Annotated in this window: 446 protein-coding genes, 1 tRNA gene, 1 other RNA gene, 2 pseudogenes and 1 riboswitch (1 of these 451 running past the window's edge); of the genes and pseudogenes, 279 read left to right on the top strand and 171 right to left on the bottom strand. The window is 62.7% G+C overall.

The features are described 5' to 3' along the window. From PU133_RS18760 to PU133_RS18735, 6 genes are all read right to left on the bottom strand, one after another. Positions 1-1,087, bottom strand: the 5' portion of a protein-coding gene (locus PU133_RS18760) for an FAD/NAD(P)-binding protein (protein WP_404862912.1). It extends 299 nt beyond the left edge of the window; 1,087 of the gene's 1,386 nt are visible here — the first part of the coding sequence; the start codon lies at positions 1,085-1,087; its stop codon lies beyond the left edge, outside the window. Positions 1,088-1,091: 4 nt separating this feature from the next. Next, a complete protein-coding gene (locus tag PU133_RS18755; protein WP_404862911.1) occupies positions 1,092-2,150 on the bottom strand; it encodes a sulfate/molybdate ABC transporter ATP-binding protein in 1,059 nt (352 codons plus the stop codon). Positions 2,151-2,178: 28 nt separating this feature from the next. After that, complete coding sequence (cysW, locus tag PU133_RS18750) at positions 2,179-3,054, bottom strand: sulfate ABC transporter permease subunit CysW (RefSeq protein WP_126012059.1); 876 nt, start codon at positions 3,052-3,054, stop codon at positions 2,179-2,181. Next, entirely contained in the window at positions 3,044-3,904 is an 861-nt protein-coding gene (cysT, locus tag PU133_RS18745) for a sulfate ABC transporter permease subunit CysT (RefSeq protein ID WP_126012057.1), read from the bottom strand. The genes cysW and cysT overlap by 11 nt, the downstream gene beginning before the upstream one ends. 6 nt (positions 3,905-3,910) lie before the next feature. After that, positions 3,911-4,930 (bottom strand): sulfate ABC transporter substrate-binding protein, encoded by a 1,020-nt coding sequence (locus tag PU133_RS18740; protein ID WP_404862910.1) that lies wholly within the window; start codon positions 4,928-4,930, stop codon positions 3,911-3,913. A gap of 102 nt (positions 4,931-5,032) precedes the next feature. Continuing rightward, positions 5,033-5,479: an RrF2 family transcriptional regulator gene (locus PU133_RS18735; protein ID WP_404862909.1), complete on the bottom strand. Its 447-nt coding sequence runs from the start codon at positions 5,477-5,479 to the stop codon at positions 5,033-5,035. Between the two features lie 305 nt (positions 5,480-5,784). On the opposite strand from PU133_RS18735, the gene glf reads away from it, so the two are divergent. The 7 genes from glf to PU133_RS18700 all read left to right on the top strand — a co-directional run bounded on the left by glf (position 5,785) and on the right by PU133_RS18700 (position 12,895). Next, entirely contained in the window at positions 5,785-7,974 is a 2,190-nt protein-coding gene (glf, locus tag PU133_RS18730) for a UDP-galactopyranose mutase (protein ID WP_404864588.1), read from the top strand. Continuing rightward, on the top strand, positions 7,967-9,112 hold the full coding sequence (locus PU133_RS18725; protein WP_404862908.1) for a hypothetical protein: 1,146 nt from the start codon (positions 7,967-7,969) through the stop codon (positions 9,110-9,112). Before glf ends, PU133_RS18725 begins: the two co-directional genes overlap by 8 nt. Before the next feature lie 61 nt (positions 9,113-9,173). Then, on the top strand, positions 9,174-9,341 hold the full coding sequence (locus PU133_RS18720) for a hypothetical protein (protein ID WP_404862907.1): 168 nt from the start codon (positions 9,174-9,176) through the stop codon (positions 9,339-9,341). A 117-nt stretch (positions 9,342-9,458) separates the two neighbouring features. Next, positions 9,459-10,565 carry a glycosyltransferase gene (locus PU133_RS18715; protein WP_404862906.1) on the top strand — a complete coding sequence of 369 codons (1,107 nt, stop codon included), beginning with the start codon at positions 9,459-9,461 and terminating at the stop codon, positions 10,563-10,565. Continuing rightward, positions 10,555-11,610, top strand: a complete 1,056-nt coding sequence (locus PU133_RS18710) for an acyl-CoA dehydrogenase family protein (RefSeq protein WP_404862905.1) — start codon at positions 10,555-10,557, stop codon at positions 11,608-11,610. The genes PU133_RS18715 and PU133_RS18710 overlap by 11 nt, the downstream gene beginning before the upstream one ends. Then, positions 11,607-12,323: a PIG-L deacetylase family protein gene (locus PU133_RS18705; RefSeq protein WP_404862904.1), complete on the top strand. Its 717-nt coding sequence runs from the start codon at positions 11,607-11,609 to the stop codon at positions 12,321-12,323. The genes PU133_RS18710 and PU133_RS18705 overlap by 4 nt, the downstream gene beginning before the upstream one ends. Then, positions 12,308-12,895 carry a class I SAM-dependent DNA methyltransferase gene (locus PU133_RS18700; protein ID WP_404862903.1) on the top strand — a complete coding sequence of 196 codons (588 nt, stop codon included), beginning with the start codon at positions 12,308-12,310 and terminating at the stop codon, positions 12,893-12,895. The genes PU133_RS18705 and PU133_RS18700 overlap by 16 nt, the downstream gene beginning before the upstream one ends. Positions 12,896-12,954: 59 nt before the next feature. Here PU133_RS18700 and katG read toward each other — a convergent pair whose 3' ends face one another. Continuing rightward, a complete protein-coding gene (katG, locus tag PU133_RS18695) occupies positions 12,955-15,183 on the bottom strand; it encodes a catalase/peroxidase HPI (protein WP_404862902.1) in 2,229 nt (742 codons plus the stop codon). 201 nt (positions 15,184-15,384) lie between these two features. Here katG and PU133_RS18690 point away from each other — a divergent pair, with 201 nt between their 5' ends. Next, positions 15,385-16,290, top strand: a complete 906-nt coding sequence (locus PU133_RS18690; RefSeq protein ID WP_404862901.1) for a LysR substrate-binding domain-containing protein — start codon at positions 15,385-15,387, stop codon at positions 16,288-16,290. On the opposite strand, the gene PU133_RS18685 is transcribed toward PU133_RS18690, so the two are convergent. The 4 genes from PU133_RS18685 to PU133_RS18670 form a co-directional block, all read right to left on the bottom strand. After that, on the bottom strand, positions 16,287-16,553 hold the full coding sequence (locus PU133_RS18685) for a hypothetical protein (protein ID WP_126012037.1): 267 nt from the start codon (positions 16,551-16,553) through the stop codon (positions 16,287-16,289). The two genes, PU133_RS18690 and PU133_RS18685, sit on opposite strands and share 4 nt — an antisense overlap. A gap of 156 nt (positions 16,554-16,709) precedes the next feature. Beyond that, a complete protein-coding gene (locus PU133_RS18680) occupies positions 16,710-17,717 on the bottom strand; it encodes a DUF3618 domain-containing protein (RefSeq protein ID WP_404862900.1) in 1,008 nt (335 codons plus the stop codon). Next, positions 17,714-18,109, bottom strand: coding sequence for a phage holin family protein (locus tag PU133_RS18675; RefSeq protein WP_404862899.1), 396 nt, complete (start codon positions 18,107-18,109; stop codon positions 17,714-17,716). The genes PU133_RS18680 and PU133_RS18675 overlap by 4 nt, the downstream gene beginning before the upstream one ends. Beyond that, the gene (locus tag PU133_RS18670) at positions 18,106-18,672 is read right to left on the bottom strand and encodes a hypothetical protein (RefSeq protein WP_404862898.1); all 567 of its coding nucleotides are present in this window, start codon (positions 18,670-18,672) and stop codon (positions 18,106-18,108) included. The genes PU133_RS18675 and PU133_RS18670 overlap by 4 nt, the downstream gene beginning before the upstream one ends. Positions 18,673-18,908: 236 nt before the next feature. Here PU133_RS18670 and PU133_RS18665 point away from each other — a divergent pair, with 236 nt between their 5' ends. From PU133_RS18665 to PU133_RS18655, 3 genes are all read left to right on the top strand, one after another. Next, complete coding sequence (locus PU133_RS18665) at positions 18,909-19,223, top strand: hypothetical protein (protein WP_404862897.1); 315 nt, start codon at positions 18,909-18,911, stop codon at positions 19,221-19,223. Between the two features lie 105 nt (positions 19,224-19,328). After that, positions 19,329-19,880: a DUF3320 domain-containing protein gene (locus PU133_RS18660; RefSeq protein WP_404862896.1), complete on the top strand. Its 552-nt coding sequence runs from the start codon at positions 19,329-19,331 to the stop codon at positions 19,878-19,880. A 20-nt stretch (positions 19,881-19,900) separates the two neighbouring features. Then, entirely contained in the window at positions 19,901-20,128 is a 228-nt protein-coding gene (locus PU133_RS18655) for a hypothetical protein (RefSeq protein ID WP_404862895.1), read from the top strand. 4 nt (positions 20,129-20,132) lie between these two features. On the opposite strand, the gene PU133_RS18650 is transcribed toward PU133_RS18655, so the two are convergent. From PU133_RS18650 to PU133_RS18595, 12 genes are all read right to left on the bottom strand, one after another. Further along, a complete protein-coding gene (locus PU133_RS18650) occupies positions 20,133-20,912 on the bottom strand; it encodes an ABC transporter ATP-binding protein (RefSeq protein ID WP_404862894.1) in 780 nt (259 codons plus the stop codon). Beyond that, positions 20,909-21,910: a FecCD family ABC transporter permease gene (locus PU133_RS18645; RefSeq protein ID WP_404862893.1), complete on the bottom strand. Its 1,002-nt coding sequence runs from the start codon at positions 21,908-21,910 to the stop codon at positions 20,909-20,911. The genes PU133_RS18650 and PU133_RS18645 overlap by 4 nt, the downstream gene beginning before the upstream one ends. Next, the gene (locus tag PU133_RS18640) at positions 21,907-22,656 is read right to left on the bottom strand and encodes an ABC transporter substrate-binding protein (RefSeq protein ID WP_404862892.1); all 750 of its coding nucleotides are present in this window, start codon (positions 22,654-22,656) and stop codon (positions 21,907-21,909) included. The genes PU133_RS18645 and PU133_RS18640 overlap by 4 nt, the downstream gene beginning before the upstream one ends. A gap of 101 nt (positions 22,657-22,757) precedes the next feature. Next, on the bottom strand, positions 22,758-24,716 hold the full coding sequence (locus PU133_RS18635) for a TonB-dependent receptor plug domain-containing protein (RefSeq protein ID WP_404862891.1): 1,959 nt from the start codon (positions 24,714-24,716) through the stop codon (positions 22,758-22,760). A 187-nt stretch (positions 24,717-24,903) separates the two neighbouring features. Continuing rightward, a riboswitch (cobalamin riboswitch) is annotated at positions 24,904-25,110 on the bottom strand. Between the two features lie 69 nt (positions 25,111-25,179). Next, the gene (locus PU133_RS18630) at positions 25,180-26,733 is read right to left on the bottom strand and encodes an indolepyruvate oxidoreductase subunit beta family protein (RefSeq protein ID WP_404862890.1); all 1,554 of its coding nucleotides are present in this window, start codon (positions 26,731-26,733) and stop codon (positions 25,180-25,182) included. Position 26,734: 1 nt separating this feature from the next. Next, positions 26,735-28,888, bottom strand: coding sequence for a thiamine pyrophosphate-dependent enzyme (locus PU133_RS18625; RefSeq protein WP_404862889.1), 2,154 nt, complete (start codon positions 28,886-28,888; stop codon positions 26,735-26,737). Positions 28,889-28,984: 96 nt separating this feature from the next. Next, the gene (locus PU133_RS18620) at positions 28,985-29,443 is read right to left on the bottom strand and encodes a MarR family winged helix-turn-helix transcriptional regulator (protein ID WP_404864587.1); all 459 of its coding nucleotides are present in this window, start codon (positions 29,441-29,443) and stop codon (positions 28,985-28,987) included. A gap of 168 nt (positions 29,444-29,611) precedes the next feature. Beyond that, a complete protein-coding gene (gene ehuA, locus PU133_RS18615; protein ID WP_404862888.1) occupies positions 29,612-30,391 on the bottom strand; it encodes an ectoine/hydroxyectoine ABC transporter ATP-binding protein EhuA in 780 nt (259 codons plus the stop codon). Beyond that, positions 30,388-31,083: an ectoine/hydroxyectoine ABC transporter permease subunit EhuD gene (gene ehuD / locus PU133_RS18610; RefSeq protein WP_126012011.1), complete on the bottom strand. Its 696-nt coding sequence runs from the start codon at positions 31,081-31,083 to the stop codon at positions 30,388-30,390. The genes ehuA and ehuD overlap by 4 nt, the downstream gene beginning before the upstream one ends. A 3-nt stretch (positions 31,084-31,086) precedes the next feature. Then, positions 31,087-31,758: an ectoine/hydroxyectoine ABC transporter permease subunit EhuC gene (gene ehuC / locus PU133_RS18605; protein ID WP_404862887.1), complete on the bottom strand. Its 672-nt coding sequence runs from the start codon at positions 31,756-31,758 to the stop codon at positions 31,087-31,089. A 98-nt stretch (positions 31,759-31,856) separates the two neighbouring features. Further along, positions 31,857-32,723 (bottom strand): ectoine/hydroxyectoine ABC transporter substrate-binding protein EhuB, encoded by an 867-nt coding sequence (ehuB, locus tag PU133_RS18600; protein WP_404862886.1) that lies wholly within the window; start codon positions 32,721-32,723, stop codon positions 31,857-31,859. Between the two features lie 235 nt (positions 32,724-32,958). Then, positions 32,959-33,915: a putative zinc-binding metallopeptidase gene (locus PU133_RS18595; protein ID WP_404862885.1), complete on the bottom strand. Its 957-nt coding sequence runs from the start codon at positions 33,913-33,915 to the stop codon at positions 32,959-32,961. Between the two features lie 267 nt (positions 33,916-34,182). Between PU133_RS18595 and PU133_RS18590 the strand changes: the two genes are divergently transcribed. Genes PU133_RS18590 through xylA form a run of 3 tightly spaced genes read left to right on the top strand, consistent with a single transcriptional unit; the run spans position 34,183 to position 38,022 of the window. Further along, on the top strand, positions 34,183-35,208 hold the full coding sequence (locus PU133_RS18590) for a LacI family DNA-binding transcriptional regulator (protein WP_404862884.1): 1,026 nt from the start codon (positions 34,183-34,185) through the stop codon (positions 35,206-35,208). Positions 35,209-35,260: 52 nt separating this feature from the next. Then, positions 35,261-36,715 carry a xylulokinase gene (gene xylB / locus PU133_RS18585; protein ID WP_404862883.1) on the top strand — a complete coding sequence of 485 codons (1,455 nt, stop codon included), beginning with the start codon at positions 35,261-35,263 and terminating at the stop codon, positions 36,713-36,715. Then, complete coding sequence (gene xylA, locus PU133_RS18580) at positions 36,712-38,022, top strand: xylose isomerase (protein ID WP_404862882.1); 1,311 nt, start codon at positions 36,712-36,714, stop codon at positions 38,020-38,022. Before xylB ends, xylA begins: the two co-directional genes overlap by 4 nt. Before the next feature lie 31 nt (positions 38,023-38,053). Here the strand turns inward: xylA and PU133_RS18575 are convergent, their stop codons facing one another. Then, entirely contained in the window at positions 38,054-39,091 is a 1,038-nt protein-coding gene (locus PU133_RS18575) for a LacI family DNA-binding transcriptional regulator (protein ID WP_404862881.1), read from the bottom strand. Between the two features lie 215 nt (positions 39,092-39,306). Between PU133_RS18575 and PU133_RS18570 the strand changes: the two genes are divergently transcribed. From PU133_RS18570 to PU133_RS18535, 8 genes are all read left to right on the top strand, one after another. Further along, positions 39,307-40,362 (top strand): sugar phosphate isomerase/epimerase family protein, encoded by a 1,056-nt coding sequence (locus PU133_RS18570; RefSeq protein WP_404862880.1) that lies wholly within the window; start codon positions 39,307-39,309, stop codon positions 40,360-40,362. Between the two features lie 25 nt (positions 40,363-40,387). After that, entirely contained in the window at positions 40,388-41,566 is a 1,179-nt protein-coding gene (locus tag PU133_RS18565; protein WP_404862879.1) for a Gfo/Idh/MocA family protein, read from the top strand. Next, a complete protein-coding gene (locus PU133_RS18560; protein ID WP_404862878.1) occupies positions 41,563-43,116 on the top strand; it encodes a sugar ABC transporter ATP-binding protein in 1,554 nt (517 codons plus the stop codon). Before PU133_RS18565 ends, PU133_RS18560 begins: the two co-directional genes overlap by 4 nt. Further along, positions 43,109-44,119, top strand: a complete 1,011-nt coding sequence (locus PU133_RS18555) for an ABC transporter permease (protein ID WP_126011989.1) — start codon at positions 43,109-43,111, stop codon at positions 44,117-44,119. The genes PU133_RS18560 and PU133_RS18555 overlap by 8 nt, the downstream gene beginning before the upstream one ends. Positions 44,120-44,164: 45 nt before the next feature. Further along, positions 44,165-45,124: an ABC transporter substrate-binding protein gene (locus PU133_RS18550; protein ID WP_404862877.1), complete on the top strand. Its 960-nt coding sequence runs from the start codon at positions 44,165-44,167 to the stop codon at positions 45,122-45,124. 109 nt (positions 45,125-45,233) lie between these two features. Beyond that, positions 45,234-45,446: a type II toxin-antitoxin system VapB family antitoxin gene (locus PU133_RS18545; protein WP_404862876.1), complete on the top strand. Its 213-nt coding sequence runs from the start codon at positions 45,234-45,236 to the stop codon at positions 45,444-45,446. Then, positions 45,443-45,814, top strand: coding sequence for a type II toxin-antitoxin system VapC family toxin (locus PU133_RS18540; protein ID WP_404862875.1), 372 nt, complete (start codon positions 45,443-45,445; stop codon positions 45,812-45,814). Before PU133_RS18545 ends, PU133_RS18540 begins: the two co-directional genes overlap by 4 nt. A gap of 1 nt (position 45,815) precedes the next feature. Then, a complete protein-coding gene (locus PU133_RS18535) occupies positions 45,816-47,180 on the top strand; it encodes a GH1 family beta-glucosidase (protein WP_404862874.1) in 1,365 nt (454 codons plus the stop codon). Between the two features lie 9 nt (positions 47,181-47,189). On the opposite strand, the gene PU133_RS18530 is transcribed toward PU133_RS18535, so the two are convergent. Next, positions 47,190-48,143, bottom strand: a complete 954-nt coding sequence (locus PU133_RS18530) for a rhodanese-related sulfurtransferase (protein ID WP_404864586.1) — start codon at positions 48,141-48,143, stop codon at positions 47,190-47,192. A 129-nt stretch (positions 48,144-48,272) separates the two neighbouring features. Here PU133_RS18530 and PU133_RS18525 point away from each other — a divergent pair. From PU133_RS18525 to PU133_RS18510, 4 genes and pseudogenes are all read left to right on the top strand, one after another. After that, positions 48,273-48,787 (top strand): annotated as a pseudogene (locus PU133_RS18525) (N-acetylmuramidase domain-containing protein); the annotation flags it as partial. A gap of 36 nt (positions 48,788-48,823) precedes the next feature. Beyond that, a complete protein-coding gene (locus tag PU133_RS18520) occupies positions 48,824-49,174 on the top strand; it encodes a peptidoglycan-binding protein (protein WP_404864585.1) in 351 nt (116 codons plus the stop codon). A gap of 108 nt (positions 49,175-49,282) precedes the next feature. After that, positions 49,283-49,921 (top strand): 2-dehydro-3-deoxy-phosphogluconate aldolase, encoded by a 639-nt coding sequence (locus PU133_RS18515; protein ID WP_404862873.1) that lies wholly within the window; start codon positions 49,283-49,285, stop codon positions 49,919-49,921. Positions 49,922-50,006: 85 nt separating this feature from the next. Then, positions 50,007-50,798 (top strand): tellurite resistance TerB family protein, encoded by a 792-nt coding sequence (locus PU133_RS18510; RefSeq protein ID WP_404862872.1) that lies wholly within the window; start codon positions 50,007-50,009, stop codon positions 50,796-50,798. 18 nt (positions 50,799-50,816) lie between these two features. On the opposite strand, the gene PU133_RS18505 is transcribed toward PU133_RS18510, so the two are convergent. After that, complete coding sequence (locus PU133_RS18505) at positions 50,817-51,329, bottom strand: TetR-like C-terminal domain-containing protein (protein WP_404862871.1); 513 nt, start codon at positions 51,327-51,329, stop codon at positions 50,817-50,819. Here PU133_RS18505 and PU133_RS18500 point away from each other — a divergent pair. The 4 genes from PU133_RS18500 to PU133_RS18485 all read left to right on the top strand — a co-directional run bounded on the left by PU133_RS18500 (position 51,276) and on the right by PU133_RS18485 (position 54,723). Next, entirely contained in the window at positions 51,276-51,494 is a 219-nt protein-coding gene (locus tag PU133_RS18500; RefSeq protein ID WP_404864613.1) for a hypothetical protein, read from the top strand. The genes PU133_RS18505 and PU133_RS18500 overlap by 54 nt on opposite strands. 64 nt (positions 51,495-51,558) lie before the next feature. Beyond that, entirely contained in the window at positions 51,559-51,990 is a 432-nt protein-coding gene (locus tag PU133_RS18495) for an abscisic acid-deficient protein Aba4 family protein (protein ID WP_404862870.1), read from the top strand. Between the two features lie 10 nt (positions 51,991-52,000). After that, positions 52,001-52,849, top strand: coding sequence for a hypothetical protein (locus PU133_RS18490; protein WP_404862869.1), 849 nt, complete (start codon positions 52,001-52,003; stop codon positions 52,847-52,849). Between the two features lie 95 nt (positions 52,850-52,944). Next, the gene (locus tag PU133_RS18485) at positions 52,945-54,723 is read left to right on the top strand and encodes an SLC13 family permease (protein WP_404862868.1); all 1,779 of its coding nucleotides are present in this window, start codon (positions 52,945-52,947) and stop codon (positions 54,721-54,723) included. Here PU133_RS18485 and PU133_RS18480 read toward each other — a convergent pair whose 3' ends face one another. After that, positions 54,724-55,893: a pyridoxal phosphate-dependent aminotransferase gene (locus tag PU133_RS18480; protein WP_404862867.1), complete on the bottom strand. Its 1,170-nt coding sequence runs from the start codon at positions 55,891-55,893 to the stop codon at positions 54,724-54,726. 94 nt (positions 55,894-55,987) lie between these two features. Between PU133_RS18480 and PU133_RS18475 the strand changes: the two genes are divergently transcribed. Continuing rightward, entirely contained in the window at positions 55,988-56,686 is a 699-nt protein-coding gene (locus tag PU133_RS18475; RefSeq protein ID WP_404862866.1) for a GNAT family N-acetyltransferase, read from the top strand. Continuing rightward, positions 56,683-56,904 carry a hypothetical protein gene (locus tag PU133_RS18470; protein ID WP_404862865.1) on the top strand — a complete coding sequence of 74 codons (222 nt, stop codon included), beginning with the start codon at positions 56,683-56,685 and terminating at the stop codon, positions 56,902-56,904. Before PU133_RS18475 ends, PU133_RS18470 begins: the two co-directional genes overlap by 4 nt. A 39-nt stretch (positions 56,905-56,943) precedes the next feature. On the opposite strand, the gene PU133_RS18465 is transcribed toward PU133_RS18470, so the two are convergent. From PU133_RS18465 to PU133_RS18455, 3 genes are all read right to left on the bottom strand, one after another. After that, entirely contained in the window at positions 56,944-58,032 is a 1,089-nt protein-coding gene (locus tag PU133_RS18465) for a nickel/cobalt transporter (RefSeq protein WP_404862864.1), read from the bottom strand. Beyond that, a complete protein-coding gene (locus PU133_RS18460; RefSeq protein ID WP_404862863.1) occupies positions 58,026-58,685 on the bottom strand; it encodes a DUF1007 family protein in 660 nt (219 codons plus the stop codon). Before PU133_RS18460 ends, PU133_RS18465 begins: the two co-directional genes overlap by 7 nt. Before the next feature lie 102 nt (positions 58,686-58,787). Then, positions 58,788-59,687, bottom strand: coding sequence for a LysR family transcriptional regulator (locus PU133_RS18455; RefSeq protein WP_404862862.1), 900 nt, complete (start codon positions 59,685-59,687; stop codon positions 58,788-58,790). Positions 59,688-60,249: 562 nt separating this feature from the next. Between PU133_RS18455 and odc2 the strand changes: the two genes are divergently transcribed. After that, on the top strand, positions 60,250-61,383 hold the full coding sequence (gene odc2, locus PU133_RS18450) for an ornithine/lysine decarboxylase (RefSeq protein WP_126011957.1): 1,134 nt from the start codon (positions 60,250-60,252) through the stop codon (positions 61,381-61,383). A gap of 108 nt (positions 61,384-61,491) precedes the next feature. Beyond that, positions 61,492-62,067 carry a GNAT family N-acetyltransferase gene (locus PU133_RS18445; RefSeq protein WP_404862861.1) on the top strand — a complete coding sequence of 192 codons (576 nt, stop codon included), beginning with the start codon at positions 61,492-61,494 and terminating at the stop codon, positions 62,065-62,067. A 66-nt stretch (positions 62,068-62,133) separates the two neighbouring features. Here PU133_RS18445 and PU133_RS18440 read toward each other — a convergent pair whose 3' ends face one another. The 4 genes from PU133_RS18440 to PU133_RS18425 form a co-directional block, all read right to left on the bottom strand. Continuing rightward, positions 62,134-63,594, bottom strand: coding sequence for a UdgX family uracil-DNA binding protein (locus PU133_RS18440; protein WP_404862860.1), 1,461 nt, complete (start codon positions 63,592-63,594; stop codon positions 62,134-62,136). A gap of 2 nt (positions 63,595-63,596) precedes the next feature. Beyond that, a complete protein-coding gene (locus PU133_RS18435; protein ID WP_404862859.1) occupies positions 63,597-64,832 on the bottom strand; it encodes a putative DNA modification/repair radical SAM protein in 1,236 nt (411 codons plus the stop codon). Positions 64,833-65,075: 243 nt separating this feature from the next. Next, complete coding sequence (locus PU133_RS18430; RefSeq protein ID WP_404862858.1) at positions 65,076-66,050, bottom strand: WD40 repeat domain-containing protein; 975 nt, start codon at positions 66,048-66,050, stop codon at positions 65,076-65,078. 4 nt (positions 66,051-66,054) lie between these two features. After that, positions 66,055-67,212: a CobW family GTP-binding protein gene (locus PU133_RS18425; protein WP_404862857.1), complete on the bottom strand. Its 1,158-nt coding sequence runs from the start codon at positions 67,210-67,212 to the stop codon at positions 66,055-66,057. Positions 67,213-67,359: 147 nt separating this feature from the next. On the opposite strand from PU133_RS18425, the gene PU133_RS18420 reads away from it, so the two are divergent. Beyond that, a complete protein-coding gene (locus PU133_RS18420) occupies positions 67,360-68,565 on the top strand; it encodes an FAD-binding domain-containing protein (protein WP_404862856.1) in 1,206 nt (401 codons plus the stop codon). A 3-nt stretch (positions 68,566-68,568) separates the two neighbouring features. Here PU133_RS18420 and PU133_RS18415 read toward each other — a convergent pair whose 3' ends face one another. Then, positions 68,569-69,411, bottom strand: a complete 843-nt coding sequence (locus PU133_RS18415) for a creatininase family protein (RefSeq protein WP_404862855.1) — start codon at positions 69,409-69,411, stop codon at positions 68,569-68,571. 114 nt (positions 69,412-69,525) lie between these two features. Between PU133_RS18415 and PU133_RS18410 the strand changes: the two genes are divergently transcribed. The 3 genes from PU133_RS18410 (at position 69,526) to PU133_RS18400 (ending at position 72,130) form a co-directional block, all read left to right on the top strand. Next, complete coding sequence (locus PU133_RS18410; RefSeq protein ID WP_404862854.1) at positions 69,526-70,017, top strand: MarR family winged helix-turn-helix transcriptional regulator; 492 nt, start codon at positions 69,526-69,528, stop codon at positions 70,015-70,017. A gap of 87 nt (positions 70,018-70,104) precedes the next feature. Further along, positions 70,105-71,124 (top strand): LacI family DNA-binding transcriptional regulator, encoded by a 1,020-nt coding sequence (locus PU133_RS18405; RefSeq protein ID WP_404862853.1) that lies wholly within the window; start codon positions 70,105-70,107, stop codon positions 71,122-71,124. 25 nt (positions 71,125-71,149) lie between these two features. Then, complete coding sequence (locus PU133_RS18400; RefSeq protein ID WP_404862852.1) at positions 71,150-72,130, top strand: 2-hydroxyacid dehydrogenase; 981 nt, start codon at positions 71,150-71,152, stop codon at positions 72,128-72,130. Here PU133_RS18400 and PU133_RS18395 read toward each other — a convergent pair. Next, positions 72,127-72,894: a gamma-glutamyl-gamma-aminobutyrate hydrolase family protein gene (locus PU133_RS18395; protein WP_404862851.1), complete on the bottom strand. Its 768-nt coding sequence runs from the start codon at positions 72,892-72,894 to the stop codon at positions 72,127-72,129. The genes PU133_RS18400 and PU133_RS18395 overlap by 4 nt on opposite strands. A gap of 148 nt (positions 72,895-73,042) precedes the next feature. Here PU133_RS18395 and PU133_RS18390 point away from each other — a divergent pair, with 148 nt between their 5' ends. From PU133_RS18390 to PU133_RS18350, 9 genes are all read left to right on the top strand, one after another. Then, positions 73,043-74,128 carry a TRAP transporter substrate-binding protein gene (locus PU133_RS18390; protein WP_126011937.1) on the top strand — a complete coding sequence of 362 codons (1,086 nt, stop codon included), beginning with the start codon at positions 73,043-73,045 and terminating at the stop codon, positions 74,126-74,128. Further along, positions 74,128-74,928 (top strand): SDR family NAD(P)-dependent oxidoreductase, encoded by an 801-nt coding sequence (locus PU133_RS18385; RefSeq protein ID WP_126011935.1) that lies wholly within the window; start codon positions 74,128-74,130, stop codon positions 74,926-74,928. The genes PU133_RS18390 and PU133_RS18385 overlap by 1 nt, the downstream gene beginning before the upstream one ends. A 177-nt stretch (positions 74,929-75,105) precedes the next feature. Next, positions 75,106-78,576 carry an indolepyruvate ferredoxin oxidoreductase family protein gene (locus PU133_RS18380; RefSeq protein WP_404862850.1) on the top strand — a complete coding sequence of 1,157 codons (3,471 nt, stop codon included), beginning with the start codon at positions 75,106-75,108 and terminating at the stop codon, positions 78,574-78,576. A 113-nt stretch (positions 78,577-78,689) separates the two neighbouring features. Next, positions 78,690-81,047 carry a putative bifunctional diguanylate cyclase/phosphodiesterase gene (locus PU133_RS18375; RefSeq protein WP_404862849.1) on the top strand — a complete coding sequence of 786 codons (2,358 nt, stop codon included), beginning with the start codon at positions 78,690-78,692 and terminating at the stop codon, positions 81,045-81,047. 149 nt (positions 81,048-81,196) lie between these two features. After that, on the top strand, positions 81,197-81,940 hold the full coding sequence (locus PU133_RS18370; protein ID WP_404862848.1) for an N-acyl amino acid synthase FeeM domain-containing protein: 744 nt from the start codon (positions 81,197-81,199) through the stop codon (positions 81,938-81,940). 130 nt (positions 81,941-82,070) lie between these two features. Then, the gene (locus PU133_RS18365; RefSeq protein WP_126011927.1) at positions 82,071-82,295 is read left to right on the top strand and encodes an aa3-type cytochrome c oxidase subunit IV; all 225 of its coding nucleotides are present in this window, start codon (positions 82,071-82,073) and stop codon (positions 82,293-82,295) included. Positions 82,296-82,396: 101 nt separating this feature from the next. Beyond that, positions 82,397-83,596: a Re/Si-specific NAD(P)(+) transhydrogenase subunit alpha gene (locus tag PU133_RS18360; protein ID WP_404862847.1), complete on the top strand. Its 1,200-nt coding sequence runs from the start codon at positions 82,397-82,399 to the stop codon at positions 83,594-83,596. A 1-nt stretch (position 83,597) separates the two neighbouring features. Continuing rightward, positions 83,598-84,011 carry an NAD(P) transhydrogenase subunit alpha gene (locus PU133_RS18355; protein ID WP_126011923.1) on the top strand — a complete coding sequence of 138 codons (414 nt, stop codon included), beginning with the start codon at positions 83,598-83,600 and terminating at the stop codon, positions 84,009-84,011. Between the two features lie 11 nt (positions 84,012-84,022). Then, positions 84,023-85,423 carry an NAD(P)(+) transhydrogenase (Re/Si-specific) subunit beta gene (locus tag PU133_RS18350; protein WP_404862846.1) on the top strand — a complete coding sequence of 467 codons (1,401 nt, stop codon included), beginning with the start codon at positions 84,023-84,025 and terminating at the stop codon, positions 85,421-85,423. A gap of 97 nt (positions 85,424-85,520) precedes the next feature. Here PU133_RS18350 and PU133_RS18345 read toward each other — a convergent pair whose 3' ends face one another. After that, the gene (locus PU133_RS18345; protein WP_404864584.1) at positions 85,521-86,384 is read right to left on the bottom strand and encodes a tetratricopeptide repeat protein; all 864 of its coding nucleotides are present in this window, start codon (positions 86,382-86,384) and stop codon (positions 85,521-85,523) included. Between the two features lie 171 nt (positions 86,385-86,555). Further along, positions 86,556-86,846 carry a 30S ribosomal protein S21 gene (gene rpsU / locus PU133_RS18340; protein ID WP_404862845.1) on the bottom strand — a complete coding sequence of 97 codons (291 nt, stop codon included), beginning with the start codon at positions 86,844-86,846 and terminating at the stop codon, positions 86,556-86,558. Positions 86,847-87,118: 272 nt separating this feature from the next. On the opposite strand from rpsU, the gene PU133_RS18335 reads away from it, so the two are divergent. Genes PU133_RS18335 through PU133_RS18320 form a run of 4 tightly spaced genes read left to right on the top strand, consistent with a single transcriptional unit; the run spans position 87,119 to position 92,296 of the window. After that, entirely contained in the window at positions 87,119-88,372 is a 1,254-nt protein-coding gene (locus PU133_RS18335; RefSeq protein WP_404862844.1) for a sarcosine oxidase subunit beta family protein, read from the top strand. A 21-nt stretch (positions 88,373-88,393) separates the two neighbouring features. Beyond that, positions 88,394-88,717 carry a sarcosine oxidase subunit delta gene (locus tag PU133_RS18330; protein ID WP_404862843.1) on the top strand — a complete coding sequence of 108 codons (324 nt, stop codon included), beginning with the start codon at positions 88,394-88,396 and terminating at the stop codon, positions 88,715-88,717. Next, positions 88,714-91,731, top strand: coding sequence for a sarcosine oxidase subunit alpha (locus PU133_RS18325; RefSeq protein WP_404862842.1), 3,018 nt, complete (start codon positions 88,714-88,716; stop codon positions 91,729-91,731). Before PU133_RS18330 ends, PU133_RS18325 begins: the two co-directional genes overlap by 4 nt. After that, entirely contained in the window at positions 91,724-92,296 is a 573-nt protein-coding gene (locus PU133_RS18320) for a sarcosine oxidase subunit gamma (protein ID WP_404862841.1), read from the top strand. The genes PU133_RS18325 and PU133_RS18320 overlap by 8 nt, the downstream gene beginning before the upstream one ends. Positions 92,297-92,301: 5 nt before the next feature. On the opposite strand, the gene PU133_RS18315 is transcribed toward PU133_RS18320, so the two are convergent. Both PU133_RS18315 and PU133_RS18310 read right to left on the bottom strand, forming a co-directional pair. Next, positions 92,302-92,790, bottom strand: a complete 489-nt coding sequence (locus PU133_RS18315; protein ID WP_404864583.1) for a MaoC family dehydratase — start codon at positions 92,788-92,790, stop codon at positions 92,302-92,304. Between the two features lie 10 nt (positions 92,791-92,800). Then, on the bottom strand, positions 92,801-93,550 hold the full coding sequence (locus PU133_RS18310) for an IclR family transcriptional regulator (protein WP_404862840.1): 750 nt from the start codon (positions 93,548-93,550) through the stop codon (positions 92,801-92,803). Between the two features lie 141 nt (positions 93,551-93,691). On the opposite strand from PU133_RS18310, the gene PU133_RS18305 reads away from it, so the two are divergent. The 6 genes from PU133_RS18305 to PU133_RS18280 all read left to right on the top strand — a co-directional run bounded on the left by PU133_RS18305 (position 93,692) and on the right by PU133_RS18280 (position 98,941). Next, positions 93,692-94,447 carry an ABC transporter ATP-binding protein gene (locus PU133_RS18305; protein ID WP_126011907.1) on the top strand — a complete coding sequence of 252 codons (756 nt, stop codon included), beginning with the start codon at positions 93,692-93,694 and terminating at the stop codon, positions 94,445-94,447. Further along, complete coding sequence (locus tag PU133_RS18300; RefSeq protein WP_404862839.1) at positions 94,440-95,189, top strand: ABC transporter ATP-binding protein; 750 nt, start codon at positions 94,440-94,442, stop codon at positions 95,187-95,189. The genes PU133_RS18305 and PU133_RS18300 overlap by 8 nt, the downstream gene beginning before the upstream one ends. Before the next feature lie 46 nt (positions 95,190-95,235). Then, entirely contained in the window at positions 95,236-96,450 is a 1,215-nt protein-coding gene (locus PU133_RS18295) for an ABC transporter substrate-binding protein (protein ID WP_404862838.1), read from the top strand. A 140-nt stretch (positions 96,451-96,590) separates the two neighbouring features. Continuing rightward, the gene (locus tag PU133_RS18290) at positions 96,591-97,478 is read left to right on the top strand and encodes a branched-chain amino acid ABC transporter permease (protein ID WP_404862837.1); all 888 of its coding nucleotides are present in this window, start codon (positions 96,591-96,593) and stop codon (positions 97,476-97,478) included. 1 nt (position 97,479) lies between these two features. Next, on the top strand, positions 97,480-98,469 hold the full coding sequence (locus tag PU133_RS18285) for a branched-chain amino acid ABC transporter permease (RefSeq protein WP_404862836.1): 990 nt from the start codon (positions 97,480-97,482) through the stop codon (positions 98,467-98,469). A 241-nt stretch (positions 98,470-98,710) separates the two neighbouring features. After that, entirely contained in the window at positions 98,711-98,941 is a 231-nt protein-coding gene (locus tag PU133_RS18280; protein WP_404862835.1) for a hypothetical protein, read from the top strand. Positions 98,942-99,051: 110 nt separating this feature from the next. On the opposite strand, the gene PU133_RS18275 is transcribed toward PU133_RS18280, so the two are convergent. Both PU133_RS18275 and PU133_RS18270 read right to left on the bottom strand, forming a co-directional pair. Next, positions 99,052-99,330 (bottom strand): DUF982 domain-containing protein, encoded by a 279-nt coding sequence (locus PU133_RS18275; RefSeq protein WP_164527965.1) that lies wholly within the window; start codon positions 99,328-99,330, stop codon positions 99,052-99,054. Further along, positions 99,311-99,628 (bottom strand): DUF982 domain-containing protein, encoded by a 318-nt coding sequence (locus PU133_RS18270; protein WP_404862834.1) that lies wholly within the window; start codon positions 99,626-99,628, stop codon positions 99,311-99,313. Before PU133_RS18270 ends, PU133_RS18275 begins: the two co-directional genes overlap by 20 nt. Positions 99,629-99,860: 232 nt before the next feature. Here PU133_RS18270 and PU133_RS18265 point away from each other — a divergent pair, with 232 nt between their 5' ends. Further along, on the top strand, positions 99,861-100,232 hold the full coding sequence (locus tag PU133_RS18265) for a PRC-barrel domain-containing protein (RefSeq protein ID WP_126011895.1): 372 nt from the start codon (positions 99,861-99,863) through the stop codon (positions 100,230-100,232). Positions 100,233-100,800: 568 nt separating this feature from the next. On the opposite strand, the gene PU133_RS18260 is transcribed toward PU133_RS18265, so the two are convergent. Both PU133_RS18260 and cpdR read right to left on the bottom strand, forming a co-directional pair. Further along, positions 100,801-100,875: transfer RNA gene (locus tag PU133_RS18260), tRNA-Val, on the bottom strand. 93 nt (positions 100,876-100,968) lie between these two features. Then, a complete protein-coding gene (cpdR, locus tag PU133_RS18255; protein ID WP_126011893.1) occupies positions 100,969-101,328 on the bottom strand; it encodes a cell cycle two-component system response regulator CpdR in 360 nt (119 codons plus the stop codon). Positions 101,329-101,632: 304 nt separating this feature from the next. Between cpdR and PU133_RS18250 the strand changes: the two genes are divergently transcribed. Together PU133_RS18250 and hisN are read left to right on the top strand one after the other, a co-directional pair. Next, entirely contained in the window at positions 101,633-102,475 is an 843-nt protein-coding gene (locus PU133_RS18250; protein ID WP_404862833.1) for an N-formylglutamate amidohydrolase, read from the top strand. Positions 102,476-102,746: 271 nt separating this feature from the next. Next, entirely contained in the window at positions 102,747-103,526 is a 780-nt protein-coding gene (gene hisN, locus PU133_RS18245; protein WP_404862832.1) for a histidinol-phosphatase, read from the top strand. On the opposite strand, the gene PU133_RS18240 is transcribed toward hisN, so the two are convergent. Then, positions 103,516-104,502, bottom strand: coding sequence for an alpha/beta fold hydrolase (locus PU133_RS18240; RefSeq protein WP_404862831.1), 987 nt, complete (start codon positions 104,500-104,502; stop codon positions 103,516-103,518). The genes hisN and PU133_RS18240 overlap by 11 nt on opposite strands. A gap of 462 nt (positions 104,503-104,964) precedes the next feature. Between PU133_RS18240 and PU133_RS18235 the strand changes: the two genes are divergently transcribed. After that, positions 104,965-105,426: an Hsp20 family protein gene (locus PU133_RS18235; protein ID WP_404862830.1), complete on the top strand. Its 462-nt coding sequence runs from the start codon at positions 104,965-104,967 to the stop codon at positions 105,424-105,426. A 76-nt stretch (positions 105,427-105,502) separates the two neighbouring features. Here PU133_RS18235 and PU133_RS18230 read toward each other — a convergent pair whose 3' ends face one another. Together PU133_RS18230 and PU133_RS18225 are read right to left on the bottom strand one after the other, a co-directional pair. After that, complete coding sequence (locus PU133_RS18230) at positions 105,503-105,946, bottom strand: DoxX family protein (RefSeq protein ID WP_404862829.1); 444 nt, start codon at positions 105,944-105,946, stop codon at positions 105,503-105,505. Between the two features lie 101 nt (positions 105,947-106,047). Next, positions 106,048-107,097, bottom strand: a complete 1,050-nt coding sequence (locus PU133_RS18225) for a threonine aldolase family protein (protein ID WP_404862828.1) — start codon at positions 107,095-107,097, stop codon at positions 106,048-106,050. Positions 107,098-107,612: 515 nt separating this feature from the next. On the opposite strand from PU133_RS18225, the gene gltB reads away from it, so the two are divergent. Both gltB and PU133_RS18215 read left to right on the top strand, forming a co-directional pair. After that, entirely contained in the window at positions 107,613-112,355 is a 4,743-nt protein-coding gene (gene gltB / locus PU133_RS18220; RefSeq protein WP_404862827.1) for a glutamate synthase large subunit, read from the top strand. 79 nt (positions 112,356-112,434) lie between these two features. Beyond that, positions 112,435-113,889, top strand: coding sequence for a glutamate synthase subunit beta (locus tag PU133_RS18215; protein ID WP_404862826.1), 1,455 nt, complete (start codon positions 112,435-112,437; stop codon positions 113,887-113,889). A 66-nt stretch (positions 113,890-113,955) separates the two neighbouring features. Here PU133_RS18215 and PU133_RS18210 read toward each other — a convergent pair whose 3' ends face one another. After that, positions 113,956-115,326, bottom strand: a complete 1,371-nt coding sequence (locus tag PU133_RS18210; protein WP_404862825.1) for a DUF459 domain-containing protein — start codon at positions 115,324-115,326, stop codon at positions 113,956-113,958. A gap of 103 nt (positions 115,327-115,429) precedes the next feature. Further along, positions 115,430-116,644: a lytic murein transglycosylase gene (locus tag PU133_RS18205; protein WP_404862824.1), complete on the bottom strand. Its 1,215-nt coding sequence runs from the start codon at positions 116,642-116,644 to the stop codon at positions 115,430-115,432. 266 nt (positions 116,645-116,910) lie between these two features. Between PU133_RS18205 and galU the strand changes: the two genes are divergently transcribed. Next, on the top strand, positions 116,911-117,789 hold the full coding sequence (gene galU, locus PU133_RS18200; protein ID WP_126011873.1) for a UTP--glucose-1-phosphate uridylyltransferase GalU: 879 nt from the start codon (positions 116,911-116,913) through the stop codon (positions 117,787-117,789). 12 nt (positions 117,790-117,801) lie between these two features. On the opposite strand, the gene PU133_RS18195 is transcribed toward galU, so the two are convergent. Then, entirely contained in the window at positions 117,802-119,241 is a 1,440-nt protein-coding gene (locus tag PU133_RS18195; protein WP_404862823.1) for an outer membrane beta-barrel protein, read from the bottom strand. A 155-nt stretch (positions 119,242-119,396) separates the two neighbouring features. On the opposite strand from PU133_RS18195, the gene PU133_RS18190 reads away from it, so the two are divergent. Next, on the top strand, positions 119,397-120,392 hold the full coding sequence (locus tag PU133_RS18190) for an SIS domain-containing protein (protein ID WP_404862822.1): 996 nt from the start codon (positions 119,397-119,399) through the stop codon (positions 120,390-120,392). A 72-nt stretch (positions 120,393-120,464) separates the two neighbouring features. Here the strand turns inward: PU133_RS18190 and hemH are convergent, their stop codons facing one another. The 8 genes from hemH to PU133_RS18150 form a co-directional block, all read right to left on the bottom strand. Next, positions 120,465-121,484 carry a ferrochelatase gene (gene hemH / locus PU133_RS18185; RefSeq protein ID WP_404864582.1) on the bottom strand — a complete coding sequence of 340 codons (1,020 nt, stop codon included), beginning with the start codon at positions 121,482-121,484 and terminating at the stop codon, positions 120,465-120,467. Positions 121,485-121,695: 211 nt separating this feature from the next. Beyond that, on the bottom strand, positions 121,696-123,954 hold the full coding sequence (locus PU133_RS18180; protein ID WP_404862821.1) for a 5'-nucleotidase C-terminal domain-containing protein: 2,259 nt from the start codon (positions 123,952-123,954) through the stop codon (positions 121,696-121,698). A gap of 195 nt (positions 123,955-124,149) precedes the next feature. Then, the gene (gene omp10, locus PU133_RS18175; protein ID WP_404862820.1) at positions 124,150-124,533 is read right to left on the bottom strand and encodes an outer membrane lipoprotein Omp10; all 384 of its coding nucleotides are present in this window, start codon (positions 124,531-124,533) and stop codon (positions 124,150-124,152) included. A 194-nt stretch (positions 124,534-124,727) separates the two neighbouring features. Then, complete coding sequence (locus PU133_RS18170) at positions 124,728-126,173, bottom strand: homospermidine synthase (protein ID WP_404862819.1); 1,446 nt, start codon at positions 126,171-126,173, stop codon at positions 124,728-124,730. A gap of 107 nt (positions 126,174-126,280) precedes the next feature. After that, on the bottom strand, positions 126,281-127,183 hold the full coding sequence (locus tag PU133_RS18165; protein WP_404862818.1) for a heme-dependent oxidative N-demethylase family protein: 903 nt from the start codon (positions 127,181-127,183) through the stop codon (positions 126,281-126,283). Then, positions 127,180-127,467 (bottom strand): type II toxin-antitoxin system RelE/ParE family toxin, encoded by a 288-nt coding sequence (locus tag PU133_RS18160; protein WP_404862817.1) that lies wholly within the window; start codon positions 127,465-127,467, stop codon positions 127,180-127,182. The genes PU133_RS18165 and PU133_RS18160 overlap by 4 nt, the downstream gene beginning before the upstream one ends. 3 nt (positions 127,468-127,470) lie before the next feature. After that, the gene (locus tag PU133_RS18155; protein ID WP_404862816.1) at positions 127,471-127,761 is read right to left on the bottom strand and encodes a CopG family ribbon-helix-helix protein; all 291 of its coding nucleotides are present in this window, start codon (positions 127,759-127,761) and stop codon (positions 127,471-127,473) included. 52 nt (positions 127,762-127,813) lie between these two features. After that, positions 127,814-129,649: a M3 family oligoendopeptidase gene (locus tag PU133_RS18150; RefSeq protein ID WP_404864581.1), complete on the bottom strand. Its 1,836-nt coding sequence runs from the start codon at positions 129,647-129,649 to the stop codon at positions 127,814-127,816. 195 nt (positions 129,650-129,844) lie between these two features. Between PU133_RS18150 and PU133_RS18145 the strand changes: the two genes are divergently transcribed. From PU133_RS18145 to PU133_RS18135, 3 genes are all read left to right on the top strand, one after another. Beyond that, complete coding sequence (locus tag PU133_RS18145) at positions 129,845-131,407, top strand: sigma-54-dependent transcriptional regulator (protein ID WP_404862815.1); 1,563 nt, start codon at positions 129,845-129,847, stop codon at positions 131,405-131,407. 330 nt (positions 131,408-131,737) lie between these two features. Further along, positions 131,738-133,618, top strand: a complete 1,881-nt coding sequence (locus tag PU133_RS18140) for a DUF882 domain-containing protein (RefSeq protein WP_404862814.1) — start codon at positions 131,738-131,740, stop codon at positions 133,616-133,618. A gap of 189 nt (positions 133,619-133,807) precedes the next feature. Further along, positions 133,808-134,311 carry a TIGR00645 family protein gene (locus PU133_RS18135; RefSeq protein WP_404862813.1) on the top strand — a complete coding sequence of 168 codons (504 nt, stop codon included), beginning with the start codon at positions 133,808-133,810 and terminating at the stop codon, positions 134,309-134,311. Between the two features lie 99 nt (positions 134,312-134,410). Here the strand turns inward: PU133_RS18135 and PU133_RS18130 are convergent, their stop codons facing one another. Both PU133_RS18130 and PU133_RS18125 read right to left on the bottom strand, forming a co-directional pair. Next, positions 134,411-134,671, bottom strand: a complete 261-nt coding sequence (locus tag PU133_RS18130; RefSeq protein ID WP_126011847.1) for a DUF2312 domain-containing protein — start codon at positions 134,669-134,671, stop codon at positions 134,411-134,413. A gap of 128 nt (positions 134,672-134,799) precedes the next feature. Then, positions 134,800-135,123, bottom strand: coding sequence for a DUF1244 domain-containing protein (locus PU133_RS18125; RefSeq protein ID WP_404862812.1), 324 nt, complete (start codon positions 135,121-135,123; stop codon positions 134,800-134,802). A gap of 223 nt (positions 135,124-135,346) precedes the next feature. Here PU133_RS18125 and PU133_RS18120 point away from each other — a divergent pair, with 223 nt between their 5' ends. Next, positions 135,347-135,814 carry a DUF1036 domain-containing protein gene (locus PU133_RS18120; RefSeq protein ID WP_126013615.1) on the top strand — a complete coding sequence of 156 codons (468 nt, stop codon included), beginning with the start codon at positions 135,347-135,349 and terminating at the stop codon, positions 135,812-135,814. Beyond that, positions 135,811-137,250 (top strand): pyruvate kinase, encoded by a 1,440-nt coding sequence (gene pyk / locus PU133_RS18115; protein ID WP_126011843.1) that lies wholly within the window; start codon positions 135,811-135,813, stop codon positions 137,248-137,250. The genes PU133_RS18120 and pyk overlap by 4 nt, the downstream gene beginning before the upstream one ends. 103 nt (positions 137,251-137,353) lie before the next feature. Here the strand turns inward: pyk and PU133_RS18110 are convergent, their stop codons facing one another. Continuing rightward, positions 137,354-138,373, bottom strand: coding sequence for an alpha/beta fold hydrolase (locus tag PU133_RS18110; RefSeq protein WP_404862811.1), 1,020 nt, complete (start codon positions 138,371-138,373; stop codon positions 137,354-137,356). A 126-nt stretch (positions 138,374-138,499) separates the two neighbouring features. Beyond that, entirely contained in the window at positions 138,500-139,495 is a 996-nt protein-coding gene (locus PU133_RS18105) for an NAD(P)H-quinone oxidoreductase (protein ID WP_404862810.1), read from the bottom strand. A 108-nt stretch (positions 139,496-139,603) separates the two neighbouring features. Between PU133_RS18105 and PU133_RS18100 the strand changes: the two genes are divergently transcribed. Both PU133_RS18100 and PU133_RS18095 read left to right on the top strand, forming a co-directional pair. After that, positions 139,604-139,792, top strand: coding sequence for a DUF1192 domain-containing protein (locus tag PU133_RS18100; protein ID WP_404862809.1), 189 nt, complete (start codon positions 139,604-139,606; stop codon positions 139,790-139,792). Positions 139,793-140,238: 446 nt separating this feature from the next. Continuing rightward, positions 140,239-140,754, top strand: coding sequence for a DUF1465 family protein (locus PU133_RS18095; protein WP_126011837.1), 516 nt, complete (start codon positions 140,239-140,241; stop codon positions 140,752-140,754). Between the two features lie 128 nt (positions 140,755-140,882). On the opposite strand, the gene rpmE is transcribed toward PU133_RS18095, so the two are convergent. Further along, positions 140,883-141,104 (bottom strand): 50S ribosomal protein L31, encoded by a 222-nt coding sequence (gene rpmE, locus PU133_RS18090; RefSeq protein ID WP_404862808.1) that lies wholly within the window; start codon positions 141,102-141,104, stop codon positions 140,883-140,885. Between the two features lie 219 nt (positions 141,105-141,323). On the opposite strand from rpmE, the gene PU133_RS18085 reads away from it, so the two are divergent. Beyond that, complete coding sequence (locus tag PU133_RS18085; RefSeq protein WP_404862807.1) at positions 141,324-143,102, top strand: ABC transporter transmembrane domain-containing protein; 1,779 nt, start codon at positions 141,324-141,326, stop codon at positions 143,100-143,102. Positions 143,103-143,129: 27 nt separating this feature from the next. Here PU133_RS18085 and PU133_RS18080 read toward each other — a convergent pair whose 3' ends face one another. From PU133_RS18080 to PU133_RS18055, 6 genes are all read right to left on the bottom strand, one after another. Next, the gene (locus PU133_RS18080) at positions 143,130-144,161 is read right to left on the bottom strand and encodes a peptidoglycan -binding protein (RefSeq protein WP_404862806.1); all 1,032 of its coding nucleotides are present in this window, start codon (positions 144,159-144,161) and stop codon (positions 143,130-143,132) included. Between the two features lie 3 nt (positions 144,162-144,164). Then, positions 144,165-145,211 (bottom strand): flagellar motor protein MotA, encoded by a 1,047-nt coding sequence (locus PU133_RS18075; protein WP_404862805.1) that lies wholly within the window; start codon positions 145,209-145,211, stop codon positions 144,165-144,167. Between the two features lie 79 nt (positions 145,212-145,290). Beyond that, entirely contained in the window at positions 145,291-146,097 is an 807-nt protein-coding gene (locus tag PU133_RS18070; RefSeq protein ID WP_126011827.1) for an inositol monophosphatase family protein, read from the bottom strand. Positions 146,098-146,133: 36 nt separating this feature from the next. Next, on the bottom strand, positions 146,134-146,697 hold the full coding sequence (gene efp / locus PU133_RS18065; RefSeq protein ID WP_126011825.1) for an elongation factor P: 564 nt from the start codon (positions 146,695-146,697) through the stop codon (positions 146,134-146,136). Between the two features lie 158 nt (positions 146,698-146,855). Then, positions 146,856-148,007, bottom strand: coding sequence for a tetratricopeptide repeat protein (locus PU133_RS18060; RefSeq protein ID WP_404862804.1), 1,152 nt, complete (start codon positions 148,005-148,007; stop codon positions 146,856-146,858). Between the two features lie 8 nt (positions 148,008-148,015). Then, positions 148,016-148,675, bottom strand: coding sequence for a thiamine phosphate synthase (locus PU133_RS18055; protein WP_404862803.1), 660 nt, complete (start codon positions 148,673-148,675; stop codon positions 148,016-148,018). 99 nt (positions 148,676-148,774) lie between these two features. On the opposite strand from PU133_RS18055, the gene PU133_RS18050 reads away from it, so the two are divergent. The 3 genes from PU133_RS18050 (at position 148,775) to PU133_RS18040 (ending at position 151,630) form a co-directional block, all read left to right on the top strand. Further along, on the top strand, positions 148,775-149,548 hold the full coding sequence (locus PU133_RS18050; RefSeq protein ID WP_404864580.1) for a sulfite exporter TauE/SafE family protein: 774 nt from the start codon (positions 148,775-148,777) through the stop codon (positions 149,546-149,548). 72 nt (positions 149,549-149,620) lie between these two features. Next, the gene (locus tag PU133_RS18045) at positions 149,621-151,264 is read left to right on the top strand and encodes an acyl-CoA synthetase (protein ID WP_404862802.1); all 1,644 of its coding nucleotides are present in this window, start codon (positions 149,621-149,623) and stop codon (positions 151,262-151,264) included. A gap of 105 nt (positions 151,265-151,369) precedes the next feature. Beyond that, the gene (locus PU133_RS18040; protein ID WP_126011815.1) at positions 151,370-151,630 is read left to right on the top strand and encodes a helix-turn-helix transcriptional regulator; all 261 of its coding nucleotides are present in this window, start codon (positions 151,370-151,372) and stop codon (positions 151,628-151,630) included. Between the two features lie 39 nt (positions 151,631-151,669). Here the strand turns inward: PU133_RS18040 and PU133_RS18035 are convergent, their stop codons facing one another. Next, positions 151,670-151,846 carry a YdcH family protein gene (locus tag PU133_RS18035; RefSeq protein WP_126011813.1) on the bottom strand — a complete coding sequence of 59 codons (177 nt, stop codon included), beginning with the start codon at positions 151,844-151,846 and terminating at the stop codon, positions 151,670-151,672. Between the two features lie 218 nt (positions 151,847-152,064). On the opposite strand from PU133_RS18035, the gene PU133_RS18030 reads away from it, so the two are divergent. The 5 genes from PU133_RS18030 to PU133_RS18010 all read left to right on the top strand — a co-directional run bounded on the left by PU133_RS18030 (position 152,065) and on the right by PU133_RS18010 (position 154,943). Beyond that, entirely contained in the window at positions 152,065-152,268 is a 204-nt protein-coding gene (locus PU133_RS18030) for a YdcH family protein (protein WP_126011811.1), read from the top strand. Positions 152,269-152,278: 10 nt separating this feature from the next. Next, positions 152,279-152,803 carry a 5-(carboxyamino)imidazole ribonucleotide mutase gene (purE, locus tag PU133_RS18025; protein WP_126011809.1) on the top strand — a complete coding sequence of 175 codons (525 nt, stop codon included), beginning with the start codon at positions 152,279-152,281 and terminating at the stop codon, positions 152,801-152,803. Then, entirely contained in the window at positions 152,800-153,879 is a 1,080-nt protein-coding gene (locus PU133_RS18020; RefSeq protein WP_404862801.1) for a 5-(carboxyamino)imidazole ribonucleotide synthase, read from the top strand. The genes purE and PU133_RS18020 overlap by 4 nt, the downstream gene beginning before the upstream one ends. A 163-nt stretch (positions 153,880-154,042) precedes the next feature. After that, positions 154,043-154,168 (top strand): type B 50S ribosomal protein L36, encoded by a 126-nt coding sequence (gene ykgO / locus PU133_RS18015; protein WP_065998194.1) that lies wholly within the window; start codon positions 154,043-154,045, stop codon positions 154,166-154,168. 127 nt (positions 154,169-154,295) lie between these two features. After that, a complete protein-coding gene (locus PU133_RS18010; protein WP_404862800.1) occupies positions 154,296-154,943 on the top strand; it encodes a hypothetical protein in 648 nt (215 codons plus the stop codon). Positions 154,944-154,946: 3 nt separating this feature from the next. Here PU133_RS18010 and PU133_RS18005 read toward each other — a convergent pair whose 3' ends face one another. Continuing rightward, complete coding sequence (locus tag PU133_RS18005; RefSeq protein ID WP_404862799.1) at positions 154,947-156,230, bottom strand: MFS transporter; 1,284 nt, start codon at positions 156,228-156,230, stop codon at positions 154,947-154,949. 241 nt (positions 156,231-156,471) lie between these two features. Between PU133_RS18005 and PU133_RS18000 the strand changes: the two genes are divergently transcribed. Then, positions 156,472-156,630, top strand: coding sequence for a hypothetical protein (locus PU133_RS18000; RefSeq protein WP_164527963.1), 159 nt, complete (start codon positions 156,472-156,474; stop codon positions 156,628-156,630). A gap of 441 nt (positions 156,631-157,071) precedes the next feature. Here the strand turns inward: PU133_RS18000 and PU133_RS17995 are convergent, their stop codons facing one another. The 6 genes from PU133_RS17995 to tkt all read right to left on the bottom strand — a co-directional run bounded on the left by PU133_RS17995 (position 157,072) and on the right by tkt (position 165,744). After that, positions 157,072-157,866 carry an SGNH/GDSL hydrolase family protein gene (locus tag PU133_RS17995; RefSeq protein WP_404862798.1) on the bottom strand — a complete coding sequence of 265 codons (795 nt, stop codon included), beginning with the start codon at positions 157,864-157,866 and terminating at the stop codon, positions 157,072-157,074. 110 nt (positions 157,867-157,976) lie between these two features. Beyond that, positions 157,977-159,002, bottom strand: coding sequence for a class I fructose-bisphosphate aldolase (locus PU133_RS17990; protein ID WP_404862797.1), 1,026 nt, complete (start codon positions 159,000-159,002; stop codon positions 157,977-157,979). A 115-nt stretch (positions 159,003-159,117) separates the two neighbouring features. Next, positions 159,118-160,314 (bottom strand): phosphoglycerate kinase, encoded by a 1,197-nt coding sequence (locus PU133_RS17985; RefSeq protein WP_404862796.1) that lies wholly within the window; start codon positions 160,312-160,314, stop codon positions 159,118-159,120. A 79-nt stretch (positions 160,315-160,393) separates the two neighbouring features. Further along, a complete protein-coding gene (locus tag PU133_RS17980) occupies positions 160,394-162,307 on the bottom strand; it encodes a potassium/proton antiporter (RefSeq protein ID WP_404862795.1) in 1,914 nt (637 codons plus the stop codon). Between the two features lie 377 nt (positions 162,308-162,684). Next, complete coding sequence (gap, locus tag PU133_RS17975; protein ID WP_126011797.1) at positions 162,685-163,686, bottom strand: type I glyceraldehyde-3-phosphate dehydrogenase; 1,002 nt, start codon at positions 163,684-163,686, stop codon at positions 162,685-162,687. A gap of 66 nt (positions 163,687-163,752) precedes the next feature. Continuing rightward, positions 163,753-165,744, bottom strand: coding sequence for a transketolase (gene tkt, locus PU133_RS17970; protein WP_404862794.1), 1,992 nt, complete (start codon positions 165,742-165,744; stop codon positions 163,753-163,755). Between the two features lie 314 nt (positions 165,745-166,058). On the opposite strand from tkt, the gene PU133_RS17965 reads away from it, so the two are divergent. The 3 genes from PU133_RS17965 to ssrS all read left to right on the top strand — a co-directional run bounded on the left by PU133_RS17965 (position 166,059) and on the right by ssrS (position 166,985). After that, entirely contained in the window at positions 166,059-166,331 is a 273-nt protein-coding gene (locus PU133_RS17965; protein ID WP_126011793.1) for a DUF4164 domain-containing protein, read from the top strand. A gap of 64 nt (positions 166,332-166,395) precedes the next feature. Further along, a complete protein-coding gene (locus PU133_RS17960) occupies positions 166,396-166,755 on the top strand; it encodes a cell division protein ZapA (RefSeq protein WP_126011791.1) in 360 nt (119 codons plus the stop codon). A gap of 73 nt (positions 166,756-166,828) precedes the next feature. Beyond that, positions 166,829-166,985, top strand: a non-coding RNA gene (gene ssrS, locus PU133_RS17955) — 6S RNA. Between the two features lie 25 nt (positions 166,986-167,010). On the opposite strand, the gene PU133_RS17950 is transcribed toward ssrS, so the two are convergent. Next, positions 167,011-167,220, bottom strand: a complete 210-nt coding sequence (locus PU133_RS17950) for a hypothetical protein (RefSeq protein WP_404862793.1) — start codon at positions 167,218-167,220, stop codon at positions 167,011-167,013. 230 nt (positions 167,221-167,450) lie between these two features. Here PU133_RS17950 and PU133_RS17945 point away from each other — a divergent pair, with 230 nt between their 5' ends. The 3 genes from PU133_RS17945 to PU133_RS17935 all read left to right on the top strand — a co-directional run bounded on the left by PU133_RS17945 (position 167,451) and on the right by PU133_RS17935 (position 169,726). After that, positions 167,451-168,044 (top strand): 5-formyltetrahydrofolate cyclo-ligase, encoded by a 594-nt coding sequence (locus PU133_RS17945; RefSeq protein ID WP_404862792.1) that lies wholly within the window; start codon positions 167,451-167,453, stop codon positions 168,042-168,044. Positions 168,045-168,053: 9 nt separating this feature from the next. Beyond that, positions 168,054-168,881, top strand: a complete 828-nt coding sequence (locus tag PU133_RS17940; protein ID WP_126011787.1) for a TIGR00282 family metallophosphoesterase — start codon at positions 168,054-168,056, stop codon at positions 168,879-168,881. A gap of 83 nt (positions 168,882-168,964) precedes the next feature. After that, a complete protein-coding gene (locus PU133_RS17935; RefSeq protein WP_404862791.1) occupies positions 168,965-169,726 on the top strand; it encodes a TerC family protein in 762 nt (253 codons plus the stop codon). A 112-nt stretch (positions 169,727-169,838) separates the two neighbouring features. Here PU133_RS17935 and PU133_RS17930 read toward each other — a convergent pair whose 3' ends face one another. Together PU133_RS17930 and PU133_RS17925 are read right to left on the bottom strand one after the other, a co-directional pair. Next, positions 169,839-170,336, bottom strand: coding sequence for a pyridoxamine 5'-phosphate oxidase family protein (locus PU133_RS17930; RefSeq protein WP_404862790.1), 498 nt, complete (start codon positions 170,334-170,336; stop codon positions 169,839-169,841). A gap of 65 nt (positions 170,337-170,401) precedes the next feature. Then, positions 170,402-171,241: an MBL fold metallo-hydrolase gene (locus PU133_RS17925; RefSeq protein ID WP_404862789.1), complete on the bottom strand. Its 840-nt coding sequence runs from the start codon at positions 171,239-171,241 to the stop codon at positions 170,402-170,404. A gap of 219 nt (positions 171,242-171,460) precedes the next feature. Between PU133_RS17925 and PU133_RS17920 the strand changes: the two genes are divergently transcribed. Next, on the top strand, positions 171,461-172,207 hold the full coding sequence (locus tag PU133_RS17920; protein ID WP_404862788.1) for a YebC/PmpR family DNA-binding transcriptional regulator: 747 nt from the start codon (positions 171,461-171,463) through the stop codon (positions 172,205-172,207). Between the two features lie 78 nt (positions 172,208-172,285). Here PU133_RS17920 and PU133_RS17915 read toward each other — a convergent pair whose 3' ends face one another. Both PU133_RS17915 and PU133_RS17910 read right to left on the bottom strand, forming a co-directional pair. Beyond that, complete coding sequence (locus PU133_RS17915) at positions 172,286-172,966, bottom strand: SH3 domain-containing protein (RefSeq protein WP_404862787.1); 681 nt, start codon at positions 172,964-172,966, stop codon at positions 172,286-172,288. Positions 172,967-173,090: 124 nt separating this feature from the next. Further along, on the bottom strand, positions 173,091-174,095 hold the full coding sequence (locus PU133_RS17910) for an LLM class flavin-dependent oxidoreductase (protein ID WP_404862786.1): 1,005 nt from the start codon (positions 174,093-174,095) through the stop codon (positions 173,091-173,093). Positions 174,096-174,264: 169 nt separating this feature from the next. Here PU133_RS17910 and ruvC point away from each other — a divergent pair, with 169 nt between their 5' ends. The 4 genes from ruvC to PU133_RS17890 all read left to right on the top strand — a co-directional run bounded on the left by ruvC (position 174,265) and on the right by PU133_RS17890 (position 176,910). Next, complete coding sequence (ruvC, locus tag PU133_RS17905; protein WP_404862785.1) at positions 174,265-174,777, top strand: crossover junction endodeoxyribonuclease RuvC; 513 nt, start codon at positions 174,265-174,267, stop codon at positions 174,775-174,777. Positions 174,778-174,796: 19 nt separating this feature from the next. Then, a complete protein-coding gene (ruvA, locus tag PU133_RS17900) occupies positions 174,797-175,411 on the top strand; it encodes a Holliday junction branch migration protein RuvA (protein WP_404862784.1) in 615 nt (204 codons plus the stop codon). Between the two features lie 78 nt (positions 175,412-175,489). Continuing rightward, entirely contained in the window at positions 175,490-176,530 is a 1,041-nt protein-coding gene (gene ruvB / locus PU133_RS17895) for a Holliday junction branch migration DNA helicase RuvB (protein ID WP_404862783.1), read from the top strand. A gap of 59 nt (positions 176,531-176,589) precedes the next feature. Then, positions 176,590-176,910, top strand: coding sequence for a hypothetical protein (locus PU133_RS17890; protein WP_404862782.1), 321 nt, complete (start codon positions 176,590-176,592; stop codon positions 176,908-176,910). 15 nt (positions 176,911-176,925) lie between these two features. Here the strand turns inward: PU133_RS17890 and PU133_RS17885 are convergent, their stop codons facing one another. The 3 genes from PU133_RS17885 to PU133_RS17875 form a co-directional block, all read right to left on the bottom strand. Further along, a complete protein-coding gene (locus PU133_RS17885; RefSeq protein ID WP_404862781.1) occupies positions 176,926-177,822 on the bottom strand; it encodes an NAD-dependent epimerase/dehydratase family protein in 897 nt (298 codons plus the stop codon). A gap of 1 nt (position 177,823) precedes the next feature. Further along, positions 177,824-178,645 (bottom strand): glycosyltransferase, encoded by an 822-nt coding sequence (locus PU133_RS17880; RefSeq protein ID WP_404862780.1) that lies wholly within the window; start codon positions 178,643-178,645, stop codon positions 177,824-177,826. Between the two features lie 164 nt (positions 178,646-178,809). After that, complete coding sequence (locus tag PU133_RS17875) at positions 178,810-180,030, bottom strand: NAD-dependent epimerase/dehydratase family protein (RefSeq protein WP_404862779.1); 1,221 nt, start codon at positions 180,028-180,030, stop codon at positions 178,810-178,812. Between the two features lie 139 nt (positions 180,031-180,169). Between PU133_RS17875 and ybgC the strand changes: the two genes are divergently transcribed. Then, positions 180,170-180,619 (top strand): tol-pal system-associated acyl-CoA thioesterase, encoded by a 450-nt coding sequence (gene ybgC / locus PU133_RS17870; protein ID WP_404862778.1) that lies wholly within the window; start codon positions 180,170-180,172, stop codon positions 180,617-180,619. 16 nt (positions 180,620-180,635) lie between these two features. Here ybgC and PU133_RS17865 read toward each other — a convergent pair whose 3' ends face one another. Next, complete coding sequence (locus tag PU133_RS17865) at positions 180,636-182,090, bottom strand: TrkH family potassium uptake protein (protein ID WP_404862777.1); 1,455 nt, start codon at positions 182,088-182,090, stop codon at positions 180,636-180,638. 344 nt (positions 182,091-182,434) lie between these two features. Between PU133_RS17865 and tolQ the strand changes: the two genes are divergently transcribed. From tolQ to PU133_RS17810, 11 genes are all read left to right on the top strand, one after another. Next, positions 182,435-183,151 (top strand): protein TolQ, encoded by a 717-nt coding sequence (gene tolQ, locus PU133_RS17860; RefSeq protein ID WP_404862776.1) that lies wholly within the window; start codon positions 182,435-182,437, stop codon positions 183,149-183,151. Between the two features lie 25 nt (positions 183,152-183,176). Next, positions 183,177-183,626 carry a protein TolR gene (gene tolR / locus PU133_RS17855; RefSeq protein WP_126011758.1) on the top strand — a complete coding sequence of 150 codons (450 nt, stop codon included), beginning with the start codon at positions 183,177-183,179 and terminating at the stop codon, positions 183,624-183,626. Positions 183,627-183,636: 10 nt separating this feature from the next. After that, positions 183,637-184,752, top strand: coding sequence for a hypothetical protein (locus PU133_RS17850; RefSeq protein ID WP_404862775.1), 1,116 nt, complete (start codon positions 183,637-183,639; stop codon positions 184,750-184,752). Between the two features lie 21 nt (positions 184,753-184,773). Beyond that, the gene (tolB, locus tag PU133_RS17845; RefSeq protein ID WP_126011754.1) at positions 184,774-186,102 is read left to right on the top strand and encodes a Tol-Pal system beta propeller repeat protein TolB; all 1,329 of its coding nucleotides are present in this window, start codon (positions 184,774-184,776) and stop codon (positions 186,100-186,102) included. Between the two features lie 185 nt (positions 186,103-186,287). Next, positions 186,288-186,827 (top strand): peptidoglycan-associated lipoprotein Pal, encoded by a 540-nt coding sequence (gene pal / locus PU133_RS17840; protein ID WP_404862774.1) that lies wholly within the window; start codon positions 186,288-186,290, stop codon positions 186,825-186,827. Positions 186,828-186,989: 162 nt separating this feature from the next. Then, a complete protein-coding gene (gene ybgF, locus PU133_RS17835) occupies positions 186,990-187,979 on the top strand; it encodes a tol-pal system protein YbgF (protein ID WP_404862773.1) in 990 nt (329 codons plus the stop codon). A 107-nt stretch (positions 187,980-188,086) separates the two neighbouring features. Then, positions 188,087-189,355 (top strand): tRNA lysidine(34) synthetase TilS, encoded by a 1,269-nt coding sequence (gene tilS, locus PU133_RS17830; protein WP_404862772.1) that lies wholly within the window; start codon positions 188,087-188,089, stop codon positions 189,353-189,355. Positions 189,356-189,445: 90 nt separating this feature from the next. Continuing rightward, the gene (gene ftsH / locus PU133_RS17825) at positions 189,446-191,377 is read left to right on the top strand and encodes an ATP-dependent zinc metalloprotease FtsH (RefSeq protein ID WP_404862771.1); all 1,932 of its coding nucleotides are present in this window, start codon (positions 189,446-189,448) and stop codon (positions 191,375-191,377) included. A gap of 178 nt (positions 191,378-191,555) precedes the next feature. Then, positions 191,556-192,908 (top strand): phosphoglucosamine mutase, encoded by a 1,353-nt coding sequence (gene glmM / locus PU133_RS17820; RefSeq protein WP_404862770.1) that lies wholly within the window; start codon positions 191,556-191,558, stop codon positions 192,906-192,908. A gap of 201 nt (positions 192,909-193,109) precedes the next feature. Next, on the top strand, positions 193,110-193,892 hold the full coding sequence (locus PU133_RS17815; protein ID WP_404862769.1) for an outer membrane protein: 783 nt from the start codon (positions 193,110-193,112) through the stop codon (positions 193,890-193,892). A gap of 218 nt (positions 193,893-194,110) precedes the next feature. Beyond that, positions 194,111-194,809: an outer membrane protein gene (locus tag PU133_RS17810; RefSeq protein WP_404862768.1), complete on the top strand. Its 699-nt coding sequence runs from the start codon at positions 194,111-194,113 to the stop codon at positions 194,807-194,809. 79 nt (positions 194,810-194,888) lie between these two features. Here the strand turns inward: PU133_RS17810 and PU133_RS17805 are convergent, their stop codons facing one another. Continuing rightward, positions 194,889-195,116 (bottom strand): hypothetical protein, encoded by a 228-nt coding sequence (locus PU133_RS17805; protein WP_126011738.1) that lies wholly within the window; start codon positions 195,114-195,116, stop codon positions 194,889-194,891. Positions 195,117-195,357: 241 nt separating this feature from the next. Between PU133_RS17805 and PU133_RS17800 the strand changes: the two genes are divergently transcribed. The 8 genes from PU133_RS17800 (at position 195,358) to PU133_RS17765 (ending at position 200,558) form a co-directional block, all read left to right on the top strand. Then, the gene (locus tag PU133_RS17800) at positions 195,358-195,570 is read left to right on the top strand and encodes a hypothetical protein (RefSeq protein ID WP_404862767.1); all 213 of its coding nucleotides are present in this window, start codon (positions 195,358-195,360) and stop codon (positions 195,568-195,570) included. 178 nt (positions 195,571-195,748) lie between these two features. After that, on the top strand, positions 195,749-195,958 hold the full coding sequence (locus tag PU133_RS17795; RefSeq protein WP_404862766.1) for a hypothetical protein: 210 nt from the start codon (positions 195,749-195,751) through the stop codon (positions 195,956-195,958). 89 nt (positions 195,959-196,047) lie between these two features. Continuing rightward, positions 196,048-196,257 carry a hypothetical protein gene (locus tag PU133_RS17790; RefSeq protein WP_126011732.1) on the top strand — a complete coding sequence of 70 codons (210 nt, stop codon included), beginning with the start codon at positions 196,048-196,050 and terminating at the stop codon, positions 196,255-196,257. A gap of 84 nt (positions 196,258-196,341) precedes the next feature. After that, positions 196,342-196,551, top strand: a complete 210-nt coding sequence (locus PU133_RS17785) for a hypothetical protein (RefSeq protein ID WP_404862765.1) — start codon at positions 196,342-196,344, stop codon at positions 196,549-196,551. Positions 196,552-196,715: 164 nt separating this feature from the next. After that, positions 196,716-197,891: a phosphoserine transaminase gene (locus PU133_RS17780; protein ID WP_404862764.1), complete on the top strand. Its 1,176-nt coding sequence runs from the start codon at positions 196,716-196,718 to the stop codon at positions 197,889-197,891. Positions 197,892-197,976: 85 nt separating this feature from the next. Further along, positions 197,977-199,572 carry a phosphoglycerate dehydrogenase gene (gene serA, locus PU133_RS17775; RefSeq protein ID WP_404862763.1) on the top strand — a complete coding sequence of 532 codons (1,596 nt, stop codon included), beginning with the start codon at positions 197,977-197,979 and terminating at the stop codon, positions 199,570-199,572. Between the two features lie 213 nt (positions 199,573-199,785). Continuing rightward, complete coding sequence (locus PU133_RS17770; RefSeq protein WP_404862762.1) at positions 199,786-200,223, top strand: peptidylprolyl isomerase; 438 nt, start codon at positions 199,786-199,788, stop codon at positions 200,221-200,223. Positions 200,224-200,324: 101 nt separating this feature from the next. After that, entirely contained in the window at positions 200,325-200,558 is a 234-nt protein-coding gene (locus PU133_RS17765; RefSeq protein ID WP_126011722.1) for a DUF2945 domain-containing protein, read from the top strand. Between the two features lie 75 nt (positions 200,559-200,633). On the opposite strand, the gene PU133_RS17760 is transcribed toward PU133_RS17765, so the two are convergent. Then, a complete protein-coding gene (locus PU133_RS17760) occupies positions 200,634-202,610 on the bottom strand; it encodes a methyl-accepting chemotaxis protein (protein WP_404862761.1) in 1,977 nt (658 codons plus the stop codon). 282 nt (positions 202,611-202,892) lie between these two features. On the opposite strand from PU133_RS17760, the gene PU133_RS17755 reads away from it, so the two are divergent. Further along, a complete protein-coding gene (locus tag PU133_RS17755) occupies positions 202,893-203,390 on the top strand; it encodes a GNAT family N-acetyltransferase (protein WP_404862760.1) in 498 nt (165 codons plus the stop codon). A gap of 10 nt (positions 203,391-203,400) precedes the next feature. Here PU133_RS17755 and PU133_RS17750 read toward each other — a convergent pair whose 3' ends face one another. Continuing rightward, on the bottom strand, positions 203,401-204,288 hold the full coding sequence (locus PU133_RS17750; protein WP_404862759.1) for a DMT family transporter: 888 nt from the start codon (positions 204,286-204,288) through the stop codon (positions 203,401-203,403). A 214-nt stretch (positions 204,289-204,502) separates the two neighbouring features. Between PU133_RS17750 and PU133_RS17745 the strand changes: the two genes are divergently transcribed. From PU133_RS17745 to PU133_RS17730, 4 genes are all read left to right on the top strand, one after another. Next, complete coding sequence (locus tag PU133_RS17745) at positions 204,503-205,801, top strand: adenylosuccinate synthase (RefSeq protein WP_126011716.1); 1,299 nt, start codon at positions 204,503-204,505, stop codon at positions 205,799-205,801. Between the two features lie 69 nt (positions 205,802-205,870). After that, positions 205,871-208,285 carry a hypothetical protein gene (locus PU133_RS17740; RefSeq protein ID WP_404862758.1) on the top strand — a complete coding sequence of 805 codons (2,415 nt, stop codon included), beginning with the start codon at positions 205,871-205,873 and terminating at the stop codon, positions 208,283-208,285. A gap of 63 nt (positions 208,286-208,348) precedes the next feature. After that, positions 208,349-208,927 (top strand): cytochrome b, encoded by a 579-nt coding sequence (locus tag PU133_RS17735; protein ID WP_404862757.1) that lies wholly within the window; start codon positions 208,349-208,351, stop codon positions 208,925-208,927. A gap of 33 nt (positions 208,928-208,960) precedes the next feature. Then, a complete protein-coding gene (locus tag PU133_RS17730) occupies positions 208,961-209,548 on the top strand; it encodes a YceI family protein (RefSeq protein WP_126011712.1) in 588 nt (195 codons plus the stop codon). A 24-nt stretch (positions 209,549-209,572) separates the two neighbouring features. On the opposite strand, the gene rpoH is transcribed toward PU133_RS17730, so the two are convergent. Continuing rightward, complete coding sequence (gene rpoH / locus PU133_RS17725) at positions 209,573-210,478, bottom strand: RNA polymerase sigma factor RpoH (RefSeq protein ID WP_151984506.1); 906 nt, start codon at positions 210,476-210,478, stop codon at positions 209,573-209,575. A 200-nt stretch (positions 210,479-210,678) separates the two neighbouring features. Beyond that, the gene (locus PU133_RS17720) at positions 210,679-211,716 is read right to left on the bottom strand and encodes an RluA family pseudouridine synthase (protein WP_404862756.1); all 1,038 of its coding nucleotides are present in this window, start codon (positions 211,714-211,716) and stop codon (positions 210,679-210,681) included. A 42-nt stretch (positions 211,717-211,758) separates the two neighbouring features. Here PU133_RS17720 and PU133_RS17715 point away from each other — a divergent pair, with 42 nt between their 5' ends. Both PU133_RS17715 and PU133_RS17710 read left to right on the top strand, forming a co-directional pair. Beyond that, positions 211,759-212,151 carry a hypothetical protein gene (locus PU133_RS17715; RefSeq protein ID WP_126011706.1) on the top strand — a complete coding sequence of 131 codons (393 nt, stop codon included), beginning with the start codon at positions 211,759-211,761 and terminating at the stop codon, positions 212,149-212,151. Between the two features lie 8 nt (positions 212,152-212,159). Then, positions 212,160-212,990 (top strand): TrmH family RNA methyltransferase, encoded by an 831-nt coding sequence (locus PU133_RS17710; RefSeq protein ID WP_404864579.1) that lies wholly within the window; start codon positions 212,160-212,162, stop codon positions 212,988-212,990. A gap of 24 nt (positions 212,991-213,014) precedes the next feature. Here PU133_RS17710 and PU133_RS17705 read toward each other — a convergent pair whose 3' ends face one another. Continuing rightward, positions 213,015-214,211, bottom strand: coding sequence for a hypothetical protein (locus PU133_RS17705; RefSeq protein ID WP_404862755.1), 1,197 nt, complete (start codon positions 214,209-214,211; stop codon positions 213,015-213,017). Between the two features lie 250 nt (positions 214,212-214,461). Continuing rightward, entirely contained in the window at positions 214,462-215,004 is a 543-nt protein-coding gene (locus tag PU133_RS17700) for a DUF1134 domain-containing protein (protein WP_245451581.1), read from the bottom strand. 241 nt (positions 215,005-215,245) lie between these two features. On the opposite strand from PU133_RS17700, the gene chpT reads away from it, so the two are divergent. After that, the gene (gene chpT, locus PU133_RS17695) at positions 215,246-215,887 is read left to right on the top strand and encodes a histidine phosphotransferase ChpT (RefSeq protein ID WP_404862754.1); all 642 of its coding nucleotides are present in this window, start codon (positions 215,246-215,248) and stop codon (positions 215,885-215,887) included. 143 nt (positions 215,888-216,030) lie between these two features. Continuing rightward, on the top strand, positions 216,031-216,396 hold the full coding sequence (locus tag PU133_RS17690; protein ID WP_126011698.1) for a PleD family two-component system response regulator: 366 nt from the start codon (positions 216,031-216,033) through the stop codon (positions 216,394-216,396). A 64-nt stretch (positions 216,397-216,460) separates the two neighbouring features. Here the strand turns inward: PU133_RS17690 and ctrA are convergent, their stop codons facing one another. Next, complete coding sequence (ctrA, locus tag PU133_RS17685; protein WP_404862753.1) at positions 216,461-217,162, bottom strand: response regulator transcription factor CtrA; 702 nt, start codon at positions 217,160-217,162, stop codon at positions 216,461-216,463. A gap of 474 nt (positions 217,163-217,636) precedes the next feature. Here ctrA and PU133_RS17680 point away from each other — a divergent pair, with 474 nt between their 5' ends. Then, positions 217,637-217,993, top strand: coding sequence for a flagellar export protein FliJ (locus PU133_RS17680; protein ID WP_126011694.1), 357 nt, complete (start codon positions 217,637-217,639; stop codon positions 217,991-217,993). A gap of 99 nt (positions 217,994-218,092) precedes the next feature. On the opposite strand, the gene PU133_RS17675 is transcribed toward PU133_RS17680, so the two are convergent. After that, positions 218,093-218,683: a hypothetical protein gene (locus PU133_RS17675; RefSeq protein WP_404862752.1), complete on the bottom strand. Its 591-nt coding sequence runs from the start codon at positions 218,681-218,683 to the stop codon at positions 218,093-218,095. Positions 218,684-218,892: 209 nt separating this feature from the next. After that, the gene (locus PU133_RS17670; RefSeq protein WP_126011690.1) at positions 218,893-219,168 is read right to left on the bottom strand and encodes a DUF1153 domain-containing protein; all 276 of its coding nucleotides are present in this window, start codon (positions 219,166-219,168) and stop codon (positions 218,893-218,895) included. Positions 219,169-219,422: 254 nt separating this feature from the next. Here PU133_RS17670 and mnmA point away from each other — a divergent pair, with 254 nt between their 5' ends. Continuing rightward, on the top strand, positions 219,423-220,607 hold the full coding sequence (gene mnmA, locus PU133_RS17665; RefSeq protein ID WP_404862751.1) for a tRNA 2-thiouridine(34) synthase MnmA: 1,185 nt from the start codon (positions 219,423-219,425) through the stop codon (positions 220,605-220,607). Between the two features lie 152 nt (positions 220,608-220,759). On the opposite strand, the gene PU133_RS17660 is transcribed toward mnmA, so the two are convergent. Together PU133_RS17660 and PU133_RS17655 are read right to left on the bottom strand one after the other, a co-directional pair. Then, positions 220,760-221,458: a L,D-transpeptidase gene (locus PU133_RS17660; RefSeq protein WP_404862750.1), complete on the bottom strand. Its 699-nt coding sequence runs from the start codon at positions 221,456-221,458 to the stop codon at positions 220,760-220,762. Between the two features lie 102 nt (positions 221,459-221,560). After that, positions 221,561-222,331 carry a L,D-transpeptidase gene (locus PU133_RS17655; protein ID WP_126011685.1) on the bottom strand — a complete coding sequence of 257 codons (771 nt, stop codon included), beginning with the start codon at positions 222,329-222,331 and terminating at the stop codon, positions 221,561-221,563. Positions 222,332-222,507: 176 nt separating this feature from the next. On the opposite strand from PU133_RS17655, the gene PU133_RS17650 reads away from it, so the two are divergent. Beyond that, a complete protein-coding gene (locus tag PU133_RS17650; RefSeq protein ID WP_126011683.1) occupies positions 222,508-223,146 on the top strand; it encodes a DNA-3-methyladenine glycosylase I in 639 nt (212 codons plus the stop codon). A 7-nt stretch (positions 223,147-223,153) separates the two neighbouring features. Here PU133_RS17650 and PU133_RS17645 read toward each other — a convergent pair whose 3' ends face one another. Then, the gene (locus PU133_RS17645; RefSeq protein WP_126011681.1) at positions 223,154-223,639 is read right to left on the bottom strand and encodes a hypothetical protein; all 486 of its coding nucleotides are present in this window, start codon (positions 223,637-223,639) and stop codon (positions 223,154-223,156) included. A gap of 84 nt (positions 223,640-223,723) precedes the next feature. Further along, positions 223,724-224,047, bottom strand: a complete 324-nt coding sequence (locus tag PU133_RS17640; RefSeq protein ID WP_404862749.1) for an ArsR/SmtB family transcription factor — start codon at positions 224,045-224,047, stop codon at positions 223,724-223,726. A 63-nt stretch (positions 224,048-224,110) separates the two neighbouring features. On the opposite strand from PU133_RS17640, the gene PU133_RS17635 reads away from it, so the two are divergent. From PU133_RS17635 to hisG, 4 genes are all read left to right on the top strand, one after another. Beyond that, on the top strand, positions 224,111-224,569 hold the full coding sequence (locus tag PU133_RS17635) for an SRPBCC family protein (RefSeq protein WP_126011677.1): 459 nt from the start codon (positions 224,111-224,113) through the stop codon (positions 224,567-224,569). A 104-nt stretch (positions 224,570-224,673) separates the two neighbouring features. Beyond that, on the top strand, positions 224,674-226,224 hold the full coding sequence (gene hisS, locus PU133_RS17630) for a histidine--tRNA ligase (protein ID WP_404862748.1): 1,551 nt from the start codon (positions 224,674-224,676) through the stop codon (positions 226,222-226,224). 7 nt (positions 226,225-226,231) lie between these two features. After that, entirely contained in the window at positions 226,232-227,368 is a 1,137-nt protein-coding gene (locus PU133_RS17625; protein WP_404862747.1) for an ATP phosphoribosyltransferase regulatory subunit, read from the top strand. Then, entirely contained in the window at positions 227,365-228,054 is a 690-nt protein-coding gene (hisG, locus tag PU133_RS17620) for an ATP phosphoribosyltransferase (protein ID WP_404862746.1), read from the top strand. Before PU133_RS17625 ends, hisG begins: the two co-directional genes overlap by 4 nt. 183 nt (positions 228,055-228,237) lie before the next feature. Here hisG and PU133_RS17615 read toward each other — a convergent pair whose 3' ends face one another. The 3 genes from PU133_RS17615 to PU133_RS17605 form a co-directional block, all read right to left on the bottom strand. Beyond that, entirely contained in the window at positions 228,238-228,624 is a 387-nt protein-coding gene (locus PU133_RS17615; protein WP_404862745.1) for a DoxX family protein, read from the bottom strand. Positions 228,625-228,731: 107 nt separating this feature from the next. Then, positions 228,732-230,123 carry a class II fumarate hydratase gene (gene fumC / locus PU133_RS17610; protein WP_404862744.1) on the bottom strand — a complete coding sequence of 464 codons (1,392 nt, stop codon included), beginning with the start codon at positions 230,121-230,123 and terminating at the stop codon, positions 228,732-228,734. An 89-nt stretch (positions 230,124-230,212) separates the two neighbouring features. Then, complete coding sequence (locus PU133_RS17605; protein ID WP_404862743.1) at positions 230,213-230,989, bottom strand: sulfite exporter TauE/SafE family protein; 777 nt, start codon at positions 230,987-230,989, stop codon at positions 230,213-230,215. Positions 230,990-231,230: 241 nt separating this feature from the next. Here PU133_RS17605 and PU133_RS17600 point away from each other — a divergent pair, with 241 nt between their 5' ends. Continuing rightward, a complete protein-coding gene (locus tag PU133_RS17600) occupies positions 231,231-231,935 on the top strand; it encodes a glutathione binding-like protein (protein WP_404862742.1) in 705 nt (234 codons plus the stop codon). 129 nt (positions 231,936-232,064) lie between these two features. After that, complete coding sequence (locus tag PU133_RS17595; protein WP_404862741.1) at positions 232,065-233,210, top strand: GGDEF domain-containing protein; 1,146 nt, start codon at positions 232,065-232,067, stop codon at positions 233,208-233,210. A 7-nt stretch (positions 233,211-233,217) separates the two neighbouring features. Here the strand turns inward: PU133_RS17595 and PU133_RS17590 are convergent, their stop codons facing one another. Together PU133_RS17590 and PU133_RS17585 are read right to left on the bottom strand one after the other, a co-directional pair. Continuing rightward, positions 233,218-234,447 (bottom strand): NAD(P)/FAD-dependent oxidoreductase, encoded by a 1,230-nt coding sequence (locus PU133_RS17590; RefSeq protein ID WP_404862740.1) that lies wholly within the window; start codon positions 234,445-234,447, stop codon positions 233,218-233,220. A gap of 162 nt (positions 234,448-234,609) precedes the next feature. After that, positions 234,610-235,200 (bottom strand): NADPH-dependent FMN reductase, encoded by a 591-nt coding sequence (locus PU133_RS17585; protein WP_404862739.1) that lies wholly within the window; start codon positions 235,198-235,200, stop codon positions 234,610-234,612. Positions 235,201-235,286: 86 nt separating this feature from the next. Between PU133_RS17585 and PU133_RS17580 the strand changes: the two genes are divergently transcribed. After that, a complete protein-coding gene (locus PU133_RS17580; protein WP_126011655.1) occupies positions 235,287-235,712 on the top strand; it encodes a helix-turn-helix domain-containing protein in 426 nt (141 codons plus the stop codon). 85 nt (positions 235,713-235,797) lie between these two features. On the opposite strand, the gene groL is transcribed toward PU133_RS17580, so the two are convergent. Then, a complete protein-coding gene (gene groL, locus PU133_RS17575; protein WP_126011653.1) occupies positions 235,798-237,444 on the bottom strand; it encodes a chaperonin GroEL in 1,647 nt (548 codons plus the stop codon). A 61-nt stretch (positions 237,445-237,505) separates the two neighbouring features. Further along, on the bottom strand, positions 237,506-237,802 hold the full coding sequence (gene groES / locus PU133_RS17570; RefSeq protein WP_126011651.1) for a co-chaperone GroES: 297 nt from the start codon (positions 237,800-237,802) through the stop codon (positions 237,506-237,508). Between the two features lie 255 nt (positions 237,803-238,057). Between groES and PU133_RS17565 the strand changes: the two genes are divergently transcribed. The 4 genes from PU133_RS17565 (at position 238,058) to PU133_RS17550 (ending at position 244,011) form a co-directional block, all read left to right on the top strand. Further along, positions 238,058-238,906 (top strand): TIGR01459 family HAD-type hydrolase, encoded by an 849-nt coding sequence (locus PU133_RS17565; protein WP_404862738.1) that lies wholly within the window; start codon positions 238,058-238,060, stop codon positions 238,904-238,906. 10 nt (positions 238,907-238,916) lie between these two features. Beyond that, complete coding sequence (locus tag PU133_RS17560) at positions 238,917-239,921, top strand: bifunctional riboflavin kinase/FAD synthetase (protein WP_404862737.1); 1,005 nt, start codon at positions 238,917-238,919, stop codon at positions 239,919-239,921. A 282-nt stretch (positions 239,922-240,203) separates the two neighbouring features. Then, positions 240,204-243,221: an isoleucine--tRNA ligase gene (gene ileS, locus PU133_RS17555; protein WP_404864578.1), complete on the top strand. Its 3,018-nt coding sequence runs from the start codon at positions 240,204-240,206 to the stop codon at positions 243,219-243,221. Positions 243,222-243,381: 160 nt separating this feature from the next. Then, positions 243,382-244,011, top strand: a complete 630-nt coding sequence (locus PU133_RS17550) for a hypothetical protein (protein WP_404862736.1) — start codon at positions 243,382-243,384, stop codon at positions 244,009-244,011. Positions 244,012-244,026: 15 nt separating this feature from the next. On the opposite strand, the gene PU133_RS17545 is transcribed toward PU133_RS17550, so the two are convergent. Beyond that, positions 244,027-244,482, bottom strand: coding sequence for a nucleoside deaminase (locus tag PU133_RS17545; RefSeq protein ID WP_126011643.1), 456 nt, complete (start codon positions 244,480-244,482; stop codon positions 244,027-244,029). 63 nt (positions 244,483-244,545) lie between these two features. On the opposite strand from PU133_RS17545, the gene PU133_RS17540 reads away from it, so the two are divergent. The 3 genes from PU133_RS17540 to PU133_RS17530 are packed head-to-tail and all read left to right on the top strand — an operon-like array spanning position 244,546 to position 247,854. Continuing rightward, entirely contained in the window at positions 244,546-246,399 is a 1,854-nt protein-coding gene (locus tag PU133_RS17540) for a pseudouridine synthase (protein ID WP_404862735.1), read from the top strand. Further along, on the top strand, positions 246,380-246,952 hold the full coding sequence (gene rsmD / locus PU133_RS17535) for a 16S rRNA (guanine(966)-N(2))-methyltransferase RsmD (RefSeq protein WP_126011639.1): 573 nt from the start codon (positions 246,380-246,382) through the stop codon (positions 246,950-246,952). The genes PU133_RS17540 and rsmD overlap by 20 nt, the downstream gene beginning before the upstream one ends. Continuing rightward, the gene (locus PU133_RS17530) at positions 246,949-247,854 is read left to right on the top strand and encodes a patatin-like phospholipase family protein (protein WP_245451361.1); all 906 of its coding nucleotides are present in this window, start codon (positions 246,949-246,951) and stop codon (positions 247,852-247,854) included. Before rsmD ends, PU133_RS17530 begins: the two co-directional genes overlap by 4 nt. Positions 247,855-247,874: 20 nt before the next feature. Here PU133_RS17530 and PU133_RS17525 read toward each other — a convergent pair whose 3' ends face one another. Beyond that, on the bottom strand, positions 247,875-248,300 hold the full coding sequence (locus PU133_RS17525) for a VOC family protein (RefSeq protein ID WP_404862734.1): 426 nt from the start codon (positions 248,298-248,300) through the stop codon (positions 247,875-247,877). Positions 248,301-248,493: 193 nt separating this feature from the next. On the opposite strand from PU133_RS17525, the gene PU133_RS17520 reads away from it, so the two are divergent. The 6 genes from PU133_RS17520 to lpxK are packed head-to-tail and all read left to right on the top strand — an operon-like array spanning position 248,494 to position 254,125. Continuing rightward, on the top strand, positions 248,494-249,831 hold the full coding sequence (locus tag PU133_RS17520) for a TldD/PmbA family protein (RefSeq protein WP_404862733.1): 1,338 nt from the start codon (positions 248,494-248,496) through the stop codon (positions 249,829-249,831). Further along, positions 249,818-250,648, top strand: a complete 831-nt coding sequence (locus PU133_RS17515; RefSeq protein ID WP_404862732.1) for a 3'(2'),5'-bisphosphate nucleotidase CysQ — start codon at positions 249,818-249,820, stop codon at positions 250,646-250,648. The genes PU133_RS17520 and PU133_RS17515 overlap by 14 nt, the downstream gene beginning before the upstream one ends. A gap of 60 nt (positions 250,649-250,708) precedes the next feature. Then, entirely contained in the window at positions 250,709-250,969 is a 261-nt protein-coding gene (locus tag PU133_RS17510; RefSeq protein WP_126011633.1) for a DUF4170 domain-containing protein, read from the top strand. Positions 250,970-250,979: 10 nt separating this feature from the next. Continuing rightward, complete coding sequence (locus PU133_RS17505; RefSeq protein WP_404862731.1) at positions 250,980-251,759, top strand: lysophospholipid acyltransferase family protein; 780 nt, start codon at positions 250,980-250,982, stop codon at positions 251,757-251,759. Then, positions 251,756-253,081, top strand: coding sequence for a lipid IV(A) 3-deoxy-D-manno-octulosonic acid transferase (gene waaA / locus PU133_RS17500; RefSeq protein WP_404862730.1), 1,326 nt, complete (start codon positions 251,756-251,758; stop codon positions 253,079-253,081). Before PU133_RS17505 ends, waaA begins: the two co-directional genes overlap by 4 nt. 6 nt (positions 253,082-253,087) lie before the next feature. Next, complete coding sequence (lpxK, locus tag PU133_RS17495; protein ID WP_404862729.1) at positions 253,088-254,125, top strand: tetraacyldisaccharide 4'-kinase; 1,038 nt, start codon at positions 253,088-253,090, stop codon at positions 254,123-254,125. Positions 254,126-254,141: 16 nt separating this feature from the next. Here the strand turns inward: lpxK and PU133_RS17490 are convergent, their stop codons facing one another. Together PU133_RS17490 and mutL are read right to left on the bottom strand one after the other, a co-directional pair. Continuing rightward, positions 254,142-254,363, bottom strand: coding sequence for a DUF2093 domain-containing protein (locus PU133_RS17490; protein WP_404862728.1), 222 nt, complete (start codon positions 254,361-254,363; stop codon positions 254,142-254,144). A gap of 143 nt (positions 254,364-254,506) precedes the next feature. Continuing rightward, positions 254,507-256,342 carry a DNA mismatch repair endonuclease MutL gene (gene mutL, locus PU133_RS17485; protein WP_404862727.1) on the bottom strand — a complete coding sequence of 612 codons (1,836 nt, stop codon included), beginning with the start codon at positions 256,340-256,342 and terminating at the stop codon, positions 254,507-254,509. A 150-nt stretch (positions 256,343-256,492) separates the two neighbouring features. Here mutL and PU133_RS17480 point away from each other — a divergent pair, with 150 nt between their 5' ends. From PU133_RS17480 to PU133_RS17450, 7 genes are all read left to right on the top strand, one after another. After that, entirely contained in the window at positions 256,493-257,491 is a 999-nt protein-coding gene (locus tag PU133_RS17480; protein ID WP_404862726.1) for a metal ABC transporter solute-binding protein, Zn/Mn family, read from the top strand. Between the two features lie 21 nt (positions 257,492-257,512). After that, positions 257,513-258,292 carry a metal ABC transporter ATP-binding protein gene (locus PU133_RS17475; RefSeq protein ID WP_404862725.1) on the top strand — a complete coding sequence of 260 codons (780 nt, stop codon included), beginning with the start codon at positions 257,513-257,515 and terminating at the stop codon, positions 258,290-258,292. Positions 258,293-258,297: 5 nt separating this feature from the next. Continuing rightward, entirely contained in the window at positions 258,298-259,527 is a 1,230-nt protein-coding gene (locus PU133_RS17470; RefSeq protein ID WP_404862724.1) for a metal ABC transporter permease, read from the top strand. Continuing rightward, positions 259,527-260,438: a metal ABC transporter permease gene (locus PU133_RS17465; RefSeq protein WP_404862723.1), complete on the top strand. Its 912-nt coding sequence runs from the start codon at positions 259,527-259,529 to the stop codon at positions 260,436-260,438. Before PU133_RS17470 ends, PU133_RS17465 begins: the two co-directional genes overlap by 1 nt. Before the next feature lie 84 nt (positions 260,439-260,522). Next, positions 260,523-261,797, top strand: coding sequence for a glycerate kinase (locus PU133_RS17460; RefSeq protein ID WP_404864577.1), 1,275 nt, complete (start codon positions 260,523-260,525; stop codon positions 261,795-261,797). 106 nt (positions 261,798-261,903) lie between these two features. Continuing rightward, entirely contained in the window at positions 261,904-263,256 is a 1,353-nt protein-coding gene (locus PU133_RS17455; RefSeq protein ID WP_126011615.1) for a bifunctional diguanylate cyclase/phosphodiesterase, read from the top strand. A 100-nt stretch (positions 263,257-263,356) separates the two neighbouring features. Next, a complete protein-coding gene (locus PU133_RS17450) occupies positions 263,357-264,214 on the top strand; it encodes a DMT family transporter (protein WP_404862722.1) in 858 nt (285 codons plus the stop codon). Positions 264,215-264,223: 9 nt separating this feature from the next. Here the strand turns inward: PU133_RS17450 and PU133_RS17445 are convergent, their stop codons facing one another. After that, positions 264,224-265,852 carry a long-chain-fatty-acid--CoA ligase gene (locus tag PU133_RS17445; protein WP_404862721.1) on the bottom strand — a complete coding sequence of 543 codons (1,629 nt, stop codon included), beginning with the start codon at positions 265,850-265,852 and terminating at the stop codon, positions 264,224-264,226. Between the two features lie 225 nt (positions 265,853-266,077). Between PU133_RS17445 and PU133_RS17440 the strand changes: the two genes are divergently transcribed. After that, positions 266,078-266,809 (top strand): LuxR family transcriptional regulator, encoded by a 732-nt coding sequence (locus tag PU133_RS17440; protein WP_404862720.1) that lies wholly within the window; start codon positions 266,078-266,080, stop codon positions 266,807-266,809. On the opposite strand, the gene pcaQ is transcribed toward PU133_RS17440, so the two are convergent. Then, positions 266,806-267,726, bottom strand: a complete 921-nt coding sequence (pcaQ, locus tag PU133_RS17435) for a pca operon transcription factor PcaQ (protein ID WP_404862719.1) — start codon at positions 267,724-267,726, stop codon at positions 266,806-266,808. The genes PU133_RS17440 and pcaQ overlap by 4 nt on opposite strands. Positions 267,727-267,813: 87 nt before the next feature. On the opposite strand from pcaQ, the gene pcaD reads away from it, so the two are divergent. From pcaD to PU133_RS17380, 11 genes are all read left to right on the top strand, one after another. Then, a complete protein-coding gene (pcaD, locus tag PU133_RS17430; protein ID WP_404862718.1) occupies positions 267,814-268,617 on the top strand; it encodes a 3-oxoadipate enol-lactonase in 804 nt (267 codons plus the stop codon). Beyond that, the gene (gene pcaC, locus PU133_RS17425; RefSeq protein ID WP_404862717.1) at positions 268,614-269,015 is read left to right on the top strand and encodes a 4-carboxymuconolactone decarboxylase; all 402 of its coding nucleotides are present in this window, start codon (positions 268,614-268,616) and stop codon (positions 269,013-269,015) included. The genes pcaD and pcaC overlap by 4 nt, the downstream gene beginning before the upstream one ends. A gap of 9 nt (positions 269,016-269,024) precedes the next feature. Then, a complete protein-coding gene (gene pcaH / locus PU133_RS17420) occupies positions 269,025-269,765 on the top strand; it encodes a protocatechuate 3,4-dioxygenase subunit beta (protein ID WP_404862716.1) in 741 nt (246 codons plus the stop codon). Further along, positions 269,765-270,379 carry a protocatechuate 3,4-dioxygenase subunit alpha gene (gene pcaG, locus PU133_RS17415; RefSeq protein WP_404862715.1) on the top strand — a complete coding sequence of 205 codons (615 nt, stop codon included), beginning with the start codon at positions 269,765-269,767 and terminating at the stop codon, positions 270,377-270,379. Before pcaH ends, pcaG begins: the two co-directional genes overlap by 1 nt. A gap of 24 nt (positions 270,380-270,403) precedes the next feature. Beyond that, a complete protein-coding gene (locus tag PU133_RS17410) occupies positions 270,404-271,261 on the top strand; it encodes a CoA transferase subunit A (RefSeq protein ID WP_404862714.1) in 858 nt (285 codons plus the stop codon). Continuing rightward, entirely contained in the window at positions 271,258-272,073 is an 816-nt protein-coding gene (locus PU133_RS17405; RefSeq protein WP_404862713.1) for a CoA-transferase subunit beta, read from the top strand. Before PU133_RS17410 ends, PU133_RS17405 begins: the two co-directional genes overlap by 4 nt. Continuing rightward, complete coding sequence (gene pcaF, locus PU133_RS17400; RefSeq protein WP_404862712.1) at positions 272,066-273,271, top strand: 3-oxoadipyl-CoA thiolase; 1,206 nt, start codon at positions 272,066-272,068, stop codon at positions 273,269-273,271. The genes PU133_RS17405 and pcaF overlap by 8 nt, the downstream gene beginning before the upstream one ends. 85 nt (positions 273,272-273,356) lie before the next feature. Continuing rightward, complete coding sequence (locus PU133_RS17395; RefSeq protein WP_126011593.1) at positions 273,357-274,421, top strand: 3-carboxy-cis,cis-muconate cycloisomerase; 1,065 nt, start codon at positions 273,357-273,359, stop codon at positions 274,419-274,421. A 58-nt stretch (positions 274,422-274,479) separates the two neighbouring features. Beyond that, entirely contained in the window at positions 274,480-274,971 is a 492-nt protein-coding gene (locus PU133_RS17390; protein ID WP_126011591.1) for a hypothetical protein, read from the top strand. Between the two features lie 8 nt (positions 274,972-274,979). Beyond that, positions 274,980-275,462: a tRNA (N6-threonylcarbamoyladenosine(37)-N6)-methyltransferase TrmO gene (gene tsaA, locus PU133_RS17385; protein ID WP_404862711.1), complete on the top strand. Its 483-nt coding sequence runs from the start codon at positions 274,980-274,982 to the stop codon at positions 275,460-275,462. 99 nt (positions 275,463-275,561) lie between these two features. Further along, the gene (locus PU133_RS17380; protein ID WP_404862710.1) at positions 275,562-276,374 is read left to right on the top strand and encodes a methyltransferase; all 813 of its coding nucleotides are present in this window, start codon (positions 275,562-275,564) and stop codon (positions 276,372-276,374) included. 3 nt (positions 276,375-276,377) lie between these two features. On the opposite strand, the gene PU133_RS17375 is transcribed toward PU133_RS17380, so the two are convergent. Together PU133_RS17375 and PU133_RS17370 are read right to left on the bottom strand one after the other, a co-directional pair. Next, positions 276,378-277,145 (bottom strand): anti-sigma factor family protein, encoded by a 768-nt coding sequence (locus PU133_RS17375; protein WP_404862709.1) that lies wholly within the window; start codon positions 277,143-277,145, stop codon positions 276,378-276,380. Further along, positions 277,142-277,687, bottom strand: a complete 546-nt coding sequence (locus PU133_RS17370; protein ID WP_404862708.1) for an RNA polymerase sigma factor — start codon at positions 277,685-277,687, stop codon at positions 277,142-277,144. The genes PU133_RS17375 and PU133_RS17370 overlap by 4 nt, the downstream gene beginning before the upstream one ends. Positions 277,688-277,865: 178 nt before the next feature. On the opposite strand from PU133_RS17370, the gene PU133_RS17365 reads away from it, so the two are divergent. Further along, positions 277,866-279,452, top strand: coding sequence for a S8 family serine peptidase (locus tag PU133_RS17365; protein ID WP_404862707.1), 1,587 nt, complete (start codon positions 277,866-277,868; stop codon positions 279,450-279,452). Positions 279,453-279,473: 21 nt separating this feature from the next. On the opposite strand, the gene arsB is transcribed toward PU133_RS17365, so the two are convergent. From arsB to PU133_RS17350, 3 genes are read right to left on the bottom strand one after another with little or no spacing between them, the layout of a single operon-like run. Next, complete coding sequence (gene arsB, locus PU133_RS17360) at positions 279,474-280,553, bottom strand: ACR3 family arsenite efflux transporter (protein ID WP_404862706.1); 1,080 nt, start codon at positions 280,551-280,553, stop codon at positions 279,474-279,476. An 18-nt stretch (positions 280,554-280,571) separates the two neighbouring features. Then, complete coding sequence (locus PU133_RS17355; protein ID WP_404862705.1) at positions 280,572-281,093, bottom strand: arsenate reductase ArsC; 522 nt, start codon at positions 281,091-281,093, stop codon at positions 280,572-280,574. Positions 281,094-281,102: 9 nt separating this feature from the next. Beyond that, the gene (locus tag PU133_RS17350) at positions 281,103-281,435 is read right to left on the bottom strand and encodes a helix-turn-helix transcriptional regulator (RefSeq protein WP_126011579.1); all 333 of its coding nucleotides are present in this window, start codon (positions 281,433-281,435) and stop codon (positions 281,103-281,105) included. A gap of 175 nt (positions 281,436-281,610) precedes the next feature. Here PU133_RS17350 and PU133_RS17345 point away from each other — a divergent pair, with 175 nt between their 5' ends. From PU133_RS17345 to PU133_RS17310, 8 genes are all read left to right on the top strand, one after another. Then, positions 281,611-282,264 carry an ABC transporter ATP-binding protein gene (locus PU133_RS17345; protein ID WP_404862704.1) on the top strand — a complete coding sequence of 218 codons (654 nt, stop codon included), beginning with the start codon at positions 281,611-281,613 and terminating at the stop codon, positions 282,262-282,264. Beyond that, the gene (locus PU133_RS17340; protein WP_404862703.1) at positions 282,261-284,759 is read left to right on the top strand and encodes an FtsX-like permease family protein; all 2,499 of its coding nucleotides are present in this window, start codon (positions 282,261-282,263) and stop codon (positions 284,757-284,759) included. Before PU133_RS17345 ends, PU133_RS17340 begins: the two co-directional genes overlap by 4 nt. After that, positions 284,749-285,831 (top strand): lipocalin-like domain-containing protein, encoded by a 1,083-nt coding sequence (locus PU133_RS17335; protein WP_404862702.1) that lies wholly within the window; start codon positions 284,749-284,751, stop codon positions 285,829-285,831. The genes PU133_RS17340 and PU133_RS17335 overlap by 11 nt, the downstream gene beginning before the upstream one ends. Positions 285,832-286,014: 183 nt before the next feature. Beyond that, positions 286,015-287,106, top strand: a complete 1,092-nt coding sequence (locus PU133_RS17330) for a transferrin-binding protein-like solute binding protein (RefSeq protein ID WP_404862701.1) — start codon at positions 286,015-286,017, stop codon at positions 287,104-287,106. 87 nt (positions 287,107-287,193) lie between these two features. Then, positions 287,194-288,552, top strand: coding sequence for a surface lipoprotein assembly modifier (locus tag PU133_RS17325; RefSeq protein ID WP_404862700.1), 1,359 nt, complete (start codon positions 287,194-287,196; stop codon positions 288,550-288,552). 96 nt (positions 288,553-288,648) lie between these two features. After that, on the top strand, positions 288,649-290,820 hold the full coding sequence (locus PU133_RS17320; protein ID WP_404862699.1) for a hypothetical protein: 2,172 nt from the start codon (positions 288,649-288,651) through the stop codon (positions 290,818-290,820). Next, positions 290,817-291,500, top strand: a complete 684-nt coding sequence (locus PU133_RS17315; protein WP_404862698.1) for a response regulator — start codon at positions 290,817-290,819, stop codon at positions 291,498-291,500. The genes PU133_RS17320 and PU133_RS17315 overlap by 4 nt, the downstream gene beginning before the upstream one ends. 78 nt (positions 291,501-291,578) lie before the next feature. Beyond that, complete coding sequence (locus PU133_RS17310) at positions 291,579-292,844, top strand: c-type cytochrome (RefSeq protein WP_404862697.1); 1,266 nt, start codon at positions 291,579-291,581, stop codon at positions 292,842-292,844. A 4-nt stretch (positions 292,845-292,848) separates the two neighbouring features. On the opposite strand, the gene PU133_RS17305 is transcribed toward PU133_RS17310, so the two are convergent. After that, positions 292,849-294,897 (bottom strand): 4Fe-4S binding protein, encoded by a 2,049-nt coding sequence (locus PU133_RS17305; protein ID WP_404862696.1) that lies wholly within the window; start codon positions 294,895-294,897, stop codon positions 292,849-292,851. A gap of 119 nt (positions 294,898-295,016) precedes the next feature. On the opposite strand from PU133_RS17305, the gene PU133_RS17300 reads away from it, so the two are divergent. The 17 genes from PU133_RS17300 to PU133_RS17220 all read left to right on the top strand — a co-directional run bounded on the left by PU133_RS17300 (position 295,017) and on the right by PU133_RS17220 (position 310,933). Next, positions 295,017-295,751, top strand: coding sequence for a biotin/lipoate--protein ligase family protein (locus PU133_RS17300; protein WP_404862695.1), 735 nt, complete (start codon positions 295,017-295,019; stop codon positions 295,749-295,751). Beyond that, positions 295,748-296,317 carry a DUF6505 family protein gene (locus PU133_RS17295; RefSeq protein ID WP_404862694.1) on the top strand — a complete coding sequence of 190 codons (570 nt, stop codon included), beginning with the start codon at positions 295,748-295,750 and terminating at the stop codon, positions 296,315-296,317. Before PU133_RS17300 ends, PU133_RS17295 begins: the two co-directional genes overlap by 4 nt. A 5-nt stretch (positions 296,318-296,322) precedes the next feature. Continuing rightward, on the top strand, positions 296,323-297,327 hold the full coding sequence (locus tag PU133_RS17290) for a DUF6352 family protein (RefSeq protein WP_404862693.1): 1,005 nt from the start codon (positions 296,323-296,325) through the stop codon (positions 297,325-297,327). A gap of 40 nt (positions 297,328-297,367) precedes the next feature. After that, positions 297,368-297,871 carry a DUF3305 domain-containing protein gene (locus PU133_RS17285; protein ID WP_126011556.1) on the top strand — a complete coding sequence of 168 codons (504 nt, stop codon included), beginning with the start codon at positions 297,368-297,370 and terminating at the stop codon, positions 297,869-297,871. Between the two features lie 16 nt (positions 297,872-297,887). Next, a complete protein-coding gene (locus tag PU133_RS17280) occupies positions 297,888-298,607 on the top strand; it encodes a DUF3306 domain-containing protein (protein ID WP_404862692.1) in 720 nt (239 codons plus the stop codon). A 282-nt stretch (positions 298,608-298,889) separates the two neighbouring features. Then, the gene (locus tag PU133_RS17275) at positions 298,890-299,504 is read left to right on the top strand and encodes a molecular chaperone (RefSeq protein WP_404862691.1); all 615 of its coding nucleotides are present in this window, start codon (positions 298,890-298,892) and stop codon (positions 299,502-299,504) included. Positions 299,505-299,614: 110 nt separating this feature from the next. Next, positions 299,615-299,821 (top strand): hypothetical protein, encoded by a 207-nt coding sequence (locus PU133_RS17270; RefSeq protein ID WP_151984656.1) that lies wholly within the window; start codon positions 299,615-299,617, stop codon positions 299,819-299,821. A 12-nt stretch (positions 299,822-299,833) separates the two neighbouring features. After that, the gene (locus PU133_RS17265; RefSeq protein ID WP_404862690.1) at positions 299,834-302,785 is read left to right on the top strand and encodes a formate dehydrogenase subunit alpha; all 2,952 of its coding nucleotides are present in this window, start codon (positions 299,834-299,836) and stop codon (positions 302,783-302,785) included. A gap of 15 nt (positions 302,786-302,800) precedes the next feature. After that, positions 302,801-303,397, top strand: a complete 597-nt coding sequence (gene fdh3B, locus PU133_RS17260; RefSeq protein ID WP_126011546.1) for a formate dehydrogenase FDH3 subunit beta — start codon at positions 302,801-302,803, stop codon at positions 303,395-303,397. A 67-nt stretch (positions 303,398-303,464) separates the two neighbouring features. After that, positions 303,465-304,475 (top strand): formate dehydrogenase subunit gamma, encoded by a 1,011-nt coding sequence (locus PU133_RS17255; protein WP_404862689.1) that lies wholly within the window; start codon positions 303,465-303,467, stop codon positions 304,473-304,475. Positions 304,476-304,627: 152 nt separating this feature from the next. Next, positions 304,628-304,819: a hypothetical protein gene (locus PU133_RS17250; protein ID WP_404862688.1), complete on the top strand. Its 192-nt coding sequence runs from the start codon at positions 304,628-304,630 to the stop codon at positions 304,817-304,819. A gap of 366 nt (positions 304,820-305,185) precedes the next feature. Continuing rightward, positions 305,186-306,322, top strand: a complete 1,137-nt coding sequence (locus tag PU133_RS17245) for a TRAP transporter substrate-binding protein (protein ID WP_404862687.1) — start codon at positions 305,186-305,188, stop codon at positions 306,320-306,322. Between the two features lie 84 nt (positions 306,323-306,406). Further along, complete coding sequence (locus PU133_RS17240) at positions 306,407-307,024, top strand: TRAP transporter small permease subunit (RefSeq protein WP_404862686.1); 618 nt, start codon at positions 306,407-306,409, stop codon at positions 307,022-307,024. Then, on the top strand, positions 307,021-308,436 hold the full coding sequence (locus PU133_RS17235; protein ID WP_126011538.1) for a TRAP transporter large permease subunit: 1,416 nt from the start codon (positions 307,021-307,023) through the stop codon (positions 308,434-308,436). Before PU133_RS17240 ends, PU133_RS17235 begins: the two co-directional genes overlap by 4 nt. A gap of 31 nt (positions 308,437-308,467) precedes the next feature. Then, entirely contained in the window at positions 308,468-309,790 is a 1,323-nt protein-coding gene (locus PU133_RS17230) for an amidase (RefSeq protein WP_404862685.1), read from the top strand. Positions 309,791-309,815: 25 nt separating this feature from the next. Next, on the top strand, positions 309,816-309,974 hold the full coding sequence (locus tag PU133_RS17225; RefSeq protein WP_164527952.1) for a hypothetical protein: 159 nt from the start codon (positions 309,816-309,818) through the stop codon (positions 309,972-309,974). Further along, positions 309,971-310,933: a 2-hydroxyacid dehydrogenase gene (locus PU133_RS17220; protein WP_404862684.1), complete on the top strand. Its 963-nt coding sequence runs from the start codon at positions 309,971-309,973 to the stop codon at positions 310,931-310,933. Before PU133_RS17225 ends, PU133_RS17220 begins: the two co-directional genes overlap by 4 nt. A gap of 195 nt (positions 310,934-311,128) precedes the next feature. On the opposite strand, the gene PU133_RS17215 is transcribed toward PU133_RS17220, so the two are convergent. From PU133_RS17215 to PU133_RS17205, 3 genes are all read right to left on the bottom strand, one after another. Beyond that, positions 311,129-312,304 carry an acetyl-CoA C-acyltransferase gene (locus PU133_RS17215; RefSeq protein WP_404862683.1) on the bottom strand — a complete coding sequence of 392 codons (1,176 nt, stop codon included), beginning with the start codon at positions 312,302-312,304 and terminating at the stop codon, positions 311,129-311,131. A gap of 93 nt (positions 312,305-312,397) precedes the next feature. Further along, positions 312,398-313,375: an NAD(P)/FAD-dependent oxidoreductase gene (locus PU133_RS17210; protein WP_404862682.1), complete on the bottom strand. Its 978-nt coding sequence runs from the start codon at positions 313,373-313,375 to the stop codon at positions 312,398-312,400. After that, positions 313,372-313,824 (bottom strand): DUF3429 domain-containing protein, encoded by a 453-nt coding sequence (locus PU133_RS17205; RefSeq protein WP_404862681.1) that lies wholly within the window; start codon positions 313,822-313,824, stop codon positions 313,372-313,374. Before PU133_RS17205 ends, PU133_RS17210 begins: the two co-directional genes overlap by 4 nt. 182 nt (positions 313,825-314,006) lie before the next feature. Between PU133_RS17205 and PU133_RS17200 the strand changes: the two genes are divergently transcribed. Beyond that, positions 314,007-314,654 (top strand): BA14K family protein, encoded by a 648-nt coding sequence (locus PU133_RS17200; RefSeq protein WP_404862680.1) that lies wholly within the window; start codon positions 314,007-314,009, stop codon positions 314,652-314,654. Between the two features lie 37 nt (positions 314,655-314,691). Here PU133_RS17200 and PU133_RS17195 read toward each other — a convergent pair whose 3' ends face one another. Next, the gene (locus PU133_RS17195; RefSeq protein ID WP_404862679.1) at positions 314,692-315,642 is read right to left on the bottom strand and encodes a LysR family transcriptional regulator; all 951 of its coding nucleotides are present in this window, start codon (positions 315,640-315,642) and stop codon (positions 314,692-314,694) included. Between the two features lie 104 nt (positions 315,643-315,746). Between PU133_RS17195 and PU133_RS17190 the strand changes: the two genes are divergently transcribed. The 9 genes from PU133_RS17190 to PU133_RS17150 all read left to right on the top strand — a co-directional run bounded on the left by PU133_RS17190 (position 315,747) and on the right by PU133_RS17150 (position 324,539). Beyond that, positions 315,747-316,817 carry a maleylacetate reductase gene (locus tag PU133_RS17190; protein ID WP_404862678.1) on the top strand — a complete coding sequence of 357 codons (1,071 nt, stop codon included), beginning with the start codon at positions 315,747-315,749 and terminating at the stop codon, positions 316,815-316,817. 44 nt (positions 316,818-316,861) lie between these two features. After that, a complete protein-coding gene (locus tag PU133_RS17185) occupies positions 316,862-318,136 on the top strand; it encodes an ABC transporter substrate-binding protein (RefSeq protein ID WP_404862677.1) in 1,275 nt (424 codons plus the stop codon). Between the two features lie 53 nt (positions 318,137-318,189). Continuing rightward, a complete protein-coding gene (locus PU133_RS17180; RefSeq protein ID WP_404862676.1) occupies positions 318,190-318,909 on the top strand; it encodes an ABC transporter ATP-binding protein in 720 nt (239 codons plus the stop codon). Beyond that, complete coding sequence (locus PU133_RS17175) at positions 318,909-319,619, top strand: ABC transporter ATP-binding protein (protein WP_404862675.1); 711 nt, start codon at positions 318,909-318,911, stop codon at positions 319,617-319,619. Before PU133_RS17180 ends, PU133_RS17175 begins: the two co-directional genes overlap by 1 nt. Beyond that, positions 319,616-320,479, top strand: coding sequence for a branched-chain amino acid ABC transporter permease (locus PU133_RS17170; RefSeq protein WP_404862674.1), 864 nt, complete (start codon positions 319,616-319,618; stop codon positions 320,477-320,479). The genes PU133_RS17175 and PU133_RS17170 overlap by 4 nt, the downstream gene beginning before the upstream one ends. A gap of 10 nt (positions 320,480-320,489) precedes the next feature. Continuing rightward, complete coding sequence (locus PU133_RS17165; protein WP_404862673.1) at positions 320,490-321,578, top strand: branched-chain amino acid ABC transporter permease; 1,089 nt, start codon at positions 320,490-320,492, stop codon at positions 321,576-321,578. 2 nt (positions 321,579-321,580) lie between these two features. Then, the gene (locus PU133_RS17160) at positions 321,581-323,365 is read left to right on the top strand and encodes an FAD-dependent oxidoreductase (RefSeq protein ID WP_404862672.1); all 1,785 of its coding nucleotides are present in this window, start codon (positions 321,581-321,583) and stop codon (positions 323,363-323,365) included. Positions 323,366-323,370: 5 nt separating this feature from the next. Further along, positions 323,371-324,228, top strand: coding sequence for an intradiol ring-cleavage dioxygenase (locus PU133_RS17155; RefSeq protein WP_404862671.1), 858 nt, complete (start codon positions 323,371-323,373; stop codon positions 324,226-324,228). Between the two features lie 101 nt (positions 324,229-324,329). Further along, positions 324,330-324,539 (top strand): DUF2892 domain-containing protein, encoded by a 210-nt coding sequence (locus tag PU133_RS17150; RefSeq protein ID WP_404862670.1) that lies wholly within the window; start codon positions 324,330-324,332, stop codon positions 324,537-324,539. 81 nt (positions 324,540-324,620) lie between these two features. Here PU133_RS17150 and PU133_RS17145 read toward each other — a convergent pair whose 3' ends face one another. Then, a complete protein-coding gene (locus PU133_RS17145; protein WP_404862669.1) occupies positions 324,621-326,012 on the bottom strand; it encodes an NAD-dependent succinate-semialdehyde dehydrogenase in 1,392 nt (463 codons plus the stop codon). Positions 326,013-326,283: 271 nt separating this feature from the next. Continuing rightward, positions 326,284-327,045: an SDR family NAD(P)-dependent oxidoreductase gene (locus PU133_RS17140; protein ID WP_404864576.1), complete on the bottom strand. Its 762-nt coding sequence runs from the start codon at positions 327,043-327,045 to the stop codon at positions 326,284-326,286. A 360-nt stretch (positions 327,046-327,405) separates the two neighbouring features. Between PU133_RS17140 and PU133_RS17135 the strand changes: the two genes are divergently transcribed. The 8 genes from PU133_RS17135 (at position 327,406) to PU133_RS17100 (ending at position 335,048) form a co-directional block, all read left to right on the top strand. Further along, a complete protein-coding gene (locus PU133_RS17135; RefSeq protein ID WP_404862668.1) occupies positions 327,406-328,608 on the top strand; it encodes a transporter substrate-binding domain-containing protein in 1,203 nt (400 codons plus the stop codon). After that, positions 328,605-329,258 carry an ANTAR domain-containing response regulator gene (locus PU133_RS17130; RefSeq protein WP_404862667.1) on the top strand — a complete coding sequence of 218 codons (654 nt, stop codon included), beginning with the start codon at positions 328,605-328,607 and terminating at the stop codon, positions 329,256-329,258. The genes PU133_RS17135 and PU133_RS17130 overlap by 4 nt, the downstream gene beginning before the upstream one ends. Before the next feature lie 32 nt (positions 329,259-329,290). Beyond that, on the top strand, positions 329,291-330,535 hold the full coding sequence (locus PU133_RS17125) for an urea ABC transporter substrate-binding protein (protein WP_404862666.1): 1,245 nt from the start codon (positions 329,291-329,293) through the stop codon (positions 330,533-330,535). 74 nt (positions 330,536-330,609) lie between these two features. Then, entirely contained in the window at positions 330,610-331,482 is an 873-nt protein-coding gene (locus PU133_RS17120; protein ID WP_404862665.1) for an ABC transporter permease subunit, read from the top strand. Continuing rightward, positions 331,482-332,579, top strand: coding sequence for an ABC transporter permease subunit (locus PU133_RS17115; RefSeq protein ID WP_404862664.1), 1,098 nt, complete (start codon positions 331,482-331,484; stop codon positions 332,577-332,579). The genes PU133_RS17120 and PU133_RS17115 overlap by 1 nt, the downstream gene beginning before the upstream one ends. After that, entirely contained in the window at positions 332,579-333,298 is a 720-nt protein-coding gene (locus tag PU133_RS17110) for an ABC transporter ATP-binding protein (RefSeq protein WP_404862663.1), read from the top strand. The genes PU133_RS17115 and PU133_RS17110 overlap by 1 nt, the downstream gene beginning before the upstream one ends. Then, positions 333,291-334,007 carry an ABC transporter ATP-binding protein gene (locus PU133_RS17105; RefSeq protein WP_404862662.1) on the top strand — a complete coding sequence of 239 codons (717 nt, stop codon included), beginning with the start codon at positions 333,291-333,293 and terminating at the stop codon, positions 334,005-334,007. The genes PU133_RS17110 and PU133_RS17105 overlap by 8 nt, the downstream gene beginning before the upstream one ends. Before the next feature lie 39 nt (positions 334,008-334,046). Beyond that, positions 334,047-335,048 carry an acetamidase/formamidase family protein gene (locus tag PU133_RS17100; RefSeq protein WP_404862661.1) on the top strand — a complete coding sequence of 334 codons (1,002 nt, stop codon included), beginning with the start codon at positions 334,047-334,049 and terminating at the stop codon, positions 335,046-335,048. Between the two features lie 75 nt (positions 335,049-335,123). On the opposite strand, the gene PU133_RS17095 is transcribed toward PU133_RS17100, so the two are convergent. Beyond that, positions 335,124-335,594: a fasciclin domain-containing protein gene (locus PU133_RS17095; RefSeq protein ID WP_404862660.1), complete on the bottom strand. Its 471-nt coding sequence runs from the start codon at positions 335,592-335,594 to the stop codon at positions 335,124-335,126. A gap of 251 nt (positions 335,595-335,845) precedes the next feature. Between PU133_RS17095 and greA the strand changes: the two genes are divergently transcribed. From greA to PU133_RS17040, 11 genes are all read left to right on the top strand, one after another. After that, the gene (gene greA / locus PU133_RS17090) at positions 335,846-336,328 is read left to right on the top strand and encodes a transcription elongation factor GreA (RefSeq protein WP_404862659.1); all 483 of its coding nucleotides are present in this window, start codon (positions 335,846-335,848) and stop codon (positions 336,326-336,328) included. A gap of 55 nt (positions 336,329-336,383) precedes the next feature. Continuing rightward, positions 336,384-336,857, top strand: a complete 474-nt coding sequence (locus tag PU133_RS17085) for a DUF427 domain-containing protein (protein WP_404862658.1) — start codon at positions 336,384-336,386, stop codon at positions 336,855-336,857. Between the two features lie 227 nt (positions 336,858-337,084). Continuing rightward, the gene (locus PU133_RS17080; RefSeq protein WP_126011484.1) at positions 337,085-337,294 is read left to right on the top strand and encodes a cold-shock protein; all 210 of its coding nucleotides are present in this window, start codon (positions 337,085-337,087) and stop codon (positions 337,292-337,294) included. Positions 337,295-337,423: 129 nt separating this feature from the next. Then, entirely contained in the window at positions 337,424-337,648 is a 225-nt protein-coding gene (locus tag PU133_RS17075; RefSeq protein WP_404862657.1) for a hypothetical protein, read from the top strand. Positions 337,649-337,684: 36 nt separating this feature from the next. Further along, a complete protein-coding gene (locus PU133_RS17070) occupies positions 337,685-338,065 on the top strand; it encodes a DUF6481 family protein (RefSeq protein ID WP_404862656.1) in 381 nt (126 codons plus the stop codon). Positions 338,066-338,251: 186 nt separating this feature from the next. Further along, positions 338,252-338,671, top strand: coding sequence for a CopG family transcriptional regulator (locus tag PU133_RS17065; RefSeq protein ID WP_404862655.1), 420 nt, complete (start codon positions 338,252-338,254; stop codon positions 338,669-338,671). Positions 338,672-338,706: 35 nt separating this feature from the next. Further along, a complete protein-coding gene (locus tag PU133_RS17060; protein WP_404862654.1) occupies positions 338,707-339,993 on the top strand; it encodes an alpha/beta hydrolase family esterase in 1,287 nt (428 codons plus the stop codon). Positions 339,994-340,331: 338 nt separating this feature from the next. Further along, positions 340,332-340,592, top strand: a complete 261-nt coding sequence (locus tag PU133_RS17055) for a hypothetical protein (RefSeq protein WP_404862653.1) — start codon at positions 340,332-340,334, stop codon at positions 340,590-340,592. Continuing rightward, positions 340,589-340,885, top strand: a complete 297-nt coding sequence (locus PU133_RS17050) for a hypothetical protein (RefSeq protein WP_404862652.1) — start codon at positions 340,589-340,591, stop codon at positions 340,883-340,885. Before PU133_RS17055 ends, PU133_RS17050 begins: the two co-directional genes overlap by 4 nt. Next, a complete protein-coding gene (locus PU133_RS17045) occupies positions 340,878-341,024 on the top strand; it encodes a hypothetical protein (RefSeq protein ID WP_404862651.1) in 147 nt (48 codons plus the stop codon). The genes PU133_RS17050 and PU133_RS17045 overlap by 8 nt, the downstream gene beginning before the upstream one ends. A gap of 211 nt (positions 341,025-341,235) precedes the next feature. Next, positions 341,236-341,388: a hypothetical protein gene (locus PU133_RS17040; RefSeq protein WP_164527950.1), complete on the top strand. Its 153-nt coding sequence runs from the start codon at positions 341,236-341,238 to the stop codon at positions 341,386-341,388. Positions 341,389-341,490: 102 nt separating this feature from the next. On the opposite strand, the gene PU133_RS17035 is transcribed toward PU133_RS17040, so the two are convergent. After that, a complete protein-coding gene (locus PU133_RS17035) occupies positions 341,491-341,760 on the bottom strand; it encodes a DUF982 domain-containing protein (RefSeq protein WP_404862650.1) in 270 nt (89 codons plus the stop codon). A 296-nt stretch (positions 341,761-342,056) separates the two neighbouring features. Between PU133_RS17035 and PU133_RS17030 the strand changes: the two genes are divergently transcribed. Continuing rightward, positions 342,057-342,554 carry a twin-arginine translocation pathway signal gene (locus PU133_RS17030; protein ID WP_404862649.1) on the top strand — a complete coding sequence of 166 codons (498 nt, stop codon included), beginning with the start codon at positions 342,057-342,059 and terminating at the stop codon, positions 342,552-342,554. A gap of 5 nt (positions 342,555-342,559) precedes the next feature. Continuing rightward, entirely contained in the window at positions 342,560-343,171 is a 612-nt protein-coding gene (locus PU133_RS17025; protein WP_404862648.1) for a ferric reductase-like transmembrane domain-containing protein, read from the top strand. Here PU133_RS17025 and PU133_RS17020 read toward each other — a convergent pair whose 3' ends face one another. The 6 genes from PU133_RS17020 to PU133_RS16995 form a co-directional block, all read right to left on the bottom strand. Further along, entirely contained in the window at positions 343,172-344,143 is a 972-nt protein-coding gene (locus PU133_RS17020) for an NAD(P)H-binding protein (protein WP_404864575.1), read from the bottom strand. Positions 344,144-344,313: 170 nt separating this feature from the next. Next, entirely contained in the window at positions 344,314-344,760 is a 447-nt protein-coding gene (gene rpiB, locus PU133_RS17015; protein ID WP_404862647.1) for a ribose 5-phosphate isomerase B, read from the bottom strand. A gap of 21 nt (positions 344,761-344,781) precedes the next feature. Further along, entirely contained in the window at positions 344,782-346,059 is a 1,278-nt protein-coding gene (locus PU133_RS17010; RefSeq protein WP_404862646.1) for a TRAP transporter large permease, read from the bottom strand. 5 nt (positions 346,060-346,064) lie between these two features. Next, on the bottom strand, positions 346,065-346,532 hold the full coding sequence (locus tag PU133_RS17005) for a TRAP transporter small permease (RefSeq protein WP_126011458.1): 468 nt from the start codon (positions 346,530-346,532) through the stop codon (positions 346,065-346,067). A 73-nt stretch (positions 346,533-346,605) separates the two neighbouring features. Next, positions 346,606-347,595: a TRAP transporter substrate-binding protein gene (locus tag PU133_RS17000; RefSeq protein ID WP_404862645.1), complete on the bottom strand. Its 990-nt coding sequence runs from the start codon at positions 347,593-347,595 to the stop codon at positions 346,606-346,608. A 42-nt stretch (positions 347,596-347,637) separates the two neighbouring features. Next, a complete protein-coding gene (locus PU133_RS16995; protein WP_126011454.1) occupies positions 347,638-348,378 on the bottom strand; it encodes a FadR/GntR family transcriptional regulator in 741 nt (246 codons plus the stop codon). Positions 348,379-348,503: 125 nt separating this feature from the next. On the opposite strand from PU133_RS16995, the gene PU133_RS16990 reads away from it, so the two are divergent. The 11 genes from PU133_RS16990 (at position 348,504) to PU133_RS16940 (ending at position 360,067) form a co-directional block, all read left to right on the top strand. Then, positions 348,504-349,358 (top strand): DeoR/GlpR family DNA-binding transcription regulator, encoded by an 855-nt coding sequence (locus PU133_RS16990; RefSeq protein WP_404862644.1) that lies wholly within the window; start codon positions 348,504-348,506, stop codon positions 349,356-349,358. After that, positions 349,355-350,164, top strand: a complete 810-nt coding sequence (locus PU133_RS16985; RefSeq protein ID WP_404862643.1) for a BtpA/SgcQ family protein — start codon at positions 349,355-349,357, stop codon at positions 350,162-350,164. Before PU133_RS16990 ends, PU133_RS16985 begins: the two co-directional genes overlap by 4 nt. A gap of 4 nt (positions 350,165-350,168) precedes the next feature. Further along, complete coding sequence (locus PU133_RS16980) at positions 350,169-351,152, top strand: ABC transporter permease (protein WP_404862642.1); 984 nt, start codon at positions 350,169-350,171, stop codon at positions 351,150-351,152. Beyond that, positions 351,149-352,249: a M42 family metallopeptidase gene (locus PU133_RS16975; RefSeq protein WP_404862641.1), complete on the top strand. Its 1,101-nt coding sequence runs from the start codon at positions 351,149-351,151 to the stop codon at positions 352,247-352,249. The genes PU133_RS16980 and PU133_RS16975 overlap by 4 nt, the downstream gene beginning before the upstream one ends. Then, positions 352,246-353,748 (top strand): FGGY-family carbohydrate kinase, encoded by a 1,503-nt coding sequence (locus tag PU133_RS16970; protein ID WP_404862640.1) that lies wholly within the window; start codon positions 352,246-352,248, stop codon positions 353,746-353,748. The genes PU133_RS16975 and PU133_RS16970 overlap by 4 nt, the downstream gene beginning before the upstream one ends. Before the next feature lie 44 nt (positions 353,749-353,792). Beyond that, positions 353,793-354,788, top strand: a complete 996-nt coding sequence (locus tag PU133_RS16965; RefSeq protein WP_404862639.1) for an autoinducer 2 ABC transporter substrate-binding protein — start codon at positions 353,793-353,795, stop codon at positions 354,786-354,788. A 64-nt stretch (positions 354,789-354,852) separates the two neighbouring features. Then, complete coding sequence (locus tag PU133_RS16960) at positions 354,853-356,343, top strand: sugar ABC transporter ATP-binding protein (protein ID WP_404862638.1); 1,491 nt, start codon at positions 354,853-354,855, stop codon at positions 356,341-356,343. After that, a complete protein-coding gene (locus PU133_RS16955) occupies positions 356,340-357,353 on the top strand; it encodes an ABC transporter permease (RefSeq protein WP_404862637.1) in 1,014 nt (337 codons plus the stop codon). The genes PU133_RS16960 and PU133_RS16955 overlap by 4 nt, the downstream gene beginning before the upstream one ends. A 22-nt stretch (positions 357,354-357,375) precedes the next feature. Then, positions 357,376-358,374, top strand: coding sequence for a dihydroxyacetone kinase subunit DhaK (locus PU133_RS16950; protein ID WP_404862636.1), 999 nt, complete (start codon positions 357,376-357,378; stop codon positions 358,372-358,374). 11 nt (positions 358,375-358,385) lie between these two features. Then, the gene (locus tag PU133_RS16945) at positions 358,386-358,994 is read left to right on the top strand and encodes a DAK2 domain-containing protein (RefSeq protein ID WP_404862635.1); all 609 of its coding nucleotides are present in this window, start codon (positions 358,386-358,388) and stop codon (positions 358,992-358,994) included. 11 nt (positions 358,995-359,005) lie between these two features. Beyond that, entirely contained in the window at positions 359,006-360,067 is a 1,062-nt protein-coding gene (locus PU133_RS16940; RefSeq protein WP_404862634.1) for an aldo/keto reductase, read from the top strand. Positions 360,068-360,321: 254 nt separating this feature from the next. Here the strand turns inward: PU133_RS16940 and PU133_RS16935 are convergent, their stop codons facing one another. After that, positions 360,322-367,758: a peroxidase family protein gene (locus PU133_RS16935; protein ID WP_404862633.1), complete on the bottom strand. Its 7,437-nt coding sequence runs from the start codon at positions 367,756-367,758 to the stop codon at positions 360,322-360,324. A 403-nt stretch (positions 367,759-368,161) separates the two neighbouring features. On the opposite strand from PU133_RS16935, the gene PU133_RS16930 reads away from it, so the two are divergent. Together PU133_RS16930 and PU133_RS16925 are read left to right on the top strand one after the other, a co-directional pair. Further along, positions 368,162-369,523, top strand: a complete 1,362-nt coding sequence (locus PU133_RS16930; protein ID WP_404862632.1) for a histidine kinase — start codon at positions 368,162-368,164, stop codon at positions 369,521-369,523. Further along, positions 369,523-370,191 carry a response regulator gene (locus PU133_RS16925; protein WP_404862631.1) on the top strand — a complete coding sequence of 223 codons (669 nt, stop codon included), beginning with the start codon at positions 369,523-369,525 and terminating at the stop codon, positions 370,189-370,191. Before PU133_RS16930 ends, PU133_RS16925 begins: the two co-directional genes overlap by 1 nt. Before the next feature lie 22 nt (positions 370,192-370,213). Here the strand turns inward: PU133_RS16925 and PU133_RS16920 are convergent, their stop codons facing one another. Next, a complete protein-coding gene (locus PU133_RS16920) occupies positions 370,214-370,564 on the bottom strand; it encodes a DUF2200 domain-containing protein (protein ID WP_404864574.1) in 351 nt (116 codons plus the stop codon). 262 nt (positions 370,565-370,826) lie between these two features. Here PU133_RS16920 and PU133_RS16915 point away from each other — a divergent pair, with 262 nt between their 5' ends. Together PU133_RS16915 and xth are read left to right on the top strand one after the other, a co-directional pair. Next, the gene (locus PU133_RS16915; protein ID WP_404862630.1) at positions 370,827-371,462 is read left to right on the top strand and encodes an alpha/beta family hydrolase; all 636 of its coding nucleotides are present in this window, start codon (positions 370,827-370,829) and stop codon (positions 371,460-371,462) included. Beyond that, positions 371,459-372,235, top strand: coding sequence for an exodeoxyribonuclease III (gene xth / locus PU133_RS16910; RefSeq protein WP_404862629.1), 777 nt, complete (start codon positions 371,459-371,461; stop codon positions 372,233-372,235). The genes PU133_RS16915 and xth overlap by 4 nt, the downstream gene beginning before the upstream one ends. Before the next feature lie 180 nt (positions 372,236-372,415). Here xth and PU133_RS16905 read toward each other — a convergent pair whose 3' ends face one another. Both PU133_RS16905 and PU133_RS16900 read right to left on the bottom strand, forming a co-directional pair. Further along, entirely contained in the window at positions 372,416-372,889 is a 474-nt protein-coding gene (locus tag PU133_RS16905; protein WP_404862628.1) for a hypothetical protein, read from the bottom strand. 120 nt (positions 372,890-373,009) lie between these two features. Continuing rightward, entirely contained in the window at positions 373,010-373,249 is a 240-nt protein-coding gene (locus PU133_RS16900) for a hypothetical protein (protein ID WP_404862627.1), read from the bottom strand. A 156-nt stretch (positions 373,250-373,405) separates the two neighbouring features. Here PU133_RS16900 and PU133_RS16895 point away from each other — a divergent pair, with 156 nt between their 5' ends. Continuing rightward, positions 373,406-374,560 (top strand): helix-turn-helix transcriptional regulator, encoded by a 1,155-nt coding sequence (locus PU133_RS16895; protein WP_404862626.1) that lies wholly within the window; start codon positions 373,406-373,408, stop codon positions 374,558-374,560. 43 nt (positions 374,561-374,603) lie between these two features. Here the strand turns inward: PU133_RS16895 and PU133_RS16890 are convergent, their stop codons facing one another. From PU133_RS16890 to PU133_RS16880, 3 genes are read right to left on the bottom strand one after another with little or no spacing between them, the layout of a single operon-like run. After that, positions 374,604-375,335, bottom strand: a complete 732-nt coding sequence (locus PU133_RS16890; RefSeq protein WP_404862625.1) for an amino acid ABC transporter ATP-binding protein — start codon at positions 375,333-375,335, stop codon at positions 374,604-374,606. Continuing rightward, on the bottom strand, positions 375,332-376,006 hold the full coding sequence (locus PU133_RS16885; RefSeq protein ID WP_404862624.1) for an amino acid ABC transporter permease: 675 nt from the start codon (positions 376,004-376,006) through the stop codon (positions 375,332-375,334). The genes PU133_RS16890 and PU133_RS16885 overlap by 4 nt, the downstream gene beginning before the upstream one ends. Positions 376,007-376,013: 7 nt before the next feature. Further along, positions 376,014-376,778, bottom strand: coding sequence for an amino acid ABC transporter substrate-binding protein (locus PU133_RS16880; protein WP_404862623.1), 765 nt, complete (start codon positions 376,776-376,778; stop codon positions 376,014-376,016). Between the two features lie 369 nt (positions 376,779-377,147). Between PU133_RS16880 and PU133_RS16875 the strand changes: the two genes are divergently transcribed. Further along, positions 377,148-378,143 carry a murein L,D-transpeptidase family protein gene (locus tag PU133_RS16875; RefSeq protein WP_404862622.1) on the top strand — a complete coding sequence of 332 codons (996 nt, stop codon included), beginning with the start codon at positions 377,148-377,150 and terminating at the stop codon, positions 378,141-378,143. A gap of 88 nt (positions 378,144-378,231) precedes the next feature. Here the strand turns inward: PU133_RS16875 and PU133_RS16870 are convergent, their stop codons facing one another. Further along, entirely contained in the window at positions 378,232-379,194 is a 963-nt protein-coding gene (locus PU133_RS16870) for a helix-turn-helix domain-containing protein (protein WP_404862621.1), read from the bottom strand. Between the two features lie 664 nt (positions 379,195-379,858). Here PU133_RS16870 and PU133_RS16865 point away from each other — a divergent pair. Both PU133_RS16865 and PU133_RS16860 read left to right on the top strand, forming a co-directional pair. After that, positions 379,859-383,326 carry a S8 family peptidase gene (locus PU133_RS16865; protein ID WP_404862620.1) on the top strand — a complete coding sequence of 1,156 codons (3,468 nt, stop codon included), beginning with the start codon at positions 379,859-379,861 and terminating at the stop codon, positions 383,324-383,326. 89 nt (positions 383,327-383,415) lie between these two features. Then, positions 383,416-384,081, top strand: coding sequence for a hypothetical protein (locus PU133_RS16860; protein WP_404862619.1), 666 nt, complete (start codon positions 383,416-383,418; stop codon positions 384,079-384,081). A gap of 125 nt (positions 384,082-384,206) precedes the next feature. On the opposite strand, the gene PU133_RS16855 is transcribed toward PU133_RS16860, so the two are convergent. Then, positions 384,207-384,731, bottom strand: coding sequence for a SixA phosphatase family protein (locus PU133_RS16855; RefSeq protein ID WP_404864573.1), 525 nt, complete (start codon positions 384,729-384,731; stop codon positions 384,207-384,209). Between the two features lie 35 nt (positions 384,732-384,766). On the opposite strand from PU133_RS16855, the gene PU133_RS16850 reads away from it, so the two are divergent. Continuing rightward, positions 384,767-386,515 carry a CHAD domain-containing protein gene (locus PU133_RS16850; protein WP_404862618.1) on the top strand — a complete coding sequence of 583 codons (1,749 nt, stop codon included), beginning with the start codon at positions 384,767-384,769 and terminating at the stop codon, positions 386,513-386,515. Between the two features lie 114 nt (positions 386,516-386,629). On the opposite strand, the gene PU133_RS16845 is transcribed toward PU133_RS16850, so the two are convergent. Then, positions 386,630-388,003, bottom strand: a complete 1,374-nt coding sequence (locus PU133_RS16845; RefSeq protein WP_404862617.1) for a PLP-dependent aminotransferase family protein — start codon at positions 388,001-388,003, stop codon at positions 386,630-386,632. Between the two features lie 288 nt (positions 388,004-388,291). Between PU133_RS16845 and PU133_RS16840 the strand changes: the two genes are divergently transcribed. From PU133_RS16840 to PU133_RS16810, 7 genes are all read left to right on the top strand, one after another. After that, positions 388,292-388,774 carry an MSMEG_0572/Sll0783 family nitrogen starvation response protein gene (locus tag PU133_RS16840; protein WP_126011391.1) on the top strand — a complete coding sequence of 161 codons (483 nt, stop codon included), beginning with the start codon at positions 388,292-388,294 and terminating at the stop codon, positions 388,772-388,774. A gap of 84 nt (positions 388,775-388,858) precedes the next feature. Continuing rightward, a complete protein-coding gene (locus tag PU133_RS16835; RefSeq protein ID WP_404862616.1) occupies positions 388,859-389,863 on the top strand; it encodes a Nit6803 family nitrilase in 1,005 nt (334 codons plus the stop codon). Then, a complete protein-coding gene (locus PU133_RS16830) occupies positions 389,856-390,959 on the top strand; it encodes an MSMEG_0568 family radical SAM protein (protein WP_126011387.1) in 1,104 nt (367 codons plus the stop codon). The genes PU133_RS16835 and PU133_RS16830 overlap by 8 nt, the downstream gene beginning before the upstream one ends. Next, a complete protein-coding gene (locus tag PU133_RS16825) occupies positions 390,956-391,585 on the top strand; it encodes an MSMEG_0567/Sll0786 family nitrogen starvation N-acetyltransferase (protein ID WP_404862615.1) in 630 nt (209 codons plus the stop codon). The genes PU133_RS16830 and PU133_RS16825 overlap by 4 nt, the downstream gene beginning before the upstream one ends. Next, entirely contained in the window at positions 391,582-392,556 is a 975-nt protein-coding gene (locus PU133_RS16820) for a sll0787 family AIR synthase-like protein (RefSeq protein ID WP_404862614.1), read from the top strand. Before PU133_RS16825 ends, PU133_RS16820 begins: the two co-directional genes overlap by 4 nt. Further along, complete coding sequence (locus PU133_RS16815) at positions 392,549-392,836, top strand: MSMEG_0570 family nitrogen starvation response protein (protein WP_404862613.1); 288 nt, start codon at positions 392,549-392,551, stop codon at positions 392,834-392,836. Before PU133_RS16820 ends, PU133_RS16815 begins: the two co-directional genes overlap by 8 nt. Positions 392,837-392,840: 4 nt before the next feature. Continuing rightward, positions 392,841-394,151 carry an MSMEG_0569 family flavin-dependent oxidoreductase gene (locus tag PU133_RS16810; RefSeq protein WP_404862612.1) on the top strand — a complete coding sequence of 437 codons (1,311 nt, stop codon included), beginning with the start codon at positions 392,841-392,843 and terminating at the stop codon, positions 394,149-394,151. A 360-nt stretch (positions 394,152-394,511) separates the two neighbouring features. Here PU133_RS16810 and PU133_RS16805 read toward each other — a convergent pair whose 3' ends face one another. The 8 genes from PU133_RS16805 to PU133_RS16770 all read right to left on the bottom strand — a co-directional run bounded on the left by PU133_RS16805 (position 394,512) and on the right by PU133_RS16770 (position 402,524). Beyond that, a complete protein-coding gene (locus PU133_RS16805) occupies positions 394,512-395,537 on the bottom strand; it encodes an SIS domain-containing protein (RefSeq protein WP_404862611.1) in 1,026 nt (341 codons plus the stop codon). Beyond that, positions 395,534-396,508: a hypothetical protein gene (locus tag PU133_RS16800; protein WP_404862610.1), complete on the bottom strand. Its 975-nt coding sequence runs from the start codon at positions 396,506-396,508 to the stop codon at positions 395,534-395,536. The genes PU133_RS16805 and PU133_RS16800 overlap by 4 nt, the downstream gene beginning before the upstream one ends. Then, positions 396,501-397,463 (bottom strand): carbohydrate kinase family protein, encoded by a 963-nt coding sequence (locus tag PU133_RS16795; RefSeq protein ID WP_404862609.1) that lies wholly within the window; start codon positions 397,461-397,463, stop codon positions 396,501-396,503. Before PU133_RS16795 ends, PU133_RS16800 begins: the two co-directional genes overlap by 8 nt. Continuing rightward, positions 397,463-398,443 (bottom strand): ABC transporter permease, encoded by a 981-nt coding sequence (locus PU133_RS16790; RefSeq protein WP_404862608.1) that lies wholly within the window; start codon positions 398,441-398,443, stop codon positions 397,463-397,465. Before PU133_RS16790 ends, PU133_RS16795 begins: the two co-directional genes overlap by 1 nt. Then, positions 398,440-399,420 (bottom strand): ABC transporter permease, encoded by a 981-nt coding sequence (locus PU133_RS16785; RefSeq protein ID WP_404862607.1) that lies wholly within the window; start codon positions 399,418-399,420, stop codon positions 398,440-398,442. The genes PU133_RS16790 and PU133_RS16785 overlap by 4 nt, the downstream gene beginning before the upstream one ends. A 72-nt stretch (positions 399,421-399,492) precedes the next feature. Continuing rightward, positions 399,493-400,479, bottom strand: coding sequence for an autoinducer 2 ABC transporter substrate-binding protein (locus PU133_RS16780; protein WP_404862606.1), 987 nt, complete (start codon positions 400,477-400,479; stop codon positions 399,493-399,495). A 72-nt stretch (positions 400,480-400,551) separates the two neighbouring features. Beyond that, complete coding sequence (locus PU133_RS16775; RefSeq protein ID WP_404862605.1) at positions 400,552-401,292, bottom strand: ATP-binding cassette domain-containing protein; 741 nt, start codon at positions 401,290-401,292, stop codon at positions 400,552-400,554. A gap of 41 nt (positions 401,293-401,333) precedes the next feature. Continuing rightward, positions 401,334-402,524: a PfkB family carbohydrate kinase gene (locus tag PU133_RS16770; RefSeq protein ID WP_404862604.1), complete on the bottom strand. Its 1,191-nt coding sequence runs from the start codon at positions 402,522-402,524 to the stop codon at positions 401,334-401,336. Between the two features lie 276 nt (positions 402,525-402,800). Here PU133_RS16770 and PU133_RS16765 point away from each other — a divergent pair, with 276 nt between their 5' ends. The 7 genes from PU133_RS16765 to PU133_RS16735 all read left to right on the top strand — a co-directional run bounded on the left by PU133_RS16765 (position 402,801) and on the right by PU133_RS16735 (position 411,768). Next, entirely contained in the window at positions 402,801-403,667 is an 867-nt protein-coding gene (locus tag PU133_RS16765) for an AraC family transcriptional regulator (RefSeq protein WP_404862603.1), read from the top strand. 95 nt (positions 403,668-403,762) lie between these two features. Continuing rightward, positions 403,763-406,741, top strand: a complete 2,979-nt coding sequence (locus tag PU133_RS16760; RefSeq protein ID WP_404862602.1) for a molybdopterin cofactor-binding domain-containing protein — start codon at positions 403,763-403,765, stop codon at positions 406,739-406,741. Then, positions 406,738-407,565 (top strand): FAD binding domain-containing protein, encoded by an 828-nt coding sequence (locus PU133_RS16755; protein WP_404862601.1) that lies wholly within the window; start codon positions 406,738-406,740, stop codon positions 407,563-407,565. Before PU133_RS16760 ends, PU133_RS16755 begins: the two co-directional genes overlap by 4 nt. Next, complete coding sequence (locus tag PU133_RS16750) at positions 407,553-408,065, top strand: (2Fe-2S)-binding protein (protein WP_404862600.1); 513 nt, start codon at positions 407,553-407,555, stop codon at positions 408,063-408,065. The genes PU133_RS16755 and PU133_RS16750 overlap by 13 nt, the downstream gene beginning before the upstream one ends. Continuing rightward, entirely contained in the window at positions 408,058-409,578 is a 1,521-nt protein-coding gene (locus PU133_RS16745; protein WP_404862599.1) for an AMP-binding protein, read from the top strand. Before PU133_RS16750 ends, PU133_RS16745 begins: the two co-directional genes overlap by 8 nt. A gap of 33 nt (positions 409,579-409,611) precedes the next feature. Next, positions 409,612-410,418: an enoyl-CoA hydratase/isomerase family protein gene (locus PU133_RS16740; RefSeq protein ID WP_404862598.1), complete on the top strand. Its 807-nt coding sequence runs from the start codon at positions 409,612-409,614 to the stop codon at positions 410,416-410,418. 147 nt (positions 410,419-410,565) lie between these two features. Next, positions 410,566-411,768 carry a benzoate/H(+) symporter BenE family transporter gene (locus PU133_RS16735; protein ID WP_404862597.1) on the top strand — a complete coding sequence of 401 codons (1,203 nt, stop codon included), beginning with the start codon at positions 410,566-410,568 and terminating at the stop codon, positions 411,766-411,768. A gap of 309 nt (positions 411,769-412,077) precedes the next feature. Here the strand turns inward: PU133_RS16735 and PU133_RS16730 are convergent, their stop codons facing one another. The 6 genes from PU133_RS16730 to PU133_RS16705 form a co-directional block, all read right to left on the bottom strand. After that, positions 412,078-412,368 carry a DUF1003 domain-containing protein gene (locus PU133_RS16730; RefSeq protein ID WP_404862596.1) on the bottom strand — a complete coding sequence of 97 codons (291 nt, stop codon included), beginning with the start codon at positions 412,366-412,368 and terminating at the stop codon, positions 412,078-412,080. Between the two features lie 658 nt (positions 412,369-413,026). After that, positions 413,027-413,491, bottom strand: a complete 465-nt coding sequence (locus PU133_RS16725) for a DUF1348 family protein (RefSeq protein ID WP_404862595.1) — start codon at positions 413,489-413,491, stop codon at positions 413,027-413,029. Positions 413,492-413,568: 77 nt separating this feature from the next. Further along, the gene (cynS, locus tag PU133_RS16720) at positions 413,569-414,012 is read right to left on the bottom strand and encodes a cyanase (protein WP_286165545.1); all 444 of its coding nucleotides are present in this window, start codon (positions 414,010-414,012) and stop codon (positions 413,569-413,571) included. Between the two features lie 44 nt (positions 414,013-414,056). Next, on the bottom strand, positions 414,057-414,974 hold the full coding sequence (locus tag PU133_RS16715) for an ABC transporter ATP-binding protein (RefSeq protein WP_151986643.1): 918 nt from the start codon (positions 414,972-414,974) through the stop codon (positions 414,057-414,059). 9 nt (positions 414,975-414,983) lie between these two features. Continuing rightward, positions 414,984-415,820, bottom strand: a complete 837-nt coding sequence (gene ntrB, locus PU133_RS16710; RefSeq protein ID WP_404862594.1) for a nitrate ABC transporter permease — start codon at positions 415,818-415,820, stop codon at positions 414,984-414,986. A 1-nt stretch (position 415,821) separates the two neighbouring features. After that, a complete protein-coding gene (locus tag PU133_RS16705; RefSeq protein WP_404864572.1) occupies positions 415,822-417,219 on the bottom strand; it encodes a CmpA/NrtA family ABC transporter substrate-binding protein in 1,398 nt (465 codons plus the stop codon). A 224-nt stretch (positions 417,220-417,443) separates the two neighbouring features. On the opposite strand from PU133_RS16705, the gene PU133_RS16700 reads away from it, so the two are divergent. Continuing rightward, complete coding sequence (locus PU133_RS16700; protein WP_404862593.1) at positions 417,444-419,387, top strand: sigma 54-interacting transcriptional regulator; 1,944 nt, start codon at positions 417,444-417,446, stop codon at positions 419,385-419,387. 232 nt (positions 419,388-419,619) lie between these two features. Here PU133_RS16700 and PU133_RS16695 read toward each other — a convergent pair whose 3' ends face one another. Then, entirely contained in the window at positions 419,620-419,814 is a 195-nt protein-coding gene (locus PU133_RS16695; RefSeq protein ID WP_404862592.1) for a hypothetical protein, read from the bottom strand. A 62-nt stretch (positions 419,815-419,876) separates the two neighbouring features. Between PU133_RS16695 and PU133_RS16690 the strand changes: the two genes are divergently transcribed. Next, positions 419,877-420,194, top strand: coding sequence for a hypothetical protein (locus tag PU133_RS16690; RefSeq protein ID WP_404864612.1), 318 nt, complete (start codon positions 419,877-419,879; stop codon positions 420,192-420,194). Between the two features lie 172 nt (positions 420,195-420,366). Here the strand turns inward: PU133_RS16690 and PU133_RS16685 are convergent. The 3 genes and pseudogenes from PU133_RS16685 to PU133_RS16675 form a co-directional block, all read right to left on the bottom strand. Beyond that, positions 420,367-420,900, bottom strand: a pseudogene (locus tag PU133_RS16685) (glycosyltransferase); the annotation flags it as partial. Next, a complete protein-coding gene (locus PU133_RS16680; protein ID WP_404862591.1) occupies positions 420,845-421,093 on the bottom strand; it encodes a DUF6894 family protein in 249 nt (82 codons plus the stop codon). The gene PU133_RS16680 and the pseudogene PU133_RS16685, both read right to left, overlap by 56 nt. Before the next feature lie 103 nt (positions 421,094-421,196). After that, positions 421,197-421,958, bottom strand: a complete 762-nt coding sequence (locus PU133_RS16675) for a Crp/Fnr family transcriptional regulator (RefSeq protein WP_404862590.1) — start codon at positions 421,956-421,958, stop codon at positions 421,197-421,199. Between the two features lie 824 nt (positions 421,959-422,782). Between PU133_RS16675 and PU133_RS16670 the strand changes: the two genes are divergently transcribed. Genes PU133_RS16670 through PU133_RS16625 form a run of 10 tightly spaced genes read left to right on the top strand, consistent with a single transcriptional unit; the run spans position 422,783 to position 433,210 of the window. Continuing rightward, positions 422,783-424,336, top strand: coding sequence for an ABC transporter substrate-binding protein (locus PU133_RS16670; RefSeq protein ID WP_404862589.1), 1,554 nt, complete (start codon positions 422,783-422,785; stop codon positions 424,334-424,336). 5 nt (positions 424,337-424,341) lie between these two features. Further along, positions 424,342-425,109, top strand: a complete 768-nt coding sequence (locus tag PU133_RS16665; protein ID WP_404862588.1) for a creatininase family protein — start codon at positions 424,342-424,344, stop codon at positions 425,107-425,109. Between the two features lie 19 nt (positions 425,110-425,128). Then, positions 425,129-426,085, top strand: a complete 957-nt coding sequence (locus PU133_RS16660; RefSeq protein WP_404862587.1) for an amidohydrolase family protein — start codon at positions 425,129-425,131, stop codon at positions 426,083-426,085. After that, the gene (locus PU133_RS16655; protein WP_404862586.1) at positions 426,082-426,963 is read left to right on the top strand and encodes an ABC transporter permease; all 882 of its coding nucleotides are present in this window, start codon (positions 426,082-426,084) and stop codon (positions 426,961-426,963) included. The genes PU133_RS16660 and PU133_RS16655 overlap by 4 nt, the downstream gene beginning before the upstream one ends. After that, positions 426,963-427,949, top strand: a complete 987-nt coding sequence (locus PU133_RS16650; protein WP_404862585.1) for an ABC transporter ATP-binding protein — start codon at positions 426,963-426,965, stop codon at positions 427,947-427,949. Before PU133_RS16655 ends, PU133_RS16650 begins: the two co-directional genes overlap by 1 nt. Next, complete coding sequence (locus PU133_RS16645) at positions 427,933-428,934, top strand: ABC transporter ATP-binding protein (protein WP_164527938.1); 1,002 nt, start codon at positions 427,933-427,935, stop codon at positions 428,932-428,934. Before PU133_RS16650 ends, PU133_RS16645 begins: the two co-directional genes overlap by 17 nt. Next, the gene (locus PU133_RS16640; protein ID WP_126011324.1) at positions 428,934-429,878 is read left to right on the top strand and encodes an ABC transporter permease; all 945 of its coding nucleotides are present in this window, start codon (positions 428,934-428,936) and stop codon (positions 429,876-429,878) included. The genes PU133_RS16645 and PU133_RS16640 overlap by 1 nt, the downstream gene beginning before the upstream one ends. 58 nt (positions 429,879-429,936) lie before the next feature. Next, positions 429,937-430,941: an ornithine cyclodeaminase family protein gene (locus tag PU133_RS16635; RefSeq protein WP_404862584.1), complete on the top strand. Its 1,005-nt coding sequence runs from the start codon at positions 429,937-429,939 to the stop codon at positions 430,939-430,941. A 51-nt stretch (positions 430,942-430,992) separates the two neighbouring features. Beyond that, a complete protein-coding gene (locus PU133_RS16630; RefSeq protein ID WP_404862583.1) occupies positions 430,993-431,910 on the top strand; it encodes a LysR substrate-binding domain-containing protein in 918 nt (305 codons plus the stop codon). A 34-nt stretch (positions 431,911-431,944) separates the two neighbouring features. Beyond that, positions 431,945-433,210, top strand: coding sequence for a M20/M25/M40 family metallo-hydrolase (locus PU133_RS16625; protein ID WP_404862582.1), 1,266 nt, complete (start codon positions 431,945-431,947; stop codon positions 433,208-433,210). Between the two features lie 28 nt (positions 433,211-433,238). On the opposite strand, the gene PU133_RS16620 is transcribed toward PU133_RS16625, so the two are convergent. Then, positions 433,239-433,676 carry an Lrp/AsnC family transcriptional regulator gene (locus tag PU133_RS16620; RefSeq protein ID WP_126013539.1) on the bottom strand — a complete coding sequence of 146 codons (438 nt, stop codon included), beginning with the start codon at positions 433,674-433,676 and terminating at the stop codon, positions 433,239-433,241. Positions 433,677-433,799: 123 nt separating this feature from the next. Here PU133_RS16620 and rocF point away from each other — a divergent pair, with 123 nt between their 5' ends. Both rocF and PU133_RS16610 read left to right on the top strand, forming a co-directional pair. Beyond that, entirely contained in the window at positions 433,800-434,723 is a 924-nt protein-coding gene (gene rocF / locus PU133_RS16615; RefSeq protein WP_404862581.1) for an arginase, read from the top strand. Further along, positions 434,720-435,778 carry an ornithine cyclodeaminase gene (locus tag PU133_RS16610; RefSeq protein ID WP_404862580.1) on the top strand — a complete coding sequence of 353 codons (1,059 nt, stop codon included), beginning with the start codon at positions 434,720-434,722 and terminating at the stop codon, positions 435,776-435,778. The genes rocF and PU133_RS16610 overlap by 4 nt, the downstream gene beginning before the upstream one ends. 149 nt (positions 435,779-435,927) lie before the next feature. On the opposite strand, the gene PU133_RS16605 is transcribed toward PU133_RS16610, so the two are convergent. The 6 genes from PU133_RS16605 to kdpF are packed head-to-tail and all read right to left on the bottom strand — an operon-like array spanning position 435,928 to position 443,749. Further along, entirely contained in the window at positions 435,928-436,611 is a 684-nt protein-coding gene (locus PU133_RS16605; RefSeq protein WP_404862579.1) for a response regulator, read from the bottom strand. Next, a complete protein-coding gene (locus PU133_RS16600; protein WP_404862578.1) occupies positions 436,608-439,295 on the bottom strand; it encodes a DUF4118 domain-containing protein in 2,688 nt (895 codons plus the stop codon). Before PU133_RS16600 ends, PU133_RS16605 begins: the two co-directional genes overlap by 4 nt. Before the next feature lie 2 nt (positions 439,296-439,297). Beyond that, positions 439,298-439,876: a potassium-transporting ATPase subunit KdpC gene (gene kdpC / locus PU133_RS16595; RefSeq protein WP_404862577.1), complete on the bottom strand. Its 579-nt coding sequence runs from the start codon at positions 439,874-439,876 to the stop codon at positions 439,298-439,300. A 9-nt stretch (positions 439,877-439,885) separates the two neighbouring features. Continuing rightward, positions 439,886-441,922 carry a potassium-transporting ATPase subunit KdpB gene (gene kdpB, locus PU133_RS16590; protein WP_404862576.1) on the bottom strand — a complete coding sequence of 679 codons (2,037 nt, stop codon included), beginning with the start codon at positions 441,920-441,922 and terminating at the stop codon, positions 439,886-439,888. 9 nt (positions 441,923-441,931) lie between these two features. Next, positions 441,932-443,638, bottom strand: coding sequence for a potassium-transporting ATPase subunit KdpA (kdpA, locus tag PU133_RS16585; protein WP_404862575.1), 1,707 nt, complete (start codon positions 443,636-443,638; stop codon positions 441,932-441,934). Between the two features lie 21 nt (positions 443,639-443,659). Then, positions 443,660-443,749 carry a K(+)-transporting ATPase subunit F gene (gene kdpF, locus PU133_RS16580; RefSeq protein WP_126011302.1) on the bottom strand — a complete coding sequence of 30 codons (90 nt, stop codon included), beginning with the start codon at positions 443,747-443,749 and terminating at the stop codon, positions 443,660-443,662. 778 nt (positions 443,750-444,527) lie between these two features. On the opposite strand from kdpF, the gene PU133_RS16575 reads away from it, so the two are divergent. Next, on the top strand, positions 444,528-444,857 hold the full coding sequence (locus PU133_RS16575; RefSeq protein WP_404862574.1) for a hypothetical protein: 330 nt from the start codon (positions 444,528-444,530) through the stop codon (positions 444,855-444,857). Between the two features lie 54 nt (positions 444,858-444,911). After that, positions 444,912-445,808, top strand: coding sequence for a trypsin-like serine protease (locus PU133_RS16570; protein ID WP_404862573.1), 897 nt, complete (start codon positions 444,912-444,914; stop codon positions 445,806-445,808). Positions 445,809-446,031: 223 nt separating this feature from the next. Here PU133_RS16570 and PU133_RS16565 read toward each other — a convergent pair whose 3' ends face one another. The 3 genes from PU133_RS16565 to PU133_RS16555 all read right to left on the bottom strand — a co-directional run bounded on the left by PU133_RS16565 (position 446,032) and on the right by PU133_RS16555 (position 447,214). After that, a complete protein-coding gene (locus tag PU133_RS16565) occupies positions 446,032-446,436 on the bottom strand; it encodes a hypothetical protein (RefSeq protein ID WP_404862572.1) in 405 nt (134 codons plus the stop codon). Between the two features lie 125 nt (positions 446,437-446,561). Continuing rightward, on the bottom strand, positions 446,562-446,690 hold the full coding sequence (locus PU133_RS16560; protein ID WP_404862571.1) for a hypothetical protein: 129 nt from the start codon (positions 446,688-446,690) through the stop codon (positions 446,562-446,564). Positions 446,691-446,731: 41 nt separating this feature from the next. After that, complete coding sequence (locus tag PU133_RS16555) at positions 446,732-447,214, bottom strand: hypothetical protein (protein WP_404862570.1); 483 nt, start codon at positions 447,212-447,214, stop codon at positions 446,732-446,734. Between PU133_RS16555 and ccoN the strand changes: the two genes are divergently transcribed. The 8 genes from ccoN (at position 447,213) to ccoS (ending at position 455,197) form a co-directional block, all read left to right on the top strand. Beyond that, the gene (gene ccoN / locus PU133_RS16550; RefSeq protein WP_404862569.1) at positions 447,213-448,835 is read left to right on the top strand and encodes a cytochrome-c oxidase, cbb3-type subunit I; all 1,623 of its coding nucleotides are present in this window, start codon (positions 447,213-447,215) and stop codon (positions 448,833-448,835) included. The two genes, PU133_RS16555 and ccoN, sit on opposite strands and share 2 nt — an antisense overlap. Before the next feature lie 11 nt (positions 448,836-448,846). Next, on the top strand, positions 448,847-449,578 hold the full coding sequence (gene ccoO, locus PU133_RS16545) for a cytochrome-c oxidase, cbb3-type subunit II (protein ID WP_404862568.1): 732 nt from the start codon (positions 448,847-448,849) through the stop codon (positions 449,576-449,578). 10 nt (positions 449,579-449,588) lie between these two features. Then, positions 449,589-449,759: a cbb3-type cytochrome c oxidase subunit 3 gene (locus PU133_RS16540; RefSeq protein WP_404862567.1), complete on the top strand. Its 171-nt coding sequence runs from the start codon at positions 449,589-449,591 to the stop codon at positions 449,757-449,759. After that, positions 449,756-450,607, top strand: coding sequence for a cytochrome-c oxidase, cbb3-type subunit III (gene ccoP / locus PU133_RS16535; RefSeq protein WP_404862566.1), 852 nt, complete (start codon positions 449,756-449,758; stop codon positions 450,605-450,607). The genes PU133_RS16540 and ccoP overlap by 4 nt, the downstream gene beginning before the upstream one ends. A 153-nt stretch (positions 450,608-450,760) precedes the next feature. Continuing rightward, a complete protein-coding gene (ccoG, locus tag PU133_RS16530) occupies positions 450,761-452,332 on the top strand; it encodes a cytochrome c oxidase accessory protein CcoG (RefSeq protein WP_404862565.1) in 1,572 nt (523 codons plus the stop codon). Further along, positions 452,329-452,820 carry a FixH family protein gene (locus PU133_RS16525; protein WP_404862564.1) on the top strand — a complete coding sequence of 164 codons (492 nt, stop codon included), beginning with the start codon at positions 452,329-452,331 and terminating at the stop codon, positions 452,818-452,820. The genes ccoG and PU133_RS16525 overlap by 4 nt, the downstream gene beginning before the upstream one ends. After that, positions 452,817-455,045, top strand: coding sequence for a cation-translocating P-type ATPase (locus PU133_RS16520; protein WP_404862563.1), 2,229 nt, complete (start codon positions 452,817-452,819; stop codon positions 455,043-455,045). Before PU133_RS16525 ends, PU133_RS16520 begins: the two co-directional genes overlap by 4 nt. Continuing rightward, a complete protein-coding gene (gene ccoS / locus PU133_RS16515; protein ID WP_126011282.1) occupies positions 455,042-455,197 on the top strand; it encodes a cbb3-type cytochrome oxidase assembly protein CcoS in 156 nt (51 codons plus the stop codon). Before PU133_RS16520 ends, ccoS begins: the two co-directional genes overlap by 4 nt. The last annotated feature ends 292 nt before the right edge of the window (positions 455,198-455,489 follow it).

The raw sequence follows: 455,489 nt of genomic DNA, 5'->3' as shown, positions 1-455,489 counted from the left end.
TTACGCGCCGGCTAGTGCCCGTCCGTTGATCCGTCAGGACGACCAAGTCTTCTGCGACCTCCATCACCGCGGCGCGGCGAATGCGCGTGTCGTTCCGCGAAAGCTCCCGTTGCAGGCGTTCGGCCGAGGCTGGCGGAAGACGATGGCGATGGGAGAAATAGTAGGGCTTCAGGTGCCGGAGAAACGCGTTCTGCTCTGCCGTGCCGAGCGCTTGCCATGTCTGTCGTGCAATCGGGCGAAATCCATTCATCAGGCCTTGCCAGCTCTGACCTTGGGCAACGGCCTCGCGGGCTTGCCGGCGAAAGGCATGGAGGATGTCGCTCGGCCGATCGTCGTCGGCATCCGGCTTGAACGGGATGGCCTGAACAGCGCGCTCCGTGTGCGGCGCCGGCAGAATGCCGCGGCGAGACACGAGGTCGATCGTGCCTTGAAAGCCCATGTCGCGGAGCCGGAAGAGCATGTCCACCATGGTCAGGCCGGTCCCGACGAGCACGGCGTGACCGCCATGGTCGAGATCAGCACCGTCAAGCTTGGAAAAGGCGGCTCGACCAAAGCGTGCTTTCGGGCTGAAGACGCCATAGCCGGTCGCGATGACGATGGCGTCGACACCTAAGTGTTCGGAGCCGGCCGTCACGACGATGCGGCCATCCGCATTGCGTTCGACAGCCGTTGCCTGCGCCCGGATGAAGCGGCTCGCCAGCGGTGCGTGGCCGAGAGCCTCCATCGCCCGCTCCGAGACATAGTCGCCATAGGTCGCGCGGGGCATGAAGGTGTCGCCGAGCTGGTCCAGCGAAGGTGAGCCGACTGGATCGCGAGCACTGAGCCAGTTCAGAAAATCATCGGGTCGATCGGGAAAAAGGCTCGCATCGCGGCTGCGCACATTGAGCAACTCGCCGGCCCGCGCGCGGCCATAGGCCAATCCCTTCCCGAAACCAGGCGACGGATCGATCAGAAGCAACTCTGCCGGCGCATTGATCGCATCGGCAATCGCAACGGCGGCGGCAGCGCCGGTGAACCCCCCGCCGACGATCGCAACCCGGTAAGGGTGCGACGACGATCGGGGACCAGCTGCTGCGCCGCCGCTCATGCCGCTAATTGCCGCTTGCTCCAGCATTGCGGTAAAGCCGCCACCGCTTTGGCTTGAAGGCCACGCGGCCCGTCTCGCCGATCGGGTAATCTGCAGGCACCTCGATTTCGACGCGCGTCCGGTCGCCGCCGATCTCCAGTTCCAGATGGCGCGTTCCAGCGACGCGCCGCTGCGCCGCGACGGGGCCGGCAAGACCGCCGCCGGGGGTGTCTGTCAATATCTCGATGTCCTGCGGACGGAAATACAGGGTCGCCGGGCCCTCGGCTTCGCCGGATACGTCAATGCCGAGCGGCCGGTCTGCAAGCCATGCCTGTCCGGTTTCGATCCGGATCGGCAGCGCATTGGATTCGCCGATGAAGGAAAACACGAAAGGCGACGTCGGTCGGTCGTAAATGTCGTCGGCGGTTCCGACCTGTTCGATCCTGCCCTGGCTCATCACCACGACGCGGTCGGCAAGTTCCAACGCTTCTTCCTGATCGTGCGTGACGAACACAGTCGTATGTCCGGTCTTGTCGTGGATCTCGCGAAGCCATTTGCGCAGGCCCTTGCGCACCTGGGCGTCGAGCGCACCGAATGGCTCGTCAAGCAAAAGGACGCGGGGCTCGATGGCCAGCGCGCGCGCCAGTGCCACGCGCTGGCGCTGGCCGCCGGACAACTGGTTCGGATAGCGTTTCTCCAGTCCCGGCAGCTGGACGAGATCCAGGAGCTCGAGCACCCGCCGCTCGATCTCACGCTTGGGCGGGCGGATCGCTGCAGGGCGCACATTGAGCCCGAAGGCGATGTTGTCGAGCACCGTCATGTGCCGGAAGAGCGCGTAATGCTGGAAGACGAAGCCCACATTGCGGTCCTGCACGGACCGGTGCGAGGCATCCTCGTCGCCGAAGAAGATCGCGCCGTCCGTCGGCTGTTCCAGCCCGGCGATTAGACGCAGCAGGGTCGTCTTGCCTGATCCGGAGGGGCCGAGCAGTGCGATCAGTTCGCCGGATCGGATGTCGAGCGACGTTTCATGCAGTGCAGGAAAGCGGTCGAATTCCTTCCGGACCTTGTCAATTCTCAGTTCCATGAATGCTGTTCCTTGTCGCGATGAGGCGTCAGTGGCCGACGCTGTCGCGGCTGTATCGAAGTTCGAGAAGGGCCTTGAGGACGAGCGTTACCAGCGCGAGCAGCGCAAGCAGCGAAGCCACCGCAAAGGCGGCCGAGAAATTATACTCGTTGTAGAGGATCTCGACATGAAGCGGCATCGTGTTGGTCTGGCCGCGCAGGCGCCCGGAAATAACCGACACGGCGCCGAATTCGCCCATCGCGCGGGCGTTGCAGAGCAGAACGCCGTAGAGCAGGCCCCATTTGATGTTCGGCAGGGTCACCCGCCAGAAGGTCTGCCATCCATTGGCGCCAAGCGAGATCGCAGCCTCCTCCTCGCCCGTTCCCTGGTCCTGCATGAGCGGGATGAGCTCGCGCGCGACGAAGGGAAAGGTCACGAAGATCGTGGCCAGCACAATGCCGGGCACTGCAAAGAGGATCTGGACCCCGTAGGACTGAAGATAGGGGCCGAGAACGCTGCCCGCGCCGAACAGCAGGATGTAGATCAATCCGGCGATGACGGGTGAGACCGAGAAGGGCAGGTCGATCAGCGTGATGAGAAACGCCTTGCCCTTGAATTCGAACTTCGCGATTGCCCATGCTGCGGCGACGCCGAAGACGAGATTGAGGGGCACCGCAATGGCTGCGACAAGCAAGGTGAGCTTGATTGCCGCCAGCGCATCCGGCTCGCGAAGCGCCGCAAGCGCGGCACCGAGACCGTTGCGCAGCGCCTCGGTAAACACCGCGACCAGCGGGATCACCAAGACGAGCGCCAGGAAGCTGAGCGCGATCCCGATCAGGATTGCCCTGGCGATCGGCCGTTCCGCGACGGGATCGCTCCAGCCGCGGCGCCGATCTGCAGCGGCGGGGGTGATGTCAGTTGCCATAGCCAAACCGCCTCCTGCTCCAGGCTTGAATGAGATTGATCGCCAGAAGAACGGCAAAGGAGAAGATCAACATGATCAAGGCAATGGTGGTCGCACCGGCATAGTTGTATTCCTCCAGCCGGATCACGATCAGCAGCGGTGCGATTTCCGACACGTAGGGAATATTGCCCGCAATGAAGATGACCGAGCCATATTCGCCGACTGCCCGACCGAAGGCGAGCGCGAAGCCCGTCAGGATCGCGGGCGCGAGCCCAGGCAGGATGATGCGGCTGATCGTCTGGAAGCGGTTTGCGCCGAGCGTCGCGGCAGCCTCTTCGACTTCACGGCTGATTTCTTCCATCACCGGCTGAACGGTCCGCACCATGAAGGGCAGGCCGATAAAGATCAGCGCGATGACGATACCGGTCGGCGTGTAGGCCAGCCGGATGCCGTAGGGCGCAAGATACTGGCCGATCCATCCGTTGGGCGCATAGAGCGCTGTCAGCGCGATCCCCGCAACGGCCGTCGGCAGCGCAAAGGGCAGGTCGACGATCGCATCGAGGATGCGGCGGCCGGGGAAACGGTAGCGCACCAGAACCCATGCGACGATCACGCCGAAAACAGCGTTGACGAGGGCCGCAATGAGCGAGGTGCTGAAGCTGACCCGCAGCGCCTGAACGACGCGTGGATCGGTGGCGATGGTCCAGATACCCGACCAGCCAAGGGCCGCGGACCGAACGCCGAGGCCCGCAAGCGGGATGAGGACGATGAGGGTTAGGTAGGTCAGCGTGAAGCCGAGCGTCAGCCCAAATCCTGGGATGACGCTCGGCTGCTTGAACCTCCAACCGGATGCGGTTGCAGATAATGCCATCGTTGATTATTGGCCCGGACGATAGATTTCGTCGAAGACGCCGCCGTCACCGAAATAGAAGGGCTGCGCTTCACCCCAGCCGCCGAAATCCTCGATCGTGACCAGCTCGACGTCACCGAAGCGTTCGATGTCTTCGGCTGCTGCTGCCTCCGGACGGAAGGGGCGGTAGAAGTGCTTGGCGGCGAGCGCCTGGCCTTCGTCCGAATAGAGATAATCGAGATAGGCTTCTGCGAGTTCGCGGGTGCCTTTCTGGTCGACGTTGCCGTCGACGATCGCGACCGGTGGCTCGGCCAGGATGGAGATCGAAGGCGTCACTATATCGAAGGCGTCGGGGCCGAGTTCTTCGATCGCGAGATAAGCCTCGTTTTCCCAGGCGAGCAGAACGTCGCCGATCTGGCGCTGCACGAAGGTTGTCGTCGAACCGCGGGCACCGGTATCGAGAACAGGGACGTTGCGGTAGATCTGGCCGACAAACTCCTTTGCCTGGTCCTCATTGCCGAATTCGGCCCGCGCCCATGCCCAGGCCGCAAGGAAGTTCCAGCGCGCGCCGCCCGAGGTCTTCGGATTCGGGGTAATGACCTCGACGTCGTCGCGGATCAGATCGTCCCAGTCCTCGATGCCTTTCGGATTGCCCTTGCGCACGAGGAACACGATGGTCGACGTGTAGGGGGCATTGTTGTTTTCGAGCGTGCCGCGCCAATCGGCCGGGATCTTGCCGGATTCCTCGGCAATGGCGTTGATATCGGCTTCGAGCGCGAGCGTGACGACGTCGGCGGCCAGTCCGTCGATCACCGTGCGGGCCTGAGCGCCGGAGCCACCATGCGACATCTGGATGGTGACGTCGTTGCCCGTGTCAGCCTTCCACTTCGCCGCGAAGGCTTCGTTGAATTCACGGTAAAGTTCGCGGGTAGGATCGTAGGAGACGTTGATCAGGGTCTCCTGCGAAAACGCCATGCCCAGCGCTCCGAACTGGACGGTGCCGGCCAAAAGGGCGGCAGTGAAGATCTTAGAAAACCGAGTGCGCATAGGAACCTCCGAGTGGATTGCCTTTAAACTCTATCGGTTTGGTCGTGTATAAGAACGCAGTTTTCCACTGTTGGCAATCTGCTGCGAGAAACGCTTTGCCGTTCAGGCGAGCTTTCGCGCAATGAATGTTTCGGCAGGCGCGCCGAGGCTATCGGCGATAGTTGTGGTGTCCAGCACGCCACGGGTGGCGACCGCGACCTTCTCGAACACGCGCCGAACTTCGCAGGTCGCTTCGTCCGTGCAATCGTCACAACGCTGATAGGCGACGCGGCTCAGGCAGGGGAGCGGCGCCAGCGGTCCGTCGATGATGCGCAGGATCTCGCCAAACGAAATATCCGACGCCTCTCTCAGCAGCAAATACCCGCCCATCTTGCCGCGTCGGCTGACGACGATACCGTGGTGCTTGAGGTCGAGCAAAATCTGCTCCAGGAATTTCTTCGGGATGTCCTGTTCCTCGGCGATCTGTCCGATCATCACGGGCTCGTCTGGCGCGGCACGCGCCAGTGCCACCAGCGCCCGCAAAGCGTATTTGGATTTCTGAGAGATCATCGAAGGCCGCCTTTTGCCGTAGCTATAATGGATCGGCACCGTTCGGCAAAGTCTCGGTCTCGGTCGGGAGGGTTTCGTCGAAAGCAATACACAAAGGGAACATGACGACTGATTGCCGGTTCGGTGAGCCCCAGGCCGCGCCCGACCGGTGTCGGAGAGCCGACCACGATCAGTTGAAGGACCCGATCTTGAACATTGCAATCGATGGCGCTTCACCCGCCAAACCAGAGCAAGCGGTCAAAACGCCAATCTGTTGCTTCTCTCACCTGCGTTGGGATTTCGTCTTCCAGCGGCCGCAGCACATCATGACGCGGCTCGCAACGGAGCATCCGGTCTATTTCTTCGAAGAACCGATTGACTGCAAAGAAGGCGGCGACTTCCTGGAGTACCACCCCACGCGTTTCGACGGGGTCACGGTGATCCGTCCGCGCATCGCCGAAACACTGTCCGAGGACGAGCGCGACGAGCGACTGCAGATGCTGATCACGCGCTTCTGCAACGCGAGCGCCATTCGGAACCCGATCGTGTGGTTCTATACGCCGATGATGTTGCCATGGGTAAACGGCGTGAGCCCCAAGGCCGTCGTCTACGATTGCATGGACGAACTCTCCCAATTTCGCTTCGCCCCGCCGCGGCTCATCGAGCGCGAGCGCGAACTGCTCGAAAGAGCGGACCTGGTCTTTACCGGCGGTCACAGCCTCTACGAGGCAAAGCGCCATCTGCATGACGACATCCATCCCTTTCCGTCCGGTGTCGACGCCGAGCATTTTGGACAGGCACGACTGAGCCAGCGCCAAGCGCAGGAAGCGCCCGTCTTCGGCTTTTATGGTGTGTTGGACGAGCGGGTCGATCTGGACCTTATCGCAGAGATCGCGCGGTTGCGCCCCGCCTATCGTTTCGAAATGGTCGGCCCCGTGGCAAAGATCGATCCGGCGTCGCTGCCGCAAGCCGGCAACATCTCCTATCCCGGCGCGGTGTCTTACCGCGATCTGCCCGCCTGCCTTGCACGATGGAACGTCGCACTCATGCCCTTCGCGCTGAACGACGCGACGCGTTTCATCAGTCCCACAAAGACGCCGGAATACCTCAGTGGCGGAAGGCCTGTCGTTTCAACGCGCATTCGTGACGTCGAAAGACATTATGGTGATCTCGAAGGCGTTTGGATCGCCGACAGCGCTGCCGAGTTCGCCACAGCTTGCGACGAAGCGCTCGAGCTCGCCAGCCGAACCGAATGGCTCGGGCCCGTCGACCGACTGATTGCACAAGGGTCGTGGGACCGTATCGTATCGGAGATGACGGAGCATCTGGCGCGCGTCACCGAGCGCCCGACAGTCCAGTCGCAACCCTCATTCCCCACCCCTTACCGAAGCCGCCCTCCAGCCTTCGACTATCAGATCATCGGAGCCGGTTTCGCCGGCGCCGTGCTGGCCGAACGGCTCGCGAGAGGATCCGGCAAGAAGGTGATCATCTGCGACAAGCGGGAGCATATCGGCGGTAACGCCTACGACATGCATGATGCCGCCGGCGTTCTCATTCACCGCTACGGGCCGCATATCTTCCATACCAACAGCGCCGATATTTTCGACTATCTCTCCCGCTTCACCGAGTGGCGTCCCTACGAGCACCGCGTGCTGGCATCGGTTGGCGATAAGCTCTTGCCGATGCCGATCAACCGGCAGACGTTGAATGCGCTCTACGGCCTGAGGCTCGCCGGCGAAGAAGAAGCCGCCGCATTTCTGGCGAAGATCGCCGAGCCGGTGGATGTGATCCGCACGTCACGCGATGTCGTCATATCGCAGGTGGGCCGGGATCTTTATCGCAAGTTCTTCGAGGGCTACACCCGCAAGCAGTGGGGGCTCGATCCGAGCGAGCTCGACAAGTCGGTCACGTCCCGCGTTCCGACGCGAACATCGACGGATGATCGCTACTTCCTCGATCGTTACCAGACGATGCCGCTCAAGGGGTACACCCACATGTTCGGCAACATGCTGGACCATCCGAACATCACGATCGAACTCGGCGTCTCCTACGACGACCTCAGCAGCGAGAAGCTGGCCGCGCGCACGATCTATACCGGACCGATCGATCAGTTCTTCGATTTTCGCTATGGCGCTCTGCCCTATCGCAGTCTCGAATTCCGGCACGAGACGATCGACAGGATGCAGTTTCAGCCGGTGGCCGTGGTTAATTTTCCATCGGAAGACATCCCGCACACCCGCATTACCGAGTACAAGCATCTGACCGGCCAGAGCCACGCCAAGACGAGCATTTCCTACGAATATCCTTGCAGCGAAGGCGACCCCTATTATCCGATCCCACGCCCGGCCAACCAGGCGCTCTACAAGAAATATGAAGCGCTCGCGGCCACCCGCCACGATGTAAGCTTCATCGGTCGTCTCGGCACTTATCGCTACTACAATATGGATCAGGTCGTCGGCCAGGCACTTGCGACCTACCGCAAGCTCGAAGCAGTCAGGGAGATGGCCGTTGCGTGAGGCCGTCGCCCCAAGCCTCGACCGGGAGAGGGTGTTTGCGAGCTTTTTTCAGGCAGGCTTCGAATGCTCGACGCATCGTCGCGCCGATGGCAATCGGCTCGATCTCCTGCAGGCCACCGGTCATGCCGCGCATTGTCTTGCCGATTACAGGCAGGTGAAGTCGCTGGGCATGAAGACGGTGCGCGATGGCGTGCGGTGGCACCTCATCGAAGCGGCCGGCAGCACCAGCCGGACATGGGACAGCTTCCTGCCGATGCTGCGCGCATCGCGGGAAACCGGCATGGAGGTCATCTGGGACCTGATGCACTATGGCTGGCCGGATGACGTGGATATCTGGAAGCCTGACTTCGTCCGTCGGTTTGCGGCTTTCGCGGCCGCGACAGCGCGGCTTGTGAGGAGCGAGACCGATCGGGTCCCGTTCTATTGTCCCATCAACGAGATCTCGTTCTTCTCCTGGGCCGGTGGCGATCGCGCCTTTATGAACCCGATGGCGGAAGGCCGTAGCTTCGAGCTGAAGGTGCAGCTCGTGCGCGCCGCGCTGGAGGCGACCGAAGCGATCCGTGCGGTCGATCCCCGTGCGCGGTTTCTCTACTGCGATCCGGTCGTGCGGATATTTCCCAAGCCTGACCATCCGGACGATGTCCAACACGCGATCGGTTATGAAAACGCCCAGTACCAGGCCTGGGACATGCTTTCCGGCGCACTCTGGCCGCAGCTCGGCGGCGATCCCTCCATTCTTGATATCGTCGGCGTCAACTACTACCCGAACAACCAGTGGTACTACGAAGGCGAAGCGCTGCATCAGGGCCATCCCTTGCGTGTGCCGTTCAGCACCATCCTCGCCGACGTCGCCGCACGTTACGGCCGGCCCGTCGTCGTCTCCGAAACGGGCGCCGAGGCCGACCAGCGTGCCGGGTGGTTCACGATGATCGCGGACGAAGTCGAACGCGCGCTGTTCGATGGCATCGATGTGCAGGGCATCTGTCTCTACCCGATCATCGACCACGTGGGCTGGGACGACGAGCGCGCCTGCGAGAGCGGATTGCTCTCGATCGAGATGTCGGACGGGGCCCGCCGGACCCATGCGCCGCTCGAGCAGGTATTGCATGCGCAACGCCAGCGACTGCCGCTTTGGTGAGATGGAACATGCCGGTGCGCGGCTGGTTGGGCCAGGAGACATCCAAACAGGAGTTCCACTCATGACCTACCGTTCAGACACTCTCGTCGGCGACGATCTATCCAGACAAACGACGTCGCGCGTCGCCCACAGAAGCGGCCCGATTTTCGAGAGCCAGGATGTCGCCGGCGCGGCGATGGCGACGTTGATGATGCTTGGTCCGTTGTTCGCCTATTCCTTCGGCTTCTGATGCCTGAGCCGTTTCCATCGCAACGACGGTATTCGGCCTTTGCGTGGTACAAGGTGAAGGTCGAGAACGCTGCCAGCCGAGCAATCCGTGGCTTCAGCCCCAAGGATACCGTGACCCATGGGTAGACCGCTTGGCTCGTTTGACCCATGCTCGCCTCAGCTGAAGCCTGTCATCGCGATACCCGCCCGAAACGAAGAGGCGAGGCTGCCGCGCGTGCTCGATGCGCTGGAGCGACAGTGTCTGCCGACCGATGACCGGCTCCCCGTGTTTCTCCTGATCAATAATTCGAGCGACGGCTCCTTTCAGCTTGCGACGGAGCTCGGTGCCCGACTGGAGCAGGTCGCCCTGACCGTCCGAGCGGTTACCTTTGCGCCTGATGAGGCGACCGTGGGAATGGCGCGGCGCACTGCCATGGACCTTGCGCTTGCATTAGCGCCATTGGCCTCATCGACGCTGCTGCTGACCACGGATGCGGACGCGGAGCCAGATCAAGACTGGGTTGCCGCCAATCTGAAAGCAGCTCATGCGGGCGCTGATCTCGTAGCGGGGACGATCGTTGCGGATCCATCGGAGGAAGCGCTGCTCGGCATCGGGCTGATCAGGCGCAGCCGTTCCTTCGACGCCTACTGCCGCGCGCGCAGCCTTCTGGGCTCCCTATTGGATCCGATCGATCACGATCCCTGGCCAAAGCATCTCTTCGAGATGGCCGGCAGCTTGGCCGTTCGCGGCGATGTCTACGCTGCGGTCGGCGGGATCGACCCGCTGGCCTACCGCGAAGACCTGGCATTCGTCTCGAAGGTGAGGGCATCGGGGTATAGTGTGCGGCACAGCGTCGATGCGGTGGTGACCGTATCTGCGCGCACATGCGGCCGGGCACCGGAAGGGATGTCCCAGAGCCTGGCGCGCTGGAAGGTCGAGGCGGAACGCGGAGATCCGTTGCTCGTGGAGGATCCCGACAAGACCGTGGCGCGTTTCCTGTTGCGCCGAGAATTGCGCGCCGCGGACAGGTTCAAGCTCAACGCCTGCCTGCAGGCGGCGGGCGTGACCCATGTGACATTGCCCGCATACGAGCGCGCCGCAAGGGCCGCTGCCATCGAGCTACTCGCAAAGGACGATCTGGATGCATGCGAAGTCCCCGTTGAAGTCGCCCTTTCCGAATTCGAGCGGGTCATGCGCGGATATGTCGATTGCGCAGCCACCGAAGAGCTTGTGCATGCAGGTTGATTTGGCGGGCTTGGCCAACGCGATTGGCGCCGGTTCGGCTGAATGCGATGCACAGGGCAGCTTTCCCGAGGCGGCGTTTGCGGCACTGAAGGAAGCCGATCTTCTGGCTAGACCACCAGTGGATGCCGACGCGACGCCTGAACTGCTCAAGCTTCTGGCAGCTATTGGTCGCGGCGACCTGAGCACGGGCCGGCTTTACGAGGGGCATGTCAACGCGGTGATCCTCGCGCGCCAGTTTGCGCAGGGCGCCGCGCTGGACAGGGCCAATCGGCTGCTTGCTTCGGGAGGCATGTTCGGTGTGTGGAACACCGATGCGCCGCAGGACCCGTTGACGATTGAGAGCGGCGTTCTATCCGGCAAGAAGAATTTCGCCTCCGGCGTGGAGAGATTGAGCCATGCGATCGTCACCACCGGCAGCATGGCCGAACGCATGATGTGGCTGGTGCCCGTGGAAGATTTGCCGCTCGACCGTACGTGGTGGAAACCCATGGGCATGCGATCCTCAGGCAGCCACGTCGTCGACTTCAACGGACTGCGGGTTCAGGACGACTGGGCGGTCGGATCGCCTGGCGACTATACACGCGAACCCTGGATATCGGCCGGAGCGATCCGTTTTGTGGCGGTCCAGGTGGGCGGCATGCACGCGATTCTGGATGTCACGATCGACCACCTTCAGCGCTCGTCTAGATCCGAAGATCGCCTCCAGCAACAGCGGCTGGCGACGATGGCGACCGCTGTTGAGACCGGCTATCTGTGGCTCGATCGCGTAGGGCGCGAGTGGAGGCAGACAGGCTTTGCGGACACGGTAATCCCATCCACGGCGGCGGCGCGCGGTGCGGTCGAAAGCGCAGCCGTGCTCGTGCTCGATCTCGCTGAAAAATCTGTCGGCGCCGCGGGCATGATCACGCCTCACCCGCTGGAGCGGCTGGTTCGCGATCTGCGCACCTATCTGAGGCAACCGAACCCAGACGGGGCGGCCGACATCCTCGGCCAATCGGTCGCGGAACGGACGTGGGCGCCAGGACGCGGAGGTTTGGACCGATGAGTCGCTTTGCCGTGACCGATCTCGACGGGCCGATTCTCGTCGTTGCGCCTCATCCAGACGACGAAACGCTTGGCTGTGGCGGTCTGATCGCGCTGGCAACCAAAGCCGGAATTGAAGTGCACACGCTGTTCGTCACCGATGGCAGCGCGTCGCATCCCGCGTCGCAGACCCATCCACCGGATGTGATGGCCGAAATCCGTGCGGCGGAAGCAGAAGAGGCGCTCAAGCGGCTCGGCGCAGAGCACCAGCCGCGCTCATTCCTCAAACTGCGCGATGGGCGCATGCCCCCTCCTGGCAAGCATGCCTATCGCGATGCGTTGGATGTCGTTTCCGAACTCGTCTCGGGATCGAGGTTCAAAACCGTCGTGGTGCCATGGCGGCGCGACCCGCACACGGACCACCGCATCAGCTGGCGCATTGCGATGGATGCGGTTCGGGGCAATGGGATGCAGGTCACGCTGCTGGAATATCAGATCTGGCTCGCAGAAAACGGCCAGGCGGAAGACTGGCCGGGCGATGGAGAGGTTTCGGACGCATCACTCGACATTTCCATGGTGATGGAGCGCAAGCACCACGCGCTCAAAGCGCATCGGTCTCAATTGGGCCTGGTGGTCGATGACGACCCGAGCGGCTTTGCGTTGTCAGCAGAAACCATCGCGCGGCTCGTCGGCCAAACCGAGAACTATTGGGTCAGCCGATGGCCCGGTCCATAAACCTCGACGGCTTCGAGAACCTGTTCCAATGCGATCCGGATCCCTGGGACTACGAAACCTCGGCATTCGAGGCGCATAAGCGATCGGTGCTTTTGAGGCATGCCGGCCTCAGTCCACGCGGCCGCGTGCTCGAGCTGGCCTGCGCGAATGGTGTCACCACGCAAGCACTGATGAATGTGGGCTTGCGCGTCACGGCGTTGGACGGATCGCTAACCGCGATCTCCCAGGCGCAAGCGCGGCTGGGCAAGATCAGTCGTCTGCGGCTGCTGCATGCAAATCTGCCGGAAGGCATGCCGAAAGAGCGCTTCGACCTGATCGTCGTTTCCGAGATCGTCTATTATCTCGGCAGCATCGCTGCCCGGCAGCTGGCTAAAAGCGTGGCAAATCGCGTCTCACCCGGCGGGCGGGTGGTCGTGCTTCACCATCACGTCAATTTTCCAGATGCGTCGGTCAATCCGGAACACGCCCATCGGGATTTCGTCAGGCTGCTTCGAAAAAGGATGACGCTGGTCCGCTCGGCCCGCACCGGGCGCTTCTGCGTCGCGGCGCTGGTGGCCGGACATCGCCATTGAGCGAGCGTGCTTCGGCCCCAAAAGAAAAGGGCGGCATCTCTGCCGCCCTTTCGTGTGTCTTACGACTTGGACCAGTGGTCCCGCTTCAGGTCGAAGCGATCCGCGTTCATGACCTTCGTCCAGGCCTTCACGAAGTCACGCACGAACTGGTCCTGCGTGTCGTCCTGCGCATAGTGCTCGGCAAGCGCGCGCAGCTGCGAGTTCGAGCCGAAGACGAGATCCACGCGGGTGCCTGTCCACTTGACCTCGTTCGACTTGCGATCGCGACCTTCGAAGACGTCCTGCGCTTCCGAAACAGCCTTCCAGGCCGTGTTCATGTCGAGCAGGTTGACGAAGAAGTCGTTCGAGAGCGTGCCGACCCGATCGGTGAAGACACCGTGCCTGGAGTTGCCGTGGTTTGCGCCGAGAACGCGCAGGCCACCAACGAGCACCGTCATCTCGGGCGCCGTCAGCGTCAGAAGCTGCGCACGGTCGATCAGGAGTTCCTCGGTCGGGATAGAGAAGTCCACCTCGAGATAGTTGCGGAAGCCATCGGCCTTCGGTTCCATCGGCTCGAAGGACGCCGCATCGGTCTGTTCCTGCGATGCATCCATGCGGCCCGGGGTGAACGGCACGTCAACATCATGACCGCCGTCACGGGCTGCCTTCTCGACCGCTGCCACACCGGCGAGCACGATGAGGTCGGCCAGCGACACTTTCTTGCCACCCGTCTGCGACGCGTTGAACGACGACTGGATGCCTTCCAGCGCGCTCAGCACCTTGGCGAGCTGTTCCGGGTCGTTGACTTCCCAGTCCTTCTGCGGAGCAAGGCGAACGCGAGCGCCATTGGCGCCGCCGCGCTTGTCCGAGCCACGGAAGGTGGAGGCCGATGCCCAGGCGGTCGAGACCAGCTCGGAAACCGTAAAACCCGTAGCGAGGATCTTCGACTTCAGGTCCGCGATGTCCGCATCGTTGACCAGCTCATGGTCGACGTCTGGGATCGGATCCTGCCAGATCAGCACTTCCTGCGGCACTTCCTCGCCGAGGTAGCGCACGCGCGGACCCATGTCGCGGTGGGTGAGCTTGAACCAGGCACGCGCGAATGCGTCGGCGAACTGATCCGGGTTCTCGTGGAAGCGCTTGGAGATCGGGCCGTAGATCGGGTCCATCTTCATCGCCATGTCGGCGGTCGACATCACGAGCTTGACGCGGTTGCCTGAACCATCGACCTGCGGTGCGTGATCCTTTTCGGCAAGATCGCGGGCATGCCACTGCCAGGCACCGGCCGGGCTCTTGCTCAGTTCCCAGTCGTAGCCGAACAGAACGTCGAAATAGCCGTTGTCCCACTGGATCGGGTTGGCCGTCCACGGGCCCTCGAGGCCGCTGGTGATCGTGTGGATGCCACGGCCGCTCTCGAACGTGCTCGTCCAGCCGAGACCCTGATCGGCAATGTCGGAGCCTTCCGGATCCTTGCCCACCAGCGAGGCATCGCCGGCGCCGTGCATCTTGCCGAAGGTGTGGCCGCCTGCAACGAGTGCGACGGTCTCTTCGTCGTTCATGGCCATGCGGCCGAAGGTCTCGCGGATGTCCTTGGCGGAAGCCAGCGGATCGGGACGACCGTCCGGACCTTCCGGGTTCACGTAGATGAGGCCCATCTGAACGGCAGCCAGCGGGTTTGCCAGCTCGCGCTCACCCGAATAGCGGCTCTTGGCTGCATCCGAAGGTGCCAACCACTCTTCTTCCGTACCCCAGAAGATATCCTGCTCGGGCTCGAAGATGTCTTCGCGGCCACCCGCGAAACCAAACGTCTTGAAGCCCATGGATTCCAGGGCGACGTTGCCGGTCAGAATGAAGAGGTCGGCCCAGGAGATCTTGTTGCCGTATTTCTGCTTGATCGGCCACAGCAGGCGGCGTGCCTTGTCCAGATTGGCGTTGTCCGGCCAGCTGTTCAGCGGCGCGAAGCGCTGCGTGCCGGAAGACGAGCCGCCACGGCCGTCGCCCGTGCGGTATGTACCGGCGCTGTGCCATGCCATGCGGATGAAGAACGGGCCGTAATGGCCGTAATCGGCCGGCCACCAGTCCTGCGAGTCCGTCATCAGCGCGGTCAGATCCTGCTTCAGGGCCTTGTAGTCAAGCTTGTCGAACTTTTCGGCATAGTCGAACTTCTCGCCCATCGGATTTCCGAGCGGGGAGTTCTGGTGAAGGATGCTGAGGTTCAGCTGGTTCGGCCACCAGTCCCGAAGCGTCTTCGCCTGCGAGAGCGAGTGGATGACCGGGCATTTGCCGGCCTTATCGACTTTGGCGTCCATAGTGTGCGTCCTTCCCTGAATGGCGTGAGCGTCTCACGTCTTGCGTGACACCGCGTGTGAGCGGCGCTTAAGAGAGCGTTGCAGGACGTGCCCTGGAAATGTGAGGCGATGGGCACGGTCCTTTCTCTGGTGGCAGCGTGGTACCAGAGAAGGTCGATCAAATAAATTTGGAATTTCTGATTGTTGCGATAAGTTGGGGTTATGAAAAACCTCACTCTCAAGCAACTGCGTTATTTCGAGGCACTTGCCCGGCACGGGCATTTCGGCCGTGCTGCGGATGCCTGTTCGATTTCCCAGCCGGCGCTTTCGGTTCAGATCAAGGAGCTTGAAGAGGGTGTCGGCGCCGAGCTTTTCGACCGGACTGCCCGCCAGGTACGGCTGTCGCATGTCGGAAAGGCATTCGCGCTTCGTGTGCGCGACATTTTGCGGTCGGTGGATGAACTAGGCGACCTGGCGCGGGCATCCCAGGCGCAGCTGGTGGGACAATTGCGGATCGGCATCATCCCGACGGTCGCGCCTTATCTGCTGCCGTCGGTCATGGAGCGCCTGTCCAGGCTGCACGAGGGGCTCGACATCCATGTTCGGGAAACGCTGACCACGACGCTGGTGCAGGACCTCGAAAACGGCAGCCTCGACACAGCGATCGTCGCGCTGCCCGTGTCCGAGCCCTCGCTGACGGAGGTCGCGCTCTTTTCAGAGAATTTCGTGCTGGTTCGGCCGCGGGCGGACGCGGACAAGCCTGTTCCCGATCGCGATGCTCTGAAGGAGATGCGACTGCTTCTTCTGGAGGAGGGGCATTGCTTCAGGGACCAGGCGCTCTCTTTCTGCAATCTGCATGCAGCGCCGCCGCGTGAACTGCTCGAAGTCGGCTCGTTGTCGACCCTGGTGCAGATGGTAAGCGCCGGCATCGGGGTGACGCTAATTCCCGAAATGGCCGTTTCCGTCGAGACGCGGTCGGCCGATGTCGCGATCAACCGCTTCGAAGGCCCGCAGCCTTCTCGAACGATCGGCATGGTCTGGCGCAAAACGAGTCCGCTCGGACTTCAGCTGCAAAAGATCGCGGACATCGTGCGTCTGGCCGGCAGTGACATTCAGGCGCAAGCCTAGGTTTTATCCAGTTCGGCAAGGCGCTGCCGCACGGGCTCCAGAAGCAGTCTCATCTCCGCCGCATGCGCCGCGAAGTCGCCAAAAGCAGCTGTCGGTACCGCGCCCGGATCTTCCTGATGATCGACGGGGGGATAAGGCTCGTCCATCTCCCTGACGAGTTTTTCCAGTGCAGCGCGTTCGAAATCGAAATTCGCAAACAGCCACAGCAGAAGACGCCGTTGTGCCTCGATCCGACCCATCAATGCGTCATGTGTTTCGATCATCGCCACCGCCTCTCTTCCGTGATGGGAAGAGAACTGCATGCGTTCGCGAGGGTTCCGCGCAGCTTCTCATACGAAAAAATCCACCCGGCTGGCTGGCCGGGTGGATTTCGATCGAATGGCAGATCGCACCGTTCTCAGGGCGATCCGATGTCAAGATCAGTTGCCTGAGAGCGTGCGGGACGTCGGCGCGGGAGAGGGCGTCGACGATGTCGTCGATGTCACCTTCGGGCCGGACGTCTCATTGGATGCCTGAGGCGACGTCGTCGACGACGTGGCGGGCTTGTCATCAGACTTGGTGTCGACCTGCGACTTCACTTCCTCCTTTGCAGCCGAATAGGCATCGTCGGCAACGTGCTTCGCTTTTTCATAGCCTTCGCTCACCAGGTCCTTGGCGCGATCCTGCGCTTTCCGGCTCGCGTCGCCCAAGTACTGCTCCTCAGTGCGGGTCGTCGGCAACATTGCGGCGATCGCAGCACCGACGGCAAGGCCGATCGCGCCAAGCACGAGGGGCTCGCGGTCGAGGACGTCGACGACGTTGCGGCGCATGCGCATGCCAGCTTCGCCGACGCGGTCGGCAGCATGAGACAGGCTCTCGCCCGCATCGGATAGCCCGTGGCTTGCCGTATCGCGCACCGAGCCCCAGGCAGCCGAAGCGCTGTCGGCGGCGTCATGGGCCGTGCGCCTTGCTGCGTCGGCCGAGGAACCGAGTGCGCCTGATGCCTTGTCCAGAACACCCGACGAGGAGTGGGTGCTTGCAGACGAATGTGTGCCGGTGCGACCTGCTGTGGAACCGCCTGCCGTGGAGCCGCTGAGGGTGCTCCCCGAAGACGTGTCGTAATCGGTTGACGAGAAGCCGGTGGACGTTGGCCGGCCCGTGCCGCGGTAGCCCGTGTTGGACGATCGCGACAGCGACGGTGTGCCTGAACCCATCATGAGCCAGGCCAAGCCGCCGCCAATCAGCCCGAGGGCGAGGGGATTGTCGCGGACTTGGCGCTTAAGGTTGCCGACGAACACATTGGCGTCGCCTGCCTTGAAGTAGTCGACGACCTCATCCATCAGCTGGCCGGGCGATACCTTGGCCTTCAGATGCTCAGCGGTGTTGGCGATCTCGGCGCGAACGCGCTCGGCGTCACGCTCGATATCGGCGGGTGAATTGGTGTTCATCGTGCTTGCTCCTGCGCCAGATCGGCGTCTTTGCGCAATTGATGCGCGGTGCGATTGGGGGCGAGTTCTGACGGCGACATGTTGGTCGAACCGCGCTTGACGAGCATGGCGCCAATTGCTGCGACGAGAACGCCAACCAGAAGGGAAGCCCAGCCGACGCCGAGGCCGAGATTGGCCAGACCGACGATCAGCGCCTGCAGCAGCACGATCAGTGCAGCAAGCAGGAGGAGGGCACCTGCGGCGACTTCCATCGCGCCGTTGCCGACCTTGTGGGCGCTCTCGTTCAATTCGCTGCGCAGCAGCCGACCTTCGGTTTGAACGAGCGTCGAGAGTTGCTGCACGAGATCGGACACGAGCGTCGCGATCGAACGGTTGTCTCTATCGTCGATCATCGCTGGAACCTCTCGCTGCTGGTCGTTGACGTTATGCCGCCGGCCTGGCTGCCGTAACCCGTTGTCCGCGGATTGGAACCGGTGGTGTTGGTGTGGCTGTCGCTGGAGGGCGCGGCTGTGGCGAAGCGAACGAGCGCGAAGCCTGCGAGCATGGAACCAGCCAAAAAGCCGATCGGGTTTTCACGACCGAAGCGACGGACGGAATCGACCATCGCGCCGGTGGACTTGCCTTCAAGCGAGCGCGAAAGCTGCTCCAGGCCGGAAGTGGCATGGGACACCATCTCGGCGGCCGGTCCGGCCTGCTTGTCCTTCAGTGTTTCGCTTGCGCTTTTCAGAGCGTCCGCAAAACCGTGCATGTGCGATGCCGCGTCGCCTTTGATCGACTCGGCCTTGTCTTCGGCAAGCGCGCGCGCTTTGTCGCCGACGGATGTCGCTTCGTCCTTGATCGTGTCCGTGGCCGACTGCAGTGGCGACGGGGCCGCGGTTCCGTGTCTGCTTGGGTTCATTGTGTTGCTGGACAGGCTTGGCCCGGCATTGCCGGAAATCTTGTCATTATCGTCCATTGTCTGCTCCTGCTTCTGGGTCGTCACGGCCGGCGGTTCCGAACGTGTGCGTCCTTTTCAGTGCAGGGCGAAGCTCTGGAGGCCACGAATGTTCCGTGGCCGGCACCGAGTTTATTTTTGCGGATTCTTGGAACGCAATTCGATCGACAGAGGGGTGCGGAGGGAGGAAAAGGATCATGCACTGCCTTGGGAGGACCGAAATGAACGTGCTTATCCGCTGTCGAGTGGTCGGGTTGATGACTTTTCTTGGCCTCATGTCGGCTTCGACCGGAATGGCAATCGCCGACGGTGTTTCAAAGGATGGCGCCGAGCCCTATCCCTTCATCGGGCGATGGGACTGCGAGGTTGCTGTCATGAGTTTCACCGAAACGACCTACAACAATGGCTCTGAGGATCTGCCGATCATCGAGATCCAGGAGGGGACGGACGGGTCCTACGCGCTTTTCATCGAGGACGATTATTTCATCTCCCTCTCGGGCTTCACCGGCGAAAGCATGGGTTGGCTGTCCTCGGCGACCGGCGACAATTTCAACTGCGTGCGCATCGACTGACACTGCGACCAAAACCGCACCTTGTTACCTGTGCCTTGACCGTGCTGCTCACGGGCGCGAAAACGCGTCTCCAAGATGTGGACCAGCAGGGAAGGACTGCAGCGGATGACTATGGATAGCCTCGAGCTCAGTGGCGGCACTTCGCAATCGAACGGCGACCGCCCGCTTTTTCGACGCGCCGATCTATCCGTCTTCCAGCCGAAGCCCGACCGTTTCTACGATGTCGCCTATTCGCAGACCGTCCGCGGGATGGTGCAGGCCGTGCTCGAAGCGGAAGCACCGGTGCGCGACGACGTGCTTGCCCAGCGCATCGCACGTGCCCATGGCTGGCAGCGAACCGGAGCGGCGATCCGCAGCCATATCGAGCGCCACCTTAAGACTGTGGAATCCTCGACTGAAGAGGGTGGCCGCTTTCTGTGGCGTGATGGTCAACAGAACGAGCCGATCGCCTATCGTCACCACGCCACCGAGGACGACAGACGGTCCGTCGGCGACATTGCGCTCGTCGAGCTCGCAGCGTTGGTACGCGAGAACCCTAAGCTCGTCGAAGCCGAAGATCCGGCATTGGCATTTTCCCGGATGATCGGGTTGAGCCGGCTGACCGCACCGAGCCGTGCGCGACTGGACGCGGCCATCGAACAGGCGCAAAGTCGGTAATCAAGAGGATACCTATCGATATGCGCGCAGACGCTCGCCCGATCATCATCAACGCGCTGGACATTCAGGACAGGGGCAGAGAGATCGTGCTGTCTTGCGAGGCTGCGGATGGGCAGGACCTCGTGCTGCAACTGAACGACGAACTGGTGTCGAAGCTGGCTGCTGCCCTGGAGGCGCGGGACAGGGCGCGCGTTGCCGGGCAGGAATGCCTGCATCCCGGCGAACTCAACGCTTCGAACGACGATTGATCGCTCAAACGGTCTGAACGCGGCCAAGCGGCTGGATGATGGTCCGGCCGTCCACTTCGGCAATATGGGCGGTGATGCCATAGATGCTGCCGAGCATCTCGTGGCTCAGCACGTCTTCGGGCAGCCCGTCGGCCTTGATCGTTCCAGCGTCGACCAGAAGAATGCGGCTGCACCAGCGGGCGGCCAGCGCCAGATCGTGAATGCAGACGAGCACGGTCGTGCCGCCTGCGGTCAGATCGGTCAATACCTGCATGAGATCGATCTGATGCCCGGGATCGAGCCCGGCGGTCGGTTCGTCCACGAGGAGCAGCGGCGCTTCCTGCGCAAGCGCCCGGGCGATCAGCGCGCGGGCGCGCTCGCCGCCCGAAAGCTCGGTTGCCGGCACGGCGCGCAGATGTTCCACATCCATCCGTGCCATTGCGCGATCGATCGCCTCGAGATCCGCATGCGCAAGCGGTGCGAAGGGCTTGCGGTGGGGGGTGCGACCGAGCGCGACGAGATCTGCGACGGCGATGGGCCAGGCGATCTCATGCTCCTGCGGAAGATAGGCGATGCGCCGGGCGCGTTCGCCGACATTCATGCGCCGCAGATCGACGCCATCGACCTCCATGGTGCCATGGCTGGGCAACAGCCCGACAAGGGCACGCAGAAGCGTCGATTTCCCCGCGCCATTGACGCCGACAAGCCCGATCAACTCACCCTTCGCTGCAGTGAAGGACATGCCGTCCAGCACCGCACGCCGTCCGAGCCGCACCGACAGGTTCTGAATGACAAGCCCGCTCATGAAGCAGCCCTGCGATGCTTGATCACGAGCCAGAGGAAGAAGGGAGCACCGATGGCAGCGGTCAGCACACCGAGCTTCAGGTCGCGTTCCGGCGCGATTAGGCGCACGGCCACATCTGCCGCCAGAAGCAGGCATGCGCCGCCGAGCGCGCTGGCAGGCAGCAAGCGTGATGGCTGCGAACCGACGAGAGGGCGCAGAAGGTGCGGGACGATGAGTCCGACGAAGCCGATTGCTCCGGCAACGGCCGTGGCCGCGCCAACGCTCAGCGCCGTGCCGAAGGTCGCGAGCACGCCCAGCCGACGCATGCTTGTTCCCATGCTCGATGCCGTGTCCGGCCCAAGCGTCAGCGTGTCGAGCATGCGGCCAAGGCCCGCGAGCAAGGCCCAGCCGGCGAGCATGAAGGGCGCTGCCAGATAGACGTGGACCATGGAGCGATCAGCAAGCGAGCCCAGCATCCAGAAGACGATTTCGAGCGCGGCGAACGGATTGGACGAGAGGTTGAGCACCAGCGAGGTCATCGCTCCCGCAAGGCTCGAAAGCGCAACCCCCGCCAGGATGACGGTGAGCGCGCTGCCGGTCCTGCCGGCAAACAGATGCAGCGCGAGGACGGAGGCGAGCGCGCCTAAAAGCGCCATCAGCGGCAAGGCCAGCGCAAAGGCCGCTGCCAGGCCGCTATGGATCGCGATGACCGCACCGAGCGAAGCCGACGCGCTGACGCCGAGCAGCCCGGGTTCGGCCAGCGGATTGCGCAGATAACCCTGCAGCACCGCCCCGGAGAGCCCGAGCGATGCGCCGATCATCAGGCCGAGCAGCGCCCGTGGCAGGCGGATTTCCCACATGACCAGTGTCAGCGCGCTTTCGTCGGGCGAAACGAGCACGCGAAGGCTGTCGATGGGCGAAAGATCGGCCGGCCCTGTCAGAAGCGACAGGAAGAACAGCATGAGCGCGAGCAGAGAGAGCACGCCGAGCAGCACCTTGGTACCGGTAGCGCGTCTCATGGCCGGCCAACCTCAATGTCGGCGGCAGCATTCTGCAGGAGTTCGATCGCATCGAGGGTGAAGGGCCCGCCGCAGACCCAGTGCGGGCCGGGCAGGGAAAGCGTGCGGCTCGTCGCTGCAACGCGCCGAAAAGCGGGGTGGGCGAAATTTTCCTCTGCACGCACGCGCACTTGGTCGCTGTCGTCGGTCGTCACCAAAATGTCTGGCGCCTGCATGACCATGATCTCGAGCGGTACCCGCCCCATGCCTGTGACGCCGAGCGCATCGGCCACATTGGTGAGGCCGGCGGCCTCTACCACCGCATGCGCAAGCGTTCCGGGGCCGAGCGCATAGCTGTCGGGTTCGTAGATGGCGACATCGAGATCCGACCGGTCACCGGCCAGTCCGGCAAGCCGCGCATCGAATGCGGCGACAAGCTCTGCGGCTTCGTCTTCCCGTCCCAAAAGCGCGCCCATGCGCTGAAGGTTCGACCGGATGTCATCGAGCGACGTTTCTGGCGCGAATTCCTCGACGCGGATGCCGAGGCGGCGGAGCATCGCAACTGTGCTGCGGGTGGTGAACGTGCCAGCCAGCGCAAGATCCGGCTGCAGTTGATGGATTTCCTCGGCGCGCCCGTAATTGATCGGATAGGCTGCTGCATCTTCGGCCAGCATGGAATAATCGGCGTCACGGGCAAGGCTTGAAACCGAGATCAGCTGGCCGTCGGCGGCAAGCAGCATGGCAAGCTGATCGGTGCAGACATTCATTGACACCACGCGTTGCGGCATGGTCTCGGCGCTGGCTGTCGGCGCGGCGGCAACGGCCACCACGCCGACTAGGCTCAGCAGAAAGCTGCGCGCGCCAAGCGTCAGAACGATCCCCTCAATCCAACGAAGGCCGTCCGGCCTTGCGCGTTGTAGCCGAAGATTTCCTGGTAATCCTCGTCGAACAGGTTCTCCACCCGGCCATAGGCCTCGAACGTCTCGTTGAACCGGTAGCTGCCGCCGATATTGACCGTCTGGTAGGCGTCGAGCGTCACGCGGTTGGGCAGCGTCGGAACGAAAGCGACATCCTCCATCTCGCCGTTGAAGATCACTTCGCCGAAGAGCGACGCGCGCTCTTCCATGAAGCGATAGGTGAGGCCGAGCGATCCTGAGTGGCGGGGTCTGCGCACTTCGGCAAGGCGCGGTCCCCCGCTCTGGCTCTGCTCGCTGGCATCGAGATAGGTGTAGCTGCCCCTGGCCGAGAGCCCCGATCCGAGATCGAAGGTCGCAGCGATCTCGATGCCCTGACGACGGCTTTCGCCCAGGAGGTTGATCGGCGTCGACGCATAGGTCGGCGCCGGCCCGAACACCGTTGCGATCTCGTTCGTCAGGTCCTGGTTGAAATAGGTGAGATCGACGATGAGTGCCCCGCCGAGGAAGCCTTGCTCGATGCCGATATCGAACCCGATGCTTTCTTCCGGAATGAGATTGGGGTTTCCAACGAAGCTTTCCGGATCATAGCCGAATTGCTCGATGAAGGTGGGATTGGTGACGCCCGTGCCGATCGAGGAGTGCAGACGCGTGAGCGTGCCCGGAACGGCCCAGGCACCGCTGAGGCTGAACGTCGTGGAATCGGCGAAGCGGTCGTTCAGATCGTGACGGATCGCGCCATTCAGAAAGAACTGCCCGAGATACTCGCCGCGATATTCGGCAACGAACGAGTTCCCATCGCGGCTCTGGCGTTCGGTCAGGTGCGACGGCAGATAGGTTTCCCGCTCGAACTCGTACCCGCCTGTGATCTTGTGCGTGGCGTCGAGCAGGTTCGGCGTGTCGAACGCATAGGTCGCCTGATAGGACGCAGTGACGCGGTTGCCGTCGCTGGATGTTGCAAGCGCTCCATCGGTGAAGTTTTCACGGAACGTGTCGTTGCCGGAGATGCGCAGATTTTGCGTCCAGGCGCCATCGGCAGATTCATGCGTAAGCCCGAGCGAACCAACAAGCTCTTCTGTCGCCGTTTCCTCGTCGCCATCGACAACCAGGCCGACGAACGGGCCCGGCAGAAAGTCCGGCGGTCCGAGCGTCTCGAAATTCTGCGGATCGAGTTCGCTGCGGCGATTGACGTAGCGAAGCGTGCCGTCGAGCGTCAGCCCCGGCATCAGGTCATAGGCGAACCGGCCGTTGAGCGTGGCATTGCGGTCGCCGTCCTTCTCCGAGCCGAACGGCGAGACATTGTAGCCGTCGCTGCGTCGGAACGTGGCGCCAAGCGACAGATCGAAATCGTCGCGCCCGCCACTCAGCGTGACGCCGCCGAGCACAGTGCCGTCGGTTCCGGTCTCGCTCCGTACGTTCGTCCTGAAGCCGCCACGCTCGCCGCGCTTGGTGATGACGTTGATGACGCCCGAGAGCGCGTTGGAGCCGTAAAACGCGCTCTGCGGCCCGCGCAGGACTTCGATGCGTTCGATGTCGGACGTCATGAGGCTGCCGAAATCGAACTCGCCGGCTGCCGTGTCGCTGACGTCCACGCCGTCGATCATGACGATGACGTGGTTGGCTTCGGCGCCGCGCACCCGCACCTGCGTCTGTGCGCCGATCGATCCCATGCGGGAAACCGACAATCCGGGAACGGTGCGCAGGATATCGGCAACCGACGTCACCTGGCTTCGCTCGATATCCTCGGCGGTGATGACGGTGAAGGCACGGCCGGATTTTTCCTCTGCCACCGGCGTCAGTCCGTCGGTGACCAGCAGCCGGTCGAGAACGGTGGTGGTCTCGGATTCTTGAGCGCCGGCAACGCCGGCAGCCGCCAGCAGGATTAGCCCTGCTGGAATGAACGCTTTAAACAATGGGTCTGCCCTTCGGGTCGTGGAACGGCACGGTGGCACGCTCCCGGTTTCATCAGAAACCGCAGACGGACGGACGGCAGAGGCGATATGCACAAAGGCTCACCAAAGGTCGCACCCGGCGTGCGGCAACACTCTTTCAAATGTCACCGCCACGGACGACCGCGCATGGACCACACCCCGTGTCCACGCATGGGTGACTGGAACAGGCAGGTCTCCTGACTTCCGCGTCAACGCTTCGTCTTCCGCCTTCCCGAATGTGCGAACACACCCAGTGGCATCATGGAAGGAAGCTCGGCGGCTACAGTTGCGGGGGCAGTTGCGGAATTGGCCGAATGGCCGAACCGCATTCCCTTTTCATCCACCCGAAGGTGAAACCCGTTCCGAGCACACGTGTAGGGGTGGGCGTTCCGCGGGTCAATCCACAGGCTCGCCCATGCTGAGAAATCTTCTCTCCGAAAGATATTTAGAGCGTCTCTATGGTTTTCAGGGCGCCATCCAGCGCCTTGCCTTCCTCATCGAGAAGGGCGGCTTCGCGCAGGCGCCGCAGCCAGTCGGCCGCATCTTCCCGGTGGCGGATCATCGGCAGGCCGTCCATCACGCGTCGATATTTCGACAGGCCGCGCTCATGCGTGTCGGAATAGCCCTTGATCAGGCGCCGGCATTTCAGCACCTCGACAGCGAGATCGTAATTGATGTCGCGGACCGACAGCGCCGTTTCCAGCCACTGCGCCATGTGCTTCATCTCCACCTCGTGGCGGAGCAGGCGGCGTCGCGCAGGCTTCAGCGTCGCAATCCCGTAGAGCATGCCGAAGCCGACGATGCCGTCGGTGCGGATGCGTCGGCCGCGGTTGAACACCTTGTCGAGCGCGCCGAAGACCCGTGGGCTGCTTTCGATCCAGCGTCCGAGGCGGACGGGCAGCGTGCCACAGATTTCCTGCATGCGCGGATGGAAATACTCCGTCACATGGGCGATGGCGTCGCCGCCAATCCCTTGTTCGCGCCGCAGCCGCGCTTCACGGCTGGCGCGGGTCTTCAGGTCGGCTACGCGGATGATGTCGTCGTAGACGAGCGCATTGGCGATGTACTTGGCCGCCTCGATCGACAGCCGCCATTCATGCGCGGCATCGTCGATGGCGATGACCCTCTTCAGATGGTCGAGATAGTCGCGGCCGTAGGCGAGATCCTGGTAATCCACGACCTTGCGCAGACCACGGCCTGCCATGTCCTGCACGGGGGCAGGAAGATCGCCGATCATGCTGCGCAGTGCGCGCCATTCGGAAACGAGCGCTTCCGGGCCTTCCGGATCGCGCGCTTCGGCCTTGACCGCTTCGGGAACGGCAACAGCCGGCGTCTTTCCGCCCGCAAGGGCGAGGTCGCAGGCCGCATTGAACGCCCGCAAGCTCGCTTCGACGCCGCGGCCGGAGCGCCGGATGGTGGCCTCATAGGCTTCACGCTCGAAGGGCAGGGCGCCGCTGCCGGCCAGAGCCCCGAACAAGCTCGAGGAAATCACGCTGCCGGCATCCACGGCGACCTGCTCCATGTCGAAACAGACGAGGCGGTGTGCAGCGGCGGCAACGGCTTCCGTCACCCCGGGAGCATCGGCGCGGCCGTCGCCCGGTACGATCTTTTCCGACACCGCGAGCACACGGTGCGCGGAGGCAATCAGGGTCGTGCGATCCGGCGTCACGAAGCCGCGCATGACGGCCCGCCCGGCTTCCATCAGTTCCGCGGCAATGAGGATGTCGACGTCGCCGGGAGCCGGGCTCAGCGAGAAGACCGGATCGCGGCCGCCATCGGGGGTCATTTCGACATAGTAGATCGTCGCACCCGTACGCTGGGCAACGCCCGCGACAGATGTCGACTGCGCACGATAGCCCGCATGTTCGGCGAGATCGATCACCCAGTCGGTGAGCACGCCGCCGCCCTGGCCGCCAACGGCCAGGATCGCGATCTTGATGATCGACGTGGTGGCGTCGACGCCGTCGGTCGGAAGGTCGGGAAGGCGGTGAATGGTCATCTCAATTCTCCGCGAAAACGAGGCGGCTGCGTTCACGGCGGTTCTTGAGCCAACCGATGACCTTGCGCCGCAGACGGTCGGCAAACCGGTCGACACTTGTCGGGTTCTGGATCAGGTCAGCGCGGTAGAAGGACGGGCAAAGAACGGCCGCGTCGGCCACCTCGCCGCAATTGCCGCAACCCACACAGCTCTGGTCGATGCTGGCAACCGGATCGTCGCGCAGCGGATCGTCGAGTTGCTTGACCGAAAGCGAGGGGCAGCCCGAAAGCCGCATGCATGCATGGTCGCCCGTGCAGACATCTTCGTCGACCCCGAAACGCGGCCGCACCACCCGCTCGCCGGCCTTGAGCGCGGCCTGCTTGAGCGGCTTTTCCCGGCGCTGGCGGTTCAGCATGCATTCCGACGATGCGATGATGACCTTTGGCCCGCTTTCCTCGGTGGTCAGCGCTTCCTTCAGCGTGGCCTTGAGCTTGCCGACATCATAGGTGCGGTCGATCTGGCGCACCCATTCGACGCCCATGCCCTTCACGGCTTTGGCGATCGGGTGCTTCGTCGATTTGGAGCGGTTGTCAGCGCGCGACGACAGAACGTCCTGACCGCCGGTCGCCGCCGAATAATAGTTGTCGACGATGACGATGACGCCGTCATTGCGGTTGAAGACCGCGTTGCCGACCGAGGAGGTGAGGCCGTTGTGCCAGAAGCCGCCGTCACCCACGAACGAGATCGAGCGCCGTTCCGCGCTCTTGTCGTTGAAGGCGGAAGCCGACGCCGGACCAAGGCCGTAACCCATCGTCGTCGCGCCGAGCTCGAACGGCGCGTTGATCGAAAACAGATGGCAGCCTATGTCCGAGGCGATGTGGTGCTTGCCCAGTTCCTGCTCGACGAGCTTCGTCGCGGCGAAGATCGGACGTTCCGGACAACCGGTGCAGAAGCCCGGTGGCCGCATCGGCACTTTCGTCTGCAGTTGCTGGATGCTGTCGGTCGGGAGCGGCGTGTTCGGAGCGCGGCCCTTCGAAGGCAGGATGCCGCCGCCATGCTCGTCCAGGAAGGTGCGGATGCCGTCGAGCATGACCTGGCCGGTATATTCGCCCGCCATCGGGAAGGGGCCCTTGCCGATCAGCTTCGTCGTTCCGCCCGCCTTGTAGAGCATCGAACCGAAGGCCTGCTCGATATAGTCTGGCTGGCCTTCCTCCACGACGAGCACTGCGTCCTTGCCGGCACAGAAATCAAGGAACTCGTCGTTCAAAAGCGGATAGACGCAGTTCAAGACGTAAAGCGGAACCTTCGTCTCCCCGTAGATGTCCGCAAGGCCGATGCGCTGCAGGGCGCGGAGCACCGCGTTGTACATGCCGCCCTGCAGAACGATGCCGACCTTGGCTTCGTCTGGTCCGAAGAACTCGTTGACGTTGTGTCTGCGGATGTAGTCCATCGCCTGCGGCAGGCGCTTGTTGATCTTTTCCTGTTCGTGCAGGAACGATGCCGGCGGCAGCACGATGCGATTGGTGTCGCGACGCGGATTTTCCAGCGCATCGCGCACGCTCATGCCCGGGCGCTTGTTATCGGAGGCGGTGAAGCGTCCATGCACATGGCAGCCGCGAATGCGCACCTGCATCATGACCGGCGTGCTCGATGCCTCGGACAGTTCGAACCCGTGGCGGACCGTCTCAACAATGGATGGCAGGTTCGGGCGCGGGTCGAGCAGCCAGATCTGGCTCTTCATGGCAAAGGCGTGGCTGCGCTCCTGCATGATGGAGGAGCCTTCGCCGTAATCCTCGCCGACGATGACGAGCGCGCCGCCGGTGACGCCGCCGGATGCAAGGTTTGCCAGCGCATCCGAAGCGACGTTGGTGCCAACCGTCGACTTGAAGGTGACCGCGCCTCGGATCGGATAGTGCACCGATGCCGCCAGCATCGCAGCTGCCGTCGCCTCAGAAGCGCTTGCTTCGAAATGCACGCCGAGCTCGCCGAGAATGTCCTGAGCGTCGGCCAGCACGTCCATCAGGTGGCTAATCGGCGCGCCCTGGTAACCGCCGACATAGCCGACGCCATTTTCGAGAAGCGCCTTGGTGATGGCCAGAATGCCTTCGCCGTGGAACGTCTCGCCCGCACCCATGCGCAGCTTCTGCACTTCCTTGGCAAATGAACGCTCGGCCATTGAGGGTCAGTCCTTTTCGGCGTGGACAGCTGGAACAATAAAATATGCAAATGCATATTCATGCGCGCAGCCCATGCCGTCAAGGGCAGTCTCCGTTCAAAAGTCGTGGCGGCGAATGTTCCTCAGAATTTTGTGCAACGTGGCGATGAAGACTTCGCGCTCCGACGGATCGATGCCGACGAACATCGCTTCATAGGCAGCCAGCATCGTCGGCCAAACGCCTGAGAAACGCTGGCGCCCTTCTTCGGTGATAAAGATGTTGCGCACGCGGTTGTCGTCCGCCGCGTTTTCGCGACGAATGAGCCCTTCAGATTCCATCTGATCCAGCGCGCGGCTGAGCGTCGATTGTTCGACCACTGCATAGACCGCAAGTTCGTTGATCCGCAGGCCGTCATTGATGGAAAGCACCGCAAGTGCACGCATTTTCGGCGTGGTAATGTTCGCCGCCGTCAGCTCTTCCCGAAGCGCCTGGTTGTAGCGCCCCATGATACGGTTCATCAGGTAGGGCGCGAAGCGCTGCAGGCCGATTTCACCGAGCGTTCTGCCGGACTCCATGTGTTCCACGGCATCATCGCGATCTTCCACACGCTCCGGTGCTTCAGTCTGCTCCATGGTGCTTCCCGACCCTTGGCGTCGCCGTCCTGATGGTCGGCGCATCGTTTCGTTGCCGGGGCTTTCTAGTCAAGTTTGGAGCAGGCCGCTACTGCAACGATAGTTTCCAGTTCATGCATCCGGATCGAGGACGGCTTTCAGAAACTCGCGGGTCCGTTCGCGCTTGGGGTTGGTGAAGAGCTCATCCGGCGGCCCTTGCTCTTCGATCCGTCCCTTGTCGAAGAAACAGACACGGTCTGAGACTTGCCGCGCGAACTGCATTTCGTGCGTGACGAGCAGCATCGTCAGCTCGTGCTCGTTGGCCAGCTGGCGGATGACCTTGAGCACCTCGCCGACAAGCTCCGGATCAAGCGCGGAGGTCGGTTCGTCGAACAGCATGATCTTCGGCCGCATCGCAAGCGCTCTTGCGATGCCCACGCGCTGCTGCTGCCCGCCCGAAAGCTGATGCGGAAACTTGCTTGCCTGATCGGAAAGACCGACCCGCTCGAGCAGTTCCTCCGCACGCTCCGTCGCATCCTTCTTGGACAGGCCGAGCACCTGCCGCGGCGCTTCCGTCAGATTGCGCAGCACCGTCATGTGCGGGAAAAGGTTGAACTGCTGGAACACCATGCCGAGCTTTTCGCGCATCTTGCGCAGATGCTTTTCGGAAGCCGGAACGAGGTCGCCGTTCTTGCGCTGGTGCCACAGAGGCTCGCCCTCCACGGTCACGACGCCATCCTGGATCTGCTCCAGCGTCATCAGAATGCGCAACACGGTCGACTTCCCCGATCCGGACGGCCCGATGATCGTGACCATCTCGCCCGGGTTCACATCGAAATCGAGATGATCGAGTACGGTGTGGGACCCGAACCGTTTGACGACCTTGTCGAATTTGATGATCGGTTCGGTCATTTGAGCGCGATCCCTTTCTTGGGCAGGGTTTTGTCGAGATAGCGAACGCCGCCGGCGGCAATCAGCGTCATGATCAGGTAGATCAGTCCAACCAGCGACAGCGGCACGATGTAGTTGAAGGTGCGGTCGCCGATGATCTTGGCGACGTTCAGAAGCTCCATCACGGTGACGACCGACAGGATCGGCACATCCTTCATGATCGAAACGAGATAGTTTCCGAGCGCCGGGATGACCCGTGGGATCGCCTGCGGCAGGACGACATGGGTGAAGGTGCGCGCGGACGAAAGATTGAGCGCGCGCGCTGCTTCGCGTTGGCCGCGTGCCACCGCTTCGATGCCGCCGCGATACACCTCCGCCATATAGGCCGAGTACTGGATGCCGAGCGCGAGTGCCCCCGTCATGAACGCCGGCAGCACGAGCCCGTATTCGGGCAGCACGTAATAGAGGAAGAAAAGCTGTATCAGGAGCGGCGTGTCGCGCACGAACTCCGCCACCGCATGGGCCGGCCACGAGATCAGCCGCGAGGGCGCAGCCTTCAAGACAGCCAGCACGAGCCCGAGCACCAGCGCGATGCCGAAGCCGAGCACGGCCGCCTGGATCGTCACCAGAACGCCGGTGAGGAGGATCGGCAGGATCGACCAGGCGAAAACCAGCGGTCCGGCGCTCGTATCCCATTCATATCCGAACAGCATCGCCTACGCCCTCGCAGTCTTCCAGCGCCCGACCGAGCGCTCGAGAAGCTTCATGATGGCCGTCAGAACCAGCGCCATGCCGAAATACATGAAGAGCACGATGGTGAAGATGGTCGTGCTGTCCTGGGTGAAATTGCGCAGCTGCTCGGCGCGAAACGCCAGATCCTGCAGCGTGATCAGGGAGACGAGGGCTGTGTCCTTGAGGTTCTGGACGGCGAGATTGCCGAATGTCGGCATCATCTCGGGGATCGCCTGGGGCAGGGCGATACGCCACAGCGCCTGGCGCGGCGTGAAGTTCAGCGCCTTGGCCGCTTCGTACTGGTCGTGCGACACGGACTGGATGGCGCCGCGCACCACTTCCGCGCCGTAGGCGCCGATGTTGAGCGACAGTGCCAGCACGCCGGCGACCACGGGCGACATGCGCAGATCAACGCCGATCGCCTGCCCCGCGACCGGCAGCGCGAAGAAGAGCCAGAACAGCTGGACGAGAAGCGACGTGCCGCGGAAAATCTCGATGTAGACGACGGAGATCCAGCGGGCGAAGCCGTTGCCGGAAACCTTGCCGATGCCTGCAGCGAACGACAGGATCGCGCCGAAGATCGTTGACCAGACGGTGAGCTGGATCGTGACCCACGCGCCGCGCATGAGGGGCGCGAAATACTCAGTCCATTCCATACCTGTCCTTTCGGTCGCCCGTCGAGAAGTGTGGTGCGGATAGCGCTTGCCCCGCCCGGTTTATCGCCGGACGGGGCAGGACGATGGTTCAGTCTGGATTATTCAGCGGCGCAGAGTTCTTCCGTCGTCGCATTGAAGGAACCCTCGATGTCGGCTTCCGTGAAGCCGTAGCCCGAGAGGATCGCGCGCCACTCGTCGGTCTCCTTGAACGTCAACAGTGCTTCGTTCCAGGCGTCGCGCAGGCCTTCGTTGTTGGAAGCGAAGGTGAAGCCGCCCCAGGAACGGACTTCTTCGCCGTCGATGACCGGATCGACGAATTCTGCGGCTGCCTCGACCTGCTCGCTCTGGTTGTCGAGCTCGCCGACGGTCAGGCCGGTTGCGGCGTAGGCATCGGCACGGCCGGTGGAGACGGTGGAGATGGCATCGGAATTCGACTGGATCGTCACCATGCGGTCTTCTGGAACGCCAAGTGCCTGCAGCATCTCGAGCTGGTCGGCGCCGGCCATGATCGCGACGGTGATGTCGTCACGCTCGGCGAAATCGGCAAAGGAGTGCACGTCCGACGGGTTGCCGGCCGCGACCAGAAGGCCTTCGCCGTAAGAGGTGCTCGGCTCGGAATAAACCACCTGCTGGCAACGATCGGGCAGGATCGCCATTTCAGCGGCGACAACGTCGAACTGGTCTGCCTGAAGGCCAGGGATGAGGGAGGAGAACTGCGTCGTCACCCACTCGATGTTCTCGATGCCAAGTTCCTCGGCGATCTTCTTGGCAACGTCGGGGCCGGCGCCCATCGCCTCACCATTCGGGTCGACATAGCCGTAGGGGATTTCGTTCGCCACAGCGATGCGGATCGTCCCACTTGCCTGGATGTCTTCGAGCGATGCTGCCTGTGCGTTACCGGCTATTCCGAAAAGGGCGACGCCGGTGGCAAGCGTGGCGGCAAAGGCTTTGGAGAATGTCGACATGGATGTTGTCTCCCAACATGGTGTTTGGTGATGAGCCCGAAAGTCGGACGTGCGGGTGTGCTCCTGTCTGCGAAGCTGGTGAAAATGAAGCGGCTGATTTGCAGCTAATATGGCAAGAATATCGGCCCCTTAATGCCTAACCTAACGCCCTTCGCGCTGGCGGATCAAGAGATGAGGCGAAATTTTGGCAGTTCATCGGTCTGCTCCGGCCGACAAGACTCGCGAGCGGTGCGCATCAATTCGCACGTAATTTGCCCATCCACTGATCGATGAAGCGCATCTTGTCGGCAACGCTTTCGTTGACCACGAAGGGATAGTAATCCTGATGACCTAGACTGCGGTTCATCGCGTTCATCAACAGCGCGGTGGACATCCAGCGTTGGAGTGTCAGCGCGAAGACGTCGCGGGCATAAGGGTCGAAGGGCTCGTCATCTTTCGCCTGGCGATAGGCCTCGACGGTCTCCACGCCGTCGACGATGTGCATATAGTGCGCGAAGGTCTCGGCCCAGTCCTCCCAGGGATGTGCCGTGCAATAGGCGGAGATGTGTCTCTCCTGCCAGTCGGCCGGCGCGCCCTGGTCGTAATAGCGCTTCAATGCTTCGCCATAATCCTCCCGCTCATCTCCGAAGAGCGCGCGAAATTCCGTGTCGAAGCCCTCGATGAGCAGCAGTCTTTCCCAGAAATAGTGTCCGGACTCGTGGCGCATGTGGCCGAGCAGGGTTCGGTAGCGCTCGTCGAGTTCGGCACGCCGAAACTCGCGCAGATGCGCGTCGGCTTCCGTCGCGTCGATTGTGATCACGCCGTTCTGGTGCCCCATCGTCACATTTCCGGCGCCGCCATGTTCGGCATCGACGAGAATGCGGAACGACAGTCCCGTCGGGTCGTGGCGCTTGGGGTAGATCGGAATGTCCATGCGCATCACGCTGTAGAGAAAGCGCCGCTTCGACACCTCGACGTCTGCCCAGCGACGCCGCTGCTCCGGATCGTCGACCGGCGGGATCATCTCGTTAAGGTCGCAGGAAAGACAATAGCGCCCCGCGTCACGCACCGTCCAATTGCACCCCGAATGGATATGGTTGGCGCAGAAGGACAGGCTGTCATGGTCGGCATCGACGCAGACGAAGCGGTTTTCTTCCGCCTCATATCCGATCGTCGATCCGCAGGCGGTGCAAAGCGTGTTTTCGAAAAACACCTGAGTTTGGCATGTCGGGCAGGGGAAGGGGCGCATGAGGCACTTTGCGTAGGGCGACACGGCCGGCGATGGAGATCGGGAGCGGCAGTCGCGAAATAAGGAAATACGGGACGTCGATGCCCGCAAGGTCCCTAATGCTTGGCACCGCGTTTGGTTGCGCGATCATCGCCCCTGTCTTCGATCGCCATATCTATTTGCGCAGCGCAGCACATTTTTTGATTTACGTACATCAGAAATCTCGCTACGTCGATTTTGGGAGGAATTCGAATGCGGCCGACGGTCCACGACATCGCTGAAAAAGCGGGCGTCAGCCTTGCCACGGTTGATCGCGTGCTGAACCGCCGCAAGGGCGTGCGCGCCGAAACTGTCCTGCGCGTCGAGCAGGTGATCGCCTCTCTCGGCTACCAGCGCGATCTCGCCGCAGCCAACCTCGCCAAATCCCGTGTCTACCCGCTCGTCTTCGTGGTTCCGGAAGGCGAAAACAGCTTCATGCGCGGGCTGGAAATGGCGGTGCACGAAGCGCGACGGCGCTCGTCCGTCGAGCGCACGGACATCAAGCTTTTAACGGTGCCGCCGTTCGATGAAGGCGCGTTGGCGGGTGCGCTCGATGGTCTGAGCGTCGAGGGCCTCGCAGGCGTTGCGCTCGTAGCGACGGAATCGCCCGCAGTGCGCCGTTCCGTGGCGCGGCTTGCCGATGCCTGTGTGCCGGTCGTGACGCTGGTATCCGATCTTCCGAGCGCGCGACGACGCCATTATGTGGGCATTGACAACGTCGCTGCCGGTCGCACCGCAGCGAGCCTTCTCGGTCGTTTCCTGTCTCATCGGCCCGGCAAAGTCGCGGTTCTGGCCGGCTCGATGCTGGTCCGAGATCATGTGGAGCGTCGCCTTGGCTTCGATCAGGTGATGCGTGCGGAATTCACGAACCTCGAAGTCCTGCCTGTCATCGAGGGTCGAGACGAGGCCGAGACGGCGGAGCGGCTGGTCGGCGAAATGCTGGATCGCGAACGGGACGTCGTCGGCATCTACAGTCTCGGCGCCGGCAATCGCGGATTGATTTCAGCGCTGATGGCCCGGGGGCTCAACGGCAAGATCGAGGTCGTCGCGCACGAGCTGACCGACCACGCACGCCAGGCTTTGGCCGACGGCGTCTTCGCGGCCGTCATCAATCAGGATGCGGGCCATGAGGTGCGCAGCGCGATCCGCGTGATGAAGGCCTTGGCCGATGGCGTCGACCTGGTCGACGGACAGGAGCGCATCCGCATCGACATCTTTCTGCGGGACAATCTGCCGTGATCGATGGGCATCTCTCCGCACAAACTGCAATCGTTTTTGAGGTACGTAACGCATGTTTCTAGGGCTTGACCTCGGCACTTCGGGTGTAAAGGCGCTGCTGATCGACGGCGACCAGCGGGTCGTGGCGTCGGCCAACGCGTCGCTCGATGTATCGCGGCCCCATCCCGGTTGGTCGGAGCAGGATCCTGCCAATTGGGTCGAGGCGACCCGGATCGCGCTTCTAAGCCTGCGTGACAGCCATCCGGCGGAAATGGGCGCAGTTCGCGGCATCGGCCTGTCTGGCCAGATGCATGGCGCGACGCTCCTCGATAAGGCTGGCAAAGTTCTGCGCCCGGCGATCCTCTGGAACGACACGCGCAGCCACCGTGAAGCCGCTGCACTCGATGCCGATCCGCAGTTCCGGCAATTGACGGGCAACATCGTCTTCCCCGGTTTCACCGCACCAAAGCTGTTGTGGGTCCGCGAAAACGAGCCGGAAATATTCGCGGCAACGGCAAATATCCTGCTGCCGAAGGATTATCTGCGGTTCTGGCTGACGGGCGAATTCATCTCCGAAATGTCGGATGCGGCCGGCACCGCATGGCTCGACGTCGCACGGCGCGACTGGTCGGATGCGCTTCTCGCAGCATGCGGGCTCGACCGGTCGCACATGCCGGCGCTCGTCGAAGGTACCGCACCGGCCGGGCGGCTGCGGGGAGATCTCGCGGCAGAACTCGGTTTGCCGGTCGGCATCGTCGTGGCCGGAGGGGCAGGCGACAATGCGGCGTCCGCCTGCGGCATGGGCACGGTCGCCTCGGGCTCGGCCTTCCTGTCACTTGGAACGTCCGGTGTGCTGTTCGCGGCGACCGACAGCTACCGGCCGAATGCAGAGAGCGCGGTTCACACCTTCTGCCACGCGCTGCCGAACACTTGGCACCAGATGGGCGTCATCCTGTCCGCTACCGATGCGATGAACTGGCTGTCGTCGGTCGTTGGCGTCAAGCCTGCGGAGTTGACGGGGGCTGTTGGCGGCGCGCTTCAGGCGCCATCGTCGGTGCTCTTCCTGCCCTATCTCTCCGGCGAGCGCACGCCGCTGAACGATGCCGCGATCCGAGGCGCTTTCCTCGGGCTCGGCCATGAGAGCGATCGCGGCGTCATGACCCGCGCCGTCATGGAGGGTGTCGCCTACGCCTTCCGCGACAACCGGAATGCGCTGGAGGCCGCTGGCACCAAGCTTGATCGGGTGACCGCTATCGGCGGGGGATCGCGCTCCGACTACTGGCTGACGGTGCTCGCGACTGTACTCGGCGTTCCGGTCGATATCCCAGCCGATGGCGACTTCGGTGCGGCCTTCGGTGCTGCTCGTCTGGGCCTGATTGCGGCCGAGGGCGCCGACCCTGCATCCATCTGCCTGGCACCGGCGATCGCAAGGACGATCGAACCCGTCGCCAAGCTTCAATCCGCATTCGACGATGGCTTCGCGCGCTACCGCAAGGCCTATCCCGCGATCAAAGGAGTGTTTCAGTGAGTACAGGTTTCTTCGGCGCGATCGACAAGATCCCCTTCGAGGGCAAGGACAGCACCAATCCCCTTGCGTTCCGCTTCTATGATCCGAACGAAATGGTTCTCGGCAAGCGCATGGAAGACCATCTGCGCTTTGCGGTCTGCTACTGGCACTCCTTCGTCTGGCCGGGCGGCGATCCGTTCGGCGGCCAGACCTTCGAACGTCCGTGGTTCGGCGACACGATGGAACTCGCCAGGAAGAAGGCCGACGTCGCTTTCGAGATGTTTCAGGCGCTCGGCGTTCCCTATTTCACATTCCACGATGCCGATGTGCGCCCGGAAGCGGACACCTTCACCGAAAGCCGCGACCGGCTGAACGCGATCGCCGACTATTTTCAGGAGAAGATGGATGCGTCGGGCATCAAGCTGCTCTGGGGCACGGCCAATCTCTTCTCGCATCGCCGCTACATGGCCGGCGCTGCGACCAATCCCGACCCGGACGTTTTCGCCTATGCGGCAGCGACCGTGAAGAGCTGCATGGACGTGACCATGCGCCTTGGTGGCGAAAACTACGTGCTCTGGGGCGGGCGCGAAGGCTACGAGACGCTGCTTAACACCGACATGGGTCGCGAACTCGACCAGATGGGCCGTTTCCTTTCCATGGTGGTCGACTACAAGCACCGCATCGGCTTCAAGGGCACGATCCTGATCGAGCCGAAGCCGCAGGAGCCGACCAAGCACCAATACGACTACGATGTCGGCACGATCTATGGCTTCCTCAAGCGCTACGGCCTCGAAAACGAGGTGAAGACCAATATCGAGCAGGGCCACGCGATCCTCGCCGGCCACTCCTTCGAGCACGAACTTTCGCTTGCGGCAGCGCTCGGCATCTTCGGCTCCATCGACATGAACCGGAACGACTATCAGTCCGGCTGGGACACCGACCAGTTCCCCAACAACGTGCCGGAAATGGCGCTCGCCTATCTCGAAGTGCTGAAGGCTGGCGGCTTTACGACCGGCGGCACCAATTTCGACGCGAAGCTGCGCCGCCAGTCGCTCGATCCGGAAGACCTGCTGATCGCCCATATCGGCGGTATGGACTGCTGCGCCCGCGGCCTGAAGGCCGCTGCTCGAATGATCGAGGACAAGGCGCTCGCTGGGCCGCTTTCCGAACGCTACGCCGGCTGGGACAAGCCGCAAGCACAGTCGATGCTGGATGGATCGATGACGCTTGAATCCATCGAGAAGCGCGTGGTCGACGAGAAGATCGATCCGCAGCCGCGGTCCGGTCGCCAGGAATATCTGGAGAACCTGGTGAACCGCTATGTCTGAGAACGCGCTGCGCCTGTCGGCTGAGAACCCATCAGCGAATGGGAGGTGCGCCCGTACTGTCGCGGCGCACCAGTTCGACCGTCAGGCGCACGCTGTCGACATCATCGCTGTTCCCGGAAAGCCGGGCAAGCAGCATGCGCGCAGCGGCCTCGCCGATAGCGGTGCGCGGCTGGTGGATCGTCGTGAGCTTCGGAATGAAATGCTGCGCGATTTCGATGTCGTCGAAGCCGACCACGGACACGTCTTCGGGAACGCGGACGCCGTGACTGTGCAGCTCAGCCATGAAGCCGCAGGCCATGGCATCGGACGAACAGAAGACGCCGGTCGGACGGTCGGAGGTGGCGAGCCAGGCGCGCGCTGCGACGACGCCGGAAGCCAGAGAGAAATCGCCTTCGAAGAACCAGTCGGGATCGACGGGAAACCCGGCGCCCTCCAGCGCCGCGATCGTGCCCTCACGGCGCTTGATTGTCAGCACGTTGTCGAGCGGGCCGAGCACATGGCCGATCTTGTGGTGTCCAAGTTCGATCAGATGGTTGACGGCGAGCACCGCGCCCTCGGCGTTGTCGATCGTAACCGACGGTTCGCCGAACCCCTCTACCCATTCACAGGCGAAGACGACCGGCGGACGCGAGCGGGTGCGCCGGTAATCGGCAAACAGGCTTTCCGGGATCGCGCCATCGAGAAAGATCAGCCCATCGGCGCGGTTGTTGTGGAGATATTGTGCGATCTGAAGATCGGCACCCTTCGGCTGCTGCGTGTCGGCCACGAGCACGTTGAAACCCGCCTCCGACATGACGGCGGCGACACCCGACAGGATCTGCGAGAAGAACGGATTGGAGAGGTTCGGGACGAGCACGACGATGCCGCCCGTCTGCTGCCGGCGCAGGTTGCGGGCCGCGTGGTTCACGATGTAGCCGGTCTCGGCGATCGCCGCCATGACCGCCGCGCGCGTCGCTTCGGTGACCATGGCCGGGTTGGTGATGGCGCGGCTGACCGTCGCGGTCGACACGCCCGCTGCGCGCGCCACGTCGATGATCTTGGGGCTGAAGTTGGGGTCGTGGCGGTTCATGGATCTGTCGCGATTCCTGTCGTCCGTTCTCTGCGCGAATTTCTATCGAAGAGCAAACTTGACTCGCGTCGCGAGATCGGTGATCGTGCCTGTAATCGATTACATACGCGTTTGGATGCAATTGCAATCGATTACATGCGCAAGGAGCGGCATTCGCCAAAGGCGGGGTCGGCGCAGAGGAAATGGGGAGCTCCGGCTCCGGGAGGATCAGTCGCATGAAGACCATCAAGGGCCCCGCGCTCTTTCTTGCCCAATTCGCCGGTGACGAAGCACCGTTCGACTCATGGGAGTCCATCACCAAATGGGCCGCGGACTGCGGCTATAAGGGCGTGCAGGTTCCAAGTTGGGATGGCCGCCTCATCAACCTTGAGAAGGCCGCATCCTCCAAGGATTATTGCGACGAGTTCCAAGGCAAGGCGCGTGAAAACGGCGTCGAGGTCACCGAACTTTCAACCCACCTTCAAGGCCAGCTTGTCGCCGTTCACCCGGCTTTCGACGAGGGCTTCGATGGCTTTACGATCCCTGAGAAGCGCGGGAACCCCAAGGCGCGTCAGGAATGGGCCGTCGACCAGGTCAAGAAGGCTCTGACGGCGTCACACAATATGGGCCTGACGGCCATGGCGTCGTTCTCCGGCGCGCTTGCCTGGCCCTACATTTACCCGTGGCCGCAGCGTCCGGCGGGGCTGGTCGAAACGGCTTTCGACGAACTTGCCAAGCGCTGGAAGCCAATCCTCGACCATGCCGATGAATGCGGCGTCGACGTCTGCTACGAGATCCATCCGGGCGAAGACCTGCATGACGGGATCACCTACGAGATGTTCCTGGAGCGCGTCGGCAACCATGCCCGCGCCAACATGCTCTACGATCCGTCGCACTACGTGCTGCAGTGCCTCGATTACCTCGACAATATCGACATTTATGCCGACCGGATCCGCATGTTCCACGTCAAGGATGCGGAGTTCAATCCGACCGGCCGGCAGGGCGTCTATGGCGGCTACCAGAGCTGGGTGAACCGCGCCGGCCGCTTCCGTTCGCTGGGCGACGGCCAGGTCGATTTCGGAGCCGTCTTCTCCAAGCTCACCGCAAATGACTTCGATGGCTGGGCCGTCGTGGAATGGGAATGCGCCTTGAAGCATCCTGAGGACGGAGCCCGCGAAGGCGCGGAATTCGTCAAGCATCACATCATCCGCGTCACCGAAAAGGCCTTCGACGACTTCGCCGATGGCGGCACCGACGAGGCGGCGAACCGCCGCATGCTCGGGCTGGATTAAACCGCGAAGGGGAGGAGGGACGACAATGGTTTCGGGACGCAACGAAAAGATCGCCGGCAAGCTCAGGCTCGGCATGGTGGGCGGCGGCAAGGATGCCTTCATCGGCGGTGTCCACCGCATCGCCGCCCGCATCGACGGTGAATTCGAGCTCGTGGCGGGCGCGCTGTCGTCGACGCCGGAGCGCGCGCTGGAATCCGGCCGGGCACTCGGCCTCGACGAGAAGCGCATCTATGGCTCGTTCCAGGAAATGGCATCTCGCGAAGCGCGCCGGAAGGACGGCATCGATGCCGTCGCGATCGTCACGCCCAACCACATGCACTACCCGGCTGCGCGCGAGTTCCTGAAGCGCGGCATCCATGTGATCTGCGACAAGCCGCTGACCTCGACCATGGCGGATGCGAAGAAGCTGCAGAAGCTCGCCCATGACAGTGACGCGCTCTTCATCCTGACCCACAATTACACCGGCTATCCGATGATCCGGCAGGCGCGCGAGATGATCGCGCGCGGCGATCTCGGCACGATCCGTGTGATCCAGGCCGAATACGCGCAGGACTGGCTGACCGAGGCGGTCGAGGAGACGGGATCCAAGCAGGCCTCCTGGCGGACCGACCCGGCACAGTCTGGCGCCGGCGGTGCGCTCGGCGATATCGGCACGCATGCCTACAATCTCTTGAGCTTCGTCACCGGCCTCGAGCTGAGCGAGCTGTCGGCCGACCTGCAGAGCTTCGTCAAAGGGCGCCGCCTCGACGACAACGCCCATGTGATGATGCGCTTTTCGAGCGGGGCCCGCGGCATGCTCTGGGCGAGCCAGGTGTCGCCCGGCAACGAGAACGGCCTGCGCCTGCGCATCTACGGAGACAAGGGCGGTCTCGAATGGGGCCAGGAAGATCCGAACTATCTGTGGTTCACCCCCTTTGGCGAGCCCAAGCGCCTGATCACCCGCAACGGGGCGGGGGCCGGGGCCGCGGCGGGACGCGTCAGTCGCGTTCCGCCCGGTCACCCGGAAGGCTATCTTGAAGGCTTCGCGACGATTTACGCCGAAGCCGCCCGCGCGATCCGCGCAAAGCAGGACAAAAAGTCGGTCGACAAGGATGTCATCTTCCCGACCGTCGACGACGGCGTCGCCGGCATCGCTTTTGTCGAGGCGTGCGTGAAGTCCGCCAAGAAGAACGGCGCCTGGGTGAAACCCGAGGGCCGGCAATGAGCCAAGCTGCGCGCCGCATCGAGGAAACCGTGACCGTGCCGAAGGGCCAGACCGTGCTCGCCGCGCGTGCCGCGTCGCGGTCTTTCGGGCCGGTTCAGGTTCTCTTCGATGTGGATTTCGAGCTGAAGGCCGGCGAGGTTCATGCGCTGATCGGCGAAAACGGCGCCGGCAAGTCGACCCTGATGAAGATCCTCTCGGGCTATCTCGCGCCGACCGGCGGGCATATCGAGCTGGACGGCAGGCGCGTCGATTTCGCCTCCAGCGACGAGGCCGAAGACGCCGGCGTGATCCTGATCCACCAGGAGTTCAACCTCGCCGAACAGTTGAGCGTCGAGCAGAACGTCTTTCTCGGCCGCGAGATCCGCAAAGGCTTTTTCCTCGACCACAAGACGATGCGCGCGGAAACGCAGCGGCTTTTGGGCGAGCTGGAAACGAAGGTTTCGCCGACGGCAAAGATTTCCGAAATCTCCGTTTCCGACAAGCAGATGGTGGAGATCGCCAAGGCACTCTCGCGCAACGCCCGCGTGCTGATCATGGACGAGCCGACGGCGGTTCTGACCAACCGCGAGGCACAGATTCTCTTCCGCCAGATCGAACGCTTGAAGGCGAACGGCACGGCGATCCTCTACACCTCGCACAAGCTCGACGAGATCGCCCGCCTTGCCGACCACATCACGGTCCTGCGCGATGGTCACCGCGTCGCCAATGTCGAGGCCGGCACCATGAGCGAGGATCAGATGGCGCAGGCCATGGTCGGCCGCGAACTGTCGAACATTTTCCCGGCAAAGCATGAGGTCGGTGCAGCAGAAACCGTGCTGTCGGTGCGCAACCTCACCGTCGGCTCGATCGTTCACGACGCCTCCTTCGAATTGAAGCGCGGCGAAGTTCTGGGCTTCGCAGGTCTCGTCGGCTCCGGCCGGACGGAGCTGATGGAAGGTCTGATCGGCGTGCGCGACGCTGAGGGCACCGTCGAGATCGGCGGCAAGCCATTCCGTCTAGGGTCGGTGAAGGATGCGCGCCGTGCCGGCATCGTCTACCTGACCGAGGATCGCAAGGGCCGCGGCCTGATCCTGACGCAGGGCATGCGCCCGAACCTGACGCTTCTGGCGCTTGATCGCTTTGGCAAGACGATGATCGATGGGAAAGCGGAAGAGGCGGCCCTCGACAAGGCGATCAAAGACTTCGACGTGCGCGCACCGACGCGCTCCGTCCTCGTCGGCAATCTGTCGGGCGGCAATCAGCAGAAGCTGCTGCTCGCCAAGACGATGCTGGCGGAGCCGGAGATCGTCATCATCGATGAACCCACCCGCGGCATCGATATCGGCACCAAACAGCAGATCTATCAATTCATCCACGCTCTCGCCGGGCAAGGCAAAAGCGTCATCGTCATCTCATCGGAAATGGCCGAGATCATCGGTCTCGCCAACCGCGTTTACGTCATGCGCTCCGGCCGCATCACCGGCGAAGTCCAGGGCTCGGATGTGAACGAGGACGTGATCGTCCGCTACGCGATGGGCCTGGAAGGCAGAAAGTTCGACAGTCATGAGTGATCACGCCGCCACCCCCGCCAAGACGACGTCGTCGTCGGGCTTCAAGATCGATTTCCATATCTGGGGCCCGGTCATCGCCCTCGTCGTGCTCGTCGTCGCCGGGGCGATGATGAACCCGAATTTTCTGAGCTACGGCAACGTAACGAACGTGCTCGCCCGCTCGGCCTTCATCGGCATCATCGCGGTCGGCATGACCTTCGTCATCACGTCGGGCGGGCTCGATCTGTCGGTCGGCTCCATGGCCGCGTTCATCGCAGGCGTGATGATCCTCATCATGAATGCGCTTGTGCCGTCGATGGGCGTCGGCATCGGCATCGTTCTCGTCGGCATGGCGAGCGCGCTCGTGGTCGGGCTGGCGGCGGGCCTTGTGAACGGGCTCTTGATCACGCAGGCCCGCATCGAGGCCTTCATCGTCACGCTCGGCACGATGGGCATCTTCCGCTCGCTGATCACCTGGCTTGCCGATGGCGGCACGCTGTCGCTCGACTACACGGTGCGCGAACTCTATCGCCCCGTCTATTATTCGGGCCTCTTCGGCGTTGCATGGCCCATCATCGTTTTCGCCGTCATCGCGATCATCGGCGAAATCGTCATGCGCCATACCGCCTTCGGTCGCCATTGCGCCGCCATTGGCTCCAACGAACAGGTGGCGCGTTATTCGGCCGTCCATGTCGATCGCGTCCGTCTGATGACCTATGTGTTGCTTGGCATTCTCGTCGGTATCGCGACCATCATGTACGTGCCGCGTCTCGGCTCGGCTTCGAGCTCGACGGGCGTGCTTTGGGAACTGGAAGCCATCGCCGCGGTCATCATCGGCGGAACCATGCTGAAGGGCGGCTTCGGCCGCGTCTGGGGCACGGTCGTCGGCGTGCTGATCCTCAGTCTCATCGACAATCTTTTGAACCTCACGGATCTGGTGAGCCCGTACCTCAACGGTGCGATCCAGGGCGTGATCATCATTCTGGCCGTCGTGTTGCAGCGACAGAAAAAGGCTCAACGCTGACGGCCAGTCATCGCTCTAATGAGAGCTCAACACGGGAGAGAGACCATGAACTTGAAGCATTTCGCAGGAGCGCTCGCGCTCAGCACCATGATGATGATGCCGCTTGGCGCAAGCGCACAGGACGCGGAAACGGCCGTGATCGGCGTTTCCATTCCCGCCGCGACCCATGGCTGGGCAGGCGGCATGAACTTCCATGCACAGGCAACCATCGATGCCCTGGAAGAGCGTTACGAGAACCTCGATTTCGTTCTTTCGACGGCATCGGATCCGGGCCAGCAGGTCTCCGACATCGAAGACATGATGGCGACCCGCAACATCGACGCGCTCGTCGTCCTGCCGTTCGAGTCCGAGCCGCTGACGGGCCCGGTTTCTCGCGTCAAGGAAGCCGGTAAGTGGGTCACGGTCGTTGACCGCGGTCTCGCCCAGGAAAACATCGAAGACCTCTATGTTGCCGGTGACAATCCGGGCTTCGGTCGCGTCGCTGGCGAGTTCTTCGTCGAACGCATGCCGGAAGGCGGCAAGATCGTCGTCCTGCGCGGCATTCCGACCACGATCGACAATGAGCGCGTCGAAGCGTTCGAAGCAGCGATCGAAGGATCGGGCATCGAAATTCTCGGCATGGAACACGGCAACTGGAACCGTGATGACTCCTTCGAAGTCATGCAGGACTTCCTGTCGCGCTATCCGGAAATCGATGCCGTCTGGGCTTCCGACGACGACATGGCCGTCGGCGCGCTGGAAGCCATTGCCCAGTCCGGCCGCGAAGCGGACATGTGGGTGCTTGGCGGCGCCGGCATGAAGGAAATGATCCAGCGCGTGATGGAAGGCGATGAGCAGGTGCCGGCAAACGTCACCTATCCGCCTGCCATGATCGGCACCGCGATCGAACTGACGGCGTTGAACTTCGTCGGCAACGCACCGGTATCGGGCGATTTCATCATCGGCTCGGTCCTGATCACGCCGGAAAACGCCGAGCAGTACTACTACCCGGACAGCCCGTTCTGATCTGACGCAACGGCGGACCTGAACAGCCTGAGCGGCCCCGGAGACGGGGCCGCCTTGCGTTGAATGGCGCATCAGATGATGCTACTTTTGATGCCGAAGGAGATCCGCCATGCGCACGACGGTCACGATCGACGACGAGCTTCTCGAAAAGGCGCAGCGATATACGGGGATTACAGAAAAGTCGGCGCTTCTGCGCGAAGCGTTGAAGTCGCTGATCGCACGTGAAGCGGGGCGGAGACTGGCAGCTCTTGGGGGCAGCGATCCGACTGCCGAGGCTGCGCCACGGCGTCGCTTTCCGGAAGATGGCAGCGAGGAGGAATGATCCTCGTCGACAGCTCGATTTGGATTGATCACCTTCACGTGCGGGATGAGCGCATCGCAAGCTTGGCAGCTGCGGAAATGCTCCTGGTTCACCCCTTTGTCATCGGCGAAGTGCTACTGGGTAGTCTGCGCGAGCGAAAAACGGTTGTTGAATATCTGACAGGCCTTCCTGAGGCCGATCTTGCCGAAACATCTGAAGTCTTCGACTTCCTCGAACGTTTTCGATTGTTCGGCAGAGGCATCGGCTTTGTCGATTTGCATCTTCTGGTCTCGACGCGACTGACGCCGATGGCAAAGCTCTGGACCCGCGACAAGCGCCTTCTCGCGGCCGCCGAAGAACTCGGCATTTCCTATCGATCGGATCACTGAAATGACGCACTCCTCCAAAGACCTCGCTGCCCGTTTCCCGGAAGAATTCCTCTTCGGCGTGGCAACCGCAGCATTCCAGATCGAAGGGGCGGCAAAGGCCGATGGGCGGGGGCCGTCCATCTGGGATGCGTTCTCGAAAATGCCGGGCCGCACCTTCGGTCGACATGACGGGGATGTTGCCTGCGACCATTACAACCGCCTGGACGCCGATCTCGATCTCATCCGCGATCTCGGGGTCGACGCCTACCGCTTCTCCATCGCCTGGCCCCGGATCTTTCCGAGCGGCCGCGGCGAGGTGAACGAGAAGGGCCTCGAATTCTACGACCGTCTGGTCGATGGGCTGAAGGCGCGGGGCATCAAGGCCTTCGCGACGCTCTACCATTGGGATCTGCCCCTGGCACTGATGGGCGATGGCGGTTGGACGAGCCGGGACACGGCCTACGCTTTTGCCGATTATGCCGATGTCGTCGCCCGCCGCCTCGGTGACCGGTTTGACAGCGTCGCCACCTTCAACGAGCCCTGGTGTTCGGTGTGGCTGAGCCACCTTTACGGCGTCCATGCGCCGGGTGAGCGATCCATGGATGCGGCGCTTCATGCGCTGCACATGACCAACCTCGCGCACGGCTTTGGCGTTGCAGCCCTTCGTTCGGCAAGGCCCGATCTGCCCGTCGGCATCGTCATCAACGCCCATTCGACCTTGGCGCTGACGGACAGCGAAGTGGACCAGGAAGCCGCCGAGCGTGCCTTCTCGTTCCACAATGGCGTGTTTTTCGGCCCGCTCTTCGATGGCGCCTATCCGGACGATTTCATGGCGGCGCTCGGCGAAAGGATGCCGACGATTGAGCCAGGTGACATGGACGCAATCTCCGCGCCGCTCGATTTCTGGGGGCTCAACTACTACACGCCGATGCGCGTGAAGCACGACGCGTCGAAGGGCGCCGAATTCCCTGCCGCCATGTCTGTTGCGCCCGAGAACGTGTCGAAGACCGATATCGGCTGGGAAATCGATCCGTCAGCGCTCGCCTATATCATCCGCGAACTCAACAGGCGCTACGATCTCCCCGATCTCTACATCACCGAGAACGGCGCCTGCTACAATATGGGCGTCGAGAACGGCACGGTCGACGATCAGCCGCGCCTCGACTACATCGCGCGCCATTTGTCCGTGCTTGCCGATCTCATCGACGAAGGGTTCTCCATCAAGGGCTATTTCGCCTGGAGCCTGATGGACAATTTCGAGTGGGCGGAAGGCTACCGCATGCGCTTCGGTATCGTGCATGTGGATTACGAGACGCAAATCCGCACCGTGAAGGCATCAGGCCATTGGTATGCCGAACTTGCCACGGCCCATAGCGGGCGCAACTAGCCGCCTGGCTCACTCACCCAGATGCCGCTCGCCACGCTTTTTGGCGAGCGCGATCTGACGCTCCCGTTCGCGGAAGCGCGCGCGGTCTTCCTCGCTGCGCACATCGAAACATTGCGGGCAGGAAACGCCGGCCTCATAGCTCGGCGCGGCCAGGTCTTCGGGTGAAAGCGGATGCCGACAGGCGCGGCAAAGCTTCAGGTCGCCTTCGTCGAGCCCATGGCCGACCGATACGCGTTCGTCGAAGACGAAGCACTGACCTTCCCAAAGGCTCTGTTCTTCCGGCACATCCTCCAGATATTTCAGAATGCCGCCCTTCAGATGATAGACCTCGCCAAAGCCCTCCTTCTTCATGAAGGCCGATGCCTTTTCACAGCGGATCCCGCCGGTGCAGAACATGGCGATCTTAGTCTTGTCCTTCAGTTCCGGATGGGCGCGCACCCACTCCGGAAACTCGCGAAACGACTTGGTCTTCGGATCGATCGCCTCGCGGAACGTGCCGATGGCGACCTCGTAGTCGTTGCGCGTGTCGATCACGATCGTATCGGGATCCGAAATGAGGTCGTTCCATTCGGCCGGATCGACATAGGTCCCGGCGTCGCGCTGCGGATCGATGTCCGTCACGCCCATGGTGACGATCTCTTTCTTCAGCCGCACCTTGAGCCGCAGAAAGGGCTGGGCGCTCGCCCGGCTTTCCTTGTGGATCAGGCCTGAGAATTCCGGCTGCGCGCGCAGGTGATCAAGCACCGCGGCAATACCGGCATCGCTGCCGGCGATCGTGCCATTGATGCCCTCATGCGCCAGGAGCAACGTCCCGCGAATGCCGTTTTCGCGGCAGATCGCTTCCAGTGGCTCGCGAAAGCCCTCGAAACGGGGAAAATTCACGAAGTGATAGAGCGCGGCGACGAGAAACGGCTTCGAGGCTTCCTCGGCAGGGATCAGGTTTTCGGGGCTTTTCGTGCTCATGGCGGCCAGATAGCGCTTCACTGCCGCTTTCGCAATTATCCTGGCGCGGTTGAAATTCACGCGCAGCATACCCGCCATGAAAAACGGCCGCATCCTTGTCGGTTTGCTGATCGGTGATGGAGGGTTGGAATGCTCACACAATCCGAAAAGGATGTGGTGCAACGTGAGGCGGAGCGGCTGCGCGTGGAGACCGCCGCGTTGATGGCGATCATCGAGATCGAAAGCGGCGGCCGGACGCACGCGATCGTTTCCGGTCGCGCCGAGCCGCTCATCCGGTTCGAAGGTCACTATTTCGATCGGCTCGTGAGTCCGGGAAACAGGGCAAAAGCCAGGGCGGAAGGTCTCGCTTCGCCTCGGGCCGGCGCAGTTGCCAATCCGGCGTCGCAGGCCCCCAGATGGGCGCTGCTGAACCGCGCGATGAAAATCGATCGCGATGCGGCTTATGCCTCCACCTCCTGGGTCTCGGGCAGGTGATGGGCGAGCACTGGCGCTGGCTGGGTTACGCAAGCGTCGATGCGCTGGTCGCCGAAGCGCGCGCAGGCTTTGCAGGTCAATTGCGTCTCATGCTGCTTTATATCGAGAGGGCGGGCCTGACGGATGCCGTGCTGAGGCGCGACTGGACCGCCTTCGCCCGAGGCTATAACGGCCCTGCCTATGCCCGCCACGGCTATCATACGCGGTTGGCGGCTGCTTATGCACGGCTGGCAGGCTCGCCCGGTGAGGGATTGCCCTCTCCACGCCTGCTGAAGCTTGGCAAGTCCGGCGCCGATGTCGCGACGCTGCAGCGCCATTTGCTATCAACTTCGCCGGACCAGCATGACGCGATCACCGTGGACGGGATCTTCGGTCCGCAGACGCTCGCTGCCCTCAAGCGCTTCCAGCTGGAGGCTGGGCTGACACCCGACGGTATTGCGGGTCCGCTGACATGGGCTGCGCTTGAGCGTGTCGCTCAAGATCGGCCAACAGAGGATGCTGCGCAGCCCTGGTCCTGGCTGATGGCACTACTCAATCGATTGAACCCGTGGAATTGAAGCGTCAATGGACAAGGGGTGGCAAAATCGGTAAGCCCTGAAGCCATTCTCGGCGGCTTTTAAGACGCCGTGAGACAGCCGAAACATGATCAGGGAAGACCCGACGCGATGAACGACAAGACCGATCGCCTTTTGGCAACGCTGAAGCTGCAGCCCGTCGTTCCGGTGCTGGTCATCGACGATGCGCGCGCGGCGGTTCCCCTTGCCCGCGCGCTCGTAGCGGGTGGGCTGAAGGCGATCGAGATCACGTTGCGCACGCCTGCAGCGCTCGAGGCAATCCGTCTGGTCGCTCGGGAGGTCGAAGGCGCGGTGACCGGCGCAGGCACCATCCTCAACGCGCGCAATTACGATGAAGCCGTCGATGCCGGTGCTCAGTTCATCGTGTCGCCGGGCACGACGCAGGAGCTGCTGGATGCCGCGCGTTCCTCCTCCGTGCCGCTCCTGCCGGGGGCTGCCACGTCCAGCGAAGTGATGGCGCTGCGCGAAGAAGGCTATGACGTCCTGAAGTTCTTCCCCGCCGAACAGGCCGGCGGTGCCGCCTATCTGAAGGCGCTGTCGTCGCCGCTGGCCGGAACCCTGTTCTGCCCGACCGGAGGCGTTTCACCTGAGAATGCGCGGACCTATCTCTCGTTGCCGAACGTCGTCTGCGTCGGCGGCTCCTGGGTCGCGCCGAAAGCCATGGTCGAGGCCGGCGATTGGGATGGGATCACCCGTCTGGCATCCGAAGCGATGCTGCTCGCACAGTAGCGGCTGACGTCAAGCGGCATTTGAATTCGGGTTCCGCCGTCCTTATCTGCCGAGCAACGCATATGCTCCGCAGAAGGTAGACGCCATGCTCGACCCCAAAAAGCTTCTCGAACAGTTCCTCGGATCTTCCCGCGGGGGTTCGTCCTCCGGGTCCGACATTCTCGGCAAGCTCGGTGGGCTTGCGGGTCAGGGTGGCGCGCTCGGCAACCTCGGCGGTCTTGCCGGGCAGGGCGGCGGTGCTCTTTCGGGCAGGGCAGGCCAGGTGGCCGACATGGCCCGAAACAATCCCATGGCGGCAAGCGCGGTCATGGCGGCGCTTCTCGGCACCAAGACGGGTCGCAAGCTCGGCGGCTCGGCCTTGAAGGTTGGCGGCATGGCCGCGATCGCCGGCCTCGGCTATCTCGCCTATCGCAACTATCAAGCTGGAAAGGCTCCGACGACGATCGCCGGCCAGCCGCAGCAGGAAGTCTTGCCGCCGCCGGCCGGAAGCGGTTTCGATCTGGATCCGCAGCAGACCAGCGATGATTTCGCGCTCGCTATGGTGCGCGCCATGATCGCCGCCGCCAAGGCCGATGGCCATATCGATGCCACCGAACGGGCGGCCATTGTCGGCAAGCTTTCCGAAGACGGGCTCGACGCCGAGGAACTCGCATTCCTGCAGAAGGAACTGGACGGTCCCGTTGATGTCGACGCGATCGTCGCAGCCGCAAAGACCGAGGAGCAGAAGGTGGAGATCTACACCGCTTCGCGCCTCGCTATCGATCCGGACACGCGCGCCGAGCGTGGCTATCTGGATCTGCTCGCCGGCCGTCTCGGCCTGCCGGATGCGCTTGTGGATCACATCGAAGCGACCGTGTCCGGCGTCAAGACAGCCTGAGGCCTGAGCGTCCCTGCGTCATGGCCGAGCTTCGGGCATGACGCGGGCGATGATGCTTTCCAGCGCCGCGCGTCGTTCGGTCTCCGACAGCCCATCGAGCATGATCCGGCCGGAAATCATCAAATCCGATAGCCCGTGGACCATCGCCCAGGCGGCGATGACATCGACATCGTTCGGCCGCGGAGGCGCTTTCGCATCCCCCCGCACTGCAGCCACGTCGGCGGCAAGCTGCAGGTAAGCCGCCTGCGCGCACGCAGCGAGATGGGCGTCGCTGTCGTCGCGCCGCTCCGACGAAAACATCAGCCGAAACAGCGCCTGGTTCTCCCACGCAAATGTGAGATAGCCGATCCCGGCGGCCAGCAGATTGGCCCGCGCGTCGACAGGCTGTGCCGCTGCCTTCACCCGGTTTTGCGTCTCGATGAACCGCTCGAAGCCCTGTGCCGCGAGGGCAGTCAGCAAGCCGGCCGCATCGCCGAAATGGTGGGCTGGCGCAGCATGGGACACGCCTGCGCGTTTGGCGCAGCCGCGCAACGTGAAGCCTTCGATGCCTTTTTCGGCAAGCTCGAGTTCTGCCGCCTCCAGAAGCGCCGCGCGCAGATCGCCGTGGTGATAGGGTTTGGCGGGGATGGGTTTCTCGGAAACGACGGTTCTCCTTCAGTGAGCAAAGTGACGCCTATCTTTACGGCGTCAAAATAAACTTGACAACAGAAAGATGCATGCCATTCTTCAATCCTGACGCTGTCTAGATCAAAGGAGAGGCATGATGGTCGAGGGTGCGTTTTCAGCTGCCAGCACGTTGGCAATGATAGGGTGGTTGACGCTCGCCGCCTCTCATTTCGGCCGGCTGCGCTGGATCAGGCCCTATCCCGAGATTATCGTTCCGCTGCTTCTCTCGGCCGCCTACGCCGCGCTGATCCTGGCGTTCTGGACCAGCGCCGAGGGCGGCTTCTCGTCCCTGGCCGACGTCACGCTGCTTTTCCAGACCCCGGAAATACTGCTTGCCGGTTGGCTGCACTATCTCGCCTTCGACCTCCTGATCGGCGCCTGGATCGTGCGAGCCAATGAGGGCGAGGGCCTGCCCTTCGCACTGCTGTTGCCAATCCTCGCCCTGACCTTCCTGTTCGGGCCGGTCGGCTATCTCTTGTTCCAGTCGCTGCGCCTGGCGCGGTCCCACAAACTCAGTCTTGCTTGAGAGGTCTCAGATGAACGCGTCCGCACTCGATCCGCAAATGCCAATGACGTCGTGGACCCAGGTCGCTTCCCTGTCCCGGCTGCGCCGCGACGAGCCGCTGTTCACGGCCGCTGGTCTGTTCCTGCTCGCTCTCATGATCCCGACGGGCGCCGCGTTGCTGATCGACACGCGGGACTGGGCCGGCGTTCCGGGATGGATCAAGCCGCTCAAGTTCCAGTTCGCGCTCGGCGTCTACCTGCTGTCATTGGCATTCTTCGCGCGTTACCTGCCGGAAGGACTGACTGCGCGCCGCAGCTATCGCATCTATGCCGCAAGCATCGTCGCCGCGGTCATGGCGGAAATGGTCTGGGTGGGGGGAGCCGCAATGCTCGGCACGCGGTCCCATTTCCAGATCGAAGGCGTGGGCGGCATTCTCTACGGGCTCATGGGCTTCCTCGCCCTCTGGCTGACGGGCGCTTCCGCCTATTACGCCTGGCAGATCGCCCGTGGATCGGCGCTTGGCGGTAACCGTGTGCTGAAGGAGGGGATCGTGCTCGGTCTCGCTATGGTGATGCCTATGACAGCCATCACCGCCGGCTACATGAGCGGCACGGGTGGCCATTTCGTCGGCACGGCTACCGGCTCGATCAACCTTGCGGTCCTCGGATGGGCGCGCGACGGCGGTGACCTTCGGGTGCCGCACTTCTTCGCGACACATGCACTGCATCTCGTTCCGCTTGCCGGTCTTGCCATCTCTGCCTGGATAGGACCGAAAGCGATCTGGGCACTCCGCCTGTCGGCACTGGTCTATCTTGCCTTCGTTGTCTTCGTCTTCTGGCAGGCGCTCCAAGGCCGCCCCTTCCTGCCCTTCCTGGGTTAGCCTTCTGTCGCTCGGGAATGCTAAGCGACAAACGGGAGGCGCGGCGGAACAGAACCGCCGTGCTTCCGTTTGGCGGCGTTGCTTGAGGGGACTTCATGACCGCGTTCATCGTCGACTACCAGGCCTACATAGCGCTGGGCCTGCTTGCATGCATGTTTGTCGGCTTCTTCATGGAACGCTATCCCCCCGACGTGATCGCGGCTACGGGTGCGGTCGTCTTCGTCATCATCGGGTTCGTCTCGGCCGACGAGTTGCTGGATGTCTTCTCCAATCCTGCACCGCTGACGATCGCTGCGATGTTCATCCTGTCCGGGGCGCTCGTCCGCACCGGCGTTCTGGAAACGATCTCCAACAAGGTCATCGCGCTGTCGGGCAAACGGCCGCTGCTGGCGCTGCTGCTCCTCCTCGCAATCGTTTCGGTTTCCTCGGCGTTCGTGAACAACACGCCGGTCGTCCTTGTCACCATACCGATCATCATCAAGCTCGCCTCCGCCATGAAGATCGCATCCACGCGCCTTCTGATCCCGCTCTCCTACGCGGCGATCTTCGGTGGAACCGTGACCTTGATCGGCACCTCCACGAACCTGCTCGTTGATGGCGTCGCGCGCGAAAACGGACTGGCGCCGTTCTCGATCTTCGAAATTACGCCGGTCGGCATCGTCGTCGTCCTCGTAGGCTGGGCAGCGCTTCTCGTTCTCGGTCCCTGGCTTCTCCCGCATCGGGAAGGCAGCGGTGCCGAAACCGTCGAGTCGGCAGATCCGGTCTATCTGAGCGAAGTCATGATCACGGCCGCCGCCAAGATCGAGAACAAACCGCTCAAGGACATTGCTGCCCTCAACCGTGAGTCGATCCGGATCGTGTCTGTGATGCGCGGCGGGCAGAAGCTGAAGGACCTCGACGACGTCCTCCTGACGACAGGCGATCGCCTGGTCATTCAGGCCCCGGCCTCTGAGATTTTGACGCTGAACGAAGAGGATGGGTTCCGCGTTGGCCCCCGGCGCGGCATCCGCAAGCTGGAAGACGGCGTGGTCGTGGAGGCCTTCGTCGCGCCGCGTCGTCACAGCGTGGGCCGGACGCTCGCGGAAATGGGTCTCGGCAGTCACTTCGGAGCGCGCGTGCTCGGCATCCACCGGCCGAACCACAATGCCGGCGCCGATATGGCGAGCGTGCGGCTGCGCCCGGCAGACCGGCTGCTGATCGAAGGACAGGAGGAGGGGATTTCGCGTCTCGCGGAAGAGGCAAACCTCGTCTCCATCACCGCATCGGAAGAGCGGTCCTTCCGCCGCAGCAAAGCGCCAATCGCCATTGCCGCGTTGATGGCGGTCGTGGGTTTTGCCGCCTTCAACGTGATGCCGATCGAGGCCCTGGCCTTCATTGCCGTCGTTGCGATCCTGCTTTTGCGCTGCATCGATTCCGATGAGGCGTGGAGCGCTGTCGATGGTTCGATCCTGATCCTGATCTTCGCCATGCTGGCTATCGGCACGGGCCTTCAGAACACCGGCGCCATCGAGCTCGTCGTTTCGCTCATATCACCCTGGATCGCGCAGATGTCGCCCATCATCGCGCTTGTTGCCGTGTATGCACTGACCTCGTTCCTTACCGAAGTCGCCAGCAACAACGCGGTCGCCGTCATCATCACGCCGCTGGCCATGGGGCTGGCCGAAAGTCTCGGCATCGACCCTCGAGCTTTCGTCGTCGCAGTCATGTTTGCGGCAAGCGCCAGCTTCGCCACGCCGATCGGCTACCAGACAAACACGCTCGTCTACGGCGCAGGCAATTACACCTTCGCAGACTTCCTGAAGATCGGCGTGCCGATGAACATCATCATCGGCCTCGCCACCTGCGCTGCGATCGTCGTGTTTTTCGGTCTTTGATCAGCGGCTGAGGAAATGACCGATGCGCTCCAGCGCGCGTTCGATGTTCTCAGCCGAGTTGGCGTAGGAAAGGCGGATATAGCCCTCGCCCAGGATGCCGAAATCCGGTCCGCCGATAAGCGCGACACCGGCCTCGTCGAGAAGCGCTGCTGCCAGCTTCTTGGCAGGCCAACCCGTCTCCTTGACGTTCGGAAACGCGTAGAACGCACCCTTCGGCGTGGCGCAATCGATGCCGGGCAGGGCGCGCAAGCCATCCACCACGAGCTTGCGGCGCTGGTCGAAGGCGGCCATCATTTCGTCCACGGCGTCCTGCGGCCCATCGATTGCGGCGATGCCGGCAAACTGGCTCGGCGCATTGACGCAGGACCAGCAATTCACCGCGAGCTTGCGCACCTTGTCGTAGAGCCCATTTGGCCAGATCGACCAGCCCATGCGCCAGCCGGTCATCGCCCAGGTCTTCGACCAGCCATTGAGCACGATCAGACGATCGCGGATCTCGGGAAACTCCAGGAGCGAGGTGTGCTTTTCGCCGTCATAGGTCATCACGTCATAGATCTCGTCCGACATGATCGCCACATGCGGATGGTCGGCGAGACCCTTGACCAGCTTCTCGATCTCGGCGCGTGGCGTGATCCCGCCCGTCGGGTTGGCCGGTGAATTGAGGATGAGGAGCCGCGTCTTCGGCGTGATCAGCGACAGCGTCTCTTCCGCCGAAAATGCAAAGCCCGTTTCCTCGCGGATGGGAACCGGAATGGGCGTTGCGCCGGTGAACTCGATCATGGAGCGATAGATGGGGAAGCCTGGATCCGGGTAGAGGATCTCGCTGCCCGGCTCGCCGAACATGACGATCGCGGCGTACATGGTTGGCTTGCCGCCCGGCATGATCATGACATTCTCGGGCGACACCTCGACACCCGTCGTCGACAGCGTGCGGCGTGCAACCGCCTCGCGGGTCGCCAGCAACCCGGTCGCCGGCGTGTAGCCGTGATGACCGTCACGCAACGCCTTGATTGCCGCTTCGACGATGTGCTCGGGCGTCTTGAAGTCCGGTTGGCCGATCCCGAGATTGATGATGTCGCGTCCCTCATTGGCAAGCGCGGTTGCCCGCGCGAGCACGGCAAAGGCATTTTCCTCGCCCATCCTGTCGAATGCGGGCACCGTTGCGATCATCTCAGTCTCTCTCCCTGTCGGCGATCGTGTCGCGTTGTGTTTTGAGAGACGTTGATGTCTTATCCGGCTGCGAAGATCAATGAAGCGAAAGTTCATGCGCGATTTGGAGAACTGGACGGGCTGCAAGACCCCTGAAAACGTGCGGCTCAAGGGCCGGTTCGTGACGCTTGAGCCATTCAATGCGGCGTCCCATGGACAAGCGCTTTGGGATGCCTTGGGTGGTGCCGATGCGATCAACGATCGCCTCCACTACTTCCCGAACCCGGCCTATCATTCCGTCGCGGACTTCATCGGCTGGCTCGAAAGCGTGCAGGAAAACTGGCGCACGCTCGTGGCGGTCGATGCGGCGACGGTAAGCGTCCTCGGCATGGCAAGCTACATGCGCATCGATGCCGCGAACGGCTCGATCGAGGTGGGGGCAGTCGCCCACGGCGCTGCAATGGCGCGAACACCCGCAGCCACCGAACTGCACTATCTCATGGCGCGGCACGTCTTCGACGATCTTGGTTATCGGCGCTATGAATGGAAGTGCCACAATGACAATCAGCCCTCCAAGCGCGCGGCCAAGCGTCTCGGCTTCACATTCGAGGGCGTTTTTCGCCAGCACATGATCTCCAAGGACAGGAACCGCGACACCGCGTGGTATGCCATGATCGACAAGGATTGGCCGGTGATCCGTCAGGCTCTGGAAGCCTGGCTGAGCACTGACAACTTTGATCCAACCGGACATCAGCGGCAGACGCTGGAAGACATACGCGCCGCTCTCATAGCGGGCGAAAGGACAGAACCTTGAACAAGTCGGACCGCAATTCGGCACTTGCCGCTGCTGCTATCCTCGCATTCGTTGGCCTCGGCTTTTTCGTGATGCCGCCTTTGATGATCCAGTTGTCGGAAATCTCGACCTGGCTGGCCTATGGCGTGGCGATCGTGTTCGTCCTCGCCTTCTTTGCGATCTTCTGGCTGCGCGCTCGGCAGCAGCGCCGCAACGAGCGCTCGGGCCCAAGTCGCTAGACCGAGCCGTTAAGCCTCCGCTAGACCGAGCGGACGAAATCAGGCGGCAAGTGCGGCCGTGAGCAACAGCGCGCCGATGACGAATACGCAGAGCGCGCCGAAAATCTCGATGCCGTTCGTCACCCGCACGGCGCTGCCGCTGCCGGAATAGCGGATCGCGACGTCTTTCGCGCCGACCGCGAGGCACGCAAGCACCGAAACGGTGATGGCGGTTCCGATCGACATGGCGAAGACCGAGAGAATGCCGCCGAGATAGAGGCCGTTTAGAAGCGCAAACGTCAGGACGATCAGAGCGCCGGAGCAGGGCCGCAGACCGACGGCCAGCACGGCGGACCAGGCCTCGCGCGTGGAAAGGCGCTCCTTTGCAAGCAGCGCCGGATCCGGCGCATGGGAATGACCGCAGACCGAGCACGCGTCGCCGACGGCATGTGCATGATCGTGATAATGGCTATGCGAACCGTGATCATGATGGTGATGACCATCATGATGGTCGTGATGCCCATGATTATGGTGATGATGGTCATGCTGGTGATGGTCTTGGGCGGGTGCAACCGCTGCGGCCGACAGCGTCGCCGGGCGTCGGCGGGCGGGGGCGAGCTTGCGGTAGAGCAGCCACGCGCCGAAGGCAGTGATGACGGCAAAGCTTGCGATTTCGAGACTGCGGGTCGCGTCCGTCATGGAAATCGCCGTGCCGCGCAGCACGAGATAGGTGAGTCCCACCACCAGAACCGCCATGACGCCCTGAAGCAGAGCCGACGCGAAGGACAGGAAGATGCCGCGACGCAGCGCAACCTCGTTGGCGACCATGTAAGCGGAAATGACCGCCTTGCCGTGCCCCGGTCCGGCCGCGTGGAAGACGCCATAGGCAAACGACAGGCCGATCAGGCCGGAGAGCTTCCACGGATCTTCCCGCATGTCGCGCAGCGCGCTCGTCAGCGAGCGATAGAAATCCTGCTGCAGCGCGTTGATCCAGCCGAAGAAGCCGCTCATGAAACCGCCGGTGTTGATCGATGGTTCGGCGGTGCCGATACCGAGCGGCGATTGCGCGAGCGCCGGCGCGATCAGCAGGCCTGCAGCAATGCACGCGAGGCACACAGGCAAGGCAATTCTGGTCGAGACCTTCAGCATGTCACCTCCAGCCGTGTCGCGAAGAGCTGCGAGATGTCGTAGCCTTCGGGATCGTTGAAGAAGGCTTCCGTCAGGCTGCCCTGCATCTCGGCAAGCACCTGGTCGGGATCGGGCCGCACCACTGCGCTCTCGCATCCGCCGGCATTGCCCATGACGACCATGTCGCCGTCATTCACGAAGTCGATCGCGGCATACATGGTCGGATCGTAGACGCCGAAGGTCAGCTTGCCATCGAGCGGTGCGTCATCCTTGGGTTTGACCGCGAAGAACATCAGAAGCTGGCCGTTCTCGAAATTGGCGAAGATGCGATCGGGCGCCTGGACGCCGAGATCGACGCCGTTTCGGTGAATGGCGGTGTAATAGTCGAAATCGCCCAGCGACTGCTTCACGGTTTCGCCGATCGCCTCCAACTCCTCCTGCTCGAGTTCGAGGTTGGAGTTCGCATCGAATTCCAGCATCACGGTGGAGGAAAAGAACTCGTCGAAACGCCACACATGGCGAAGCTCTTCCACCTTGCCATCGTCGCCGAGCATCACCTCGAGCCGTGCTTCGGCGAAGATATGAGGATGAGCGCCGGCAGACGTCGGCAGGGCCAGCAGGCAGATCCCGGCGAACACCAGGCGCGCCAATCCGCTTTTCCGCGTCGTTTTCATCGATGCCCCTGACACTGTCCCGAATCCCGATAGCCACCGCTTGCCTTGAAAAGGCGGCTGAAATTCGACCGTGGCACCGCAAGCTTTCGCGAAACAGGCCTCTCAGCCCTGATGCAGCTTCCTGAACCATGCGGTCTGATGGTCGACGAAGGCGCGAACTTTGGCAGGCAGATAGCGGCGGTGGGGATAGATCGCGTAGATGCCGCGATCGTCGATACCGTTTTCCTCAAAGAGCGAGACGAGTTCGCCGCTGTCGAGCGCGGACTTCGCCACGAAGTCCGGCAGCATAGTCACGCCAAGCCCGCCGATCGCAGCGCGCATGGCCATCATCGGGCTGTTGACCTCCATGCGAACATTCACGTTGACCGTGAACTGGCTGCCATCGGCGCGCTGGAACCGCCAGTTGCTGAGCGAGCGACCATTGGTGTCGAGAATGCAGGGCAGGCGCGCGAGATCCGTCGGGTCGTTCAACGGTCCATGTTGCTCGATGAACGCGGGCGAGGCGCAAACGAGGATGCGGAAGGGCCCAAGCTTTCGGGCGATCAGCCCGGAGTCCTCAAGCCGCGTGATGCGGATCGCGATGTCGAAGCCTTCCTCCACCAGATCGACGAATCGGTCATCGGCGACGACATCGAGCGTCAGGTCGGGATGATCGACGGCGAAATCGACCAGCGATGCACCGATATCCGCGTCGGCGAAGGTGCGAGGGGCTGAAATCCGCAGTCGGCCTTTCAGATCGCTGTTGTTCTCGCGAACCAGGTCCGCGAGGCTGTCGATTTCCTTCAGGATTTCAGACGCGCTCTTGTAATAGGTGTGACCCGCTTCGGTGAGGGAGAATTGGCGCGTCGTGCGGTTCAAGAGAAGGGCGCCGAGCTCGTCTTCCAGCTCCCGGACATATTTTGAAAGCAGCGCCTTAGACCGGCCGATCTTGCGCGATGCTGCTGAAAAGCCCTCTGCCTCGACCACGTCTATGAAGGCTCGAATGCGCGTCAATGTATCCAATGTAAGGAGGTCCTTGCTTTAGTTCAGCCGCATATGTTGTCGGATACCGCGATCGCAAGGGGCAGAACGGCATTCTGGGGCCGAATGACGCTTACGTGTTCGACGCGACCCGATGAAAAACCTCTTGATTGTGACAGCGCGACTCACTATTTCCGGTGCTGCCCAAAGTCGCACGTGCCTGTGGGTGTCCGCCGAACCCTCGAATGGTGAGGAAATTCGGTAAGGTACCTGGAACTAACCCCTCCAGTCGCTTCTCCGGCCAACCGGAAAGAGCGAGGACATCTTGAAGCAACGACGGTGCGGGCCTTTCTGGTGTCTGCCGGCTGTCCAAATGCCGGGGTTACTGAAGAGGCACACCCTCATTGCCGAAAGTGCGGTTGGGTCACCCCCATCCAATCCAAGGCAGACAAAGCCCGAATCATCGCCCGGGCGGGCGCTGGTTCAGCCATTGCGTCGCAAGTCTTGCGGAACTGCGGTCCTCCATCGGCCGTCGTCCTTCGGGCTGGCGTCGTCCTTTGTCATCCGGTTTTTCAAGCCGGGCATGGAAATGGGAGCGACCCCGATGACCACTGACCGTATCCGCGATTTCCTCGCAACCCGACGTCCCGAAGGCCCTTGCCTCGTCGTCGATCTCGACATCGTGCGCGACAATTACCGCGCCTTCGAGAAGGCGTTGCCTGACAGCTCCATCTATTATGCCGTCAAGGCGAACCCCGCGCCCGAAATCCTGAAGCTTCTCGCTTCCATGGGCTCCAACTTCGATTGCGCCTCCGTGGCCGAAATCGAAATGGCCCTGGATGCTGGTGCAACAGCACGCCGCATCTCCTTCGGCAACACGATCAAGAAGGAGCGCGACGTGGCGCGTGCCCATGCGCTCGGCGTCAACCTCTTTGCCGTCGATAGCCATGAGGAAGTCGAGAAGGTCGCCCGTGCCGCTCCCGGCGCACGCGTGTTCTGCCGCGTCCTGACCGATGGCGAAGGTGCCGAATGGCCGCTGTCGCGCAAGTTCGGCTGCGTGCCGCAGATGGCCGTCGACGTGCTCGTCTACGCCCACCAGCTCGGTCTCGTCTCCTATGGCGTCTCGTTCCATGTCGGTTCGCAGATGACCAAGCTCGACGCCTGGGATGCAGCACTGTCGGACGCGCGCCGTGTCTTCGAAAAGCTTGCCCAGCAGGGCATCGAGCTCAAGATGGTCAATATGGGTGGCGGTTTCCCAACCAAGTACCTGAAGGACGTGCCGACGGCGGAAGCCTACGGCCAGGCGATCTTCGGTGCGCTGCGCAAGCATTTCGGCAACAACTTGCCGGAGACGATCATCGAGCCAGGCCGCGGCATGGTCGGCAGTGCCGGCGTGATCAAGGCTGAAGTCGTGCTCGTTTCCAAGAAGGCCGACACCGATCAGCTGCGCTGGGTCTTCCTCGACATCGGCAAGTTCGGCGGTCTCGCCGAGACGATGGATGAGGCGATCCGCTACCCGATCCGCACGGCCCGCGACGCGGACGACATGGAAAACTGCGTGATCGCCGGCCCGACCTGCGATAGCGCCGACGTGCTCTATGAAAAGGCGCCTTATCCGCTGCCCGTCTCTCTGACGATCGGCGACGAGGTTCTGATCGAAGGCACCGGCGCCTACACGACGACCTACGCGTCCGTGGCCTTCAACGGCTTCGAACCGCTCCGATCCTACGTTATCTGACCGCCGGGGGCTGCGTTCCAGCCCTCGACAGGTCTGCCGCTGGCTGCAGCGTTCGCTTGAGGTGGACGCGCGGCTGCGTGCTCTCCATTCGTCCCGAAAGTCATGCCCATGACCACGCTGTTCCACCAGATCGACACCGCCAAAGCCGGCCTTGCCGCTGAGGATCTGATCACAATCCGCGCGGAAGCTGCGTATGAAATCGACGAGCGCAATGCGTTGCTCGCACGCGCCATGGCGCCCGACTGGCGTACGAAGACGTCGGAGAAGCTGCGCCACGGCCGCCTGCCGGCCGCCGGCCTCGCATTCGTCGCCAAGAACCGTGCGGGCCACATCCTCGGCACGGTGCGGCTTTGGGACATCCATGCAGGCATCGACCGGGAAGGGCGAGACGTGCCGGCGCTTCTGCTTGGCCCGCTCGCTGTCGATCCCTCGGCCAAGGCAGCCGGCATCGGCACGGGCCTGATGTTGCGCGCGATCGAAAAGGCGCGGCGCTATGGCCATGGCGCGATTTTGCTCGTTGGCGACGCGCCCTATTACGAGCGCTTTGGCTTCACGGGCGAAAAGACGGCGACGCTGATGCTGCCTGGCCCGTTCGAGCGCGACCGCTTTCTCGCGCTGGAGCTCAAGCCCGGTCATCTGGACGGTGCTGCAGGCTTTGTCAGCGCTTCCGGCAGCAAGGCCTGACAAGATTTTCCAATCGATAATGCGTTGGGCCGCTTCATCCCGGAGCGGCCCTTTCGTTTTGGCGCCTCAGGCCGCGTTCATCAGGTCCCGCACGGCGGCAAGATCCTCCGCAAAGAGGCGGCGCTCGCGGGCAGCGGTCTCCTTATCCGGAATGCGCAGCAGGAAGGACGGGTGCACGGTGACGAACACGCGCAGCCCGCTCTCGGTCGTCACGATCTGCCGCCGGTTCTTCGTTACCGGCAACGTCTTGCCGGACAAGGCGGTGAGCGCTGTTGCGCCAAGCGCCACGGTGAGCTTCGGCTGGATCAGCGTCAGTTCCTGGTCGAGCCACCAGCGGCAGGCCTGCACTTCTCCGGAATTGGGCTTGGAGTGGATGCGCCGTTTGCCGCGCGGCTCGAACTTGAAGTGCTTCACCGCATTCGTGACATAGACGCGCTGACGATCGATTCCGACCTCTTCCAGCGTAGCGTTGAACATCTGTCCGGCTGGCCCGACGAAGGGTTTTCCCGCCAGATCCTCCTGGTCGCCCGGCTGCTCGCCGACAAAGACGACATCCGCATCGCGTGGCCCTTCGCCAAAGACGGTCTGCGTCGCATCTTTCCAGAGCGGACACCGCCGACAGCCTTCGGCCTGTTTCTCCAGCGCATCGAGCGTTTCGGCGATCTCTTCCTCGGCCATGCCGCCCATCTTCTTCGGCTCCCAATACTGTTCCTGGATGCGGGCATGGTGCGGCGCGGAAAGGGTGGGCGCGCGCGCCACCATCTCTTCCGCTGCCTTGCCGGCGCCGGCGATCATGCCAGGAATGAGCGGCGCCTCCGGCAGGTTCCGCCAGTATTTCTTCGGCATTTCGGCCTGCATGGCCTTCACCTTCAACCGGGCGGGATTGAAGATGGACGTGAAATAGGTGCGCCAGAGATCCTCGGCCGCATCGTCCGCGGGTGCATCTTCCTTGCTTGCGCCCGGCATCACCGTGATGTCCGCACCGTCCCAGGAGATCGAGCGCCAAGGCGTCAGGATCGTCCATTTCATGCCGGTGAAGCGCGCCCGAAAGAACCCTGCTTCGCGTTCCGCGATATAATGCTCCGGCTCGAACCAGGCGACGAACCATTCTTCGCCCACCACGTCGATCTTCCGGAATCGCACGAAGGCATGCATCTTGTGGGCATCGCGCCGGATCGATTTCTCCATCCGTTCAAGCCGCTGGATATCGGGATCGGACGCGATGCGGAGCAGGTTTTTCTCCTGCGAGACCCTCAGGAGAAGCCGGTACATGAAGGAAAATCGATCCGGATCGCGGTGATGGATCACCTGTTCCAGACGCTTGACCACCTCGCGTGGCACGGTGAATTCCGCACCGGTCGGCGGCTCCGGCAGAAGCGGTGAGGCATCTTCGAAAAGGTCTTCCGTCGTCTGGCCGACCACGCTGAACCGAATGTCGCCAGGCTCAACGCCGGCCAGCGCCAATTGCCGCGCCGCGTGGCGCCACCCATCGAAATCCGTCTGATCGGCGAGCGTGACGGCAAACATCGCTAAAACAACGACAGCTGCGCAGGTTGCGGCGTCATTCGGGCCTTGAGCGAGGGACTGTCCGTCAGCCCGCCCGGTTGCCAATCGAGCGCGGTGATGAACGGCCGCACCTTGTTGACCGACTGGCAAAGCCGGCCGACATCCTCGAGCCTGAGCGTCCGGTAGCGCCGCACCTGCAGGATCTTCGCCACGGCCTTGGTGCCGAGCCCCGGCACGCGCAGCAGCGATTCCCGATCGCCCCGGTTGACGTCGACTGGAAAACGCTGGCGATTGGCGAGCGCCCAGGCGAGCTTGGGGTCGACGGCGAGATCGAGCATCCCGTCGCTTTGGCCCGCCAGGATCTCGTTCTGCTCGAAGCCGTAGAAGCGCATCAGCCAGTCGGCCTGGTAGAGCCGATGTTCGCGCATAAGCGGCGGCTGGATGAGCGGCAGCGATGATTTCGCATCGGGGATCGGGCTGAAGGCGGAGTAATAGACGCGCTTCAGATGATAGCTCGAATAGAGCCGGGCGCTGGTTTTCAGGATCGTGTCGTCATTGGCGGGATCGGCGCCGATGATCATCTGCGTCGACTGCCCGCCCGGCGCGAAGCGTTCTTTTCTCTTGGTGCGCAGTGTCGGCTCGGATTTCTCCTCGATCTTCATCCGAAGATTGCCCATCGCCTTCCGGATTTCCGCGGGCCGCTTTTCCGGGGCGAGGCGCGAGACGCCATCATCGGTGGGCAATTCGACATTGATCGAGAGCCGGTCGGCGAATCGGCCCGCTTCCTCGAGCAGCAGCGGGTCGCAGTCGGGGATGGTCTTGAGGTGGATATAGCCGGCAAAGCGATGCGTGACGCGCAGCTGCCGGGCGACTTCCACCAACTGCCCCATCGTTTCATCCGGCGATCGGATAATGCCGGAGGAGAGGAAAAGCCCCTCGATGTAGTTCCGCTTGTAAAAGTCGAGCGTCAGATCGACGACTTCCTGCACGGTGAAGCGGGCGCGCCGGACATTCGACGACGATCGGTTGATGCAATAGGCGCAGTCATAGATGCAGAAATTCGTGAGCAGGATTTTCAGAAGCGAAATGCATCGCCCGTCCGGCGCATAGGAATGACAAATGCCGGCCCCGGTGGTCGACCCGATGCCACCCGTGCCGAGCGAGTTGCGCTTCGTCGATCCGGAGGACGCACACGAGGCGTCATATTTTGCAGCATCCGAAAGGATCGCCAGTTTTTCCAACGTCGATAGCTGAGCCATGCGTTCATGCTATGTTCGCAACACGCCGACGTCTATGTCTTTTATTGTAAAACTGGAAGGAGTTTTGGGAGCTGCCGATCGGTCTTCATCCGAAGGCGAGGGCGCGGCATGATCTCTCGCAGCCCTCATGGTGAGCCTGTCGAACCACGAGGCGTAGCAGAATGGGGCCACCTCGCCCTTCGACAGGCTCAGGATGAGGTGGAGCTGGCGTCGAGTGCGGAGCCGCCGCACTCGCTGCTGTCTTCAAGCGGTGATATCCACCACGCCGCAATCGCCGGCCTCGGAGCCGAAGACGAGCTGGTGACCATCGCGACTCCAGTCGAGCGAGGAGAGAGCGCCCTTGCCGGGGCGGCGCAAAAGCACTTCCTTGCCGTCTTCCATGCGTGCAGCAAGGATCATGCCGTCATTGAAACCGATGGCGACTACATCCTGTGCCGGGTGGCAGGCGACGATGGTGACAAGCGCGTCGCCCCGCGTGCCGAGCTCCAGCGGCGGCTTGCCCATCGGGCCATCCTTGCCGACGAAGGGCCACACGATCGCGGCCGGCGCGCCGGATGAGGCAAGCCATTTGCCTTTGAAGCTCCAGGACAGCGACTTCACCTTGGCCGGATAGCCAGACATCCGCATGTCATGCAGGTCGGACATGCGCCAGCCATGCAGCGCCTGTTCCTGCATCGTGGTGACGAGATACTTGCCGTCGGGCGAGAAGGTGATGCCCGTGTGGCTGCCCTTCCATTCAAGTTCCGCAGGCTTGGAATCCATGCCGGCCCAGACGAGGGTCACGCCGTTGTAGCGGGCAAGCGCCACCCTCAGGCCCTTCGGCGCGAAGGCTATGCCCTCGACCGTTCGCTCGCAGGCGATCTCCTTGAGCGTTCCGTCTGCCAGCCGCACATAGGCAGTGCGCCCGGAGGAAAAGCCGATCACCCCTTGAGGCCCGGACGCGATCTGGCCAATCCATTTGCGACCGATCTCGGCGAGCGTCTCGATCTCGCCCGTGGCTGAGATGCGGCTTACCTTGCCATCCTCGCCGCCCGTCAGAAGGGTCTTGCCGTCGCCAGACAGACTGGCCACCAGCAGCCCGTCATGCGCTTCCACGGTCTTGTGGCCATGATCGAGTCGATGGACCGTGCCGTCCGCCATGGCGAATGTCGGAATGCCGGAGACGAAGCGCGCCGCGACGCAATACCCGTCGAGGTCGAGAGGAGCGACTGTCGGCATCCGTTCAGCCGGCCTGGCAGGCGAGGAAGGTGCGTTCCAGCTTTTCGCGGTCGAGCTCGCGGCCGATGAAGACGATGCGGCTTTCCCGCTTTTCGCCGTCCTTCCAGGCCCGCTGGTGATCGCCTTCGATCAGCATGTGGATACCCTGGATGACATAGCGGTCCTCGTCGCCTTCGAAGGCGATAATGCCCTTGAGCCTAAGGATGTTCGGTCCATCCATCTGGGTGATCTTTTCGATCCACGGGAAGAACTTCTTCGGATCCATGGAGCCCGCGCGTAGCGACACCGACTGAACCGTCGCATCGTGGATGTCGGATGCTTCGCCATGGTGATGATGGTGGTCGTGCCCATGGTGGTCGTGCCCGTGATGATCATGTCCGTGGTGATCATGGTCATGATGGGCGTGATCGTGATGATCATGGTCGCAGTCCGGGCCGCAGACATGATCGTGGTCGTGATCATGGTCCTTTTGGTCGAGGAAATGCGGGTCGTTCTCCAGCGCGCGCTGCAGATCGAACGCGCCGCGGTTGAGCACCTGGGTCACATCGATCTTGGCGCGTTCGGCCCGATGGATGCGCGCGGATGGATTGATGGCCCGCACCGTCGCTTCGATCTTGCGCAGTTCGGCTTCGTCGACCAGGTCGGTCTTGTTGAGGATGACGACGTCGGCAAAGGCGATCTGGTCTTCGGCCTCGCGCGAATCCTTGAGCCTCAGCGGCAGGTGCTTGGCATCGACGAGCGCAATGACGGCATCGAGCTGCGTCTTGGAGCGCACGTCCTCGTCCATGAAGAAGGTCTGGGCGACAGGAGCCGGATCGGCAAGCCCGGTCGTTTCCACGATGATTGCGTCGAAGCGGCCGGGACGGCGCATCAGGCCTTCCACGACACGGATCAGGTCGCCGCGCACCGTGCAGCAGACGCAGCCATTGTTCATTTCGTAGATCTCTTCGTCGCTCTCGACGATGAGATCATTGTCGATGCCGATCTCGCCGAACTCGTTCACGATGACGGCGTATTTCTGGCCGTGGTTTTCGGACAGGATACGGTTGAGAAGCGTCGTCTTGCCGGCGCCGAGATAGCCCGTCAGCACAGTGACGGGGATCGGCTTGGCGTCGGTGGATGTGGCAGGGTTCGGGACGGATTGCGTCGCTGCGTCGCTCATGGCGGGAACCTTTCATTCGTTGCTCGGGATATAGGCCCTCCGAGCGGGCTCTGCCAAGGGTACCAGGACGGAAGTGCTGCCCCGGCGCCTTTCCTTTCTCGCCTTGCCATCTATCTCCCGCTCGTCTGGACAAGGGAGCACGACGAGATGGCGGCATTGGTGGCGACGAGAGAGGCAGGATTGCAGCGCCTGGCGGAATTCGTCGATGACGCCGGCGAACGCTACGCCCGCAACCGCAACACCGATTTCGGCGACCCTGCGCGCAATGCCGTTTCGATGCTGTCGCCCTATCTGCGTCACCGCCTTGTCTCGGAAGAGGAGGTCTTGACGGCAGTCCTTGAACGGCATTCTCCGCGCGATGCGGAGAAGTTCATCCAGGAGGTGTACTGGCGCACATACTTCAAGGGTTGGCTTGAGCAGCGCCCGCAGGTCTGGCGCGACTATGAGACGGCGCGCGACAGATCGCTCGCCGCGCTCTCGTCGAATAAGGGGCTTGCCACCGCTTACGATCAGGCCGTTGCGGGTACGACTGGGATCGATGCTTTCGATGCTTTTGCTCTGGAGCTGGTGGAAACCGGCTATCTCCACAACCACGCGCGCATGTGGTTCGCATCGATCTGGATTTTCACGCTCCGGCTGCCCTGGGAACTCGGTGCAGACTTCTTCATGCGCCATCTGATGGATGGCGACCCAGCCTCCAACACGCTCTCCTGGCGCTGGGTCGCCGGACTGCACACCCGCGGCAAGAATTACCTCGCCACGCGCGACAACATTCGCCGATATACGAATGGGCGTTTCAACCCCAAGGGTCTCAACGAAAACGCGCCGCCGCTCGATGGCCCGGAGCCGCCCCATCCCTTGAAACTGCCGGTTGGTGAAAATCCTGCGGCCGTTCCGAGCGTTCTTCTTCTCCACGACGACGATTGCATCGCGCCACCCTTTGACGCGCTGCTGTGCGAGATCGTCGATGTGGTGGCGCTCGATGCATCCGCCGGACGTTCGCCAGGCGAGAGGGGCAATTTGGCAGCGACATTCACGCGCGAAGCGCTTGTGGATTCCCTCGCTGCTCATGGCGCGGGGGGCGATAATTCGCCCGAGACGGATCCGGAGCGCATCGTCGCCCGCATCGTGCAGTCCGGTGCTCGCCAGGTCGTCGCGCCTCATGCTCCGGTCGGCCCGGTAAACGATGCCCTTAACCGCATCGCGAAAACGCTGCAAAGTCACGAGATCTCGATGGTCCGGCCGATCCGCGCCTATGACCGCGAAGCATGGCCGCATGCGACGAAGGGCTTCTTTGCGATGAAATCGGTCATCCCGGACATGCTGGCTTTGATGGCGGGGCGCAGCGCCTGATCCTTACGTCAGGCGGGCCGCGTCGAAGCGGTGGACGTCGTCCAGAAGCTCGATGAACTGCGCCGCTGCATGGTCGATGATGCGCTGACCCGTCTCGGCATCGGCGCTCGCAGCATCGCCCACCACGCCCTGGGGATTGAGATCGCTCGCCTTCCAGCCAAAGGCATGCGGGCCGTAGGCGCGCAGATGGCGCATACTTCCTGCTAGCTCGCGCTGGAAAGAGGGAAAGTTCTCCGCCCTTTTCATCTCAACCGTTTCGGGCTTCAGCGCCAGGATCATCGACGTTTCGATCAGCCCGCCATGGATATCGAAGGGCTTGTCGGCTGGCGAGATCACAGCCTCCGGCAGGGGAAACCGCGTCCAGCTTGTCGCCACGGCAAGCATGTTGAAGCGCACTCTGGCTTCGGTGGCGATCACTGTCATCAGCGGCGCGTTGCCGCCATGGGCATTGAGCATCACGAATTTGCGGATACCCGCAGCGTTGAGCTTGGCGGCGATGCCGAGCCATCGCTCGATGGCCTCCTGGTAACCGAGCGTGCGCGTACCCGCCACGTCCATGTGCTCGATCGAGTAACCGACCGGCTCCACCGGGAGCATGGTGACGGGAAGGTTATCCGGCAAAAGCGCCACGATGCGCTGCGCAAGCCCGTCCGCGATGATCGTATCCGTCTCGAACGGCAGATGCGGCCCATGCTGTTCATGCGCCCCAAGCGGCAGAACGGCAATCCAGTCCGCACGATCGGCCGGCTCCGTTGCGCGGCCTTCGATGTCACGCAGATCGGCGCTGAGGAAACGCTCGGGAATGGCCCGAGGCGTGTCCCCAGGAGTGGCCGGAGGAATGCCCATTGTCTCGCCTTCGCGCCTTGATAACATAAGCCGGCAAAAGAATGCCTGCTCGCTTGCCCTGCAATAAAGGGCCAAAGGGAGAGGATGCAAGCGGCTGAGGGGAGATCGCTGAAGATGGCGAAGAAGGACAAGCTCGAAAAGGGCAAGAAGAAGCGCGACCAGGAGACAGTGGCCGATGGCACGCTGTCGACAACATTGATCCAGACGGCCCGCGCCATGCGCACCCTGCTTGCCCGCGATCTCGTCGATCACGGCCTCTATGCGGGGCAGGAAATGGTGATCCTGTCGCTCGCGGAAGCCGACGGCAAATCGCCGGGCGTCATCGCTGCTGAACTCGGCGTGCGCGCACCGACCATCACCAAGACGGTCAATCGCCTGATGGCGCAGGGATTCGTGGAAAAGCGCGACAATGGAAGCGACGGCCGCCGCACCGAAATCGCCCTGACTGCGCGTGGCCAGGAAACGCTGGCCTCGATCAAGCAGGCCACGGCGGGTGTCGAGCAGGCGCTTTTGGCGGGCCTGAGCGGCAAGGAGACCCGCCAGCTCGCAAAGCTTTTGAAGAAGCTGGAGGAAAACGTCTCCGAGACCGCTGCGCCGCAGACCTGATCGCCTTGCGGATGCAGCGCCATTGTCGCCGCGCATTCAATCTGTTTATTTAAATCCTTTAAATCATGTCACAGGGGTGGAGACCGGTTGGCCCAGAAGATCAAACTCTCGACGATCGCTGAATCGCTGGGCGTATCGACGGCAACCGTTTCGCTTGCCTTGCGTGACAGTCCCCTGGTCGCCGACACGACGCGGGAGAAGATCAAGGATCAGGCACGCGCGCTCGGCTACATCTACAACCGCCGTGCGGCGAGCCTGCGCACGTCGCGCTCCGGGATCATCGGCGTCGTCGTCCACGACATCATGAACCCGTTCTACGCGGAAATCCTGCGCGCCATCGAAAGCGAGCTCGATCGCAACCGTCAGACCTTCATCCTGTCGAACCACTACGACTCGGTCGAGAAGCAGCGCACCTTCCTGGAAACGCTGCTGCAGCTCGGCAGCGATGGCGTGATCATGTCGCCCGCCATCGGCACGCCGCGTGACGATCTGCTGCTTGCGGAAAACAACGGCATGCCGACGATTCTCATTGCACGCTCGGTGCCGGATATCGACGTGCCGACCTTCCGCGGCGACGATGCCTACGGGATCGCGCTCGCCACGAACCATCTCATCGGCCTCGGCCATCGGGTCATTGCCATGATCGGCGGCACGGACCAGACCTCGACCGGTCGTGATCGCTATCAAGGCTATGTCGACGCGCTGAAGAAGGCCGGCATCGAGGTCGATCCGGCGCTCCGCATCCCCGGCCCGCGCACCAAGCAGGGCGGCTTCGAGGCGGCGGTCAATTTTCTCTCCATGGCGCAAAAACCCACCGCCGCCGTCTGCTGGAACGACCTCGTCGCGATAGGCCTCATGAACGGCATTCAGCGCGCTGGCCTCGTTCCGGGGCGCGATATCTCGGTCACCGGCTATGACGATCTCGAGGAAGCATCGATCGCAACGCCGGCGCTGACGACCGTCTGGAACGGCCAGTCCGAGGTTGGGCGCATGGCGGCGCGGGCACTGCTCGACAAGCTAGCCGGCAGCCATGCCGAAGATTACCTCCACCTCATCAAGCCGGAAATGCGCATCCGGCAATCGACCGCTCCTCTCCATCCACGCTGACATCAGACAAGAAGGAACCTGGTCCATGACACGGTCCCCCCATCGCATCCTCGTGCCCTCGCACATGCTCGATCACCTGAAGGCGCGCGTCTCAGAGCGGTTCGATGTCGTCTTTGCCGACAGGATCGACGGCATCTCGGACGAGGAAGCGGCAAGCCTTGACGGGTTCGCAGGCTGGGGCCGGATCGACCGCAAACTGATCGACCGGATGGCGAACTTGAAGATCATCGCATCCTACGGCGTCGGCTACGACACGATCGATGCCGCCTATGCCGCCGAGAAGGGGATCGTCGTCACCCACACACCGGATGTGCTGTCCGAAGAGGTGGCCGACGTGACGATCGGGCTTCTCCTGAACACGCTGCGCGAACTGCCGCGTGCAGAAGCCTATCTGCGCGAAGGCCGGTGGGCGAAGGAGGGTCCGTTCCACCTGTCACCGCTCACACTTCGCGGCCGTCATGTCGGCATCTATGGCCTCGGCCGTATCGGGCTCGAAATCGCCAAGCGTCTGGAAGGCTTCGGTGTCGAGATCAGCTATCACGCCCGCTCGCAAAAGACGGGTGTGCGCTACGGCTACGCACCGACGCTGAAGGTTCTGGCCGAAGCCGTCGACACGCTGGTGATCGCCGTGCCCGGCGGGCCGGAAACGGAGAAGTCGGTGGATGCGGAGATCCTCAAGGCTCTCGGCGCAAAGGGCGTCGTCATCAATATCGGCCGCGGCTCGGTGATTGACGAGGATGCGTTGATCGAAGCGCTTCAGAACAGGACGATCGCCGCCGCCGGTCTCGACGTCTTTGCCCATGAACCGAACGTGCCGGATGCGCTTCTTGCACTGCCGAACGTATCGGTGCTGCCGCACATCGCATCGGGCTCTGTCGCAACGCGCAACGCCATGGCCGATCTTGTCGCCGACAATCTCATTGCCTGGTTCGATGAGGGCAAGGCGCTGACGCCAGTGCCGGAATGCGCCGACGTTGCTGCCAGCGCGTCAGCGAAAAACGATTAAGCCGAAACCTTGAGCCGGTGCGCGCCGGAAAGCCGTGAGCGCACCGCCTCGCCGAATGCCCGGAAGATCGCACCGGAGGGCTGGTCCGTGCGGAACCAGTATTCCGGGTGCCATTGTACGCCGACCGCGAACGCCTTGGCATCGATGACCGAAACGGCCTCGATCGTTCCGTCGTCGGCCACCGCTTCGACCGTCAGCCGCGGCGCCAGCGCACTGATTGCCTGTCGGTGCAGCGAATTCACCGGAACCGCGCCGGCACCGACGATGCCGGCCAGGCACGAGCCTTCTTTCACTTGCACCGGGTGGCGCACCGCAAAGGCCTCGTCCGCGATCTCCGTTACCGGCTTGCGGTGGTCCATGCGCTCGGGAAGCGTCTGGATTTCGGTGGCAAGCGTTCCGCCGAGTGCGACGTTGAGCTCCTGAATGCCCCGGCAGATGGCGAGTAGCGGCAGGCCGCGCTCGATGGCACCACGAATAAGTCCCAGGCTCACCGTGTCACGTGCGGGATCGAAAGGCCCGTGCTCCGGCGTTTCCTTCTCGCCATAGAGGCTCGGATGCACATTGGTCCGCGAACCGGTGATCAGCACGCCGTCGACCCGGTCTAGCACCGTCTCCACATCGATATGGGCGTCGAGCGCGGGCACGATGAGGGGGATCACGCCGGCGCCTTCTGCCGCCGCCGATATGTACTGGTTCGGCGAGGCATGCCAGTCATAGCCTTCGAAATGGCGGTTGTCGGCCGGCACGGCAACGATGGGCATCATGGTGCGGATCTGTCTCGCTGAAATTCGGATGATCGACGATTGGCGCGAATTTTTCTTTGGCGCAAGAGCCTTGTCCGGGCAAGCATAACGGGTACAACGAAAGCCACGCGCGCAAGGCCGGTTTGGCCGTTTTGAGTACGGAGAAGACATGGAACGGCGCCGGTTCATCCAGATTGCAGCACTGACGGGCGGCGTGAGCCTGGCCGCGCCCTCGATCGCACAGACTGCGCCGCCGGTGCGCTGGCGCTGTGTGTCCGGGTTCCCGGCAACGCTCGAAACGCTGTTCGGTGCTGCACAGATGCTGGCCGATGCGGTAGCCGAAGCAACGGGCGGTCGTTTCGAAATCACCGTCGAAGAGGCCAGTTCGCCCGCACTCGAACAACTGGATGCGCTTTCGGCCGGCTCGGTCGAGATGCTCCACACCGCGCCCCATTATTTCTCGGAGCGCGATACGGCTTTTGCTTTCGGTTCGGGTCTGCCTTTCGGCCTCAACCAGCGCCTGACCAATGCCTGGCTGCTGGAAGGCGGCGGGCTCGACATCTTCAATGCCTATCTCGGTGGAAGGTCCATCTTGGCGTTTCCGGCCGGCAACACCGGCGCGCAGATGGGCGGCTGGTTCAATCGCGAGATCAATGCGCTGGCGGACCTCGCCGGTATCCGCTTCCGCATCGGTGGTTTCGGGCGTCGCATCGTCCAGGACATCGGCGTCATTCCGCAGGACACACCGCCGGAAGGACTAGTCGCGGCTTTCGAAGCCAATGAGATCGACGCCGCGGAATTTGCCGGTCCCGCCGAGGACACCGTGCTCGGCCTGCCGCGGGTGGCACGCTATCTCTATTATCCGGGATGGTGGGAAGGCGGCGTGGCGTTGATGGCGATGATCAATCTCGATGCTTTCAATGCCTTGCCGGCTGAATACCAAGTCGCTCTTCGCCACGCATCGGCGGTGGTGAACACGCGGATCATGGCCCGCTACGACATCCTCAACCCGCCGGCACTGGCGGCACTCGAGAATGCGGGCACCATCGTCCGGCCCTACAGCAACGACATCATGGACGCCTGCTTCTCGGCCGCCGAACAGGCTTACCGCACCTTTTCGCGCGAGAATGAAGCCTTCGCGGAGCTCTGGGAGAGCTATTCCGCTTATCGCCGCACTGCCTATTCCTGGATGCGCCGATCGGATTACGCGTTCGACACCTACATGATGATCCTCGACCGCGGCGGCCGCCTCTGATGGCCGACATCGACCTTTCAACCGCATCGCGCCTGAAGGCTGCGCAGCTGTTCGATCTCTCCGGCCGCGTCGCGATCGTGACCGGTGGCACGAGCGGGCTCGGGCGCGACATCGCAGCAGCGTTGCTTGCCAATGGCGCTCGCGTTCTCGTTGCAGGTCGTCATGCGGCGGAAGTGGACAGCGCGCCCTGCAGGCTGGGGGCCTGTCAGAGCGTTCTCGAAGTGGCGCGGGCAGACATCACGGACCCGCAAGATGTCACCGCGATGTTTGAGCGATGCGAGGCCCGCTTCGGCCCGGCCACCATCCTCGTCAATGCCGCCGGGATCGGCCTCCGCAAGCCGGCTCTGGAGACGGCAGCGTCGGAATGGGCCGATATCGCCGCCATCAACACGCAGGCTACCTTCGCGGTGAGCCAGGAGGCCGCGCGGCGCATGATCGATGCCGGCACCGGCGGTTCGATCATCGGCCTGTCGAGCTTCCTTGCCGACAAGGCGGTGCGCAACACGGTTGCCTATGCGGCGTCCAAGGCCGCGCTTGAACAGATGACCCGATGCCTGGCCTTGGAATGGGCGCGTCACGGCATCCGGGTGAATGCGATCGCACCCGGCTGGTTTCCAACGCCCATGACGGAGCCTTTCCTCGGCGGCCGTGCAGGTGCCGTGCTGGCGGAAACGAACCCCATGCGGCGGCTCGGGCGGGATACTGATCTCGCCGGTGCAGCGCTCCTTCTCGCTTCGGACGCTGGCAGCTACATCACCGGCACCACGATCACCGTCGATGGTGGCCAGTCGATCAGCTGAGCTTGATTGCGCCATAAGGCAATCAGGCGATGCTTCTTGTCGTTCAAAAGCGTATTGGCGACAGGAAGTTGCACCGCTGCAGCGCACAATCGAAAGCGTTTGACCCCAGACCTTCTAGCTTCACAATGCAAGACCAAGGCGCGCCGCAGGAGGGCGGCGTGCCGGGGGAGGATTTGAATGACGCTGCATGACGTGTCGCTCGACGACAAATACGACCTGACCAAATCGCGCATTTTCGTCACGGGAACCCAGGCGATCGTTCGGGTTCTTCTGACCCGAAAGGAGCTCGACCGGCGCGCCGGGCTGAACACGGGCGGCTTCGTCTCGGGCTATCGCGGATCGCCGCTCGGAGGGCTCGATCAGCAGCTTTTCGGCGCAAACCGCCTCCTGCAGGCAAACGACATCGTCTTTCAGCCGGGTCTCAACGAAGAGCTAGCCGCCACGGCAATCTGGGGCACGCAGCAGACTGAACTCGATGGGTTCGGCAAGCACAACGGCGTCTTCGCGCTCTGGTATGGCAAGGGTCCGGGCGTCGATCGTTCCGGCGACGTGTTCCGGCATGCCAATCTCGCCGGTTCGTCGCGCCATGGCGGCGTTCTGGCGCTGATGGGCGACGACCACACCGCCGAAAGCTCCACCAATGCGCACCAGACCGAATTCCAGTTCGTCGACACGATGATCCCGATCCTCAATCCCGCCGGCGTGCAGGAGATGATCGACTACGGCGTCATCGGCTACGAACTGTCACGCTTTGCCGGCACATGGACGGCGCTGAAATGCGTGAAGGACAATGTGGAATCCACCGCTTCCGTCGAAGCGGGGCTCGACCGCTTCCAGGTCGTGATCCCAGACTTCGACATGCCGCCCGGTGGCCTCAACATTCGCAGCAATGATCTCGACTTCCTCGGCCAGGAAGAGCGGATGCACCAGTACAAGCGTGCCGCCGCCGCAGCCTTCATCCGCGCCAACCGTCTCAACCGCGTCGTCTTCTCCGGCGGACGGGATGCCAGCCTCGGCATCGTGACGGTCGGCAAATCCTATCTCGATGTGCGCCAGGCGCTTGCCGATCTCGGCATCGACGAGCGGGAGTCGGCGCGGCTCGGCATCCGCCTCATGAAGGTCGCGGCACCCTGGCCCTTCGACCGCGAAGACATCGTCGATTTCGCCCAAGGGCTTAAAACGCTGATCGTGGTGGAAGAGAAGCGCTCGCTCATCGAGAGCCAAATTCGTGAAGCGCTCTATGGAACCGCGCACCAGCCGGTCATCGTCGGCAAGAGGGACGAGCGCGGCGACTGGCTTCTGCCAATAAAAGGCGCGCTCGATCCGAACGACATCGCGATTGCGATCGGTGAGCGCGTGCAGAGTACGATCGGCTTCAACGAGGCGGTTGCAGGGCGGCTGTCGCGGCTCAAACAGAGGCAGGCGATGCTCGCCGAAACCGGCGACGTTGCGGTGCGGCGTCCGCATTTCTGTTCCGGCTGTCCGCACAATTCCTCCACCAAAGTTCCCGAAGGCTCCGTTGCGGCTGCCGGGATCGGCTGCCACTTCATGGCGCTCTGGATGGACCGCGACACGGCAGGCTTCACGCAGATGGGCGGGGAGGGCGCGCAATGGGTAGGCCAGGCGCCGTTCACGAAGCGCGGCCATATCTTCCAGAATCTGGGGGATGGCACCTACAACCATTCCGGCGTGCTGGCGCTTCGCTTCGCCGTCGCGGCCAAGGCCAACATCACCTACAAGATCCTCTATAACGACGCCGTCGCGATGACCGGCGGCCAGTCGCATGAAGGTGGCCTGAGCGTCGATGCCATCGCGAGGCAAGTGCGCGCCGAAGGCGTCGAGCGCATCGCCGTCGTCACAGACGAGCCCTACAAATACCCGCCATCGGTGAAGTTTCCGGACGGCACCACGATCGATCATCGCGGCGATCTTGATCGCGTGCAGCGGGAACTCGCGGCCCTGCCGGGCGTGACGGTGCTCCTCTATGATCAAACGTGCGCTGCCGAGAAGCGCCGCCGCCGCAAGCGCGGGCTTTATCCCGATCCCGACAAGCGCGTGATCATCAACGAGCTGGTCTGCGAAGGCTGCGGCGATTGCGGCGTCAAGTCCAACTGCGTGTCCGTACAGCCGGTCGAGACGCCCTTCGGGCGCAAGCGGCGGATCGACCAGTCGAACTGCAACAAGGACTTCTCCTGCCTCGACGGCTTCTGCCCGTCCTTCGTCACCGTTCACGGCGCGAAGTTGAAGAAGGCCGAGGGCGGCGCCAAGGCGCTCGGCGATCCGCTGGCCAACGTTCCCGAGCCAAGCACCTTCGTGCTCGATGAGAATGGCTGGGCTGGCATCGTCACGGGTATCGGCGGAACCGGCGTCGTCACCATCGGCGCAATCCTCGGCATGGCAGCCCATCTGGAGGGCAGGGGCTGCGGCATGATCGACATGGCCGGCCTTGCGCAAAAGGGCGGTGCCGTTTTCAGCCATGTCCGCATCGCGCAATCGCCCGAAGCCATCTCGGCGATCCGGGTTTCGGCCGGCAAGGCCGACCTCGTTCTGGGCTGCGATTTGGTCGTGACCGGTTCGCGCAAGGTGCTCGCGGCAATCAGCGAGAACCGGACGCATGTCGTCGCCAACACCGCCGAGGTGATGCCGGGCGATTTCACCCGCGATGCCGACTTCAGCCTGCCGACGGAGCGGCTGAAGCGAGCGATCAGGCAGGCGGCCGGCGACGCAAAGACCGTTTTGGTCGATGCAACGTCCGCTGTAAACGCCCTGTTTGCCAACGGGCTTGCAACCAACATGCTGATGCTGGGCCTTGCCTACCAGCAAGGCGGTATCCCGCTTTCCGCGGACGCACTGGAACGAGCGATCCAGCTGAATGGTCAGGCCGTGGCCATGAACATCGCCGCGTTCCGCTGGGGCAGGGCACTCGCCCATGATCCTGCGCTGGCTGCACGCCTCAACACGGCCGCGAAACCAGAGACCGAGGATGATCTCGCCTCCGACATTTCGCGGCGGGAACGGTTTCTCGTCGATTATCAAGACCAGGCCTATGCGGCGCGCTTCCGCAAACGGATCGACCAGGTGGCGGCGGCGGAAGCCGCGATCGCGGGCGCGCCCGGCAACGTCACCCGCCAGGCGGCCGCGTCGCTCTTTCGCCTGATGGCGATCAAGGATGAGTATGAAGTCGCCCGTCTTTACACCGATAGAAGCTTCGAGCGGCAACTGGCCGGGCAATTCGCGAGCTTTGAGCGGCTGGAGTTTCATCTGGCGCCGCCGCTGATGCCCGGTCCGAAGTCCGGCGACGGCCATCCTGCCAAGCGCAGCTTCGGACCCTGGATGATGTCGGCGTTCAGGCTCCTTGCCTGGCTTCGCGGGTTGCGTGGTTCGGCCATCGATGTCTTCGGCTGGACGGAAGAACGCAAGCGCGAACGCAAGATGCTTGTCGACTTCGAGGCGGAAATCGACCACGTCGCGACGAAGCTGACCCAGTCGAACCTTGCGGCGGCGGCGGAACTTCTTGCCTGGCCGCAGGCTGTACGTGGCTACGGGCATGTCCGAGAGGAAAGCATCCGAAAGACTGCTCCACGTGCCGCTTCTTTGCGCACAGCTTTCGACAGAAAAGGGGAAGCATTCCCGATTGCCGCGGAGTAGAGATATGTCAGGCCCGCGCAAGGTGTCCTGCGCTATTGCTCGGGGTCATTAGCCCTCAATTCTCGCTGGGATTGCGCAAGCGTTCCTTAAGCCTTGGCTGCTAGAGATTGCGCATGTGGAACGCAGAACGGCCTGAAACGGCAAAGAGCGAAGAGCGGTTGCCCACGGACGTCTATCTCTCGTTCGTGCGTTCGCTATACGGAAATCGCTCGACCACCGTCGCCGGCATAGCAACGCATATCATCGTGTCGCTCGCGATCTATACCAAGGTCGGCGATCCGATGTTCATCGCCTTCGCGGCGATGTTCGCCGCGGTCGGTGCCGGCCGCGTGGCGCTGATGCGCGTCTTCGACACGGTCGATTTCACCGGCGCAGACCACGCTTTCATCTGGAAGTGGGAATTCCGCTACATTGTCGGCACCGCGATCGTGTCGCTCGTGCTCGGCTCGATGGCGGCATACAGCTCGTTTGCGGTACGGGAATATTTCGCCGAAATCGCCTCGATCGCGCTTGGTCTGGCGGCTATGATTTCCGTAGTTGGCCGCAATTACGGCTCGCGCATCACCGTCAACCTGATGTCGCTCCTGCTGTTCGGGCCGATCGCCGTTGGCCTGATCATGACAGGCGATCCCTATCGTGCACTTCTCGCCGTCCTCGTCATCCCGCTGGTGCTGACGACACGGTCCATGGCGAACGGCGTGCGCGACTTCCTCTACCAGACCGTTCTCGGCAAGCGCGCCGTTCTCGTCATGGCGGAGCGGCTCGACATGGCGCTCAACAACATGTCCCACGGCCTCGTCATGCTCGACGAGGACCGGCGCATTGTCCTGGCCAACCGCAAGGTCGCACGCCTTTTCAATCTCAAGGGCCCCGAAGTGGTCCATGACCGTAAGCTGTCGGTCGTCTTTCGCCATGCCGTCCGCAGCGGTGCGATCACGCGGGAACTGTCCAATCAGATCCTGAACAGCATCGACGAACTCTATGACGGCCACCGATCCCGCTGTCTGATCAAGGTTTCCGACGATCTCTATCTCGAATTCTCCGCCCGGCGCCGCTCCGGCGGCGATGGCGTCGTCCTGATCTTCGAAAACGTCACTGCCCGCATCAAGGCCGACGAGAAGATCAACTATCTGGCCCGCTACGACAGCCTCACCGGCCTTCCGAACCGTTACCATTTCGCCGACCTCGTGCGCGACCAGCTTGCCGGCATGGATGGCTCCGACATGGTGGCGCTGGTCGTTATCGACATCGATGACTTCAAGCACGTCAACGATACGCTCGGGCACGTCGCCGGTGACCGCCTGCTGTGCGAACTGTCCTCGCGGCTCAAGCTCGTCGAGCCGCATCGCATCATTTCCTCGCGCTTCGGCGGCGACGAATTCGTCCTCCTGATCCGAGATGCCGATACGGCGAGCGACGTGTCGCGTGTCATGGGCGCGATCTTCGATGCCCTGTCGGGTGTCTATATCGTCCAGGGCAACAAGCTGTTTGCCAGCGTCAGCGCCGGTCTCGTGCTCGCACGCCGGTCGGGCTTCGTGCTCGACGAACTGCAGATCAAGGCCGATCTGGCGCTGCATGAGTCGAAGAAGCGCGACAAGAACACCTGGACGGTCTTTGCCGAATCCATGGACGAGAAATATCGCCTGCGTCAGATCCTCAAGAAGGATCTGCGCCTGGCGATCGAGCAGCGCTCGCTGACGCTCGTCTACCAGCCGATGTTCAGCGCCGACGGTCTGCGCCTCGCCCGCTGCGAAGCATTGTCGCGCTGGCAGCATCCGACGCTCGGCGCCATCTCGCCAGGCGACTACATCCCGCTCGCCGAAGAAATGGGCATCGTTCCGCTCATCACCGATTTCATGCTGCAGACGGCCTGTCGCGATGCCGCAAGCTGGCCGGGCAATCTTGCCGTCTCGGTCAACCTGTCGGCGCTCGATCTGCGCAACCGCGATATCGTGCGTCTCGTCACCGATGCGCTCGGTTCATCCGGGCTTGCGCCGGAGCGGCTCGAGGTCGAAGTGACCGAAAGCGCCTTCGTGGAAGACGCCGTCGCCGCCCGCGACATCCTCAACGAGCTGCGGATGCTTGGCGTCACCATCGCCATCGACGATTTCGGCACCGGCTATTCGAACCTTTCCTACCTGAACAGCCTGCCGGTCACGAAGGTGAAGATCGATCGATCCTTCGTGCGCGACGTGACGAAGAGCTCGAAGAACTTCAAGCTCCTGAGCGGCATCGTCTATCTCGCCCGCGAGATGGATCTGGAAGTCACCGTCGAAGGCGTCGAGACCGAAGAGCAGTTGCGCATGGTCTGCGCAACGGGCCATGTCGACCTCATCCAAGGCTTCATTTTCGGCAAGCCGCTGCCCCAGAGCAGCATCCGTGAGCTTGCAGCAAAGTCCGTCGCGGACGCCAAGCCCGCTTCCACGGTTGTGCCGAAAGGCTCCACCTCGGCATCCCGCATTCGTCGCTGAGAAGATCGGTCACCGCCCGGCCTCTGTAGCCGCGTGATCCCACCCGTTAACCATAATCCTTAAGCCTAGGCCCCAAAGCACCACTTAGCGTTGCCAGTCCACGCATTTTGATTAAGATTTTATTTAAAGGCGGATCGTGCGAGGGCAACATGGTCGAAGATATCCAGACACGGATGCGGCTGGCGGAACAATACCTGCAGCTTATGGACGAGATCGAGTATCGCCGGGTTGATACGGCAGAAGATCTCGAAGATGTCGGGATGCTGCGCGCCAAAGCTTACCGCGCACACAAGGTGATGGACCGAAAAGGGCCGATCATCGATGAAATCGATCATCACAGCCATGCTCATGTCTTTGCGATTTACTATCGGGAGCAGATGATTTCGACAATTCGACTTCATCATGTGGTTTCGGAGCATCGCTACGGCACCTCGGTCGATATCTTTCCGGACATCCTAAACCCGCTGCTCGACCAGGGCATGTCCTTCATCGATCCGGTGCGCCATGCCAGTGATCCCGAGCTGATGGGCGAATTGCCACTGCCGTTCCTGACGCTGCGTCTTGGCGCGATGGCGACCGAGTACTTCAACACCAATTACTGCCTCGCACCCGTGAAACGGGCGCACTACGCCTTCTACCGACGCTATTTTGGCGCGACGCAGCTGGCTGAAGAGCGGATGCACGAAGGCATTCTCTATCCTGTCGGTTTGTTTGCCGGTCGCTTGGTCACCAGCAACACGCGTCTCATGGATCGCTATCCCTATTTCCGCTCGACGCCGCGCGAGCGGGAGCTGCTGTTCGCGCCTGCCGAGCAGCTCGGCGTAACGCCTCTGACGGTACGTCCGACCGCGCGGTTCGCGCTGGCCGAGGCGCGCAGAAGCGCCGCCGCCTGAGTTCATTTGCCGGATCATCGCATGCTCCTGCCCTGCTTGCCGAAGGCGGGGAAGGGGCCGCATGGCGCATTGCTCTTCGATCACGCATTGTGTATGCCGTGCCCAATAAGCCTGATGGAGAGTTATACCCATGTCCGAAGAAAAGTCCGGCCCGCTCGAAATGGGCGCCGAGATGGATTACTCCGAGCACGATCGCACCTATGCGTTTTTCCTGTCAGCCACCAAATGGGGCACCGTCTTCTGTGTGGCGCTTCTCATTGCCATGGCCTTCGGTTTCTTCACCACGGCCGGCTTCTTCTCAGCCACGATACTCTTCATCGTCCTGAACATCGGCGCGTTCTTCCTGCTGCGCTAGGTCGGGTCGCCATGGCCGCTCGTAAGGGCGGCGCTATTTGAGCATGCGAGCGCACCGGCGGGACCGTGGGTGCATCGTGCGCGGTCAAGAGGGAGGTTTGAGTGGCCAAGCTGCTGTTTATCGCGAAGGAAAAGGCACCCGGCGAAAGCCGCGTCGCCGGCTCGCCTGATACTGTTAAGAAACTGGTCGCCGCCGGCCTCGAAGTCGTTGTCGAAGCCGATGCCGGCAGCCAGTCGCGCATTCCAGACGCAGAGTTCGAAAAGGCTGGCGCCACGATCGGCACCGCTGCCGATGCCGCCCGCGCCGATGTCGTCCTCAAGGTGCGTCGCCCGGATGCCGAGGAAGCCGCTGGCTACAAGTCCGGCGCCATCGTCATCGCCATCATGGACCCTTATGGCCACAATGACCTGATCGCCGATCTCGGCTCCAAGGGCCTCACCACCTTCGCCATGGAACTGATGCCGCGCATCACCCGTGCGCAGTCGATGGACGTTCTGTCGTCGCAGGCGAACCTTGCCGGCTACCAGGCGGTCATCGATGCGGCTGCCGCCTTCGACCGCGCCATGCCGATGATGATGACCGCCGCCGGCACCGTTCCTGCCGCCAAGGTCTTCGTCATGGGGGCAGGGGTTGCCGGTCTTCAGGCGATCGCAACCGCCAAGCGCCTCGGAGCAGCCGTTTCGGCAACCGACGTGCGCCCGGCTTCCAAGGAGCAGGTCGCATCGCTCGGTGGCAAGTTCATCGCCGTCGAAGACGACGAGTTCAAGGCGGCGGAAACTGCCGGCGGCTACGCCAAGGAAATGTCCAAGGAGTACCAGGCGAAGCAGGCAGCGCTCGTCGCCGAGCATATCGCCAAACAGGACATCGTTATTACGACGGCGCTGATCCCGGGTCGTCCGGCGCCGCGCCTCGTGACCTCGGACATGATCGCTTCGATGCGGCCGGGTTCGATCCTGGTCGATCTCGCGGTCGAGCGCGGCGGCAACGTCGAGGGCGCGGTTGCAGGTGAAGTCGTCGACAAGAATGGCGTGCGGATCATCGGCTACAACAACGTGCCGGGCCGCATCGCAGCCAGCGCATCGCTTCTCTACGCTAAGAACCTTCTCACGTTCCTGCAGACGATGATCAAGGACGGCGACGTCTCGATCAACTTCGACGATGAACTCGTGAAGGCCACCGCGCTGACGCATGGTGGCAAGGTTATTCATCCGAATTTCGGTGGCGGCACGCCAGCGCCCACGCCGGCACCAGCACCGCAGGCAACCGAGGCGGTTGCCGCGACGAACAAGGGAGACGCTTGATATGGCCACTCCAGCACTCGAACAGGCGCTCGACGATCTCGACCGGGCCGCTCAGAGCGTGCGCGATGCGGCCGGCTCCGGCATCCTCGACGCTGCGGGCGCCGCAGCGCACGGTGCGACCGCCGGCGCGATCGATCCCTTCGTCTTCCAGCTCGCCGTTTTCCTTCTCGCGATCTTCGTCGGCTACTACGTCGTCTGGTCGGTGACGCCTGCGCTTCACACGCCCCTGATGTCCGTCACCAACGCGATCTCGTCGGTCATCGTCGTCGGTGCTTTGCTTGCCGTGGGCATTTCCACCAGCGGCATCGCGACGGGCTTTGGCTTCGTTGCGCTGATCCTGGCATCGGTCAACATCTTCGGCGGCTTCCTCGTCACCCAGCGCATGCTGGCCATGTACAAGAAAAAAGAGAAGTGAGGGGCTGATCCATGTCTGAGAGTTTCGCAGCCGTCCTCTATCTCGTGTCCGCAGTGCTGTTCATCCTGGCACTGCGCGGCCTTTCCCATCCGACGACCAGCCGCCAGGGCAACACATTCGGCATGGTGGGCATGGGTCTCGCCATCCTGACCACGCTCGTTCTAGCAGCGCCGTCCTTCGGTGGCTTCATGCTGATCGTGCTCGGCCTCGCCATCGGCGGTGGTGCCGGTGCCGTGATCGCCCAGCGCATTCCGATGACGGCGATGCCGCAGCTCGTGGCCGCCTTCCACTCGCTGGTCGGTCTCGCAGCCGTTCTCGTCGCTGCCGCAGCACTCTACGCGCCGGAATCCTTCGGCATCGGCCTCGTCGGCTCGATCGGTGCAACCGCGCTGATTGAAATGTCGCTCGGCGTCGCCATCGGTGCGATCACTTTCACCGGCTCGATCATCGCCTTCCTGAAGCTCGACGGCCGCATGTCCGGTAAGCCGATCATGCTGCCCGGGCGTCACGTCATCAATGCCGGTCTCGCCGCGACGATCCTGATCCTGATCGCGATCCTGGTCGGCACGGAAAGCCATTTCGTCTTCTGGCTGATCGTCATCGCGTCGCTGGCGCTCGGCGTGCTCATCATCATCCCGATCGGCGGCGCAGACATGCCCGTCGTCGTGTCGATGCTGAACTCCTATTCCGGCTGGGCCGCAGCGGGTATCGGCTTCACGCTCGGCAACCTCGCGCTCATCATCACCGGTGCGCTCGTCGGTTCGTCCGGTGCGATCCTGTCCTACATCATGTGTAAGGGCATGAACCGGTCCTTCATTTCGGTCATTCTCGGCGGCTTCGGCGGCGAGCAGGCTGCCGGCGGTGCCGACGACATCGACCGTACCATCAAGCAGGGCTCGGCGGACGACGCCGCGTTCCTCATGGCGAATGCAGGCAAGGTCATCATCGTGCCCGGCTATGGCATGGCGGTCGCCCAGGCTCAGCACGCGCTGCGCGAACTGGCCGACTCGCTGAAGGAAAAGGGCGTCGAGGTGAAGTACGCAATTCACCCGGTCGCCGGCCGCATGCCTGGTCACATGAACGTGCTCCTCGCCGAAGCGAACGTTCCCTATGATGAGGTCTTCGAACTCGAAGACATCAACTCGGAATTCGCCCAGGCTGATGTCGTCTACGTCATCGGCGCGAACGACGTGACCAACCCGGCTGCGCGTGACGACCCGTCCTCGCCGATCTTCGGCATGCCGATCCTCGACGTGGACAAGGCCAAGACCTGTCTTTTCGTCAAACGCTCGCTCGGCTCCGGCTATGCCGGCATCGACAACACGCTGTTCTACAAGGATGGCACGATGATGCTGCTGGCCGACGCCAAGAAGATGACGGAAGACATCGTCAAGGCACTGCACGACCACTGACAGGCGCTGTCAGTTCGCTGAATCAAAAAGGCCCGCCCGGGATATCCGGGCGGGCCTTTTTGTTGGACCGAAACGAAGCTGCCGTTCGAGGGCGGCGTCAGATACCCTGGGTCCGGCTGAGACCATCCTTCGCCGGCTGGTAGTTCGGATCGAGCTGCGCGGCGCGGGCATAGGACCGCCGAGCGCGTTCGTTCTCGCCACGCTGCTCGTAGATCAGCGCCTGGTTTGCCCAGGACTCCGCGACATTGTCGTCGAGCTGGATCGCCCGGTTGAAGTCCGTGAAGGCGTTGTCCTGGTCGCCGACCGCGAAATAGGACAGGCCGCGACCGTTATAGGGCTCCGGCGAGCGCGGCGAGATCGAGATGGATCGCGAGAAGTCCTCAATCGCTTCGACATGGTTGCCGCGGCGCTGCTGGATGAGTCCGCGATTGTGATAGGCGCGGGCGTCGGTGGAGTTGAGCTGAATGGCGCGGTTATAGTCCGCATAGGCTTCATTGAGCATGCCAGCCTGGCGGTAGATGTTGCCGCGCCCGACATAGGCGGCGTCGTAATTCGGGTTGATCTGGACCGCAGCATTGTAGTCGGCGATGGCCTGTTCGCGATTGCCGAGGTTGCGGTGGATGAGCGCCCGGTTGGCATAGGCCTGGTAGAAGCGCGGATTGAGTGCGAGCGCCTGGTCGAAATCTGCAATGGCCAATTCGAACTGCCCACCGCGGCCATAGGCGGAGCCGCGCACATTGTACGCTTCAGGATCGCGCGGATTGTTCTGGATGACCTGGGTGAGCGACGCGATGTTCTGCTCGCTGCCCTGGGCGGCGTCGAGCCGGATCATGTCCGCGTTCGGCATGCCGGCCGACTGGCAGCTTGCAAGGACGATTGCGCTGAGGAGCGTTCCGGCAAGCGCAGCCCGACGACGCGCGGTGCGGGATTGGAGCGAAAATGATGCGATGGCCAATGTCAGGATCCCTTGTCGATCGATAGAGCCGGCAATCGAATCGCCGCGTTCATCAGCTAGCGAAGAAGCCCGGCAACATTACGGTAGGCTGGCAAAAAGAAAAGGCGGGTGCGAAGTTTCGCGCCCGCCCATCAAAATCCCTATCCCGGCAAAAAGATCCGGGCGTGCCGAAGCACCTTATCCGCGTGTCGGAGCGGCGCGGCCGCCGAGCAGGCCTTCGCGCTGAGCGCGCTTGCGAGCAAGCTTGCGCACGCGGCGAACGGCTTCGGCCTTTTCGCGAGCACGCTTCTGCGACGGCTTCTCATAGAAGTCGCGCATCTTCATTTCACGGAAGATGCCTTCGCGCTGCATCTTCTTCTTCAGCGCTCGCAGCGCCTGATCAACATTGTTATCGCGGACAAGAACCTGCACGTTAATCCCGTTCCTTCGTTCCAAATCGGTGGCTGACGATACTGCACGTCGTCGCATGACATTTCGTTCGCGCAGCGAGCCACCGAACGATCGGCGTGGTAACTAGCAGAAAGGATTTCGGTCGTCCAGTTGGAAAAGCACCGAAATGCAGGCGTTCCGTCACTTTTCACGGAGCACGGCGCGGGCCATGCCTGCCATGAATTTGCACGATCGGCCATCTAGCTCTACGCGTCGTTGAAGGTCGCAAAACGACCATTGTCGACCTTTCCAATTTGACATGGCTTGGATAGGTCCAGTGCTTACGATGCGCCACGGGCCGGGGAGCATGCATGCGCAAATATTCCATCTTCGCGATCGCCCGAGAAGCCATGCGTGGCCACAAGGGTTGGGACAAGCAGTGGTCGTCGCCCGAGCCGCGTTCGTCCTATGACATCGTGATCGTGGGTGCCGGCGGGCATGGTCTGGGTACGGCCTATTACCTAGCCAAGGAACACGGCTTCAAGAACATCGCCGTGATCGAGAAGGGCTGGCTCGGCGGCGGCAATACCGGCCGCAACACCACCATCATCCGCTCCAACTATCTCTATGACGAAAGCGCGGGCCTCTATAACCATGCGCTGAACCTGTGGGAGAACCTGTCGCAGGAGCTGAACTACAACGTCATGTATTCTGCCCGCGGCGTCATGATGCTGCAGCACAATGTGCATGACGTGCAGTCGGCCAAGCGCCATATCCATGCCAACCGGCTGAACGGCATCGACAATGAATGGCTCGAGCCCGATGCGGCAAAGGCTTTCTGCCCTCCGCTCAATATCTCAAGCAATGCGCGCTATCCCGTCATGGGCGCCGCCCTGCAGCGCCGCGGCGGCGTTGCCCGGCACGATGCAGTCGCCTGGGGCTATGCGCGCGCCGCAGCCGATATGGGTGTCCACATCATCCAGAATTGCGAAGTGACGGGCATCCGTCGCGGCGCGAACGGAGACGTGACCGGCGTCGACACCGCGCGCGGCTTCATCGGTGCGAAGAAGGTCGGCGTCGTTGCCGCCGGCCATACCTCCGTCCTGATGGACATGGCTGGCATCCGCATGCCGCTCGAAAGCTTCCCGCTGCAGGCACTGGTGTCGGAACCGGTGAAGCCGATCTTCCCCTGCGTCGTCATGTCGAACACCGTGCATGCCTACATTTCCCAGTCCGACAAGGGCGAACTGGTGATCGGGGCGGGCACCGACCAGTACACATCCTATTCCCAGACGGGCGGTCTCCACATCATCCAGCACACGCTCGACGCGATCTGCGAGATGTTCCCGATCTTCAGCCGCATGAAGATGCTGCGCTCCTGGGGCGGTATCGTGGACGTGACGCCGGACCGGTCGCCGATCCTCGCCAAGACGCCGGTCAAGGGCCTCTACGTCAATTGCGGCTGGGGCACGGGTGGCTTCAAGGCTACGCCGGGCTCTGCCCATGTCTTCGCCCACACGATCGCCAACGATGCGCCGCACAAGATCAACGAGGGCTTCACGCTGGAGCGGTTCCGCACCGGCCGGCTGATCGACGAGGCCGCCGCGGCGGCTGTCGCGCACTGAGACGAGAGGTCTGAGACAGAAATGCTGCTGATCCGCTGCCCCTATTGCGACGAAGACCGCCCGGAAATCGAGTTCCGCCATGCCGGCGAGGCCCACATCGTGCGCTCGGACAAGATGGCCGACCTCACGCCTGACGAGTTCGAGCGCTATTTCTTCCTGCGCAATAACCGCAAAGGCGACGTCTATGAGCGTTGGCGCCACATTCATGGTTGCGGGCGCTTCTTCAATGCCGTGCGCAACACGGTGACCGATCGCTTCCTCATGACCTACAAGGCCGGCGAGCCGCGACCCGCGCTTCCCGATCCGCAGGCGCAAGCAGCAGCCACGGAAGGAAACGGCCAATGAGCGGCAACGCGTATCAGGGCGGTGCAAACCGTCTACCGGGGAAGGGCCGTTTGACGCCTGCCAAAACCGTGCGCTTTTCCTTCGATGGCCGCATGCTGACGGGGCTCGACGGCGACACGCTCGCTTCCGCACTCATCGCCAACGGCATCCACCTCATGGGCCGGTCGTTCAAGTATCACCGCCCGCGCGGCGTGCTCTCGGCCGGCGCCGAAGAGCCGAATGCGCTGATGCAGGTGTCGCGCGATTCGGCGCGCTATCAGCCGAATGTCCGTGCCTCGGTGCAGGAGATCTTCGACGGGCTCAGGGCTTCCTCGCAGAACCGCTATCCATCGCTCGCCTTCGATGTCGGCGCCGTCAACGACGCGCTGTCGCCGCTCTTTTCGGCGGGATTTTACTACAAGACCTTCATGTGGCCGCGCGCAGCCTGGAACAAGCTGTACGAGCCGGTCATCCGCCGGGCTGCTGGCCTCGGTGAAGCGCCGAAAGAGGCTGATCCCGACCATTACGCGCAGCGCTATGCCCATTGCGATGTCCTCGTCGTGGGCGGCGGCCTGGCAGGGCTGTCGGCAGCGCTTGCGGCGGCCGAGTCCGGCGCGAGCGTCATCATCTGCGACGAACAGCCCCAAATGGGCGGCGCCCTCCATTTCGACACCAGCATCGCCGTCAACGGCGAAACCGGATTCGACTGGGCGCAGAAAACCGCAGCCCGTCTCGCCTTCATGGAAAATGTCCGCGTTCTGACGCGCACGACGGCGTTCGGATACTACGCACAGAATTTCGTCGGCCTGGCCGAACGCGTGACCGACCATCTTGCTCTTCCTTCGCCGGACCAGCCGCGCGAGAGGCTATGGCAGGTCCGCGCCAAGCGCGTGGTGCTGGCGACGGGCGCTATCGAGCGGCACATAGTCTTTCCGGGCAACGATCGCCCGGGCATCATGCTGGCCTCGGCAGCGCGCATCTTCCTCAACCATTACGGCGTCGCCATCGGCGCGAAAGTGGCTGTCTACACGGCTTGCGACAGCGCCTATGAAGCGGCCTTCGACCTGCAGGATGCGGGCGTTCGCATCCCCGTGATCGTCGAAGCCCGCGACAGGCCGGGCGGAACGCTTCTCGAGGAGGCTCGCACGCGCGGCATCGAGGTTCTGACCCGCCATACCATTGCTTCAACCAAGGGCAGGTTGCGCGTTTCATCGATCGCGGTCGTCCCGGCCGGCGCATCGGGCAAGGGCCGCGATATCGAGGTGGACGCGCTGATGACGTCGGCCGGCTGGACGCCATCGGTGCATCTTTTCTCGCAGTCTCGCGGCAAGGTGGCCTGGGATGCGGAAAGCGGCCGGTTCCTGCCGGGCGTCAATGCGCAAGACTGCGTGTCGATCGGCGCCTGTGCCGGGACCGACGATCCCGTGGCACTCGTCGAACAGGCTGTCGAGGCCGGTCTTGATGCCGCCAACGGAGCCGGCTCGGAAATGTCGGGACGTCCGGTCATCGATATCGATCATGAAGGCAGCGATGCCGGCTCTTGGTCGGCAGGCCTTGTTGGCGCCGTCGGGGCGCCAGAGTCCGGCAAGGCCTTCGTCGATTTCCAGAACGACGTCACTGCCAAGGATATCCGGCTCGCGGTGCGTGAGGGCATGCATTCGATCGAGCACGTCAAGCGCTTCACCACCAACGGCATGGCGACCGACCAGGGCAAGACCTCCAACATGCACGGCCTGGCGATCGCCGCCGAAACGCTCGGCAAGCCGATCCCGCAAGTGGGCCTGACCACGTTTCGCGCGCCCTACACACCGGTGACGTTCGGAACCATTGTCGGCCAGAGCCGCGGCGTGCTGTTCGATCCAGCCCGCAAGACGCCGCTCCACGCATGCCTGGAAACGAATGGTGCCGTCTTCGAGGATGTCGGCCAGTGGAAGCGCGCCTGGTACTTTCCACGCGCGGGCGAAACCATGCATGCCGCCGTCTCGCGCGAATGCCGCACGGTGCGCGAAGTTGCCGGCCTCTTCGATGCGTCCACGCTCGGCAAGATCGAAGTGGTCGGACCCGATGCGGCAGCCTTCCTCAATCTTCTCTACACAAACGCCTGGGACAAGCTGGAGCCAGGCCGGTGCAAATACGGCATCATGCTGCGCGAAGACGGCTTCATCTACGATGACGGCGTGGTCGGACGGCTTGCTGCCGACCGCTTCCACGTCACGACGACCACGGGCGGCGCGCCGAGGGTCCTCCACCATATGGAAGACTATCTCCAGACGGAGTTCCCGCATCTCGATGTCTGGCTGACCTCCATTACCGAGCAATGGGCCGTCATCGCCGTGCAGGGGCCCCAGGCCCGCGACATCATCGCGCCGTTTGTTGACGGCATCGACATATCCGATGATGCCATGCCGCACATGTCGGTACGCGAGGGCAAAATCTGTGGCGTTCCGACCCGGCTCTTCCGCATGTCGTTTACCGGCGAGCGCGGCTTCGAAATCAACGTCCCTGCCGATTACGGCCAGTCGGTGTTCGAGGCCCTGTGGGAGCGCGCCGAGGCGATGGACGCCTGCCTCTACGGCACCGAGGCGATGCACGTGCTGCGCGCCGAAAAGGGCTACATCATCGTCGGCCAGGACACCGATGGCACCGTGACGCCGGACGATGCGGGTCTCAGCTGGGCGGTGGCGAAGAAGAAGCCCGATTTCGTCGGCATCGCCGGTCTGAAGCGTGCCGACCTGCAGCGGCCGGATCGCAAGCAACTGGTCGGGCTGAAGACGAAAGATCCAACCCTCGTGCTGGAGGAAGGCGCGCAGATCGTTGCCGATCCAAACGAGAAGATCCCGATGACGATGATCGGGCACGTCACCTCGTCCTACTGGTCGGAGAATTGCGGCCGGTCGATTGCCATGGCGGTCGTCGCCGGAGGCCGGAGCCGGATGGGCGAGACGCTCTATGTGCCGATGCCCGACAGGACGATCGAGGTTGAAGTCACCGACACCGTGTTCTTCGACAAGCAAGGAGAACGGCTCAATGGATAGCCCCGTCGGCGTCGAACGCCTCCATCCCTTGCACGGCCGGCGCGGCGGTGGAGCCGCCGTCGGATTGACACCGGCGCAAGCGGCGGTGCGGATTTCGCTGCGCGCCAAGCCGGACGCGGTCTCCGCACTGTCCGGCGGCCTCGGCCTCGACCTGCCGACGCGCCCGAAAACGGCGGTGGTCAACGCCGACGGCACGCGCTCGGCGCTATGGCTCGGCCCGGACGAATGGCTTGTCATAGACGACGGCGAAAATGGCGGCTCTGCCGATCTCGTGAAAGCGCTCGCCGATACCGGCGTTCTTCATTCCGCGGTCGATGTCTCCCACCGCCAGACCGCCATCATGGTCACCGGCGAGGCGGCCGCCGAAACACTCGCGGCCGGTTGCCCGCAGGACCTGTCGTTGAAGGCGTTCCCTGTGAATGCCTGCTCGCGCACCGTGCTCGGCAAGATCGAAATCGTGCTCTGGCGCATGGCCGACGACATGTTCCGCATCGAGTGCTGGCGTTCCTATTCCGACTACGCCTTCGCGTTCCTGAGTGAAGCTGCGCGGGACGCGAAGGCCTGAGCGATCTATTCGAGCGCGTCCAAGGCGGTCGGATCCATCTGAATGAGTGTTAGCCAGTCGGCGGTGAGCGCCGGCTTCATCTCGCCCTCGATCTCGACCGTCACCTGATAGCGCAACATCATCATCTGCTGGCCGCGCCGGCGTGCTTCGGACAGCACGAAGCGGCCGCGGATGCGCTTGCCGGCCTTCACCGGCGCCATGAAGCGAAGCTTCTCGAACCCGTAATTCACGCTGAGCTGCTGATCCTCGACGGCCGGAATGCAGTCGTAATTCATCGCCGAGAGCAGCGAGACGGTGAGAAAGCCATGCGCGATCGTCCCGCCGAAGGGGCCTTCCGCAGCCGCGCGCTCCGGATCCACATGGATGAACTGGTGGTCGTTCGTCGCTTCGGCGAAGCGGTCGATCATGGGCTGGTCGACCGTGATCCAGTCGGACAGTCCAATCTCGGTTCTGACCTGGGCGACGAGATCTTCGAGTGAAATCGTCGTGGCCAATTCGCTGGTGTCAGTGGTCGGCATTTTCCATGATCCGTTGCATGCGCTCGGCGGCAGCACGCAGTTTGGTCGCCAGTTCCTCGCGCTGATAATCCATGCGGTAGAGCGGCCCGGCGATCGCCAGGCCGAACCGCCGCGTTCCATGCACCAACGGCACGCCGATGCCCATAACGTCTGGTGTGAATTCTGCCCGGTCTTCGGTCCATCCGCGTGCCACTGCAGCGTCCAGCTCCTCCATCAGCTTGCCGGCATCGGTGAAGGTCGTGGCCTGATGGCGCACGAAATCGACCTGCTCCAGGATGCGCGCCCGCTCCTGCGGGTCGTAGGAGGTAAGGATCGCCTTGCCGGTGGAGGTCGTATAGAGCGGGCGCCGCTCGCCGCAGCGGGCGAAATAGCGGATGGGCGACGCCGCCTCGACCACGTCGATATAGAGCACTTCGGCTCCCTGCCGTGCGGCGAGCAACACCGTTTCGCCGGCCGAGCGCGCCAGATCCTCCATCTCGCCATGGATGCGCTGAAGGAAAACGTCGCCCTCCATGATCGATGTCGCGATTTCGTGGAGCCGTGGCGTCGGATAGTATCCACCGCGCTGCCGGGTCTCGTAAATCAGCCCGCGGGCGAGCAGCGTCTCTATCAGATTAAACACGCTGGATTTTGGCATGCCGAGCTCGTCGGCGATGATCGTCAGTGTCAGCGGACGCTTGTCGCGCGCGAAAAGCTCGAAAAGATCGAGTGCATTGTCCACCTGTCGCACACGCATGCGATCCCTCCCAAATCCCATCTTGTTCATATACGTGAACTTTCTTCTTGCCAATTGAAATCCGTTGACAGGGCGAATCCGCTTCAATAGCGTTGAAGTCGAGGGCAGGGAGGCTCTCGGCCGGAACCGTGTGGGAGGAACATGACGGAAGCCGCCATTCTGTCCGCGCGCGGACTCACCAAGGAATTCAAGGGATTCGTTGCGGTCAACAATGTCGACCTCGACGTGCGTCGCGGGTCGATCCATGCATTGATCGGGCCGAACGGAGCAGGCAAGACGACCTGCTTCAATCTGCTGACGAAATTCCTGCAGCCGACATCGGGCGCGATTACCTACAATGGTCGCGACATTACGGGCCTGTCCTCAGCCGATATTGCACGGCTCGGTCTGGTGCGTTCGTTCCAGATTTCAGCAGTGTTCCCGAACTTGACAGTTCTGGAAAATGTTCGCATCGCCCTGCAGCGGCGGCGCGGCGATTCCTACGATTTCTGGCGCTCCGAAACGGTGCTGCGCGAATATGACGACGAAGCGCGCTCGCACATCGCCGATGTGGGTCTGACCGCATTCACCGACGAACGCGCTGGCGAACTGTCCTACGGCCGCAAGCGCGCGCTCGAAATCGCGACGACGCTGGCGCTCAATCCAGAAATGCTGCTGCTCGACGAGCCGATGGCCGGCATGACGCAGGAAGACGTCGAGCGGATTTCGGCGCTGATCCGACGGATCGCCACGAACCGCACGATCCTGATGGTCGAGCACAATCTATCCGTCGTCGCCAATCTGTCGGATCACATCACGGTGCTGGCGCGTGGCGAGGTGCTGGCGCAGGGCGATTACGCCACGGTTTCGAAAGATCCAAAGGTCATCGACGCTTATATCGGAGCGGGACATGGTTGAGCCAACGACGATGGAGCGGCCGATTGCCGCCAAGGCTCCGGTCAAGGCGCTGCTCGAGGTCAAGAACCTGCAGGGCTGGTACGGCGAAAGCCACGTGCTCCACGGCATCAACTTTGCCGTTGGAGAGGGCGAGGTCATCACGCTGCTCGGCCGCAATGGCGCCGGCAAGACCACGACGATGAAAGCCGTGATGGGCATTCTGGCCAAGCGCACCGGGTCGGTGACGTTCGAAGGCAATGAACTGATCAAACTGCCGGCCCGCAAGATCGCCAAGGCAGGCATCGCCTATTGCCCGGAAGAGCGCGGCATCTTTTCGAGCCTCTCGGTGCAGGAAAACCTGATGCTGCCGCCGAAGGTGCGCGAGGGCGGTCTGTCGCTCGACACGATCTTCGAACTCTTCCCCAACCTGAAGGAACGTCTGTCCAGCCAGGGCACGAAGCTTTCGGGTGGGGAGCAGCAGATGCTCGCAATTGCGCGCATCCTGCGAACAGGTGCCAAGACGCTGCTTTTGGACGAGCCAACGGAGGGGCTCGCGCCGGTCATCGTGCAGCAGATCGGACGCACCATCGCAAAGCTGAAGAGCCAGGGCTTCACCATCGTTCTGGTGGAGCAGAATTTCCGGTTCGCCGCTTCGGTCGCGGACCGGCACTACATCGTCGAGCAGGGTCGTGTGGTGGACACGATCCAGAACGCCGAACTCGACGCCAACATCGACAAACTGCATCGCTATCTCGGCGTTTAGAATGCAATCGGCACGAAAACGTGCCTTTCTCGGGAGGAGAACTGCAATGATGAAGAAACTCGCACTGGCCACGTCGGCATTTGCCATGCTGGCCGCAGCGCCGGGCCTTGCCCAGGATGTGAGCGTCAAGCTTGGTGTCCTGAACGACCGCTCCGGCGTCTATGCCGACCTGTCGGGCGAAGGCTCGGTCATCGCCGCGCAGATGGCGGTCGAGGATTTCGGTGCCGAGGAGAAGGGCATCACGGTCGAGATCGTTTCGGCCGACCACCAGAACAAGCCGGACGTCGCATCCAACATTGCGCGCCAGTGGTACAGCGAAGAAGATGTCGACGCGATCTTCGACGTGCCGACCTCGTCGGCCGCGCTCGCCGTGCATGAGATCACCCGCGAGATGGACAAGATCTTCATGAACTCCGGCGCCGCCACGTCGGACCTGACCGGCTCTGCCTGCTCGCCGAACACCGTTCACTGGACCTATGACACCTGGGCGCTGGCCAACGGTACCGGCGGCGCGATGGTGGAGCAGGGCGGCGACAGCTGGTTCTTCATCACCGCGGACTACGCATTCGGCCATGCGCTCGAGCGTGACACGACGGCCTTCGTCGAGAAGTCCGGCGGCACGGTCGTCGGCTCGGTGCGTCACCCGTTCCCGGGCAGCGACTTCTCGTCGTTCCTGCTGCAGGCCCAGGCTTCCGGCGCCAAGGTCGTCGGCCTTGCCAATGCCGGCGGCGATACGATCAACGCCGTGAAGCAGGCGTCCGAGTTCGGCATCACCCAGGCTGGCCAGTCGCTTGCCGGTCTGCTCGTGTTCCTCACCGACGTGCATTCGCTCGGCCTGCAGACCGCCCAAGGCCTCGTCCTGACGGAAAGCTTCTACTGGGATCTGAACGACCAGACGCGCGAATGGTCGGCCCGCTTTGAGGAGCAGGCAGGCGACAAGCCGACGATGGTTCAGGCCGGCGTTTATGGCTCGGTGCTGCACTACCTCAAGGCTGTCGAAGCAACCGGCACGGATGAAACCGCAGCCGTCATGGAATGGATGAAGGCGAACCCGACCGATGACCCGCTCTTCGGTCAGGGCGAGATCCGCGAAGACGGTCGCAAGATCCACGACATGTATCTGTTCCGCGTCAAGGCGCCCGACCAGTCGGAAGGCCCGTGGGATTACTACGAGCTACTTGAGACCATCCCGGCCGACCAGGCATTCCGCCCACTCGCCGATGGCGGCTGCTCGCTCGTCGAGGAAGCTGCCGCGCAGTAACAGCGCTTAAGGCACGCCGCGTCGCCTTCGGGCGGCGCGGTTACCTTGAAGCGTTTCCAGGTGAAGCGGATACCGATTCACCGCTCGGAGACGCGCCAAATCTCAAGACCGACCGTCTTCATATCTGGAACCAGCCAGCCATGTTCGAGCTTTTGGGCATACCGCCGCAGGCACTTTTCGGGCAGCTTTTGCTCGGCCTGATCAACGGATCCTTCTACGCCATGCTGAGTCTTGGCCTGGCGGTGATCTTCGGCCTGTTGAACATCATCAATTTCACCCATGGCGCGCAGTACATGATGGGCGCCTTCGTGACCTGGATGCTGCTGACCTATTTCGGCATCAACTACTGGGCCGCCCTCATTTTGGTACCGCTGATCGTCGGCGCGACTGGCATCGTCATCGAACGGCTGATGATCTCGAGGCTCTACCATCTCGATCACCTCTACGGCCTGCTTCTGACTTTCGGCCTCGCGCTCATCATCCAGGGCCTTTTCCGCAATCAATACGGCGTGTCGGGCATACCCTATGCGGCGCCTGAGCTTCTGCAGGGCGGGCATAATCTTGGCTTCATGTATCTGCCGAATTCGCGCCTCTGGGTCATCGTCGCCTCTCTCGTCGTCTGCCTCGGCACCTGGTTCATGATCGAGAAGACAAAGCTCGGCGCTTATCTGCGCGCCGCGACAGAAAACCCGACGCTTGTCGGCGCGTTCGGCATCAACGTGCCGCGCATGATCACGCTTACCTATGGCTTCGGCGTCGGCCTTGCCGCGCTCGCCGGCGTGCTCGCCGCACCGATCTATTCGGTCAATCCGAACATGGGCGAGCAGCTGATCATCGTCGTTTTCGCCGTCGTCGTCATCGGCGGCATGGGCTCGATCCTCGGCGCTATCATCACGGGGTTTGGACTTGGGCTTGTGGAGGGTCTCACCCGAGTCTTCTACCCGGAAGGCTCCGCCGTCGTGATCTTCGTCATCATGGCCATCGTTCTGCTCGTTAAGCCGGCAGGCCTCTTCGGAAGGACCGCCTGACATGACCACGACCGATACGGATACCGTCAGCCACGTTTCGGCGCAGCCGCGAGACAAGGCCATGGGCATGCCACGCCATCACATGATGATCTTCATCGCGCTGTTCGCCGCGATGCTGGTGGCACCCTTCGTGCTCTACCCCGTCTTCCTCATGAAAGTGATGTGCTTCGCGCTCTTCGCCGCTGCCTTCAACCTGCTGCTGGGCTTTGGCGGGCTCCTGTCCTTCGGCCACGCCGCCTATTTCGGCATGGCAAGTTATGTCTCCGCCCACGCCGCAAAGGTCTGGGGTCTGACACCCGAGCTTGCGATCCTTTCGGGCACGCTGGTGGCAATGGTGCTGGGCGCTGCGATCGGCTCGCTCGCCATTCGCCGCCAGGGCATCTATTTCGCCATGGTCACACTCGCCTTCGCTCAGATGGTCTACTTCTTCGCCCTGCAGGCGCCGTTCACTGGGGGCGAGGATGGCATCCAGGCCGTGCCGCGCGGCGATCTCTTCGGCATTCTGAGCACGCGCCCCGACCGCACTTTCTATTATGTCGTTCTGGCCATCACCTTCGGCGGCGTGCTGGCGATCTATCGCATCATCCACTCGCCGTTCGGCCAGGTACTGAAGGCGATCCGCGAGAACGAGCCGCGCTCCATTTCGCTCGGCTATCACGTCAATCGCTACAAGCTCGCCGTGTTCGTCATCTCCGCTGCATTCGCGGGCATGGCGGGTGCCACCAAGGCGCTTGTGTTCCAGCTCGCTTCGCTGACCGATGTCTACTGGACGATGTCTGGCGAGGTCGTTCTGATGACGCTGCTCGGTGGGATGGGTACGGTCTTTGGGCCACTGCTCGGCGCCGGCATCATCGTTGCCATGCAGAACTACTTCGCTTCCTTCGGCGCCTGGGTGCTGATCATGCAGGGCATCATCTTCGTGCTGGCGGTGCTTCTGTTCCGAGAAGGAATCATTGGCGTGCTGGCACGCTGGATCAAGAAACCGCTCTGAACGAACCCTTCCATCCATCGCTTATCGTGTAACACCGGCGTCCCCATGGGCGCCGGTGTTACATTTCTGCGACATCGGTCTTGGATTGCAAAATTCCTCTCCCGAAATGCCGGGATGGTTGGAACCTCGTAACGATTTGATGGTTGAATTTCCGTGGCTGCGGCCACAGAAGCAAGTCCTGCCGCGAACCGGTTGGAGCGAAATTCCCCTTTTGCCGAGGCAGGCTCAGGGCAGGGTTTGCTTGATAAGCATCGTCCAGATCCCCGAGATCAACCACTCGAACGAGAACAACAAAATGTCCGCAAGCCACACCAGCGAAAACGTCGCTCAGAGCCTTCGTCCGGTCGTCATGGTCGTCGTCACTGCAAAGATCATCATCGCATCATTCCTTTTCGCCAATGTCGCAGGCGTGATCCCGACGCCGGCAACTGCCTACGAGAACACTGCAGTTCATCTCGTCGAACCGAACTGAACGGAACAGCCTCGGCTCCGATAGCCGGGATGATGAGAAGCTGAAGATGCGCCGGCCTGAAGTGATGCCGGCGCAAATATCTAAAGAGAGTTTCAGAACGATCCGACTCTTCAAGCCGCCGTCGTCAATTCATCGACCTGCGGCGAATTCTGCACCAGCAAGCCGGCATGCAGCATGAAGTCTTCGAAGGCAGCACGCGCGGCCGCCGTCTGGGCGCCACCACTCATCCCAGCCCGACATGCTTTATGCGCCGCCGTATGGCGCTTGTCTTTGCGCCAGCCCGGCATGGCCTCCAAATAGGAGAGTGCAGCTGCAGGGCTCTTGATGGCCTGGATAAAGCCAAGGCCGGCAAAGACGTGCACGGTGTGATCAAAGCTGGACGATGCCATCGAAGGCTCCTTTGGATGCGCGGGCTGCCGCCGCGATGTCGTGATGTTTGTCGGGTTTGGATGAGGTCGTGGCTCCGATGGTTCGCGCGGCATCAAGAAATGCCTCTCGCGCTTTCGTGGCGGGAACGAAGCCATCGATTGCATCGCGGCAGGCCTGAACCGCTCGGCGATAGGTCGAATTTGTCGTGATGGGCCAGCCGCCCATCAGGCATTCCAGCGCCTCGAAAGCGCTGTCGACGCGGCGTGGTGGCCGGCCGGGTAGGGTGACCCAAACGGGCGAAAACGGACGAGCACTCATTTCTCGTACAGCTCCTGTCAGATGGGTTGGGCGCCCTTGTTGCGCCCGCGGAGCTTTGAGAACGAGGAGCGGCCTGCAGTGTTCCACCGACCGATGACGTTTCCTGAGAACGCAGATGGCCACCAAATCAGCGTAAGCCGACCGGCACGGTGACCGTCACAATCGGGTGGAAGATGTGGAACCGATTTGCGCGGCGCGGGTTATTCGGCCAGTTCCAACACGGAGTACCATAATGAAAAAGACCGCTTCACTCGTCGCCCTCTCGATGTTCGGCTTTGTCGCCGCCGCTTCGGCTCAGGCTCCGGCCGGCTTGATCGAAATCGAATCCGATAGCCAGATGGTCAGCGAATTTAATCTGACGGTCGAGCAGCTGGAAGACATGAACATCCTGGACGCAGCTGGCGAGACGATCGGCGAAGTCGAAGAAGTGCTTGGCACCGATGACGGTACGCCGACGGCATTTTCGGCTGAAGTTGGCGGCTTCCTGGGCGTCGGTGACACCGATGTCGTCATCCCGTTCGATCAGGTCACGCTCAATGGCGACAACCTTCAGGTCGACATGACCCAGGAACAGGTTGAAGCTTTGGATCGTTGGGAAGACTAATCTTTCCACAGAGCGTCTGATTTCAGGCCCGTATCCGAAAGGATGCGGGCCTTTTTGTATGGGAAATAGGCCCGGAAATCCCGTGGGTCGCGGCTGTTGGGGCTGGGGGGCCTGAATAACGAACCGCGACCCTGGCCCCGGTTGAGACAAGGGGCCAACAGCCTTGTATCCAGCGCTGCGCTCCACCGCACCTATCAAATATCGCAGATTGCTCTTAACGCCGCGCCAACCACACGGCGCGATTCGACCGTTTGATCGGTGGAGCTGCGCGTGACCACCGGGGGCGGTTGGTCACGCGCAGCTCCCGTCCTCCCCAGAAGGACGTCAGGTCAACGTAAAGCACTGATCGGATGTTAGAAACGGACCTCAGTCCAAGCATCGACCGGCGAACGTCTACCTTTTCCGGCCCCAAGGAATGACCGGGCGGATTGACCCCAAACCCTTGGCAGTAGGCAGGGCTCTGGCGGTTCGCGACGACGACCAATGTCATGAGGCAGAAACAAGCAGCGCCCGAGGTCGGTGGACCGGTCGGGCGCTGCTTGAATTGAAGCTAAGTGCTTGAAAAGGATGGTGGGCGTGACAGGGATTGAACCTGTGACCCCTACGATGTCAACGTAGTGCTCTCCCGCTGAGCTACACGCCCATCCGTGGAGCGGCATAGACCATAAATGGCTTTGCCGCGTCAATAGTGTCGAAAGCGAAATTACCTGCTTTTCGAGAGGGCCTGGAACGGGCCTCAGGCAGCTTCGAGCATCTTGTGGATTTCATCCACCAGATCGCGCAGATGGAAGGGCTTGGAAAGAACCTTGGCATCTTTCGGTGCGTTGGAATCCGGGTTCAGCGCCACGGCGGCAAAGCCGGTGATGAACATGACCTTCAGGTCCGGGTCGAGTTCCGTCGCACGACGGGCGAGCTCGATGCCGTCCATCTCGGGCATCACGATGTCCGTCAAGAGCAGCGAAAACGGCTCTTCTCGCAACCGGTCATAGGCGCTGGCGCCATTGTCGAAGGCGCGGACCTCATAGCCGGCCTTTTCCAGCGCCTTCACCAGGAAGCGGCGCATGTCATTGTCGTCTTCGGCAAGAAGAATCTTCATTCTCTGTCGTCCTGAAATGTCGTCGTCGGCTGTCATAAAGCGCGCACCTCTCGCTGCCACAGAAACAACACTTGCGTAAACATCCGGTGAAAGCCGAATAAGGAGCGCGCTCGACTCAGGCAGGTACAAGCCTATTTTTATGGGCTATGGACACGGGTTGAGGCAACTGGCAACATGATTTGGGCCGTCGAATTCAAGGGATGCGGGGCTTTTTCGCATCGCTTCCACCATCTCGATCGACAAGCAACGGAGTGCAGGCGAATTGGCAGCGCTGGTGTTTGATTCTGAGCCATTCGAGGTCCGGATGGCGACCCGCCAGACAACGCCTCTCGTCTTCAACTCGCCCCACAGCGGGCGAATCTATCCCGCTTCCTTCCTTGCCCAGTCGCGGCTCGACGCGCGCCGCATCCGCAAATCAGAAGATTTCTACGTCGACGAATTGTTCGCCCATGCGGTCCAGGCCGGTGCGCCGATGCTGGTCGCCCACTTTCCGCGCGCCTATCTCGACGTCAATCGCGAACCTTACGAACTCGATCCGCGCATGTTCGAGGGAGCGTTGCCGCCCTTCGCCAATATCTCGTCGACGCGGGTTGCCGGCGGTCTCGGCACGATTCCTCGTTTGGTGGCCGAAAATGTCGAGATATACAGCCATCGTCTGCCGGTCGCCGAAGCGCTGGAGCGCATCGAGGGCATTTATCGCCCCTATCACGCGTGCCTGCGCCGGCTGATCGCGCGCACCCGCGTGACCTATGGCATGGCCGTTCTGGTGGATTGTCACTCGATGCCGGCGAGCGTGCGTTCTCCCGCTTCGCCGGTGAGGCCGGACTTTATCATCGGCGACCGCTACGGCACCAGCGCATCGCAGGACCTGACCCGCTCGGCCGCCCTGATCCTGCAGGAAATGGGTTATGCGGTGACCCGCAACAAACCCTATGCGGGCGGGTTCATCACCGAACATTACGGCCGGCCGGCCCATGGGCTTCATGCCTTGCAGATCGAAGTCAATCGTGGGCTCTATTTCGACGAGGAGCGGCTCGAGAAGAAGTCGGGATTCGACCGGCTGCGCGCCGATCTGACGGATTTCATCGATGCGCTGATCGCGCTCGTCGAAAGCGACATGGTGGAAGTGCCGCTCGCCGCCGAATAGCCTGGAGCGTTTCCAGGTGAAGTGGATAGCGGTTCACCGTTGGACAACGCGACAATTCAAAGCGCTGGAGCTATTGCTCCAGCCCATAAAAAAAACCGCGCCCGTTGGGACGCGGTAGAAGTCTAGGGAGGAAACGCCCAAATGGGCATTGCAGCGAACTGCACCTCGAAGCTATTGTTGCGCCGCACAAAAGTCAATCGATTAGATTTATGGGCCTTCGCAGTCGCAATAAATTCATGGGCAGTGTGGTCCGTCAGTGATAGTGGAATTCATGGCCTTACCCGATCTCGATTTCTTTCGCCGACTGGCAGCTGCGGCGGCTGAACAGACGCTTCCGCGGTTTCGCCAGAACGGAGCCGTCGAGACAAAGGGTGCCGGTCTGTTCGATCCAGTCACCGAGGCCGACAAGGCCGCCGAGACGGCGATCCGCGACCTGATCCTGCACGCCTATCCCGATCATGGCATTCTCGGCGAAGAGCACGGCGGTCATGGCACCGATCGGGAATATCTATGGGTCATCGACCCTATCGACGGCACCCGCGCGTTCATTTCAGGTCTTCCCGTCTGGGGGACGCTGATCGGCCTCTATCAGAACGGCCGCGCCGTGATGGGGCTGATGGACCAACCGTTCATCGGCGAAACCTTTGTCGCCGGTTACGGAGAATCCCGATATTTCGGTCGATCAGGAGGGCAGGAGGCACTCAAGGTGCGCGCTTGCGAAAAGCTCGCCGACGCCACGCTGTTCACGACGTCGCCGAAGATCTTCTCCGATGCCCATGTCGGCCGTTATGAGCGTGTGGAACAGTCCGTGCGCCTCGCCCGCTATGGCTGCGACTGCTACGCCTATGCGCTGTTGGCCAGTGGCCATGCGGATATCGTCGTCGAATCGGACCTCAAGCCCTACGATATCGCGGCGTTGATCCCGATCATCGAGAATGCCGGCGGTGTGATCACCACCTGGGATGGCGGTCGGCCCGAAGGCGGGGGCGACATCGTGGCCTGTGGCAGCAGGCGTGTGCACGAAGAGGCGCTTGCGCTCCTCAAGAACTGATCGACAGCGCGCTCTGTTCGCCTTCAGCATCTGCGCCCGGCAGAAAGGCCTTGATCGCGGCCAGTGTCGGTTCCCGGTAAATATCGCTTTCCTGAAACAGCTCGTGGCGCGCCTGGTCGATCGTGATTACCCGCCCGGCGCGAAACAGCGTTCCAAGCTCTTCGATGGCCCGCAGCGGAACGATCTGGTCACCGCCTGCAGCCAGGATCAATGTCGGTATCTGGATTGCCGCAAGATGGTCCTGATGTCGAACGACATCGATCCGGCCGAGCGCTTCGCTGATCCAGCGGGCCGTCGGGCTCGAGGGCGAGAGCAGAGGCGCCGAGCCGAAGATCGCCTGGTTGCGCCGGAAGCGCCGCTCGTCATGGGTAAGGCGGTTGTCCTCAAAGGGCTGATTGTGCCGGTTGCGGGCAACGATCGTGCGCTTGAGCCCAACCCGGCTCATGACATTCGTCAGAAGGCGCACCCCGCGCTGGCCCAGCCTCTGGCCGCCAAGCGCAATGAACGGCGCGCAGAGCACCATGCGCTCGATCCGTGTCGTTAGCCGCGGTGCGGCTGCAAGTGCGACGAGGGCACCGGCCGAATGCGCCACGAGAAAGAACGGCAGCCGCGCATCCGGCAGCACCACTTGGGTCAGGAAATCTTCAAGATCGTGTTCGTAGTCGACGAACCGCTCCACGTAGCCGGCGCTGTGGTTGGGCAAGAGCCGCTCGGAGCCGCCCTGGCCGCGCCAATCGAACGTCGCCACCCAGAGGCCGGTCTTCAGAAGGTCGGAGATCGTCTCGTAATATTTCTCGATGCACTCGTTGCGGCCATGGGCGAGCACGATCGTGCCCTTGGCGCGCGGGGCGTCGGATTTGAAGAGTGCGTAGCGCAAGGATTTGCCATCCCGCGTGCGGAAATGGCCGGCAACATGGCGGTTGCCGGTCGGATCGGGGAACGGGTTGTCTGGGGTCTGATAAAGAATATCTTGCATCACGCAGCGCCGGCTCAAAGCAGGCACTTAGCATCGAACGTGCCTGCTCACAAAGAACGGTGATGCGAAAAAAGAGACCGGAGGCGCGAGAGCGATATGTGGGTTTCGCGCGCCTCCGGCCGATGGCTGAAGGGAAGGGACGTTACACTCCAGCCAGTCAGGATTTCTTTGTCCCGACGCTGGCCAATATGGTCCAGTGCATCTGAACGCGATCCGAACCTGACATTCATCTCGCATTCATGTGCCTAACGACCGAGGGGCCGGTCTATTCCCTGCAGAGATGAGAACCGCATTCTGCGGGTGCGGGCACCTCTTGAACGGCGAATGCGCGTTTCCCATCTTCTTTTTGCGGACGCCAGAACGGGTCCGCTGGTCTCTTCAAGCCTTTCGCCGCCAAGCGGGAACAGGTGTGAGGCCAGACAATCGATCAGACGAACAAGTCGCTTCAAGGAGGACTTTAAAATGCGTCATGTAGACTTTTCCCCCCTCTATCGCTCGACCGTTGGCTTCGACCGCCTGTTCACCATGCTGGACAGCCTTGCGCAGCCGGACCAGGGCCAGACCTACCCGCCCTACAATATCGAGCGTACCGGCGATAACGCCTACCGCATCACCATGGCGGTCGCAGGCTTCAGTGAAGACGAACTGTCGATCGAAGCGCGCGAGCACACGCTGACCGTCAAGGGCGAAAAGGCCGATGATGCCAGCGATGCCGGCGAATTCCTCTATCGTGGCATTGCCAAGCGCGCCTTCGAGCGCCGCTTCCAGCTTGCCGATCACGTAGAGGTTCGTGGCGCCTCGCTGAAGAACGGCCTGCTGCACATCGATCTTCTGCGCGAGATCCCCGAGGCCATGAAGCCGCGTCGGATATCCATCCAGGCGAGCCCGGCCAGCGCAAAGCAGATCGAGGCGCAAACCGCCTAATTCGCTAGAGCCATTTGAGTGGCTCAATGAACGGCGCCCCTTGCGGGCGCCGTTTTTCGTTACAGATGCCTAATGCTTAGAACTGGCGGCCGATCTTCGCGTCGACAGACTGGGCGTTGCCGCCACGGATGACGAAGAAGAGCATCATCGCAGCCCAAAGGATCGACTTTTCCGCACCAGAATAGCCTTCAGCCTGCACAACCCAATGGAAGTAGGTCGTGACGCAGAGGACGATGAAGCAGCCAAATGCTGCCGGGCGCGTCAGAAGGCCGATGGTGAGCAGGATGCCGCCGAAAAATTCGGTGCCCGCCAGAAGCGGAGACCACAGCGCTCCCGGCACGAAGCCGAGGCTTTCCACCATTCCCACCGCGCCGAACGGATTGGTTATCTTGGGCCAGCCATGTGTCACCATCGCAAGGCCTGCGACGAGGCGCAGAACGGTTTCGGCAGTGGTGGAGAGGCCCGAATAGAGCGGACGCAGTGCGGGAATGATGAGGTTCTGTTGGTCTGGCTGAGCCATGCGATGTCGATCCTTGCCCTTGTCGTTATTAACCTCCCGCGCGGGAGATAGAGCAGGATCGCCAGATCGCAAACAGCGGGATCGCAAACAGCCAGAGAAGATCAGGCGACGAGTTCGAGGAAACCGTCCACGTCTTCCTCGCGCGTCGCAAAGCTCGTGACGAGGCGCGTCAGCACCTCGTCCTCCGCGATCATGCCGTTCAACGCGCGCGGCGGCGTCCAATCATAAAACGCGGCACCTTTTGCGCGTGCGGTCTCGGCATCCGCCTTGCGAACGATGGCGAAGACCTCGTTCGTCTGCGACGTCCAGCCCGGACGCGCGCGGTTCGATGATTTCAGCCCGTCTTGCAGGCGGGCGGCCATGGCATTCGAATGCCGCGCGAGATCGAGCCAGAGATCGTCCTCGAAATAGCCGTGGAACTGCGCCGCGATGAAGCGGCTCTTGGAAAAAAGCTGCGCTGCGCGCTTGCGGATAAAGGGCAGGTCGCGCGCCTTCTCGGGATCCATGAAAACGAGCGCCTCGGCGCACCAGCAACCGTTCTTCGTCGCGCCGAAGGAGAGGACGTCGACGCCGCGCTTCCAGGTCATTTCTGCCGGCGTGATGTCGAGTTCCACCAGCGCATTGGCAAACCGGGCGCCATCCATGTGCAAGGGCAGGGCGTGCGCTTTGGCGATCTCCGCGATCGCATCGATTTCATCGGCGGTATAAACCGTGCCGATCTCGGTGGCCTGCGTGATCGAAATCGCCATCGGCTGGCCGGCATGGACGAAGCCGGGTGGAAAGCGCTTCAACTCGGAGCGCAATTCGTCGGGGTCGATCTTGCCGTTCCCTCCATCGACCGGCACCAGCCGGGCGCCATGGGTGAAGAATTCGGGCGCCCCGCATTCGTCCTCGATCACATGCGCCTCGCGGTGGCAGAAGGAGACCCCGCCCGGCCGGTTGACGCTGGCCAGCGCCAGCGAATTGGCTGCTGTGCCCGTGCCGACGAAGAACACCGCCACTTCACGCTCGAACACTTCGTTGAACTTCGCCTCGATCTCCTTGTCGAGGTCGCTTGCCCCGTAGGATGCGGCAAAGCCGTTAGAGTGGCGGTGCAGAGCTTCAGCGATGCGCGGGTGGACACCCGCCCAGTTGTCGGAACTGAAAATCATGGGCTGAGCTACCTTTGCGGACAGTGACGATCATCTTGGCGAGCAGCCTTAAGGTGAGATGGCGAGTGCGGCAACACGGAGGCATGTAAAAGCGCTTTCTGTCCGCAAGCTGCGCCTGTGCGACATAAAGTTTCACTCAACTGCGCCGACTGGCAAGGAATTGTCGCCATGCGTCATTATTTCCCGCTGCGCAACTTGCGCCGCCCGGAGCTTTCTGGCATACACCGCTGCGATAGGACAGGTTTGCTGTCCTATTTTCGGCGCGGCCACACCTGCTCGAACCGAGGCCTGTCATGGCCCCGCGACAGCACTATAATGGCCGAGATGGCGGTGCCATGCAGCCGGCGCGGGGCAAACCGACGCACGGCCAGTTGGGCGCCCAGTCAGACGAATTGAAGTAGAGCAAACGGCATTTTCGGTTTCGCGAAAAAGCCCGTTCGATCGACGGCCCGGTGGTGAAAATCGGGCTGAGTTGCAAGGTCAGAGCGCCGCAGCTGCGGCAGGAGGAAGGCACGATGACGACGTTTTCGCCATCTGAAGACATGATCCCGACGAGCGCCGCAATGACGGCCGCAACCGAGACGTCTTCGTGTGCCAAAGACAAACCGGTCGCGCCGCGACGACTGCCGGCCGCGCAGGGTCTCTATAACCCGCACAACGAGCATGATGCCTGCGGCGTCGGCTTTATCGCCCACATGAAGGGCGAGAAGTCGCACCAGATCGTGTCCGACGGTCTCGCCATGCTCGAGAACCTGACGCACCGCGGCGCCGTCGGCGCCGATCCGCTGATGGGCGACGGTGCCGGCCTGCTCGTGCAGATCCCGGATCAACTCTTCCGTGAAGACATGGCCGCTCAGGGCGTCGTCCTGCCGGAAGTCGGCAACTATGCGGTCGGCTACGTCTTCATGCCGCAGGACGAGGCGCTGCGCGCTCACATCGAGGCGATCATCGCCGAAGTCGTCGAGGCTGAAGGCCAGCAACTGCTCGGCTTCCGCGACGTGCCGGTCGACAACTCCTCGCTGTCCAAGGCGCCGGATATCGCCGCGACCGAGCCGTGCCACCGCCAGGTCTTCATCGGCCGCAACCCCGAGCTTGTCTCTGTGGCAGAGTTCGAGCGCCGACTCTTCATTCTGCGCAAGGTCATTTCCAACCGCATCTATGCGGAGACGAACGGCGTCGACAACGGCTTCTATTTCGTGTCGCTGTCTTCGCGGACCATCGTCTACAAGGGCATGTTCCTCGCCTTCCAGGTGAAGGCCTATTACAAGGATCTGGCCGACGAGCGCTTTACCTCGGCGGTGGCTCTGGTGCACCAGCGCTTCTCGACCAACACCTTCCCGTCCTGGAAGCTCGCGCACCCTTACCGCATGGTGGCGCATAACGGCGAGATCAACACGCTGCGCGGCAACGTCAACTGGATGGCTGCCCGCCAGGCGTCGGTGTCCTCGCCTCTCTTTGGTAAGGACATCGAGAAGCTGTGGCCGATTTCCTATGAAGGTCAGTCGGACACTGCCTGCTTCGACAACGCGCTCGAATTCCTGGTCCAGGGCGGGTATTCGCTCGCCCATGCCGTGATGATGCTCATCCCGGAAGCCTGGGCCGGCAACCAGCTCATGACCGCCGAGCGCAAGGCGTTCTACGAATATCACGCCGCACTGATGGAGCCGTGGGATGGCCCGGCCGCCGTCGCCTTCACCGATGGCGTGCAGATCGGCGCGACGCTCGACCGCAACGGCCTGCGCCCGGCACGCTACATCGTGACGGACGACGACCGCATCATCATGGCCTCGGAAGCCGGTGTCATCACCGTGCCGGAAGAGAAGATCGTCAAGAAGTGGCGCCTCCAGCCGGGCCGCATGCTCCTGATCGACATGGAAAAGGGTCGCATTGTTTCCGACGACGAGATCAAGTCGGAAATCGCGACGATGCACCCCTACAAGGACTGGCTGAAGCGCACCCAGCTCATTCTGGAAGAGCTGAAGCCCGTCGAGCCGCGCGCGCTGCGCCGCGACGTGTCGCTGCTCGATCGCCAGCAGGCTTTCGGCTACACGCAGGAAGACACCAAGATTCTCCTGTCTCCCATGGCGACGACCGGCCAGGAAGCCATCGGCTCGATGGGAACGGACACGCCGATCTCGGCGATGTCGGACAAGTCGAAGCTGCTCTACACCTATTTCAAGCAGAACTTCGCGCAGGTCACGAACCCGCCGATCGACCCGATCCGCGAAGAACTCGTCATGAGCCTCGTATCCTTCATCGGTCCGCGGCCGAACATTCTCGACCACAAGGGCGCCTCGAAGAAGAAGCGTCTTGAAGTGCGTCAGCCGATCCTGACCAATGGCGATCTCGAAAAGATCCGCTCCATCGGCCATTCGGAAGATTTGTTCGACACCAAGACGCTCGATCTCACCTTCCCGGTGGATGAGCGCGCCGAGGGCATGAAGGCGGCGCTCGATCGTCTCTGCGAGCGTGCCGAAACGGCCGTCAATGGCGGCTACAACATCATCGTTCTTTCGGACCGTCAGCTCGGTCCGGACCGCATCGCTATCCCGGCGCTTTTGGCGACGGCAGCCGTGCACCATCACCTGATCCGCAAGGGCCTGCGCACCTCCGTCGGCCTCGTTGTGGAATCCGGCGAGCCGCGGGAAGTGCATCACTTCGCGTGCCTCGCGGGCTACGGCGCGGAAGCGATCAACCCCTATCTCGCCTTCGATACGCTGCTGGACATGCACAAGCGGGGCGAGTTCCCGCCGGAAGTGGAAAGCCACGAAGTCGTCTCGCGCTACATCAAGGCGATCGGCAAGGGCATCCTCAAGGTCATGTCCAAGATGGGCATCTCGACCTACCAGTCCTATTGTGGCGCGCAGATCTTCGATGCGGTCGGCCTGTCCAGCGGGTTCGTGAAGGATTACTTCACTGGCACCGCCACGACGATCGAAGGCGTCGGCCTGGCGGAAGTCGCCGAAGAGACGACCCGCCGCCACGATGCGGCATTCGGCGCCGATCCGGTCCTCGCCCATTCGCTCGAGATCGGCGGCGAATACATGTACCGCCTGCGCGGCGAAGGCCACGCCTGGACACCCGATGCGGTGGCCACGCTTCAGCATTCCGTGCGCGGCAATGCCCAGGATCAGTACCGCGCTTTCGCCAAGATGGTGAACGAGCGGGAATCGCGGATGAACACGATCCGCGGACTGTTCGCGATCAAGACTGCCGAGCAGGCGGGTCGCACGCCCGTGCCGATCGAGGAAGTCGAGCCCGCACAGGACTTGGTCAAGCGCTTCTCCACGGGCGCCATGTCCTTCGGCTCGATCAGCCGCGAGGCGCACACGACGCTGGCGCGCGCCATGAACCAAATCGGCGGCAAGTCCAACACCGGCGAGGGCGGCGAGGAAGCCGATCGCTATCTTCCGCTTCCCGGTGGCAAGGCCAATCCCGAGCGGTCGGCCATCAAGCAGGTCGCATCCGGCCGCTTCGGTGTGACGACGGAATATCTCGTCAATGCCGACATGATCCAGATCAAGGTCGCACAGGGCGCCAAGCCCGGTGAAGGCGGTCAGCTGCCCGGCCACAAGGTCGATGCGACGATCGCCAAGACCAGGCATTCCACGCCCGGCGTCGGCCTCATCTCACCGCCGCCGCACCATGACATCTATTCGATCGAGGATCTGGCACAGCTGATCTTCGACCTGAAGAACGTCAATCCGGAAGCGGACATCTCCGTCAAGCTCGTCTCCGAAGTTGGTGTGGGCACGGTTGCCGCAGGTGTGGCCAAGGCGCGCGCCGACCACATCACCATCGCCGGTTTCGATGGTGGCACCGGCGCTTCGCCGCTGACGTCGCTGAAACATGCCGGCAGCCCGTGGGAGATGGGTCTTGCCGAAACGCACCAGACGCTGGTGCTGAACGGCCTGCGCTCACGCATCGCCCTGCAAGTCGATGGTGGCCTGAAGACCGGCCGCGATGTTGTCATCGGGGCAATGCTCGGCGCCGACGAGTTCGGCTTCTCGACCGCGCCGCTCATCGCCGCCGGCTGCATCATGATGCGCAAGTGCCACCTGAACACCTGCCCCGTCGGCGTAGCGACGCAGGATCCGGTTCTGCGCAAGCGCTTCAAGGGCACGCCCGAGCATGTGATCAACTACTTCTTCTTCGTCGCCGAGGAGATCCGCGAGATCCTTGCTTCTCTCGGCGTGCGGAAGCTGGACGAGATCATCGGGCAGTCGGATCTGCTCTACAAGGACGACCTGATCGACCACTGGAAAGCCAAGGGTCTCGACTTCACCGGCGTGTTCTTCAAGCCGGACGCCCCGAAGTCGGCGATCCGCTGGACGGAACGCCAGGTCCATCCAATCGACGACGTGCTCGACCGCAACCTGATCGAACAGGCGATGCCTGCGCTTGAAACCCGCAAGCCGCTTCAGTTCGAGGTGCCGATCCGCAACGTCGACCGGTCGGTGGGTGCCATGCTCTCCGGCGAAGTCGCCAAGCGCTTCGGCCATCGCGGTCTGCCGGACGACACGATCGCAGTCACGCTGCGCGGCACGGCCGGCCAGTCCTTCGGCGCGTTCCTCGCCCATGGCATTTCGTTCGATCTCGTCGGCGACGGCAATGACTATGTCGGCAAGGGCCTGTCGGGTGGCCGCATCGTCGTCCGTCCGCCTGAAAACTCCCGCGTCGTGGCCGAAAAGTCGATCATCGTCGGCAATACGGTGCTCTATGGCGCGATCGAGGGCGAGTGCTATTTCCGCGGTGTCGCGGGTGAGCGCTTTGCCGTGCGCAACTCCGGTGCGGCAGCCGTCGTCGAAGGCGTCGGCGACCATGGCTGCGAGTACATGACCGGCGGCATCGTCGTCGTCATCGGCGAAACCGGCCGCAACTTCGCAGCCGGCATGTCGGGCGGCGTCGCCTATGTTCTGGACGAGGACAACACCTTTGCGTCCCGCTGCAACATGGCGATGGTCGAGCTGGAGCCCGTGCCGGAAGAAGACGACATCCTCGAGAAGCTGCACCACCACGGCGGCGATATCGCCCACAAGGGCCGCGTCGACGTGTCGGGAGACATGACCCGTCACGACGAGGAGCGGCTGGTGCAGCTCATCTCGAACCACATGCACTATACCGGTTCGACGCGGGCGAAGGAAATTCTCGACAACTGGGCGGACTTCCGGCCGAAATTCCGCAAGGTCATGCCCGTCGAATACCGCCGCGCGCTCGAAGACATGGAACGCATGCGAATGGGCGTCGCTGCCGAATAAGGCGCAGCAAAGAGCGAGGATCGGGCGCGCGAGATCGCGCCCATCTTCCCCTCATCGATCGAATTCAAGGATTTAAGCCGTGGGTAAGGTAACAGGTTTTCTCGAGATCGACCGGCAGGTGGCGAAGTATCAGCCGGCATCCGACCGCATTCGTCACTTCAAGGAATTCGTCATCCCGATGTCGGATTCGGAGATTTCCAAGCAGGCTGCGCGCTGCATGGATTGTGGCATTCCCTACTGCCATGGCCCGACAGGATGCCCGGTGCACAACCAGATCCCGGATTGGAACGACCTCGTCTATTCCGACAACTGGGACGAGGCGATCCGCAACCTGCATTCGACCAACAACTTCCCGGAATTCACCGGCCGCATCTGCCCCGCGCCCTGCGAGGAAGCGTGCACGCTGAACCTGGAAGATGCGCCGGTCGCCATCAAGACGATCGAACAGGCGATTGCCGACAAAGCCTACGAGCGCGGCTTCATCGTGCCACAGCCGGCAAGCCGCAAGACCGGCAAGAAGGTCGCCGTCATCGGTTCCGGCCCCGCAGGCCTGGCCGCTGCCCAGCAGCTTGGCCGCGCCGGCCACGAAGTCCATGTCTATGAGCGCGAGGACAAGCCCGGCGGGCTGCTGCGCTACGGCATTCCGGACTTCAAGATGGAGAAGCATTTCATCGACCGCCGCGTCGAGCAGATGACAGGCGAGGGCGTCACATTCTTCTGCGGCGTCAATGTCGGCGTCGACAAGAAGGTCGAGGAGCTACGCGCGGAGTACGATGCGGTGCTTTATGCGGGCGGTTCCGAAACACCCCGCGACGCTGGCATCCCGGGCGTCGAACTGCACGGCGTCCATGACGCGATGCCCTATCTCGTGCAGCAAAACAAGCGCGTCGCGCGCCGCAACATCGATAGTATCGGCTGGCCGTCCGAACCGATCGTCGCCGGCGCCAAGCACGTTGTGGTCGTCGGCGGCGGCGATACCGCATCCGACTGCGTCGGGACCGCTTTCCGCCAGGGTGCCGTGCGCGTCACGCAGCTCGACATTCGCCCACGGCCGCCGGAAAAGGAGGACAAGCTCGCCGTCTGGCCGTTCTGGGCAACGAAGATGCGGACATCTTCGAGCCAGGCTGAAGGTGCCGAGCGCGAGTTCCAGGTCGGCACGCTGGAGTTCGTCGGCGAGGACGGCAAGCTCACGGGCGTGAAGTGCTGCCAGGTCGATGAAAAGCGCAATCCGATTGCCGGTTCCGAATTCATCATCAAAGCCGACCTCGCCTTCATCGCGATCGGTTTCCGGGGCCCGTTCGAGGACAGCGTTGTCAGCGAGCTCGAGGGTCAGCTCAAGATTGGCAAGGACCGCCGTGGCGCCACCTTCGTCCAGGCGAACGATCAGGACTACCGCACGTCGGTCGACAAGGTCTGGGCAGCGGGCGATGTGCGCCGCGGCCAGTCGCTGGTCGTCTGGGCGATCCGCGAAGGCCGTCAGGCCGCACGCGCGATCGATCTGGAGCTGATGGGCGCGACCATCCTGCCGCGCTGAATTAGCTGCGCATTCGACCAACAAGAAAGCCGGCCTCCCCAGGGAGTGCCGGCTTTTCGCGTTTGATCAGTTGGCTGTGATCGTTTCGGGGAGGCTCGGTCCGATTTCGCTTGCGGCCGCGGCGCGCTGATCGCTTCGGGCGGCAGCGTCGACTGGTGTCGGGCGCGCATCCGCTCCTCGTGCCGCCGGCGGTGCCGATGGCGGCGGAACAGCACGGCGCGGCCAGCGGAAATCATCGGCGCGGCCGGCCGGTGGTGCCGCCGCCAAGCCTTCCTCAACCAGCCGGTCGCGCGGGCTGCGCAACTCCGGTTCCGCATAGGTCTCGCCATTGCCAAGAAGCGTGGTCGCACCATCGAGCGCCGGATCGGTGATGCTGATCGGTGCGGTGCGGGTGACGAGTTCGGGTATGCGCGGACGCTCGACTTCGCCGATCAGCGCATCGTCGGCGCGGATGATGTCCTCGACTGTGGCGCTGACGGTGCCCTCCAGCAGCCGGCGGAGGGGACGCTCGGCATAGAAGGCCAGCTTGCGCTTACCCGCGGCTGTCATGTTGATCCCGTCGGATCCGCGCAGGCGCACCTGTTGCCCCTGAATGTCGGAACCGGTCGTGATGAAAGCGCCGCCCTCGTCGACGAAGCCGTCCCAGATATCGACGAAATCGGCTTCTGCGGCTTCCATCTGGTCGCGGTAAATCTGGTTGATCGCCAGGATATCGGCCGACATGCGCGGTGACTGGAATGCCGGCGCGCCGACCCAGATGAGCGGCACTTCTGCGGTTTCGGCAATGGCGGCGAGCGCATCGACGCGCGCCGCATATTCCCGCTTCCACGCATCCGTCAAAAGATCGGCAGCGCCATTGGCCGTACGGAGCTGCTGCCGGTCGTTCGACCCCAGCATGACGACCAGCGCCGCCGGCTCGGTGTCCTCCAGGATCGTCGGAAGATTGGCCGGCCAGCTGTAGAAATCGTCCCGCACCAGACCCGACGAGCCGTTCGTGTTGGAGATGACGACCACATTGGCCGAGTTCGCAAAAGCCTCCTGCAGGCCTTCCGCCAGACCCGACGCCATGAAGTCGCCGATGACGAGGACTGTCCGCGCGTCCTCGGCCTTCTCGACGATCGGTGCGGCAGGCGTGGCCGCCTGGCGGGTCTGACTGCCACTCGGCGCCTGCGGCGATGCGCGTCTGCGTGCAGGCTGCTGCTGTTGCTGTGCCGGCTGCGCGCGCGGCGGTGGTGGCGGGGGGAATTCCTGCGAGCGCCGGGGGCCGAAGATCAGGTCGATCACCGACCGACGCTCATAGCGTTCCTGCGCCGATGAGCTCGAAACAGGCATCACCATGAAAAGTGCGGATGAGACTGCGGCAAGCAGGAGCAGGCCCGCGATGGAGCGCACGGGGCTATGCAAGGCCTGAACTATCCGGTCCCATCTGCCCGTCACGTGATCTCCTGGCCGATTTTCAACGACAAACGGGCGCCGAGTGATCGGCGCCCGGTCGATGGATAAATCCTAGGCCGGCTGCTGCGGCCTTGCAATCGACTTCCTACTGCCGCAGCCGCTGCAGCACGTTCGAAGACGGCTGGCCATCGGCATCGAGACCCATGCGGGACTGGAACTGCCGGATGGCTTCCTGCGATCCCGAGCCGAGATTGCCGTCGATCTCGCCGCCATAATAGCCAAGCGACTTCAGGCGCGTCTGCAACTCGAACTTTTCCTCCATCGACAGCGTGCCGGCCGGACGCGGCCAGCGCTGGCTCATGCCGCCATGGCCGGCGATCTGGTCGGCAAGGAGCCCGACGGCGAGCGCATAGGAGTCGGAATTGTTGTAGCGCTTGATGATGAAGAAGTTGCGGACCATCAGGAAGGCTGGGCCGTTGGTGCCTGCCGGCATCTTCAGCTCCGCGCGATCTTCGCCGCGAGGAAACCCCTGGCCGTTGGGCCGCCGGAAGCCAAGCCGTTCCCATTCGGCAAGCGTCTTCGTCTGTCCGTTGTAAGAACCGCCATTGCCGGGAGCGACAGCCTCATAGCCCCAGGTCTTGCCGGTCTGCCAGCCATTGGAGGACAACAGGTTCGCGGCCGTTGCCAGTGCGTCCGGAACGGAGGTCCAGATATCGCGGCGCCCATTGCCGTCGAAATCGACCGCGTAGGCCTGATAGCTCGTCGGGATGAACTGGGTGTGTCCCATGGCGCCGGCCCAGGAACCGCTCAGCTGTTCACGCCGGATATCGCCGGTCTCGAGAATCTTCAGCGCGGCCAGCAGCTGGGTGCGCCCGAATTTCGCGCGGCGGCTGTCCTTGTAGGCGAGCGTGGCGAGAGCCTGCGGCACATAATGCAGTCGCTCGGGACGCTCAAGAACGTCGCCATAGTTCGATTCCATCGACCAGATGGCCAGCAGTACCGAGCGGTCGATGCCAAAACGCTGCTCGATCCGGGCGAGCGTCTGGGCGTGGCGCTGGGCCATCTCCTGGCCTTTGCGCACCGTGAAGGGATTGACGCGGCTATCGAGGTAATCCCAGATTTCCGAGCGGAACTCGGGCTGATAGGCCGCTTTCTGCAGAACCTCCGGGTCCGGAATCGTCACGCCTTCGAACGCGTGGTCATAGGTGGCGCGGCTGACGCCGTTCTGCTGTGCCACGCTCGCGAAATCGCGAATCCATTGCTGGAAGCCAGCATCGGCGCGGGCTACTTCAGGGCTCATCACTCCAAGGGCGAGCGTCAGAGCCAGGCAGGCCGACGTCTGTCTCAAAATTCGCTTCATATCTCGTCCTCCTGAACCGTCGACTGCAACTCGCTGGCCTTTCGGCCGTTACCGCCTGATCCGTGTCTTCAAAGGCCGCGAACCGTATTGTTTGCGGCCGGTTTACATCCGAAGGCCGAATGCTACGTCGATGAAGTCAATAAAGTCTTTACCATGAAATCTTGACCGGTCATTTTCTGCCTCGCGCTGAAAGCGACGCGAAGCAACATTGTGGCGTTTGGTCTAAGGTATTTGTTAGGCAACCGATCGCGAGGGAACGAAAGTCCATGTCGACAGTCAAAAAGGTCAGAAAAGCCGTGCTTCCCGTTGCGGGTCTCGGCACACGTTTCCTGCCGGCCACCAAGGCCGTTCCCAAGGAAATGCTGACCATCGTCGATAAGCCCGTCGTGCAATATGTCGTCGAGGAAGCGGCTGCCGCCGGCATCGAGCACTTTGTGTTCGTCACCGGTCGCAACAAGGCTGTCATCGAAGATCATTTCGACATTCAGTTCGAGTTGAACGAGACGCTCGAAGCGCGCGGCAAGACGGCCGAGCTCGCCAACATCAAGGCGATGCTGCCGAAGGCCGGCTCCATGAGCTTCACCCGCCAGCAGGAACCGCTAGGCCTCGGCCACGCGGTGTGGTGCGCACGCGACATTATCGGGGACGAGCCCTTCGCGCTGCTCCTGCCCGATATGCTGATGCAGGACGCCCGGGGCTGCCTGAGCGGCATGATGAATCTCTACGCGCAGACCGGCGGCAACGTTGTTTCGGTCGAGGAGTGCCATCCCGATCTCGCGCACAAATACGGCATCGTCGGCATGGGCGACGAAGTCGGCGAAGGCTTCAAGATCACCGAAATGGTCGAGAAGCCGGCTAAGGGCACCGCGCCATCGAACTGGTTCATCAACGGCCGCTACATTCTGCAGCCGGAAATCTTCGACATTCTGGAGACGCAGGAGCGTGGCGCCGGCAATGAGATCCAACTGACCGACGGCATGCTGCGTCTTGCCGAAAGCCAGGAATTTGCCGGCTACCGCTTCCGCGGCAACACCTTCGATTGCGGTTCCAAGGACGGTTTCATCAAGGCGAACCTCGCCTTTGCGCTGGCCCGCGACGACATTCGCGCCCTGATCGAAGACGATCTCAGGGCGTTGATCGGCTGATCAACCCCCCGGTCAACGTCTCAGCGTCAGGCCGGCTCCGATCGTCACCGTGTCGTAGTCGGCCGTACCGCTCTGCGTCGTCCGCTCGTAGGCGATGTCGGCCTCGACATCTAGATGTCGGTTGAGCGACCAGACGAGGCCGGCCGACGCATCGTAGATGTACTGGTCCGCGATATCGAAGCCGTAATAGTCTCGCAGGGTGAGGCCGCCTCCAAGGCGCGCAAGCAGGTTATCGCGCACCACATGCGTCAGATTGATGTAGAAGCGTTGCGCGACCGATCCTGAGAGATCGGCGGTGGTGGAGCTTTCGATTTCCGTCAGCGCTCCGAACTGCACATCGGTCCCGCGCTTCGGCGACCAATTCAGCAAGCCGTCTAGCGTGAAGGTGTCGATGGACGCCAAACGCGCATCGTCGACATCGCGCATGGCATATCCGGCGGCGATCTCGCCAAACCATTTCTCTCCGAGATCGATCTCGAGTCCGGTGCGCAGGCCATAGGTCGTGGCGGACCGCTCGAAGCCGGAACGGTCGATCTCCTCGTCGAATTCCGTGCGTGTGACCTGGCTTTCGATGAACGGCGAGAGGATCGCCGAGGCCGCATAGGCAAGCCGGCTGCGCAGCGAGAAGCTGGTCTGGTCGCGGTCGTCCAGCGCGACATTCGACCCGTCGGCCAGCCGGGCGCTTCCGTAAAGCGATCGCACGGCGTCCACATCCACCGAGCCCCGGATCAGTCCGAACTCCCGGGCAATGCCGGCACCTGCGGAAAACTCGTGGATCGAAGCTTGCGTGTCGGCGCCGATCAAAGCGTTGGGATCGGTATCGTCCTCACGCTCGAAATCATAACCCGCGCGCAGCGTCGCCGTCGTCGGGCCGCCGAGATCGAGGCGCAGAACCGCATCAATTTCCGCGCTGGGATCGGTCGCGCCCCTACCGCTGAGATTTTCCTGGAAGACGCCGCCGCCGATGACCGAGAGTTGATGCCGCGACCAATCGGAGCGCAGGTCGAACCGGCCGTCGGTCTGGGTGAACACGCGGTCGTCACCGCTCGATTGCTGTTCGCTGACGATGCGTTGTGAAAGCGACGGCCGCAGAACGAATGTCCCAAGCCGGATGCCATCGGCTTCCGTCGGCTCCGGGCCCCGCCGGCGCAACTGGCCGCCCACCGTTTCGGCACGCGGGTTCTGCCGTCCATCGATGCGAACGGGCTCGGCCGGCTGCGATGGCCGCAATTCCTCCGCGATCAACGCCTCGATGGTCGGATCGTCGGTAACTGCATCGGCGGCTTCGGTCGTGAGTGGGCCTCCAAGTGCAGTGGCGGCGTCGGGTGTGTCTGATACCTGGGCCCAGGCGGGCCAGGCGAGCATCGTGCTGAGCAAAAGGGCGGCAAGCAGCGACGACCGGCGACCGATCGGTGCGCTCCGTTCTTCCGCCCTGATCGGGTGAGCCCGCATGAACCGCCTTGCATGGATCGAATGGATGACGGCGCATCGCGAACCGCCACTGTGATTGCCAAATCGTAAACGCTCGTGGTTAACGCTTTCTTGCGCGGCGCCCCCGGAAGGTCTTCGCATGGACACCCGGGCCCAAACGGTCTAACGGAAACGCCATGTCGATGACGAATACACAGGACGCGCCGAGCGAGATCACCGCTTCGGCACTACGAACTCTCGAGATCGAGCGTGCTGGCTTGGCCGCACTGCAGGCCGCGCTGGCCGACGGCCTCGGAGACCGGTTCCGCGAAGCCGTGGAGCGTGTGCGCGCGGCGACCGGACGCGTGATTGTCACCGGCGTCGGCAAGAGCGGACACATCGGCTCCAAGCTCGCGGCAACACTTGCTTCCACAGGCACGCCCGCCTTCTTCGTGCATCCCGTCGAAGCCAATCACGGCGATCTCGGCATGATCGCGCAGGACGACCTGATCATCGCCATGTCGTGGTCCGGTGAAACCGCCGAACTGCGTGGCATCATCGCTTATGCCAAGCGCTTCCGCATTCCGCTGATCGGCCTGACGTCGGGCGCTGAGTCCACGCTTGCCCAGGAAGCCGACGTGGCGCTGATCATGCCGAAGGAGCAGGAGGCCTGTCCGCACGGGCTGGCGCCGACGACCTCGACGATCATGCAGCTTGCGCTGGGCGACGCGCTCGCCATCGCGCTTCTGGAAACGCGCGGCTTCACGGCCAACGATTTTCGGGTTTTCCACCCGGGCGGCAAGCTCGGCTCGATGCTGACCCATGTATCGGACCTGATGCACAGCGGCGATCGCCTGCCGCTGGTGCCGATCGGCACCGGCGTTCCGGAGGCAGTCGCGAAGCTCTCTGAAAAGCGGTTCGGCTGCGTCGGCATCGTGGGCGAGGGCGGCGGGCTTGTCGGCATCATCACCGATGGCGACCTTGCACGAAACCTAGCGCGCGACCTGAGCGGCCTCCTCGTCGAGGAAATGATGACGGTCAATCCAAAGACGGTCGCGGGCTCGGTGCTTGCGGGAAGCGCGCTCGCGCTGCTCGAAGATCACAACATCAGTGCGCTCTTCGTGACGGACGAAAACCGTCGCCCTGTCGGTATCGTGCATTTCCACGATCTGCTGCGCGTCGGCGCGGCCTGAGCAACAAAAAACCGGCGCTGGGTTGAGCCCACCGCCGGTTCCTTTACTTTACTGATGAAGCCTGGTCTGCGTTTAGATCCAACCCTGGAGCTCGCGCCGAACGACGCTTTCGAGCACCCGCATGCCATCCGCCGAGTCGTTGAGGCAGGGGATGTGCGTGAACTTCTCGCCGCCATGCTCCTCGAAGATCTCGTGGGCCTCGCCCGCGATCTCCTCGAGCGTTTCCAGGCAATCCGAAACGAAACCTGGGTTGAGTACGGCGATGCGCTTCACGCCATCCTTGGCCAGCTGCTCGACCGTCTTGTCCGTATAAGGCTGCAGCCACTCTTCCGGCCCGAAACGTGACTGGAAGGTCGGCCGGAACCGCTCCTTCGTCCAGCCGAGCCGCTCGCGTACCAGACGTCCAGTCTTCAGGCACTGGCAGTGATAGGGATCGCCGCGCTTGAAATAGGACTGCGGAATGCCGTGGAAGGACGCGAGCACTACTTCCGGCTCCCAGTCGAGCGTCGCCAGATGCTTCTCGATCGAGGTCGCGATGGCGTCGATATAGACCGGATCATCGTGGTAGGATGGGACCGTGCGCAACGCCGGCTGCCAGCGCATGGCAAGCAGCGCTTCGAACACCTTGTCATTCACGGTTGCCGTCGTCGTCGCGGAATATTGCGGGTAGAGCGGGAACACCAGAATGCGATCGCAGCCTTCCGCCTTCAATGCATCCACGCGCTCAGCGATAGAAGGCTTGCCGTAGCGCATGGCCCAATCGACATGCACGTTCGGATGCATTGACAGGGACTGCGCAAGGCTTTCGGACTGATTGCGCGTGTAGGTCCTGAGATAGCTCTCGTCGAGATCCTTGTTCCAGATCTCTTCATAGGCCTTGCCGACGCGCTTCGGCCGCGTGTTGAGGACGATGCCGAACAGGATCGGGTACCAGAGCGCCTTAGGCCATTCGATGACGCGCTTGTCAGTCAGGAATTCCTTGAGGTAACGGCGCATGGACACGGGATCGGTCGCATCAGGCGTGCCGAGATTGACAAGCAACACCCCGACCTTACCGATCTTGACCGGCGGATGATCGGTCGGCAGCGCCATCTTGGGCGCGGCGACTTCGAAAACGGGATTGACGTGCTGGTTCATGGTTGGGGCGACCCTTGTCTCGGCATCCACCTGGAATGACCTCTCACATAAAGGCGACGCGCCAATTTTCAATCATTCCAATTTGTCGCACGAAACGACTGCATAACAAAAGCCCGGATACGAGGATCCGGGCTTTTGATGTTTGGAAGGCTATCGCGCCGGATGCTTACGGCCGAGCCGGGATGACCAGCTCGGTGCCGATGTCCAGATCCCGAGCTTCCTGCGAGGGGTTCGCATCCGCGATCACCTGCCACAGCGTGCCGTCGCCGTAATACTCTTCGGCGATATCCCAGAACGTATCGCCACGGGCGACCGTGTGGGTGCGCTCGCCGGCATCATCCGCGGCGGGAGCAGCTTCCTCGGTTGCCTCCGGTGCCATGGGCGCAGGTGTTGCAGCGGGTGCTTCCTCGGCTGTGTCGGCAGGCTCAGCCGGCTCTTCTGCCGGTGCCGCCGGGGCAGGAGCCGGAGCCGGAGCAGGCTCCGTTTCTGCAGCATCTTCCTCCGTGGCCGGCATTTCGGCCGGTATGTCAGCCGGTGTCTCGGAAGGCGCGGCCTCTTCGGTCATCGGTGCCTCCGCTGCCGGAGCCTCGGTCGCCGGAGCTTCCGGTGCAGTCGTCTCGGCAGCTTCAGGAGCTTCAGGCGCCGGTGTCTCGGCTTCCATTGCCTCTTCGGCTGCCGGTGCAGGCTCTTCGGTCGGCGCCTCGGCTTCCGTGGCGGGCTCTGCGGTCATCTCTTCGGCCGGAGCCGGAGCGACTGCCTCCTCTTCCACCGGAGCGGCCGTCTCTTCTGCAGGTGCAGCTTCGCCGGATGCATTGGCGTCGATGATGCGGCCTTCCAGCAAGGGCTCGTAGGGCTCGTTCTCGGCCAGATAGTCGGCGACCACCTGCTCGAGGCCCGGGCCGTAGTCATAGGCGTTCTCGCCCTCGGTCGCGAACATCTCGTAGCCGTCGCCGCCGCCGCGCATGTAGTTGTTGGTCGCGACAAGGTAGGTCGCTGCCTCGTCGATTGGCGCGAAGCCGCCATTGCCATCGGCGACTTCAACCGAAACGATGCGGCTTCCAGCCGGCTGCGTGGCATCGAAGGTGTAGCGCATGCCGGCAACCTGGGCGAAGCGGCCGGCCTGTTCTTCATACTGGCTGAGCCCGTTTTCCAGCGCGGCGACCACGCCGGCACCGGAAAGCTGGAACGTCGCCAGCGTATTCTGGAAGGGCAGCACGCCGAGCACATCGCCCATCGTGATCTCGCCTTCGTCGATCGATGCACGGAGGCCGCCGCCGTTCTGGATGACAAGCTGCACGCCCTGATCGGCCGTCTGCCAGAGCATCGCATCGGTGACGAGGTTGCCCATCTCGCACTCGCCCGCGCGACAGGTTTCGCGCGATCCATCGATCGCAGTCGTCGCTTCGGAAACGCGCTCCAGCATCAGGTCCTGGATCGGCTCGGCAAGCTCGGCGACGCGCGCGGCGATTTCCGCGTCAGGCTCGACGGAAGAATCGAGAAGGTGCGGATCACCGGATGCCGATGTGACATTGCCTTCGTCGTCGAATTCGACGCGCAGTTCGCCGAGATACTTTGAGTAGGCGTAGGCTTGAACGATCGGCACGTCCGTGCCCGACGGGTTGGCGACCATCGTCGGGTAGGCGCCGGCGGCACCTGCCTCGGTGTTGGACAGAAGCGTGTGCGAGTGCCCGCCGACGATCACATCGATGCCATCGACGGCGGCGGCGATTTCCTGATCGCGCACATAGCCGACATGCGACAGGAGGATGATCTTGTTGATGCCTTCGGCTTCAAGCTCGGCGACGGCGCCGGTCAGATACTCGATCTCGTCTTCGAACGAGATGTCGTCGCCAGGAGAAGACGTCTCGTCCGTGTCGGTGGCAAGAACGGAAACGATGCCGATGCGCTCGCCGCCAAGTTCCTTGATCAGATAAGGCTCGTACTTGCCGGCCAGCAGCGATCCTTCGGCAGCGACGGTGTTGCCTGAAAGCAGCGGTACGTCGACGAGGCCGATAAAGGCGTCTAGCGCTTCGGGGCCATCGTCGAATTCGTGGTTGCCGATCGCCATTGCGTCGAAGCCGATGGCGTTCATGAATTCGGCTTCGGCTTCGCCCTTGTAGGTCGTGTAGAACAGCGAGCCCTGGAACTGGTCACCCGCGTCCAGCACGAGCACATTGGCGCCTTCACCGGTCAGCGCGTCGCGCCGCTCGTCGATCTTTGTCTTCAGCCGCGCGACACCACCGAAACATTCATTGGCCTCGGCCTGCTCGGCAGAACACGTCGCGTCCGAGGAATTGATCGCCTCGATGCGGGAGTGCAGGTCGTTGATGTGCAGGATGTCGAGAGTGAAATCGGCATGGGCCGCGCCCGCGGAGAGGGCGAGCGCAGAGACCGAGATCGCCGCGCGGCGAAAGAATTTTGACATGAAAGAAAGCTCCCTGTGAATTCCGCTGCTTGCTGCCAGCTTGTTGCATAGCTTTTATGACAGCACGTCGGGCCAATGGTTTCATCATGGCCATGGGAGCGCAAGCGCAAAGAACAGGCGTTCCGGCCAAAATCCCGGCGAAGCCTCAGAGAGCGTTAACCGGCGCCGCTGGGGCGCCGGTTAGAAGGAATTTGATCAGCCGACGGCCTGACGGGCGAGCGAGAACTGTGCACCGGCATCCGAGGTGCAGTTCAGCTGCGTCGGGCTGACGATCGCGCAGTTGACCGTCGACGTCGTGCCGCGAACGCGCGACGTCAGCTGGATCTCGACCAGACGATCGGATCGATACTGGTAGTTGCCATCGGCCAGCAGGCTGTTGGTGTCCGTCGTGCGGGTCTCGAACCGGCCGTTGTTGAAGCTCGAAACGATGCCGTTCGGATCAACCCAGGTGCCCTGCAACTGGTCGCGCGGCTGCGGCGCCTCGCGCAGCACGGGAGCCGGGCTGTAATTGACTGCCTGACACGCTGCCAGAAGTGCAGCCAAGCCGGCGATGGATGAGATGCGGACGAGGCGGTTCATGTTATTGGTGTCTCCCGTTGATAGCGGGCTTGTCGTTAGCCCCCGCTGTGGCGAATGCGCATGCGCCATGTTGGTTCCTGCACCTCTGCAAGGCTTTGGCGCTGTGGCGCTTACGCCACAGTCGCTGCCGTGCTGAAGCTTGTCGAGGATGCAGCGCGCAATCGGCTTATGCAAGTGCGCGCCGCTGCGCCCGATCAGCGTACGAGGATATTGCGGAACTGCCAGGGATCGCTCTCGTCGAGGTCTTCCGGGAAGAGGCCCGGGCGGCCTTCGAGCGGCGTCCAGTCGGTGTAGTGGCCTTCCACCGGTCCGAGATAGGGCAGCTGCACTTCCAGGCAGCGCTTGTAATCCATCTCGTCGGCTTCGACGATGCCGGCTTCCGGGTTCTCCAGCGCCCAGACCATGCCTGCGAGCACGGCGGAGGTTACCTGCAGGCCTGTGGCGTTCTGGTAGGGCGCCAGTTCGCGCGTCTCTTCGAGCGACAGGCGCGAGCCGTACCAGTAGGCGTTCTTGTCGTGGCCGTAGAGCAGCACGCCGAGCTCGTCGACGCCGTCGACCAGTTCGTCCTCATCGAGCACGTGCAGCTTCGGCTGCTGGGTGCCGCCATTGCCGAACATTTCATGCAGCGAAAGAACGGCATCGTTGGCCGGATGATAGGCGTAATGGCAGGTCGGGCGGTAGGAAACCTCGCCCTTCTTGTCGCGCAGCGTGAAGAAATCCGCGATCGAGATCGATTCATTGTGCGTGACGAGGAAGCCGTACTGGGCGCCAGGCGTCGGGCACCATGTGCGCACGCGCGTGTTGGCGCCGGGCTGTTCCAGGTAAATCGCGGCCTTGCAGCCCGACTTGTGTTTCTTGGCGTTCTTCGGCTTCCACTTTTCGTGCGTGCCCCAGCCAAGTTCCGACGGCTGCAGACCTTCCGAAATGAAGCCTTCCGCCGACCAGGTGTTCCAGAAGACGTTCATCGGCTTCGGGTTCTTGGTGCGCTGGGTGTCGCGCTCGGCGATGTGGATGCCCTTGACGCCGACCTTCTTCATCAGCTTGGCCCAGCCGCGCTGGTCGGCCGCTTCCGGCTCATCGAACTCGACATTCAGTTCCTTGGCGAGATCGACGACGGCCTGCTTGACGAACCACGAAACCATGCCGGGGTTCGCGCCACAGCATGAAACGGCGGTGATGCCGCCTGGATTCTTGCGCTTTTCCTCGCGCACGGTTTCGCGAAGCGCGTAGTTCGTGCGTGTGGAATTGTCGGCGGTCTTGTCGAAATAGAAGCCGAGCCAGGGCTCGACGACGGTGTCGATGTAAAGCACGCCCAACTCGCGGCAGAGCTTGATGAGGTCCAGCGAGGAGGTGTCGACCGAAAGATTGACGCAGAAGCCACGGCCTTCGCCTTCCGTCAGCAGCGGCGACAGGAGCTCGCGGTAGTTTTCCTTGGTCACGGCCGACTGGATGAACTTGACGCCGTGCTTCTTGAGAATTTCGGCGTTGTCGTCGCGCGGATCGATGACGACCAGACGGTCCTTGTCGTATTTGAAGTGCCGCTCGATGAGAGGAAGCGTGCCCCGCCCGATCGATCCGAAACCGAGCATGACGATCGGTCCCGTGATTTCACCGTAAACGGGATAATCCTTGCCTGACATGGTGAGCTGCTCCTCAGCGCAATAGCGGGACGCGGCGTTCGCGTCCGTCTGTTCCTGTTGGACCGCGCTAAAGCATGTTTTCTCGTCACAATAAAGGGCGAGACGGTTTACGCCTTGGCGGTCTCCAGCTGCTGAAGCGCATCGACAAGCTCATCGCGCCGCAGCCGCAGGCCCTTGTAGTCGAGCTCGCTCCCCTGCAGCGCCTGCAGTTGACGCCGGAGCCCGGCAGCAAGACGGGGCCCATCGCCTTGGCGTTTCAAAGCCGCGAGAGCATCCACGAAGATGCGGATCGTGAAGATGATGCCGCCGGTTTCGGGCAGCTTGCGCAACGTCTGCCGTTCCACCCGGACAAATGCCGCGAAAGGATCGGCAAACGGCGCCCCGTCATAGGGCTGCGCGTGTGGATGATGCAGTTGGTCATCGCCATAGATCGACCAGTTGAGGCGCCAGACCGGCCGCTCGACCCGAAGATTGTCGAACATCCGAGCAATCAGTTCTGCATTGCGAGTGCCCGCCTGAAATCCCGGAACCGGCGCATGGATCTCGTCCATCGAGCGATTGAATTTCTCGGTAAGCGACCAGGACGAGGGAAAGGAAAGCGACGCGGCCGTCAGCCGCCACGCTCCATCGACCTTTTGCATGATGACGAGGTCTTCCTGCACGAGCCGCGCGGCCCGCTTCAATGGCGGCACGGATGTGTCGGTGACATCGACGACACGATCCGCGCCGATGCGCATCCCATTGCCATCGATGCGATAGATGTGCGGGAAGCAGTCGGGCAGATGCTGCGTCAGCATCGCCAGAACTTCGTCTTGAGCCTGCCGGGACTGGGGCGTCTCCACGAACACGCGAGACGGTCGCTCGCCTTCGAGCCGATCCTTTTCGGTCAGATACACATCGAGCCGATCATCCACTTCGATCCAGTCGGCAGGATCGAGCTGACGCAGGCCGATCGTGAAGGGCTCGGCGGAGCCGTCATAGGGGGTGTGGACGGGAGTGTGACCGGTCACAGCCAGTGATCCGGTCTTCTGCGCCTGACATGGAAGACACGCAGGATTTCGAGTTTATCTTTCGAAGCGTGATAGGGGATCACGTAGGGAAGTCCCGGGATAGACCATTCTCTCACATCGTCTCGATCGATCAGCCGTCCGATCCCAAGATTCTTGCTGATGATGTCGACTGCTTGCAGAATTCGCTCGCCAACGCGTCGCGCGGCCATCGGATCGTCGCCACGTATGTGCTGGCGAAGCGACTGGAGGTCGCGGATGGCCGCCTGAGTGAACTCGATCTTCACAGGCTAGCCGTCTCGATATGACGGCTCGCTTTCGGGCGTTGTGCTCTCCGCTTGGCTTCCCCAGCTTTGCAGCCAACTGGCGACGGAGCCACCATCGACCACCTTGCCCTGATCGACTTCGGCAAGAGCTTCATCGATGGCCGCGAAATAGGCCCTCTGCTCCTCGACATAGGCGTTGATCGCTTCCTTCACTACGAAGGAGCGCGATCGGTGCTGTTGTCGTGCAACGCGGTCTATCTCGTCTCGCAGATCATTTGGCAACCTGATCGAGAGCATCGAAGTGTCATCCGACATCACATCCTCCGTCCGACATTGTATGACAATGTAAGACCGATGAGGGCTGGCGTCAAAGCGCTTGCTCGTCCCTCTCCAATGCCTCGATCTCGTCGATCAAGCTCTCGATCATCGACAGGCCTTTGTCCCAGAAGGCGGGGTCGGATGCATCGAGGCCGAAGGGGGCGAGCAATTCGGAATGATGCTTGGTTCCGCCGGCCTTGAGCATCTCGAAATATTTCTCCTGGAAGCCCGTCTCCGCGTTCTGGTAGACGGCGTAAAGCGAGTTCACGAGGCAATCGCCGAACGCGTAGGCGTAGACGTAGAAAGGCGAATGGATGAAGTGCGGAATATAGGCCCAGTAGGTCTCGTATCCCTCAGAGATCCGGATCGCCGGTCCAAGGCTTTCGCTTTGCACCGACAGCCACAATTCGCCGAGTTGCTCGGCCGTCAGTTCGCCCTCGCGGCGCGCCGCGTGAACCTTGCGCTCGAATTGATAGAAGGCAATCTGGCGCACGACCGTATTGATCATGTCCTCCACCTTCTGGGCGAGCATCGCCTTGCGCTCGCGCTTGTCCTTCACCTTGTCGAGAAGCGCCCGGAAGGTAAGCATTTCGCCGAAGACCGATGCTGTCTCGGCAAGTGTCAGCGGCGTCGAGGCCATGAGCGCGCCTTGCCGGCCGGCCAGTACCTGGTGCACGCCGTGGCCGAGTTCGTGGGCAAGCGTCATCACGTCGCGCGGCTTGCCCATGTAGTTCACGAGCACGTAGGGGTGAGCGGATGGCACTGTCGGATGGGCAAACGCCCCTGGCGCCTTGCCTGGCCGCACTTCCGCATCGATCCAGTTGTCGTCGAAGAAGCGTTTGGCGATGTCCGCCATCTCAGGCGCAAAGCCGGCATAGGCTGAAAGCACGGTATCGCGGGCTTCCGACCAACCGATTGCTGTCTGTGGCGTATCCGGAAGCGGCGCGTTGCGGTCCCAGAACTCCATCTGTTCCATGCCGAGCCATTTTGCCTTCATGGCGTAGTAGCGGTGCGACAGCCGTGGATAGGCGCGCCGGACGGCTTCCACGAGCGCGTCCACCACTTCCCGCTCGACACGGTTGGCGAGATGGCGCTGGTCGGCGATGTCCTTGAACCCGCGCCAGCGATCGGAAATTTCCTTGTCCTTCGCCAGCGTATTGGTGATCAGCGAAAACGTGCGGAGATTGGCCCCCAGCGTCTCGGCAAGCGCCTTCGCCGCCGCTTCGCGTTTCGCCCGATCATGGTCCTGCAGAAGGTTGAGCGTCGGCTCGAGGCTTATCTCCTCGACATCAACCGTAAACCGCAGCGCCGACATGGTTTCGTCGAACAAGCGGTTCCAGGCGCCGGAAGCCGTCATGCTTTTCTCATGAAACAGCTGCTCGACCCGCTCTTCCAGCTGGTAAGGCTTGTCCTGCCTGAGATCGACGATCCATGGACGGTAGTGACCCGTCAGCTGGTCCCGATCCATGGCTGCGTCGACCCGCGCATCCTCGATCGCGTTCAGTTCGAGCGAGAAGAACAGGAGATGCGAGCCGGCATCCGTGAGTTTGGCCTGCATGTCGCCGTAGAACTTGGCGTTTGCCGGGTTGCTCGTGTCGGAAAAATACAGAAGCCCCGCATAGGAAATGATACGACCCAGCCGCTCTTCGATCGCTTCATAGGCGGCGATCGCAGCGCCAAGACCGTCGTCGCCGTCTTTGCCGGCCGCTTCGCTGAGCTTGCCCTTCCAGCGCGCGGCGAAGGTCTGTGCATCGGCAAGCCCTTGCGCCACATCGCTTTTCAACGCTTCACTGTCCGGGCTCGGATAAAGATCCGCAAGCTGCCAGGTCGGCAATGCGCCGAGATCGGCAGCAGGACGCCGCGCCGCTGCCGCTTCGCTCGCCATAGACACTTGTTTCGCCACGACATTCGTCATCGATAGATGTCCTCCAATGAAACGGTCCGACACCGTCGAACGCCGTTTGCGCCGTTCTGAAACGCGACCGTTAAAATGCGAGCCTTTCCGGCAAGCTGATCTTGAAGCTCCTGTGGGACTCTCCGGTCGAGCGTCCGATCCTTCAAGAGAAGAGTCCTAGCGAACATGGACCAGACAGCAAGCCCCAATGTCCTCGTCGTCGACGATGATCCCGTCCAGCGGCGCCTTTTGAAGGCCGCCGTCGAGCATATGGGCGGCAACGCCTTCATGGCCGAGGACGGCGACATCGCGCTGGAGTTCCTGACAACCACGCGTGATCCGATCGCCATTGTCGTCTTGGACCTCAAAATGCCGCGGATGGACGGGTTGGAGGTCATGCGGCGGATGACGCAATCCGGCATCGAAGTGCCGGTGATCGTGCAGACCGGTCATGGCGGCATCGAAACGGTCGTCGAAGCCATGCGGGCAGGGGCGTTCGATTTCGTGGTCAAGCCGGTGGCACCGGAGCGTCTGGCGGTTTCGATCCGCAACGCGCTCAAGGTCGACCAGAGCGAGGATCGCCACGCGGGCTTCCGCATGGATCCCGGCACCGGAATGGTTTCCGCAAGCCCCGCCATGGAGCGCGTCATGCATTTGGCGCAGCGCGCCGCGGCATCGTTGATCCCCGTCGTCATCGAAGGCGAATCGGGTGTCGGCAAGGAAAAGATCGCGCGCACCATCCAGCGCGCCAGCGATCGTCGCCACAAGCCCTTCGTCACCGTCAATTGCGGGGCCATCCCCGACAAGCTGGTGGAAAGCGTCCTCTTCGGCCATGAGCGCGGTGCATTCACCGGTGCAACGGAAAAGCACCGTGGCAAGTTCATGGAAGCAAATGGCGGCACGCTGTTCCTCGATGAGATCGGCGATCTGTCGCCCGATATCCAGGTCAAGCTGCTGCGCGCCGTCCAGGATGGCGAGATCGAAACCGTCGGTGCGCGCCAAAGCGCCAAGGTCGATGTGCGGCTGATCTCTGCCACCAACAAGAACCTGATCGAAGAGGTGAAGGCGGGCCGTTTCCGCGAAGACCTCTATTACCGGCTGAACGTGTTCCCGATCACGGTGCCGCCGCTGCGCAATCGCAAGGAAGATGTTCCAATGCTTGTGCGCAGCTTCGCCGACCGCTTTGGTCGCGAACACGGGCTTCGCGGGCCGGTGTCGATCAGCCCGGAAGTGCTTGCGATGCTGACGGCCTATGACTGGCCGGGCAATGTCAGGCAGCTCGAAAATGCCGTCTTCCGCGCGGTCGTGCTTTGCGACGATGGCCTGCTGACGCCCGATCTCTTCCCTCAGATCGCCGCGCAGCTGCCGGGCTACGATGTGCGCGAGGCCGGCGCGGGCCAACGGGTCGCGGTGTCCGACGCGCCGTCACTCTCCATGCCGGACGTCCCGTTGCAGCGTGGTTTTGCCGAAAGCCAGCAACGGGTCGTGAGCGGCCTGTCGCTCGGCGACCTCGGGGCAACGGCAAAGACGGGCAGTGCTGCCCGCGGCATGATCAATGCGATCGGCGATGACGGTGAATTGCGCACCCTCAACGAGGTCGAGGAAGAGGTCATCCGCTTCGCGCTGCAGTTCTATTCGGGACAGATGAGCGAGGTTGCACGCCGTCTCGGAATCGGTCGCTCGACGCTCTACCGCAAGATCAAGGACTATGGTATCGACGCCGGGAAGACGATCGAAATCGAGGCCTGAGCGGGGATTTTCGCAGCAAATTCAGTGCATGTTCGAGCTAGCCGCCGGATAAATCGGGGCGATCGCTTTGACTGTTTAGGTGTTGTTAGTTATTCATTCACTACATTGCACCCTTGGCCGGCCCTGTTGCCGGCGGGCCACGGTTGCAGCTTCGTTTGGGGCGGCCGGGGATCTGACTAAAAAACGAACCTGCTTGTGGGGATGATTTTGGCAGTCAATTCGGGGTGCATCGAAAGCGCAGCTGCTGCGCAGGGCCTACTTCGGTCCGTGACGAGCTGCTTCTCTCAATCCCTTCGCTGGGCGTTCGTCGCGGTTTTTGCCGTCGCGGTCATGTCGTTCGCCACAGCCGAAGCGTCTGCGCAAACGCGCAGCCTGAAGATCCATTTCACCCATACGAAAGAGCGCGCGGAGATCGTCTTCAAGCGCAATGGGCGTTACGATCAGGCAGGCCTGAACCAACTGAATCACATCCTCCGCGACTGGCGTCGCAACGAGCCGACCAAGATGGATCCGCGCTTGTTCGATCTGCTCTGGGAAGTCTACCAGGCATCGGGATCGCGTGAGTACATCCACGTCGTTTCGGCTTACCGTTCGCCCAACACCAACAACATGCTGCGTTCGCGCTCTTCGGGCGTGGCGAAGAACAGCCAGCACACGCTCGGCAAGGCGATGGACTTCTTCCTGCCTGACGTGCCGGTGAAGCGCGTCCGTGAAATCGGCATGCGCTTCCAGGTCGGCGGTGTCGGCTTCTATCCCAATTCCGGCTCGCCCTTCGTGCACCTCGATGTCGGCAGCGTTCGTGCCTGGCCGCGCATGAGCCGTCAGGAACTCCTCGCGCTGTTCCCCGATGGCAAGACGATCCACCTGCCGCCGGACGGGCGCAAGCTCGCCGGCTACGACCAGGCGCTCGCCGATTACCAGCGTCGCGTCGGCGCAACGGAAATTGCAGTTGCCGGCGGAGGCTCGCGCAACAGCGATGGCGCCAGGAGCGGCGGCGGCCGCCGGAACCTGATCGCAATGCTCTTCGGCAACAATGGTGACGAAGACGAAGATGCAGAAGCAATTGCAGCGCCTGCAGCTGCACCACAGCGCGGCGCACCGCCCGCAGCCGTGCCGCAGCAGGCAGCGCCTCAGGCCGCACCGCAGACGCAGATCGCAAGCGTTGCTCCGATCCGTGCACCCGTCCCGGTCGCCCGACCTGTCCTCGAAGCCGTGGCACAGCCCCAGATGGCTGCACTTGCACCGGCTCCGGCCGCTCCGGTTCCCGCAGCGCCTGTTCCAGCCGCGCCGCCTGCCGGCATGAGCATGGCGAACGCGACCTTGCCGGCCAATGCCGCCAACACGCCGCCGGCAGCCATTCCGCAGGTCGCAGCTGTCGAACCGCCATCGCCCACGGAAGCACCGGCCATGCCGGAAGTGCGTGAGTTCGCCGATCTCTCCGGCATGTCCGTGCCGGTTCCGGAATTCGTCGACCGTTCGGGTATCTCGGTCTTCGCAGCCAACGATGCGCCTGCTTTCGATGGCCAGGAAGTCACCGACATCCTGATGGCTGAGGCAACCCCTGAAGCGCCGAGTGCGGCATCGAGCGAGGCAGCGTCCTCCGCGCTGCAGACTGCGCTCGTGCCGGCACCGGTCGCGCGTCCTGAAATTGCGGCGATCGCTGCCGCGACCGGGCAGGGCACAGCCTCCGTCACGACGGGTACGACTGCCGCGGCAGAAGCGCCGGCCGCCGCTGCCGTTGCTGAAGTTCCGGCACCGATCGCAGCTCCCGATGAAATCCGGGTTGCCTCGCTCACGCCTTCGCCACGGGCGGCAAGCGACGCGTCTACCGGTTCCAGCACGTCCTCCGGCAACGATACCGCTGCGGGCGAGCCGGAAGGTCTGGCGAACCGCATGGCTGCATCCCTCGGCGCAACACCACTCAAGGGCGCCCGCCCGACGGAGCGCGAAGCGACCGGTACGGCCAAGCGGGCAATCCGCACGGAGCCGAAGCTCACCGATACGATGGTATCGAGCTGGGCGCTCGATCATACGCGCCTTGCCAGCGTCTCGCAGCCGGTGAAGTCGCCGCGCTTCGTGGACAAGCAGCTGCGTGCCGCCCCCGAGGTGGTCTACACCACCGGCTTCTCGGCCGAGACGGTTGAGGCCAACCGCTTCACCGGTGCCGCCGTGAACTTCCTGAGCGTCGCTCGCTTCGAGGCACAGCAGTAGGCCGCAGCATCCACCTGACATTATCGTGAAGGCCGCCGCTCGCTTCGATCGGCGGCCTTCTGCTTTTCACAGGACCCGCTATTCTGGGCCTATGCCAGCGCGATGCCGGATGCCCTACGTCCCTGGCATCTTGCGCAGTCGCAAAAGCGTATCTATCGACACGTCATCGTCCCCAAGGAACCTCGCCCCATGAAATCGATGGAACTGCTGATCGAGCGTGTCATTCTCTCGGCACGCTGGATCCTGGTCGTCTTCTATATGGGGCTCGCCGCGGCGCTGGCGATCTACGCGGTGTCGTTCATCTACAAGCTCGCCAAGGTGGCCGTGGATGTCTTCACCCTCGACGATTCCGACATGATCCTCGCGATGCTTGGCCTCATTGATGCGGCACTCGTCGCGAGCCTCATCGTCATGGTCATGATTTCCGGCTACGAGAACTTTGTCAGCCGCTTCGACAAGACCGATAACGACGAGATCTCATGGCTGGGCAAGCTCGATGCGGGCAGTCTCAAGATCAAGGTCGCGTCGTCCATCGTCGCGATCTCGTCGATCCATCTGCTCCAGATCTTCCTGAACATGCAGCAATATGACGGCACACGGTTGATGTGGGCGACGCTGATCCACCTCGCCTTCGTCGTCTCGGCGCTGCTGCTCGGCTTCCTGGAGCAGATCATGACCAAGCTGAAGGCTTGATTGCGCGGCTACAGACGAGAGGTTTCTCGACCCCAAACACGAAAAAACCGCCGGTCGTGCCGACCGACGGCCTTCTATGTCGAAATAGCTGGAGGAGGCTCACTCTTCCGGCGCAGGGCCCATACCGAGCGCGTGGAGATAGGTGTCCAGGATCGCTTCCTGTTCCATCCGCTCGTCCTTGTCGATCTTCCGGAGCGAGATCACGCGGCGAAGGGCCTTGGTGTCGAAGCCTGTGCCTTTTGCTTCCGCATAGACGTCCTTGATGTCGTCCGCGATGGTCTTTTTCTCTTCTTCGAGGCGTTCGATACGCTCGACGAATGCACGCAGTTGGTCGCGTGCGACGCCGCCTGTGTCGGACATCGCTTACTCCTGTTGTCTCGTTCCAAGAAGGTCGAATTTTAAGCGTGTCAGGTGCCGCGCGGCGCGGCCGACGTCAAGTCAAACCTTGCCGCCGCGACGCATTCCCTGCGTGATGCGCCGAATGCGCATCAGCCATGGGTCGCCTTGGTTGCGAATGAGGCTTTCTGCGCGTCGGTCGCCTCGGTCTGGTAGCGGTCCCGCCATACATCATAGGGCATGCCGTAGACGATCTCGCGTGATTCGTCCTTGGTGAGCGCGATGCCGTCCGCCTCGGCCGCATCCTTGTACCAGTTCGACAGGCAATTCCGGCAAAAGCCGGCGAGGTTCATCATGTCGATGTTCTGCACGTCGGTCCGTTCGCGCAGATGCGCGACCAGCCGGCGGAAAGCGGCTGCCTCGAGTGCGGTGCGCTGCTCGGCGCTGAGCTTCTGTTCGGGCGATGTCTGGTGCATGATTGGCCTCCTGAGGACTCGTCCCGGAAATGGTGATGGATGGTGGCCGATTCTAGGCGTCGCCGAAGCCATGGGTCAAGTTGACGGAAGAGATGCCACTAAAGGCTCAGCTTCGTTGACATTGTCGGGTTCGCATCGCACAACCGACGCAGTGATCAATGGAGAAACGATAGACACCGTGCCTGCGAAAAATCGCTTCACATCGCGTCTCTTGAGCCTCCAAATGCTGTTCCTGCTGGCGGGGTCCGCGGCCCTTTTCGGTGGCACCGAAACGGCGCGCGCCGATTTCCGCGTCTGCAACGGAACGCAGAACCTCGTTGGCGTCGCAATCGGCTATCGGGCTCAGGAAGGCTGGATATCCGAAGGGTGGTGGCAGATTCCCGCCACGTCCTGCGCCACGCTCATCGAAGGCCAGCTCCAGTCGCGCTTCTATTACCTCTACGCCGAGGATGCCGCCCGCGGTGGACGCTGGGCCGGCAACATCAACATGTGCGTCGCCGACAACGAGTTCAAAATCGTCGGCGTCAACGACTGCGTCGCACGCGGCTACCAGCGCATGGAATTCAAGGAATACGATACGGGACGACAGGGCAGCTGGATGGTTCAGCTTTCCGACACGCCAGCCCCGCCCGCATCGCCGACGACCGTACCCAACGCGACACCTGACAGCACGGAAGGCACCAGCCAATGAGACGCCAGCGCAAAGTCAAGATCCTGGCGACGCTCGGTCCGGCCTCCTCCGACGAGGCCATGATCCGCAAGCTTCATGAGGCGGGTGCAGACCTGTTCCGCATCAATATGAGCCATGCCAGCCACGAGATCATGCGCGATCTCATCGGCCGCATCCGCAACGTCGAAAAGGAAGTCGGTCGCCCGATCGGCATTCTTTGCGACATCCAGGGGCCCAAGCTGCGCGTTGGCAAGTTTGCCGAAGGCAAGGTTCAGCTGTCGGCCGGCGATACGTTCACCCTCGACGACAAGCCCGAGCCTGGCGACGCGACGCGGGTGCAACTGCCGCACAAGGAAATCCTGGAAGCCGTTCAGGTCGGGCACCGGCTCCTGATCGATGATGGCCGCCTGCAGCTCGAAGCGGTCAAGGTGGACGGCAAGTCTATCGTCACTAAGGTGATCTCTGGCACGCACATCTCGGACCGTAAGGGCGTCAGCCTGCCGGATACTACGCTCGCCACCGGTGCGCTCACGGAAAAGGACCGCAAGGATATCGATGCGGCGATCGCCACCGAAGAGGTGGACTGGATTGCGCTGTCCTTCATCCAGCGGCCGGAAGACGTCGCCGAAGTGCGCAAGATCGTGCGCGGCCGGGCAGGCCTCATGTCCAAGATCGAGAAGCCGCAGGCGCTGGAGCGGATCGACGAGATCATCGAACTCTCGGACGCCCTGATGGTGGCGCGTGGCGATCTCGGCGTCGAAATGCCGATCGAAGCCGTGCCCGGTATCCAGAAGCAGCTGACACGCGCCTGCCGCAAGGCCGGCAAGCCGGTCGTCGTCGCGACCCAGATGCTCGAATCGATGATTTCGGCTCCGGTGCCGACCCGCGCAGAAGTGTCGGACGTCGCAACCGCAGTCTTTGAAGGTGCCGATGCGGTGATGCTGTCGGCGGAATCGGCTGCCGGCGATTATCCGGTCGAAGCCGTGTCCACCATGGCCGCCATTGCCCGCAAGGTCGAAAAGGACCCGAACTATTCGGGCATCATCTACGCGCAGCGCCCGCAGCCCGAACCGACCGGCGCCGATGCAATCTCGCTTGCCGCGCGACAGATCGCCGAAACGCTGAACCTCGCTGCGATCGTCTGCTACACATCTTCTGGCACCACCGGGCTGCGCGCCTCCCGCGAGCGGCCGCAGACGCCGATCCTGGCGCTGTCACCGGTCATCCAGACCGCGCGTCGCCTGTCGGTCTGCTGGGGCCTGCACTGCGTGGTGACGGAAGATGCCCACGATCTAGACGACATGGTCGATCGTGCTTGCCGCATCACCCACAGGGAAGGCTTTGGCTCCGCGGGCGACCGCGTGATCGTGACCGCAGGCGTCCCGCTGGGCACACCCGGCGCGACCAACATGCTGCGCATCGCCTATATCTCGTCCGACGGGCAGTCGGCCGTTTGAACATGAACGTCGAAAGCAACTTCGCTTCGCTCAATTGCTTTCTAAGTTTCTGATTTGGCGCGTTTCCGAACGGTGAACCGATAGCCACTTCACCTGGAAACGCTTAGCCACAAACCTCCGCATCATCGGCGATGCGCCCTTCGAGGGCGCGCGCCATCGCCTGCAGGTCTGCCTGGCCGCCTGCCAGTTTCTCGATGGCTGCGATGGCGATGTCCCGGGCGACATAGTCTGGCTTGTGGCCGAGATTGTTGATCTCGACGAGTTCGGAGTTCGAAAGATCGCGCGCGAGCCCCTGCGAATGGATTTCCGGTAGAACGATCTCGTCACGATTGCCGGTGATGACGACGGCCGGCACAGTGATCTCCGGGTAGCGAGGCGAGATCCGCTCCACGTAGTCCTTCAGATTGGCGACATCGGTTGAATTGGCACGGAAAGCCTTCGGCCTCAGCACCAGTTGCGGCCCCGTCAACTCCACATAATCGGACGGCATGGGATTCGGGGCGAAGACGCAGGCGGCCGAGGACACGACGCGTGCCGATCCCACCGGCAGCGCAACGACATTGCTGAAAAGAGGGCCGATCACCGGTGCACGGGCGACCGAATAGAACCAGGCGACCCCGCCAGGCCAAGGATGGGTCGCGGGCGCGAGAAAGAGCAGGCCACCCGTGCGCTCCGGATATTGAAGCGCAAAGCTCGCCGCAATCGCCGAGCCGAAGGAATGGGCAACGATGAGGGCATTGTCGATGCCAAGCTTCGCCATCAGGCCGGCGACCATGTCCGCTTGACCATCGGGATTGGAATTGGAGGCAGTGCCGCGCTCCGAATAACCGTGGCCGGGCCGGTCGACGAACAGCATCTCGGCGCGGCCCTTCAGCGGGTCGCCGAAGGCAACCAACTGGTCACGCAGATTGCCGCTCGCGCCATGCAGGAAGACGAGAGGAGGGAGATCGGCCTGTGGCCCTGCGGGAATGTGAACCGCATGCAGCCGAACCCCGTCGACCTCGTGGAACGTCCCGATCGGCGGAAAGCGAGCCTCGATCTGGCGCGATTGGTAAGCCGTGTAGCCGGCCAGAAGAGCAAGCACGGCGGCAAGAACGAGAACGACGATGATCATGGGACGCATAAGCTGAGGGTTCGATTGGAATGAGCGGGAGGCGGGCGACAGTCGTCGATGACGGGCACTGGTGACGGCAGTAGACCTATACGTCCGCCGCGCCGGTTTGGTTGCGCCGCCCGCTCCCTCTCATCCTCAATCGCTGATTTTCAGCACGATCTTGCCGATATGGCTGCTGCCTTCCATGCGGCGATGGGCTTCCACCACATCGGCAAACGGAATGACGCTGTCCATCACCGGTGCAACGCGGCGGCTTGTCAGCAGCGGCCAGACTTTTTCCATGAGCTCCGCCGCAAGCTTCCCCTTGAAGCCGCTGTCGCGCGCGCGCAGCGTGGAGCCGGTATGGACCAGCCGCTTCATCATCAGCTTGGAGAAATCAGCCTCGGCTTTACGCCCATTGAGGAAAGCGATCTGCACCACGCGCCCCTCGATGGCCGCCGCGTCGTAGTTGCGGCCGATATAGTCGCCCCCGACCATGTCCAGGATCACGTTCACGCCTTCGCCATCGGTCAGGGTCTTGACCGCCTGCACGAAATCTTCCTCGCGGTAGTTGATGGCGTGGTCGGCGCCAAGCTCGAGACAGGCGCGGTATTTGTCGTCCGAGCCCGCGGTCGCGTAGACGGTCGCGCCGAACGCCTTGGCAAGCTGGATGGCGGTCGTGCCGATCCCGGACGTGCCGCCATGCACCAGAAAGGATTCCCCGGCCTGCAATCCCCCCCGTTGGAAGACATTGTGCCAGACGGTGAAATAGGTCTCGGGCAGGGCGGCTGCCTGTTCCATGGAAAAGCCGTCCGGCACGGGAAGCACGCTGTCCTGATGTGCCGCGCAACGTTCGGCATATCCGCCGCCTGTCACCAGAGCGCAAACCCGATCCCCGACCGACCAGCGCGTGACGGCGTCGCCGAGCGCGACGATCTCACCGGCGACCTCGAGCCCCGGAATATCGGAGGCGCCAGCCGGTGGTGGATAGGCGCCTTGCCGCTGCAGGCAGTCGGGCCGGTTGACGCCGGCGGCCTTGACGGCAATCAGCACCTCGTCGGGCTTCAGGGCCGGAACAGGGCGCTCGGCAAGCTTGAGAACTTCCGGACCGCCCGGCTGGCTGATCTCCACGGCGCGCATCGTCTCGGGCATGGCTTTTCCATTTCTGTTTTTCGTCACGGGGTTATACTGGCTCGGTCCGCCGAGGGCGAGCGATCCTCGCATTCGGTCCAAGCGTGAAGCGTAAGGAGTGATGAGCCGATGGCCATTTTCGATGACATGCCGCCGACGCGCAAACCCGTTCATGAGATCGGCGCCGATCTGGCGCTTCTTTCCGCCGACGAGCTGCGGCAACGCATCGATGCGCTGCGCAGCGAGATTGCGCGGCTGGAAGAGGAAATCGAGATGAAGACATCCAGCAAGGCGGCGGCAGAGCGGTTTTTTCGCTGATGGAGATCGCTCGGATTCTCGAAAAGAGGCAGGGGGCCCGGCCCATTAACCAGGCATTAACGGTTAATAGTGTTTAATGTTCATGTCCGGAGCTTCTGGACGATTGCAGACTGACTGCTGGTCACTCTGTTTGACGCCTCCCTGTTAAACTCTCGAGAGCCGCTTTTGCGGCTCTTTTTTTTCGTCGCAGGAAGGGACGGCGCATTTGCCGCACATGTGGACATTAACCCTTTCTTAAGAACGATCTTGCGCAAAGCCCTGTCGACGTACCATTCTGCGGGTAGAGATCGATCACCCCATGACGGCGGAACGGAACCTGATTCTGCCTGGAGTGTTACAGCATTCAAGAATGCGACGGCCATGATGTGCCGACGCGACACAGCCTGCAGGCGAGAACCGCAGAATGCGGCACGGCGGGTCAACTGATATCGAGGCGGAATTCGAACATGAGCGAAACGTCCAGCAACATGATCAGCTTTGCCGGTCACATGGCGACGTCCAACCCATTCAAGACACTGTATGCCGACGGCATGGGTCTGGTGGAAGAAACGGCAAGCTATCTCGATGGTCCGGGTCGCATTGCATCCAAGGACCTGCCGCGTCTTGCGTCCATACTCTACGCGGCGGAGTCCATGCGGCTGACAACGCGTTTGATGCAGCTTGCTTCGTGGCTTCTGCTGCAGCGCGCGGTCAACAACGGCGAGATGAGCCGCGACCAGGTTATGTCCGAGAAGAACAAGGTGCGGATCGACAGCTTCACCATCGATGCCAACGCGCCGGGCTGGGACGATCTTCCCGAGCAGTTCCGCGACCTCGTAGCTCGTTCGCTGCGTCTTCAGGCACGCGTTGCGCTGCTTGATCGCGAAATCTACCGGCCCGAAGTGATGCCGGCATTCGCCGATAACGAGAACAGCGTGAAGGCACAGCTTTCATTGCTGCAGACGGCATTCGGCCACCACTGACACGCCTCTTCGGAAGGAGAGAAACTGCCGTTCTCTCCTTCTCTTGACTGCGACTGCAACCACCGTCGAAACGAAAAAAGCCCGGTCTCGTGACCGGGCTTTTTGTTGATCTCCTGAGAAATCGAAACTTAGAGGCCGAGGCCTTCGAAGCGCTTCTTGAACTTGGAAAGACGGCCGCCGCGGTCCATGAGCTGCTGGCCACCACCGGTCCAGGCCGGGTGCGACTTCGGGTCGATCTCGAGGTTCATCGTATCGCCTTCCGAACCCCAGGTGGAGCGCGTCATGTATTCGGTGCCGTCCGTCATGACGACTTTGATGGTGTGGTAGTTGGGATGAATGTCGGCTTTCATCGTCCTGGCTTCCTGACTGCTTGGCGAGCCGCCGTGACGAAATAGGCGTTGCGTCAAATCGGCTCAAATGGGAAATGAAAGCGCCGCCATTAAGGCTCGCAGCTTCCTAATTTGTTGGCGAGCCTATACAGGAAGGGCAAATCGATAACAAGAGCCCCGGGGGAAAATGGGGCCGGGCGGGAGTAGGAGAGCTAAAGCGTGGCGGAAACGGCCCCTAGCGTGAACAAGAGGCGCTCGCTGCGACCGCTTGCGAGATTGCTGCCCTATGTGCTGGCCTATCGCGGGCTGGTCGCCGGCGCTTTGATCTTTCTCGTTCTCGCCGCGAGCATGACGCTGACCTTGCCGCTGGCTGTCCGTCGCATGATCGACCACGGCTTCTCCGAATCCGATGCCGGCTTCATCGAAACCTACTTCATCATGCTCCTGGTGATCGCGGTGCTGCTCGCGCTGGCGAGCGCCTTTCGCTACTATTTCGTCATCACCCTTGGCGAGCGGGTCGTCTCCGACCTTCGCCGCGATGTCTTTTCGCATGTGACGAGCCTCTCTGCCGGCTTCTACGACGTTAATCAGTCTGGCGAGATCGTTTCGCGCCTGACAGCGGACACCACACAGATCAAATCGACGGTCGGCGCGACGGCATCGCTGGCGCTCCGCAACATGATCCTGTGCATCGGTGCTATCGGCATGATGATCGTCACGAGCCCGGGCCTGTCGAGCCTGGTGCTGGCCGCAATTCCGCTGATCGTGTTCCCGATCGTGGCTTTCGGCCGCGCCGTGCGCCGCCGCTCGCGCGCTGCCCAGGATACGCTCGCTAACGCCATGGCCTATGCGAGCGAGACGATCGGCGCGACCCGCACCGTTCAGTCCTACAACAACGAACCGACCGCCAACGGCCTGTTTTCCCACGCGATCGAAACAGCTTTCACCGCAGCGCGCGACGCCGTGCGCGCGCGCGCCGTGCTGACCGGCTTTGCGATCTGCATGGCATTCGGGAGCGTCGTCGCCGTCTTGTGGTTCGGCGCGCAGCGCGTGCTCGACGGCACGATGTCGCCAGGCACGCTGAGCCAATTTCTTCTCTATTCGCTGTTTGCCGCTGGTGCGCTCGCAGCCTTGTCCGAGGTCTGGAGCGAGATCTCTCAAGCCGCCGGCGCCGCCGAGCGCCTGTCGGAACTGCTGGACGAGGTGCCCGAGATCCGGGCGCCGGCCAACCCCATCGTGATGCCGGTGCCCCCGGTGGGCGCCATCGAGTTCGATCACATCGCCTTCGCCTATCCCGCGCGCGACGACATGCCGGTGCTCGATGATTTCGATCTTCAGGTGAAACCCGGGGAGAGCGTTGCCGTCGTCGGCCCTTCAGGAGCGGGCAAGAGCACGCTTTTCGCGTTGCTGCTGCGCTTCTACGACCCGGTGTCGGGCACGGTGCGCATCGATGGCGTCGACATCGCCAAGGCCGACCCAGCCGAAGTCCGTGCGCGCATCGCGATCGTGCCGCAGGACGTGACGATCTTCCAGGGCACGGTGCGCGACAACATCGCGTTTGGCCGGCCGGGTGCCAGCGAGGGAGATATCCTGGCGGCGGCAAAGGCAGCGCACGCGGATATCTTCGTGGCCGCGCTGCCCGACGGCTACGACACGATGGTGGGCGAGCGCGGTATCACGCTCTCCGGTGGACAGCGCCAGCGCATCGCGATTGCCCGCGCCATTCTCAAGGATGCGCCGATCCTCATTCTCGACGAGGCCACCTCCGCGCTCGATGCCGAAAGCGAGCAACTGGTGCAACAGGCCTTGGAGCGGCTGATGAAGGGCCGCACGACGCTCGTCATCGCGCACCGGCTCGCCACCGTGCTTAAGGCGGATCGCATCGTCGTCATGGATCGCGGACGCATCGTGGAAGAGGGCACGCACCGCACTCTGGTGGAGCGCAACGGCGTCTATGCGCGGCTGGCGCGCCTGCAGTTCGATCACGGGCAGACCGAATTCATCCAGGCGGCGAAGTAAGCTCGCTCACATCGCAACGCTAGCTTATCAGCGCTCCGTCAGCTTCAGCTCGATGCGCCGGTTGGTGGCGCGCGCTTCCGGGCTGTCGCCTTCCGCGATCGGCTGGAATTCGCCGAAGCCCGCCGCAACCAGCCGCTCGGCTGGGACACCCTGCGAAATCAGGTATTTGACGACCGAGGTCGCGCGGGCCGACGAAAGCTCCCAATTGTCCACATACCGGCCGGTGCCGGATAAGGGCACATTGTCCGTGTGGCCATCGACGCGCAGCACCCAGTTGATGTCGGACGGGATCTCGCGTGCGAGCTCCAGCACGGCCGTCGCCAGTTCACCCATCTGATCGATGCCCTCCGGATTGAGTTCGGCACCACCGGAAGGGAACAGCACTTCCGACTGGAAAACGAAGCGGTCGCCGACAATCCGGATGTTTTCGCGGTCGGACAGGATCTCCCGCAGACGGCCGAAAAAGTCGGAGCGGTATCGGTTCAGCTCCTGCACACGCTGCGCAAGCGCAACGTTCAGGCGACGGCCGAGATCGGCAATCTGCGTCTGCGCTTCCGCGTCACGCGCTTCGGAAACGTCGAGCGCGCCTTCCAGAGCCGCGATCTGGCTGCGCAGGGCGGAAATCTGCTGGTTCAGCAGTTCGACTTGGTTCAGAGCGCGCTGGCTGACCTGCCGCTCGTCGGCGAGCGTGCCCTCCAGCATGCCGATTTGTGCTTCGGCTTCGGAGGAGACGCCCTGATTGCTGCTAAGCAGTTCGCGCAGACGTGATTGCTCCTGCTCGGATTGGGCAAGCGACGCACGCAGATTGGCGAGCGCATCCTCGGCGTCCTGACCGACGGCCTGTTCGAGCGCCAGCAACTGAGTGAGCTCGTTGATCTGGCTGTTCAGCCGGTTCAGAACCTCGTCCTGGCCTGAAATCTCGCGGCTGAGCAGAAACTGGGCCAGCACGAAGACGGACAGCAGGAACATGATGGCGAGCAGCAGGGTCGACAGGGCGTCGACGAAACCCGGCCAGTAATCGACGGACCGCTCCCGCCGCCTGTTGCGCGCCAAGGCCATGGATCAGCCTTCTTTCCGAGGGCGGTCGGGATCGATGCGCGTCGAGATCTGCTCCAGCGTCTCGCGCAGCGCGCGCGTTTCCCGCTGCTGTGCCTCAATCCAGTCGCGCAGCATCTGCTGCTCGGACCGCATGTTCTTCACCAGCCCCTGGATCCCTTCGGCCAGATTGGCCATGGCGGTGGTGGAGCGCTGCGACATGCCGTTTTCCTGCGACATGGCCTGCAGCCGTTCCGAGAGCAGCCGAAGCTCTTCCGTCGAACCCGTGCCGCGCCCAATCTCGTTGACGATCGTTTCGGAATCCATGTCCGTCACAGTCGAGAGCCAGTTTTCCAGCTCCGTGTAGAACCGGTTCTGCGCGCGCCCTGCCTGCAGGTCGAGGAAGCCGAGGATCAGCGAACCCGACAGGCCGAAGAGCGAGGACGAGAATGCCGTGCCCATGCCGCCGAGCGGAGCGCTGAGGCCTGCCTTCAGGGAAGCCAGAATATCATTCGTGTCGCCTGACCCAGGATCCAGCGACTGGATCGTGTTATTGATCGAGCCGATGGTGCCGAGAAGGCCCCAGAACGTACCGAGCAGGCCGAGAAAGACGAGAAGACCGATCAGATAGCGCGAGGTATCGCGGGATTCGTCGAGACGCGTTGCGATGGAATCGAGGATGGATCGCAGCGACGAGGTGGAAAGCGCCATCTCCTGGCGGCGCCCGATCAGCGCGCGCATCGGCGCAAGAAGCACCGGCTCACGGCCCGCCTTTTCGGCACTGCCGGCCGCACGGAACGAGTTCACCCAACGCACTTCGGGGCGAAGCCGCAGCACCTGGTTGAAGGCGAGCAGGACGCCGATCAGCAGCACGCCGAAGATCAGGCCATTGAGGCCGGGATTGGTCACGAAAGCCGATTGGATCTGCCGATAGAGGATCGCCGCCAGAAAACCGACGATGATCAGGAAGATCAGCATGCTCCAGAAGAAGACGAGCGGGCTCGATAATTTATGCGGATCGGCGCCGGTGCCGTCGTCGGAAATGCCCCAGCCCGAGAATTTCAATCCTGCCATGAAAAGCAGCTCCAATCGTCATAGTGTCGGACAGTAACCGAGAATCAAGACGGAAAGAAAGCCGCGGTGTGCCGGAAGATTAACCGCCGATTGCAGGAGCAGGGCGGTGCACCACGTCCTTCAGCGCCTTGTGGATGTACTCGTTGCCGGCGAGAACCGTTCCGCTCTCGAACATCCGGTTGCCGCCTTCGAGGTCGGTGACGTAGCCCCCGGCCTCGCGCACCAGAAGCATGCCGGCTGCGATGTCCCAGGCAGCGATGTTCTTTTCCCAATAGGCGTCGAACCGTCCTGCAGCCGTATAGGCAAGGTCGAGTGCTGCGGAGCCGGTGCGGCGAACGCCGGCGACTTCGCCCATGACATTGCGCAACTCCACGAGGAACTTGCCGTGGTGGCCGCGGCCGAGATGCGGAATGCCGGTCGCAACGACGGAATCCGACAGCTTCTTGCGGGCCGCAACGCGCAGGCGACGATCGTTGAGGAACGCGCCACCGCCGCGTTCTGCCGTGAAGAGCTCGTCCATCGCCGGGTTGAAGATCACGGCGCCGACGATCTCGCCATTGCGCTCCAGCGCAATCGAGACCGCGAAGAACGGAATTCCGTGCAGGAAGTTCGTCGTGCCATCCAGCGGATCGACGATCCAGCGATGCGCACCGTCGGTGCCCTTCGTCTCGCCGCCTTCCTCACCGAGGAAATCGTAGGTCGGGCGGGCACGCAGAAGCTCGGAGTGAATGATCTCTTCGGCCTTGCGGTCGGCCTGGCTGACATAGTCGCCCGGGCCTTTGAGCGAAACCTGCAGATTCTGCACTTCGCCGAAGTCTCGCGACAGAGACCGCCCGGCCTTCATTGCGGCCTGGACCATGACGTTCAAGAGGGCGGAGCGGGCCATCGGGAAAGCTTTCGGGAAGAGGAGTGGGCGGCCTGATCAGTCGGCGCGGCGGATATAAGTGATCTCGTTGGTATCGACCAGGATGCGCTCGCCGGACTCGATGAAGGGCGGCACCATGACGCGCACGCCGTTTTCCATGACGGCCGGCTTGTAGGACGACGCCGCCGTCTGGCCCTTCACGACCGGATCGGCCTCGACGATCGCCAAGACCACCTGATCCGGCAGCGAGATGCCGATCGGCTTGTCTTCGTACAGTTCGACGGTCACCATCATGCCGTCCTGCAGGAAGGCGGCGCGATCGCCGACGAAATCCTTCTGCAGTTCCAACTGCTCGTAGGTTTCGTTGTCCATGAACACGAGCATGTCGCCCTGCTCATAGAGGAACTGGAAGTCCTTCTGCTCCAGGCGCACGCGCTCGACCGTTTCGGAAGCGCGGAACCGCTCGTTGAGCTTGGTGCCGTCGAGGAGGTTCTTCAGTTCGACCTGGTTGAAGGCGCCGCCTTTGCCTGGCTTGACCGCGTTGGTCTTCACCGCGGCCCAGAGGCTGCCATTGTGCTCGATGACGTTACCGGGACGGATTTCGTTGCCGTTGATCTTCATGAGTCTTTTCCGTTGACATCTGGACGACCGGAAGACGTCGGATGGGTCCGATTGCGATCGCTCAGAGCGCGCTTTCCGGGATTGCGCGCCTCAAGACCACAAATGCGGCCGGCTTTCAAGCCCGTGCCGGTCGGAGCGCAGTCTCGGGGGCGGAGCGCTCAGCCCAGAAAGCGGTTTGCTGCTTCGATCGCCTGGCGCTGTTCCTCGTCGGTCAGGCCGCGAAAGAAGTCGTCGAGCACCGGATCGTTATAGCCCGCCCGCCGCGACAGCACGTACCAGCGACCGGCCGCGACCGGGTCGGGGCGGGTGCCGATCGCGTTGATGTAGAGATGCGCCAGGCGGTTCTGGGCAACCACATTACCGCGATTGGCTGCGATCTGCATCCAGCGGAACCCTTCCTCGTAATCGACATCGCCGCCGATACCGTCGATCAGCCAGATGGCGAGATCGAGCTGGGCGGTGTCGAAGCCGGAAGCGGCAGCGCGCGCCAGCCAGTCGCGGGCCGTATCACGCTGCGCTTCATCGAGATCCCGGGCATTCACATAGATCTGCGACAGCGCGTATTGCGCGTCTGCCACGCCCGCAGCCGCCGAGCGTTCGAAGTAGGGCATTGCCGCGATCAGTCCCGCCTGACCCCGCTGCTGATCGACGAGAAGCTGGCCGTAGTTGAACGATGCCATGGGATGCCCGGCGTCCGCCGCTTGCTTCATCAACTCCCGGCCGCGCTCGGGATCGGCTTCAGTGTGGCGCCCCGCCAGAAGCATCATCGCGTATTTGAACTGAGCTTCGCGATCGCCGCCGGCAGCAGCCTGCCCATACCAGAACGCAGCCTGTTCGAGATCGCGCGGGACGGCAAAGCCTTCGGAAAAGAGCTCCGCCACCAGCGTCTGCGCGGCCGCGTCGCCATCTCCGGCCAGCGGAAGCGCCATGTCCATGGCGGTCAGATAATAGCCCCGCTGAAAAGCGGCATAAGCCTTGGCGGGTGTCGGATCGGTCATAAAATCGGCCGGCAGGGCCGCGACGCTCGGTGCCGGCAGGATCGCGCCGCCGATAAGCCCGATGGGGCGCTGCTCGCCGGCAAGCCGTTCGATCAGGAAACCCGGTTCGCCGGGCTGGAGGTCGGTTTCGCCATTGCCGAGGAGACGGTCCGTGGTCGGCGCCGCCTGCGTGTCCTCAGCCGGCGGAGCCCCTTCGGCGTCTTGCGCCGATGCCTGTCCAAGGCCAAGGGCAGCAACCAGCGACAGGGCAACAAGCGCCGCAATCCCGCGTCGTTCGGCTCGATCGATCCTTGGCGTTCCGACATGCCCCATGAGCGGCATCAATCGCTGAACCGTGGCGCTTTTTCGGCGAGCAGCGCATTCACTTCCTGAACGGCGGCAGCGGGACCGGAAGGATGATCGAAGATCGCTTTGCCGAGAGCGACGAACTCGCCGCCGGCTTCCGCGACTTCCAGCGCGGAGGAGACGGCGGTGCCGCCCATGGCGATGCACGGGATCTCGATCATGGCCGACCACCATTCGGCAAGATCGAGAACTTTGGGATTGGCTTCCGGCTTGATGTCGCCATCGAGCTTGCCAAAGAAGATGTAGTCGGGCCGCAATTCGCCACGCTCCAGCGCGCCATGCCGGTCCTTGGCATTGCCGATGCCGACGATGAGCTTGGGTGAGAATTTCTCGATCGCTTCGGCCGCATCCGATGTGGCGCCTTCCACGTGAAGGCCATCGGCGCGGGCGCGCCCAGCCACGCGGCTGTCGCCTGCAATGATGACGGCGACGCCCTTGTCCTGTGCGATTGGAACGAGCTTTTCGGCGAGCGTCTGGAAGAGGTCATTGTCGCGGCCGGCCTGCGGGACGATCACCGTTGCAACGTCGCCGCTGGAAAGCGCTTGTGAGAGCGCCTCACCCTGCGCGTCGACGTCGTCGCCGGGTTGCGTCACCAAAACCAATCTGCATCTGTCTTCGAACTCTGCCTTGCTCACGCCTGGGCTCCTTGTGCGCGGGTGGGCCGTCTGGTCGCCGCTCGCAATCCCCGCCGATCTCGGATAGACGCGTGGCAACAAAGGTTCAACTGGTTGCCGATGCTTTCCGATCCCTGGTTCTACGCCGCCGCAATCCCGTCCGTCCTGTTGGTCGGCCTTTCCAAGGGTGGGCTTGGCGGCGCGATGGCATTGCTCGGCGTGCCCTTGATGTCGCTCGTCGTCCCGCCCGTCCAGGCGGCGGCGATCCTTCTGCCGATCCTGATCGTCATGGATATGGTGGGCCTGTGGTCGTGGCGCCATCACAGTGATCGCATGACCCTGAAGATCATGCTGCCCGGCGCAATGATCGGGATCGGCATCGCCTGGATGACCGCCGCTTTCGTTACCGATGCCATGATCAAGCTGCTGGTCGGCGTCGTGGCGCTCATCTTCGCCCTCGACTATGCGCGCCGTGCCTGGCAGCTGCGCGGCGGTGCGCCTTCGGGCGAGCGGCCGCACAATCGCGTCAAAGGTGCGTTCTGGGGCACGGTCTCGGGGTTCACCAGTTTCATCTCGCATGCCGGCGGCCCGCCCTATCAGGTCTACGCCCTGGCGCTGCGTCAGGAACCGCGCACCTATGTGGGCACTAGCGTGCGCTTCTTCGCCGTCGTCAATGCCGTCAAGGTTGTGCCTTATCTGGCCCTCGGGCAGTTCGATGCCTCCAATCTGCAGGCATCACTCGTGCTCCTGCCGCTCGCGCCAATCGCCACACTTGCCGGCGCCGCGATCGTGCGCCGCATCCGGGCCGAACGCTTCTACCCGTTCATGTACGGGATGGTCTTCCTGGCTGCGCTGAAACTGATCTGGGACGGCCTTGGCGGCCTCCTCGCTTGATCGCGGCGACAATCTCAATATCGTGTGCGTCAGCCGAGCGGGGAGCGCGGCCGAAGGGGAGGAAAGACGTCAATGAGCGGCAGTGCCTATGAGACCGATCTCGATCGCAACCCGGCCAATTATAAGCCACTGACGCCGATTGCGCATCTCGCGCGTGCCGCCTACGTCCATCCCGATCACATCGCCATCATCCATGGCGCCATGAAGATGGACTATCGGACCTTCTACGAGCGCTCCCGCAAGCTCGCCTCCGCGCTTCAGGCTGCCGGCATCAAGCGCTTCGATACGGTGTCGGTGATGCTGTCGAACACGCCGGCCATGCTGGAGGCTCATCACGGCGTGCCGATGTCCGGCGGCGTCCTGCATTCGATCAACACCCGGCTGGATGCGGCCATCGTCGCCTTTCAGCTCGATCATGCCGACAGCAAGGTGCTGATCGTCGACCGGGAATTTTCGGGTCTGGTCGCCGATGCCCTGAAGCTTGCCACCGTTAAACCGACGATCATCGATTATGACGACCCGAACTACCCCGATGATGCACCAGCGGCGAAAGGCGCGCGCCTCGGAACGATCGACTACGAGGAGTTCCTTCAATCCGGCGATCCCGACCATCACTGGTCGGGCCCCGAGGATGAGTGGGACTCGCTCTCGCTGAACTACACGTCCGGCACCACGGGAAACCCCAAGGGCGTCGTCTATCACCATCGCGGTGCCGCGCTGATGGGTTACTCCAACGTCGTCGCGTCCGGCATGGGCAAGCATCCCGTCTATCTCTGGACGCTGCCGATGTTCCACTGCAACGGCTGGTGCTTCCCCTGGACGCTGGGCGTGGTGGCCGGCACGCATGTCTGCCTGCGCTGGGTGCGGGCGAAGGCGATGTACGATGCGATTGCCGATCACGGCGTTACGCATCTTTGCGGCGCGCCGATCGTCATGTCGACGCTGATCAACGCGCCCGAGGAAGACAAACGCGATTTTCCGCAGACGGTTTCCTTCAACACGGCCGCTGCGCCACCGCCGGAGCAGGTTCTGTCCGGCATGGCGGATGCAGGCTTTGAGGTCGTGCATCTCTACGGACTGACGGAAACCTATGGTCCGGCGGTCGTCAACGAGTGGAAGGGCGACTGGAACGATCTGGACCCGAAGGCCCGCACCACGAAAAAGGCCCGCCAGGGCGTGCGCTACAACGCGCTCGAGGATCTGGCCGTCATCGATCCATCGACGATGGAACGCGTGCCGGCCGACGGCGAGACGCTTGGGGAGGTGATGTTTCGCGGAAACATCGTGATGAAAGGCTATCTCAAAAACCGCAAGGCAAGCGACGAAGCCTTTGCGGGCGGCTGGTTCCACTCCGGCGACCTCGGCGTCATGCATCCGGATGGCTACATCCAGCTGAAGGACCGGTCCAAGGACATCATCATTTCCGGCGGCGAAAACATCTCGTCGATCGAAGTCGAGGATGCGCTTTATCGGCATCCGGCTGTGCAGGCGGTGGCCGTCGTGGCGCGTCCGGATGACAAATGGGGCGAAACGCCTTGCGCATTCGTCGAATTGCGAGCAGGCCGCGCAGCAACGGAAGAAGAATTGATCGAACACTGCCGGCAGCATCTGGCACGCTTCAAGTGCCCGAAAAGCATCGTTTTCGGTGAGGTGCCGAAGACATCGACCGGCAAAATCCAGAAATTTGTTCTACGGGATCGCGCCAAAGCTCTTTAAGCTGCATATGCGCTCGAGCAGCGGGAAAGTATTTCGCACTGAACATCTTCGCTGCAGTGCACAAAATCGCTTGCCCGCAAATCGGCTTTGACTTACCGTCACGCCATGCCGACCCTGGATCCGTTTGCAGCCATTGCCGATCCGAATCGCCGCCATCTGCTGGAGGAGCTTCGTCGCGCGCCTCAAACGGTAAATGAGCTGGCGCAGGGGCTGCCAATCAGCCGGCCCGCCGTCTCGCAGCACCTCAAGGCGCTTTTGGACAGCGGACTGGTCGTCGTGAAGCCGCAGGGCACGCGGCGGATCTACGCGATCGACAATGCAGGCTTTATGCGCCTGAACATCTGGCTCGATCAATTCTGGGCTTGAACCCCTATCGCGTGATCCTTTGGAAAGCGGATGACGAGCCTAGTGGCTCATCTTTGCCTGTAACCGCTCGATCTCATCCTTGAGACGCAACTTCTGACGTTTGAGTTCGACAATCGTCTGATCTTTTCCGGAAGGTCTGGTCCTCTCGGCGTGAAGCTGTTCCTCCAGGGAGCCATGCTTCTGCTTCAGTGTTGCGAGATGAGCCTCAACGGTCATGTACAACTTCCTTCCTTCGGTTATCGACGCCCCGTCTGGGACGCGAGCGCCGGTTGCGGAAACAGGAAGTGTGCCATGGGAAATGTGGATTGTCGAAGGTGATTTCATGACCATTGATAACTTCCCGTTACGCCCGAATGTGTGGTACGAGCCTCCCCGAAAATGCACTGTGGCTGCTGCGCAAAGCGTGGCTTTTCCGGTGTCGAGTGGGGAAAGGCATGTCCGATCAGGATCAAAGTGAACTGCGCCTCATGGCGGCGCGGCTGCGGCAAGAGCACGAAGATTATGACGTCGCCATCAAGGCCATGATCCAGATCGGCTGCGAAGCGCTGCGCATCCAGCGTATGAAGAAGAAAAAGCTCATCATCAAGGACCGGATCTCGCAGATCGAGGACCAGATCATACCGGACATCATTGCGTGAGGAGCAGGCCATGAGCGCCGCAGGGACGCCCGTCGCCATCATCATGGGCAGCCAGTCTGACTGGGCAACCATGCGCCACGCGGCCGAAACGCTCGATGCCCTGGATGTCGCCTATGATTCGCGCATCGTTTCCGCGCATCGGACGCCCGATCGCCTCGTCGCCTTTGCCAAGGGTGCCCGCGATGCAGGCTTCAAGGTCGTGATTGCCGGTGCCGGCGGCGCGGCGCATCTGCCGGGCATGGCAGCTGCCATGACGCCGCTGCCCGTGTTCGGCGTGCCGGTCGAATCGAAAGCGCTGTCCGGCCAGGACAGCCTGCTCTCGATCGTTCAGATGCCGGCTGGCATACCGGTTGGAACGCTTGCCATCGGCCGGGCCGGCGCGGTCAACGCCGCCTTGATGGCAGCCGCCGTTCTTGCGCTTAACGATGCCGCCCTTGCCGACCGCCTCGACGCATGGCGCCGCAAACAAACCGAGGCCGTTGCCGAGCGCCCGGTCGACGATTCCCAGCCGGCCAGTGAAAGCAAGCATCCATGAGCACCGTCCATCTGCCGCTCGGCAGCACCATCGGCATCGTCGGCGGTGGTCAGCTTGGGCGCATGCTTGCCATGGCGGCAGCAAAGCTCGGCTATCGCACCGTGGTGCTGGAGCCGCAGGCCGATTGCCCGGCAGCCCAGGTCGCCAACCGCCAGATCATCGGCGCTTACGATAGCCTCGAATCGCTGGAAGAACTGGCGTCCTCTGCCCATGTGCTCACTTATGAGTTCGAGAATGTTCCTGTTGGCGGCTTGACGCATCTGTCGCGCTCCGTACCGGTCTTCCCGCCGGTGGGCGCCCTGGAAGTCTCGCAGGACCGGCTGGCCGAGAAGCGGTTCTTCGAAAAGGCGGGTATCGCCACTGCACCTTACCGCGTCGTCGACGACCAGCAGATGCTGGAAGCGGCTCTGGCGGAGTTTGAGGGTGAGGGCATCCTGAAGACGCGCCGCCTCGGCTATGATGGCAAAGGACAGCGCCGATTTTCCAAAGATGATGTCGCCGACGACGCTTTCGCCGATCTCGGTGCGGTGCCGGCAATCCTTGAAGCGGTCGTACCGTTCGAACGCGAAGTGTCGGTGATCGCCGTGCGCGCCCGCGATGGCGAGATGGTCTTCTACGATCCCGCTGAAAACGTGCATCGTGACGGTATTCTGGCCACGTCGACCGTTCCGGCTTCCATTTCCACAGCTACGGCAGACGCTGCGATCGCTGCCGCCTCTGCCGTGCTGGAAAGCATCAGCTATGTCGGTGTCATCGGCATCGAATTCTTCGTGCTCGCCGATGGCAGCCTCATTGCCAACGAGATGGCGCCGCGCGTCCACAATTCCGGCCACTGGACCGAGGCCGCCTGCCTGATCTCGCAATTCGAGAATCACATCCGCGCGGTTGCCGGCTTGCCGCTTGGCTCGACGGCGCGCCACAGCGACTGCGAGATGCACAATCTGCTCGGCCGCGAAGTTGCCGAGATTGCTCATCTCGCCGCCGAACCGGATGTTTCGCTTCATATCTATGGCAAGGGCGAAGCGCGGGCAGGCCGCAAGATGGGACATTATACGCGGGTGAAACCGCGTCTTTGATCCGGATTTTCCAGGATTACGTGGCTGCCATCGGTTGACACGTTCCGGGGGAGGATATACACCCCGCCCAACGTTTCCGGCGCGCCTCATTGGGCGCGTTTTGATTGTTTAAAGCCCGGTCTTGCCTCAGGCAGTCGAGCGGGCCTTTTGCGGACAGAGTAAGATGAAGATCAAGAATTCGCTCAAGTCGCTGAAGACCCGTCACCGCGAGAACCGCCTGGTTCGCCGCAAGGGCCGGGTCTACATCATCAACAAGCAGAACCCGCGCTTCAAGGCCCGTCAGGGCTGATTGCGCGTTGCCCTCTCGTGGGGCGATGTCATTGTTGTTGAAAGATCAGAGGGCTCGCAGCTGACGCTTGCGGGTCCTCACGATATTTTGCGATTGCAAATCGGAGGGTCTGTTCTACCCTCTTCCCATGCAACGCACCCTGTCCGCCCGAACCGCTCTGCTCGCCGCGACGCTGATCGTCGTGCCCTGCACGCTCGCGCATGCGCAGGCCGCCGGTCAGTCACCCGCCGACAGTCCCGCGGTTGCGCAGCCAACTTCCCCTCAGGCAGCCGCCTTGACCGGCGAAATCAGCGACGCCGATCCACTGGACGGGCTGTTCGCCAATCTCAAGCGCGTGAGCGACCCGGCCGAAGGCAGGCGCATCGTCAGGGAAATCTGGGCTGAATGGGGTGATTCCGGCAGCGCAACGGTCAACGTCCTGATGCAATGGGCGACCGAGGCGATGGAGGACGAGCGCTACGGCACTGCACTGGATCTGCTCGATCAGGTCACCGTGCTGAAGCCGGACTTTCCTGAAGGGTTCAACAAGCGTGCCACGCTGCATTTCATGATGGACGATCATGCCAAGTCGCTGGCCGACATCCACCGTGTGCTGTCGCTCGAGCCGCGCCATTTCGGCGCCCTGTCGGGCATGGCGGCGATCATGACCGAAGCGGGCAACGACCGGCTGGCGCTGCGTGCCTATGAGCGCGTTCTCGAAATTTATCCGTCCGACCGCAACGCACAGGGCAAAGTGGTCGAGATCGAAGACAAGATCGAAGGCGATCCTGTCTGATCTTCAAGCTGCGGAGGACTGTCGGTCGCTCGGTCCGGGCTCCGATGGGCTCTCCACATTCGCCCTTGGGTCGAGGTGAATGCCCTGCTGTGTCGCAACGCGCACCGAGGGGAGCGTCTTGAACGCCTCCTTGTCGGCGTCTGGTACTGCAGCACGGCGGCGCGATCTGAGGATGGCGTAGACCGCGATCGACAGATGCGAGACGAGGGTGACGGCGAAGATCGCATGCGGCCCTCCGGCATCCATCGCCGGGCCTCCGATCGTCGGCCCGACGATCGTTCCGATGCCGTAAAGCAGCAGCAGACCGCCCGATACCTTCACGAAATCCTCCGAACGGGCGAAGTCGTTCGCATGGGCGACGGCGATCGGGTAGAGCGTGTAGGAGGCGGCGCCATAAAGCGCGATCAGCACGAACAGCACGGTGAGATCAGTCGCGACGGTGACCATCATCAAAATGCCGACTGTGCCCGCAAGCGCAGCGACGGCAGCAAGCACGTAGCGGCGATCCACGCGGTCCGAGAGGCGCCCTGCCGGAAACTGGGCGACGGCACCCGCAAAGATCGTCACGCTCATCAGCGAGGCAACTGCGCCTTCCGCAAGGCCAACCTGTGCCGCAAACACCGGCCCCAGTGTGCCGAACGCACCATTGGCGACGCCGATCAGGAAGATCGAGACGCAGGCAACCGGCGAATTCCGATAGAGCCCCTTGAGATCGAGCCGCACTTCCCTGAGGGGGGAGGGACTGACGGCGCTCGAAACCGCAGTCGGCAGCAACGCCATGCAATAAAGTATGCCGGCGATCATGAAGAATGTCGGCGTCGAGATGTTGCCGGTGGCGATCGACATCTGCCCCGCGACGATCGCCACATAGGTGATCGTCATGTAGAGCGAAAACACCATGCCGCGGCTGTCATTGGTCGAACGCTCGTTGAGCCAGCTCTCGATGACCATGAAGACGGCGGCCATGGAAAAGCCCGTGAGCGCCCGAAGCACGATCCAGGCGATCGGGTCAACGAGAAGGCCGGTGAGCAAAGCGACGATCGCCGCACCGGCTGCAAAGGCGGAAAATGCCCGCACATGCCCGATTCGCTTCACGAGCCGCGGGGCGAGCAGGCAGCCGAGCACGAAGCCGCTGGCCCATGACGTGCCGAGAAGACCAAGGCTGGCGGAGGAAAAACCCTCCATCGAGCCCCGCATGGGCAGCAAAAGGCCGTGAAGACCATTGCCGGCAAGCAGGAAGGCCGTGCCCAGGAGAAGGGCGAAGATGGGTAGCAGGTTGCGGGCCATCACTCAGTCCGTCATCCATTCCGATAGTCGCCGGATACAGAACTTCACCGGTGAGGAAAACCCATGGCGTTCAAAAAGGCGACGCGGTTGACCCAGGCGGGTGCTGCTTTATGGCTGTGCCACGGCGTTGGCCCGGCAATGGGATTCGATTGTCGGAGATTCCGATGCTCGTTCTGAAATGAGTCGGAGCGGCTCGGAGCGCCCTGGCGGGCGTACGGCACTCTGATTGAGGAGACGATGCATGTCGAAGGCGATCTCGATTCTGCTCCTGCTGGCGATGATCGTTCACATCATTCGTCCACTCGGGCTCCCCGGCCTCAAACGCCGCAAGGATTTCTGGAAGATCGCAGTGGTGGCGCTCGCCGTCACGATGGCGACGGTGCTTATTCGCCCAACATAGCGATGTGAGTGGACCAGCAACCGCGAACCGTTCTGTGGCGCGATTCAGAAACACGGATCGCATAATACATAAATCCCGTATTCCGGATCTTGCAATAGCCACAGGGCATTGTAGAGCCAAGTGATCCCGATCGACGGTAGTATGAGAACAAGCGCAACAATCAGTAATGCGAAGCGGTACCGATGTCGGCTGCGATAGGTCAGCAGACAGGCTAAAATCGCCATGGTCCCCAGTAGGACGGGCAACCAATAAACTGCGAAATATATTTCCAATATAATATGGTCGGGCGTGCCTTCACGAAATTCCATCAACCGCTCTCAGAAAACAGAACTGTCAAAAAGCATTCAGCCATAAGCGATGCATGTTTTGGGACAATTTGGACGGCCGCATCTCTAGCGTATGCGATAACGCTAGAGCTGTGGGCACTTAGTTAATGTTCAGTTACGCTGAAATTTTCGGCTCCGGCGTCTCCGCTTCGACGTCGCGGACTGGAAAGAGGCCCTGGGAGCGGCGCGTTTCCGAATCGATGATCACGCCTGCCACCAGGTCCGCCCAATAGCCGTAGCCCTTGGCGCTCGCATGGAAGCCATCGATGGCGAAGCCTTCGCGATCATGGGCCGTCAGGCGGGGAGCGGCGATCGTGAAGCGTTCCCGGCAGAGTTGATGGCCGAGCTCGTTGATCATCGCAACGCGCAGCTCGAGGATCTGGCCGAGCAGTTTCGGCAAAGCCGGCACGGTGCGCATGTCGATGATCGGCGACCAGATAAGTGTTGCATCGGGCCATTTGGCGTGCAGCGCAAACAGCATCCCACCGAACCCGTCGTCGAACCGCCGCCGTGGTACGAAATCCTTCATGTCGTTGGTGCCGGCCAACACCAGAATGTGCGTGAAGGGCTCGCGCCGGATGTTCGGGATCACGTGATCGCGCAGTTCCTCGGTGGTGGCCGAATTCGCGCCGATCGTGCGCCATTTCACCGACGTGCCGAAATGCTCCGAAAGTCGTGCGGCAAGCTTGGGTGCCAGCGTCTCGTCCATGTGATCGGCACCGACGCCGGCCGCCGACGAATCGCCCATGACGAGAATGTGGAAGCGAGGCTCCGATTGCGACCCGACCTGACCGGCGGTGCGCCCAGGCGGCGGAGAAAGGCGCGGCGTGCGTCGACGAACGCCGAAGCCCTGCGCGAGGGCGATGGGCGAAAGCAGCCAGCTGAGGAGGCCGTTGTACCGATAACGCATTTCGATCCTGTCTCACAAAATGAAACCGCCCGCCACCCTCGGAAGGGGCGGCGGGCGGTCACATTTTGCAATGCACAATCAAACGCTTCGGCTAAGGACGGCCTAGAAGGTCAGGCCGCTGTTTCCAGCTCACGCTTCCAGTTGCCGATTGCGGCGAGACCGTTCATCTCTGCGCGGTGGCTGAAGGCGCGCTGACCGGCAGCGACGTTCTCCGAGCGTCCGCCCCAGGCCTTCAGCGCGGCCGCCTGCAGGGCGCGACCGTAGGAGAACGTGACCGGCCAAGGCAGATCGTTGGCGGCGTTCATGGCGGACAGATGCGCGGTTGCCTCTTCGTCCGACTGGCCGCCCGACAGGAAGGCAATGCCGGCAACGTCGCTCGGCACATTCGCCTTGAGGCACTTCACGGTCTTTTCGGCGACTTCCTCGACGGAAGCCTTGCGGGCGTTCTTGCCGTCGATGACCATGTTGGGCTTCAGCACCATGCCGTCGAGCGCGACGCGTGCGAGGTCGAGTTCCGCAAACACGGCTTTCAGCACCGCGTCGGTGACCTCGTAGCAGCGGTCGATAGAATGGTCGCCCGGCGTGCCGTCCATCAGGATTTCCGGCTCAACGATCGGCACGATGCCGGCTTCCTGGCAGAGCGCCGCATAGCGGGCGAGTGCATGAGCGTTGGCGTGGATAGCGCCTTTCGTCGGCAGATCGTTGGAGATCGAGATTACGCCGCGCCATTTGGCAAAGCGCGCGCCGAGTTCATAATATTCGGCGAGCCGCTCGCGCAGACCGTCGAGGCCTTCGGTGACCGTTTCGCCCGGATAGCCGGCCAGCGGCTTGGCACCCATGTCGACCTTGATGCCGGGCACCGCACCCGCATTGCGGATGAGCTCGACGAGCGGCGTGCCATCGGCAGCCTTCTGGCGCAGCGTCTCATCGTAGAGAATGACGCCGGAGATCCGCTGGCTCATCGCGGGCTCCGCGCGGAACAACATCTCGCGGTAATCGCGGCGCGCATCTTCAGTGGAGGTGAGGCCGATCGTGTCGAACCGCTTCTTGATGGTGCCCGACGACTCGTCCGCAGCAAGAATGCCCTTGCCCCGAGCCACCATTGCAGCCGCAATATCCTGAAGCTTTTCAACCATTCCAGACGTCTCCTGTTCGAATTGGCTAAGCCGTTAGCAGACTAGTTCCGACGAGGAAATGACACCCGAAACGCCTTAAACGATTGAAAAAATTTCAATCGTTTAAAAGTTGGCTTCAAACTTTGAGTGCAGAGACCCCTGGCAGGTCCTTCCCTTCCATCCACTCCAGAAAGGCGCCGCCGGCCGTCGACACATAGGTGAAGTCGGCGGTCGCGTCCGCTTGGTTCAGCGCCGCGACAGTATCGCCTCCGCCGGCGACGGACACCAGCTTGCCATCGCGCGTTTTCTCGGCGGCATGGCGTGCCGCGGCGACCGTCGCCTTGTGGAATGGCTCGATCTCGAACGCGCCGAGCGGGCCGTTCCAGACGAGCGTCTTCGCCCGGTCGATCCAGCCATTGATCGCCTCGACCGAGCGCGGGCCCACATCGAGGATCATTGCGTCGGCTGGCACATTGGCGATATCCACGGTCTCGCTTGTAGCGCCGGCCTTGAACTCGCGCGCAACCACGGCATCGACGGGCAGGACGATCGCGCAGCCGGCGGAAGCGGCCTCGATCATGATCTGCTTGGCCGTCGCCGCAAGATCGTGCTCACAGAGTGATTTGCCAACGTCGGTCCCGCGTGCCGCGAGGAACGTGTTGGCCATGCCGCCGCCGATGACAAGCGCGTCGACCTTTTTCACGAGGTTCATCAGGAGATCGAGCTTCGTCGACACCTTGGCGCCGCCGACGATCGCCACGACCGGCTTTTCCGGATTGCCGAGACCTTTTTCAAGCGCCTTCAGCTCCGCTTCCATCGTCCGTCCCGCATAGGCGGGCAGGCGCCGGGCAAGGCCCTCGGTGGACGCATGTGCCCGATGGGCAGCCGAGAAGGCGTCATTCACGTAGATGTCGCCGAGAGCGGCAAGTTCGTCCGTAAAAGCCGGATCATTGGCTTCTTCGCCGGCGTAGAAGCGGGTATTCTCCATCAGCATGATGTCGCCATTGGCCATCTTTGCGATGGCCTTCTGCATCGCGTCGCCGATGCAATCGGTGGCAAAGACCACGTCGTGGTCCAGAGCCTCTTCCAAAGCGCGGGCGACAGGGGCCAGGGACATGTCGTCCACCCGCTTGCCCTTCGGGCGGCCGAAATGCGCCAGCAGGATGACCTTGGCGCCTTTGCCGGACAGTTCCTCGATCGTCGGCAGCACCCGTTCGATGCGGGTCATGTCGCTGACATCGCCGTTTTCCATCGGCACGTTGAGATCAACCCGGACCAGAACGCGTTTGCCCGAAACATCGGTGAGATCGTCGAGAGTGCGGAAGGCCGGCATCGTGAATTCCCCTTATGTGGCGCGGGAGACAATACAAATGCCCTGCGCTGACGCAAGTCGGACCATGGGCCGCCCAATGCTAATCGCTTGCCGTATGCTTCTCGCTGGACGTCGACTGTGGCTGCTGGTCGTCCGTCGTGTTAGTCGCCGGCGTCAATGATGAGGGCGGCGGGCCGAGCGGTGTCTTGGCCGGCGGTTGCCTGCGCTTCACGCGCTGGCGCAACAGCGCCGCGATCTCTCGCGCGGAAAGAAAGACGGGGATGTTCGGCCGGCTTGCTTCCGGATCAAGCGAGAGGCCAGTGCTCGTGATCCGGCCCTGATCGTCCACATCGCGCACGATGATCTCGACATTCTTGAGCACCACACGGTCACCGAACTCGGCCTTGCCTCCAAGCCTTTTCGTCAGCAACGCATCGATGCTGAGATCCAACTCATCCTTCACAAGCCCGATGTCGTAAGCCGCATGCAGGTCCTTGGCGGGGCGCTGCGGATCGATCGAAAACTCGCCGAAGAATTCCGCATCGTCGGATTGCACCGGCAGTGGGCTGGCGAAAAGCCGGTCGAGCAGGCGGGGATAGCGCGACGAGATGAAGAGATAGACATAGTCGCCCGCCTGCAGGCGGCCGGCATATTGATAGCGCATGGACTTGCCATCGCGGATGACGAGCGACGGCCGTGCCCAGCGCGGTATGCGCTCGCCGGTCGCCACGGGGCTGTCCGGCACGACGCGGTAGGCGAGAAGCTCGTGAAGCGCGGTTCCCGGCAGCTCAAGTTCGACCTTGTCGACTGGACCGATCCGCGCCGGAACCACAAGCCCGAGCCGGCGGGCGAGGGGATTGATGGTCCAGCCTTGCACGATGAGCGACACCAGAACGATGATGAAGGCGGCGTTGAAGAAGGTCGTGGCATTCTCGAGATTGCCGAGCAGCGGCAGGATCGCGAGCAGGATGGAGACCGCGCCGCGCAGACCCACCCATGAGACGAATGCTGTCTCCTCCCGCTTGTAGTCGAAGGGCAGAAGCGTGAGCCACACCGCAAGCGGCCGGGCGATGAATATCAGGAAAACTGCCATGGCGATCGCCGGCACTGCGATGGCCGGAAACTGCGACGGCGTCGCCAGAAGTCCCAGAAGCAGGAACATGAGGATCTGCGCCAGCCACGTCATGCCGTCCTGGAAACGCTTCAACGTCGGTGCCGACCGGATCTGCCGATTGCCCGCATAGAGACCCGCCACATAGACGGCGAGGAAGCCCGAGCCGCCGGCAACGCCGGTTGCAGAAAAGACGAGCAGCGACAAGGCGATGACGAAGATTGGCGTCAGCCCTCGCTCCAGATTGAGGCGGTTGACCAGGCTGACGATGATCATGCCGCCGATGAAACCGGCAAGCAGCCCGACGCCCATCTGCAGGCCGAAGCTGATCAGCAGATCAACGCCCATTTCGCCGAGCGGCGTTCCGTTGGCGATCAGTTCGACCAGCGTGATCGTGAGGAAGATCGCCATCGGATCGTTGGAACTGGATTCGATCTCCAGCGTAGAGCGGACCTTGTCGCGGATATTGATGCCGCCGATGCGCAGCAGGAAGAAGACGGCGGCGGCGTCCGTCGAACCGACGATTGCGCCGAAGAGAAGCGCTTCCAGCCACGTGAAGTCAAAGACGAACCGGGCGGCAAGCGCAAACAACAGTGTCGTGAACACGACTCCGATGGTCGCCAGCGCGATCGCCGGCGCGGCCGCTTGCCTGAAGGACTGGATCGACGTTCCGAAACCCGAATCGAACAGGATGATCGCTAGCGCGAGCGAACCGATGAAATAGGCCGCAGATGCATTGCTGAAATTGATGCCGAGGCCGTCGACGCCCGCTGCTAGCCCGATGCAGAGGAAGAGCAACAGGAGCGGTGCGCCGAAGCGAAAGGCGAGAAGGCTCGAAAAGGCTGATATGAGAACCAGAAGCGTCCCGATAAGGATTACGAGATACATCGCTTCAAGCATCATGCGTTCGGGTCTCCAGCCTGGTCATCCAATCCATGGACCGGCCGGGAAACGACACTGGGCTCCGCTTGACGGGAAACGGTCCAGGGCCGTCAGCACGGCTCGGAACCACGTGAGGTCGACGCTGCATGGCAGCGCTTTGGATCGAAACGCTTTGTCTATCTTCGGAGCAGTCGTCTTGGCCGAGATTGCGGCTTGATGCTGTTGCCGAAGGCGTCGATTGCGATGCGACAGTCCCTCATATTGGTGGAAAGCGAGCCTGACTGAAGTGGCAGGTCACCCAACCAATCTAAGAACGCGAAGCGCCCGAGAAAAGGTCGGGCGCTTCGTTTTCTATAACTTTTGACATATCCGGCTCTGCCGGGCAGGCCCTGCTCAGGTCAGATGAGTTTGCCCATAGCAACGGCCGTGTCCGACATGCGGTTGGAGAAGCCCCACTCGTTGTCGTACCAGGTCAGGATGCGGCACATCGTGCCTTCCATGACCTTCGTCTGGTCCATGTGGAACACCGACGAATGCGGGTCGTGGTTAAAGTCGGTCGAAACGAGCGGCTCGTCGGTGTAGCCGAGAATGCCCTTCAGTTCGCCGTCGGCGGCGCTGCGGATCGCATCGTTGATTTCTTGAACCGACGTCGCGCGCTTGGCGATGAAGGTCAGGTCCACCACCGAGACGTTTGGCGTCGGCACGCGGATCGCAACGCCATCGAGCTTGCCGTTGAGTTCCGGCAGGACGAGGCCGACGGCCTTTGCGGCGCCGGTCGAGGTCGGGATCATCGAGAGCGCTGCCGCGCGGGCGCGGTAGAGATCCTTGTGCATGGTGTCGAGCGTCGGCTGATCCCCCGTATAGGAATGGATCGTGGTCATGAAGCCCTTCTCGATGCCGATGGCTTTGTCGAGCACGTAGGCAACCGGGGAGAGGCAGTTCGTCGTGCAGGATGCGTTGGAAACGACGAGGTCGTCCTTCGTCAGCGCATCATGGTTGACGCCGTAGACGATCGTCTTGTCGGCACCAGACGCCGGCGCGGAGACGAGCACGCGCTTCGATCCGTTCTGCAGATGCAGTGCCGCCTTGTCGCGATCGGTGAAAATGCCCGTGCACTCCAAGGCGATGTCGACATCGCCCCAGGGCAGGTCTTTCGGATCGCGGACCGCCGTTACCTTGATCGGGCCGCGGCCGACATCGATCGTGTCGCCATTGACCGTCACTTTTCCCGGGAAACGGCCGTGCACGCTGTCGTAGCGCACCAGATGCGCATTGGTCTCGACCGGGCCGAGATCGTTGATGGCAACGACTTCGATATCGGTGCGGCCCGACTCGACGATGGCCCGCAGAACGTTGCGGCCGATCCGTCCGAAACCGTTGATGGCGACTTTCACTGTCATGACATTTCCTCTTCCACTTGAAGCCCGATTGGAAACGGGCCTTCGTAACTGGCCGACGATGCTGGCTTACTGATCGCCGTGAAGCCGAGCTTCGGCCGCTGCGACGATCGCATCGGCCGTGATGCCGAAATGCTTGTAAAGTTCCTGGTAGGGACCCGAAGCACCGAAGCCATTCATCCCGATGAAGATGCCGTCGGAACCGATGAACGCATCCCAGCCCTGTCGAATGCCGGCTTCCACGGCGACTTTCACCTTGGAACGGCCGATGATCGCGGAGCGGTACTCTTCCGTCTGCTCTTCGAAGAGCTCGAAGCAGGGCACGGACACGACGCGCGTTGCGTGACCCATGCCGTCCAGCCGCGCCTTGGCTTCCAGCGCGATTTCGACTTCCGAGCCCGACGCGAAGATCGTCACGTCCGCATCCGATGCCGGAGCGAGGTCGTAGGCGCCGAACGAGCAGAGATTGTCCTCGACATGGTCGTTGCGAACCGTCGGCAGGTTCTGGCGGGTGAGCGCAAGGCCAGACGGCTTGTTCTCGCTTTCGAGCGCCAACTGCCAGCATTCCGCCGTCTCGACCGCATCGGCGGGGCGGAACATCTGGAAATTCGGGATCGCACGCAGTGCCGCGACATGCTCGACCGGCTGGTGGGTCGGGCCGTCTTCGCCAAGGCCGATCGAATCGTGGGTGAGCACATGGATGACGCGGATGCCCATAAGAGCCGCAAGGCGGATCGCCGGGCGCGAATAGTCGGAGAACACGAGGAACGTGCCGCCGTAAGGAATAAGGCCGCCATGCAGAGCGATGCCGTTCATGGTCGAAGCCATGCCGTGTTCGCGGATGCCGTAATGCAGATAGCGGCCGGAGAAGTCGTCCGGCGTGATCGGCTGGGTCTGGCTGGTCTTCGTGTTGTTCGAACCGGTGAGGTCGGCCGAACCACCAAGCGTTTCCGGCAGTGCACCGTTGATCACTTCCAGCACCATTTCGGATGCCTTGCGGGTCGCAACCTTCGGCTTGTCGGCGACGAGCTTCTTCTTGTAGGCCTCGATCGCCGGTTCGAACGCGCCCGCCAGCTCGCCGCGGAAACGGCGCTCGAAGGTGGAGCGGATCTCGGCGTCTTTTCCGGCAAGACGATCTTCCCATGCCTTGCGCTCCTTGTTGGACCGCAGGCCGGCGAGGCGCCAGGCGTCGAGGATTTCGGAGGGAACGACGAAGGGCTCGTCACTCCAGCCAAGCTGCGTGCGGGTCAGCGCGATCTCGTCTGCGCCGAGCGGCGAACCGTGCGCCTTTGAACTGCCGGCCTTGTTGGGCGAGCCGTACCCGATCGTCGTCTTGCAGGCGATGAAGGTCGGGCGTTCGCTCTTCTGCGCCTCTTCGATGGCACGGCCGATCGCTTCGGGATCATGACCGTCGACGGCAAGCGTGTGCCAGCCGGACGCAGCGAAGCGTTTGATCTGATCGGTGGAGTCGGAAATGCTGATCGCGCCGTCGATCGAGATGCCGTTGTCATCCCAAAGCACGATCAGCTTGTTCAGCTTGAGGTGACCGGCAAGCGAAATGGCTTCCTGGCTGATGCCTTCCATGAGGCAACCATCGCCGACCAGCGCATAGGTGTAGTGATCCTGAAGATCGGAGCCGAATTCGGCTTCCAGCTTGCGCTCGGCGATTGCCATGCCCACGGCATTGGCGAGACCCTGGCCGAGCGGCCCGGTCGTCGTCTCGATGCCAGCCGCATGGCCGTATTCCGGGTGGCCGGCAGTCGGCGAGCCCATCTGACGGAAATTCTCGATATCGGAGATGTCGATGTCTTCGTAGCCGGTCAGATAGAGCAGCGAATAAAGCAGCATCGAGCCGTGTCCGGCCGAAAGAACGAACCGGTCACGGTCGGGCCAGTTCGGGTTCTTCGGATCGAACGAGAGATAGCGGGTAAACAAAACCGTCGCGATATCGGCTGCGCCCATGGGCAATCCGGGGTGACCGGAATTGGCTTTCTCGACCGCATCGATCGAAAGAAAGCGGATCGCATTGGCCATGCTGTTGTGCTTGTCGCGTGAGGTCATTGGTTCTCTGCTTCGTTGACGAAAAAGCGGGCTCCCCCGAAGGCGCGTGACACATAGCAGTTGGCGGTCTTGAGTCAATCAAACTGCGGCCAGACAGCGGTCGGCGCCCATCCAACGATGCTTGTCGGTTGAGGGCGGAAAGGAAAGTCCGGAATGACAATGGGCGTGAATTGCGGTTAGAGGACTGGATTTGCGGGGGAGAACGTCTTTTCCCTTGATTGACGCTCGCTTGGCACGACGCCTAAACTCCAAGGCCTAAATGTCGGGAGCCGCTATGATTCGAAGCGTCCGGGCGTTGCGGAGTGTGGGGAGCCATGACGAGCGAGTCCGAGGTTGGTGCGGCGTTGGAACGACTGCGGCGGGCGCTGGCAGGTTTGGATGATGCCATCGAGCATCGTTTCGAACACGAACAGGATTTCGGCGCCGCCGAGGCGGAAGTTGCCCGCATGAACGCCGACCGGTCCCGTCTGGCGCAAGACCTCGACAAGGCCGAGGACCGCGCGAACCGGTTGGAAGAAGCCAATCGCGAAGTTTCCCGCCGTTTGGTCACATCGATGGAAACCATCCGGGCGGTTCTCGACCGATGAATGCGGTATTGGCCAGTCGCTTGCCCTTGTGTGGCGGCGACAGCCGGACGAAAGGGCCTCGGCAATGTCACAGGTGACGGTCAATATCGACGGCAAGGCCTATCGCATGGCGTGCGAGGAGGGCCAGGAAGAACACCTGACAACCCTCGCGACGCGGTTCGATCGCTACGTTTCGCACCTCAAGCACCAGTTCGGCGAAATCGGCGACCTGCGGCTCACCGTCATGTCGGCGATCATGGTGATGGACGAACTGTCCGAGAACGAGCGCACGATCCAATCCCTGCGCGGCGAGCTCGAAACCCTGCGCAAGACCCGCGACGCGGCACTCGCCCGGTCGGAAACCGCCGACCACCAGCTGGCGCTCGCCTTGAACGAAGTGACCGATCATGTCGAGAAGCTTTCGGAGCGCCTGACGGCCCGCTGAGGCAGGATATTTATGTGAGCTCGCGATGGTGAGAGCCACTGGCTAAAGGCACCGGCTCGACATATATTGAGAATGCGGTCTGCGCTTCTCGACAGGAACAACATTCCCCGGGGCCATACGCGATCCAAGGGAGCTGTCCCTGACTGGACCCGTGGGTTCGGTTATACGGCGCCCACCTACTTTGTAGGTACCCGGGATCGTAAAACTCCATCGGTCGCCGTGGATCGCACTTTTCTTTCCAGCACTGACGTTGCTTCAAGGAAGGCTGCTGTCATCCTTGAGTAGTCCCAGTCGGGCCGCCTTGGTCACGGCGTCCATCAGGTTCAGCGCACCCAGCTTCGTTTCCGCTGCACTCAGCGCATCCTGAACGACCTGCACCGATATCCCGTCTTCTGCGGCAATGTCCTCTGCCGTCTGGCCGCGCGCAATGCGGCTCAGATAGCCCGCTTCAATGTCCGAAAGCATTCCCTCACCAGTCTCCGCTGCCCCCGACGCCCCGGCAAGTGAAGATGCCGGAAGCGTCCGACGCGCATAAAAAGCGGCGTCGGCTGAAAATTGTGCTGCCCGACGGCGATCAATTTGCATTGTGTTTTAGCGATGTCGACTTATCAGAACGGAAAGTCTGGCCGGCCATCCCCCTATGGTTGCAAGATGACCCCGCATTGACGGGAAATAAGACGTGAGGATCAGGCGACATGGGCATGAACGCGGGCGCTGCGGACAAGGCTGATTTGCGACGACAGGCGCTGGCACGCCGGGATGCCATGTCGATCGAAGAACGCATCGAAGCCAGCATCGCGATCGCCGACCTCGGTCGGACTTTGATCGATCTGCCAAGCGGCGCAATCGTGTCGGGTTTTTCGCCCATTCGCTCTGAAGTCGACATTCGTCCACTCATGGCGGATCTGCGCGATCGCGGCGCACGCATTTGCGTGCCGGCCATCCTCAGCCGCGAGGAGATAGTGTTTCGCGAATTGCTGCGCCACGCGCCGCTGGTCGATACTGGGTTTGGCACCGTCGGCCCCGGCCCGGAAGCCGAAGTGCTCGATCCGAACGTCATGCTCGTGCCGCTGGCGGCGTTCGACGACAGGGGCCATCGACTTGGCTATGGGGCCGGTCATTACGACCGCGCGATTACGAGACTGCAGGAGAGGGGGCTCAAGCCTCGCCTCGTCGGTATCGCCTTCGACAGCCAGCGCGTCGACCGGGTGCCGGACGAGCCGCATGATGTTCCGCTCGATGCCATCCTCACCGAGACCGGCTTGCACGCCGCGAAGCCTCAGGTATAGAGGCGGTCCATGAGGCTTCTCTTCCTTGGCGACATGGTCGGGCGCAGCGGGCGCACGGCCGTCTATGATCGACTTCCCGCACTGATTTCGGATTTCCGGCTCGATTTCGTCATCGTCAACGGCGAGAACGCGGCCGGTGGCTTCGGCGTGACCGAGGAAATCCTTCTGCAGACGCTGCAGGCCGGAGCGGACGTCATGACGACCGGCAACCACGTCTGGGATCAGCGCGAAGCCATCGAATTTTGCGAGCGCCAGGAGCGGTTTCTACGGCCGGCCAATTTCCCCGCCGGAACGCCGGGCCGCGGCGCCAATCTCTACCGGGCCCGCAATGGAGCCCAGGTCCTCGTCTCCAACATCATGGGCCGCGTCTTCATGCATCCGGACCTGGACGACCCGTTCCAGGCAGCCGAGGCGATCCTGTCGGCATGTCCGCTCGGCGAGCAGGCCGACGCGGTCATTTTTGATTTCCACGCGGAAGCGACCAGCGAAAAGCAGTGCTTCGGCCATTTCGTCGACGGACGGGCAAGCCTCGTCGTCGGCACGCACACCCATGTGCCGACGGCCGATTGCCAGATCCTCAATGGCGGCACGGCCTATATGTCGGACGCCGGCATGTGCGGGGACTACGATTCCTCGCTTGGTATGGACAAGGAAGAGCCGCTCAACCGGTTCCTCTCCAAGATGCCCAAGGGTCGCTTCGAGGCTGCGGCAGGGGAGGCCACGATTTGCGGTGTGGCCGTGGACATTTCCGATCGCACCGGATTGGCCGAGAAAGTGGCGCCGCTGCGCCTAGGGCCGCGCTTGGCGGAATCCATTCCATCCTTTTGGAACGCATGAACGGGTCCCTCGTTCTTGGGCGTTGATTCAAGCACTAACTTCGACTTCTGTTTCTCACGCCATCATCAAGAACGGATATGCCAATGGCTGACTGGTTCTCTTTCATGAACGATCCTGCGGCATGGGTGGCGCTTGCGACGCTCCTTGTCATGGAAATCGTTCTCGGCATCGACAATCTCATTTTCATTTCCATCCTGTCCAACAAACTGCCCGAGGGCCAGCGCGAGCGGGCACGGCGCATCGGCATTCTCCTCGCGCTCGTCCTTCGTCTCGGCCTTTTGTCGCTCGTCAGCTTCATCGTGCAGTTGACCGAACCAGTATTCTCCGCCTTCGGCCAGGACTTCTCATGGCGTGACATCATCCTGCTCGTCGGCGGGCTTTTCCTGGTCTGGAAGGCGACCAAGGAAATCCATCACACGGTCGATGTGGAGGACTCCAAGGACAACATGATCGGCAAGGCCGCAACCGTGACCTTCTCCGGCGTGATCGTGCAGATCCTGCTGCTCGACCTCGTTTTCTCGGTCGACTCGATCATCACCGCAGTTGGCATGACCGATCACGTTCCGATCATGGTGATCGCCGTCGTCGGCGCGGTGACCGTCATGTTGCTGGCGGCCAACCCGCTGTCGCGCTTCATCGGCAACAACCCCACGATCGTCATGCTGGCACTGTCGTTCCTGCTGATGATCGGCATGACGCTGATTGCCGAAGGCCTCGGCTTCCATGTGCCCAAGGGCTACATCTACGCCGCCATGGCGTTTTCGGGCCTCGTCGAGGCGCTCAACATGCTGGCCCGCCGCGCCCGCCAGCGCAAGAACGCAGCCGGCGCACCGGCCGCTCATTGAAGCCTCGGCAGCGCCCGGGTCGGGGCGCTGCCAGTTCCAAGCACAAAAAAAGGGGCTGGTCCGTGGGCCAGCCCCTTTTGCATCGTGTGCTTCGTATCGAAGCCTCAGGCGATCAGAACCGAACGTCCTTCGTCACGCCCACATGCGGCATGTCGTCGGTGAGGTTCGCCTTGGCGATTTCCCAGCCGAACTTGATCTTGCTGTCGGTGGAAGCCCAGATCTTGCCGTCGACGAGCTTCATTTGCAGCATCGTCAGCTTCGGATCATCCTTGCCGCCATCGAACCAGGCTTCGACGACGCTGTTCCAGTATTCGTCACGCTTTGCCGGATCGAGATTGACGCTGATCGGCCCGGAAACGCAGGCGTGATAGTCGTGGTCCTTGCCGACAACGCAGAAATGCGCGTGGGCTCCGGCCGTGATCGCCTGCACCAGGTCCGTATCGCTCTTCGTGAAGAACCAGATCGAGTTGGTGTTGCGATCGAGCTGCGGAGCCATCGGCTGCATGTGCAAGCCCGACCCATCGACGCCCAGCATTCCGGCGTGAAGATCGTCGATTTCGTCGAAGAGCTGAGCCTTCGGATCGGTTTCTGCTTTCTTGAGATCGGCCATTAATTGCTCCGGCTTCTGTTGGTGGAATTACCCAAACAAACGCCGAGGTCGAAAACGGGTTCCGATCACATGCCTTGAAGGATCATCACGGTCGGCCGTTCCGGCAGGCTACGCAGCGAGACTGTGATGCCCGTTTCGGCGACATAGTCTCGTGCCCAGTCTTCTCCCATCAGTTCGATGAAGGCGCTGAGCGACGGTCCCATCCTGTGCATGGGCAGGACGAGAGATGAGCGCAGTCGCCGCACGACCTGGCTCATCTCCTCCGCACCCATGGTCAGTCCGCCATCGGTCGGCACCATCACGATGTCGAGCCGGCCAATTTCTCCGTAATGCTCGTCGGTGAGTGCGTGATGCAGGTGGCCGAGGTGGCCGATGCAAAGGCCGGCGACCTCAAAGATGAAGATCGAGTTGCCATCCGCCTCCATCCCCTCATAGCCCGCGCGGATGTCGGTGGTGACATTGCGGATATAGGTATCACCCACCACGATATCGTGGTCGGCCGCCCCGCCTTCCGGGTTCCAGCCCCGCAGGACATGCTCGATGGCAGGGTCGGGACTGGCGGTGTAGTGGCCGGAATGGGCCTTGTTCATCGTCACCACCGTCGGGGTTGCCGCCGCGCCCGTATAACCGTTGAAATCCGTGGCGATCGACACGCCGCCGGGCGTTTCGATCAGATAAGTGGAATGGGCAACGAAGGTGATCCGCACCTCCTCGGCAGACGACTGGGCAAGGGTGAGAAAACTGTCCGCACCATCGAGGCTGGTGAACTGCGCTGCTGGAAGCCGCGTCGCAACCGCCTGGCACTGGCTCACCGCCATTTGTTCCTGTGCGATGGCGGGCGAGATGAGGAACGCTGAGGCGAGAAGGCTCGCCACGACAGACATCGAAAGCACGTTCGTCATCATGACCTGCCCTCAGCTGAAATGCCTGGAGGACAAGACTACGGTCAAACGGACGAACGTCCACCGGCCATCGCAACGGTCACGGCATCGTGAATGCGATCGAAGACGAGACAACGCGATTGGAGGTTCTGGACGACGGGCAGCGCTTTTTCTATAAGCGCGGCAAAGCCCGATCCACGATGCCAGCGGCGGGGCGACAGACAAAGAACAAGGCGAGGCGACATGGCAGGCCATTCACAGTTCAAGAACATCATGCACCGCAAGGGCCGCCAGGACGCGGTGCGCTCCAAGATGTTCTCCAAGCTCGCGCGCGAAATCACCGTGGCGGCAAAGGGCGGTTTGCCGGATCCGGCCATGAACCCGCGCCTGCGGCTGGCGATCCAGAACGCCAAGGCGCAGTCCATGCCCAAGGACAACATTGAGCGTGCCATCAAGAAGGCATCCGGTGGCGACGCCGAGAACTACGAAGAAATTCGTTACGAAGGCTACGGCCCGGGCGGCGTCGCGCTGATCGTGGAAGCGCTGACCGACAACCGCAACCGCACCGCGTCGAATGTACGGGCGGCGTTCACCAAATCCGGTGGCGCGCTCGGCGAGACCGGCTCGGTGGCCTTCAGCTTCAACCGCGTTGGCGAAATCGTCTACAAGCCGGCGGCCGGCGATGCCGACGCGGTGATGGAAGCCGCGATCGAAGCGGGTGCCGAGGACGTCGTCTCCGACGAGAACGGCCACGTGGTGATCTGCGCCTTCGAGGACATCGGCGAAGTGTCGAAGGCGCTCGAAGAAAAGCTGGGTGAAGCCGAGTCCGTCAAGGCGATCTGGAAACCACAGACCTCGACGCCTGTCGACGAGGAAAAGGCCGTATCGGTGATGAAGCTCATCGATGTGCTCGACGATGACGATGACGTTCAAAACGTCTACGCTAACTTTGAAATTTCCGACGAGGTCATGGCGAAGCTCTCTGCCTGAACCGTCGCATTTTGATTGCAAAAGCCCGCATCGGTTCCCCGATGCGGGCTTTTTCATTTGATCTCTGTCATATGCCCATCAAAACTGCCGGAATTCGCGGCGCTCCTGGCGATCTTCACGACGCTCCTGTCGGAATTCCCGGCGATCCTCGCGCCGTTCCTGGCGGAACTCGCGGCGATCCTCGCGGGCATCCTGACGGAACTCGCGACGGTCTTCGCGGCGCTCGACCCGATCAGGGCGGCCTGGATTGCCAACGCCGGGGCGACCCGGGCGGTCAGGCTGCACGATGACGGGACGACCCGGGCGATCAGGCTGCACGATCACTGGGCGGCCCGGCCGATCGGGACGGACAACGACCGGACGGCCTTCGTAACGCCCGCGGTCACGGTAGAAACCTTGGCCGCGGTAGTGGCGGTCCCAGTAATTGCCGATGGAGAAGGTGACCGTCGGGATGCCGATGCGTGCGACATAGCTCGGCGCGCGGACGCGGCGATTGTCATAAGCGAGATCGAGGTAGCTGGCCGAAACCCAGCCGCGCACGCCACCGCCCTGCACATCGCACCAGCCGGGCCCAGCCGTGCAGCCGATGACGTCGACGCGGGCGCCGGCCGGAAAGACCGTGACGGCGGGATATTGCGTGCCGGGACCGGACCGCACATTCAGATTGGTCGTGACAAAGCCTGGCGCTGCGGACGCGATGCTCGGCAATGCGACCAGTGCGGCCAGCGACGCTGCTGCGGCGATTACGAACTTTTTCATCTCACTCTCCTTGCGGCCTTTTTCGGCTCTGCGATGCATTCAGGGGCGAAGCATGGAGAGAGATTTAACGGGCCCATCCTGAACCAAGGATGGACCGCCGGTTCATACGCCGTTCATCAGCATTTCAGGCGGCGTGCTTCGCCATCTGGTCGCGCATGCCGGCCAGGATTTCGACGCCGCGCAGCCGCTTGTCGAGATCGTAGATCGGCAAGGAAACGATCAGCTCGTCCACCTGGGTCAATTCAAGGAACCGATCGGTCTTTTCGCGCACTGTCTCGGGCGAACCGATGAGCGCATACTGGAAAGTGTGCTCGATGCCGATCTTTTCGTGCGCGGTCCAGACGTCGTCCATCGAGTGCACCGGCTTCGGTGTCCGTCCCGGCGTGCCGCGCCGCAGATTCACGAATTGCTGTTGCGCCGAGGTGAAGAGAAACGCGCCTTCCTCGTCGGTCTCGGCAGGTGCGGCCATGACGCCGGCCATGGCATAGGGCTTGTCGAGCACGGCGGAGGGCTGGAACTTCTCGCGGTAGATGGCAAGCGCCTGCATCAGCGAATCCGGCGCGAAATGCGACGCGAAGGCGAATGGCAGACCGAGCATGGCTGCGAGCTGCGCGGAATAGAGGCTGGAGCCCAAGAGCCAGATCGGCACGTTCGAGTTCTCTCCAGGCACCGCATGCACGCGCTGGCCGGGCTGCGCAGGGCCGAGCAACGTCATCAATTCCACCACGTCGTTCGGAAAATTCTCCGCACCGGCATCGAGGTTGCGGCGCAAGGCCCGCGCGGTCAGACCGTCGGTGCCGGGCGCACGGCCAAGCCCGAGATCGATGCGGCCGGGATAGAGGGCCTCCAGCGTGCCGAACTGTTCGGCGATCACGAGCGGGGCGTGGTTCGGCAGCATGACGCCGCCCGAGCCGACGCGGATCGTCTTCGTTCCACCGGCGACATGGCCGATCACGACGGCCGTCGCGGCAGACGCAATACCGTGCATGTTGTGATGCTCGGCAAGCCAGAAGCGATTGTAGCCAAGCGCCTCGGCTTTCTGGGCAAGCTTCAGGGAGCCTTTCAGCGCATCGGCCGGCGTCTGGTTTTCGGCGATGGGCGAAAGATCGAGAATGGAAAGGGGTACCATGACTGGTCCTTTGGCAGCGGAAGCGTGTGTGTGTTGAAGCGAATTTAGGTGCTGCGATCCGCCACCGCCACCATCGTCGATCGACGTCCGCGTTTCGATCCCCAGTTTGTTTCTCTTTTGTTCACGAGATACGTGGCAGAACAGGGCATCAGCAGCTAGGGTTTCGCGCATGCAACAGACGATTCGCATCATGGGTATCGATCCGGGCCTTCGCCGTACCGGCTGGGCGATGGTCGATGCGCTCGGCAACTCGCTGCGCTTCGTGGGATCGGGCACCATAAGGTCTGACGAGAAATGCGATCTGGCAACCCGTCTCAAGCAACTCCACCAAGGCCTCGCCGCCATTCTTCATGACATGAAGCCCGATGAAGCAGCCGTGGAACAGACCTTCGTCAATAAGGATGCCGTCGCGACACTCAAACTCGGCCAGGCGCGGGGCGTCGTCATGCTGGTGCCGGCGCTTGCCGGGCTGCCGGTCGCCGAATACGCGCCCAATGCGGTCAAGAAAACGGTGATCGGCGTCGGCCACGGCGACAAGGCGCAAATTCACATGATGGTGAAAGTGTTGCTGCCCAAGGCGACATTCGACACCGACGATGCCGCGGACGCGATTGCCATCGCCATCTGCCACGCCCACCATCGCCAGAGCGCAGCCGGCCGGTTGAGGCTCGCGAGCGCTTAGAGAACCGGATAGCTGTTCCATGATCGGAAAACTGAAAGGCACGGTGGACGAAATCGGCGAGGACCATGTCGTCGTCGACGTGCATGGCGTCGGCTACGTCGCCTACTGCTCCGGCCGCACATTGTCGAAACTGGCCGTCGGCGAAGCCGTGATCCTCCATATCGAGACCTATGTGCGCGAGGATGTGTTCCGGCTCTATGGTTTCCTGAGCACGCTGGAGCGCGAATGGTTCCGCCTGCTGCAAAGCGTGCAGGGCGTCGGCTCCAAGGTGGCGCTTGCTGTGTTGACCACGCTGACGGCATCCGAGCTCGCCAATGCCATTGCGCTGCAGGATAAAGCGACCGTGGCGCGCGCACCCGGCATCGGCCCCAAGGTCGCCTTGCGCATCGTCACGGAACTGAAAGCCAAGGCGCCGGCCTTCGCCGGCGATGCCGCGGGCGCGATCGGCTTCAAGCAGGAGCTCGGCGAAGGCGTCGCCTCCGCACCCATCTCGGATGCAGTCTCCGCGCTCACCAATCTCGGCTATTCGCGCGACCAGGCCGCCAGCGCCGTCGCCGCCGCGGTGAGGACTGCAGGCGAAGACGCCGACAGCGCCAAGCTCATCCGGCTGGGGCTGAAGGAACTGGCGCGGTGAGCTGCGGTGCGATTGCGGGCGCGGGGCGGCTGGACTACACCGACGGCATGACCCATTTACCGACCTTGGCCAACGCCCATGAGTGATCCCGCCCGTCTGATTGACCCGGAAAAGCGTGGCGAGGATACCGAGGCGTCGCTGCGGCCGCAGACGCTTGATGATTTCACCGGCCAGGCAGAAGCGCGCGCGAACCTCAAGATCTTCATCGAGGCTGCCAAGGCACGTGGCGAGGCGCTGGATCATGTGCTCTTCGTCGGCCCGCCCGGTCTCGGCAAGACGACGCTCGCGCAGATCATGGCGAAAGAACTCGGCGTCAATTTCCGCGCGACGTCTGGCCCCGTCATCGCCAAGGCCGGCGATCTCGCTGCTCTTCTGACCAATCTCGAAGAGCGCGACGTGCTCTTCATCGACGAAATCCATCGTTTGAGCCCGGCGGTGGAAGAAATTCTCTATCCGGCGATGGAGGACTTCCAGCTCGATCTCATCATCGGCGAAGGTCCAGCCGCTCGCTCGGTGAAGATCGATCTAGCGAAATTCACGCTTGTGGCGGCAACGACACGGCTTGGGCTTTTGACCACGCCGCTGCGCGACCGCTTCGGCATTCCGGTACGGCTCAACTTCTATACGGTGCCGGAACTCGAAAGCATCGTCCGGCGTGGCGCCCGCATCATGGGCTTGCCGATGACCGAGGATGGCGCGCTGGAAGTCGCCCGCCGCGCCCGTGGCACGCCGCGTATCGCCGGCAGGCTGCTGCGCCGCGTGCGCGATTTTGCCGAAGTCGCGCGCGCCGAAGCCGTAGACCGCAAGGTCGCCGACGAGGCGTTAACGCGGCTGGAAGTGGACGCGCTCGGCCTCGACCAGCTCGACCGGCGTTATCTCTTCATGATCGCCAAGAACTTCGGTGGCGGCCCGGTGGGCATCGAGACGATTGCCGCCGGCTTGTCCGAGCCCCGCGACGCGATCGAGGACATCATTGAGCCTTATCTGATCCAGCAGGGCTTCATCCAGCGCACGCCGCGTGGCCGTGTCCTGACCGCCAACGCCTGGAAGCACCTTGGTCTCAACGCGCCGAAAGACCTGGAGGCGACACAGTTCCGCATTCAGTTCGACGAGGACTGACGGAACGCTTTTTCGTACCTTTGAGTTGATGCTCCACGATTAGGATGAAGGAGCATCATATGGCGAAGACAACCGATCATGTACCGCCGAAGGCGGTGGCGGATGCAGCCGAAAAGGGTCTCGACCTTCGCGCAAAATTCAAGCGCGGCGGGACCGACGTCGGTGTTGCCCGCGCCCGCGACCTCAAGAACCGCAAGTCGCTTTCGGCCGACACCGTGAAGCGCATGGCCAGCTATTTCGCCCGCCACAAGGTGGATAAGCGCGCGAAGAATTTCGGCGATGACGACAACCCTTCGGCAGGCTACGTCGCCTGGCTTCTCTGGGGTGGCGAGGCCGGCAAGGACTGGGCGGAGAAGGAAAAGAAGGCGCTCGACGCCTGACAAGGGACCGCCGGTTCAGAGCGTCCGCACAAGGTCTGGAAGAACGGCATAGAGTTTCTCGAAGCCCCCCGGCCGCCATCCAAGCCCCTGGATTGCCGTGCAATCCATGACATCCACGCTTGCCGAATCGCCGGGCGGCGGCAATTGGACTGGAACATCGAGCAGCGAGGCCACGCGAGCGAGTAGATCGCGTTGGTCGAGAAGGATGTCCGACACATTGAAGGTCCGACCCGCGACGCTGCCGGCAGTTTCGTGCCGAAGAAGCAGCAGCGCCGCCTGAGCGACATCACCCCCGTGCACCTCGGTGGCAATGCGCGGCGCAATGTTGCGACCAGCGAGGAAATCCGCAAACAGCCTCTGCCACTTGTGGTCCCCACCAGCCCGGTGGGCGCCATAGACACCTGTTACCCTGAGGCTTGCTGCGACGAAGTCTTCCGAAGCGAGATCGGACAGCGCGCGCTCCACGTCGAGCTTCACCTGGCCATAGAGTGTATCGGGCTTGGCGGGAGTTTCTTCGGTCAGGACTGTTGGTCGGCCCTGTGGCCCGTAGACGGCGCGGCTCGAAAGAAAGAGGGCGCGGGGCAAGCCATGGGCCTTCGCCGCCTCGAAAAGCGCGATGCTGCCCTCCCGATTGAGCCGGATGAACCGTGCCGGATCATCGCCCTCGCCGCCCCGATACTTGCCCGCGACATGATCGAACGCCCCGTGCACCAGCCAGTCGACACCCTCGAGGAGGGCGGTCTGGTCAGTATCGGGATCGAGGTCGAGCGGCCGGAAGGCGACCGGCGTGGTGAATAGATCCGACCTGGGCGGTCGCCGGCCGGCAACGATGACTTCGAAGCTCTCTCGCAGCATCGCTTCGGCGATGAAGCGCCCGACATATCCCGTACCGCCGGTCACCAGCACGCGCATGTCAGGCGTCCGCAGGATTGGGTAGCGACGCAATATCCGGAATGTTCTCCCCCGTATAGTAAGCCTGCCAGAGGTCGATCAGCGGGCGCAACCGATGCGCCTTCGGATGGTCGGTCTCCCAAGGCTTTTCATACTGGTAATGGATCACCTTGACCGAGCTCCAATTCCACAGAGCAGGCATGCTGAACCACACATATTGCAGCATGTTCATCGTGACCGGCAGGCCGTGCCAGTCGGGAAAGAAGGTTTGAAGGAAGGTCTGGTCCGTGCGCGGCCAGTGCGCGTCGGGCTCATCCAACCGCGCAATCATTGCATCGAACGTCGCCTTTGAAGGTTTTGCCACGAACACGCCGGAGTTCAGCCGGTGAAAGTCGGCAACACTCTCATAGACATTCGGCGCGGCGGAGAATTCCGGATAGGCGAAGAGCTTTTCGATGTTGCGGACGACGATCGCATCGGCGTCGATGAACACGACACGCTCATACTGCGTCATCTGCCAGAGCCGCAGCTTGCAGAAATTGTCGAGCGGCGAATGAAAGGCCGGTTTGCGCCCCTTGGTAAAGGGCGCATCCGCATGGATTCGGGCTCGACTGTGCCGCTCGTTGAACGCGTCCGAACAATCGAGAAGCTCGGCTGGGTAGAGTTTCGCGCCAAGCTCGACGAGCGGCCCGAGCGCTTGCTGATCGACGCCACCCGTGTGCATGACCACAAGGTCGGCGGCCGTGCCGGTCAGCTTCAGCGACCGAACGAGCGCCGTCGCACCCATCGCGTAGTCCCGATTGGTGACCAGGGTGACGTAGGCGTAGGGGGAGGGAAGGGGCATCAGCTCTCTCGTGACACGGCTTACTGCTGCGACCGACACTTAACAGCCGTCACCCTGGGCTTGTCCCGAGGGTCTGCTGAACCGGCGCCATCGTAGAGGGTCGGGACAAGCCCGACCCTGACGTCTTAGGGCGGGCGACGCCACTCGCGACGGCGCTTTCTGCTCTAGGAAACGCTTTTCAGCTTCTTGCCTTCCGGGTCGCGGTTGAGCGTCGGGGCGATGTCCTTCGTCCAGGCGGAGACGGCCGGCACGCGGCTGCGGTCGACGCGGTAGGCGAATTTCTTCGCGACGTCGACGACTTCCGAAAGCAGCCCCTCGGTCAGGGTGGTCGGGTTGAGGCCAAGTGCGAGGAACTGCTCGTTCTTCACGATCAGCTCGTTTTCCGGGGCTTCCTTGCGCGGATTGGGCAGGTAGGCAATCTCGGAGCCCGTCATCTTGGCGATCATCTCGGCCAGATCCCGCACCCGGTGCGTCTCGGTCATCTGGTTGAAGATCTTGACCTTGTCGCCGCGCGACGGGCCGTTCTTCAGCGCGATTTCGATGCAGCGCACCGAATCCTGGATGTGGATGAAGGCGCGGGTCTGGCCACCGGTGCCATGGACCGTCAGCGGATAGCCGATCGCCGCCTGGATGAGGAAGCGGTTAAGCACCGTGCCGTAGTCGCCGTCATAGTCGAACCGGTTGATCAACTGGGCGTGGCGGCGCGTCTGGTCCGTGTGCGTGCCCCAAACGATGCCCTGGTGCAGGTCGGTGATCCGCAGGCCGTCATTCTTGGCGTAGAACTGGAACAGCAGCTGATCCAGGCATTTCGTCATGTGGTAGATCGAGCCGGGATTGGCCGGATAGAGAATGTCTTGGCTGACCGTTTCGCCGGACAGCGTTTCGATGCCGACTGGCAGGTAACCTTCCGGGATCGCCGCGCCAATGGTTGAATAGCCATAGACGCCCATCGTGCCGAGATGGACGAGGTGAGCGTCGATATCGGTCTCGACCAGCGCGTTCAGGAGGTTGTGCGTGGCGTTGACGTTGTTGTTGACCGTGTAGTTCTTGTGCCGGTCCGACTTCATGGAATAGGGCGCAGCGCGCTGTTCGGCGAAATGGATTACCGCCTCGGGCCGATGCTCGATCAGCCAGTGCTTGAAGACGTCGTAATCGCGCGCGATGTCGATCAGGTGGAAACGGATGCGATGACCGGTTTCCTGATGCCAGATGCGGGTGCGCTCCTGGATCGAATCCATCGGCGTCAGCGACTGGACGCCCAGTTCCGTGTCGATCCAGCGGCGCGACAGATTGTCGACGATGTGAACCTCATGGCCCTGTGCCGAGAGGTGAAGGCAAGTGGGCCAGCCGACGAAGCCATCGCCGCCAAGTACCGCAATCTTCATGCGAGAAAACTCCGTAATCGCTGTAATGCGTCGTCCGTTAGGCCAGGTCTGTGTCAGCACTATAACGGAGGTGGCCGTGCTTGTAAGGCTGAGCGCGTTGCTCCACAAGTCTCCACCAGACAGACGAGGATATTGCCGAATGGATGCGCATGACACGAGACTGCCGATGGTTTTGGCCGGGGAGTTGACCCCGTTCGGGCATCGGCTTCTTCAGCGCGTCTATTATGAGGACACTGATTTTTCCGGTGTCGTCTACCATGCGCGCTACCTGCATTTCATGGAGCGCGGACGCACGGACTATCTGCGCCTCCTTGGGATTGCACAGCGCGCCATGTCGGAGGCCGAACGCCTCGCCTTCGTCGTTCGCCGCATGGAGATCGATTTCAAGAAGCCGGCCCGTATGGACGATGTGCTGACCATCGATACGACAACCGTCGAGGCGCGTGGTGCACGGCTGACGCTCGCTCAGACGATCAATCGCGGCGGCACCGTGCTGATCGAGGCAAGGGTCGATGTGGCTGTCATCGACGGGCAGGGCAGGCCCCGTCGTCTGCCGGTCGATGTCGCGAAGGCTTTCGCTCCGCGCTGACTTCTCCAGCGATGTCTCAGAAGTTCTTCCAGAACGACGAGCTGAACAGGATCAGCACGGCAAGAATCTCCAGACGCCCAAGCAGCATGGCAACCGACAGGATCCATTTCGCGGTTTCGGAAACCGGCTGAAACGTGCCCGCAGGCCCGATGATGGAGCCGAATCCCGGCCCGACATTGGACAAAGCCGTGAGCGAGCCGGTGACGGCGGTGGTGAAGTCGAGGCCCGTTGCAGCGAGTGCGACGCTGAACGCGACGAAGATCGCGAAATAAACGCCGACGAAGACGGCGACCGACTGCACCACGCGCGGCGTGACGGGCTGGCGCCCGAACCGTACGGGACGAACCGCATTGGGTCGGATCATCTGCGCCAGGTTCACGCGAAGCGCATCGAAAAGGACCATCAGGCGATACGTCTTGATGCCGCCGGATGTGGAGCCGGAACAGCCGCCGAGGAAGGTCAGCAAGAAGATCAGCATGATCGCGAGCGGCCCCCACAGATCGTAATCGGCGGAGACGAAACCTGTCGTCGTGATGATCGACACGACATTGAAGGCGGCGTGGATGACGGTGGCCCAGCGCGGCCCGTCGACATATTCGAGCGCGAGGATCGTGATCATCGCGGTGGCGAGTCCGATGATGCCGAGCAGCACCGGCATCTGCGGGTCGAAGGCCTGCCTTGGGCTCTGCAGCACGATTGCCCGGATGAAGGCGGCAAAAGGCATCGCGCCGATCAGCATGAAGACCGTGCCGACGATGAGGGCGCCTTCGCCATAGTTTCGAAACGAAGCGTCGGTGGTCGCGAAGCCGCCCGTCGAAACGGTCGCCATGGCGTGATTGATGGCCTCAAAGGTCGTCATGCCGGTGGCGTTATAGGCGAGTGCGCAGGCGAGCGTGATCGAAACATAGAAGCCAATCAGCGCGATCGAAAACTGTCGGACGCGCGGAAAAGGGCTGTCGGTCGCGCCTGACGATTCCAGTTTGAAGATCTGCATCCCGCCGACATTCAGAAACGGAAGCAGAAGCAGGCCCATGGCCACGACGCCAATGCCGCCGACGAAATGCGTGATGGACCGCCACAGCAGGATGCCGGGGGGCATCGTATCGAGCCCGACCAGAACAGATGCGCCGGTCGTCGTCAGACCGGAAACCGACTCGAAGAATGCCTCTCCAAACGTCAGTCCAAGCGAGGAAAAATACAGCGGGACCGCCGCCACGACGGAGGTGGAGAGCCACAAGGTGTTCACAAGCAAAAAGCCGAAGCGCGGGGAGAACCGAACGCTTGCGCCCTGCGTCATGGCAATGACGGTCAGCGACAGGCCGCCCACGAGCACAGCCGATATGCCGAAGACCTGCCAGTCCTCATGGCCATCCACCAGGTCCGTCAGCATCGGCAACAGCATGAAAAGAGCGAGATACAGGCAGAAATAGCCTGCGATGTTGGCCGTTGCGGCAAGAGGGGAGTTGTTCAAGGCGGCTTGACCGGCTGTGGAGACCGCGACGTTCTACACCAGCACGGCGCCCTCGGGAATGCGCTGCACAAAGATATCCCGTGAGGCGCGGCCCACGCTAACGAAGGCTTAACCATAACGAATGCTTAATGGCGCACGAATGGATGAAACCATGCGCGGAACGCCTTCCTTTGACCAAATTTACTGGCAAGAAGGCAGGTTCAGGCGCACGGGGCTCTTCGGAAAGACCTTGTGATACAGCCGGGTCTTCTTTCGAGCATGAAATGTTGAAGTCGGCGCCGCCCGTACAAGCGTATCGTTCGTGAACATCGCTTGCGGGCTAGGTCAATTCGAGGGCGGTATTGATGGAACAGGTGGGTTTGGCGGCAACGAGCGACGTGACGCTATGGTCGCTGTTCATGGAAGCAGGCTTGGTCGTCAAGCTTGTGATGGTGGGGCTGGTTGCAGCCTCCATCTGGACCTGGGCCATCATCGTCGACAAGACCATGAGCTATGGCCGCGTTCGCCGGCGCCTCGATAATTTCGAAGAAATCTTCTGGTCCGGCCAGTCTCTCGAAGAGCTTTATCGCACCTTGTCCGAACAGAAGACCACCGGCATGGGCGCGATCTTCGTGGCCGCCATGCGCGAATGGAAGAAGTCTTTCGAGCGCGGCGCCCGTACGCCGATCGGTCTGCAGCAGCGCATCGAAAAGGCCATGGATGTGACGCTCGCCCGCGAATCGGAAGAGCTTGAGTCGCGTCTGGGCTCGCTCGCGACCATCGGTTCGGCAGCGCCCTTCATCGGGCTGTTCGGCACCGTCGTCGGCATCATGACATCGTTTCAGGCCATTGCCGGTTCGCAGTCGACCAACCTCGCCGTCGTCGCTCCCGGTATCGCGGAAGCGCTTCTCGCGACGGCCATCGGCCTTCTCGCCGCCATTCCAGCCGTTATCGGCTACAACAAGCTGAGCGGCGATGCCAATAAGATCACCTCGCGCATGGAAGCCTTCGCCGACGAGTTTTCCGCCATTCTTTCGCGTCAGATTGACGAAAAGCTTCAGCCGCGTCAGGCGGCCGAATAGGGCATTGGATTAAGGACCTCGATCCATGGGCATGTCGGTCGGAAATTCCGGTGGTGGCGGTTCGCGCAGAAGGCGCGGCGGCAAGCGTGCCCCGATGAGCGAAATCAACGTGACGCCGTTCGTCGACGTCATGCTTGTGCTGCTGATCATCTTCATGGTGGCCGCGCCGATGCTTACGGTTGGAGTCCCGATCGATCTTCCGGAGAGCCGCGCCAACGCACTGAACAGCGAAAGCCAGCCGATCACGGTTTCCATCAACGCCGAGGGCCAGGTTTTCATCCAGGAAACCGAAGTGACGATGGACGAGATCGTGCCGCGCCTCGAGGCGATCGCCGAGACTGGCTATGAAGAGCGCATCTACGTGCGCGGCGATCAAAGCGCCGATTACGGCGCCGTGATCCAGGTCATGGGCCGCATTTCCGCCGCCGGCTTCACCAATATGGGCCTCGTTTCGCTCCAGGAGCAGGTCAACTGACCGGACCGCGATGAAAAAGTCTCTCGCGACATCGACGACAGTCCACGTAGTGTTGCTGAGCTGGGGCCTCTTGTCCTTGAGCGGCCCCGAGCGCTTGGACGCGGGCATCATGGAGACGTTGCCGGTCGACATCGTGCCGATCTCCGAGCTGACCCAGATCCAGCAGGGCGAGCGCACCGCGCCAATCGCGGAAACCTCTGCGCCTGAGCCGGTCGAGACGGACGCACCCGAGCCGGACGCGCAGAACGTCGGCAACAACACTGTCGATCTCGACAGCGCCCCGACGCCGCAGGCCCGGCCCGAGACGGTCGAAGAGGCGGCAGCGCCTGCGCCGACACCGGAGCCTGTGCCTCAGCCGGAGCCAGTACCGGAACCCGAGCCCGAGCCGGAACCTGTAGAATCCCCCGAAGCCCCGCCGCCGCCCGAACCCGAAGCGCCGGAGCCCGAACCTGAAATCGCCGCTCTGCCCGAGCCGGCCGAAGCCGAAGCCCCGGAAGCCGAGCCGCTGCCGGAAGCTCCGGAGGCTGCTGCCCCCGCCGAGCCTGAAGTCGCGGCACTGCCCGAAAACATTCCGACGCCCATGTCGCGGCCCGAACCGCCGCGGCCACAGGTCGCCCAACAACCCGAGCCCGCCGAACGGCCTCAGGAAACGCCGCCTCAGCAGCCGCAGCAGGCCCAGCAGGAAACGACCGAGCGCGAAAGCGAATTCGACGCCGACCAGATCGCTGCCCTGCTGAACCAGCAGGCACCATCCGGCGGTGGCCAGCGTCAGGCCGAAAATCAGCAGGCAGCCCTCGGTGGCCAGCAGACGACCGGCGGCGAATCGCTGTCGCAGAGCGAGCTCGATGCCTTGCGCGGCCAGATCCAGCGGTGCTGGAACGTCGTGCCGGGCATGGCCGACGCGACCGATGTCCGCATCCGGGTGGGCATGCGGCTTGCGCCGGACGGCACTATTCAGGGGCAGCCGAGCGTGTCGGCAAGCGGTGGATCCGACATGGCGCAGCGCACGCTGTCCGGCAGCGCACTGCGCGCCGTGCTCCGCTGCGCGCCCTATTCGCTTCCGGCGGAAAAATACGAGACCTGGTCCGAAGTGGTCGTGAATTTCGATCCGAGCCAGATGTTCTGAGCTTTGAAAGGCTGAATGCGCATGAACACCATCTCATTGCCGCAAGGTGCAACGTTTCTCCGATCGTTCCTCTATACGCTCGCCGTACTCGTTGCGGTGATCGTCCCTGCAAGGGCGCAGGTCGAGATCGACATCAATCAGGGCAACATCGAGCCGCTGCCGATCGCGGTGACGCGTTTCCAGTCGACCGACGACCTCGGCCAGCAGGTGGCTGACGTCGTCACGGCCGATCTGCGCCGTTCGGGCCTGTTCAACCCGGTCAACCCGTCGGCTTTCATTCAGCAGATCACCGATCCGAACGCGACGCCGCGTTTTGAGGATTGGCGCGTAATCGGCGCGGACGCGATGGTCACGGGCGCGGTATCGCGCGAGCCGGATGGTCGCCTGAAAGCAGAGTTTCGTCTGTGGGATACGGTCGCCGGTCAGCAACTGGTGGGCGAGCAATTCTTCACGCAGCCGGAGAACTGGCGCCGTGTTGCACACATCATCGCCGATGCGATCTATGAGCGCCTGACGGGCGAGCAGGGCTATTTCGATACCCGCGTCGTCTTCGTCTCCGAAAGCGGTCCGAAGGATTCCCGCCAGAAGCGCCTCGCCATCATGGACCAGGACGGGGCGAATGTGCGCTTCCTAACCCAGGGCAACGAGCTTGTGCTGACGCCACGCTTCTCGCCGAGCCGCCAGGAAATCACCTACATGTCGTTCGAGGGCGGTCAGCCCCGCGTCTACCTGCTGCAACTGGAAACGGGTCAGCGCGAGATCGTCGGCAATTTCCCCGGCATGACGTTCTCGCCGCGCTTCTCGCCCGATGGTCAGCGCGTCATCATGAGCCTGCAGCAGGACGGCAACGCCAACATCTATGCGATGGACCTGCGCTCACGCCAGACGACACGGCTGACCTCGACGACCGCAATCGACACCTCGCCCTCCTATTCTCCGGACGGCAACCGCGTCGTGTTCGAGTCCGATCGCGGCGGTCGCCAGCAGCTTTACGTGATGAACGCCGATGGCTCCAACCAGCAGCGCATCTCGTTCGGTGATGGCTCCTATTCGACCCCGGTCTGGTCGCCGCGCGGTGATCTGATCGCCTTCACCAAGCAGTCGGGCGGCCGGTTCTCGATCGGCGTCATGCGTCCAGACGGCTCCGGCGAACGGATCTTGACATCAGGCTTCCATAACGAAGGTCCGACCTGGGCCCCCAATGGCCGCGTGCTCATGTTCTTCCGTCAGCCAGCCGGTTCTGGTGGCCCGCAACTCTATTCGATCGACCTGACGGGGTACAACGAACAGCCTGTCCAGACGCCGAACTACGGCTCGGATCCGGCCTGGTCGCCGCTGCTCGAAGGCTGAGGCAAAACGGGTGAGGCGGCATGATTTTGCCGCCTTCCCGCCGCATTGAGCCCCTAGCTGGAAACTGGGGCGGCAAACAGCGAATCACCGGACCGGTAATGGTCCGTTAACCAGCTCCATAGTAACCACATTTAGGGTTTTCGGTCATAATTCGGAAACCATGGAGACCTTCAAGGAGATCGGCCATGCGCCGTTTGGAATCGTTCGCTCGCTCGCCCGGCGCAATCGCTCTCGTCGCCATGCTGGTCCTTTCCGGCTGTGCATCCCGCAACAACATGCCCAACAGCTCTGCTGACCTCGGCCTTGGCGGCCCCGGTGGTGCAGGTGGCATTGGTGGCGTGGGCGGCGTCGCATCGCCAGGCTCGACCCAGGACTTCACAGTCAATGTCGGCGACCGCATCTTCTTCGAGACCGACTCGTCATCCATCACCCAGCAGGCCGGGCAGACGCTCGATCGCCAGGCGCAGTGGCTGGCACAGTATTCGAACTATTCGATCACGGTCGAAGGTCACGCCGACGAACGCGGAACGCGCGAGTACAACCTTGCGCTCGGCGCCCGCCGTGCCGCTGCCGCTCGCGACTATCTCGCTTCCCGCGGCGTACCGGCGAACCGTATCCAGACGATTTCCTACGGCAAGGAACGCCCGGTCGCGGTCTGCGACGACATTTCCTGCTGGTCCCAGAACCGCCGTGCGGTAACGGTGCTCGGCGGCGCCGGCAGCTAAGCGACGCTCCAGTCAAGTCGTTTCAGTCGGGCGGCCATTTCGGCCGCCCGATTTATTTGTGTTTCAAACTTTGGCCGAACTCTGCTTGCAATGCTGTGCGCCGGTTATACAAGGTGTTGGTCTCTCTCGACCAACGCGGCCCACAAAGCGGATTGACTGACAATGGCTGTCGTATCTCGTATTTCATTTCTGCGTGCTTCCGTCGTCGCGCTGACGGCGGTGATGGCGGCGTCCGCAGCACAGGCCGGACCGCTCGATTTTCTGATGCGGCCCGCGCCACCTGCACCTGTTGGAACCGCACCCGGCATGGACGGCGCACAGATCGTCCAGGTGCAGGGCGCTGACGCTCAGTACCAGATCGGTCAGCTCCAGGAAGAGATCCGCCGCCTGAACGGCCGCATCGAAGAGCTTGGCTTCCAGATGCTGCAGATCCAGGAGCAGATGCGCCAGGTGCAGGAAGACAACGAGTTCCGGTTCCAGGCGCTCGAGGGCGGGGCGCCGTCGGGCGACGCGACCCGGACCAACAGCATCACGAATGGAACGGGCGCATCGAGCAACGACGGTGCTTCTGCCGATCTTCCAGGCATCCAGCCGGATGTCGCCGCGGCGCCGACTCCGCCGACACAGCCGCCATCGCCGGTCGCGCCTGGTGAAACGCAGCTGGGCTCCTTGACCTTCGACGAGCAGGGCAATCTGTCCCGCACGCTCGACACGGCCACGAGCGGCAGCAATGCCGCCGGCACCGGGCAGATGGCATCGCTGTCGCTCGATGATCCCGATGCGCTCTACCGCGATGCATACAACCTCGTTCTCGCCGGCGATTACGCGGACGCCGAAGCGGCATTCCGCGACTATATCGATATTTTTCCGGATGGTGGACAGATCGCCGACGCGCATTTCTGGCTGGGCGAAAGCCAGTTCTCGCAGGGTAGCTTCAGCGATTCCGCGCGCACGTTTCTCAATGCGCACCAGACCTTTCCCCAGGCGGACAAGGCTCCGGAAATGCTGCTGAAGCTCGGCATGTCGCTGGCCGCGCTCGACAACCGGGACACGGCTTGTGCGACGTATCGCGAAGTGCTGTCGCGCTATCCGGATGCTCCGGCGACGGTCAAAGACAAAGTGACGCGCGAGCAGTCCAACGCCAGTTGCTGATGGCGGAGCGCGGCCCCGCACCTGAACTTGCCGCTGCGCATTGCCTCGAAAATTTGATCGAACCATCGCGCCCGCTGCTCTTGGCCGTTTCCGGCGGCAGCGATTCCATGGCGATGCTCCTCGCCTTTCACCGGACGGTGACGCGCGCGCATCCCAAGGTTTATATCTCAGCGGCCACGGTCGATCACGGCCTGCGTGCCGAAGCCGCAGATGAAGCTGCAACGGTCGCTGCATTTTGCGCAAGCCTGGGCATCGGTCATCGCATCCTGCCCTGGATCGGCGAAAAACCGTCAAGCGGCATCCAAGCCGCGGCGCGCCTGGCCCGCTACCATCTGCTTGCAGATGAATCAGGGCGCATCGGTGCGGGCGCAGTGTTGACGGCCCACACGCTCGACGACCAGTTCGAGACCATTCAGATGCGCGCCGCCCGACAAGGCGATACCCATGCATTCGGATCCGCCGGCATGGCACCACAGATGCTGTTCGAGAAGAAAACCTGGGTCGTCCGCCCGTTCCTGAACTGTCGGCGCGCGGACCTCCGGAATTATCTCAAGGCGCAGGGCGTGGACTGGATCGACGATCCAAGCAATGCAGACCACCGCTATGAACGCGTGCGGCAACGGAGCAAGGCACCGCTCAACAATACCGATGTGGGGGAGTTTCTGCGTCGGACCGAGACTGCCGCAACCATGCGCGGCGATCGCGCCGAGCTGGTTGCCGCTGCGATCGAGGCCCATGCCAGCCAGTGGCGCTGCGCCTTGTTCGTCATGCGTGACGACGGCACATTGAGCCGATCCCTATTCGCCGAGGTCGTGGCTGAACTAATCGCGCTCGCCGGTGGGCTTGTCTATCCTATTGCCGGCCCGAAGATAGTGAAGCTTCGGACATTTCTGGATGAGGCCAAACCGGGCAGCCGACTGGCGCTGGGCCGATGCATCGTCATGCGTCGCGCGGGCAATGTTCTCATCTGGCGCGAGGATCGGGGTTTTGCCGATCTGATCGTTGAGCCGCGGAGCGTCGGGTTGTGGGACGGGAGGTTTCGCGTCGAAAATCCAACAGACCGCCCAGTCCTGATCACCCGGATGGCGCCCATGACTGACAGCGAGGATTTGGACGTTCCCGATGCCGCGACGGCTTCCATCGCGGCAGCAGCCCGTTCAGCCCTGCCAAGGGCGCTCTTTACGTCGCCCGAACTTAGCGAGAGCCGGGGCAATGAGCCGGGCATCCAGCCAATTCCGGTGATCGCGCGCTACGACACCTTTCTGCCGGTATTCGAGCGGACAATTGGTCGTTCGCTGACGCGATTGCTGGGGTTGGAGCTTTATCCGGCGCCACCGCTTGGCACTGTGAAGCTTGATCGAATGATGCGACAATAGCCGCCTTGGCAAGGGGCTGCGCCAAACCTATGTTAGCTCTCGACGAGCAGTTCGATTGACCGGCGAGCCAATGCCGCCCTGGGGAGTTCAATGAACCCAAATTTCCGCAACTTCGCCCTATGGGCGATCATCGCGCTTTTGCTGATCGCGCTTTTCAACATGTTCCAGGAACCGACGGAACGGGCGAACGCGCGCGACATCAGCTACTCGCAGTTTCTGCAGGATGTGGACTCCGGCCGTATTCGTGAAGTGACGATCATGGGCGAGCGCATTTCGGGCGTCTATACCGAGAATGGCAGCGCTTTCCAGACCTACTCTCCGGGCGATACCGGGATGGTCCAGCGTCTCGAAAATGCAAATGTTGCCATCACGGCGCGCCCTGAAGTCGACAGCTCCAATACCCTTTTCGGTTATCTGATCTCCTGGCTGCCTATCCTGCTCATCCTCGGCGTTTGGATTTTCTTCATGCGCCAGATGCAGGGTGGCTCGCGCGGCGCGATGGGCTTCGGCAAGTCCAAGGCCAAGCTTCTCACCGAAGCGCATGGCCGCGTGACGTTCGAAGACGTCGCCGGCGTTGACGAAGCCAAGGAAGATCTCGAGGAAATCGTCGAATTCCTGCGCGACCCGCAGAAGTTCCAGCGCCTTGGCGGCCGCATTCCGCGTGGCGTGCTGCTTGTCGGCCCGCCCGGAACCGGCAAGACGCTTCTCGCCCGTTCGGTCGCCGGGGAAGCGAATGTGCCGTTCTTCACGATTTCCGGTTCGGACTTCGTCGAAATGTTCGTCGGCGTGGGCGCAAGCCGCGTGCGGGACATGTTCGAGCAAGCCAAGAAGAACGCGCCTTGCATCATCTTCATCGACGAAATCGACGCTGTCGGCCGCCACCGTGGCGCAGGCCTTGGCGGCGGCAATGACGAGCGCGAACAGACGCTCAACCAGCTGCTCGTCGAAATGGACGGCTTCGAGGCGAATGAGGGCATCATTCTCATCGCGGCGACGAACCGTCCCGACGTTCTCGATCCTGCCCTAATGCGTCCGGGCCGTTTCGACCGCCAGGTCGTTGTTCCGAACCCCGATGTTGCCGGTCGTGAGCGCATCCTGAAGGTCCATGTGCGCAACGTGCCGCTTGCACCGAACGTCGACCTGCGCACCCTCGCACGTGGCACACCGGGCTTCTCCGGTGCCGACCTGATGAACCTCGTGAACGAAGCTGCCTTGATGGCTGCCCGCCGTAACAAGCGGCTGGTCACCATGGCCGAGTTCGAGGATGCCAAGGACAAAGTCATGATGGGTGCGGAGCGCCGCTCCAACGCCATGACGCAGGAAGAAAAGAAGCTGACCGCCTACCACGAGGCCGGCCACGCGATCGTTGCCATGCAGGTGCCCGTCGCCGATCCGGTCCACAAGGCCACCATCGTACCTCGCGGCCGCGCGCTCGGCATGGTGATGCAGCTGCCGGAAGGCGACCGCTACTCCATGAGCTACAAGTGGATGGTCTCGCGCCTTGCCATCATGATGGGCGGACGTGTTGCCGAGGAAATCACCTTCGGCAAAGAGAACATCACCTCCGGCGCGTCATCCGACATCGAGCAGGCCACCAAGCTTGCCCGCGCGATGGTCACGCAATGGGGCTTCTCCGACAAGCTTGGCCACGTCGCCTATGGCGAAAACCAGCAGGAAGTCTTCCTCGGCCACTCGGTTTCGCAGCAGAAGAACGTGTCGGAATCGACCGCACAGACGATCGACAGCGAGATCCGCCGTCTGATCGACGCGGCCTACACCGAGGCAAAGGACATTCTGACGAACAGCCACGAAGCGTTCGTCGCTATCGCCGAGGGTCTGCTGGAATACGAAACGCTGACGGGCGAAGAGATCAAGGCGATCATCCGCGGCGAAAAGCCGGCACGCGATATCGGCGACGACACACCGCCCACCCGCGGCTCGTCGGTTCCCAAGGCCGGCCCGAAAAAAGAGCCGAAGACGGGTGGTGAGCCCGAGGGCGGCCTGGAGCCGCAGCCGCAATAACGGCGCTCGCTGCCCGCACTTCTTTTACCACAACTGTGGAAAGGCCGCCCTCACGGGCGGCCTTTTGACTTCAATCAACCTATTATGACCACAACTGCGCATAATCTGATGCGAAGAGCGCCGCTCAGCCGGCTTCTCGGGGATGGCAAAGCAGTAGTCTAGAAAAAGCGGGACATTCATGACGCGTCGTTACTTTGGCACCGATGGCATCAGGGGCACCTCCAACACCGGCAACATGACACCCGACATCGCGATGCGCGTCGGTTTGGCTGTCGGCACGCTGTTTCGCCGTGGCGACCACCGCCATCGTGTCGTTATCGGCAAAGACACGCGACTGTCGGGCTACATGCTGGAAAACGCACTGGTGGCGGGCTTCACGGCCGCCGGGCTCGATGTCTTCCTGCTGGGCCCGATCCCGACGCCCGCCGTTGCGATGCTCACGCGCTCGATGCGCTGCGACATCGGCGTGATGATCTCCGCCTCGCATAATCCCTATCAGGACAACGGCATCAAGCTCTTCGGCCCGGACGGGTACAAGCTGTCCGACGATGTCGAGGCGACGATCGAAAGCCTGATCGACGACGACATGGCGAAGCTGCTGGCACCAGCCGACAAGATCGGACGGGCCAAGCGCGTCGATGGCGACATCTATCGCTACATCGAGTTCGTGAAGCGCACATTGCCGCGCGACGTGACCTTGAACGGGTTGCGCATTGCGATCGACTGCGCCAACGGCGCTGCCTACAAGGTGGCACCGGCAGCACTCTGGGAACTGGGCGCCGAAGTCGTTCCGCTCGGCGTCGAACCCAATGGCCGCAACATCAATCTCGATTGCGGGTCGACAAGCCCGGTGGCGCTCGCCAAGAAAGTTCACGAAGTTCGTGCCGATATCGGCATTGCGCTCGATGGTGACGCAGACCGCGTGCTGATCGTCGACGAGAACGGCACGGTGGTGGATGGCGACCAGCTGATGGCCGTGATCGCCGAATCCTGGGCAGCCGATGAGCGACTCGTCGGCGGCGGCGTCGTTGCCACCGTCATGTCGAACCTCGGCCTGGAGCGCTTCCTCGGTGACAAGGGCCTGTCGCTCCAGCGCACCAAGGTGGGGGACCGCTACGTGGTCGAGCATATGCGCAGCCACAATTTCAATGTCGGCGGCGAGCAGTCCGGCCATATCGTGCTGTCCGATTTCGCAACCACCGGCGATGGCCTCGTCGCCGCGCTGCAGGTGCTGGCCTGCGTCAAGCGCATGAACAAGCCGGTGAGCGAAGTCTGCCGTCGCTTCGAGCCCGTCCCGCAATTGCTGCGGAACGTACGTGTCACCGGCGGGAAGCCGCTCGAGGACAAGTCCGTCCAGGAGGCGATCGCCGATGCCACGGCGGCGCTCGACAATTCCGGCCGGCTCGTCATCCGTGCGTCCGGCACCGAACCCCTGATCCGGGTGATGGCGGAAGGCGACGACCGCGCTCAGATCGAAAAGATCGTCGATGATCTCGTCGGGGTCATCGCAGGTGTGCGGCAGGCCGCCTAACTTCTTAACGATCAATCAAGCATCGAATTGCCCAAGGCCCTCGATCCATTCCAGGTCGGGGGCCTTGTCTTTGTCATGGTGAGAAAACTGATAATAATCCTGGTAAACAGACGTGGTTAAATCCAATTTAACCATTCGAATTCATGATCCATTCCGAGACAGCGACCGGCCGCGCCGGTTTATTTGTGAAGGATGGATAAAATGCTGCGATGGGCAACGGCGACCGCGGTCGTAACTTTGTTTGCCGGCGTCAGCCTGCCTGCGCAGGCGGCCGATATCTATGTTCCGCCGGTCTATGAACCGGCTCCCAAGATCGAACTCGGCGGGTTCTACCTCAAGGGTTATCTGGGAATGAGCAACCAGCGCGTTGGCTCGCTCTACAACGTGCTCTTCGATACGACCGCCGATCTCGTCATCCGCGACAAGAACTTCGAAGCCGGTGTACTGGGTGGCGGCGGCGTCGGGTATGCCGTCAACAACTGGCTGCGTCTCGACGCAACGGCCGAATATCGCGGCGAGGCAGGCTTCCATGGCCTCGATACCTTCACCGACGCTGGAGGTAATGCCCGGTTCAACAACTACACAGCCAAGAAGTCGGAGTGGCTGTTCCTCGCCAACCTCTACGCCGATCTCGGCAACTTCAACGGCATCGTGCCCTACGTCGGCGCGGGTATCGGTGCTTCGCGCAACTCGATCCACTCCTTCCGCGACGCTGGCATCGACCCGGCAACAGGTTCGCCCACGCTCGCCTACGCCGATTCCGACAGCAAGTGGGACCTTGCCTGGGCGCTGCACGCCGGTGTCGGCTATGAAGTCACCGACCAACTGACGGTCGATTTCGGCTATTCCTATGTCCATCTGGGCGATGGCCAGAGCGGCGACATCACGACCTTCGATGGCACGAACAACATCGTCAACCCGATGGAATTCCGCGACATCAGCTCGCATGACTTCAAGGTCGGCGTCCGTTACGCATTCCACTGATCCGATCCACTGCTGTCAGGGCAGGGCACAATCAAACCCCGTCTCGCACCGAGGCGGGGTTTTTGCTGTCCGCTCACAAGCCCTGGCGGTTAAAAAACATGCTTAATGAACATGCTTAACCGGGACTTAACCACTCTCCACTCATGATTGCACCATCAAGCCCGAGACCGGCAAAGGCCACCGGCTTTCCTGTGAGCGGCTATTTTGAGAGGCAATCCATGGTCAAGCACATCATCTCTTCTCTGGTCGTATCCGCAGCGGTGATCGCTGGTTTTTCCGGTACGAGCGCGGCAGCCGATCTGGACAGGATCATCTATTCCCCGGAAATCGATCGCACCCGCCCTGTCGAAATCGGCAACGGCTGGTACTTGCGTGGCGACATCGGCTATGCGGTTGACGATGAGACCGGCAATGGCGATTTCGACAGTTTCCGCATGAAGTCAGAAGTATCCGGCGGGTTGGGCGTCGGGTATCAGTGGACCGATCTCATCCGCACCGATCTGACGGCGGACTACATGAAGGGTGATGCCGAAGGTGTGGTGGCCGGTGGCTTCTGCAACGTCCCTCAGCCCTGCGGCTACGATGCCTTTGCGCTGCTGGCCAACGCCTATGTTGACCTCGGCACAATCGCCGGCTTCACGCCTTACGTCGGCGCCGGCGCCGGCTACACCTATGCTGGCTTCGACGACGTGGACGTTGGCCTTGCCCGCTTCGGCGGCGGAGACGACTGGCGCTTCACCTACGCCCTGATGGCCGGCGTGTCCTACGACGTCTCGAAAAGCCTGAAGGTCGATTTCGGCTATCGCTATATGGATGTCGATGGGGGCGCCGTGGTCGATACGCTTGCGGGGACCCTCGACGACGATGGGTTCACACGTCACGAAGTTCGCGCAGGTCTGCGCTACTCTCTCTGGTAGCCGGACCCACGCATTAAACAGAAAGGCGGCGAGGATACCTCAGCCGCCTTTTTTATTGGCCTGGTGGGCCAGGTAACGCTTACTTGCCGAAAAGAATTCCAGTGCCGCCCGTGTCGACGATACGTCCACGGTTCGTACTGCTGCGCTGCCGCGCTTCTGCCTGCTCTTGGCGGATCTCGAGCTCCGTCTTGACGGGGGCAACACGATATTCGGTGTAGCCGGCATAGCCGCCACCGCTGCTGCAGCCGGCTGCAAGACCTGTCAGAACGATGAGCCCGGCGAGCCGGGGTAAGAATGATGGCCGCATATGGCTGCTCCCTGTGCTTCTCACCGCGCTTTTTGCGCGTTCGTTGCCTGCAAGGCAAGGTGTCTCGCCGCGCGTTTCCTCTCAGAGCGATCACGGGAATGTTTTCGCAGGCGCTGTCACACAGCGTTCACAAAATCGGCTCTTACGAATCGGTCCTCAGCGAACCAAATGTACCCCAACAGCGACAGGCGCCTGCGCGTGCTCGGCTGTCAAAAACAAGAAAATTCCAAGGACCATTCTTATGAAAAACTCTGTGTTTGCGGTTGTCGCCGCCTTGCTGGCAGCCGCGCTGTCGCATCAGTCAGCATCGGCCCAAGGCCTTCTCTGCGCCCCTCGCGGTACATTTGCCGACAATCACGCGAGCTATGCCGCGCCGACGCGAATGGAAGCCGACTACGGCAATTTTAACGATGCGCCGCGCTTCTATCAGACGTCCGGTGCGGTCGGCCGCTGATCTGCGCACAACGTGCTCTCAAAAAAGTTTCAAAGGAAAGTCGTCACACAGCGTTCACAGTTTGCGCACTGACAATCTTCCCCGAGGCGCACCAAGTTACAGTCATGGAGCAGGGCAGAAGCTTGAAGCGCTCTGTCACACTCACTGTTCAAAGAAGAAGAATAGAAAGGCGAATGAAATGAAAAACTCTGTGTTTGCACTTGCCGCAGCCGTTATCGCAGCTTCCGCATCGGTCGCCGTTGCTCAGACTCCAATTTCGGATTTCCGCGGACCTGTTGCAGCTGATGCAACGAGCTATTCGGCCGGCCCGAGCGTCGACGGTTCCTACAGCGCCTTCAGCGATGAAAACCGTTTCAACGATTTCTCTGGTCCTGTCGTCCGTCAGTAAGACGCTCGCTCAGACGACCATCCTCGGCGGAGGGCGGTGAACCGTCCTCCGGCCGAGCGACAACAACGTAAGAAAAAAGGAAAACGATCATGAAAAATTCTGTGTTTGCACTTGCCGCCGCCATCATCGCAACGACCGCAACGGTTGCTGCCGCTCAGACCCCGATTTCTGAATTCCGCGGCCCGCTCGCCAACGATTACACCACCTCTTCGGGCGCCATCGGCATGGATGCTCCTGCCTCGATCATGTCCGATGAAGGTCGTTTCAACGATTTCTCCGGCCCTGTCGTTCGCCAGTAATCGCCCAATCCCGCTCATGGCCGCGATGGGTTGAGCAACTCCCCGTCGCCGGCTTCGCGCTAGAACAATCGCAGGAATATGACCATGAAGAACTCAGCACTCGTACTTGCAGCCGCCATCGTCGCCACCACAGCTTCGGTTGCCGCCGCGCAGTCGTCGATCTCCGATTTCCGCGGCCCGGTTGCCCCCGACTACAATGCCTCTTCCGGCGTCGTGACGATGAACGCACCGGCAAGCTATGCAACGGATGAAGCCCGTTTCAACGACTTCTCCGGTCCGGTCGTCCGCCAGTAATCAATGGCGTCCGCATACGTCTGACTTCCAAAGGCCGTCGCTCTCCCTGGAGCGGCGGCTTTTCTTTTTAGCGGCCTCTTGCAGAGTGATGCGCTCTGCAGTAATTCCCGTCGCGGGCCACCTCTCCCCACCGAGAGGCTTACTATCTGGAAGGATAGACCGCGATGAGCACTTTTCCGACGCCCGAGTTGCGTCCGCAAAACCCCAATTTTTCCTCAGGCCCTTGCGCCAAGCGCCCCGGATGGTCGCTGGACCAGTTGTCCACGGACACGCTCGGCCGCTCCCACCGTTCCAAGATCGGCAAGACGCGCCTCGCCGAGGCGATCGACCTGACGCGCGAAGTGCTGCAGGTGCCGGCCGATTACCGCATCGGCATCGTTCCGGCCTCCGATACGGGCGCTGTCGAAATGGCCATGTGGTCGTTGCTCGGCGAGCGCGGTGTCGACATGGTCGCCTGGGAAAGCTTCGGCGCCGGCTGGGTGACGGATGCCGTCAAGCAGCTGAGGATCGCCGACACCCGCAAGATCGAAGCTGCCTATGGCGAGCTGCCGGATCTGGCGTCCATCGATTTCGATCGCGACGTCGTGTTCACCTGGAACGGCACGACCTCCGGCGTACGCGTGCCGAACGCCGATTTCATCCCCGCCGACCGCCAGGGCCTGACGATCTGCGACGCGACCTCCGCGGCATTCGCCCAGAAGCTCGATTTCGCGAAGCTGGATGTCGTCACCTTCTCCTGGCAGAAGGTTCTGGGCGGCGAGGGCGGTCATGGTGTCCTGATCCTCAGCCCCCGCGCTGTCGCACGGCTCGAGAGCTACCAGCCCACCTGGCCGCTGCCGAAGATCTTCCGCATGACGAAGGGCGGCAAGCTCATCGAAGGCATCTTCAAGGGTGAAACGATCAACACCCCGTCGATGCTCTGCGTCGAGGATTATGTCGATGCGCTGAAATGGGCGAAGTCTCTCGATGGTCTCGATTCGCTTGTGGCGCGCGCCGACGCCAACGCCAAGGTGATCTTCGATTTCGTCGCCAAGACCCCGTGGATCGCAAACCTGGCCAAGGTCGACGAGACCCGGTCGAACACCTCCGTCTGCCTGACGATCGCCGACCCGGATGTCACCGCGCTCTCCGACGACGACCAGGCTGCCTTCGCAAAGGGCATCGTCACCGCTCTCGACAAGCAGGGCGTTGCCTATGACATCGGCGCGTATCGCGATGCGCCGGCCGGTCTTCGCATCTGGTGCGGCGCGACCGTCGAGACGTCCGATCTCGAAGCGCTGATGCCGTGGCTCGACTGGGCTTTCCAGGCTCAGAAGGCGACGCTCAAGGCTGCCGCCTGATCGCTTGATCGATACGGCCAGCGTCCCCAAGCGCTGGCCGATCCGCACACATCCAAAAATTCGTTCTCAATTCAGGAGGCCAGACATGGCACCGCGCGTACTCGTATCCGACGCCCTCTCCGAAACCGCCGTCCAGATCTTCAAGGATCGGGGCATCGACGTCGATTTCCAGCCGAAGCTCGGCAAGGACAAGGAAACGCTGCTCGAGATCATCGGCAACTATGACGGCCTCGCCATCCGTTCGGCCACCAAGGTGACCGAAAAGATCATCGAAGCCGCCGGCAGCCTCAAGGTCATCGGCCGCGCCGGCATCGGCGTCGACAACGTCGATATCCCGGCGGCAAGCCGCAAGGGCATCATCGTGATGAACACGCCCTTCGGCAATTCGATCACGACGGCCGAGCACGCCATCGCGCTCATGTTCGCCGTCGCCCGCCAGCTGCCCGCGGCCGACGTTTCCACCCAGGCCGGCAAGTGGGAAAAGAACCGCTTCATGGGCGTGGAAATCACCGGCAAGACGCTCGGCGTCATCGGCTGCGGCAATATCGGTTCGATCGTCGCGACCCGCGCCATCGGCCTCAAGATGCACGTCGTCGCCTTCGATCCGTTCCTGTCGCCCGAGCGTGCGGACCAGCTGGGCGTCGAGAAGGTCGATCTGGACACGCTGTTTGCCCGCGCCGACTTCATCACCATGCACGTGCCGCTGACCGACAAGACCCGCAACATCATCAATGCGGCGGCCATCGCCAAGATGAAGGACGGCGTGCGCATCATCAACTGCGCCCGTGGCGGTCTCGTCGTTGAAGCCGATCTCGCCGAAGCGCTGAAATCCGGCAAGGTGGCCGGAGCCGGCTTCGACGTGTTCGAGACCGAGCCAGCGACGGAAAGCCCGCTCTTCGGCCTCGAAAACGTGGTGTGCACGCCGCATCTCGGCGCCTCTACGACCGAAGCGCAGGAAAATGTCGCGCTGCAGGTGGCCGAGCAGATGGCCGATTATCTCCTGAAGGGCGCCGTCACCAACGCCATCAACATGCCGTCGATCTCGGCGGAAGAAGCGCCGCGCCTCAAGCCGTTCGTCAAGCTCGCCGATATGCTCGGTGCCTTTGTGGGGCAGGCGACCGAGACTTCCATCCAGGAGGTCGAGGTTCTCTATGACGGCGTCACGGCCGAACTCAACACCAAGGCCCTGTCGTCCGCCGTACTCGCCGGTCTGATCCGGGCGCAGGTCGCCGACGTCAACATGGTTTCGGCGCCGATCATGGCCAAGGAACGCGGCATTCTCTTCTCCGAGGTGAAGCGCGACAAGTCGGGAATCTTCGACGGCTACATTCGTCTCACCGTCAAGACGGAGAACCAGACGCGCTCGATCGCCGGAACTGTCTTCTCCGACGGCAAGCCGCGTTTCATCCAGATCAAGGGCATCAATCTCGATGCGGAGATCGGGCGCCACATGGTCTACACCACGAACGAGGACAAGCCGGGCTTCATCGGCCTTCTTGGCACCATCTTCGGCAAGGCCGGCGTCAACATCGCAAACTTCCAGCTGGGCCGCGATGTCGCCGGCGGCAACGCGATTGCGCTCCTCTATGTCGACGGACCCGTGGACGAGAGCGTTTTGGATGAGCTGCGCAGCCATCCGCAGGTTCAGTCCGCCAAGGCCCTGCAGTTCAACGTCGATTGATCTTTACCCACGGTCGCCGGCGGTCCAGCTGCCGGCGACCGAAATGCCCCTTCTGCGCGGTTCGTGACGGCCCGTTGTCCGATTTTATCGCGCGAAATGTTTCAATCTGCGCATGAATGCCTATCTTGTGGGTTCGAATTCACACGAAACAACGCGGTGATCGTTCTCAAGCGCGATCTCCCGAGCCGCGTTCCGCAAGAGAAAGGTCTGCGCATGGCACAGGCAAAAACCGGCGATCTCGTCCGCATCCACTACACGGGTACCCTGACCGACGGCACCCAGTTCGACAGCTCTGAAGGTCGCGATCCGCTGGAATTCACGGTGGGTTCCGGCCAGATCATTCCCGGCCTCGATCAGGAAGTGCAGGGCATGGCAGTCGGTGAAAAGGCGACGGTCACGATCCCCGCCGAGCAAGCCTATGGCCCGCACGATCCGCAGAGCATCCAGCAGGTGCCGCGCGATGCGATCCCGGCCGAAGTAAACATTCAGCCCGGCGCGCAGCTTCAGGCTCAGACGCAGAGCGGCCAGACCGTTCAGCTGACGGTGGTCGAAGTCGACGAGGACAGCGTGACGGTGGATGGAAACCATCCGCTCGCCGGCCGCGATCTCGTCTTCGCGGTCGAGCTGGTGGAGATCGTCAAGGCCGCGTGACCTGGTCTGACGTCGCGCTTTTCAGAAGGTCGGCTCTGCCGGCCTTTTTTGTTGGATGGGAACCACGACCATGACCTCACGTTGATCGCCACGATCAAGTCATGGAGACAAGTGACGTGGAAAAATACCGCAAGGGCACCAAGGTCGAGTGGAAGTGGGGCAACGGCAAGGGCACGGGCAAGGTCGCCGAAAGCTTCACCGAAAAAGTCACGCGCACGATCAAGGGGGAGAAGATCACCCGCGATGCGTCCAAGGACGATCCGGCTTACCTTATCGAACAGGAAGACGGCGATCGCGTGCTGAAAGGCCATAGCGAGCTAAAGAAGGCCTCCTGATGCAAAACGGCGCGCCCCATGAGGAGTGCGCCGTCTATATTCACTCGTTGATCGGTTTAGCCGAGGCAGCGCTTCTCAGAACTCTTCCCAGTTCTCCTCGCTCGGACGAGCCGCAGCTGCCGTCGCTGCGCCACCGCCAAACGCTCCGGCAAGGCGCCGTCCAAGCGCACGGGCCGGCGAAGGGCGCGATTGCGTGCTGGCGCTCACCTGCGCAGGTCCACTGGCTTTGGCGGCCCGCGACGGTGCGGATTGGCTCGGAGCACGCTTGGATGCAGCGTCGTCCCCCATCCTGAACTGTGAAAGCAGCGCGTTCAGCTCGGCCGCTTCCCGGGCGAGATTATGGCTTGCAGCCGTCGACTGCTCCACCATCGCAGCGTTCTGCTGCGTGCCCTGATCCATCGTGTTCACGGCGCTGTTGATCTCGCCGAGCCCGATCGATTGTTCCTTGGCGCTCTCCGCGATCGCGGCAACATGTGCGTTGATCTCCTGAACCTCGGTCACGATTGCCTGCAGCGCATCGCCGGTACGGCCGACGAGATCGACGCCCTGCTTGACCTGATCGCCGGACGAACTGATCAGCGTCTTGATCTCGCGGGCCGCCGAAGCGGAGCGCTGGGCGAGCTCACGAACCTCCTGGGCGACGACGGCAAAGCCCTTGCCGGCATCGCCGGCGCGGGCCGCTTCCACACCGGCATTCAGTGCAAGCAGGTTGGTCTGGAACGCGATGTCGTCGATCAGGCCGATGATGTTGGCGATCTCGACCGATGAGTTCTCGATCTTTTCCATCGCGTGCACGGCATCGCGCACGATGGCGCCCGAGCGTTCAGCACCTTCCTTGGTGCGCGCCACCAGTTGGCGTGCCTCTTCGGCGCGGCGCGCGCTGTCCTTGACGGTCGTGGTGATCTCTTCCAGAGCCGCTGCCGTTTCTTCGACCGAGGCTGCCTGCTGCTCCGTGCGGCGCGACAGATCGTCGGCCGCCGACTGGATTTCGCGCGATCCGGCATCGATGCCGCGCGCATTCTCGCCAACCGCCCGCATCGCGTCATCGAGCTTGGCGACCGAGTGGTTGAAGTTCTCGCGCAGCACATCGAGCTGGCCGCTGAACCGGGTGTCGATGCGATAGAGCAGATTGCCATCGGCAAGTTCGCTCAGCGCCTGACCGATGCCGTCGATGGCGAGTTGGAGTTCCAGCGCCTCCCGTTGCATTTGCGCTTCTCGTTCGGCGCGCTCCTGTTCAATTGCGCCACGCTGCCGGCCAGCATCGGCCTCCAACTGACCCTTCTCGATCGCGGCGATGCGAAACGCTTCGACTGACTTGGTAATAGCGCCGACTTCATCTCTTCGATTGATCGAAGGCACAGTGACTGCATCATCGCCAGATGCCAAGCGACCCATAACGCCGGTCAAAGCGACCAGCGGCGCGACCACGCTTTTGTGGAAAACATATCCACCAACCAGTGCAACGACGGCGCCAAACACCAGGACGAGCCCGAAAATCGCAGCGCTTTGCCAGAACATGGCGGCAATATCGTCAGCATAGACACCCGTGCCGATCGCCCAGTTCCAAGGCTCGAACTTTCGTACGTGTGAGAATTTGAGATATTGCTCTTCACTACCCGCCCGCGGCGAATAGTACTCGACAATCCCTTGCCCCTCGGTTTGCGCAAGCCGCACAAAATCCCGGTAGAGATAACTTCCACTCGCATCCTGATAATCTGTCATGTCCTGTCCGACAGCGCGCGTCGGATGCATGACAATGCGATGCTCCATGTCGAACCCGAAGAAATATTCTCCGTTGAGATAGCGTGCAGATCCGATCGCGGCAGCGGCCTGTGCTTGAGCTTCGGCGCGAGACAGAACACCCTGCTGCTCTAGCGCATGATAGTGCGCAAGCATTGTAGTTGCGCTCTCGGTCATCGCCTCGAGCATGGCAGTTCGCTCTTCGACCGTCCGGGTGTGCTGTTGATAGAGACCGAAGGCGGCCGCCCCCGCGACGATCGCGAGCATGAGGCCGATCAGGATATAAAGCCTGCCGGATAGGTTGATAGACATGAAAATTGGTCCTGGAGAATTCGAAACGCAGCATTGGCATTCGCCGAAATCGGTCATCGATTCCGCGGGATCGGCTTGATGCCTCGGCACTGAGCGACCGCGGAAACCACGTCCGAAGCTGTCGCCGAGTTGCGAACCTGTAGTCGAGATAGCGAGCCCCACACCCTTAATGCACCTTCGATGCAAAGGGTTAAGCAAAGCTTAGCTCGCATTCCTGAAGGTTGCCGCGATCATCTTCGCGCGATAAGCAGCTCAACTGATATAGACTTGGAGCCACCTGAAATGCCCAACTATCAGTGGCGCCGCGCCGTGCCCGATGACGTCCCGCACATCGCCGAAATTTCGTCCATCGCGCTTGCAGGATATCCGGAGGAACCGGCGATTTTCCACGAGCTTCTCGCGCTGGCGCCCGATGGTTGCTTTGTGATGGAAATGGATGGAGTGATCGTCGGTTATCTGGTCGGGCACCCATGGATGAAGGGCCGCCCGCCGGCGCTGAACCAGACGATCGGCACGCTGCCGGAACGTCCGGATTGCTGGTACCTCCATGATCTCAGTCTGCTGGAAGAGGCACGCGGCTTTGGCGCGGCACGCGAAGCCGTGCGGCTTGCGGCAGAAGCGGCGCGGGCAGCAGGCCTGCACGACGTGGCGCTGGTGGCGGTCAATGGCGCAGGCGGTTTCTGGCGCGCCCAGGGCTTTGAGCCGTTGGAGCCGCAAGCGGGGCCTGACGGCATCGCAAGCTATGGCGACGATGCGATCTACATGGAACGCCGAGCCTGATCTTCAGGCCTTACACGACTTTGGGCTTGCCCTTTTCTGCGATGGCAATGCCGCCGAGAACGAGCCCCAGCCCGACCAGGTGGAACGGATAAAGCTGTTCACCGACGACGGCGACCGCGAGCACCGTTCCGAAGATCGGCACCAGGTTGACGAACAGGCCGGCGCGGTTGGCGCCGATGATCTCGTTTCCGCGGATGTAGAGCGCCTGAGCCACGAGTGAGGGCAGGATCGCCGTGAACAGAATGATCGCCCAACCGGTCGCATCCGGTGTGATCATGCTGTCGGTCGCCGCTTCCGCGATGGCGAGCGGCAGGGCACCAAGAGCTGCTCCGAGGCACAGAACCGCCATCAGGCTCAGCCAGTGTATCGGCGGCTTCCAGCGAAGGGCAACCGTGTAGCCGCCGTAGAAGACGATGGCGACCAGCATCAACGCGTCACCCCGGTTGAGCTGCAGCGCAAGAAGAGTGTTGAAGTCGCCACCCGACACGGTCACGGCGACACCGACGAGCGTCAGGGCAAAACCGATGATCTGCAGGCTGCTGACCGCGATGCGCAGCAGGATGAAGTTCGCGGCGAAGATGATGAGCGGCATACCGGCCTGCTCGATCACCGCGTTGATGGTGCTGGTGTAGTTGAGCGCGAGGTAGAGCGTGGCATTGAAGCCCGTGAAGCCTGCGCCGCCAAGCAGCATCAGATAGGTTAGGTTCGCGCGGATGACTGGCAGATCGCGCCTGATGTGCGGCCAGGCGAAGGGCAGAACCGCCAGAAGCGCAAACAGCCATCTGAAAAGCGTGAGGAGCAGCGGGCTCACATGGCCAACGGCAAGTTTGCCGGCGACGGCATTTGCGCCCCAGATCAATGCGGTCAATGTCAAAAGGATATAAGCGCGACGCTGCACGGGTGGCTGTCCTTGGACGCGGTCATCGAAACCGCACTGTGTGGGCGTCTTCTAGACGCTTCAGTGCCCCTGAGGGAAGGGCAGATGTCCAACACGGTTGCAATCCGGGAGAGCCTGCCGCATGGGGTCGCTTTCCCGTATCCGAGTGACTATAGATGCGGCGATTTGGCTGCGGCGAGGATTCTCAGCCGCCAGTACCGCTGAAAGGGTTCCGATGGCGAATGTGGTTGTGGTCGGCTCGCAATGGGGCGACGAGGGCAAAGGCAAGATCGTGGACTGGCTCTCCGAGAGAGCTGATATCGTCGTGCGGTTTCAGGGCGGGCACAATGCCGGCCATACGCTCGTCATCGACGGAAAGGTCTACAAGCTGTCGCTTCTGCCCTCCGGCGTCGTGCGCCAGGGCAAGCTTGCCGTCATCGGCAACGGCGTCGTCATCGATCCTCATGCTTTGCTGAGCGAGATGGACAAGCTGGCCGGCCAGGGCCTGACGATTACGCCTGAGAACCTGCGCATCGCCGAGAACGCGACGCTCATCCTGTCGCTGCACCGCGAACTGGATGGTCTGCGCGAGGACGCGGCCAACGACACCGGTACCAAGATCGGCACGACGCGCCGCGGCATTGGCCCGGCCTATGAAGACAAGGTTGGCCGCCGCGCAATCCGCGTGCTGGATCTGGCAGATCTCGAAAGCCTGCCCGGCAAGGTCGATCGTCTGCTGACGCACCACAATGCGCTGCGCCGTGGCCTCGGTCAGCCGGAAGTGAGCCAGGATGTCATCCTGGACGAACTGAAGACTGTCGCCGAGCGCTTGCTTCCCTATAGCGAAGCCGTGTGGCGGCTTCTCGACCGCGAGCGCCGCCGCGGCGCGCGTATCCTTTTCGAAGGCGCGCAGGGAACGCTGCTCGACATCGACCACGGCACCTATCCGTTCGTCACCTCGTCCAACACGGTGGCCGGCCAGGCTGCTGCCGGATCGGGCATGGGGCCGGGATCCGTCGGCTATGTGCTCGGCATCACCAAGGCCTACACGACCCGTGTCGGTGAAGGCCCGTTCCCGACCGAACAGCAAAACGAGATCGGCAACTTCCTCGGCGAACGCGGCCATGAGTTCGGGACAGTTACTGGCCGCAAGCGCCGCTGCGGCTGGTTCGATGCCGTGCTCGTGCGCCAGTCCGTTGCGACCAACGGCATCTCCGGCATCGCGCTCACCAAGCTCGACGTTCTCGATGGTCTCGATGAACTGAAGATCTGCGTCGGATACGAGCTTGATGGTGAAACCTATGATTACCTGCCGGCCAGCCAAGGCCTTCAGGCTCGGGTCAAGCCGATCTACGAGACGCTCGAAGGCTGGAAAGAATCGACGGTCGGCGCACGGCGCTGGAGCGATCTTCCTGCGCAGGCAGTGAAATACGTGCGGCACATCGAAGAACTTATCGGTGCACCTGTCGCTCTTCTTTCCACCAGCCCGGAACGCGATGACACGATACTTGTGACCGATCCGTTTGAAGACTAGTTTGCGGACCAGGGACGCAGTGCGTCGCACGGATTTACCGGCGGCCGACAAGAAAGACAGAGCTTCCGAATGGCGGACTTCGTAGCAGTCATCAAACGTGCCGTTGACGGTCTGGCGGAAAAGTCGCCGGACATGCGCGCGCGTGTCTATGACAAGGCAAGAACCGCTGTTCGGCGGCAGCTCGAAAACATGTCGCCGCGGCCTTCCGATCAGGCGATTGAAAGCCAGCTTGCAAAGCTCGAAGATGCCGTCGCAAAGGTGGAAGCCGACTACGCCGAGCCGGTCCTGAACGAGGAAGACCTGGTCTTCACCGACGAGGACTGGAACGCGCCGCAGGAACCGCTTGCGGCGGGGCCAGCAGTGGAAGAGGTTCCCGAGCCCGAGCCCGAGCCCGAGCCCGAGCCCGAGCCCGAGCCCGAGCCCGAGCCCGAGCCCGAGCCCGAGCCCGAGCCCGAGCCCGAGCCCGAGCCTGAGCCTGAGCCTGAGCCTGAGCCTGAGCCGGTGGCTGCCGTCGAACCCGAACCAGTTGTCGTCGAGCAGGAGCATCAGCCGGAGCCGGTGCACGAGCCGGCCGTGGTGGCTGAGGAGAAATGGCACACACCGGTTTCCGAGGCGCCAGCCGCACCAGTCGATGCGGCTCCGGAAGAGCCTGCACAGCCCGCTCCTCAGGTTCCAGTCGAGAGCGAGAAGACGGCGAAAGCCGTTCAGCCCACGCCGGTTCCCTTCGGCAGCTACGCGATAGGGCGCGCGCCGACATTCCCGATGCCGCCGCGGGGGTCCGAGCCGGTCGCCGAAAAGCCAGCCAACGACGGTGGATTTCGTCCTAGCCGCTATCAATCCGGTTTCCCGACGGCGCGCAAGGATGAGGAACAACCGGTCGAGCCGATCGCCGTCGAAGCTGCACTTGAGCCGATCGACGAGACCCCGCCGATCCCGGAACACGTCGAGCCCGTCGCCATCGAGCCTGTGGACGAGGTGACAGCCGCGTCGACGGACGAAATCGCTGCGCCGCCGCCTGCCGAGCCGGTTTTCGAGACGGGGCTTGACGAACGCATCGAAGACGAAAAATCGGAATCCCCGGCTCCTGCCATTCCTGTTGTGGCCGCAGCGGCAGCCGCAGCCTGGACGCCTGCCCAGTCACAGGACGATGTGCTGAACCAGTGGCTTGAAGCGGAGGCAGGCCGGCCGGACAACGCATCGCGCAACACCGATCAGCCCGCCGAAGATCTGTTTGCTGCTGAATGGGAAGCGCAGGGGCGCGCCGAAGGCGAGGAGCCTGCCAGCGACGCCGCGCGATCGGGTGCAAAGCCCGAACTGCGCCCTGCTGCCAGGCTCGATGAGGAATTGACCGTTGCGGCAGGCGAGGAGCGGCCGTCGGCGACGCCGCCCGTCCAGCCGCGCCGTGCCCATCGCGCCGTTCCGAAAAGCGGCAGCAAGCGACCGCTGATCATTGCCGTGGTCGCGCTTCTGATCGTCGCCGGCCTGGCTTTTGCCGGATATACCCAGCGCGACGCTCTCGTTGCGCTCTTCGACGGCGGCGATACCCAGACGACCGAGACCCCCGCAGAGCCGGAAATCGCCACGGATCCCGAGGCCGAAGTGGCGCCCGCCGAGGAAGAAGTCGCGACCGCGCCTGCTCCAGTCCAGGAAGAGCCGGCACAGGCGGTCGGCGTGGAGAAGTTCACGCAGCGGCTGATGACCGATGGCAGCGAGCGGCAGGAAGGCCCTGGCGGAGAGCCTGAGGAAACGCCGGAAGGCCGCTCCGTCGCGCTGCAGACCGAAGCGAGCACGCCGGAAAATCTGGAGTCGCTTGCCGACGAAATTTCACCCGAGGAAGTCGCCCAGAGCGATGCCGCTGCCGATGCCGCCACGCAGCCGAGCGATGCAGAGGAAGTGGCTCAGCAAAACGACGGTCAGCCAAGCGTCGGCCAGTCCATGTTCCTCTATGAGGAGCGCATCGGCCAACGAGGACCGACAGCACTCGAGGGCAACGTCGTCTGGAGCATCGTGACGGAATCACCTGGCGGTGACGCACAGCCGGAAGAAGCCATACGCGGCGAGATTTCGGTTCCCGAAAAAGAGCTGACCGCGCTCATCACCATTCGCCGCAATGCCGATCCTTCGCTGCCAGCAAGCCACCTGATCGAACTCGTCTTCTCGCTGCCTGCGACGTTTGAGGGCGGTGGCATCGAGTCGGTTCAACGCGTCGCTTTCAAGGAATCCGAGCAAGACCGTGGCAACGAGCTGATCGCCGTTCCTGCACGCATCACCGACGACTTCTTCATGGTGGCGCTGAACGACTATGCCGAGGCCGTCGCGACCAATCTGCAGCTCATGCGTGAGCGGGAATGGATCGACATTCCCGTTGTCTATGGCAATGGCCGCCGTGCGTTGCTGACGCTCGACAAGGGCACGGCCGGCGCCGACGTCTTCAATCGCGCCATCCAGATCTGGCAGCGCCGGTCCGGCAGCTCCGCCGGCTAAGACCGGTACCGCCTGGACATGGCCGGTCGCTGAACGAGCTTCAGTGCTTGAAGGCTGTGCATCATGCGGTTGCGGAACGACCGAGCGGGTTACGGCAGCGTGTCGATCGGCCTTCACTGGCTGATCGCACTCGTTTTCCTGGCGCAGATCCTGCTCGGCGTTGTCATGACGCGAATTTTGCCGGAAACGGCTGTCGCGACGTTCTGGGCCTATCAGTGGCACAAGAGCTTCGGCCTTCTGCTTCTTCTCTTGAGCGCGCTACGACTGGTTTGGATGCTGGTTGAAACAAGGCCAGTGAATCTGGCCGGTCACGGTTCAGCGCTAGCTGCAGGCGTGGTGCATCGCTCCCTGCTCTTTGCCCCGATCCTCATCGCGTTTGCAGGATGGATCATCGTGTCGGTTTCGCCGCTGGGCATCCCGACCTTCGCCTTCAACCTTTTCGTCGTGCCGCATCTGCCACTCGTTCCCGGCGACGGGGCGGAAACGCGGGCGATCGCCGTGCATCGCTGGCTCGCCTATGGCACGGCGATCGTCGTCGCCATCCACATCGCTGCCGCCCTCATGCATCATTTCCGGTGGCGGGATGGCACGATGGCGCGAATGCTGCCGCGGTGCCGCCAATCTGCCGGAAACGACCGGTAGAACGAACGGGATTGAGCTCTGGAGGATGCTGCCATGCGTGCGTGGGTAATCGGAGCAATGGCTGTCGCCGGTGCGACGCTATACGGCCCTACCGCCGTCTCACCGTCATTCGCGATCACTTTGGAAGAGGCAGCGGGCAGCTACCGGGTGGCCGACAATTCGCAGATCCGGTTCTCGGTCGGCCAGGTTGGCGGCGGCGGAATTGCCGGCGAGTTCGCGACATTCACCGGAACGTTGCAACTGAATGCCGCCGATCCATCCCGCTCGGTCGTGATCTTCGATCTCTATCCGGAAAGTGTGTCGACCGGCCAGCAGCGTATCGATGACTTTCTGCGCTCGGCTGCGGTGTTCGATACCGCAAATTATGACGTCGTGAGTTTCCGATCGATCGACGTCAGGCTGACCGGGCCAGATACGGCGGTCGTCCACGGCATCGTCACGGCACGCGGCAAGAGCGCCGAAGCCGATTTCGACGTGGCGCTCACAGGCGAGGGGCCGGGGTCGCTGCAGTTTCGGGTAACGGGCGACATCATGCGGTCGCCTTTCGGCATGGAAGTCGGCACGCCGATCTATTCGAACGTCGTCCGCTTCGACATGCAACTGGAGACGATGCGCCGCTGACCGGCGCATCGTCGATTGGAAGGTTTAGGCGTCTTCGACGACGCGGAGAGCCTTGGCGCGCTCGGCGGCGGTCTTCTTCACCGCATCCTGCACCTTCTCGAAAGCACGGACTTCGATCTGGCGCACGCGCTCGCGGCTGATGTCGAACTCACCGGAAAGGTCTTCCAGCGTGATCGGGTTTTCTGAAAGCCGGCGGGCCTCGAAAATGCGGCGCTCGCGGTCGTTCAGCACATTCAGCGCGCCGGCGAGCATGGAGCGACGATCGTCGAGCTCGTCCTGCTCGATCAGCATGTCTTCCTGGCTTTCGCTGTCGTCGACGAGCCAGTCCTGCCATTGGCCGGACTCGCCTTCCGTTGCGCGGATCGGCGCGTTGAGCGAGGCATCGCCGGAGAGACGGCGGTTCATCGACACGACTTCGTCCTCGGAGACGTTAAGGGTCGTCGCGATGTGCGACACCTGGTCAGGCCGCAAATCGCCTTCTTCCAACGCCTGCATCTTGCCCTTGAGCTTGCGCAGGTTGAAGAACAGCCGCTTCTGGTTGGCGGTCGTGCCCATCTTCACGAGCGACCACGAACGCAGGATGTACTCTTGAATCGACGCCTTGATCCACCACATGGCGTATGTTGCCAGGCGGAAGCCGCGCTCGGGATCGAACTTTTTGACGGCCTGCATGAGGCCGACATTGCCTTCGGAAACGACCTCGCCGATTGGCAGACCATAACCGCGATAGCCCATCGCGATCTTGGCAACGAGACGGAGGTGGCTGGTCACCAGCCGGTGGGCAGCTTCGCGGTCGCCGTGCTCCTGATACCGCTTGCCGAGCATGTACTCTTCCTGCGGCTGCAGCATCGGAAATTTACGGATTTCTTCGAGGTAGCGGTTGAGACCGCCTTCGCCAGAAGAAATGGATGGCAATGTACTGCGGGCCATATGAGCACCCTTTCCAAATGTTTTTCGGCCCCCACATACGCTCGGGCGGGCCAATCATGTCATGTCGTCTGACGACCGACATGCTTTGAGCTTAGAGATAATTACGGCCGAAACGCGGATCAAGCGGTGTTACCGCATACGCGAATGCGTGAACGCTCCGTCAATGGTTGTGACGTTAACCGACGATCGTGCCGTTTGTTTCAACTTGCTCTGGGAATTTCCCGAAACGCTTCGATCAGGCCAGCGAGATCCGCGGGCACGGGCGCTTCGAAACGCAGATCCTCCCCCGTTACAGGGTGTTCGAACGCCAGGAGAAATGCGTGGAGCGCCTGGCGGGGAAAGCTGTCGACCTTAGCCTTGAGATCGGCTGGCAGCCGGTTCGACTTCGTCCGCATCGCAGCGCCGTAATCCTGATCACCGATCAGCGGATGTCCGATATGGGTCATGTGGACGCGGATCTGGTGGGTGCGCCCTGTTTCCAGGCGGCACTCGACCAGACTCGCCAAGGCCGTTGCGTCATTGGCAGCGCCGAAGCGATCGGTGACGCGGAAATGGGTGATTGCTTCCTGGGCGTCGCCACTCAGATCCTTGCGCACGGCGCGGCGTACCCGGTCATTGCTGCGCCCGAGCGGGGCATCGATCGTCCCCGCCATCCGGTCCGGCTGACCCCAGACAAGCGCCACATACGCCCGCTCGAGACTGCCTGTGCGGCCATGATCCGCGAACTGCGCGGCCAGACCCTTGTGGGCGGCGTCGTTCTTGGCGACCACCATCACACCGGTGGTGTCCTTGTCGAGCCGATGCACGATGCCCGGTCGGCGCACGCCGCCGATGCCCGAAAGGCTGTCACCGCAATGATGGATCAGCGCGTTGACCAGCGTTCCGGTCCAATTACCGGCCGCCGGGTGCACCACGAGGCCCGCCGGTTTCATGATGACGATGAGATCGTCGTCTTCATAGAGAATGTCGAGCGGGATCGCTTCGCCCTGCGGCTCGGGATCTGCCGCCGGCGGAATGTCGACCACGACGGTGTCGCCTGGTTTGATCTTCTTGTGCGGATCGGTGGCGGGCGCGCCGTTCAGCGTTACCGCGCCTTCCTTGATCAGCGCCTTCAGGCGGCTGCGCGAAAGTTCATCGCCGAACTCGGCGGCAAGCCACACATCCAGCCGGCCGCTGGCCTCTTCGCCCGCCGTCAGCACTTTCTTATCGGATGTCGCTTCGTTAAAGGGTTCGGCCATGACACTGAATGAAAGGCGGCTTTGCCGCGTGAAGGGTTGACGATGTCGAAGATGGAAACGCCGCCGGAGCTTGAAGAACAGCCGCTCGATCCGGAGGTTGAAAAGGTTCGGCGCAAGATGGTGCGCCTCCTTGCCGTATCCATCGGCATCATGTTCATCGGCGTTATGGCCGTGCTGGTCGCCATTGTCTATCGGATTTCCGAAACGGACGAGGCGGAGGTGGCAATGCCGTCGTCCGGAGACACGATCTTCCCTGCCGAAGGTGCGGTCGCAACAGCGGAAGCAACCTTGCCGGATGGCTTCACGGTCTCCACGGTTTCGCTCGACGGAAGCCGCATTCTCTTCTTCGGCACGAGCGGGGAAGGCGCATCGATGGCCTATGTCTTCGATATCGTCGAAGATCGCATCGTGGCAGAGATCTCGATCGGTCAATGAACGCGTCGATCGGCCGGCGTCTGATCCGCATCGAGGACGCCGACGACCCCCGTGTCGCGCCGTTCCGCAATATCCGCGAGCGGGATCTGGTCGGGCGTGAGCAGCGCTTCGTGGCGGAGGGCACCGTGGTGCTCAACGTGCTGGCCGATGTCCACGGCAAGCCCGGACGGCCATCGGCTGAAATGCTGCTCGTTCTTGAAAACCGGCTCGCCGGTATCGCGGGCCTGCTCGACCGATTTCCAGACGACGTGCCGCTGATGGTCGTTCCGCGCACAGTGATGGATGAAATCACGGGCTTTCCCATGCATCGCGGCGTCCTGGCACTTGGACGCGTACCTGACCCGGTCACAAGCGCGTCTCTCCTGTCCGCAATGCCGGAAAGCGCGTTGGTGCTGGTCGCGGTCGGCATCTCGAACCACGACAATATGGGTGCACTGTTTCGCAACGCTGCCGCCTTCGGCGCCGACGCGCTGCTCCTGGATGGGCAAAGCTGCGACCCGCTTTACCGCAAGGCGATCCGCGTATCGGTCGGACATGCGCTGCGTGCGCCGTTTGCGCGCGAGGCGACGGCCGAGGCCTTGCTGGAAAAACTGGCAGCGGAGGATTTCACGATCCTCACCCTGTCTCCCCGTGGGGAAGCGACGATCGAGGCCGTCGTGCCGACGCAGCGCATGGCGGTCATCGTCGGCACCGAGGGAGAGGGGTTGCCGGCTGCGCTCCTAAGTCGCACGTCGAGCGTTCGCATTCGCCAGGCGCCGGGCGTCGACAGCCTCAATCTGGCGACGGCAGCCGCGCTGGCGCTCCACGATCTCGCTTTGAAGATGGGACGGCTGGGTTAGCCTGCTGCCAAACGGCTCGAATATCTATTCGTGCAGCTGCGCCGCGGCCCGCGTGGCGAGGCTTTGCCGTGCAGCGTCGAAACTGGCGCCCTGTTCTGCTTCGACATTGCTGAGGATCGCGTAGATCGGCGAGGAGGCGCCTTCACGGGCGGCCGTCAGGCTGATCATGCTTGCAGCGATTTCCTTGATTTCGCTTCTCAGTTCCTGGTCGCCGTCGCTATCGTTCGCAGCCACGAGCCGGTCGACGAGAGCCGTGTGGCGTGCACGCAGGCGTTCGACGCGCTGGCTGATGGCGATCTTGGAAGCCTGGGCGCTGTCTTCGCTGGAAGCGTCGTTCGACTGTCCGTTGATCTCCATCGGCAGGCCCTTTGATTGTTCGGTGCCGTTCAGCGCCACGCGGCTTTCCTCATTGAGCTTCTGGCCGGCTTTTTCGAGTGCACGCAGATCGGCCGTCGCAGTCTTGAGCCGGTCGCGCAGGCGCGCGATCTCGGCAGTGCGCCGCTCGATCGTGCTTTCCTGATCGACGATCTTCGCGAGGTTTTCGGTGAGACGAGCCTCGAGCGCAGCGCTGCGGCCTTCTTCGCGCTCAAGGCGGAACTGCAGATCCTTGCTGCGGCTTTCGGCAGCATTCGTAGCGTCGCGCAGGCGCCGACGCTCTTCGACAGCCATATCGAGCGAGGAGCGGAGGCTCTCCACTTCGGTCTCACGGGTGGCAAGATCGATGCGCATTGCCTCCAGATCGCTTGAAAGGCGCCGTGTGCTGCTGCTGAGCGAGCGTCGCTCTTCTTCAACGCGTAAAAGCCGCTCTTCCGTTTCCGAAAGCGCGAGCCGAAGCGCATCCGCGCGCTCGCGCTCCTGGCGGTTGGAAGATCGAAGATCGGCGGCGTCGATGCTCAGGGCGTTGATCTGCTGGGTGAGTTCGGAAATCTCGCCGCGCATGGCCCCGGCTTTGTTCGCCAGCTCGTCCGCTCGTTTGGATTCGCCCACGCGGCGATCGCGCTCGTTGCGAAGAGAAATGGAGACGCGGCTGTTTTCGACCGCGAACGCGGCGCGCTCCATGTCGCGGGCGGCCTTGAGTTCGCGGCTGCTGATCGGGACGGTCGCGTAAACGCGTTTTTCGGTGTAGCGCACGACTCGGCCGAATACGGCCGGCGCCAGGACGAGGCCGAGCAGCAGGGCTGACAAGAAGCCCAATGCAAAGAGCAATACGAACTCGACCATGGTTGCGTCAGACCAATAAGAGGGTGTCCCTACCCGAAACTGGTCTATCGCAAAACGGTTTCAAAAGAAATCACCGAGAAAGGTGAGGATCGGTTTAGGTTAATCCCAGGCCCGGCAAGCGGCCTACCGCTACCGCACTGTTTTTAAGGCAATAATTGCAACGCCAACTGGCGCTGCTGCGAGCCCCATGTGGGCTCGCTCCGTCCCGCCATAACGCTCCCAATGGTAAGCGTCGGGTAAACAGCGAGCCTCAGAACGGATTCCAGGTCGGCGACGATGTCAGTTTCAGGTAGCCGATGTTGAGCCCGAGGCGCGCACCGACGCCGGTGCGGATCGGAACCAGCAGAACCTGGTCGCGGCGCATCACCTGCATGCCGACGCCCGCAACCACGAAAGCCGACCCACCGACGCCGGCAAAGCGGCCGTAGACACCGTTGATGCTTGGCAGGTCGTAGACGAGCATCATCGTGCGGGCGCCCTGGCCGCCGTAATCGAGACCGAGGGACGGGCCCTGCCAGAAGAGATTGTGGCTGCCGGCGTTCTTGGTGTGCAGCTGGCCTTCGCCATAGGTCAAGCCGCCGATGAACGCGCCGCCGGCTTCCTCGCCAAGCACGTAGCCATTGGGCAGGCCATAGGACTGGAATGCCTGCTCGATCACTTTGGCGAGACCGCCGGAGGTCGAGCCGAAGAAATCGTGACCGGCATCGACGATCTCCTGCATGCTGTATTCACCGGAATCTTGCTGCTGCTGTGCGTTGGCAGGCAAGGAATAAGCGAATGCGCCGGCGATCATCGCGATGGCGAACAGAACCCGGCGGGCGACGAGAAGCATCCTCGACATCAAACTCTCCTTCGATGGACCCGGAAAGGGACGAAGCGGCATTTTCGTCGCGTCAGATTAAGAAACGGTTTACCTAAAATCGGATCAAAGGGGGTGACGGGGAAGAGCCTGACGCGTCACCTTGGCACCAGCTTCGCGCACTAGGTTTCGGCCGCGCCCCGATCTGATCGTCGCCACGCCGCATGGAGAAGATATGTCTAGAAATCCGAATCTCACACTTGCCGGGCCGGATCTCGCCGCGCTTCTCTGCAGCCGGGTGTGCCACGATATCATCTCGCCGGTGGGTGCGATCAACAATGGCCTGGAACTTCTCGACGAGGGCGGTGCCGATGTCGAGGCGATGGATCTCATTCGCCAAAGCGCGCTCAATGCATCGGTTCGCCTGAAATTTGCCCGCCTGGCCTTCGGCGCGTCCGGTTCTGTCGGTGCCTCAATCGACACCGGCGAAGCGCAGAAGGCGACCGAAGACTATGTCGGCGCCGACGCAAAGACCACGATCACATGGAACGGCCCGCGTGCCATCATCCCCAAGAACAAGGTCAAGCTGCTCTTGAACCTGTTCCTCGTGGCCTATGGCGCGATCCCGCGTGGTGGCAACATCGACATCCATTTGGAAGATCTCGAGACGATGCCGCGCTTCCGTCTGATCTCGAAGGGCCGCATGGTCCGCGTGCCGCCGAAATTTCTGGAGATCCATTCCGGCGAACTCGACGAGCCGGTCGATGCCCATTCGATCCAGCCCTATTACACTGTTCTCCTCGCCGACGAGGCCGGCATGCGAATCAGTGCGTCGTCCGATGGCGAAGCGGTCACGTTCATCGCCGAACCGGTCTGAACCCGGTCGGTTGCTCGCCCCGCTACGGCAAGCAACCGTTAAGCCTGTACGTTGAGAGAATATTCGCAAGAGCGCGCTAAGGTACGATCCATCAAGAACGGCTGGACGGTTCAGGTCCAAAGCCGACAGAAAGGGATCGTGCCATGCAGCGTCTCATGATCGTCGATGATTCGTCCGTCATCCGGAAAGTCGCCAAGCGCATTCTCTCCGGCCTCGATTTTCTCGTGTCCGAAGCTGATACGGGTCACCAGGCCCTGATGCACTGCCAGGCGCAGCTGCCCCATATCCTGATCGTCGATGCAACCATGCCCGATGCGCTGGAAATCATCGGCGCAGTGCGTCAGCTGCCCGGCGGCGCCGCCGTTCGGATCTACTATTGCCTCGTCGAAGCCGATCTCAAGTCGATGATGCAGGGCAAGCGCGCCGGTGCCGACGACTTCCTGATCAAGCCGTTCGATCGCCGCATCCTGACTTCCGTTTTTGGCCATCTGAGCAAGGCCGTCGCTTAAAACACCGTCCCTCGACGCAAAAAGCCGCCCGAAGGCGGCTTCAATGCGTGAGACGGCGGAGAAATCAGGCGATTTCGCGGACTTCCGCGTCATCCGGCTCGCGCAGCACATAGCCGCGGCCCCAGACAGTCTCGATATAGTTCTTGCCGCCGGCGGCCGTGGCGAGCTTCTTGCGAAGCTTGCAGATGAAGACGTCGATGATCTTCAGTTCCGGCTCGTCCATCCCGCCGTACAGGTGGTTGAGGAACATTTCCTTGGTGAGCGTCGTGCCCTTGCGGAGCGAAAGCAGCTCCAGCATCTGGTATTCCTTGCCCGTCAGGTGAACGCGCTGGGTCGCAACTTCGACTGTCTTGGCATCGAGATTGACGATCAGGTCGCCGGTCGTGATGACCGACTGCGCGTGACCCTTGGAGCGACGCACGATCGCGTGGATACGGGCAACCAGTTCGTCCTTGTGGAACGGCTTGGTCATGTAGTCGTCAGCGCCGAAGCCGAGACCGCGAACCTTGTCTTCGATGCCGGCCATGCCGGAAAGGATCAGGATCGGCGTCTTGATCTTGGACAGACGCAGCGTACGCAGCACCTCGTAACCGGACATGTCGGGCAGGTTCAGGTCAAGCAGGATGATGTCGTAATCATAAAGCTTGCCGAGGTCGACGCCCTCTTCGCCGAGATCGGTCGTGTAAACATTGAAGCTCTCGGACTTCAGCATCAGTTCGATACTCTGCGCTGTCGCGCTGTCGTCCTCGATGAGTAGAACCCGCATATTTATCCCCTTTTCCGCCGCCCCGCAGCCCTGGCCAAGCCGAGACGGAACGGATCCAGTCGTTGCCTGTGTCCAAGATTGCCAGCGAATGGTTAACAAATTCCGATTCAGTCTGGCAACCGGTTTCCTGCCTGTTAAAATTCAGCATCAGAGCACTGAATTCTAATAGGAAATATTCCCGCGACCGCTCACCGTTCATGTGAGCAAATTGCGCTAAGTGACTCTACCGACTCGTCAATGACGAACTGGCGCTCATTCGCCGCCGCCATTTACCGAGCCTTAAATGGTCGTCCTTATGATTAACGATGCCCGTAAACGAAACGTTACCGAGGTCAGGTTTTTGTTAAGATTTCGGAGATTTCTTTCGGCGGCGGGCGATGTGGCATCGGGGGCGGTGGGGAATACCCGCACCGGCGCACTTTCGGCCGGTGGCGCCATTGGCGCAGAGGCCTCGTGTTCGGAGAGTATTGCGTCATGAAATCACGTGAGAGTCTTGTTCGTTTGAAGGCATTTCAATTGAACGAGAAACGCCGCCAACTGGCCCAGATTGGCACCATGATGGGGGAGCTGGAGCGCATGTGCGCGGAATTGGAGCAGCAGATCGTCGCTGAAGAGAAGAAGGCGGGTATTACCGACACCAACCATTTCGCCTATCCGACCTTCGCCAAGGCTGCGCGCAAGCGGGCGGACAATCTTCTCGGATCGCTGCGGGAATTGAAGGTCCAGCGGGATGCCGCTGAACTGGCCGTCGAGGAAGCCGACGCCGATTATGCCAAGGCTGCTGCGCTGGAAGAGCGCGACGCGGGGCAGCGTCTCGGCCGGGCCGGGTAACGGATAGACCGTTCGGCGACACGAAGTCGCCGGTCGAAAATGGGAAAAGGCGCCCCGAGCCGGGGCGCCCATTGTCGTGTCGATCAGGTTTGAGCTTGATCAGTTGCCTCGCGCAAAGCCAGCAGAAGGTTCACCTTGGCGCTCAGCGCGTTCGCGCGGCCCCTCGGGGGCCCATCCCCGTTCGGATCCGAATTTGGCAGGCTCATACTTCACCTTCGAGATCGCCCCGCCGAAATCGACGTGCAGTTCGGCCATCTCGTCATTGGCGCCGCGTGCCATGATCTCGTAGTGGCGCTTCTTGCGATCGACCAGCGCGACGAACTCGTAGCCCGCATCCTCGATCGACCGGCGCACTTCGCTTTCGCTGGCATAATTGCCGACGAAATTGGCGCGGCGCTCGAACTTGATCTCGACCTCGTCGACATTGCCGTAGCGGTCGAGTTCGATCTTGGCACGGTTGCCCTGAGCGTCCTGGGTATAAGCCTCGAACTCGTCATCATCGGCTTCGATGTAAGCGACCGGCTGCAGGTCGTAGCGCGCCGCGACCTCGTTCATCTGCCGGGTGATCTGATCGCGATCGCCTGTGAACCAGCCGCTCTGGGCCAGCGCCGGCGTTGCGGCGGCAATGCTCGCACCGAGGGTGAGGGCGGTGCCGATGGCGATCAGGTTGCGCGTCTTCGAAACAGTCATGTCCATCTCCTTGGTTTCATCGTGTCGATGATCGGGAGATAGCAAAGCCACGCTGAATCGACCGCGAACGGTGCGGTTCAGGCTTGGTTCAGGATGTCAGGAAGAGACGTTGCGTCATGCCGCATCGGTTCGCTTTGGCTGCGAATGGTCGTCACGGCCACGCATGATTGGGCGGCCGTGATCAAGGAGCGGATGAAGGCTGAGCGGGCTTAGTGACGATATTGCTGGATGCGGGTCGTGCGCAGGCCGGCAAGGCCATGATCGTTGATAGAAGCTTGCCAGGACAGGAATTCTTCGACCGTCAAGGTATAGCGCTCGCACGCTTCTTCCAGGCTGAGCAGGCCGCCGCGGACGGCAGCGACGACTTCAGCCTTGCGCCGTATCACCCACCGCCGCGTATTGGCAGGTGGAAGATCGGCAACCGTCAGCGGCGACCCGTCGGGGCCGATGACATACTTGACGCGGGGCCGTACCATATCGGTCATTCGGACTCTCTACACACACACGTGACCTGAAATTCAAATCTAGACCGCGACGTTTAAAAATTACCTAAGCGAAACGAAACAATTCGTTAGGAATTGTAAACGATTGGCGACCTGGGTGATTCGTGGCAGCCCGCCATTGCTTGTTTTGGGTCAGTTTTGTGCCTATAGGACCGCTGAAGGCTGTTTAAACGCTTCTGCGGGCAGCCCGCATTGATCGGCGCCTTGAACGCCCTTGAACGCGAAAGATTGTGGAAATGAACAGCCTCGACCTTCCAAAGGCGCCCGCCGACACGCGGGTCGTCGTCGCCATGTCCGGTGGCGTGGATTCCTCCGTGGTGGCCGGCCTTCTCAAGCGGGAAGGCTACGACGTCATCGGCATCACCTTGCAGCTCTATGATCATGGCGCCGCGGTGAAGCGCGCCGGTTCCTGCTGCGCCGGCCAGGACATTGCCGATGCGCGTCGCGTCGCCGATCGGCTCGGCATTCCCTATTACGTGCTCGACTATGAGAAGCGCTTCCGCGACGCGGTGATCAATCCGTTCATGGAAAGCTACGTGGCGGGCGAAACGCCGATCCCGTGCGTCGCCTGCAACCAGACGGTCAAGTTCGCCGACCTGCTGGAAACCGCGCGCGACCTCGGTGCCGATGCGCTGGCTACCGGGCACTATATACGCTCGCGCCAGAACGGCGCACATCGCGCGCTGCACCGTCCGGTCGATGCGGAGCGTGACCAGAGCTATTTCCTGTTTGCGACGACGCGGGAGCAGGTCGATTACCTGCGCTTTCCGTTGGGCGGCCTGTCCAAGCAGGAAACACGGGCGCTCGCGGCCGAAATGGGGCTCGAAATCGCCGCCAAGCCCGACAGCCAGGACATCTGCTTCGTGCCGCAGGGCAAGTATACGGATGTGATCGCGAAGCTGCGCCCGAATGCAGCGCTTGCCGGCGACATCGTGCACGTGGACGGGCGCGTGCTCGGCAGCCATGACGGGATCATCAACTACACGATCGGACAGCGCCGGGGCCTGGGCGTGGCGACGGGAGAGCCGCTCTTCGTCGTTCACCTCGATGCCCGCTCGCGCCGCGTCGTGGTCGGCCCGCGCGAAGCGCTCGAAACGCGCCGCCTCATCCTGCGGGATATGAACTGGCTCGGCGACGGCGCGCTTGCCGAGATCCCGGCGGAAGGCCTCGAGTGCTTTGCCAAGGTGCGCTCGACCCGCCCGCCTGCGCCTGCACGGCTGACGCTGGAAAATGGCGGTGCAGTAGTGGAACTGCTCGATGGTGAAACCGGCGTCGCCCCTGGGCAAGCCTGCGTGCTCTATTCGGCGCCGGGCAATGACGCGCGCGTTTACGGCGGCGGCTTCATCGAGCGCAGCGAACGCTCCCCCGCCGCCGAAGCAATGCTGAAGGCACTGATGCCAGGCGAACAGGCGCTCGCCTGAAGCAAAAAGGGCGGCGAGCCTGCGCCGCCGCCCGATCAGTCGATCCACGGAAATTCACGGCGCATTCTCGGCCTGTACCGAGATCTGCGGCCGTGCGCCTCGGCAAATGGTCGAGACACGCCCGACCACCATGTTGGAACAAGCGGGCTGGCTCAGCCGCCGAAGAAGCCGAAGCCGGTGTTGCTGCTGGTCTGTGGTGTGCCGAGGTCGGAATAGAGGTTTCCGGCACCGGTTGCCGTCACGATGACCTTGGTGCCGACACCGGCTCTTGCGTAGAGGTCGGTCACGTCTTCGTTCATCATGCGGATGCAGCCGGAGGACATGTTCTGGCCGATTGTCCAGGGCTGGTTGGTGCCGTGGATACGGTAGATCGTGTCCTGTCCGCCGCGGTAGAGATACATGGCGCGTGCGCCGAGCGGATTGTTCGGGCCACCTTCCATGTAGGCTGGAAGGATGTTGCCCTTGGCGCGCTCGCGTTCGCGCATGGCGGCCGGCGGCGTCCAGCCCGGCCACTCGGCCTTGCGGCCGATGCTGACGGTGCCGGACCAGCCGAAGCCGTCCTTGCCGACGCCGACGCCATAGCGCGTCGCCATGCCGTTGCCTTCGACGAAGTAGAGATATTTGGACGACGTATCGACGATGATCGTGCCCGGTCGCTCGCTGGTCTGGAACGCGACCTGGGTGCGCTGGAACTGCGGTGCGGGCATGTTCGGCTGGCTTGCGCGCGCCTGATAGGGCTGCGGTTCCGGAACCGCATGGGGGCTGCGCACGAACGCGCCGGCCGGAGCAGCAAGCGTCACGCCGATCGCCAATACGGCAACCGATTGGGTAAGCTTCATGGTGAACGACATTGGCGGTATCCCCAGCCTCTTGAGCAGCATCTGCACTTGAACGCACGATCTGCGTTCAAGTTGCATGACGCGCGAATATACCGCGTGATGGTTTATTTTCGCCTACAGAACCACCACGCGGGTACCGACCGACACGCGCTCGTAAAGCTCCATGACATCCTCGTTGCGCATGCGGATGCAGCCGGACGAAACGGCCTGGCCGATCGTGTAGGGCTGGTTCGTGCCATGGATGCGATAGAGCGTGGAGCCGAGATAGAGTGCGCGTGCTCCAAGCGGATTTTCCGGGCCGCCGGGCATGTGTGCCGGCAGGATGCGGCCCTTGGCACGCTCGCGCGCGATCATCTGCGCCGGCGGCGTCCAGCCCGGCCATTCGGCCTTGCGCGTTACCCTCTCGCTGCCGCGCCAGGAAAAACCTTCCTTGCCGACACCCACACCGTAGCGGCGCGCCTGGCCGCCTGCTTCCACATGATAGAGAAAGCGCTGGCTCGTATCGATGACGATGGTGCCGGGCGCATGGCCGCCGGTATAGGCGACCGTCTGCGGCAGGAATTTCGGATCGAGCGTGCCGACCGGGGCCTGCACGGCCTGGCCTGCTGCCGACGCCTGCTGAACCTGCGGTTGGGCGCGCAAGCGGCGCGGCTCGGAGCGTTCGCGCGGAATCTGGACGGCTGCCGCATTGGGCAGGCGGCGGCGCTGGAACAGGCCGCGATTGGTGTGGACAGGTCCCGCACTGTGCAACTGCATGACCCAGGGTGCCGAAAGGTCGGGGCTCAAAACCACGGGCGGCCGGGTGGCGTAGCGGTCCTGCGCCTGGGCGGGCAGGCAGGCGGCAGCGCTGGCCAGCAGCGCGAACAGGCAGACGGTCGTTTTCATCGGTGATATCTCCAGCCGGAGGAAAAGTGCCTAAAACTGGAACGATCCTGGCACCGGCGTGATGACCAATGGTAAATCGGGTGGCGTTCGAGCGGGCTTTGCTCGATCCATCGCGCAAGACGGTTAGCGCCGGGTTGAGCGATGCGGTTAGCGGTGCGTTAAAGAGAGGACGACGAATGGAAACGGCGCGAGATGGACTGCTTGAGGGCGAGGACGGCCGCCCGCGCTGCTTCTGGCACGGCAATCTGCCGGACTACACCCATTACCACGATACCGAGTGGGGAAGGCCGGTCGCCAACGACCAGCGCCTGTTCGAGAAAATCTGCCTGGAGGGGTTCCAGTCGGGCCTGTCCTGGCTGACAATCCTGCGCAAGCGCGAAAACTTCCGCAACGCCTTCGCCGGTTTCGATTTCGACAAAGTCGCCCGGTTCGATGACGGGGATATTGCGCGCCTCTTAGGCGATGCCGGCATCGTGCGCCACCGCGGAAAGATCGTCTCGACCATCAACAACGCCGCCCGCGCGATCGAGATGCGCGACGAGTTCGGGTCGCTCGCCGCCTATTTCTGGTCGCATGAGCCCGATGCGGCAAGCCGCCCGGCACGGCTAGACCACGCTACGCTGATCGCCAACCCGACGACGGAGACCTCCAAGCGCCTGTCGAAGGATTTGAAAAAGCGCGGCTGGACCTTTGTCGGCCCGACCACCGTCTATGCCTTCATGCAGGCCATGGGCCTCGTCAACGACCATATCGAAGGCTGCTGCATGCGCGACGAGGTGGAGCGAGAACGGGCGGCGTTCGCCCGTCCGGCGTAATCCAAATCTAGGCCGGCAGCATCGGGTAGCGCTGCAGCGACCGGAAGCCCGCGAAGATGAAGAACACCAGGAGCAGGCCCTGCGCCAGCGCGAAAGGCTGTTCCGTGCCCGTCGGGGCCAGCGCGTTCAAGGCCGGCACCTTCTGGAAAGCCTGGACCACCAGCACGAAGCTGTTGAGGTAGAGCGCGATAAGCGCCGAGACGATGTAGGTCTCGCGCCAGTGCCCCGCCGCATGCTTCCAGTAACGGGCGAAGATCGCCACCACGAGCACCACGGTGGATGCGATGCCGACGCCGACAGCTGGTGTGATCGTGGCGATCGGAAACAGGAAGCCGGTGATCACGGTCGCGGCGGTCGAGATCAGGAACACCTCGGTCCAGTGCTCGCGGCGCCGTGCGGTCAGCCAGCCATGCAACACGACGAAGCCGGCGAGGATGCCGACCAGGCTCAGAACCACGTGAAAGAGTGTGAAGGCAGTCATTCCGAAAAGCATGGATATTACTCCTGTTCGATGACTTCCTCGATCATACGCCTTCCCGTGATAGTTGAGAAGCTGCTTAAACGCGGCCGCCCGCGCTCATGCTTCCAGCGTCGATTTCAGCCGTGCCAGCCGCTCGACCGCGCTTGCTGCATGCGGACCGATCCAGCGGTCGTGAATGTGCTTGATCGGCAGCGGATTGAGGTGATTCCACCGTTCCCGGCCTCGGCGTTCAACGACGATGAGCTCGGCCGCCTCGAGCACTTTTAGGTGCTGCATGACCGTGCAGCGGTCGAGCTTCGGCAGAAGCTCGGAAAGCGCTCCCGTGGTCTTCGGGTCGTCCTTCAACATGTCGCAGATCTGACGGCGAACCGGGGCGGCCAGAGCCTTGAAAACGAGGTCGGATTTCGATTCGCTTGACATGTTATATTTTTATAACACAATGGATTGATCGACAAGCGGATCCCAAGACCGATGGAGGATAGGATGGATCTCAGATTCAAGGTGTCCGGCCGCATAGCGCGCCCGATCCACGACGTGTTCGAAGCCGTCGCCAACCCCGACAAGCTGTCGGGCTATTTCACGACAGGCGGCGCCAAGGGGCGCCTCGAGGCCGGCGCCACGGTAACCTGGGATTTCGCGGATTTTCCCGGCGCGTTCCCCGTGAAGGTGGAGGAAATGGACGCGCCGCGACGCATCGTGCTGCGGTGGGAGGCAGCCGACAGGGACGAGGCTGGCCGACCCTATGACACGACCGTGACGATGACATTTGCACCGCTCGATGGCGACCGCACGCTCGTGACCATTTCCGAGGAAGGCTGGCTCGAGACGGCGGAAGGCGTGAAGAACTCCTACAGCAATTGCGGCGGCTGGATGCAGATGCTGTGCTCGCTGAAGGCCTATGTCGAACACGGCATCAATCTGCGCGACGGGATGTTCAAGTAGCGCTGCCATGCGGGCGGCCGAACTTGCGGCAACCATTCCGATCCTTTAGGAACCGCGACTGAAAAGCTGAAGTCAAACGTGACGCATTCGTCGCCAGGTTCCCCATGTCCGATAAGAAGAAAAAGCCGCAGAAGCTGAAGGCCCGCTTGCCGCGCGGGTTCGGCGACCGTTCTCCCGCCGACATCCGCGCGACCGACGAGATGGTGGCGAAGATCAAGGCCGTCTACGAGCGCTACGGCTTCGATCCGGTCGAGACGCCGATGTTCGAATACACCGACGCGCTCGGCAAGTTCCTGCCCGACAGCGACCGGCCGAACGAGGGCGTGTTCTCGCTCCAGGACGACGACGAGCAGTGGATGAGCCTGCGCTACGACCTGACCGCGCCGCTCGCCCGCCACGTGGCCGAAAACTTCAACGACATCCAGTTGCCCTACCGCACCTACCGCGCCGGCTGGGTGTTCCGCAACGAAAAGCCCGGCCCCGGCCGTTTCCGCCAGTTCATGCAGTTCGACGCCGACACGGTGGGCGCTCCGGGCGTCCAGGCCGACGCCGAAATGTGCATGATGATGGCCGACGTGATGGAAGCGCTGGGGATCAAGCGCGGCGACTACGTGATCCGCGTGAACAACCGCAAGGTGCTGGATGGCGTTCTGGAGGCCATCGGTCTCGGCGGCGACGAGAATGCCGAAAGCCGGCTGACGGTGCTGCGCGCGATCGACAAGTTGGACAAGTTCGGCGTCGAGGGTGTGCGGCAATTGCTGGGCGCAGGCCGCAAGGACGAGAGCGGGGACTTCACCAACGGTGCGGGGCTCGATGAGGAGCAGCAGCAGCGTTTGGTCGACTTCATCGTTGCGGCTCAGCACGGTGGAACAGAGACGTTTTTCGCAGATCTCGAAGCGACCACAATAGGCTCAAGTTCTCGTGGTCTAGAAGGTTTGGCAGAGTTAAAGGACATGAGCACATTGTTCTACAGTGCTCAGTACGGCGGGGACCGTATCCGCATCGATCCCTCCTGCGTCCGCGGTCTGGAATATTACACCGGCCCCGTCTTCGAAGCGGAACTGCTGGCCGAAATCCCCAACGAGAAGGGTGAGATTGTGCGTTTCGGCTCGGTTGGCGGCGGTGGTCGCTATGATGGGCTCGTGTCGCGCTTCATGGGCCAGCCGGTTCCGGCCACGGGCTTCTCCATCGGCGTTTCGCGCCTGATGACGGCGCTGAAAAACCTCGGCAAGCTCGGCCAGGACCAAGTCGCCGCGCCCGTGCTCGTCACCGTCATGGACCGCGACATCGAGGCGCTCGGCCGCTACCAGCGCTTTACGCAGGAACTGCGCAATGCAGGCATCCGGGCCGAGATGTTTCAGGGCAACCCGAAGAATTTCGGCAACCAGCTGAAATATGCCGACCGGCGGGATTGTCCGATCGCGATCATCCAGGGTGGCGACGAGCGCGCGCAGGGCGTCGTCCAGATCAAGGACCTGATCGAAGGCAAGCGTGCCTCGGAAGGCATCGAGGACAATGCCGCGTGGCGCGAAGCCCGCGTCGCGCAGGTCACTGTGCCGGAAAGCGAACTGGTGGCCAAGGTGCGCGAAATGCTCGCTACGCAGGCCGAGGATCGGGCCTCAGACCAGACCCATGACGCGAGGGGCGGCGCATGAGGGTTTCATGCCGCTCCTGAACCTGCCCGATTTTACCGATGCGCTGCTCAAGGATCTTGCCGGGCGGCGTACCGAGCTGGTGACGATCCCGGTGATCCAGCCGGCAGCGCCCTTTCTCGACATGGCGGGGGAGGATCTGCGGCGGCGCATCTTCACGACGGAAAGCGAGACGGGCGAAGCGCTGTGCCTGCGGCCTGAATTCACGATCCCCGTCTGCATGGGCCATATCGAAGGCAATGCCGGCACGCCGAAGCGCTATGCCTATCTCGGCGAGGTCTTCCGGCAGCGCCGCGAAGGTCCGAACGAATTCTACCAGGCGGGCATCGAGGATCTCGGCGATCACGACGTGGCCGCCGCCGATGCGCGCGCCGTGTCGGATGCGCTGGAGGTGCTGCGGGCACTTCTCGCGAACGATGCGGGTCTTGCAGTGACGATCGGCGATCAGACGGTGTTCGAGGCCGTGCTCGCCGCGCTCGGTCTGCCTGAGGGCTGGAAGCGGCGTCTCGTCCGCGCATTCGGCGATCGTGCCGCTCTCGACGCGATGCTGTCGTCCCTGTCGCGTGGAGAGGCGGGCAATGGATCGAGCGAGGCAAGCCGTCTCGTGGAAGCCAACGACCGGGCAGGGCTCGTCGCCCATATCGCCGACCTCATGGACGCGACCGGCTATTCCTCCAATGCCAGCCGCACGCCGGAAGAAATCGCCGACCGGCTTCTGGAAAAGCATGAGCTGTCGGAAGCGCGGCTCGAAGCTCATGCCTTCTCCGTTCTAACGGAATTCTTGGCGCTCGACGTTGAACTGGCGCAAGCGCCTGCAGCCCTTGCCAGTTTCGCCGATGCCGCGGGGCTGGATCTGCGCGCCGCACTCTCGCGCTTCGACCACCGCGTGGCGGCGATCCGCAACCGAAGTGGCGACGTTTCGGCCATGCGCTATCGCGCCGCCTTTGGCCGGCCGCTCGATTACTATACGGGCCTCGTCTTCGAAATCGGCGCTGCGGGCCAGGTGCTTGCCGGCGGCGGGCGCTATGACCGCATGCTGACGCTTCTTGGCGCGGCGAAGCCCATTCCGGCCGTCGGCTTCTCGCTTTGGCTCGATCGGATCACCGCGGTGCGCCAGGCCGATGGCAAAGCCGGGGGTGCGGCATGACGATCACGCTTGCGTTGCCCTCCAAGGGCCGGATGAAGGACGATGCGCTGGCGGCCTGCGCCAAGGCCGGGCTTGCGATCGAGATGGTGGGCAATGAGCGCTCCTATCGCGGCCGGGTCGTCGGTGACGACAGCATCGACGTCGCCTTTCTCTCCGCATCGGAAATTGCGCGCGAACTGGGCAATGGCGGTGTCGATCTCGGCATCACCGGCGAGGATCTGGTGCGCGAGACGATTCCGGATGTTGCGCGGCGCGTCGCGATCGGGCTACGTCTCGGCTTCGGCCATGCGGATGTCATCGTCGCCGTGCCCGATATCTGGCTCGATGTGGAGACCATGGCCGATCTCGGCGACGTCGCTGCCGATTTCCGCCAGCGCCACAACCGAAGGCTGGCGATCGCCACGAAATACTGGCGCCTCACGCGCGATTTCTTCTCCGCCAAGCACGGCATCCAGCTCTATCGGATCGTCGAAAGCCTGGGCGCAACGGAAGGGGCACCGGCTGCGGGATCTGCCGACATCATCGTCGACATCACCTCGACCGGCTCGACGCTGAAGGCCAACCATCTGAAGGTGCTGGAAGACGGTGTCATCCTGCGTTCAGAAGCCTGCCTCGTGCGCGCCCTGACCACCGACCCAACCCGCAGAGAAGCCGCCGAGGCGCTCGCCGCGCGGTTCGGCGCCTGACATCAATCTTGTCGGAAATAGAAAAGGCCGCACTCCCGGGAGGGGGAGGCGGCCTTTTGGGTGCCGGGTTGTCGGGGAACGCCTGGCAGGAGGGAACGGCTGGAGATCGGGGGAGGATGGCTGCCGTTCTGATAATCAATACGCGGCCGGATCGGGGCGGATCACTGACCCGCCCCGAAAAAATCAGCGGCGACGGCCGTCGACCGAAAGGGTGCCGGGGCCGGTTGCAGCGAGCAGCAGGAAGCCGCCAGCAAGACCGAGGTTTTTGAGGAACTGGGTCATCTGGTTCTGATCGGCGAAGTCGAAATGTGCGACGACGGCCGAGGCGACGCAGAATGCCGCCAAAGCGTAGGCAGCAAGGCGCGTCTGAAAACCGACGAGAACGAAGATGCCGCCGATCAGTTCAACGGCGATCGTTGCCCAGGCGAAGAAGAGCGGTGCCGGGAAACCGAGCGAACCGAGATATCCGGCAAATCCGGCCGGGCCACCAGCAAGCTTGCCATAGCCGCCGGCGATGAAAAGAAGCGCGAGGAAAACGCGCGCGACGAGTACGAGAGTGCTGTTGGGCATGGGAGGTCCTTGAGATGCGGTTCAGCCTCCAATGACAGAAGTTCAGATCCTAACATAGATGAACGAACAGCGACAGATCGTATTCCTGAAGTGAACAATGGTCCGGACTAGCCGGGGCGCACCATGTCGGCGGGCTGAACCAGGCGGTCATAATCTTCCGCCGTGACCTTGCCGCTCTTGATGGCTTCTTCTTTCAGCGTCGTTCCGTTCTTGTGCGCAGCTTTGGCGATCGCGGCAGCAGCGTCATACCCGACGGTTGGAGCAAGCGCCGTGACCAGCATGAGCGAACGCCCGACGAGATCGGCGATATGATCGCGGTTGGCGGTGATGCCGGCAACGCAATTGTCGGCGAAGGAACGCATCGCATCCGTCAAAAGCCGGATCGAGCGCAGAACGTTGAAGGCGATGACGGGCTTGAACACGTTGAGTTCGAAATGGCCCTGGCTTGCGGCAAAACCAACAGCCGCATTGTTGCCGTGGATCTCCACCGCCACCATGGTCAGCGCTTCGGCCTGGGTTGGGTTGACCTTGCCCGGCATGATCGACGAGCCCGGCTCGTTCTCCGGCAGAGAGAGCTCGCCAAGACCGGACCGAGGGCCGGATCCCAAAAAACGGATATCGTTCGCGATCTTGAAGAGATCGCCGGCAAGCGCGGCCAGAGCGCCGTGGAAATGGGCAAGCGCGCCGTGGGATGCGAGCGCCTCGAACTTGTTCGGCGCGGTCCGGAACGGAAGGCCGGTCAGTTTTTCGACCTCGGCGGCAAAACGGGTGTCGAACCCTTCCGGTGCGTTGAGACCGGTGCCGACGGCGGTGCCGCCTTGCGCCAGAAGCATCACGTCGCCGAGCGATGTCTCGATCTGGTGGCGCGCACGCACGAGTGCCGCATGGTAGCCGGAAAATTCCTGGCCCAGCGTCAGGGGCGTCGCATCCTGCGTGTGGGTGCGGCCGATCTTCACGATATCGTCGAACTCGGCGGCCTTTGCACCGATCGCCCCGGCCAGATGGTCGAGAGCTGGGATGAGCGCCTTGCGCGTTTCCACAGCGGCGGCGATGTGCATGGCTGTCGGAAACGTGTCGTTCGACGACTGGCTCATATTGACGTGGTCGTTCGGGTGAACCGGCGTCTTCGAGCCAAGCGTCCCGCCAAGCAGTTCGATCGCCCGGTTCGAGATCACCTCATTGGCGTTCATGTTGGACTGCGTGCCGGAACCGGTCTGCCAGACCACCAGGGGAAATTCGTCGTCGAACTTGCCGGCGGCGACTTCGGCGGCGGCGCGCACGATCGTCTTGCCAATCGCCGGATCAAGCCGGCCAAGCGCCATGTTCGTCTCCGCCGCGGCCTGCTTGACGGTGCCGAGCGCGTGTACGAGAGGCGCAGGCATCCGCTCCCCGCCGATCTTGAAGTTCATGAGCGAGCGTTCGGTCTGCGCGCCCCAGTAACGGTCATTGGCAACGTCGATGGCGCCAAACGTGTCGGTTTCCGTGCGGGTGGCGGTCATGCCGTCTCCTTATTGCTCATGGCGTGGGCTTGTCTGGAGATGGGGGCAGGCGACCGGCATGACAACCGGAGAGGCTCCGCCACGCCGCTTCAACTGCCGAACAGCTGCTGGATCGTCTGGGTTATGGCGAGTGTGCAGATGACGACACCGACCGCGCGCAGAAGGACCTTCTCCGGGATGTGGCGGACCATCCAGCCGGCGAGCGGCGCTGCCATCAGGCCACCGACGATCAGTCCGGCGATGGAGGCAATATGGTTGGAAAGATCGCCCGCATCCTCCCAATGGCCGGTGATGAGCGCGATGAGGAAGGCCAGCGACACCGAAAGGGTGATCAGGAACTCGCTCGCATTCACGGTGCCGATCACATAGCGCGGCGCGCCGCCGGCTCCCAGAAGGCCGGTCGTCACGATCGGCCCCCAGCCGCCACCGCCCGAGGCATCGAGAAAGCCGCCCGTGAGGCCGAGCGGCGCCACCAGCTTGCCGCTGACCGGCTTGCTCGGAAGCTTGCGGAAGGAGCGAACGAAGATCCAGACGCCCAGCGCGGCCAGATAGGTGGTGATGAAGGGCTTGATCGCCGATCCGTCGATCGAGGTCAGCACATAGGCTCCGGTCACGCCGCCGATGATGCCGAACGGAGCGAGCCGGGCAAAAAGTTTCCAGTCGATGTTGCGGTGATAGAGGTGTGCGCTGCCAGACGCAGCGGTGGTGAAGAGTTCTGCAGCGTGGACCGATGCGGACACCTGGGCAGGCGGTAGACCAACGCCGAGCAGCACGGTGGAGGAGATGACACCATAAGCCATACCAAGCGCGCCATCGACTGCCTGCGCGAGGAAGCCGACGAGAGCGAAAGTGAAAAAGTCGAGCACCTGGTATCTCCAGCCTGAGGTCGCCGGACATTAGGGCTGCCGACCGCTTCCCGAAAGCACCACAATTGCGTCATCGCGGCATCGCGGCGAACAGCTTTGCGCCATGGACGTTCCCTGCGCAATCGCGGCTGGCGCTTTGCCGTGGACGGTGCGTTGTCGTTGCCGGGTCTGGCAATGGCTCAAGGAGAGACCACCTATGGCCTGACAGATCGACCATGAAAAAAGCAAGGAGCTTCACCTGATGCGGCAGCTTTCAGATTTTCCGATCACCGAGCGGTGGCCGGCCACGCAACCCGATGCGATCCAACTCTATTCCTTCGCCACGCCCAACGGCGTCAAAGTATCGATCGCATTGGAGGAACTGGGGCTTCCTTACGAGGCGCATCTGGTTCGCATCGGAAAGGATGATCAGAAGACGGACGCATTCCTGTCGCTCAACCCAAACGGCAAGATCCCCGCGATCATCGATCCGAACGGCCCTGGCGGCGAGCCGATCGGGCTCTTTGAATCGGGCGCAATCCTTCAGTATCTCGCCGAAAAGACCGGGAAGCTCCTGCCGCAGGATCCGGCAAGGCGCATCGAGACGCTGCAATGGGTCTATTTCCAGATGGGCGGCGTTGGGCCGATGTTCGGCCAGTTCGGGCATTTCTACAAATTCGCCGCCGACAAGGTGAAGGATCCTTATCCCGTCGAGCGCTACGGCAACGAAGCGCGACGCCTGTTGTCGGTGCTCGAAACCCGGCTCCAGTCCCGCACCTTCATGATGGACGACGATTACACCATCGCTGACATCGCACTCTTTCCCTGGGTCCGCACCCTCGACCTCTTCTACGAGGCAAAGGATCATCTGAAACTCGAGGAATTTCCGGCCGTTATGGCGTGGCTCGATCGCTGCATGAGTCGCCCCGCCAGCCAAACGGGCTTCAAGATCCCTGCTGCCGACTGACGCCGAGTTTTGCGTCTGCGGCCCGGTTTACACAATCATGGTAACACAATCGTAGGTAAGCGCAGGCCAGATAGCTGAGAGAGGGCAGGTGGGGCTGCCCTCCCATGGCTTCTGGGGGGCCGAAAGCCTATGATTGAGTTGATCGCCAAGGTCATCTTCGGTGTCAACGCGACGATGCTGTTGGTGCTCGCCGCCGTCTATTTCGTAGCGGGCTTCAGGCAACAGGAGCGTTATTGGACGTCCTGGTGGCTGTCGAGCCTTATTCTCGGCGTCGGTCTTGGGTCGTTCATCGTTCAGGATCTGCTGCCGCGAAGCATCGGGGTTCTGCTTCCCAACCTCATGCTCATTCTCGGGTTCGGTCTGCGCTGGCGGGCGGCGCGGGAATTCTCCGGCCGCGCCGTTTCCAATCTCGTCGTGATCGGGCCGGCTGCAGGTTTCCTCCTGCTTTGCCTTCTCCCGCCCTTCGTCAATGCTTACGGCATCGTCTACACGCTGGTGAACATCGCGCTGACGACGCTTGCCGTTCTCACCGCCTGGGAATTCTTTCGCGATCATCAGGACCGACTGTGGTCTCGATATGGTCTCGCATTCGCCTATTGCCTGATCAGCCTGTCCTTCGGCTTGCGCGTTGTGCAAGGCCTCGTCGAGGGCAGTTCGATGCTCAACACTGTGCCTCGAGATCTGACGCTCCTCGCGCACCTGATCGTCTCTACAGTCTACATCACCGCATCCGGCACCTTTGCTCTGTCGCTGGCCTATGAACGCAATGCCGCCGAACTGAAGAAAGCGGCTTCCCACGATTTCCTGACCGGGCTTCTCAACCGCGGCGCTTTCGAGCAGAAGTTGCGTGCCCGTTGCGCTGCCGGGGTCGCGAAGCCCTTTGCGCTTGCGCTTCTGGATATCGATCACTTCAAGGCGATCAACGACCAGCACGGACATGCGGCCGGTGATGCGGTACTGCGCACCTGCGCTCGTATCTTCCGGGACCACGCGCGCGAAAGCGATCTCGTTGCCCGTGTCGGGGGCGAGGAGTTCGCGCTTTTCTTCGAGGGGGCGAACACAAGTGACGCCGAGCGGCGCCTCTCACGCCTGATCGAAGCGATCGCCCAATGCACGATGGGCTACGGCGGACGCGCGATCCGGGTCACCGTCTCGGCCGGCATGCTCCATTGCGACGGTGCCGCCGACTTCGACACGGTCGTCGCTCAAGCGGACCGACTGCTTTACAAGGCCAAGAGCAACGGTCGCAATCGGGCCGAGACGCTCGCCGCCTGACGCCCGATCAACGGCTGAATGCGAAGAGCTTGGCGTCGGGATCCGGTTGACCGGCGATCTCGGCGGAAACGATTTCGGCGGCGATCTTGGAAAATGTGATCCCGTTGCCGCCGAACCCCATGACCGCGAATGTGTGCTTCATCTCCGGCACGCGCCCGATGAGTGGCAAGCCGTCCTTCGTCGTGCCGAATGCCGCCGCCCAGGCGGCATCATGTGCGCCGATCTTCATGCCGAGCAAGGCTTCGATCTTCTTGGTGATCGTGGTGGTCTTGGTCTTGAGTTTCTTGGGATCGGCGAAGGCTTCGCCGTCGTCTTCGTCCTCCCCACCCACGATCAGTCGCTGGTCGCGGGTGGAGCGAAAATAGAGGTAGGGGTCGGAGCCCTCCCAGACGAGGTGGTCCGACAGCCAGTCCGGCAGCGTCAGCCCGGGAGCGGAAGCGAGCGCCCAGGTCGATACGACATCGTGGTTCTGGCTGGCGAGCGCCTCGAGGAATTCGTAGCCTGTGCAGAAGATGGCGTGTCCGGCTTCTATCAGGCTACCCTCGCTGGTGGCGAGCACCACGCCATCGCTCGTTTCGCGCAGGTCGGTGATCTCGATGCCTTCGACGAGCTCGGCACCCCGCTTGAAGGATTCACGCAAAAAGCCCGCAGCCATTTGTGCGGGATTGCCCGATGCGGATGCATCGCTGACGATGCCGGCCTCGCGATCCAGACCGAATTGTGCCGCGACCTCGTCGCGGTCGAGCAGTTGCGCGTCGAGGCCTGCTTTCTTGCGCGCGTCGTACTCCTTGGCGAGCGCATCGGCATCGAATTCGTCACCTGACAGATAAAGCGTCTTCTTACGCTTCATGCTGCAGGATATGCCGCGTTCCTCGACCCGTTCGGCCAGCGCAGCCACTGATGACGCCGAGCGACGCCATACACGGTTCGCTTTCGCCGCACCGATCATGCCGGACAACTTGTGCAGCGGAACGTCGATCTCGTGTTGGATCATCGCGGTGGACGCCATCGTGCTGCCGTGGACGGCACGCCTGCGATCGACCACTAGAACCGAGCGCTTTCCATCTGAGAGTGCGTCGGCCATCAGCGCGCCGCTGATGCCTGCGCCAATGATGACGACATCGAAATGGCGCATCGGCACGGCCTTGCGGGAGAGCAATTTGATGCGCGGTGTCTGCGCCCACAAAGGTTCGGCCTCGCGCAGATCGCGTTGGCGCGTCAGGGTGTCTTCGACCATGGAAAGAGTGCCCGGGAGAATGAGGAAGTATCGCCCTCAATGGGCCGAGCCGCTTTTGGTTCCGGAAGGTCCCTGCGGCAAAATGGGAGCGCATGCACGCCCATGATATGGTCCATCGCGGCGACCGTTATCGGTGCCGCGATGGACGAAATTATGGGTAGATTAGGAGGCCTTTGCGAGCGAGGCGTTCGCCTCTTCGTCACGGGCGGATTTCAGCGCCTTGCCCCACCAGGCGAGCTGACCGAGCATGGTCTTGGCCGCATCGACGAGATGCGCAAAATCCGAGATCTGCTTCTCGCCTTTCACGATGGCGAGATATTCCGGGAACAGGATATGCGTGCCGGTCTTGACCGACGCCATTTCCATTTCGACCGCAATCTGGCGAAGCTGCTCCACTGCACGCGCGCCGCCGACACCGCCATAGCCGACGAATGCGACTGGCTTGCGGACCCATGCGCCGTGGTCGATCGCGTTCTTCAGGACGGCGGTCGGAGCGTGATTGTACTCGGCTGCGGTGAAGATGTACGCGTCGAATTCCTGGACTTTCGCCTTAAACTTGGCTGCCGCTTCGCTCTGCGCGTTGGTCGCTGCCGGATCGCCGTAGAAGGCCATCGGATAATCCTTCAGGTCGATCACTTCCACCTCGAAAGCGCCGTCCGATTTCGCCAGGTCCGCGATCCAGTGTGCCGGCTTTTCAGCGAAGCGGCCTTCGCGTGTGCTGCCGATGACGACGGCGAGTTTGAGCTTGCTCATTTCCAGTATCCTTAAGTGCGCTGGTAACCAATGGTGACTAGCTCTATATCTGTCACCTGAGGTCCATTCTTCAAGGAGGCACTTTGATGAAACCTGCTCACCCGGACGTAACCTGCGGGCAAGCCGTGGCGCCTTTCGAAGTATCGGATGCCTGCCGGCCGGTGAACGCGATCCTCTCCCGCATCGGCGACAAGTGGTCCGTGCTCGTGGTCAGTTATCTCGGCAATGGGACGATGCGGTTTTCCGAACTGAGGCGCGCAATCGACGGGATCTCGCAGAAGATGCTGACGACGACGCTTCGTGGCCTCGAACGCGATGGCTACGTGACCCGAGCAGTCACGCCGACGATCCCTCCGCGCGTGGATTACGCACTCACCGATCTCGGCCGCGAACTGCTCGTGCCGCTGCGTGCGCTCGGCGAATGGGCGGTTGCGAACCGGGAGCGCGTCGAGGCGGCGCAAGCGCGCTTCGACGCCGAGAATGTCGAAGCCTCCAGGATCCGTTTCGGCTGACACGGGGCCAAACGAAAAAGGGCGACCCGAAGGCCGCCCTTGTCCATTGATCGGCAGGTGATGCCGACACGCTTTAAAGCGTGTCTTACATCATGCCCATGCCGCCCATTCCGCCCATGTCCGGCATGCCGCCGCCACCACCGTGGGAGTCCTTCTTCGGAGCTTCGGCGATCATGGCTTCTGTCGTGACGAGCAGGCCGGCAACCGAGGCTGCGTCCTGAAGTGCGGTGCGAACGACCTTGACCGGGTCGACGATACCCATGGCGATCATGTCGCCATATTCGCCGGTCTGGGCGTTGTAGCCATAGTTGTCGTCGTTCTTGTCGAGGATCTTGCCGACGACGATGGAAGCTTCTTCACCAGCGTTCTCGACGATCTGGCGGGCCGGAGCCTGCAGAGCGCGACGAACGATGTTGACGCCAGCGTCCTGGTCAGAGTTCTGACCCTTGACCGTGAGCGTGGACGAAGCGCGCAGGAGAGCGACGCCACCGCCAGGCACGATGCCTTCCTGGACAGCTGCACGCGTTGCGTTCAGCGCGTCGTCGATGCGGTCCTTGCGCTCCTTGACTTCGACTTCCGTCGAGCCGCCGACGCGGATGACAGCAACACCACCGGCGAGCTTGGCCAGGCGCTCCTGGAGCTTTTCGCGGTCGTAGTCCGAAGAGGTTTCTTCGATCTGCTGCTTGATCTGGGCAACACGGCCTTCGATTTCAGCCTTCTGGCCGGCACCGTCGACGATCGTCGTGTTTTCCTTGGTGATCGAGACCTTCTTGGCACGGCCGAGCATGTCGAGGGTAACATTCTCGAGCTTGATGCCGATGTCTTCGGAGATCACCTGGCCACCGGTCAGGATCGCGATGTCTTCGAGCATGGCCTTGCGGCGGTCGCCGAAGCCAGGCGCCTTGACGGCAGCGATCTTGAGGCCGCCACGCAGCTTGTTGACGACGAGCGTTGCAAGAGCTTCGCCTTCGACGTCTTCAGCGATGATGACAAGCGGCTTGCCCGACTGGACGACGGCTTCGAGAACCGGAAGCATCGCCTGCAGGTTGGACAGCTTCTTTTCGTGGAGAAGGATGTAGGCGTCGTCGAGTTCGGCGACCATCTTTTCCGGGTTGGTCACGAAGTAAGGCGACAGGTAGCCGCGGTCGAACTGCATGCCTTCGACGACTTCGAGTTCGGTTTCGGCGGTCTTGGCTTCTTCGACGGTGATGACGCCTTCGTTGCCGACGCGCTGCATGGCTTCAGCGATGTCTTCGCCGACCTGCTTGTCGCCATTGGCGGAGATGGTGCCGACCTGTGCGACTTCAGCCGAAGTGTTGATCGGCTTGGCAGCAGCTGCCAGCTTCTCGACGACTTCCTTGACGGCGAGATCGATGCCGCGCTTCAGGTCCATCGGGTTCATGCCGGCGGCAACGGCCTTGTTGCCTTCCTTGACGATGGCGGCAGCGAGAACGGTTGCAGTCGTGGTGCCGTCGCCGGCGACGTCGTTGGTCTTCGAAGCAACTTCGCGGACCATCTGGGCGCCCATGTTCTCGAACTTGTCTTCAAGTTCGATTTCCTTGGCGACCGACACGCCGTCCTTCGTGATGCGCGGTGCGCCGAAGGACTTTTCGATGACGACGTTGCGGCCCTTGGGACCCAGCGTGACCTTGACGGCATCAGCGAGGATGTCGACGCCGCGCAGCATGCGCTCACGCGCGCTGCGGCCAAATTTTACTTCCTTAGCAGCCATTGTAGAACTCCCGGGCTATGCCCTGATTGGATGCATTGAATGGGGTCGAATGGACGTCGGCTCAGCCGATGATGCCCATGATGTCGGCTTCCTTCATGATCAGAAGGTCTTCGCCGCCGATCTTGACTTCCGTGCCCGACCATTTGCCGAAAAGCACGCGATCGCCAACCTTGACGTCGAGCTCGACGAGCTTGCCGCTTTCGTCACGAGCGCCGGAGCCGACGGCGACGATTTCGCCTTCCTGCGGCTTTTCCTTGGCGGTGTCCGGAATGATGATTCCGCCTGCAGTCTTCTGTTCGGATTCGACGCGCTTGACGACGACGCGGTCGTGCAGCGGACGGAAATTGGTGCTTGCCATTGTCTTACCCTCGGTCGAATGACATGAGATTGCGCAGCCCATGCGAGGCCGCGCTGGGGAGTTAGCACTCACACTCGGGGAGTGCTAACTGGGGGCGGAGATAGGCGTGGCTCGACAGACTGTCAAGGCATTTGCCGAGGCACGACGTATGAACTTCACGTCCCCGATCCCCCTTGTTTTCCCGTGCAGTCTGCGCGATGTCACCCGCGAGCCCATCGTTTCTCAGAGTTCACATTGCGGAGCATCATCGCCCCTATGGTTCAGCAAATCGAAAATCTCGCGAGCCTGCATCAGGGCTATGATGCGGTTTTGTCGGATGTGTGGGGCGTGCTGCACAATGGCGTCGTGGCATGGCCTGATGCCTGCGAGGCACTCAGCCGGGCGCGCGCGGACGGGCTTTCGGTCGTACTGATCACCAACTCGCCGCGCCCGCACAAGGAAGTCATCCTGCAGCTGGACGGCATCGGCGTGCCGCGGGGCGCCTATGATCGCATCGTAACGTCCGGCGATGTCACGCGAAAGCTCATCGAAGCCGGTCCGAAGAAGGTCTTTTTTCTCGGCCTCGATCGCGACCTGACGCTGCTCGAGGGCCTCGGTGTAGAAGTCGTCGACAAGGACGAGGCGCAGGCCGTGGTCTGCACCGGCCCCTATGACGACGAGAATGACAAGCCCGACGACTATCGCGACATGTTTGCGCCATGGGTAGAGCGCGACGTTCCGTTCATCTGCGCCAATCCGGACCTCATCGTGGAACGCGGCGACAGGCTCGTTCTCTGTGCGGGAGCGCTCGCAGCCGTCTACTCCGAGATGGGCGGCGAGACGCGCATCACCGGCAAGCCTTATCCCGCCATGTACGATGCCGCGCTGGCATTCGTTTCGGAACTGAAGCCCGATGTGGCCGCGCCCCGCGCGATCGCCATCGGCGATGGCCTGCCGACCGATGTGAAGGGCGCCCAGGATTACGGCCTCGACCTGCTCTATATCGCCAACGGCATCCATGCGCGCGACTACGCCGAGGCCGGGCGTATCGATGCGGTCCGGCTCGCTTCATTCCTGGAAGACAATTCCGCACGACCGCACTACTGGATGCCCGCGCTCGGATGAGGTGGGGCGGATGAACCGGAGCGGTCACGAACGAGCCTTCGTCACGGCGGTGCTGCGGCCGGGCGAGCCCGGCGCATCCGCGCTGCATGGCGCGGTGGTTGCGATCGGTAATTTCGATGGCGTTCATCGGGGTCATCAGGCGGTGCTGTGCGAAGCGCTCCAAAAGGGCGCCGAACTGGGTTGCGCGACCATCGTGCTGACCTTCGAGCCGCATCCCCGCAGTTTCTTCAAGCCGGCAGAGCCGGTGTTTCGGCTGACGCCATCGCCGCTGCGCGCGAAGCTGCTGGAACTCGCCGGCTGCGACGGCGTGGTGGAATGCGCATTCGACAAGGACTTCGCAGCACAAACGGCGCAGGAATTCGTCGAGACAATCCTCGTGGATCAACTCGGTGCTCGCCATGTGGTGACCGGTCACGACTTCCATTTCGGCAAGGGCCGCCAGGGCGGGCCAGCCTTTCTCGCGAGCGCCGGCGACAAGGCTGGCTTTGGCGTCACGCTCGTCGAGGCCTTCGCGGATGAAAACGGCGACGTCGTTTCATCAAGCCGCATCCGGTCCGCTTTGGCCGAAGGCGACGTGACATTGGCTGCAGGCCTGCTCGGCTACCGGTTCCAGGTGCAGGGAACGGTCATCGGCGGGAAGCAGCTTGGCCGCACGCTCGGCTATCCGACCGCCAACATGGCCTTGCCGCCAGAGGCGACGCTTGCGCCCGGCATATATGCGGTGCGGTTCAGGCGAGCCGACGGGACGCTCTACGATGGCGTTGCAAGCTACGGGTACCGGCCAACGGTCACGTCGACGGGCGAGCCGCTGCTGGAAACCTACGTTTTCGATTTCTCGGGCGATCTCTATGGCGAGACCTGCTCGGTGACCCTGTTCGGCTATCTCCGTCCGGAATTGAAATTCGACGGTCTCGACGAACTGGTCGTGCAGATGCGCCGCGACGAGGAAGAGGCGCGGGCGCTTCTTTCATCGGTGCGGCCGCTCGGGATCATCGACGACGCTTTGAATTTCTGAGCCGGTAACCCTCTTTCAGAAAGCGCTTTATTCGCTGGGCGTCGCTTGATAGAAGCGGCGCCATGTCGAGCGATAATGCGCACTGTTTACTGCGAATTACGGGCCCGGCTTTTCGCGCGCACGCTTGAAAAGCGAAGCGCCGAAGGGCCGGGTAGCGCGGCATGCGTCTCTGCCTGAAGGGAAGCACCCTTCACCATGGCGGCAGGCGTCGATCTTCCCAGTCTCGATCGAAAGACGGACAGCCGGATCCAGGCGACCGGCAACGCACGAAAAGCGGACATCATGAACGACCAGGCGACGACTAGCGCAGAAGCGATGGACTATTCCACGACGCTCTATCTGCCGCAGACCGAATTTCCCATGCGTGCGGGCCTTCCCCAGAAGGAGCCTGAACTCGTAAAGCGCTGGCAGGAGATGCAGCTTTACCGCAAGCTTCGCGAAGCGGGCGCAGGGCGGGACAAATTCGTACTCCATGACGGCCCGCCCTATGCCAACGGCAACATCCATATCGGCCATGCACTGAACAAGATCCTGAAGGACGTGATCACGCGTTCGTTTCAGATGCGCGGCCGCGATGCCAACTACGTGCCCGGCTGGGACTGCCACGGCCTGCCGATCGAATGGAAGATCGAGGAGCAGTACCGCGCCAAGGGCCTCGACAAGGAAAAGGTGCCGGTCAACGAGTTCCGCCAGGAATGCCGCGACTTCGCCGCCCACTGGATCACGGTTCAGACGGAAGAGTTCAAGCGCCTCGGCATCGAGGGCGATTTCGATCAGCCCTACACGACGATGAACTTCCACGCCGAGGCGCGCATCGCCGGCGAACTGATGAAGATCGCGAAGTCGGGCCAGCTCTACCGAGGCTCCAAGCCGATCATGTGGTCGGTCGTCGAGCGCACCGCACTGGCGGAAGCGGAAGTTGAGTATCAGGATTACGAAAGCGACACGGTCTGGGTGAAGTTTCCGATCATGCAGGCCGCGGCACCGGCCCGCACCGCGGTCGATGTCGGCGCTGACGGTCATCTGAAGGGTCCGTCCGAGGCCGAGATTGCCGACCGCGCGTCGGATTCGTCGGATCTTCCGGGCGCTGCAATCGTCATCTGGACCACCACGCCCTGGACCATGCCCGGCAACCGGGCGATCTCCTATTCGTCGCGCGTCGCCTATGCGCTTTACGAAGTGGCGGCAGCCGAGAACGATTTCGGACCGCAGCCTGGCGACAAGGTCGTGTTCGCCGAAACGCTGGCCGAAGATTGCGCCGCCAAGGCGAAGATCACCCTGAGCAAGCTGCGCCCGGTCTCCGCCGCCGAGCTCGAGGGCACGGTCTGTGCACATCCGCTCAAGGGCTTCGGCGGTGGTTATGAATTCGCCGTGCCGCTTCTTGCCGGCGATCACGTCACCGACGATGCGGGTACGGGCTTTGTGCACACCGCGCCCGGCCATGGCCGCGAAGACTTTGACGTGTGGATGGACCACGCCCGTGCACTCGAAGCGCGCGGCATCTCCTCAAAGATCCCGTTTACCGTCGACGATGGCGGCTTCTACACGGTTGACGCACCGGGCTTCGGGCCTGAAGCGGAAGGCGGCGCGGCCCGCGTCATCGACGACAAGGGCAAGAAGGGCGATGCCAACAAGCGTGTTATCGAGGCGCTGATTTCCGCCAACAACCTCTTTGCGCGCGGCCGGCTCAAGCACACCTATCCGCATTCCTGGCGCTCCAAGAAGCCGGTGATCTTCCGCAACACGCCGCAATGGTTCGTGCATATGGACAAGGCGTTCGAGGATGGTTCGACGCTGCGCACCCGCGCCGTCACCGCCATTGACCAGACCCGCTTCGTACCGGGTGCCGGCCAGAACCGCCTGCGCGCCATGATCGAGGATCGTCCGGACTGGGTCCTGTCCCGTCAGCGCGCGTGGGGCGTACCGATCGCGATCTTCGCCGACGACCAGGGCGAAATTCTCGTCGACGATGAGGTCAACGCCCGCATCCTCGAAGCCTTCGAGGCGGAAGGCGCCGACGCCTGGTTCGCCGAAGGCGCCAAGGAACGCTTCCTCGGCAACGATCACGATCATGACCGCTGGCACCTCGTGAAAGATATTCTCGACGTGTGGTTCGATTCCGGATCGACCCACAGCTTCACGCTCGAGGATCGCCCGGACCTGAAATGGCCGGCCGACGTCTATCTTGAAGGCTCCGACCAGCACCGTGGCTGGTTCCATTCCTCGCTGCTCGAAAGCTGCGCCACGCGTGGTCGCGCCCCCTACGACACCGTCGTCACCCATGGTTTCACCATGGACGAGAAGGGCGAGAAGATGTCGAAGTCGAAGGGCAACACCGTCACCCCGCAAGAGGTGATGAGCCAGTCGGGCGCCGATATTCTCCGGCTTTGGGTGATGACCACGGATTACGGCGAGGACCAGCGTCTCGGAAAGGCGATCATCCAGACCAACATCGATGCCTACCGCAAGCTGCGCAATTCCATTCGCTGGATGCTCGGCACGCTCGCCCATGATAAGGGCGAGGATGTCGCGCTGCACGACATGCCCGAACTGGAGCGGCTGATGCTGCACCGGCTGACGGAGCTCGATCGCGTGGTGCGCAAGGGCTACGACGATTTCGATTTCAAGCGCATCTCACGCGCCCTGATCGATTTCGCCAATGTGGAACTGTCGGCCTTCTATTTCGACATCCGCAAGGACGCGCTCTATTGCGACGCGCCGTCGAGCATTCGCCGCAAGGCATCGCTGCATGTCATCCGGCAGATCTTCGATTGCCTGGTGACCTGGATGGCGCCGATGCTGCCCTTCACGATGGAAGAGGCGTGGCTGTCGCGCGATCCGTCCAAGACATCGGTTCACCTGGAGCAGTTCCCGCGGCTTGCCGTCGACTGGGAGAACGAGGTGCTTGCCGCCAAGTGGAAGAAGATCCGCACCGTCCGTCGTGTCGTCACCGGCGCGCTGGAAGTGGAGCGCCGCGAAAAGCGCATCGGCTCGTCGCTCGAAGCCGCACCGGTCGTCTATGTCGACGAGCCCGCGCTCTTGAACGCGCTCGACGGCCTCGATTTCTCCGAGATCTGCATCACGTCAGGCATCGAACTCGTTGCAGGTGAGGGACCGGACGGCGCATTCCGACTGGATGATGTGGCAAGCGTCGCGGTCGTGCCGCGCGAGGCCAGCGGGCGCAAATGCGCGCGCTCCTGGCGCATCACCGACGATGTCGGTTCCGATCCTGCCTATCCGGATGTGTCGGCGCGCGATGCGGCGGCGCTGAAGGAACTGGCACAACTCGGCCGCCTCTAGGGGCGGTCGGATTGCTCAAGCATTAACTATTCGCTATGACCGTGCCCGGAAATGGTCGGATTCTTGACGCATGGGCGAGCTTTGAGTTTCACGGCCGATAAGGCGGGGAAAGATCCTGATGACAATGGGAATGCATGTGCGATTGGCCATGAGGGCCGCGATGCTGGGCGGTGTGGCCATGGCGCTTTCGGGCTGTCTCGGCAGCCCGACCTACGGCACCGGCACGGATGCGACCACGCAGTTTCTCAACGATATCGGCGACGTTGCGTCCATTCGTCCCCAGCAGGGCGGCGATATCGCCTATCAGCCGAGGCCTGATCTGGTGCGGCCGACCGACACGTCGGCGCTGCCGGCACCGCAGACGGCCCTGTCGCGGACCCAGGCTTGGCCGGAATCGCCCGAGGAAACCCGCGCGCGTCTGCGGGCCGAAGCCGATCTTTCGGGCGGTACCGGCAGCTTCAGTTCTCCGCTCGCCCAGCGCGAAGTCGGCGGCGGTCGTGGGCGCGAGGCGCCCAATCCTCGCCGTGGCCCCGTGGGCGGTCCCGTTGGGCTTCCAAGTGGCTTGTCAGGTGCAGAAGCGCAGGCTGATTACCGCGCCCGCCAGGAGATCGCGCGCTCTGCCGATCCCACAACGCGCAACTTCCTGTCTGAGCCGCCACTCGAATATCGCCAGCCGATCGCAACCGCCCCCGTGGGCGACATGGGCGAATCGGAGCGGACGAAGGAGCGCCGGCGTCTGCAGGAAGCGCAGCGCGGTCAGTCCCTGCGGCAGCGGTGGCTGCCGTTCTGATCGGAGTTCCGCAAGCTATCGCTTAAGCGCGAAGAACTCCTTGAGAATGCGTGCGGCGCTGGCTTCGCCGATCCCGGCATAAACGTCCGGAGCGTGGTGGCAGGTCGGCTGGTCGAAGAAGCGGCCGCCACTGATCACGGCGCCCCCTTTCGGATCTGAAGCGCCGAAATAGAGCCGTCTGATGCGCGCGAAGGAAATCGCCGCTGCGCACATGGCGCAAGGCTCGAGCGTCACGTAGAGATCGCAGTCTGAAAGCCGTTCGCTGTCGAGGACACGGGCAGCGGCGCGAATGGCGGCAATCTCGGCATGGGCCGTCACGTCGCGCAACTCTCGCGTGCGATTGCCCTCCTGAGCGACGATGGTGCCTTCATGCACGATAACGGCACCGACCGGCACTTCGCCACGCTGACCGGCCGCTTCCGCAGCGGCCAGCGCGTGGTCCATGAATGTCGGGCGCTCTTGTCCAGCCATTTTTCTCTTAATCCAGATCGGGCAACCTGATAGGAAAGCGCCCGACAAAAGGCAAATCTCACAATGAGCTTCAAAGACAAACCCAAGGGCAAGGGCGGCGCGGCCCCCCGTTCAAAGCCGCCGGTTCGCGACAGGAAAGCCAAGCCCGCAGCGGCAAGCGTGGCCGAAACGGGCGCAGCGACTGCGCCTGCCGAACCCGAGCGCATCTCCAAGCTTCTCGCCCGCGCCGGCATCGCCTCGCGGCGTGATGTGGAGCGCATGATTGCCGAGGGGCGCGTTCGGCTGAACGGCAAGGTCCTCGACACGCCGGCGATCAACGCCACCTTCGCCGATGCGATCGAAGTCGATGGCGAAGCCGTCAACGGCATCGAGCGCACGCGGCTTTGGCTCTACCACAAGCCGGCCGGCCTCGTGACGACCAATCGCGATCCGGAAGGCCGTCCGACCGTTTTCGAACGGCTCCCGAAGGCGCTGCCGCGGGTCATGTCCATCGGGCGTCTCGACATCAACACCGAAGGCCTGCTGCTGCTCACCAATGACGGCGGTCTTGCCCGCGTTCTGGAGTTGCCGACGACCGGCTGGCTGCGCCGCTACCGCGTGCGCGCCCATGGCGACATCAGTCAGGAAAAGCTCGACACGCTGAAAGACGGGATCGCCGTGGAAGGCGTGCTCTACGGCGGGATCGAGGCGACGCTCGACCGCCAGCAGGGGGCCAATGTCTGGATCACGATGGGGCTGCGCGAGGGCAAAAATCGCGAGATCAAGAACGTGCTCGGCGCGCTCGGCCTCGATGTCAACCGCCTGATCCGCATCTCCTATGGCCCGTTCCAGTTGCAGGATCTGCCGGAAGGCCAGGTCGTGGAAGTGCGCGGGCGCATGCTGCGCGATCAGCTTGGACCGCGCCTCATCGAAGAAGCCGGTGCGGATTTTGATGCACCCATTGTGCACCAGACCGATGGTGCCGATGAAGCCGACGACAGCAGGCAGAAAGCAGGCGCGAAGCCGAAGCCCTTCGGCGAAAAGCCGGTGGAACGGAACGAGCGACTGCGTGGCCGTCTCGACACCAAGCGCGAGGCGCCCGCCTGGAGCAAGGACGAATCGCGGAGCAGGGACGCTTCCCGCAGTAAAGATGGGCCCCGTGGGAAAGACGGGCCCCGCAGCAAGGATGGTCCCCGTGGCAAGGACGCTGGCGGCAAGGATGGGCCGCGCAAGCCGGTGACGCCGCAGGTGCGTCGATCGAGCAATGTCTGGATCGCGCCCGGTGCGCGACCGATGGGCCCGAAGCGCGCCGCAGAGAAGGAAGATGCCGATCGCCGCCAGGCCGAGCGCGACGCCAAGCGGGAGTCGCGTGGAGATCGGGCAGGCGCTCGCCCCCGTCGCGAAAGCGGCGATGCGAATGCGCGCCCCACGCGAGGCGCAAAGCCCGCATTCGCCGGATCCGATCGCGCACGAAGCGATGCGCCGCGCGATGGCGAACGTCCGCGCAGGGACGAACGCCCGCGCCGTGCCGATCGTCCGGAAGGATCGGGCGCTGCCAGAGGCCCTGGCGCGAGAGGCGCAGGCGCCCGTACGGAAGACAGCCGATCGCCATCGACCGGCGAAGGCCGGCCGAGAAGTCAGGGGCGCAGCGCACCGGGCAGTGCATCGGAAAAACCAGCCGGGCGTGGTCCGCGTCCTGCAGGTGGTCCAGGCAAGCCGGCAGGGGCTGGTCGCAGCTTCGGGGAGAAGCCGGGTGCTGGTGGCCGTCCTTCGGGCGGCAGACCTGCGAGCGTCAACAAAGCACGAGATGGCAAGCCCAGAGACGGCAAGCCGGGCGGTACGAGACCGGGCGGCAAGCCGAGAGATGGCAAGCCGGGTGGTGGCCCACGCGGTGCGGGCGGATCGAAAGGACCTGGCAATGCGGATCGTCGGCGGTGAATTCGGCGGCCGGGCACTGAAGGCGCCCCGTACCGACGCCATTCGCCCGACCAGCGACCGGACCCGTGAAAGCCTGTTCAACATTCTCGCCCACGCCTATCCGGGCGCGGTCGAAGGCGCGCGCGTGCTGGAACTCTTCGCAGGCACCGGCGCCGTCGGGCTCGAAGCCCTATCGCGCGGGGCGTCATCAGCAATCTTCGTGGAGCAATCGGTCGAGGGCCGCGCCCTGATCCAGGCCAACATCGAGGCCTTCGGCCTGATGGGCCGCACCAAGATTTTCAGGCGCAACGCCACGGCGCTCGGCGCCTGCCGGAACCTCGAGCCTTACAGCTTCATCTTCGCCGATCCGCCCTACGGCAAGGGGCTCGGGGAGGCCGCGTTGAACGGCGCGGCGGCGGACGGATGGATCGCCGACGGTGCGCTCGTGCTGCTCGAGGAACGGTCCGATCAGAGCCCCGAATTGGCTCGTTCATTTTTTCCTCTTGAATCCCGTGTATTCGGAGAAACGAGCATCCATTTCTATCGTTACGAGCCGGGACGAAACGGATCATGAGCATCGTCAACGAGCCATCAGCGATGACGCTTGACATGCGGCGTCGGACCTCCGAGCCGACGGTTGCCGTCGCGTTTGGCGGTGGTGGCGCGCGTGGGATTGCGCACATCCATGTCGTGCAGGCCCTGAACGACCTGGACATTCAGCCGGTCGCAATTTCCGGAGCATCGATCGGCGCGATCATTGGTTCGGCCATGGCAGCCGGTATGCGTGGCCGCGAAATCAGCGAATTTGCGCTCGCCACCGTCGGTAACTGGTCGGAAGTGGCAAGCCGCCTGTGGAAGATGCGCCCGCAGACGATCGCCGAAATGTTTCGCCGCAAGCGTGGCCAGTTCGGCCAGTTCGACATCGAGCGCATTCTCCATGGCTTCCTGCCGCAGGCGATCCCGCAGGATTTCGCCGACCTGCAGATACCGACCAAGATCGTTGTTACCGACTACTATGCCCAGTGCGAGCGGATCTGCGACACCGGTGATCTCTACAATGCCATCGGTGCCTCAGCTGCCATTCCCGCCGTCTTTCGCCCGGTCGTACGCGGCGGACGCGTGCTGATCGATGGCGGCATCTACAATCCTGTGCCCTACGATCATCTGCTGGGTCTTGCCGACATCGTCATTGCCATCGATGTCACGGGTGGCCCTTGCGGCAACGAAACCCGTATCCCGTCGCGTGTCGACGCGATTTTCGGTGCAAACCAGCTGATGATGCAGTCGATCATCTCGATGAAACTGAAGGCTTGCCCGCCGGATATCTTCCTGCGGCCTGATGTCAGCCGGTTCCGTGTGCTCGATTTCCCCCGGGTCGCGGAGATCCTGGCCGCTTCGGCGCCGGTGCGCGATCAGCTGAAATTTGCTCTCGACGAGGCTTTCGAGAGCCATGCGAAGGCCCGCCGCGGCCATTGATTGCGGCAGGCCTGATCGCCTCAGGCGGCAAACACGGCGTCCATGTCGGCAAAGCCCTTGAATTCGAGCGCGTTGCCCGACGGGTCACGAATGAAGAGCGTCGCCTGTTCTCCCGGCTGGCCTTCGAAGCGGATCTGCGGCTCCAGGATCCAGTCGATCCCATCCGCACCCTTCAGTCTTTCAGCCAGCGCCCGCCATTCGTCCATCGCCAGTACGGCGCCGAAATGCGGGATCGGCACGGCCTTGCCATCGACCGTGCCATTGCCTTCGGCGCCGGCGTCGCGCGCCGACGGACGCACATGGCCCGACATTTGATGGCCGAAAAGATCGAAATCGATCCAGGTTTCCGATTCGCGGCCGATCGCGCAGCCAAGCACGTCGCGATAGAAGCTGCGCGTCTCTTCGATGTCGCGGATCGGAAAGGCAAGATGAAAGGGCCCGGCCATGAATGCTCTCCTCGAGATGAAAAACCGACGGCCTGTCTATGCGGTTCGCGGCGCGTTGAACAGGGAGCTGGCGCCTTGATGCGTTGCAGCAGGCGCAATACATGAGAGAGGCGGTTCGCCGTACCGCCATTTCCGCCCGCCAAGTCCTGCCGCACACAAGCTGCCGGGATCGTACAACGCTTCAGGAGTTCCGATGATCGATACCAGCGCGCTGGAAAGAGAAGCCGCAAGGCTGGTCGAACTGGCCAAGAGCGCCGGTGCGGATGCGGCAGACGCGGTCGTGGCGCGCGGACGTTCAAAGTCGGTGTCGGTGAGGCTGGGCAAGGTTGAAGGCACGAACGCTGCCGAAAGCGACGATTTCTCGCTCCGGGTCTTCGTCGGCAAGAAGGTCGCGAGCGTCTCGGCAGGCCCCGGTGCGGATCTGGCAGAACTTGCCGAGCGCGCGGTTGCCATGGCCCGCGTGTCGCCCGAAGATGCCTTTGCGGGCCTCGCCGATCCTGAAAGCCTCGCCCATGAGATCCTCGATCTCGACCGCTTCGATCCAACGGAAATCTCTGCGAGTGAACTGACCGAAGCGGCCTTGGCCGCAGAGGCGGCAGCACTCGCCGTTGACGGCGTCAGCAACTCGTCCGGCGCCGGCGCATCGGCCGGCATGGGCGGCATGGTGCTCGTCACCTCGCACGGGTTCTCGGGGTCCTTCATGGCGACGCGCTTCGGCCGCTCCGTCAGCGTCATTGCCGGCGAAGGCACGAAGATGGAGCGCGATTACGATTTCGACAGCCGGCTCTTCGCCGCAGAACTCGATAGCCCCGCGACCATCGGGAAGCGGGCGGGCGAGCGGACTGTTCGCCGCGTGGGACCGCGCCAGGCCGAGACCGGTCGCAACATAACCGTCGTCTTCGATCCGCGTGTGGCACGAGGCTTCGTTGGTCATGTGGCGAGCGCCATCAATGGCGCATCCGTCGCGCGCAAGACGAGCTTCCTGCGCGACAAGATGGGCCAGCAGGTCATGAAGGCCGGTACCGTGATCACGGACGATCCACTAATCCATCGTGGTCCTGCGTCGCAGCCATTCGACGGCGAGGGCGTGCGTGGTCAACGGATGACGATGATCGACGATGGCGTGCTGGCAAACTGGTTTCTCTCCAGCTCGACGGCACGCGAACTGGGCCTCAAGACCAACGGGCGCGGCGTGCGCAGCGGCAGCATCGTCAACCCTGGCTCCACAAACCTTGCGCTGGAGCCAGGAGGCATGTCGCCGGAAGACATGATCCGCCAGATCGGCACCGGCTTCTACGTCACCGAACTCATCGGCCACGGCGTCGACATGCTGACCGGCGAATACAGCCGCGGCGCCAGCGGCTTCTGGATCGAGAATGGCGAGATCGCCTATCCGGTCGCGGAGGTCACCATCGCCTCGAACCTGAAGGACATGTTCATGCGGTTGGCGCCCGCCAATGACATAGACCGCAAGTTCGGAACCGCAGCTCCCACGATCGCAATCGAAGGAATGACGCTTGCCGGCCGATGATGCCCGCAACGCCGCCACCTGGACGGCTGATCTCGACCTGATCTTCGGTGCGGCCGAGGAGGCGGGACGCATCGCCATGCGCCATTTCCGCAATGCGCCGGACGTCTGGTACAAGAACGGCGGAACCTCGCCGGTCTCGGCCGCAGACATGGCGGTGGACAGCTTCCTGAAGGACGCGCTGCTTGGAGCACGACCCGACTATGGCTGGTTGTCGGAAGAAACGGTGGATGCCGCCGATCGACTGACGCATCGCAACGTTTTCGTCGTCGACCCGATCGATGGGACACGCGCTTTCATCGAAGGCATGGACACCTGGTGCGTCTCCATTGCGATCGTGTCCGACGGCACCCCGGTGGCCGGCGTTCTGGTCGCACCGGCGCTGGCGGAGACCTACTCCGCATCGCAGGCGGGCCAGGCGCGCAAGAACGGTCAGGTGATGGTCGGCACTACAGTGGATGCAACCCAACCCTTGCGGTTCGCTGCGCCCAAGCCGCTGGTCGAGGGCCTGTCCGAGCGCCTCGGGCGCAACGTATCGCGCATGCCGCACATCCCCTCGCTCGCTTATCGTCTGGCCATGGTGGCAGATGGCCGGCTCGACGCGACGCTCGTCAGCGCCAAGGCGCGTGATTGGGATATCGCTGCGGCCGATCTCATTCTGTCGCGTGTCGGTGGTCAGGTGATGACGCTTTCGGCCGAAACGATCGCCTATAACCGCGCCGAGACCGACCATGGCATCCTCGTCGCAGGTCAGGCAGCGCTGATGCCGGGCCTTGCGCATGCTGTGGCTGCACTCCACGCCCCGGCCGCCGAGCATTGACCTTTACCGCGAATTGTTCGAAACCGCTTTGGATTTCCGATCTATCGAAGGAACCGCCCAATGTCTGAAGCAGGACAGAAACAGCTTCTCCACCTGGTTTTCGGCGGCGAACTCGCCACGTTGAAGGAAGTGAAGTTCCGCGATCTCGACAAGCTCGACATCGTCGGCATCTTCCCCGACTACCAGTCGGCGCTGGCTGCCTGGAAGTCGAAGGCACAGCTGACGGTCGACAACGCCCACATGCGCTATTTCATCGTGCACATGCACAGGCTGCTCGATCCGGAGACCGATATCGTCACCGCGGTCAAATCGACGATCTGAAGCCGTTACCTTGCCGGTTCCCGACAATCAGCGCGTGGACCCTGCCGTCTCCTCCGGAAACGGCAGGCGGGTAACGCCGCCTGAACGAAGGCTCGGTCGCCGGATCCTGTCCTCGCCGGTTTTCCAGGCGGTCGCCGCGCGCGTTCTGCACGGCGTCTTGTGGTTGATCTACAAAACCAACCGTCCCGTGGCGTCGTCCGAAGATCTCGCGACGATCGCAAAAAGCGACGGTCCGCTGATCATCGCACTTTGGCACGGACAGCAATCGCTCGTGCAGTTCACGCGTCCTGAAAACGAGAAGGTCGCGAGCCTCGTTTCCCGCAGCGTCGATGCCGAAATCAACGCGCGTGTGATCCTGCTGGCTGGTAATGAAGTGGTGCGCGGTTCAGGCGGACGCGAGCGCGAAGCAGCAAGCCGCAAGGGCGGAGCACAGGCCTTGATCGCGCTGCGCAACGCGCTGCGGCGAGGGCGGCACGTGGTGATGATCGCCGATATCTCGAAGGGCGCGCCGCGCCAAGCGGGCGAGGGCGTCGTGCGGCTCGCCAAGGTCAGCGGCCGGCCGATCGTTCCGCTGGCGCTGGCAACGAGCCGCTATCATGTGGTCGAGAAGGCTTGGGACAAGATGACCATAAATCTGCCGTTCGGACGGCGTTGTCTGCGAATCGGTGCGCCCATCCATGTGGGGCCGGATGCAGGTCCGGACGAGTTGGAGGCCGCGCGCCAGAAAGTGACGGCCGAATTGAACCGGGTGACGGCGGCGGCGTACGAAGCGGCGGAGGCAGGCAGATGAGCGGAGGCTGGGCACGTGTCGTGCTGACCGGCTATCGCCTTGCCGGTGCAGCCGTTTATCCCTTCATCGGCGGCTATATCTCCATGCGTGCCGCGCGCGGCAAGGAAGAGCGTTCGCGCCGCCGGGAGCGTTACGGTTACGCGAGTGCGCCGCGGCCGGAAGGTCCGCTCGTCTGGTTCCATGCGGCGAGCGTCGGCGAAACGATGGCGGTCATTCCGCTCATCGAAGCGGTCGCCGAACGCGGCATCTCCATCGTCTTGACGACAGGCACGGTCACGTCTGCGACCATCGCGCGCGACCGGCTCGATCCGGCGATTCATCACCAATATGTGCCGCTCGACCTGCGCCCGGCCATCCGCCGGTTCCTCGATCACTGGCGACCGGACGTGGCGATCTTCGCCGAGTCCGAGATCTGGCCGATGACGATCCTGGAGCTTGGCGCGCGCCGGATCCCGCAGATCCTGGTCAATGGTCGGTTGTCCGACAAATCTTTTGAGCGCTGGAAGCGCCGCAGTTCGCTCGCCGAAGCGCTGTTCGAGCACTTCTCCCACGTGATCGCGCGCACCGACATCGATGCCGAACGCTTCCGCCAGCTCGGCGCCAGGCCTGTCACAATCTCGGGCAATCTGAAGGTCGATACGAACGCCCCGCCCTATGATCCCGATGAACTGGCCGAGGTTCAGGCGCAGGTCGGCGATCGGGCGACCTGGGCGGCGATCTCGACATTTGACGGCGAGGAGGCGCTCGCCGCCGATGCCCATGAGTTCGTGCGTCCTCACGTCAACGCGTTGACGATCATCGTCCCGCGGCACCCGGAACGCGGCGACGCGGTGGAGGCGATGCTGGTTCAACGCGGCCTCAAGGTGGCGCGCCGGTCGAGGGGCGATGTTATCGACGCGACGACGGACGTGTTCCTCGGCGACACGATCGGCGAGATGGGGCTCTATCTCCGCCTGACGGAGGTCGTGTTCGTCGGCCGTTCCTTGACCGGCGAAGGCGGGCAGAACCCGCTCGAACCCGCCATGCTCGGCGCGGCCGTGCTTTCCGGTCGCAACGTGCAGAATTTCCGCGAGACCTATCAGAAGCTTCTGAAGAACGGTGGCGGGCGCATCGTGCGCGATGGTGAGATGCTGTCCAAGGCCGTGCACTATCTTTTGACCAACGACAAGGTCCGCCAGGACATGATCAAGGCCGGCCAGCGCACGGTCCATGACATGCGCGGTGCGCTGGCGCTCACGATCCGCGCGCTGGAACCCTATATCAGCCCGCTTGCGGTCAAGGCGCGGCTGCAGACCTACGAGATGGAACGACAAGAGGAGTGACGGACCATGGTCAGCGAGGCACCTCCCTTCTGGTGGAATGACGCGGATTGGCGCGCCAAGGGCCTCGCTCCGGTCGCCTGGGCCTATGGCTCGATCGCGAGGCGCATCATGGACCGCCGCCAGCGTCTGCGGCTGCCCGTCCCCGTCATCTGCGTCGGCAATTTCACCGTGGGCGGTGCGGGCAAGACGCCGACGGCCATGGCGCTGGCGAAGGCGGCCGTCGCCAAGGGGCGCAAGCCCGGCATCCTGTCGCGTGGCTACGGCGGCTCGATGGACGGCCCGGTTCTGGTCGATCCGCACCATCACCGCGCCAAGGATGTCGGTGACGAGCCGATGCTTCTCGCAACGCACGCGCCGACCGTGATTTCGCGAGACCGCCGCCGCGGCGCCGAGATGCTGATCGCAAGCGGTGTCGACATGATCATCATGGATGACGGCTTTCAAAGCGCGCAGATCGAAAACGACTATGCGCTGCTGGTGATCGATGCAGGCCGCGGCCTCGGCAATGGCCATGTCATCCCGGCCGGCCCCGTGCGGGCGCCCGTGATCGATCAGCTGCGCCATGCCACCGCGCTCCTGACGGTCGGCTCCGGTGCTGCCGCCTCCGACATGGTGCGGCGTGCATCACGTGCGGGCAAGCCGATCCATCAGGCGCGCATCGTTCCGCGCGATCCGGGCCGGTTCAGCAGCCAGCGCGTTTTTGCCTATGCCGGCATCGGCGATCCGCATCGCTTTTTCCGCTCGCTGGAAGAGGCTGGGGCCGAGATCGTGCGCAAGCGCTCCTTCGGCGATCACCACCCTTTCACCGACGAAGAGATGCGCGACCTGATCGCGGACGCCGACAAGGATGATCTGCAACTGGTGGCGACGGAAAAGGACGTGACGCGGCTCAAGGGCCACCATGGTCTCGCCGAAGAGCTTCTGGCCAAAACCGACGCGCTTCTGATCGACATGGTGTTCGATCAGCCGAGCATCCCCACATCCATCGTGGAAAAGGCGATCGCGACATTCAAGGACAAGCGGCTGTCGGCGCCGTTCGGCTAAAAAGCCAATGGCCGGATCAGGCGGGCAGGGTGCCGGCCCGCTTTTCGGCTTCGACGGACGCGATGACGTCCACATAGGGTTCCTGGCGCGCGACGCTCCAGTATTTCAGCTCGTCGATCGGAATCTGCTGGCCCGTGATGGCGCACAGCACATAGGTGCCGGGCACGACGACCTGAAAGTCGCCATCGAGATAGCGCAGCTTTGCGGGCCTGGCGCCCGCGCCCTCGAAGCGGTTCATCACGTTCTGGCTTCCTGCTTTCGACCTGTCGATGACGGGATATAGCAAGCCCGAGGAGCGGCGCACAACCGTCCTTTGCCCGCGTCCCGGTCTTGCGCCCCTTGCGATGGTCGGCTCCTTGCTCCGGCGGTCCTGGAAACGCTTCAGCTTCGCCCGAACAGCCGCTCGATGTCGGCGAGCTTAAGTTCGATATAGGTCGGCCGGCCGTGGTTGCACTGGCCAGATCCTGGCGTCGCTTCCATCTGCCGGAGCAACGCGTTCATCTCCTCGGGCCGCAGGACGCGGCCGGATCTGACCGAGCCATAGCAGGCCATCGTCGCCGCCACATGATCGAGACGTGCGGCAAGACCGCTGGCGTCGTCCCACTCCGCCATCTCGTCCGCGAGGTCACGGACCAGCGCCACGGCATCGATCTCGCCAAGCATCGCCGGCGTTTCACGAATGGCGATCGCCCCCGGCCCGAAGCGCTCGATGCCGAGGCCGAGCTTCGCCAGTTCGTCGGCATGCTGGATCAACCGGTCGCAATCCTCTTCGGGAAGGTCGACGATCTCGGGAATGAGCAGGCCCTGGGAAGCCAGTGGTTGGTCGCCGGCAAGCAGCGTCTTGCGGAAGGCCTCGAAGACCAGCCGTTCATGCGCGGCATGCTGGTCGACAATGACAAGGCCATCGGCGGTCTGCGATACGATGTAATTGGCATGCACCTGCGCCCGCGCCGCGCCAAGCCGATGGTCCGCCCCATTGAGTGCAGCCGGCATGGGTGCCGATGGCCGCGCGGAAGGCATGGAAATGGTGTCGAAAGGCGCTTGCTCGCCCTCGGAAAACCCCTGGGACGGCGCGCTGTCGAGCGGCCGATAAGGCGAGTTCGCGACATCATAGCCGGCCACTGCGGGCGCCGCCGGTCGATAGGCGTAGGCGCCGGAATGCCCGTTTGTCGAACGCGCACCCATTGAGAAAGAGGCTGCCATCGAGCGTGCCGCGACGGTGGAGGCGCGGTCGCCTTCCATGGCAAGCGCTTCGCGGATGGCGCCGACGATCAGTCCGCGCACGAGTCCCGGATCGCGGAAGCGCACATCGGACTTCGCCGGATGAACATTGACGTCGACGAGCGCCGGATCGAGCGCGATCGACAGCACCGCAACCGGATGACGGCCTCGCGGGACGGTTTCGGCATAGGCGCCGCGCAGCGCCGATGCGAGCAGCCGGTCCTGCACGGGGCGTCCGTTCACGAAGGCATATTGGTGCAGCGCGTTGCCGCGGTTGAACGTCGGCACGCCGGCATGGCCGGTCAGTTCCACGCCTTCGCGCCAGGCGTCGAGCGCAATGGCGTTTTCGGTGAAATCCTTGCCCAGGATTTGCGCGATGCGCGCTAGCCGGTCTTCGCCGGTCGCGGGAAAATCGAGCGTGGTCCGGTCAGTGCCGCTCAAGAGGAAGCGCACATGCGGGAAAGCGAGCGCCATGCGGCGAACGATTTCGGTGATAGCGCTCGCTTCGGCGCGCTCGGACTTCATGAACTTCAGCCGCGCCGGTGTCGCGAAGAAGAGGTCGCGCACTTCCACGATGGTCCCGCGGTTTGCGGCGGCGGGCCGAGCTTCGCAGTGGCGCCCGCCCTCGACGACGATCTCGTGACCCATGTCGGAATCGGCCATCCGGCTCGTGATCTTCAGCCTCGCGACCGAGCCGATGGAGGGCAGGGCCTCGCCGCGAAAGCCGAGCGTGCGGATGTCCAGGAGATCGTCCGTGATCTTCGAGGTGCAATGCCGGCGCACGGCCAGCGCCAGATCGTCCGGCGTCATGCCGGAGCCATTGTCGGTCACGCGGATCAGCGTCTTGCCGCCGCCTGACGTCGCGATCTCGATACGGGTCGCGCCGGCATCGACCGCATTCTCGACCAGCTCTTTCACCACGCTGGCCGGACGCTCGACGACTTCGCCGGCGGCGATCTGGTTGATCAGCGTTTCGGATAGTTGGTGGATGGCCATGGCATATTCTCGCGGATTCGCCTGCGTGGCGGAAGATCAGACAGGCAGCTATCCCGCCCGATCATCGCTATTGCAAATCATTCGCAATTGACAGCGACGGGTTGAGCTCCTACCTTAAAATGAGAATGAGTTGCAATTGAAGGTGGCGACATGTCGGGTGCTTCCCGCGTGACACTTGTATCCAGAGGGCTGCTCCAATTCTGCGCGATGGTCGCGGTGGCGATCCTCGCGCTGTCTCCAGGCGCCAATGCCCAGGGCGCTGATCGCGAGAAGCTCCAGGTCGTCGCCACGGTGTCGATGATCGGAGATGCCGTTCGTTCCGTCGCCGGCGATCGCGCCGACGTCCAGACGCTGATGGGTGAGGGGGTCGATCCGCATCTCTACCGCCAGACCCAGGCGGATGTGGCCGCCATGGCCCGCGCAGACGCCGTCTTCTGGAACGGGCTCTATCTCGAGGCACAGCTTGAGGAATTTCTTGAGCAACTGTCCCGGCATCGACCGGTCTTCGCGCTCGGCGAAAACGTGCCCGTCGAAAAGCGCATCGCCAACGCCGATTACGCCGACCGCTATGATCCCCATATCTGGATGGATCCTTCGCTCTGGCGCTATGTGGTCGAAGGTGCCCGTGATGCGCTCATTGAACTCGACCCCGAAGGTGCGGAGATTTACCAGGCCAATGCCGAGCAAAGCCTCGCCGATCTGGCCGAACTGGAGGCTTACGCCCAAGCCAGCCTTGCCACCGTGCCCGAAGACAAGCGCATGCTGATCACCGCGCATGACGCCTTCAGCTATTTCGGTCGCGCGTATGGCTTCGAAGTGCTGGGCATCCAGGGTTTGTCGACCGAGAGCGAGGCGGGCCTGCGGCAGGTCGATCAATTGGTCTTCCTCATCGTCGAGCACGATATCAACGCGATCTTCGTCGAAACATCCGTGTCGGAACGCAACGTGCGCGCGCTGATAGAGGGTGCGGCTGCCCGCGGCCAGGAAGTCACCATCGGAGGTCGGCTCTATTCCGATGCCATGGGTCCTGCCGGAACCTATGCCGGCACCTATATCGGAATGATCGACGCCAATGTGACCACCATTACGCGCAGCCTGGGCGGCAACGCTCCCGCTGGCGGAATGGCCGGCCAGCTGGGCGAAAGCTGAGAAGAGGCCGGACCGAACGCCATGCTGAACCGCGTCGATCAACCGCCGGCTTTGTCGATCTCCGGTCTTTCGGTCGCCTATGGCGACAAGCCGGCTCTTTCCGCCGTCGATGCCGTGTTCCACCAGGGCCGGATGAGTGCGGTGATCGGCCCGAACGGCGCCGGCAAGTCCACGCTTTTGAAGGCCGCCATGGGTATGGTGCCCCTGATCACCGGAAAGGTGGAGTTTTTCGGCCTGCCGCTGGCGGCTGCCCGCAATCGCGTCGCCTATGTGCCCCAACGCGCAAGTGTCGATTGGGATTTTCCGGCCTCGGTCATCGATGTGGTGATGATGGGTCTTTACTGCGAACTCGGCCCATTCCGCTTCGCCGCGAAAAAGCACAGGGACCAGGCGCGCGATTGTCTGCGCGAGGTTGATCTGGAGCCCTTGGCCGATCGCCAGATCGGACAGCTGTCGGGCGGCCAGCAGCAACGCGTGTTCATCGCCCGTGCGCTCGCCCAGAAGGCCGATCTCCTGATCCTCGACGAGCCGCTGGCAGGCGTCGATGCCGCGACGGAGCGCACCATCGTGACGCTTCTGAAGAAGCTGGCCGGCGAAGGCTCGGCAATCATCACGGTTCACCACGATCTTTCGACGGTGCGCGATTATTACGACGATGTCCTGATCATGAATGTGCGAACCGTTGCCAACGGCACGGTGGCGGACACCTTCACCGAGCAAAAGCTCGCCGATGCCTATGGCGGGCGCCTCGTCGGAGCTGGCCTGCCGGCTCCGGTACCTGGCGCCAAGGTCGAGGCGTGAGACCGATGGACGTCGAGGCATTTCTTTCCGCGTTGACGTTCCAGGCCGGCTACAACACCACGATCGTCACGATCGGCGCGATCCTTCTCGGATGGGCAGGCGGCATGGTCGGCACGTTCCTGCTCTTGCGCCGCCGCTCGCTCGTCTCCGATGCCCTCAGCCATGCGACCTTGCCCGGCGTCGGCATCGCATTTCTCGTCATGGCGTCGCTCGGCGGCACGGGGCGCTTTCTTCCGGGCCTTCTTCTAGGCGCTGCCTTAAGCGCGCTTGCTGGATTGGCGACCGTCGAATGGATCACGCGGCGCACGCGGCTCCAGGCCGATGCCGCGATCGGCGCGGTGCTTTCGGTTTTCTTCGGCTTCGGCATCGTTCTTCTGACCGTCATCCAGTCCGTGCAGATCGGCCAGCAGGCCGGGATCGGCAGCTTTCTGCTTGGCTCAACCTCCGGCATGCTGCGCTCCGAGGCCATCACGCTTGCGGTTTTGGCCGGCGGAACTGCGCTCGCCGTCTTCTTCCTGCGCCGGACGCTCACCCTTGTTGCCTTCGACGAAACCTTCGCGCGCGCCCGGGGCATTTCGATCAGGAAAAGCGACTTGCTCCTGATGCTGCTGGTGCTGGCTGTCACGGTCACGGGGCTGCGGATCGTCGGGCTGGTGCTGATCATCGCACTCGTCATCATCCCGCCGGTCGCCGCCCGCTTCTGGACGGAACGCGTCGACCATATGCTGCTGATCTCTGCCGGGATCGGCGCGGTTTCCGGCTATGTCGGGACTGCACTGTCGGCTTCGATCGACGATCTGCCGACCGGTCCGATCATCGTCCTCGTCGCCACCGGACTGTTTGCAGTATCGCTGCTTTTTGCACCCGTTCGCGGCGTTTTCTCCGGGCTCTACCGCGCCCGCGCCTTCTCTTGGAAGGTCCATCGCCGTCAGGGCCTACTCGCCCTCGATCGCGGCGAAGCGATCTATGACAAGAAGACCATTTTCGTGCTGCTCGCCGAGGGCTTCATGCGGCGCGACGGCTCGATTACCCCAACGGGTGTCGTCGCTGCGAAGCTGGCAGCAGAAGAAGAAGCGCTCTGGTCGCTTTATCTGCGTGAAAATCCTGATTCCCTGCACCGCGCCCACGGCATGCTGCTCGACCCGATCGAGGAGCGCCTCGGTGCAGGCGAGATCAACGCACTGCGGCTGAGGCATTACGCTGCGACCAGGCAGACGATGGGGGCGATGGCTTGATGGCGGTCTATCTCGGACTGACGCTCGTCCCTATCCTGATTGGACTGCTGGCAGCGGTCGCGGCAGCCTTGCTCGGCAACTTCCTCGTGCTCAAGCGCCAGAGCCTGATGGGCGATGCCGTCAGCCATGTCGTGCTTCCCGGCATCGTCGTCGCCTTTGTCACGACCGGCTCGATGGACGCCGGCCCGATGCTGATCGGCGCTGCCATCGCCGCGCTGGTGGCCGCAGTGCTGATCGAGATCATCCGCGTGCTCGGCAAAGTCGAACCGGGCGCTGCGATGGGCGTCGTTTTCACCTCTCTGTTCGCCTTCGGCATCGTGCTCCTCGAGCAGACCGACACCGGCGCGATCCACTTCGACGTTGAGCATGCGCTCTACGGCAATCTGGAAAGCCTCGTCTGGCTCGCGGGCCTCGAGTGGAGTGCGCTGACCGATCCCGCGGCACTGGCCGAATTGCCACCGCAGCTACCGCGCGTCGCCGCCGCGCTGGTGGCCGTCATCGTTTTTCTCTGTGTCGCCTGGCGTCCGCTTGTGATCGCGACCTTCGATCCGGTCTTTGCGGCGGCAAGCGGCGTGCCTGTCCGCCTTGTGGATGGCGCACTCATCGCACTCGTCGCCATCGTCGCCGTCACCGCCTTCGAAGCGGTCGGGGCCATCATCACCATCGCCATGCTCATCTGTCCGCCGGCCGCCGCACGGTTGATGACGGACAATCTGGTGCGGCAGCTGCTCTTGAGCGTCCTGTTCGCTGCCATGGCTGCGATCCTCGGATACCTTGCCGCCGGTGCCGGCGTGTCGCTCTTCGTCTCCGGTGTCGCGGTCTCTGCTGCCGGAATGATCGCGACGGTGTCCGGTTTGATCCTCGCCCTTGCTGCGCTGTTCGGGCCACGGCGGCTCGGTGCACGCGCCTGAACGATTGCGGGAAGCCAAGTGCTTCCCATGCCGCATCTGAGCCTTTAGGGTCCGCATCCAACCACCGATTGACCTTGATGGATGATGCGCGTGCTCGGCGAAAGACGCTTTCTGATCGATCTGTTCCACGCCGGCGTGCGAAGTGCCGATCCTGCGGAATGCGTGCCGCCTCTGCTGCCTGAACCGCCCAAGGGGCGTACGATCCTCGTTGCCGCCGGCAAGGCGGCTGCGTCGATGGCGCGCGCGGTCGAGGAAAACTGGTCGGGCCCGCTCGAGGGAATAGCCGTGACCCGCTACGGGCATGGCCTCGAACCGGGCAGGATCGAAGTGATCGAGGCGGCCCATCCGGTTCCGGACGATCGAGGAGAGCAGGCAGCCGCGCGGTTGATGGACACCGTTCGCGGCCTGGGCCCTGACGATCTCGTGCTGTGCTTGATTTCGGGCGGTGGCTCAGCACTGCTCGCACTTGCCGCCGATGGGCTGACGCTTGACGACAAGAAGGCCGTCAACAAGAGCTTGCTGGCATCCGGCGCGCCGATCGGCGCCATGAACACCGTGCGCAAGCACCTCTCCGCGATCAAGGGCGGCCGGCTTGCCGAAGCGGCCTATCCGGCGCGCGTGGTCACGATCGGCATTTCGGACGTGCCGGGCGATGATCCGTCGGTCATCGCATCCGGGCCGACGGTTCCCGACGCAACGACGCTTGCCGACGCCAAGGCCGTTCTCGAGCGCTACAACATTACCGCGGCAGCGCATGTTCTGGCGCACCTCGAAAAGAGCAGCTCCGAGACGCCGAAGCCCGGCGATGCTATCTTCGCCAACACAGAATTCCGAATGGCATCGCGGCCCGCCGACATGGTCGAAGCGGTCGTCGCCGAAGCGAAGCGCCATGGCATCGAGGTGATGTCGCTCGGCGCCGATATCGAAGGCGAGGCACGAGACATCGGCAGGGAGCATGCGCGCCTGGCACTGCAGATGACCGAAGAGCCCCGCGACACGCCGCTGCTGATCGTTTCCGGCGGCGAGACCACGGTGACTGTGCGCGGCGACGGGTCGGGGCGCGGCGGCCGCAACGGTGAATATCTCCTGTCACTTGCGCTGGAACTCGACGGAAATCCGCGCATCCACGCGCTTGCGGCCGACACGGACGGCATCGATGGCAGCGAGGACAATGCCGGCGCGGTGATCGACCCGGACAGTCTCGCGCGGGCCGGCGCTTCCGGGCTCGACCCGGCGCAATGTCTGGAGCGCAACGATGCCTACAGCGTCTTCGAAGCGTCCGGCGACCTGATCGTGACCGGGCCGACGCGGACCAATGTCAACGATCTGCGGCTGATCCTGATCGCGCCGAAGGGCTGAGAGAACCGCCGATTACGGTATCTTGAGGCCGTTGAAGATGAATTGTTAAGGACCGCGCGCCCATCTTGCATCTGATGACTCGCCAGAATGTTTCAGAACTGGACTGATGATGCCGCAGCTGGGCGCCGATGAGGTGGAAAGCACCCGCGAAGCCGTGTTGACCCATACCGACGCCCTGACCGGTCTCGGCAACCGCAGGCGCATGCGCGAAAAGGTCGAAGGCCTCGCAGCCGAGCGCGCCGAGGATCCGGCACCCTTCACCATCGGTCTTGCCAATCTCGACGGCTTCAAGCCCATCAACGACCTCTTCGGCCATGGCGCCGGCGATGTCATCCTCACCCAGGTCGCACACAGGCTGAAGGCCTGCATGCCCGATGGCGCGACCGTTGTTCGGCTCGGAAACGACGAGTTCGGTTTCGTGCTGCCGCTGGTGTTCGACTCCCGCGGCGCCGAAAAGATGGCGCGGCTGATCAAGGACGTGCTGTCGGCGCCCTTCGATCTCGGTGCCCGCACGGTGCGCCTTACCGCATCGTTCGGCTTCTCGGTCTATCCGTTCGCCGGAACCGATTTCGACAGTCTGATGAGCTGCGCCGAAACGGCGCTCTATCGCTCCAAAAGGCGCGGGCGCAGCCAGATCACGGTCTATTCGCAGGAGATCGCCGAGGAATTCCGCCGCGCGACCGAGCTGGAACAGGCGCTGCGCCGCGCGATCATCGCAGACGATGTCGCCGTGCATTTCCAGCCGATCGTGCGCCTGGCCGATGGCCAGATCATGGGGTTCGAGGCGCTCGCGCGCTGGCATGACGCCGAGCTCGGCTTCGTGCCGCCGAACGTCTTCATCACGCTTGCCGAGGAACGCGGCTTCATCGACCTCCTGACAGAAGTGCTGCTGAAGAAGGCAGCCGCGACCGCTTTGCGCTGGCCGGAGGACATGTACCTGTCATTCAATCTGTCCTCGGCGCAGCTCGTCGATCCCATGACGAGCCTGTCGATCCTTGCCATCCTCAATCGCGCCGGCCTTGACCCGCGCCGGCTCGAGCTGGAAATCACCGAAACTGCGATGATGTCGGATCCCGACATGGCGCAGAAGATCGTCACCGAACTCCGGGCTGTCGGCATCAAGATTGCCCTCGACGATTTCGGGACGGGACAATCGAGCCTCGGCCGCCTGCGTGACTTCACCTTCGACAAGGTGAAGATCGACCGCGCCTTCGTGTCAGAAATAACCCGCGACCGTCCGTCGGAACATATCATCAAGGCCATTCTGGCCATGTGCGAGGGCATGGATCTCGCCGTCATCGCCGAAGGCATCGAAGAGGTGGAGCAGGCTGCAAAGCTGATCCAACTCGGCTGCCGGCTTGGACAGGGCTATCTCTACGGAAAGCCGATCAAGGCATCCGACACCCTGCGCCTGATCGCTGCCAACGCCCGGCCGCTGGAAGCTATCGCTATCGCCTGATCCAGAATCAAGACCATTGTCGGGTTTCCGGGTGTTGCAGTGCCTCACCCGGAGGCTAGTCTTGCGCCGTCGGCCAAATTCGGTTGCTGGATCAGACTTCATGCCAATGACAGCGTTTCTCACCGCCATCGCCATGATTGCCTTTGCGGCGAACTCGATCCTTGCGCGTGAAGCTTTGGCAGACGGCGGCATGGATGCTGCCGCTTTCACCGGATTGCGTCTCGCATCGGGCGCCGTGGCGCTTGCGCTCGTCCTGGCGCTGCGGCGGACGGCCAGAGGAAAAATCGTGCCAGGAAGCTGGCTGTCCGCACTGGCACTTTTTGTCTACGCGATCGCTTTCTCCTTTGCCTATGTGCAGCTTGGCGCTGCGACCGGCGCGCTCGTTCTCTTCGTCTCCGTGCAGTTGACCATGATCGGCTGGGGCATCGTGCGTGGCGAACGACCACGTGTCATGCAGTGGGCGGGTATCGTCATGGCGCTTGCAGGCTTCGTTTATCTCGTGTCGCCGGCTTTGACGCGGCCGGATCCGGTTGCGACGACGCTCATGATCACGGCCGGCATCGCCTGGGGCGTTTATTCGTTGCGAGGTCGCGGCAGCCGCGATCCGATTGACGATACGGCAGGAAACTTCATCCGCACCATGCCACTTGCCCTGGCTCTGCTGGCTTTCGCCATTCTGATCGGGGACAATCCCGCGGGCACACTGTCGGGCAGGGGCATCGGACTTGCCGCCGCTTCGGGCGTTCTCGCATCCGCCGCCGGCTACGTGGTCTGGTACCGAGTTCTGCCGCATCTGGCAGCGATAGCCGCAGCGATCGTTCAGCTGTCCGTGCCGGTCATCACTGCGGCCGCCGGCGTGCTGTTTCTGGCCGAGCCTCTCACCATTGAAGTGGTTCTCGCGGGCATGCTCATCCTCTCGGGCCTCGCCCTTGCGATCGCTGCCCGCCGAAAAACCTGAGCTTCCCTGTCAGCCGTCCGTGAAGCGGAAGTCCTTCATCTGCTCGCGCAGCGTGGTCTTCTTGATCTTGCCCGTGGCCGTATGGGGAATTTCATCGGTGAAGACGACCTCGTCCGGCATCCACCACTTGGCGATCTTGCCCGACATGAAATCAAGAATTGACTGCTTGTTCGGCTGACGGCCCTCCTTGAGCACGACGACGAGCAGGGGACGTTCGTCCCATTTCGGATGAGCGACGCCGATGACGGCGGCTTCGGCAACATCTGGATGACCCACGGCCAGGTTTTCGAGATCGATCGTCGAAATCCATTCGCCGCCCGATTTGATGACGTCCTTGGCCCGATCGGTGATCTGCAGATAGCCGTGCGCGTCCATATGGCCGACATCGCCCGTATCGAACCAGAGCTCCTCGTCGAACTGCTCGGCGCCGCGGCCCTTGTAGTAGCTGGACGACACCGCGGGGCCGCGCACCTTCAGGCGCCCGAAGGTCTTGCCGTCCCAGGGCAGGATGCGTTCCTCGTCGTCGACGATCTTCATTTCGACGCCGAAGGGCGGATGGCCCTGCTTCACCTGCAGGTCGAGCCTGGCCTCCCCGGTGAGATGCGCGTAGTCCGGCTTAATCGAGCAGACCGTCCCGAGTGGGCTCATCTCAGTCATGCCCCAGGCGTGCATCACGTGAACGCCGTAGCGGTCCTGGAACGCCTGCGTGATCGCACGGGGGCAGGCCGAGCCGCCGATCACGACGCGTTCGAGATCGGGCAACTGCCCTTGTTCCTTTTCCAGATGCTGCAGCAGCATCAGCCAGACCGTGGGGACCGCGGCCGTGATCGTCACCTTCTCGTTCGTGAGCATCTCGTAGATTGACTTGCCGTCCATGCCCGGTCCCGGAAAGACCAGCGTCGCGCCGGCCATCGGTGTCGAGAACGCCGTCGACCACGCATTGGCGTGGAACATCGGAACGACCGGCATCATCACGTCGCGCGAGGCGATGCCCAGCATGTCCGCCTGGAGCGCTGTCATGGCATGCAACACGTTCGAGCGGTGCGAATAGACGACGCCTTTCGGATCGCCGGTCGTGCCCGACGTGTAGCACATGCCTGCGGCCGTGCGCTCATCGAAGTCCTTCCATCGGAAGTCGTCGTCGGCTTCGGCAAGCCAGTCTTCATAGGCGACGGCAGGGAAGGGAAGATCAGCGGGCATATGCGCTGCGTCTGTCAGAATGACGATCCGCTTCAGGCTCGACACCTGGGGTGCGATGGCCTTGACGATGGGCAGAAAGGTCAGGTCGACAAAGAGAAGCCGGTCTTCCGCATCGTTCATGATCCAGGCGATCTGGTCGGGAAAGAGCCGCGGATTGAGCGTGTGGTAGATGGCGCCGATGCCGAGCGTGCCGTACCAGACCTCCAGGTGCCGCCACGTATTCCAGGCAAGCGTCGCCACCCGGTCGCCGAGCGCGACGCCTTCCATGTCCAGCCGCTTCGCTAACTTAAGTGCGCGGTTACGGACGGTGCGGTAGTCCGTGCGATGGATCGGGCCTTCCACCGATCGGGAGATGACAGGTCGACCACCATGATAGTGTGCCGCATGATCGATGACCTTGTGACAAAGAAGCGGCCATTCCTGCATCAGTCCCAGCATGCACGTTCCTCCATTCCCCGCAGCCTCCTCGCTGCGTTCTTGGCCGACTATGGAGCGGTGGGGCGCATTATGAAAGATGGGCCTTTCGTCGAGGTGCTGACGGCTAGCATTGATCCGCATCAAGGGAAGTTTCTTGTTTGCTGATAATGCGTCCTATAAGAATTGATTCACGGCACGAACGAGACCCAAGAATCGATCAACTTCAGCCACCCGGGCGCCTCCATCATGAAGTCAGGCCTATCCGGCGACGCGCCTCTCGACCAGTTGAAGGAAATCACGACTCTTCAAACGCAGTTCGAGGTTTTTCGCCAGTTCAAGAAGACTGTGGAACTGTACGGCTACCGGTGCTTCCTGGTGCTGCGCCTTCCGCCACCTACTTCACTGGACCTTGCCGAAAACTCCATCATCACCAATTTCCCGGCTGAATTTCTGGGCGCGTTCGATCGCCAGAAGCTGATGCGCAGCAGCCCTTTGTTCGCCCGTTTGCGGACGTCCATCGTGCCGTTCTCCTTTCGCTATGCCGACTTCGTCGCCGGCAGAAGCGCAAAGGATGCGATGCTGGCTGCCAAGCTCTATGAAGAGTTCGGCCTGGTCGACGGTGTCTGTCTTCCGGTCCAGAGCGTGGAGGGCGACCGCTGTGCCGTCGTCTTCGCCGGCGAACGGGACCCGCTCGACAACGACGCGATCGCGCAATTGATGCTGCTGACGCTTCACCTCTTCCAGCGCTTGGGCGAAGTCTCTCAGCGCTCGGCGAAACTCGAGCAGCCGCTGACCGAACGCGAACTCGAATGCCTGACATGGACGGCGGCGGGCAAGACGAGCGCGGACATCGCGCAAATCCTCGAACTCTCCGAACACACGGTCAATCACTACCTGAACCGCGCGACCAAGAAACTCGATACGGTCAACCGCACCCAGGCGGTGGCAAAGGCGCTCCGCCGCAGCCTTATTCGCTAGCCGTCGGCCGTCTGCCGTGCCACGGCGCGGACAGACTGCATGAAGATGGAGAGCGCCAGCGACTGATCTCCGGTCCCTCGCGTCGTCAGGCCGACCGAGCCGACGGTCTCGCTCGTATCGATCGGCAGGCGGGCGACGCGCCCGTCGCGAATGTCGTTGGCGACGGCACCCTCCGAGATGATCCAGATCGCATCATGTGCCCGAATGTAAGCGCGCCCGAATGCGTCGGACACGGTCTCGATGCGCACCGGCAACTCGGCGATCCCGTTGGTGACGAGGAAGCGATCGACGAAGGGGCGGATGACGGCGTTCGGCGTCGGCATCAGGATCGTATAGTCGCGCAATTCGCCGAGCGAAAAATTGGGCTTGCTCATCAGCGGGTGGCCGCTTCGAACGGCGAAGATGACGTGCTCTGAGTAGAGCGGCTCGAAGGAGAGGCCGATCATCATCTCCGGCGGCGCAAGGCGCCCGACGACGAGATCGAGCGCGCCAGTGCGCAGCTGTTCCAAAAGCACGGAATTGTCGCCTGTCACTACCGTGATCGGACTTCCCGTGTTCTCCTTCAGGAACTGCGCCACCGCATCGGGCATGATCCGTGCAGAAACAGTGGGCAGCGCACCGATGCGGACCGGCGGCCCTTCCGAGCGCAAGGCCTGCTGGATGGAATCGACGCCCTGCCTGAGCGCAGCAACGCTCGAGCCCGCATGACGCAGGAACACCTCGCCGAAGCGCGAGATGCGAATGCCGCGGCCATCTTTCTCGAACAGTCGCACGCCGAGCGCGTCTTCGAGCTCGCGGATCGTGCGCGTGACCGCCGGCTGTGTCAGCGCCAGCACGTCCGCTGCCTTGCTCACGCTCTTCTGGCGGGCTACCTCCATGAAGGTCTGGAGATGCCGAAACTTGATCTGCTGGTCCATCGCATACCGAAAAGATTATGGATCAAGCCGAGAATATCATTTTACCATACCGATACAATTTGCTTTGAAAGCCTGAGGGAGAATTCGATGCAGTTTCACAAGGTCAACGGCGTCACACTGCATTATCAGTTGATCGGCGCGCCCGAAGGGCGCCCTGTGCTGGTCTTCGCGAATTCCCTCGGCACCGATTTCCGCATCTGGCGTGATGTCATCGTCCGGCTCGTCGGCGAGTTCGCGATCGTGCTCTACGACAAGCGCGGCCACGGACTGTCCGATGTCGGCGAGACGCCTTACACAATCGACGATCACGTCGACGACTTGTCCGGCCTGCTCGACCATCTGCGCGTGCGCAAGGCTGTCATCTGCGGGCTTTCGGTCGGCGGGCTGATCGCGCAGGGCCTCGTCCACAAGCGCCCGGATCTGGTACGCGCCCTCGTTCTTTGCGACACCGCCCACAAGATTGGAACGGCGGAAATGTGGGATGCCCGCATCCGCGCGATCTACGAAGAAGGCATCGAGGCGATCGCCGACCTGATCCTCGAGCGCTGGTTCACCGTCGATTACCGCAAGCCCGACAACGCCGAGTTCACCGGTTACCGCAATATGCTGATCCGCACGCCGCGCGATGGCTACACCGCCACCTGCGCCGCGATCCGGGACGCCGATTTCACCGAAGCTGCGAAGCTGATCGACGTGCCGACCATGTGCGTTGTCGGCACCGAAGACGGCTCGACACCGCCAGAACTCGTCGGCGAGCTGTCCCGGCTGATCCCCGGTGCGCTTTACCAGGAAATCCCGCAGGCTGGCCATCTGCCCTGCATCGAGCAGCCGGTGGTTCTGACGGACGCCATCAAGCTGTTCGTCGAAAAGATCACGAAGGAAGGCAAATGAGCGCCACGACGAAATCTCCCCGCCACATCGAAGGCATGGCGACGCGCCGCTCGGTGCTCGGCGATGCACATGTCGACAGGGCAGAGGCGGCGAAGTCGGAATTCGATGCGCCCTTTCAGGAGATGATCACCGAGGGAGCCTGGGGGACCGTCTGGTCGCGGCCGAACTGGACGAAGCGCGAGCGCTCCATCGTCACGATCGCACTGCTTGCAGCACTCGGCCATGACGACGAGGTGGCGATGCATGTGCGCGCCACCGCTAATACCGGCGCGAGCGAGGACGATATCCGCGAGGCGCTGATGCATGTGGCGATCTATGCCGGCGTTCCGGCCGCCAATCACGCGTTCAAGATCGCCAAGCAGACGTTGAAGGAGATGGCTGCCGAGAAGGCGGCTTGAGGAGCGACGATGTCGAACAGGAAACCCGAAACCGGTGCCTTCTTTCCGCGCGATCGCGCCTGGCAACCGGACGCTTACACGCCGTGGTACAAGACGAGCGTGCTCCGCTCGCCGCAAAAGGCGCTTCTGTCCATCAACAACACCCTGTCGGAGATGACCGGCCCGGTCTTCGGTCAAGATTTGCTGGGTGAACTCGACGATGACCTCATCCACAATTTCGCCAAGCCTGGCGAAAGCGCGATCGGTCCGCGCATCATCGTCCATGGCCGCGTCATGGACGAGCGGGGCAGGGGCGTCGGTGGCGCGCTGCTTGAATTCTGGCAGGCGAATGCCGGTGGCCGCTACCGCCACAAGAAGGAAGGCTACGTCGCCGCGCTGGATCCGAATTTCGGCGGCTGCGGGCGCACCATCACCGATGAGGACGGCCATTACTCGTTCCGCACCATCAAGCCGGGTCCATATCCCTGGCCGAACGGCGTGAACGACTGGCGCCCGGCGCACATCCATTTCTCCGTCTTCGGCCACGGGTTTGCCCAGCGGCTGATCACCCAGATGTATTTCGAGGGCGATCCGCTGATCCCGCTCTGCCCGATCGTGAAGACCATCGCCGATCCGAAAGCGATCGAGGACCTGATCGCGCCGCTCGACATGGCGAACACGATCCCCATGGATGCCAGCGCCTACAAGTTCGACATCGTCCTGCGCGGCCGCCGCTCGACCATGTTCGAGAACCGGATGGAGGGGAACTGATGCCGCAATCGCTGAACCGCCTGAAGGAGTCCGCGTCGCAGACGGCTGGTCCTTACGTCCATATCGGGCTGACGCCGAATTTCGCGGCGATTGGTGGCGTCTACGCCGATGATCTCGGAAGCCGCATGCTGACTGGCGATGCGAAGGGCGAGCGCATCACCATCAAGGGACGCATCTTCGACGGAACGGGCACGCCGCTGAAGGATGCGCTGGTCGAAATCTGGCAGCCGGATGCGGCAGGGCTTTTCAATTCGCCCTCCGAAATGCGCGGTTCGGCCGATCCGCATTTCACCGGGTTCGGGCGTTGCGCGACCGATATGGCAAACGGCGAGTTCGTCTTCGAGACGATCAAGCCCGGTCCGGTTCCCTATCCTGACGGCCGTATGCAGGCGCCGCATGTCACGCTCTGGATCGTCGCACGCGGCATCAATATCGGCCTTCACACCCGCATGTATTTTTCCGACGAGGAGAAGGCCAATGCGGACGATCCGTTGCTCAACCGGATCGAGCACCGCCACCGCGTCGCAACGCTCATCGGCCAGCGCGACGGCGATGTCGTAACCTTCGACATTCACCTGCAGGGCGACGACGAAACCGTCTTCCTCGATATCTGACGACAACCAACAGGCAGGAAATCCATGGCGACGTTCCAGGATTTGAAGACCGCCGTCGCGGAGAATCTCCATGACGGCGACGTGGTGGCCTTCGAGGGCTTCACCCATCTGATACCGCATGCGGCGGCCCACGAAGCGATCCGCCAGGGCCGGAAAGACCTGACGCTCGTGCGCATGACGCCGGACGTCATCTACGACCAGATGATCGGCATGGGCATGGCGAAGAAGCTCGTCTTCTCATACGCCGGCAACCCGGGCGTTGGCCTTCTGCGCCGGCTGCGCGATGCGGTCGAAAACGGCTGGCCGAACCGGCCGGAAGTGGAAGAACACAGCCATGCGGCGATGGCCAATGCCTATGAGGCGGGCGCAAGCGGCCTGCCATGCGCGATCTTCCGCGGATACCTCGGCGCCGGGCTCGAACAGGTGAACCCGAACATCAAGCGCGTCGCATGCCCGTTCACCGGCGAAATGCTGGCGGCTGTGCCGTCGGTGCGCCCGGACGTGACCTTCATCCACGCGCAGAAGGCCGACCGGAAGGGCAACGTGCTCGTCGAAGGCATCATCGGCATCCAGAAGGAAGCGGTGCTTGCCGCCAAGCGTGCGGTGGTGACGGTCGAGGAAATCGTCGAGGATTTCGACGACGTGCATCCGAACGCCTGCATACTGCCGCGATGGACGGTCACCGCGATCTGCGAAGTGCCGGGCGGCGCGCATCCTTCCTATGCGCACGGCTACTACGACCGTGACAACAAGAGCTATCTCGACTGGGACAAGATCGCCGCCGAGCGCGACAGTTTCCAGGCATGGATGCAGGACAATGTGTTGAACGCCGGTCCGCAAAACTTTGCCGGACGCGTCGAGCATTTGAGGAGCGCCAAATGAGTGATCTTGGTTTTACGCCCGATGAGATGATGACGATTGCTGCGGCGCGCGCGCTGAAGAACGACGACGTCTGCTTCGTCGGCATCGGTGCGCCATCGGCTGCCTGCAACGTTGCGCGGCTGACGCATGCCCCGGACATCACTTTGATCTACGAATCCGGCACGATCGGCACGGCGCCGGACGTGCTGCCGCTCTCGATCGGCGACGGCGAACTCTGCGACACGGCCGTCACCACGGTGTCGGTGCCGGAGATGTTCCGCTACTGGCTGCAGGGCGGTCGCGTCACGATCGGTTTCCTTGGCGCCGCGCAGCTCGACAAGTTCGGCAACATCAACACGACCGTCATCGGCGACTACGAGACACCGAAGACACGCCTGCCTGGCGGCGGCGGTGCGCCGGAAATCGCGTCGTCTTCGGGTGAGATTTACATCACCATGAAGCAGACGAAACGCGGCATGGTCGACAAGATCGACTTCTTCACGTCCTTCGGTCATGGAACCGGTGGCAAGGACCGAGAAAATCTCGGCATCAAGACCAAGGGCCCGACGCTGCTGATCACCGATCTGGCAATCTGGAAGCCCGATCCCGAGACCAAGGAATTCACGGTCGTCTCCATGCATCCGGGCGTGACACGCGAACAGGTGCAGGAAACCTGCGGCTGGCCGGTCAAGTTCGCCGACCATGTCGAGGTCACGCCGGCGCCGGACGAAACGGAACTGAAGACGCTGCGCGATCTTCAGGCAAGAACGAAGGCCGCCCATGAGGGAACCGGCCGTGGTCAGAACAAATTCGGGAGCCAGCGCGATGGCTGAAGCCTATATCTGCGACTATATCCGCACGCCCATCGGTCGTTTCGCCGGTGCGCTTTCGCCGGTCCGTGCAGACGACCTCGGCGCGGTGCCGCTGAAGGCGCTGATGGAGCGCAACGCGTCTGTCGACTGGGCGGCGATCGACGAAGTCATCTATGGCTGCGCCAACCAGGCCGGCGAGGACAACCGCAACGTCGCGCGCATGGCGTCGCTTCTGGCCGGCCTGCCGGTCGAAGTGCCCGGCACCACCATGAACCGGCTTTGCGGATCGGGCATGGACGCCGTCGTCGCCGCCGCCCGCGCCATCAAGGCCGGCGAGATCGACATTGCGATTGCCGGTGGCGTGGAATCCATGTCGCGCGCGCCCTTCGTGATGCCGAAGGCGACGAGCGCCTTTTCGCGCGATAATGCGGTTTACGACACGACGATCGGCTGGCGCTTCGTCAATCCGTTGATGAAGAAGCAATACGGCGTCGATTCCATGCCGGAGACCGGCGAAAACGTCGCCGCCGACTGGCAGGTGAGCCGCGAGGACCAGGACAAGTTCGCCGTGCGCTCGCAGCAGAAAGCCGGCCGCGCCATGGAAAACGGCAGGCTGGCAAAGGAAATCACGCCGGTCTCGATCCCGCAGCGCAAGAAGGACCCGATCGTCGTCGATCGCGACGAGCATCCGCGCCCCGACACCACTCTGGAAGCGCTAGCCAAGCTGCCGACCCCGTTCCGCGAAGGTGGCACGGTCACGGCCGGCAATGCCTCCGGCGTCAACGATGGCGCGGCAGCGCTGATCGTCGCATCGGAAGAAGCGGCCCGCAAACACGGGCTGACCCCGATCGCCCGGATCCTCGGCGGTGCGACTGCGGGCGTTGCGCCCCGCATCATGGGCTTTGGGCCTGCACCGGCCGCAAAGAAGCTCTTCGCTCGCCTCGGTCTTGGCGCCGGCGATTTCGACGTGATCGAGCTCAACGAAGCCTTTGCGAGCCAGGGCTTGGCGACGCTGCGCGATCTCGGCATCGCCGATGACGACGAGCGCGTGAACCCGAATGGCGGCGCCATCGCGCTTGGCCATCCGCTCGGCATGTCGGGCGCGCGCATCACCGGCACGGCGGCGCTCGAACTCGCCGAACGCAACGCAAGGCGCGCGCTCTCCATGATGTGTATCGGCGTCGGCCAGGGCATCGCGATAGCGCTCGAGCGGGTCTGAGCCATCGAACTTAGCTCAAAGGGCCGGTGTCATCGCCGGCCCTTTGGCGTTATAAGGCGGCCATCTTGACTGCCGGGAGGTATCGATGTCGCTGTCGCTTTTTGAGCACCCCGTGCTCGCCGCACATTTCGGGGACGACGCGCTCGCCGCCCATTTTCGGCTGGAAGCTGAAATCTCCACCATGCTGACCTTCGAAATGGCGCTGGCGGAAGCGGAGGCCCATGAAGGCTTGATCGCTCCGGAAGCCGCCGCTGCCATTGCAAAAGCCTGCGAGGACTTCGCGCCGGATTTCGATGCGTTGCGCGAGGGCGTCGCCCGCGACGGGCTCATCGTGCCCGAACTCATCCGCGAATTACGCAAGACCGTGCCGGAGCCCCACGCGGCGCATCTGCATTTCGGCGCGACCAGCCAGGACGTAATCGATACGAGCCTCGTCCTTAGGCTCAAGATGGTGCTTCCCATGCTGGCGGCGCGACTGGAAAACCTGATCGCTGCCCTGCAGGACCTCGACGAGCGCTTCGGCCACAACCATCTGATCGGCCGCACCCGCATGCAGGCGGCGATGCCCATCCCGGTGGGCGCACGGCTGCGCGCCTGGATGATGCCACTGTCGCGCGCGCTGGACGAACTGGAAGACATCGGTCCGGAACTTCTGCAGTTGCAGTTCGGTGGAGCCGCTGGCACGCTGGAAAAGCTTGGCGACGACGCCGCCGGCGTCGCGGCGCGCATCGGTTTCCTGCTGGATCTCGACGTGCCGCAGACGAACTGGCACACGCAGCGTGATTCCATCGCCCGTTTCGCCAACTGGCTGTCGCTGATTTCCGGCGCACTCGGCAAGATCGGCCAGGACATCGCACTGATGGCCCAGAACGAAATCGGCGAAATCGCCATGACGGGCGGTGGCGGCTCCTCCGCCATGCCGCACAAGCAGAACCCGGTGCGCGCCGAAACACTTGTGGCGCTCGCCCGGTTCAACGCCACCCAGCTCTCGGGCATCCACCACGCACTCGTCCACGAACAGGAACGCTCCGGCGCCGCATGGTCACTGGAATGGATGATTTTGCCTCAGATGGTGGTGGCAGCCGGCGCCTCGACACGTCTCGGCGCCGAACTCTTCGATGCCATCGAACGTCTCGGCGCGGCGGAATGAGTGGATTTATTGCTCAGCCAGCTGCACAATAGTGTGTCAACTGGCTGGGGAGTGGTGAATGGCGATCGTCGAGTCTGTATCGGTTGAAAAGAAAGCCGCCATCGAGATTTTTTATGACAAAGTTCGAGAACAGATCAGATCTGAGAACGAGCTGTATAATCAGCGAATTATCTGGCTTATCACCATGCAAGCATTTCTATTCGCTACACTCGGATTGATACTGCAGGCAAAGTACTCAACAAGTCCCGGTCTGCGAGACGCGATATTTTATGTGTCTTTTATTCTAATTCCTTTGACCGGCGTCTACGTGGGGTTGGCTTGTTACAGGATGCTTGGTCAAGCAAGAGATAATTTAGACGCGCTCGGCAAGCTGTGGGATATGAAGAGTGTCGATCTCGCGGATGCAAAGGAGATTAGTTTCTATCCGCATCCGAAAGGCTTGAACGAGCCGATCAGAAAAAGGGATCTATCTCCCGTCCGTGCAGCGTACATACCGCTGATATTCGTCTTCGTCTGGCCGATATTTTTCATCTTTCTGATATTGGCGTGATGAGTGACATGACAGAGGCTTCCAAAAAACACGACGGCATTCGTGAAGGCGAGATCCAGGGGATGATGCCGGATCAGTTTGACGCCTCTGTCTATTTCATCGGTCGCATCCACACGCCGTTCCAGACGCGGGCGGAATGCCCGCGCAGGGGCGATCCGGAGCAGGGACCCGTCTGTACGATCGAGCTCGACGCCCGCTTTGTCGACGCTCTGAGAGGCGTGGATGCCTATGAACACATCGCCGTGCTCTACTGGATGGACCAGGCGCGGCGCGACCTTTTGGTCCAGAACCCCAAGCACGATGGCGGGCTCGTTGGCACCTTCGCGCTGCGTTCGCCGGTCCGGCCGAACCCGATCGCGCTTTCCATCGCTCGGCTGATCAGGATCGATGGCGCGACACTGACGGTGCGGGGGCTGGACTGTGTCGATGGCACGCCGCTGATCGACATCAAGCCGGAATTTACCGGCGGGCGAAAACCCTGTCACGCCTGATCGCCGTCCCAGCACCCTTGCCGCACGGCGTTCCTGCCGATAGGACCGCGCGAGAAAAGGCGGCCAGCGCCGTCATCAGCCGATGGGATGTTTGAAGCGATGAGCGATTTCGACGAGGATGCACTGGCCGAGGCCTATAATCGCGGGCTGGACCTTGAAAAGGCCGGTCGTCGCGAGGAGGCCGCAGTCTTCTATCGGCGCGCGCTGGAGCTCGATCCCGATGATCACGGCGGCGCTGCCGTACGGCTTGCTTCCATGGGCCTTGCGCCTGCACCGGACAAGGCGCCGGATGCCTACGTCATGACCCTGTTCGACCAGCATGCCGAAGTGTTCGACAGCGTGCTCGTCGACCAGCTAGGCTATTCCGTCCCGATGATGCTGGGCGACGCGCTTCCGGCGTTCCTGCCCGACGGTGCGGCCCGCCTGCTCGATCTCGGCTGCGGCACGGGCCTCGTCGGCGAAGCGCTCTACGACAGTGTCGACCATGCCGTGGGTCTCGATCTCTCGGAACGCATGATCGAGATCGCCGACGAGCGCGAAGTCTATGACGAGCTTTATGTCGCCGAGATCGGCCTTTTTCTCGAGGAGAGCGAAGCGCTGCCGTTCGATCTCGTCGTGGCTGCGGATGTGCTGCCCTATATGGGCAAGCTCGAGAGCTTCTTCTCAGGCATCGCGAAGCATACGACCCCTGCCGGCCTGCTTGCATTTTCCAGCGAGACACTGCCGGATGAGGCCTTTGGCGGAGCCGATTTTACCGTCGGTCCGCATCAGCGTTTCGCTCATCCGCTCAGCTACATCGATCGCCTGCTCACCGCGAATGGCTTCGATCGGCTGCTGGCCGAGCCGATCGTCGTGCGCCACGAGCAGGGCACGCCCGTGCCCGGCCATCTGGTCATTGCGCGCAAGAGCTGAACTTCAGCGCAAAGCCGCGAGCGCCGCCGCTTCGTCTTCGAGCGAAAGCGGCGCACCGGCCTCGATGCCCGTCAGGTATGCATCGAGCGTGTCGAGCGAGGAGGCCGGCTGATAGCCGGTTCCGTCGGCCGAGCCGGTTCCCATGGCGAAGGTGAGCTGCCAGTTATCGGTCGCGCGACATGCGATGCCGACGAATGCCTGCTCGGAAGCCAGTTCGAACTCGCGGCAGACACGGTCTGCGCCATCTGTGAAGGTCGAGACGGCCGTCAGCGTGCCGGCGCCCGCGATTTCGGTCGTGTCGCCCGATGCCGTCGTCAGCAGCGCGTCATCAAGCCCCGGAACGTCGATCAATGCGACCTGTGCGGAACCGGCCGGCGCTGAACCCTGGCCGGCCATGTAGCCGGCAAGACCGGCAGCGACGATGGCGACGGATGCGGCGGCAGCCATGGCAAAGCGCGCAAAGCCACGCCGGTTTTCGTTGGCTGCTGCAGGGACCCGACCCTTCTCTCGGAAGGGCAGGACGGTCGCCGGTGCAGCAGGTGCGGCAATCATCCGCTCGACTGCCGCCTGCAGCGAAGGCGGCACGGGCTGAGCGAGTTGGCGTGCGAACGCGCCCTCGGCCAGTTCGCGCGCTTCCATGAAGAGCGCAACGCGCTCGGCAAGCGCCGGATCGTCGTTCATGGCGGCTTCGACGCGCTCCATTTCGGCGTCGTCAAGTTCGCCATCGGCGAAGGCCATCAATGTCTCGTCGCTGAAATCGTGTGTCGTCATGATCCGTGCCCGTCCTCTTCAGGCTGAGAACGTCGGGCGTCGGCGTTTATTCCACCGCCCTCGACAAGTTTCTTCCGGGCTCTTGCTAGCCGGCTCATCACGGTGCCGATCGGAATGCCGAGAAGCTCCGATACTTCCTTGTAGGACATGTCTTCGGCGCAGACGAGCAGCAGAATTTCGCGCTGGTCGTCAGGCAGCGCCGCTATGGCGCGCGACACGTCGCCGAGATCCATGCGGGCATGCGCTTCCCGCGCGCCGTCCGTGCCAACGAGATCGATCTGCGTGTCGATGTCTTCGGCCTGTCCGGCCGACTTGCCCTTCCGGATCTGGTCGATCCAGAGATTGCGCATGATGCGGAACACCCATGAATCGAACCGTGTGCCTGGCGTGAATCCGGATGCGTTGGCCAGCGCTTTCTCGCATGCCGCCTGCACCAGATCGTCGGCGCTGTCCATATTGCGCGTCAGCGTATAGCCGAACCGGCGCATATTGGGCAGGAAGACGATGAGCTGTCGCCCGATCTCATCTCTGGCATCCGTCACGCGTATCGATCCTCAGAAGTTCATGACGGAGCTGGAATAAGTGGGCGCCGCGGCCGTTATGCAGCATATGGTTTTGAAAGCAGCAACTGAAATTCGCGTCACGCAAGCATAAAAAGCAGATCAACTTGCCGCCCGAATGAACCACGCCAATTAGCGCATCGAACGGAGATTTTCGATTGTGATCAGCATCGTCAGGTTCATTGCCGCTTGCGGTCTGGCCGTTACAGCCGCCATGCCAAATGCCTCTGTCGGCACGGGCGCGCTGGTTGCCGGCGCAGCCCTCGTTCACACATCCGCTCCGGCCTTCGCCCAGGAAGGCGACGACGGTGACGATGGCGGGGACGATGACGGCGGTGGCGGCGGTGGTGCTGGCTCAAGCGGCGGTGGACGGTCGGGCGGAGATGGTGAAAGCCGGCAGTTTCGCGGCGGCAGCGGCCAGGCACCCGAGTTCATTCGGCGACCATTGCGCACGCTGCGCTCTCTGTTCGATCAGGGATCGCCGCCGCCGAGGCAGGCCCGCCGGGCAGCACCGCAGCCGGCACCCTTGCCGGACCGTGCCGAACGCGAACTGACGGCACTCGGCCTGGACGATGATGACGTGGCGGCACTCGAGGCCCAGGGCTTTGCCGTTGACGAGCGGGTGCTGATCGAACTGCTCGGTGGGGAACTCGTGCGTCTCGTTGCGCCGGACGGCGTGTCGCTGGACGATGCGCGTGCCACCGTCGTCGGCCTCAACGCCACATCGGCGGTGGATTTCAACCATTATTACCGGCCCGAGGCCCGTCCGCTCGAAGACTGCGAAGGCATGAACTGCCCGGCGACCGAGCTCATCGACTGGCACTTTGCGGCGACCGAGGACGCGTGCGTGGTACCGGCACGGATCGGACTGATCGACACCGGGATCAACCCGGACCATGACGCATTCTCTGCCGGCTCTGTCACGGTCCTCGATCGTGTCGGCCAGGACGAGGAGACCTCTGACCTGAAACACGGCACGGCCGTCGCTGCGCTTCTCGTCGGATCGAAGCAAGAGCGCACGTCCGGCCTTCTTCCCGGCGCCGATCTGGTTGCGGTCGACGCGTTTCAGACGGCAGGCGCCGATACGAGGGCGACCGCCTACGATCTCGTACGCGCCATCGATCGGGTCGCACGCGAAGAGATCGCCGTCCTCAATCTCAGTCTCGCCGGTCCGGCGAACGAACTGCTCGAGCGTACCGTTGCAGCCATTGCTGAAAACGGAATCATCCTGGTGGCGGCGGCGGGCAACAATGGGCCGAGTGCGCCACCGGCCTATCCTGCAGCCTATGAGAATGTAATCGCCGTGACAGCGGTCGATCGCAGCCGGCGACCCTACCGACGCGCGGGGCAGGGCGACCACATCGATATCGCCGCACCTGGCGTGGAGATATGGACGGCTGCGTCGATTTCAGGCGCCCGACCGAAGACAGGCACCTCCTTCGCCGCGCCCTTCGTGACGGCCGCGATCGCGCTCGCCAAGGCCATCGATCCCACTATGGATGCGGCGACGATCGCGGATCATCTGGAAGCGAGCGCCGATGATCTCGGTGATCCTGGACGCGACGCCGTCTTTGGCTGGGGCCTGCTCAACACACCCGCATTGTGTCGCGCCGTCACCGCGGCGCAGGCGGAAGACGAGGCGCCGTTGCTGATCTCCGCGTCGGAAGGAGGTGCTGGCGATATGGTTGCAGGCGCCGATCCCAATGTCGGTCCGGCAACCGGCGGCAGGGCGAGCGGGGTTCGCTAAAGCTCCCCTGAAGAGGACCGTTCAGTCGGCCGGGAACCAGTGCTTCGTGCGGTTTGCGAAAGCGACCAGCGAAAGCATCACCGGTACCTCAACGAGCACGCCGACCACGGTCGCAAGCGCGGCGCCCGAGCCAAGTCCGAAGAGGCTGATGGCGACGGCAACGGCGAGTTCGAAGAAATTCGAGGTGCCGATCAGTGCGCAGGGAGCCGCGATGGTGAAGGGCAGGCGCCACGCCCGTGCCGCGAAATAGGCGGCGAAGAAGATGCCGTAGGACTGGATGAGAAGCGGCACGGCGATGAGAAGGATCACCAGCGGCTGATCGAGAATGACTTCTGCCTGGAAGCCGAACAGCAGCACGACGGTGACCAGCAACCCGAAGACGGATGCCGGTTTCACGCGGGCACTGAAGCGGGCAACGGCTGCGTCTTCCTCTAGCTTGCTTCGCGTGCCCTGGCCAAGCTTCATGCGCGTCAACGCGCCGGCTAGCAGCGGGATGACGATATAAAGTCCAACCGAGAGCAGCAGCGTCATCCATGGCACGACGAGATCGGTGACACCAAGCAGCATCGCGACGATCGGGGCGAATGCGAACACCATGATGACATCGTTCACCGAGACCTGGACGAGCGTGTAGTTCGGGTCGCCGCGGGTCATCTGGCTCCAGACGAACACCATGGCCGTGCACGGCGCTGCCCCGAGCAGGATCAGGCCGGCCAGATATTGCTCGGCATCGGCCGGCGCGATCAGGTCTGCGAAGACATACTCAAAAAAAAGCACGCCGAGCGCCGCCATCGTGAATGGCTTCACGAGCCAGTTGACGACGATCGTCACCACGAGGCCCTTTGGCTTGGCGCCGACCTGGCGCAGACTCTTGAAATCGACGCCCACCATCATCGGGTAGACCATCGCCCAGATCAGCACGGCGACCACGAGGTTGACCGAGGCATACTCGAACGCCGCAAGGCGCTGGAAAAGTCCAGGGACGAGATTGCCGAGCAGCAGACCGGCGAGGATTGCCGCGCCGACCCAGACCGACAGCCATTTCTCGAACGGGCCGATGCCGGCTGGAGCCGGCGTCGCGGCGGAGGTGTCGATGGACATGGGCAAGCCTTCAGGCGGTCAGGATGCGCGCAGCGCGTCGTCGGCGGAAGTGCGCCCGATGGCCTCGATCTGCCGCTGAATTGACAGGCGGTCGAGCGACGCGAAGGGCAGGGCCGTGAACACCGAAATGCGATTGGACAGCATGCGGAAGGCGTCTGCAAAGGCGAGGTGTCTTTCCGCATCCGTTCCGGTCGCGGCCGCCGGATCCGGCACGCCCCAGTGCGCGGTCATCGGCTGGCCCGGCCAGACGGGACACTGCTCGTTCGCGGCGTTGTCGCAGACCGTGAATACGAAATCCATTACGGGAGCATCCGAGGCCGCAAACTCCTCCCAGCTCTTGGAGCGGGCAAAGCCAGTGTCGAAGCCGGAGTGTTCCAGCAGCGACAAGGTGTAGGGGTGGACCATTCCGCACGGCTGCGATCCCGCTGAGAAGGCACGGAAGCGCCCGTTCCCGATCCTGTTGAGGATCGCTTCGGCGAGTATCGAGCGGGCGGAATTGGCGGTGCAAAGGAAAAGAACGTTAAAGCTGCGGTGGGTCATGGCGCTCTCTCAGCAATGACAGGTGATGGCCTCGATGACGGGCTGGCAGAGTTCGGGCGATCCGGCACAGCAGTCCTCCATCAGGAAAGCCAGAAGATCGCGAACGCCGGTGAAATCCGCACGATAGAGGATCGAACGCCCCTGGCGTTCCGCCGTCACCAGCCCGGCATGGTCGAGAATCTTGAGATGGGCAGACAAGGTGTTTTGAACCGCACCAAGCCGCGCAGCGATTTCACCGGCCGGCAGCCCCTCGGCGCCGGCGCGTACCAGAAGGCGAAACACATCGAGCCGCGTTTCCTGGCCGAGTGCCGCAAGTGCTACGAGTGCAGATGACTTGTCCATATATCCAGCTTTCTAGAACTATTGGTGAAATAGCAGGTCGTTCGGTGACACGCAAGTGACGATCATTGCCGATCCGCGCTTGGCGCGGCCGGTCGGCTGAGCCATGCGACACCGCAATCCATGGCCTTCGCGCCTGGCGCACCCTATCTTTCACATGTGCATGCGAAAGAGCCAGATGCTGACCCTCCGGAATGTTTCAAAGACCTACCCATCGGCGCAGGGGCCCGTTCACGTCCTGCGCGGTATCGATCTTGATCTGCCAGCGGGGCAGACGCTGGCGCTGACCGGCGAATCCGGCAGCGGCAAGAGTACGCTTCTGCACCTTGCCGCGGCACTCGACGCGGCTGACGGCGGTGAAATCGTCGTTGCGGGCCAGAGCCTGGTCGGCATGGGCGACAGTGCGCGTGCCCAGTTGCGCCGCGAGCGGATCGGCCTCGTCTTCCAGCAGTTCAATCTGGTGCCAAGTCTGAAGGTTCGCGAAAACCTTGCGTTCCAGGCGCGCATCGCCGGTCGGCATGACCCGGCCTGGGTCGAGAGCCTGACGCAGAAGCTCGGCCTTTCGAAACTCGTCGACCGTTATCCCGAGCAATTGTCAGGTGGCCAGCAACAACGCGTCGCCATCGGCCGCACGCTCGCCTGTCGGCCGGACCTCATTCTCGCAGACGAGCCGACCGGCAATCTCGATGAGGAGACGAGCGATGCGGTGTTGAAACTCTGCCTCGATCTCGTCGAGCAGACCGGAAGTGCGTTTCTGATGGTGACGCACAGTCCCCGGCTGGCAGGCCTGCTCGGACGGCGCATTCATTTAAGCGCGGGCCGGCTGGCGTGAAGCGTCATCTCTGGACGCTCGCGGTCTTGCTGTCGCACTGGCGACGGCGCCCGTTTCAGCTGATGACGCTGGTGATCGGGCTTGCAGTCGCAACTGCGCTGTGGAGCGGCGTGCAGGCGCTGAACGTACAGGCACGGCAAAGCTATGATGAGGCCGCACGACTGATCGGCGGCGACGCGTTCGCGAGCCTCAGGCCCACCAACGGGACGAACTTCGGCGAAACCCTTTACGTCGTGCTTCGGCGCGCCGGCTGGGATGTTTCGCCTGTCATCGAAGGCGATGTGCGCATCGCCGACAGAAGCATTCGCATCGTCGGCATCGATCCGGTCACGCTGCCGCAGGGTGCCGGCCCGGTCACGCGCGATGCGCTGGATGATGGTCCCGAGACTGCCGACGGTAGCGGCGAGAGCCGCGCCGTGCGTCTGCTGACGCCCCCGTCTCTGGCGCTCGGGGATGCCGAGACGGTTGCCGCGCTCGGTGGCGTGGATACGCGTCCAACGCTTGGAAATGGCGGACAGCTGCCGCCCCTCGTCGTCGCCACTTCGCTGCCTCCCGAGACACTGGTGACGGATGTCGGCGTGGCGCAGGCGCTCCTCGATCAACCGGGGCGGTTGTCTCGCCTGATCCTGACCGCTGCGCCTGAAACGAGCTCCCAATCGCTGGCGGCATTGACCGGCGGCGCGTTGGAGCGGGTCGAGCCGGACGACCAGGGCGACTTGGAACGGCTGACCGACAGCTTTCACCTGAACCTCACAGCTTTCGGCTTCCTGTCCTTCCTCGTCGGCCTGTTCATCGTTCACGGCGCCATCGGGCTCGCCTTTGAGCAACGGCGGCCGATGCTGCGCACGATGCGTGCATGCGGCGTGTCGGCGCGCGCCCTGACCGCGGTTATGCTTCTGGAACTGACGACCATCTCGGCGCTTGCGGGCATTATCGGCACGGTCGCGGGTTACATCATCGCTTCATCCCTGTTGCCGGATGTGGCGGCAAGTCTGCGAGGTCTCTATGGCGCGCGGGTCGCAGGCGAACTATCGCTGCAGCCGAGTTGGTGGCTCGCCGGCGTTGCAATCAGCGTCATCGGTGCTCTGGTCGCCGCTGGCAGCAGCCTCTATCGCGCCTGGCGCCTGCCATTGTTCGCAACGGCACAGCCGGAAGCATGGGCCGGCGCCGAAGCGCGTGCGCGCCGCTGGCAGTTGGTCGCGGCAGTGCTGTTGGGAGCGATCGCGCTCGGCGTGCTGCTTCGGGGCTCGGGCCTGGTCGCGGGCTTCGTGCTGATGGGCGCCTTACTGCTCGCTGCTGCATTGTTGCTGCCTTCGGCTCTGGTCGGGCTGCTTGCCATCGCGCAGCGCCTTGTGCGCGGGCCGGTGGCGCAATGGTTCTTTGCCGATGCCCGCCAGCAGTCGGTGGGCCTGTCGCTTGCCTTGATGGCGCTGCTGCTGGCATTGGCGGTGAATATCGGCGTCGGCACGATGGTCGACAGCTTCCGCCAGACCTTCACCGGCTGGCTGGACCAGCGCCTTGCCGCCGAACTCTATGTCGGCGCACGAGACCCTGCCCGCGCCGCAAACATTGCCGACTGGCTCGAGGCGCGGGATGACATCGATGCGGTGTTGCCCGTCTGGGATGCGGAAACACGCTACCGGGGCTTTCCTGTCGAGGTCTTCGGCTTCTCCAACCACCCGACTTATTCCGACCATTGGCCGCTACTGGCGAGCCTTCCCGATGCCTGGAGCGATGTGGAGGCCGGGCGCGCGGTGCTCATCAGCGAACAGCTCGCACGCCGCTTTGCGCTTGCCCCCGGCGACCCGATCGACATTGCCGCGCCCGGAGGTGACTGGGACGGCACGGTTGCGGCGATCTATTCCGACTACGGCAATCCGCGCGGTCAGGTCATGATCGCGGTGGATGAACTTGTCGCGCGCTTTCCTGACGCCGAGCGCGGCAATTTTGCCGTGCGCGTTGCGCCGGAAGCTGTCGATGCCGTCATGAACGATCTGAAGGCGGCGTTCGGTGCGGGCACCGTGGAAGTGGTCGACCAGCGCACCATCAAGGATATCTCGCAGCGCATTTTCGATCGCACTTTCGCCGTCACGCTCGCGCTGAACACGCTCACTCTGATTGTTGCCGGCATCGCGCTTCTGGCCAGCCTGCTGACGCTCGCAGATGCGCGGCTTCCGCAGCTTGCACCGCTTTGGGCTCTGGGCCTTACGAGGCGGAAGCTCGCCGCGATGGAACTGATCAAGGCCGCGACGCTCGCGCTTCTGACAGCGCTGCTTACCATTCCGCTCGGTCTCGCGGTGGCCTGGATCCTCACCAATGTCATCAATGTGGAAGCCTTTGGCTGGCAGTTGCCGGTCTACGCTTTCCCCGAACAATGGCTGCGGCTCATCGTTCTGGCGCTGATCACGGCAATCGCTGCCGCCGCATGGCCAGCCCTCAGCCTGCGCCGCATGCCGCCAACGAAACTGCTCAAGGTGTTCGCCGATGAACGTTAGAGCCGTGCTGTTCCTCCTGCTGGTCTTCGCCGCACCGGCTTTCGCGCAAGGGTTTGCGGGGCTTGGCACCGATGCGGAAGGTTACCGGACCGTCGAACCCGGCCGCACCTTCTCGTTCCCGGCCGATCACGGCCCGCATGAGGGTTTTCGCATCGAATGGTGGTACGTTACCGCCAATCTGGAGGATGCGGACGGTAACGATTACGGCCTGCAATGGACCCTGTTCCGCCAGGCCTTGGCGCCCGGCGAAGAGGGCGAGGGCTGGGAAAGCAGCGCGCTCTGGATGGGCCATGCTGGCTTGACGACCGGAGAGCGCCATTTCAGCGCCGAAAAATTTGCCCGTGGCGGCATCGGCCAGGCCGGTGTCGTTGCCGCTCCATTCGAGGCGTTCATCGATGATTGGGCGCTCGCCGGAGATGTTGCTGCCGAACAGGCACCAAACGGCGACACGATGGCGAATGTCTCGGTCAATGCGACCGGAGACGATTTCATCTACGCAATGACCCTCCAAACCGAGCGTGCGCCAGTCTTGCAAGGCGAGGCGGGATACAGCGTCAAGTCCGATGCCGGCCAGGCATCCTATTACTACAGCCAGCCATTCTATCGGGCGGAAGGGACGATCACAGTAGACGGTGAAGAAATCCCCGTCACGGGCACCGCATGGTTGGACCGCGAATGGTCGAGCCAGCCGCTGGCGGACGACCAGGAGGGCTGGGACTGGTTCTCGCTGCACCTGCCGGGCGATGACAAGCTGATGCTGTTCCAGGTGCGGTCCGAAGATGGCTCGAGCTATTATTCCGGCACCTGGTTCACACCGGATGGCGTCGCGACGCCGCTCGCCAATGACGCGATCACCATGACGCCGCTCGGCACGACCGATATCGACGGACGCATCGTGCCGACGCAATGGCGTCTCGAAATCCCCTCCCGCGATTTCGAGATCACCACCGAGGCGCTGAACCCGCAAAGCTGGATGGCGACAACGTTTGCCTATTGGGAAGGTCCGATCCGGTTCTCGGGCACCCATGAAGGCAAGGGCTACCTCGAAATGACCGGGTACGACTCCGACTGAGCGGGTTCTCCATTCCTCGCCGACCTCACCTGTTCAGGTGATGGCGGGGCGATTTTCGCCGTGATTGTATCCCCGCCAATGGCAGCGCCGCGCTCGACCGTTCGTCGAGCAGGCGTAGCCGGGCAGGGGGCTGGGGAAATTGCATGAATCCACCTGCTTGAAACAATCAACAGGAGCAGGTGGATGAACAAGCCAGTGGCAAGTCTTTTGGTTCTCGGGATGGCATCGGCATTGGCCGCATGCAGCAGTTCCGGCAGCAGCGGCGGCGCGGGAGCGGGAGCAGGCGGTGGCGGAGGTGCATCCGCCGGTGGGTCGCTGCCGATCACGGCGCAGGGCCGCATGCTCGCCGTGCGCCTTCCGGCCAACGTCACGTCGACCGTCAGCTCGTTCAATCAGCTGCCGCAGCTCGATACGCCTGCCACTTCGGCCGTGGCGCTCGATCGAACAGCAGCAGGCGGCGTGGGCATTTCGGGCTCGGCGAAAGAAGATCCGAGCCCCAACAACAACCAGGGAGCCGCCGGCATTGCGCCACCGGCCCTCATTTCCGCATCGGCTGACGGAACCCTCGCCGGCGGTGCAGCGATCATCGGCCTGACGGATGCCAAGGGCCGCGTGTTCTTCGAGAACGGCAATTTCGGCGATCCGCAGGTGGAAAGTGCCAACGCGGCGATCAGCAGCGTCAGCGTCTACAATGTGAGCGCTACCGAGCAGATCGTTCTGTCGGACGCCACCACCATCCGCTATCGCGACGGCAATGCCGGCGATACGGCGGCAAACTACGGCGTCGGCTATGTCGGCAATGCCACCACCAACATGCCGACCTCCGGCACGGCGAGCTACAAGGGCTTCTTCGAAAGCGGCCAGTCGGTCTATACGCGGCCGGACGGGTCGGTCGAGAATTTCGGCTTCGACAACAACGCCACCGTCGCGCTCGCCGCCGATTTTGCAGCCGGAAAGGTGACCGGCGGCATCACCGGCGGAAGGCTCCAGGCATACACCAATCTTGGCCAGAACGTCGTCGATGTGGCGCCTGCGATCACGGGCATGGCGATCGACGCCACGATTACCGGCGCCGATTATGCGGGCACCGCGCGGCTCGTTGACGCGCAAGGAGCGGCGGTCGGCACCGTATCGAATGGCGAGGCCATCGGCAGCTTCTTCGGAAACGCCGGCCGCGAAACGGTGGCCGCCGTGTCCATCGAAGGCAACGCCACGCTCGAGGGTGCGGCGAGCAATTACGTCTTCCAAGGCGTGATCGGGGCGGTGAAGCAGTAGCGGCTAGCGGGGCCCATAGCCGTGGCCGCCACCCTTCACAAACCGCGCCCGCGCAGAACGAGGACGCTGCCGCGCGGCAGCGTCCGGATGCTCAGCATCTGGGTGCTGATCGTCCTGTTCGTCACCGTTCCGCTCGCTTTGGCGACACCGGGGGAAGTGGCAGGCGAAGGCGGGTCGACCGCCTCGCCTTCGCCTGCCGCGCGCTACGGCGACCTCACCCAGGCCGAGCGCATTCAGGCGATCCGTGGTTTCATCGAACGGGGGGATCTGGATACCGCCCAGTTGCTGCTCGCCAACTCCCGCTTCGATGAAGGCGACCTCGGCTATCAGGCAGCCTTTCTTCAGACGATCGTGCTGGAGCGACGGGGTGAACTTGCTGAAGCGGAACAGCTGTCGCGGACGATCCTCGCGGAGCGGCCCGAGTTCGATCTCGTTCGGATGCATCTTGCACGCATTCTCGCGCGGCAAGGCAATGCGACCGGTGCGACCTATCATTTGCGCCTGCTTGCGGAATCCAGCAGCGACCGCACGTCCCGCGAGCGGTTCGAAAGCTTCATCGACACGCTGGACGCAAACCGGCCGTTCACGGTGGGCGGGTTCATCTCTTTTGCGCCCAGTACCAACGTCAACAATGGCAGCTCCGGCACGCAGGTCATGCTCGGCGGCCTGCCCTTCACGATCGATGAAGGCGGGCGGGCGCAGTCAGGCATCGGCGTTCGCGCCGGTCTAAATGCCGGCTACTCGCATGCGCTGAACGAGCAGTTTACGCTCTACACCGCTGGATCGGCCGTGTTTTCGGATTATTCCGGCAAGGATTTCGACACTTTGGTCGGCGATCTGCGCGTCGGCATGCGCTACCGCACGGCAAGCCGCATGTTGAGCGCGGAGTTCATCGCCGACCGGCGCTGGTTTTCGACCACACCGTCGGATTACGGCATCGGCGGCCGCATCTTCGGCAGCCAGGCTCTGATGCCCAAGCTGATCGCATCCGGCGAGTTGCTCTTCATCGATCGAAACTATGACGATATCCCCTCTGCGGCAGCCGAGACGGTCCGGGCAAGCGGCAGGCTGAGCTACTATCCAAGCGCCGCATTCTCGGTCTTCGCGGGTGCCGGCGGCGAGTGGGAACAGGTGGACGGGCGGCCCCACAACGCCTTTGACGGCGCCTTCGTCGAGATCGGTACGACCCGGCAGTTCGCCTACGGCATCACCGCGTCCCTGCAGGCCAAGGTCGGCAACCGTGACTATGAAGCCGATTTTCCCGGCATGACCGAGCCGCGAGAGGACGACTATCTCGAGCTTCGCAGCGGCTTCGTGAAGCGGGACTGGCAGTTCCAGGGTTTCACGCCGCAACTGGCCATCAGCTACTACGACCAGTCAAGCAACGTGGTCTTCTACGACTACGACAAGCTCGGCTTCGACATCACACTGACCAAGGAATTTTAGACAATGCGAGAATTCAGTTGAGTGGTCGCAAGTCTTGGCTCTAGACTTCGAATTGGGGATTGACTGGGGGCGGCGCCGCAGCGCCGTATTTCGCCTGTGACGCTGGTCCAGCGCTTTTCACTGGCCTTGACGATCATCGCGCTGGTGACGGCGCTGACGATGCTTGTCGCCATGCGCAATCCGTATCTCGGGTTGCTTCTCGAATTGGAAGACGACGCCGGCGCCGTGTTGGTTGCAGGCTCCAGCAATCCAGCCGCAGTTGCAGGCATCTCACCCGGTTTGCGGCTGATTTCGATCGCACCCGTCGACGATCCGGCGGCCGCGATCCTGCTCGAGCCGCTTGACCTGATCGATGAGCCCGACACCCTCGATTATGCGACCTATGATCGCTTCGTCGATCGGCAGGGTGAACTGCATGGCGTGCTGTCCGCCGGACCGGTTGCCCTAACGGTTGCCGAGCCGGGTCAGGAACAGCGATCGATCGCAGTTCAGGCAACCGCATGGCGACCGATATCGGCTTTGCCGTTCGCTTTCTGGTACCAGATCGCCTGCGCCGTCATCATTTGCGTCATCGGAGCCTGGGTCCAGTGCCTCAGTCCGAGAGACGGCAAAGTCCGCTTCTTCGCCTTCGCCGGATATGGGGTCGGTCTGGCTGTCTTCAGCGCGGCCGCCTATTCGACCCGTGAAATCGCGCTGTCCGAACCGGTCTTTCGCAGCCTAACCATCCTGAACAACATCGGCGCGATGTCGTTCGGCATCGGCATGATCGGGCTTTTCGCCCGCTATCCGGTCGATCTGAAAATCGCGCGTCTCACCAACGGTCTGATCGGCCTCTTCGTCCTGTGGATCTTCGCGACCCATCTGCGGATTTTCTACGACGTCGGCCTCGGCACGGTCGGCTACCTCGGTATCCTGTGCGAGATGATTGCGATCATCGTTCTGACCGGCGCGCAATATGTCGCGACGCGGCGCGATCTGCCGGCCCGCCGTGCGCTCACATGGCTGGGCGTCAGTGTCATCCTGGGCGCTGGTGCCTTCGTTCTGCTCGTCGCGGTACCGCTGCTCGTGGGGCTGAACGTCGTTCTGCCGCAAGGCTACGCATTCGGGTTTTTCGTCCTGATCTATCTCGGTGTCGCGCTCGGGCTGACGCGGTACCGGCTTTTCGAGCTCGATCGCTGGGCGTTTTCGATCTTCACCTACGTGCTCGCCGCGTTTCTGTTCGCCGCCATCGACTTTACCCTGATCGGCATGCTGGCGCTGACGCCGGCGGTATCGCTCGGCATCACGGCGGTGCTCGTCGGACTGCTTTACCTGCCTGTGCGCAATTTCCTTATGGCCCGGTACCTGGCCCGCAAGGAACTGGATCCGCTGGCGCTCTATCGTGCCTCGACGGAAATCGCGCTGCAGACCTCGGGCGAAGCGCGTGCCGAGCGGTGGCGCCAGGCGCTGGTCGACTATTTCGAACCTCTGCACGCGGATGTGCCGGAGGGTTCCGGCCAGGCCCCCGCCTTACGGGACGACGGCGCGACGCTCGTGCTTCCAGCCTATGACTGGTCCCCACCCTTGCGGCTGCGTCACCCTAAGCGCGGCCGCGCCCTCTTCGGAGCGCCGCATCTTGCGGTCGTCGAGGACTTTGCACGGCTGGTCGCAGCGGCGGAAGAACAGCGTGATGCCTATGATCGGGGCGTGAAGGAAGAGCGCGGGCGCATCGGCCGCGATCTGCACGACAGCGTTGGCGCGCGGCTTCTGTCGAGCTTGCGCGCCACCGACGACACGGATGCTCGGCAGATGGTGCGCAATGCGCTCGGAGACATTCGGGAGATTGTCGGCGGCCTGTCGGACCGCCGCGAGACGCTGGCGAACATCATCGCCGAATTGCGTGCCGAGACGATGGAGCGGCTGGACGATGGCACGGTCGAGTGGCCGCTGTCCGATGCCGACCGCTCGGGGATCGTGCTGCCATATCTGGTGTTCCGCAATTTCACCTCGGCGCATCGCGAACTGGTGACCAACGTCATCAAGCACGCGCCGGGCGCGGATATCACGGTGACGACGCAACTCGTCGGCGATCGCCTTGTCCACACGGTGGAGAATGCGCTGCCGGGCGCGGCATCGCAGGCGAACCGCCGGGCATTTTCAGGCAATGGACTTGAAAACATCGCCGCGCGGGCTCGCCAGACCGGCGGTCAGTTCGATTATGAAGTCACGCCCAATGCGTTCATCGCGACGATCAGCCTACCGGTCGCCATGGGAGCCGTCGCCGCATGAAGGTGGAACGCGTTCTGGTGATCGAGGACAACGCGCGCGCCAGGCAGTGGATGGTGGACTGTGTCGCTGCCGGATTTCCGGGAGCGCAGGTCAGCGAGGCGTCCTGCCTGGAAGATGCGCGGCGCTGCCTGCGCAATGCCGCGGTCTGGGCGCGAGCACACGGTCTGCCCGGCGCGTTCGATCTTGCCTTAATCGATATCGGTCTGCCGGATGGGTCGGGTATCGATCTCATCGAGGAGATCAATGCGAGCGACAGCCATTGCGCGCCTGTCATCACCACGATTTTCGATGATGCGCAGCAGATATTCGACGCGATTTCCGCCGGCGCGCGCGGCTACCTTTTGAAGCACCATGACACCGACCGGTTCATCCAGCTGATGAAGCGCATCATCGACGACGAGCCGCCGCTGTCACCCGCCGTCGCGCGCCACGTCATGACGGCGCTGCAATCGCTGAACGCGCGCATGGTGCCGGATGCTGCGCTGACGGCGCGTGAGGAGGAGGTGCTCACCCTTCTGGGCCGGGGGTTTCAGCTGAACGCGGTGGCGAAGACTTTGACGATTTCGCAAAACACCGCATCCACCCACGTGAAGTCCATCTATCGCAAGCTCAACATCAAGACGCGGGCCGAGGCAGCCCTTGCCGCTCGCGACCGCGGCCTTCTTCAGCGCGAACACTGACCGAAGGTAGCGGCAGCCCCAGGGTTGACGCGCACGGCCAGCCGGCCAACATGCCGGTCTTTCGGAGAGATATGCGCAATGCGATGGATCGTCGGGGCCGCTGTGGCCGTTTTTTTGGCAACACCGCTTCTGACCTTGCCGGCGGCCGCCGATTTTCGCGGCCATGGCGGGCCGATACGCGCTTTGGCCGTCTCGGCCGATGGATCGCAGATACTGTCCGGTTCGTTCGATACGACCGCCATCTTATGGAACCGCGACACAGGCGCCGCTGTGTCCGTGCTCCGCAGCCACGACGAATCGGTCAACACGGTCGCGCTGTTGCCCGGCGGCGGCATGGTCACCGGCGGCCAGGATGGCCGTATCGTCGTATGGAGCGCCGCTGGCGAGCCGCGTGAGCTTGGCCGGCACGATGGCCCGGTGGCGAGCCTCGCCCTGTCGGCAGACTCCAGGATCGTCGCCTCGGCGTCGTGGGACGGAACGGCGCGGCTCACGCCACTCGACGGCAGTGCTTATCGCTCGCTGACCGGTCACCAAGGCAACGTGAACGCGGTCGCTTTCCTGCCCGACGGCCGGGCGGTAACGGCGGGATATGATGCAACACTGCGGATATGGCCGATGCAGGATGGGCCTGCGGAAGTGATCTCGGTCAATGCACCGCTGAATGCGCTCGCGATCTCAAATGACGGAACGATCGTCGCCGCCGGTGTCGATGGTCGGCTTCGGATCCGAACCTTGGACGGCGCGCTCCGCGAGATCGAGACAACGCCTGTTCCCGTAACGGCACTTGCCATTTCGCCGGACGAGGCAACGATCGCCTCCGCCGCGATCGACGGCTCGATTTGGCTGGTGGACCGGGCAAGCGGCTCGGTGCGCCTTACGCTGCAGGGCGCCGACAGCCCGGTGTGGTCGCTGGCGTTCGATCCCGACGACGGCAGCCTTTTTGCCGGCGGCGGGGACCGCGTCATCCGCCAATGGGATGCGGCGACCGGGGAGCGGCTGAACCGGACCGACGCGGGCGAAATGACCGAGGATTTCGGCGACAGCCGAGGCGCACAGGTCTTTGCCGCCTGCCAGGCCTGCCACACATTGTCGGAGGATGCCGGCAATCGCGCAGGGCCCACGTTGCACGGCATTTTCGGTCGCCGCATCGGCACTGCCGAGGGCTACAACTATTCAGAAGCACTCAAAGGCATGGACATCGTCTGGACTCCAGAAACGGTGTCCGAGCTCTTCGATGTCGGCCCAAACCACTACACGCCCGGCACCAAGATGCCCGAGCAGCGGATCACCGATCCCGCCGATCGCGCAGCGCTCATGGAGTTTCTGGAGGAGCGGACCCGGTAGCCTCTCAATGCCGGCTCTGGTTCCGCTCTTCGCGTTCGCGCAGATAGTCGTCCGTGGTGCGGACCGTACGCGTCTCGGCCTGGTGCGGATCGAAGCTTTCCTTGACGACGACTGCCACGCGGCAGTCCTCGCACATTTCCAGAACCCGACGGCGCTGTTCGCCCTCCGGTCCTGAGAACATCCAGTGGCTTTCGAGCTTCTCGATCACGCGATTGATCGTCGAGCGCGTGCCGAATGCCTTGCCGCATTCGATACAGTGATGCGGTTCTTCCTCTTTCAGCAGCCGCTTGGGCTCTGCCCAGGCCGTGAAATCGAGCCGCGGCGCAAGCGTGATGACATCTTCCGGGCAGGTTGCTTCGCAAAGCCCGCACTGGACGCAGAGGCTTTCCGAAAAGCGCAGCGTCGGACGGTCGGGATTGTCGGTGATCGCATTGGCGGGGCAGGCGGATACACAGGAGAGACACAGCGTGCAGCCATCGACATCCACCTCGATGCCGCCGAAAGGCGCACCGCGCTCGAGTGCGATCACGTCGACTGGTGAGGGCGCTGCGCGATGCAGTTCGCGGAAAGCGAGTTCGAGCAGCCCGCGCTTCTCCGGCGGCGGAAGGAAACTCGCCGGCACCGCCGTGCGGGCGGGCATCGCACCAGGGGCTGCAAGCGCCTCGCCAAGCTGGTCCGGATCATCCGTCTCGATCAGCTGGACGAGATCATCGCCGTATCCAAGTTCGGAGAAGATGCGGTTGGTCATCGCCAGGATGGCCGTCAGGCCCGACAGATCGTGCTTCGGCTTGGCGCGGGATACGAGGAACACGCGGTCTGCGCCGTAGGCGACGGCCGCTGCTAGGAGCTCGGGACCGGTCTGCGTGATCTCGTTGACAAGCAGCGGGATCACCCGCGCCGGCAAGCCCTGGCCGAAGCGCGCAAGCGCATCGATGAGCGGGGCGCCGTGGTCGCCATCATGCAGCAGGATCGCGGGCCTCGTGCCGCCCGCCTTGAAATAGCCCGAGAGCATGACGCGCAGTTTCTCGGTGACGGCATCGACCGGCGGCAGCGCGTAGGAAACAGCCCCGGTCGGGCAGGCGCCGGCGCACTGGCCGCATCCGGCGCAGATGGCAGCGTCGATCGCGACATGATCGCCGTCCGGGGTAATCGCGCCGGTCGGGCAAAGATCGAGGCAGCGGGTGCATCCGGTGATCGTCGAGCGGGAATGGGCGCAAATCGACGCATCGAAGGTCACGTAACGCGGCTTGTCGAAGATGCCGACAAGGCCCGATGCCTTGAGGATCAGCCGCTCGATGGCCGCATTGTCGCGCGGATCGACGCGGAGATAGCCGTCACGCAGGTCGTCGGCGGAAAGGAGAGGCTGGTCGCCCGTCAGATCGATGATGAGGTCGCAGCTGGATTCCGCGCCATTGCGCGCGGCACCAAAGATCAGCTTCGAGCGCGATGAGGGCGACGGAAGCGCATAGTCGTCGATGGTGAGCTCGAACGCGCCGAGATGACCCGACGCATTGCGAACCCGGCCCTTCAGCACGGGAAACACCGTTTTTGCCGGCGGCGTCACGTCCTTCGGATCGACGAGGAGCACGGTGATGTCGAGATGATCGGCAAGCCGTGCCGCCACCTCGATCGCGGTTTCGTCGCGGCCAAGGACGAGCGTTACCCCTTGCGATTCGAGCGACACCGTCGAAATGGGCGGCATGTCGACCGCCGCAGCGGCGAGAAGTGCTGCCATCTTGGGGCCTGCTTGGCGTCCTTCGGCGGACCAACCCGCCTGTTCGCGGATGTTGACGAAGGACAATGCGCCGGTGAACCCGGCATCCTCGGCCATTTCGGCAAAGAGCGGCTCTTCCTGTGTGCAGGCGACGGTGATGGGACCGCCATCTTGCAGAGCCGCAGCAAACCGCGTGCTTTCGTGGCGGCACAACTGGTCGGCGCGCTCGAAGCTGCCGGTGCAGCCGCGCGCGATCGATCCCTCGTCGAGCGCCATTGTCTTTTCGCACGAGCAGATGAATACACGGCGCTCTGAAGTGCGGCGCCTCGTCTCTGTCATTCCGTCAAACCTCCAGGCCATTTGGCCGCGTGCGATGACGCCGGTTCCGGCCTTGCATTGCCCCATCGGGCACCCTTACTTTTGAGCGGTTCTAACTTAGCCCCAGAGGAATGTCACGAATGCTGAGTGCAGCCGGGGAGGGCGCATTGGTCCTCCCGCCGCTTTTCGAAGCCGTTTTGATCGCTGATCCAAGCGACGTCCATGCCCATGCGTGCCGAATTGCCGCGCAATCGGGCGCCGGAACGCTGGTTTATGCGATCTCGGAGGAAACGGTGGCGCTCGCTATCGTGCTCGAACCGGACAAGCCGATGGTCGCTGCGCGCCTCGCCTTTTTCGCCGGCATGGCTGCGATGGGTGATTCGCTTGCCTTCCATTGCGTGCCCGAACGGCAGGTCGCTTTCGCCTGGCCGGATGAATTTCTCTTCGACCTCGCCCGCTTGGGTGGAGCGCGGCTCGCCGTGCCTGAAGGCACCGGTGATGACGATGTGCCGGAGTGGATGGTCTTTTCCGTCGAACTGATCCATGCCCGGCCGAGCCTTGCCGATCCGGGGGCCTATCCTGGCTCGACATCGCTCGTCGAAGAAGAGTTCGATCCGCCGGAAGCGATCATCGAGAGCTTCACGCGCCACCTGATGCGCGCTTTCGACGCAATGGCGACCGAGGGCATGTCCGCCGTGACGACGGCCTATCTGGAACGCCTGCAGGCCAATACCGACCGCGATTGGATGATCGACGGCCGCGGCGATCTCCTGCAGCGTGGCGAGCCCGGTGCTGCGCCGACCCGTCAAAGCCTGTCGATCGGCCTCGCCGCCTGCCGCTGGTACAACCCTGTTCGCAAGGCGCCGCTTCTATGAGCGCACCGATGAAGCTGCCCCGCACGATCCGGATGGATCCGTCCGATACCTTCGTGTTCGCAAAAGCGGCCGAGCCTGGCGAGTGGGCGGTCGCGGGCACGTTTCTGTTCCATGGCGCGAAGATCGCCGATCTTGGACCCAAGCAGCGCACCGCTTTTCGGGCGGGCTTTCTCGGGATCGAGAGCTTCGGCTATTCGACGCTTGCCGTCGCTTCCGAAGTCGTCGGCAATGAGATGGAAGAGGCGACACACAGCCTCGCCGCACAACTTGTGCACCATTGCGGCGCGCCGAGCGTGGAGGTGGCGCTGCCGGCGGCGCGCGAGGAAATCGCATTTGCGGCCGATCTCTGTCGCGACCATGCGATCGGCACATTGCTGGCGCTTCATCGCGCCGAAGAGGACGGCCAGATCCGCGAGCGGTTTCGCACCTTGCGTCCGCGCGCCGAAACGACGATGGCAGGACCCGGGCTGAAGGGGCTTGATCGCGCCTTCCTGGTGATCGAAACGGATGACGACGACGACCAGCCGGAAGAACAAGTCGATCTTCTGTCGCTTGGAAAGGAATGAAGTACGTGCGGGAATTTTGGGTATCCAGCGGCCATCACATGGTGCGGCGTCGCGACGATGGACGGCTTTCGGTGACCGACGAGTTGCTGCTGACCTATCTGGCGCGGCCGGAGATCGTGCCGCCGGAAGATGCATGCGTGGTGGAGCGCGCGCTTTATCAGCAGCTGAAGGCATCGCCGCGCGCGGCAGTCGACGCTGCAACGATCGCCTCCATCGCGGATGCCGATGCGCGCGAGAACTGGCAGTTCCTCATCGCCTACCGCGACCTCCTCATTCGCGAGGAGACCATCGAGGGCGCCTATCTGGCAATCGTCAGGGAGCGCATGCCGGTGCCGCCGCTCTTCTTGAACCAGCTGGTCCATCTCATTTTGCGCAATGCGCTGGAAGGCTGTAGCGACCCCTACGTACTGCGCGCCGCCGAACTGATGTTCAGGCCGCAGCGCGCGTCCGTGCTTGAGGATGCACTGTTGCTGGCCGATCAGGAACTGGTCGAAGAGCGCGAGCGCGAGCAGCACGACAAGCCCCTGGCCGCGATGTTCGCCGGCGAGCCGGGAAGCGAACTCGACGTGCTCGACGAGGACAACGCCTGGACCTATTGGAGCCGATCCGACGCGCACTCCATGGCGCTCAATTTCGGGGGTGATCCGAAAAGCCGCACGGGTCTTGCCGTCGCACTCACCGTCTTCATCCACCATCTGCTCGGGACGAAGGTGACGATCGAGCCTTTGATCGACGTCAAGGAAGTGGACTTCCGCTGGTTCGTCGGTCTCGATCAGGATGCCACGACATTTGGAAATCGGCTCTGGCGCGGCGAAGAGGTACCATCGGATCTGACAGAGCGCCTGATCGGCCTGTTCCGGCTGGATTTTGCCGAGGACGAGGGGAAGCATAGGCAGTCGGAAGGGCCGGTCTATCTTCTGATGACGATGAGCCCGGACAAGACCGTGCGGCTGAAGCCTCAAAATCTCGTCACCGGTCTGCCGCTCGCCGAGGACCGGCCGGCCGCGTGAACATGACACAGCGACACCGTCGCTGTCGGAAAGGAGACCCATGCCAAAGCTCTTCTGTCGTCTCGGCATCGTCACCGTGTCCAGGAAGCCGGTGACACGATGGGGCAAGCGAGGCTTCGCCCCGCACTCGGTCCTTCCCGACGTGCCGGCGACGCCAGCGGGCGAACGCTTGAGCCCGCCCGGCGACGTCGAGCTCTATTATGCGGGCGACTTTCAGCTGATGCTCTATTCGGGCGAAGCGGCGCATTATCGCGACAATCTGTTCGCCAAGCCGACTTTGTGGGTGGCGATGCGCCCCGACGACCCGAAGGGTGTCGTGATGCTGACCGCCGATCCCTACGAAGGCGAGGCCCGGGCTGGTGACGAAGCACTCGTCGTTGCTGCATTGCCGATGCCGCCGAGCGTCGCCCTGTGGGTGGAGGGCTTCATGTCGCTCCACTACAAGGAAGAGGTTTTCGTGAAGCGCAAGCGCAAGCGCGCCGATCCCGATGCGCTGACCCGCGGCGGCAAGCGCGTGCTCGACAAGGACGAATTTCTGCCATGACCGGGACCAAGAGGCGATGAGCGGCAAGGACGAGGACGGCGGCTTCTTGTCACGCTGGTCGCGCCGCAAGCGTGGTGCAGCGGTCGAGGAAGAGCCTGCCACCGATCTTGAGGTCGGGCCGAACGACGCCGGCGGCGCCGAGACGGATGGTACGGTGATCCGGGGCCAGGTTGAAGGGCAGGCTGATGCGCCACTTGCCGGCGATGTGGCTCCAGAAGAGACCCTAACCCAGGAAGAGATCGAGGCGCTTCCGCCGCTGGACACGGTCACATCGCGTGAGGAATTGCAGCTCTTCCTGCGCAAGGGCGTGCCCAAAGCTCTGCGGCAGGCCGCTTTGCGCAAGGTCTGGATGCTCAATCCGAAGATTTCCGGCTATCTCGATGTCGCTCGCGACTACGCCTATGACTGGAATGTCGCAGGCGGCGTGCCGGGCAACTCCGGAACACTGTCGCCAGGCGAAGCACTGCGAATGGTCGACAAGTTCCTGCAGAAGAAGCCGGAACCAGCGGATGAGCCTTCGCTGAGCGAAAAAGCACCGCAGGTCGCCGAAGATGCAGCCGAAGAGATAGAAACGACCATTGAATTTCCACAGGATCAGGCGGAAACGGACACTGTCACCAATAATCCACAGGATACGACTTTCGTCGCAGATGCCGAGGTGACCGTGCCGGACACTGACAGCGCTCGAGGCGATATTGCCCCCCGGAGACGACATGGAAGCGCCATTCCGCGCTGATCAGTGAACACTCGCGATATGTCTGGTCACGCACGCTCTACGTCGAACGCTGCTCTAAGGAAAACACCGGATGAATCGCAGGAGTTTGCAGGATTATGCGATGTCGCTTTCCGCTGAAGCAATCGTATAAGACCTAAATCCTGTGCGTTTTTATCAGGAATTTCACGGACTTGACGCATTGCCGCAATGGTTGCACGCGGCGTTGCGTTCCCTCATGTTTTGTAACAACAAGAAATGGTTGGGATCGAATCCCGATCTTCTAGGGTAGAGGAGCGCGGCGCGTTGAGCGCAGTCGAAAGAACACGGGCGGGTAACGTCAAAGCCGACGAAGTCGATTTTCTGCGCGCGCAGGAATACCGGCTACTCGCGGCGCTTTTGCGTGGTGCGCCCAGCGCCGACCTGTTGTCGGACCTTTCGCAATTGCGCGGCGACGAGACGCCGCTCGGTTCGGCCCATACCGCGCTGGCTTCGGCTGCGAACGAGGCGGATCCTATTGCTGTCGACCGCGAGTTCTTCTCGCTCTTCGTCGGCGTCGGTCGTGGCGAGCTTCTGCCCTACGGGTCGTTCTATCTCACCGGGTTCCTGAACGAGCGCCCGCTCGCCGCGGTGCGCCACGACATGGCCAAGCTCGGACTGGAGCGGGCTGAGGGTCTCTTCGACCCGGAAGACCACATCGCGACGCTGTGCGACGTGATGGCGGCGCTGGCGACCGGTGACGTCCCCGCGGATGCTGTCAGCGAGGCCGATTTCTTTCGCTGGCATCTGGCGCCGTGGGTTGATCAGTTTTTCGCCGATCTGAAGACCGCGCCTTCAGCATTCTTTTACCGTCACGTGGCGGAAGTCGGATCTGTCTTCATGGCCGTGGAGCGCGAAGCCTTCGCCATGGACGCCGCCTGATTGAGTGCCGGCCGCGAATGCGGCCTAAAAGACTGAACTCGACCGGTCGCGAAAGCGGCCCAAAAGACTGAACTTGAACTGTGGGGCAAGAGCCCCGATGGGAGATTGAGATGACGATCCAGGACGACCAGAAGGGTCTCGGGCGCCGCGGTTTCCTCGGCGCATTTGCCGGTGTGGGTGCCGCTGCCGCCGCGGTTGCCGTTGGCACCGGTGGCGTTCAGGAAGCCGCTGCACAGGAAACGGACGATGAGAAGCGCAAGGCGCGCTATCAGGAAACCGACCACGTCAAGGCTTTCTACCGCACCAACCGCTACTGAGGGGAGGGCGTCATGCTCGTCAAACGTAAAGCCGGCGCAGCTTCGCGCAGCAAACTGCAATCCGTCGTGGCCGGGCTCGCATCCGCCGCACTCGACCGACGGTCGTTCCTGAAGCGCTCGGGCATCGCCGTCGGCGGCCTTGCAGCCATCGGATCGCTCGGCGCGGGCGGGATCCGCAAGGCGCAAGCCGGCCCGACGATGGAAGGCGTGGAAATCGAAGTCCGCAAGAACATCTGCACGCACTGCTCGGTCGGCTGCACGGTCACCGCAGAGGTGCAGAACGGCGTGTGGACGGGCCAGGAGCCATCCTGGGCAAGCCCGATCAACCGCGGCACCCACTGCGCCAAGGGTGCATCGGTGCGCGAGTTGGTCCATGGCGACCGTCGCCTTAAATATCCGATGAAGAAGCAGAACGGCGAATGGGTGCGGGTCTCCTGGGATGACGCCTTCTCCGAAATCGGCGCGAAGCTCGGCGAGATCCGCGAAGAGTCCGGTGCTGATTCCGTCTACTGGCTCGGTTCGGCGAAGTTCTCGAACGAGGGCTCCTATCTCTGCCGCAAGCTGGCGGCCTTCTGGGGCACCAACTCGGTCGACCACCAGGCGCGCATTTGTCACTCCACCACGGTCGCAGGTGTTGCCAACACCTGGGGCTACGGCGCGATGACGAATTCCTACAACGACATCCGCAATTCCAAGACCATCATCTTCATGGGCTCCAACGCCGCCGAGGCGCACCCCGTCTCGTTGCAGCACATTCTGTCGGGCAAGGAACAGCAGCGCGCGAACGTGATCGTTCTCGATCCGCGCTTCACGCGCACCGCCGCTCACGCAACCGAATATGTACGCATGCGCTCCGGCACCGACATCGCGGTGATCTGGGGCATCATGCACCATATCTTCGCCAATGGCTGGGAAGACCAGGACTTCATCGATGCCCGTGTCCACGGCATGGACCAGATCCGCGCCGAATGCGACAAGTGGACCCCGGAAGTCGTCGAGCGCGTGACCGGCATCCCGGGCGAGCAGCTGCGCCGGGTCGCTGAAACCTTCGCGACCCAGAAGCCCTCCACCTTCATCTGGTGCATGGGCGGCACGCAGCACACGGTCGGAACGGCCAATGTGCGCGCCTATTGCAACCTGCTTCTGGCAACGGGCAATGTCGGCGGCAACGGCATGGGCGCCAACATCTTCCGTGGCCACTGCAACGTGCAGGGCGCGACGGATCTCGGCCTCGATATCACCAACCTGCCGCTCTATTACGGCTTGGCTGAGGGTGGCTGGCGCCACTGGTCCCGCGTCTGGGATGTGCCTTACGAGTATTTCGTCTCGCGCTTCGACGAAGTGCCGGCGAAAGACGGCCGCGAGGGTCGCACGCGCGAGCAGAACATGCAGACGCCGGGCATTCCCTCGACCCGCTGGTTCGACGCCGCGACCATCGATCCGGACCAGGTCGACCAGCGCGATAACATTCGCGCAATGATGGTTCTCGGCCATGGCGGCAACACCGTGCCGCGCCAGGCCGAAGTCAAGGCCGGTCTTGAGGCTCTTGATCTTCTCGTGGTCGTTGACCCGCATCCGACATCGTTTGCTTCGCTGCATGCGCGGCCAGACAACACCTATCTGTTGCCGGCGGCGACGCAGTTCGAATGCTCGGGCTCGCGCACCTGCTCGAACCGCTCGATCCAGTGGTACGAAAAGGTCGTGGAGCCGGTCTTCGAATCGGCAAACGACTACTGGATTCTCTATCGCCTGGCTCAGGAACTCGGCGTCGCCGACGAGATGTTCAAGAACATCGAACTAGTCGAAGGCAAGTTCGGCCCCGAGCCGCAGCCGGAATCCGTCATGCGGGAAATCAACCGCGGTGGCTGGTCGACCGGCTATTGCGGCCAGTCGCCGGAAAGGCTCAAGGCCCATATGGCCAACCAGGACAAGTTCGACCTGGTAACGCTGCGCGCTCCCGCAGACGACCCGGACGTTGGCGGTGACTATTACGGCCTGCCTTGGCCTTGCTGGGGCACGCCGGAAGTGCGCCATCCCGGCACCCATATCCTCTACAACACCAACCTCCATGTCATGGACGGCGGCGGCAATTTCCGCCCCCGCTTCGGGCTTGAGTATGAAGGCCAGACACTGCTCGCCGAAGGCAGCTCGTCGGTCGGCGCGGAGTTGGACGACGGCTATCCTGAATTCACGATGGCTGTGCTGAAAGAATTGGGCTGGGATGCAGATCTGACGGCCGCTGAACTGGCACAGATCGAGCGTCAGGGCGGCGCCAATGTCGATGCCGTTTCCTGGTCGACCGATCTCTCCGGTGGTATCCAACGTGTGGCAATGCTTCACGGCTGCGTGCCATTCGGCAATGGCAAGGCCCGCGCTGTTGCGTGGAACCTGCCCGATCCGGTCCCACAACACCGCGAGCCGATTTACACGCCGCGCCCCGATCTCGTCGCCGAGTTCCCGACCCGCGACGACGCCCGCGAGTTCCGCGTGCCGAATATTGGCCGCACGCTTCAGCAGGCAGCAGTCGACCGCAACATCGCGCAGGCCTTCCCGATCGTCCTCACCTCCGGCCGTCTGGTCGAATATGAAGGCGGAGGCGAAGAAACCCGTTCGAACCGTTGGCTGGCCGAATTGCAGCAGGACATGTTCGTCGAGATCAATCCGGCCGACGCTTCCGACCGCGGCATTGCCGACGGAGGCTGGGTTTGGGTGAGGGGACCTGAAAACGACAGCCGGGCCCGCATGAAGGCGCTGGTGACGGAACGTGTCGGCCGGGGCGTCGCCTTCATGCCGTTCCACTTCGCCGGCTGGTTCCAGGGCGAAGATCAGCGCGGCAACTACCCGCAAGGGGCCGACCCGATCGTGCTTGGCGAAAGCGTGAACACCATAACGACTTACGGTTACGACCCGGTCACCGGCATGCACGAAGGCAAGGCGACGCTTTGCCAGATCGAAGCCGCGTAAGGGGAGGATGAACAAATGGCACGAATGAAATTTCTCTGCGACGCGGACCGCTGCATCGAATGCAACGCCTGCGTCACCGCATGCAAAAACGAACACGAAGTGCCGTGGGGCATCAACCGCCGCCGCGTCGTGACGATCAATGACGGCCTGCCGGGCGAGCGCTCGGTATCGATGGCCTGCATGCACTGCACCGATGCACCCTGCGCCTCGGTCTGCCCGGTGGACTGCTTCTACACGACCGCGGATGCCGTCGTGCTGCACTCCAAGGATCTGTGCATCGGCTGCGGCTATTGCTTCTACGCCTGCCCGTTCGGCGCACCGCAATATCCCAAGGTCGGCAACTTCGGCTCGCGCGGTAAGATGGACAAGTGCACCTACTGTGCCGGTGGTCCGGAAGCCGACATGACGATGGCTGAGTATGAAAAATACGGTGCCAACCGTCTGGCGGAAGGCAAGCTGCCGCTGTGCGCCGAGATGTGCTCCACCAAGGCGCTTCTCGCTGGCGACGGCGACATCATCGCCGAAATCTATCGTGAGCGCGTGACCACCCGTGGTTACGGTTCGGGCGCCTGGGGCTGGCAGACGGCCTACCAGGAAAGCATCAACGTCTAAGGCGCGTGCGTGCCGGCCGCGCCATCCGCGCGACCGGCCACCAGGCAAGGCTGTAAGGAGACCGGAAATGGTCGCTCAATCTTATTTCGCCCGCATCACGCTCACGCTTGCGATGCTGGCAGCTCTCTTCTTCGCAGCGCCGATGGCCGGCGCGCAGGAACCCGTCAATCCAACGGCCCGCTCCGTGCAGGAACAGCAATTGCTGGAAGCGCTGCAGGGTGGCAACGCCATCTCGGGCCGCGTGTCGATCCCCGACCAGCGTGCCGCCGACCTGATCAAGCCGGAAGGCCGCAACTGGTCGGGCACGCACAATAGCACGGTCTACTGGACGACGACCGCCGTCGTTCTCGGCATGCTCGCTCTTCTGACCGTGTTCTATTTCGTGCGTGGACGCATCCGGCTCGAGCACGGCTTTGCCGGTCGCACGATCAAGCGCTTCAATTCGTTCGAGCGGTTTGCGCACTGGCTGACCGCCGTGTGCTTCATCCTGCTGGCTCTGACCGGCCTCAACCTGATCTTCGGCCGATACGTGCTGATCCCGCTTTTCGGCGCGGACACGTTTGCCACGGCGACGCAACTCGGCAAGGTGGTTCACAACTACATCGCCTGGCCGTTCATGCTCGGCATCGCGATCATGCTGGTCGTCTGGATCAAGGACAACATCCCCGGTCGTGTCGATCTTGACTGGATCAAGGCCGGCGGCGGTATGCTGAAGGGTGGCGGTCATCCGCCTGCCAAGCGCTTCAATGCCGGACAAAAGATCATCTTCTGGTCGGTCGTGCTCGGCGGAGCGGCCCTGTCCTTCACGGGCGTGCTCCTCCTCTTCCCGCAGCTGGCGGGCGAGCCCGGCAACTGGCAGCTGGCACAGCTGGCGCACGCGATCATCGCAGCCGTCATGACGGCCGTCATTCTGGCGCACATCTACATCGGTACGCTCGGCATGGAAGGCGCTTTCGATGCGATGGGCAGTGGGCAAGTGGATGTAAACTGGGCACGCGAACACCATTCGCTCTGGGTCGCTGAGCGTGACACTGCAGTCGAAGGTGAGCCGCGCGGACACGTCGCTCCGGCCGAATAAGTCGCTCGCGGCGATGTTCAATTGATGAATGGAGGACCGTCGCGCGATGGTCCTCCTCAGTGATGATATCGGTTGCGCTGGTGCAGCACCGATCTTGGGGATTCGGTCAGTCCAGGCTTCGGTGCCTCATTGACCGCGAAAGGACACAGACCATGAAAACATTCCTTTTGGCTGCGATTACGGCCGGCGTTCTGGCCTATGGCGCCAATTTCATCTTGAACAGCAACTGGCAGGCAACGTCGGCCACCGCTTATACGACCTCCGGCGCGCGCGTTGGGGATCCGGGTGGAAATCTGGTCGGCGCCGACTGGCCTGCTGCGGCCGAATCCGAACAGGACAGCTAAGTTCTCTTCATCAAGCCCGCACCGCCAAACAGGCGGTGCGGGCGCGGCCCTTTTGCGCTGCAGTAAATCTCACGCCCGCAATGCTGTGGTGCGCGTCGAAAGTCGAGCAAAGCTCCTTTCGATATTCTCTCCTACAAAATCGTTCCTGACTTTATTGTTGATTCAATCGGTTGAAGTAAATGATCGCCTTCGCCGTGAATTTTGTGCAGTGCAGCGATCTCTGCCTTTGTGTCTACGACTTTGGTTGCACTGCCTTTGTCGCGGAAAAGCCAGCGAAAATAGTTGATTGATCAGGGGCGATGACTATGATCGCCGCCAACAAGAAGAACAACGTGAACAGCTTGCTTGCTTCAATGGGAGAGAGAAATGACTTCAACAGATTCAAAGACGGTATCGCGCCGTCGGTTCCTTAAGGGCACTGCGGTCATCGGTGGTGCAGCTGCCGGTTCAACGCTCGCTGCGCCGGCCGTGCTCGCGCAGGCGCCGCTCGTTGTCCGCATGCAGACCTCGTGGCCATCCTCGGACATCTGGCAGGAAATGGCCCAGGACTACGCCGATCGCGTCGAGGCCATGTCCGGTGGTCGTCTCTCGATCGACCTTCTGCCTGCCGGCGCGGTGGTCGGCGCCTTCCAGGTGATGGACGGCGTTTCCGACGGTGTCATCGACATGGCACACTCGGTTTCGGCCTACTGGTACGGCAAGCACAAGGGTGCTTCCATGTTCGGAACGGGCCCGGTTCTCGGCGGCAATCCGACCACGCTGCTGTCCTGGTTCTACGCCGGCGGTGGCGACGAACTCTATCGTGAGCTGACGCAGGACATTCTTGGTCTCGACGTGGTTGGCTTCCTCGGAATGCCGATGCCGGCGCAGCCGTTCGGTTGGTTCAAGGAAGAAGTGAACACCGTCGCCGATATCCAGGGCTTCAAGTACCGCACCGTCGGTCTTGCTGCTGACCTGCTTCAGGGAATGGGGATGAGTGTTGCCCAGCTTCCGGGCGGCGAAATCGTTCCCGCCATGGAGCGTGGCGTTATCGACGCGTTCGAATTCAACAACCCGACGTCTGACCGTCGCTTCGGCGCTCAGGATGTTGCTAAAAATTACTATCTCGCCTCCTACCACCAGGCAGCAGAGCAGTTCGAGTTCATCATCAACCGTCCGTTCTTCGAAGATCTCGACGAGGATCTGCGGGCGATCCTTCAGTACGCGGTCGAGGCATCGGCCACCGCCAACACCGCCAAGGCGCTCGACAACTATTCGCGCGACCTTGCCGAACTGCAGACCGGCGGCGTCACCGTTCACCGCACCTCGAGCGAAATCCTTCAGGCGCAGCTCGATGGCTGGGATCGGGTCATCGAAGAGCAGCTTGAGACCGATGAGTTCATCGCGCGCGTTCTGCAGAGCCAGCGCGATTGGGTCGAGCGCGTCACGTACTACGAACTGATGAACGCGCCGGACTATCGTCTGGCCTACGATCATTACTTCCCAGGCAAGCTCGCCATCTAATTCAATGCAATCTTGAAGATATCGAAGCCCGGCATCGTGTTCGCACCTTGCCGGGCTTCTTCAACCCACCTTCCGGGGAATCCCATGGTTCGGTTCATCAATTTCGCCGATGCGTTATCTGCATGGTTCGGCAAGGCATTCGGCTGGCTGATCATCATGATGTCATTCGGCATGGGCTACGAAGTTCTCGTTCGATACATGTTCAACAGCCCGACGCCCTGGGCCTTTGACGTGTCTTTCATCATGTATGGCGCGTTGTTCATGATGGGCGGGGCCTATACCCTGTCCCGTGGCGGTCACGTGCGAGGCGACTTCGTCTACCGGACATGGACGCCCAAGACTCAGGCGACCGTCGAGCTCGTTCTCTACTTCCTGTTCTTTTTCCCGGGCATCCTGGCGCTCATTCTCGCAGGCTGGAAGTACGCCTCCCGCTCGTGGAGCTATGGTGAGGTCAGCATCAACAGCCCGGCCGGCATTCCGATCTATCGGTTCAAGACCATCATCGTTGCAGCCGGCATCCTTCTGTTCATTCAGGGTATCGCTCAGGTCTGCCGTTGCATCCTGTGCCGACGGGAAGGCTACTGGCGCGAGCCAGAAGAAGACGTGATGGAAACCGAACAACTCCTCGCGCGTGAAACCAATCCGAATCTCACTTCGGTCGATAAAACGCCAAGCGTTGGCCCCGATGGAGCGGCTCGATGACCGACCCCCAAATTGCAATCGCGATGCTGGGAATTTTTATTTTCCTGGTGTTTCTTGGATTTCCAATCGCCTTCACGCTTATGGCGATGGGCATCGGATTTGGCTACTACGCCTATTTCGATCCGTCCCGCATGTGGCGCACCTATAATCGCCTTGCGGAAGATGCGAGCATCTTCGAGCAGATACGCTTATGGATAGACGGGTTCTTCACGAACCGGATCTTCGACCTCTTCGTCAACCAGACTTATACGGTCATGTCGAACGAGGTTCTCACGGCGATCCCGCTGTTCCTGTTCATGGGCTACATCGTCGAGCGCGCGAATATCGTCGAGCGGCTGTTCACCACGCTGAACATCGCAGCCAAGAATATTCCAGGGTCGCTGGGCGTCGCGGCGCTCATCACCTGCATGTTCTTCGCGACTGCAACGGGCATCGTCGGCGCCGTTGTCACGCTGATGGGCCTGCTCGCACTGCCTGCCATGTTGCGCGCCCGCTATGACCACTCCTTCGCATCGGGCATCATCTGCGCCGGTGGAACGCTCGGCATCCTTATTCCGCCATCGATCATGCTGATCGTCTATGCGGCGGCATCTGGTGTCTCGATCGTCCGTCTTTATGCAGCCGCGCTTCTGCCTGGTCTGCTGCTCACGGGCCTTTACCTGATCTACGTCGTCAGCCGGTCGATCGCCCAGCCGCATGTCGCGCCGAAACCTGCACCCGGTGAAATTCCGGAAGTGCCGCTCGGCAAGCTTCTGGTCATGGTGTTCACGTCGTTCGTGCCGCTGGCGTTTCTCATCCTCTCGGTCTTGGGCTCGATCCTTTTCGGCCTTGCAACGCCAACGGAAGCGGCGTCCATCGGTGCGCTGGGTGGCCTATTCCTAGCCGTCGTCTACCGTGCGCTCACATGGCAGAGACTGCGGGAGTCCGTCTACCTCACCGTCCGTACGACGGCGATGGTCTGCTGGCTATTCGTCGGCTCCTACACCTTCTCGTCGGTGTTCTCCTATCTCGGCGGTGAAAACCTGATCGCTCACTTCGTCGAAGGTCTGGACCTGAGCCCCGTCACCTTCCTCATCCTGGCGCAGCTCATCATCTTCCTTTTGGGTTGGCCGCTGGAGTGGTCGGAGATCATCATCATCTTCGTTCCGATCTTCCTGCCGTTGCTGGATCAGTTCGGCGTGGACCCACTCTTCTTCGGCGTTCTCGTGGCTCTGAACCTGCAGACGTCGTTCTTGACACCACCGATGGCCATGTCCGCCTATTACTTGAAAGGCATAGCGCCTGCTCAAGTGAAGCTGACGGAGATCTTCAAGGGATGCATGCCATATCTCGTGATGGTCATCATCGCGATGGTGCTGGTCTACGTCTTCCCGCAAATCGTGTTCTGGCTGCCGGGTCTCGTCTATGGTTAAGCGTAAAGCAGCTCCCGAAGCATTGATTGCTTTGGGAGCAGTTGCCCTGCGAGATCGGCTGGCAAGCGGAGCTCTGCGGGCCGTCGATCTGGCTTCTGCCTGCCTCGAAATAATTGCGGCGCGTGAGCCGGAGGTTCAGGCTTGGGCCTGGCTCGACTCCGATTACGTCTTGAAGCAAGCCGAAGCTCTCGATCTGAAGCGAAAACAAGGGCGTCCCATCGGGCCGCTTCACGGCTTGCCGGTTGGCCTGAAGGACATCATCGACACGGCCAAGATCCCTACGGAAAACGGCACGGCGCTTGATCGTGGGCGGGTTCCGCGGGAGGATGCCTTCATCGTCGCGCGCCTGAAGCAGGCGGGCGCCGTCATCATGGGCAAGACGGTCACGACCGAACTTGCCTTCCTGAACTCTGCCAAGACGACCAACCCGCACAATTCGGAACACACGCCCGGCGGTTCGTCATCCGGATCCGCCGCAGCCGTTGCCGCCAACATGATTCCGCTGTCGGTCGGTACGCAAACCGGTGGCTCGATCATCCGGCCCGGCTCCTATTGCGGCGTCACCGCGTTCAAGCCGACTTTCGGCATGGTGCCGCGTACCGGCGTCCTGCGGTCTGCACCAACGCTCGATACAATCGGAGTTTACGGCCATTCGGTCGAAGATGCCGCCTTGCTCGCCGATGTGCTGGCGGGTCACGATCCTCTCGATCCTGCGACAAGCCCGATCCCTTCGCCGCGCCTTTACGAGACAGCCAGTGCCAAGCCGCCACTAAAGCCGGTCTTCGCCTTCGTCCGGCCGTTTGGCTGGGATCAGGCTGAGCCGGAAATGCAGGAGGCGGTGCTCGAGCTTGTCGAGTTCCTGGGCGAGCAGTGTTTTGAAGTCGCGCTCCCGAGGGCATTCGAAGAAGCGCTCCAGCAACACCGCACGATCTACGCCGCCGAAATGGCCAAATGGTATTACCCCTATGAAAAGCGCGGTGGGGATGACCTTCCGGCTTCCGTGAAGACGCTGATGAGCGAGGGCAAATCGCTGCCAGCGCGCGACTACATCGCCGCGCTCGATTGGACAGCGCTGTTGAACGGTGCGCTCGGCGAAATCTTCGAACGGTGCGACGCCATGATCATGCCGGCGGCCACTGGCCCCGCGCCGAAGGGCTTTGAAACGACGGGAAGTCCGATTTTCAACAGCGTGTGGACGCTTTGCGGCACACCTGCGGTCAGCATACCGATCTTTGCCGCCGGCAACGGCCTACCGATGGGCCTGCAACTGGTTGGACCACGCGATGGAGACGGCAGGCTGCTCAGGACCGCGCGCTGGCTTGTCGAGCACGTCAAACAGGCGGATGCTGCCTGATGTCGAAGAAAAGGGAAAGAAGTTCATGAGCAAGCTGGTGGCACTCATAGCGATCGTCGCGCTTTGCGCCTTTCTGGGCATCTTGCTGTTTGAAGTGCCGCGTCTGGATCTCGGTATTCTCATCGTCTTCACCTTGATTTTGGCCGTCTACGATTTCTTCAAGCCTTCCAATCGCGCCCGGTGAGCAAGCCATCGCTCATCATCACGCGGCGGTTGACCGATGCCGTGCTCGAACGTGCCGCGCGTGACTACGACGTTAAGCTCAACGCGGACGACCACGTCTTCTCGCGCGAGGAACTGCTCGAGCATTGCCAGAGCGTGGACGCGGTGCTGCCCTGCCATTCGGAACGGTTCGATGCCGATGTGCTGGCGCAACTGCCCGATCGCCTGAAGATCATCGCGAACCATTCCGTCGGGACCGATCACGTCGACCTGAAGGCAGCGAAGACGCGCGGAATCGTCGTCACGAACACGCCCGACGTGTTGTCAGACGCAACGGCGGAGATCGCGATGCTGTGCATGCTGGGAGCCGCGCGGCGTGGCGCGGAAGGCAACCGCATGGTGCGTGAAGGCAAATGGAATTTCTGGTCGCCGGCTTTCATGGTGGGGCGTCAGGTCACCGGCAAGCGTTTTGCCGTGCTCGGCATGGGGCGCGTGGGGCAGGTGGCTGCCGAGCGCGCCCGTGGCTTCGGCATGGAGATCCACTACCACAATCGCCGCCGGCTGCCAGCCGAGCTGGAAAAGGGAGCGATCTTCCACGACAGCGTGGAATCGTTGCTGGCCGTGGCCGACGTGCTTTCGCTGCATTGCCCGACGACGCCTGAAAGCATCGATCTGATCAACGCTGAACGGTTGGCACTGCTGCCGGACGGCGCGATCCTGGTCAATACGGCACGTGGCGCGCTGGTCGATGAGCGCGCGCTCGTCGAGGCGCTGAAATCAGGTAAATTGTTCGCGGCCGGACTGGACGTTTTCAAGGACGAACCGGGCGGCAACCCCGAGATTGCGGCCTTGGACAACGTGTTCCTGCTGCCTCATATCGGCTCGGCGACATTCGAGACGCGTGATGCGATGGGCTATCGTGCGCTGGATAATCTCGATGCATTTTTTGCGGGAAGGGAGCCGACAGATCGCGTCACTTGACGTTTCCTGCCGGCTCGACCCTCAGCAAAGACGCCCCCAGCCTCTCTGCCCAGCCCCCAAGCTGATGAGCAACAATGTTGCTGGATCGGGCTCAAATGCAATGGGTTTGAACCCATGCGGACGCGATTTGCTTCAAAAGCTGCAAAGCTGCAACATGCGGCGTGCGCCCGTTTAGCTGGCAGTAACCATGATCGATCAGGAAACGCGCTCTACCGCGATTGCCGTTGCCTCGCCGCCGCCGATGCAGAGCGTCGCCACGCCCTTTTTTAGATCGTGGGTCTGGAGGGCGGCCAGCAAGGTGACGAGAATGCGCGCACCGGACGCGCCGATCGGGTGCCCAAGAGCGCAGGCGCCGCCATGGATGTTGACCTTCTCGTGTGGGAGGTCGAGCTCGTGAATCGCTGCTAAGGCGACTACGGCGAAGGCTTCGTTGATCTCGTAGAGATCGACATCGCCGGTCTGCCAGCCGATCTTGTCGAGCAGCGATTGCACGGCGCCGACGGGTGCTGTCGTGAACCATTGAGGCTGGCGTGCGTGGCCCGCGTGGCCGACGATGACCGCAAGCGGCGCGATGCCACGCTTCTCTGCCTCGGTCTGCCTCATCAAGACGAGCGCCGCGCCACCATCCGAAATCGAGGATGAATTGGCAGCGGTTACGGTTCCATCGCTGCGGAAGGCCGGCTTGAGCGACGGGATCTTGTCGGGTCGGGCCTTGCCGGGCTGCTCGTCGACCTCAACGCTGCCCGCTTTCGTCTCGACCGGCACGATCTCGCCGTCGAAGCGCCCGGCCAGGATGGCAGCCTGCGCCCGTTCCAGCGACGCGAGCGCGTAGTCGTCCTGTGCCTTGCGGGTGAACTGATAGTGCTCCGCCGTATCCTCGGCGAAGGTCCCCATCAGCCGGCCCTTGTCATAGGCATCTTCCAGGCCGTCCAGAAACATGTGGTCGACCATGCGGCCATGCCCGAGCCGGTAGCCGCTGCGCGCCTTGTCGAGCAGGTAGGGCGCGTTCGACATGCTCTCCATGCCGCCCGCGACCACGATGTTCGCGCTTCCGGCGACAACCAGATCGTGCCCGAGCATCACGCTTTTCATGCCGGACCCACAGACCTTGCTGATCGTGGTTGCCGGCGTGCTTTCCGGAAGTCCAGCGCCGATCGCCGCCTGGCGCGCCGGCGCCTGGCCGACGCCGGCTGACAGAACGTTGCCCATCAGCACCTCGTCGATGTCCGCAGGCTCCAGGCCTGCACGTTCGACGGCCGCACGGATGGCAGTCGCGCCGAGCGCCGGTGCGGCAACTCTTGCAAGCTCACCCTGGAAGCCACCCATCGGCGTGCGTGCCAGTGAAACGATCACGATCGGATCTGCAGTCATGTCTTCTCCCAGCATGGGCTACCCATTGGCTGCGAAGATAGACGCGGCGGCGCCGAGTGACCAGATGGCCTGGCGGGGGCCAATCGTTGATGGTCAGGCGGCCTTGATCCGCTCGGCGAGCGCCAAGGCCGAGAGGCAGATGTCCTCGATCCGGTTCGTCGCCGTCCAGTCACCGGTGGCTGCCAAGCCTTGCGTGGTATTGAGCCATGGACCGCTGCGCTGCCGCGTTTCGGTGAAGGCGGCACCCCAACGATGCGCCTTCAGAAGCGCCGGCTCCAAAAGATCGAAGGGCAGCGAAGCCTTGAGAGCCGCATAGAGCAGCGGCGCAAGATTGGGGGCGGCGATGTCGACGTGGTACCGCGACCAGTCGCTTTTCGTCTGGGCTACGAGCGTGGTGACCGAACGGTCTCGGCCGGGCTTGGTGCTGTCGACGGACAACCAGTCGAGCGGGCCATGGATGATGCGCGCTGCGATCCAGTCCTCAGTCCATGGTTGGTCGAAGGCCACCATCAAGGCATGGCATGGTCGCATGGCGACGTCCGTCATGAAAGGCGCGTCCTTGCCTGCTGCCGGGAAAAGCATGCGGGCGTGGCGGGCAACGGAAGCCGAGACCACGAGGTCGAAGTCGCCGAGCGCTGTTCCCTCCATATCGACAAGGGTGTGAGGACCACTCTTCGAGGTGATCGGCGCGACATCGACGCCGCTTTTGAGGTCGACACCATCGGCCAGCGCCTTGGCGATGGCATTCATGCCCGGCACTGCAACATAGTGAGGTTCGTTCGACTGGCGCGGTCCGAGCACCTTGCCGTGGGAAACCGTCACCAGTGGTCCTCGCCACTCATCGACCAGATTGCGGTGACGCAGCCGCTCGAGCCAGTCGGCGAATGCCCGGGTTCGAACGGTGAAGGACTGCGCCCCATGGTCGAATGCGTATTTGTCTTCCCGCCGCGTCGACATCCTACCGCCGGCACCGCGTCCTTTTTCGAAGACGGTAATGTCGAAATGCTCCTTGAGGGCATGGGCGAGCGTCAGCCCGCCGATGCCGGCACCAACGATGGCGATGCGTTTCATGCAGTCACTCCAAGCAGAATGCAGGCCGTGGCGACGGCAGCGGTAATGGCGACGCGAAGCCGGAAGAACCAGGAAGGCAATATGCCGTCGCGGTAAAGCAGCCGGTCGATCAGAAGCAGGGTGATGAAGACGGCTGACAGGATAATGAAGCCCAGCCCGGGCGCGGCGAGGGCTCCGATCCACGCCAGCAACGCCGTGACATTGCTGGCCACGAGCAGCGACGGTGCCATGCGCGGCGTAGCGAACAGCGCCGCGCCCCAGTGGATGCCCGAAACGAATGATGCGATGACCGCACCGTAAATCTGCACCGTCATCAGCCATGCGCTGTTGCCGATCAGCACATCCAAGAGTCCCCCCGCAAAAGGCAACCCGCCGGCAGCCGTCAGCCCGACAGCGACGAGGCGGCTTTGATAGTCATGGAAAGGAGGGTTGACTGAACCTGTCTGCATGGCCGCATTACGCTGCGAGGTGCCAGGCCGATCAGTCGGTTGATCGAATTTCCACCGTCACCGTGCAAAGAGCCGGATTGCGCCCTACAGCAGCGCACTTTGCCTGATCGAAAATTGGTGCAGAAATTTCGGAACGGACCCGCTTGGCGTGCATTCACCAGAAAACTGATGGGGAATGCGCCATGAAAAATCTACTCGCGATACTCGGAGGATTTACTGTTTCGCTCGGCATGTTTGTTGGTGGTCTCGCCGTCGCAACCTATTTCCTCGCAGTTGATCCAGTTGCCGAACCTGCCCGTGCGGGTGACGTTGCAGAAATCTGGGCCATAGAGCCGCGTCGCGTCGACACAGCTTCTCAGGATTACGAGCGGATAGGCGACCCGGTTGCGGCTCCCGACGAAATAATGATGGCAATGGCCAGCACCGGCACGATGACGGATGCCAATGCACCGGGGCTCGATAGCAGCAGTTCCGACGGAAACTTGGAAGTGGCGAGCCTTTCGGGCGACGTCGAGCTTGAGCAATCCGAGCCGACCGCACTGCCCGCTGCACACGTTGCCTGGTGCGCCAATCGCTACCGCTCCTATCGCGAAGAAACGAACACCTACCGGCCGTATAGCGGTGGTGAGCAGACATGCGTATCGCCCTATGCCGAGGAGCATGTCGGCGACCGATCCGGCGACGCGGCTGTTCAATCGGCAAGCGTCTCAGGGATGGCCGGTGGTCTGAGTGCAAGCCACATCCGCGATTGCCAGAGCCGCTACCGTTCCTATCGCGTCTCCGACAATTCCTATCAGCCCTATGGTGGCGGCCCGCGCCGTCAGTGCTGATGCAGAGGTTGACGGGCCGGCCGTAAAGCTCGGACCGTCAACTTCGCCAGAGCGAATTCTGCTCCTGCTGCATGATCAGCTGGGCAAGGTTTCGAAACTCGCTTTCGACGAAACGCGTGAAGCGCCGAATTGGAGGCCGCACCTCCATATCGCCGTTCGTCAGTATCCCAAGGCTGCGTTCCGGATGTCCGATCCGCACAGACAGTGCAGCCAACATTTTTTGCCGACGTGCCATGAACACCACGGAATAAGGCAGGACGGTTAGAACGTCCGACTGCGAGAGGATGTTGGTGATCGATGCCAACGACCCACCCGAAAATGAAATCTTGAAATCCGTGACGCCGATCTCGCCCAGCACATGGCGCATGTCTTGGTAAAGCGGGCTCGACGCGGGCGGGGCGATCCACGCATAGGGAGCAATGTCGGTCAAGCGCAACGGCCGCTTCATCAGCAGCGGATGGTTGATGCCGCAGGCGATGACATTGCGGCCCGGCAGGACCGGCTGGAATGAAAATCCGGCAGGAATTGCGGCGGGGTTCAGTGGACAGACGGCGAGATCCAACGTGCCGGCATCGAGCTGAGACATCAGCTCGGCTGCATAGGCATAGGATTGCTCGATCCGCACCTGCGGCGATGCGCGCTGGAATTCTGCAATGATTGATGACACCACCCCATCCATGAAGACGGGCGTTCCTCCAATGCGCACGATGCCGCGGTGCCCGGCCTTGTAGGTGCCGACGATGGCGGATGCGGTTTTGCCCGCCCCGCCGATCTTGCGGCCCTCGACGGCAAGTGCCTGGCAGAGTTCGGTTGGTACGAGCGGCCGGCGTCCCTTTTCGAAGAGCGGCGCACCGATGCGCTGTTCCAGCATCGCGACGGTGCGCGAGACGCTGGGTTGGGTGCGCCCAAGCGCTGTTGCGCCCTCGGTCAGGCCGCCCTGATCGACAATGGCAGCGATGATTTCGAGATGACGAGGGTCAAGTTTCATAGCAAGGAGTTATGTTATGTACCGGCAAACTGATCAAGCTGGTATGTAGTTTACGCTAATGTCTTCTCATGTGCTGGTTGGAGGACCGGCGCAGGAGGATCAGAATGCATTTCCAGCCAGAATTCGCTTTCGAGGGCCAGCCGGTGCGCGTGCGCTTTGCGCCGGGTGTCCGTCGGTGCACGGGTGAGGAAATCGCTCGTCTTGGCTGCTCGCGCGCACTGGTGCTCTCGACTCCGCCGCAGGCGGATGCGGCCATGGAGATGGCGCAGGAAATCGGCGATGCGGCGGTCGGCGTCTTCACCAAAGCGGCCATGCACACGCCGGTCGCGATCACCGAAGAAGCCGTGCAGCACGCACGTGAGGTACGCGCGGATTGCATCGTGGCGATCGGCGGCGGCTCGACGACCGGTCTCGGCAAAGCGATCGCACTGCGCACCGACCTGCCGCAGATCGTGATCCCCACCACCTATGCTGGTTCCGAGGTCACGGCGATCTTGGGCCAGACGGAAAAGGGCGAGAAGACCACCATCATCGATCCCAAGGTGCGGCCTGAAGTCGTGCTTTACGATGCCGAGCTGGTGCGCAGCCTGCCCGTTGCGATGACGGTGACGAGCGCGCTCAATGCGATGGCCCATGCTGTCGAAGGTCTCTATGCGCAAAACCGCAACCCGGTCTCGACGCTGATGGCGATCGAAGGGCTCGAAGCCTTCGCGGCGTCGCTGCCCGACGTCATGCGCAACCCGCACGATCTCGAAGCGCGCGGGGCGACGCTTTACGGCGCCTGGCTCTGCGGCACCGTGCTCGGCCAGGTCGGCATGGCGCTGCATCACAAGCTTTGCCACACGCTTGGCGGTTCGTTCGATCTCCCGCACGCCGAAACGCACGCCGTCGTGCTGGCCCACGCGATTGGCTTCAACGCGCGCGCCGCGGGTAGCGAGCTTGAACCCGTGTCGCGCATCTTCGGCGGCGATAGACCGGGGCAGGCGCTCTATGATTTTGCCAAGTCGCTCGGTGCACCGCTTGGCCTGCGCGAGATTGGCATGAAGGAGGTCGATCTCCCGCGCGCCGCTGATCTCGCTGCGGCCAAGCCCTACTGGAACCCGCAGCCCGTGAGCCGCGACGAGATCTTGAAATTGCTGGAGGCTGCCTGGGCAGGAGACCCGCCTGCTTTCTGACCGAACATCTTTGGCAAGTCATTTTTGGGAGGAGAACCAAAACCATGATTACGCGTCGCACATTGTTGAAGGCCTCGGCCACGACCGGTCTTCTTGCCGCTGCAAGCAGCTTTCCCATGCCCGCAATCGCGCAGGGAGCGCGCATCAAGCTCGGCTATGTGAGCCCGCAGACCGGCCCGCTTGCCGCTTTTGCCGAGGCTGACAATTTCATCCTCGCGAACTTCGCAGAAAGCGCGGCCGCCGCTGATTTCGAGATCATCGTACGCGACTCGCAGTCGAACCCGAACCGCGCGGCGGAAGTCGCCCAGGAACTGATTATCTCCGATGAGGTCGACCTGATGCTGGTTGCCTCCACGCCGGAAACGACGAACCCGGTGACGACCACGGCTGAAGCAGAAGGCATCCCGGTCATCTCGACCGTCGCGCCCTGGCAGCCCTGGTTCATCGGCCAGCAGGGCAATCCCGGCGCGCCGGACAGCTGGCGACCTTTCGACTACGGCTTCCACTTTTTCTGGGGTCTGGAAGACGTCATTTCCGTCTTCACCGCCATGTGGAACCAGCTTGAAACCAACAAGGCCGTTGGCGGCCTGTTCCCGAACGACGGTGACGGCAATGCCTGGGGCGATGCGCAGAACGGATTCCCGCCGGTGCTGGCAAGCCAAGGCTTCACCCTCATCGATCCGGGCCGCTACCAGAATTTGACGGACGATTTCTCCGCGCAGATCAACGCGTTCCGGCAGGGCAATGTCGAGATCGTCACCGGCGTGCCGATCCCACCGGATTTCACGACCTTCTGGACGCAGGCGCGCCAGCAGGGCTTCAACCCGAAGGCGGCCTCGATCGGCAAGGCGATCCTCTTCCCGCAGGCCGTAGAAGCGCTGGGCGATGCCGGTCACAATCTGTCCTCGGAAGTCTGGTGGTCGCCGAACCATCCGTTCAAGTCCTCGCTGAACGGCCTGTCCGCAGGTGAGGTCGCGGCCGCCTATACGGAAGCGACCAGCCGCCAGTGGACCCAGCCGATCGGCTTCGTCCATGCGCTCCTGGAACTTGCCGTCGACGCGATGGGCCGGACGAGCGATGTCACCGATCGCGATGCGGTAGCCGAGGCCATCGCCGCATCCGACCTGCAGACGATCGTTGGCCGTATTGCTTTCGATGGCGCGGGCCTGCCGCCCTTTGCCCAGGCGAACGTATCGAAGACGCCACTCGTCGGTGGTCAGTGGCGCCTGCGCGATGGTGGCGGTTACGACCTCGTCATCGTCGACAACACAGGCCAGACCGACATTCCGACCGCCGGCACGATGGAAGCGATCGGCTGAATTGCAGATGCCCGGACGCATCGTGCGTCCGGGCATCAGGCCGGAAAGGCATCATGGCACTCATCTCGCTCGACAGGGTCAATCGAAGCTTCGGCGCGCTCACCGTTGCCGACGGCGTCACCTTCGACGTCGCGGAAGGCGAAGCCTTGGGCATTATCGGGCCGAATGGCGCGGGCAAGTCCACGCTCTTCAACCTGATTGCCGGCAACATCGCGCCCGACAGCGGCACGATCCGCTTCCTGGGCGAAGATGTTACGAAGACGCCGGCCATGCGCCGCTGCATCGCCGGCATGGGCCGCTCCTTCCAGATTCCGCAGCCCTTTTCCAAGCTGACGGTGTTCGAAAACCTGCTGGTCGCCGGTGCCTTCGGGCGCAACCGGTCGGAGGCCGACGTAGCGCAGGATTGCGCCGAGGTGCTGCGCAAGACGGGCCTGCTCGCCAAGGCCAACACCGTTGCGGGCTCGCTCTCGCTTCTGGAGCGCAAGCGTCTTGAGCTCGCCCGCGCGCTCGCGACCGATCCGAAGCTCCTTCTCCTCGACGAGATCGCTGGCGGCCTGACGGAAGGCGAATGCGGTGAGCTCGTGGAGACGATCAAGGCGATCCACGCGCAGGGCGTCACCATCATCTGGATCGAGCACGTGCTCCATGCGCTGAATTCGGTCGTGGAGCGCCTGCTGGTGCTGCATTTCGGCAAGGTCATCGGCATCGGCAAGCCGGAGGCGATCATGGCGTCGGCCGAAGTGCGCGAAATCTATCTGGGGATCGAGGTCTGATGGCACTTCTCTCCACCCACGGTCTCACCGCCCATTACGGCCAGTTCCAGGCGCTTTTCGGAGTCGATATCGAACTGGGGGAGGGCGAGTGCGTCGCCATCATCGGCGCGAACGGCGCCGGCAAGACGACGCTTATGCGCTCCATCTCCGGCGTCCTGCGCAACGCACCGGCCTCCGTGCGCCTGCGCGGCGAGGAGATCGGCGCGCTGCCGGCCGACGAAGTGATGAAACGCGGCATCTCCATGGTGCCGGAGGGCAGGCGGCTATTCCCCTCCTTGAGCGTTGAGGAAAACCTCCTCATCGGCGGCCAGGTTCGCAAGGGCTCCGGCTACTGGACGCTGGAACGCATCTACGCGCTCTTCCCGATCCTCGCCGAGCGCCGTCGCAATCCCGGCACGGCGCTGTCTGGTGGCCAGCAGCAGATGGTCGCGATCGGGCGCGCGCTGATGGCCAACCCGGACGTGCTTCTTTGCGACGAGATTTCGCTTGGGCTGGCTCCGGTCGTGATCAAGGACATCTACAAGGCCGTGCCGCTCATCCGTGAAACCGGTGCCTCGATGATCGTCGTCGAGCAGGATATCGGCCAGGCGCTGAAAGTTGCTGACCGCGTCTATTGCATGATGGAAGGCCGGGTGACGTTGTCCGGCCGCCCCGAGGAGCTGACGCGTGAGGCGATCCACGCCGCCTATTTCGGGGTGCAGCACGCATGAACTGGCTCGACACCATCGTGCAAGGCGTACTGCTGGGCGGACTTTATGCGCTCTTCGCTGCGGGCCTCAGCCTTGTTTTCGGCATCATGCGACTGGTCAATCTCGCCCATGGCGATCTGATCGTGCTGGCCGCTTATCTCATTCTCGTCATCGTCTCGGTGCTCGGCATCTCTCCGTTTCTTGCGGTCGCCATCGCGCTGCCGCTGATGTTCGCGATCGGTTACGTGCTGCAGCGCGTGGTGCTGAACCGCGTGCTCGGCGAGGACATCCTGCCGCCGCTGCTCGTCACCTTCGGCATCTCGGTCGTGCTCCAGAACGCGATGCAGGAGGCTTTCTCGGCCGACACGCGCCGGCTGCCGCCGGGCGACATCGGCACCGCCTCGCTGCAGGTCGCCGGCCTCAACATCGGCGTGATGCCGCTCCTAACCTTCGCCTCGGCGGTCCTGGTGATCGTCGTCCTCAACCAGATATTTTACCGCACCGCGCTCGGCCGCGCCTTCCGCGCGACGTCGGACGATGCGACGACGGCAAGCCTCATGGGCATCCGCCCGTCGCGCATCTTCGCGCAGGCGACCGGCATCGCTCTGGTCATCGTCACGATCGCCGCGCTCTATCTCGGCATGCGGGCGAACTTCGATCCATCGATCGGGCCGGCGCGCCTCATCTACGCCTTCGAGGCCGTCATCATCGGGGGGCTCGGCTCGCTCTGGGGTACGCTGGCGGGCGGCGTCATCATCGGCGTCGCGCAGACGATGGGTGCGGCGATCAATCCGGAATGGCAGATCCTGGCAGGCCACGTCGCCTTCCTGCTGGTGCTGCTCGTCAAGCCGCGCGGGCTTTTCCCGCGGGCGGTGGACTGAGAGCCGCGCCATGACCATGCACGCAATCCGGGCCTATACAGTCGAAACCCGCACCCGCGCTTCCACCATCGCTCTCGTCGTCGCGGTGCTGATCGTTGCCGTCGCCATCGTGCTTCCAGCCTTTGCCTCGCGCCGTCTTGTGCAGGAACTGTTCTTCATCCTGACCATGCTGACGCTCGCGCAGTTCTGGAACCTGCTCGCCGGCTATGGCGGGCTGGTCTCGATCGGCCAGCAGGCCTTCGTCGGCATCGGCGCCTATGCGCTTTTCGGCTCCGTCATTCTCGGCGCGGTCGATCCGCTGACGGCCATCCTGATCGGCGGCATTGCGGCGCTCGTGCTCGCCGTGCCGTTCGCCTTTTTCGCCTTCCGCCTGAACGGAGCCTATTTCGCGATCGGCACCTGGGTGCTGGCCGAAGTCGTCCGGCTTCTGGTCGCGCAATGGCGTGCCGTCGGCGGTGGCACCGGTACGTCTTTGCCACGCGAGGCAACCTCGGCGATCCCCTTCACCGGCGCGATCGCCACGCTCTTCGACGTGCGCGAGCCGGCGGCGCGCGACATCCTCGCCTATTGGCTGGCGCTCACCCTCGCGATCGCCGCCATCGGTGGCATCTACTGGCTGCTCCGCACCAAGCGCGGCCTCGCGCTCGCCGCCATCCGCGACAATTCCGAAGCGGCGCGCTCCGTCGGTGTCGATGCCGCGCCGATTAAGTGGTTCGTGTTCCTGGCAGCCGCCTTCGGCACGGGCCTCACCGGCGCGCTGATCTACCTGCAGAAGGCGCGTATTTCGCCGGACGCCGCGTTTTCGGTCAATGACTGGACGGCCTACGTCATCTTCATCGTCGTTATCGGCGGCATCGGCACGATCGAGGGCCCGATCATCGGCGTCATCGTCTTCTTCCTGCTCCAGTCGATGCTTGCCCAGTACGGCACCTGGTACCTGATCGCGCTCGGCACCATCGGCATCGTCGTGATGCTGTTTGCGCCCCGCGGCCTATGGGGCCTGATCAGTGATCGCACCGGCTTGCAGCTCTTTCCCATCCGCCGGCGCCTCGTCGTCGGCGACGCATTCAAGCAACCATCTGCCTCCAGGGAGGAATAGACATGGCTGACATCAAGACCGACGTGCTCGTCATCGGAACCGGCCCGGCCGGCTCGGCGACCGCGGCGCTGCTCTCGACCTACGGCGTCGAGAACATGGTGGTGAACCGCTATCGCTGGCTCGCCAACACGCCGCGCGCCCACATCACCAACCAGCGCACGATGGAAGTGCTGCGCGATCTGGGCCGTGAGGTCGAGGCGGAGGCCTATCTGCACTGCACCGAGCAGGAACTGATGGGCGAGAACATCTTCTGCGAAAGCCTTGCCGGCGAGGAGATCGGCCGCATGAAGAGCTGGGGCAACCACCCGCTCTCGCGCGCCGAGCACCAGCTGTCCTCGCCCTGCATGATGAACGACCTGCCGCAGACCTACATGGAGCCTATCCTCTTCAAGACGGCCTGCTCGCGCGGCACGCAGCCGCGCATGTCGACGGAATATCTGCGCCACGAGCAGGATGCCGACGGCGTGACGACCACCTGCCTCGACCGGCTGACGGGCAGGGAAATCACCATCCGCTCTAAATATCTCGTCGGCGCCGATGGCGGCAATTCGCGCGTCGCCGAGCATGCCGGCCTGCCCTTCGAGGGCCAGATGGGCGTCGGCGGATCGATGAACATCCTCTTCCGCGCCGATCTTTCGCGGTATGTCGCGCATCGCCCGTCGGTGCTCTACTGGGTCATGCAGCCGGGCGCCGACGTCGGCGGCATCGGCATGGGCCTCGTGCGCATGGTGCGGCCGTGGAACGAATGGCTGATCGTCTGGGGCTATGACATCAGCCAGCCGGCGCCCGTCGTCGATGACGCGTTCGCAACCGGCGTGGCGCGCCAGCTGGTCGGCGACCCGGAGCTCGAGATCGAGCTTCTCTCGGCCAACACCTGGACCGTCAACAACATGTACGCAACCCTTATGCAGAAGGGCCGCGTCTTCATCATGGGCGATGCCGCCCACCGCCATCCGCCATCGAACGGGCTCGGCTCCAACACCTCGATCCAGGACGGGTTCAACCTCGCCTGGAAGCTCGCCGCCGTGGTGAAAGGCCAGGCCGGCCCCGGTCTGCTCGAGACGTTTTCCGTCGAGCGGGCCCCGATTGCCAAGCAGATCGTGACGCGCGCCAACCAGTCGATCGGCGAGTTCGGCCCGATCTTCGAGGCGCTCGGCATGACCGGCGGCACCGATGTGGAGAAGATCCAGGCCTCGATGGATGCGCGCTGCGACGCGACACCCCAGGCCGAGCGGCAGCGCGAAGCGATCCGCCAGGCGATCGCCTTCAAGAAGTACGAGTTCGATGCGCACGGCGTGGAGATGAACCAGCGGTACAAATCGAGCGCGGCGGTGACGGAAGGCCAGATGGAGCCGGCCTTCGAGCTCGATTCCGAACTTCATTATCAGCCGACCACCTGGCCGGGTGCCCGCATCCCACACTGCTGGATCTACGACCAGGCCGGCCGCAAGCACTCGACGCTCGATCTGACCGGCAAGGGCCGCTTCACGATCCTCACCGGCATTTCCGGCGAAGGTTGGGCCGATGCAGCGGCCAAGGCCGGCAAGGCGCTTGGCATCGACATCGCAACAGTCGTCATCGGCCCGCGCCGGGCTTTCGTCGACCATGAAGGCGAGTGGGCGCGTGCCCGTGAAGTGGGCGACAGTGGCTGCGTGCTCGTGCGGCCAGACCACCACGTCGCCTGGCGGGCCGAGGAGATGGTCGCCGATCCGGCCGGCGAACTGACGCGGGTGCTGTCGACCATCCTCGATCGAAACAGCATCGCGGTGCGCCAGGCAGCGGAGTGACTTCGATGAGCGAAGAAACCGGTATAGACTATTTCACCGAAGCCCGTTCGGTCGAGGTCGTCAACACGCGCATGGCAGCGGACATCGATCCACGCCTGGCGACCGTGATGACCTCGCTCGTCAAGCACCTCCACGCCTTTGCCAAGGACGTGGAATTGAGCCAGGGCGAATGGGCGGCAGCGATCGACTTCCTGACGCGGACCGGCCAGATGTGCGACGGCAACCGGCAGGAATTCATACTGCTGAGCGACGTGCTGGGCGTCTCCATGCTGGTCGACGCGATCAACCATCGCCGCCCGTCGGGCGCGACGGAAAACACCGTGCTTGGCCCGTTCCATGTTCCCGATGCGCCGCGTCATGACATGGGCGCCAATATCTGTCTCGATGGCAAGGGCGAGACCTGCCTGTTCGAAGGCAGGGTCGTCGATCTCGATGGCAATCCCATCGAAGGTGCAACGATCGATGTCTGGTCTGACAATGCCGAGGGCTATTACGACGTCCAGCAGCCCGATATCCAGCCAAAGTGGAACAACCGTGGCATCTTCGTGACGGGTGCGGAAGGCACATACAGCTTTCGCGGCATTCGCCCAGTCTCCTATCCGATCCCCGACGACGGACCAGTCGGCCAGATGCTGAAGGCACTTGGCCGCCACCCCAACCGCCCGGCCCACATGCACTTCATCGTGAGTGCACCCGGATACGAGACGATCGTGACCCACACCTTTGTCGATGGGGACGAATGGCTGACTTCAGACGCCGTCTTTGGCGTCAAGGCATCACTCATTGCAGCCATCGAGAACGGGGTGCCGGGCGACACCGACTGGCGATCGACTTTTGATTTCGTGATGGAGAGGCAGGCCTGAAGCAGACCTAGATTCCCATGAGCGGAATTGATTTGACGCATCATTCGCAGAAAGGCGTCGTGTCAGACTTGTCTTTCGAACAGCTGAAACGGGAGACCGACATGACGACCAATATGGGAATGATCGACCGCACGCTGCGCCTCATCGTCGCAGCCGCGCTCTTCTATGCAGCCCTTGTGTCTCAGTCTTTGGGTGACGGAGGAGTGTACTGGGTGACGATCGCCATCGCGACGATCTTTGCGGTGACGGCGCTGGTCGGCACATGCCCACTCTACAGCCTTCTGGGCATCAAGACGTCGCGGACGGTTTGATCGATCGCGAAACGGACTTGCTCCGCAGAAGATTAGGCAGGGCCGGCTCAGTCGCCGGCCCCGCAGGGTTGGAACGTCGTATCAGGCTGCCTTCGCAGGCAGCGTGATCGCCTTGATGTTCACGAATTCCTTCATGCCAAAGCCGCCGTGCTCGCGGCCATAGCCGGAGGCCTTGACGCCACCGAAGGGCATCTCCGGCGTCGCGACGTTGAAGTTGTTGATGAACACCATGCCCGTGTCGAAGTGATCGCGGGCGAGGTCGAGCGCACGAGCCTCATCCTTGGAGAAGATGCCGCCGCCTAGGCCATAACGGCTGTCATTGGCGATGCGCATCGCGTCCTCATCATCCTTGGCGCGGATGATCGAGGCCACCGGTCCGAACAGCTCGTCGTCATAGGCGGGCTGGCCGGGCGCGACATCGACGAGAACCGTCGCGGGATAGAAGAAGCCGTCACGCTCGGGCACTTCGCCGCCGGTGAGACAGCGCGCGCCATTGTCGATGCTCTTCTTGACCTGTTCGTGCAGTTCATCGCGCAAATCTTCGCGCGACATGGGCCCGAGACCCGTCGCTTTCTCGTTCGGATCGCCGAGATCGATGCCCTTCATCTTCTCGACGTAACGTTCGACGAACGCATCGTGGATTGCATCGACGACGACGAAGCGCTTTGCGTTCACGCAGGTCTGCCCGTTGTTGTAGATGCGGCCCTGAACGCAGGTCTCTACGGCGAGTTCGAGATCGGCATCGGAAAGAACCACATAGGCATCGTTCGAGCCCAGCTCGAGCACGGTTTTTTTTAGTTCGCTGCCGGCCTTTTCGGCGACCGCGCGTCCGGCCTTCTCGCTGCCGGTCAGTGTCACGCCCCGAACCAGCTTGTGTTCGATCAAGGTGTTGGACTGGTCATGGTCGATGATCATGACGGTGAAGAGCCCCTTCGGCAGGCCGGCTTCTTCGAAAATGTCGCGCAGCATCAGGCCTGAGCCGGTGCAGATTTCGGCATGCTTGAGCAGCACGCCATTGCCGGCCATGAGGTTTGCGATCGCATACCGCACGACCTGGTAGGCCGGAAAGTTCCAGGGCTGGATTCCGTAGATGACGCCGATCGGGCTGTAGTTGACCACACCGCGACGCCCGTCGTTGAGCGCGCGTTCCTCGTCGGCCAGCGCTTCCGGACCCTTTTTTGCCGTCCAGCGGCAGATCGCAGCGCAAAGCGCCACCTCGTCGCGGCTGTCCTTCAGCAACTTGCCGGTCTCGTCGGTCATCAACTGAGCGAGCGCGTCGGTCGACTGCTCCAGCCGGTCGGCAATGGCCGAGATGATCTTGGCGCGATCGGGCAGCGGCCGCAGGCGCCATTGGTCGAATGCTGCATGACAGGCTTCGAGCGCTGAAGTCATCTCATGGTCCGTCATGTAGGTGTAGCTGTCGATTTCCTGGCCCGTGAGCGGATTGACGGTTTTGATCGTGCGGTCGTTCATGAAGTCTCCATTGTATCGACCAGCCGGCAAGCAATCACAGACGGGCCGTCCTTCGTGTCGGGGTGGGTGAGCAACACGAAGGGCTTCAAACGGTTCCAGCAAAGCTCGCCCACCACTTTTGCGCGTATGCGGGGTACACGAATGCCTGCGGTGCCACGGGGCGGGGTAGGGAGCCTCAACAACGAGAAGCGGCGCGCTCTTCACGAACGCGCCGTCTCGTAGGCCTCAGAAGGCGTATTTCGTTGAAGTCAATTCGCGGCGATCTGTGGGCTTAGAACTGGACGCCGCGCGTCAGTGCCCCATCGATAACCAGATTGGTTCCGGTGATGAAGCTCGCGGCGGGGCTGGCGAGGAACACGGTGCCGTTCGCGATTTCCTGCGCCGTCGCCATCCGCCCTGTCGGGTTCAGGCCGAGCGCGGTCTTGAACAACTCTGGATTGCCGGTCTCGATCTGCTGCCAGATACCGCCTTCGAAATAGGTGTTGCCGGGCGATACCGAATTGGCGCGGATCATCTTGCCGGCGAGCTGATAGGCGAGCCCCTGCGTATAGTGGATGATCGCCGCTTTCATTGTGCCGTAGGGGCCAGCGGCAAAGTCGATCTCGCGGCCCGAGACACTCGAAATCGTGATGATCGATGCCTTGCCGCTCTGCTCGAGATACGGCATTGCCGCATCGACCAGATTGACTGTACCGAGCATGTCCGTCTCGAACGACTTGCGCCAGCTTTCCTCATCCGGCCCGATGGAGAGCGCGCTCACATTGGCGATGACGATATCGATGCCGCCCAACTCTGAGGCGACGGAAGCGACGAAATCCCGAAGCGCAGGGCCGTCCGACACGTCGACAGCCGACCCTGTCGCGCGAACGCCCTTTGCTTTCAACGCCTGAACCGTCGGATCGATGTCGCCGGCGCTGCGCGCGCAGATTGCGACGTCGGCACCTTCGGCTGCCAGTGTTTCGGCGATTGCCCTGCCAATGCCCTTGGTGCCGCCGGTGACGATGGCGCGCAGTCCCTTCAAGCCCAGATCCATGATGATCTCCCTCTGAAAATGTTCTGATTTTGATGGTTCGGTTCCTGCATCGAGAGCGCCGACGCGAAGCGCGGGCTCTGGTGCGGACGGCACAGCGTTGGGCCGATGACGGATGCAAGTCGCAGCCGCAATCCGGGTAATGTCCGCGAAATCGCCCATGGAAGCAAGTGTCGCCTGGCGCGCATTTTCGCTGCAAATCTTACCCAAGGGTTGCTTGACAAGATCACGATGTTGCGAGAAGCTGAATATTAGGCGCAGAGCAAGGATGCTCAATTTTGCGCCAAAGCTTTCACATCAGGATAATGGCGATGCCGCCCGCAGCACATGTGCTGGCGGGCTATTTTTGTTTTGGGATTGCGAATGACGGTTCCGACATACCCGATTGGCATACTCGTTTCGACGACCGGTACCTATGGCACCGTCGGACGCTCCATGCTGAACGGCGCATTGCTCGCCTGCGCCGAAGTGAATGCCGACGGCGCCATCAGGCTCGAGCCTGTGCACCGCGATCCAGCCGGGCAGCCGGCAGCCTATGCGGACGCGGCCCAGGCGATGATCGATGAAGGGATGCGCCATATCGTCGGCTGCTACACCTCGTCGAGCCGCAAGGAGGTCATACCGCTCGTCGAGAAGCACGATGCGCTGCTCTGGTATCCGACCCATTACGAAGGCTTCGAGAGCTCGACCAACGTCGTCTACACCGGTGCTGCACCCAATCACCATATGTCGCCGCTGGTGGACTATCTGATCGACAATCACGGCGCCCGGGCGTTCTGCGTCGGTTCGAACTACATCTGGGCCTGGGAAAGCAACCGCATCCTGCGCGACTGCATCCACGCCAAGGGCGGCGTAACGATTGCGGAGCGCTATCTGGCTGTCGGCGAATGCGATGTCGACCAGGTGATCGACATGATCTTCGAAAGCGAGCCGGACTTCGTGTTCAACACATTGATCGGCGGCTCGGCCTACGCGTTCTTCGAGAAATTCCGCCGTGCCTGCGTCGAGCGCGGCATCGACCAGGTCGCCCGCTACCCGGTCGCCAGCTGCAATCTCTCCGAACCCGACCTGTCGGAAATCGCCGTCGACTGCCGTGACGGCCATCTAAGCTCCAGCGTCTATTTCGCCACGCTTGAAAGCGCGGAAAACACGCGCTTCGTCGAAAATTATCGCGCTCGGTTCCCACAAGGGCCGGCGATCTCTGCTGAAGGCGAGGCGGCCTATATCGCAACCCATTTGCTCGCCAAGGCGCTTGCGATTGCCGGATCGGAGGCGTGTGGCGATGTCTATGCCGCCGTCGCAGGTCTCGCCATGCAGGCGCCACAGGGCCGGGTCGCGATCGACCGCGAGACCCACCACGCCTTCCTCACGCCACGCCTCGGCCGGTCGCGAGCCGACGGCGCCTTCGACATCGTTGCCGAAGCGCGCGCGGCCGTTCGGCCTGACCCCTACATGGTGCGCGCGTCGCAGCCCCTGCAGCAAGCTCCCGCTGTTTCACCTCAAGGACGATCCGCAAGGCCCACCCAAAGGCCCAATCTGAGGCCGCATTTGAGGATTGTGCCATGACCGCTCCCCGCTTCGTGCAGAATTTCAGTCAATGCCGGGCGATCATCGTATCGCGCGATGCCCGCGCGCTCGACATGCTCGAACGCACTTTGATGAAGCTCGGCCTGTCGGTCTCCTATGCGGTGCTGGAGGGCGACAAGGCCAGCCTCGGCGCGGAGACGCTCGAAGCAGGACGAGACATTCTCTTCGTCGACGGCGATCTCGACAGCCCGCTCGATATTCCCGTCACCACGGTTGGCGAAAACCCGATCGTGCCGGTGGTTGGCCTCATCGGCGTCGAGGCGCCCAGCCGCCTGCGGCAACTCGTGCAGATGGGCGCCAGCGCCTATCTTCGCAAGCCTGTCCATGGCGCGACGGTCTATTCCGCACTGGTGCTCGGCGTAAACGCGTTCAACCGCAAGCAGACGCTCGAACAGTGCCTGGAAACGCACGAAACGCGGCGGCGCCAGCGCCGTTACGTCATCAAGGCGGTCATCGAAATCATGCGGTCCGACAATGTGGACGACGACGAAGCCTACGCGCGGCTTCGCCGGATGAGCATGCGCAACCGCGTGAGCGTGGAAGACTTCTGCGAACACTTCGTCCGGATGCGGGCGATGGTGAACCCGCGCGATTCAAGCCCCGACAGAAGGCGCGAGATCGCGACGTAAACCCCAAGAGGAGACTGTAAATGAACGGAAGAATGAAAAACGTCGCATTCGCGGCGGCGGGTTCGCTCGCCTTGATTTCAGGGCATTTGCCCACCGCGGCGCTGGCCCAGGAAGGCGAGCCGATCAAGGTCGGCGTGCTCGAGGATCAGTCGGGCGATTTTGCCGCCGCGACGATGGTCAAGGTGCACGCGATCGAACTTGCCGCCGAAGGGATCAACGAGGCCGGCGGCATTGCCGGCCGCCCGATCGAACTGGTCATCTACGACACGCAGTCCGACAACACGCGTTACCAGGAATTCATGCGCCGCGTGCTGCAGCGCGACCAAGTCGATGTGGTCTTCGCCGGCTTCTCGTCCGCTTCGCGCGAGGCCTACCGGCCGATCGTCAACCAGTTCGACGGCTTCGCCTTCTACAACAACCAGTATGAGGGCGGTGTCTGCGACGCGAACATGGTGGTCACAGGCGCAGTGCCCGAGCAGCAGTTCTCGACGCTCATTCCGTGGATGATGGAAGAATTCGGCCCGAACGTCTACACGATCGCCGCCGACTACAATTTCGGTCAGATCTCGGCCGAATGGGTCCGCAACATCGTCGCCGAGAACGGCGGCACGATGGCAGGCGAAGAGTTCATTCCGCTCGGCGTCTCGCAGTTCTCGCAGACCATCCAGAACATCCAGGCGGCTCAGCCGGACTTCGTCGTGACGCTGCTCGTTGGCACCGCGCAGGCCTCCTATTACGAACAGGCTGCTTCGGCCAATCTCGGCCTGCCGATGGCATCGTCGGTCAACGTGGGCCAGGGCTATGAGCACAAGCGCTTCACGCCGCCGTCGCTCGCCAACATGTTCGTGACGACGAACTACATCGAAGAAGTCGACACACCCGCAAGCGCGGACTTCCTCGAGCGCTTCCGCGCCAAGTTCCCGGATGAGCCCTACATCAACCAGGAAGCGGCCAACTCCTACATCGCGCTCAATCTCTACAAGCAGATGGTGGAACGCGCCGAAGGCTCGACCGATCGCGAAGAACTGCGCTCTGTGATCGCTGAAGGCGATGTCTGCTTCGACGGTCCGTCCGGCAATGTCTGCATCGACCCGAAGAGCCAGCACATGTCCCACACGATCTATCTGGCCAAGGTCGAGGAGGATCACTCGATCTCCTTCCCGACCGTGTGGGAAGACATCAAGCCCTACTGGCTTGGCGATGCCGGTTGCGACCTGACGGTCAGCGACCCGAGCGAGCAGTACACGCCGTCGAGCCCTCCGACTGCCGCGAACTGATCGCTTGAAAAGCGGCCCGGCATCCCATCGCCGGGCCGCGACCTGCCTCCAGGCCGTTTGGGACGTGTCAGTTCATGGAATTTTTCACTTCAATCTTCGCCGCCTTCTACCAGTTCGGCGACGCCTTCGCCTTTCTGGTGCTGTCGGCCTGCGGGCTCGCCATCATCTTCGGCATGATGGGCGTCATCAATCTCGCCCATGGCGAGTTCATCATGTGCGGCGCCTATGTGACCGTGATGGCGACACGCGCGGGCATACCCTTGCCGCTTTCCATTCTTCTGGGGTCGCTCGTGGCAGGCATCATCGGCATGGCGCTGGAGCGCCTGGTGATCCGCCACCTCTACGGCCGTCCGCTCGACACGATCGTGGCCACCTGGGGCGTCAGCCTGATCGCGACGCAGGGCACGCTCATCGTGCTGGGATCCACCATGCAGGGCGTCGGAACGCCGCTCGGTTCGTTCGTCGTCGGCAATCTGTCCTTCTCGACCTACCGCATCGTCCTCATTTTCGCGGCCCTTGCCGTGCTCGGCGGTCTTTATCTGCTGTTTAACAAGACGCGCTTCGGCATCCTCGCCCGCGCGACCATCCAGGTGCCGCACATGGCGGAAGGCCTCGGTGTCAACACCCGTCATGTCTACGCGCTGACCTTCGGTCTCGGCGCGGCGCTCGCGGGCCTCACCGGCGGGCTCTACGCGCCGACCATGACGATGGTGCCCACCATGGGGGCGACCTTCATCGTCGAAGCCTTCGTCACGGTAGTCGTCGGTGGCGCGGATGTCTTCCTCGGTACAGCCCCGGCCGCCGTCGTCCTTGCCGTCGTGAAGGCGGGCATGACGTCGTGGCAAGGCCAACTCTTCGGACAGATCGCGCTTCTCGTTGCAGTCATCCTGGTCATCCGGCTGCTGCCGCGCGGCATCTCCGGCTTCATTCTCAAGGAACGTGCCTGATGACGCTCAATGACGTGCAACCCCGGCGGCGCTCGCGCCTTGCCGCCGCATTCAGCCGGCTGGAAGGCCCCCAGACGATGGGGCGAGGGCCGGGCTTCTGGGCAGGCTTCCTGGTCGTGGTCGCCCTGGCATCCGCCTATCCGCTCTTCTCCGACGGGTACACCGTCGGCAACACCGTCTACTTCTTCACCTGGACGTTCATGGCAATGGGGCTTAGCCTGATCTGGGGTTATGGCGGCGCTCTCTCCTTCGGGCAGACGGCATTCTTCGGACTGGCGGGCTACACCTACGGCGTACTGACCATCAACATCGGCGTTGAATACGGCTTCACGCTCGTCGCCCTTCTGCTTGCGATGCTAGTTGCCGGTGCGCTGGCTGCGCTCATCGGTTATTTCCTGTTCTTCGGCCGCATCACCGGCGTTTTCCTGGGGATCGTAACGCTCTCCATCACGCTTGTCTTCGAGCGGTTCATGGCCCAGACGGCCGGCCCGCAATGGGCGATCGGCTCGGCGAGGCTCAACGGCTATAACGGCATGAGCGGCATGCCCCCGCTCACCATTCCATGGCCCTCCGGCGACATCGTGCTCTATCCGGACATCGCGCTTTACTACGTGGTGCTGGGTCTAGTCGTTCTTGTCTATCTCGGCCTGCGCATGCTGGTGAATTCGCGCTTTGGCAACGTGCTCGTGGCCATCCGCGAAAATCCCGAGAGGGCGGAGATGCTCGGTTATGACATCCGCAAATACCAGCTCGGCGCCTTCGTCATCGGCGCCATGCTCGCCGGCCTGTCCGGCGTGCTCTATACGGCGTGGGGGCAGTACATTACGCCCTCCAGCATGAGCATCACGGCGGCAGCACTTCCCATCGTCTGGGTGGCCGTCGGTGGTCGCTCCGACCTGACGGCGACGCTCGTCGGCACACTCGTGGTGCTCGGCGGCTTCCAGGCGCTGACCATTTATGGCAGCCAGTATGCGTTGATCGTCATGGGCGCGCTCCTGGTCGCAACGGTGCTCGTCGCGCCGGAAGGCATCATCGCCGCCATCGCAAAGCTGCCGGCGCGACTGAGGGCGCGGTCTCAGAAAGGGGAGTCGGTCTGATGGCGCTTCTCCGGACCAGCGGTCTCAACAAGCATTTCGGCGGGCTGCATGTCACCAACGACGTGAACTTCGATCTGCAGGCGGGCGAGATCCATTGCCTTATCGGCCCGAACGGGGCCGGCAAGAGCACGCTCTTCCGCCTCATCCTCGGCGAGCATCTGCCCTCCAGCGGCACGATCCATTACGACGGCACCGACATCACGACGGCCAAGCCGTTTCAGCGCATCCGCAAGGGCATCAGCGTCAAGTTCCAGGTGCCAGGCATCTTCAAGGCGCTGAAGGTGCGCCAGAATCTGGAAATCGCGCTGCAACACCATCTCGAAGGCCATTCGCTCGGTGAGGAAATCGATCGTCTGCTCGAGTTCCTCAACCTGACCGACGCTGCGGATCAACTTGCCGGCAATCTCAGCCATGGCCAGAAGCAGTGGCTCGAAATCGGCATGGCGATCAGCCTCAAGCCGAAGCTTCTGCTGCTCGACGAACCGACCGCCGGCATGACGCCGGACGAGACCTTCGCGACAGGCGAGATGGTGCAAAGGTTGAATGCCGATGGCGTGACGGTTCTGGCCGTAGAGCACGACATGGCGTTCGTTAGGCAGATCGCGCAGCGCGTCACGGTCCTACATTTCGGCCGGATCTTCGCCCAGGGCACGATTGACGACATCGTTGCCGATGAGCGCGTCGCGGCGATCTATCTCGGCGAGGGCCACCATGACTGACATTCTTCTGAAGACCGACAGCCTCTGGGCCGGATATGGCGGCAAGCCCGTGCTGCAGGGTGTCGATTTTGCGATCGGCAAAGGCGAGATCGTCGCCGTCATCGGCCGCAACGGCGTCGGCAAGTCGACGCTGATGAAGAGCCTGATCGGCTTGCTGCCGAGCTTCAAGGGCGGCATCACCTTTGGGGATACGGATATCCGGAAGCTGCCGGCGCACAAGCGTGCGCGCCTCGGCATCGGCTACGTGCCGCAGGGCCGCGATGTCTTCCCGCGCATGACGGTGGAGGAGAATTTGAAGGTCGGCGCGTCGATCGCGCCGGGCGCAAAAGTGGACCCGGCGATCTACGACGAGATCTACCAGTACTTCCCGATCCTCGCGGAACGCCGCAATCAGCGGGCGGGAACGCTTTCCGGGGGGCAGCAGCAGCAATTGGCGATCGGCCGGGTGCTGGTCGGGCGCCCGTCGCTGATCCTGCTCGACGAGCCGTCGGAAGGCATCCAGCCGTCCATCGTGCAGGATATTGCGCGCATCGCCGTCGAACTCAATCGAACGACCGGCGTCGCCATCGCCTTTGTTGAACAGAACATCGACATGATCCGGGCCATGGCGCAGCGCTGCTACGTCATGGACAAAGGCCGCATCACGGCCGAACTGACGCCCCAGATGCTGGATAGCCGCGAAACGGTGCGGCGCTATCTAGCGGTCTGAACGATTTGAACGAGAAGAGCAGTCTGAAGGAGGACGCCAATGAGCTGGTTTGACGAGTCCATCATGGCACGGAAGGCCGTCGCGAAGGGTAAGCCCGGCGAGCACCACACCATCACCGAGGCGGAGCAGGGCATCTACCACTATGTCTACGGCGCGTTCGTCGAGCCGAAGCTGCACGTCCAGCCGGGCGCCGTCATCTCCGCCGAAACGCACGACGCGTTCGAAGGCAAGATCAAGCACGAGACCGACAAGCCGTCCGAAATTCTGAACTTCCCCTATCTCAACCCCCAGAACGGACCGATCTACGTCGAGGGCGCGGAAAAGGGCGATACGCTCGCCGTCTACATCAAGGAGATCAAACCGCGGGGCGAGCAGCCCTCCGGCACGACCGTGCTGCTGCCCGAATTCGGTGGCCTGGTCGCGACGGGCGACACGGCCATGCTCAACCCGCCTCTGCCGGAGCGCGTGAAGAAGCTCCACATCGATGCGGAAAAGGGCGTGAAGTGGAACGACCGCATCACGCTGCCTTACGAGCCGTTCATCGGAACCATCGGCACATCGCCCGAGATCGAGGCGATCTCTTCACTCGTGCCGGACTATTACGGGGGCAACATGGACTTGCCGGACGTCGCACCCGGTGCGGTCGTCTATCTGCCGGTCAACACCAAGGGCGCCTATCTCTATCTCGGTGACTGTCACGCAGCCCAGGGCGACGGCGAATTGTGCGGCGTCGCGGTCGAGCACCCGACGGTGACGACGATCCAGGTGGATTTGATCAAGGGCTGGACGATCAAGACCCCGCGCCTCGAGAATGAGCAATTCTACATGACTATCGGGTCGTCGCGCCCGCTCGAGGACGCCGCGCGTCAGGCTTACCGTGAACTCACCCGTTGGCTCGCAGCTGATTTCGGCTTCGAGGAACTTGATGCATACATGCTGCTGACCCAGTGCGGCCGGATGCGCCTAGGTAATATGGTGGACCCGAAATACACGATGGGCGCCTCGATCCTCAAATCGATCGCCGGCCCTTACCAGGGCTAGGTAATGCCAGAAAGACAACGGCCGGACCCGATGCAGATCGGGTCCGGCCGCTTGATGTGCGCGGGCTCTGAGCGATTACATGCCGGGCATGATCACGGCGTCGATCACGTGAATGACGCCATTGTCGGCTGCGATGTCCGCTTGCGTGATGTTGGCTTCGTTGACTTTCGCGCCGCCTTCCAGCGTGAAGGTAACGTCGCTGCCTTCGACGGTTGCAGCGGTCATGCCTTCCGTCAGGTCTGACGAGGCAACCGCGCCCGGGACCACGTGATAGGTCAGGATCGACACCAGCTGGTCGCGGTTTTCCTCGAGCAGCAGGTTCTCGACCGTGCCTTCGGGCAGGGCGGCGAAGGCTTCGTCCGTCGGGGCAAACACGGTGAACGGACCTTCGCCTTTCAGGGTATCGACGAGGCCGGCTGCTTCGACTGCGGCGATCAGCGTCGTGAACGTGCCTGCTTCGGCGGCAGTGTCGACGATGTCAGCGGCCAAGGTCGACGTCGTCATCGTGATTGCGGTTGCACCGGCAATGAGAAGGGTCTTCAGCATAGCGAGGTCCTCGTCTGTGTTTAAGAGCGACCGTCATGGTCGTCTCTGGCCACCGTTACGAGCCTTTGAACGGGCTGGTTTGGGCCGATACCGCGATCCGCCATCACGTCTGTGTCAGCCATTTTTGATCCGGATTGCCAAAAAAATGTCATCCAGATGCAGAAAGGGCAGTGAACTTCGAAGGATCCTGTCGGTTATGCCGATCAACTCTGTTATGAGCTCTATTCGATCGAACCGGTTCAGGTGCCGTCATGAGCGTCGCATTCGTCAAGGAAGAAAGTGCCGAGGCTGCATCGGAAACCGTGCTGCCCGCCCGGCCGATCTCGGACCGCATCAATCTTGTGACCGAAGAAGGTCTGAAGATGCTCCAGAACGCCTATGCGGAAGCGCAACAGGCTCTCGATGCGGCCAACGCGCTCGACGACATCAATGAGCGCCGAAGGCAGACGGCGGTGCCTGCGCGCGATCTACGGTATTTCTCCGAACGCCTGAGAACCGCGCAGCTGACACCACCACCGGCGAACGCTGATGTGGTGGCCTTCGGTCACACCGTAACCTTCGAGCGCGACGATGGTCGCACGCAAACCTACCGCATCGTGGGCGAGGATGAGGCCGATCCTGCTAAAGGCACAATCTCTCATGGGTCGCCGGTTGCGATGGCATTGTTCGGCAAAGGCGTCGGCGACGTGGTGCAACTGGGCAAGGATGAACTCGAGATCATCGCGATTGCCTAGCCGAGAGAGTTTTCGCTGGCATTGATGGCAAGCCGCGCCGCCCAATATAGGCGGAATGACCGATCTCCCGCGCGAAAACGTTCAATCCTATCCTCGTCCTCCGGCCCTCCAGCCTGTGCGCCAGCGGATCCTGATCCGCCTCGGCGGCGCAGTCGTTGCGGATACGAACCGGGCAATGCGCGTGCTGGAAACGCACCACGCCCCCACCTATTACATTCCGCCCGACGACGTGACGGCGACGCTGCGACCGGCTGCCGGTCAAAGCTTCTGCGAGTGGAAGGGGGCTGCCCGGTATTTCGACGTCATCGCCGGCGACAAGATCGCCCTGAAGGCCGCCTGGGCCTATGATCGTCCGACGGACCGCTTCAAAGCCATCGCCGGCTTTGCCGCTTTCTATGCCGGTCTGATGGATGAAGCCTGGGTCGGATCGGAACGCGTCGTGCCGCAGCCCGGCAGCTTCTATGGTGGCTGGGTCACGTCCAATCTGGATGGTCGGATCAAAGGCGCGCCCGGCACAACGCATTGGTAGGTATTCTTTCGATGGTACAACCAGAATTCACAGATCTGGTGTCTTGAAAACCAAAAGTTGACAAGCGACGATCTACCGTCTATCTTCCGGACATCGATATTTGCTTGCCGAGCTTTGGTTATCGCGCGATTGGCACCGCGTTCTCAACGGATCTCCCTTTCAAAAATCGTTCTCCTCCGCAGCGCATCTGCGTTGCGGTATCTCAATGCGCTATGAAAGGGTTCATCATGACCACTGGCACAGTAAAATGGTTCAATTCCACCAAGGGCTTCGGCTTCATTCAGCCTGACGATGGCGGCGCCGACGCGTTCGTCCACATTTCGGCTGTCGAGCGCGCCGGCATGCGCGAAATCGTCGAAGGCCAGAAGCTGGCTTACGAGTTGGAGCGCGACAAGAAGTCGGGCAAGATGTCGGCTTGCAACCTGCAGGCTGCTTAATTCGGGGTCCGCTTTCCTTTGACCACGGATGTACTGGCATTGTTGAAAGCATGATACCGACCAGGTCAGGCAATTTGCCTGGCCTTTTTTTGTGCCGCTGATTGACCGCCACACGGGAATTCGACGATCATGACACAGATCTTCTCCAAGTCTCGCCAACAGGCCGAGATCGCCTTTGACAAGGCGCGTTCGCATTCGCTTGGTAAGACCCGCGTCGTAGAAGAGCTCGATACCGTCGCTGAGGCGCGCGAGCAGAAAACGGCACGACTGAAGAAGGCCCGCTTGGAAAAAGAGATGCAGGATCTCGCCGCAGAGACGAGTGACACCTCCAAGAAGAGCGGCGAAAAGGCCTGACCGGCCGACAACGACACATTCGACGGAACAAAGATTTTGAAGAACAGCAGAAGCAATGATCTCGCAGACCGCCGCGAGGCTGCCAACAAGGCAAAGGCGGCCCTTCTCGAAGCACACCGTGCGATAAAGGCGGCCGCCGAGCCGAACCTGCAGGAAAAGCAGGCCGAGCGGCTTGCAATCGCCGCCGCGCGTGAAGAGCGCAAGGCTGAGCGCGAGCGCCTGAAGCGCGAAGAAAAAGACCGCATCGAAGCCGAAGCGGCCGCCCGTCAGGCAGAAGCCGAGGCACTGGCCAATGCAGAGGCCGAAGCCCGCGAGAAGGCCGAGAAGGATCGCATCGCGCGCGTTTTCGAAGACGAGGCTGCACGGAAGGCAGAACGCGACCGGCGCTATGCCAACCGCAAGGCGCGCCAGCGCTAGACGGACTTTCCATCAAGTTTTCGAAACACCCCGGGGCCAACAGTCGGCCTCGGGGTGTTTTTTTATGTCCGGATATCACCGCAAGCTGTGTGCATACGGCGCGATCAAAATCAGACGCAGCGCAACGCTTCCACCCTTGAAAACCATCTTTAGACCATCCATATACCATCCAGAAGGATGTGAGCCATGCCCAAGCGCGCCAGCACTGCCAATGAAAAGTCCGGCGAGATGGAGAAGATCACCGTCAATCTGGGCTATGTCGACCTGGGGCGGATCGATCTGCTCGTGCGAGAAGGGTTCTATTCCAACCGTGCCGATTTCATCCGCACCGCGATCCGCAATCAGATCGAGGTGCATCACAGCACCGTGGCGCAGACGATCGAGCGGCACACGCTGGAACTCGGGCTGCGCGTCTTCGACAAGGCCGCGCTCGAAGCGGCGAAGGCCGAAGGGGAACGGCTCCATATCAAGGTCATCGGCCTGGTTCGCATTGCCGATGACGTCACCCCGGATCTCGCCTTGGCGACGATCGGATCGATAACGGTGCTGGGTGCTCTTCAAGCCAGTGCCAAGCTCAAGGCCGCCTTGGCGGACCGTATCCGGTAGGCGCGCGTCGCCACCGTGGAAAAAAGGCCAGCACCATGAACGAGAATTTCGCCGCGGCCATGCGCCAGGCAACAGAGCACACGCGGGCGGCCAATCTGACTGAAGCGACCCGCATCATCCAGGCGGCGCTTGCTGGTCGCTCGAGCGGTCCGACCAGTGACGAGACCAAAGCCGACATCGTCCCCGCCGCCACTCAAAACGCACGCACACCATTCAAGGCCGATCCGAACGCCGAAATCATCGAACCTGAAGCGGTATCGACGCCCAAGCCTGCGCAACCGGCCGCCGCAGATACTCTCTCGGCAGCACCGACCGCCGCAAGGCCGCCGCGGATGAGAATGCCTCTTGCCGATACGCTGCGCGTGTTGCGCGACGGGAAAGCAGGCTTCGGTGCTCCCGACCTCTCCAGCGCATTCGCGCCGCTCGGACGTCAGGCGAAGGTCTCGGTGGATATTCCGGCTGGTGCGGCTTTCGAAACGCGGTCGTTTGCATGCCGGGCTGGCACGCGGACCTACAAACTCTACCGTCCCGCTTCGCTGTCCGGTGCGCCGAACGGGCTGATCGTGATGCTGCATGGCTGCAAGCAAGATCCCGATGATTTCGCTGTCGGCACTGGTATGAATGCTTTGGCGGAAGAGGAAGGCCTGATCGTGGTCTATCCCGGCCAGACATCCAGCCATAACGCCTCGTCCTGCTGGAACTGGTTCCGCCCGGGCGACCAAATGCGTGATCGTGGCGAACCTGCCATCCTCGCAGGCCTGACGCAGGAGATCGCCGAGGAATTCGGGGTGGATCGCGATCGCACCTTCATCGCCGGTCTTTCCGCCGGAGGCGCAATGGCCGCCATCATGGGTGAGACCTATCCCGATGTTTTTGCGGCTATAGGCGTTCATTCCGGCCTTGCCCATGGTTCGGCAAACGATATCGTTTCAGCCTTCGCCGCGATGCGCGGTGATGCCGGCCGGGCGCCGACGGTCGCCAGGAACTCCGCCCCGACCACGCAGTTCGTTCGCACCATCGTCTTTCAAGGGCGGGCAGATCACACGGTCCATGCGTCCAATGCGGAGCGCATCATGGCCATGGCGACATCTCGAATGGAAAGCCAAGACGCTCAGGCTTCCCACGGTCGCTCCAGCGACGGTCGAAGCTTCGAGCGCAAGGTGGTGGAGGACGGGGCAGGGCGGACCGTTGCGGAATGCTGGATGATCGATGGCGCCGGGCATGCCTGGTCGGGTGGCGATGCAAGGGGTTCCTATGCCGATCCGAAGGGGCCTGATGCGTCGCGTGAAATGGTCCGGTTCTTCCTGCATGCGTCTCGCTGACCGGCGACGCTTTCTCCGCGTCCCTCAGCCTCGGAAATTGCCTGTAAACGCGTGTTATAGCCCTTACAGATCGACCATGCGCCTTGATTGAAACGCAATAGAGGCGCATGGTGAAGCTTCGCAGATTTGGCCACTTTGGCTTCCGCAGTGCCGACCTCATTGGGCTGCCGATTTCCTCCGAATTTTCGACAGCTTGAAGCGCGCCCCTCCGTCCGACGTCGCCATGTGCGCCGTTGCTACGGAAGCCTTGTGAAACGCCGGTGCATTCTTATTGGCGAATGACAGGTACGGCGCGAAAACTTGGCAGCCAATGCGTGCCATCGCGGAGAAACGATTTCATGACGACGCGCACCAGCCAGACCGTCTTCCGCTTCGAGGCGCCTTTCAGGCTGCCCGGTTTCGATGCCGTCCAGCCAGCCGGCCAGTACCGTGTCGACTATGACGAGGAACTGCTCGAAGCGGGCTCCAGGCTTGCATGGCGCCGTGTCGGCGCATTCATTCATCTCCCTGCTATCGGGGCAAATGGGGCCACACAACAATTGGTCCCGGTCGATCCGGCCGCCCTCGAAGCAATGCAACACAAGGATCAGCAACCATGACGACTTCATCGATCGGGCGGCCACAGGCCCGCCAGGTGCGAAGACAGGTCGCGGCGCATCGCTTCGAGATCGGACAAGTCGTTCAGATCAAGAGCGGCCTCGCTCGCTCGCAGACGCCCGCCACCACCTATCACGTCACCGCCACGCTTCCGCCCCGCGGAGATTCCCTGCAGTACCGCATTCGCAACGACGAAGAGCGCCATGAGCGTGTTGTGACGCAGGACGACATCGAAGCGGCGGCCGACCAGCAGACCCCATCAACGCTCAGTGAAAGGACCTTCGGACATGGCTAAGGGACAGATGAAGAGCAACAAGGAAATCAGGAAGCCGAAGAAAGACAAATCGGCTGCTCCGAAAACAGAAAGCACGTTCGGCAGCCAGATGAAGACCGCTTCCGGCGCTGGTGCGACCGCCAAGAAGTCGAAGGGCTAGATCGCCAACATTTCCTCGCCGACGCCAAGCCCGCTGCTGATGCCGCGGGTTGTCGTCGTGTGCGGTGAGGAATGGCGATGAGGCTTTGCTCCAGAACGAGCAGACACCGCGCTGCAGCGGGCTTCCCGATGCTCACTGCAGTTCACATGCCCGCGCGCATTCCATTGCCTACGGAATGACCGTGCGCAGGACGTTATAAGGAGACGACGAGATGCCCAGAGCGCCGAACTACAATCACGAACGCCAGGAACGCGATCGCGCGAAGGCGAACAAGAAGGCGGAAAAGCTCGCTGCAAAGGCAGCCGCCAAGACGCGGGATGGGGATGGAACCGCAACCGGATCAGACGAGCAATCCGAGGACTAGAGCGGTTCCAGGTGAAGCGGATACCGCTGCACTGCTCTTGAACGAACACAGCTTGTCAAAAACTGAGAACGATGAAGCGCTGAGGTATAGACCGCGACAACTTCAGCTCGAAGCGGGCATCGTCTTAGGATCGACGAAAACGCCTGCTTCGCGGGCCGCGGCGACAAATGCTCGACGCGCGCCCATCGGAGGTTTGCCGGCATTCACCACATCGGAGCAGGCCTGGATGGCGGCGCGATGCTTCTCGGTGCGCTTACCTGGCCATTGGTTGAGCAGAAATTCGGAGGTATCGCGAGCGGACTTGAGCGTGAGCAAAGTGCCCGCCGCATCCACCTTGACGATGATGGGGGTGTCGAATTGATCTTTTTGCATTGCCGCTCTTACGGCAGTCCGAGCCAATAAGCGAGGAAATAGGGCGTGCGTGTCGTGCGACGCCGCGCGGCCGGGCTTTCAAACGATCACGGTTGCGGAACGATTGTCAGGATCCGCGCAGAACCGCTGACAAAGCCCCGCACCTCACATCTGCAGTAATGCCGGCCATCACGAAATCGTGGCTGCGCTTGCCTTCGCCGTGATTGCTCCGGGCGGCGTGAAAAACTACTTTTGCCGACAACGCCCAAGCGCTTCCTGGCTCACGGAGCCCAACGATCCGAGAAGGAAGACCTTCGATGACGCTGTATCCCATCACCCGTCGTACTCTCGTTCTTGCCGGCGCTGCCGCTGGTGCAATGGCCATGCCCGGTCTGCCCGGTTTGACGGTCCCGGCACGCGCGCAGGGTCTTGCGCCGACGCAGACGATGCGCGGCGGCGCCAACAATTACTTGCCCGGCGCTCCGATCGTCGAGCGCATTGGCGACGGCGGCTTCTGGATGACGGGCACCGTGCGCCGGGCCGGCGATGGTGCGCCTCTGGAAGGCATCCGCATCCAGATCTGGGCCCACACGACAGAGGGCCGCGAGAACGATCCGCATAGCCATGGCGCCACGCTGACTGCCGCCGACGGGACGTTCCGGCTGGAAATGCCGCAGATCGTGCCGGTGTTCGGCCAGCCCCACGGCCATCTGGCTTATGACGACGAGGCGTTCGAGACGGTGTTCCTGCGACCCGTGATGGCAAGCGCCAGCGATACGAGCCTCAGCGCGGATTTCGTTCTTCAGCCGGCTTGATCGGTGTGGGTTCAGTGCGTGCCGTTTTGATCTGGCTAGGCAGTGCGCTTGCCGTGACCGTTCCGATCGCCGTTGCGGCAGCGAGCCCGCTGCTTCAATGGCGCGATCCAATCTATATCGCAGCCTGCTTTGCCGGGATTGTCGCGCTGGCTCTGGTGTTTGCCCAGCCCTTGCTTGCAGGCGGCTATCTTCCAGGACTGTCGATCCGCAAGGGCAGGCGGGTCCATTCCTTCGTCGGCGTGTTGCTCGTGGCAACGGTTCTCGTTCATCTGGTCGGGCTTTGGATCACCAGCCCGCCGGATGTGGTCGATGCGCTTCTCTTTCGCTCGCCGACGCCGTTCTCCGTCTGGGGCGTCATCGCCATGTGGGCAGTCTTCTCGGCCGCCATTCTGGCCGCTTTGCGCCTGCGCCTGCGCCTCTCGCCCAGGATCTGGCGGTTGGGGCACACGGGACTTGCCGTGGTCACCGTGGTTGGCAGTGTCGTCCACGCTTTGTTGATCGAAGGCACCATGGGCACGGGCTCCAAAGTGCTGCTGTGCGCCCTCGTGCTGGCTGCCACCTTGAAAGTGGTTCTCGATCTCAGGTCATGGACCTTGCTCACCCGCGCAAGGCGGTGATCAGAACACCGCGTGATCGCCGCGCTCGACCGCGACCTCGCCGGCGAGGATGCGCCCGTAGAAATCGAACAATGTTTCGGACCCGGTCGATGGGGTCTTGGCCGCATCGTAGCGCCCGGTTTCGGGATCGAGCAAAAGCATCGATTCCGTCGCGTAGTAGCGACCGATGCGGGCAAGCTCCGCCTTGTCGGCGAGCGATGGCACGATGCGCCCGGACACGCTCAAAGTTTTGATGATCGCATCGAGCAGCGCCACCGGCACGTGGCTGAACTTCGGTTCCTTGCCGAGCAGCATGAAGAGATGCTCGCCCTGTTGCCTTGGCGTGATGGCTTCGCCCGGCCCGCCGATCGGCAGCACGCGGTTATGCAGGCTTTCGTCGTCGAGGCACTGCGCAAGGTAGGCACCGAGATCACCGTCGCTGATCGGTTTGCAGGCGGTCAGCGTGCCATCGCCGAAGAGGAGGAACGGCTTGCCCTTCTTCAGCCGATCGATTTGGCCGGAGAGCGACTTGAAGAACGCTGTCGGCCGGACGATCGAATAGGTCATGCCGGATTGCATGAGCAGTGTTTCGAAGGCGAGCTTCGCCTGCTGGAACGCGAGCAGCGGCTTCTGCACACAGATGGCCGATAGAAGCACGAAATGCGAGACGCCGGATATCTGCGCGGCGGCGAGTGCGTCGGCATTGGCCTTGTGGTCGATCGCCCATGCGTCCCTGAGAACCCCGGTTCGCGAAGCCAGGCAGGAGACGACGGCGTCGAACCGCTCTCCGGCAAATCCATCCCGCTCGATGGAGAGGGCATCGGTGATGTCGCCGTAGCGCAGGCTCGCGCCACGCAATTCCGCCAGCACCTTTTTCGGCTGAGGCAGGTCGATGTTGCGGGCAGGGCGGCGAAGGAAGCAGACGACGTCGTGGCCGGCAGCGACCAGTGCCGGCACGGTGGCCCGGCCGATCGTGCCGGTGGCACCCAGCACCATGACGCGCTTCGGTTTGGGGGAGATCGGTGCCGAGGGCGGAATTGCGTTGGTCATCGTCACCCGAGCGCCAAGAACGACATCGATCCTAGCTGCTGCCGAAGACGAGCTCAATTCCGCTCAGTGCAGGAAAGGCCCGCACGCGACGGGCCTCTCCAGCGCTTGTCTGATTAGCGTTCGCCGTCCATTTCGGCCAGCTTTCGCACCCGGCGGCGAAAGTCTTCGTCAGTCGAGAATTCGGCTTCGAGATACGACGTTACGAGATCCTTGGCGAGCCAGGCGCCGACGATCTGGGCACCGATGCACATGACGTTGACGTCGTCGTGTTCCACAGACTGGTGCGCCGAATGGATGTCGTGGCAGACGGCTGCGCGGATGCCCTTCACCTTGTTCGCCGCAATCGAGGCGCCGACCCCGGTGCCGCAGACCATCAGGCCCCGGTCGGCCGTTCCGTCGATGATGGAGGAGGTGACGGTCTTGGCAATATCGGGAAAATCGACCGGCTCCGGATCGTAGGAGCCGGCGTCGTGAACTTCATGCCCGAGCGACTTGATGTGTTCGATGATGGTTGCCTTGAGCGGGAAGCCGGCGTGGTCGGAACCGATGACGATGCGCATTGTGGGGAAGATCTCCGGAAGTTACTGAGCGATCATGCGGGGCAGCCACAGCGTGAAATCCTTGGCAAAGGTCAGGATTGCAAGCGTGGTCAGCAGCGGAATGTAGAAGGGCAGAAGAGCCTTGAGCAGCTGTCGAATCGACACCTTCGCGATGTCGGCGACGAGGAAGAGCGACAGGCCCATCGGCGGTGTGAGAAGCCCGAGCATCAGGTTGAAGATCGTGACGATGCCAAGCTGCACGGGGTCGACGCCGGCCATGACGAGCGGCGGCGCGATGATGGGAACGAGAAGCAGCGTCGCCGTCGTTGAATCGAGGAACATGCCGGCGATGAAGAAGATCAGGTTCGCGATGATCAGCAGCATGATCGGGTCGCTCGAGAGCGTCAGCAGCGCTGCCGCAAAGGTCTGCAGGATCTGCTCGACGGCGAGAATCCAGCCGAAGAGCGCTGCAGCAGCCACGATGATCAGGATCGCCGAGGAACTGCGCGCCGTCAGGATGGCCGACGTCCAGAGGTGCTGGAGCGTCAGTTCGCGATAGAGAAGCGCGCTGATCAGGATGACGTAGACGGCCGTCATCGCAGCCGCTTCGGTGGGCGTGAAGGCGCCGTAGGTCATGCCGGCGATCATCAGCGCCGGCGCAGCGATTGCGGGCAGTGCCGGCAGGAAGCTCATGATCGCCTCGCCGGCGGTTGGCCAGCGCTCCGCACGCGGGTGTTTGTGGCGCGTCGCGACGATGAACACGGTCAGCATCAGGAGGAAGGTGCAGAGGATTGCCGGCATGATGCCCGCGACGAGCAGTTGCACGATCGAAACGCTCGTCACTGAGCCGTAGACGATGAGCGGGATCGAGGGCGGGAAGATCGGGCCGAGTGTTGCCGAGGCGCCGGTGACCGCTCCGGCGAATGCGGGATCGAAGCCGCGCTTCTTCATGGCATCGATCTCGATGCGGCCAAGCCCGCCGATGTCGGCAAGTGCAGCGCCCGACATGCCCGAAAACACAAGGCTGCCGAAGACGTTGACCTGCGCGAGCCCGCCCGGGATGCGGCCGACGAGCGTATAGGCGAAGCGGAAGATGCGGTCGGTGATGCCCGACAAATTCATCAAATTGCCGACGAAAATGAAGAGCGGCACGGCCACCAGCGGGAATGAATCCAGCGCATAGGTGACGCGCTGTGCCAGGAGACCAAGCGGCAGACCCTCGATCAGAACGTAGGCGATCGATGGCAGCAGGATGGCATAGACCACCGGGAAGCCCATCATGAAGAGCGCCAGGAAGGCGATGACGACGATGAAACCCATGATGATCAGACCGCGATGTTGGTGTCAGCCTGCGGCGGCTTGCGCAGGTGCAAAAGGTGGACGATGGCGGCTCCGGCGAAGCCGAAGAGCGCTGCCCCAAGGAATATCCAGAACGGGATGCCGAGCGTCGGCGTCGCGTTGGTGAGGTTGCGCGAGATGTTCGTCGCCGTCACGTAGCCCATGAACCCGGTCGCGCCGATGGCGCAGAGCGAGATGAAGAGGTTGAGCATCCGCCGCGCGCGATCCGGAAGTGCTGCCTTGAACTCGCCCATGACGATGTTCTCGCCATGCTCCACGACCAGTGGATAGGCGCAGAAGATCAGGCAGATCAGCAGGAAGCGTGTGAATTCCTCCGCACCGATGAACGGCAGGACGAAGACGCCGCGCATGATCACCTGTGCCGTGGGCACCAGGACGAGGCCGGCCATGATGATCACCACGAAGGTGGTGAGGATACGTTCGGGAAGACGCATGGGTCGTGCTCCATCGGATGCCTGGCGACGGGTAGCCGCCAGGCATTTTCGGGGACCTTCAGATATCAGCCGATTATTCGACAGCCTGGATCTGCTCGATGAGCGGCGTGAAGTTCGGGAAGTCCTGCGCGATCTGGGCGCTGACGCCCTCACGGAACGCGTCGAGGTCGAGGCCATCGGCTTCCGTGAGAATGGTCATGCCGCGACCCTTCAGTTCCTCAACGAGCTCGGCTTCGCCTTCGGTCGCCATCTGCAATGACTTTTCGGCTTCCTCATCGAGCACCGTGGTGATGGCGGTGCGCTGCTCTTCCGTGAGGCCCTGCCAGACTTCCTCGTTGACGAAGACGGCCAGAACGGCGCGCATGTGGCCGGTCATCGAGACATGCGACTGCACCTCGTTGAGGTTGTTCGACGCGATCATGGTCAGCGGGTTTTCCTGGCCGACGACGACGCCCGTCATCAGAGCGGTCGGCAGTTCGGCGACTTCTACCGGCGTCGGAATGGCGCCGAAGCCTTTGACCATCGACACCCAGAGCTCGAGCGGGACGGCGCGGAACGGCTTGCCGGACAGGTCTTCGGGCGTCTTCACTTCGAAGTTGGACGAAATGTGCCGGTCGCCGCGATAGATGCGGCCGATGATGCGCACGCCTTGGGCAACGAGCTGCTCATTGATGGCCTGCAGCGCAGGTGAGGTTTCCGGGTCGGTTGCGGCAAGCGCATGGGCGCCGTCGCGGTAGATGAAGGGCGCGTTGAACACGGCCACTTCGGGAACGAGGCGAGCGAGCGACGCAAAATCGTGGTGCCCCATGGAGATGGAGCCCATGCGCACGCCGTCGACCATTTCGGCCACGCCACCGAGCTGGCTCGCCGGATAAACCGAGACGGTCACTTCACCGTTGGTGGCAGCATCGATGCCCTCGGCCGCCTGGGCCGCGAAGATCGTCTGGATGTCGCCTTCGGCGCCCACATGCGCATAGCGCAGTTCGGCAGCAGAAGCGGCGCCGGTCAAGGTCAGCGCAAAGGCTGCGCCGGTTAGAAGGTTGATGATGGACTTGTGTAGCATGGTGAAAATCCTCCCATTCGTTCATGCCAGTTGAGTAGTGGCTTAGGTCTGCGGCCTTCTGGTGAAGGCCGAGATGAGGCTGCGGCGCCGGAATTCGTCGCCGATCGAGAAATGGTCCCTGAGCTTGCGGTCGGCCGCATCCGCATCCCTGTCGACGATGGACAGAAATACCTCCCGATGCGCCTCGACCAGGTAGTCGACGATGCCCGGTTCCGAGATCGTAACCTCACGCCGCTGCACGTGGCTGCGACGCAGCAATTCGCCGATTGCGCCGTACAGCGTGGTCAACGCCTCGCTGTGGCTCGCCTCGACGATCGCGTGGTGGAACGCGAAGTCGGCAGCAGCACCCTCGACCGGGTCGTGCAGCGTGTCCATCAGCCGGCTCAATTTGGAGCCGATGCCTTTGAGATCGGTTTCGGTCGCGCGCGAGCAGGCGAGCCGGATGGCCTGGCATTCGATCGCGACGCGGGCCTGCATGACATCGTCGAGAATGTCGGGCTGCTGGGCGAGGCTGAAGGTGAAGAAGTCCGAAAGCACAGTGATGTCGGCCTGGCGGACATAGGCACCTTTGCCATGACGAATATCGAGAAAGCCGAGCATGGCGAGCGAGCGCAACGCTTCGCGCAGTAGCGGCCGCGAAATGCCGAGCGACAGGGCGAGTTCACGCTCGCCGAGCAGACGCTCGCCGGGCTTCAGCGAGCCGTCGAGCAACGCATCGCGGAAGAAGCCGAACACCTTTTCGGCACCCGAAACGTCGCTGTTTTCGGCCAGCATGGTCGACATCGCCCGCAAGCCCCTCCCAGTGGCCTTACTGTGGTCTGACCACTGATTCCTCAACTCCTGCCCTTCTGTCAAGTCAACGAATGTTTCGCTTTCGAGATCGGCCGAACGATCCACAGAGCGGCCGATTGACCGCGGCCAAAACAATCACTAATGATCATGACATGGAGGAAGAGCGCAGACGGGAGGTTCGATTTCCGCAGGAACGTCATCGCAAGATGGCGGATCTCATTGCGCTGCGCGGCCACATCAGTGTGGACGAACTCATCGAGACATTTGCGGTGTCGGGGCCGACGGTGCGTCGGGATCTCGACTTTCTTGCGCGAGCCGGAATCGCGGTGCGCACCCATGGCGGCGTCACCGCGTCGGACAGGGCGGCGGGGCAGGAACCGCTTTTCATGGAAAAGCTGCGCCGGCAGCAAGCGGCCAAGATTTGCATCGCACAAGCGGCCGCGCGCCAGGTCGAAGACGGCATGCGGGTCATGCTCGATTCCGGTACGACGGCTCTGGCGCTGGCGCGGCTTCTGGCGGGCAGAGCCATCAGGATGATTGCTACCGATATCAAGGCTGCAGAAGCGGCCGCCACCGGTGAGACCGAAGTCATCATTGCTGGCGGCATGGTGCGCAACGGCTATTTCGGCATCGTCGGCGAGGAGACCGCAGCCGCGATCGCTGCTCAGCCAAAGGCCGACATCTTCTTTCTTTCCGCCGACGCGGTGGACGGCAACGGTGTGTCCAACGTCACCATCGAAGAGGCGCGCGTGAAGCGTGCGGCCATCGCCAATGCGAAACGCACGGTCCTGATCGCCGACCATACCAAACTCGACCGGCGCGAGCCGGCAGAGGTGTGCGCCTGGAGCGCCATCGACCTGTTTATCACTGACCGCCACTCAGGCGCCGTCACTCAAGCCTATGCAGGTGCAACGACCCGAGTGGAATTGTGCAGCCCTGGACTGGGCAAAGAAGGAAAAACAAAAGCATGAAAAAGTTCAGCGCCCTGTTCGGCGGCACCAAACCCGTCATCGCCATGGTACATCTCGCCCCCATGCCGGGCACGCCGCTTTACGATGCCGAAGGCGGTGTCGAGGCGATCGTCGAAGCCGCACGCCGCGATCTCAAAGCACTGCAGGATGCCGATGTCGATGCGGTGATGTTCGGTAACGAAAACGATCGCCCCTATGAACTCGAGGTCGACACGGCCTCCACCGCCACGATGGCCTTCGTGATCGGCCAGTTGCGGAAGGAGATCCAGAAGCCGTTCGGCGTCAACGTCCTGTGGGACCCGATGGCGTCCGTCGCGCTTGCGACCGCGACCGGCGCATCCTTCATGCGCGAAATTCTGACGGGCACCTATGCGTCCGACATGGGGCCCTGGACGCCCAATGCCGGCAAGGCCATGCGCTATCGCGATCGGCTGAACCGGTCCGATCTCGTGATGCTCGCCAATGTTTCGGCGGAATTTGCCTATTCGCTCGACCGGCGCGACCTCGCCGATCGGGCCCGTTCCGCAGTCTTCTCGTCGATCCCTGATGCGATCCTCGTATCCGGCGCCATCACCGGGGAAGCAGCCGAGATGGCCGACCTCGTCGCGGTGAAGAAGGTTCTTCCCGATACACCGGTTCTTGCCAACACCGGGGTCAAACATTCCACCATTGCCGATGTCTTCAAGGTTGCGGATGGCTGCATCGTCGGGTCATCTTTGAAGGTCGACGGCGACACGTGGAAAGCCGTCGATGCCGCACGGGCTGCCGAGTTCATGCGGCTTGCCAAGGCTGCTCGAGGAGACTGATGGCATGAATGCCAGGCGCGACACGACGACCCAATACACGATCGGCCTGGGCGTTCTCGCGCTGGCGATCTTCGTGACGCTGACCTTCTACGCCCCCAACTTCCTATCGCGCGCCAATCTTAATTCGATGGGCTCGCAATTCCCGGAGTTCGGCCTGCTGGCGCTCGGGCTGCTCCCGGCGATGATCACCGGCGGCATCGATCTGTCGGTGGTCGCGATCGCCAATCTGGCATCGATCGTCGCCGCACTCCTGTTGAGGGCAGGGCCCGAATACGCGTTGCTGGCGATCCCCGCCGCACTCCTCACCGGCCTCGCTTGCGGGGTCTTGAACGGCTGCCTCATCGCCTATCTGCGATTGCCTCCGATCCTGGCGACGCTCGGTACGCTGCAACTCTTCGGCGGCATCGCGATCGTCATCACCGGCGGGCCATCGATCACCGGCCTGCCTGCCTGGTATAGCGCCTGGGGAACCTGGTCGATCGGCGGGTTTTTGCCGGTGCCCCTGATTGTCTTCACCATCGTTGCAATCGGCATGGGCCTCTTCCTGCGCTTCTCCGCCACCGGCATGCGCGCCAGGCTTTATGGCGCCAATCCGCTTGCGGCACGCTTCGTCGGCATTCAGGAGCGCAAGCTCGTCATCAAGATCTACGCGACCGCCGGCGTCATCGCTTCGATCGCCGGTCTGGTGATCCTGGCGCGCGCCAATTCGGCAACCGCCGATTACGGAGCGTCCTACCTGCTCCTGGTCATCCTCATCAACATTCTCGCCGGCGTCAGCCCATTCGGCGGCGTCGGGTCCACCATGGGCGTCGTGCTTGCGGTGATCACGCTGCAGCTCATTTCGTCCGGCCTCAACTTCCTCGCCTTCACGGCCTTCACCCGTGACCTTTTCTTCGGCGGCCTGCTCATCGCCATCATGTCGATCCGCGTCATAGCGGAAGGCCGGCTGGGTGATTTCAGGATGCTCATCTCAAGACGGCAGACATGACCCAGCAACTGCGCAAAGACCTCCACGACCTGATGCTCATCCCAGGCCTTTCCGGCCATGAGGACCGGGTGCGACGTCATCTGCGCGCCCTCATGGAAAAGGAAGGCTTCGACTGCCGCACCGATACGCTCGGCAACCTGATCGCGACGCTCGATGGCGACGAGGGTGCGCCGAGCGTGATGCTGTTTGCTCACACCGATCAGCTGGGCTTTGTGGTGCGCAAGATCGAGGCGAGCGGCCTGATCCGTGTCGAGCGGCTTGGCGGCATCCCCGAAAAGGCGCTGCCGGCACAGAGCGTTCTTCTCTGCGTCGGTGAGGGCCGCGACGTGAAGGGGATCATCGCCAACAAGAGCCACCACGCCACCCCGCCGGAAGAGAAATACAAGGTCACGCCCTACGCCGAGCTCTTCATCGATATCGGCGCGGAAAGCGCCGACGCCGTGCGCAAGCTCGGCATCGAGATCGGCACGGCGGTTGTTTACGAGCCCAACGTCTTCGATCTCGGCGAGCACCGCGTTGCCGGAACGTCGGTCGACGACCGGGCCGGCTGCGCCGTCATCGTTGAAGCCGCACGCCGATTGAAGAAGGAAGCGTCGCGCCCGACTATTCATTTCGTCTTCGCCGTCCTTGAGGAATTCAACCTGCGCGGCGCCATGGTGGCAGCGCAGGCGCTGCGGCCCGACATCGCGATCCAGCTGGATCTCGCTCTGACGTCGGATACGCCGGACATGGCCCATCGCGGCGAAGTGCATATGGGCGCCGGCCCTGCGATTTCGCATTACTCGTTCCATGGACGCGGCACGCTCAACGGCACGATCCCGCATCCGGCGGTTGTCGACGCGGTGCAGCGCACCGCCAGCGAAGACGGCATCCCGCTGCAGCACACCGCCCATGTCGGCGCGCTGACCGATTCCTCCTACGTCCAGCTGGTCGGCGAGGGCGTCGCCTGCGTCGATCTCTGCTTCCCCAGCCGCTACACGCACACCTCGCTCGAAGTTTGCGACATGCGCGATCTCGAGGGCCTGACCGCGCTCGTCACGGGCGCCATCACCCGCATGGGAACCGGCTTCGATCTGGACAGGGACAGCTATACATGAGCCGCGCCTTCCTCGGAATCGATATCGGGACCTTCGAGACCAAAGGCGTCGTCGTATCGGACGAGGGCGCGATCCTGGCGTCGGCGCGTCGCGCGCACCGTATGATCGTGCCGCGCGCCGGCTGGGCCGAGCACGATGCCGAGGTGAATTGGTGGCAGGAATTTCGCGATATCGCGCGCGAGGTGATCGCGGCGTCCGGGCTTCCCGCATCAGCAATCGCAGGCGTCGGGGCAAGCGGCATCGGACCTTGCATGCTTCCGGTGGACGAGAAGGGCGCGCCGCTGATGAACGCGGTGCTCTACGGCGTCGACACGCGTGCCCATGCCGAAATCGAAGATCTCACCGCAAAGATCGGCGAAGAGACGCTGCTGCGGCGCACCGGCAACGGTCTGACGTCGCAGTCGGTGGGGCCGAAGATCCTGTGGCTGAAGCGCAACCGGCCGGAGATCTACGAAAAGGCCGCCGGCTTCGTGAATTCCTCCACCTTCCTCGTCGAGCGGCTGACCGGCGAACGTGTGCTGGATCATTATTCGGCGGCAAGCTTCTCGCCGCTTTATGACGTGGAGACCAACGACTGGGCCGACGATCTCATGGACGGCATCGTCGAGCGCGAGCGCCTGCCGCGGCTTCTCTGGTCGTCCGATATCGCCGGCCACGTCACCAAATGGGCTGCCGAGGAAACCGGTCTGGCCGAGGGCACGCCCGTCATCGCGGGCACGATCGATGCAGCTGCCGAGGCTTTGAGCGTCGGTGTCTCGCGCCCCGGTGAGATGATGCTGATGTATGGTTCCACCATTTTCATCATCATGGTCACCGACAAGCCGTCGCAGGACGCACGCCTGTGGTATGCACCATGGCTTTTCGAGGGCCGCCACGCCATCATGTCCGGCCTGGCAACGAGCGGAACGCTGACGCACTGGTTCCGCGATCGCTTTGCGCGGGAACTGCCGGCTGAAGACGCGATGCGAATGCTTGCCGAGGAGGCGGCCGCGACGCCGGCAGGCGCCAACGGGCTCTTCGTGCTTCCCTATTTCTCGGGCGAACGCACGCCAATCCACGATCCCCACGCCAAGGGCATGATCTTCGGCCTCGATCTCACGCATGAGCGCGGCGACATCTACCGCGCGGTGCTCGAGGGGATCGCCTATGGCGTCCGGCACGTGCTGGAAACCTATGGCGAAACCGGCAACGCACCTTCCGCGATCACCGCTGTCGGCGGCGGTGTGCGCAACGCCGTATGGCTGCAGGCTGTCTCCGACATTTCCGGCAGCGCGCAGACGCTGCGCCGCGAAAGCTTCGGAGCGAGCTACGGCAGCGCCTTCCTTGCAGCGATCGGCACCGGCGCGGCCAGCGAGGGCGACATCGACACATGGAACCCACCCGCCGGGCATATCGATGCGAACCGCACATTGGCGCCGCTCTATGACGACGGGTTCAAGACATATCGTGGCCTCTACGAGGCGACGCGGAGCTTCATGCACGCCGAGCGCAGCGCATGAATGGGGAACGGCCTTCCCGAAAGGCCACAACAGGGAGAGTGAACATGGCGTTTGGTTTGAAGAAGTTGCTGATGGGAGCGGCAGCCGTTTCCGTCCTGGCAGGTGGCGTTGCGATCACTGCCAATGCGCAGGACACCCGCGAAATCGTCACCGTCGTGAAGCTGTCGGGCATCGCATGGTTCAATCGTATGGAAGAGGGTGTGCAGCAATATGCCGAGGCGACCGGCAACAACGCCACCCAGGTCGGTGCGGCAACGGCTGACGCCGCTCTTCAGGTCCAGCTCATCGAGGATCTGATCGCACGCGGCGTCGACGCGATCACCGTGGTGCCGAACTCGCCCCAGGCGCTCGAGCCGGTTCTGGCGCGTGCGCTTGAAAACGACATCGTCGTCATCGGCCATGAAGGCGCGACGCTTCAGAACGTGACCTACGATCTCGAAGCCTTCGACAATGCCGCCTATGGTGAGCACCTGATGGAAGCGCTGGCGCAGAAGATGGGCGGCGAGGGCGAGTATGCGGTGTTCGTCGGTTATCTGACATCGGTGACGCACAATGAGTGGGTCGACGCCGCGATCACCTACCAGGAAGCAAACTACCCGAACATGACGCTCGTCGGCGGCAAGCAGGAATCTGCCGAGCAGCAGCAGACGGCCTACCAGAAGATGCGCGAACTGCTGCGCACTTACCCCAACCTCAAGGGCATGCAGGGCTCGGCCGGTGAAGACGTGGTTGGCGCAGCACTCGCAGTCGAGGAAGCAGGTCTCTCCGACCAGGTTTCGATCGTCGGCACCAGCTTGCCGTCGGTTGCGGGACCGTATGTCGAAACTGGCGAAATCGATCTCATCTCGTTCTGGGATCCGGCTCTTGCCGGCTACGCGATGAACGTGCTGGCCGAAAAGGCGCTGAACGGCGAAACGATCGAGACCGGGGCTGATCTCGGCGTGGAAGGCTACAACGAAGTCCGCGTCGACGGTAAGGTCATCTACGGCCAGGCATGGGTCGACGTGAACGCCGACAATCTCGACGAATACGACTTCTAAGCGGACAACAAGGGGCTGCCGCATCCGCGGCGGCCCCGTACCACCAATCTGACTCGGAGCCCCGATGTCCGACCCCGTTCTGCAGATCGACGGCATTCACAAGGCCTATGGTCCCGTTCGCGTGCTCGCCGATGTGGCGCTGACCTTGCAGGCGGGGGAAGTGCGCTGCCTTGCGGGCGAAAACGGATCCGGCAAGTCCACGCTGATCAAGATCATGTCGGGTGTGGTGCCGAAAGATGCGGGGACGGTCCGCATCGCCGGCCAGGAGCTTTCCAATGATCCGGCGGCGGCTATCAATGCCGGACTTTCGGTGATCTATCAGGACTTCTCGCTTTTCCCCAATCTCACCGTTGCCGAGAACATCGCGTTCCTGCGCAATGTCGCCCATGGGGAGCGCTGGCATAAACGTGGCAGCGATCGGCAGCTTGCTCTCAACACGCTGAGGCGCATGGGTGTCGACATCGATCCGTCGCAGCCGGTCGAGTTTCTGCCGGTCGCCTCCAAACAACTGATCGCCATCGCGCGTGCGCTTGCCAATGACGCACGCATCATCGTCATGGACGAGCCGACGACCGCTCTGACGCGCAGCGAAGTGAAGCGCCTGCAGGGCATCATCGAGGCGCTGAAGAAGGACGGCGTCGCGTTCCTGTTCGTCAGCCACAAGACCGAAGAGATATTCGCCTTCTGCGACACCATAACCGTGCTGCGCGATGGCCGCGTCGTCTCGCAGGGGGGAGCGGACGAATTCGACGCCGATCGCCTCGGCCGCGACATGACCGGCCGTGATATCGAGACCCATCGCCTGCCGCGCGAACTCGCGCCCACCGCAGCGCCGATCATGGCGACGCGCGGCCTGACACGGCACGGCGTCTACTCCGATGTCGATCTTTCGATCGCGCCGGGCGAGATCGTGGCTCTTGTCGGCCTGCTCGGGTCCGGGCGAACGGAACTGGCTCTGTCGCTCTTTGGCCAGATCGAGCCGGACGAAGGCGTGATCGAGTTCAAAGGCACTATTCGGCGCTTTCGCGAACCGCTGGAAGCGATGGACGCCGGTATCGCCTATGTGCCTGAAGATCGCCTGACGGAGGGATTGTTCCTCGATCAGCCGATCGGCGACAACATCTCCGTTGCGTCCCTGAAGCCGTCGGGAATTGTGGATCGCTCAGGGCTGCGCGAGCGTGCGCGCGAAGCCGTCAAGCGCTTGCGTATCAAGACGCCCGGCATCGAACCTTCGGTCGCGACCCTGTCCGGCGGCAACCAGCAGCGCGTCGTTCTCGCACGCTGGATGGAACGCAACCCCGAATTGATGATCCTCAACGGCCCCACGGTCGGCGTCGACATTGGCTCAAAGCGCGAGATCCACGAAATTCTGCTGGATCTGCGCAAGAGCGGCACCGCGGTGCTCGTCGTTACCGACGATCTCGGCGAAGCGCTCGCGCTTTCCGACCGCATCCTGGTCATGGTACGCGGACGGATCACGGGTGAGTTCACGGCCGACAAGATTGACGAGGAACGGCTGTCGCTTGCCGTGACCGAGGAGGCACCGGCACGATGAATGCCGCTACACGCATGTTCATGTCGCCGCAAAGCGTGGTGCTGATCGCAGCCTTGCTGTTCGCGCTCGTCGTCGGTTTCATCAATCCCAATTTCCTGTCCCTGGCGACCGTTATCGATCTGCTGCGCAATTCGCTGGTGACGGCGATCTTCGCGCTAGGCGTCATGATGGTGCTGGCTTCGGGCGGCATCGACGTCTCGTTTCCGGCGATCGCCGCCTTTGCCATGTACACGACGATGTCGCTGGTGCTCGGAGTCGATTTCGACGTGCCGATCATTGCGCTGTTCGTCGTCAGTGCCGCTATTGGCGCATCGCTGGGCTTGGTCAACGGCATCCTCATCGGCGGGCTCGGGCTGCCGACGCTGATCGTCACGCTTGGCACGCTCAGCCTGTTTCGCGGCGCGCTTTTGACTTTCGTCGGCACGACCTACATCACCAACGTGCCGCGCAACGTCATCTCGTTCGCTCGCACGATGATCGTGCGCATGGAGAACGCGGTCGGCCAGCTCGCTTCGCTGCCGCTGTCCTTCGTCGTGCTGGTCGGCGTCACCGCCTTCGTCGCTATCATCATGAACCTCACGAAGTTCGGCCGCGCGATCTACGCGATCGGCGGCTCGGAGGAGGGCGCACGACGGATCGGCATCAAGGTCGGCCGCACCAAGGTGCTCATCTACGTGATCGTCGGTGCCATCGCCGGCCTCGCCGGCATGACCCACATGACGCTGTCGCGCATGGCCAACCCCTTCGATCTCGTCGGCATGGAACTGAACGTCATCGCCGCTGTCGTGCTCGGCGGCGCGCGCATCACCGGCGGTCATGGCACGGTCACCGGCACGCTGCTCGGCGCGCTTCTGATCACCATGATCAACACGTCGCTGCTCAGCGCGGGCGTGCCGTCCTATTGGCAGCGCGTCGTCGTCGGCGCGCTCATCATCATCGGCACCGGCTTGCCGATCGTCATCGATCGGCTGGCCAAGCGCCGCGAGCGCCTGGCCCAGGCTGCGGTTTGAATTTCGGGAAGGAGCCCCACTCATGAAGAAGATTCTGAACAACCCGGCTGATTACGTGGACGAGATGCTGGAGGGCTTCGTTGCCGCGCATCCGGAGTTCTACGCCCAGCCCGAGCGGCGGGTGATCGCCCGGCCGGAGGGCGCGACGAGCGGCAAGGTTGGCATCGTGAGCGGCGGCGGATCGGGCCATTTGCCGGTCTTCACTGGTTATGTCGGTCCGGGCTTCCTCGATGCCTGCGCCGTCGGCGACGTGTTCGCCAGCCCGTCGGCCGAGCAGATGGCGAGCGCCATCCGCCACGCCGATGGCGGGGCTGGCGTGCTGCGGCTTTACGGAAACTATGGCGGCGACGTCATGAATTTCGACATGGCCGGCGAAATGGTCGACATGGAAAACGACATTCGCACCACGACCGTGCTTCTGGCCGACGACATTGTCTCGGCCGGCAAGGACGAGGCCGAAAAGCGCCGCGGCGTCGCCGGCATGATCTACGCGTTCAAGATCGCCGGCGCCTGTGCCGACACGAAAGCCGATCTCGACGAGGTCACGCGCGTGGCGCAGAAGGCCGCCGATGCGTGCCGCTCGATCGGCATGGCGCTGACGCCTTGCATCGTGCCGCAGGCCGGCAAGGCCAATTTCGAGCTCGGCGAGAACGAGATGGAAATGGGCATGGGCATCCATGGCGAACCGGGCATTTGGCGCGATGCGCTGCGCCCGGCCGACCAGATCGTCGACGAGATGATCGACCGGATCCTTGCCGATCATCCCTTCTCGAAGGGCGACCGGCTCTCCGTCCTCGTCAATTCGCTCGGCGCCACGCCGCTCGAAGAGCTCTACATCATGTACCGCAAGGTCAAGCAGCGCTTCGACGACATCGGTGCCGAGATCGTCATGCCGCTCGTCGGGCGCTACGCGACGTCCATGGAGATGACCGGCGCTACGATCACCACCATCGCTCTGGATGAAGAGCTCGAACGCTACCTGAAGGCGCCGGCTGCCTGTGCCTATTGGCGCGTCGGGTGAGGGCGAAGAGCATGGCGACACTTGATAGCGCACGTCTCAAGGCTGCCCTGCAGCGGGTGGCGGAAGGCGCGGCAGCCGCTGCGGCCGAACTCAATGCAGCCGACGGCCAGCTCGGCGACGGCGATCTCGGCATCACGGTCTCCAAGGGCTTTGCCGCGGCCGCGGAAGCCGACCTTCCCGACGATCTCGGCATGGCCTTCCTGGAATGCTCGAAAGCCTTCCAGCGCGTGTCGTCCTCCTCCTACGGCACGCTGGTCGCGACCGGCTTCATGGCGGCTGCGAAAAGCGCAAAGGGCTCCGAGACACTCGATGCCTCCGCGATCCCGGCGCTGGTCGCCGCGGCGCGGGACGCGATGATGGCGCGCGGCAAGGGCGAGCTCGGCGCCAAGTCGGTGCTCGACAGCCTCGATGCCTGTGCCAAGGCGATCGAAGGCGCCGACGCCGCCGAGATGGGCGACAAGGCAGTCGCTGCCGCACGCCAGACGCTGCAAGACTTTAAAGGCAGGCCATGCAAGCTCGGCCGCGCCCGCATGTTCACCGAAAAGAGCGCCGAACTCGACGACCCCGGCCAACTCGCCTTTCTGCGCATCGTCGAGGCAGCCGTTCCAACGGCCGAATAGGACAAGAGAACATGCAGTATCGCACGCTCGGCCGCTCGGGCCTCAAGGTTTCCGCTATCGCGATGGGAACGTTCTCCTTCGGCGGCAAGGGCGACTTCGCGATGGTGGCCAATCAGGGGGTCACCGAGGCGCGTCGTCTCGTCGATACCTGCATCGACGGTGGCATCAACCTCTTCGATACGGCCAACATGTATTCGCTCGGCCGCTCCGAGGAAATTCTGGGCGAGGTGCTGGAAGGCAAGCGCGACGAGGTGCTGATCTGCTCCAAGGCGCGCATGAAGATCGGTGACGGCGTGAATGACGAGGGTGCGTCGCGCTATCACATCATCCGCGAGTGCGAACGCAGCCTGAAGCGCCTGCGCACCGATCGCATCGATCTTTATCTGATGCATGAATGGGATGGTCTCACGCCACTCGAAGAGACACTTTCAGCGTTCGAAACTCTGCAGGCGCAGGGCAAGATCCGTTACGCTGGCTGTTCGAACTATACCGGCTGGCAGTTGATGAAGGCCCTCGGCATTGCTGAACGAGACCGCCTGCCGCGTTTCGCGGCCCAGCAGATCCACTACACGCTGGAAGCCCGCGAGGCCGAATACGAGCTTCTGCCGATCGCGGTGGACCAGGGTGTGGGCGTGATGATCTGGTCGCCGCTTGCGGCCGGTCTCCTGTCGGGCGCGTTCACCCGCGATACGTTCCCGCAGGATTCGCGTCAGGCCGCAGGCTGGTCCGAGCCGCCGATCCGCGACCAGGAGCGCCTTTGGGCCATCGTCGACGTTCTGCGCGAGATTGCCGCCGAGCGTTCGCTGACGGCAGCCCAGATATCGCTGGCATGGACGCTGTCGCGTCCCGGTATCGCAACGCTCGTCACCGGCGGACTGACACCGGAGCAGTTTCAGGAAAACATCGCCGCTGCCTCGGTGGAACTGACACCGGAGGAACTGGAACGCCTGAACCAGGTCAGCCGCCCGCCCTACATCTATCCCTACTGGCACCAGCACAATTTCGCCGCCGACCGGTTCAGCCCCGCCGATTGGGCGCTGCACGACAGCTATCGCGATCTGGGCAAGATCTAAGCTTCCGGGACGTCTGGTCTACGGGGAGGCTTCGGGCGTTGCGCTGCCCTGAAACACAAACTTGGCCTTGCGGCCAAGTCGATGTGAAAAGGGGCGGCGGCATCACCGGACAGGGGGAAAGCGTGGCGACCGGAGCGCTGCGACCTATCGCTGCCGCAGCCTGAAGGGCTAGTTCCTCCAATCACACGCACAAGGCCGGTGACACCGCCTATCGACCTGCCGGCGCTTCTTGCCGGCAGGCAGTCTCGGCGGGCTCAATTGAGCCCGATGAAGTCGTCCTCCGTCAGGTTGATCCGACCCTTCAGGCCGAACTCGAATTCGGCCGCGTTGTCAGCATCGACGTTGCCACGCACGATCGTGAATTCACCGTCTTCGCGGGTCACGTGCTCGAAGGTGATCTGACCGGCGGCGGTGAAGGTCGTGCCGCTGGTAAGCGAAAAGTTCTGCTTGCCGCCGGCGATCACATTCGCGTCGATCGCCGAGATGTCGATCCGATCACCCGGCTGGAAATTGACGATCGTGTCGCCATTGGCGCTTTTCGCCGAAAGGAAGCGGAACGTGTCGCTTCCGTCCCCACCGTCGAGCACGTTGATCGCGTCGCTGGCGATGATGGTGTCGTTGCCGCCCCCGCCGATCGCGTTTTCGATCGAGTAGATCACGTCGCGGACACCCGATGCCGTCGTCACGCTGCCCCGCTCGTTCAGACCGTTGCCGAGATTGATCGTCAGGGCTTCGGTGAGTGCGGCGTAGTCGATCGTGTCGATGCCTTCGCCACCCCAATAGATGTCGGCATCATCCCCAACGGTTGCGACGAACAGGTCCTTGCCCGCGCCGCCGAAGAGTTTGTCGTTGCCTTCGGCACCGATGAGAACGTCGTCGCCATCCTCGCCATAGACCGTGTCGTGACCCCAGCCCGCATCGATCCGGTCGTTTCCGGCCCCGCCGAAGACATCGTCCTGGTTGCCATGGGCATGGATGATGTCGTCGCCATCGCCACCGAAGATCGCGTCTTCGCCGTCGCCGGCCGTGATGGTGTCGTTGCCGCCGAGCGCGATGATCGTATCGGCCTGCGGACGTCCCACCAGGATATCGGCGCCTTCCGTGCCGATGATCTCGCCGGGATTGGTCCCGCCGATGACAACGACGGGCGGCACGCTCGGCGTGGTCGGAGAAGGCGGAGGCGTAATGGTGCCATTGCCTGTTCCGGATCCCGTGCCAGTTCCGGATCCGTTGCCCGTACCAGCTCCTACGCCGCTGCCTGTGCCGTTGCCCGATCCGGAGCCCGCACCATTCCCCGTGCCCGTGCCCGTGCCTGTTCCGGCTCCGGCATCGTCGCTGTCGTCGTCGCAATCCTCGTCGTCATGATCATCATCGTCATGGCCGTGATCGTTGTCATCGTCCTGATCGTCGTCGTCGTCATGGCCGCTGCCCTGGCCGTGATCATCATCGTCCTCGTCTTCGTCCTCATCGTCGTGCGATGGCAAGGCGGTGAAGCCGGGCATGCCATTCGGAGCGGAGAAGGAGATCGAGCGCCCGTCGGGACCGGTCAGGGTCGTGACGCCGCTCTCGTCGATCTCCACACCGAAGTCGGCGATCGTGGTGCCTGCGGGCAGCTCGATCACATCCTGCGGCCGGAGTGCGCCGACAATCGTGTCGTTGCCGCCATTGGAGCGGAACACGATGCGGTGCGCGGAAGTGAGGGCTGAAATGTCCACCGTGTCGTTGCCGGTGCCGCCATCGATGGTGATGGTGGAGAAATTCAGGCTCGTCGTGTTGAAGTTGCCGAAGACTGCGATCGTATCGCCGCCATTGACCCCTGTGTCCAAACCGCCGCCGTTGTTTGCCGTCACGTTGAGCGTGTTGACGATGATTTCCTCGATGTTGTCGAGTTCGGCGACGACAGTGGTCACGCCGTTCGCGGTACGGGTGATCACGATTTCCGTCGTCGCTGCGAAGCTCGTTCCAAGCGAACCAGCAAGACCAGCGTTCTGGCCGCCGGTCATGGCGTAGATCCGGAAGGTTTCCGCTCCTGCCACACCGGTCAGTGCGTAGGTGTCGGTCCCGGCGCCGCCATCGATGCGATCGCGCCCGTCGGTGCTCAGCTGGTTGATCCGATCGGTGCCGGCCCCGCCATTGATGACATCGTCGCCGGCGCCACCATTGATCGTGTCGTTGCCGTTACGTCCGTTGAGGATGTCGTTGCCGCCATTGCCGTTGATGGTGTCGTTGGCCAAAAATCCGGCATCGGCGCCATTTGCGATGTCATCGCCAGCAGTGCCGTTGAAGGTTGTGCTGAGCAGCGGGATGCCCGTCCAGTTGTCACCGACGACCTGCGTCGGTCCGGAGAAGACCGTCTCGCTGTAGCCATTGCCATCGGTGAAGCTGACTGCGACGCGCAGGACGTTGCCGACCTGGCTGCCGAGGCCGAGCAGGCCGTCGCTCGGCGTGAAGCTGCCGGATGTGCCGCCCTGGAGAGCGGGAATATTGGTCCAGGTCTGCCCACCGTTCGAGGACTGCTGCCACTGGTAGCTGAAGGTGCCGAGGCCGTTGCCGTCTTGAATGCCGGCGGTATTGACTGTCAGCTGCACGCCTTCGGTCGGCGACACCAATCCGTTGGTCGGCGTGGGGTCGATGATGATCGGGGCTCCGGTCGCGGCAATGTTCGGCGGAGGCGCGATGACGCTCATGGCGACTTCGCCATCGGCAAACCGCACCCGCTCGATATTGAACAGTCGGTCGGTGCCGTCGGACTCCAGCGCCCGCCCTGTGGTCGGATCGACCACGGCATCGCTGACTGTGGTGTGCTCGATCGTCACGCTGCCGTCGGTGTTCCGCGTGACCGTGTAGTTCGCGCGAACATCCCAGTAGACCGCGACGTCGACATCCGTCGGCTTACCGCCATCGACGATTTCACGGACGATGTTGAGCGTGCCGGGGTTGACGGTGCGGCTGAACATCAGCTGGTCGAGTGTCTTGCCACCGAAAGCCGCCACGGCTCCGGCAAGCGGTGCACCAGAGACATAGTCGGACGCGAGATAGACCCTCTCGCCAAGGCCGTCGGTCGTGTAGGCAGTGCCATTGTGCGTGAAGGCGATCCGGACGTTCAGCCACTTGTCGCCATCGATGATGTCGTTGCCGCCCATGCCGCGGATCACGTCTGAGCCGGCGCCGCCGAGCAGGATGTCACCGGCTTCGGTCGTGTCCATGACGATGGTTTCTGTCTTGCCTGCAACCGTCACCGTTTGGCGCACGAGGTGCGACGTCAGTGCATCCAGCCCCGAAATCAGGCTGAGGTTCTTGGCCAGCAGCGCATTGGAATAGCTTTCGAGCGGTGCTGTCGGATCGATCTGCGTGCCGTTGCCATTGGCGTCATAGGCACCGATGACCACATCGCGGCCCGTCAGCGTATCATTGCCGTTCCAGCCCGACAGGCCTTCCACCAGGTCGAACCGGTCGCGCAGGATGTTGTTCTGCTGGTTGGTGAAGATGGAGATGTTCATGTCGCTGTTTGCGGCAGTCGCATCGCCCTTGTGGATGGCCCAGTCGAAGCCGGCCATGCCGTTGTTGCGCTGGATGCCGGGGCCCTGGAACATGATGTCGTCGCCGGATTCGGCATCGTAGTCGTTGTCGTTGCCGCGCCCGTTCAAGACGTCGTGGCCGATGATCGTGGAATTGAAGAACAGTTCTGAATTTTCCCCGGCGAGCGTATCGAAGCTGTCGCCCCCCTCGAGCCAGTCGTCGCCTTCGTTGCCGAGCAGGAAGCCGAATCCTTCCCCGCCGCGGATGAAGTCGTTGCCGAGCCCGCCGGAAATGTGCTTGTCCTCGGTGCCCCCGAAGATGAAGTCCTGGCCCTCGCCACCGAAGACGAGGTCGATGCCCATGCCGGGATTGATGACGTCGTTGCCTTCGTCGCCGTGGATGACGTCGAACTCGCCGATGTCGGAACCGCGATCGGTGATGAGGTCGTCGCCGGCGCCACCGAAGAGATGGTCGACACCGAAGCCGCCTTCGAGATCGTCGTCACCGTCTTCGCCCCAGAGCGTATCGTCGCCTGAGCCGCCCGTGATCTTGTCGTTCCCGTTCGTGCCGCCCATGACCACATGCTGGTCGCCGAGGAACTTGATGGAGCCCGGCCCGCGCTGAACGAGCGAGTTTCCGCCGCTCAGCATGCCACCGAGGATCGGATCCTCCGATGTCGGATCGGCTGAGCCGAGGCCGGCGTTCCACTGCTTGGACTGATCCATTTCCAGGATGAAATCTGCAGTCTGGAAGGCTGCGCCATTGACGTGCAGACCGCTGTGTTCGGTATCGGTGTTGCGGCGAAGCAGTTCAGCAAACGAGTCCGCTTCCAGTTCGTTGAGCAGGTTCAGGCCCTGGGCGCGGCTGAGATAGTAGAAGCGATCGCCTTCCTGCAGGCGCTCCATCTGGTTCTCGAAGACCAGCGTGAAGGTGGAGCCCAGCATGCCGCCGAACGCCATCTTGGCTTCCGCAAGGCCGCCGATCCAGAAGTCGACATCGTTCAAGCCGCCGAGCTTGCCGCCGGCATAGGCGCCGGTCGCGTTCAGGAAGTCGAGCCGGTCGGCCGGTGCGCCGTTTCCGCCGAGCACCAGTTTCATGGCCGCGTCGCGCTTCGCCTCGGCCGTGGTCGCACTGGTGATGGTGCTGTGGGTGCCGTAAGCCGCGATGAAGTTGACGACAGAGAGCGGGTTCTTGATGTTCTGGGCGAAATCCGTCCAGCTCTCGTAAGGCTTCAGATAGGTGTCGTTGCTCTGTGCGTAGAATTGCGCACGTGCCTCGTTCAGCGACGGGATGCCGGTTTCACGGGCACGCGCCATGTTGAGGGCGGCAAGATCGAGCGGCAGGCCGACAAGGTTGTTGCGCAACGCATCGGTCATGAACTCGTCGATTTCGTTGCCGCGCTGGCGACCCATGCCGCGCAGGATCGCGCCGGCTGCCTCCTCGGCGTTGGCGCCGTAGCTGTCGAACAGAACCGGGTTGAGGAATGCTTCGATGAGGCCCGGATCGTCACGGTTGGCGGCATCGCCGCCGATGCCGAACACATCCACCTTCTCGTTGAGCATCGAGTGGCCGAAGCGATAGACGACCTGTGCGAATTCCTGGCTGATCGAGGGATCGATGTCGATGGAGTTCGAGAAGAGGAAAGCGTCGACCTGCGGCGCGACGGCGCGAGCAAACTCCTCGAAGACCAGATGCTGGTAGACCATCTCTGTCGAGAAGCGTGACGCCTGGAACAGCCGCTCGCCATCCCAGACGAGATTGGCGCCGGCTGCCGGCAGCGCCGTCAGCTTATGGCCGTCGAGCAGCCATTCGTTGATGAAGGCAAGGTCGTTCGAAGCGAGCACCGTTGCCTTGATTTCGCTGACCTGCCGGTTGTGCTCGCCATGGAACACGGTGTGGATCGACGTGAGAGCGATGTTCTCGTTGCCACGACCGTCGCCGACGATGAAGTGGCGATCGAGCAGTTCGTTGTCGTATTCCAGGTTATTGGCACGCGTGCCTACGGCAACGCTGTTTCCGGTCAGGGTATCTGCATCGGCTGGAAGCACTGCACCCGTGCTGGTTGTCGGCACTGCATTGTGCGCGATGTCGTTCAGGAATGCTCGGCCGGCCGAAGCAAACGAGAAGGCGACGCTCGCACCAGCCGGCACGGTGATCCCGGCGGCCGTCAGGTCGGCAAGAGTGAGTTCGGATGGATGCAGCCCGTCGGCATGCCCTTCCTTGACGAAGACCGTGCGGCCGACAACGGCGCCGTTGACCGTAAAAGTCACGCCGATCGTCGCCATGGCGAAGCCGTTCGGGCCGCGCATGAACTCGCCGTAGAGATCGGTTGCCAGAAGCGGCACGCTGTTGACGTCGGCATCCTTGAGCTCGATGCCGAGCATCGCTTTCGCCTGTGCCTTGACGTCCGCCCAGGTGGGCGGGCCTCCGGCTCCGCCTTCCAGCATGTCGCCGGTGGCCACGGCTCTTCCGTTGACCAAAGCATATTCGCGCAGGAAGGTCTGGTGCGAGGCGTTGGAGGTATAGACCTGGTTGAGGTCGATCCACGGCGTCGTTTCGTTGGCGTTTTCACGGATGTCGTCGGCCGTGCCGAGCCTGCCATCGGGGCCCGGCTGATTGGTAGCCCGCGTCAGCACCATGAAGTTGGTCGGACCCTTGCCGTAGAGCGGGTCGTCCGGATGAAGCGGGATGAGTACCTGGCCGCTGCCGCCCTTGGTCGTGAGATCCAGCCCGTGATCGAAGAACTGGCCGAAGATCGTGAAGAAGCCGTTATAGGGCGCCGTATCGCCGAGATCGGCCGCGACGTTCGGGATGAGCACGTTGATCCCGTCCATCTGCACGCCATGCGACGTGACGAGATCGATGACGGCTTGGTCCGCAGCAGCCGCGGCAGCCTGGGCGGCGGCAGTGGCTGCCGTGCCGGTCGGTATGGCCGCGAGGTCGGAAAGCGTGTCGGCCAATGCAGCTTCGGCTGCGGTAAGCGCGCTCGTGGCAGTGGTCAGTGTCGCTGTTGCCTGGGAAAGCGCCACTTCAGCTGCGGAGAGGGCCGCCTGCGCGATGACCACGGCTGCAGCAAGCGTCGACTGGGTGGCGATGGCGGTCTGGAGGGTGGACAGCGCCGTCGCATGCGTTGCCTGCGCCGCAACGAGAGCTTCGTCGGCTGCCTGATCCGCATCAAGGGCCAGTTCATAGGCAAGGGCGGCATCGTCCCGCGCCTCGTTGGCTGCGGCAAAGGCGGCAGCATTTGCCGGAGTTTGAGCCTGCTGGAAGGCGGCCAGTGCGGCTTGGGCGGCATTGGTCGCGAGGGCAAGATTTGCGGAAGCGATATTCTTGGCGTCTTCGGTCGCCGTCGCGTTCGCCTGGGCAATGGTGCGATCGGCCAGCGCGGCTGCAGCGGCAGTATCAGCCGCGGTGACTTCGGCAGCCTGGGTGTCGCGCGCCGTGACAGCGCTCTGGAGTGCCTGCTGGGCGGATGTCACCTGACCATCGGCGGCCTGCTTGGCGGTAAGCGCAAGATCATAGGACGACTGCGCCGAGGCTTCGGTGGCTGTCGCTGCGTCGACGATCGCCTGTGCCGCAGCAACTGCAGCGTCGGCCGCCGTATCAGCCGTATCGACTGCCGCGTGCGCGGCTTCGGCGGCAGCGAGCAGGCTTTGAACCTGCTGCACGATCGCCAGCGCCTGCGCACTGGGGACACCCTCGACGGCCAGAGCAGCCATCAAGGCGGCGGGGTTCTTGAGCGTTTGATCCGCAACCAGGTTGGAAATCACGCGCGGCTGGGAATCGTAGACGATCCCGTTCGGCTGGGCATAAGATGTCGGCGCTCCTGCCGGCGTGCCGGGTGCATGCAGGCCAGCCGGCGAACCTTCCGCGGGCTTGAACACCGGATCGAGCAGCCGGTCCATCAACTGGGTGGAGGAGCCAAGCATTTCGCTCCCCGGCATGAAATTGTTGAAGCTGCCGTCAACCGTGCGCAGGCCGAACGGCATCAGGCCCGCCTGGGTCTGGCCGAGCACGCCGCCGGGCGTGCCGCCCGCTCCATTGACGAGCGTCGCGAGCTTCGCGGCGATTTCGGCCGGCGTGTCGTTGCCATCGATCGCCGCACTGTGCGCTTCGGCGATCTTGATCTGCTTCAGGATGAATTCCAGATCGTGTTGAACCAGCTTGACCATCGTATCCTCCTCGCGAGCGCTTGCGCTTCGGTTGTTCGGGTCGAGAGGAGACAAAGCAGGGCCGTCGGCAGAATGGCGTTCATTCTGACCCGTCGGAGTACCTTTTGAGCTGGCTTGCCCCGCCGCTTCTCGGTTCTCGAAGTGAGGTCAAGGATAGGATGGGCCATCAATCGGCGTAACGCCTGATCGTCCGGCAGATCGGGTAGCGCTTCGTAGGAATACAACTCCGGCGTTTGTGCCGTCGCGGTCATGACCGAGGTCATCCATGGACCATAGACCTAGTCTATGTTCGACCATGGACCGCTTGCGGAACCCGAGACTTCAGGTCTTTCTTCTTCTCGGATCACTGGCGGCGCGGGAAAACGCGCCCCGAGAAGAACGTTGGCAGGCCTTAGGATCGCCCATGCTGGTACTGGATGCCGATATAGCGAAGCGTTTCGCGCTGTTTGGCGGCGCCGTCGTCATCGCAACCACGGCGCTCGTCGGCTGGATGAGCACGACGCTGATCACCCGCAACGTGCTCGGCACGGCCGCATCATCGACCGCGCTCTTCGTCGACAGCATCGTTACGCCGCACGTGCAGGGCCTCACTGTTGCTGCCGTTCTTCAGGATACCGCGATTGAAGCTCTGGATCGCACGTTCCTCGACCCTGTGCTGCGCGACCGATTCCCCTTCATCGAGATATGGAAAGCCGACGGCACGATCGTCTATTCGAATCACCGCGAGATGATCGGCCGAAGCTACCCGCCGCCGCCCAGCCTCGCAGTCGCTTTCGAAGGCGAGATCGCGTCCGACTTCACGGATCTGAGGGCGCAGGAACATACGGTGCGCCAGCTCGACGAAGAATATCTCGAGATCTACACGCCGATCCGCGATCTTGGCGGCGGGACGATCATCGCTGTGGCCGAAATCCATGAAAGCGCCGAAGCGGTGCGCCAGGAACTGGACTTCGCGACGCGGCGCAACTGGGCACTCGTCGTCACGCTTGCGTTGCTGGTCATGGCCGGGCTGCTGACCGTCGTCATGCGCGGCAACGCGATCATCCGGGCGCAACAGCGCGGCTTGGTCGAGCGCATCGAGGAAACGGAGCGTGCGCTCGAAGAGGTTCGGCGTCTGAAGGATGCCGTGCAATCGGCGACCGCCCGCCTCGTCGAGCGCGAGGAGAAGGCCTATCGCCGCATCGGCGCAGACCTGCATGACGGTCCGGCTCAACTCATCAGCTATTCGACGCTGAAACTCGAGCAGATCAGACGCGCGCGGTCCATCGCGGAGCGCTCGGCGATGATCGAGGACGTCGAGCGGGCGCTTGTCGAAGCCGTCGGCGAAATCCGCAACATGTCGCAGGGCCTCGTCCTGCCCGATCTCGATCGGATGCCTGTCCCGAAACTCATCGACGCGGCCATCGGCGCCCATGAGGAACGCACGGGGAACAAGGTCGACCGGTTCATCACCATCGACGATCCGGTGCTGTCGCGATCGTTCAAGATCTGCGTCTACCGCTTTCTGCAGGAGGCGCTCTGGAATGTGCACCGCCATGCACCTGGAACGGCGACCACGGCCTGCTGCGATATCGATGCGGAGACGGTGCGTGTCAGCGTATCCAACCTGCCGAACGAGAACAGCGCATCATGGGACGGTCGGCCCGGCCTCGGTATCTCCGGCCTCAAGGAGCGCGTCGAAAGTCTGGGCGGAACATTCACGATCGCCCATGACGGACAAATGCCCACGAGACTTGAAATGACCTTGCTGAAAGAGACTGCTTAATGGCCCGATCGGTTTCCGTCATCGTCGTCGACGATCACTCCATCTTCCGCGCAGGCGTCGTTCAATCGCTGGCACTGGATCCTCAGATCCGCGTCATCGCGGAAGGCAGTTCCGCCGATGAAGCCGAGGCGCTGGCCGAAAGGCTGCGCCCCGATATCGCGCTGATCGATGTTTCCATGCCCGGAGGAGGGATCGAAGCCGCACGGGCGATCACGCAATCCGTGCCGGAGACCAAGGTGGTCATGTTGACCGTCTCCGAGAACGACGACGATGTCTTCGATGCGGTGGAGGCTGGCGCCATCGGCTACATCCTGAAAGGCACCTCCGCCCGCGAAATGATTTCCGCCGTCCAGAATGTCGCGTCCGGCCAGACGCATATGGCGCCGAAACTTGCCCTGGCACTTCTGGCGCGCGCAAGGCGGCGCGACCAAGTCGATCCCCAGTGGACAGCACTGGAAAGCCTCACGCCACGCGAACGTTCGGTGTTGAGCCTCGTCGCCAGGGGCCTAAGCAACCGGGAAGTGGCAACGACGCTTCAAGTTGGGGAGAAGGCAGTCAAGTCACATCTCACCGGCATTTTCGGCAAACTGAAGGTGCGCAATCGCACCGAGGCGACACTCATCGCCAAGGCCTATGAGAAGCAGATTGCCGAATGGCAAGCGGGATAAGCCACGCGCCCTGCGTTTGCGATCATTCTCGCAGGATCTTCTCCATCGCCTTGCCCTTCGCGAGCTCCTCGACCAGCCTGTCCAGATAGCGGATTTTCTGCATCAGCGGATCTTCGACCGCTTCGACGCGAACGCCGCAGATGAGACCGGTGATGAGCGCACTCTTCGGATTGAACGCGGGCGCCTGCTCAAAAAAGGATTCGATGTCGGTTTCCAGTTCGATATGCCGTTCCAGCTCAGCCAGATCATAGCCGGTAAGCCAGCAAATCACCCGATCGACCTCGCCCTTCGTCCGCTGCTTGCGCTCCGCCTTCTGCACATAAAGCGGATAGACCTTCGAGAACTTCATCGAGAAGATGCGGTGGCCGGACATGAACAGTCCCCATATTGGCGGGCTTAAGAGCCGCTGATGGTCGAGACCCAAGAGTAAAAGGAAATCTCAGCCGCGTGCACTGTTCAATCGGCGATGAGGATCACCTGCAGAGATGGTAGCCTCAATCGCGACGCCGACATGTTGACGGCGCTGCATCCTCGCTTGCAGAACAAACGCTAATTTGTGTGAGATTGGCTGCGGTCGCCCGGACGAAACCCATCGGCTGGCTGACCGTTAGCGATCATCGAATAGGGGATCGCGCATGTCACTTCTCATCGAGGGCCCGCACGACGCCTTCGCGACGCTCCTTCTCGCCCATGGTGCGGGCGCGCCGATGGATTCCGACGCGATGAACGCCATCACCGAGGCCCTGGTGCGGGCCGGGTTCCGCGTCGCGCGGTTCGAATTTGCCTATATGGCAGCCCGCCGTCAGGGCAAGCGCAGCCCACCGCCGAAAGCCGAGCGGCTGCTTGACGAATACCGCCAGGCTGTGGCGGCACTCAATTGCGACCGGGCGCTGATCATCGGCGGCAAGTCGATGGGAGGCCGGGTCGCATCGATGATCGCCGACGAGCTCCACGACGAAGGCACCGTCGCCGGCCTGGTGTGTCTCGGTTACCCCTTCCACTCGCCCACGAAGCCTCAGCAATTGCGCACGGCTCATCTCGAACGGCTCGAAACCCCGGCGCTGATCTGCCAGGGCACGCGCGATCCCTTCGGCACGCGGGCGGAGGTCGCGACCTATGCGCTCTCGGATCGGATCGAGGTGCTGTGGCTCGAAGATGGCGATCACGATCTGAAGCCGCGCAAGAAGCTTTCCGGCTTCACACTGTCCGACCATCTCGCGACGCTGGCCCAAACGACGCGAAACTGGGCTGAGCGCATGCTGCGTCCATGAAGATCGCCACCTTCAACATCAATGGCGTCAACAAGCGATTGCCAAATCTCATCGCGTGGCTGGAGGTCGCAGAACCGGACATCGTCTGCCTGCAGGAGCTGAAGGCGGAGCAGGGTGCCTTCCCGCAAGAGGCGATTGCACAAGCGGGTTATGATGCGGTTTGGTCCGGGCAGAAGAGCTGGAACGGCGTCGCCGTGCTCTCGCGCGTCGGCGCGCCGGTGGTGACCCGCCGCAGCCTGCCGGGTGATCCGGCCGACCAGCAGGCCCGCTACATCGAGGCGGCTGTCTCCGGCATCCTCATCGCCTCAATCTATGCGCCGAACGGCAACCCGCAGCCCGGACCCAAATTCGATTACAAGCTTGCCTGGCTCGCCCGGCTGAAGAAACATGCCACAGAGCTCCGCAAATCCGGCGCGCCCGTCGTCCTTGCGGGTGACTACAATGTCGCGCCGACCGATCTCGACATCTATCCAACGAAATCCTGGGATGACGACGCCCTGATCCAGCCCGAAAGCCGTGCCGCCTATCGAAGCCTCATCGGCCGCAGCTGGCTCGACGCTCTGCGCCATTGCCATCCCGACGAGCGCATCTACACCTTCTGGCACTACAAGCGCATGCGCTGGCCGCGCGATGCCGGGCTGCGCCTCGACCATTTGCTTCTGAGCCGCAACCTGCGCGAAAGGCTGGAAGATGCGGGAGTCGATCGCGCGGTGAGGGGGCTTGAAGGCGCCAGCGACCACGCGCCCGTCTGGATCAGGCTATCCCCGCCTTGAAGCAGATCGACATGCGGCAGCCTCGCTTTTAGCGCCGCCAATGTCGGAAGGATCGACAGTCTCTTCGAGCATAAGCGGGTATTCGCCGAACCCAGCGGAGTGTGCTGAGCGCGCAGCCCGCAGCGACCTCTCCCAGGCTTTGGGAGCGCCTTTCACGAGGTTCTTGGGTCCCGCCAATACCTATTGGCCTGCGTGCAGGCCGCGCAATTCGACTTCAACGCGGTCCTTGCCATCGAAGTAGATTTCTTTGACGAAGCCAAAAGGAACGTTTGCCGTCCATACAGTGCCTCCATCCTGTTTCGACGAGCGACATGTCCTGAACGTTCCGGCTGGCACGCGAATGTCCTCGATCGTTCCGCCCGCCGCTTCACAGCCACCGAGCACCTCACGGACTTTGACGTCGCTCACCATTTCGCTGGCCGGGATTGTTACCGTGTTTTGTATCGGCTTACCGGATGAAACGAAGGTATTCGAGAAGGTGAAGATCTCGGTGCTGGCATCGAAGGCAACAATTTCCATGGTCTGTGTGAAAACGACCACCAAACCGTCGGGGCTGGTGTACGTGCCGTCGAACACGACCTTGTCGCCGACGGCAGGGAAGGCAAGGGCCAGTGGGACGGAGAACAAGGTGCAGATGAAAGAGATGAAGCGCACGATCCAGCTCCAGTTTGGGTCAGCGAGAGATATGCGGTTTTTGTGCTGCCTGGCGACGCTCTCGGCATTCGACCCTGCTGAGGCTTGAGGCTGCCGCACGACTGCTTCGATATCTCCAACTCAGTATGCGCGCCAACCCCAGTTGTAGGAGCAGAACCGCCCGCCGACCACAGCATCGGAGTAGTTGCCGGGTTGGATCGGACCTTTCCCCAATTCCCGGAAAGTGTGGTCCTGACAGATGGCCTCGTAGGTGACGAAGACGGTGTATGGGCATCCGTTATAGAACTGACGGCTTTCCTCCAGGGTAACCTGGCACTCCTGCGCCTCTGCTTGTTCGTTCGCGATGATCATCCCGGTCAAACAGGCGAAAGCTCCCAGAATGGATAGTCTCACAAACATCTTTTCCCCCAGGAATACGATGGAACGTTGGTCTACCGCGCGCCCTGCGCTTACGCCGCAGTAAGCATGGGTGTGGTAATGTCGTCTTCACCCGTTCGGGTGAGGAGATCGTTCGCAATGTCGAAGTGGGAAGGCCCGCTGGTAGATCGGCTCTATGAAGCCGCCGTCATCCCTGAACTCTGGCCAGGCGTATGCGAACGCATCAGCGCGGGCATCGGTGCTTTCTCCACGGCAATCATCTGCATTTCACCGGACGGGACAGCGCGTTGGGTGTCGAGCCCGGCGATCGCCAGACAGATGGAGCAGTACGGTGCAAGTGATCTTCAACACCGCAATGTTCGGCCCGCACGCGCCCTGACCAGAGCGCCGGGAGCCTTCATGCGAGACATCGACCTGCTGACCGATGAAGAACTGGCACGAGACCCGATGCGGACCGAATTGCTGGAGCCGATCGGGCTGGGATGGGAAATGGGCTGCGCCATCGCCGAGCCCTCGGGTGCAATGTTCGTGACCAGCATGCTTCGACGCACAGCGGACGGGCCCTTTACGGTCACGGATGCCGATCGGATGAATGCGCTCAAGCCGGACCTTGCCCGCGCAACTTTCCTGGCCACGCGCCTTGCCTTCAGCCAGGCACAGAGCATCACAAAGACATTATCGACCGTCGGCCTGGCAGCTGCCGTCCTCACCTTGTCAGGCAAGGTCCTGTCGATGAACGCCGACATGGAGAAGTTTGCGCCGCGCCTCAGAGTGGGTGCGGGTGACAATCTGGTGGTCAAGGATCCCGCAGCAAGAGATCTGCTGCGGGCGGCGCTCCTTGGGCTGAAGCTTCAGGACGCGCCGGTCGTGCAGTCCATACCGATCGCGGCCGATTTCGGAGAACCGGTCCTCGTCCTGCAGCTTCTGCCCGTTCGGCGCGATGCGCGTGACATCTTCGGGCCTGCCACCGCCATTCTGATCGCGACAGCTGTGGGGCATGTCGGGCCGCCGGACGCGCGCGTCATCTGCGGCCTGTTCGATCTTACCCCAGCGGAAGGGCGCATTGCGCAACGCGTGGTTGGCGGGGAGAAGGTGGGCGACATCGCCGCGGCCCTCGGTATCGGGCAAGAGACCGTGCGAACTCATTTGAAGAGCATTTACCGCAAGACCGGCGTCAACCGACAGTCCAAGCTCGTGTCACTGCTTCTCGGAATACCGCATCAGGAGCGGGCATTGGATGACGCTTCTCAGGCACTCGCCGCTGCCCAAGCGAGCGGCGATCGTTGGAAATGAGGCGTCGTCGAAAGCTGTCGATGCGCTGACCATCGATCCAGGCTCACGTCACTCTGCGCAGAAAATCGCGGGTGCGCTGATCCTGCGGATCGTCGAAGATCGCTTCGGGCGGTCCCTGTTCGACGATGCGTCCGCCTTCCATGAAGATCACGCGGTGGGCGATTTCCCGGGCGAACTGCATTTCGTGGGTGACGATCAGCATCGTCTGCCGGCTTTCCGCGACGCGGCGCATCAGGTCGAGCACTTCGCCCACCCACTCGGGATCGAGCGCGGAGGTGGGTTCATCGAACAGCATGAGATCCGCATCGAGCGCCATTGCTCGTCCGATGCCGACACGCTGCTGCTGGCCGCCCGAAAGTGCCGCCGGGTAGGATCCGGCCTTGTCCGATAGCCCGGTTTCACCGAGAATCGTGTCGGCGCGAGCTTCCGCTTGAGCGCGCGACTGGCCGTGGACGGTGACGAGCGCCTCCGTGATGTTCTCCCGCGCAGTCTTGTTGGCAAAGAGCGAATAGTTCTGGAAGACAAAGGCGGTACGGCGCCTGAGCGCCAGGATGTCTTTGCGGGTCGCCCGCGCTGCGTCGACTGTCAGGTCGCCGATCCCGATGACCCCAGCGTCGGGACGATCGAGGAAGTTGATGCACCGGAGCAGCGTCGACTTGCCCGTGCCGGAGGGCCCGATGACGACGATCCGCTCGCCGGCCTCGATCTGCAGATCGATGCCGTCAAGAACGGTATTGTTGCCGAAACGCTTGGTCAGTCCTTCAAGTCGGATCATCGCGCATAGGCCCTGTTCAGCCGTTCCTCAAGCAGGCGCTGGACGAAGGACAGTGCCTCGACGATGATCCAGTACAGGATTGCGACGACGACGAACGCTTCGAAATAGAGGAAGCTTCCGGCCGCTTCCTTCTGGGTCGCTCCCATCATCTCCGTAACGCCGAGCGTGAAGGCGAGCGACGTCCCCTTGATCATGTCTATGAAGTAATTGACGAGCGTCGGCGCGGCGACGCGTGCCGCCTGCGGCAGGATGATGCGACGCATCATCTGGGTCTGCGTCATGCCGACGGCCTGGCTTGCTTCCCACTGGCTTCGGTCGACGCCGACGATCGCGGCACGGATGCTTTCGGCCATGTAGGCTGAGAAATGCAGCGTCAGGCCCATGATCGCCGCGGTCACGCCGTTGATCTGCGTCAGGACGGAAAAGACCTGCGGGAGCCCGTAATAAAACAGAAACAGCTGCACCAACAGCGGCGTCCCGCGGAAGAAGCTGATAAAGAGGACGACCAGCCGGTCGAGCACAGGAATGCGCACGACCCGCTCGACGGCCAGCAGCGACGCGATGATCAGCGCCAGCACCATGGAAACGCTCGCCATGGCGAGCGTCAGCGGCACATAACCGAGGATGACGGGCACAAGACCAAGCATGTACTCCAGATCGAGCGCCCGCATGCCTCACTTACTCCGGCTTGGTGATATCGGCGTCGAACCACTTCTGCGAGATTTCCGTCAGCGTGCCATTTTCGCGCAGGGTGTCGAGAGCCGCGTTGACATCGTCCCTGAGCGCTCGGCCCTCCTCGTCGTCGCGGAAGGGATAGGCATTGCGGATTTCGCTGAAGGGCGTGCCGGCAAGCGCCAGCGGCAGCGGGCTCTCCTTGATCACCTGGGTCGAGGAAACGCGGTCCATCACGAAGGCGTCGACGCGGCCGAGCGCCGTGTCCTGCTCGATGTTGCTTTCATAGGTACGGATATCGATCTCGTCGGCGTTGGGCAATTCGCGCAGCAAGGCCTCGAAATTAGAGCCGAGATTGACGGCCACGGACTTGCCGCTGAGATCATCCGGGCCCGAGATGGTATCCTCGTTGCCCTCGCGCGTCACGATCTGCGCGCCGTCATAAACATAAGGCTCGCTGAAGATGAAGGTCGCCTCGCGTTCCGGCGTGATCGTGATCTGGTTGGCGACCGTGTCGATGCGGCCGGCCTGCAGCGCGCCGATAAGACCGGAAAACGACATGGTCTCGAACTGAATCTCGCGTCCCAGTTCTTCTCCGATCGCGTTCATGAGGTCCACCTCGAAGCCCTGCAGTTCATCCTGCCGAACGAAGGTGAAGGGAAAATAGCCGCCCGACATACCAACAGTGATCGGCTCCGCGCTCTCCTGCGCGTAGGAGGGAACTGTAAAGGTGGCCACGGCGGCCGCGGCGAGCATTGCCTTGAGCAACATGGAACTGTCTCCTATCAACGGCGATCCTCGAAAGACCACCAGCAGAATTATGAACGCTTGATTGAGGATATGGCTGCCGATCGCCGACGAAACAATGGCACGACCGGGTAAGTCCAACCAATATCGCAAAGGAATGGAGTTCGCTTTTGCTTGACCGGCCTATCCGCCCTTTTGCCGGCCTCCTCTCCTCAGCTTGGTGCCTTCAAACATCTACTGTCTTGAGGTGTGATTTGGCCGGCCCCGGCGTCTGGGATATGAACGTTATGCCGTCTGCCCGGGGTCGAGGGGCTTATCGTTAATCGCCTCTTAATGCGCGGTGGCTAGCCTCGTCGTTTGAACGGAAGCCGCGAACAAATCGAGGAATGCTGCATGTCACTTCGCCTCACTGCAGTCGTTGCCGTGCTGGCGATGTGTCTGTCCGGTTGCGTTTCGGTGATGGACGAGTTCGCCGACCGCGGAAACGTGCCGATCCCCGCAACGCTGGTCGCCCAGATGAGCGAGAAAGGCATGTCGCCTGCGTCCCCGGTTCTCATCCGGATTTTCAAGGAAGAGAGCGAACTAGAGATCTGGAAACAGGATCGGACAGGCGAATTCGCTCATCTGAAAACCTATCCCATGTGCCGCTGGTCCGGCAGTCTCGGCCCGAAGACGACCTCCGGCGATCGTCAGGCGCCCGAGGGGTTCTATCATGTGACCGCGGCGATGCTGAACCCGCAGTCGCAATACCATCTCTCGTTCAATCTCGGTTATCCCAACCGGCTCGAAAGCGCGCTCGGCTACACGGGCGCTTCGCTGATGGTGCATGGCGCATGTTCGTCTGCGGGCTGCTTTGCGATGACCGACGAGGGCGTCGAGGAAATCTATGCCGTGGTGAGGGACGCTCTCGGGTCCGGGCAGCAGAGCGTTCAGGTGCAGTCCCTGCCGTTCCGGATGAACGCGCGCAACATGGCCCGACACCGGGGCAATGCGAACATGCCGTTCTGGAACAATTTGAAGGAAGGCTACGACATCTTCGAAGCGACACGCCGACAGCCCCAGGTTTCTGCCTGTGGAAGGCGCTATGTCTTTGACATGATGTTTGCCGATGCTGCTTCGCTCGATCCTTTGGCAGCATGCCCGGTCGCCGAGCAATCCGAAAATCCGCTCGTCGCCGCTCTGCGCGCAACGGAAGCCGTGGCATACGAGAAGGCGATCAGCGCCGAGACCCTCGCGCCCGTGCATGCCTATGCGGATGGCGGCATGCATCCGACCTTTCGGTCACTCCTCGAAAAGCGCGGTGCCGACCGCCTGTCGAAGATGTCCTCCCGCACCCGTGTTCCCGTCAGCCGCCCGGATGCCGCCCTGGTCGACCCGCACCGGCCGTAAGAGTGAGACGGTGATGATCGCGAAGAACGAGCGCCGCTGACGGAAGCGATCAGGTCAAGCCACGCGTGCCAGTCTCACCGGCTCGTTGTTACAGCGCATGCAGCCAGGCGCCGAAGGGCTGGCTTCGCTTATCGATGCGGTAGGCCGGCGGCAGGTCGTCCTGTTCGTGCACGGCGGCGCGAACATCGCGCGGGCTCATGCCGAACTTGCGTCGGAACGCGCGGGAGAAATGTGCGTCGCTGCTGAAGCCTGCCTCATCGGCTATGTCGCCGATCCGGCGCCGCTCCTCGCGGTTGCACAGCAGCCGATAAGTGTGGTGCAGTCTGGTCTCCTGCACATAGTGGGAGACGCCGCCAAGCGGCTCGAACAGCCGGTAGAGCGTCGAGCGTGAAACTCCGCAGTGATGGGCGATCTTCGCAGGTCCCAGGGCAGGATCGGTAATGGTGCGCCGAATGTAATCCTGCGCGCGCTGGCGCGTGGCAATCGCGATCGCTTCCCGGCCCACGTCCCTGCTCGATGGTGCTTCGCACAGCGTCGCCGCAATCAGGTCCGTCAGGGTGGTTGCAACGCCGGTCGACTGATCGAGACGCAAGGTCGGCGCGTAGGTCGGCAGCATGTCGAGAAAGCCGCTCAGGAGCTGCACCCCCGCATCCGGCACCAGAACGCCGTGCAATCGACCCGGATCGCGCACGGCCTCACTCATGACTTCCCGCGGCATGATCAGCGACACGTTGCGGGGCGAAATTTCCTCGAAATCCTCAAGCGTCTGACCGAAGTCGACCACGTTCAACCGATGGCCCTGCGGCGTCGCATCGAGCCGGATCATCACATGGTCGAGCATGTCCGAGCGCATCTTGCGGGCGCTTCGGGCGAAATGAAACGTGGACGTGCGCATTTCACTGATGATCATCCGGCCGAGCTGCGTGCTCTGCACGTTGATCGAAAAGGGGGATTCAGGATCGAACTCCGTCTCGAACATCACCCCGACACGATAGCTCCAGAAATTGGTATCCTTGGAGTGAAGCCGCTGTGTCGGTGCGAGGTTCGTCAAAGTTCTCTCCTCTTTGGCGAATGGATGAATGTCGGTCGAGTTAGGGCATAAACACTGAGATTGGAACGGCCAGTCAATTTCGGGTGAAGAGCCTGAGACGCGCCGACTAACAGTTTCTCCGGCACCGACGGTAGATTTGCAGTAGGGGTCTGGGGGGCCATCATGCAAGTCGAGCCGCTTCGCCAAAAACGGGCGCAGTCAAAGATTGAATCGGCGAACGCGCAGTCCGCGCTCGCAACCGCTTGCATAGGGCTCCTCTTCACGCTGGTGCTGACGATGGCCGCGACGGAGCCGTTGCCAGATGAGCGGATGCCGCACCTCTCCTCCTATCTCGACCTCGTCCACAATCATTCCAGGACCATCGGGTCTGTGCGTCCGCAGGGCGGGATCTAAGACAAGCGCTACGCGGGGTCGCGTTTTCTTCGGGCCGCGGTCGGCTGCACGGGTGAGACGCAGGGATAAGAAACAGGGCGATTTTTGATACGTCGTCGCTAACGGTTTCAAGATCGCGGTTGCTAGAACAGTTGCGGGCGGAAGCATTGGGGGCTTTCTGAGCGGCGATCCGGAAAGACAAAGGTTCCGGACGGCACCGCTGTGGGAACGCGGTCGATGTGGCGTCCATCGCACCATCATCGCAGTTCTCTTCAGGTTGGCACTCAAGCGCATGCATTTCTTCGCATCTTCCATAAGCCGGTCCGGCACCCGGACCACCGCACTCGCAGCCATGTTTCTCGCCGGCGTATCGGCTCTGACGCTCGCTCCCGCACATGTCGGCGCAGCTGAGCACACGCCTGTCGAGGCGCAGACATCGGAGCAGGCCGAGCTTTCAAAGCGTTTGGCAGAGGCCATGGCGTTGGCCTCACGCTATGGCCAGCGCTCCGTCATCGCATCCATCATCGAAAATGTGCGGTTGGCGCCCGATCATGCTGCGCTCATCGAATCGGCTGCGGTCGCAAATACGACGCTGGCGCGCGAAACGATCGGCAAGGCAAAGGACGTTGGTCTTGCGATGGCTGCGGCGTCAGCTGGCACGGCACTCCCGCCCGGCGCGGACCCGGCGGTGCCAGTCTCCGAGCTTAGCGAAGAGGAAGCCAATTTCGGCTGGCTGATGTCGGGTGCCGATGCGGCAGACCGCCTGGGCCTCACGGGTAAAGGTGTGACTGTCGGTGTTGTCGATTCCGGCATCGCGCGACGCCTGGACGGCTCTGCCCACCCGGAATTCGAAGACCGGATCGATCCGCGCTCGATCAGCTACCTCTATTGGATCGATCCGACGGTAACGATCGAAGATATCGAGCGCGATCCGCAGGGCGCGCTCGAGCGGCTGTTCGATCAGGCGGGTGCGAACGGCTTTGAGGATGTCGAAGGTCATGGCACCCATGTCGCGGGCATCATCGCGGCGGCCCGCGACGGCAAGGGTATGGTCGGTGTTGCACCCGGCGCTAACATCCTCTCGATCGCCACGATCCCGACCCGAGGCAGTCTTGGACCGGCGGAATTGTTCGAACTGCAATTGTGCGGTCCTACGCTTTTCACTTCAAACGGCGTCGACTGCGCGCCGAAGGTCCCGGGCGAAGAATACATCGAAGCGGCACTCGATTATCTGACTTCTCAGGCGGACGTGCGTATCGCTAACGGCTCTTTCGGACCCGGCCACGACCTGGGCGCCGTGACGACCAATGTTGAGTTCGATCGTACGAATTTCGACGCGCTCGACCGCTTCGTAATGTCCGGGAAAATCTGGGTGGCCGCGGCCGGAAATGGCTTCGACACCGCCCCGGTCATGTCTGAAAGCCCCGACGGCCTCGGCCTCACGCCCTTCATCTCGCCGGAAAATGCGGGTGTCACCAACTCAGCCGGCGCACCGGTGTTTACCGATGGCGGACAGGGCTTCGACTACTCGCATCTGCAACCTGACCGGCTGGCTGCCCTGGAAGCCGAGACCGGTGAAGCCTTTGGACGCATTGTGACCGTCGTCGCCGTCGGCGCACAAAAGCAGATCTCGATGTTTTCGAACCGCTGCGGCGTGACTGCGCGTTGGTGCATCGCTGCGCCCGGCGGCGATTTTCTTGAAGATGCAGACGGCAATCCGACGGAGCGGTCGATTTATTCGGCCATTCCGCAGAATATCGCGGATCGCAATCCTGCCTTCGCTCCGGGCACTGCCCCTGCCTACAATTTCTTCGAAGGCACATCGATGGCCGCTCCCCATGTCGCTGGTGCGCTCGCGGTGCTGGTGGAAGCCTATCCGGGCTTCACGCCGGGACGGATCGTCGAGATCATGTTCCAGACCGCGGAAGATCTCGGTGCTCCCGGCATCGACGAGATCTTCGGCCACGGCCTTCTGCGGCTCGACCAGGCGCTGCAGGGACCGATCGGCCTGACTGGCGATTCCTCAGAGATCTATCAGGCGAATGTCGACGATACCCATCTCTGGCGCTTCAGCTTTGCCTCCGGTGGAGCCCTCCTCAAGACGGGGCAGGGCCTGCTGACGACCGCCACGGACACAAATATCGCGTTCGCTCAGGAAGCGGCCATCATCGAAGGCGGCCTGCAGGTCGATGGGCGCTTTGCGGCTCCGCGTCTCTTTGTCGGCCCCGGCGCACTGCTTGGCGGTTCAGGCTTTATTCAAGGCGATGTCGGGGTGGCGGGCACGCTCGCGCCCGGCAGTTCGCCAGGCACGCTGACCGTTTCGGGCACCGTGGGCCTTCTCGACAGCGCCACGACGGCGATCGAGATCGATGGAGCCGGCACCGGCAATGGTGCGGGGAACTTCGATCGCATCATTGCGCTTGGCGCATTCGATGCCTTCACGGCCGCCGGCACGCTTGCACCACAATTGCGCGGCATCGCCGGCCCGGCGACGAACAGCTTCGTCCCCGCGCTCGGCGAAACCTTCAGGTTCGTGGAGACACCGAATGGCGTCGTCGCCGGCTCCTTCGCCAGCCTGACCCAACCGACCGATGGACTGCCCGCGGGCTCGCGCTTCGATGTACTCTACGGCCAGCAAACGTTGTCGCTCGTAGCAACGCCGTCGGATTACGGCACTGCGCTTGCGGCCGGTGCCGCAGGCAACCAGGCTGCTGCGCGTTCCGTAGGGGCGGCGCTGCAAGCCATCCGTCCGGCGGCCGGCACGCGTCCGAGCGCCGAAGCGGCTGCGATCTTCGACCCGCTCTACCGCCTCGGCGGCAATGCCGTTCCCATCGCCTTGTCCGGCGCCGCGGGAACCATCCATGTCGATGTCGCACAGGAAAGCCTGAGTTCCATCGGACGTTTTTCGGATGTACTGGCCACCCGCCACACCGGCTTGACCGCAGAAGGCGCTGCCACCGGCACCGTGTGGGCGACGCCGTTCCTCGGTGGCGTGCAGGTCTCCGGCAACGGCGAAGGCTTTGATGCTGATTTCAGAGGCTTCGCCCTCGGCATCGAAGGTTCGCCCGATGCACTGTTCGGCAATCAGGCGTCGATCGGCTTTGCCGGTGCCTATTCCACCAGCAGCCTCGACGATTGGACGGGCACCGCCGACATCGATGTCGTGCAGGGCGGCGTCTATGGCTCCTACGATTGGTCGGGCGTCATCGTTTCAGGCGCGGCCGGTCTCTCCTATGCGTCGGGCGACACGCGCCGCGCCGGCATTCTGGGCGTCGCCGAAAGTTCCTTCCGGGGCTTCGGTGGCTTCGCAGATCTTGCGGTATCGAAGCCCCACACGTTCGACATCGGCACGGTGGAGCCCTTTGCCGCCATCGGCTACCGGGCACTGGATCGCCGTGGCTTCAGCGAGGCTGGCGCATTTGCCCTCGACATCGCAGGCAAGACCTACGACCAAACCTTCGCCACGGCCGGGATCGCGCTGTCTCACAGCTTCGAGCTCGGCTCGGTGACGCTCGAGCCGCAAGCGCGGCTTGCCTATCGCTTCGACTTCGATCGGGTCGATGCCTCCGGGACTGCCTCCATCTTCGGTGCATCCTTCGAAGCCGCTGGTGCCGATATCGGTCGCCACGCCATTGTCGGCTCGTTCGGGGTCGAAGCGGCCCTTTCGGACACGGTGTCGCTTTCGGCCGCCTACGAAACGGAAGTGCGCTCCGACTTCGCCTCCCATGGGGCGAGGGTCAACCTGATCGCGCGCTGGTAGCGGCGAAACGACCAACGACCTTGCTTCCCGGTCATGTCGCGACGGCGGCTGACCGGGGTAAATCCAGCAACTCCAGGAACATGAAGACCATGAAGAAAGCTCTTGCGGCGCTGATGATCCCCGCGCTTCTCGCCATCGCCGGCTGCCAGACCACGGCGGATGCGCAGAACTCGATCAGTTCATCCTATGTCGGCACACCGGCCGACGATTTCTTCGCCCGTCACGGCGCACCATTCTCCACCTATCAGCGACAGGATGGCGGACGCATGTACAGCTGGCGTGGTGGCGAGCGCACCGTGTCCGTCGCACCGCCGCCACCACCTCCGCCGCTGCCGGGCTTTGGACAGCCCGCGTTCGGCCAACCTGCATTCGGCCAACCTGCGTTTGCTCAGCCGGCCGTTGGCCAACCCTTCGGCACGGCGCCGTTCGGCCAGCAGGCAACGTCGCAGACGGTCTTCGCCGACAGCCGCAGCCGTACCTCGACGCAGGAATACACCCGCGCCGACGGTACCCGCGTGACGGAATCGCAGACGCGCTCCTCCGGCGTCAATGTCGGCTTCGACCCCAGCCGTCTTGCCGGTGCAGCTCTCGGCACCCAGCCGGCGGCGCGCCCACAGGGCCAGACGCGCCAGCTCCTCTGCGAGCTGTCGATCACGGCAGATGCCAACAACACGATCACGTCGATCAGCGTCCAGCGCGATACGCAGGGTGTCGGCGCCAGCTTCTCGCGCTGCGCCGAAGTATTCGGCTCGTAACAGCGGCCGTGAGACATGGACGGTCGCTGCCATGATGATCGGCGGCGACCATCTCGTTGGACTGTTGCTTGGCGACCAGCTCTGCCCACGGAACGAACAGGCCTGAAATCCCGCCGGAAGGGCAGCTAGCTCTTCGCGGCGTCTGTGATGGAACGCGGCGTGTCGAAACGAGCCAACTGACCGGAACCCTCCCCAACTTCGGACCAGTGCGACGAGCCAAGGTCGATGACGGCGAGTGCGGCCGTCGGAAATTTGACCTTGATGCGGCTCAATGCAAGGACGTCCCCGCCATGGCATAGAAGACGGGTCAGGTCTTCAAGGCCGGGATTATGGCCCAGCAAGAGCACCGAGTGCTTGTCCTCGGGAAGAGTTTGTACCTCTGCAAGCACCTGTGCGGCATCTGCCTCGTAGATCGCCGGTCGCATGTCCGCTTCGGGAATCGCAGTCGCGGTCGCAAGCTCTGCGCTCACGATCTCCCACGTCTGAAGGGTGCGGGCGGCGGGTGACACAAGCACATGATCGGGCAGGAGCCCGCAATCGATCATATGCTGCGCCATGGTTTTGCTCGCATTCCGTCCGCGCTCGGCAAGCGGGCGTCTTTCGTCCGGAACTCCGGCCGGCCAATCGGATTTTCCGTGACGCAAAAGCATCAAACGGCGCATGTCGAGACCTTTTCGGTTGGGGTATGGTTGGCAAAAGTCCCTCGAAGACCGTCTGCCTTGCATGGTGCACGACTTTGGGCGTCGTTGATAGGAGACATTGCATGTCGCAGGCTGTTGGACAGGGTGCATCCGGCTCCTTTGCGTCCCACGAAGGCGAGGCGGCAGTTGCGCGGGATGCAGGCTCGCGACCGGTCATGGACAAACTGCATCCCGGAGCGGCTGCCGACGCGGAGCTTGAACTCAAGCTCATGACAGACGAGCAAACGCTTCATGCGATGCTCGCCTCGCCGATCTGGCAGAAGGCGGCGCGTGCGACAACTGATCGAGAACTCTCCTCCGTTTACTTCGATCAAGATGACTTCTCTCTGATCAAATCCGGCATCACCTTTCGGATACGCACGGCTGAGAGCGGGCGGATACTGACGGTCAAGTCTGACAAAAACGGTGGCAGTCACGCCCTTATGCGCGGGGAGTGGGAAGTCAGTCTGCCCGAGACCCCCGCCAAACGGGAAAATGGAGCCCGGTCCACAGAGTTGCTCAACCTTCTTCCCGCAAATCTTCCCGCCGAGCTCGCCGAGCGGCTGCGGTCCAAAGAGCTGAAGCCGATGGTTCGTACCGACGTACGGCGGCGAACGCTCGAACTGGAGACGGCGACAGGAACTGTCGAGGTGGCTGCGGATGAGGGCGCCATCGTCGTTGGCCGCAAACGTTTGCCGATTGCCGAAATCGAGCTTGAGCTGAAGAGCGGAAGTCCCGAGGCGATCTATCTCGCCGCGCTTGAATTGGCTGCCGAACACGCCGCGCATGTAAGCATTCACGCGAAATCGGCGCGAGGCTTCGAGGTCGCCATGCATCAGCCGCCCTCCTTCAGCAAGGGGCAGCCTGTCGAGTTCCCGGTTTCTATCAGCCTCGACAATGCGTTTGCGATCATGCTGCAGAGTGCCTTCGGCGACATGCTCCGCAATGCGCCGGCTGCGCGCGACGGTCGAGATCCGGAAGGACTTCACCAATATCGGGTCGCGCTGCGCCGGCTTCGCTCGCTGCTTTCCTTGATGCGCCGGCTCGTCGATGGACACACCTTCGAGATGCTGCGAGCGGAAGCGAAAGCGCTCATGTCCCGGTTGGGGAAGGCGCGCGATCTCGATGTCTTCGTGACCGAAACCTGGCCTAGGATGAGCGGTGCGGGTGTAGACAGTGACGGCGCCGCCGATGTTTCAGACGCGGCGGAAGAGTTGAGACGAAAAGCCCATCGCGATGTCGTGGCAGCGCTTGACGACAAGCGCACCACTCACTTCATTCTTAACCTCGGCCTGTGGATCGAGAGGCGGGGATGGCTCTCTGAAGCACGACACGATGCCATCGGCGTCTTGAACGGTTCGGCTGAAGATTTCGGCAACAGGACGGTGCAGGCTCTGCGCGACAAGGCCTTGAAAAAGGGGCGCGGCTTTCGCAAGCTTTCTCCCGATGCCCGCCATCAGGTACGCATTGCTATCAAGAAGCTGCGCTATGCCTATCAGTTCTTCCAGCCGCTGCTGAAGGGTTCATCGAAGCGCAAGAAATTCGCGAAGGCGCTGGCAAACCTGCAGACGGCGCTTGGTGAGCACAATGATCGCGTCGTGATGAATCGTTTGATCCACACCGTCTTAGAAACCGAGCCCTCTGCCAAGGCCCATCTCGCCGCCGGTTTCGTGCTTGGGCGCAACGCTGCTCTTCTCGCCGATGACGATCAGGGCCTGCTGAAAGCCTGGCGCCGCTTCAAGGCGAGCAACTGATCACTTCGAACGCGGCACTGCGGGCGCGGCTGTCTGGCGCTATTGCAGCGTTCGGCTTGAAGGCGTTGCGATAGTCGAAGAACGATTGGCCGCGGCATAGGAGCGCCCGCGCTGTCATGCGAACCAGTCTTCGGCGGCAAGCGCGTTCGCCAGAAACCTCAGTTCTGAACCGAGGTCTTCGCGCGAGATCGATCCTCCGAGGCAGATGCGGACGGCCTCCTGTGCGGGGCCGGCTGCCGTGAACGCATCCGAGGGTATGACGCCGAGGTGACGGCGGGAGAGGCGGCCCATCAATTGCGCGCGACCTTCCGAATGCTCGGGCATGCGCAGCCAGATATTGAACGCATGCGGGTCGGAGGCGAAATCGAACCCCTGGAGGATTTCCGCAGCGATGGTTTGCCGCGCAGCGCTTTCTGATCGGATGAAGCGACGGATCTGATCCGCGGTTCCATCCTCGATCCAGTGCGTCGCCATGGCGATCGAGATCGGAGACGCCATGCCGCTGACCGCGCGCAGCGCCTGGGACAACGCAAAGGCGTCTCTGGCACTCGGGGCGACGGTGTAGGCGAGCCTAAGGCCCGCGCCGATGCACTTCGCCAGCCCGCCAATGTGCCAAACATAGTCGGGAGCGCTGACGGCCAAGGGAGCAGGCGCCTTGGGCGGGATGAAGCCATAGGCATCGTCTTCTATGGTCGCGAGGCGGTATTCGTTGATGATCTCGGCGACCGCAAGCCGCCTTGCGATGGGCATCGTGATGGTGGTGGGGTTCTGCAGGGTCGGGTTCAGATAGAGCATCTTCGGGCGATGAAGCGCGATCGCCGCTTCGAGCGCCTCGGGAACGATCCCGGCCTCGTCCATGTCGAGGCCGACGACGTTCAGCCGCAACAACTTTGCGATGCCGCGAAAGCCGGGATAGGTAATCGCCTCGCAGAGGACCGTGTCGCCGGGCTCGGCTGTCAGGGACAGGATCGCCGTCATCGTGGCATGGGCGCTGGGCGTCACCGCGATGCGTTCGAGTTTCGGAACCATGCCTCGCATCGACAGCCAGGAAGACGCGGCGATCTTGTCGCGCTCGCTGCCGGTCGGCGATTGATAGCGCAGGAGCGAGATCAGATTGGCGCCGACATAGTCGAGCCCTTCCCGCATCTTCGCCAGCAAGGCCGGATCGGTCGGCTCGGGCGGCATGTTCATCGTCGGGTCTTCAGCGCCGACGCGGTCGGGATCGATGCGATCGGACCGGTTTGCCGGTGGGGCGACGAAGGTCCCCCGGCCGACATGGCTGTCGATCAAACCGCGTTGGCGCGCCTCGGCATAGGCCCGGGACACCGTCGTGAAATCGATCCCGAGCCGCTTGGCGAGATGCCGCTGCGGAGGCAGGCGCGTACCGGCCTTCAGCCGCCCCAGCCGCACATCGCTTTCAAGCGTCTCCGCGATCTCGACGTAAAGCGGCTTGCCGCCTCTTTTGATGTCCGGAATCCAATCGGCCACGTCACGCCTCCAAAATCGCCCAGCTCTTCATACGGATCGGCACGAAATATTGAAAGCGAATTGTATGGAAGATGATCGGGAGTTTGAAACAGCTTGATCGTAAGTTTCTGCTTTCCTAAATGACGAAAAATACATCAAATGGGCGGCATAATTATCGGCAGATGCGGATAATAGCAGCATGCGTGATGCATGAGACAACTATTATTGTATGCATATTGCAATGGATATTGACTGGATTTTGCGCGCTCAGCAGTCTGCGTGTCGAACCAAGACCAACAGGAGGTTTCGATGCCGGCAGTCACCGTGGAAGCGCATAAGGATGGCGATTACTTCGTCGATTACGAAGAGAAGGTCTTTGAGGACGTCAAAGCCGAACCAGGAGAAAAGGCGCTGGTCGCGTTCCACACCGTCGCCTTCGAAGGCTCGATTGGTCTGGTCAACATCCTGAACGCCATCCGCCTCAACCGTAAAGGCTATGAGACCTCGATCCTTCTTTACGGACCAGGCGTGACGCTCGGCATCCAGCGCGGTTTTCCGCGGCTCGGCGACGAGGCTTTCCCCGGGCATCAGAACTTCGCGGCAAACCTCAAGAAGTTCATGGGTGAAGGCGGCAAGGTCTATGCCTGTCGCTTCGCCCTTCAGGCGCTTTACGGTCATGGCGAGCCGGCGCTTCTGCCCGGCATCGTGCCGATTGCCCCGCAGGACGTTCTCGACTGCATCCTGCTCCACAAGAAGGCGAACGCGGTGGTGATCGACACCTGGACGCTCTAGCTACGCGCGGTGCCGGGCGCGTGAGCGCACGGCACCGCATCCTCGACTGCGGACGCTTCAGGCCATAGAGGAGAGGAAGCCAGGATGCGCAACGATACGGTGCGTGCAGCCGCAATTCAAATTGCGCCCGATCTTTCCGGTCGCGCCGGAACGGTTGAGCGCGTGCTCAACGCGATCGCCGAGGCCGCCGATAAAGGCGCCGACCTTGCCGTTTTTCCCGAGACCTTCGTTCCCTACTACCCCTATTTTTCCTTCGTGCTGCCGCCGGTGCAGCAAGGCCCTGAGCACCTGCGGCTCTACGAAGAAGCGGTGACTGTTCCTTCCGGCGAGACCCGCGCAGTCGCTGAAGCCGCCAAGCGGCGCAAGATGGTCGTTGTGCTCGGCGTCAACGAGCGGGATCATGGCTCGCTCTACAACACGCAGCTCATCTTCGATGCCGATGGCACGCTCAAGCTCAAGCGCCGCAAGATCACGCCGACCTTCCACGAGCGCATGATCTGGGGCCAGGGCGACGGCGCAGGCCTCAAGGTGGTGGACACCGCGATCGGCCGCGTCGGTGCGCTGGCCTGCTGGGAGCATTACAACCCGCTCGCCCGCTACGCCCTGATGACCCAGAGCGAGGAAATCCATGCGTCGCATTTCCCCGGCAGCCTTGTCGGGCCAATCTTCGGCGAGCAGATCGAAGTCACGATGCGTCACCATGCGCTGGAATCCGGCTGCTTCGTCGTCAACGCAACCGGCTGGCTGACCGAAGTCCAGATCGCCGCCATTCATCCTGACCCCAAACTGCAGAAGGGCCTCCGAGACGGGTGTATGACCTGCATCATCTCGCCTGAAGGCCGCCATCTCGCAGATCCTTTGACCGAGGGTGAAGGCATGGTGATCGCCGATCTCGACATGCGGCTGATCGCCAAGCGCAAGCGCATGATGGATTCGGTCGGTCACTATTCCCGGCCCGAATTGCTTCACCTCGTTCACGACATGCGCGAGGCGCGGCCGGTCAGGCAAGTTCACGACGTCGACGGTGAAGAAGACGACCAGGATGCGCCGCTTGGCGCCAGACGCCTCGAGGAGCCGTCCAATGCGTGAATCCGATCTGATCAACGATCTCCAGACCCGCGGCATGCGCCTCGTCGATCCGCGCGTCGGACACGAAAGCCGACGCGGCGGTGCAGGGCCTTCGGACCACAAGGCGGTGACGATCGGGGACACGACGGTAATGGTCCCGGTCCACACGGCCCCGGCCTTCGAGAGCCCGTATCTCGTCGATGTGCCGGACGGCTCCGGTCGCTCGCGCATCATGCGGAACGGAACCGAGATCGCGAAAGTCAGCTTTCCGTCGCGGCCGCGTTTCTACGACCTGACCACAGCCGACGGTATTCCCTACAACAAGATCGCGGTCCTCCATTCCCGCGACGTGCTCGCGACGACGGTACTGCAGACCTGCATCCGTTATGAGAGTCGCAAGAAGACCTGCCAGTTCTGTGCCATCGGCCAGTCGCTCGCCGCCGGGCGGACCATCGCCCAAAAGACGCCGGAGCAGCTGGCGGAAGTCGCCAAGGCGGCTGTCGAACTCGACGGCGTCAAGCATATGGTGATGACGACGGGAACACCGAGAGGAGCCGATCGCGGCGCGGCCGTGCTCGCCGAAAGCGCCCGCGCGATCAAGGCCGCCGTCGACCTTCCGATCCAGGCCCAGTGCGAGCCACCGGAAGACGATATCTGGCACCAGCGCATGAAGGATGCGGGCGTCGATGCGCTCGGCATGCATCTGGAGGCGGTCAATCCCGAGGTGCGTGCGCGCATCATGCCGGGCAAGGCGAGCGTCCCGCTGTCGAAGTATTATTCGAGCTTTGAAGCAGCGGTCAGGGTGTTCGGGCGCGGGCAGGTATCCACCTATATTCTCGCCGGCCTCGGCGACACGGTGGAAGACATCCTGGCAATGAGCGAGCGGCTCTGTGCTCTCGGCGTCTATCCTTTTGTCGTTCCCTTCGTGCCAATTTCCGGCACCCCGCTCGAAAGCCATCCCGCGCCGGCCGCTGCCTTCATGCGCGCCATCCTCGAACCGCTTGGCACCATGATAGTGCGGGCAGGCATGCGCTCGGAGGATATCAAGGCCGGATGCGGACGTTGCGGCGCCTGCTCGGCGCTGTCGACCTATGAAAAGCTGAAGGTGTCGGCATGATACGTTTCGAGCACGACCAGTTTCGGTGCCCAGGCTATTTCATCAAGGCAGCCGCCGCACCGTTCGAAAAGGCGGGAGCGGCCGCGCTTCGCAAACGCGTGTTCGTGGACGAGCAAAAGATCTTCAAGGATCACGACAGCGATACGATCGACGCGGTTGCAACTACGCTGGTCGCGCTCTCCACCTATGCCCATGAGCCCGACGAAGTCGTCGGCACCGTGCGCATCCACGAGCCCGAGCCCGGACTGTGGTGGGGATCGCGGCTTGCCGTCGATCGCCGCTTCCGCACGGTCGCGCGGCTTGGCCAGCAGCTTATCCAGCTTGCCGTCTCCACAGCCAACGGACGTGGATGCCACACCTTCCTGGCCCATGTTCAGGCGCAGAACGTGCCGCTTTTCCAGAAGCTCGCCTGGTCGGTGGAAGACGAGGTCGATCTCCACGGGTTTCCCCATGCCTTGATGCGGGCCGACCTGTCGCGCTACCCGCCGATCGCCGACCCAGAAAGTGGTTGGCTGAGCCTCGTTGGAGGCGAGGAGGCCGCTCGCGCATCCGTGCCGCGTCCCGTCTGCCACGACGTGCCGGCACTGCTTGCGCAACACTGGCATGTCGACGGGAGCCGCGCGTGACGCTTGAAGCTCTCGCGGGTGCGCTGCGACACCATCCGTCGATCCGCGGCAAGCTGGCCATCGCGGGTGCCACGGGCGCGCTCGGGCTTCATCACGAGAGCATCGGGCGCCCGGGAGACGACGCTGCAATCCTGCCGCGCGAAGGCGGCGGCTATGATCTCCTGGCGGGCGAGGGCTTCATCCCGCAGTTCGTTGCTGCTGATCCATGGTTTGCCGGCTGGTGCGGCGTCATGGTCAATCTGTCCGATATTGCTGCCATGGGCGGCCGCGCGCATGCGCTCATCGATCAGGTCTGGGCGCCGTCGCCGGAGGCTGCTCGCCCCCTCATGCAGGGGCTGCGCGATGCCGCTGACGCCTATGGCGTTCCGATTGTCGGTGGTCATACGAATTACGGAAGCCCGGCGCTGGGCCTTGCCGTGACCGTTTTCGGAAGCGCCAACGCGCTGATCACAAGTTTCGATGCCGAGCCCGGTGACGTGCTCCTGGCGGCTATCGACATGCGGGGCAGCTACAGGCCGCCCTTCGACAATTACTGCGCGTCGCTGGACGTGCCACCAGCCCGCCTGCGAGGCGATTTGGCGCTTCTGCCCGAACTCGCGGAGAGCGGACTGGTGCGCGCTGGTAAGGACATCAGCCAGGGCGGCATCGTCGGAACCGCGCTGATGCTCGCCGAATGCTCCGGCGTCGCGGTTACGCTTGATGTCGACAACATCCCGTTGCCGGCCGATGTCGCGCTCGAGCGATGGCTTCGAACGTTTCCCAGCTTCGGCTATCTGCTGTCCGTAAAACCCGACGACGCCGGCGCCGTTCGCGCGCACATCGCCGCCCGCGACATCGCGGTGGCAGAAATCGGACGGGTGCAGAGAGGCAGCACCGTCACGTTGCGCTCTGGATCGCAATCCGCGCTGTTCTGGGACTGGAAGCGCGAACCCTACATCCGTCCAACCGTTGCGGAGCCTGCCCATGCCTGAGGTCTACTTCACCGTCCTCTGGCCGGATGGCGCGCAAGAGCGCTGCTACTCGCCCTCGACCGTCATCAAGAACCACATCGCCGAGGGCGCGAGCTATTCGCTCGACGAATTCGTCGGCAAGGCACGAACCGGTCTCGGCGAGGCCTCCGACAGGGTCGCCGCCAGATACGGTTTTGCCTGCTCCTCGGCCATGGCAGAGCTCGCCCGCATCGAAGCGCGCGCAAGCGCCCTCGCGGGCACCAAGCCGGCCAGCGTGCGCTGCATCAAAATTGAGGGATAGGGCGATGGCGAACAACCAGTCGACGATGCGTGTGCGGGACGACCTTGCGCCCCATGACGCCGAGCCGTCTCAATCCAGAAGGGTGTCGGTGGCGATCGTTGGTGGCGGGCAGGCGGGCTTGTCCGTCAGCCGCCAGTTGTACGATCGTGGCATCGATCACGTGGTGTTCGAGCGTCATCGCCGCTTCCATTCCTGGCGGGTAAACCGGTGGGACACGTTCTGCCTCGTCACGCCGAACTGGCAATGCCGGCTGCCGAATTTCCCTTACTCTGGCGATGATCCGCACGGCTTCATGCTGAAGGACGAGATCGTCGACTATCTCGAAGCCTTCGCGGAAAGCTTCGATCCACCGATCATCGAGGAGACCGCTGTCACCCGCATAGCACCGTTCGAAGGCAGCTATCAGGTCGAGACCTCGAAGGGCGTATGGCTTGCCGACCAGGTGGTGATTGCGACCGGCGGTTACGACGCGCCGATCGTGCCGCCTTATGCGCAGCGCCTGAATCCGGCGATCGAGCAGCTTCATTCGCGCGACTACCGCCGTCCGTCGCAATTGCCCGAGGGAGCGACGCTCGTCGTCGGGACGGGCCAGTCGGGCGTTCAGATCATGGAGGATCTCGTCAGGGCAGGACGCAAGGTGCATCTCGCCGTCGGACCCGCCCCGCGCAGCCCACGTCTCTATCGCGGCCGCGATGCAACCGACTGGCTCCATGACATGGGGCACTACGCCATCACGATCGCCAATCATCCTGATCCGATCAAAGCGCTGACGCAGACCAATCACTACATGTCCGGCCGCGACGGCGGGAAGGAGATCGATCTGCGCCGCTTCGTGGTCGAGGATGGCATTGCGCTCTACGGCTCGCTGGCGGACATGAACGGAAACCGCCTGTCCTTCCTGCCGGACCTCGAAAAGAACCTCGATGATGCCGACAGGAGCTACTGCGGCATACGCGACCAGATCGATGCCTATATCGCGCGTGAAGGCATCGACGCTCCGGAGGAACCTCCGTTCCAGAAAGTCTGGCGGCCGGAAACGGAAGTGACTGAAATCGATGCCGAAGAGCTCAACATCACCTCGGTCGTCTGGTCGATCGGTTTCAGGCCGGACTATTCCTGGATCGACGTCGATGTCTTCGACGAACGCGGCAAACCGCTGTTCGACCGCGGCGTGACGAACGCGCCAGGTTTCTATTTCATAGGCCTCGGCTGGCTGAACACCTGGGGATCGGGTCGTTTCCTCGCGATTGGCGAAGACAGCCGGTACTTGGCTGACGCAATCGTGCGAAGGCGCGAAGCGCGCACGAAAGGGTAGCAAATTTGCTCGGAACGAGACTGGCATGTCGCATGTTCTTCGAGCAGATGCTGATGATGGCGCCTGCGCCCGCAACTCCTGCCCATCAGCGCGCACTTACGCGTCGGCGACGGCTGGCAGGTCTTCCGTTTGTGGACGGCAGGGCGGAATCAGCCGATGTTGCCCCCGTTCGCATGAACGAAGAGGCCGGCGAGGTGATCGACTTCAGTCAGGTGATGAGGTCGCGCTTCATCCGACCAACGCAATATGACCGAGATCGACCGACATGCGCAACTAAGCGCACCTTCTCGGCGGGTCAGGCCTCGTCAAACTCCGCAACAAAATCCATGACCAGCTTTAGCGAATGCGCAGGTCTCGTCTCTAGCCCTCGGCACTGAACGCCATCGCTTGACCCTGAGCCTTGGCGTGCGCGTCCGCGTTGGCGCGTCCGGCCCGTGGTTCTTCGACGCTGAGCATTTGTTGCTCGGCAATGCCAAGGCAGAGCAGTTGCATCGTGAAGGTCTGGGCAAGCAGGCGGCGGAAGGCTCCTGCCGGGTTCAGGTCACCGCCGATCTCGGTGACGAGATGGGTCTGGCAGATGCCGCTGAAGGCTTCTGTCACTGTCCGGGCACGGGGTTCTGCCGCCGTCGTGGAGGCGAGCGCGACCAGCGTGTCATCGGGCTCGAGCATGAAGTTCATGCCGTGGATGAAGTTCTCGGTCTCGGCGGATAGCGCCAGCAGGCCGCCAGCTTCGTGGAATTTCGCGGCTGCGTAATTGGCCGTGCCAAGGTCGCACCCGGCACCGAGAAGAACGAGCTTGCCGGCCGGCTTGTATGTTGCCGCAAGGCCGCGGGCACGTTCGTCGGATGCGGCAAGACGCTCTTGAAGATCGGCGGCCTCGCATGCAAGCACAGTTCGGTCGAGCCCGGCAAAGCTACGGGCAATTTCGCCAAGCGCCAGCAAGGTGACGGCATAATCCAGCGTATGCGGCGTCTTGCGCGACAGCGGCGTGAACGGCAGCACGATCGTGTGGCTGGCGGCTGCGGCAAGCGCGCTTTCGCCATTGCACGTAATGGCAATGACATCGGCTCCGGCGGCGCGTGCCGCCTTGGCGGCGTCGACCGTGCGCTTCGTGCCTCCGGAGATGGACGACAAAAGCACGGTATCCGTCGCTTTCAAGGTCGCGAAGGCGGCGATCTCCATCGATGTCTTGGCTTCGACGTCCACGCCGATCGCGCGAAACACATCCTGCAGCGCCTGGGGCGCAAATGCGGAATCGCCGCAGCCGCCTGCGAAAATACGCCCCGCAGCGCGCGGCAACCGGTCAGCCGCCTCTGCGAGCTGAGGCTGAAGTTCGGGCAGGAGGGTCGCCTGCGCCTCGATCTCGCATTGCATCATCGCGTTCATGGGCGTTCTCCCAAGCCAAATTTCTCCCGTCCGAGCGCCCAGATCGCCGCGGGCGGCACGATGCCGTATTCCGTGATCAACCCGGTCGTCAGGTTCGGCGGAATGACCTCCAGCTCGGGAGCCGATGTGTCGACGTGCTCGATGCCGGATATCTCCAGCCCCGCCTTCAGCACCTTGTCGTAGCCGCGAATTGCTGGCTCAGGCCTGTGGCCACCATAGCTTCGGCGGTCGAGCTTCATGAGATCCGTCGCGCCGTAGATCTCGACGCCCATCGGCACCGCCAGCCGCGCAATCATCCGGCTGCCGATCGTGTTGAGGAAGCTGCCATCGGCGCGCAGCGTTTCCACGCCGAAGAGCGCCGCATCGCACATCGCAAGCCCGTGCTCGATTGCGGCATCGGGGATGAAGCGGAGGTTGAGCTGCGCGGGCACGAATTCCTCCAGATGCCGCGCACCGCCGGCGATCGCACGGCTTTCGGGCACGACAACGAGAAGATCGGGCCTCGTTTTCGCAAGCTCGAGGACAATGGCCGCCACCGTGCTGGAATAGTCGAATGCCATGATGCCGCGCGCCTGAGACAGATGGCGGACGCCTGCGTCGACCAGCACGGATTTGCGCACCGCCGCCGCCTTGCTCCAGTCCTCGATGCGGGCCCGCAACGTCGCGCCCTGTTCGTCAGCTGGGAGAGACTCGATGCCGGCGAGCAGCAGGTCGAGGCTGTTGCCGATCACGGGCGTGTCGTGGCCCCGTGTGCGCGCGATGAAGGCGGCAGCGCGCCTGGCGCGATCCACACCATCGGAGCCTGATCCGATCAGATGCAGGATGAGCTGGTTGCCGAGTTCGACGTGACGGCTAGCACCCAACACGCCTTCATCGACGATCTGCCAGAGGAAATGCATCGTCTGGTCGTCGGGCGGGGCGAGGCCGAGGGCTTCCAGTTCGCGCACATGGTCGAAGCGACGTTCAGGCATGCAAGTCTCCCGTAGCCGGACGGATATCCTTGTCCGGTCGTCTGTCCGTGTGCCGCGCAACGAAGGCATCGACATCGCGCCTCAGCGGCATGGCAGTTTGCGCTCCGATGCCGGTCGTGGCGAGTGCTGCGGCGCCGTTGGCGAGGATCATCGCGTCTTGCGGTTCAAGGCCTTCCAGCCGAGCCGCAAGGTACGCGCCAGCGAAGCAGTCGCCGGCGCCGGTGGTATCGAGCGCTTCTACGGCAAACCCCGGCTGGTCTAGCCGGTCTTCTCCAGAGAGACGCCTGCATCCCAGGGCGCCGAGCGTCACGAGAATTTCGCCATGTTCGTGAAGATGCGCAGGCAGAAGCGTTTCGCCGAGAGCCGAGGCTGCCATCGCATAAGCTTCGGCATTGAGGAACAGCGTGTCGATCAGAGGCAGGATCGATCGCAACAGTTTCGGATTGCGCGCGATGTCCGGCGGTTCGAGATCGAGCGACGTGGTGATGCCCTTGACGCGCGCCATGGTCAGCGCCTTGTGTGCCAGCTCGGGTCGACCGAATGTCAGGTGGACATGGCGCACGCCCGCAAAGGCATCGTCCGTGAGTTCATTGGCGTAGGGCAGATAGGCTTCGGTCTCGAGCTTGATGAGCGATTTCTCACCGGACGGCGAAATCAGCACCACGCACATGAAAGTGTTGGTATCTTCGCGATGGATCAGGTGATCGACATCCACGCCATCGGCCCGGATTTTCTCGACCGCGAAGCTGCCGGACGCATCGCTGCCGACCGCCGCGACGAGCCGTGACGCAAGCCCGAGACGCGCGACGGCGACAGCGCAATTGGCCGACATGCCGCCCGGCATCTGACCATGGTTTTCGCCGGCGATCTTCTGGTCGAAGCCGGGGATCGCAGGCACGGAAATGAACATGTCCACATCGAGATCGCCGATGCAGAGAACATCGATGGCTTGCATCAGGATTTGGCGCCTTTCGCTCGGCGCCACTCGGAGAGGCGGGAAACGGATACGATGAGGAGAACGCCGATCAGTCCGAGCTGCCAGGCCGCGGAGATATTGGCCAGCTGAAGCCCGATCTGCAGCGTCGTGACAATGAGGATGGCGACGATGGTGCCGGGCACGCCGCCCATTCCACCGAAGATGTGGGTGCCGCCGAGCACGGCGATGGTGACAGCAAGGAGTTCCATGCCTCGGCCGGCGTCGGGTCTGGCCGCGAGAAACCACGACATGGAGATGATGCTGCCGAGTGCCGCCAGCGTGCCGGAGAGCGCATAGAGACCGATGCGCAGGCGTACGACGTTTAGGCCGGAAAGATGCGCTGCGCGATCATCATTGCCGCAGGCCACGATGTGCCGACCGATCGTGGTGCGTGTCAGCATGACGTGCAGGATTACGGCGACCGGCAGAAGCACGAAGAGAAACGCGTTGGGCAGGCCAAATGTGCGACCCTGGCCAAGCCAGGCGAATTCCGGCGGAAAGCCACCGATCGGCCGGCCGGCGGTCGTGGCAAGCGCGAGCCCGCCGAAGGCGAACATCGTTGCAAGCGTCGCCATCAACGACGGAATGCGCAGGACGTTGACGAGGAAGCCGTTTATGAAGCCGAGCGCGGTGCCGAGAAGAAGGCCGAGGGCAGAAGCGATCCAGATGTCGACGCCCATCGTGAACAGGCCGCCGACAGCGACGCCGACGAGCGAGACGATGGAGCCGACCGAAAGATCGATGCCCGGGCCGCCGGCCAGGATCACGAGGGTCTGGCCGAGCCCGAGAAGGCCAAGGATCGGCACGTATTGCAGCAGGTAGGGCACCGTGCTCGCCCGGAAGAAATATGGGGAGAGCACGGCCATCGCGGCGATCGCCACGAGCCAGAGCGCGAGGAGGAGGATCAGGCGCGCCCTGAGAGGATCGTTGACGGCAAGAACGGTGGGGCGTCCGGTCATAGGGCCCTCGGATTGTTGCGGTTGCGCAGCGCATCGGCGGTCAGCACGACGATGAGCAGCGAACCGATGATCACGGTTTCCCAGAGCGAAGAGACGCCCGTCAGCACGAGACCGTTCTGCATGATGCGGATGAAGGCGACGCCAAGCAGCGTGCCGAGCAGGCTGCCGACGCCGCCACGAATATTGGTGCCGCCGAGGATGGTTGCAGCGATCGCTTCCAGCGCGATGGTCGTGCCGATGTTGATTTCGACATTGCGCAGGCGGGCGACATAGAGCAGCGCTGCGACGCCGGCGAGAAAGCCGAGAAGCGCGTAGGTCATGATCTTGGTGCGGTCGACATTGATGCCGACGAGCCGGGCCGACTGCTCGTTGCAGCCGATCGCATAGATATGGTTGCCGAAGGGCAGCTTGCGCAGGATGATCCACGCGATGAGGTAGACGACCGCGATGACCAGCGCGGATGCCGGCAAGATGCCGACCCAGCCGTTGACGAGCGGCGACAGTGTGCCCGGCAGACCCGAGATCCACGCTCCGCCGATCACGATGAACATGATGGCCGAGAAAATGTACATCGAGCCGAGCGTCGCGATGATCGGCGGCACTTTCAGCTTGGCGGTGACGAAGCCGTTGAAGGCGCCGAGCGCCGTCCCCGCCATCAACCCGAGCGGCGTGACGATATAGACGGGCAGACCGGCCTGATAGGCCTTGCCGATCACGATCGCCGAGACTGCGACGATGCCCCCGACGCTGACATCGATGCCGCCCATGATGATGACGAGCGTCATGCCCGCCGAAACGATGGAGAGCTCCAACCCGGCGCGCATGGTCTGCACGAGGTTGTTGACCGTCAGGAAATAGGGCGATGCGGTCGCGAACACGATGCTGACGACGACGATCGCCGCGAGCAGCGCGAGCTCGCGGGATGCCGTCGGCGATACGAGGCGCAGTTGAGGGCGGGTGTCACCCACGGAAGCCATGATCAATCCTTCGAAGCGCCCGGCCGCCATCCGGTGGCGATGGCGGCGCGGGCGTGCTGCTGCAGGCGGTTCTTAGAAGTCGAACTGCTCGATGTTCTCTTTGGTGAAGACCATCGGGTCGCCAAGCAGCAGGATCTTTTCGTCTTCCAGCCAGCGGACATTGGCTTCAAGCCCATCGACCGAAGGCTCGGCCTCGAAGGCGACGCCGTCGGCGACCTGTTTGCCCGCCCAGACCGTGAGGTAGCCGAGGTCTGCCGGGTTCCACAGCACCGAATAGGTCATCGCATCGCTGAGCACATAGTCCTTGACCGTGTTCGGCGAGCAGAAGCCGGCAGTGACGATCTGACCCTGGCGGCCGGCAGCCTCTACGGCCTGGCCGATGCCGGGGCAGGTGGTGGACGCGATGCCGATGATGCCGGCGAGATCGGGATTGCGCGTCATCGCGTCGGTCGCGAACTGGAAGGCGCGCGATGCGGTGCCGTCGGTGTGGTCGACCGACACGATCTCGAGATCCGGATACTCGGTCTCAGCGCGTTCCTGGATCGCCGCGATCCAGGCGTTCAGGCTGGCGATGGTCGGTGCATCGGAGATGATCGCGATCTTGGCATCCGGGCCGGTGCGGGAGACCATTTCGTCGAGGATCGTGTAGCCGAGATCCTGGTCCATGGCCTGCGCGACGTAGAATTCGCGCTCGCTGCCGGCAGCATCGGCATCCGACGTGATGACGTGAATGCCTTGTGCGCGGGCGCTGGCGATCGCGGGCTTTAGGGTTTCGACATCGACCGGAGAGACGCCGACCACGTCGACGCCCTGGCTGACGAAGCTTTCGAAGATCCGCAGCTGGTCGGCGGCGTTCGTGCTGGTCGGGCCCTGCTGGATGTACTCGACGCCGAATGCCTCGGCGGCACGGTTCGCGCCTTCTTCCATGGCGACGTAGTAAGGGATGCCCTGGATCTGCGGTACGAATGCCACGCGCACGGTGTCCTGCGAGAGGGCAGCGCCGACGATCGCGCTGGTGGCAAGCAGGCCGAGTGCGGCACTTTTCAGAATGCTCTTCATGTCGATGTTCCCTTGTTTCTGGTTATGCCTTCACGGATCTTTTTGAGGCCGTCCGCTGGCCTTTTCGCGCCGTCACGAAGCGGCGGCGCGCACCTCATGGGCCCCGGTGATGAGACCTATGATTTCCTGCGGCGTCGTCTTCGCCGTCTCCCGAACCGCGATGCAGCGCCCGTGGCGCATGACCGAGATGCGGTCGGAAACTTCAAAGACGTCCTGAATGTTGTGGGAGATGAGGACGACCGATTTGCCTTGGGCCCGGAGGTTTTTGATGAACTCCAGAACCTTGCGCACTTCTGCGACGGCAAGAGCAGCGGTCGGCTCGTCCATGATGATCAGGCGGGCATCCATATTGAGCGCGCGTGCGATCGCCACGCCCTGGCGCTGGCCGCCCGACATGGATTCGACCCAGGAATCGATGCTCGGCACATGGACATCGAGCTGGCTCAAGAGCTCGCTGGTGCGTTTGCGCATCGCCTGGCGGTCGAGGAAGGGAACGCCCAGCACGGGCTTCTTGATTTCGCGGCCCAGGAAGATGTTGTCGACGACCGTCATCTTTCCGGCGAGCGCGAGTTCCTGATAGATCGTCGCGATGCCGCTTGCCCAAGCCTCCTGTGGGGAGCGGAAATGGACGAGCTTGCCCTCCATCTCGATCGTGCCTTCGTCCGGCACATGGGCGCCCGACATCGTCTTGATGAGCGTGGATTTGCCCGCGCCATTGTCGCCGACGAGCGCCATGACTTCGCCCGTGGCCACGCTGAAATCGACGCGGTCGAGAGCGACGAGCCCGCCGAAGCGCTTCACGATGCCGGACATTCTAAAAACCATGGGTCGACCTCTCAGTGCGGATGGCCATGTCATGAAGCCTGCTGCAATTGGTGTTCGTTGAGGGCCTCGACGAGATCCTCGTGGGTCGCCGTGCGGCCTTGCGCACCTTCCGTCGTGACGGTGAGGCTCGCGCTGGCGGCGGCGTATTGTGCTGCTTCCCGAAGGCTGGCGCCGTTGAGGTGGTAGGCGAGGAACGAGCCCGCGAAACTATCTCCGGCCCCCGTTGCATCGACAGGCCGAACTGGCAGGGCTGCCACCGCGAAGGGCGGCTCGCCGCTTGCCGGAAAAACGATGGCGCCCATCGGTCCGAGCGTGAGGACAAGCGTGCCTCGCTTTTCGAGCCGTGCCAGCCGCACATCGATGGCGTCGACGAGATCTTGCCCGGACACCCGGATGTCGAAAATCTCGCGAAGCATCGCGTCGCCGATGAAGACGACATCGAGCTCACCGATCAGGTCCTGGAACCCCGACTGTGTCCGGGCTGCGCTCGGCAGTCCGGCGCTGTGAAGGGTCACCAACCAGCCCGCCTCATGAAACCGGCCGATCGATCCGCGCATGCGGTCGAGATGGTAGCCCTCGATGTGTAGGCAGGATGTGCGGTCTTCGCGATCCAGCTCGAAATGATCCGTCAGATCCATTTCGGAGAGTTCGAAAGGTTCGTTGACGATGGTGCGGCTGCCGTTCGGTTCGATGAAGACGATACAGCGTGAAAGGCGGTTGTTGGCCGGCCGGCGGATGGCAACCGCATGGACGCCCTTGGCGGCGAGCTCGACGATCGCCCATTCGCTGTCTGGATCGTCACCAAGCGCGGTGGCCAGCTCGACGTCGAGGCCAAACGTGCCGTTGGCACCGATGCCGGCGGCTGCAACGGCAAGGTTTGCAGCGGGGCCGCCAAGGCCCTTTTCGATGTGATGGGCGGTCACCCGGTCGTCGCGGTGGGGCAGCACGTCGACCCGGCACATGTAGTCGACGCTCGTATAGCCGACGACGATGAGCCGCGGCATCGCTGACCGATCACCCGCGCGCCCGCCGGAAAAGCCAGTCGACAGCGCACGGGCGAACGTGCTTGGGCGGTAGGCAAGCCTGCGAATGGCGCCATCGATCCTGAGCTTAGTCGCCGGCCGCACATTGGCTGTGCCATTCAGGTAATTCGACACCGTTCCGACCGAAACGCCGGCCTCACGGGCAACATCAGAAATGGTGGGGCGAGCGCGTTTCATCGAAAGCCTTTATTGAACCGCTTCAATGAAACAGAGTTTATCTGCGCGGACAAGCCCAAATTTACGGCAATATTGGTCGAATACGCAGCAGAAAGCGCGGCAATAATTGAAGAATATTCAAATCTGGAGCAGGGTCGTCGAACGTCGAGATGTGGAACCGTCGGGATGCTTGCGGAGCAATGGTACCCGGCGCGATCCTTCTGCGTGCTGCCACATTTGACAGCGAAAGCCGATCAACGCAGTTTGCGCGTTGGTCGATCAACAACGAAGCCAACGATGTCCAGTGCACTGCGTATCGCCAGAGGTCGATTTGGTCGAGTAGCATTGCTCGACATGGACAGGCCGTTGGTGCGTCATGCGCATCCGCACTGCCATGTGCTGCTGAAGGTCGAGGGCGCCGACACTCAGTTCTTCGTACGTGACCGTGCTGTTCCCTTGACCGATGAAACGGCGGTGCTGATCAACGCCTGGGAGCCGCACGCCTACGACCATGATCTGGCGCGGCCGAAGACGGTGATCCTGGCGCTCTATATCGAGCCCCAGTGGCTGCAGCACTTCCGCAAGAACTGGGGTGCGAGCGACGCGCCGGACTTTTTCGAAGCCGCAGCCGGCTCGATCACACCCGATATCAGGCGGCTCGCCCGCGAGCTCGCAGAGGCGATGGTGCATGCGCCGGATGCTGCTGCGCTGCACGAAGACATGCTCGGCCGGCTGATGATCACCGTCATCGAGCGGTTCACCGCCTGGCGCAGCGTGCCCCAGTCGATCAGCGCGCTGGCCGCGCGTGAACCTTCCGATTTTCGCATTCGCAAGGCGGTGATGCTGATGACGGCGAACCCCGGCGTGATCACCGACATGGACACGTTGGCAACCGATGTCGGCATGTCGCGGGCGCACTTCTTCCGGCAGTTCGAAAGCGTCATGCGCGTCAGCCCGCGGGTCTATCTCAACGTCCAGCGGCTGGAACGCGCAGTCAGCGCGGTCTCCGACGGGGAAGAGACCTTCGCCGCCATCGGCGAGCGGCTCGGCTTCTCGGTTCCAGCGCATTTCTCGCGCTTCTTCCACGATCACGCCGGGTCCTCGCCAAGTGTGTTTCGCTCCGTTACACGCCTCGCCGGGTCGCAATTTGAGACTTCTCGGTAAGTCGTGAGACGTCCCGGTATCGCCGACTAGTCTCAACGGCTGTTTCCTCCACGCCATGGTGCTGCTTCCAACGCATGCGCCAGGGAGGAGACGCCATGAACGAGCTAACGAGGCCGCAAAGCCTCGTCGGACAGTCTGTCGAACGTGTCGAGGATGCGAGCCTTTTGAAAGGCCGCGGACGCTACATCGACGATCTGCCGACGCGCCGCGATACCGCCTACGCCGCTTTCCTGCGCTCCCCGCATGCGCATGCCGAAATCCGGGCTATCGACATTGATAAAGCCAAGGCGCATCCAGGCGTCTACGCGGTCCTGACCGGCGAGGACGTCGCAAGCCTGACCAACAGCCTCGTCGTCGGCGTGAAGGCCGATGTGGAATGCTGGCCGATGGCCCGCGACCGCGCCCGCTATGTCGGCGAGCCCGTCGTGCTCGTGGTGGCGGAGAGCCGCTATATCGCCGAGGACGCGCTGGACCTCGTCGAGATTACTTACGAGACGCTGCCGCCGGTGATGGATTCGCGCGCGGCGCTTGCCGACGAAGCGCCCGTCCTCCATCCGTCGCTCGGCACGAACCTGATCAACCAGCGTTCCTTTCGCTACGGCGATCCCGAGGCTGCCTTCGAGGCTGCCGCACACCGCATTTCCATCACGACGGCCTATCCGCGCAATTCCTGCACGCCCATCGAGACCTATGGCGTCATCGCCGAATACGACCCTGGCGAAGACGCCTATGACGTCACGGCGAACTTCCAGGGTCCGTTCTCCATCCACGCGGTTCTGTCGCGTGCACTAAAAGTGCCCGGCAACCGCATGCGTCTGCGCACCCCGCCGGATTCCGGCGGCTCTTTCGGCGTCAAGCAGGGCGTCTTTCCCTATGTCGTGCTTATCGCCATTGCTGCACGCGTTGCCGACAGGCCCGTCAAGTGGATCGAGGATCGCCTGGAGCACCTGACCGCGTCGGTTTCGGCAACCAATCGGGTAACGACGCTTGAAGCTGCGGTGGGACCGGACGGTCGGATCACGGCACTTTCCTGGGACCAGATCGAAGATTGCGGCGCGCATCTCAGGGCGCCCGAACCGGCGACGCTCTACCGCATGCATGGCAACATGACCGGCGCCTATGCGATCGACAATGTCGCCATCCGCAACCGGGTCGTCCTGACGAACAAGACGCCCACTGGCCTCAACCGGGGTTTCGGCGGCCCGCAGATCTATTTCCCGCTGGAGCGGCTCGTCCATAAGATCGCCGACGAACTCGGCCTCGACCGACTGGATGTGATCCGGAAAAACCTGGTGCCGAGCGGCGCTTTTCCCTACCGCACCGCGAGCGGCGCGCTTCTGGACTCGGGCGATTACGCCGCCGCGCTCGACCGCGCCGTCACCGAAGGTGGCCTCGACGAACTGATTGCCCGACGCGATGCGGCCCGTGCGGAAGGCAGGTTATACGGTATCGGCCTCACCGCCGCGGTGGAGCCGAGCGTCTCCAACATGGGCTATATCACCACGTTGCTGACGCCGGAGGCACGCGCCAAGGCCGGGCCGAAAAACGGCGCACAGGCCGTGGCGACGGTCGGCATCGACCCGCTCGGTTCGGTCACCGTCAAGGTCGCATCGGTGCCGCAAGGGCAGGGCCATCGCACGGTGCTCGCCCAGGTCGTCGCCGACCGGCTGGGCCTTCCTCTGAGCGCCGTCCGGGTCAACACGGAACTCGACACCAACCGGGACGCCTGGTCGATCGCATCCGGCAATTATGCCAGCCGTTTCGCACCAGCCGTCGCCGGCACTGCGCGGCTGGCCGCTGACCGGCTGCGCGGCAGATTGGCGACGATTGCTGCCGCACAGCTGAATGTCACTGCCGACAACGTCGACTTCGCAGATGGCAAGGTGTTCGACCGTGGCAATCCCGACAACTCCGTCTCGTTCGCGCGCGTCGCCGCAGCAAGCCATTGGGCGCCGGGAACTGTCCCGGAAGGCACCGGGCAGACCATTCGCGAAACCGTGTTCTGGACGCCCGACGAACTGACCGCGCCAACGGCCGAGGATGGTATCAATTCATCGCTCTGCCACGGCTTCATCTTTGATTTCTGCGGCGTGGAAATCGACCGCGACACCGGCGTTGCCCGTATCGATCGATATGTAACGATGCATGATTGCGGCACGATCCTGCATCCCGGCATGGTGGATGGCCAGGTCCGCGGCGGCTTTGCCCAGGCAGTGGGTGCTGCGCTCTACGAAGAATATGCCTATGGCGCCGACGGGGCTTTCCTCACCGGAACGCTCGCCGATTATCTGATCCCGACCGTGATGGAGACACCGGAGCCGGTGATCCTCCATTTCGAAAGCCCGTCGCCCTTCACGCCGCTTGGCGCAAAAGGGGTCGGTGAAGGCAACTGCATGTCGACGCCGGCTTGCATAGCCAACGCCATCGCCGATGCCACGGGCGTCGAGGACCTGACGCTGCCGCTCTCGCCGAGCAAGATCTCGGCGCTCATCCACGGCGACGAAAAGCCCTCGGCCCGGCCGAAGAACGACGCGAAGCCGCTGAAGGCGCGCGAGGGCGAACGCGCACTGTCGGGCGAAGGATCGGCAGAGGTTTCCGCCACGCGCGAAGAGATCTGGGCGATGCTGCTCGATCCCAAGACGCTGGAAGCGATCATTCCTGGCGCCCACAAGGTCGAGAAGATTTCCGACACGCATTTCCGCGCCGATGTCACCCTGGGGGTGGGCCCGGTCAAGGGGCGTTACCGGGCCGATATCGAACTGTCCGACATGGTCGAACCTGAGGCGGTGACGCTTTCGGGCGGCACGGAAGGCGCTCTCGGATCCGGGCGAGGGCAGGGGCGCATCACGCTGACCGCGACGGAAAACGGCACCCGCGTTTCCTACAGCTACGAAGCCGGCATCGGCGGCAAGGTCGCGTCCATCGGCGGACGCCTGCTCGACGGCGCGGCACGCGTGGTCATCGGCCAGTTCTTCCAGTCGCTCGCCCGGTATGCCGGGCGCGGCAAGCCCGCCGAAGCTCCATCGACCGGCGTGCTGGCCCGATTGAGGTCTCTTCTGGGAAGGCGCGCATGAAGCCCGCAGCGTTCGACTACCTGCAGGCCGCAACGCTCGATGAGGCGCTCGACGCACTTCACGAAGCGGGAGGCGACGCGCGCGTCATCGCAGGCGGCCAGTCACTGGTGCCCATGCTGAACATGCGCCTCGCCCGTCCTGCAGTCCTCGTCGACATCATGCGCATTGAGGCGCTGCAGAAGATCGAGCTAAGCGGCGGCGACATCGTGATCGGCGCCGGCGTGCGCCAGGCCAAGCTCGAAGCGTGGCCGGATCTTGCCGCCCGCTTGCCGCTGGTGGCGATGGCCCTGCCGTGGCTCGGCCATGTGCAGACCCGGGCGCGCGGAACGGTCTGCGGCTCGCTTGCCCATGCCGATCCGAGCGCGGAACTGCCGCTGTCGCTGATTGCGCTTCGGGGAAGCGTGCATCTGCGCACCAAACGCAAGAAGCGCACGATCAGTGCCGAAGATTTCTTCCTGGGCATGATGGCGACGGACCTCGCCGAGGGCGAGATGATCGAGGCGGTGTCGTTCCCGGCCCGGGCCGATGGCACCGGTTACGGCTTCAACGAGATCGGACGGCGCCACGGCGATTTTGCGATCACGGCGGTGGCCGCCATCGTGACCGAGCACTCCGCATCGATCGCCATTGCCGGCGTGGACGACCGCCCCCGACGTTTCGACGTGCCGCTGCCCGACGATTCCGGTCTGGACGATGCACTGAACGAGATCGCCTGGGACCTGAACGCCCGCGACGACATCCATGCTTCGGCCCGCTATCGGCGCGAACTCGTCAGGCGTTTGGGCCGCCGCACCATTGAGGAGGCTGCCGCATGTCTCGCCTGAATGCCCACGAGAAAAAGACCGTCACGTTTAAGCTCAACGGTCTGCCCGTCAGGGCCGATGCGGAAAGCCGGATGCTTCTGAGCGACTTCATCCGCCACGAGATCGGCCTGACCGGCACCCATGTCGGGTGCGAGCACGGTGTCTGCGGCGCGTGCACGATCCAGGTCGATGGTGCACCGGCACGTGCCTGCCTGATGCTCGCCGTCCAGGCGGAAGGAGCCGACATCCGCACCGTCGAGGCGCTGTCGCCCGGAGAAGGCCGGCTCTCTGCGCTCCAGGCAGCATTCAAGCGGCACCACGGCCTCCAATGCGGCTTCTGCACGCCGGGAATCCTGATGTCGCTCGATGCGCTGATCAGCGCACGGCCAGACGCGGGCCGCGACGAGGTGCGCGACCATCTTTCCGGTCACCTCTGCCGGTGCACCGGATACGTGACGATCGTGGAGGCCGCGCTGTCGGCTCTCGATGAAATCCGGAGGGAGGCGAAGAGCAATGTTTGATCTGGGAACGAGTTTCGTGGCGAGTGTGGATCGCGATCCGCACGCGCTTGCCATCGTGGATGGCGCAACCCGGCTGACCTATGCCGAATGGTATGCGCGCATTTCGGCGCTGGTCGTGGGCCTCGGGGAGATGGGCCTGACACGTGGCGACCGTGTGCTGACGGCCATGCAGAACCGCTGGGAGAATGCGTCGCTGCACTGGGCGTGCCAGTTCGCCGGCATCATCGTCACGCCGCTCAATTGGCGGGTCAAAGCCGACGAGGTCGATCACGGGGTCGACGATTCCGGCGCCAAGGCGGTGTTCTACGAGGAAGTCACCGAAGACGCCGTCGCAACGTCTGCCAAAGCGGCCGGCCTCATCCGCAAGTCCGCCGCCGAGCTGGCTGAACTGATGCAGGGGAATGCGCCGCTCGCCGTGCCCCAGGCTTCGGCGGAAGACTGGTCGCTGATGCTCTACACGTCCGGCACGACATCGAAGCCCAAGGGTGTGCCGCGCCGCCATCGTGCCGAACGGGCCGGAGCGCTCGCCCATGTGGCGCAGAACCTCTATCGCCATGGCGAGCGCACGCTCGGCGTCATGCCGCTCTATCACACGATGGGCGTGCGCTCGCTGATAGCGTCTTCGCTCACCGGTGGCGCCTTCATCTGCCTGCCACGCTTTGATGCCGGCAACGCGATCGACCTTATCGAGGCCGAGGCGATCACCAATCTCTATCTCGTTCCCACGCTCTATCACGACGTGGTGCATCACGAAGGCTTCTCTCCCGCGCGCGTGAAGTCGGTCACCAAGCTTGGCTATGCGGGTGCCTCGATGACGAACGGGCTTTTGCGCAAGCTCAACGACGCCTTCAAGCCCGAACTGTTCGTGAACCACTACGGATCGTCGGAGATTTACACGTTCAGCATCGAGCAGAAGGCGGCAGCCAAGCCGGGTTCTGCAGGGCGTGCCGGCATCAACCAGATGATCCGTGTCGCCAAGCTGAATGCCGCCGATCCCGATGAGCTTGCCGCACCGGGCGAGGAAGGCGAGATCATTGCCCTCGCCAAGAGCGACGAAGCCTTCGAAGGATACTGGAACCGGCCCGACGCGACCGCAAAGGCCTTGCGCAAGGGGTGGTACTTCACCGGCGATACCGGCTTCTTCGACGAAGACGGCGATCTGTTCGTCACGGGGCGCGCCGACGACATGATCATCACCGGCGGCGAGAATGTGTCGCCGGTCGAGGTCGAGAGCTGCCTGTCGCTGCATGACGACGTCGCCGAAGTGGCTGTCGTCGGCCTTCCGGATGAACGCTGGGGCAAGGTCGTCACCGCCTTCGTCAAGCGTCGCGGCAACGTGACGGCCGAAGAACTCGACCAGCACTGCAAGACCTCAGGCCTTGCCAATTTCCGCCGGCCCCGCCGCATCGTCTTCGTCGAGGACATCCCGAAATCGCCCGTCGGCAAGATCCTGCGCCGCATGCTGGTTGCAGGCGAATATCGCGAAGAACAACGCATTCCCGAACATCAATAAGCACACAGCCTGCTGACCAGAAGGATTTCCCACATGGCAGATAAAGCCACTTTCGACGACAAGCGCCTCGCCGACCTCGACGGCTTCACGGTCGTCATCGACGCGGAGCGTCAACGTGCCGACATCACCTTGGATCGGCCGCCCTATAACGTCGTCTCCATGCTGGCGCGCGACCAGCTCCGCCTCGTCTTCGAAGCGCTCGATGAGGACGACCGCGTTCGCATCATCGTCGTCACCGGCGCGGGCGAGCATTTCTCGTCGGGCGGCAACATCAAGGGCTTCCTCGAAGCGACCCCGGAACATGTTTCCAAGCTCGCCTGGAACATTGCGGCACCTGCGCGCTGCTCCAAGCCTGTGATCGCCGCCAATCGCGGCTATTGCTTCGGCGTCGGTTTCGAACTGTCGCTCGCCTGCGACTTCCGCATCGCGACCGACACGACGCGCTACGCGCTGCCGGAGCAGAAGCTCGGCCAGATCCCGGGCTCCGGAGGCTCCGCACGCCTGCAGAAGATGGTTGGCGTCACGCGCACCAAGAACATCGTCATGCGCTCCATGCGCATCACCGGCAAGCAGGCCTACGACTGGGGCATTGCCTCCGAAGTCGTCGCCGACGCCGATCTCGAAACCACAGTCGATGCGCTCGTCGAAGAACTGATCGCCTTCTCGCCGATTGCCCAGCGCACGGCGAAGAAGCTCCTGAACGACACCGACGACGCGCTGCTCACCACCGCGATCGAGCTGGAAGGGCTGAATTACAGCCGCCTGCGCCAATCCGACGATTTCCGCGAAGGGGTCAACGCCTTCCACGAAAAGCGGGCGGCCGTCTTCGTCGGCCGCTGACATCAGGCCGGGCCCGGCGAACGGGTCCGGCATTTTTTCACCGGGCCGCACCAGGGGACGCGGCCCATTCTGGGAGGAATTTCAATGAATACGGAAACAAGACATATCATCGAACCAGCGCCTGGCTTCGCGTCCGGATTGCGCGACTTGCCCAAGCATCTGACGGTGAAGTCGTTCAGCGCCGGCCTCGTCGCCGCGATCTTCGGTTGCTCCGGCCCGGCCCTGATCGTGATCGGAGCTGCCAATGACGGCGGCCTGACCAACGGCCAGACCGTCGCCTGGCTGTTTGCCATCTATTTTCTGGGCGGGCTGATCAGCCTGTTCCTGGCATTGCGCTACAAGCAGCCGGTCACCGGCGCCTATTCGATCCCCGGCGCCGCGCTGGTTGCCGGTTCGCTCGCCACCTTCTCCTTCGATCAGGCCGTGGGTGCTTTCATCATGGCAGGCGTGATCGTCTTCGTTCTCGGCATTTCCGGCCTCATCGGCAAGGTGATGCGCTGGATTCCGATGCCGATCGTCATGGCCATGATTGCTGGTGCGCTGATGCGCTTTGCGACCGGCGCCGTCGGCTCGCTCGGCACCGCGCCGCTGATCGCGGGCGCAGCCATCATCGCCTTCTTCGTGTCGATGCGCATGACAAAGACGATCCCGCCGGTGCTTGCGGCACTCGTTGCCGGCCTCATTGCCGCCTTTGCGACCGGTTCCATCGGCGGCGCTGCGACCGACATCGCCTTCGTGTTCCCGGAGTTCACTGCGCCGACCTTCACCTTCGACGCTTTCCTCGCGATTGCCGTGCCGCTGGCACTGCTCGTCATCGGTGCCGAAAATGCACAGGCGACCGGTGTGCTGATGGCCGAAGGCTACAAGCCGCCGATCAACATGATGACCGTGATCTCGGGTGTAGGCGGCGTGGCGGCTGGTCTGCTCGGCGGCCACAACGCCAACATCGCCGGCCCGATGACCGCGATCTGCTCCTCCGAGCAGGCCGGCGACAACAAGGAAGGCCGGTACGCCGCGACAGTGGTCAACGGCATTCTGTTCGGTGCATTCGGCATCGTCGCGGGCGCCGCTGTGCCCGTCGTCATGTCTCTGCCCGGAGCGCTGATCGGAACCGTTGCCGGCCTCGCCATGATCGGCGTGCTTCTCGCTGCCCTTCAGAACGCGTTCGGACGGTCACTCGGCAACCAGACCGGTGCCTTCGTTGCACTCGCCGTGTCACTCTCCAACATCACGCTGCTTGGCATCAGCGCACCCTTCTGGGCCCTTGTTGCTGGCGTGATCGTCTCTGCGGTTGTCGAACGGCACGCATTGACCACGTCACGCGCCGAGGGAGCGGCCGGCGCCAGCTAAACCGCTCGTCCCGCACGTCTCGCCAATTGCACCGGGCGCAAAGCCGTCGCGCCTGGTGCAGCTTCTACTCAGAAGCAATGCGTGTGTCGTGCAGTCGAGCGGCGCGCTCCTGGCTCTAAGCGATCGTGATACAGCCGGCCTCGTCGGCAAAAAGCCAAACCCGCCGCCCATCGGTCCATGATCGGGCTGCTCGTGAAGAGCTTGAATCCTTGCCTGTTGTTGATGCGTTTTCGGCGCCTGTCCGGAACATGGTCCAGTCACCGAAGTTCGATCCAACAAGGCTCGGGACCATGACCAAGAGTCATCGCATCAAGTTGCTGAATACCTATCGGTCGAAAACGGAGCTTGTTCTGCAGGTGTTTCCACGTTGAGCTTTTGCGCAATGGCGGCTGTCATGGAAATGAGCTTCGTGATCTCGTGTTCGGCAATCAGATTGGTCTGGAGGTCGAGTTTGGCTCGGCGGTCACTCAGCTCCGCCATCCTGTTTTGACTGATCAGCACGAATGTCGAGAGAAAGATGGCTTCGACTGAGGCGATCATGGCCAGCACCACGAGCGAGGTATCCCAAGGCTCGATGGGCGTGAGGCCTAGATCGATCAAGATCCAAGAGCCAAAAACGCCAAGTGCAGATAGACGGAGGCCATAATGCCTGTGAAGCTCGTGACACTCTGAGCGAGCCGTTCCTGTAGTGTCGCACGAGCTTGATGTTCGGTCTCACGCTTCTCAAGCGCATCGATGTTCCGAGATAAGGCGGGTGCGAGGCCTTTTGGACCGGGCGGGGGGACAACAGGGGATCGGTCGATCACAACACGACCTCCTCATTGAAGGTAACGAAGTGGAAGCCTTGGCGAATGTTCCGGTGCGTTCGCGGGCTGCAGGGGTGCTCGCGACGATGCTGGAGATCGCATGCTTGCCTCTTGAACCCGCAGATCTCCCAGACATTCCCGCTTGGTTTCGTTGCTCGTCGGCTGCCACGGGATGCGACAATCACACGACGAGCGAACCGGCCGGAACAGGTTCGTTTCTGCTCCGGCCGGCTCTGTTCTAATTATTGCTGAGTTTCGACGAAAGCACGGATCTGCGTCATGTTTGCGCTTGTGATGGCGTTATCCGAGCCCGCGGCCAGGTCTCCAGCTGTCGTTCCAGTGTCGCCAGAGGTACCGGCTGAAGAGCCAGCGGTTGAGGTGCCAGCTGCAGCCATCGGAAGAAGAACTCGCGCTACCTCCGGACGTGCTGCCGTTGACGGATCAAAACGCCATCAAAGCCCGAGGTCGCTCAATCCCGCATGGTCAGTGGGCCGAATGCCCTGCGGCCAGTGGAATTTCCGTTCTTCGCTCGAAATAGCATGATCGTTGATGGACGCGATGCGCCGCTGCATCAGGCCTTCGGGCGAGAACTCCCAGTTCTCGTTGCCGTAGGAGCGGAACCAGTTGCCGCTGTCGTCATGCCATTCATAGGCGAAGCGCACCGCGATGCGATTGTCATGATGCGCCCAGACCTCCTTGATGAGGCGATAGTCGAGCTCGCGCGCCCATTTGCGCTTAAGAAAAGCTTGGACGGCATCACGCCCTTGCAGAAACTCGGCACGGTTTCGCCAGATCGTGTCGGGCGTATAGGCCAAAACGACCTTGCCTGGGTCGCGGGTGTTCCAGGCATCTTCCGCCATGCGCGCCTTCTGGGCGGCAGTCTCTGCTGTAAAAGGGGGCAAGGGCGGTCGCGACATCGTTCAGATCTCCAGTCGGGGGCATCGATGCGGTGCAGGCAGGGGCTTTTCACGCCCCGCCCGCGCCGTGGTTCAGATCACCAGGCGTTGTAGGCCAGGTATTTGCCCCGCATCTTGAGCTCGACCCGATCGCCCTTCGGGCTCGGAATCCGGTCGATCTCCATGTCGAAATCGATCGCGCTCATGATGCCGTTGCCGAACTTCTCGTTGATCAGTTCCTTGATCGTGTCGCCGTAGACGGCGACGATCTCGTAGAGACGGTAGACGCATGGGTCGGTGGGGACCGCCTGCGAAAAGATCTTCGTCGGGAATTCGGCAAGGACCAGCGCCGCTTCCTGCGGAAGGCCGAGGTTGCGTACCAGCAGATCGGCCTTGTCGCGCGGGAAGGCATTCATGCCGAGACAGGCGGAGGTGGTGAACACTTCCGACATGCCGATATCCGCCGCGATCTTCTCCCAGGTGAGACCTGCGGTGCGCTTCTTTTCGATGATCATTTCCGTGACGTCGATTTTCTTCATCATGGTCAGCGTTTCCTCGTGTTGGTTATGGCGTTGAAACGTCCAGCTCAGCCGGCGAGCGAGACGAGATGGGGACGGACGCGTTCGGCGTCCGGGGTCGGTTTTTCGTCGTCCGCGCCGGGGCGCACGGTCAGCGGCTGGCGCCGCCCACCGCTGGGCTCGCGTGGGCTCGCCGCGATCTCGCCGGAGCGTCGGGACAGGAAATCGACGAGGTGGTTGCGGATCTTGTAGTAGGCCGGATGGTGGATCATCTCGGCGCGCTTGCGCGGCCGGGGAATATCGATGACCACGCTTTCGGCAACTTCGGCGAACGGCCCGTTGCTCATCAGCAGGATGCGGTCGGCGAGAAGGATCGCCTCGTCGACGTCATGGGTGATCATGAACACCGTCTGGCCGCTGTCCTGCCAGATCTTCAAAAGCTCGTCCTGGATGGTGCCGCGCGTCAGGGCATCGAGCGCCCCGAAAGGCTCGTCGAGCAGCAAAAGCTTCGGCTGCGTCGCGAAGGCGCGGGCGATGGAGACGCGCTGGCGCATGCCGCCCGAAAGCTGCGACGGCTTGCGATGCTCAGCCCCGTTGGTCAGGCCGACCATGCGCAGATATTCGTAGCTGTGCTCCTCGACCTTTTCCTTGGACCAGGCGGGAAAGCGCGCCTTGACGCCGAACATCACGTTCTTCAGCGCCGTCAGCCAGGGCAGCAGCGAATAGTTCTGGAAGACGACGCCGCGATCGAGGCTCGGGCCCGATACTTCCCGGCCATCCATGGTCACCACGCCTTCGGTGGGCTCGTCCAGCCCGGCGAGAACGTTCATGATGGTGGACTTGCCGCAGCCGGAATGGCCGATGATGCAGACGAACTCGCCCTTCTGAATGTCGAAGTTGACGTTTTCGAAAACGGTGAGCTGTTCGTCCTTGCTGCCCGGAAACCGCTTGGCCAGCCCGTCGATCTCGAGGAATGGTCTTGTCATGACGATCTCCTATTCGGTGTAGGTGACGGCGCGCTGCAGGCGGCCGAATGCGGCATCAAGCGCCATGCCGACGACGCCGATCATCAGGATCGAGAAAATCACGCTGGTGAGATCGAGATTGTTCCACTCGTTCCAGACGTAGTAGCCAATGCCCGTGCCACCGACGAGCATCTCGGCGGCGACGATCACGAGCCAGGCGATGCCGATCGAGATGCGCATGCCCGTCACGATGGTCGGTGCAGCGGCCGGCAAGATCACCTGAAAAGCCGTCTTCACCGGCCCCAGCTCGTGGGTACGGGCGACATTGACCCAATCCTTGCGCACCGAGGCGACGCCGAACGCCGTGTTGATCAGCATCGGCCAGATGGAGCAGATGAATATCACGAAGATCGACGAGGCCTCGCTGTCCTGGATGATGAAGAGCGCAAGCGGCATCCACGCCAGCGGCGAAATCGGCCGCAGCACCTGGATGAAGGGATCGAGGGCCCGGAACATCAGCGGCGACATGCCGATCAGGAAGCCCACCGGCAGCGCGATGATCGCTGCAAGCGCATAACCCGTCAGCACCCGCATCAGCGAATAGGCAATCTGGATGCCGATGCCTTTGTCGTTGGCGCCGGTGTTGTGGAAGGGATCGGAAAGCTCCTCCCACGCCTTCTGCATCACCGCAGAAGGCGCAGGAACGCCGGCATTCTGGCTGCCGCCGCCCATCAGCCGCTCATACTCGGTCATCTCACCGGCGCCCGGCAGGATTTCCGTGTTCGTCGACAATTCCCAGGCGCCGAGCGCGACGATCAGGATGACGATCGTGAGTGCGAGTGCCCTGAAGTCGTAGGAGTGTGTCATGTCACGTCCTCCGGATCGCGAAGCTTTCGACATAGGCTTCGGGTTCGGTCGGATCGAAGGTCTTGCCCATGATCATGTGCGACTTGTAGGTCTCGGTCGGCACTTCGAGACCAAGATCGGCCATGACCTTCCCGCAATCGGCAGCGAGATAGACCTGCTCGGCAACGGCTGCGTAGTCGATATCGCCCTCGATGTAGCCCCAGCGCTTCATCTGGGTCAGGATCCAGACACCCATGGAGTGCCAGGGGAACGGGTCGAAATCGATCCGGTCCGGCTCGTCGCGCACATTGCCGAGACCGTCGGCGAAGCGACCGGTCAGCACCTGCTCGATGACCGGCACCGGCTGATTGAGATAGTTCGTCGGCGCAATGGCCTCGGCGATCTCGGATCGGTTGGCGCTGTCGCTGGCGTACTGGGTGGCGTCGATGATCGCCTTGAGAAGATTGCCGTAGGTGTTGGGATAGGTTTCGGCGAATTCCTGCGAGCAGGCGAAGGCGCAGCAGGGGTGGCCTTCCCAGATGTCCTTGGTGAGGATGTGGATGAAGCCGATCTCTTCCCAGACGGCGCGCTGGTTGAATGGGTCGGGCGACAGGAAGCCGTCGATGTTTCCGGCGCGCAGATTTGCGACCATTTCCGGCGGCGGGACTACGCGAATCTGGATGTCGCGATCCGGATCGAGACCGGCTTCGGCCACGTAGTAGCGCAGCAGGAAGTTGTGCATGGAATATTCGAACGGCACACCGAAGATAAGGCCACGCCAGCTTGAGACGTCCTCGTGCTTGTCGCGGTGATCATTGTGCAGGACGATGGCCTGGCCGTTGATATTTTCAACGGCGGGCATCAGGAACGGCGTTGCCGTCGAACCGGCGCCGAGCGTGATCGCGAGCGGCATCGGCGTCAGCATATGCGAGGCGTCGTATTCTCCGTTCAGCGACTTGTCGCGGGCGACGGCCCATCCGGCAGTCTTCACGACTTCGACGTTCAGGCCATAGCGCTGATAGAAGCCGAGCGGCTCCGCCATGATGATCGGCGTGGCGCAGGTGATCGGCACGAAGCCAACGGAGAGGTCGGTTTTTTCCGGCGTGCCGATTTCGTCGAGGATCGCAGCCTTCACCTTGTCGATGGGCAGAACCGATGCGAGTGCTGCGGCGAGCGTCGTTCCGCCGAGCATCTTCGCGAATGAGCGGCGCGACAGCTCGTTGTGACCGAACATGGAGCGTACGACGGCGCTCTCCACAGCCCTATCGAGCATGTCTTCGGTCGACATCCGCACGCGCTGGTCTCTTGCCGAGACCGCTTTCATTCGGTGGCCTGCATCGTCCACGCAATCGCTGCAGGTACAGGCAAGACCATGGCGAAGGTCGACATCGCCGTCATATGGATTACCCAAGGACTTGATCGTCATCTGCTGAACCCCTTTTTTTGACAGCGCACCCGGTTGCCGCAGCTGCGCCAGCCTCCACGTCTGAGGTAGAGCAATGGCCGTGCCAGATGCTCGCCACCGACGAAAAGCCCGCGCCAACAGGCGTCATAAGGGCGCGCGGACACCACTGATTTTTACGAAAATTCGTAATTTACAGATTCTCGTAATGGCGTTATGAGATTTCGTAAAAGGAGTGCGGATTGGCTGAGAATCTGTTGCTGAAGGAATTCGCCTCATCAGACCAAGCTGATGACACGGTGCTCTTCGCCGAAGCGTTCGATGCCGATGTCGAGCCTCTGCTGCTGGTCAGGCCCGAGGCCAATCGGATCGTACGAGCGAATGCGGCTGCGGTACGCCTATTCGAACGGCCGTTGGATGTGTTGCGCGAGACGCCCGTTACGGCACTCTACGAGCATGCGATCGGCGCACTGCATGTCCTGACAGAAGAGGCGCTGGAACGCGGACATGCCTATAGCCGCGACATTGCCATTCCGCGGGCAAAGGGTGAGCCGCTGGAAGTGGAACACAGCGCTCTTGCACTCAAGACCGCCGGCGAATTCCATATCCTCATCCGCATCAGCGATCTGGACGCGAGACGTCGGCGCTCAATCGACGAAGAGGCCAACAACTACCATCGCCAGGGATTGGAGGAATGGCGCCGCGCCGAGCGCTTCTTCCGTGAGATCGAACGGGAAAATCAGCTCATTCTGGCGGCAGCGGGAGAAGGCATATACGGCGTGAACGCCGATGGCGTGACGACGTTCGTCAATCCGGCCGCCGAGGCGATGCTCGGTTACAGCGCGGCTGAACTCGTCGGTCACGACATGCACAGCATGGTGCACTACAAGCATCCGGACGGCAGCCACTACCATTCGTCCGACTGCCCGATCTACAAGGCCTTTCGCCAGGGTACAGTCAATACGGTGGATGACGAGGTCTTCTGGCACAAGGACGGTCATCCCGTGCGCGTCGAATACACCTCGACGCCGATCAGCGACAACGGCGCGCATGTGGGCGCAGTGATCGTCTTTCGCGATATTTCCGAGCGCAAGCGCAACGAGGAGAAGCTGCGGTCGGCTCTGGAAGAAAATGCTCGCCTGCGCGAGCGGCTCGAAATGGAAAACGCCTATCTGCAGGAGGAGATCCTGACGCAGGCGAACCATTACGACATCATCGGCAACACCGGTCCCATCCACAAGATCCTGCGGCAGATCGATTTGGTCGCGCCGACCGACGCCAACGTGCTCATCACCGGCGAAAGCGGAACGGGCAAAGAGCTCGTCGCGCGCGCGATCCATCAGGCTTCAAAGCGGCGGGACCGGCCTTTGATCCGCGTCAATTGCGCAGCCATCCCGCGAGAACTTTTCGAAAGCGAATTCTTCGGACACGTCAAAGGCGCCTTCACCGGCGCGGTCCGCGACCGCATTGGCCGCTTCGAGTTGGCCGATGGTGGAACGATCTTCCTCGACGAGGTGGGAGAAATTCCGCTCGACCTCCAATCGAAGCTCCTGCGGGTGCTGCAGGATCGGCGCTTCGAGCGGATCGGCGAAGAAAAGACACGCGAGGTGGACATCCGGCTGATCGCCGCGACCAACCGCGATCTCAAGTCGGAAGCTGCCAAAGGCCGATTCCGCGAAGATCTCTATTTCCGCCTGAACGTCTTCCCCATCGAATGCCTGCCTCTGCGCGCCCGGCGGGAGGACATTCCGCTGCTCGCCCAGCATTTCCTCAAGATCGCATGCGCGCGCCTAAACATTGACGAGCCGCTGATGACGCGCGCGAATATCGCCGAACTCAAGAGCTATTCCTGGCCGGGCAATGCCCGCGAGTTGCAGAACATCATCGAGCGCGCCGCCATTCTCGCGCGCAACGGACGGATGGAATTTCACCTTCAGGGGCAAACCGTAAGGCCTGTTGAGGAGCGCCGCCCGACCGAGGTGGCCGATACGATCGATGATGCTCTGGCGCCAGTCCTCACCGCCCGCGAAATGCAGGACTTCGAGGTGGCCAATGTCCAAAGAGCACTTTCAAGCACCAACGGTCGCGTTTCCGGGAAAGATGGCGCAGCCGCCCTCCTGGGAATGAAACCGACCACGCTTTACTCCAAACTGAAGGCGCTCGGGATCGACAGGAACGGTCAGTAGCCGCCATGACCCGGACAGACATCCTGCAGCCGGCTAGTCGACAATTCCAGCATCTGAGTTGAAATGTGTGATGGGTTGGTCAGTCTGTGCTTGCTGGGCGACCTTGCAGGCTTGATTGGGTAACCTGCGCGGTATCGGCGTTCTGCGCCACTGCTGCGATCCCAGTCGTGTTCGCTTGGATTGCGACTGCGGGTGCGAACACACCCTTGCTCGTCGTTTGCTCGAAGCCCGTTCAGGTCGCGCTTGGCGCTAAGCGTCGAACGATCATGCGTGCGCAAAGGTCGATGAAGTATCCGATGATCCCGAGAGTGATCATGGTAGGGACGAGTTCGGGAGAGGCGAGGCTGTCGCGCGTGTCGAAGATGACGTATCCAAGGCGAGCCTGCACGCCCAGCATTTCGCAGGGAACCAGGACGATCCAGGTCATCCCGATCGCCAGGCGAAGCGGCAGGGTGTGAGGAGCCCACCAGCAGCCAAAGCGGCACACCGATGATCAGCAAGCCCGAGCCCGACGAGAACACGCTGCAGGCTGACCAGCGTATGAACCCGGATCTGACCGCTTCCAAGAAAATAAGCGAGCGCCAGCAAGGCGCTGGTGGACGAAAACCGGCGGACGAAGCTGGCCTCCGCGGCCAGCACATCGGTGCCAATCCACCGAAGCAACACGAGGACGGCAAGGCCGGTGAGACCGGCTGCAAGATGCAGCAGCCGGCGCAGGCCGTGCAGTGCCCGCTGGCTTTGCTTCGTCCTGCCGGGCGCCGCCCGGACCGGAGCGGCATGTTCGACGATAGCATTCACGCCTCGTAAGCGCGTGCGCGGAGGCCGGCGGCAAGGCGTGACCTGGCCTGCTCGAGCGCCCGCGTGAGTTGGACCAGCGGTTCGGCCAGAACGCCGCGACCAGCTCCCGCCGCTTTGTCGACGGTCGGACTTCTTTCAAGAGCTTGAAGCCGGCGCTGAACCCTTTCCCTCCAGCGACAGTTGCTTTCCCCTCGGCCGTGTTCAGCAGCGCCAGCAATTCCGCGGGGAGGGCCCTGAAGCTAACACCGTGATCAGCGGCGAATTCGGAAAACTGGACGGGAGCTGCGAGCTGAACCTGTTGGCCACGGGCCTTCAGGCTGCGAGCAAGTGCGACATAGGGTTGAGCATCGCCACGTATACCGAGCGTATGGATCGCGATCCGCCTGGCGCCAGCATGGAGTGGTCGATGCGAAACGTCTGCTGTTCGCGAAAACCGGATCGAGGAGCTGACAGTCAACTTTCGGTCCAGAGCGCGCGTTGAGAAACCAATTCCGAGGCCCGATTGTTGGGACCTGCCGTCAATCGTTGAGACGGGAGAGACAATGGACGTCGCTCTTGGGTAGCTTCGATCCGAAATGGAGCGTTTGGCTTGAGCTTCTGTCGGCGCTCGATACGCTGGTGAGGCGCGAGACGGCAAATGACGTCTTGTCACCAGAATCCTACTGGATCGCAGTGCGTGTGAGTTGGAGGCAGTCGCTCGACACGGCGATGTCATCGTCGGTCCGGACGTTGATCTGAAGAGTTGCTGTTCGCCCGCTGGCAAACTGCTCGCGCGCGATGTCTATAAGCGCTCGTAGCGACTCTGTTCTGGCAGCCTGAAGATTGGGGAGTATCTGACCGACATCGTCGCGTTCAGTTCCCTGGGCATCGACGACATCAAAATAGTACCGAGGCATGGTCTGGCTCAATTTTTATCCCCCTCTGGATACGTGCAATGTCGACGGTTGGATGTGTCCTCGAGCCTGCTGCAAAACTCCGATCGAGGTCCGCCATTCATGAATGTCGAAATGTCTATGCGTTCGTTCGACTGACGGGGTGATCCACCGGCAGATGCAGTTGCAGATAGGAATGATCGAAGCGGCCAATCTCTGCCAACGCTACTGGCTCGATGATGCGGATCGTGCCAGTTCCCCACTCGATCATACCGTCACGGGCAAGTTGCCGTACACACCTGTTTGCATGAACCGTCGACATCCCTAGTGCATCTGCAAGGTCGACCTGAGACATCTGCCATTCTGCGTGATCTCCGGCACTCAAACCGGCTTGACCGAGGCGGACTCTGATTTCACTCAGAAGGTGAGCCATCCGAACGACACAGTCTCGCTGCCCGAGGTTCAGTATCCACTCGCGTGCGACAGAGGCGTCCCGGGCAACCGATCGGGCAAAAGCCTTGGCAAAAAAAGGGTCGGCTGCCAGCTCCTCGAAGTGTTCGTGCCGGATAATGCCGATCCGGCACGCAGTCATCGTCGAGATGGTGCTGTCGATGTTGCTCAGATAGAAGCTGTGTAGATCCGGCAGGTCCCCAGGAAGATGCAAGGCTATGATTTGGCGCTTGCCTTCGAAGTCCATTTTCGAAGAGTGCGCCATTCCTTCGATGATCAGGCAGGATTGGACACTGGGATCTAACTCGCGAACGATGTCGTGACGAGCTGCGAGTTCGACGATGCGAATGGGGAGCCCCGCCAACGCCTCTCGCTGCGCCGTCGATAGCGTCTCAAAACATCCCAGTCTGTGCTCTAGGAGCGCAATGGCGCTTCGGTGATGACGAAACATGCTCGTGCTCCGAGATTGGCGGGAGCACGCGGTGTCTCACCAGCGTCATAGGCCAGTTGTGAAATGACGACCGAAGCCTTTAAGCACCATTCGATTTGACCAAAGTCAACATATGTTAAAGGCCGCTGAAGTCTTCTGAGCCGACTGGGGGCAAGCCATCACAGGTGCCTGGTGGTGATAGGGAATCGGATGTACCAGCTTGCGGGCCGGCGACGGACGCGTCCTGAACGACATCTTCTGCGTCCAGCGTTCAGGTGCGTCCTGGAGCGGTCTGCGCTGATGCTAAGACCTACTGCAATCGGTTCGTTTGCTGGCGATGCGCAGGCGTCCGGGATCGGGTCCTCCTGCCATGTCACATCGAGGGGCCGCCGAGGTTCTGATGATCGACAGAACGGTTTTCCTCGCTCATCAGCACGTCAGTCGTATCCCGAACAGCACCGAGAGATCTATCGGATGTCCCGGAGGCAGCCATTTGGCGCACCAAGCTCAAAACCGGACTGCCCGAAAATTTTGCCCGGAAGGCGCCGGGATGAAAAAAAGCTTTCTGGCACTGGCAGGCAGTGGCTGCTGCTCAGCGCCAGATCGGCGGAGGGCGTAAGCCGCCAGTAATTTGCGCAGCTGCGAAATGGTGATTGGTGCAGGTCACTTCGTCTTCAATCATGAACGTCGGTGTCTCACGCTGCTGCAACATGGCTTAGGCTGCCGCTATCAGGTTTCGTGATAGGGTGTGAATAATTATTGGGCTTGTGAGGCGACCGCCCAACATTTCATCTTTCTTATGTGCCACGGGCCTTGCTCGTGTGGCGGCTGAGGGTGAGAAAGCTATGATTTTCAACAGACGGACGCTGCTGCACGGTATGGGTGCAGCGATCGGTGCAGCTTGGGTTATGCCCAGGCTAGCACAGGCTCAAGGACAGGATACGCGGATCCTCCGCATCGCCGCGCAGAACGATTTTCAATCGCTCGACCCGGCATTTTCGTCCACGGTGGCGGAATCGGACATCCAGGACAGCCTGTTCGTTCGCTTGATCTCTTACGATGGAACCAGCTGGAACACGCAACTCGATGGCGCGGCGGAGATCGAACAGGTCGATCCGACCCATATTCGGTTCGCGCTGCGGCCGGGCATCGCCTGGACGAACGGCTTCGGCGAAGTGAGTGCGGAAGACGTGAAATACTCTTTCGAGCGTGTCGCTAATCCTGAAAACGAGTCACCCTGGAAAGGCGACTGGGAGTTTCTCGATCGCGTCGATGTGACGAACGAACGCGAGGGCGTCATCGTTCTCAAGCAGCCTTTCTCGCCTGTCTGGCGCACGACGCTGCCTTGGAACGCAGGGCTGATCGTGTGCAAGGCAGCGGTCGAGCAGGCGGGCGGACGCTTCACCACCGAACCGCCAGCGCAATGCGGACCTTATCTTCTCAAGGAATGGCGTCCGAAGCAGCGCACTGTCCTGGTGCGCAATCCGGACTGGAACGGGCCAAGTCCCGATTTCGACGAAGTCCACATCTTCCCGATCGACGACCGGCAAGTGGCGGAGCAGGGCTTTCTTGCAGGCGAGTTCGACTTCATCAACGTCGCGCCGAGCTCGCTCCCCATCTACCAGTCCAACCCGCCGCAAGGCGTGACCATCAGCACGCGGCCGAAAGTCGGCATGGAGTGGCTCGGCCTCAACACCGAGCATCCCCTGTTCGCGGATGTGAAGGTGCGGCAGGCGATCGCACATGCGATCGATGTCGATGCGGTCGTCGATGCCGCCTATTTCGGCGGCGCGGAACGTGCAACGGGTGTCATTGCCGCCGGTCTTCCCGGTCATCGCGAAAGCTCGCCCTATCCGGCACGCGACGTGGCGGCTGCCAAGGCCTTGCTCGAGGAAGCCGGCGTGTCGGGCTTCGATACCCGCCTGTCGATCATCAATGCCACCGATCTCCTGACGATGGCCCAGGTCATCCAGGCAAACCTCTCCGAGATCGGCATCAATGTGGAGATCGAGCCTTTGGAATCGGGCACGTTCTGGACGCTGGGCGTGGAGGAATCGGGCGACACCTGGAAGGACCTCCAGATGTTCATCCATCGTTGGGGCAACGGTCCGGATCCGAGCTGGGCTACCAAGTTCTACACCTGCGACGGTGTCGGCCAGTTCAACTGGGAGCGCTGGTGCAACGAGGAATACACCAAGCTCAACAGCGATGCGATGGCCGAGACCGACGACGCAAAGCGCGGCGAGATCTACGAGCGGATGGCGACGCTGCTCGATGAATCCAGCGCTTACATCCTTTTGACCCACGGCGTTCAGCTTCTGTTGTATCGAGAGGGCATTACCCCGGGTGTGACCCCGGACGGCAATCGTCTGTCCTTCTCAAAATTCAAGCAAGCGTAGCCGCGGTGGACTGGGCAAGCCTGGCGGCGCCGCAGATTGTGGCGCTCGCCCAGAAATACGCAGTCGTCATCATTCCCGTCGGCTCGATCGAGCAGCACGGTCCGCATCTGCCGGTCGAGGTGGATGCGCGGCTGGCGACCGAAATCTCCAGGCGCGCGGCGCGCCTCGCGCCTGAGGACACGCCGATTATCGTCGCCCCGACGATCTCGGTGGGTCTTGCCCAGCATCACCTGAGCTATGGCGGAGCGCTGACGCTGGATTTCGCCACCTTTCATGCCGTCATCGGCTGCTGGGTGCGGTCCATCGTTGCGTCGGGCTTCCGCCGCATCGCGCTCGTCAACGGTCATGGTGGCAACACGACGGCCCTTCGTGTCGTGGTCAACGAACTTGCCCGCAGTGAGCGACTGCCCATCGTAACCTGCACCTATTGGGACGTGGCGGCGGCCGCGTTCCGGGATATTCTCGAAACGCAGCCCTGCGTGATGCACGCCTGCGAGGCGGAGACCTCCCTGATGATGGCGCTTGCGCCTGAAACGGTCCGTCACGAGCAAATGGTCGGCCTCACGGCTCCGAGCTTCGAGGGATCCGAAGATCCTTTCGAATCGGCGTTCTACCGCTCGCTGGACATGGACGAGCTGTCGGTGAATGGCGTTCTTGGCAATCCGTCTGCCGCAAGTGCGGCCAAGGGCGAATTGCTCGCCGACGCTGCCGCCACCGCGCTGAAGACTCGGCTGCTCGATCCGCAGACCTGGCGACGGCTCGAGCCGCGATGACACGGATCCAGGGAACCCCATGACCAGAACGCTCCTCATCGACACGCATGTGCATCTCTATCGTTCGTCGGCAGCCGCTGCCGAGGACAAGGAGAGCTATGTCATCTGGGAATATGGCGAGGGCGGCACGCCACTCTACTCGCAGTCACTCGGCTCTCCGGAAGAACTTGCGCGTTCGATGGAGGCATCCGGCGTTTCCCGCGTCGTCGTCCTCAATCTGTTCATTGCCGAATGGGAAGTCAGCCGCTTCGAGAAAAGCTTGCCCTCAGACATGGCGCCGACTGAGCGAAAGCAGCTGGTCGCCGATTTTCGCAGGAAGCTTCCCCAGACGCTGCGCGACTTCAATCTCTGGGGCTGCGAGGTCGCCAAACGCTATCCCGCGATCACGCCCTTCGTTTCCGTCGACCTGAACGTCGCGGGCGCCGCCGAAAGCACGGCCATGGTGCGCGACCTTGTCGAGAACCATGGCGCGCGCGGTCTCAAGCTGCACAGCGCGATCCACCGCCACAGCATGGACGATGAGCGGTTGTGGCCATTGTTCGATCTTTGCCGCGAATACGGTTTGCCGGTGCTCGGTCATGCCGGACGTGATCCCGCAAATGCCGGCTTTGCCGAGCCCAAGGCATTTGCGCCGGTGCTGGAGGCGTTCCCTGAGCTACAGCTCATCGTGGCCCATATGGGCGGTGGCGCTTGGCAGCAGACGGCAGAACTCGCGGCACGCTATCCGAATGCATGGTTCGACTGCGCCGAGATCATCGAATGGACAGCAGCGTCCGAGGCACCATCCGATTTTGAGCTAGCGGCTCTGATCCGGCAGGTGGGCGTGCACAGAGTTCTGCTAGGCTCCGACTATCCCTGGTACGATCTCGACAGGACGATCGAACGCGTGAACGCGCTTCCGCTCCTGTCCGATGAGGAGAGAGAGCTTATCCTCGGGCGCAATGCGCTGCGCCTTCTCGACGGGTCGGATGCATGACACCGGTGCCGAACACGCGTCTGCGGAGGAGGCAGTCACGTGCCGTTCTCAGCGCCATTGGAACGTTTTCACGCGCACCGCTGACGGCCATCGGCCTCGTGATTATCGCCGTACTGATCGTTTCAGCGCTTTTTGCACCCCTAATCGCACCGTATGACCCGATAGCGATCAATCCCGCACAGCGGTTTCTCGCGCCGTCGCTCGACCATCTCCTCGGCACCGATCAACTGGGTCGGGATCTGTTTTCACGCGTGCTCTATGGCGGACGCGTGGCGCTGCAGATCGCACTGTCCTGCGTCATTCTTTCGTTCCTGATCGGCGTGCCGCTCGGGCTGCTCGCGGGGTTCGGGCCGCAGTGGCTGGACAATGGGCTTCTGTTCGTGTTCGACGCGGTTCGCTCGTTTCCAGTCGTCATTCTGGCCTTGGTGATGATTACTGTGACGGGCCCGAGTCTCACGACCATCCTGATCGTCGTCGTCGTCGCCAAAATCCCGGACTATGCCCGCGTGGTCCGGGCACAGACGCAGAGCCTGCGCAACGCCACCTTCATTCGAACCTCGCAGGCGATGGGCCTGCCATTCTGGCGCATCCTGCTCGTTCATCTGGCGCCCAATGTCGTTGGGCCGGTCTTCATCCTGGCTTCGATGGATATCCCCGTGGTGATCACGATCGAGGCAGGGCTCTCGTTCCTGGGTCTCGGAGTTCGACCGCCGACACCGAGCTGGGGCACCATTTTGAACGACGGTTTCTCGTTCATCCAGGCAACGCCGTGGCCAATCCTCGCCGGATGCCTGCCGCTCGTGCTCATCACGCTCGGCTTCACCTTCGTCGGCGAGGCGCTGCGCGATGCGCTGGACCCCAAGACGAGGCGGCGGTGATGCGCGACGCCCTCCTTCAGTTGCGCGATTTTTCAGTCTCTTTTCCGGCGACGCGCGGCGAGGTGCACGCATTGCGCAACATCTCGCTCGATGTGAGGAGGGGTGAAGTTTTTGGAATCGTCGGCGAAAGCGGAAGCGGAAAGTCTACGCTGCTGACAGCGATCATGGGCCTGCTCGGACCCGGTGCTCGCTCGTCCGGGTCCATTCGTTTCGACGGTCGCGAGCTGCAGACCATGACGAAGCGCGACTACCGCACGCTGCGCGGGGCGCGGATCTCCATGGTGTTTCAAAACCCCATGACGACGCTAAGCCCCGTGGTGAGGATCGACCAGCAGATGGTGGACATTCTGCACCGGGACAAGGGCAGCCGGGCCGACAAACTCGCTAGGGCGGCTGTGATGCTGTCCAAGGTGGGGATCCCCGATCCACTGGCAAGGTTGCAATCCTATCCCCACCAGATGTCCGGCGGAATGCTTCAGCGCATATCGATCGGGATGGCTCTCATGTCGCGTCCCGACCTGCTGATTGCCGACGAGCCGACGACCGCTCTGGACGCGACGCTAGAGGTTCAGATCCTTCAGTTGCTTCGGGATCTGCGCGAGGAGATCGGCTGCTCGATCCTCTATGTGTCGCATCATCTGGGCACGGTCGCGCAGATGTGCGATCGCGTCGCGGTCATGTATGCCGGCTCGGTGGTGGAGCAGGGGAGCGTCCAACGGGTGCTCGGTGCGCCCGGCCATCCCTATTCGCGCCGCCTGCTCGACTGCGATCCAAGTCGCGTCCACCAGCCCGGCACATTCTTGCCGACCATCCCTGGCGTGGTGCCTGATCTTTCTCAGCATTGGGCCGGATGCGCGTTCCAACCACGATGCGACATGGCGGTGAGTGCGTGCATCCGCGAACATCCCGCCCTGCGCGGCTCGCAAGGACATGCAGTCGCCTGTCATGTCACAGCTGAAGGCGAGCGCCGTGGCCAGCTTGCTTGAAGTCATCAACCTTCGTGTCTCCTATCGAGCTCGCGATCCGCAGGCCGGCATCCTGTCGCAACGGCGGGAGCTAGCCGCGCTCGATGACGTCAGTCTCTCGGTGGCGGCGGGGGAGACCTATGCGCTGATCGGTGAAAGTGGCTCCGGCAAGAGCAGTCTCGTCAACGCCGTTGCGGGCCTCGTTCCGGTCAAAGGCGGACGCATTCTCGTCAACGGCGAGGATGTGACGCAGCTGCCGCCTGGAAAGGGAGCGCGGCGCCGGATTGCCATCCTGTCCCAGGACGCTGCTGGCTCACTGAGCCCGCGGTTGACGGTCGGTACCAGCATGGCCGAAGCTTTGCGTCACGCGGGCGTGTCGAGCGCAGATTTCCCCGCTGAAACAAGCCGCCTGCTTGGCTTGGTCGGTCTGCCCCTGCATCTGCCGGCATCCTATCCGCATCAATTGTCCGGCGGCCAGGCACGACGGGTTGCCGTGGCGCGTGCGCTCGCGCTGCGGCCCGATCTGATCGTGGCAGATGAGCCGACCGCCGGTCTCGACGTGTCCGTACAGGGCGAGATCATCAATCTGTTGATGCGCCTGCAGCGCGAACTCGGCCTGGCGATGCTCGTGATCTCGCACAATCTGCACGTCGTTCGTCTCATGGCATCGCGGGTTGGCGTCATCTATCTCGGTCGCCTCGTGGAGGAGGGACCGTCGGCGCAGGTTTTTGCCGAGCCTGCCCATCCCTACACTGCGGGTCTTTGCGCGGCCAATCTGTCGAGCGATCCGAACGAGCCGTGGCCCTCCATGCCCATCAGGGGCGATGTGCCGAGCCTGTTCGACAGACCGAAGGGCTGCGTCCTTCATCCGCGCTGCCCCCGCGCGACCGAGCATTGCCGTATACAGGCGCCGGAACGACGAGTGCTGAGTGCAGCGCGCATGGTGGAATGCCATTGGCCACTAGCGGAAGTCGACAAGCCGGTCGCCGTCGGAGGAAGCGCGTGATGCTCGCCTACATTCTGCGGCGCACTCTTCTTTCGGTCGGTATCGTCATCGTCATCGCGACGGCATTGTTTTGCGCGGTGTTTCTGATCCCCGGCGATCCGGTCAGCGTCGCGCTTGGCCCGCGCGCCACGCCGGAGATGCAGGCGGCTCTCGTGCAACGCCTCGGCCTCGACCAGCCGATCCACATCCAGTTGCTCAATTTCTTCGGCAACATGCTTACCGGCGATCTGGGCAAGGACGTCTGGAGCAACCGCGACGTTCTCGACATCGTGTTGGAGGACCTGCCACACACGCTTGCGCTGCTTGCCGCCGGGTTGGCCTGGCCGCTGGCCTTGGCGCTGCCGCTTGGCTGCCTTGCGGCGGTGAGGCCCGGCTCGTTCGCCGATATCACGGTCAGCATCCTGTCCGTGGGCGTGATTGCGCTGCCGTCCTTCGTCGTCGCCATTATTCTGCTCATCGTTTTCGCGGTGCAGCTGAAATGGCTGCCGGCAATCGGTGTCGGCTCGCCCGGAGATTTGGGAAGCTATCTGCGCCATCTCATCCTGCCGGCGCTGGCCGTCGGGCTTGGATGGTTGGGCTATTTCTCGCGCATCATTCGGGCATCCATGCTCGAGGTTCTGAACGAGGATCACATCCGCACGCTGCGCGCCTACGGCGTTTCCGAAAGCCGCATCATCTTCGGCTATGCGCTGAAGATCGCCGTGCAGCCCGTGGTCGCGATGATCGGCATCGGCGTCGGAACGCTTCTGTCCGGGGCCGTCTTCGCGGAAATCATCTTTTCGCGGCCGGGCATCGGGAAGCTCATTTACGCATCCGTGCTCAACCGAAATTACCCCGTGGTCATGGGAGCGACCGTCGTCTCCACGGCTCTTCTCGTCACCGTCGCCTTGATCGTGGACCTGGTGAATGCGTGGCTCGACCCGCGCAGTCGAGAGCGTCTGTGAAGCGCGCGATGGCTGATGGTCCACCAAAACCAAAACTGATCTGATGGAGGAAATATCCGTGCTGGAAACGCAAAGATCGAGCGCCGCTCAAAGCCATGTTGCCATTCTCGATGCGGAGATGGTGGCAGCGCATGTCGATCCGGCCGGGATCAAGGCGGCGGTCGCCCGCGGGTTTGCGGCATTGGCGCGTGGGCTCGCCGTTCAACCGCTGCAAACACTGGTGCCTTTGCCCGATGCGAACGGCGACTTCATCATCTACAGCGCAGCGGACTATGACTGCGGGCTGATCGGGGTGAAGGTTTCGCCTTATCTGGTCAAACGCGGGCAGACCCACGGCGACCCCGTCACGGCTTACACTCTGTTGATCTCGCTCGAAAACGGCGAGCCCGTCGCGCTGTGCGATTCCCTGGCACTCACGGCTCATCGAACGGCGGCCACCACATCGCTCGCCGTCGATCACCTGATCGGATCGCGTGCGCGCATTCTCGCGGTCATCGGCGCCGGGCCCTTGGCTCGCCTCCATCTCAGATACGAGCTTCTATCCAGAAAATGGGAGGAGATCAGGGTGTTCTCGCCGGGACTTGCGGCAGAGCCGGCAAGGATTCGAGCGTGGAGCGATGTTGAAGCGATGGGTCGGCTGAAGGTCTGCGCGAGCGTGCGCGACGCCGTTGCCGATACGGATGCCGTCATGCTGTGCACCTCGTCCGGCGTGCCGGTGATCGCGCTGGACTGGTTGTCTCCGGACGTCGTCGTCACGTCGATCAGCACGAATGCAAGCCTTGCCCATGAGATCCCTCCGCAAGCGCTTTCGGCGTTTCAGGTCTTCTGCGATCTGCGTTCGACCGCGCCTCACCAGGCGGGGGAAATGATCCTCGCTGCACGCGATCACGCCTGGCGCAGCGAGACGATCGTTGCCGATCTGAGCGAACTTCTTTCCGGACAGCGGAAGGGAGTACGGGAGGGACGGCGCTTCTTTCGCTCGACCGGTCTCGGCATTGCAGATGTCGCCGCTGCGGCATTCGTCCAACGGCAGATGAGTTCGGCATTGCCCGAAGAAAGCTGAAGGTATTTCGTGTCGGATTGCCGATCCAGCGATCGGAATGCGAGCGGGAGAATGATGATGATGCGTTACCTGGATCCCCATCTGCTTCAAGCTTTCGTGGCAACGGCCGACATCGGCACGGTGGTCGGTGCCGCTGCTCATCTCAACCGCACCCAGGCTGCCGTCAGCATGCAGATCCGCAAGCTGGAGGACCATGTTGGCACGATGCTGTTCGAGCGGGGACCACGCGGCCTGAAAATGACGTCCAACGGCCACATGCTCATGTCCTATGCGCGCGAGATCCTGTCTTTGAACGACACCTTCATCGCGCATCTTGGCGGCAACCAGGAAAAGGGACGGCTTCGTCTGGGTGTGGTGGAGGATTTCGTCGCGACCCGTCTCATCGCTATCCTGTCGCAGTATCGCGCCGAAAATCCGGCGATCCAGATCGACATCATCGTCCAGCCAAATGCCCGCCTCGCCGCCATGTTCGACAGCAAGATGCTCGACGCGGTGATCTGCGATGTCAGCGGCATCCACCGGAAGCCGCTCGGCGTCTGGTCCGAGCGCCTTTACTGGGCGGTGCGCGACGACTTCACCATTCACTACGATCGACCGTTGCCAATCGTCATGTTCGACGATGCCTGTCCATGGCGTGCGGCTGCGATCGCGACGCTTGCACGGGCAGGTGTTGATTGGCGCATCGTGTCCGAGGCATCGACTCTCTTGGCGACGTCGGCTGCCGTGCGGGCCGGCCTCGGTGCTGCGCCGATGATGAACGGCACCGTTCCGCGCGGGTGCCGGATCATCCAGCCGATTCCTGACTCCCTGTGCCCCGTTGAAATCACCATCGGGCTTTTCGCCAATGCCCATCCCACGCTCGAAGCGCGGGCTTTCATCGACATCGTCACATCCGGATCGGAGCCGCGCGCGATCATGGATCTGCGGGCGATGTCCGACGACGAAACAGCCGGCCTGCTGCTCGGCTAGCACAAGCATCATTCGACACGCGACGAGAGGCATCATGCGACTGGACATCGTGAATATCCGCAGGGATACGGCTGCGCTTTGCGAAATTGGCAACCGTTTCGTCGGCAGCGATGGAGAACGGCAAGCGCGCGACTACATCTTTGCGCGGATGCGCGAACTCGACCTCCAATCCGTTCGCAGGGACATGTTCGAGGTCGCGACGTACCGGCCCCTCAACGCCAAATGCACGCTGGTGGGCGCTGCAGCCCCGTCACTTGATTGCGTGGGCCTCCAGTTCATGGGCAGCGATCGTTTCGAGGCCGAGGCAGTGCTCATCGGCGAGCTGTCCGACACGGCAGATCTCGATGCCATCTGTCGGCATTTGCCGCCGGTCCGAGGCCGTATTGCTGTGATCAAGACCAGCTATCCCTACCTCTTCGTCGATGATCTGACGGAGCGCGGCGCACTGGGCATCGTCATGCTCGGCGATGCTCCCGACGGATACTGCCGCAATCTCAACGCCATGATGTATCCGGCGCTCGTCGAGCGGCCGAACGGCGCACATCATCGCATTGCCGGCGTTACCCTCTCGGAACAGTCGTCCACGATGCTGCTTGCGCACATCGCGGCCGGCGGCAGGCTGCGCCTGGAGCATCAGGCTGAGTATCCGATCGTCGAAACCGGAAACGTCATCGGCGAGTTGCCTGGAAACGGTGCGGGCGAAGTGGTCGTGGGCGCCCATTACGACACTCAGCTCGACGGTGTGGGTGCGTCGGACAACGCGCTCGGCATCGCGTGCCTGCTGGAGATGATGCGCCAACTCGGCGAGCACGATCTGAGACGACGCGTCGTCGCCGTGGCTTTCGCCGACGAAGAGGCGGGTTTTCGGGGGTCGGCCGACTATGTTCAGCGCTATGGCGCGCGACTGGCCGAAACGGTCGGGATGGTCAACCTCGATGCACTGGCCTGGGCGCCTGCCCAGCGTTCCCTGCACGCCGATCCCTCTATCATGGCGTTTGCCGCCGAAACGGCTGAGGCTGCCGGCTGGATGATCGAAAACCGTGCCGATGCTTCCCTGTTTCCCGGTTCGGACCACAATCCCTTTATCGACGCCGGCGTGCCCGCAGCATTCTTCTGGCGCAACCCGCCGACCCACCCCTACTACCACACGCGTGGCGACAGCCTTGATCGGATTGATTTTCAGATTGCGGTGGATACGGCAAGCGCAGCTGCTGCAGTCGTGAAACGGCTCGCTAACGAGCCTTCACTGCCCTTCGACAGGTCGCAGCCGACGCGGCGCTGGATCGATCTGCGGCCATGATCGGTTCGGCCCATCAAGCCGCATCGCGTCAGAGGCGCGCGCGGGCGCTGCGTGGCGTTGAAAGCAACAGGCTTGTTTCGCTCGCGGTGATCCCGGGCACGAGCCGGATACGACGCAGGACGGAATCGAATTCGCCGAGGCTCGAGGTGGCCAGCTCGACGATCAGGTCCCACCGCCCGTTGGTGGTGTGGATCGCCGATACTTCGGGAAAGCCTCCCAGAGCGCGGATCACCCGTTCGGTCACGTGACCTTCGATCTCGATCATCGTGATGCCGCGAACCGGCACCTCGACGACGTCGGACTGCAGGATGACGGTGTAGCCGAGAATGATCCGCGCGCGCTCGAGGCGCTCGATCCGGTTGCGGACCGTGGCGCGCGACACGCCGAGGTCGACCGCGAGATCGGAGAGGCTTCGTCGGGCGTCGTGCCGCAGCAGGGTGATCAGTCGGTTGTCGAGGTCGCTTATGTCCATAACGGTAAATAGCACTGCCGTTTTGTGCTGAATAGATTTCCGATCCGACAAATTGGCCTGTTCACCTTGCCAGGCGTCAATGGTTCACTGATCGCAAGATGGGCCAGGGGCAGACGAATGAAGTGCACGCTGATCGGCGTACCGGTTCAGGATGGCGCCTCGCGTCTTGGATGTGAGATGGGGCCGAGCGCGCTCAGAACTGCGGGGATCGGACCGACGCTTCGCGATCTCGGTCATGACGTGAGTGACCTCGGCGACATCCGCGTCGACGACGCTCTGGACCGCCGCCACCCCAATGATGCCGTCCACGACCTCGGCAAGGTCGCCTTATGGGTGGAGCGGCTGGCCGAGACCGCCTATGCCCACAGCGATGGCGCGATGCCGATCTTTCTCGGTGGCGACCACGTTCTGTCCGCTGGCACCGTTGCCGGCCTTGCGCGCCGGGCGAGCGAGCAGGGGCGCCCGCTCTTCGTGCTCTGGCTCGATGCCCATACGGATTTCCACACGCTGGAAACGACCGGCAGCGGCAACCTCCACGGCATTCCGGTCGCCTATTTCACGAACCAGCCGGGCTTTGGGACGTACTTGCCGGCGCTTGAGGCTCAGGTCGATCCAGCCAATGTGTGCATGCTCGGTATCCGCAGCGTCGATCCTGCCGAGCGCAGCGCATTGGCCGACCTGCCGATCACCGTCCACGACATGCGGGCGCTGGACGAGCGGGGCGTCGCGCCTCTGCTCGGCGCGTTTTTGGAGAAGGTCGCCGCAGCGAATGGCCGGCTGCATGTCAGCTTCGACGTCGATTTCCTCGATCCGGAATTCGCGCCGGCCGTGGGCACGACGGTGCCCGGCGGCGCCACGTTTCGCGAGGCGCATCTCGTCATGGAGATGCTTCACGACAGCGGCCTGGTCGAAAGCCTCGACCTCGTCGAACTCAACCCGTTTCTCGACGAGCGCGGGCGCACCGCGAGCCTGCTCGTCGATCTCGTCGCCAGCCTAATGGGCCGCCGCATCCTCGACCGACCGACAAGGAGCTTTCGATGATCCCCAAACTCAATATCGTTCCGTTCGTCAGCGTCGATCATATGATGTCGCTCGTGCTGGCGAAGGGCGTCGAGCGCTTCATGATCGAGTTGGCGGGCTACATCGAAGAGGACTTCCGCCGCTGGGACATGTTCGACAAGACGCCACGCGTTGCCTCGCATTCGGCCGAGGGCGTGATCGAACTGATGCCGACCTCGGATGGCGCCCATTACGGCTTCAAATACGTCAATGGTCATCCCAAGAACACGCGGGAAGGGCGCCAGACAGTCACGGCTTTCGGCGTTCTGTCGGACGTGGGCAATGGCTATCCGGTTCTGCTCAGTGAAATGACGATCCTGACAGCACTCCGAACAGCTGCGATGTCGGCGCTTGCAGCACGCTATCTCGCACCAAAAGACCCGCGTGCCATGGCGATCATCGGCAACGGGGCGCAGTGCGAGTTCCAGGCGCTTGCCTTCAAGGCGCTGCTCGGCATCGAGAGTGTGCGTCTGTTCGACATCGATCCGGAGGCCACGAAGAAGGCCCTGACGAACCTTGCCGGCTCCGGCCTGACGCTGGAGCCTTGCAGTTCGGCAGAGGCAGCCGTGCAGGGCGTCGACATCATCACCACCGTCACCGCCGACAAGCAGAACGCCACGATCCTGACCGACAACATGATCGGCTCCGGCGTGCATATCAACGCGGTCGGCGGCGACTGCCCGGGCAAGACAGAGCTGCATCGGGATATTCTACTGCGCGCGGGTATCTTCGTCGAATTCGAGCCCCAGACGCGCATTGAAGGCGAAATTCAGCAACTGCCCGCGGAGCATTCGGTTCAGGAACTCTGGAAGGTCATGCGGGGCGAGGCGCCGGGGCGGGCGGACAGTCATCAGATCACGCTGTTCGACAGCGTGGGTTTCGCCGTCGAGGATTTCTCGGCACTGCGCTACGTGAGGGACTCCCTCACTGACACGGCCTTCAGCACGGACCTCGACCTACTGGCCGATCCGGACGAACCACGCGACCTTTTCGGAATGCTGCTGCGACATCAAAAAGTTGCGGCTGCGGCTCCCTGAGAGCGTCCAGCCTTGCATCTCCGTGGCGCTACTTTGGAGACAGCAGACATTGTCAGTTGGGGCACAGTTGGGGCCGTGAGGAGACAGTCAGCTCACGGTGGCGCAAATGGGAAACGGCCGTTTGACCGAGAGGCTTCCTGGGCGGCGTCCTAGTCCAGAAATCGGTATCCAACGCCCGGCTCATTGAGGATGAACCTCGGTGCCGCAGGGTCGTCGCCGAGCTTGGCGCGGAGGCGGCCGATGAAGACGCGGAGATATTGGAGATCGTGCTCGTGAGCGGGTCCCCAGATGTCGGCAAGCAATTGCCGGTGAGTGATGATGCGGCCGGCGTTGCGGGCAAGCAGTGCGAGGAGTTCGAATTCCTTGCGCGTGAGCTTGACGGTTTCGCCTGCGAGCGCGACTTCATGCCGGGCGAGGTCGATGCGCAGGTCGCGTCGCAGAATTTCTGTCTCGGGTGTCGCGCCGCCCGGCGCCGATCGCAGCAGCGCCCTCACGCGGGCCAGCATCTCCGCAATGCCGAAAGGCTTGACGACGTAGTCGTTGGCGCCGGCGTCGAGGGCTGCGACCTTCTCATCCTCGGACTGGCGCACCGACAGGATCAGGATCGGCACGTTCGACCACTCACGGATGCGCGCGATCACAGCCTTGCCGTCCATGTCCGGCAGGCCGAGATCGAGCACGACGAGATCAGGCTGGAAAGTCGCTGCCTTGGCGATCCCGCTTTTGCCCGAGGCCTCTTCGTCCAGCGTGAAGCCCTGCGCCTCCAGAGCCACGCTCAGGAACTTCCGAATGCCCGGATCGTCTTCGATCAGAAGGATGCGGCCAGTGTTCATTCCGGCTCCGCTGACTGTCTGATGGCGGGAAGGGTCATCACGATGCGCGTTCCGCTGCCATCTTTCTGCGCGGCCTCGGCACGGATAGAGCCGCCATGTGCATCAATAATCCCCTTGGCGATCGCAAGGCCAAGGCCGGTTCCGCCAGGCTGGCCATCACCCGCGCGGACGCGAAAGAACATGTCGAAGACCTGAGTGCGATCGCTCTCGGCAAGGCCAGGGCCCTCGTCCGCGATGGAAAACACCACTTCGTTGCCGATCGCTTCGGCCGCAAGGGTCACCTGCGTACCGGCAGGCGCATATTTCGCGGCGTTGTCGAGGATGTTCGCCACCACTTGCTCCAGAAGAACGGCATCGCCCCAAATCTCCGGCAATGTCTTGGGCAGGTTGCGCACGATCCGATGTCCGGCGAGATCGCGTTCCAAACGCCGCAAGGCAAGGCCCACCACTTCGCGCAGATCGATCGGCTGCTGAGCCACCTTCAGTGCACCATAGCCAAGCCGGGTCATGTCGAGAAGGTTCTGGACATAGCGGTTCAATCGTTCGCCTTCGTCGCGGATCGTCTCAGCCATCGTCCGTCGTCCCGACTTGCCAAGCACCTCGTCCGCATCGACGAGAGAGGTCGCGGCGCCGATAATCGATACCAATGGGGTCCTGAGATCATGGCTGACGGAGGACAGCAGGGCAGCGCGCAGGCTCTCGGTTTCGGAGAGCAGACGCGTCTGCTCCATGTCGGAAGCGAGTTTGGTGCGCTCAACGGCAAGACCGACCTGATCCACGAGTGAATCCAGCAGCCTCCGCTCATCGGCGGTAATGTACTGGCGCGCACCGAACTGGACGCCGAGCAGGCCATGGATCCTGCCCGCGCTTTTCATCGGCAGGAAGAGCCAGCTGGCGGACGGCAGGGTTTCTGACGACCAGCCAGCAGGTTCGCGCTTGTCCCACGCCCAGTCGGCGGCGGCGCGGTCGCGCGTCTCAAGCTGGTCCTCCGGCGGCATGCCGCCTATGATCGACAGCCTTCCTGCAGCGTCCGGCATGAGGATCATCGATGAGCATTGCATCGTCGAAGCGACGTGGGTAACGGCCGCCCAGACCACATCGTCGAGAGACGCAACGCTTGCGACCTTGCGTGAAAAGTCGAAGAGATTTGCCGTGCGCCTTGCTATGGCGCGCTGAGCCTGCGCCTGGTCGCGAAGCCGTGCCGCGAGATTTCCGGTGACGACCGCCACCGCCAGAAAGAGGAACAGCGTCAGCACCAGATCCTGATTGGCGATCTCGAAGGTGAAGAACGGCTCGGTGAGGAAGAAATTATAGCTGAGGAAAGCCAGGCCGCTTGCAAAGATCGATGGCCAAAGGCCGAAGCGGGCGGCGACTCCTAGGACTGCCACCAGAAAGAAAAGCGACAGGCTCTCCACCGGGAAAATGCGATTGACGACGATTGCCGTGGCGGTCGCGAGCATGACGGCGGCTGCCGACCACAGATAGGCTTTCGGGTTGCGCTCGGGAACGATCACGGCGCCTCGGATCGCGGCCTTGCGCGCTTCGCCGGGATCGGCGGAGACGATGGTCACCTCGAAGTCGTCGGCCTTGCGGATGATCTCCTCGGCAACCGTTTCGCGCGTGAAGCGGGCCGTGAAAAAGCGAGGCCTGGGGCGTCCGAGCACGATGCGCGAAACATTCCGGCTTCGGGCAAAGGCGAGGATCTCGTCGGCGACGTGGCTTTCGGCATGGATCGTGGCGATTTCGGCGCCGAGCGTTTCGGCCAGCCGCAGGGTTTCGGCGATCGCATCCTTGGCGGCATCCGGCAGATGCTCGGATGCGGGCGTCGTCACGCTTGCCGCAATCCAGTCGGTGCGTGAGCGTTCCGCCATTCGCTTGGCGGCCCTTACCAGCGCCTTGGAGACCGGAGCTTCATTCACGCAAACGAGCACCCGATCCTGCGCCGGCCAGGGCCCGGGAATGGCATGGCTCTTCATGTGGGCGGTCATTTGCGCGTCCACCCGGTCGGCAGCAACACGCATCGCCAACTCACGCAACGCGGTCAGATTGCCCTTGGAAAAGAAATTCTGAATCGCGCGGGCAATCTGGTCCTGCACATAGACCTTGCCTTCCCGAAGGCGCTCGATGAGCTCGTCCGGCGGCAGGTCGATCAGTTCGATGTCGTCGGCGAGCTCCAGCACCTTGTCAGGGACTGTCTCACGCACCTTCACTCGGGCGATGCGGGCAACAACATCGTTGAGACTTTCCAGGTGCTGGATGTTCAGCGTGGAATAGACGTCGATCCCTTTCGCGAGAAGTTCTTCCACGTCCTGCCAGCGCTTGGCATGCCGGCTGCCCGGCACATTGGTGTGGGCCAACTCATCGACGAGGACCAATCTCGGTTGCCGCGCGATGATGCCGTCGAGATCCATCTCGGCGAGCAGACGCCCGCCATAGTGAATGCGCGCGCGCGGCACGATTTCAAGTCCGGCAACGAGGCGCTCGGTCTCCGCCCGCCCATGCGTCTCGACAATGCCGACGACGAGGTCGAGACCGTCCGCCCTGCGGCGCTGGGCTGCCTCCAGCATCGCGTAGGTCTTGCCGACACCAGGTGCCGCGCCGAGAAAGATTTTCAGCCGCCCGCGACCTTCCTTCGCGGCTTCCGCGAGGAGAGCTTCGGGTTCCGGGCGGCGTTCCTGTTCCATGATCAGTCTGTGACCGGAATGCGCTCATTAAGAGCGAGATTGAGCAGGAGGACATTGACGCGGGGTTCGCCCAGTACGCCGAGCGTCCTGCCCTCGATTTGCTCGTTGACCAGCACGCGCACGGTCGCAGGGGCCGTGCCTCTTGCGGCGGCAATGCGCTCGATCTGCAAATATGCGGCCGCCGGCGAGATATGCGGGTCGAGACCGCTGCCTGACGCGGTTACGAGGTCGATTGGGACCGCAGCGCCACCATTTTCGGCGCTCAACCTTTGCGCATCTTCCGTCACACGGTCGATCAAAGCTGCCGATGTCGGGCCGAGATTGCTGCCCCCGGTGGAGGCAGCGTCATAACCATCGGCGCCGGCGGCTGAAGGGCGGCCATGGAAATAGGTCTCGCCGGTAAACGCCTGGCCAACGAGAGACGAGCCGATGATCTGGCCATCGCGATCGACCAGGCTGCCATTGGCCTGCATCGGGAAGAGCGCCTGCGCTGCTCCCGTCATGGCCAATGGGTAGGCTACTCCGGTGATGAGCGTGAACAGTGCGAGCAGTGTCAAAGCGGGTCTCAGTTCGGAAATCATGGTTTTACCTCACAGAATGCCGGCGGCGTTGACAATAAGATCGATCGCCTTGATGCCGATGAAGGGAACGATCAGGCCGCCAAGGCCATAGATCAGCAGGTTGCGGCGCAGCAGCACGGCTGCCGTCGCCGGCTGGTATTTCACACCGCGCAGTGCGAGCGGAATGAGCGCGATGATGATCAGTGCGTTGAAGATGACGGCCGACAGGATCGCGCTGGCCGGACTGCCGAGCCCCATCACGTTGAGCGCATCAAGCGCAGGGTAGGCCGTCACGAACAGCGCCGGAAGGATGGCGAAGTATTTCGCCACGTCGTTGGCGATCGAAAAGGTCGTCAGCGAGCCGCGGCTGATCAGCAACTGCTTGCCGACGAGCACGATCTCGATCAGCTTTGTGGGGTCGGAATCGAGATCGATCAAATTGCCCGCCTCCTTTGCGGCGGGTGTGCCGGTGTTCATCGCCACGCCCACATCGGCCTGGGCCAGCGCGGGTGCGTCGTTCGATCCGTCGCCGCACATGGCAACGAGTTTGCCCTCGACCTGCTCCTTGCGGATCAGTTCCAGCTTGCGCTCGGGCGTCGCCTCGGCGAGGAAATCGTCGACGCCTGCCTCCGCCGCAATGGCTGCGGCCGTTAGCGGATTGTCACCCGTCACCATCACCGTGCGCACGCCCATCCGGCGGAGCTCGGCGAACCGTTCGCGAATGCCCGGCTTGACGATGTCCTTCAGATGGATGACGCCGAGCACCTGCTTGTCACGTGCAACGAGAAGCGGTGTCCCACCCGATTTTGCGATGCTCTCGACAACCGCACGAAGCTGTGGCGATGGATCGATGCCGCACCATCTCAGAACGGCATCGGAGGCACCTTTCCGCAACTGAGAGCCGTCCTTGAGATCCGCGCCCGAAATGCGCGTGTTGGCCGAGAAGGGAATGGCTTCTGCGACTTGCTCCGTGCCGTCCAGCGCGCGCCCGAGTTGCTTTCTGGCAAAATCAACGATCGACCGGCCTTCGGGCGTTTCATCGGAGAGGGAAGCGAGCAGCGCGGCTTCCATCATGTCCTTTGCGGTAACGCCAGGCAAGGGCTCGAAACCATCCGCCTGCCGAGCGCCGAACGTGATGGTGCCCGTCTTGTCGAGAAGCAGTACATCGACGTCGCCGGCTGCCTCCACAGCACGGCCCGACTTGGCGATGACATTCGCCTTCACCAGCCGATCCATGCCGGCAATGCCGATGGCGGACAGAAGGCCGCCGATCGTCGTCGGGATGAGTGTGACGAGAAGCGCGATCAGGAAGACCACCGGCACGAATGCGCCCGAATAGATGACAAAGGGTTGCAGCGTCACGACGACGATCAGGAAGATGATCGTCATGCCCGCCAGCAGGATGTTGAGTGCGATCTCGTTTGGGGTTTTCTGGCGTTCCGCGCCTTCGACCATGGCGATCATGCGATCGAGAAAGCTCTCGCCGGGCTTGGAGGTGATCCGGACCTTGATCCAGTCCGACACCACGCGCGTGCCGCCGGTCACCGCCGAGCGATCGCCGCCTGCTTCACGAATGACCGGTGCGGACTCGCCCGTGATCGCGCTCTCGTCGACCGAGGCGATGCCTTCGACGATCTCGCCATCGGCGGGAACGATATCATTGACCGATACCAGCACCAGATCACCTGGCTTGAGCGAACGGCTGGACACCATTTCCGGTTCGGGCGCATCTATGGAGGCGAGCTTCCGCGCCGGTGTCTCGGACTGGGTTGCACGCAGCGAATCGGCCCGGGCCTTGCCTCGGCCTTCCGCCATGGCCTCGGCGACATTGGCGAAATAGACCGTGAACCAGAGCCAGGCGGCGATCTGCCCGCTGACGGCAACGTTTTCGCCGCCGACAATCAGATCGCGCAGGAACAGCAGGGTAGAGAGTGCCGCCACCACCAGGGTGACGAACATGACGGGATTTCTCGCCATCGAACGAGGGTTCAGCTTCCAGAACGCCACTTTCAGGGCGGGACCGGTCACACGCCAGTCGAGTAGGGAAATGTCGGGTTTCTTGCGCATGGGAGTGCCTCAGAAGGTTTCGCCGGAAAGCATCGAGACGTGCTCGGCGATCGGCCCCAGCGCGAGCGCCGGGAAGAAGGTCAGCCCGCCGAGGATCAGGATCACGGCGACGAGTAGTGTGATGAAGAGCGGGCCATGTGTCGGAAACGTCCCGCTCGATGCGGGCGCCGACTTCTTGGCAGCCAACGACCCTGCAACCGCCAGCATCGGCACGATGTAGACGAACCGACCGAGCAGCATGGCGATGCCCTGCATCGTGTTGTGGTAAGGCACGTTGGCACTAAAGCCTGCGAAGGCCGAGCCGTTGTTGCCCGTCGCCGACGAATAGGCATAGATGATCTCAGACAGACCGTGCGGTCCCGCCTCTTGCAGCGAAGACAGCGAGATCGGAAGTATGGCCGCGAGCGCGCCGAGCCCGAGCACGCCAAGCGGCATCACCAGGAAGGCGATGACCGAAAGCTTCACCTCGCGCGCCTCGATCTTCTTGCCGAGATATTCCGGCGTGCGGCCGACCATCAGCCCTGCGAGAAAGACGGTCAGCACGACGAAAGACAGCATGCCGTAAAAACCGGAGCCGACCCCGCCGAAGACAACCTCGCCGACCTGCATCAGAAGCATCGGAGCGAGTGCGCCGAGCGGCATGAACGAGTCGTGCATGGAATTGACCGATCCGTTGGATGCAGCCGTCGTCGCTGTTGCCCAAAGCGCGGAGTTGCCGACGCCGAAGCGGACTTCCTTGCCCTCCATGTTGCCAGCCGACTGTTCGACCGGGAGCTGCGCGAAAGCTGGGTTGCCGGCAATTTCCGACGAATATGTCAGCGCCAGTGCGCCGAGGAACAGGATGCCCATGGTGGCGAAGATCGCGGCCCCCTGGCGCATGTCGCGCACCATCTTCCCGAACATGAAGCAGAAAGCGGCCGGGATGAGCAGGATGGCGACCATCTCGATGAAGTTCGAGAGCGGCGTCGGGTTCTCGTACGGCACGGCCGAATTCGCGTTCCAGAAGCCGCCGCCATTCGTGCCGAGCTGCTTGATCGCGATCTGGGAGGCTGCCGGACCCTGGCTGATCGTCTGCTGTGCACCTTCGACGGTCGTGGCCGAGACATAGGCCAACAGGTTTTGCGGGACGCCCTGCCAAACGAGGAACAGTGTCAGCACTATGGATAGCGGAAGCAGCACGTAAAGAACCGAGCGGGTCAGATCGACCCAGAAATTGCCAAGCGTTTTCTGTTCGCGGGCAAAGAAGCCGCGGATGATCGCTGCACAAACCGCCATGCCGACGCCGGCCGAGACGAAGTTCTGCACCGTCAGCCCGGCCATCTGGCTGAAATACGACATGGTCGTCTCGCCGCCATAGGCTTGCCAGTTGGTGTTGGTCGTGAACGAGACCGCCGTGTTAAAGGCAAGGTCGGGTGAAAGAGGGCCGAGTGCCTGCGGATTGAACGGCAGCAGATGCTGCAGCCGCAGGATCGCGTAGAGCAGAGCCCAGGAACCAAGGCTGAAGGCGAGCACGCTCAGCGCATAGCGCGTCCAGTGCTGTCCTTGATCGGGGCGCACGCCGGCGAGCCTGAAGAACGCCCGCTCGACTGGCGCGAAGACAGGCGACAGCCATGTCGTCCCGCCCTCATAGACGCGGGCGAGATATAGGCCGAGCGGCCAGGCGAGCACGGTGACAAGCACCGCGTAGAGGATGAACTGCAAAATATCGGGTGCCATGAAAATTGTCCTTGCGCCGGGTCAGAACCGTTCCGGACGGGCGAGCGCATAGCCGAGATAGACAATGAGGAGAGCGGCAACCGCGCCGCCAATGATGAGATCGAGGGCCATGGCAGGACCTCAGAGCCGTTCGAGCAGGCGAACGGCGGTAGCGGCCGCGACAAAGAAGCCGGCAGCCAGAGCGATGTAGAGAATGTCGAGCATAGAACGCTCCGTTGTTTCGGAAGCGTCCTATCTATTAACCAGGGGCATCAACGCGCGATGTGTCATCAATGCCATCTGCATAAACATCGCATAAACACGCATGATCCGTACTGCTTCCGCCTACGTCCGGCGGTTGGTATTGGCCCGGGTGCTCGGTCTAAGCAATGTTTCTTGCTGGTTCATCGACAGAACCCTGCCGGACAAGCTGATCACCGCGGCCGCCAGTAAGACCGCCGACGGCGTCTGCGTGATGTCTTTGGCCTGTCAGAAGGCTGAGGCTTCGTACAGCTGCTCCACCAGATCGCCGTCCAAGCAAGACATGTCAAATGACCTCCTCACCCGAACGGGTGAAGACGGGTCTACCACATTGTGGCTACTACAGGGCGAGCCGAGTCTTAGCACCCGCCGACATTATCCAAAGATAATAGGCAGAAGCTTCGACATCCCGGCCATCGGTTGTGGACGCTATGCGCGAAAGTCGTGACCGTCCACTTAAGTAAATTGTCGACCTTGCTGAACTGCAGCGAGTTGGAAGCGTCCTCGCTCAATCTCGATAACGCGTGGGGATCATGAGCCGCCTCTGCTTCTCGATTTTTCCGGCTGTCGTCGCCCTTGGTGCGCCGACGCATTCTCGTTGGAACAGATGAAGTGGTCGTTCTACCAGTCCGATCAAGGATGCTCGATAATGGGAACTATCGGACAAAATGCCATTCATGTTTCTGGCGCGAGCCGGGAAACCGAGCTTACGGTCGAGTTCGCGCTCGAGCAACTGAACCTGATCTTCGATCCTGAACCGTTTGCGGCACGGATATCGATCGACGATTTCTACTGGACCATCGACGGCAATATCGCGATCGAGAGCGCGTTTTGGGAGCACACCCCCACGGAGTTTCTGGAGACACTCGCGACGGGTAGGCGCCTGACCGTCGCGATGGACGGATTTCGACCCATCTCCTTTTCCCTCGGAGGGACGGGCAAGGCGGTCGAAGCGTTCGATCTCTGCCGCTCGCCCTGAGACCTTGCGGCAGTGATCAAACCATCATTCTTCAACGTCGAAACCGGCCTTACAATGAAGTTCGCTGCCTCCGTGTTCATAGCCGCCACCTTTGCGACTTCAGGTCAGCCGACGGCGATCCTCTGGGAGGGACAGACCCTTTCCACCGTGGCGGATGTTCGTTCGCACGAATGGCTTCTTGCCCTGAAGGCCAAGACTGTGTCGGGGGAGAACACATATTGTACCGCCGTCCTCGTCACACCAAACGTGGCGCTCACCGCGGGACATTGCGTTCACGAAATCAGCTCGATCGAAGTGATGGCAGCATCCTCCGAGACCGCAGAGTTTGCGACCGTCGCATCGGCAGTCTCCTGGGAGGCCCATCCGCAGACATTCGGCGAAGAACCGACGGGCGACGCGTCGCGCGTCGCGTTCAGCGACTTTCGTGAGACGAGCGCCCATCTGTACATTGACCTGGGTGTCGTCGCGCTCGACAGGCGGCTGGCAACTACACCCGTCAGGCTTTCGCCGCCAAAACTCGACCCGCTCGTCACCCCGCTGACGAGCTACGTCTTCGGCCGGCAGCGGGACGAATTCTATCGCTCGCTGCCGACCTTTGACGTTCTACGTACCGAGGTCGTTCAATGGATTGGAAGCTCAAGGAATATCCTGGCAAAGCTGCCAGAGGGCCGCTGGTGCGTGCGAGACTCGGGCGGCCCCGTGACTGCCGAAGGCACTGACGAAGACGGTAACCGCGAGCTTCAACTGATCGGGATCGGTTTCGTGTTCTTCGGCCGTGTATTGACCGGCGATCTGATAGAGCTGCGGGAAATCTGGGGCGATCTGTCGGCCGTGCCTCCCTGCGGGGAAAGGATGAGCTACGTTCACGTCGGATACAATTTGAACTGGATCCGGGATGCCATGGATCGAGTGTCGCCGGGAAGCGCGGAGGAGCTTCAGATTTCGCAGTAACCGACCGTTTGACCGCCCCGCCTCGACGGTGCCAGCAAGCCCACCTCGACCAGTCGCAATGTCGATCCAGACACATCAACAACTGCTTCTAGAACGACGGAACGCAAACCCGATCGGATCGTAGATTCCGGTTGAGTGCTAGAAAGCCGACATTCGGCCTTCTGAGGGTCGCTTCATCATGGGTCTTCCTACAGGCCCCAGAGATCGTCGATCGACGAGACCATTAAGACGCGTTACTGGTCCGCTCTCGGCAATCCTGATGATATGGGGTTTGATGCCTGCAGTCGATCCTAAAGGGAGTTTCGGCAGCAGTGGGACATTCCCCAAAGGCCAAGCCTATACCAACAATGACGGGCCCGTCTCCCTCATAAGGGAGCGCTTTTTCGCTCAAGGTTTCGATCGATGTGCGATAGATCCAGCTGTCCGCTCGACCCACATTCGCCGCAAAAACGACGGGCGTATCGCCCGCCATGCCCTGCGCCAAGAAGTGGTTTGTGATCGCGCCGGCCGTGCGTGAGCCCATGTAGAAGATGGTCGATGCCGACTTATCGGCCACGGCGGCCCAATCGATGTCGGTGGGCAGGCCGCCACGCTTGGAATGTCCGGTGACGAAGCGGCAGCTAAACATTTACCGCATCGCGCGAGAGCGGCTGAAATTGCGGAGCGCCGCCTTTGGCGCTCTCGATCCAGGACGTGTCGAAGAGCTTCGGCCGGGCGCCAATGTGCCTTCCACAATCATTTGCCTCAGATGGTTCAGGGCAAAGCTGCGAGCCGCTGAACAACCTCGACATCTTCAATGCCCGCGAACTCGTGCAGCAGCTGCGTGCGCTCGTTGATGAGAGGGGCCGAACCATCGCCATTGTCCTTCACGACATCAATCAAGCCGCAGCCTACGCTGACCGGATCATTGCAATGAAAGATGGTCACGTGCTCGGATGTGGTTCCCCAAACGAGATCGTGACGACCGAGAACTTGCAGGCGGGAAACACCGCTTCCTCCACATAGCGCTGTGCATCGCGCACCAGCGGCACCAGACCCGCCGCAACCATCAGGCAGAGATGCCGGTCGACCGGCCCTGGCAGCGAATTTGCAATCCGCTCAAGTGCGTCGCAAAGCACAAGCTTTGCCGCGTGGCGGTGCTGGATGCCTTCGCAGGGTGCGAGGCGGAGGGGACTGCAGGCCGACGCTGCAGGGCACTGCGAGCGCGCTGCGCAATCCTGATCCTTTCCCGCCTCGAGATAATCATGGCCGTCAACCTCCCCGTCCGCTCGATACGCGTCAAACTGATCGAACAAGCGGCGCGCGGGCTTGACTTGGATCAAGGCAGACAAGGCGAAAAGCCATGATGAGTGCAGGCAAGGCCGGATCATCGGCCAGGCAGTGTCATCGGGAGCCTGAACCATCATGACATACGGTCCACAGACCATAGGCGTCGGTCTGTTCGCCTTTCTGGCGCTGTTGGGTGCGGCCTTTGCAGCCGACCCTCTCTTTGCGCAGCACATGGGGATACTCACTATCGTGCTCGCAATCGCCACGGTGGTGATGCTGCGCCGCCCGTTCTTCGCGCCAGCCAAGACCAAGGTCGACACCGGCTACATGGACGATGTCGTGCGTTACGGCTCGATCGCCACCATGGCCTGGGGCATCGTCGGTTTGCTCGTCGGCGTCGTCGTCGCGCTGCAGCTTGCCTGGCCGGCCTTCAACATCGAGCCATGGTTCACCTTCGGGCGCATGCGGCCGCTGCACACCTCGGCCGTCATCTTCGCCTTCGGCGGCAACGCGCTGATCGCGACGTCCTTCTACGTCGTGCAACGCACCAGCCGCGCGCGGCTCTTCGGTGGCAACCTCGCCTGGTTCGTCTTTTGGGGCTACCAGCTTTTCATCGTCATGGCCGCGACGGGCTACCTGCTCGGCATCACGCAAAGCCGCGAATATGCCGAGCCCGAATGGTATGTCGACCTATGGCTGACGGTGGTCTGGGTCGCCTATCTCGTGGTGTTCCTCGGCACGATCCTGAAGCGCAAGGAACCCCATATCTATGTCGCGAACTGGTTCTACCTCGCCTTCATCGTGACCATCGCGATGTTGCACGTGGTCAACAATCTCGCGATCCCCGTCTCATTCCTTGGCGTGAAGAGCTATTCGGCCTTTGCCGGTGTGCAGGATGCGCTGACGCAATGGTGGTATGGCCATAACGCCGTCGGTTTCTTCCTGACCGCCGGCTTCCTCGGCATGATGTATTACTTCGTGCCCAAGCAGGCCGACCGCCCGATCTACTCCTATCGGCTCTCGATCATCCACTTCTGGGCGCTGATCTTTCTCTACATCTGGGCCGGCCCGCACCACCTCCACTACACGGCTTTGCCCGACTGGGCGCAGACCCTGGGCATGGTGTTCTCCATCATGCTGTGGATGCCGTCCTGGGGCGGCATGATCAACGGCCTGATGACGCTGTCGGGCGCCTGGGACAAGATCCGTACCGACCCGATCATCCGCATGATGGTGGCAGCCATCGCCTTCTACGGCATGTCCACCTTCGAGGGGCCGGTCATGTCCATCAAGGCCGTCAACTCGCTGTCGCACTATACCGACTGGACCATCGGCCACGTGCATTCCGGGGCATTGGGCTGGGTCGGGCTCATTTCCTTTGCCGCGATTTACCACATGGTACCGAAGCTCTGGGCGCGCGAGCGGCTCTATTCGGTGCGAATGGTGACCTGGCACTTCTGGCTCGCGATGCTTGGCATCGTCGTCTACGCGGCCGTCATGTGGGTGTCCGGCATCATGCAGGGCCTGATGTGGCGCGAGTACGATGGCCAGGGCTTCCTGGTCTACTCCTTCGCCGAAACCGTCCAGGCCATGTTCCCCTACTACGTCATGCGGGCGATCGGCGGTGCGATGTATCTGGCCGGTGCCCTGATCATGGCCTTCAACATTACCATGACCATTCTCGGCCACCAGCGCGAGGAGCAACCGATCGGCGCGCCTGTCGCCAAAGCTCCTTCCTCCCTGCAGCCGGCCGAATGAGGAGGCACACAATGTCACTGATGGACAAGCACGCAATCCTCGAGCGCAACGCCACGCTGCTTCTGGCCGGCTCTCTACTCGTGGTCACGGTCGGCGGCATCGTCGAGATCGCCCCGCTCTTCTACCTCGAAAACACCATCGAGAAGGTGGAAGGCATGCGGCCCTATTCGCCGCTGGAGCTTGCCGGCCGCAACATCTACATCCGCGAGGGCTGTTATGTCTGCCACTCGCAGATGATCCGCCCCTTCCGCGACGAGGTGGAGCGTTACGGGCATTACAGCCTGGCCGCCGAATCCATGTACGACCGGCCGTTCCAGTGGGGGTCCAAGCGCACGGGGCCTGATCTTGCGCGCGTCGGTGATCGCTATTCCAACGAATGGCACGTCCAGCACCTCATGAACCCGCGTTCGGTCGTGCCGGAATCGATCATGCCGAGCTACGCCTTCCTGAAGGACACGCCGCTCGACCCGCGCGGTTTTTCCACGCATCTCGTCGCCAACCAGCGCCTCGGCGTGCCGTACACCGACGATATGGTGGCAGTCGCCGAGGTCGACCTCACAGCACAGGCCGACCCCAATGCTGCGCACACCGATCTGCTCGCCCGGTATCCCAATGCCAAGATCGGCAATTTCGATGGCGATCCGCAAGCGCTGACCGAGATGGATGCGCTCGTTGCCTATCTGCAGATGCTGGGCACGCTGGTCGATTTCGAAACTTACGACGAAACGGCCGGCTACCGATGAGGAGGCGCTGATGGACATCTATACGGCCATGCGCGCCTTCGCCGACAGCTGGGCACTGCTTGCGATGACGCTCTTCTTCTTCGGCGTCGTCATCTTCGCGCTGCGGCCTGGCGGGCGCAACGCTTCAGACCTGGCTGCCCAGATCCCGCTGAACGACGAACATCCGGAACCACGCCCATGAGCGAGAAAGAGATCGACGACGTCACAGGCGTGGCCACGACCGGTCATGAATGGGACGGCATCAAGGAACTGAACAATCCGCTGCCGCGCTGGTGGGTGTGGACCTTCTACGCCACCATCGTCTGGGCGTTCGCTTACACGATCGCATACCCGGCCTGGCCGCTCATCTCGAGCGCCACCAGCGGCGTGATCGGCTATTCGAGCCGGCAGGAGGTGCGTGCAGCGCTCGATGCCGCCGAAGCCTCGAAGGCTGATTATGTGGCCGCCGTCGCGGCCGCCTCGGTCGACGACATCCTCATCGACGACGCGCTGCGCACCTTTGCCACCGCTGCAGGTGCGGCTGCCTACAAGGTCAATTGCGTCCAGTGCCACGGCTCCGGGGCGACTGGCTCGGCAGGCTACCCCAACCTCAATGACGATTCCTGGCTCTGGGGCGGCAAGCCGGAGGACATCCGGTTGACGATTGCGCACGGCATCCGCTTTGTCGGCGACGACATGACTCGCTTATCGGAAATGCCGCCTTTCGCGGACATTCTAAGCGAGACGGAAATCGGAGAGCTTGCGGGCCATATCGCTTCGATGTCGGCGACACCGTCGACTGGTGCCGGCGCCGATCTTTACGCCGCCAACTGCGCTGCCTGCCATGGCGATGCCGGCGAGGGCATGGTCGAACTGGGCGTGCCGAACCTCGCCGATGCGATCTGGCTCTATGGGGCGAGCAAGGACGAGATCGCCGCCCAGATCCGCGCGCCGCGTCACGGCGTGATGCCGGCCTGGCAGGATCGCCTCGGTGAGACCACGGTCAAGGAACTCGCGGTCTACGTACACTCTCTCGGCGGAGGTCAATGAGAGAGCAGGGCGCGACGCGATGACGAGGCGCGTTGCGTCCATAAGAGGCTCGGCAGCAATGCCGGGCCTCTTTCTTTTGCGATTTGATCCTGGTCAAGGCCGGACAGCCGGACCGGTGCGAGGGATGATCGCAACAAGGGGCCTCGTCATCCCATGACAGCATTCGACACGTCGATCGAGCGGAACGCCATCGAGCAGCACACGGCCGAGCCGGTGAACGCCCCGCGCATCCGTCAGCCGCTTTACGCGCCGCGGCGCAAGATTTTTCCAAGACGCGCAGAAGGAACGTTCCGCCGCTTCAAGTGGCTCGTCATGCTGATCACCCTCATGATCTACTACGTGACGCCCTGGCTGCGCTGGGACCGCGGCCCGCACGCGCCCGACCAGGCCGTGCTGGTCGACATGGCCAATCGACGGTTCTACTTCTTCTTCGTTGAGATCTGGCCGCAGGAATTTTGGCTCGTCGCAGGCTTGCTGGTCATGGCGGGCTTCGGTCTGTTCCTCGTCACGTCTGTCGTCGGGCGCGCTTGGTGCGGCTACGCGTGCCCGCAGACGGTCTGGGTCGATCTGTTCCTCGTTGTCGAGCGGGCCATCGAAGGCGACCGCAATGCCCGCATCAAGCTCGACGCCGCCCCTTATGATGCGCGCAAGCTTGCCTTGCGGGTATCCAAGCACGCCATCTGGCTCCTGATCGCAGTCGCGACCGGCGGCGCCTGGATCCTCTACTTCGCCGATGCGCCGAGCTTGTTCGTCGGCCTCTTCACCGCCCAGGCAGCGCCGATCGCTTACATTACCGTCGCCGTGCTGACGGCCACGACCTACGTCTTCGGCGGGCTAATGCGCGAGCAGGTCTGCACCTATATGTGCCCCTGGCCGCGCATTCAGGCCGCGATGCTCGACGAAAACTCGCTGACCGTCACCTACAATGACTGGCGCGGCGAACCGCGCTCGCGCCACGCCAAGAAGGCGCTGGCCGCCGGGGACGCAGTCGGCGACTGCGTCGACTGCAATGCCTGCGTCGCCGTCTGTCCGATGGGCATCGACATCCGCGACGGGCAGCAGCTCGAATGCATCACTTGCGCGCTTTGCATCGATGCCTGCGATGGCGTCATGGACAAGCTCAACCGCGACCGCGGCCTGATCTCCTACGCGACGCTTGCCGACTACAACCAGAACATGGCGCTGGCGACGGCAAACGGAACCAGCGCGATCTATCCGGAGCGCGTCCGCGGCAGGGATGGGCGACTGCTTCCAGGGATCACCAATGTCCGCTTCACCCGCATCGTGCGGCCGAGGACGATGGTCTACTTCGCGGCCTGGTCGCTGGTCGGTCTTGCCCTTCTATACGGCTTGATGACGCGCGACCGTCTTCAAGTGAACGTGCTGCACGATCGCAACCCGCAATATGTCGTGCTGTCCGACGGCTCGATCCGCAACGGCTATACCGTCAAGCTCCTGAACAAGATCCCTGAGCCGCGCGCCGTCGTGATCTCGCTGGAAGGCTTGCCGGATGCAGCGATGAGCGCGGTCGGGATCAACGAGCCGGCATCGCGAAAGCTGGCGGTCACGTTGGAGCCGGACCGCCTGCGCACGCTGAAAATCTATGTGGCGCAGCCAGCCGCAGCGATCAACGGCTCCGTCCAGACCTTGCGCTTCGTCGTCGAAGACCCGTCGAGCTTCGAGACAGATTCCTACACCGCCAGCTTCGAGGCACCACAGCCATGACGACCAGGCAAGACACCGGCGCCTTTACCGGGCGCCATATGCTCCTCATCATGATCGCCTTCTTTGGCGTCATCATTGGCGTGAATGTCACCATGGCGACATTGGCGGGGACGAGCTGGACGGGTTTCGTCGTACGCAATTCCTATATTGCGAGCCAGGAGTTCAACGGCAAGGTCGAGGCGGCGCGCGAGCAGATCGCGCTCGGATGGACGGCGTCGCTGACGCTTGACGATGGCACCATGTCGCTGCGCCTCGCAGATGCCGGAGCGGCGCCGATTCCGCTATCGGCCGCCGAACTCGTCTTCCGCAACCCGGCCTCCGAGGCGGACGACACCACGATCTCGCTCGTTCCTGGCGCCCGCGGAATGGTCGGCGCGGCAAGGCTGCGCGATGGCCTCTGGGTCGTCGAGATCGACGCCGTCACCATTGACGGCCGGGCCTGGCGGGAGACGCGACGCATCATCCTGAGCGACGGGAGGCTGCAATGAGCTGCTGCGCGCCGGGGGCGGAAACGCTGCCGTCACAATCGCTCCCATCCGACGAAGAGCTTCTCCTCGTCAGTCGCCCGCTTGGCAACGGCCTGCGCCAGGTCGACCTATCGGTTCCCGGCGTCCATTGCGCCGCCTGTATCCGAACGATCGAGAAGGCACTTGCATCGCTGCCCGGCGTGGAGGATGCCCGCGTCAACCTCTCGACCAAACGCGTCTCGGTCCGCTTCTATGAGGGAACCGTGCCACCGGTAACCTCGACGCTGGCGGCAGTCGGCTATCCGGCGCATCTGGCCGAAGACACGGCAGACGATGGCGACCCGGAACTGTCGCGCCTGTTGCGCGCCGTCGGCATCTCAGGCTTCGCTGCCGGCAACATCATGCTCTTGTCGGTATCCGTATGGTCGGGGGCTGAAGGCGCGACCCGAGACCTGTTCCACTTTGTCTCCGCGCTCATCGCTTTGCCGGCGCTGATCTATGCGGGCGGCATCTACTTCCGCTCCGCGTGGAATGCACTGTCGCATGGGCGCATGAACATGGATGTGCCGATCGCTGTCGGCGTGAGCCTCGCCTATGCGATGAGCCTCTACGAGACGATCACGAACGGCCCGCACGCCTATTTCGACGCCTCCGTGTCCCTACTCTTCTTCCTTCTGATCGGCCGCACGCTCGACCACGTCATGCGCAACCGCGCGCGCACCGCGGTTCGCAACCTCGCCCGCATCGCGCCGCGCGGCGCGCTGGTGATTGAACCGGACGGTGAGCGTCGCTACCGCCCCGTCAGCGAGATCGAACCGGGCATGCGGCTCTTGATCGCTGCCGGCGATCGCATTCCGGTTGATGGTCTGATCGAAACCGCCGCTTCCGATGTCGATATGGCGCTGGTCACGGGCGAAAGCCGGCCCATCCGCGTAGACAGCGGTGCGAGCGTTCGCGCTGGCGCACTCAACGTCACCGGACCCCTGACGCTGGTGGCTGAGCGCAGGGCATCGGACTCTTTCCTCGCCGACATGCTGCGCATGCTGGAAACGGCCGAAGGCGGCCGCGCCGGCTATCGCCGCATTGCCGAGCGCGTGTCGGCGCTCTACGCGCCCGTCGTGCATTTGGGCGCGCTGCTCACCTTCCTCGGCTGGATGGCGTTTGGCGGCGACTGGCATCGTGCGATGACGATCGCGATTGCCGTTCTCATCATCACCTGCCCCTGCGCGCTCGGACTGGCGGTTCCAATCGTCCAGGTCGTCGCGGCGCGCCGGCTCTTCGAGGCGGGCATCATGGTCAAGGATGGCTCGGCGATGGAGCGGCTCGCCGAGGCCGATCATGTCATTTTCGATAAGACAGGCACGCTGACGCTTGGCGAAATGCGGCTGACGAATGCCGATGCAATCAAGCCGGCAATGCTCGCCCGGGCCGGTGCGCTCGCGCGTCAGTCGCGTCATCCGGCCTCGCGCGCCATCGCCGGGGCGGCAGGTGACGACCGGGGCGGCACTCTGACCGATATTCGAGAGGTGCCGGGAGACGGCATCGAAGGCCACGACGCCGACGGGGTCTGGCGCCTTGGCCGCGCCGACTGGGCCAGGCACGACGGTAATGGATCAGGAACCGTTCTGACGGTTGATGGCACGGAGAAAGCGCGTTTCAGCTTCGAGGATCGCCTGCGCCCAGGTGCGGCGCAAGCCGTTGCAGCTCTCGCTTCCGTCGGCCCCGTCGAAATGCTGTCGGGCGACACGGGAGACGCCTGTCGCAAGGTGGCGGAAGTCGCCGGCATCTTGGATTGGCACGCGGGCATGCTGCCCTCCGACAAGCTCCAGCGGATCGCGGCGCTGGAACGAGAGGGCCGCAAGGTCCTGATGGTCGGTGACGGCATCAACGACGCTCCCGCGCTCGCCGCTGCCCATGTCTCGATCGCACCCTCAGAGGCGGCCGATATTGGCCGCGCCGCAGCCGATTTCGTGTTCATGAAGGTCAGCCTTGACGCGGTACCCTTTGCCCGCTCGATTGCGCTTCAGGCAAACAGGCTGGTGCGGCAGAACATTGGCTTCGCAATCGCCTACAATGCCGTCGCCGTGCCCATCGCCGTCCTCGGCCACGCCACGCCGCTCATTGCAGCAATCGCCATGTCAGCCTCATCGCTCGTCGTCATCGCCAACGCGCTGCGGCTCGGCTTCACCGCCAAGCGCCCAGGCGCTTCTGCTGGACAGGCAATCCAACGGGAGGCGCTCGCGTGACCATGCTCGTCTACCTTATCCCGGTTGCGCTGTTCCTCGGCGGCATCGGGCTCATCGCCTTCCAGTGGGCGCTCCGTAGCGGACAGTACGACGATCCCGACGGCGCCGCCGAGCGCATCCTCATCGATGATACGCCAGAAGATCCAATTTAAGCCGTGAAAAGGCCCGCTCGTGGCGTGAAGCGTAGTTGCTAGCGATTGTAGAAGCGCATGTGCCATTCGGGGCAGGGAAGAGGCTATCATGCCGATCACGAGCCGCAGTCGCTGCAGCCGGTGCCAAGGCCTAAAAGACGCCGAGAAGCGAAATTGAAACGCCTGCTATCAAGGCAACGGCCGCAACAAGGACGACGACGTCGGTGACGTGAAAGAGACCTTCCTCAGATAAACGAGATGGCTCGATTTGCCTGCGTCGGTTGAACATGGATGACTACGATTGTTGATGTTG

Origin of the sequence: Georhizobium sp. MAB10 (assembly GCF_045012825.1) — a bacterium.
GTDB classification, from domain to species: domain Bacteria; phylum Pseudomonadota; class Alphaproteobacteria; order Rhizobiales; family Rhizobiaceae; genus Georhizobium; species Georhizobium profundi.
This window is presented reverse-complemented; position numbering and strand designations above follow the sequence as displayed.

Bases quoted from the DNA above. Each gene is read 5' to 3' on its own strand.
- PU133_RS18755 (WP_404862911.1), bottom strand. From the start codon at position 2,150: ATGGAACTGAGAATTGACAAGGTCCGGAAGGAATTCGACCGCTTTCCT.
- cysW (WP_126012059.1), bottom strand. From the start codon at position 3,054: ATGGCAACTGACATCACCCCCGCCGCTGCAGATCGGCGCCGCGGCTGG.
- cysT (WP_126012057.1), bottom strand. From the start codon at position 3,904: ATGGCATTATCTGCAACCGCATCCGGTTGGAGGTTCAAGCAGCCGAGC.
- PU133_RS18740 (WP_404862910.1), bottom strand. From the start codon at position 4,930: ATGCGCACTCGGTTTTCTAAGATCTTCACTGCCGCCCTTTTGGCCGGC.
- PU133_RS18735 (WP_404862909.1), bottom strand. From the start codon at position 5,479: ATGATCTCTCAGAAATCCAAATACGCTTTGCGGGCGCTGGTGGCACTG.
- glf (WP_404864588.1), top strand. From the start codon at position 5,785: ATGACGCGGCTCGCAACGGAGCATCCGGTCTATTTCTTCGAAGAACCG.
- PU133_RS18720 (WP_404862907.1), top strand. From the start codon at position 9,174: ATGACCTACCGTTCAGACACTCTCGTCGGCGACGATCTATCCAGACAA.
- PU133_RS18715 (WP_404862906.1), top strand. From the start codon at position 9,459: ATGGGTAGACCGCTTGGCTCGTTTGACCCATGCTCGCCTCAGCTGAAG.
- PU133_RS18710 (WP_404862905.1), top strand. From the start codon at position 10,555: ATGCAGGTTGATTTGGCGGGCTTGGCCAACGCGATTGGCGCCGGTTCG.
- PU133_RS18705 (WP_404862904.1), top strand. From the start codon at position 11,607: ATGAGTCGCTTTGCCGTGACCGATCTCGACGGGCCGATTCTCGTCGTT.
- PU133_RS18700 (WP_404862903.1), top strand. From the start codon at position 12,308: ATGGCCCGGTCCATAAACCTCGACGGCTTCGAGAACCTGTTCCAATGC.
- katG (WP_404862902.1), bottom strand. From the start codon at position 15,183: ATGGACGCCAAAGTCGATAAGGCCGGCAAATGCCCGGTCATCCACTCG.
- PU133_RS18690 (WP_404862901.1), top strand. From the start codon at position 15,385: ATGAAAAACCTCACTCTCAAGCAACTGCGTTATTTCGAGGCACTTGCC.
- PU133_RS18685 (WP_126012037.1), bottom strand. From the start codon at position 16,553: ATGATCGAAACACATGACGCATTGATGGGTCGGATCGAGGCACAACGG.
- PU133_RS18680 (WP_404862900.1), bottom strand. From the start codon at position 17,717: ATGAACACCAATTCACCCGCCGATATCGAGCGTGACGCCGAGCGCGTT.
- PU133_RS18675 (WP_404862899.1), bottom strand. From the start codon at position 18,109: ATGATCGACGATAGAGACAACCGTTCGATCGCGACGCTCGTGTCCGAT.
- PU133_RS18670 (WP_404862898.1), bottom strand. From the start codon at position 18,672: ATGGACGATAATGACAAGATTTCCGGCAATGCCGGGCCAAGCCTGTCC.
- PU133_RS18665 (WP_404862897.1), top strand. From the start codon at position 18,909: ATGACTTTTCTTGGCCTCATGTCGGCTTCGACCGGAATGGCAATCGCC.
- PU133_RS18660 (WP_404862896.1), top strand. From the start codon at position 19,329: ATGACTATGGATAGCCTCGAGCTCAGTGGCGGCACTTCGCAATCGAAC.
- PU133_RS18655 (WP_404862895.1), top strand. From the start codon at position 19,901: ATGCGCGCAGACGCTCGCCCGATCATCATCAACGCGCTGGACATTCAG.
- PU133_RS18650 (WP_404862894.1), bottom strand. From the start codon at position 20,912: ATGAGCGGGCTTGTCATTCAGAACCTGTCGGTGCGGCTCGGACGGCGT.
- PU133_RS18645 (WP_404862893.1), bottom strand. From the start codon at position 21,910: ATGAGACGCGCTACCGGTACCAAGGTGCTGCTCGGCGTGCTCTCTCTG.
- PU133_RS18640 (WP_404862892.1), bottom strand. From the start codon at position 22,656: ATGAATGTCTGCACCGATCAGCTTGCCATGCTGCTTGCCGCCGACGGC.
- PU133_RS18630 (WP_404862890.1), bottom strand. From the start codon at position 26,733: ATGACCATTCACCGCCTTCCCGACCTTCCGACCGACGGCGTCGACGCC.
- PU133_RS18625 (WP_404862889.1), bottom strand. From the start codon at position 28,888: ATGGCCGAGCGTTCATTTGCCAAGGAAGTGCAGAAGCTGCGCATGGGT.
- PU133_RS18620 (WP_404864587.1), bottom strand. From the start codon at position 29,443: ATGGAGTCCGGCAGAACGCTCGGTGAAATCGGCCTGCAGCGCTTCGCG.
- ehuA (WP_404862888.1), bottom strand. From the start codon at position 30,391: ATGACCGAACCGATCATCAAATTCGACAAGGTCGTCAAACGGTTCGGG.
- ehuD (WP_126012011.1), bottom strand. From the start codon at position 31,083: ATGCTGTTCGGATATGAATGGGATACGAGCGCCGGACCGCTGGTTTTC.
- ehuC (WP_404862887.1), bottom strand. From the start codon at position 31,758: ATGGAATGGACTGAGTATTTCGCGCCCCTCATGCGCGGCGCGTGGGTC.
- ehuB (WP_404862886.1), bottom strand. From the start codon at position 32,723: ATGTCGACATTCTCCAAAGCCTTTGCCGCCACGCTTGCCACCGGCGTC.
- PU133_RS18590 (WP_404862884.1), top strand. From the start codon at position 34,183: ATGCGGCCGACGGTCCACGACATCGCTGAAAAAGCGGGCGTCAGCCTT.
- xylB (WP_404862883.1), top strand. From the start codon at position 35,261: ATGTTTCTAGGGCTTGACCTCGGCACTTCGGGTGTAAAGGCGCTGCTG.
- PU133_RS18575 (WP_404862881.1), bottom strand. From the start codon at position 39,091: ATGAACCGCCACGACCCCAACTTCAGCCCCAAGATCATCGACGTGGCG.
- PU133_RS18570 (WP_404862880.1), top strand. From the start codon at position 39,307: ATGAAGACCATCAAGGGCCCCGCGCTCTTTCTTGCCCAATTCGCCGGT.
- PU133_RS18565 (WP_404862879.1), top strand. From the start codon at position 40,388: ATGGTTTCGGGACGCAACGAAAAGATCGCCGGCAAGCTCAGGCTCGGC.
- PU133_RS18560 (WP_404862878.1), top strand. From the start codon at position 41,563: ATGAGCCAAGCTGCGCGCCGCATCGAGGAAACCGTGACCGTGCCGAAG.
- PU133_RS18555 (WP_126011989.1), top strand. From the start codon at position 43,109: ATGAGTGATCACGCCGCCACCCCCGCCAAGACGACGTCGTCGTCGGGC.
- PU133_RS18550 (WP_404862877.1), top strand. From the start codon at position 44,165: ATGAACTTGAAGCATTTCGCAGGAGCGCTCGCGCTCAGCACCATGATG.
- PU133_RS18545 (WP_404862876.1), top strand. From the start codon at position 45,234: ATGCGCACGACGGTCACGATCGACGACGAGCTTCTCGAAAAGGCGCAG.
- PU133_RS18540 (WP_404862875.1), top strand. From the start codon at position 45,443: ATGATCCTCGTCGACAGCTCGATTTGGATTGATCACCTTCACGTGCGG.
- PU133_RS18535 (WP_404862874.1), top strand. From the start codon at position 45,816: ATGACGCACTCCTCCAAAGACCTCGCTGCCCGTTTCCCGGAAGAATTC.
- PU133_RS18530 (WP_404864586.1), bottom strand. From the start codon at position 48,143: ATGAGCACGAAAAGCCCCGAAAACCTGATCCCTGCCGAGGAAGCCTCG.
- PU133_RS18515 (WP_404862873.1), top strand. From the start codon at position 49,283: ATGAACGACAAGACCGATCGCCTTTTGGCAACGCTGAAGCTGCAGCCC.
- PU133_RS18510 (WP_404862872.1), top strand. From the start codon at position 50,007: ATGCTCGACCCCAAAAAGCTTCTCGAACAGTTCCTCGGATCTTCCCGC.
- PU133_RS18500 (WP_404864613.1), top strand. From the start codon at position 51,276: ATGGTGGGCTGGCGCAGCATGGGACACGCCTGCGCGTTTGGCGCAGCC.
- PU133_RS18495 (WP_404862870.1), top strand. From the start codon at position 51,559: ATGATGGTCGAGGGTGCGTTTTCAGCTGCCAGCACGTTGGCAATGATA.
- PU133_RS18490 (WP_404862869.1), top strand. From the start codon at position 52,001: ATGAACGCGTCCGCACTCGATCCGCAAATGCCAATGACGTCGTGGACC.
- PU133_RS18485 (WP_404862868.1), top strand. From the start codon at position 52,945: ATGACCGCGTTCATCGTCGACTACCAGGCCTACATAGCGCTGGGCCTG.
- PU133_RS18480 (WP_404862867.1), bottom strand. From the start codon at position 55,893: ATGATCGCAACGGTGCCCGCATTCGACAGGATGGGCGAGGAAAATGCC.
- PU133_RS18475 (WP_404862866.1), top strand. From the start codon at position 55,988: ATGCGCGATTTGGAGAACTGGACGGGCTGCAAGACCCCTGAAAACGTG.
- PU133_RS18465 (WP_404862864.1), bottom strand. From the start codon at position 58,032: ATGCTGAAGGTCTCGACCAGAATTGCCTTGCCTGTGTGCCTCGCGTGC.
- PU133_RS18460 (WP_404862863.1), bottom strand. From the start codon at position 58,685: ATGAAAACGACGCGGAAAAGCGGATTGGCGCGCCTGGTGTTCGCCGGG.
- odc2 (WP_126011957.1), top strand. From the start codon at position 60,250: ATGACCACTGACCGTATCCGCGATTTCCTCGCAACCCGACGTCCCGAA.
- PU133_RS18445 (WP_404862861.1), top strand. From the start codon at position 61,492: ATGACCACGCTGTTCCACCAGATCGACACCGCCAAAGCCGGCCTTGCC.
- PU133_RS18440 (WP_404862860.1), bottom strand. From the start codon at position 63,594: ATGTTTGCCGTCACGCTCGCCGATCAGACGGATTTCGATGGGTGGCGC.
- PU133_RS18435 (WP_404862859.1), bottom strand. From the start codon at position 64,832: ATGGCTCAGCTATCGACGTTGGAAAAACTGGCGATCCTTTCGGATGCT.
- PU133_RS18430 (WP_404862858.1), bottom strand. From the start codon at position 66,050: ATGCCGACAGTCGCTCCTCTCGACCTCGACGGGTATTGCGTCGCGGCG.
- PU133_RS18425 (WP_404862857.1), bottom strand. From the start codon at position 67,212: ATGAGCGACGCAGCGACGCAATCCGTCCCGAACCCTGCCACATCCACC.
- PU133_RS18420 (WP_404862856.1), top strand. From the start codon at position 67,360: ATGGCGGCATTGGTGGCGACGAGAGAGGCAGGATTGCAGCGCCTGGCG.
- PU133_RS18415 (WP_404862855.1), bottom strand. From the start codon at position 69,411: ATGGGCATTCCTCCGGCCACTCCTGGGGACACGCCTCGGGCCATTCCC.
- PU133_RS18410 (WP_404862854.1), top strand. From the start codon at position 69,526: ATGGCGAAGAAGGACAAGCTCGAAAAGGGCAAGAAGAAGCGCGACCAG.
- PU133_RS18400 (WP_404862852.1), top strand. From the start codon at position 71,150: ATGACACGGTCCCCCCATCGCATCCTCGTGCCCTCGCACATGCTCGAT.
- PU133_RS18395 (WP_404862851.1), bottom strand. From the start codon at position 72,894: ATGATGCCCATCGTTGCCGTGCCGGCCGACAACCGCCATTTCGAAGGC.
- PU133_RS18390 (WP_126011937.1), top strand. From the start codon at position 73,043: ATGGAACGGCGCCGGTTCATCCAGATTGCAGCACTGACGGGCGGCGTG.
- PU133_RS18385 (WP_126011935.1), top strand. From the start codon at position 74,128: ATGGCCGACATCGACCTTTCAACCGCATCGCGCCTGAAGGCTGCGCAG.
- PU133_RS18380 (WP_404862850.1), top strand. From the start codon at position 75,106: ATGACGCTGCATGACGTGTCGCTCGACGACAAATACGACCTGACCAAA.
- PU133_RS18375 (WP_404862849.1), top strand. From the start codon at position 78,690: ATGTGGAACGCAGAACGGCCTGAAACGGCAAAGAGCGAAGAGCGGTTG.
- PU133_RS18370 (WP_404862848.1), top strand. From the start codon at position 81,197: ATGGTCGAAGATATCCAGACACGGATGCGGCTGGCGGAACAATACCTG.
- PU133_RS18365 (WP_126011927.1), top strand. From the start codon at position 82,071: ATGTCCGAAGAAAAGTCCGGCCCGCTCGAAATGGGCGCCGAGATGGAT.
- PU133_RS18355 (WP_126011923.1), top strand. From the start codon at position 83,598: ATGGCCACTCCAGCACTCGAACAGGCGCTCGACGATCTCGACCGGGCC.
- PU133_RS18350 (WP_404862846.1), top strand. From the start codon at position 84,023: ATGTCTGAGAGTTTCGCAGCCGTCCTCTATCTCGTGTCCGCAGTGCTG.
- rpsU (WP_404862845.1), bottom strand. From the start codon at position 86,846: ATGCGACGACGTGCAGTATCGTCAGCCACCGATTTGGAACGAAGGAAC.
- PU133_RS18335 (WP_404862844.1), top strand. From the start codon at position 87,119: ATGCGCAAATATTCCATCTTCGCGATCGCCCGAGAAGCCATGCGTGGC.
- PU133_RS18330 (WP_404862843.1), top strand. From the start codon at position 88,394: ATGCTGCTGATCCGCTGCCCCTATTGCGACGAAGACCGCCCGGAAATC.
- PU133_RS18325 (WP_404862842.1), top strand. From the start codon at position 88,714: ATGAGCGGCAACGCGTATCAGGGCGGTGCAAACCGTCTACCGGGGAAG.
- PU133_RS18320 (WP_404862841.1), top strand. From the start codon at position 91,724: ATGGATAGCCCCGTCGGCGTCGAACGCCTCCATCCCTTGCACGGCCGG.
- PU133_RS18310 (WP_404862840.1), bottom strand. From the start codon at position 93,550: ATGCGTGTGCGACAGGTGGACAATGCACTCGATCTTTTCGAGCTTTTC.
- PU133_RS18305 (WP_126011907.1), top strand. From the start codon at position 93,692: ATGACGGAAGCCGCCATTCTGTCCGCGCGCGGACTCACCAAGGAATTC.
- PU133_RS18300 (WP_404862839.1), top strand. From the start codon at position 94,440: ATGGTTGAGCCAACGACGATGGAGCGGCCGATTGCCGCCAAGGCTCCG.
- PU133_RS18295 (WP_404862838.1), top strand. From the start codon at position 95,236: ATGATGAAGAAACTCGCACTGGCCACGTCGGCATTTGCCATGCTGGCC.
- PU133_RS18290 (WP_404862837.1), top strand. From the start codon at position 96,591: ATGTTCGAGCTTTTGGGCATACCGCCGCAGGCACTTTTCGGGCAGCTT.
- PU133_RS18285 (WP_404862836.1), top strand. From the start codon at position 97,480: ATGACCACGACCGATACGGATACCGTCAGCCACGTTTCGGCGCAGCCG.
- PU133_RS18275 (WP_164527965.1), bottom strand. From the start codon at position 99,330: ATGGCATCGTCCAGCTTTGATCACACCGTGCACGTCTTTGCCGGCCTT.
- PU133_RS18270 (WP_404862834.1), bottom strand. From the start codon at position 99,628: ATGAGTGCTCGTCCGTTTTCGCCCGTTTGGGTCACCCTACCCGGCCGG.
- PU133_RS18265 (WP_126011895.1), top strand. From the start codon at position 99,861: ATGAAAAAGACCGCTTCACTCGTCGCCCTCTCGATGTTCGGCTTTGTC.
- cpdR (WP_126011893.1), bottom strand. From the start codon at position 101,328: ATGAAGATTCTTCTTGCCGAAGACGACAATGACATGCGCCGCTTCCTG.
- PU133_RS18250 (WP_404862833.1), top strand. From the start codon at position 101,633: ATGGCGACCCGCCAGACAACGCCTCTCGTCTTCAACTCGCCCCACAGC.
- hisN (WP_404862832.1), top strand. From the start codon at position 102,747: ATGGCCTTACCCGATCTCGATTTCTTTCGCCGACTGGCAGCTGCGGCG.
- PU133_RS18240 (WP_404862831.1), bottom strand. From the start codon at position 104,502: ATGCAAGATATTCTTTATCAGACCCCAGACAACCCGTTCCCCGATCCG.
- PU133_RS18235 (WP_404862830.1), top strand. From the start codon at position 104,965: ATGCGTCATGTAGACTTTTCCCCCCTCTATCGCTCGACCGTTGGCTTC.
- PU133_RS18230 (WP_404862829.1), bottom strand. From the start codon at position 105,946: ATGGCTCAGCCAGACCAACAGAACCTCATCATTCCCGCACTGCGTCCG.
- PU133_RS18225 (WP_404862828.1), bottom strand. From the start codon at position 107,097: ATGATTTTCAGTTCCGACAACTGGGCGGGTGTCCACCCGCGCATCGCT.
- gltB (WP_404862827.1), top strand. From the start codon at position 107,613: ATGACGACGTTTTCGCCATCTGAAGACATGATCCCGACGAGCGCCGCA.
- PU133_RS18205 (WP_404862824.1), bottom strand. From the start codon at position 116,644: ATGAAGCGAATTTTGAGACAGACGTCGGCCTGCCTGGCTCTGACGCTC.
- galU (WP_126011873.1), top strand. From the start codon at position 116,911: ATGTCGACAGTCAAAAAGGTCAGAAAAGCCGTGCTTCCCGTTGCGGGT.
- PU133_RS18195 (WP_404862823.1), bottom strand. From the start codon at position 119,241: ATGCGGGCTCACCCGATCAGGGCGGAAGAACGGAGCGCACCGATCGGT.
- PU133_RS18190 (WP_404862822.1), top strand. From the start codon at position 119,397: ATGTCGATGACGAATACACAGGACGCGCCGAGCGAGATCACCGCTTCG.
- hemH (WP_404864582.1), bottom strand. From the start codon at position 121,484: ATGGCGCTGCCGACCGATCATCCGCCGGTCAAGATCGGTAAGGTCGGG.
- PU133_RS18180 (WP_404862821.1), bottom strand. From the start codon at position 123,954: ATGTCAAAATTCTTTCGCCGCGCGGCGATCTCGGTCTCTGCGCTCGCC.
- omp10 (WP_404862820.1), bottom strand. From the start codon at position 124,533: ATGAACCGCCTCGTCCGCATCTCATCCATCGCCGGCTTGGCTGCACTT.
- PU133_RS18170 (WP_404862819.1), bottom strand. From the start codon at position 126,173: ATGTCAGGCAAGGATTATCCCGTTTACGGTGAAATCACGGGACCGATC.
- PU133_RS18155 (WP_404862816.1), bottom strand. From the start codon at position 127,761: ATGTCGGATGACACTTCGATGCTCTCGATCAGGTTGCCAAATGATCTG.
- PU133_RS18150 (WP_404864581.1), bottom strand. From the start codon at position 129,649: ATGGCGAGCGAAGCGGCAGCGGCGCGGCGTCCTGCTGCCGATCTCGGC.
- PU133_RS18145 (WP_404862815.1), top strand. From the start codon at position 129,845: ATGGACCAGACAGCAAGCCCCAATGTCCTCGTCGTCGACGATGATCCC.
- PU133_RS18140 (WP_404862814.1), top strand. From the start codon at position 131,738: ATGTCGTTCGCCACAGCCGAAGCGTCTGCGCAAACGCGCAGCCTGAAG.
- PU133_RS18135 (WP_404862813.1), top strand. From the start codon at position 133,808: ATGAAATCGATGGAACTGCTGATCGAGCGTGTCATTCTCTCGGCACGC.
- PU133_RS18130 (WP_126011847.1), bottom strand. From the start codon at position 134,671: ATGTCCGACACAGGCGGCGTCGCACGCGACCAACTGCGTGCATTCGTC.
- PU133_RS18125 (WP_404862812.1), bottom strand. From the start codon at position 135,123: ATGCACCAGACATCGCCCGAACAGAAGCTCAGCGCCGAGCAGCGCACC.
- PU133_RS18120 (WP_126013615.1), top strand. From the start codon at position 135,347: ATGCTGTTCCTGCTGGCGGGGTCCGCGGCCCTTTTCGGTGGCACCGAA.
- pyk (WP_126011843.1), top strand. From the start codon at position 135,811: ATGAGACGCCAGCGCAAAGTCAAGATCCTGGCGACGCTCGGTCCGGCC.
- PU133_RS18110 (WP_404862811.1), bottom strand. From the start codon at position 138,373: ATGCGTCCCATGATCATCGTCGTTCTCGTTCTTGCCGCCGTGCTTGCT.
- PU133_RS18105 (WP_404862810.1), bottom strand. From the start codon at position 139,495: ATGCCCGAGACGATGCGCGCCGTGGAGATCAGCCAGCCGGGCGGTCCG.
- PU133_RS18100 (WP_404862809.1), top strand. From the start codon at position 139,604: ATGGCCATTTTCGATGACATGCCGCCGACGCGCAAACCCGTTCATGAG.
- PU133_RS18095 (WP_126011837.1), top strand. From the start codon at position 140,239: ATGAGCGAAACGTCCAGCAACATGATCAGCTTTGCCGGTCACATGGCG.
- rpmE (WP_404862808.1), bottom strand. From the start codon at position 141,104: ATGAAAGCCGACATTCATCCCAACTACCACACCATCAAAGTCGTCATG.
- PU133_RS18080 (WP_404862806.1), bottom strand. From the start codon at position 144,161: ATGGCCTTGGCGCGCAACAGGCGGCGGGAGCGGTCCGTCGATTACTGG.
- PU133_RS18075 (WP_404862805.1), bottom strand. From the start codon at position 145,211: ATGGCAGGATTGAAATTCTCGGGCTGGGGCATTTCCGACGACGGCACC.
- PU133_RS18070 (WP_126011827.1), bottom strand. From the start codon at position 146,097: ATGGCCCGCTCCGCCCTCTTGAACGTCATGGTCCAGGCCGCAATGAAG.
- efp (WP_126011825.1), bottom strand. From the start codon at position 146,697: ATGAAGATCAACGGCAACGAAATCCGTCCCGGTAACGTCATCGAGCAC.
- PU133_RS18060 (WP_404862804.1), bottom strand. From the start codon at position 148,007: ATGGGGCATGTCGGAACGCCAAGGATCGATCGAGCCGAACGACGCGGG.
- PU133_RS18050 (WP_404864580.1), top strand. From the start codon at position 148,775: ATGCTTTCCGATCCCTGGTTCTACGCCGCCGCAATCCCGTCCGTCCTG.
- PU133_RS18045 (WP_404862802.1), top strand. From the start codon at position 149,621: ATGAGCGGCAGTGCCTATGAGACCGATCTCGATCGCAACCCGGCCAAT.
- PU133_RS18040 (WP_126011815.1), top strand. From the start codon at position 151,370: ATGCCGACCCTGGATCCGTTTGCAGCCATTGCCGATCCGAATCGCCGC.
- PU133_RS18035 (WP_126011813.1), bottom strand. From the start codon at position 151,846: ATGACCGTTGAGGCTCATCTCGCAACACTGAAGCAGAAGCATGGCTCC.
- PU133_RS18030 (WP_126011811.1), top strand. From the start codon at position 152,065: ATGTCCGATCAGGATCAAAGTGAACTGCGCCTCATGGCGGCGCGGCTG.
- purE (WP_126011809.1), top strand. From the start codon at position 152,279: ATGAGCGCCGCAGGGACGCCCGTCGCCATCATCATGGGCAGCCAGTCT.
- PU133_RS18020 (WP_404862801.1), top strand. From the start codon at position 152,800: ATGAGCACCGTCCATCTGCCGCTCGGCAGCACCATCGGCATCGTCGGC.
- ykgO (WP_065998194.1), top strand. From the start codon at position 154,043: ATGAAGATCAAGAATTCGCTCAAGTCGCTGAAGACCCGTCACCGCGAG.
- PU133_RS18010 (WP_404862800.1), top strand. From the start codon at position 154,296: ATGCAACGCACCCTGTCCGCCCGAACCGCTCTGCTCGCCGCGACGCTG.
- PU133_RS18005 (WP_404862799.1), bottom strand. From the start codon at position 156,230: ATGGCCCGCAACCTGCTACCCATCTTCGCCCTTCTCCTGGGCACGGCC.
- PU133_RS18000 (WP_164527963.1), top strand. From the start codon at position 156,472: ATGTCGAAGGCGATCTCGATTCTGCTCCTGCTGGCGATGATCGTTCAC.
- PU133_RS17995 (WP_404862798.1), bottom strand. From the start codon at position 157,866: ATGCGTTATCGGTACAACGGCCTCCTCAGCTGGCTGCTTTCGCCCATC.
- PU133_RS17990 (WP_404862797.1), bottom strand. From the start codon at position 159,002: ATGGTTGAAAAGCTTCAGGATATTGCGGCTGCAATGGTGGCTCGGGGC.
- PU133_RS17985 (WP_404862796.1), bottom strand. From the start codon at position 160,314: ATGCCGGCCTTCCGCACTCTCGACGATCTCACCGATGTTTCGGGCAAA.
- PU133_RS17980 (WP_404862795.1), bottom strand. From the start codon at position 162,307: ATGATGCTTGAAGCGATGTATCTCGTAATCCTTATCGGGACGCTTCTG.
- gap (WP_126011797.1), bottom strand. From the start codon at position 163,686: ATGACAGTGAAAGTCGCCATCAACGGTTTCGGACGGATCGGCCGCAAC.
- tkt (WP_404862794.1), bottom strand. From the start codon at position 165,744: ATGACCTCACGCGACAAGCACAACAGCATGGCCAATGCGATCCGCTTT.
- PU133_RS17965 (WP_126011793.1), top strand. From the start codon at position 166,059: ATGACGAGCGAGTCCGAGGTTGGTGCGGCGTTGGAACGACTGCGGCGG.
- PU133_RS17960 (WP_126011791.1), top strand. From the start codon at position 166,396: ATGTCACAGGTGACGGTCAATATCGACGGCAAGGCCTATCGCATGGCG.
- PU133_RS17950 (WP_404862793.1), bottom strand. From the start codon at position 167,220: ATGCTTTCGGACATTGAAGCGGGCTATCTGAGCCGCATTGCGCGCGGC.
- PU133_RS17945 (WP_404862792.1), top strand. From the start codon at position 167,451: ATGGGCATGAACGCGGGCGCTGCGGACAAGGCTGATTTGCGACGACAG.
- PU133_RS17940 (WP_126011787.1), top strand. From the start codon at position 168,054: ATGAGGCTTCTCTTCCTTGGCGACATGGTCGGGCGCAGCGGGCGCACG.
- PU133_RS17935 (WP_404862791.1), top strand. From the start codon at position 168,965: ATGGCTGACTGGTTCTCTTTCATGAACGATCCTGCGGCATGGGTGGCG.
- PU133_RS17930 (WP_404862790.1), bottom strand. From the start codon at position 170,336: ATGGCCGATCTCAAGAAAGCAGAAACCGATCCGAAGGCTCAGCTCTTC.
- PU133_RS17925 (WP_404862789.1), bottom strand. From the start codon at position 171,241: ATGATGACGAACGTGCTTTCGATGTCTGTCGTGGCGAGCCTTCTCGCC.
- PU133_RS17920 (WP_404862788.1), top strand. From the start codon at position 171,461: ATGGCAGGCCATTCACAGTTCAAGAACATCATGCACCGCAAGGGCCGC.
- PU133_RS17915 (WP_404862787.1), bottom strand. From the start codon at position 172,966: ATGAAAAAGTTCGTAATCGCCGCAGCAGCGTCGCTGGCCGCACTGGTC.
- PU133_RS17910 (WP_404862786.1), bottom strand. From the start codon at position 174,095: ATGGTACCCCTTTCCATTCTCGATCTTTCGCCCATCGCCGAAAACCAG.
- ruvC (WP_404862785.1), top strand. From the start codon at position 174,265: ATGCAACAGACGATTCGCATCATGGGTATCGATCCGGGCCTTCGCCGT.
- ruvA (WP_404862784.1), top strand. From the start codon at position 174,797: ATGATCGGAAAACTGAAAGGCACGGTGGACGAAATCGGCGAGGACCAT.
- ruvB (WP_404862783.1), top strand. From the start codon at position 175,490: ATGAGTGATCCCGCCCGTCTGATTGACCCGGAAAAGCGTGGCGAGGAT.
- PU133_RS17890 (WP_404862782.1), top strand. From the start codon at position 176,590: ATGGCGAAGACAACCGATCATGTACCGCCGAAGGCGGTGGCGGATGCA.
- PU133_RS17885 (WP_404862781.1), bottom strand. From the start codon at position 177,822: ATGCGCGTGCTGGTGACCGGCGGTACGGGATATGTCGGGCGCTTCATC.
- PU133_RS17880 (WP_404862780.1), bottom strand. From the start codon at position 178,645: ATGCCCCTTCCCTCCCCCTACGCCTACGTCACCCTGGTCACCAATCGG.
- PU133_RS17875 (WP_404862779.1), bottom strand. From the start codon at position 180,030: ATGAAGATTGCGGTACTTGGCGGCGATGGCTTCGTCGGCTGGCCCACT.
- ybgC (WP_404862778.1), top strand. From the start codon at position 180,170: ATGGATGCGCATGACACGAGACTGCCGATGGTTTTGGCCGGGGAGTTG.
- tolQ (WP_404862776.1), top strand. From the start codon at position 182,435: ATGGAACAGGTGGGTTTGGCGGCAACGAGCGACGTGACGCTATGGTCG.
- tolR (WP_126011758.1), top strand. From the start codon at position 183,177: ATGGGCATGTCGGTCGGAAATTCCGGTGGTGGCGGTTCGCGCAGAAGG.
- PU133_RS17850 (WP_404862775.1), top strand. From the start codon at position 183,637: ATGAAAAAGTCTCTCGCGACATCGACGACAGTCCACGTAGTGTTGCTG.
- tolB (WP_126011754.1), top strand. From the start codon at position 184,774: ATGAACACCATCTCATTGCCGCAAGGTGCAACGTTTCTCCGATCGTTC.
- pal (WP_404862774.1), top strand. From the start codon at position 186,288: ATGCGCCGTTTGGAATCGTTCGCTCGCTCGCCCGGCGCAATCGCTCTC.
- ybgF (WP_404862773.1), top strand. From the start codon at position 186,990: ATGGCTGTCGTATCTCGTATTTCATTTCTGCGTGCTTCCGTCGTCGCG.
- tilS (WP_404862772.1), top strand. From the start codon at position 188,087: ATGGCGATGCTCCTCGCCTTTCACCGGACGGTGACGCGCGCGCATCCC.
- ftsH (WP_404862771.1), top strand. From the start codon at position 189,446: ATGAACCCAAATTTCCGCAACTTCGCCCTATGGGCGATCATCGCGCTT.
- glmM (WP_404862770.1), top strand. From the start codon at position 191,556: ATGACGCGTCGTTACTTTGGCACCGATGGCATCAGGGGCACCTCCAAC.
- PU133_RS17815 (WP_404862769.1), top strand. From the start codon at position 193,110: ATGCTGCGATGGGCAACGGCGACCGCGGTCGTAACTTTGTTTGCCGGC.
- PU133_RS17810 (WP_404862768.1), top strand. From the start codon at position 194,111: ATGGTCAAGCACATCATCTCTTCTCTGGTCGTATCCGCAGCGGTGATC.
- PU133_RS17805 (WP_126011738.1), bottom strand. From the start codon at position 195,116: ATGCGGCCATCATTCTTACCCCGGCTCGCCGGGCTCATCGTTCTGACA.
- PU133_RS17800 (WP_404862767.1), top strand. From the start codon at position 195,358: ATGAAAAACTCTGTGTTTGCGGTTGTCGCCGCCTTGCTGGCAGCCGCG.
- PU133_RS17795 (WP_404862766.1), top strand. From the start codon at position 195,749: ATGAAAAACTCTGTGTTTGCACTTGCCGCAGCCGTTATCGCAGCTTCC.
- PU133_RS17790 (WP_126011732.1), top strand. From the start codon at position 196,048: ATGAAAAATTCTGTGTTTGCACTTGCCGCCGCCATCATCGCAACGACC.
- PU133_RS17785 (WP_404862765.1), top strand. From the start codon at position 196,342: ATGAAGAACTCAGCACTCGTACTTGCAGCCGCCATCGTCGCCACCACA.
- PU133_RS17780 (WP_404862764.1), top strand. From the start codon at position 196,716: ATGAGCACTTTTCCGACGCCCGAGTTGCGTCCGCAAAACCCCAATTTT.
- serA (WP_404862763.1), top strand. From the start codon at position 197,977: ATGGCACCGCGCGTACTCGTATCCGACGCCCTCTCCGAAACCGCCGTC.
- PU133_RS17770 (WP_404862762.1), top strand. From the start codon at position 199,786: ATGGCACAGGCAAAAACCGGCGATCTCGTCCGCATCCACTACACGGGT.
- PU133_RS17765 (WP_126011722.1), top strand. From the start codon at position 200,325: ATGGAGACAAGTGACGTGGAAAAATACCGCAAGGGCACCAAGGTCGAG.
- PU133_RS17760 (WP_404862761.1), bottom strand. From the start codon at position 202,610: ATGTCTATCAACCTATCCGGCAGGCTTTATATCCTGATCGGCCTCATG.
- PU133_RS17755 (WP_404862760.1), top strand. From the start codon at position 202,893: ATGCCCAACTATCAGTGGCGCCGCGCCGTGCCCGATGACGTCCCGCAC.
- PU133_RS17745 (WP_126011716.1), top strand. From the start codon at position 204,503: ATGGCGAATGTGGTTGTGGTCGGCTCGCAATGGGGCGACGAGGGCAAA.
- PU133_RS17740 (WP_404862758.1), top strand. From the start codon at position 205,871: ATGGCGGACTTCGTAGCAGTCATCAAACGTGCCGTTGACGGTCTGGCG.
- PU133_RS17735 (WP_404862757.1), top strand. From the start codon at position 208,349: ATGCGGTTGCGGAACGACCGAGCGGGTTACGGCAGCGTGTCGATCGGC.
- PU133_RS17730 (WP_126011712.1), top strand. From the start codon at position 208,961: ATGCGTGCGTGGGTAATCGGAGCAATGGCTGTCGCCGGTGCGACGCTA.
- rpoH (WP_151984506.1), bottom strand. From the start codon at position 210,478: ATGGCCCGCAGTACATTGCCATCCATTTCTTCTGGCGAAGGCGGTCTC.
- PU133_RS17720 (WP_404862756.1), bottom strand. From the start codon at position 211,716: ATGGCCGAACCCTTTAACGAAGCGACATCCGATAAGAAAGTGCTGACG.
- PU133_RS17715 (WP_126011706.1), top strand. From the start codon at position 211,759: ATGTCGAAGATGGAAACGCCGCCGGAGCTTGAAGAACAGCCGCTCGAT.
- PU133_RS17705 (WP_404862755.1), bottom strand. From the start codon at position 214,211: ATGGTCGAGTTCGTATTGCTCTTTGCATTGGGCTTCTTGTCAGCCCTG.
- PU133_RS17700 (WP_245451581.1), bottom strand. From the start codon at position 215,004: ATGATCGCCGGCGCATTCGCTTATTCCTTGCCTGCCAACGCACAGCAG.
- chpT (WP_404862754.1), top strand. From the start codon at position 215,246: ATGTCTAGAAATCCGAATCTCACACTTGCCGGGCCGGATCTCGCCGCG.
- PU133_RS17690 (WP_126011698.1), top strand. From the start codon at position 216,031: ATGCAGCGTCTCATGATCGTCGATGATTCGTCCGTCATCCGGAAAGTC.
- ctrA (WP_404862753.1), bottom strand. From the start codon at position 217,162: ATGCGGGTTCTACTCATCGAGGACGACAGCGCGACAGCGCAGAGTATC.
- PU133_RS17680 (WP_126011694.1), top strand. From the start codon at position 217,637: ATGAAATCACGTGAGAGTCTTGTTCGTTTGAAGGCATTTCAATTGAAC.
- PU133_RS17675 (WP_404862752.1), bottom strand. From the start codon at position 218,683: ATGACTGTTTCGAAGACGCGCAACCTGATCGCCATCGGCACCGCCCTC.
- PU133_RS17670 (WP_126011690.1), bottom strand. From the start codon at position 219,168: ATGACCGATATGGTACGGCCCCGCGTCAAGTATGTCATCGGCCCCGAC.
- mnmA (WP_404862751.1), top strand. From the start codon at position 219,423: ATGAACAGCCTCGACCTTCCAAAGGCGCCCGCCGACACGCGGGTCGTC.
- PU133_RS17660 (WP_404862750.1), bottom strand. From the start codon at position 221,458: ATGTCGTTCACCATGAAGCTTACCCAATCGGTTGCCGTATTGGCGATC.
- PU133_RS17655 (WP_126011685.1), bottom strand. From the start codon at position 222,331: ATGAAAACGACCGTCTGCCTGTTCGCGCTGCTGGCCAGCGCTGCCGCC.
- PU133_RS17650 (WP_126011683.1), top strand. From the start codon at position 222,508: ATGGAAACGGCGCGAGATGGACTGCTTGAGGGCGAGGACGGCCGCCCG.
- PU133_RS17645 (WP_126011681.1), bottom strand. From the start codon at position 223,639: ATGCTTTTCGGAATGACTGCCTTCACACTCTTTCACGTGGTTCTGAGC.
- PU133_RS17640 (WP_404862749.1), bottom strand. From the start codon at position 224,047: ATGTCAAGCGAATCGAAATCCGACCTCGTTTTCAAGGCTCTGGCCGCC.
- PU133_RS17635 (WP_126011677.1), top strand. From the start codon at position 224,111: ATGGATCTCAGATTCAAGGTGTCCGGCCGCATAGCGCGCCCGATCCAC.
- hisS (WP_404862748.1), top strand. From the start codon at position 224,674: ATGTCCGATAAGAAGAAAAAGCCGCAGAAGCTGAAGGCCCGCTTGCCG.
- PU133_RS17625 (WP_404862747.1), top strand. From the start codon at position 226,232: ATGCCGCTCCTGAACCTGCCCGATTTTACCGATGCGCTGCTCAAGGAT.
- hisG (WP_404862746.1), top strand. From the start codon at position 227,365: ATGACGATCACGCTTGCGTTGCCCTCCAAGGGCCGGATGAAGGACGAT.
- PU133_RS17615 (WP_404862745.1), bottom strand. From the start codon at position 228,624: ATGCCCAACAGCACTCTCGTACTCGTCGCGCGCGTTTTCCTCGCGCTT.
- fumC (WP_404862744.1), bottom strand. From the start codon at position 230,123: ATGACCGCCACCCGCACGGAAACCGACACGTTTGGCGCCATCGACGTT.
- PU133_RS17600 (WP_404862742.1), top strand. From the start codon at position 231,231: ATGCGGCAGCTTTCAGATTTTCCGATCACCGAGCGGTGGCCGGCCACG.
- PU133_RS17595 (WP_404862741.1), top strand. From the start codon at position 232,065: ATGATTGAGTTGATCGCCAAGGTCATCTTCGGTGTCAACGCGACGATG.
- PU133_RS17590 (WP_404862740.1), bottom strand. From the start codon at position 234,447: ATGGTCGAAGACACCCTGACGCGCCAACGCGATCTGCGCGAGGCCGAA.
- PU133_RS17585 (WP_404862739.1), bottom strand. From the start codon at position 235,200: ATGAGCAAGCTCAAACTCGCCGTCGTCATCGGCAGCACACGCGAAGGC.
- PU133_RS17580 (WP_126011655.1), top strand. From the start codon at position 235,287: ATGAAACCTGCTCACCCGGACGTAACCTGCGGGCAAGCCGTGGCGCCT.
- groL (WP_126011653.1), bottom strand. From the start codon at position 237,444: ATGGCTGCTAAGGAAGTAAAATTTGGCCGCAGCGCGCGTGAGCGCATG.
- groES (WP_126011651.1), bottom strand. From the start codon at position 237,802: ATGGCAAGCACCAATTTCCGTCCGCTGCACGACCGCGTCGTCGTCAAG.
- PU133_RS17565 (WP_404862738.1), top strand. From the start codon at position 238,058: ATGGTTCAGCAAATCGAAAATCTCGCGAGCCTGCATCAGGGCTATGAT.
- PU133_RS17560 (WP_404862737.1), top strand. From the start codon at position 238,917: ATGAACCGGAGCGGTCACGAACGAGCCTTCGTCACGGCGGTGCTGCGG.
- ileS (WP_404864578.1), top strand. From the start codon at position 240,204: ATGAACGACCAGGCGACGACTAGCGCAGAAGCGATGGACTATTCCACG.
- PU133_RS17550 (WP_404862736.1), top strand. From the start codon at position 243,382: ATGCTGGGCGGTGTGGCCATGGCGCTTTCGGGCTGTCTCGGCAGCCCG.
- PU133_RS17545 (WP_126011643.1), bottom strand. From the start codon at position 244,482: ATGGCTGGACAAGAGCGCCCGACATTCATGGACCACGCGCTGGCCGCT.
- PU133_RS17540 (WP_404862735.1), top strand. From the start codon at position 244,546: ATGAGCTTCAAAGACAAACCCAAGGGCAAGGGCGGCGCGGCCCCCCGT.
- rsmD (WP_126011639.1), top strand. From the start codon at position 246,380: ATGCGGATCGTCGGCGGTGAATTCGGCGGCCGGGCACTGAAGGCGCCC.
- PU133_RS17530 (WP_245451361.1), top strand. From the start codon at position 246,949: ATGAGCATCGTCAACGAGCCATCAGCGATGACGCTTGACATGCGGCGT.
- PU133_RS17525 (WP_404862734.1), bottom strand. From the start codon at position 248,300: ATGGCCGGGCCCTTTCATCTTGCCTTTCCGATCCGCGACATCGAAGAG.
- PU133_RS17520 (WP_404862733.1), top strand. From the start codon at position 248,494: ATGATCGATACCAGCGCGCTGGAAAGAGAAGCCGCAAGGCTGGTCGAA.
- PU133_RS17510 (WP_126011633.1), top strand. From the start codon at position 250,709: ATGTCTGAAGCAGGACAGAAACAGCTTCTCCACCTGGTTTTCGGCGGC.
- waaA (WP_404862730.1), top strand. From the start codon at position 251,756: ATGAGCGGAGGCTGGGCACGTGTCGTGCTGACCGGCTATCGCCTTGCC.
- lpxK (WP_404862729.1), top strand. From the start codon at position 253,088: ATGGTCAGCGAGGCACCTCCCTTCTGGTGGAATGACGCGGATTGGCGC.
- PU133_RS17490 (WP_404862728.1), bottom strand. From the start codon at position 254,363: ATGAACCGCTTCGAGGGCGCGGGCGCCAGGCCCGCAAAGCTGCGCTAT.
- mutL (WP_404862727.1), bottom strand. From the start codon at position 256,342: ATGGCCATCCACCAACTATCCGAAACGCTGATCAACCAGATCGCCGCC.
- PU133_RS17480 (WP_404862726.1), top strand. From the start codon at position 256,493: ATGTCGGGTGCTTCCCGCGTGACACTTGTATCCAGAGGGCTGCTCCAA.
- PU133_RS17475 (WP_404862725.1), top strand. From the start codon at position 257,513: ATGCTGAACCGCGTCGATCAACCGCCGGCTTTGTCGATCTCCGGTCTT.
- PU133_RS17470 (WP_404862724.1), top strand. From the start codon at position 258,298: ATGGACGTCGAGGCATTTCTTTCCGCGTTGACGTTCCAGGCCGGCTAC.
- PU133_RS17465 (WP_404862723.1), top strand. From the start codon at position 259,527: ATGGCGGTCTATCTCGGACTGACGCTCGTCCCTATCCTGATTGGACTG.
- PU133_RS17460 (WP_404864577.1), top strand. From the start codon at position 260,523: ATGCGCGTGCTCGGCGAAAGACGCTTTCTGATCGATCTGTTCCACGCC.
- PU133_RS17455 (WP_126011615.1), top strand. From the start codon at position 261,904: ATGATGCCGCAGCTGGGCGCCGATGAGGTGGAAAGCACCCGCGAAGCC.
- PU133_RS17450 (WP_404862722.1), top strand. From the start codon at position 263,357: ATGCCAATGACAGCGTTTCTCACCGCCATCGCCATGATTGCCTTTGCG.
- PU133_RS17445 (WP_404862721.1), bottom strand. From the start codon at position 265,852: ATGCTGGGACTGATGCAGGAATGGCCGCTTCTTTGTCACAAGGTCATC.
- PU133_RS17440 (WP_404862720.1), top strand. From the start codon at position 266,078: ATGAAGTCAGGCCTATCCGGCGACGCGCCTCTCGACCAGTTGAAGGAA.
- pcaQ (WP_404862719.1), bottom strand. From the start codon at position 267,726: ATGGACCAGCAGATCAAGTTTCGGCATCTCCAGACCTTCATGGAGGTA.
- pcaD (WP_404862718.1), top strand. From the start codon at position 267,814: ATGCAGTTTCACAAGGTCAACGGCGTCACACTGCATTATCAGTTGATC.
- pcaC (WP_404862717.1), top strand. From the start codon at position 268,614: ATGAGCGCCACGACGAAATCTCCCCGCCACATCGAAGGCATGGCGACG.
- pcaH (WP_404862716.1), top strand. From the start codon at position 269,025: ATGTCGAACAGGAAACCCGAAACCGGTGCCTTCTTTCCGCGCGATCGC.
- pcaG (WP_404862715.1), top strand. From the start codon at position 269,765: ATGCCGCAATCGCTGAACCGCCTGAAGGAGTCCGCGTCGCAGACGGCT.
- PU133_RS17410 (WP_404862714.1), top strand. From the start codon at position 270,404: ATGGCGACGTTCCAGGATTTGAAGACCGCCGTCGCGGAGAATCTCCAT.
- PU133_RS17405 (WP_404862713.1), top strand. From the start codon at position 271,258: ATGAGTGATCTTGGTTTTACGCCCGATGAGATGATGACGATTGCTGCG.
- pcaF (WP_404862712.1), top strand. From the start codon at position 272,066: ATGGCTGAAGCCTATATCTGCGACTATATCCGCACGCCCATCGGTCGT.
- PU133_RS17395 (WP_126011593.1), top strand. From the start codon at position 273,357: ATGTCGCTGTCGCTTTTTGAGCACCCCGTGCTCGCCGCACATTTCGGG.
- PU133_RS17390 (WP_126011591.1), top strand. From the start codon at position 274,480: ATGGCGATCGTCGAGTCTGTATCGGTTGAAAAGAAAGCCGCCATCGAG.
- tsaA (WP_404862711.1), top strand. From the start codon at position 274,980: ATGACAGAGGCTTCCAAAAAACACGACGGCATTCGTGAAGGCGAGATC.
- PU133_RS17380 (WP_404862710.1), top strand. From the start codon at position 275,562: ATGAGCGATTTCGACGAGGATGCACTGGCCGAGGCCTATAATCGCGGG.
- PU133_RS17375 (WP_404862709.1), bottom strand. From the start codon at position 277,145: ATGACGACACACGATTTCAGCGACGAGACATTGATGGCCTTCGCCGAT.
- arsB (WP_404862706.1), bottom strand. From the start codon at position 280,553: ATGTCCATCGACACCTCCGCCGCGACGCCGGCTCCAGCCGGCATCGGC.
- PU133_RS17355 (WP_404862705.1), bottom strand. From the start codon at position 281,093: ATGACCCACCGCAGCTTTAACGTTCTTTTCCTTTGCACCGCCAATTCC.
- PU133_RS17350 (WP_126011579.1), bottom strand. From the start codon at position 281,435: ATGGACAAGTCATCTGCACTCGTAGCACTTGCGGCACTCGGCCAGGAA.
- PU133_RS17345 (WP_404862704.1), top strand. From the start codon at position 281,611: ATGCTGACCCTCCGGAATGTTTCAAAGACCTACCCATCGGCGCAGGGG.
- PU133_RS17335 (WP_404862702.1), top strand. From the start codon at position 284,749: ATGAACGTTAGAGCCGTGCTGTTCCTCCTGCTGGTCTTCGCCGCACCG.
- PU133_RS17330 (WP_404862701.1), top strand. From the start codon at position 286,015: ATGAACAAGCCAGTGGCAAGTCTTTTGGTTCTCGGGATGGCATCGGCA.
- PU133_RS17325 (WP_404862700.1), top strand. From the start codon at position 287,194: ATGCTCAGCATCTGGGTGCTGATCGTCCTGTTCGTCACCGTTCCGCTC.
- PU133_RS17315 (WP_404862698.1), top strand. From the start codon at position 290,817: ATGAAGGTGGAACGCGTTCTGGTGATCGAGGACAACGCGCGCGCCAGG.
- PU133_RS17310 (WP_404862697.1), top strand. From the start codon at position 291,579: ATGCGATGGATCGTCGGGGCCGCTGTGGCCGTTTTTTTGGCAACACCG.
- PU133_RS17305 (WP_404862696.1), bottom strand. From the start codon at position 294,897: ATGACAGAGACGAGGCGCCGCACTTCAGAGCGCCGTGTATTCATCTGC.
- PU133_RS17300 (WP_404862695.1), top strand. From the start codon at position 295,017: ATGCTGAGTGCAGCCGGGGAGGGCGCATTGGTCCTCCCGCCGCTTTTC.
- PU133_RS17295 (WP_404862694.1), top strand. From the start codon at position 295,748: ATGAGCGCACCGATGAAGCTGCCCCGCACGATCCGGATGGATCCGTCC.
- PU133_RS17285 (WP_126011556.1), top strand. From the start codon at position 297,368: ATGCCAAAGCTCTTCTGTCGTCTCGGCATCGTCACCGTGTCCAGGAAG.
- PU133_RS17280 (WP_404862692.1), top strand. From the start codon at position 297,888: ATGAGCGGCAAGGACGAGGACGGCGGCTTCTTGTCACGCTGGTCGCGC.
- PU133_RS17270 (WP_151984656.1), top strand. From the start codon at position 299,615: ATGACGATCCAGGACGACCAGAAGGGTCTCGGGCGCCGCGGTTTCCTC.
- PU133_RS17265 (WP_404862690.1), top strand. From the start codon at position 299,834: ATGCTCGTCAAACGTAAAGCCGGCGCAGCTTCGCGCAGCAAACTGCAA.
- fdh3B (WP_126011546.1), top strand. From the start codon at position 302,801: ATGGCACGAATGAAATTTCTCTGCGACGCGGACCGCTGCATCGAATGC.
- PU133_RS17255 (WP_404862689.1), top strand. From the start codon at position 303,465: ATGGTCGCTCAATCTTATTTCGCCCGCATCACGCTCACGCTTGCGATG.
- PU133_RS17250 (WP_404862688.1), top strand. From the start codon at position 304,628: ATGAAAACATTCCTTTTGGCTGCGATTACGGCCGGCGTTCTGGCCTAT.
- PU133_RS17245 (WP_404862687.1), top strand. From the start codon at position 305,186: ATGACTTCAACAGATTCAAAGACGGTATCGCGCCGTCGGTTCCTTAAG.
- PU133_RS17240 (WP_404862686.1), top strand. From the start codon at position 306,407: ATGGTTCGGTTCATCAATTTCGCCGATGCGTTATCTGCATGGTTCGGC.
- PU133_RS17235 (WP_126011538.1), top strand. From the start codon at position 307,021: ATGACCGACCCCCAAATTGCAATCGCGATGCTGGGAATTTTTATTTTC.
- PU133_RS17225 (WP_164527952.1), top strand. From the start codon at position 309,816: ATGAGCAAGCTGGTGGCACTCATAGCGATCGTCGCGCTTTGCGCCTTT.
- PU133_RS17215 (WP_404862683.1), bottom strand. From the start codon at position 312,304: ATGACTGCAGATCCGATCGTGATCGTTTCACTGGCACGCACGCCGATG.
- PU133_RS17210 (WP_404862682.1), bottom strand. From the start codon at position 313,375: ATGAAACGCATCGCCATCGTTGGTGCCGGCATCGGCGGGCTGACGCTC.
- PU133_RS17205 (WP_404862681.1), bottom strand. From the start codon at position 313,824: ATGCAGACAGGTTCAGTCAACCCTCCTTTCCATGACTATCAAAGCCGC.
- PU133_RS17200 (WP_404862680.1), top strand. From the start codon at position 314,007: ATGAAAAATCTACTCGCGATACTCGGAGGATTTACTGTTTCGCTCGGC.
- PU133_RS17195 (WP_404862679.1), bottom strand. From the start codon at position 315,642: ATGAAACTTGACCCTCGTCATCTCGAAATCATCGCTGCCATTGTCGAT.
- PU133_RS17190 (WP_404862678.1), top strand. From the start codon at position 315,747: ATGCATTTCCAGCCAGAATTCGCTTTCGAGGGCCAGCCGGTGCGCGTG.
- PU133_RS17185 (WP_404862677.1), top strand. From the start codon at position 316,862: ATGATTACGCGTCGCACATTGTTGAAGGCCTCGGCCACGACCGGTCTT.
- PU133_RS17180 (WP_404862676.1), top strand. From the start codon at position 318,190: ATGGCACTCATCTCGCTCGACAGGGTCAATCGAAGCTTCGGCGCGCTC.
- PU133_RS17175 (WP_404862675.1), top strand. From the start codon at position 318,909: ATGGCACTTCTCTCCACCCACGGTCTCACCGCCCATTACGGCCAGTTC.
- PU133_RS17170 (WP_404862674.1), top strand. From the start codon at position 319,616: ATGAACTGGCTCGACACCATCGTGCAAGGCGTACTGCTGGGCGGACTT.
- PU133_RS17165 (WP_404862673.1), top strand. From the start codon at position 320,490: ATGACCATGCACGCAATCCGGGCCTATACAGTCGAAACCCGCACCCGC.
- PU133_RS17160 (WP_404862672.1), top strand. From the start codon at position 321,581: ATGGCTGACATCAAGACCGACGTGCTCGTCATCGGAACCGGCCCGGCC.
- PU133_RS17155 (WP_404862671.1), top strand. From the start codon at position 323,371: ATGAGCGAAGAAACCGGTATAGACTATTTCACCGAAGCCCGTTCGGTC.
- PU133_RS17150 (WP_404862670.1), top strand. From the start codon at position 324,330: ATGACGACCAATATGGGAATGATCGACCGCACGCTGCGCCTCATCGTC.
- PU133_RS17145 (WP_404862669.1), bottom strand. From the start codon at position 326,012: ATGAACGACCGCACGATCAAAACCGTCAATCCGCTCACGGGCCAGGAA.
- PU133_RS17140 (WP_404864576.1), bottom strand. From the start codon at position 327,045: ATGGATCTGGGCTTGAAGGGACTGCGCGCCATCGTCACCGGCGGCACC.
- PU133_RS17135 (WP_404862668.1), top strand. From the start codon at position 327,406: ATGACGGTTCCGACATACCCGATTGGCATACTCGTTTCGACGACCGGT.
- PU133_RS17130 (WP_404862667.1), top strand. From the start codon at position 328,605: ATGACCGCTCCCCGCTTCGTGCAGAATTTCAGTCAATGCCGGGCGATC.
- PU133_RS17125 (WP_404862666.1), top strand. From the start codon at position 329,291: ATGAAAAACGTCGCATTCGCGGCGGCGGGTTCGCTCGCCTTGATTTCA.
- PU133_RS17120 (WP_404862665.1), top strand. From the start codon at position 330,610: ATGGAATTTTTCACTTCAATCTTCGCCGCCTTCTACCAGTTCGGCGAC.
- PU133_RS17115 (WP_404862664.1), top strand. From the start codon at position 331,482: ATGACGCTCAATGACGTGCAACCCCGGCGGCGCTCGCGCCTTGCCGCC.
- PU133_RS17110 (WP_404862663.1), top strand. From the start codon at position 332,579: ATGGCGCTTCTCCGGACCAGCGGTCTCAACAAGCATTTCGGCGGGCTG.
- PU133_RS17105 (WP_404862662.1), top strand. From the start codon at position 333,291: ATGACTGACATTCTTCTGAAGACCGACAGCCTCTGGGCCGGATATGGC.
- PU133_RS17100 (WP_404862661.1), top strand. From the start codon at position 334,047: ATGAGCTGGTTTGACGAGTCCATCATGGCACGGAAGGCCGTCGCGAAG.
- PU133_RS17095 (WP_404862660.1), bottom strand. From the start codon at position 335,594: ATGCTGAAGACCCTTCTCATTGCCGGTGCAACCGCAATCACGATGACG.
- greA (WP_404862659.1), top strand. From the start codon at position 335,846: ATGAGCGTCGCATTCGTCAAGGAAGAAAGTGCCGAGGCTGCATCGGAA.
- PU133_RS17085 (WP_404862658.1), top strand. From the start codon at position 336,384: ATGACCGATCTCCCGCGCGAAAACGTTCAATCCTATCCTCGTCCTCCG.
- PU133_RS17080 (WP_126011484.1), top strand. From the start codon at position 337,085: ATGACCACTGGCACAGTAAAATGGTTCAATTCCACCAAGGGCTTCGGC.
- PU133_RS17075 (WP_404862657.1), top strand. From the start codon at position 337,424: ATGACACAGATCTTCTCCAAGTCTCGCCAACAGGCCGAGATCGCCTTT.
- PU133_RS17065 (WP_404862655.1), top strand. From the start codon at position 338,252: ATGCCCAAGCGCGCCAGCACTGCCAATGAAAAGTCCGGCGAGATGGAG.
- PU133_RS17060 (WP_404862654.1), top strand. From the start codon at position 338,707: ATGAACGAGAATTTCGCCGCGGCCATGCGCCAGGCAACAGAGCACACG.
- PU133_RS17055 (WP_404862653.1), top strand. From the start codon at position 340,332: ATGACGACGCGCACCAGCCAGACCGTCTTCCGCTTCGAGGCGCCTTTC.
- PU133_RS17050 (WP_404862652.1), top strand. From the start codon at position 340,589: ATGACGACTTCATCGATCGGGCGGCCACAGGCCCGCCAGGTGCGAAGA.
- PU133_RS17045 (WP_404862651.1), top strand. From the start codon at position 340,878: ATGGCTAAGGGACAGATGAAGAGCAACAAGGAAATCAGGAAGCCGAAG.
- PU133_RS17040 (WP_164527950.1), top strand. From the start codon at position 341,236: ATGCCCAGAGCGCCGAACTACAATCACGAACGCCAGGAACGCGATCGC.
- PU133_RS17035 (WP_404862650.1), bottom strand. From the start codon at position 341,760: ATGCAAAAAGATCAATTCGACACCCCCATCATCGTCAAGGTGGATGCG.
- PU133_RS17030 (WP_404862649.1), top strand. From the start codon at position 342,057: ATGACGCTGTATCCCATCACCCGTCGTACTCTCGTTCTTGCCGGCGCT.
- rpiB (WP_404862647.1), bottom strand. From the start codon at position 344,760: ATGCGCATCGTCATCGGTTCCGACCACGCCGGCTTCCCGCTCAAGGCA.
- PU133_RS17010 (WP_404862646.1), bottom strand. From the start codon at position 346,059: ATGGGTTTCATCGTCGTCATCGCCTTCCTGGCGCTCTTCATGATGGGC.
- PU133_RS17005 (WP_126011458.1), bottom strand. From the start codon at position 346,532: ATGCGTCTTCCCGAACGTATCCTCACCACCTTCGTGGTGATCATCATG.
- PU133_RS17000 (WP_404862645.1), bottom strand. From the start codon at position 347,595: ATGCTACACAAGTCCATCATCAACCTTCTAACCGGCGCAGCCTTTGCG.
- PU133_RS16995 (WP_126011454.1), bottom strand. From the start codon at position 348,378: ATGTCGACCATGCTGGCCGAAAACAGCGACGTTTCGGGTGCCGAAAAG.
- PU133_RS16985 (WP_404862643.1), top strand. From the start codon at position 349,355: ATGAAAAAGTTCAGCGCCCTGTTCGGCGGCACCAAACCCGTCATCGCC.
- PU133_RS16980 (WP_404862642.1), top strand. From the start codon at position 350,169: ATGAATGCCAGGCGCGACACGACGACCCAATACACGATCGGCCTGGGC.
- PU133_RS16975 (WP_404862641.1), top strand. From the start codon at position 351,149: ATGACCCAGCAACTGCGCAAAGACCTCCACGACCTGATGCTCATCCCA.
- PU133_RS16970 (WP_404862640.1), top strand. From the start codon at position 352,246: ATGAGCCGCGCCTTCCTCGGAATCGATATCGGGACCTTCGAGACCAAA.
- PU133_RS16965 (WP_404862639.1), top strand. From the start codon at position 353,793: ATGGCGTTTGGTTTGAAGAAGTTGCTGATGGGAGCGGCAGCCGTTTCC.
- PU133_RS16960 (WP_404862638.1), top strand. From the start codon at position 354,853: ATGTCCGACCCCGTTCTGCAGATCGACGGCATTCACAAGGCCTATGGT.
- PU133_RS16955 (WP_404862637.1), top strand. From the start codon at position 356,340: ATGAATGCCGCTACACGCATGTTCATGTCGCCGCAAAGCGTGGTGCTG.
- PU133_RS16950 (WP_404862636.1), top strand. From the start codon at position 357,376: ATGAAGAAGATTCTGAACAACCCGGCTGATTACGTGGACGAGATGCTG.
- PU133_RS16945 (WP_404862635.1), top strand. From the start codon at position 358,386: ATGGCGACACTTGATAGCGCACGTCTCAAGGCTGCCCTGCAGCGGGTG.
- PU133_RS16940 (WP_404862634.1), top strand. From the start codon at position 359,006: ATGCAGTATCGCACGCTCGGCCGCTCGGGCCTCAAGGTTTCCGCTATC.
- PU133_RS16935 (WP_404862633.1), bottom strand. From the start codon at position 367,758: ATGGTCAAGCTGGTTCAACACGATCTGGAATTCATCCTGAAGCAGATC.
- PU133_RS16930 (WP_404862632.1), top strand. From the start codon at position 368,162: ATGCTGGTACTGGATGCCGATATAGCGAAGCGTTTCGCGCTGTTTGGC.
- PU133_RS16925 (WP_404862631.1), top strand. From the start codon at position 369,523: ATGGCCCGATCGGTTTCCGTCATCGTCGTCGACGATCACTCCATCTTC.
- PU133_RS16920 (WP_404864574.1), bottom strand. From the start codon at position 370,564: ATGTCCGGCCACCGCATCTTCTCGATGAAGTTCTCGAAGGTCTATCCG.
- PU133_RS16915 (WP_404862630.1), top strand. From the start codon at position 370,827: ATGTCACTTCTCATCGAGGGCCCGCACGACGCCTTCGCGACGCTCCTT.
- xth (WP_404862629.1), top strand. From the start codon at position 371,459: ATGAAGATCGCCACCTTCAACATCAATGGCGTCAACAAGCGATTGCCA.
- PU133_RS16895 (WP_404862626.1), top strand. From the start codon at position 373,406: ATGTCGAAGTGGGAAGGCCCGCTGGTAGATCGGCTCTATGAAGCCGCC.
- PU133_RS16890 (WP_404862625.1), bottom strand. From the start codon at position 375,335: ATGATCCGACTTGAAGGACTGACCAAGCGTTTCGGCAACAATACCGTT.
- PU133_RS16885 (WP_404862624.1), bottom strand. From the start codon at position 376,006: ATGCGGGCGCTCGATCTGGAGTACATGCTTGGTCTTGTGCCCGTCATC.
- PU133_RS16880 (WP_404862623.1), bottom strand. From the start codon at position 376,778: ATGTTGCTCAAGGCAATGCTCGCCGCGGCCGCCGTGGCCACCTTTACA.
- PU133_RS16875 (WP_404862622.1), top strand. From the start codon at position 377,148: ATGTCACTTCGCCTCACTGCAGTCGTTGCCGTGCTGGCGATGTGTCTG.
- PU133_RS16865 (WP_404862620.1), top strand. From the start codon at position 379,859: ATGCATTTCTTCGCATCTTCCATAAGCCGGTCCGGCACCCGGACCACC.
- PU133_RS16860 (WP_404862619.1), top strand. From the start codon at position 383,416: ATGAAGAAAGCTCTTGCGGCGCTGATGATCCCCGCGCTTCTCGCCATC.
- PU133_RS16855 (WP_404864573.1), bottom strand. From the start codon at position 384,731: ATGCTTTTGCGTCACGGAAAATCCGATTGGCCGGCCGGAGTTCCGGAC.
- PU133_RS16850 (WP_404862618.1), top strand. From the start codon at position 384,767: ATGGTTGGCAAAAGTCCCTCGAAGACCGTCTGCCTTGCATGGTGCACG.
- PU133_RS16840 (WP_126011391.1), top strand. From the start codon at position 388,292: ATGCCGGCAGTCACCGTGGAAGCGCATAAGGATGGCGATTACTTCGTC.
- PU133_RS16835 (WP_404862616.1), top strand. From the start codon at position 388,859: ATGCGCAACGATACGGTGCGTGCAGCCGCAATTCAAATTGCGCCCGAT.
- PU133_RS16830 (WP_126011387.1), top strand. From the start codon at position 389,856: ATGCGTGAATCCGATCTGATCAACGATCTCCAGACCCGCGGCATGCGC.
- PU133_RS16825 (WP_404862615.1), top strand. From the start codon at position 390,956: ATGATACGTTTCGAGCACGACCAGTTTCGGTGCCCAGGCTATTTCATC.
- PU133_RS16815 (WP_404862613.1), top strand. From the start codon at position 392,549: ATGCCTGAGGTCTACTTCACCGTCCTCTGGCCGGATGGCGCGCAAGAG.
- PU133_RS16810 (WP_404862612.1), top strand. From the start codon at position 392,841: ATGGCGAACAACCAGTCGACGATGCGTGTGCGGGACGACCTTGCGCCC.
- PU133_RS16805 (WP_404862611.1), bottom strand. From the start codon at position 395,537: ATGAACGCGATGATGCAATGCGAGATCGAGGCGCAGGCGACCCTCCTG.
- PU133_RS16800 (WP_404862610.1), bottom strand. From the start codon at position 396,508: ATGCCTGAACGTCGCTTCGACCATGTGCGCGAACTGGAAGCCCTCGGC.
- PU133_RS16795 (WP_404862609.1), bottom strand. From the start codon at position 397,463: ATGCAAGCCATCGATGTTCTCTGCATCGGCGATCTCGATGTGGACATG.
- PU133_RS16790 (WP_404862608.1), bottom strand. From the start codon at position 398,443: ATGACCGGACGCCCCACCGTTCTTGCCGTCAACGATCCTCTCAGGGCG.
- PU133_RS16785 (WP_404862607.1), bottom strand. From the start codon at position 399,420: ATGGCTTCCGTGGGTGACACCCGCCCTCAACTGCGCCTCGTATCGCCG.
- PU133_RS16780 (WP_404862606.1), bottom strand. From the start codon at position 400,479: ATGAAGAGCATTCTGAAAAGTGCCGCACTCGGCCTGCTTGCCACCAGC.
- PU133_RS16775 (WP_404862605.1), bottom strand. From the start codon at position 401,292: ATGTCCGGCATCGTGAAGCGCTTCGGCGGGCTCGTCGCTCTCGACCGC.
- PU133_RS16770 (WP_404862604.1), bottom strand. From the start codon at position 402,524: ATGAAACGCGCTCGCCCCACCATTTCTGATGTTGCCCGTGAGGCCGGC.
- PU133_RS16765 (WP_404862603.1), top strand. From the start codon at position 402,801: ATGTCCAGTGCACTGCGTATCGCCAGAGGTCGATTTGGTCGAGTAGCA.
- PU133_RS16760 (WP_404862602.1), top strand. From the start codon at position 403,763: ATGAACGAGCTAACGAGGCCGCAAAGCCTCGTCGGACAGTCTGTCGAA.
- PU133_RS16755 (WP_404862601.1), top strand. From the start codon at position 406,738: ATGAAGCCCGCAGCGTTCGACTACCTGCAGGCCGCAACGCTCGATGAG.
- PU133_RS16750 (WP_404862600.1), top strand. From the start codon at position 407,553: ATGTCTCGCCTGAATGCCCACGAGAAAAAGACCGTCACGTTTAAGCTC.
- PU133_RS16745 (WP_404862599.1), top strand. From the start codon at position 408,058: ATGTTTGATCTGGGAACGAGTTTCGTGGCGAGTGTGGATCGCGATCCG.
- PU133_RS16740 (WP_404862598.1), top strand. From the start codon at position 409,612: ATGGCAGATAAAGCCACTTTCGACGACAAGCGCCTCGCCGACCTCGAC.
- PU133_RS16725 (WP_404862595.1), bottom strand. From the start codon at position 413,491: ATGTCGCGACCGCCCTTGCCCCCTTTTACAGCAGAGACTGCCGCCCAG.
- cynS (WP_286165545.1), bottom strand. From the start codon at position 414,012: ATGATGAAGAAAATCGACGTCACGGAAATGATCATCGAAAAGAAGCGC.
- PU133_RS16715 (WP_151986643.1), bottom strand. From the start codon at position 414,974: ATGACAAGACCATTCCTCGAGATCGACGGGCTGGCCAAGCGGTTTCCG.
- ntrB (WP_404862594.1), bottom strand. From the start codon at position 415,820: ATGACACACTCCTACGACTTCAGGGCACTCGCACTCACGATCGTCATC.
- PU133_RS16695 (WP_404862592.1), bottom strand. From the start codon at position 419,814: ATGACCTGGATCGTCCTGGTTCCCTGCGAAATGCTGGGCGTGCAGGCT.
- PU133_RS16690 (WP_404864612.1), top strand. From the start codon at position 419,877: ATGATCAGCAAGCCCGAGCCCGACGAGAACACGCTGCAGGCTGACCAG.
- PU133_RS16675 (WP_404862590.1), bottom strand. From the start codon at position 421,958: ATGTTTCGTCATCACCGAAGCGCCATTGCGCTCCTAGAGCACAGACTG.
- PU133_RS16670 (WP_404862589.1), top strand. From the start codon at position 422,783: ATGATTTTCAACAGACGGACGCTGCTGCACGGTATGGGTGCAGCGATC.
- PU133_RS16660 (WP_404862587.1), top strand. From the start codon at position 425,129: ATGACCAGAACGCTCCTCATCGACACGCATGTGCATCTCTATCGTTCG.
- PU133_RS16655 (WP_404862586.1), top strand. From the start codon at position 426,082: ATGACACCGGTGCCGAACACGCGTCTGCGGAGGAGGCAGTCACGTGCC.
- PU133_RS16650 (WP_404862585.1), top strand. From the start codon at position 426,963: ATGCGCGACGCCCTCCTTCAGTTGCGCGATTTTTCAGTCTCTTTTCCG.
- PU133_RS16640 (WP_126011324.1), top strand. From the start codon at position 428,934: ATGCTCGCCTACATTCTGCGGCGCACTCTTCTTTCGGTCGGTATCGTC.
- PU133_RS16630 (WP_404862583.1), top strand. From the start codon at position 430,993: ATGATGATGATGCGTTACCTGGATCCCCATCTGCTTCAAGCTTTCGTG.
- PU133_RS16625 (WP_404862582.1), top strand. From the start codon at position 431,945: ATGCGACTGGACATCGTGAATATCCGCAGGGATACGGCTGCGCTTTGC.
- rocF (WP_404862581.1), top strand. From the start codon at position 433,800: ATGAAGTGCACGCTGATCGGCGTACCGGTTCAGGATGGCGCCTCGCGT.
- PU133_RS16610 (WP_404862580.1), top strand. From the start codon at position 434,720: ATGATCCCCAAACTCAATATCGTTCCGTTCGTCAGCGTCGATCATATG.
- PU133_RS16605 (WP_404862579.1), bottom strand. From the start codon at position 436,611: ATGAACACTGGCCGCATCCTTCTGATCGAAGACGATCCGGGCATTCGG.
- PU133_RS16600 (WP_404862578.1), bottom strand. From the start codon at position 439,295: ATGGAACAGGAACGCCGCCCGGAACCCGAAGCTCTCCTCGCGGAAGCC.
- kdpC (WP_404862577.1), bottom strand. From the start codon at position 439,876: ATGATTTCCGAACTGAGACCCGCTTTGACACTGCTCGCACTGTTCACG.
- kdpB (WP_404862576.1), bottom strand. From the start codon at position 441,922: ATGCGCAAGAAACCCGACATTTCCCTACTCGACTGGCGTGTGACCGGT.
- kdpA (WP_404862575.1), bottom strand. From the start codon at position 443,638: ATGGCACCCGATATTTTGCAGTTCATCCTCTACGCGGTGCTTGTCACC.
- kdpF (WP_126011302.1), bottom strand. From the start codon at position 443,749: ATGGCCCTCGATCTCATCATTGGCGGCGCGGTTGCCGCTCTCCTCATT.
- PU133_RS16575 (WP_404862574.1), top strand. From the start codon at position 444,528: ATGGGAACTATCGGACAAAATGCCATTCATGTTTCTGGCGCGAGCCGG.
- PU133_RS16570 (WP_404862573.1), top strand. From the start codon at position 444,912: ATGAAGTTCGCTGCCTCCGTGTTCATAGCCGCCACCTTTGCGACTTCA.
- PU133_RS16565 (WP_404862572.1), bottom strand. From the start codon at position 446,436: ATGTTTAGCTGCCGCTTCGTCACCGGACATTCCAAGCGTGGCGGCCTG.
- ccoN (WP_404862569.1), top strand. From the start codon at position 447,213: ATGACATACGGTCCACAGACCATAGGCGTCGGTCTGTTCGCCTTTCTG.
- PU133_RS16555 (WP_404862570.1), bottom strand. From the start codon at position 447,214: ATGATGGTTCAGGCTCCCGATGACACTGCCTGGCCGATGATCCGGCCT.
- ccoO (WP_404862568.1), top strand. From the start codon at position 448,847: ATGTCACTGATGGACAAGCACGCAATCCTCGAGCGCAACGCCACGCTG.
- PU133_RS16540 (WP_404862567.1), top strand. From the start codon at position 449,589: ATGGACATCTATACGGCCATGCGCGCCTTCGCCGACAGCTGGGCACTG.
- ccoP (WP_404862566.1), top strand. From the start codon at position 449,756: ATGAGCGAGAAAGAGATCGACGACGTCACAGGCGTGGCCACGACCGGT.
- ccoG (WP_404862565.1), top strand. From the start codon at position 450,761: ATGACAGCATTCGACACGTCGATCGAGCGGAACGCCATCGAGCAGCAC.
- PU133_RS16525 (WP_404862564.1), top strand. From the start codon at position 452,329: ATGACGACCAGGCAAGACACCGGCGCCTTTACCGGGCGCCATATGCTC.
- PU133_RS16520 (WP_404862563.1), top strand. From the start codon at position 452,817: ATGAGCTGCTGCGCGCCGGGGGCGGAAACGCTGCCGTCACAATCGCTC.